This window comes from Brevibacterium pigmentatum (genome assembly GCF_011617465.1).
Classification (GTDB): Bacteria; Actinomycetota; Actinomycetes; order Actinomycetales; family Brevibacteriaceae; genus Brevibacterium; species Brevibacterium pigmentatum.
Window position 1 is genome coordinate 1381726 of the sequence record NZ_CP050153.1, and the last position, 461373, is coordinate 1843098.

Annotated in this window: 423 protein-coding genes, 11 tRNA genes, 1 other RNA gene, 5 pseudogenes and 1 riboswitch (2 of these 441 cut by a window edge); of the genes and pseudogenes, 289 read left to right on the plus strand and 151 right to left on the minus strand. The window is 64.5% G+C overall.

Annotated elements, in window-relative coordinates:
- The 5 genes from GUY30_RS06190 to GUY30_RS06210 all read left to right on the plus strand — a co-directional run.
- Positions 1-10 carry the 3' end of an MFS transporter gene (locus tag GUY30_RS06190; RefSeq protein ID WP_167195078.1) on the plus strand. 1322 nt of this gene lie to the left of the window's left edge, so only the last 10 of its 1332 coding nucleotides appear in the window; its start codon lies beyond the left edge, outside the window; its stop codon occupies positions 8-10.
- Positions 11-68: 58 nt separating this feature from the next.
- Complete coding sequence (locus GUY30_RS06195) at positions 69-1448, plus strand: LLM class flavin-dependent oxidoreductase (protein ID WP_167195081.1); 1380 nt, start codon at positions 69-71, stop codon at positions 1446-1448.
- A gap of 147 nt (positions 1449-1595) precedes the next feature.
- The gene (locus tag GUY30_RS06200; RefSeq protein ID WP_167195084.1) at positions 1596-3080 is read left to right on the plus strand and encodes an MFS transporter; all 1485 of its coding nucleotides are present in this window, start codon (positions 1596-1598) and stop codon (positions 3078-3080) included.
- Positions 3081-3369: 289 nt separating this feature from the next.
- Positions 3370-4887: an NCS1 family nucleobase:cation symporter-1 gene (locus GUY30_RS06205; protein ID WP_167195087.1), complete on the plus strand. Its 1518-nt coding sequence runs from the start codon at positions 3370-3372 to the stop codon at positions 4885-4887.
- Positions 4888-4900: 13 nt separating this feature from the next.
- A complete protein-coding gene (locus tag GUY30_RS06210) occupies positions 4901-5707 on the plus strand; it encodes an aspartate/glutamate racemase family protein (RefSeq protein ID WP_167195090.1) in 807 nt (268 codons plus the stop codon).
- On the opposite strand, the gene GUY30_RS06215 is transcribed toward GUY30_RS06210, so the two are convergent.
- Positions 5617-6372: a GntR family transcriptional regulator gene (locus GUY30_RS06215; protein ID WP_167195093.1), complete on the minus strand. Its 756-nt coding sequence runs from the start codon at positions 6370-6372 to the stop codon at positions 5617-5619. The genes GUY30_RS06210 and GUY30_RS06215 overlap by 91 nt on opposite strands.
- 13 nt (positions 6373-6385) lie before the next feature.
- Positions 6386-8059, minus strand: a complete 1674-nt coding sequence (locus GUY30_RS06220; RefSeq protein WP_167195097.1) for a DUF885 domain-containing protein — start codon at positions 8057-8059, stop codon at positions 6386-6388.
- 118 nt (positions 8060-8177) lie between these two features.
- Between GUY30_RS06220 and GUY30_RS06225 the strand changes: the two genes are divergently transcribed.
- The 3 genes from GUY30_RS06225 to GUY30_RS06235 all read left to right on the plus strand — a co-directional run bounded on the left by GUY30_RS06225 (position 8178) and on the right by GUY30_RS06235 (position 11049).
- The gene (locus GUY30_RS06225; protein ID WP_101555156.1) at positions 8178-9374 is read left to right on the plus strand and encodes an MFS transporter; all 1197 of its coding nucleotides are present in this window, start codon (positions 8178-8180) and stop codon (positions 9372-9374) included.
- Positions 9375-9495: 121 nt separating this feature from the next.
- The gene (locus tag GUY30_RS06230; RefSeq protein ID WP_167195100.1) at positions 9496-10293 is read left to right on the plus strand and encodes a carbon-nitrogen hydrolase family protein; all 798 of its coding nucleotides are present in this window, start codon (positions 9496-9498) and stop codon (positions 10291-10293) included.
- 60 nt (positions 10294-10353) lie between these two features.
- Positions 10354-11049 (plus strand): TetR/AcrR family transcriptional regulator, encoded by a 696-nt coding sequence (locus GUY30_RS06235; protein WP_167195103.1) that lies wholly within the window; start codon positions 10354-10356, stop codon positions 11047-11049.
- An 8-nt stretch (positions 11050-11057) separates the two neighbouring features.
- On the opposite strand, the gene GUY30_RS06240 is transcribed toward GUY30_RS06235, so the two are convergent.
- Together GUY30_RS06240 and GUY30_RS06245 are read right to left on the minus strand one after the other, a co-directional pair.
- Positions 11058-11432: a hypothetical protein gene (locus tag GUY30_RS06240; RefSeq protein WP_228281753.1), complete on the minus strand. Its 375-nt coding sequence runs from the start codon at positions 11430-11432 to the stop codon at positions 11058-11060.
- Complete coding sequence (locus GUY30_RS06245; RefSeq protein ID WP_167195106.1) at positions 11429-13009, minus strand: acyl-CoA carboxylase subunit beta; 1581 nt, start codon at positions 13007-13009, stop codon at positions 11429-11431. Before GUY30_RS06245 ends, GUY30_RS06240 begins: the two co-directional genes overlap by 4 nt.
- Before the next feature lie 67 nt (positions 13010-13076).
- On the opposite strand from GUY30_RS06245, the gene GUY30_RS06250 reads away from it, so the two are divergent.
- Both GUY30_RS06250 and GUY30_RS06255 read left to right on the plus strand, forming a co-directional pair.
- The gene (locus GUY30_RS06250) at positions 13077-13949 is read left to right on the plus strand and encodes a biotin--[acetyl-CoA-carboxylase] ligase (protein ID WP_167195109.1); all 873 of its coding nucleotides are present in this window, start codon (positions 13077-13079) and stop codon (positions 13947-13949) included.
- Positions 13949-15526, plus strand: a complete 1578-nt coding sequence (locus GUY30_RS06255) for an adenylate/guanylate cyclase domain-containing protein (protein ID WP_167195112.1) — start codon at positions 13949-13951, stop codon at positions 15524-15526. Before GUY30_RS06250 ends, GUY30_RS06255 begins: the two co-directional genes overlap by 1 nt.
- 157 nt (positions 15527-15683) lie before the next feature.
- On the opposite strand, the gene GUY30_RS06260 is transcribed toward GUY30_RS06255, so the two are convergent.
- The 3 genes from GUY30_RS06260 to GUY30_RS06270 form a co-directional block, all read right to left on the minus strand.
- The gene (locus GUY30_RS06260; RefSeq protein WP_167195115.1) at positions 15684-18446 is read right to left on the minus strand and encodes a DNA gyrase/topoisomerase IV subunit A; all 2763 of its coding nucleotides are present in this window, start codon (positions 18444-18446) and stop codon (positions 15684-15686) included.
- A gap of 147 nt (positions 18447-18593) precedes the next feature.
- A complete protein-coding gene (locus tag GUY30_RS06265; RefSeq protein ID WP_167195118.1) occupies positions 18594-19148 on the minus strand; it encodes a TetR/AcrR family transcriptional regulator in 555 nt (184 codons plus the stop codon).
- 277 nt (positions 19149-19425) lie between these two features.
- A complete protein-coding gene (locus tag GUY30_RS06270; protein WP_167195121.1) occupies positions 19426-22098 on the minus strand; it encodes a bifunctional acetate--CoA ligase family protein/GNAT family N-acetyltransferase in 2673 nt (890 codons plus the stop codon).
- A gap of 80 nt (positions 22099-22178) precedes the next feature.
- On the opposite strand from GUY30_RS06270, the gene GUY30_RS06275 reads away from it, so the two are divergent.
- The 8 genes from GUY30_RS06275 to manA all read left to right on the plus strand — a co-directional run bounded on the left by GUY30_RS06275 (position 22179) and on the right by manA (position 33507).
- Positions 22179-22766 (plus strand): DUF5998 family protein, encoded by a 588-nt coding sequence (locus tag GUY30_RS06275; RefSeq protein WP_167195124.1) that lies wholly within the window; start codon positions 22179-22181, stop codon positions 22764-22766.
- Between the two features lie 80 nt (positions 22767-22846).
- Positions 22847-23956: an alkaline phosphatase family protein gene (locus GUY30_RS06280; protein WP_228281754.1), complete on the plus strand. Its 1110-nt coding sequence runs from the start codon at positions 22847-22849 to the stop codon at positions 23954-23956.
- Positions 23957-23970: 14 nt separating this feature from the next.
- Positions 23971-25173, plus strand: a complete 1203-nt coding sequence (locus tag GUY30_RS06285) for a 5-(carboxyamino)imidazole ribonucleotide synthase (RefSeq protein WP_208091494.1) — start codon at positions 23971-23973, stop codon at positions 25171-25173.
- Positions 25174-25257: 84 nt separating this feature from the next.
- Positions 25258-25785, plus strand: a complete 528-nt coding sequence (gene purE / locus GUY30_RS06290) for a 5-(carboxyamino)imidazole ribonucleotide mutase (RefSeq protein WP_167195133.1) — start codon at positions 25258-25260, stop codon at positions 25783-25785.
- A 38-nt stretch (positions 25786-25823) separates the two neighbouring features.
- Positions 25824-26972: an acyl-CoA dehydrogenase family protein gene (locus GUY30_RS06295; RefSeq protein ID WP_167200751.1), complete on the plus strand. Its 1149-nt coding sequence runs from the start codon at positions 25824-25826 to the stop codon at positions 26970-26972.
- Positions 26973-27319: 347 nt separating this feature from the next.
- Positions 27320-28840 (plus strand): LCP family protein, encoded by a 1521-nt coding sequence (locus tag GUY30_RS06300; protein ID WP_167195135.1) that lies wholly within the window; start codon positions 27320-27322, stop codon positions 28838-28840.
- Positions 28841-29105: 265 nt separating this feature from the next.
- Positions 29106-31898 carry an NlpC/P60 family protein gene (locus tag GUY30_RS06305; protein ID WP_167195139.1) on the plus strand — a complete coding sequence of 931 codons (2793 nt, stop codon included), beginning with the start codon at positions 29106-29108 and terminating at the stop codon, positions 31896-31898.
- 289 nt (positions 31899-32187) lie between these two features.
- The gene (gene manA, locus GUY30_RS06310) at positions 32188-33507 is read left to right on the plus strand and encodes a mannose-6-phosphate isomerase, class I (RefSeq protein WP_167195142.1); all 1320 of its coding nucleotides are present in this window, start codon (positions 32188-32190) and stop codon (positions 33505-33507) included.
- 490 nt (positions 33508-33997) lie between these two features.
- Here manA and GUY30_RS06315 read toward each other — a convergent pair whose 3' ends face one another.
- From GUY30_RS06315 to GUY30_RS06330, 4 genes are all read right to left on the minus strand, one after another.
- Positions 33998-34660 (minus strand): 3-oxoacid CoA-transferase subunit B, encoded by a 663-nt coding sequence (locus GUY30_RS06315; RefSeq protein WP_167195145.1) that lies wholly within the window; start codon positions 34658-34660, stop codon positions 33998-34000.
- Between the two features lie 12 nt (positions 34661-34672).
- Entirely contained in the window at positions 34673-35443 is a 771-nt protein-coding gene (locus GUY30_RS06320) for a CoA transferase subunit A (RefSeq protein WP_039212669.1), read from the minus strand.
- Positions 35431-36123, minus strand: coding sequence for a hypothetical protein (locus GUY30_RS06325; RefSeq protein ID WP_167195148.1), 693 nt, complete (start codon positions 36121-36123; stop codon positions 35431-35433). The genes GUY30_RS06320 and GUY30_RS06325 overlap by 13 nt, the downstream gene beginning before the upstream one ends.
- 73 nt (positions 36124-36196) lie before the next feature.
- Complete coding sequence (locus GUY30_RS06330; RefSeq protein ID WP_167195151.1) at positions 36197-37324, minus strand: coenzyme F420-0:L-glutamate ligase; 1128 nt, start codon at positions 37322-37324, stop codon at positions 36197-36199.
- A 348-nt stretch (positions 37325-37672) separates the two neighbouring features.
- On the opposite strand from GUY30_RS06330, the gene GUY30_RS18235 reads away from it, so the two are divergent.
- Positions 37673-38113, plus strand: a complete 441-nt coding sequence (locus tag GUY30_RS18235; protein ID WP_456061984.1) for a WhiB family transcriptional regulator — start codon at positions 37673-37675, stop codon at positions 38111-38113.
- A 578-nt stretch (positions 38114-38691) separates the two neighbouring features.
- On the opposite strand, the gene GUY30_RS06340 is transcribed toward GUY30_RS18235, so the two are convergent.
- Positions 38692-39315, minus strand: a complete 624-nt coding sequence (locus GUY30_RS06340; RefSeq protein ID WP_167195153.1) for a hypothetical protein — start codon at positions 39313-39315, stop codon at positions 38692-38694.
- Between GUY30_RS06340 and GUY30_RS06345 the strand changes: the two genes are divergently transcribed.
- Positions 39284-41209 carry a hypothetical protein gene (locus GUY30_RS06345; RefSeq protein WP_167195156.1) on the plus strand — a complete coding sequence of 642 codons (1926 nt, stop codon included), beginning with the start codon at positions 39284-39286 and terminating at the stop codon, positions 41207-41209. The two genes, GUY30_RS06340 and GUY30_RS06345, sit on opposite strands and share 32 nt — an antisense overlap.
- Entirely contained in the window at positions 41206-42663 is a 1458-nt protein-coding gene (locus tag GUY30_RS06350; RefSeq protein ID WP_167195159.1) for a DUF5719 family protein, read from the plus strand. The genes GUY30_RS06345 and GUY30_RS06350 overlap by 4 nt, the downstream gene beginning before the upstream one ends.
- Before the next feature lie 38 nt (positions 42664-42701).
- Here the strand turns inward: GUY30_RS06350 and GUY30_RS06355 are convergent, their stop codons facing one another.
- Entirely contained in the window at positions 42702-43064 is a 363-nt protein-coding gene (locus GUY30_RS06355; RefSeq protein WP_167195161.1) for a metallopeptidase family protein, read from the minus strand.
- Between the two features lie 88 nt (positions 43065-43152).
- On the opposite strand from GUY30_RS06355, the gene GUY30_RS06360 reads away from it, so the two are divergent.
- The 3 genes from GUY30_RS06360 (at position 43153) to ahcY (ending at position 46616) form a co-directional block, all read left to right on the plus strand.
- Entirely contained in the window at positions 43153-43509 is a 357-nt protein-coding gene (locus tag GUY30_RS06360; RefSeq protein WP_208091496.1) for a DUF3499 domain-containing protein, read from the plus strand.
- On the plus strand, positions 43506-44990 hold the full coding sequence (gene manB / locus GUY30_RS06365) for a phosphohexomutase domain-containing protein (protein WP_167195167.1): 1485 nt from the start codon (positions 43506-43508) through the stop codon (positions 44988-44990). The genes GUY30_RS06360 and manB overlap by 4 nt, the downstream gene beginning before the upstream one ends.
- Positions 44991-45155: 165 nt before the next feature.
- Complete coding sequence (gene ahcY, locus GUY30_RS06370; protein WP_167195169.1) at positions 45156-46616, plus strand: adenosylhomocysteinase; 1461 nt, start codon at positions 45156-45158, stop codon at positions 46614-46616.
- A 79-nt stretch (positions 46617-46695) separates the two neighbouring features.
- Here the strand turns inward: ahcY and GUY30_RS06375 are convergent, their stop codons facing one another.
- The gene (locus tag GUY30_RS06375) at positions 46696-47520 is read right to left on the minus strand and encodes an RDD family protein (RefSeq protein ID WP_228281755.1); all 825 of its coding nucleotides are present in this window, start codon (positions 47518-47520) and stop codon (positions 46696-46698) included.
- Positions 47521-47654: 134 nt separating this feature from the next.
- Here GUY30_RS06375 and GUY30_RS06380 point away from each other — a divergent pair, with 134 nt between their 5' ends.
- Positions 47655-48653, plus strand: coding sequence for a stage II sporulation protein M (locus GUY30_RS06380; RefSeq protein WP_167195172.1), 999 nt, complete (start codon positions 47655-47657; stop codon positions 48651-48653).
- Positions 48654-48665: 12 nt separating this feature from the next.
- Here the strand turns inward: GUY30_RS06380 and GUY30_RS06385 are convergent, their stop codons facing one another.
- Genes GUY30_RS06385 through GUY30_RS06405 form a run of 5 tightly spaced genes read right to left on the minus strand, consistent with a single transcriptional unit; the run spans position 48666 to position 54077 of the window.
- Positions 48666-49952, minus strand: coding sequence for a DUF58 domain-containing protein (locus tag GUY30_RS06385; protein ID WP_167195177.1), 1287 nt, complete (start codon positions 49950-49952; stop codon positions 48666-48668).
- Entirely contained in the window at positions 49953-51038 is a 1086-nt protein-coding gene (locus GUY30_RS06390) for an AAA family ATPase (protein ID WP_167195180.1), read from the minus strand.
- Positions 51035-52291: a DUF4350 domain-containing protein gene (locus GUY30_RS06395; protein WP_167195183.1), complete on the minus strand. Its 1257-nt coding sequence runs from the start codon at positions 52289-52291 to the stop codon at positions 51035-51037. Before GUY30_RS06395 ends, GUY30_RS06390 begins: the two co-directional genes overlap by 4 nt.
- On the minus strand, positions 52288-53031 hold the full coding sequence (locus GUY30_RS06400; protein ID WP_228281756.1) for a DUF4129 domain-containing protein: 744 nt from the start codon (positions 53029-53031) through the stop codon (positions 52288-52290). The genes GUY30_RS06395 and GUY30_RS06400 overlap by 4 nt, the downstream gene beginning before the upstream one ends.
- Positions 53028-54077, minus strand: a complete 1050-nt coding sequence (locus tag GUY30_RS06405; protein WP_167195186.1) for a DUF7847 domain-containing protein — start codon at positions 54075-54077, stop codon at positions 53028-53030. The genes GUY30_RS06400 and GUY30_RS06405 overlap by 4 nt, the downstream gene beginning before the upstream one ends.
- A gap of 296 nt (positions 54078-54373) precedes the next feature.
- Here GUY30_RS06405 and mtrA point away from each other — a divergent pair, with 296 nt between their 5' ends.
- From mtrA to secA, 7 genes are all read left to right on the plus strand, one after another.
- Complete coding sequence (gene mtrA, locus GUY30_RS06410; protein WP_062861422.1) at positions 54374-55054, plus strand: MtrAB system response regulator MtrA; 681 nt, start codon at positions 54374-54376, stop codon at positions 55052-55054.
- Positions 55051-57060: an MtrAB system histidine kinase MtrB gene (gene mtrB, locus GUY30_RS06415; protein WP_167195189.1), complete on the plus strand. Its 2010-nt coding sequence runs from the start codon at positions 55051-55053 to the stop codon at positions 57058-57060. The genes mtrA and mtrB overlap by 4 nt, the downstream gene beginning before the upstream one ends.
- The gene (locus GUY30_RS06420) at positions 57057-58781 is read left to right on the plus strand and encodes an LpqB family beta-propeller domain-containing protein (protein ID WP_167195192.1); all 1725 of its coding nucleotides are present in this window, start codon (positions 57057-57059) and stop codon (positions 58779-58781) included. Before mtrB ends, GUY30_RS06420 begins: the two co-directional genes overlap by 4 nt.
- 102 nt (positions 58782-58883) lie before the next feature.
- Positions 58884-59606 carry a ComF family protein gene (locus tag GUY30_RS06425; RefSeq protein ID WP_167195195.1) on the plus strand — a complete coding sequence of 241 codons (723 nt, stop codon included), beginning with the start codon at positions 58884-58886 and terminating at the stop codon, positions 59604-59606.
- Positions 59607-59672: 66 nt separating this feature from the next.
- Positions 59673-60335, plus strand: a complete 663-nt coding sequence (hpf, locus tag GUY30_RS06430) for a ribosome hibernation-promoting factor, HPF/YfiA family (protein WP_167195198.1) — start codon at positions 59673-59675, stop codon at positions 60333-60335.
- A gap of 86 nt (positions 60336-60421) precedes the next feature.
- The gene (locus GUY30_RS06435; RefSeq protein WP_228281757.1) at positions 60422-61663 is read left to right on the plus strand and encodes a winged helix-turn-helix domain-containing protein; all 1242 of its coding nucleotides are present in this window, start codon (positions 60422-60424) and stop codon (positions 61661-61663) included.
- Positions 61664-61717: 54 nt separating this feature from the next.
- Positions 61718-64408 (plus strand): preprotein translocase subunit SecA, encoded by a 2691-nt coding sequence (gene secA / locus GUY30_RS06440; RefSeq protein WP_167195201.1) that lies wholly within the window; start codon positions 61718-61720, stop codon positions 64406-64408.
- A gap of 18 nt (positions 64409-64426) precedes the next feature.
- On the opposite strand, the gene GUY30_RS06445 is transcribed toward secA, so the two are convergent.
- Both GUY30_RS06445 and GUY30_RS06450 read right to left on the minus strand, forming a co-directional pair.
- A complete protein-coding gene (locus GUY30_RS06445; protein ID WP_167195204.1) occupies positions 64427-64897 on the minus strand; it encodes an Rv3235 family protein in 471 nt (156 codons plus the stop codon).
- Entirely contained in the window at positions 64894-65658 is a 765-nt protein-coding gene (locus GUY30_RS06450) for a LysM peptidoglycan-binding domain-containing protein (RefSeq protein WP_167195207.1), read from the minus strand. Before GUY30_RS06450 ends, GUY30_RS06445 begins: the two co-directional genes overlap by 4 nt.
- 149 nt (positions 65659-65807) lie before the next feature.
- Between GUY30_RS06450 and GUY30_RS06455 the strand changes: the two genes are divergently transcribed.
- Complete coding sequence (locus GUY30_RS06455) at positions 65808-66323, plus strand: hypothetical protein (protein WP_167195210.1); 516 nt, start codon at positions 65808-65810, stop codon at positions 66321-66323.
- A 37-nt stretch (positions 66324-66360) separates the two neighbouring features.
- Here GUY30_RS06455 and GUY30_RS06460 read toward each other — a convergent pair whose 3' ends face one another.
- Entirely contained in the window at positions 66361-66582 is a 222-nt protein-coding gene (locus GUY30_RS06460) for a helix-turn-helix domain-containing protein (protein ID WP_025780784.1), read from the minus strand.
- Positions 66583-66741: 159 nt separating this feature from the next.
- Between GUY30_RS06460 and GUY30_RS06465 the strand changes: the two genes are divergently transcribed.
- From GUY30_RS06465 to GUY30_RS06475, 3 genes are read left to right on the plus strand one after another with little or no spacing between them, the layout of a single operon-like run.
- Positions 66742-67389, plus strand: a complete 648-nt coding sequence (locus GUY30_RS06465) for an SAF domain-containing protein (RefSeq protein ID WP_167195213.1) — start codon at positions 66742-66744, stop codon at positions 67387-67389.
- Positions 67389-68666: a CpaE/TadZ family protein gene (locus tag GUY30_RS06470; RefSeq protein ID WP_208091497.1), complete on the plus strand. Its 1278-nt coding sequence runs from the start codon at positions 67389-67391 to the stop codon at positions 68664-68666. Before GUY30_RS06465 ends, GUY30_RS06470 begins: the two co-directional genes overlap by 1 nt.
- A 10-nt stretch (positions 68667-68676) precedes the next feature.
- On the plus strand, positions 68677-69153 hold the full coding sequence (locus GUY30_RS06475) for a DUF6912 family protein (RefSeq protein ID WP_167195216.1): 477 nt from the start codon (positions 68677-68679) through the stop codon (positions 69151-69153).
- Positions 69154-69248: 95 nt separating this feature from the next.
- On the opposite strand, the gene GUY30_RS06480 is transcribed toward GUY30_RS06475, so the two are convergent.
- Positions 69249-69713, minus strand: a complete 465-nt coding sequence (locus tag GUY30_RS06480) for a DUF2505 family protein (RefSeq protein ID WP_167195219.1) — start codon at positions 69711-69713, stop codon at positions 69249-69251.
- Positions 69714-69853: 140 nt separating this feature from the next.
- Between GUY30_RS06480 and GUY30_RS06485 the strand changes: the two genes are divergently transcribed.
- Both GUY30_RS06485 and GUY30_RS06490 read left to right on the plus strand, forming a co-directional pair.
- Positions 69854-74734, plus strand: a complete 4881-nt coding sequence (locus GUY30_RS06485; protein ID WP_228281759.1) for an NAD-glutamate dehydrogenase — start codon at positions 69854-69856, stop codon at positions 74732-74734.
- 134 nt (positions 74735-74868) lie between these two features.
- Entirely contained in the window at positions 74869-76383 is a 1515-nt protein-coding gene (locus GUY30_RS06490; protein ID WP_167195225.1) for a sensor histidine kinase, read from the plus strand.
- 174 nt (positions 76384-76557) lie between these two features.
- Here the strand turns inward: GUY30_RS06490 and GUY30_RS06495 are convergent, their stop codons facing one another.
- Positions 76558-76806 carry a WhiB family transcriptional regulator gene (locus GUY30_RS06495; protein ID WP_009374875.1) on the minus strand — a complete coding sequence of 83 codons (249 nt, stop codon included), beginning with the start codon at positions 76804-76806 and terminating at the stop codon, positions 76558-76560.
- A 283-nt stretch (positions 76807-77089) separates the two neighbouring features.
- Between GUY30_RS06495 and GUY30_RS06500 the strand changes: the two genes are divergently transcribed.
- From GUY30_RS06500 to GUY30_RS06515, 4 genes are all read left to right on the plus strand, one after another.
- Entirely contained in the window at positions 77090-77641 is a 552-nt protein-coding gene (locus tag GUY30_RS06500) for a gamma carbonic anhydrase family protein (protein WP_167195228.1), read from the plus strand.
- Between the two features lie 92 nt (positions 77642-77733).
- Positions 77734-79158 carry an NAD(P)H-quinone dehydrogenase gene (locus GUY30_RS06505; RefSeq protein ID WP_167195231.1) on the plus strand — a complete coding sequence of 475 codons (1425 nt, stop codon included), beginning with the start codon at positions 77734-77736 and terminating at the stop codon, positions 79156-79158.
- A gap of 122 nt (positions 79159-79280) precedes the next feature.
- The gene (locus tag GUY30_RS06510) at positions 79281-79622 is read left to right on the plus strand and encodes a YciI family protein (RefSeq protein WP_167195234.1); all 342 of its coding nucleotides are present in this window, start codon (positions 79281-79283) and stop codon (positions 79620-79622) included.
- Entirely contained in the window at positions 79622-80899 is a 1278-nt protein-coding gene (locus GUY30_RS06515) for an RNA polymerase sigma factor (protein ID WP_167195237.1), read from the plus strand. The genes GUY30_RS06510 and GUY30_RS06515 overlap by 1 nt, the downstream gene beginning before the upstream one ends.
- Positions 80900-80970: 71 nt before the next feature.
- Here the strand turns inward: GUY30_RS06515 and GUY30_RS06520 are convergent, their stop codons facing one another.
- The 3 genes from GUY30_RS06520 to GUY30_RS06530 form a co-directional block, all read right to left on the minus strand.
- The gene (locus GUY30_RS06520) at positions 80971-82782 is read right to left on the minus strand and encodes an acetyl/propionyl/methylcrotonyl-CoA carboxylase subunit alpha (RefSeq protein WP_167195240.1); all 1812 of its coding nucleotides are present in this window, start codon (positions 82780-82782) and stop codon (positions 80971-80973) included.
- 123 nt (positions 82783-82905) lie between these two features.
- Positions 82906-83631 carry a Maf family protein gene (locus GUY30_RS06525; protein ID WP_167195242.1) on the minus strand — a complete coding sequence of 242 codons (726 nt, stop codon included), beginning with the start codon at positions 83629-83631 and terminating at the stop codon, positions 82906-82908.
- Positions 83628-84617 carry an SGNH/GDSL hydrolase family protein gene (locus tag GUY30_RS06530; protein ID WP_228281761.1) on the minus strand — a complete coding sequence of 330 codons (990 nt, stop codon included), beginning with the start codon at positions 84615-84617 and terminating at the stop codon, positions 83628-83630. The genes GUY30_RS06525 and GUY30_RS06530 overlap by 4 nt, the downstream gene beginning before the upstream one ends.
- A gap of 64 nt (positions 84618-84681) precedes the next feature.
- On the opposite strand from GUY30_RS06530, the gene GUY30_RS06535 reads away from it, so the two are divergent.
- A complete protein-coding gene (locus GUY30_RS06535; protein WP_167195246.1) occupies positions 84682-86088 on the plus strand; it encodes an AI-2E family transporter in 1407 nt (468 codons plus the stop codon).
- 54 nt (positions 86089-86142) lie between these two features.
- Here GUY30_RS06535 and greA read toward each other — a convergent pair whose 3' ends face one another.
- Both greA and GUY30_RS06545 read right to left on the minus strand, forming a co-directional pair.
- Positions 86143-86637: a transcription elongation factor GreA gene (gene greA / locus GUY30_RS06540; RefSeq protein ID WP_167195249.1), complete on the minus strand. Its 495-nt coding sequence runs from the start codon at positions 86635-86637 to the stop codon at positions 86143-86145.
- Between the two features lie 259 nt (positions 86638-86896).
- On the minus strand, positions 86897-87322 hold the full coding sequence (locus tag GUY30_RS06545; protein ID WP_167195252.1) for a DUF4307 domain-containing protein: 426 nt from the start codon (positions 87320-87322) through the stop codon (positions 86897-86899).
- A gap of 123 nt (positions 87323-87445) precedes the next feature.
- Here GUY30_RS06545 and mca point away from each other — a divergent pair, with 123 nt between their 5' ends.
- Together mca and GUY30_RS17905 are read left to right on the plus strand one after the other, a co-directional pair.
- Entirely contained in the window at positions 87446-88456 is a 1011-nt protein-coding gene (gene mca / locus GUY30_RS06550) for a mycothiol conjugate amidase Mca (RefSeq protein ID WP_167195255.1), read from the plus strand.
- Positions 88453-88848: a hypothetical protein gene (locus tag GUY30_RS17905; RefSeq protein ID WP_228281762.1), complete on the plus strand. Its 396-nt coding sequence runs from the start codon at positions 88453-88455 to the stop codon at positions 88846-88848. Before mca ends, GUY30_RS17905 begins: the two co-directional genes overlap by 4 nt.
- Positions 88849-89004: 156 nt before the next feature.
- Here GUY30_RS17905 and trhA read toward each other — a convergent pair whose 3' ends face one another.
- The gene (trhA, locus tag GUY30_RS06560) at positions 89005-89790 is read right to left on the minus strand and encodes a PAQR family membrane homeostasis protein TrhA (protein ID WP_167195258.1); all 786 of its coding nucleotides are present in this window, start codon (positions 89788-89790) and stop codon (positions 89005-89007) included.
- Between the two features lie 103 nt (positions 89791-89893).
- Between trhA and GUY30_RS06565 the strand changes: the two genes are divergently transcribed.
- Positions 89894-90655, plus strand: a complete 762-nt coding sequence (locus tag GUY30_RS06565) for an isoprenyl transferase (protein WP_167195261.1) — start codon at positions 89894-89896, stop codon at positions 90653-90655.
- A 211-nt stretch (positions 90656-90866) separates the two neighbouring features.
- Positions 90867-92174, plus strand: a complete 1308-nt coding sequence (locus tag GUY30_RS06570; RefSeq protein ID WP_167195264.1) for an RNA 5'-3' helicase PhoH2 — start codon at positions 90867-90869, stop codon at positions 92172-92174.
- Between the two features lie 113 nt (positions 92175-92287).
- On the opposite strand, the gene GUY30_RS06575 is transcribed toward GUY30_RS06570, so the two are convergent.
- From GUY30_RS06575 to glpX, 3 genes are all read right to left on the minus strand, one after another.
- Positions 92288-93691 carry a class II fumarate hydratase gene (locus GUY30_RS06575; protein ID WP_167195267.1) on the minus strand — a complete coding sequence of 468 codons (1404 nt, stop codon included), beginning with the start codon at positions 93689-93691 and terminating at the stop codon, positions 92288-92290.
- A gap of 88 nt (positions 93692-93779) precedes the next feature.
- Positions 93780-94406 (minus strand): carbonic anhydrase, encoded by a 627-nt coding sequence (locus GUY30_RS06580; protein WP_167195268.1) that lies wholly within the window; start codon positions 94404-94406, stop codon positions 93780-93782.
- 60 nt (positions 94407-94466) lie between these two features.
- On the minus strand, positions 94467-95591 hold the full coding sequence (gene glpX / locus GUY30_RS06585; RefSeq protein WP_208091498.1) for a class II fructose-bisphosphatase: 1125 nt from the start codon (positions 95589-95591) through the stop codon (positions 94467-94469).
- Positions 95592-95789: 198 nt separating this feature from the next.
- Between glpX and GUY30_RS06590 the strand changes: the two genes are divergently transcribed.
- Positions 95790-96359: a DUF4245 domain-containing protein gene (locus tag GUY30_RS06590; RefSeq protein ID WP_228281764.1), complete on the plus strand. Its 570-nt coding sequence runs from the start codon at positions 95790-95792 to the stop codon at positions 96357-96359.
- Positions 96360-96398: 39 nt separating this feature from the next.
- Here GUY30_RS06590 and GUY30_RS06595 read toward each other — a convergent pair whose 3' ends face one another.
- The gene (locus GUY30_RS06595; protein WP_167195274.1) at positions 96399-96638 is read right to left on the minus strand and encodes an exodeoxyribonuclease VII small subunit; all 240 of its coding nucleotides are present in this window, start codon (positions 96636-96638) and stop codon (positions 96399-96401) included.
- A gap of 52 nt (positions 96639-96690) precedes the next feature.
- Positions 96691-97998 (minus strand): exodeoxyribonuclease VII large subunit, encoded by a 1308-nt coding sequence (xseA, locus tag GUY30_RS06600; protein ID WP_167195279.1) that lies wholly within the window; start codon positions 97996-97998, stop codon positions 96691-96693.
- 91 nt (positions 97999-98089) lie between these two features.
- Between xseA and GUY30_RS06605 the strand changes: the two genes are divergently transcribed.
- Positions 98090-99106 (plus strand): 4-hydroxy-3-methylbut-2-enyl diphosphate reductase, encoded by a 1017-nt coding sequence (locus GUY30_RS06605; RefSeq protein WP_167195282.1) that lies wholly within the window; start codon positions 98090-98092, stop codon positions 99104-99106.
- A gap of 6 nt (positions 99107-99112) precedes the next feature.
- Here GUY30_RS06605 and GUY30_RS06610 read toward each other — a convergent pair whose 3' ends face one another.
- Positions 99113-100309: a DNA recombination protein RmuC gene (locus tag GUY30_RS06610; protein ID WP_167195285.1), complete on the minus strand. Its 1197-nt coding sequence runs from the start codon at positions 100307-100309 to the stop codon at positions 99113-99115.
- Positions 100310-100381: 72 nt separating this feature from the next.
- Here GUY30_RS06610 and ychF point away from each other — a divergent pair, with 72 nt between their 5' ends.
- The 9 genes and pseudogenes from ychF to GUY30_RS06655 form a co-directional block, all read left to right on the plus strand.
- On the plus strand, positions 100382-101467 hold the full coding sequence (gene ychF, locus GUY30_RS06615; RefSeq protein ID WP_167195288.1) for a redox-regulated ATPase YchF: 1086 nt from the start codon (positions 100382-100384) through the stop codon (positions 101465-101467).
- Positions 101468-101503: 36 nt separating this feature from the next.
- On the plus strand, positions 101504-101887 hold the full coding sequence (locus tag GUY30_RS06620) for a hypothetical protein (RefSeq protein WP_167195291.1): 384 nt from the start codon (positions 101504-101506) through the stop codon (positions 101885-101887).
- A 1341-nt stretch (positions 101888-103228) separates the two neighbouring features.
- Positions 103229-105691: a hypothetical protein gene (locus GUY30_RS06625; RefSeq protein WP_228281765.1), complete on the plus strand. Its 2463-nt coding sequence runs from the start codon at positions 103229-103231 to the stop codon at positions 105689-105691.
- 108 nt (positions 105692-105799) lie between these two features.
- Positions 105800-106081: a type II toxin-antitoxin system RelE/ParE family toxin gene (locus GUY30_RS06630; protein WP_167195294.1), complete on the plus strand. Its 282-nt coding sequence runs from the start codon at positions 105800-105802 to the stop codon at positions 106079-106081.
- On the plus strand, positions 106068-106370 hold the full coding sequence (locus GUY30_RS06635; protein WP_167195297.1) for a HigA family addiction module antitoxin: 303 nt from the start codon (positions 106068-106070) through the stop codon (positions 106368-106370). Before GUY30_RS06630 ends, GUY30_RS06635 begins: the two co-directional genes overlap by 14 nt.
- A 29-nt stretch (positions 106371-106399) precedes the next feature.
- Positions 106400-106525, plus strand: a complete 126-nt coding sequence (locus tag GUY30_RS18170) for a phosphotransferase (RefSeq protein ID WP_407645311.1) — start codon at positions 106400-106402, stop codon at positions 106523-106525.
- Positions 106526-106811: 286 nt separating this feature from the next.
- On the plus strand, positions 106812-107405 hold the full coding sequence (locus GUY30_RS06645; protein ID WP_167195303.1) for a helix-turn-helix domain-containing protein: 594 nt from the start codon (positions 106812-106814) through the stop codon (positions 107403-107405).
- Positions 107398-107838, plus strand: coding sequence for a HEPN domain-containing protein (locus GUY30_RS06650; RefSeq protein WP_167195306.1), 441 nt, complete (start codon positions 107398-107400; stop codon positions 107836-107838). The genes GUY30_RS06645 and GUY30_RS06650 overlap by 8 nt, the downstream gene beginning before the upstream one ends.
- Before the next feature lie 22 nt (positions 107839-107860).
- Positions 107861-108048 (plus strand): annotated as a pseudogene (locus GUY30_RS06655) (DUF933 domain-containing protein); the annotation flags it as partial.
- 453 nt (positions 108049-108501) lie between these two features.
- Here GUY30_RS06655 and GUY30_RS06660 read toward each other — a convergent pair.
- Positions 108502-109542, minus strand: coding sequence for a methionine synthase (locus GUY30_RS06660; protein WP_167195309.1), 1041 nt, complete (start codon positions 109540-109542; stop codon positions 108502-108504).
- Between the two features lie 17 nt (positions 109543-109559).
- On the minus strand, positions 109560-110552 hold the full coding sequence (locus GUY30_RS06665; protein WP_167195312.1) for a putative oxygenase MesX: 993 nt from the start codon (positions 110550-110552) through the stop codon (positions 109560-109562).
- A gap of 123 nt (positions 110553-110675) precedes the next feature.
- On the opposite strand from GUY30_RS06665, the gene GUY30_RS06670 reads away from it, so the two are divergent.
- The gene (locus GUY30_RS06670; protein ID WP_167195315.1) at positions 110676-111623 is read left to right on the plus strand and encodes a LysR family transcriptional regulator; all 948 of its coding nucleotides are present in this window, start codon (positions 110676-110678) and stop codon (positions 111621-111623) included.
- A 313-nt stretch (positions 111624-111936) separates the two neighbouring features.
- Here the strand turns inward: GUY30_RS06670 and GUY30_RS06675 are convergent, their stop codons facing one another.
- Positions 111937-112791: an NAD(P)H-binding protein gene (locus tag GUY30_RS06675; RefSeq protein ID WP_167195318.1), complete on the minus strand. Its 855-nt coding sequence runs from the start codon at positions 112789-112791 to the stop codon at positions 111937-111939.
- A gap of 127 nt (positions 112792-112918) precedes the next feature.
- Between GUY30_RS06675 and GUY30_RS06680 the strand changes: the two genes are divergently transcribed.
- The 4 genes from GUY30_RS06680 (at position 112919) to GUY30_RS06695 (ending at position 116166) form a co-directional block, all read left to right on the plus strand.
- Positions 112919-113551: a TetR/AcrR family transcriptional regulator gene (locus tag GUY30_RS06680; RefSeq protein WP_167195321.1), complete on the plus strand. Its 633-nt coding sequence runs from the start codon at positions 112919-112921 to the stop codon at positions 113549-113551.
- 294 nt (positions 113552-113845) lie between these two features.
- The gene (locus tag GUY30_RS06685) at positions 113846-114988 is read left to right on the plus strand and encodes an alpha/beta hydrolase (RefSeq protein WP_167195323.1); all 1143 of its coding nucleotides are present in this window, start codon (positions 113846-113848) and stop codon (positions 114986-114988) included.
- A gap of 253 nt (positions 114989-115241) precedes the next feature.
- The gene (locus tag GUY30_RS06690; protein WP_228281771.1) at positions 115242-115562 is read left to right on the plus strand and encodes a DUF1801 domain-containing protein; all 321 of its coding nucleotides are present in this window, start codon (positions 115242-115244) and stop codon (positions 115560-115562) included.
- A 163-nt stretch (positions 115563-115725) separates the two neighbouring features.
- Positions 115726-116166: a YtoQ family protein gene (locus GUY30_RS06695; protein ID WP_167195326.1), complete on the plus strand. Its 441-nt coding sequence runs from the start codon at positions 115726-115728 to the stop codon at positions 116164-116166.
- A 91-nt stretch (positions 116167-116257) separates the two neighbouring features.
- Here the strand turns inward: GUY30_RS06695 and GUY30_RS06700 are convergent, their stop codons facing one another.
- A complete protein-coding gene (locus GUY30_RS06700; protein WP_167195329.1) occupies positions 116258-116731 on the minus strand; it encodes a DUF8821 family protein in 474 nt (157 codons plus the stop codon).
- Between the two features lie 174 nt (positions 116732-116905).
- Between GUY30_RS06700 and GUY30_RS06705 the strand changes: the two genes are divergently transcribed.
- Entirely contained in the window at positions 116906-117850 is a 945-nt protein-coding gene (locus GUY30_RS06705; protein ID WP_167195332.1) for an alpha/beta fold hydrolase, read from the plus strand.
- 19 nt (positions 117851-117869) lie between these two features.
- Entirely contained in the window at positions 117870-118721 is an 852-nt protein-coding gene (locus GUY30_RS06710) for a GNAT family N-acetyltransferase (protein ID WP_208091499.1), read from the plus strand.
- A gap of 58 nt (positions 118722-118779) precedes the next feature.
- Here GUY30_RS06710 and GUY30_RS06715 read toward each other — a convergent pair whose 3' ends face one another.
- The 4 genes from GUY30_RS06715 to GUY30_RS06730 are packed head-to-tail and all read right to left on the minus strand — an operon-like array spanning position 118780 to position 120985.
- Positions 118780-119274 carry a DinB family protein gene (locus GUY30_RS06715; RefSeq protein ID WP_167195338.1) on the minus strand — a complete coding sequence of 165 codons (495 nt, stop codon included), beginning with the start codon at positions 119272-119274 and terminating at the stop codon, positions 118780-118782.
- 45 nt (positions 119275-119319) lie between these two features.
- On the minus strand, positions 119320-119763 hold the full coding sequence (arfB, locus tag GUY30_RS06720) for an alternative ribosome rescue aminoacyl-tRNA hydrolase ArfB (protein WP_167200762.1): 444 nt from the start codon (positions 119761-119763) through the stop codon (positions 119320-119322).
- Between the two features lies 1 nt (position 119764).
- Positions 119765-120370, minus strand: a complete 606-nt coding sequence (locus GUY30_RS06725; RefSeq protein ID WP_167195341.1) for a 1-acyl-sn-glycerol-3-phosphate acyltransferase — start codon at positions 120368-120370, stop codon at positions 119765-119767.
- A gap of 33 nt (positions 120371-120403) precedes the next feature.
- Complete coding sequence (locus GUY30_RS06730; RefSeq protein WP_167195343.1) at positions 120404-120985, minus strand: hypothetical protein; 582 nt, start codon at positions 120983-120985, stop codon at positions 120404-120406.
- Positions 120986-121072: 87 nt separating this feature from the next.
- On the opposite strand from GUY30_RS06730, the gene GUY30_RS06735 reads away from it, so the two are divergent.
- Positions 121073-121759 (plus strand): SDR family oxidoreductase, encoded by a 687-nt coding sequence (locus GUY30_RS06735; RefSeq protein ID WP_039210466.1) that lies wholly within the window; start codon positions 121073-121075, stop codon positions 121757-121759.
- 114 nt (positions 121760-121873) lie between these two features.
- On the opposite strand, the gene GUY30_RS06740 is transcribed toward GUY30_RS06735, so the two are convergent.
- Positions 121874-122512: a dihydrofolate reductase family protein gene (locus GUY30_RS06740; protein ID WP_167195346.1), complete on the minus strand. Its 639-nt coding sequence runs from the start codon at positions 122510-122512 to the stop codon at positions 121874-121876.
- A gap of 119 nt (positions 122513-122631) precedes the next feature.
- Here GUY30_RS06740 and GUY30_RS06745 point away from each other — a divergent pair, with 119 nt between their 5' ends.
- The 3 genes from GUY30_RS06745 to GUY30_RS06755 all read left to right on the plus strand — a co-directional run bounded on the left by GUY30_RS06745 (position 122632) and on the right by GUY30_RS06755 (position 124147).
- Positions 122632-123123: a winged helix-turn-helix transcriptional regulator gene (locus GUY30_RS06745; protein WP_167195349.1), complete on the plus strand. Its 492-nt coding sequence runs from the start codon at positions 122632-122634 to the stop codon at positions 123121-123123.
- Positions 123124-123312: 189 nt separating this feature from the next.
- On the plus strand, positions 123313-123645 hold the full coding sequence (locus GUY30_RS06750; RefSeq protein ID WP_167195352.1) for a VOC family protein: 333 nt from the start codon (positions 123313-123315) through the stop codon (positions 123643-123645).
- Between the two features lie 25 nt (positions 123646-123670).
- The gene (locus tag GUY30_RS06755; RefSeq protein WP_167195355.1) at positions 123671-124147 is read left to right on the plus strand and encodes an SRPBCC domain-containing protein; all 477 of its coding nucleotides are present in this window, start codon (positions 123671-123673) and stop codon (positions 124145-124147) included.
- Here GUY30_RS06755 and GUY30_RS06760 read toward each other — a convergent pair.
- The gene (locus tag GUY30_RS06760) at positions 124098-125003 is read right to left on the minus strand and encodes a carbohydrate kinase family protein (protein ID WP_167195358.1); all 906 of its coding nucleotides are present in this window, start codon (positions 125001-125003) and stop codon (positions 124098-124100) included. The genes GUY30_RS06755 and GUY30_RS06760 overlap by 50 nt on opposite strands.
- A gap of 119 nt (positions 125004-125122) precedes the next feature.
- Between GUY30_RS06760 and GUY30_RS06765 the strand changes: the two genes are divergently transcribed.
- From GUY30_RS06765 to GUY30_RS06815, 11 genes are all read left to right on the plus strand, one after another.
- On the plus strand, positions 125123-125581 hold the full coding sequence (locus tag GUY30_RS06765) for a DUF2695 domain-containing protein (RefSeq protein ID WP_167195361.1): 459 nt from the start codon (positions 125123-125125) through the stop codon (positions 125579-125581).
- 26 nt (positions 125582-125607) lie between these two features.
- On the plus strand, positions 125608-126741 hold the full coding sequence (locus GUY30_RS06770; RefSeq protein ID WP_167195364.1) for a nucleoside hydrolase: 1134 nt from the start codon (positions 125608-125610) through the stop codon (positions 126739-126741).
- Positions 126738-127616, plus strand: coding sequence for a histidine kinase (locus tag GUY30_RS06775; RefSeq protein ID WP_167195367.1), 879 nt, complete (start codon positions 126738-126740; stop codon positions 127614-127616). The genes GUY30_RS06770 and GUY30_RS06775 overlap by 4 nt, the downstream gene beginning before the upstream one ends.
- On the plus strand, positions 127613-128449 hold the full coding sequence (locus tag GUY30_RS06780; protein ID WP_167195370.1) for an energy-coupling factor transporter transmembrane component T family protein: 837 nt from the start codon (positions 127613-127615) through the stop codon (positions 128447-128449). The genes GUY30_RS06775 and GUY30_RS06780 overlap by 4 nt, the downstream gene beginning before the upstream one ends.
- Before the next feature lies 1 nt (position 128450).
- Positions 128451-129860 (plus strand): ATP-binding cassette domain-containing protein, encoded by a 1410-nt coding sequence (locus GUY30_RS06785; RefSeq protein WP_167195373.1) that lies wholly within the window; start codon positions 128451-128453, stop codon positions 129858-129860.
- A gap of 91 nt (positions 129861-129951) precedes the next feature.
- The gene (locus GUY30_RS06790) at positions 129952-130488 is read left to right on the plus strand and encodes an HXXEE domain-containing protein (protein ID WP_167195377.1); all 537 of its coding nucleotides are present in this window, start codon (positions 129952-129954) and stop codon (positions 130486-130488) included.
- 59 nt (positions 130489-130547) lie between these two features.
- A complete protein-coding gene (locus tag GUY30_RS06795; RefSeq protein ID WP_167195380.1) occupies positions 130548-131189 on the plus strand; it encodes a hypothetical protein in 642 nt (213 codons plus the stop codon).
- A gap of 60 nt (positions 131190-131249) precedes the next feature.
- Positions 131250-131822 carry a DinB family protein gene (locus tag GUY30_RS06800; protein ID WP_167195383.1) on the plus strand — a complete coding sequence of 191 codons (573 nt, stop codon included), beginning with the start codon at positions 131250-131252 and terminating at the stop codon, positions 131820-131822.
- Positions 131823-131833: 11 nt separating this feature from the next.
- Positions 131834-132295, plus strand: a complete 462-nt coding sequence (locus GUY30_RS06805) for a VOC family protein (RefSeq protein ID WP_167195388.1) — start codon at positions 131834-131836, stop codon at positions 132293-132295.
- A 103-nt stretch (positions 132296-132398) separates the two neighbouring features.
- Positions 132399-133079, plus strand: coding sequence for a PepSY domain-containing protein (locus tag GUY30_RS06810; RefSeq protein WP_167195391.1), 681 nt, complete (start codon positions 132399-132401; stop codon positions 133077-133079).
- Positions 133072-133701: a thymidine kinase gene (locus tag GUY30_RS06815; protein WP_167195394.1), complete on the plus strand. Its 630-nt coding sequence runs from the start codon at positions 133072-133074 to the stop codon at positions 133699-133701. The genes GUY30_RS06810 and GUY30_RS06815 overlap by 8 nt, the downstream gene beginning before the upstream one ends.
- Here GUY30_RS06815 and GUY30_RS06820 read toward each other — a convergent pair.
- Positions 133698-134342 (minus strand): mismatch-specific DNA-glycosylase, encoded by a 645-nt coding sequence (locus tag GUY30_RS06820; protein WP_167195397.1) that lies wholly within the window; start codon positions 134340-134342, stop codon positions 133698-133700. The genes GUY30_RS06815 and GUY30_RS06820 overlap by 4 nt on opposite strands.
- A 23-nt stretch (positions 134343-134365) precedes the next feature.
- Here GUY30_RS06820 and GUY30_RS06825 point away from each other — a divergent pair, with 23 nt between their 5' ends.
- Complete coding sequence (locus GUY30_RS06825) at positions 134366-134875, plus strand: SRPBCC family protein (RefSeq protein WP_167195401.1); 510 nt, start codon at positions 134366-134368, stop codon at positions 134873-134875.
- Between the two features lie 101 nt (positions 134876-134976).
- Here GUY30_RS06825 and moeB read toward each other — a convergent pair whose 3' ends face one another.
- The 4 genes from moeB to thiO all read right to left on the minus strand — a co-directional run bounded on the left by moeB (position 134977) and on the right by thiO (position 138389).
- Positions 134977-136167 (minus strand): molybdopterin-synthase adenylyltransferase MoeB, encoded by a 1191-nt coding sequence (gene moeB, locus GUY30_RS06830; RefSeq protein WP_167195404.1) that lies wholly within the window; start codon positions 136165-136167, stop codon positions 134977-134979.
- A complete protein-coding gene (locus tag GUY30_RS06835) occupies positions 136164-136931 on the minus strand; it encodes a thiazole synthase (protein WP_167195407.1) in 768 nt (255 codons plus the stop codon). Before GUY30_RS06835 ends, moeB begins: the two co-directional genes overlap by 4 nt.
- Position 136932: 1 nt before the next feature.
- The gene (gene thiS, locus GUY30_RS06840) at positions 136933-137190 is read right to left on the minus strand and encodes a sulfur carrier protein ThiS (protein WP_167195410.1); all 258 of its coding nucleotides are present in this window, start codon (positions 137188-137190) and stop codon (positions 136933-136935) included.
- The gene (gene thiO / locus GUY30_RS06845) at positions 137187-138389 is read right to left on the minus strand and encodes a glycine oxidase ThiO (protein ID WP_167195413.1); all 1203 of its coding nucleotides are present in this window, start codon (positions 138387-138389) and stop codon (positions 137187-137189) included. Before thiO ends, thiS begins: the two co-directional genes overlap by 4 nt.
- A riboswitch (TPP riboswitch) is annotated at positions 138379-138482 on the minus strand. Its footprint overlaps the gene before it by 11 nt.
- A gap of 11 nt (positions 138483-138493) precedes the next feature.
- On the opposite strand from thiO, the gene thiE reads away from it, so the two are divergent.
- Both thiE and GUY30_RS06855 read left to right on the plus strand, forming a co-directional pair.
- A complete protein-coding gene (thiE, locus tag GUY30_RS06850) occupies positions 138494-139177 on the plus strand; it encodes a thiamine phosphate synthase (RefSeq protein WP_228281780.1) in 684 nt (227 codons plus the stop codon).
- Positions 139174-140139: a ketopantoate reductase family protein gene (locus tag GUY30_RS06855; protein WP_167195419.1), complete on the plus strand. Its 966-nt coding sequence runs from the start codon at positions 139174-139176 to the stop codon at positions 140137-140139. Before thiE ends, GUY30_RS06855 begins: the two co-directional genes overlap by 4 nt.
- On the opposite strand, the gene GUY30_RS06860 is transcribed toward GUY30_RS06855, so the two are convergent.
- Positions 140093-141343: a DedA family protein gene (locus GUY30_RS06860; RefSeq protein WP_167195421.1), complete on the minus strand. Its 1251-nt coding sequence runs from the start codon at positions 141341-141343 to the stop codon at positions 140093-140095. The genes GUY30_RS06855 and GUY30_RS06860 overlap by 47 nt on opposite strands.
- Before the next feature lie 153 nt (positions 141344-141496).
- Between GUY30_RS06860 and GUY30_RS06865 the strand changes: the two genes are divergently transcribed.
- From GUY30_RS06865 to GUY30_RS06875, 3 genes are read left to right on the plus strand one after another with little or no spacing between them, the layout of a single operon-like run.
- Positions 141497-142687 (plus strand): sensor histidine kinase, encoded by a 1191-nt coding sequence (locus tag GUY30_RS06865; protein WP_167195423.1) that lies wholly within the window; start codon positions 141497-141499, stop codon positions 142685-142687.
- 8 nt (positions 142688-142695) lie between these two features.
- Positions 142696-143370, plus strand: coding sequence for a response regulator transcription factor (locus GUY30_RS06870; RefSeq protein WP_266096056.1), 675 nt, complete (start codon positions 142696-142698; stop codon positions 143368-143370).
- A 47-nt stretch (positions 143371-143417) separates the two neighbouring features.
- Positions 143418-144632: an alpha-hydroxy acid oxidase gene (locus tag GUY30_RS06875; RefSeq protein WP_167195425.1), complete on the plus strand. Its 1215-nt coding sequence runs from the start codon at positions 143418-143420 to the stop codon at positions 144630-144632.
- A gap of 46 nt (positions 144633-144678) precedes the next feature.
- On the opposite strand, the gene GUY30_RS06880 is transcribed toward GUY30_RS06875, so the two are convergent.
- Positions 144679-145287: a TetR/AcrR family transcriptional regulator gene (locus GUY30_RS06880; RefSeq protein ID WP_208091500.1), complete on the minus strand. Its 609-nt coding sequence runs from the start codon at positions 145285-145287 to the stop codon at positions 144679-144681.
- Positions 145288-145410: 123 nt separating this feature from the next.
- On the opposite strand from GUY30_RS06880, the gene GUY30_RS06885 reads away from it, so the two are divergent.
- The 3 genes from GUY30_RS06885 to GUY30_RS06895 all read left to right on the plus strand — a co-directional run bounded on the left by GUY30_RS06885 (position 145411) and on the right by GUY30_RS06895 (position 149378).
- Positions 145411-146736, plus strand: coding sequence for an FAD-dependent oxidoreductase (locus GUY30_RS06885; RefSeq protein ID WP_167195427.1), 1326 nt, complete (start codon positions 145411-145413; stop codon positions 146734-146736).
- Between the two features lie 106 nt (positions 146737-146842).
- A complete protein-coding gene (locus GUY30_RS06890) occupies positions 146843-148321 on the plus strand; it encodes an amino acid permease (protein WP_407645304.1) in 1479 nt (492 codons plus the stop codon).
- Positions 148322-148421: 100 nt separating this feature from the next.
- Positions 148422-149378, plus strand: coding sequence for an iron-siderophore ABC transporter substrate-binding protein (locus GUY30_RS06895; RefSeq protein ID WP_167195429.1), 957 nt, complete (start codon positions 148422-148424; stop codon positions 149376-149378).
- 49 nt (positions 149379-149427) lie between these two features.
- Here GUY30_RS06895 and GUY30_RS06900 read toward each other — a convergent pair whose 3' ends face one another.
- A complete protein-coding gene (locus tag GUY30_RS06900) occupies positions 149428-149886 on the minus strand; it encodes an NUDIX hydrolase (protein WP_167195431.1) in 459 nt (152 codons plus the stop codon).
- Positions 149887-149979: 93 nt separating this feature from the next.
- Between GUY30_RS06900 and GUY30_RS06905 the strand changes: the two genes are divergently transcribed.
- The 7 genes from GUY30_RS06905 (at position 149980) to GUY30_RS06935 (ending at position 155823) form a co-directional block, all read left to right on the plus strand.
- Positions 149980-150468 (plus strand): SRPBCC family protein, encoded by a 489-nt coding sequence (locus tag GUY30_RS06905; RefSeq protein ID WP_167195433.1) that lies wholly within the window; start codon positions 149980-149982, stop codon positions 150466-150468.
- A 9-nt stretch (positions 150469-150477) separates the two neighbouring features.
- A complete protein-coding gene (locus GUY30_RS06910) occupies positions 150478-151266 on the plus strand; it encodes an alpha/beta fold hydrolase (protein WP_167195435.1) in 789 nt (262 codons plus the stop codon).
- A gap of 75 nt (positions 151267-151341) precedes the next feature.
- Complete coding sequence (locus GUY30_RS06915; RefSeq protein WP_167195438.1) at positions 151342-152250, plus strand: sulfurtransferase; 909 nt, start codon at positions 151342-151344, stop codon at positions 152248-152250.
- Positions 152250-152735: a SufE family protein gene (locus GUY30_RS06920; protein ID WP_167195441.1), complete on the plus strand. Its 486-nt coding sequence runs from the start codon at positions 152250-152252 to the stop codon at positions 152733-152735. The genes GUY30_RS06915 and GUY30_RS06920 overlap by 1 nt, the downstream gene beginning before the upstream one ends.
- Before the next feature lie 96 nt (positions 152736-152831).
- Positions 152832-153899 carry an iron chelate uptake ABC transporter family permease subunit gene (locus GUY30_RS06925; protein WP_167195444.1) on the plus strand — a complete coding sequence of 356 codons (1068 nt, stop codon included), beginning with the start codon at positions 152832-152834 and terminating at the stop codon, positions 153897-153899.
- 86 nt (positions 153900-153985) lie between these two features.
- Complete coding sequence (locus tag GUY30_RS06930; protein ID WP_167200770.1) at positions 153986-154999, plus strand: FecCD family ABC transporter permease; 1014 nt, start codon at positions 153986-153988, stop codon at positions 154997-154999.
- Positions 154996-155823, plus strand: coding sequence for an ABC transporter ATP-binding protein (locus GUY30_RS06935; protein WP_167195447.1), 828 nt, complete (start codon positions 154996-154998; stop codon positions 155821-155823). The genes GUY30_RS06930 and GUY30_RS06935 overlap by 4 nt, the downstream gene beginning before the upstream one ends.
- A 19-nt stretch (positions 155824-155842) precedes the next feature.
- On the opposite strand, the gene GUY30_RS06940 is transcribed toward GUY30_RS06935, so the two are convergent.
- The 3 genes from GUY30_RS06940 to GUY30_RS06950 are packed head-to-tail and all read right to left on the minus strand — an operon-like array spanning position 155843 to position 157650.
- The gene (locus GUY30_RS06940; protein ID WP_039210515.1) at positions 155843-156853 is read right to left on the minus strand and encodes a DUF808 domain-containing protein; all 1011 of its coding nucleotides are present in this window, start codon (positions 156851-156853) and stop codon (positions 155843-155845) included.
- Positions 156854-157174: an META domain-containing protein gene (locus GUY30_RS06945; protein ID WP_167195450.1), complete on the minus strand. Its 321-nt coding sequence runs from the start codon at positions 157172-157174 to the stop codon at positions 156854-156856.
- Positions 157171-157650: an META domain-containing protein gene (locus GUY30_RS06950; protein WP_167195453.1), complete on the minus strand. Its 480-nt coding sequence runs from the start codon at positions 157648-157650 to the stop codon at positions 157171-157173. Before GUY30_RS06950 ends, GUY30_RS06945 begins: the two co-directional genes overlap by 4 nt.
- A 246-nt stretch (positions 157651-157896) precedes the next feature.
- Here GUY30_RS06950 and GUY30_RS06955 point away from each other — a divergent pair, with 246 nt between their 5' ends.
- The 11 genes from GUY30_RS06955 to tpx all read left to right on the plus strand — a co-directional run bounded on the left by GUY30_RS06955 (position 157897) and on the right by tpx (position 168654).
- Complete coding sequence (locus GUY30_RS06955) at positions 157897-159855, plus strand: S1 family peptidase (RefSeq protein WP_167195455.1); 1959 nt, start codon at positions 157897-157899, stop codon at positions 159853-159855.
- Positions 159856-160119: 264 nt separating this feature from the next.
- Positions 160120-161100, plus strand: coding sequence for a chymotrypsin family serine protease (locus tag GUY30_RS06960; protein WP_167195487.1), 981 nt, complete (start codon positions 160120-160122; stop codon positions 161098-161100).
- Between the two features lie 145 nt (positions 161101-161245).
- Entirely contained in the window at positions 161246-161665 is a 420-nt protein-coding gene (locus tag GUY30_RS06965; RefSeq protein ID WP_167195490.1) for a hypothetical protein, read from the plus strand.
- The gene (locus GUY30_RS06970; RefSeq protein ID WP_167195493.1) at positions 161662-162384 is read left to right on the plus strand and encodes an LPXTG cell wall anchor domain-containing protein; all 723 of its coding nucleotides are present in this window, start codon (positions 161662-161664) and stop codon (positions 162382-162384) included. The genes GUY30_RS06965 and GUY30_RS06970 overlap by 4 nt, the downstream gene beginning before the upstream one ends.
- A gap of 113 nt (positions 162385-162497) precedes the next feature.
- Positions 162498-162713, plus strand: a complete 216-nt coding sequence (locus GUY30_RS06975) for a hypothetical protein (RefSeq protein ID WP_167195496.1) — start codon at positions 162498-162500, stop codon at positions 162711-162713.
- A gap of 42 nt (positions 162714-162755) precedes the next feature.
- Positions 162756-163574, plus strand: coding sequence for a thioesterase family protein (locus GUY30_RS06980; RefSeq protein ID WP_167195498.1), 819 nt, complete (start codon positions 162756-162758; stop codon positions 163572-163574).
- Positions 163575-163681: 107 nt separating this feature from the next.
- Entirely contained in the window at positions 163682-164053 is a 372-nt protein-coding gene (locus GUY30_RS06985) for a VOC family protein (RefSeq protein WP_167195501.1), read from the plus strand.
- Positions 164054-164108: 55 nt separating this feature from the next.
- Positions 164109-164627 carry a DinB family protein gene (locus tag GUY30_RS06990; protein WP_167195503.1) on the plus strand — a complete coding sequence of 173 codons (519 nt, stop codon included), beginning with the start codon at positions 164109-164111 and terminating at the stop codon, positions 164625-164627.
- Between the two features lie 44 nt (positions 164628-164671).
- Positions 164672-165679: a DUF368 domain-containing protein gene (locus GUY30_RS06995; RefSeq protein ID WP_167195507.1), complete on the plus strand. Its 1008-nt coding sequence runs from the start codon at positions 164672-164674 to the stop codon at positions 165677-165679.
- Between the two features lie 138 nt (positions 165680-165817).
- Entirely contained in the window at positions 165818-168013 is a 2196-nt protein-coding gene (locus tag GUY30_RS07000; RefSeq protein WP_167195509.1) for a bifunctional metallophosphatase/5'-nucleotidase, read from the plus strand.
- A gap of 140 nt (positions 168014-168153) precedes the next feature.
- Positions 168154-168654, plus strand: a complete 501-nt coding sequence (gene tpx, locus GUY30_RS07005; RefSeq protein WP_167195512.1) for a thiol peroxidase — start codon at positions 168154-168156, stop codon at positions 168652-168654.
- A gap of 146 nt (positions 168655-168800) precedes the next feature.
- On the opposite strand, the gene GUY30_RS07010 is transcribed toward tpx, so the two are convergent.
- Positions 168801-169517: a PIG-L deacetylase family protein gene (locus tag GUY30_RS07010; protein ID WP_167195515.1), complete on the minus strand. Its 717-nt coding sequence runs from the start codon at positions 169515-169517 to the stop codon at positions 168801-168803.
- Between the two features lie 104 nt (positions 169518-169621).
- Here GUY30_RS07010 and GUY30_RS07015 point away from each other — a divergent pair, with 104 nt between their 5' ends.
- The gene (locus GUY30_RS07015) at positions 169622-170284 is read left to right on the plus strand and encodes a hypothetical protein (protein WP_167195518.1); all 663 of its coding nucleotides are present in this window, start codon (positions 169622-169624) and stop codon (positions 170282-170284) included.
- Here the strand turns inward: GUY30_RS07015 and GUY30_RS07020 are convergent.
- The 4 genes from GUY30_RS07020 to GUY30_RS07040 form a co-directional block, all read right to left on the minus strand.
- The gene (locus GUY30_RS07020) at positions 170254-171489 is read right to left on the minus strand and encodes an NAD(P)-binding domain-containing protein (protein ID WP_167195521.1); all 1236 of its coding nucleotides are present in this window, start codon (positions 171487-171489) and stop codon (positions 170254-170256) included. The two genes, GUY30_RS07015 and GUY30_RS07020, sit on opposite strands and share 31 nt — an antisense overlap.
- A gap of 88 nt (positions 171490-171577) precedes the next feature.
- Entirely contained in the window at positions 171578-172132 is a 555-nt protein-coding gene (locus tag GUY30_RS07025) for a hypothetical protein (RefSeq protein WP_167195524.1), read from the minus strand.
- 302 nt (positions 172133-172434) lie between these two features.
- Positions 172435-173073 carry a hypothetical protein gene (locus GUY30_RS07035; protein ID WP_167195527.1) on the minus strand — a complete coding sequence of 213 codons (639 nt, stop codon included), beginning with the start codon at positions 173071-173073 and terminating at the stop codon, positions 172435-172437.
- A 159-nt stretch (positions 173074-173232) separates the two neighbouring features.
- Positions 173233-173820, minus strand: a complete 588-nt coding sequence (locus GUY30_RS07040) for an HhH-GPD-type base excision DNA repair protein (protein WP_167195530.1) — start codon at positions 173818-173820, stop codon at positions 173233-173235.
- 53 nt (positions 173821-173873) lie between these two features.
- Between GUY30_RS07040 and GUY30_RS07045 the strand changes: the two genes are divergently transcribed.
- From GUY30_RS07045 to GUY30_RS07070, 6 genes are all read left to right on the plus strand, one after another.
- On the plus strand, positions 173874-174260 hold the full coding sequence (locus GUY30_RS07045; protein ID WP_228281788.1) for a YchJ family protein: 387 nt from the start codon (positions 173874-173876) through the stop codon (positions 174258-174260).
- A gap of 198 nt (positions 174261-174458) precedes the next feature.
- Entirely contained in the window at positions 174459-174926 is a 468-nt protein-coding gene (locus GUY30_RS07050) for a DUF2087 domain-containing protein (protein WP_167195533.1), read from the plus strand.
- 59 nt (positions 174927-174985) lie between these two features.
- Positions 174986-175489 carry a phosphoribosyltransferase gene (locus GUY30_RS07055; RefSeq protein WP_167195536.1) on the plus strand — a complete coding sequence of 168 codons (504 nt, stop codon included), beginning with the start codon at positions 174986-174988 and terminating at the stop codon, positions 175487-175489.
- A gap of 9 nt (positions 175490-175498) precedes the next feature.
- Positions 175499-176800 (plus strand): carboxylesterase family protein, encoded by a 1302-nt coding sequence (locus GUY30_RS07060; protein WP_167195539.1) that lies wholly within the window; start codon positions 175499-175501, stop codon positions 176798-176800.
- An 89-nt stretch (positions 176801-176889) separates the two neighbouring features.
- Positions 176890-177999 (plus strand): winged helix DNA-binding domain-containing protein, encoded by a 1110-nt coding sequence (locus GUY30_RS07065; protein ID WP_167195542.1) that lies wholly within the window; start codon positions 176890-176892, stop codon positions 177997-177999.
- A gap of 50 nt (positions 178000-178049) precedes the next feature.
- Positions 178050-179078, plus strand: coding sequence for a diacylglycerol/lipid kinase family protein (locus tag GUY30_RS07070; protein ID WP_228281869.1), 1029 nt, complete (start codon positions 178050-178052; stop codon positions 179076-179078).
- Here the strand turns inward: GUY30_RS07070 and GUY30_RS07075 are convergent.
- From GUY30_RS07075 to pdxS, 3 genes are read right to left on the minus strand one after another with little or no spacing between them, the layout of a single operon-like run.
- On the minus strand, positions 179061-180662 hold the full coding sequence (locus GUY30_RS07075) for a helicase HerA-like domain-containing protein (protein ID WP_167195548.1): 1602 nt from the start codon (positions 180660-180662) through the stop codon (positions 179061-179063). The two genes, GUY30_RS07070 and GUY30_RS07075, sit on opposite strands and share 18 nt — an antisense overlap.
- A gap of 10 nt (positions 180663-180672) precedes the next feature.
- Positions 180673-181254 carry a pyridoxal 5'-phosphate synthase glutaminase subunit PdxT gene (gene pdxT / locus GUY30_RS07080; RefSeq protein ID WP_323127778.1) on the minus strand — a complete coding sequence of 194 codons (582 nt, stop codon included), beginning with the start codon at positions 181252-181254 and terminating at the stop codon, positions 180673-180675.
- Positions 181251-182132, minus strand: coding sequence for a pyridoxal 5'-phosphate synthase lyase subunit PdxS (gene pdxS / locus GUY30_RS07085; RefSeq protein WP_167195551.1), 882 nt, complete (start codon positions 182130-182132; stop codon positions 181251-181253). The genes pdxT and pdxS overlap by 4 nt, the downstream gene beginning before the upstream one ends.
- Before the next feature lie 217 nt (positions 182133-182349).
- Here pdxS and pdxR point away from each other — a divergent pair, with 217 nt between their 5' ends.
- Both pdxR and GUY30_RS07095 read left to right on the plus strand, forming a co-directional pair.
- Positions 182350-183744 (plus strand): MocR-like pyridoxine biosynthesis transcription factor PdxR, encoded by a 1395-nt coding sequence (gene pdxR, locus GUY30_RS07090; RefSeq protein ID WP_167195554.1) that lies wholly within the window; start codon positions 182350-182352, stop codon positions 183742-183744.
- Positions 183741-184130 (plus strand): hypothetical protein, encoded by a 390-nt coding sequence (locus tag GUY30_RS07095; protein WP_167195557.1) that lies wholly within the window; start codon positions 183741-183743, stop codon positions 184128-184130. The genes pdxR and GUY30_RS07095 overlap by 4 nt, the downstream gene beginning before the upstream one ends.
- Positions 184131-184290: 160 nt before the next feature.
- On the opposite strand, the gene GUY30_RS07100 is transcribed toward GUY30_RS07095, so the two are convergent.
- The 3 genes from GUY30_RS07100 to GUY30_RS07110 form a co-directional block, all read right to left on the minus strand.
- Positions 184291-184935 carry a 4'-phosphopantetheinyl transferase family protein gene (locus GUY30_RS07100; protein ID WP_167195559.1) on the minus strand — a complete coding sequence of 215 codons (645 nt, stop codon included), beginning with the start codon at positions 184933-184935 and terminating at the stop codon, positions 184291-184293.
- A gap of 3 nt (positions 184936-184938) precedes the next feature.
- Positions 184939-185397 carry a LapA family protein gene (locus GUY30_RS07105; protein WP_167195562.1) on the minus strand — a complete coding sequence of 153 codons (459 nt, stop codon included), beginning with the start codon at positions 185395-185397 and terminating at the stop codon, positions 184939-184941.
- 145 nt (positions 185398-185542) lie between these two features.
- Entirely contained in the window at positions 185543-187771 is a 2229-nt protein-coding gene (locus tag GUY30_RS07110) for an NADP-dependent isocitrate dehydrogenase (protein ID WP_167195565.1), read from the minus strand.
- A 157-nt stretch (positions 187772-187928) separates the two neighbouring features.
- Here GUY30_RS07110 and GUY30_RS07115 point away from each other — a divergent pair, with 157 nt between their 5' ends.
- The 5 genes from GUY30_RS07115 (at position 187929) to GUY30_RS07135 (ending at position 193063) form a co-directional block, all read left to right on the plus strand.
- Positions 187929-188570, plus strand: coding sequence for a thymidine kinase (locus GUY30_RS07115; RefSeq protein ID WP_167195568.1), 642 nt, complete (start codon positions 187929-187931; stop codon positions 188568-188570).
- Between the two features lie 95 nt (positions 188571-188665).
- Positions 188666-189445, plus strand: coding sequence for an alpha/beta fold hydrolase (locus GUY30_RS07120; RefSeq protein WP_167195571.1), 780 nt, complete (start codon positions 188666-188668; stop codon positions 189443-189445).
- A gap of 130 nt (positions 189446-189575) precedes the next feature.
- On the plus strand, positions 189576-191261 hold the full coding sequence (locus GUY30_RS07125; protein WP_167195573.1) for an SLC13 family permease: 1686 nt from the start codon (positions 189576-189578) through the stop codon (positions 191259-191261).
- A gap of 28 nt (positions 191262-191289) precedes the next feature.
- Positions 191290-192360: an NADH:flavin oxidoreductase/NADH oxidase gene (locus GUY30_RS07130; RefSeq protein WP_167195576.1), complete on the plus strand. Its 1071-nt coding sequence runs from the start codon at positions 191290-191292 to the stop codon at positions 192358-192360.
- Between the two features lie 49 nt (positions 192361-192409).
- Complete coding sequence (locus GUY30_RS07135) at positions 192410-193063, plus strand: MBL fold metallo-hydrolase (RefSeq protein WP_228281790.1); 654 nt, start codon at positions 192410-192412, stop codon at positions 193061-193063.
- A gap of 102 nt (positions 193064-193165) precedes the next feature.
- On the opposite strand, the gene GUY30_RS07140 is transcribed toward GUY30_RS07135, so the two are convergent.
- Positions 193166-193750, minus strand: a complete 585-nt coding sequence (locus GUY30_RS07140) for a hypothetical protein (RefSeq protein WP_167195582.1) — start codon at positions 193748-193750, stop codon at positions 193166-193168.
- Between the two features lie 259 nt (positions 193751-194009).
- Here GUY30_RS07140 and GUY30_RS07145 point away from each other — a divergent pair, with 259 nt between their 5' ends.
- From GUY30_RS07145 to GUY30_RS07175, 7 genes are all read left to right on the plus strand, one after another.
- The gene (locus GUY30_RS07145) at positions 194010-195815 is read left to right on the plus strand and encodes an ABC transporter family substrate-binding protein (RefSeq protein ID WP_167195584.1); all 1806 of its coding nucleotides are present in this window, start codon (positions 194010-194012) and stop codon (positions 195813-195815) included.
- Between the two features lie 104 nt (positions 195816-195919).
- The gene (locus GUY30_RS07150) at positions 195920-197464 is read left to right on the plus strand and encodes an ABC transporter permease (protein WP_167195588.1); all 1545 of its coding nucleotides are present in this window, start codon (positions 195920-195922) and stop codon (positions 197462-197464) included.
- Positions 197461-198492, plus strand: coding sequence for an ABC transporter permease (locus GUY30_RS07155; protein ID WP_167195591.1), 1032 nt, complete (start codon positions 197461-197463; stop codon positions 198490-198492). Before GUY30_RS07150 ends, GUY30_RS07155 begins: the two co-directional genes overlap by 4 nt.
- Positions 198492-200414, plus strand: a complete 1923-nt coding sequence (locus GUY30_RS07160; RefSeq protein WP_167195594.1) for an ABC transporter ATP-binding protein — start codon at positions 198492-198494, stop codon at positions 200412-200414. Before GUY30_RS07155 ends, GUY30_RS07160 begins: the two co-directional genes overlap by 1 nt.
- A 106-nt stretch (positions 200415-200520) precedes the next feature.
- Positions 200521-202431, plus strand: coding sequence for a translational GTPase TypA (typA, locus tag GUY30_RS07165; protein ID WP_167195597.1), 1911 nt, complete (start codon positions 200521-200523; stop codon positions 202429-202431).
- Between the two features lie 52 nt (positions 202432-202483).
- Positions 202484-203806, plus strand: coding sequence for a PIG-L family deacetylase (locus GUY30_RS07170; protein ID WP_167195600.1), 1323 nt, complete (start codon positions 202484-202486; stop codon positions 203804-203806).
- Between the two features lie 48 nt (positions 203807-203854).
- A complete protein-coding gene (locus tag GUY30_RS07175; protein ID WP_228281791.1) occupies positions 203855-205618 on the plus strand; it encodes a VanW family protein in 1764 nt (587 codons plus the stop codon).
- Between the two features lie 98 nt (positions 205619-205716).
- On the opposite strand, the gene GUY30_RS07180 is transcribed toward GUY30_RS07175, so the two are convergent.
- Complete coding sequence (locus GUY30_RS07180) at positions 205717-206802, minus strand: GNAT family N-acetyltransferase (protein ID WP_167195603.1); 1086 nt, start codon at positions 206800-206802, stop codon at positions 205717-205719.
- Between the two features lie 190 nt (positions 206803-206992).
- On the opposite strand from GUY30_RS07180, the gene fdxA reads away from it, so the two are divergent.
- From fdxA to GUY30_RS07195, 3 genes are all read left to right on the plus strand, one after another.
- On the plus strand, positions 206993-207319 hold the full coding sequence (gene fdxA / locus GUY30_RS07185) for a ferredoxin (RefSeq protein ID WP_025776980.1): 327 nt from the start codon (positions 206993-206995) through the stop codon (positions 207317-207319).
- A gap of 3 nt (positions 207320-207322) precedes the next feature.
- Entirely contained in the window at positions 207323-208444 is a 1122-nt protein-coding gene (gene dapC / locus GUY30_RS07190; protein ID WP_167195605.1) for a succinyldiaminopimelate transaminase, read from the plus strand.
- A gap of 234 nt (positions 208445-208678) precedes the next feature.
- Positions 208679-209962 carry a citrate synthase gene (locus GUY30_RS07195; RefSeq protein ID WP_167195607.1) on the plus strand — a complete coding sequence of 428 codons (1284 nt, stop codon included), beginning with the start codon at positions 208679-208681 and terminating at the stop codon, positions 209960-209962.
- A gap of 378 nt (positions 209963-210340) precedes the next feature.
- On the opposite strand, the gene dapD is transcribed toward GUY30_RS07195, so the two are convergent.
- Positions 210341-211285, minus strand: coding sequence for a 2,3,4,5-tetrahydropyridine-2,6-dicarboxylate N-succinyltransferase (gene dapD / locus GUY30_RS07200; protein ID WP_167195610.1), 945 nt, complete (start codon positions 211283-211285; stop codon positions 210341-210343).
- 41 nt (positions 211286-211326) lie between these two features.
- Between dapD and dapE the strand changes: the two genes are divergently transcribed.
- The 6 genes from dapE to GUY30_RS07230 all read left to right on the plus strand — a co-directional run bounded on the left by dapE (position 211327) and on the right by GUY30_RS07230 (position 216158).
- Complete coding sequence (dapE, locus tag GUY30_RS07205; protein ID WP_167195613.1) at positions 211327-212493, plus strand: succinyl-diaminopimelate desuccinylase; 1167 nt, start codon at positions 211327-211329, stop codon at positions 212491-212493.
- A gap of 5 nt (positions 212494-212498) precedes the next feature.
- Positions 212499-213371 (plus strand): LOG family protein, encoded by an 873-nt coding sequence (locus tag GUY30_RS07210; RefSeq protein ID WP_167195616.1) that lies wholly within the window; start codon positions 212499-212501, stop codon positions 213369-213371.
- Positions 213368-214267, plus strand: a complete 900-nt coding sequence (gene folP / locus GUY30_RS07215; RefSeq protein WP_228281792.1) for a dihydropteroate synthase — start codon at positions 213368-213370, stop codon at positions 214265-214267. The genes GUY30_RS07210 and folP overlap by 4 nt, the downstream gene beginning before the upstream one ends.
- 35 nt (positions 214268-214302) lie before the next feature.
- The gene (locus GUY30_RS07220) at positions 214303-214638 is read left to right on the plus strand and encodes a DivIVA domain-containing protein (protein ID WP_167195619.1); all 336 of its coding nucleotides are present in this window, start codon (positions 214303-214305) and stop codon (positions 214636-214638) included.
- On the plus strand, positions 214635-215870 hold the full coding sequence (locus tag GUY30_RS07225; protein WP_167195622.1) for a hypothetical protein: 1236 nt from the start codon (positions 214635-214637) through the stop codon (positions 215868-215870). Before GUY30_RS07220 ends, GUY30_RS07225 begins: the two co-directional genes overlap by 4 nt.
- A gap of 117 nt (positions 215871-215987) precedes the next feature.
- Entirely contained in the window at positions 215988-216158 is a 171-nt protein-coding gene (locus tag GUY30_RS07230; RefSeq protein ID WP_064485784.1) for a DUF3117 domain-containing protein, read from the plus strand.
- A 78-nt stretch (positions 216159-216236) separates the two neighbouring features.
- Here GUY30_RS07230 and GUY30_RS07235 read toward each other — a convergent pair whose 3' ends face one another.
- Positions 216237-216872 (minus strand): O-methyltransferase, encoded by a 636-nt coding sequence (locus GUY30_RS07235; RefSeq protein ID WP_167195625.1) that lies wholly within the window; start codon positions 216870-216872, stop codon positions 216237-216239.
- 36 nt (positions 216873-216908) lie between these two features.
- Positions 216909-217241 (minus strand): MGMT family protein, encoded by a 333-nt coding sequence (locus tag GUY30_RS07240; protein ID WP_167195628.1) that lies wholly within the window; start codon positions 217239-217241, stop codon positions 216909-216911.
- A gap of 82 nt (positions 217242-217323) precedes the next feature.
- Here GUY30_RS07240 and GUY30_RS07245 point away from each other — a divergent pair, with 82 nt between their 5' ends.
- Positions 217324-217779: a twin-arginine translocase TatA/TatE family subunit gene (locus tag GUY30_RS07245; protein ID WP_167195631.1), complete on the plus strand. Its 456-nt coding sequence runs from the start codon at positions 217324-217326 to the stop codon at positions 217777-217779.
- Between the two features lie 86 nt (positions 217780-217865).
- On the opposite strand, the gene GUY30_RS07250 is transcribed toward GUY30_RS07245, so the two are convergent.
- From GUY30_RS07250 to GUY30_RS07265, 4 genes are all read right to left on the minus strand, one after another.
- The gene (locus GUY30_RS07250) at positions 217866-219287 is read right to left on the minus strand and encodes a polysaccharide deacetylase family protein (protein WP_167195634.1); all 1422 of its coding nucleotides are present in this window, start codon (positions 219285-219287) and stop codon (positions 217866-217868) included.
- Between the two features lie 4 nt (positions 219288-219291).
- Positions 219292-220413 (minus strand): Mrp/NBP35 family ATP-binding protein, encoded by a 1122-nt coding sequence (locus GUY30_RS07255; protein WP_167195637.1) that lies wholly within the window; start codon positions 220411-220413, stop codon positions 219292-219294.
- A gap of 69 nt (positions 220414-220482) precedes the next feature.
- On the minus strand, positions 220483-221031 hold the full coding sequence (locus GUY30_RS07260) for a DUF1003 domain-containing protein (RefSeq protein ID WP_167195640.1): 549 nt from the start codon (positions 221029-221031) through the stop codon (positions 220483-220485).
- A gap of 2 nt (positions 221032-221033) precedes the next feature.
- Entirely contained in the window at positions 221034-222308 is a 1275-nt protein-coding gene (locus GUY30_RS07265) for a magnesium transporter MgtE N-terminal domain-containing protein (RefSeq protein ID WP_167195642.1), read from the minus strand.
- Positions 222309-222524: 216 nt separating this feature from the next.
- On the opposite strand from GUY30_RS07265, the gene GUY30_RS07270 reads away from it, so the two are divergent.
- Positions 222525-224450, plus strand: a complete 1926-nt coding sequence (locus tag GUY30_RS07270) for a calcineurin-like phosphoesterase C-terminal domain-containing protein (protein WP_167195645.1) — start codon at positions 222525-222527, stop codon at positions 224448-224450.
- A gap of 108 nt (positions 224451-224558) precedes the next feature.
- Here GUY30_RS07270 and GUY30_RS07275 read toward each other — a convergent pair whose 3' ends face one another.
- Together GUY30_RS07275 and GUY30_RS07280 are read right to left on the minus strand one after the other, a co-directional pair.
- Entirely contained in the window at positions 224559-225650 is a 1092-nt protein-coding gene (locus GUY30_RS07275) for a P1 family peptidase (RefSeq protein ID WP_167195648.1), read from the minus strand.
- Positions 225650-227176, minus strand: coding sequence for an aminopeptidase P family protein (locus GUY30_RS07280; RefSeq protein ID WP_167195651.1), 1527 nt, complete (start codon positions 227174-227176; stop codon positions 225650-225652). Before GUY30_RS07280 ends, GUY30_RS07275 begins: the two co-directional genes overlap by 1 nt.
- A gap of 78 nt (positions 227177-227254) precedes the next feature.
- On the opposite strand from GUY30_RS07280, the gene GUY30_RS07285 reads away from it, so the two are divergent.
- The gene (locus GUY30_RS07285) at positions 227255-228112 is read left to right on the plus strand and encodes a PHP domain-containing protein (protein WP_167195654.1); all 858 of its coding nucleotides are present in this window, start codon (positions 227255-227257) and stop codon (positions 228110-228112) included.
- Between the two features lie 71 nt (positions 228113-228183).
- On the opposite strand, the gene GUY30_RS07290 is transcribed toward GUY30_RS07285, so the two are convergent.
- A complete protein-coding gene (locus GUY30_RS07290; RefSeq protein WP_167195657.1) occupies positions 228184-229341 on the minus strand; it encodes an acyltransferase in 1158 nt (385 codons plus the stop codon).
- Positions 229342-229509: 168 nt separating this feature from the next.
- Entirely contained in the window at positions 229510-231042 is a 1533-nt protein-coding gene (locus GUY30_RS07295; RefSeq protein ID WP_167195660.1) for a DEAD/DEAH box helicase, read from the minus strand.
- A gap of 60 nt (positions 231043-231102) precedes the next feature.
- Between GUY30_RS07295 and GUY30_RS07300 the strand changes: the two genes are divergently transcribed.
- Positions 231103-231735 (plus strand): ferritin-like fold-containing protein, encoded by a 633-nt coding sequence (locus GUY30_RS07300; RefSeq protein ID WP_167195663.1) that lies wholly within the window; start codon positions 231103-231105, stop codon positions 231733-231735.
- A gap of 85 nt (positions 231736-231820) precedes the next feature.
- Here the strand turns inward: GUY30_RS07300 and GUY30_RS07305 are convergent, their stop codons facing one another.
- Entirely contained in the window at positions 231821-232042 is a 222-nt protein-coding gene (locus tag GUY30_RS07305) for a DUF3107 domain-containing protein (RefSeq protein WP_167195666.1), read from the minus strand.
- A gap of 120 nt (positions 232043-232162) precedes the next feature.
- Entirely contained in the window at positions 232163-232756 is a 594-nt protein-coding gene (locus tag GUY30_RS07310) for a TetR/AcrR family transcriptional regulator (RefSeq protein WP_228281793.1), read from the minus strand.
- Positions 232757-232871: 115 nt separating this feature from the next.
- On the opposite strand from GUY30_RS07310, the gene GUY30_RS07315 reads away from it, so the two are divergent.
- Together GUY30_RS07315 and GUY30_RS07320 are read left to right on the plus strand one after the other, a co-directional pair.
- On the plus strand, positions 232872-236210 hold the full coding sequence (locus tag GUY30_RS07315; RefSeq protein WP_167195669.1) for a PD-(D/E)XK nuclease family protein: 3339 nt from the start codon (positions 232872-232874) through the stop codon (positions 236208-236210).
- Entirely contained in the window at positions 236210-239389 is a 3180-nt protein-coding gene (locus tag GUY30_RS07320) for an ATP-dependent helicase (protein WP_167195672.1), read from the plus strand. Before GUY30_RS07315 ends, GUY30_RS07320 begins: the two co-directional genes overlap by 1 nt.
- A gap of 49 nt (positions 239390-239438) precedes the next feature.
- On the opposite strand, the gene GUY30_RS07325 is transcribed toward GUY30_RS07320, so the two are convergent.
- On the minus strand, positions 239439-240695 hold the full coding sequence (locus GUY30_RS07325; protein ID WP_228281794.1) for a protein kinase family protein: 1257 nt from the start codon (positions 240693-240695) through the stop codon (positions 239439-239441).
- A 136-nt stretch (positions 240696-240831) separates the two neighbouring features.
- Between GUY30_RS07325 and nudC the strand changes: the two genes are divergently transcribed.
- The gene (nudC, locus tag GUY30_RS07330) at positions 240832-241809 is read left to right on the plus strand and encodes an NAD(+) diphosphatase (RefSeq protein WP_167195675.1); all 978 of its coding nucleotides are present in this window, start codon (positions 240832-240834) and stop codon (positions 241807-241809) included.
- Positions 241806-243845, plus strand: coding sequence for an ATP-dependent DNA helicase UvrD2 (locus GUY30_RS07335; protein WP_167195678.1), 2040 nt, complete (start codon positions 241806-241808; stop codon positions 243843-243845). Before nudC ends, GUY30_RS07335 begins: the two co-directional genes overlap by 4 nt.
- Here GUY30_RS07335 and GUY30_RS07340 read toward each other — a convergent pair.
- The gene (locus GUY30_RS07340) at positions 243822-244724 is read right to left on the minus strand and encodes a hypothetical protein (RefSeq protein WP_167195682.1); all 903 of its coding nucleotides are present in this window, start codon (positions 244722-244724) and stop codon (positions 243822-243824) included. The two genes, GUY30_RS07335 and GUY30_RS07340, sit on opposite strands and share 24 nt — an antisense overlap.
- A gap of 556 nt (positions 244725-245280) precedes the next feature.
- Here GUY30_RS07340 and GUY30_RS07345 point away from each other — a divergent pair.
- A complete protein-coding gene (locus GUY30_RS07345; protein ID WP_228281795.1) occupies positions 245281-245832 on the plus strand; it encodes a M48 metallopeptidase family protein in 552 nt (183 codons plus the stop codon).
- Here GUY30_RS07345 and GUY30_RS07350 read toward each other — a convergent pair.
- Both GUY30_RS07350 and GUY30_RS07355 read right to left on the minus strand, forming a co-directional pair.
- A complete protein-coding gene (locus tag GUY30_RS07350) occupies positions 245816-246370 on the minus strand; it encodes an NUDIX hydrolase (RefSeq protein ID WP_167195685.1) in 555 nt (184 codons plus the stop codon). The genes GUY30_RS07345 and GUY30_RS07350 overlap by 17 nt on opposite strands.
- A complete protein-coding gene (locus tag GUY30_RS07355) occupies positions 246371-247798 on the minus strand; it encodes a zinc-dependent metalloprotease (protein WP_167195688.1) in 1428 nt (475 codons plus the stop codon).
- 170 nt (positions 247799-247968) lie between these two features.
- On the opposite strand from GUY30_RS07355, the gene GUY30_RS07360 reads away from it, so the two are divergent.
- Both GUY30_RS07360 and GUY30_RS07365 read left to right on the plus strand, forming a co-directional pair.
- Entirely contained in the window at positions 247969-249108 is a 1140-nt protein-coding gene (locus tag GUY30_RS07360; RefSeq protein ID WP_167195691.1) for a YlbL family protein, read from the plus strand.
- A complete protein-coding gene (locus GUY30_RS07365; protein WP_228281797.1) occupies positions 249108-252128 on the plus strand; it encodes a UPF0182 family membrane protein in 3021 nt (1006 codons plus the stop codon). Before GUY30_RS07360 ends, GUY30_RS07365 begins: the two co-directional genes overlap by 1 nt.
- 271 nt (positions 252129-252399) lie before the next feature.
- On the opposite strand, the gene GUY30_RS07370 is transcribed toward GUY30_RS07365, so the two are convergent.
- Positions 252400-252473: transfer RNA gene (locus GUY30_RS07370), tRNA-Met, on the minus strand.
- Positions 252474-252634: 161 nt separating this feature from the next.
- Between GUY30_RS07370 and GUY30_RS07375 the strand changes: the two genes are divergently transcribed.
- On the plus strand, positions 252635-253183 hold the full coding sequence (locus tag GUY30_RS07375; RefSeq protein ID WP_167195694.1) for a YceI family protein: 549 nt from the start codon (positions 252635-252637) through the stop codon (positions 253181-253183).
- A gap of 212 nt (positions 253184-253395) precedes the next feature.
- Here GUY30_RS07375 and GUY30_RS07380 read toward each other — a convergent pair whose 3' ends face one another.
- From GUY30_RS07380 to GUY30_RS07400, 5 genes are read right to left on the minus strand one after another with little or no spacing between them, the layout of a single operon-like run.
- Positions 253396-254661: an aminotransferase class I/II-fold pyridoxal phosphate-dependent enzyme gene (locus GUY30_RS07380; RefSeq protein ID WP_167195697.1), complete on the minus strand. Its 1266-nt coding sequence runs from the start codon at positions 254659-254661 to the stop codon at positions 253396-253398.
- Entirely contained in the window at positions 254661-255452 is a 792-nt protein-coding gene (hisN, locus tag GUY30_RS07385) for a histidinol-phosphatase (RefSeq protein ID WP_167195700.1), read from the minus strand. Before hisN ends, GUY30_RS07380 begins: the two co-directional genes overlap by 1 nt.
- 9 nt (positions 255453-255461) lie before the next feature.
- Complete coding sequence (rsgA, locus tag GUY30_RS07390; protein ID WP_167195704.1) at positions 255462-256616, minus strand: ribosome small subunit-dependent GTPase A; 1155 nt, start codon at positions 256614-256616, stop codon at positions 255462-255464.
- 1 nt (position 256617) lies between these two features.
- A complete protein-coding gene (gene aroA, locus GUY30_RS07395) occupies positions 256618-257922 on the minus strand; it encodes a 3-phosphoshikimate 1-carboxyvinyltransferase (protein ID WP_167195707.1) in 1305 nt (434 codons plus the stop codon).
- Between the two features lie 22 nt (positions 257923-257944).
- A complete protein-coding gene (locus tag GUY30_RS07400; RefSeq protein WP_098730980.1) occupies positions 257945-258442 on the minus strand; it encodes a DoxX family protein in 498 nt (165 codons plus the stop codon).
- A gap of 145 nt (positions 258443-258587) precedes the next feature.
- Between GUY30_RS07400 and GUY30_RS07405 the strand changes: the two genes are divergently transcribed.
- Both GUY30_RS07405 and rsrA read left to right on the plus strand, forming a co-directional pair.
- The gene (locus GUY30_RS07405) at positions 258588-259244 is read left to right on the plus strand and encodes a sigma-70 family RNA polymerase sigma factor (RefSeq protein ID WP_373284066.1); all 657 of its coding nucleotides are present in this window, start codon (positions 258588-258590) and stop codon (positions 259242-259244) included.
- Positions 259241-259498 carry a mycothiol system anti-sigma-R factor gene (gene rsrA, locus GUY30_RS07410; RefSeq protein ID WP_167195710.1) on the plus strand — a complete coding sequence of 86 codons (258 nt, stop codon included), beginning with the start codon at positions 259241-259243 and terminating at the stop codon, positions 259496-259498. The genes GUY30_RS07405 and rsrA overlap by 4 nt, the downstream gene beginning before the upstream one ends.
- A gap of 99 nt (positions 259499-259597) precedes the next feature.
- Here the strand turns inward: rsrA and GUY30_RS18175 are convergent, their stop codons facing one another.
- From GUY30_RS18175 to GUY30_RS07420, 3 genes are all read right to left on the minus strand, one after another.
- On the minus strand, positions 259598-259672 hold the full coding sequence (locus GUY30_RS18175; protein ID WP_098731028.1) for a 50S ribosomal protein bL37: 75 nt from the start codon (positions 259670-259672) through the stop codon (positions 259598-259600).
- A 147-nt stretch (positions 259673-259819) separates the two neighbouring features.
- On the minus strand, positions 259820-260434 hold the full coding sequence (locus GUY30_RS07415; RefSeq protein ID WP_167195713.1) for a GDSL-type esterase/lipase family protein: 615 nt from the start codon (positions 260432-260434) through the stop codon (positions 259820-259822).
- Positions 260431-264141, minus strand: a complete 3711-nt coding sequence (locus GUY30_RS07420) for a multifunctional oxoglutarate decarboxylase/oxoglutarate dehydrogenase thiamine pyrophosphate-binding subunit/dihydrolipoyllysine-residue succinyltransferase subunit (protein WP_167195716.1) — start codon at positions 264139-264141, stop codon at positions 260431-260433. The genes GUY30_RS07415 and GUY30_RS07420 overlap by 4 nt, the downstream gene beginning before the upstream one ends.
- Positions 264142-264243: 102 nt before the next feature.
- Between GUY30_RS07420 and guaB1 the strand changes: the two genes are divergently transcribed.
- From guaB1 to GUY30_RS07570, 30 genes and pseudogenes are all read left to right on the plus strand, one after another.
- Positions 264244-265701, plus strand: coding sequence for a GMP reductase (gene guaB1, locus GUY30_RS07425; RefSeq protein WP_167195718.1), 1458 nt, complete (start codon positions 264244-264246; stop codon positions 265699-265701).
- A gap of 131 nt (positions 265702-265832) precedes the next feature.
- Complete coding sequence (locus GUY30_RS07430) at positions 265833-267164, plus strand: hemolysin family protein (RefSeq protein WP_167195722.1); 1332 nt, start codon at positions 265833-265835, stop codon at positions 267162-267164.
- A complete protein-coding gene (locus tag GUY30_RS07435) occupies positions 267161-268222 on the plus strand; it encodes a hemolysin family protein (RefSeq protein WP_167195725.1) in 1062 nt (353 codons plus the stop codon). Before GUY30_RS07430 ends, GUY30_RS07435 begins: the two co-directional genes overlap by 4 nt.
- Positions 268223-268655: 433 nt before the next feature.
- Positions 268656-269693 (plus strand): M15 family metallopeptidase, encoded by a 1038-nt coding sequence (locus GUY30_RS07440; RefSeq protein WP_167195728.1) that lies wholly within the window; start codon positions 268656-268658, stop codon positions 269691-269693.
- Between the two features lie 113 nt (positions 269694-269806).
- Positions 269807-269882: transfer RNA gene (locus GUY30_RS07445), tRNA-Arg, on the plus strand.
- 122 nt (positions 269883-270004) lie between these two features.
- Positions 270005-270778 carry an ABC transporter ATP-binding protein gene (locus GUY30_RS07450; protein WP_167195731.1) on the plus strand — a complete coding sequence of 258 codons (774 nt, stop codon included), beginning with the start codon at positions 270005-270007 and terminating at the stop codon, positions 270776-270778.
- Positions 270775-273324, plus strand: coding sequence for an FtsX-like permease family protein (locus GUY30_RS07455; RefSeq protein WP_167195734.1), 2550 nt, complete (start codon positions 270775-270777; stop codon positions 273322-273324). Before GUY30_RS07450 ends, GUY30_RS07455 begins: the two co-directional genes overlap by 4 nt.
- A gap of 49 nt (positions 273325-273373) precedes the next feature.
- A complete protein-coding gene (locus GUY30_RS07460; RefSeq protein WP_167195737.1) occupies positions 273374-274549 on the plus strand; it encodes an MFS transporter in 1176 nt (391 codons plus the stop codon).
- Positions 274550-274656: 107 nt separating this feature from the next.
- On the plus strand, positions 274657-275481 hold the full coding sequence (locus tag GUY30_RS07465) for a DALR anticodon-binding domain-containing protein (RefSeq protein ID WP_167195740.1): 825 nt from the start codon (positions 274657-274659) through the stop codon (positions 275479-275481).
- A complete protein-coding gene (gene lysA / locus GUY30_RS07470; RefSeq protein ID WP_167195743.1) occupies positions 275481-276920 on the plus strand; it encodes a diaminopimelate decarboxylase in 1440 nt (479 codons plus the stop codon). Before GUY30_RS07465 ends, lysA begins: the two co-directional genes overlap by 1 nt.
- A 35-nt stretch (positions 276921-276955) precedes the next feature.
- Positions 276956-278263 carry a homoserine dehydrogenase gene (locus tag GUY30_RS07475; protein ID WP_167195746.1) on the plus strand — a complete coding sequence of 436 codons (1308 nt, stop codon included), beginning with the start codon at positions 276956-276958 and terminating at the stop codon, positions 278261-278263.
- 2 nt (positions 278264-278265) lie between these two features.
- Complete coding sequence (gene thrC / locus GUY30_RS07480) at positions 278266-279351, plus strand: threonine synthase (protein WP_167195749.1); 1086 nt, start codon at positions 278266-278268, stop codon at positions 279349-279351.
- Between the two features lie 2 nt (positions 279352-279353).
- Positions 279354-280256, plus strand: a complete 903-nt coding sequence (thrB, locus tag GUY30_RS07485) for a homoserine kinase (protein ID WP_167195752.1) — start codon at positions 279354-279356, stop codon at positions 280254-280256.
- Between the two features lie 224 nt (positions 280257-280480).
- Positions 280481-282508, plus strand: a complete 2028-nt coding sequence (gene rho / locus GUY30_RS07490; RefSeq protein ID WP_167195755.1) for a transcription termination factor Rho — start codon at positions 280481-280483, stop codon at positions 282506-282508.
- Positions 282505-283584 carry a peptide chain release factor 1 gene (gene prfA, locus GUY30_RS07495; RefSeq protein WP_167200786.1) on the plus strand — a complete coding sequence of 360 codons (1080 nt, stop codon included), beginning with the start codon at positions 282505-282507 and terminating at the stop codon, positions 283582-283584. The genes rho and prfA overlap by 4 nt, the downstream gene beginning before the upstream one ends.
- Positions 283585-283657: 73 nt before the next feature.
- The gene (locus tag GUY30_RS07500; RefSeq protein ID WP_266096063.1) at positions 283658-284623 is read left to right on the plus strand and encodes a N5-glutamine methyltransferase family protein; all 966 of its coding nucleotides are present in this window, start codon (positions 283658-283660) and stop codon (positions 284621-284623) included.
- Positions 284583-285233 (plus strand): L-threonylcarbamoyladenylate synthase, encoded by a 651-nt coding sequence (locus GUY30_RS07505; RefSeq protein ID WP_167195758.1) that lies wholly within the window; start codon positions 284583-284585, stop codon positions 285231-285233. The genes GUY30_RS07500 and GUY30_RS07505 overlap by 41 nt, the downstream gene beginning before the upstream one ends.
- Positions 285234-286343 carry an MraY family glycosyltransferase gene (locus GUY30_RS07510; protein WP_167195761.1) on the plus strand — a complete coding sequence of 370 codons (1110 nt, stop codon included), beginning with the start codon at positions 285234-285236 and terminating at the stop codon, positions 286341-286343.
- A complete protein-coding gene (locus GUY30_RS07515; protein WP_167195764.1) occupies positions 286340-286786 on the plus strand; it encodes a Cg1360 family ATP-synthase-associated protein in 447 nt (148 codons plus the stop codon). Before GUY30_RS07510 ends, GUY30_RS07515 begins: the two co-directional genes overlap by 4 nt.
- Positions 286787-287049: 263 nt before the next feature.
- Entirely contained in the window at positions 287050-287862 is an 813-nt protein-coding gene (gene atpB, locus GUY30_RS07520; protein ID WP_228281799.1) for a F0F1 ATP synthase subunit A, read from the plus strand.
- Positions 287863-287943: 81 nt separating this feature from the next.
- Positions 287944-288168, plus strand: a complete 225-nt coding sequence (gene atpE, locus GUY30_RS07525; RefSeq protein ID WP_039210675.1) for a F0F1 ATP synthase subunit C — start codon at positions 287944-287946, stop codon at positions 288166-288168.
- A gap of 19 nt (positions 288169-288187) precedes the next feature.
- Positions 288188-288739 (plus strand): F0F1 ATP synthase subunit B, encoded by a 552-nt coding sequence (locus GUY30_RS07530; protein ID WP_039210678.1) that lies wholly within the window; start codon positions 288188-288190, stop codon positions 288737-288739.
- Complete coding sequence (locus GUY30_RS07535) at positions 288739-289545, plus strand: F0F1 ATP synthase subunit delta (protein ID WP_167195767.1); 807 nt, start codon at positions 288739-288741, stop codon at positions 289543-289545. The genes GUY30_RS07530 and GUY30_RS07535 overlap by 1 nt, the downstream gene beginning before the upstream one ends.
- Positions 289546-289626: 81 nt before the next feature.
- Positions 289627-291261, plus strand: coding sequence for a F0F1 ATP synthase subunit alpha (atpA, locus tag GUY30_RS07540; protein ID WP_167195770.1), 1635 nt, complete (start codon positions 289627-289629; stop codon positions 291259-291261).
- A 31-nt stretch (positions 291262-291292) separates the two neighbouring features.
- Positions 291293-292225: a F0F1 ATP synthase subunit gamma gene (locus tag GUY30_RS07545; RefSeq protein ID WP_098730992.1), complete on the plus strand. Its 933-nt coding sequence runs from the start codon at positions 291293-291295 to the stop codon at positions 292223-292225.
- A 26-nt stretch (positions 292226-292251) separates the two neighbouring features.
- Positions 292252-293701, plus strand: a pseudogene (atpD, locus tag GUY30_RS07550) (F0F1 ATP synthase subunit beta).
- A gap of 3 nt (positions 293702-293704) precedes the next feature.
- Positions 293705-293965 (plus strand): F0F1 ATP synthase subunit epsilon, encoded by a 261-nt coding sequence (locus GUY30_RS07555; RefSeq protein ID WP_025776911.1) that lies wholly within the window; start codon positions 293705-293707, stop codon positions 293963-293965.
- 22 nt (positions 293966-293987) lie between these two features.
- Positions 293988-294455, plus strand: a complete 468-nt coding sequence (locus GUY30_RS07560) for a DUF2550 domain-containing protein (RefSeq protein WP_025776910.1) — start codon at positions 293988-293990, stop codon at positions 294453-294455.
- Positions 294455-295768: a UDP-N-acetylglucosamine 1-carboxyvinyltransferase gene (gene murA / locus GUY30_RS07565; protein WP_167195773.1), complete on the plus strand. Its 1314-nt coding sequence runs from the start codon at positions 294455-294457 to the stop codon at positions 295766-295768. Before GUY30_RS07560 ends, murA begins: the two co-directional genes overlap by 1 nt.
- Before the next feature lie 407 nt (positions 295769-296175).
- Positions 296176-297180: a hypothetical protein gene (locus tag GUY30_RS07570; RefSeq protein WP_167195776.1), complete on the plus strand. Its 1005-nt coding sequence runs from the start codon at positions 296176-296178 to the stop codon at positions 297178-297180.
- A gap of 217 nt (positions 297181-297397) precedes the next feature.
- Here GUY30_RS07570 and nucS read toward each other — a convergent pair whose 3' ends face one another.
- Positions 297398-298093, minus strand: coding sequence for an endonuclease NucS (gene nucS, locus GUY30_RS07575; RefSeq protein ID WP_167195779.1), 696 nt, complete (start codon positions 298091-298093; stop codon positions 297398-297400).
- A 30-nt stretch (positions 298094-298123) separates the two neighbouring features.
- On the opposite strand from nucS, the gene GUY30_RS07580 reads away from it, so the two are divergent.
- Complete coding sequence (locus GUY30_RS07580; RefSeq protein WP_228281800.1) at positions 298124-298420, plus strand: Rv1322 family protein; 297 nt, start codon at positions 298124-298126, stop codon at positions 298418-298420.
- A 140-nt stretch (positions 298421-298560) separates the two neighbouring features.
- Here GUY30_RS07580 and GUY30_RS07585 read toward each other — a convergent pair whose 3' ends face one another.
- Positions 298561-300204 (minus strand): coiled-coil domain-containing protein, encoded by a 1644-nt coding sequence (locus GUY30_RS07585; protein ID WP_167195782.1) that lies wholly within the window; start codon positions 300202-300204, stop codon positions 298561-298563.
- A gap of 231 nt (positions 300205-300435) precedes the next feature.
- Here GUY30_RS07585 and GUY30_RS07590 point away from each other — a divergent pair, with 231 nt between their 5' ends.
- The 9 genes and pseudogenes from GUY30_RS07590 (at position 300436) to ettA (ending at position 309421) form a co-directional block, all read left to right on the plus strand.
- On the plus strand, positions 300436-301626 hold the full coding sequence (locus GUY30_RS07590; RefSeq protein WP_167195784.1) for an acetyl-CoA C-acetyltransferase: 1191 nt from the start codon (positions 300436-300438) through the stop codon (positions 301624-301626).
- Between the two features lie 85 nt (positions 301627-301711).
- A pseudogene (locus GUY30_RS07595) lies at positions 301712-302027 on the plus strand (thiamine-binding protein).
- 88 nt (positions 302028-302115) lie between these two features.
- Entirely contained in the window at positions 302116-302322 is a 207-nt protein-coding gene (locus GUY30_RS07600) for a hypothetical protein (protein WP_167195787.1), read from the plus strand.
- A 120-nt stretch (positions 302323-302442) separates the two neighbouring features.
- A tRNA-Arg gene (locus tag GUY30_RS07605) sits at positions 302443-302516 on the plus strand.
- A 124-nt stretch (positions 302517-302640) separates the two neighbouring features.
- A complete protein-coding gene (locus GUY30_RS07610) occupies positions 302641-304338 on the plus strand; it encodes a dynamin family protein (RefSeq protein ID WP_167195790.1) in 1698 nt (565 codons plus the stop codon).
- A complete protein-coding gene (locus tag GUY30_RS07615) occupies positions 304335-305915 on the plus strand; it encodes a GTPase (protein WP_167195793.1) in 1581 nt (526 codons plus the stop codon). The genes GUY30_RS07610 and GUY30_RS07615 overlap by 4 nt, the downstream gene beginning before the upstream one ends.
- 191 nt (positions 305916-306106) lie before the next feature.
- Positions 306107-306787, plus strand: coding sequence for a single-stranded DNA-binding protein (locus GUY30_RS07620; RefSeq protein ID WP_167195796.1), 681 nt, complete (start codon positions 306107-306109; stop codon positions 306785-306787).
- 99 nt (positions 306788-306886) lie between these two features.
- Entirely contained in the window at positions 306887-307630 is a 744-nt protein-coding gene (locus GUY30_RS07625; protein WP_167195799.1) for a DUF6993 domain-containing protein, read from the plus strand.
- 108 nt (positions 307631-307738) lie between these two features.
- Positions 307739-309421, plus strand: coding sequence for an energy-dependent translational throttle protein EttA (gene ettA, locus GUY30_RS07630; RefSeq protein WP_167195802.1), 1683 nt, complete (start codon positions 307739-307741; stop codon positions 309419-309421).
- A 103-nt stretch (positions 309422-309524) separates the two neighbouring features.
- Here ettA and GUY30_RS07635 read toward each other — a convergent pair whose 3' ends face one another.
- Complete coding sequence (locus tag GUY30_RS07635) at positions 309525-309770, minus strand: hypothetical protein (protein ID WP_228281801.1); 246 nt, start codon at positions 309768-309770, stop codon at positions 309525-309527.
- Positions 309767-310675: an acyl-CoA thioesterase gene (locus GUY30_RS07640; RefSeq protein WP_167195805.1), complete on the minus strand. Its 909-nt coding sequence runs from the start codon at positions 310673-310675 to the stop codon at positions 309767-309769. The genes GUY30_RS07635 and GUY30_RS07640 overlap by 4 nt, the downstream gene beginning before the upstream one ends.
- 95 nt (positions 310676-310770) lie before the next feature.
- On the opposite strand from GUY30_RS07640, the gene GUY30_RS07645 reads away from it, so the two are divergent.
- Together GUY30_RS07645 and GUY30_RS07650 are read left to right on the plus strand one after the other, a co-directional pair.
- On the plus strand, positions 310771-311313 hold the full coding sequence (locus tag GUY30_RS07645; RefSeq protein ID WP_167195808.1) for an acyl-CoA thioesterase: 543 nt from the start codon (positions 310771-310773) through the stop codon (positions 311311-311313).
- Positions 311310-311981: a DUF8185 domain-containing protein gene (locus tag GUY30_RS07650; RefSeq protein ID WP_167195811.1), complete on the plus strand. Its 672-nt coding sequence runs from the start codon at positions 311310-311312 to the stop codon at positions 311979-311981. Before GUY30_RS07645 ends, GUY30_RS07650 begins: the two co-directional genes overlap by 4 nt.
- A gap of 22 nt (positions 311982-312003) precedes the next feature.
- Here the strand turns inward: GUY30_RS07650 and GUY30_RS07655 are convergent, their stop codons facing one another.
- The 3 genes from GUY30_RS07655 to pepN are packed head-to-tail and all read right to left on the minus strand — an operon-like array spanning position 312004 to position 316171.
- Positions 312004-312405: a globin gene (locus GUY30_RS07655; protein WP_167195814.1), complete on the minus strand. Its 402-nt coding sequence runs from the start codon at positions 312403-312405 to the stop codon at positions 312004-312006.
- The gene (locus tag GUY30_RS07660; protein WP_167195817.1) at positions 312389-313480 is read right to left on the minus strand and encodes a mechanosensitive ion channel family protein; all 1092 of its coding nucleotides are present in this window, start codon (positions 313478-313480) and stop codon (positions 312389-312391) included. The genes GUY30_RS07655 and GUY30_RS07660 overlap by 17 nt, the downstream gene beginning before the upstream one ends.
- A 12-nt stretch (positions 313481-313492) precedes the next feature.
- Positions 313493-316171, minus strand: coding sequence for an aminopeptidase N (pepN, locus tag GUY30_RS07665; protein ID WP_167195820.1), 2679 nt, complete (start codon positions 316169-316171; stop codon positions 313493-313495).
- Positions 316172-316363: 192 nt separating this feature from the next.
- Between pepN and GUY30_RS07670 the strand changes: the two genes are divergently transcribed.
- The 3 genes from GUY30_RS07670 (at position 316364) to GUY30_RS07680 (ending at position 318650) form a co-directional block, all read left to right on the plus strand.
- The gene (locus tag GUY30_RS07670; RefSeq protein WP_167195823.1) at positions 316364-316969 is read left to right on the plus strand and encodes a mycothiol-dependent nitroreductase Rv2466c family protein; all 606 of its coding nucleotides are present in this window, start codon (positions 316364-316366) and stop codon (positions 316967-316969) included.
- Positions 316970-317033: 64 nt separating this feature from the next.
- Positions 317034-317507: a ribose-5-phosphate isomerase gene (locus GUY30_RS07675; protein WP_167195826.1), complete on the plus strand. Its 474-nt coding sequence runs from the start codon at positions 317034-317036 to the stop codon at positions 317505-317507.
- A gap of 30 nt (positions 317508-317537) precedes the next feature.
- Entirely contained in the window at positions 317538-318650 is a 1113-nt protein-coding gene (locus tag GUY30_RS07680; RefSeq protein WP_167195829.1) for an alcohol dehydrogenase catalytic domain-containing protein, read from the plus strand.
- A 77-nt stretch (positions 318651-318727) separates the two neighbouring features.
- On the opposite strand, the gene GUY30_RS07685 is transcribed toward GUY30_RS07680, so the two are convergent.
- Positions 318728-318801, minus strand: a tRNA-Pro gene (locus GUY30_RS07685).
- A gap of 165 nt (positions 318802-318966) precedes the next feature.
- On the opposite strand from GUY30_RS07685, the gene GUY30_RS07690 reads away from it, so the two are divergent.
- From GUY30_RS07690 to GUY30_RS07720, 7 genes are all read left to right on the plus strand, one after another.
- A tRNA-Gly gene (locus GUY30_RS07690) sits at positions 318967-319040 on the plus strand.
- A 62-nt stretch (positions 319041-319102) separates the two neighbouring features.
- Positions 319103-320509, plus strand: coding sequence for a glycoside hydrolase family 15 protein (locus tag GUY30_RS07695; protein ID WP_167195832.1), 1407 nt, complete (start codon positions 319103-319105; stop codon positions 320507-320509).
- A gap of 212 nt (positions 320510-320721) precedes the next feature.
- Positions 320722-322083 carry a trigger factor gene (gene tig / locus GUY30_RS07700; protein ID WP_167195835.1) on the plus strand — a complete coding sequence of 454 codons (1362 nt, stop codon included), beginning with the start codon at positions 320722-320724 and terminating at the stop codon, positions 322081-322083.
- A 204-nt stretch (positions 322084-322287) separates the two neighbouring features.
- The gene (locus GUY30_RS07705) at positions 322288-322884 is read left to right on the plus strand and encodes an ATP-dependent Clp protease proteolytic subunit (RefSeq protein WP_101545567.1); all 597 of its coding nucleotides are present in this window, start codon (positions 322288-322290) and stop codon (positions 322882-322884) included.
- Between the two features lie 26 nt (positions 322885-322910).
- Positions 322911-323555 carry an ATP-dependent Clp protease proteolytic subunit gene (locus tag GUY30_RS07710; RefSeq protein WP_062242223.1) on the plus strand — a complete coding sequence of 215 codons (645 nt, stop codon included), beginning with the start codon at positions 322911-322913 and terminating at the stop codon, positions 323553-323555.
- Between the two features lie 196 nt (positions 323556-323751).
- Complete coding sequence (gene clpX / locus GUY30_RS07715; RefSeq protein ID WP_167195838.1) at positions 323752-325035, plus strand: ATP-dependent Clp protease ATP-binding subunit ClpX; 1284 nt, start codon at positions 323752-323754, stop codon at positions 325033-325035.
- An 11-nt stretch (positions 325036-325046) separates the two neighbouring features.
- Complete coding sequence (locus GUY30_RS07720; RefSeq protein WP_167195840.1) at positions 325047-326333, plus strand: MFS transporter; 1287 nt, start codon at positions 325047-325049, stop codon at positions 326331-326333.
- 324 nt (positions 326334-326657) lie between these two features.
- Here GUY30_RS07720 and GUY30_RS07725 read toward each other — a convergent pair whose 3' ends face one another.
- On the minus strand, positions 326658-327350 hold the full coding sequence (locus GUY30_RS07725) for an AIM24 family protein (RefSeq protein ID WP_167195843.1): 693 nt from the start codon (positions 327348-327350) through the stop codon (positions 326658-326660).
- A 251-nt stretch (positions 327351-327601) separates the two neighbouring features.
- Entirely contained in the window at positions 327602-330247 is a 2646-nt protein-coding gene (gene valS / locus GUY30_RS07730) for a valine--tRNA ligase (protein WP_167195846.1), read from the minus strand.
- Positions 330248-330433: 186 nt separating this feature from the next.
- Between valS and GUY30_RS07735 the strand changes: the two genes are divergently transcribed.
- From GUY30_RS07735 to ndk, 6 genes are all read left to right on the plus strand, one after another.
- Positions 330434-331642, plus strand: coding sequence for an acyltransferase (locus tag GUY30_RS07735; RefSeq protein ID WP_167195848.1), 1209 nt, complete (start codon positions 330434-330436; stop codon positions 331640-331642).
- 79 nt (positions 331643-331721) lie between these two features.
- The gene (locus GUY30_RS07740; protein WP_062242236.1) at positions 331722-332477 is read left to right on the plus strand and encodes an SDR family oxidoreductase; all 756 of its coding nucleotides are present in this window, start codon (positions 331722-331724) and stop codon (positions 332475-332477) included.
- 312 nt (positions 332478-332789) lie between these two features.
- Entirely contained in the window at positions 332790-336053 is a 3264-nt protein-coding gene (ileS, locus tag GUY30_RS07745) for an isoleucine--tRNA ligase (RefSeq protein WP_167195851.1), read from the plus strand.
- Positions 336050-337549, plus strand: a complete 1500-nt coding sequence (locus GUY30_RS07750) for a bifunctional folylpolyglutamate synthase/dihydrofolate synthase (protein ID WP_167195854.1) — start codon at positions 336050-336052, stop codon at positions 337547-337549. The genes ileS and GUY30_RS07750 overlap by 4 nt, the downstream gene beginning before the upstream one ends.
- A complete protein-coding gene (locus GUY30_RS07755; protein ID WP_167195857.1) occupies positions 337546-337911 on the plus strand; it encodes a DUF4233 domain-containing protein in 366 nt (121 codons plus the stop codon). The genes GUY30_RS07750 and GUY30_RS07755 overlap by 4 nt, the downstream gene beginning before the upstream one ends.
- Positions 337912-337993: 82 nt before the next feature.
- Positions 337994-338413, plus strand: a complete 420-nt coding sequence (gene ndk, locus GUY30_RS07760; RefSeq protein ID WP_039210750.1) for a nucleoside-diphosphate kinase — start codon at positions 337994-337996, stop codon at positions 338411-338413.
- 119 nt (positions 338414-338532) lie between these two features.
- On the opposite strand, the gene GUY30_RS07765 is transcribed toward ndk, so the two are convergent.
- Positions 338533-339180, minus strand: coding sequence for a vitamin K epoxide reductase family protein (locus GUY30_RS07765; RefSeq protein WP_167195861.1), 648 nt, complete (start codon positions 339178-339180; stop codon positions 338533-338535).
- Between the two features lie 301 nt (positions 339181-339481).
- On the opposite strand from GUY30_RS07765, the gene GUY30_RS07770 reads away from it, so the two are divergent.
- On the plus strand, positions 339482-342463 hold the full coding sequence (locus GUY30_RS07770) for an Rne/Rng family ribonuclease (protein ID WP_228281805.1): 2982 nt from the start codon (positions 339482-339484) through the stop codon (positions 342461-342463).
- Positions 342464-342553: 90 nt separating this feature from the next.
- Here GUY30_RS07770 and GUY30_RS07775 read toward each other — a convergent pair whose 3' ends face one another.
- The gene (locus GUY30_RS07775) at positions 342554-343951 is read right to left on the minus strand and encodes an SPFH domain-containing protein (protein ID WP_228281806.1); all 1398 of its coding nucleotides are present in this window, start codon (positions 343949-343951) and stop codon (positions 342554-342556) included.
- Positions 343952-344091: 140 nt separating this feature from the next.
- Here GUY30_RS07775 and GUY30_RS07780 point away from each other — a divergent pair, with 140 nt between their 5' ends.
- The 12 genes from GUY30_RS07780 to GUY30_RS07835 all read left to right on the plus strand — a co-directional run bounded on the left by GUY30_RS07780 (position 344092) and on the right by GUY30_RS07835 (position 354437).
- Entirely contained in the window at positions 344092-345621 is a 1530-nt protein-coding gene (locus tag GUY30_RS07780) for an alanine/glycine:cation symporter family protein (RefSeq protein ID WP_167195866.1), read from the plus strand.
- 113 nt (positions 345622-345734) lie between these two features.
- Positions 345735-346052: a chorismate mutase gene (locus GUY30_RS07785; RefSeq protein WP_167195869.1), complete on the plus strand. Its 318-nt coding sequence runs from the start codon at positions 345735-345737 to the stop codon at positions 346050-346052.
- Positions 346053-346298: 246 nt separating this feature from the next.
- Positions 346299-346607, plus strand: a complete 309-nt coding sequence (rplU, locus tag GUY30_RS07790) for a 50S ribosomal protein L21 (RefSeq protein WP_167195872.1) — start codon at positions 346299-346301, stop codon at positions 346605-346607.
- A 15-nt stretch (positions 346608-346622) separates the two neighbouring features.
- Positions 346623-346874, plus strand: coding sequence for a 50S ribosomal protein L27 (rpmA, locus tag GUY30_RS07795; RefSeq protein ID WP_025776788.1), 252 nt, complete (start codon positions 346623-346625; stop codon positions 346872-346874).
- Between the two features lie 101 nt (positions 346875-346975).
- Positions 346976-348541: a GTPase ObgE gene (gene obgE / locus GUY30_RS07800; protein WP_167195875.1), complete on the plus strand. Its 1566-nt coding sequence runs from the start codon at positions 346976-346978 to the stop codon at positions 348539-348541.
- Complete coding sequence (gene proB / locus GUY30_RS07805) at positions 348538-349704, plus strand: glutamate 5-kinase (protein WP_167195878.1); 1167 nt, start codon at positions 348538-348540, stop codon at positions 349702-349704. The genes obgE and proB overlap by 4 nt, the downstream gene beginning before the upstream one ends.
- A 3-nt stretch (positions 349705-349707) precedes the next feature.
- The gene (locus GUY30_RS07810) at positions 349708-350997 is read left to right on the plus strand and encodes a glutamate-5-semialdehyde dehydrogenase (RefSeq protein ID WP_167195881.1); all 1290 of its coding nucleotides are present in this window, start codon (positions 349708-349710) and stop codon (positions 350995-350997) included.
- A gap of 189 nt (positions 350998-351186) precedes the next feature.
- A complete protein-coding gene (locus GUY30_RS07815; RefSeq protein ID WP_167193005.1) occupies positions 351187-351345 on the plus strand; it encodes a hypothetical protein in 159 nt (52 codons plus the stop codon).
- 1 nt (position 351346) lies between these two features.
- On the plus strand, positions 351347-351952 hold the full coding sequence (gene nadD / locus GUY30_RS07820) for a nicotinate-nucleotide adenylyltransferase (protein ID WP_167195884.1): 606 nt from the start codon (positions 351347-351349) through the stop codon (positions 351950-351952).
- Positions 351945-353414: a hypothetical protein gene (locus tag GUY30_RS07825; RefSeq protein ID WP_167195887.1), complete on the plus strand. Its 1470-nt coding sequence runs from the start codon at positions 351945-351947 to the stop codon at positions 353412-353414. Before nadD ends, GUY30_RS07825 begins: the two co-directional genes overlap by 8 nt.
- 52 nt (positions 353415-353466) lie before the next feature.
- Positions 353467-353844 (plus strand): ribosome silencing factor, encoded by a 378-nt coding sequence (gene rsfS, locus GUY30_RS07830; RefSeq protein WP_228281807.1) that lies wholly within the window; start codon positions 353467-353469, stop codon positions 353842-353844.
- Positions 353841-354437, plus strand: a complete 597-nt coding sequence (locus tag GUY30_RS07835; RefSeq protein WP_167195893.1) for a histidine phosphatase family protein — start codon at positions 353841-353843, stop codon at positions 354435-354437. Before rsfS ends, GUY30_RS07835 begins: the two co-directional genes overlap by 4 nt.
- Before the next feature lie 29 nt (positions 354438-354466).
- Here GUY30_RS07835 and GUY30_RS07840 read toward each other — a convergent pair whose 3' ends face one another.
- Complete coding sequence (locus GUY30_RS07840) at positions 354467-355603, minus strand: glycosyltransferase family 4 protein (RefSeq protein ID WP_228281808.1); 1137 nt, start codon at positions 355601-355603, stop codon at positions 354467-354469.
- 114 nt (positions 355604-355717) lie between these two features.
- Between GUY30_RS07840 and GUY30_RS07845 the strand changes: the two genes are divergently transcribed.
- The 6 genes from GUY30_RS07845 to GUY30_RS07870 are packed head-to-tail and all read left to right on the plus strand — an operon-like array spanning position 355718 to position 361619.
- Positions 355718-358756 (plus strand): DUF4040 family protein, encoded by a 3039-nt coding sequence (locus GUY30_RS07845; protein ID WP_167195896.1) that lies wholly within the window; start codon positions 355718-355720, stop codon positions 358754-358756.
- On the plus strand, positions 358753-359085 hold the full coding sequence (locus tag GUY30_RS07850) for a sodium:proton antiporter (RefSeq protein WP_039210769.1): 333 nt from the start codon (positions 358753-358755) through the stop codon (positions 359083-359085). Before GUY30_RS07845 ends, GUY30_RS07850 begins: the two co-directional genes overlap by 4 nt.
- Positions 359082-360599, plus strand: coding sequence for a monovalent cation/H+ antiporter subunit D family protein (locus GUY30_RS07855; RefSeq protein ID WP_167195900.1), 1518 nt, complete (start codon positions 359082-359084; stop codon positions 360597-360599). Before GUY30_RS07850 ends, GUY30_RS07855 begins: the two co-directional genes overlap by 4 nt.
- Positions 360599-360973 carry a Na+/H+ antiporter subunit E gene (locus GUY30_RS07860; RefSeq protein WP_167200796.1) on the plus strand — a complete coding sequence of 125 codons (375 nt, stop codon included), beginning with the start codon at positions 360599-360601 and terminating at the stop codon, positions 360971-360973. The genes GUY30_RS07855 and GUY30_RS07860 overlap by 1 nt, the downstream gene beginning before the upstream one ends.
- A complete protein-coding gene (locus GUY30_RS07865; RefSeq protein WP_167195903.1) occupies positions 360970-361230 on the plus strand; it encodes a monovalent cation/H+ antiporter complex subunit F in 261 nt (86 codons plus the stop codon). Before GUY30_RS07860 ends, GUY30_RS07865 begins: the two co-directional genes overlap by 4 nt.
- A complete protein-coding gene (locus tag GUY30_RS07870) occupies positions 361230-361619 on the plus strand; it encodes a cation:proton antiporter (protein WP_167195906.1) in 390 nt (129 codons plus the stop codon). Before GUY30_RS07865 ends, GUY30_RS07870 begins: the two co-directional genes overlap by 1 nt.
- 99 nt (positions 361620-361718) lie before the next feature.
- On the opposite strand, the gene GUY30_RS07875 is transcribed toward GUY30_RS07870, so the two are convergent.
- Together GUY30_RS07875 and GUY30_RS07880 are read right to left on the minus strand one after the other, a co-directional pair.
- A complete protein-coding gene (locus GUY30_RS07875; RefSeq protein WP_167195909.1) occupies positions 361719-362441 on the minus strand; it encodes an alpha-ketoglutarate-dependent dioxygenase AlkB family protein in 723 nt (240 codons plus the stop codon).
- A 131-nt stretch (positions 362442-362572) separates the two neighbouring features.
- Positions 362573-363784 carry an NAD(P)/FAD-dependent oxidoreductase gene (locus GUY30_RS07880; protein ID WP_167195912.1) on the minus strand — a complete coding sequence of 404 codons (1212 nt, stop codon included), beginning with the start codon at positions 363782-363784 and terminating at the stop codon, positions 362573-362575.
- A gap of 163 nt (positions 363785-363947) precedes the next feature.
- Between GUY30_RS07880 and GUY30_RS07885 the strand changes: the two genes are divergently transcribed.
- The 4 genes from GUY30_RS07885 (at position 363948) to GUY30_RS07900 (ending at position 367176) form a co-directional block, all read left to right on the plus strand.
- Positions 363948-364023, plus strand: a tRNA-Ala gene (locus GUY30_RS07885).
- A gap of 13 nt (positions 364024-364036) precedes the next feature.
- The gene (locus GUY30_RS07890; RefSeq protein WP_167195915.1) at positions 364037-364393 is read left to right on the plus strand and encodes a DoxX family protein; all 357 of its coding nucleotides are present in this window, start codon (positions 364037-364039) and stop codon (positions 364391-364393) included.
- Between the two features lie 153 nt (positions 364394-364546).
- Positions 364547-365899: a GH1 family beta-glucosidase gene (locus GUY30_RS07895; protein WP_208091501.1), complete on the plus strand. Its 1353-nt coding sequence runs from the start codon at positions 364547-364549 to the stop codon at positions 365897-365899.
- Positions 365791-367176: an MFS transporter gene (locus GUY30_RS07900; protein WP_323127779.1), complete on the plus strand. Its 1386-nt coding sequence runs from the start codon at positions 365791-365793 to the stop codon at positions 367174-367176. Before GUY30_RS07895 ends, GUY30_RS07900 begins: the two co-directional genes overlap by 109 nt.
- 66 nt (positions 367177-367242) lie before the next feature.
- Here GUY30_RS07900 and GUY30_RS07905 read toward each other — a convergent pair whose 3' ends face one another.
- The 4 genes from GUY30_RS07905 to GUY30_RS07920 all read right to left on the minus strand — a co-directional run bounded on the left by GUY30_RS07905 (position 367243) and on the right by GUY30_RS07920 (position 371326).
- Complete coding sequence (locus GUY30_RS07905; protein WP_167195922.1) at positions 367243-367785, minus strand: YdeI/OmpD-associated family protein; 543 nt, start codon at positions 367783-367785, stop codon at positions 367243-367245.
- A 108-nt stretch (positions 367786-367893) separates the two neighbouring features.
- Positions 367894-369429 carry a 3-hydroxyacyl-CoA dehydrogenase NAD-binding domain-containing protein gene (locus tag GUY30_RS07910; RefSeq protein WP_167195925.1) on the minus strand — a complete coding sequence of 512 codons (1536 nt, stop codon included), beginning with the start codon at positions 369427-369429 and terminating at the stop codon, positions 367894-367896.
- The gene (locus tag GUY30_RS07915) at positions 369426-370337 is read right to left on the minus strand and encodes a beta-keto acid cleavage family enzyme (protein ID WP_167195928.1); all 912 of its coding nucleotides are present in this window, start codon (positions 370335-370337) and stop codon (positions 369426-369428) included. The genes GUY30_RS07910 and GUY30_RS07915 overlap by 4 nt, the downstream gene beginning before the upstream one ends.
- Positions 370334-371326: a TetR family transcriptional regulator C-terminal domain-containing protein gene (locus tag GUY30_RS07920; protein WP_167195931.1), complete on the minus strand. Its 993-nt coding sequence runs from the start codon at positions 371324-371326 to the stop codon at positions 370334-370336. Before GUY30_RS07920 ends, GUY30_RS07915 begins: the two co-directional genes overlap by 4 nt.
- Before the next feature lie 193 nt (positions 371327-371519).
- On the opposite strand from GUY30_RS07920, the gene GUY30_RS07925 reads away from it, so the two are divergent.
- On the plus strand, positions 371520-372893 hold the full coding sequence (locus GUY30_RS07925; RefSeq protein WP_167195934.1) for a pyridoxal phosphate-dependent decarboxylase family protein: 1374 nt from the start codon (positions 371520-371522) through the stop codon (positions 372891-372893).
- A 58-nt stretch (positions 372894-372951) separates the two neighbouring features.
- On the opposite strand, the gene yczE is transcribed toward GUY30_RS07925, so the two are convergent.
- Positions 372952-373638 (minus strand): membrane protein YczE, encoded by a 687-nt coding sequence (yczE, locus tag GUY30_RS07930; protein WP_323127780.1) that lies wholly within the window; start codon positions 373636-373638, stop codon positions 372952-372954.
- 114 nt (positions 373639-373752) lie between these two features.
- Here yczE and yczR point away from each other — a divergent pair, with 114 nt between their 5' ends.
- The 5 genes from yczR to GUY30_RS07955 are packed head-to-tail and all read left to right on the plus strand — an operon-like array spanning position 373753 to position 379216.
- Positions 373753-375231, plus strand: a complete 1479-nt coding sequence (gene yczR, locus GUY30_RS07935) for a MocR-like transcription factor YczR (protein WP_228281809.1) — start codon at positions 373753-373755, stop codon at positions 375229-375231.
- Between the two features lie 41 nt (positions 375232-375272).
- The gene (locus GUY30_RS07940; protein ID WP_167195941.1) at positions 375273-376052 is read left to right on the plus strand and encodes a YggS family pyridoxal phosphate-dependent enzyme; all 780 of its coding nucleotides are present in this window, start codon (positions 375273-375275) and stop codon (positions 376050-376052) included.
- 56 nt (positions 376053-376108) lie between these two features.
- Positions 376109-377092: an arsenic resistance protein gene (locus tag GUY30_RS07945; RefSeq protein WP_167195944.1), complete on the plus strand. Its 984-nt coding sequence runs from the start codon at positions 376109-376111 to the stop codon at positions 377090-377092.
- A gap of 32 nt (positions 377093-377124) precedes the next feature.
- Positions 377125-378582: an AlkA N-terminal domain-containing protein gene (locus GUY30_RS07950; RefSeq protein ID WP_167195946.1), complete on the plus strand. Its 1458-nt coding sequence runs from the start codon at positions 377125-377127 to the stop codon at positions 378580-378582.
- Positions 378583-378640: 58 nt separating this feature from the next.
- Positions 378641-379216, plus strand: coding sequence for a methylated-DNA--[protein]-cysteine S-methyltransferase (locus tag GUY30_RS07955; RefSeq protein ID WP_167195949.1), 576 nt, complete (start codon positions 378641-378643; stop codon positions 379214-379216).
- Positions 379217-379318: 102 nt separating this feature from the next.
- On the opposite strand, the gene GUY30_RS07960 is transcribed toward GUY30_RS07955, so the two are convergent.
- A tRNA-Ala gene (locus tag GUY30_RS07960) sits at positions 379319-379391 on the minus strand.
- A gap of 209 nt (positions 379392-379600) precedes the next feature.
- Positions 379601-379828, minus strand: a complete 228-nt coding sequence (locus tag GUY30_RS07965; protein ID WP_167195952.1) for a hypothetical protein — start codon at positions 379826-379828, stop codon at positions 379601-379603.
- A gap of 866 nt (positions 379829-380694) precedes the next feature.
- On the opposite strand from GUY30_RS07965, the gene GUY30_RS07970 reads away from it, so the two are divergent.
- Together GUY30_RS07970 and GUY30_RS07975 are read left to right on the plus strand one after the other, a co-directional pair.
- Positions 380695-381600, plus strand: coding sequence for a universal stress protein (locus tag GUY30_RS07970; protein ID WP_167195955.1), 906 nt, complete (start codon positions 380695-380697; stop codon positions 381598-381600).
- Between the two features lie 100 nt (positions 381601-381700).
- Entirely contained in the window at positions 381701-382471 is a 771-nt protein-coding gene (locus GUY30_RS07975; RefSeq protein ID WP_167195958.1) for an alpha/beta fold hydrolase, read from the plus strand.
- Positions 382472-382551: 80 nt separating this feature from the next.
- On the opposite strand, the gene GUY30_RS07980 is transcribed toward GUY30_RS07975, so the two are convergent.
- Together GUY30_RS07980 and GUY30_RS07985 are read right to left on the minus strand one after the other, a co-directional pair.
- Positions 382552-382782, minus strand: a complete 231-nt coding sequence (locus GUY30_RS07980; protein ID WP_098731036.1) for a hypothetical protein — start codon at positions 382780-382782, stop codon at positions 382552-382554.
- Positions 382783-382854: 72 nt separating this feature from the next.
- On the minus strand, positions 382855-383274 hold the full coding sequence (locus tag GUY30_RS07985) for a phage holin family protein (RefSeq protein ID WP_098731037.1): 420 nt from the start codon (positions 383272-383274) through the stop codon (positions 382855-382857).
- Positions 383275-383526: 252 nt separating this feature from the next.
- On the opposite strand from GUY30_RS07985, the gene GUY30_RS07990 reads away from it, so the two are divergent.
- Both GUY30_RS07990 and GUY30_RS07995 read left to right on the plus strand, forming a co-directional pair.
- A complete protein-coding gene (locus GUY30_RS07990; protein WP_167195961.1) occupies positions 383527-384837 on the plus strand; it encodes an MFS transporter in 1311 nt (436 codons plus the stop codon).
- A 147-nt stretch (positions 384838-384984) separates the two neighbouring features.
- A complete protein-coding gene (locus GUY30_RS07995; RefSeq protein ID WP_167195963.1) occupies positions 384985-386454 on the plus strand; it encodes a peptide MFS transporter in 1470 nt (489 codons plus the stop codon).
- 224 nt (positions 386455-386678) lie between these two features.
- Here GUY30_RS07995 and GUY30_RS08000 read toward each other — a convergent pair whose 3' ends face one another.
- Positions 386679-387527 carry a CPBP family intramembrane glutamic endopeptidase gene (locus tag GUY30_RS08000; RefSeq protein ID WP_228281811.1) on the minus strand — a complete coding sequence of 283 codons (849 nt, stop codon included), beginning with the start codon at positions 387525-387527 and terminating at the stop codon, positions 386679-386681.
- A gap of 138 nt (positions 387528-387665) precedes the next feature.
- Here GUY30_RS08000 and GUY30_RS08005 point away from each other — a divergent pair, with 138 nt between their 5' ends.
- Together GUY30_RS08005 and GUY30_RS08010 are read left to right on the plus strand one after the other, a co-directional pair.
- Positions 387666-388901 (plus strand): molybdopterin molybdotransferase MoeA, encoded by a 1236-nt coding sequence (locus GUY30_RS08005; RefSeq protein ID WP_167195966.1) that lies wholly within the window; start codon positions 387666-387668, stop codon positions 388899-388901.
- A 118-nt stretch (positions 388902-389019) separates the two neighbouring features.
- Positions 389020-390195 (plus strand): ThiF family adenylyltransferase, encoded by a 1176-nt coding sequence (locus tag GUY30_RS08010; RefSeq protein ID WP_167195969.1) that lies wholly within the window; start codon positions 389020-389022, stop codon positions 390193-390195.
- Between the two features lie 59 nt (positions 390196-390254).
- On the opposite strand, the gene GUY30_RS08015 is transcribed toward GUY30_RS08010, so the two are convergent.
- Positions 390255-390500, minus strand: a complete 246-nt coding sequence (locus tag GUY30_RS08015) for a MoaD/ThiS family protein (RefSeq protein ID WP_167195972.1) — start codon at positions 390498-390500, stop codon at positions 390255-390257.
- On the minus strand, positions 390501-391589 hold the full coding sequence (gene moaA / locus GUY30_RS08020; protein WP_167195975.1) for a GTP 3',8-cyclase MoaA: 1089 nt from the start codon (positions 391587-391589) through the stop codon (positions 390501-390503).
- Positions 391590-391630: 41 nt separating this feature from the next.
- Here moaA and GUY30_RS08025 point away from each other — a divergent pair, with 41 nt between their 5' ends.
- From GUY30_RS08025 to gluQRS, 13 genes are all read left to right on the plus strand, one after another.
- On the plus strand, positions 391631-392839 hold the full coding sequence (locus tag GUY30_RS08025) for a molybdopterin molybdotransferase MoeA (protein WP_228281813.1): 1209 nt from the start codon (positions 391631-391633) through the stop codon (positions 392837-392839).
- A complete protein-coding gene (gene moaC, locus GUY30_RS08030; protein ID WP_167200804.1) occupies positions 392836-393306 on the plus strand; it encodes a cyclic pyranopterin monophosphate synthase MoaC in 471 nt (156 codons plus the stop codon). Before GUY30_RS08025 ends, moaC begins: the two co-directional genes overlap by 4 nt.
- A complete protein-coding gene (locus GUY30_RS08035; protein ID WP_167195978.1) occupies positions 393303-393734 on the plus strand; it encodes a molybdenum cofactor biosynthesis protein MoaE in 432 nt (143 codons plus the stop codon). Before moaC ends, GUY30_RS08035 begins: the two co-directional genes overlap by 4 nt.
- Positions 393731-394132 carry a TOBE domain-containing protein gene (locus GUY30_RS08040; protein WP_167195981.1) on the plus strand — a complete coding sequence of 134 codons (402 nt, stop codon included), beginning with the start codon at positions 393731-393733 and terminating at the stop codon, positions 394130-394132. The genes GUY30_RS08035 and GUY30_RS08040 overlap by 4 nt, the downstream gene beginning before the upstream one ends.
- Before the next feature lie 95 nt (positions 394133-394227).
- Positions 394228-394992: a molybdate ABC transporter substrate-binding protein gene (gene modA / locus GUY30_RS08045; RefSeq protein WP_167195984.1), complete on the plus strand. Its 765-nt coding sequence runs from the start codon at positions 394228-394230 to the stop codon at positions 394990-394992.
- A gap of 2 nt (positions 394993-394994) precedes the next feature.
- Positions 394995-396731: an ABC transporter permease gene (locus tag GUY30_RS08050; RefSeq protein ID WP_167195987.1), complete on the plus strand. Its 1737-nt coding sequence runs from the start codon at positions 394995-394997 to the stop codon at positions 396729-396731.
- 28 nt (positions 396732-396759) lie between these two features.
- On the plus strand, positions 396760-398451 hold the full coding sequence (locus GUY30_RS08055; protein WP_167195990.1) for an AMP-binding protein: 1692 nt from the start codon (positions 396760-396762) through the stop codon (positions 398449-398451).
- Between the two features lie 127 nt (positions 398452-398578).
- Positions 398579-399328, plus strand: a complete 750-nt coding sequence (locus GUY30_RS08060) for an amino acid ABC transporter ATP-binding protein (protein WP_167195993.1) — start codon at positions 398579-398581, stop codon at positions 399326-399328.
- A gap of 45 nt (positions 399329-399373) precedes the next feature.
- Positions 399374-400273 (plus strand): glutamate ABC transporter substrate-binding protein, encoded by a 900-nt coding sequence (locus GUY30_RS08065; protein WP_062242381.1) that lies wholly within the window; start codon positions 399374-399376, stop codon positions 400271-400273.
- Positions 400274-400343: 70 nt separating this feature from the next.
- A complete protein-coding gene (locus GUY30_RS08070) occupies positions 400344-401006 on the plus strand; it encodes an amino acid ABC transporter permease (RefSeq protein WP_062242383.1) in 663 nt (220 codons plus the stop codon).
- Positions 401003-401845 carry an amino acid ABC transporter permease gene (locus GUY30_RS08075; protein ID WP_167195996.1) on the plus strand — a complete coding sequence of 281 codons (843 nt, stop codon included), beginning with the start codon at positions 401003-401005 and terminating at the stop codon, positions 401843-401845. Before GUY30_RS08070 ends, GUY30_RS08075 begins: the two co-directional genes overlap by 4 nt.
- A gap of 95 nt (positions 401846-401940) precedes the next feature.
- Positions 401941-402261: a GNAT family N-acetyltransferase gene (locus GUY30_RS08080; RefSeq protein ID WP_062242388.1), complete on the plus strand. Its 321-nt coding sequence runs from the start codon at positions 401941-401943 to the stop codon at positions 402259-402261.
- Positions 402258-403199 carry a tRNA glutamyl-Q(34) synthetase GluQRS gene (gene gluQRS, locus GUY30_RS08085; RefSeq protein ID WP_167195999.1) on the plus strand — a complete coding sequence of 314 codons (942 nt, stop codon included), beginning with the start codon at positions 402258-402260 and terminating at the stop codon, positions 403197-403199. Before GUY30_RS08080 ends, gluQRS begins: the two co-directional genes overlap by 4 nt.
- A gap of 13 nt (positions 403200-403212) precedes the next feature.
- Here the strand turns inward: gluQRS and GUY30_RS08090 are convergent, their stop codons facing one another.
- Together GUY30_RS08090 and GUY30_RS08095 are read right to left on the minus strand one after the other, a co-directional pair.
- Positions 403213-404424 (minus strand): glycosyltransferase, encoded by a 1212-nt coding sequence (locus tag GUY30_RS08090; protein ID WP_323127785.1) that lies wholly within the window; start codon positions 404422-404424, stop codon positions 403213-403215.
- Complete coding sequence (locus GUY30_RS08095; RefSeq protein WP_228281816.1) at positions 404425-405336, minus strand: DMT family transporter; 912 nt, start codon at positions 405334-405336, stop codon at positions 404425-404427. It lies immediately after the preceding gene.
- A 233-nt stretch (positions 405337-405569) separates the two neighbouring features.
- Between GUY30_RS08095 and GUY30_RS08100 the strand changes: the two genes are divergently transcribed.
- The 9 genes and pseudogenes from GUY30_RS08100 (at position 405570) to GUY30_RS08140 (ending at position 412302) form a co-directional block, all read left to right on the plus strand.
- Positions 405570-405645: transfer RNA gene (locus tag GUY30_RS08100), tRNA-Asn, on the plus strand.
- Between the two features lie 207 nt (positions 405646-405852).
- Positions 405853-406095: an LLM class flavin-dependent oxidoreductase gene (locus tag GUY30_RS08105; RefSeq protein WP_167196001.1), complete on the plus strand. Its 243-nt coding sequence runs from the start codon at positions 405853-405855 to the stop codon at positions 406093-406095.
- 42 nt (positions 406096-406137) lie between these two features.
- Positions 406138-407574, plus strand: a complete 1437-nt coding sequence (locus GUY30_RS08110) for a recombinase family protein (RefSeq protein WP_167196004.1) — start codon at positions 406138-406140, stop codon at positions 407572-407574.
- A 182-nt stretch (positions 407575-407756) separates the two neighbouring features.
- Positions 407757-407969, plus strand: coding sequence for a hypothetical protein (locus GUY30_RS08115; protein WP_053446998.1), 213 nt, complete (start codon positions 407757-407759; stop codon positions 407967-407969).
- Positions 407969-408217 carry a helix-turn-helix domain-containing protein gene (locus GUY30_RS08120; RefSeq protein WP_167196008.1) on the plus strand — a complete coding sequence of 83 codons (249 nt, stop codon included), beginning with the start codon at positions 407969-407971 and terminating at the stop codon, positions 408215-408217. Before GUY30_RS08115 ends, GUY30_RS08120 begins: the two co-directional genes overlap by 1 nt.
- 318 nt (positions 408218-408535) lie before the next feature.
- Positions 408536-409957 carry a Rep family protein gene (locus GUY30_RS08125; protein ID WP_053446999.1) on the plus strand — a complete coding sequence of 474 codons (1422 nt, stop codon included), beginning with the start codon at positions 408536-408538 and terminating at the stop codon, positions 409955-409957.
- Positions 409954-410544, plus strand: coding sequence for a hypothetical protein (locus GUY30_RS08130; RefSeq protein ID WP_035123391.1), 591 nt, complete (start codon positions 409954-409956; stop codon positions 410542-410544). Before GUY30_RS08125 ends, GUY30_RS08130 begins: the two co-directional genes overlap by 4 nt.
- 95 nt (positions 410545-410639) lie before the next feature.
- Positions 410640-411002: pseudogene (locus tag GUY30_RS18180) on the plus strand (relaxase/mobilization nuclease domain-containing protein); the annotation flags it as partial.
- Between the two features lie 412 nt (positions 411003-411414).
- Positions 411415-412302: an ABC-2 transporter permease gene (locus tag GUY30_RS08140; protein ID WP_038989747.1), complete on the plus strand. Its 888-nt coding sequence runs from the start codon at positions 411415-411417 to the stop codon at positions 412300-412302.
- A gap of 18 nt (positions 412303-412320) precedes the next feature.
- On the opposite strand, the gene GUY30_RS08145 is transcribed toward GUY30_RS08140, so the two are convergent.
- Entirely contained in the window at positions 412321-412623 is a 303-nt protein-coding gene (locus GUY30_RS08145; RefSeq protein ID WP_081275423.1) for a mercuric ion transporter MerT, read from the minus strand.
- 49 nt (positions 412624-412672) lie between these two features.
- Positions 412673-414097 (minus strand): mercury(II) reductase, encoded by a 1425-nt coding sequence (gene merA, locus GUY30_RS08150; protein ID WP_035123389.1) that lies wholly within the window; start codon positions 414095-414097, stop codon positions 412673-412675.
- Between the two features lie 106 nt (positions 414098-414203).
- Here merA and GUY30_RS08155 point away from each other — a divergent pair, with 106 nt between their 5' ends.
- From GUY30_RS08155 to GUY30_RS08180, 6 genes are all read left to right on the plus strand, one after another.
- Positions 414204-414593: a heavy metal-responsive transcriptional regulator gene (locus tag GUY30_RS08155; protein WP_035123387.1), complete on the plus strand. Its 390-nt coding sequence runs from the start codon at positions 414204-414206 to the stop codon at positions 414591-414593.
- A 39-nt stretch (positions 414594-414632) separates the two neighbouring features.
- Positions 414633-415415 carry an LLM class flavin-dependent oxidoreductase gene (locus GUY30_RS08160; protein ID WP_167196014.1) on the plus strand — a complete coding sequence of 261 codons (783 nt, stop codon included), beginning with the start codon at positions 414633-414635 and terminating at the stop codon, positions 415413-415415.
- 98 nt (positions 415416-415513) lie between these two features.
- Positions 415514-416935 carry an MFS transporter gene (locus tag GUY30_RS08165; RefSeq protein WP_167200827.1) on the plus strand — a complete coding sequence of 474 codons (1422 nt, stop codon included), beginning with the start codon at positions 415514-415516 and terminating at the stop codon, positions 416933-416935.
- Positions 416936-417070: 135 nt separating this feature from the next.
- Positions 417071-418339 (plus strand): EAL domain-containing protein, encoded by a 1269-nt coding sequence (locus GUY30_RS08170; RefSeq protein WP_228281818.1) that lies wholly within the window; start codon positions 417071-417073, stop codon positions 418337-418339.
- A 92-nt stretch (positions 418340-418431) separates the two neighbouring features.
- A tRNA-Ile gene (locus GUY30_RS08175) sits at positions 418432-418508 on the plus strand.
- A 283-nt stretch (positions 418509-418791) separates the two neighbouring features.
- Positions 418792-419283 (plus strand): DUF3145 domain-containing protein, encoded by a 492-nt coding sequence (locus GUY30_RS08180; RefSeq protein WP_039211244.1) that lies wholly within the window; start codon positions 418792-418794, stop codon positions 419281-419283.
- Positions 419284-419571: 288 nt separating this feature from the next.
- Here the strand turns inward: GUY30_RS08180 and GUY30_RS08185 are convergent, their stop codons facing one another.
- From GUY30_RS08185 to aceE, 6 genes are all read right to left on the minus strand, one after another.
- The gene (locus tag GUY30_RS08185) at positions 419572-420816 is read right to left on the minus strand and encodes a beta-ketoacyl-[acyl-carrier-protein] synthase family protein (protein WP_167196019.1); all 1245 of its coding nucleotides are present in this window, start codon (positions 420814-420816) and stop codon (positions 419572-419574) included.
- Positions 420817-420883: 67 nt separating this feature from the next.
- Positions 420884-421135: an acyl carrier protein gene (locus GUY30_RS08190; protein ID WP_025776743.1), complete on the minus strand. Its 252-nt coding sequence runs from the start codon at positions 421133-421135 to the stop codon at positions 420884-420886.
- 119 nt (positions 421136-421254) lie between these two features.
- A complete protein-coding gene (locus tag GUY30_RS08195) occupies positions 421255-422256 on the minus strand; it encodes a beta-ketoacyl-ACP synthase III (RefSeq protein WP_167196022.1) in 1002 nt (333 codons plus the stop codon).
- Positions 422257-422274: 18 nt separating this feature from the next.
- Positions 422275-423180: an ACP S-malonyltransferase gene (locus tag GUY30_RS08200; RefSeq protein WP_167196025.1), complete on the minus strand. Its 906-nt coding sequence runs from the start codon at positions 423178-423180 to the stop codon at positions 422275-422277.
- 55 nt (positions 423181-423235) lie between these two features.
- The gene (locus GUY30_RS08205) at positions 423236-424435 is read right to left on the minus strand and encodes a PucR family transcriptional regulator (protein ID WP_101554016.1); all 1200 of its coding nucleotides are present in this window, start codon (positions 424433-424435) and stop codon (positions 423236-423238) included.
- A gap of 127 nt (positions 424436-424562) precedes the next feature.
- Complete coding sequence (aceE, locus tag GUY30_RS08210; RefSeq protein WP_167196028.1) at positions 424563-427325, minus strand: pyruvate dehydrogenase (acetyl-transferring), homodimeric type; 2763 nt, start codon at positions 427323-427325, stop codon at positions 424563-424565.
- 293 nt (positions 427326-427618) lie between these two features.
- On the opposite strand from aceE, the gene GUY30_RS08215 reads away from it, so the two are divergent.
- The 3 genes from GUY30_RS08215 (at position 427619) to GUY30_RS08225 (ending at position 428995) form a co-directional block, all read left to right on the plus strand.
- A complete protein-coding gene (locus GUY30_RS08215; RefSeq protein WP_025780561.1) occupies positions 427619-428062 on the plus strand; it encodes a DUF3052 domain-containing protein in 444 nt (147 codons plus the stop codon).
- Complete coding sequence (locus tag GUY30_RS08220) at positions 428059-428526, plus strand: redoxin domain-containing protein (RefSeq protein WP_167196031.1); 468 nt, start codon at positions 428059-428061, stop codon at positions 428524-428526. Before GUY30_RS08215 ends, GUY30_RS08220 begins: the two co-directional genes overlap by 4 nt.
- Positions 428527-428590: 64 nt before the next feature.
- Positions 428591-428995: an HIT family protein gene (locus tag GUY30_RS08225; protein WP_167196034.1), complete on the plus strand. Its 405-nt coding sequence runs from the start codon at positions 428591-428593 to the stop codon at positions 428993-428995.
- Positions 428996-429021: 26 nt separating this feature from the next.
- On the opposite strand, the gene GUY30_RS08230 is transcribed toward GUY30_RS08225, so the two are convergent.
- Positions 429022-429783, minus strand: a complete 762-nt coding sequence (locus GUY30_RS08230) for a MerR family transcriptional regulator (protein WP_167196036.1) — start codon at positions 429781-429783, stop codon at positions 429022-429024.
- 92 nt (positions 429784-429875) lie between these two features.
- Positions 429876-431057, minus strand: coding sequence for a trans-sulfuration enzyme family protein (locus GUY30_RS08235; RefSeq protein ID WP_167196039.1), 1182 nt, complete (start codon positions 431055-431057; stop codon positions 429876-429878).
- Between the two features lie 109 nt (positions 431058-431166).
- Here GUY30_RS08235 and GUY30_RS08240 point away from each other — a divergent pair, with 109 nt between their 5' ends.
- Both GUY30_RS08240 and GUY30_RS08245 read left to right on the plus strand, forming a co-directional pair.
- A complete protein-coding gene (locus GUY30_RS08240) occupies positions 431167-431640 on the plus strand; it encodes an Lrp/AsnC family transcriptional regulator (RefSeq protein ID WP_101554022.1) in 474 nt (157 codons plus the stop codon).
- A gap of 34 nt (positions 431641-431674) precedes the next feature.
- Positions 431675-432103, plus strand: a complete 429-nt coding sequence (locus tag GUY30_RS08245; RefSeq protein WP_167196042.1) for a DUF1801 domain-containing protein — start codon at positions 431675-431677, stop codon at positions 432101-432103.
- 59 nt (positions 432104-432162) lie between these two features.
- Here GUY30_RS08245 and GUY30_RS08250 read toward each other — a convergent pair whose 3' ends face one another.
- The gene (locus tag GUY30_RS08250; protein WP_228281819.1) at positions 432163-432753 is read right to left on the minus strand and encodes a DUF2249 domain-containing protein; all 591 of its coding nucleotides are present in this window, start codon (positions 432751-432753) and stop codon (positions 432163-432165) included.
- 123 nt (positions 432754-432876) lie between these two features.
- Here GUY30_RS08250 and GUY30_RS08255 point away from each other — a divergent pair, with 123 nt between their 5' ends.
- A complete protein-coding gene (locus GUY30_RS08255) occupies positions 432877-433224 on the plus strand; it encodes a cupin domain-containing protein (RefSeq protein WP_167196046.1) in 348 nt (115 codons plus the stop codon).
- Positions 433225-433372: 148 nt separating this feature from the next.
- Here GUY30_RS08255 and GUY30_RS08260 read toward each other — a convergent pair.
- Together GUY30_RS08260 and GUY30_RS08265 are read right to left on the minus strand one after the other, a co-directional pair.
- Positions 433373-433446: transfer RNA gene (locus GUY30_RS08260), tRNA-Val, on the minus strand.
- Between the two features lie 94 nt (positions 433447-433540).
- A complete protein-coding gene (locus GUY30_RS08265) occupies positions 433541-434038 on the minus strand; it encodes a TetR family transcriptional regulator (RefSeq protein ID WP_167196050.1) in 498 nt (165 codons plus the stop codon).
- An 82-nt stretch (positions 434039-434120) separates the two neighbouring features.
- Between GUY30_RS08265 and GUY30_RS08270 the strand changes: the two genes are divergently transcribed.
- A tRNA-Pro gene (locus GUY30_RS08270) sits at positions 434121-434197 on the plus strand.
- Positions 434198-434318: 121 nt separating this feature from the next.
- Here the strand turns inward: GUY30_RS08270 and GUY30_RS08275 are convergent.
- Positions 434319-435725: a uracil-xanthine permease family protein gene (locus GUY30_RS08275; RefSeq protein WP_228281821.1), complete on the minus strand. Its 1407-nt coding sequence runs from the start codon at positions 435723-435725 to the stop codon at positions 434319-434321.
- A 272-nt stretch (positions 435726-435997) separates the two neighbouring features.
- Between GUY30_RS08275 and bioB the strand changes: the two are divergent.
- Positions 435998-437011 (plus strand): annotated as a pseudogene (gene bioB, locus GUY30_RS08280) (biotin synthase BioB); the annotation flags it as partial.
- 134 nt (positions 437012-437145) lie between these two features.
- On the opposite strand, the gene GUY30_RS08285 reads toward bioB, so the two are convergent.
- Positions 437146-438687 carry a fatty acyl-CoA synthetase gene (locus GUY30_RS08285; RefSeq protein WP_167196053.1) on the minus strand — a complete coding sequence of 514 codons (1542 nt, stop codon included), beginning with the start codon at positions 438685-438687 and terminating at the stop codon, positions 437146-437148.
- Positions 438688-438815: 128 nt separating this feature from the next.
- Between GUY30_RS08285 and GUY30_RS08290 the strand changes: the two genes are divergently transcribed.
- A complete protein-coding gene (locus tag GUY30_RS08290) occupies positions 438816-439670 on the plus strand; it encodes a Nif3-like dinuclear metal center hexameric protein (protein ID WP_167196056.1) in 855 nt (284 codons plus the stop codon).
- A gap of 14 nt (positions 439671-439684) precedes the next feature.
- Complete coding sequence (locus tag GUY30_RS08295) at positions 439685-440413, plus strand: zinc ribbon domain-containing protein (protein WP_167196061.1); 729 nt, start codon at positions 439685-439687, stop codon at positions 440411-440413.
- 39 nt (positions 440414-440452) lie between these two features.
- Here the strand turns inward: GUY30_RS08295 and GUY30_RS08300 are convergent, their stop codons facing one another.
- A complete protein-coding gene (locus GUY30_RS08300) occupies positions 440453-441229 on the minus strand; it encodes a YaaA family protein (protein WP_167196064.1) in 777 nt (258 codons plus the stop codon).
- 140 nt (positions 441230-441369) lie between these two features.
- On the opposite strand from GUY30_RS08300, the gene rnpB reads away from it, so the two are divergent.
- An RNA gene (gene rnpB / locus GUY30_RS08305) (RNase P RNA component class A) lies at positions 441370-441738 on the plus strand.
- Positions 441739-441818: 80 nt separating this feature from the next.
- On the opposite strand, the gene ppgK is transcribed toward rnpB, so the two are convergent.
- Complete coding sequence (gene ppgK, locus GUY30_RS08310) at positions 441819-442652, minus strand: polyphosphate--glucose phosphotransferase (RefSeq protein ID WP_167196068.1); 834 nt, start codon at positions 442650-442652, stop codon at positions 441819-441821.
- 4 nt (positions 442653-442656) lie between these two features.
- On the minus strand, positions 442657-443559 hold the full coding sequence (map, locus tag GUY30_RS08315) for a type I methionyl aminopeptidase (protein WP_167200830.1): 903 nt from the start codon (positions 443557-443559) through the stop codon (positions 442657-442659).
- A gap of 129 nt (positions 443560-443688) precedes the next feature.
- Here map and GUY30_RS08320 point away from each other — a divergent pair, with 129 nt between their 5' ends.
- Positions 443689-444414 (plus strand): FadR/GntR family transcriptional regulator, encoded by a 726-nt coding sequence (locus tag GUY30_RS08320; protein ID WP_167196071.1) that lies wholly within the window; start codon positions 443689-443691, stop codon positions 444412-444414.
- Positions 444415-444493: 79 nt separating this feature from the next.
- On the opposite strand, the gene ald is transcribed toward GUY30_RS08320, so the two are convergent.
- Positions 444494-445612: an alanine dehydrogenase gene (ald, locus tag GUY30_RS08325; protein ID WP_167196074.1), complete on the minus strand. Its 1119-nt coding sequence runs from the start codon at positions 445610-445612 to the stop codon at positions 444494-444496.
- A gap of 287 nt (positions 445613-445899) precedes the next feature.
- Here ald and GUY30_RS08330 point away from each other — a divergent pair, with 287 nt between their 5' ends.
- Genes GUY30_RS08330 through GUY30_RS08340 form a run of 3 tightly spaced genes read left to right on the plus strand, consistent with a single transcriptional unit; the run spans position 445900 to position 450540 of the window.
- Complete coding sequence (locus GUY30_RS08330) at positions 445900-446136, plus strand: hypothetical protein (RefSeq protein ID WP_323127781.1); 237 nt, start codon at positions 445900-445902, stop codon at positions 446134-446136.
- A 4-nt stretch (positions 446137-446140) separates the two neighbouring features.
- The gene (glnA, locus tag GUY30_RS08335) at positions 446141-447499 is read left to right on the plus strand and encodes a type I glutamate--ammonia ligase (RefSeq protein WP_167196077.1); all 1359 of its coding nucleotides are present in this window, start codon (positions 446141-446143) and stop codon (positions 447497-447499) included.
- On the plus strand, positions 447499-450540 hold the full coding sequence (locus GUY30_RS08340) for a bifunctional [glutamine synthetase] adenylyltransferase/[glutamine synthetase]-adenylyl-L-tyrosine phosphorylase (protein WP_167196080.1): 3042 nt from the start codon (positions 447499-447501) through the stop codon (positions 450538-450540). The genes glnA (GUY30_RS08335) and GUY30_RS08340 overlap by 1 nt, the downstream gene beginning before the upstream one ends.
- Positions 450541-450613: 73 nt before the next feature.
- On the opposite strand, the gene GUY30_RS08345 is transcribed toward GUY30_RS08340, so the two are convergent.
- Together GUY30_RS08345 and glnA (GUY30_RS08350) are read right to left on the minus strand one after the other, a co-directional pair.
- Positions 450614-452080, minus strand: a complete 1467-nt coding sequence (locus GUY30_RS08345; RefSeq protein ID WP_167196083.1) for a mycothione reductase — start codon at positions 452078-452080, stop codon at positions 450614-450616.
- A gap of 150 nt (positions 452081-452230) precedes the next feature.
- A complete protein-coding gene (gene glnA, locus GUY30_RS08350) occupies positions 452231-453655 on the minus strand; it encodes a type I glutamate--ammonia ligase (protein WP_167196086.1) in 1425 nt (474 codons plus the stop codon).
- A 143-nt stretch (positions 453656-453798) separates the two neighbouring features.
- On the opposite strand from glnA (GUY30_RS08350), the gene GUY30_RS08355 reads away from it, so the two are divergent.
- Complete coding sequence (locus GUY30_RS08355) at positions 453799-454239, plus strand: RDD family protein (protein WP_167196089.1); 441 nt, start codon at positions 453799-453801, stop codon at positions 454237-454239.
- Positions 454240-454400: 161 nt separating this feature from the next.
- Here GUY30_RS08355 and GUY30_RS08360 read toward each other — a convergent pair whose 3' ends face one another.
- The 3 genes from GUY30_RS08360 to lipB all read right to left on the minus strand — a co-directional run bounded on the left by GUY30_RS08360 (position 454401) and on the right by lipB (position 456903).
- Positions 454401-455138 (minus strand): DUF4191 domain-containing protein, encoded by a 738-nt coding sequence (locus GUY30_RS08360; RefSeq protein ID WP_167196092.1) that lies wholly within the window; start codon positions 455136-455138, stop codon positions 454401-454403.
- Positions 455139-455201: 63 nt separating this feature from the next.
- Positions 455202-456254: a lipoyl synthase gene (gene lipA, locus GUY30_RS08365; RefSeq protein ID WP_167196095.1), complete on the minus strand. Its 1053-nt coding sequence runs from the start codon at positions 456252-456254 to the stop codon at positions 455202-455204.
- Between the two features lie 10 nt (positions 456255-456264).
- A complete protein-coding gene (gene lipB / locus GUY30_RS08370; protein WP_167196098.1) occupies positions 456265-456903 on the minus strand; it encodes a lipoyl(octanoyl) transferase LipB in 639 nt (212 codons plus the stop codon).
- A 158-nt stretch (positions 456904-457061) separates the two neighbouring features.
- Here lipB and GUY30_RS08375 point away from each other — a divergent pair, with 158 nt between their 5' ends.
- On the plus strand, positions 457062-458489 hold the full coding sequence (locus GUY30_RS08375; protein ID WP_167196101.1) for a hypothetical protein: 1428 nt from the start codon (positions 457062-457064) through the stop codon (positions 458487-458489).
- A 61-nt stretch (positions 458490-458550) separates the two neighbouring features.
- On the opposite strand, the gene sucB is transcribed toward GUY30_RS08375, so the two are convergent.
- Both sucB and lpdA read right to left on the minus strand, forming a co-directional pair.
- A complete protein-coding gene (gene sucB / locus GUY30_RS08380; protein ID WP_167196104.1) occupies positions 458551-460446 on the minus strand; it encodes a 2-oxoglutarate dehydrogenase, E2 component, dihydrolipoamide succinyltransferase in 1896 nt (631 codons plus the stop codon).
- A 21-nt stretch (positions 460447-460467) separates the two neighbouring features.
- Positions 460468-461373: the 3' portion of a dihydrolipoyl dehydrogenase gene (gene lpdA, locus GUY30_RS08385; protein WP_167196108.1), read on the minus strand. The gene runs 483 nt beyond the window's last position; 906 of the gene's 1389 nt are visible here — the last part of the coding sequence; its start codon lies off the right edge, out of view; the stop codon is at positions 460468-460470.

Genomic DNA, 461373 nt, shown 5'->3' on the forward strand with positions numbered 1-461373 from the left:
CGCGGACTGAACTCACCCGCCGCTTCGTCGGCCCACGCTCATCGCACCACCACGATTAGGAGACACCCATGACGAAACCGATTCTGCTCAACGCCTTCGACATGATGACCCCGGTCCATCAGTCGCCCGGACTGTGGCGCCACCCGGAATCACGGGTCGACGACTTCACCCGGCTGTCCTTCTGGACCGATTTGGCCAAGACCCTCGAAGACGGCGGATTCTCCTCGCTCTTCCTCGCTGACATCCTCGGCGTCTACGACGTGTACGGCGGCAACGCCGACGTCACGACCCGCGGGGGAGTGCAGTTCCCGCTGCTCGACCCCCTCGTCGCAGTCCCGGCTATGGCCGCAGCCACGAAGACGCTGGGATTCGGCGTGACCGCCTCGGTGACCTATGAGAAGCCCTACCTGCTCGCTCGCACCCTGACCACCCTCGACCACTTCACCAACGGTCGAGTGGCCTGGAACATCGTCACCAGCTATGTCGACTCCGCCGCCCGCAACCTCGGGCTCAAGGGCCAGATCCCGCACGACGAGCGCTACGACCGGGCCGACGAGTTCATGGAGGTCATGTACAAACTGTTCGAAGGCTCGATCACTCCGGACGCGCTCAAGGCCGATGCCGAGAACAACGTCTTCGTCGACCCGAACGAGGTGCGCGACATCGACCACGACGGCAAGTTCTTCACCGTCCCCGGTCAGGCGCTCGCCGTGCCCGGACCGCAGGGCACCCCGCTGCTCTTCCAGGCCGGCGCATCCAAGCGCGGGCAGGAATTCGCGCTCGACCACGCCGAGGCGATCTTCTTCTCCGGGCCGACACCGGAGATCCTGCGCAGCTGGGTCGACAAGGTCCGGGACGGACTCGAAGAGCGCGGACGCGCCCGCGACGCGGTGAAGATCTTCGCCCTGGCCACCGTCATCGTCGACGACACGGACGACGCCGCCGAGGCGCGACTCGCCGACTATCGTCGCTACGTCGACACCGAATCCGCGCTGTCCCTCTTCGGCGGATGGACCGGCGTCGACCTGTCCGGTGCCTCACCCGATGACACCCTCGAATACGTGTCGACCGATGCGAATCAGTCCGCGCTCGCGTCCTTCACCACCATGGCCGGGGACAAGCCGTGGACGATCCGGGACCTCGCGGAGTTCGTCGCCCTCGGTGGACGCGGACCGGTCATCACCGGATCGCCGGAGACCATTGTCGACGAATTCCAGCGGTGGATGGACGAAGCCGACATCGACGGATTCAACATCGCTGCGGCCGTGCGCCCGGCCGATGCCGAACGCTTCACGAAGTACGTCTCGCCGGAGCTGCGCCGGCGCGGGCTCCTGCCCGAACCGGTCGCCGGTGCCACTGTGCGCGAACAGCTCACCGGTGGCGGACCCCGCCTGGCCGACGATCACACGGGTGCCAAGTACCGCCTCGGCGAGGGTGCTCGCGTCTGATCGAACAGGGACTTAGGCGTCCGGGAACGGTCGTGGACCATCGAGGTCTGCGGCCGTTCGTCGACCCGGTGGCACGGCACTCAGTCGGTGACGAAGTATGACAATGGACGTCGGAGATCAGCTGCGGGAGTCGGATACTTGTCGACTGTGACTTCGACAGATCCCGCCGCGAACGCGGCACAGACACCATCCTCCCGGAACGGGCAGGCGGCGACGCAGGCTCCGCACATCGTCTCCTCGGCGTCCGATATCCACTCGATCCTCGCTGAATTCGGGTCCCAGGGGACGAAGACGACGGCAGTGATCATCCTCGCCCTCGGCGGGATCTTCATGGACGCCTACGACTTCTCGTCCCTGGCCTTCGGCATCACCGCCATCCAGGAGCAGTTCGGCCTGAACGGCTTCATGACCGGACTCGTCAACGCCTCGATCATGGTCGGAGCCGTCATCGGCGCACTCTTCGGCGGCTACCTCGTCGATCGGTTCGGGCGCTACCGGCTCTTCATGGCCGATATGGTCTTCTTCGTCGTCGCCGCAATCGGCTGCGCCGTGGCACCGAACGAGTGGGTCCTCATCGCCTTCCGCTTCGTCATGGGAATCGGTGTCGGGCTGGACCTGCCGGTGGCGATGGCGTTCCTCGCCGAATTCTCGAAGCTCAAAGGCAAGGGAAACCGTTCGCAGCGAGTCAACGCCTGGTCACCGGCCTGGTACTTCGCCACTGGTATGGGCTACGTCATCGTGCTCATCATCTTCATCACCCTGCCCTACGAGCAGCATGCGATCCTGTGGCGCATCGTCGTCGGCTTCGGTGCTGTGCCGGCCCTCATCGTCCTCCTCGTCCGCCGCCGGTACCTTGCCGAATCGCCAGAATGGCTGGCCAATCAGGGCGATCTGCGCGGCGCCGTCGAGGTGATGCGCAGCCACCACAACCTCAATGTCGAACTCGCCCCCGCCGAGGAGCGAGAAACCCCGAATGTCTCCGCCGCACCGGCCAAGGGCGGACGATGGGCCGGCTTCGCCGAACTCTTCTCCCCGCGATACCGGGTGCGCACGATCGTCGCCCTCTGCGTCTCCGTGTTCTCGACCTTCGGATACAACGCCGTCGCCTACGGCACTCCGCTCATCATCACCACGCTCTTCCACCAGACGCCGCTGATCACGATCATCGCCTCACTGGTGATCAACCTGGGCTTCGGAACGATCGGCGGACTGCTGGGCATGAGCATCGTCAATCGCCTCGGCACCCGGAAGATCACCCTGTTCGGATTCGTGATCCAGGCCGCGGCGCTGGGCACGTTGGCCTTCGTGGGCATCCCGAACGGAGCCCTCGTCCTCGTCGCCGTGGCCATGCTCGCAGCCTTCGTCTTCGCCCAGGCCGGGGGACCGGGCGCGAACCTCATGAACTATGCGACCCTGTCCTATCCGACTCGGCTGCGCGGAATCGGCATCGGCTTCAACCAATCCGTCCTGCGCGCCTTCTCGATCGTCTCGCTCATCATGTTCCCGATACTCGCGGCCTCTCTCGGCACGGGAGTGTTCTGGATCGTCGCCTGCGCACCGCTGGCCGGTGCGATCGCCGTCGGCATCGTGGCATGGGACCCGACCGCCAAGGACGTCGAACACGAAGACTGAGGGTGGAGACGGCACCTCATGTGACCAGCTGAGACGGGCGGCAGGAGCTGAATGGTATTCCATTTTCGGAGATGCCGCGTCAAGCGTGTTGCGTCTGACTCGACATCGCGCTCAACTCCAGCGAAGTGGCGTGTATCGGCGGGCGGTAGCCAAATCAGTCCTTTCCGCTCATTGCGGGGATCATGTGGGCTGGGTTACTCTGAACCGGTCAGATTATCGGTGCCGCAGTGCTGTGTTTACTTTTTTGGTATCCCAGTTCGGCTGTGACCGGATCCAAGGAGTGGACTGCATGAGGAAGACCGAATCCGCGGAGGCCCCTGTGCCCAGGCGACTGGGGCCCAGCCCCGAACAGCTGGCGGCGCATCGCATCAGTCCGCGCTTCTACAATGCGGACCTCGCCCCGGCCCGCAAGGAGGGGCGCAGCTGGACGGCCTACAGCGTCTTCACCCTGTGGGCCAACGACGTGCACTCCCTGGGCAACTACGGGTTCGCGCTCGGACTCTTCGCCCTCGGCCTCGGTGCCTGGCAGATCCTCGTAGCCCTCCTCGTCGGTGCCGCTCTGCTGTTCTTCCTGCTCACCCTCTCCGGCCTCATGGGGTATAAGACCGGTGTGCCCTATCCGGTGATGAGCCGGATCTCCTTCGGCATCCACGGGGCTCAGCTGGCCGCCTCGGTGAGGGGAATCGTCGCCATCGCCTGGTTCGGCATCCAGACCTACCTGGCCTCGAGCGTCCTCAACGTCATGCTGCTGACGATGTTCCCCGGACTCCAGTCGTGGGCCGATGCGGAGTTCCTCGGACTCTCCGGACTCGGCTGGTTCTCCTTCTCTCTGCTGTGGGTCATCCAAGTGATCATCGTCAGCTACGGGATGGAGATGATCCGTCGCTACGAAGCCATCGCCGGACCGATCATCCTCGTGACGTTCCTCGCCCTGGCCGTCTGGATGCTCATCCGCGTCGACTTCTCCATCGCCTGGTCGACCGACGACGCGCTCAGCGGTTGGGAGATGTGGAGGCATATCTTCGGCGGCGGCGCGCTGTGGGTGTCCATCTACGGCACCTTCGTTCTCAACTTCTCCGACTTCACGCGGGCCGCGAAGAAGCGGGGGTCGATCGTCGTCGGCAACTTCTGGGGCATCCCGGTCAATATGCTCGTCTTCGGACTCGTCGTCATCTCGCTGGCCGGCGCGCAGTACAAGATCGACGGCACCGTCATCACCTCACCGGCCGATATCGTCCAATCCATCGGCAGCCCGATCCTGCTCGTGCTGGCCTCCCTGTCGTTGCTCCTGCTCACCGTCGCGGTTAACCTCATGGCGAACTTCGTCGCCCCGACCTATGCGCTGACGAACCTGTTCCCGCGCCACCTGAACTTCCGCAGCGCCGCCATCATTTCCGCCGTCATCGGCTTCGTCATCCTGCCGTGGAACCTGTACGACTCACCGGTGGTCATCGTCTACTTCCTCGGCGGACTCGGCGCCCTGCTCGGACCCCTCTTCGGCGTGATCATGGTCGATTACTGGGTGGTGCGCAGAACGAAGGTCAATGTGCCCCAGCTCTACACCGAGGCCGGAGACGGCGAATACTTCTACCACCGCGGCGTCAACTGGCGAGCCATCGGAGCCTTCATCCCCGCCTCGGCGATCTCACTGGTCTTCGCACTCGTACCCGCGTTCTCCGGCATCTCCGAGTTCTCCTGGTTCTCCGGGGCCGCGATCGCCGCGCTCATCTACTTCGTCATCGCCCGCCGCGACTTCACCTTCCGTGAGGTCGACGGTGAGGAGATCGCCGTCCCGACCCATCACTGATCGGAGCCGAATCGTGAGAATCCTCGTCGTCAACGTCAATACGACCGAGTCCATGACCGAGGGCATCGCCCGCGTGGCACGGCAGGCCGCCTCGGCGGGAACCGAGATCATCGGTCTGACCCCCGAATTCGGAGCCGAATCCTGCGAAGGCAACGTCGAAAGCCATCTCGCGGCGCTCGGCGTCATGGACGCCGTCCTGAAATATCCCGGCGAATTCGACGCCGTGATCCAGGCCGGGTACGGAGAGCACGGCCGCGAGGGCCTGCAGGAGCTGTTGGATGTGCCCGTCGTCGACATCACCGAGGCGGGGGCGGCCCTGGCGATGTTCCTCGGCCGCCGCTATTCCGTCGTCACCTCGCTCGACCGGACCCTTCCGCTCATCGAGGATCGACTGCTGCTGGCCGGTCTCGACTCCCACTGCGTGTCCGTGCGGGCTTCGGGAATGGCCGTGCTCGAGCTCGAAGAGAATCCGCAGGCTGCGATCGAGGCGATCACCGATCAGGCCGCCGAGGCGGTCGACCGTGACCGTGCCGAGGTCATCGTGCTCGGCTGCGGTGGGATGGCCGAGCTCGGGGCGACGATCACGGAGCGCTGTTCCGTTCCCGTCGTCGACGGGGTGGCGGCCGCCGTGCGTTTGGCCGAATCCCTCGTCGGATTGGGGCTGAGCACGTCGAAGGTGCGCACCTATGCGCCTGCCCGTGAGAAGAAGCTCAGCGGCTGGCCGCTCGGTCAGTCGACGTCGGCCGGATCCGCTGCGGCAGGCTCTGCATCCTCTGCGGCCGGGACCGCGACGGACTCGGCCGCAGCAGGTTCGGCCTGAGCTTCCTCGGGGCCGGCTTCGGCCAAACGCTTCGAATGCTTGTCGTGCTGCTCCTGGCTCGTCCCCAGGTGGCGGCCGGCCAGTGACCCGGCCAGCGCCTGATCCCGGCGGGCGATGGCGTCGAAGAGTTCGGCATGCTCGGTGGCGACGACGGCAAGGTCATCATGTTGGCTCAGCTGCCACCGCATCCGTGAATCCAGCAGGGCGCCGATCTCACCGAGGAGCTCATTGCCCGAGAGCTCGATGACGATGGCATGGAATTCCGCGGCACAGCGATGGGCGCCGGCGACATCTCCCGCCTCGGCGAGTTCCCGTCCCTTGAGCATCGTGGCCTCCAACCGGGCCAGTCCTTCCCGGGTATGGCGCTGAGCGGCGAGTTCGAAGGAGAGGACGTCGAAGACCGTGCGCACCTCGTTGAGGTCGGCGATATCGCTGGGGGAGAACTCCCTGACCGTCGACCAGGTATTGGGCCGGTTCGTCACCAGACCTTCCGACGCCAGCTTCTTCAGCGCCTCGCGGATGGGCACCCTCGAGACTCCGAGCTCGGTGGCGAGGTTGCGTTCGACGAGCCGCGAACCCGGTCGCCGGTGGCCTTCGATGATCTCATTGCGCAGCGCCTCGGTGACCCGCATGGTCTCCGACTGGGGGCTCTCAGCTGACTTCATCCGGTCTCTCACCTCACCGTGAGCGCTTCATTGCGCGGCCCAGGGTATCGAGCCCGACCGAGCCGAGACCCAGCGCCCGAGTGTGGAAGTCCTTGAGGTCGAAATCGGCTCCTGCCGCGGCCTTCGCCTCGTCGCGGTACTGCTCCCACAGCCGCTGACCGATCTTGTAGCTCGGTGCCTGTCCGGGCCAGCCGAGGTAGCGGTCGAGCTCGAAAGCCAGGAACGACCGGTCCATGGCCACATTGTCGGTGAGGAACTGCCAGGCCTTCTCCCGGTTCCAGGTCCCTCCGCCGAGGCTCGTCGGAGCCTCGAGGCCCAGGTGGAAGCCGATGTCGAGGACGACGCGGGCGGCCCGCAGCCGCTGCGAATCGAGCATGCCCAGATAGTCGCCGGGGTCGTCGAGGAATCCGAGGTCGGCCATGAGCTTCTCCGCGTACAGCGCCCATCCCTCACCGTGCCCGGACACCCAGCACATGAGGCGGCGCCAGCGGTTGAGGGTCTCGGAGACATGGGTGGCCTGACCGATCTGCAGATGGTGGCCGGGGACTCCCTCGTGGTAGACGGTGGTCTTCTCCTGCCAGGTGGCGAAGTCCGTGACGTCTTCGGGCACCGACCACCACATGCGGCCGGGGCGGGAGAAGTCATCGGTCGGGCCCGTGTAGTAGATGCCGCCGGTGGCAGACGGCGCGATCATGCACTCGATCGTGCGCACGGGCTCGGGAATATCGAAATGGGTCTTGCCGAGTTCGCGGATCGCCTCATCGGCGACTCCCTGCATCCAGGTCCGCAGTGCCTCGGTGCCGTGGAGGGTCCGCTGCGGGTCGTTGTTCAGGGCGACCATGACCTCGAACAGGTCGGCACCGGGCATGATCTTCGCTGCCACTTCGCGCTGTTCGGCATCGATGCGTTCGAGTTCCTCGAGCCCCCAGGCATAGGTTTCGTCGAAGTCCACCTCGGCGCCGAGGAAGTCGCGGGAATACAGTGCATAGGCTTCGCGACCGCAGGCTTCGTCGTCTCCGGCGGAGGGAAGGAGCTGCTCGCCGAGGAAATCGGCCAGGTCCGCGGCGGCCCCACGAGCCGCCTCGGCGTGGGTGTCGAGGTCCGATTGCAGGGCGTCGGGAACATCGGCGCGGGCGACGAGACGATCGAAACTGCTGCCGGGTTCGGCCAGGGCGCGAGCCTGTTCGATGACCTTTTCGATCTGGATGCGGGCGGCGACGCGACCGTTGTCGCGCGCCATCGCCAGGGATTCCTGGTAGCCGGCCAGCGAGCCGGGCACAGCGGCCAGAGTGGTCGAGATCGTCTCCCAATCGGCCGTGGTCTCCGTGGGCATGAGGTCGAAGGAGTCACGGACCTGCTGCAGCGGGGATTCGATGACATTGAGGCTGGCGTGCTTGATCCCGGCGGCGAAATAGTCCCGATCGACGCCGAGACGATCACGCATCGCGTCGATGGTCACGAGGTCGACATCGTCGAGGTCGGAGCCGGCCTCAACCTCATCGAGGCGGGCCAGGGTCCGGACGGTGACCTCGTTGACCGCGGAGAGCCCGGCCGGAGAGAAGTCGTCGAAGCCCTGCGCACCGTCGAGTCCGAGGTAGAGGGCGAGCGAGGGGGAAAGGGCGAGCATGTCATCGACGTAGTCTTCGGCGACCGCATCGACGGCGGAGGGGGTTCTCTTCTCAGTCATGATAACCACCCTATCGCGAGCTGAGTCACATTCGCGGTGGACCGGACCGCGCAATCGCGGGGAACCCGCTAATGTGTCACTGTTCCCCGCCGACAGCAGAAAGAGAGACCGAATTCCCGTGGCACGAGCGAAGCTGTGGACGAAGGACTTCATCGTCGGAATCGGGCTCAACCTGACGATGTCGATGGTCTTCTACCTGCTCATGACATCGATGGCCGGGTACGCGGTGGCACGGTTCTCCGCCGGTGAGGCCGCTGCCGGCTTCGCCTCCTCATCGTTCGTCGTCGGTGCCGTGATCGCTCGCGTGCTGACGGGCAAGTACCTCGACTTCATCGGTCGCCGCAAGCTGCTCATCATCACCATGGCGGTCTCCGTGCTCGCCTCACTGGCCTATATCTTCGCCGGCGACCTCACTCTGCTGCTGACGCTGCGCATCGTCCACGGAATCGCCTTCGGTGCCGGGAACACGGCGATCATGACGGCGATCCAGAGCATCATCCCCGCCTCTCGCCGAGGCGAGGGCACCGGATACTTCGGCACGGCGACGACCCTGTCGACGGCGCTCGGACCGTACCTGGGGGTCATCCTGCCCCGTGAGTTCGACTTCGTCATGCTCTTCGTCGCCTCGGCGTTCATGTCCGTCCTCGCCCTCATCTGCTGTCTCCTCATTCGGCTTCCGGTGCAGGAGATCAGCGACTACCAGCGGCGGACGAAATGGCATCTCAAGCTCGGCACCCTCGTCGACCGGGACGGACTGCGGATCGGCTCGGTCATGCTTCTGGCGGGCACCGCCTACGCCGCGGCGCTGGTGTTCCTCGCCGGATATGCGGCCGAACACGGCGTCGCCTCGGCCGCGTCCCTGTTCTTCGTGGCCTTCGCCGTGGCGTCGCTGTTCGCCCGCCTGTTCGTCGGCCGGCTGCAGGACACGCTCGGTGACAATGCGGTGATCTTCCCCGTCTTCATCGCCGATATCGCCGGCAACGTCCTGCTGGCGCTGTGGCCGACGATGACGGGCATCGTCCTAGCCGGAGTGCTCATCGGTCTCGGCTTCGGCTCCCTGATGCCATGCATGCAGGCCATCACCGTCAAATCCGTGCCGATGAACCGCGTCCCCGTCGCCACCGCGTCGTTCTTCCTGCTCCTCGACGCGGGGTCCGGCATCGGCCCCGTCGTCCTCGGCTTCCTCTACCCGTTCACCGGTGGAAACGGCATGTTCCTGGTCTGCGCCGGACTCGTCGTGGTCGCCATCGGCGTGTACGTGTGGGTGCACGGACGTCGCCGAGGCGGTCGCCCCGGCCGCGAATACCTCACCTGACACCCCTTATTGCTACCTGACGGCGGCTCAGCAACCTCGCGCCAGGTTGCTGAGCCGCCGTCAGGTAGTAACGGGGAGGGGTGGTCGCGATAGCCTTGAGGGAAACGACGGGAGGATGGGAATGAAGTTCGCGCTCGCTCAGATCAACACCACCACCGAGGTGGCCGACAACCTCGAGAAGGTCCGCACCTACACCCGCGAAGCGGCCGCGGCAGGCGCCCGGTTCGTCGTCTTCCCCGAAGCCACGATGTCGGCGTTCGGATCCGGACTGCGCTCGATCGCCGAGGAGCACGCAGAGTCGTGGCGGAGAGGCTTAAGTGAGCTGGCCGTCGAAACCGGAATCACCGTCGTCGTCGGCGAATTCGCGACCACTGAGGACAAGGTCATCAACCTGCTCGCCGTCTATTCTCCTTCCGGGGACCGCAGCGACTACGCGAAGATCCACCTCTACGATGCCTTCGGATTCAAAGAGTCAGACACCGTCGAAGCGGGGGAGGAACCGGTGCTCTTCACCGTCGACGGCGAGGACATCGGCCTGGCCCTGTGCTACGACATCCGGTTCCCGAAGCTCTTCGCCGAACTCAGCCGCCGGGGTGCACGACTGACCGTCGTGGCGGCCTCGTGGGGTGCGGGACCGCGCAAGGCCGAACAGTGGGAGATCCTGGCCCGCGCCCGGGCGCTGGACTCGAACATGTTCATCGCCGCGCTCGGCCAAGCCGACCCCGAGGTGACCGGGGTTCCCGTCCCGAAGAAGGGACCGACCGGGGTCGGCCACAGCCTGGTCTCCGACCCGCTCGGCAAGGTGCTGAACTCACTCGACGGTGCCGAACGCCTCGAGATCGTCGAGGTCGACCTCGGTGCAGCCGACACCGCGGCGGAGACGGTTCCGGTGCTCACGAACGCCAAACTCGGGTACTGACCTCGGTTCGGGTCTGCCGCCCATTTCCGGTAAAAATACACTGACTGCAATACTGTTCCCATGAGTTCTGGTTCAGAGGTCCAAGCGTCACCGCCGGTCGAGGGTCTGCGTGAGCGCAAGAAGCGCGAGCGCGGGCAGGCCCTGCGACGTGCCGCCATCGACCTCGCACTGGAGAAGGGCTACGCCAACGTCACCGTCGAAGACATCTGTGAGCGCTGCGGAGTCTCCCGGAGGACGTTCTTCAACTACTACTCATCGAAGGAAGAGGCGCTGCTCGGGCGCGTGGACACCGTCTTCGACGAAGAGGACCAACCGGCTATCGAGGAATTCGAAGCCGGAGGACCCCATGGGCGCCTCGTCTCCGACCTCAAGCATCTGCTCGCATTCATCGTCGATACACGGATGAAGAAGCTCGACGATATGCACCAGTACCACCTCATGCTCAAACAGGATCCGTCGCTGATTCCGCTGCAGATGGCGCGAATGGGCAACAGCGAACGGCTCTTCCGGCAGATCATCCAACGACGGCTCGACGGGGCCGTCTTGCCGCCGGTGGATGTCATGGGGACTCATTCCGGTGACAATCCCGACGATGACATCGTCGTCTCTCCGCGCGCCGAGGCTGTCGCCGCCTTGTCGATGATGGTGCTCAAGACGACGTTCACCCGGATGCGGAGCGTCGACGGCGATCCGGGACCCGTGGTCGACACGCTGTTCGACGAACTGCGCGCACTCTTCCGCGAAGAGACCGACTAGAACTCAGGTCACCGACCCAGGTGCTGGTCCCAGGTCTGGGGGAGGCGCTTGCGCACGTTGCGACGCGGAGCCCGGAAGCCGGCCCGATCGCCCTTGCGGGTTTCGGACTCGGCCTCCGCGCTGGCCTGCTGGGCTGCGTAGGCGATCGCTACCTGACGGATCGCCACCACCGCGGCCACAGCGGCGGCACTGGCCATCTCGTCACTGATCGGTTCGCCGTCGTCGGCGTGCACCTGTGACCGCCCCTCCACCGAGGGCACCCGCAGCGCCTCGTCCGAGGTCGGGGCTACCTCGGTGGCGGTACCCTCACCGGGGACGGTCACCCCGGCATCGACTTCGCCGGGCAGGTTCGCCTCGGCGTCGGTCTGCAGATCATCGCTCATAGGGGGATGTTACCGTGCTTGCGCGCGGGAGCGTCGACGTGCTTGTTCTTCAGCGCACGCAGGGAACGCACGATTCGGCTGCGGGTCTCGCTCGGCTTGATGACGGCGTCGATGTAGCCTTCCTCGGCGGCCAGATACGGGTTGAGCAGCGCATCCTCGTAGTCCTGGACGAGTTCGGCACGTGCCGCCTCGACATCCTCACCGGCCTCCTCGACGGCCTTGAGCGTGCGACGGTAGACGATGTTCGCCGCGCCCTGGGCGCCCATGACCGCGATCTGCGCGCTCGGCCACGCGAGGTTGATATCGGCACCGAGCTGCTTCGAACCCATCACGCAGTACGCGCCGCCGTAGGCCTTGCGGGTGATGAGGGTGACGAGTGGAACGGTGGCCTCGCCGTAGGCGTAGATGAGCTTGGCGCCGCGGCGGATGATGCCGCCGTACTCCTGATCGGTGCCCGGCAGGAACCCGGGTACATCGACGAAGGTGAGGATCGGCAGGTTGAAGGCATCACAGAGGCGCACGAAGCGCGCGGCCTTCTCCGAGGCATCGATGTCGAGCGTGCCCGCCAGCTGCATGGGCTGGTTGGCGATGACGCCGACGCTGACGCCTTCGACGCGGCCGAAGCCGGTGACGACGTTCGGAGCGAAGAGCTCCGAGACCTGCAGGAATTCACCATCGTCGAGGATCGTGGTGACGACATCGAGGATGTCGTAGGGCTGCGACGGCGAATCCGGCATGAGCGTATCGAGCGCCTCATCCTCGGGAGTCACCGACAGATCGGACTCGAACTCGTCGGCATCGGCCGGGTCAAGGTTGTTCTGCGGCAGGAAGGAGAGCAGATCGCGCACATAGTTGAGCGCATCGTCCTCATCGGAGGCCAGGTAATGGGCGTTTCCGGACACGGTGTTGTTCGTCCGTCCGCCGCCGAGCTCCTCATGACCGACCGATTCGCCGGTGACGGTCTTGATGACGTCGGGACCGGTGATGTACATGTGGCTGATCTGATCGACCATGATCGTGACGTCGGTCAGCGCGGGGGAGTACACGGCGCCGCCGGCCGAGGGGCCCATGATCAGTGAGATCTGCGGAATCACGCCGGACGAGGCGACGTTGAGGCGGAAGATCTCGGCAAAGAGCGCAATCGATCCCACGCCCTCCTGGATCCGGGCACCGCCGGAGTCGTTGATGCCGATGATCGGGCAGCCGAGCTTGAGCGCGAGGTTCTGCACCTTGACGATCTTGCGTCCGTTCGCCTCGGCCAGGGAACCGCCGAGAACCGTGAAGTCGTGGGCGAAGACGGCAACTGTCTTGCCTTCGATCGTGCCCAGGCCGCAGACGACTCCGTCACCGTCGGGGCGGTTGTCCTGCATCCCGAACTGGTGGTTGTGGTGGCGGGCGAACTCGTCGATCTCCTGGAAGGAGTCAGTGTCGAGGAGAGCATCGATGCGTTCACGGGCGGTCTGCTTGCCGCGCTTGTGCTGGTTGTCCACCGAGCGCTGATTGCCCGTGTGGGCTGCTTCTCGGCGCTGGGTGAAAGCGTCGATGCGCTCGGCTGTGGTCCGTGGAGTATCCGTCATGCCTCCACAATAACGATGACGTGAGACTTCGTTGTGCACTCTCACCAAAAGAATCTAGAGTGGACTGGTGAACAGCCAACACAATTCTCTGCTCGTCGACGTCGACTCAGTGCGCCGCACTGCTGCGGACCGTGGTCTGACGCTCCCGCCGCTGATCTGGGACGATAGCTGCACCTCGACGAATGACGAACTCGCGCAGTTGGTCCGGGAAGGCGCTGAGGCCGATTCGTCCGTCGCCGAATTCACCATCCGCGGCACAGACTTTCAGAACGCCGGGCACGGTCGCCTCGGCCGGACCTGGACGGTGCCCGCCCGCCGGTCGCTGACCTGGTCGATTCTGCTCACACCCCCGGCCGGATTCTCGCAGTGGGGATGGATCCCGCTCATCGCCGGTGAGGCCGTGCACTCAGCCGTCACCGAGGCGGGGGTGCCCGCCGCGATCAAATGGCCCAACGATGTGCTCACCGCAGACGGAAAGAAGCTGTGCGGAATCCTCGCGCGCGTCGAACCCTTGGCCGGCGGCCCGCAGATCGTGTTGGGGATGGGGCTGAACACCCGGTTGAAGACCGCGGACCTGCCGCGCGAGGACGCGAGCTCGCTGGCGATCGAAACCGGTGTCGACGGTTCAGAAATTGATCATGAAGCGTTGCTAGTCTCAATTCTCGGCACATTGATCCCCTGCTACAGAGAGCTGGTCGACTATGGAGACGAGGATTTCCGCGCCAGCCGCACAGCGCGGAGAGTGCGTGATCATATGGTGACGCTCGGATCGAAGGTCCGGGTGGAGAAGCCCGACGGCTCCGACATCATCGGCATCGCCACGGGTCTGGACTCCGGAGCCGACCTCATCATCGACGATCATGTGTCCTTGAGCGCCGGAGACGTCCACCACCTGCGTCCCGCCGTCTCCCCGACCGCGTCGGAGAGGGGCGATCGCTGATGGCTGTTTCGGATTTCACTGCCGGATTCGACATCGTCGATCCGGAACGGCTGGGCTCGCCCGAGGTCGGATTCCAGGCCGATTCAGAGAATCAGCCCGATTCCGATGCTTCGACGAATCCGACCCCGCAGGACGACGGGGAGACCCCGTCAGTCGCCGAGGCGGACGACCGTTCCGCAGATGCCGTCACCGACGAGAACGCCGAGTCGAGTGCGGACGATCTGTTCGACGAGGCCGACGACGAACCCGTCGGCGGTCTGACGGGATCCGCTCCGCAGGCAGGAGAGGTCGGCGCAGACCTCGCCGACGAGGTGACGGCCGATCCGGGCACGGCTTCCGCTGACGCCGATTCTGCCGAAGCAGGACCGGGCGCCGATTCTGCCGATGCGGAACCGGGCGTCGACGTCGATGAGGACTTCTTCAGCGGACTGCGTGAGGATCCGCGCACCACGGCGCTGCCGATCATCGACGAAGACGACCTCGATGAGGATGCTCCCGACTTCGACAACACGATCTATGAGACCCGCACCGCCGCCCAGCGACTCGAAGAGATCCTGCTCGACGGCAAACGCGTCCTCGACCGCCGAGAGGCGGCGAAACTCGGCGGAATCTCCACGGTCTCGGCGCGGAAGATGTGGCGGGCACTCGGCATGTCCCAGGCGAAGCCGGAGGACAAGGCCTATACCGTCAGCGACGCACATGCCCTGCGGATCTGGGCCAAACCCGTCGCGGACGGACTCATCGACCAGACCACCGCACTGTCCCTGGCCCGGGCGATCGGCCAGACGACGGACCGCCTCGTCGTCTGGCAGATGGAGACCCTCGTCGAGTTCCTCACCGAGGAGAAGGGACTGACCGACCCGGAAGCACGCCGGGATGCCCTGGCCGTCGTCGAAGAGATGATCGACCCGCTGCAGAAGATGCTCACCTACTCCTGGCGACGCAACCTCGCCGACGTCATGGGCCGCCTCAACGTCAACGTCTCCGACGGTCTGGCCATAGACAACCGGCAGGGCTGGTACGACTCGTCGATGCCGTTGGCCCGTGCCGTCGGATTCATCGACCTCGTCTCCTTCACCCGTCTGTCGCAGAAGATGGAGCCCAGACAGCTGGCGGACATGGTCCAGGAATTCCAGGGCATGGCCTACAACATCGTCGCCACCGGCGGCGGACGGGTCATCAAAACCGTCGGCGACGAAGTGTTCTTCGCCGCCTCGACCCCATTGGCCGGCGCCGAGATCGCCATGACGCTGATGGAACGCGTCACCGCTGCCGATGACCTGCCCCAGGCACGCGTCGGCTTCGTCTGGGGCAGGGTGCTCTCCCGCCTCGGCGACATCTTCGGCTCCAGCGTCAACCTCGCCGCACGCCTGACGGCCGTGGCCGATCCCGGAACGATCTTCACCGACGAGGAGACCGCACGAGTGCTCTCGGCCTCGGACGACTACGTCTTCGAACCCCGCGATTCGATTTCGCTCCATGGCCTCGGAGAGACCGCCATCGGTGAGATGAAGCGCGGCACCGCGGCTCAGATGCGCCTCGACCTCGACGACGAACCCGAGAACTCGGATCAGTGACCGACCACATCGACAACTGACAGCACGGCAGACCGCCAATTGAGCCCAGCACCGAGGTGCTGGGCTCAAGTGTTGGAACGGCCGGCTGGCCGGGCAGTTCGGCGGAGTCCGCGCATCGACCGAACCCTGCCGAGCCATCGTCCGAACCGGGCCGAGCTCAGAACAGCGCGGAGTCGTCGTCTCCGTCGTCGTCATCGTCGTGGGAGACGATCACCGCGCCTTCGGTGTCGAACTTCGACCGCGCGATCTCATCCTTTGCCTCATCGAGGTCGAGATCGAGCTCGTCGAAACTCGTCGCCAGGCCCTGCTGACCCTTCGCTGCCTTGCCTGCCGATCGCTTCGTCCCGGACTTCGCCGTCTTCGCGCCGGTGCCGGTCGTGGAATCCGCGGTCGCCTCGGCGTCGGCAGAGGCATCGGCCGAGCCATCGTCGGCTGCCGGGGAATGGTCGGCGGATTCGGCGCCGCCGAGGCGGGGGAGGGTTCCGATGACATCGATCTTCGATTCCAGCGGCGATCCCGTCCCATCGCGACGGGACAGTTCGGCCGGAAGTGTGCGTGCACCACCGGCGGTGGCGGCTGCCTGCGGAGAGTCGCCGACCCAGGCCAGCGACAGCTCGGTCTCGCCCTTGAGGAACTTATGGGCACGCACCCCCGAGGTGGCTCGTCCCTTGGTCGGGAACTCGGAGAATTCGCTGACCTTGATCGACGACGACGGGGCACCGTAGAAGTTCTCACCGCTGGCGATCGTCACGACCGCGAAGCTGCCGAGCTCGGCATCCGCGGCACCGTCTTCGTCGGTCTTCGCCGCTTTAGGCGTCATTCCGAAGAAGATCACCTTCGCTTCGGCGGCGACCTTGATGCCGGCCACACCGGAGGCGTTCCAGCCCTGCGCGCGCAGACCGGAAGCGTCGAAGGCGAGCAGCTGGGCATTCGAGGTCACGAACACGGAGAGGGAATCGTCGATGTCCTCGGGCTGAGCGACTCCGACGACGGAGTCCTTGCCCTTGAGGGTGATGGCCTCCCATTCGTTCTTATTCGGCCGTCCGGCAACCGACACCCTCTTGACGACGCCTTCGGCGGTGCCGAGGACGAATTCGCGGTCGAGGTCGACCAGTCCGATGATCTTCTCGTTCTTCTCCAGGGCCGCGTATTCGGCGATCTTCACACCGCCGGCGACATTGGGGCGCGCTGCGGCCGGCGGCAGGGCCGGCAGATCGACGACATCAACCATGTGCAGTCGACCGGTGGTGGTGATGGCACCGACCTTGCCCTGAGTGGTGGTGACGATCTCCGAGACCAGCGCATCATGGCTGGAGCGTCGACCCTCGCGTGCCAGCGGAGCGGCGTCCGAGGTGCGCGCGATGCGTCCCGACGTCGACAGCAGCACCCGGCAGGGGGAGTCGGCGATCTTGAGATTCGCCGGAGCCTTCTTGCCCTTGGCCGACAGTTCCTTCATCGACCCTTCGATGAGGACGGTGCGCCGTGGCGAGCCGATGATCTCGGCCGTGGCCTCGAGTTCGGAGGCGACGAGCTCCCGCAGCTTCGCCTCATCGGCCAGCAGCGATTCGAGGTAGTCGATCTTCTTCCTCAGCTCGTCCCGTTCGGCCTCGAGCTCGAGGCGGGAGAACTTCGTGAGCCGACGCAGCTGCAGATCGAGGATGTAGGTCGCCTGCAGCTCGGAGAGCTCGAAGACGTCCATGAGGCGAGTGCGCGCCGTGGCCGCATCATCCGAGGAGCGGATGAGCTGGATGACCTCATCGATGTCGAGGATCGCAATGAGCAGACCTTCGACGAGGTGGAGCCGGTCCTTGGCCTTGCGCAGCTGGAAGACCGTGCGCCGGCGCACCACGTCGATGCGGTGGGAGAGATAGACCATGAGCAGCTCGCGCAGCCCCAGCGTCCGCGGCTGTCCCTCGACGAGGCAGACATTGTTGATGGAAAACGATTCCTCGAGCGGTGTCTGGCGGTAGAGCTCGGCCAGCACCGCCTCGGGGTTGAAGCCGTTCTTGACGCCGATGACCAGGCGCATGCCGTTCTTGCGATCCGAATAGTCATCGATCGAGGCGATTCCGGACAGCTTCTTCGCACCGACCGCGTCCTTGACCTTGGACACGACCTTCTCCGGTCCCACGAGGTAGGGCAGTTCGGTGACGACGATTCCCTTGCGGCGTGCACTGATGTTCTCGATGGACACGGTGGCGCGGGTGCGGAACGTGCCGCGACCGGTCTCGTAGGCCTCTCGCGCTCCGTCGAGACCGATGATCCGCCCGCCGGTGGGCAGGTCCGGTCCCGGGATGAAGCGCATGAGCTCCGAGAGCCCGGCTTCCGGATTGCGGATGAGGTGAGCACAGGCGGCGATGACTTCGCCGGGATTGTGCGGGGCCATGTTCGTGGCCATGCCCACAGCGATGCCCGAGGCGCCGTTGATGAGCAGATTCGGGAAGGCGCTGGGCAGGACCTCGGGCTGGGTGAGCGTGTTGTCGTAGTTCGGCACGAAGTCGACGACGTCTTCGTCGAGGCCCGCGATCATCTGCATCGACGCGGTCGTCAGCCGCGCCTCGGTGTAGCGAGGGGCAGCGGGACCGTCGTCGAGGGAGCCGAAGTTGCCGTGGCCGTCGACCAGGGGCACACGCATGATGAAGCCCTGGCTGAGGCGAACGAGGGCATCGTAGATCGCGGTATCGCCGTGAGGGTGGAGCTTGCCCATGACATCGCCGACGATGCGCGAGGACTTCACATGACCGCGCTCGGGCCGCAGGCCCATGTCACCCATCTGGTAGACGATGCGACGCTGGACGGGTTTGAGGCCGTCCCTGGCATCAGGCAGGGCGCGGGAGTGGATGACCGAGACCGCATATTCGAGGAACGAACTCTCCATCTCTGAGGAGACGTCGACTTCGATGACTCTGCCTTCGGGCATGGAACTCCTTTGACGCACGAACTGTTCGAATCGAACACCCGCCCGTGCTGAGGCCTGACCTCAGCGGGGGAGGGCACCCGTCGATTCTAGCGTTCGATTTGCGCTCTCCGGCTCAATCGGCCGTTCCCGGAGGGTCCGTGTCGGAGTTCAGGCGCTTTCGCGGCCGCCGCGCAGCCACTGGAAGAACTCCTTCATGTAGGCCTCGACATGTGAGCGATCGGCCGTGCCGGCGACGAGTTCGCTGACCATCATGCCCGCGACCGAGCTGTTGACCCGCTCCGCGTACTCGGCGTCGATGCCGGCGAAGCGCATAATGAATTCCCTGATCGCACGGAGGTTCTTCTCCTTGGCGATCACTGCCTCGGGCGGCAGCGCCGGATCCAGGCTGAGCATCATCATCGTGTAGAACCGATTGCGATCCGTGGTCAGCCAGTTCATGCAGAAGTCGATGGCGACCTCGATCGCGTCCGCTCCCGGAGCGCGCATCAGCTCCGGCAGACGCTCAAGCTGCTGGGAGTTGAGTTCTCCGATGCGCTCCATGATTCCGGTGATCAGGGCATCGCGGGTGCGGTAGACATTCGAAGTCGACCCCACCGGCAGTTCGGCCAGTGCATCGACTGCCCGATGGGTGAGCCCGCGGACTCCTTGTTCGGCGACTACGGCGATCGCGGAGTCGGTGACGACGTCTCTGCGCGAAATCATGACTGTGAGGCCTCGCTCTCATGGGACACCCGCTGACCGCGAATGCCTGGGACGGTGGATGACCAGTGACTGGTCACAGACAATGGCCGCCGGAGCGGCCACTCATTAAAACACGAATTCATAACATTTCGTGGTGAACGGATACAGACACTACCCGTCAAGTCTGCGAATTGGTATAGGACTCGCCAATACAGCGCTCTGACGGCGAAATTCGAAGACAGCCTGAGGCGGGTGTGGATTCTCTTTTCAGCTGGGAGCGTCTCTGCCCCGACCCGGCTCAACTCAGCAGGCGACGGGTGCCGTCGATCCGAGTCGGGTCGGGCAGGAGGTCGACGTGAGCGCTGAGCACATGCGACTCGGTTTCCGTGGCGACCATCGGGTGGATGACCAGTTCGAGGATCTGCGGGTGGTTCTCCACCAGCACCGCGAGCCTCTCCAGCGCATTGCGCAGCGGTTCGATGTTCATCGGCGGCAGACCGCGATAGCCGAACAGACGCGGGGAGGCCTTGATCGACCGGATCATGTCGCCGGCTTCCTTGTCGGTGATCGGGGCTACCCGATGAGCGACATCGCCGAGCAGCTCAGTGGTGTCTCCCGCCAAGGAGAACGCCAGCAGCGGGCCGAGCAGCGGGTCCTCTCCGGCGCGGAGGACGCAGGGGACGCCGTGTGGGGCCATGGCCTGGACGTCGACGAGCGGCTCCTCCTCACCGGCCAGCTGTCGGATGGTCTCCTGGATCGCGGTGAAGTCCTCGGCCAGCTCCTCGGGAGTGTCGATATTCAGTCGCACACCGCCGAGCTCCATCCGATGCCGCAGCACCTTCGTCACGGCCTTGAGGGCGACGGGATAGCCGATCTTCTCCGCCGCGGCGAGTCCTTCGTCCACCGAGGAGGCCGCGATATAGGGCAGCACTTCGATTCCGTAGGCGCTGAGCAGATCCCGGACGTCGTTGCGTTCGAGCCGGACGGGCGTGCCCGGCTGCGCTCCTTCGAGTGCTGCGTCGATGATCGTCCGCACCAACTTGTCGTCGATATCATCGAGTTCGGTGTAGCGGCCGTGATCGGCTGCCCTCCACCGGGCATAGTCCGTGGCCCGAGCCAGAGCCCAGACGGCGTCTTCGGGGCCGATGTAGCTGGGAACGGTGCGGGAGACCCGGTTGCCGTCCTCATCGGTGAGGAACGTGGTCAGCTCGTCTTGGACACCGTGGATGCCGAGGAAGCAGGCGACCGTGGCCTTGCCGGAGCGTGCCGCGGATTCGGACAGCAGTCCGGCGATCTCGGTCTCCTCCGCACCGGTCGACGGAGTGAAGGTGACGATGACCGAATCGACGTCGTCGCGGGCATACATCGCATCGAGTTCGGTCCGGAAGGTCTCCGCATCAACTTCCGGGTGCAGGGACACGGGCTCGGTGTCGACGCGCAGCCCCTCGGAACGGGCGCGCTGCATGATCAGGGTGCTCATCGCCGCGGAGTTGCCGATGACCCCGACGCGTCTGCCGGCCGGCAGCTTCTGAGTCGAGAACACCTGGGCGAGGTCGAAGAGCTGGTGGATCGTATCGGCGCGGATCACTCCCGCCTGCTCGAGCACCTGGTCGAGGGTGTTCGGCGCCAGGGACGAGGTGCGCACGATATGCCCGGGCGGCAGCTCCCGCCCAGTGAGATCGGACTTGATGACCACGACGGGTTTGACGCGGGAGACGCGACGGGCGATGCGCGAGAACTTGCGCGGGTTGCCGATGGATTCGAGGTAGAGGCCGACGGTCTGCGTGGCCGGATCCTCCTCCCAGTACTGAAGGAGGTCGTTGCCTGAGAGGTCGGCGCGGTTGCCTGCGGAGACGAACGTGGAGATGCCCAGTCCGCGATTCTTCGCTGCCGCGAGCAGGGCAGTGCCGAGCGCTCCGGACTGACTGAAGAGCCCGAGGGTGCCCGAGGCGGGGAGGAACGGGGCGAGGGAGGCGTTGAGCGAGATATCGGCGGCCTCATTGACCAGTCCGAAGGAGTTCGGTCCGACCACGCGCATGCCGTAGGCGCGGGAGGTCGCGACCATCCGGCGCTGGAGTTCGGCGCCTTCGGGCCCGGTCTCGGCGAATCCGGAGGAGATGACGAGCACGGCCTTGACCCCGTGCACGGCGCAGTCCTTGACCACCTCGGTGACGGATTCGGCCGGAACGGCGATGACCGCGAGGTCGGCCTTGCCCGGCAGGTCGTCGAGACTCGGATACGCCTGGACTCCGGCGATCTGATCGGCTTCGGGGTGGACGACCCAGAGGTCGCCGGCGAACTTCGCGGCCGTGATGTTGCGGATGAGCAGATGGCCGGTGGAGTTGCGTTTGCGGCTGGCGCCGATCACCGCCACCGAGGTGGGGTGGAGGACCGTGCGCACGCTCAGGGCCTCGGCCCTGTGCTCCCGGGAGGCCTGCACTTCGATCGACCGTGCCGTGGGATCGATGTCGAACTTCACGGCCACGACTCCATCGTCGAACCCGCGGGAGACCTCGTAGCCGGCAGCTTGGAAGACCTGCAGCATCGACCGGTTCTGGGGCAGCACCTCGGCGGTGAAGCGCTGGATTCCCGACTCGCGCGCGGCCGCGGCCAAGTGTTCCAGCAGGATCGAACCGACCCCACGGCCCTGGTGGGCGTCGGCGATGTTGAAGGCGACCTCGGCCTCGGTGTCGCTGATCCGATCGAAGCGGCCGACCCCGATGATGTCATCGCCGATGAGCATGATCAGCGCCACCCGGTCGCGGTGGTCGACGTTGACGAAGCGATCGAGGTCGCGCTGGGGGAGCCGGGGCAGCGGAGCGAAGAAGCGCAGATAGACCGATTCCGGTGACTGGGCCTCGTGCATGCGGGCCAGGGCCGCGGAATCGTCAGGGGTGATCGGACGCAGATGGGCGGTGCCGCCGTCGCGGAGGACGACATCGGCTTCCCACCCGGCAGGATAGTTTTCCATGGTCCCAGCATATGCGCCGGGCGTTCGGTTATGGCCGACCTCGCTGGGACAAGTCAGAGGAGTGGGGCACAATGGTGGGCATGGCATTACCCGAGGTTCTCGTTCACGATCTGCAGTCGGCCGGCTACTATCCCCAGCTCACTCAGGGCATACTCGCCGACTCGCTCTACGACGAACCGGTCCTGGCTCACTTCGTCCACATCGACACCCATGTCGACATCGAATCCATCCACCGGCACGTCACCGCCTTCGTCCTCACCGAGACCCGGCTGCTGCTGGCCCACGTCGATGACGATCCGAATGCGGAGCCCGGTTCCAAACCCCGTGCGGTCACGAGCAGCGAGGACATCGAACTCGATCGTCTGGGCACCGTGATGGTCGGTCGCACCTTCGCCGATCCGGCCGCCTACAAGCCCGGAGACAAGCCCGTCGAAGTTTCGCTGACCATGTCGTGGGGTGCGTCGAAGCGCATCGAGGCCTTCCCCGAGACCTGCGGAGACCCCAACTGCATGGGCGATCACGGCTACGGCGGATCGATCTTCGCCGAGGATGTCATGCTCCGGGTCTCGGCCGAAGCCGAGGGGCAGGCCGCCGTCGACCGCATGGCCGACTTCGCCGGGAAGCTGCGTGCCGCGGTCTTCCATGCCCGACTGCGGTCGCGCCGCTGATGGGCGAGGATTCGACGCGGCTCGGACAGGCGTCCCCTTCCGGCAGTGAGCCTTTGGGGCCTCCGGACTATGCGGGCCCCATGCTCTCCGACGTCGTTCCCGCTGCGGCGCTGAGCCTCGGTGCGGCCGACGCGCTCGACGCGCCGATGTCCGATCGCGCTCGAGCGCTCGGACTCGACAGGGAATCCCGGGCGACGATCGTCGTGCTCATCGACGGTCTCGGAGAGCAGCAGCTGCGCCGCTACAGCGGATACACCCCTTTCTTCCGGTCACAGGCCGGAACCCGCCGGACGCTGTCCGCCGGGTTCCCGTCGACGACGGCGAACTCTCTGTCGTCTCTGGCTACTGGCCGCCTTCCCGGTGCACATGGAGTGGTCGGCTACCGCGTCCTGGACCCGGAGAAGGATGCCGTGTTCAACCAGCTGACGTGGAACCTCGACGTCGACCCCGTCGCCTGGGTCCCCGATGCGACGCTCTTCGAACGCCTCACGGATGCCGGGATCGATGTGGTCAGCCTCGGCGAGAAGAAGTTCGCCGGACGCGGCCTCAACCGGGCTTCGCTGCGCGGCGGCAGATTCCGGGATTCGAAGACACTTGAGGAACGCTGCGCCCAAGCCCTGGCCGAGGCGAAGGCTCCCGGTCGTCGCCTCGTCTATCTCTACTGGGGCAACCTCGACAAGACCGGACATGTGCACGGTGCGGACTCCGCGGCCTGGACCGAGGAGCTCGAACGCGTCGATCTCGCCTTGTCCCGGCTCGCCTCCGACCTGCCGCACGACGCGACGATGCTCGTCACCGCCGACCACGGAATGGTCGACGTCGACCACGAACGACGTTTCGATCTCGCGGAGCTCCCCGAGCTCAAGGCCGGTCTGCGCCACGTCGGCGGAGAGCCGCGCGCACTGCATCTCTACGCCGCTGACGGCGCCGAGGCGGATGTGCTCTCGGCATGGCAGGAGACGCTCGGCGACCGCGGGCTCATCCTGCCGAAATCCGAGGCGATCGCCCGCGGCTATTTCGGCCCCGTCGCCCCGCACGTCTATCCGCGGATCGGGGATTTCCTCGTCATCTGCACCGATGGCTTCGCCGTGGTCGATTCGGATGTGGAATCCGCCTCGGCGTTGGCGCTCATCGGCCACCACGGTTCCACCACGGAGCAGGAACTGCAGATCCCGCTCCTTCTCGTCTGACTGCCCGCGTTAGGATGGCACACGTGACTTTTCCTCGAATCGGTGTCATTGGCGGCGGTCAACTGGCACGCATGATGGCCCCCGCCGCAGAAGCCCTCGGCGTCCGCTTCTCCGTTCTCGCGGAGACCGCTGACGCCCCCGCCACACAGGTCATCAATGAGGTGACGGTCGGCGACTATACGGACTATCCGACGCTGAAGGCCTTCGCCGAGACCGTCGACGTCATCACCTTCGACCACGAACACGTCCCGCCGGAGCATCTGCAGGCCCTCGTTGAAGCCGGACACGCTGTGCGCCCCGGCCCTGACGCCCTCATCTTCGCCCAGGACAAGATCCGGATGCGTGCGCGGATGGACGAACTCGGTCTGCCCAACCCCGCGTGGGCCGAGATCACCTCGGCCGCCGATGTCGAGGCCTTCGCCGCTCGCGTCGGTTACCCCTTCATCCTCAAGACTCCTCGCGGAGGCTACGACGGCAAGGGCGTGCGCGTCATCGACAGCCTCGATCAAGCCGTCGAGTGGCTGGACGAGGTGCCCCAGCTGCTTGCCGAGGAGAAGGTCGACTTCACTCGGGAACTCGCCGTCATGGTCGGACGCTCCCCGATGGGGCAGACCGCGGTGTGGCCGGTCGTCGAGACCTGGCAGCAGAACGGCGTGTGCAAGGAGGCGATCGCCCCGGCCCCCGACCTGTCGGTCGAGAAGGCGCGGGCCATCACCGAGGCGATCCTCACGGTCGCCGGCACCCTCGAGGTCACCGGCGTGATGGCGATGGAGATGTTCGAGACTCCCGAGGGCTTCCTCATCAACGAATTCGCGATGCGCCCGCACAATACGGGGCACTGGACGCAGGACGGAGCGGTGACGAGCCAGTTCGAACAGCACCTCCGCGCGGTCCTCGACCTGCCCCTCGGCAGCCCCGCGGCCCGCGAGGACGTGTCCGTGATGGTGAACATCCTCGGCGCCGATCATGACGACCTCTATCAGCCGTACCTGCACGTCATGGCTCACGACCCGGCAGTGAAGGTCCACCTCTACGGCAAGGGCGTGCGTCCGGGCCGGAAGGTCGGACACGTCAATGCCTATGGCGAGGACCGGCAGCTCGTGCTCGCCCGTGCGCGGCATGCCGCGGACTTCATCGCCGGCGTCGATGTCGATCCGCATCCCCAGATGCCCACTCCCGAGGACCTCCGGGCCGAGGGCGAGCCCGGCACACGCTGAGACCTTCGGCCCGCCGTGCACTGTCACCGCCCGCAACTCGTCCGAATCGGCGGGACCGAACCGCCTGCAACGAAGGAAGCACAGATGACCACAGCGAATGAAGGCTCCACTCCGACGGCGGCTCCGGTCGGCATCGTCATGGGCTCGGACTCGGACTGGCCGACGATGAAGGCCGCGGCCGAAGCTCTCGACGAGCTCGGCATCGAATCGAGCGCCGAGGTGGTCTCCGCCCACCGCATGCCCGAGGACATGATCGACTGGGCGAAGTCCGCGGCCGATCGCGGAGTCCGCGTCATCATCGCCGGAGCCGGGGGAGCGGCCCACCTGCCCGGAATGATCGCCTCGATGACCTCTCTTCCGGTCATCGGCGTCCCCGTGCCGCTGAAGTACCTCGACGGAATGGACTCGCTGCTGTCCATTGTGCAGATGCCCGGCGGAGTTCCCGTGGCCACCGTCTCGATCGGCGGCGCCAAGAACGCGGGCCTGTTGGCGGCACGCATCCTCGGGGCCGGTCAGGGGGCCGAAGCCGAGGCTCTGCGGTCCCGTCTCGACGACTATCGGGGGCAGCTGCGGCAGGTCGCTCTCGACAAAGGACGGGCACTGCAGGAATAATAGCTCTTGCTGAACGTTTGATAAGTCTTAGGAGAATGATGTTCGACCTCTACCAGCCCAGCGAAGAGCACGAAGAGATCCGCGCAGCGGTTCGCAACGTCGTCGAGAAGAAGATCGCGCCGTTCGCCGCCGAGGTCGACGCGGACTCCCGGTACCCGCAGGAAGCGCATGACGCCCTCGTCGAGACGGACTTCTTCGCCGCGCACATCCCCGAAGAGTACGGGGGCATGGGCGCCGATGCGCTGGCTGTGGCGATCATCATCGAAGAGGTCGCACGCGGCTGCGCCTCGTCGTCGCTCATTCCGGCCGTGAACAAGCTCGGCAGCATGCCGGTCCAGCTCGGGGGCAGCGAAGAGATCAAGAAGAAGTACTTCCCGTCCGTGGCCGCCGGTGAAGCGGGATTCTCCTACGGCCTGTCCGAGCGCGAAGCCGGTTCCGACACCGCATCGATGAAGACCCGTGCCGAACGCGACGGCGACGACTGGATCCTCAACGGAGTCAAGACCTGGATCACCAACGCCGGAGAGTCCGAGTACTACACGGTGATGGCCGTGACCGACCCCGACGGAGCACGCGGCCGCAACATCTCCGCCTTCGTCGTCGAGAAGTCCGACGAGGGCTTCACCTTCGGTGAGAAGGAGCGCAAGCTCGGTATCAAGGGCTCGCCCACCCGAGAGCTCCTCTTCGACAACGTCCGCCTGCCCGGCGACCGCATCGTCGGCGAGCCCGGGGAGGGTCTGAAGATCGCCCTGCGCACCCTCGACCACACCCGAGTCACGATCGCCGCGCAGGCCGTCGGTATCGCTCAGGGCGCGCTCGACTACGCCCTGGCCTACGTCAAGGATCGTCAGCAGTTCGGAAAGTCGATCGCCGATAACCAGGCGATCCAGTTCATGCTCGCCGATATGGGCATGAAGCTCGAGGCCGCACGTCAGCTCACCTACACCGCCGCCGCCAAGAGCGAGCGCGGCGACGATGACCTCACCTACTTCGGTGCCGCCGCGAAGGCCTTCGCCTCCGACGCCGCGATGGAGATCACCACGGACGCCGTGCAGCTGCTCGGCGGAGCCGGCTACGTCGTCGACCACCCGGTCGAGCGGATGATGCGCGATGCGAAGATCACGCAGATCTACGAAGGCACCAACCAGATCCAGCGCATGGTGATGGGACGCAAGCTCATCGCCTGAGTCGGGTTCGAAGCCTGTGCCCAGGGCCGCGCACGGCGTCGGCCGGAGGTGCATCGCACCGGGCTGTGTCGAACGGGTGCTGCGGATTCCCCGGAAGGGAGTCCGCAGCACCCGTTCTTCGGTCTGTGAACAATCGCACACGCGACGAATGCGACATGCGCGGCGCGGATGTGCCGGAATCGACGGTTCTCACGCGACACAATAGGTGAACACAGTGGACTCTGAAGTGCCTTTGGCACAGTAGTCTGCTGTGGGCACCCGAAGGGCGAAGCGACCTGTGCGTGGCCACCCGCGGATGTCGACGTCGGAATCAGTCCGTGAGCAGAGCCCGAAGCGAAGGGAAGTCAGTGGCCGAAACGAGATATGTGGACCCGATCCGCCACCCGTCGTATGCTTCGCAGCCGACGCGTGATGTGCGGGCGTGGCTCCTGCTGCTCGTCACGGCCATCGTGCCCGGGGGAGTGCAGCTCCTCTTCGGTCATCGCCGCTGGGCGAAGATCTCACTGTCGATCACCGCCATCAGCTGGATCCTGGCCCTGATCGCCGGAGTGATCGTCCTCATCAGCCGGACGTTCCTCTTCACCATCGGCACGAACCCGTTCATTCTCACCTTCCTGACCATCTGGGTGCCCGTCATCGCCGTCAACTGGACGGTGTGCCTGTTCGACACCCTGCGCCGCATCCGGCTCGTCACGATCTCGCGGAGAGCCCGCAAGCGCTTCATAGCGGCCTTCTGCGCCCTCGTGCTCATCGTCGTGGGACCACTGGCCTACGGGACGACGCTCCTCAACTCCCAACGGGGACTGATGAGCGACCTGTTCGCCTCGGGCAAGGCGCTCAAGCCCGTCGACGGCCGCTACAACATCCTGCTGCTGGGTTCGGACGCCGGAAAGGGTCGGACGGGAATCCGCCCTGACTCCCTGTCGCTGGTCTCGATCGATGCGAAGACCGGCAAGTCCGTCATCATCGGCCTGCCCCGCAATATGGAGAACGTACCGTTCCCCGACGACTCTCCGCTGCACAAGCACTACCCGCAGGGATACAACTGCGGGGACGAGTGTCTGCTCAACGCCGTCTTCCAGCAGGGCGAGCGGCACAAGGACGAGTTCGAGGACCCGAAGAAGGCCGGAGAGCAGGCGACGATGGACGCCGTCTCGGGTGCCACCGGTCTCGAGGTTCAGTACTACGCGATGATCAACCTCAAAGGGTTCGAGAACCTCATCGACTCCCTCGGCGGAATCACTCTGGTCTCCGGCAAGCGGGTGCCGATCTCGTCGAAGGTCGATCCGAACACGGGCCAGCACGGGCCGGTGAAGGGGTGGATCGAACCGGGCAAGCAGAAGCTCGACGGCTTCCATGCGCTATGGTTCGCGCGGTCCCGCGAGTTCTCCAGCGACTACGAGCGGATGGTCCGCCAGCGCTGCGTGCAGACCGCGATGGTCAAACAGCTCGACCCGGCCACCGTTCTCACCCGCTACCAGTCGATCGCGAAAGCCACCCCGGGCGCTGTGTCGACGGATATCCCGTCATCTCAGGTGGACTCGTTCGTCGACCTCGCGCTCAAGGTGAAGTCACAGAAGATCGAATCCGTCGACCTCACCCCACCTCGCATCACACCGTCGCAGCCCGACTTCGATGTGGCACATCAGCTGGTTGCCGATAAGATCGAGGAGTCGTCGAAGTCCTCGGAAGAGGACGAAAACGCGTTCTCGGTTCCCGAAAGCGACCTGTCAGCCGGCGCCGGAGTCGATGCGGGACTCGATCCGAACCCCGGTTCAGGGCCGCAGCTGCTGGCACAGGGTGCCGGCGACACCTCTGCTGACAATGGCGAAGAAGCCGACGCAAAGGCGATCTGCTACGTGCCGTAAGGCGCCGTCATGGGACCGATCGTGATCGGGTCGATGACCGAATCGGTCGATCCCAAGACGATTCCTGGAAAATCTTTTGCTCGGTGTGTCCCCTGCCAATACTGGGAACCACACTCGTGTAATTAGAATATTCTGCTCTGTGGCTAGTCTGACACGCCGAAAATGTGTAACAATTTTGAGATGTTGGGGTTGCCCACCGTTCTGCCAACGGTGCAGGGGACCTCGAGGCCTGAACTTCCCTGTCTTCCTCGAAAAGGCTGTAACGATGAAATATGTATTGCCCACTGTTGCGGGCTGCGCTTCCGTAGCGCTGGTCGGCACCTTATTGGTCTCGGCCCCGACGGCTTCAGCAGCCGCGACGTCGCCCGATGTATCCAAAGAGGCGCTGAACGTCAGCAAAGAGGGACTCAAGGTCCCCGGTGCCCGCGATTCCAGTGATTCCAACGCCACTGCCGCCAACCAGAGCGCCACGAGCAATCTGCCGAATATCTTCAAGTCGCAGACGGCCCTGGCCTCGACCAAGGTGCCCGATATCGTCAACGCCTCCGCGTCGGCGACGACGGGTTCGGTCAACAACGTCTCCGCCGGACTGACCTCCGGTGCCGACGAGTCCGCACCGTCCGCGGGGTCGGCTCCATCCGAGCAGGCTCCCGCCGAAGGCGCAGAGAACGAGGCCCCGAAGTCGGAGGACGAGAAGTCCGACGATGCCGGGGACGAGGGTGCGAAGGATTCGTCCGAGGAGTCGAAGACTCAGGACGGAGACGACATCTCCGGTTCGGTCCGTCAGAAGACCGAAGACGGAGTGAATATCGCTCTCATCTCCGATGTCCTCGACGTTCCGGACGACAACCCGAGTCTCATCGGCTTCACGTTCTCCGAATCGAAGTCCAATATCCGCATCCAGGTCCGCACCAAGCAGGGATCGGAATGGGGCAATTGGAACTCCCTGGACGAAGAGGAGCAGGAAGAGGCCCAGAACAAGGGTTCGGAGCCGATGACGGTGTCGAACGCCTCCGCTGTTCAGATGCGCATCCTCGGTGATTCCGCACCGAGCGAGGCCGAACTCGTGCTCGTCGATTCGAAGCAGGGCCCCGGAGACGCTCAGGCCGTCGCCGAGAACGATCCTGTCGAGCTTCCCGGCCAGGCCGGCGGCGACTCCGCCGGTGCCGAATCCGCACCGGCGCAGCCGACCGAAGACTCCACCGACGCCGAGGCGGCAGCTGCTGAGAATGTCGATGCCGCAGCCGGTGCGACGGTGACCAACCAGAACTACGTGCCCGGATCGTCGACGGTGGACACCGTGGCGAAGAAGGTGTCGAAGCCGAAGATCGGCTCGCGCAGCTCGTGGGGTGCCAAGGCGTACAACGGCAGCCCCGACTACGCCAGCGGCATCAAGCAGGCCGTCGTCCACCACACCTCCGGCTCGAACAGCTACTCGGCTGCCGACGTTCCGGGAATCATCCGCGGTATCCAGGCCTACCACCAGCAGGGCCGCGGCTGGGACGACATCGGGTACAACGTCGTCGCAGACAAGTACGGACGTCTCTGGCACGCCCGCGGCGGTGACATCGAGAAGGCCGTCATCGGCGCCCACGTCGCCGGACACAACACCGGAACCTTCGGCATCTCCGTGCTGGGCACCTACAACAGCTCGGCCCCGCCGAAGAAGACCCGCGATGCCGTCGCCTCGGCGATCGCCTGGAAGTTCTCGCTCAACGGGATCTCCAAGGCTTCCTCGTCGAACATGGTCGGACACCGCGACCTCGGACAGACCGACTGCCCGGGTGACGCCTTCTACGCCAAGATGGGCGAGATGCGCTCGACGGTCAACTCGATCCTGAAGACCGGCGAACAGCCCAGCGACGGCAAGGACGACAAGAAGGACGACGACAAGAAGACCGAGAAGCCGAAGCCGAAGACCTCGATCGAGAAGTATGCCGAGAAGCACAAGCTCGGCAAGGCTCTCGGCAAGGAATACAGCGTCAAGGGCATCTCGGGCGCCAAGGCTCAGAAGTTCGAGAAGGGCACCGTCTACTGGTCCAAGAAGACCGGTGCCTACCACCTGTCCGGAGCGATCGCTTCGGCGTACAAGGGCGATGCAGTCACCGACTTGGGGCTGCCCACCTCTGCGGAGAAGGGCGGCCTCAAGGGCGGGGGCGCCGCGCAGCGCTTCGAGAAGGGCTCGTTCTACTGGTCGAAGGACACCGGCGCTCACTACACCTCCGGCACCATCATGAAGTATTGGGGTGACAAGGGGACCGTCAAGGGTCACCTCGGTTACCCCAAGTCGGACGTGGTCTACAAGAAGGGCCGCGGTGAGCAGCTCTTCCAGGGAGCACGTCTGGTCTGGGCCGAGGGTTACGGAACCACCGAGTTCTCTCCCAAGGGATCCATTGCCGGCGGAGTCACCGACGACAATGCTCCGGGCGGCACGACACCGCCCGGAGACGATTCCTCCGATGACAAGTCGCCTGCAGACTCCGGGGAAGGTTCTGCAGACGACAAGGACTCGAAGGACGACAAGTCCAAGGACGACAAGAAGGACGACTCCAAAAAGGACGATAAGTCCGAGGACGACTCCAAAAAGGACGATAAGTCCGAGGACGACAAGAAGGACGACTCCAAAAAGGACGATAAGTCCGAGGACGACTCCAAGAAGGACGACAAGAAGAAGGACAAGCCGAGCAAGGCCGAGAAGATCGCGGCCCAGCGTGCGTCCATCATCAAGGATGCGAAGGCCAACCTCGGCGTCAAGTACGTCTGGGGCGGCACCTCGCCGAAGTCCGGCTGGGACTGCTCGGGATACACCCAGTACGTCTACGGCAAGAACGGCATCAAACTGCCGCGCACAACCAGCCAGCAGCGGTATGCCGGCAAGGAGATCTCGCTGAAGGACGCCAAGCCCGGCGACCTGATCTGGATCCCGGGGCACATCGGAATCATCTCCGAGACCAAGGGCCAGATGTACGACGCCGGCTCGTCGCGGTCGAACACCACGAAGCGCAGCTACAGCTGGATGCTCGATCGTGGAGCCAAGGTCATCCGCGTCGTCGGCTGATATCCGGCATTGAAGACAGGGCGTTCAGCGTCCGAGAGTCAGTGCCCCGAGGGCGATCCCACTGTGGATCTCCCTCGGGGCACTGTCTGGTTCTCCCCACGATTATGCGGGAGGCCCTGACCGGGGAGAAAACATCAGCCCAGGTGACAAGCGGTGAATAGATTGTGACTTCGGCTGAACAGTCAGTGAAGTGCCTGCTTCGCGCATTGTGGTGGGATTAGGCTGGACGGAGCACACCCGGTATTCACCGGATGTGAATCCGACTCGATCCTGTCAAAGGGGGCCCGCAGTGCATCGTCTGCACAACACGGTCAAAAACTTCGAATGGGGCAGCACTGAGGCGATTCCCGCGATCCTCGGCACTGTTCCGGACGGCACCCCCTGCGCGGAACTCTGGCTCGGAGCCCACCCGGTCAGTCCCTCTCGACTCGACGTCGGCCACACGCGGACCCAGGCTCCGCTAGATAGGCAGAACCGCCTCGGCGGGCAGGCGACGGCGGGCAGCGTGGCGACCGAAGCCGAGCCACGGCTCGGACCCAACCTCATCGAATATCTGGCGGGAGACCCGGAGGGTCTGCTCGGGCATGATTCGCTCGAATCCTTCGGTGCACGACTGCCGTTCCTGCTCAAGGTGCTCTCGGCCAGCAAGGCCCTGTCGATCCAGGTGCACCCGAACAGCGAACAGGCCCGGGCAGGATTCGCCGCCGAGGAGGAGGCCGGACCGGCGCTGGACGCTCCCAATCGGAACTTCAAGGACGCCTCGGCGAAACCGGAACTCATCTACGCGCTCACCGACTTCCACGCGCTCACGGGATTCCGGCCGCGTAAGGCCGTGCGGGCGACGTTCGAACGGATGCTCTCCCAGCCGCTGACCCCGCCGTCCCTGGACGTTCTCGGAGCGATCATCGGCGCGCTGAAGTCCTTCAGCGAGTCGAAAGCGCTGTCTCGCGCCGTCGAGATCATCCTCAGCGATCCGCGGACTTCGGGGCTCGTCGACGAGGTGGCCGCCCACGGAATGGGCGAGCTGCCCGCTGGGCACATCAGCCGTTCCGGCAGCGCGGTCGACCCGGCGCAGACGTTCTGCGAACTCGTCACCGACTACCCCCACGATCCGGGTGCGCTGGTGGGACTCATGCTCAACCGGGTCCACCTGCAGCCGGGTGAGGCGCTGACCATGGAAGCCGGTGTGCTGCATGCCTACCTCTTCGGCACGGGCATCGAGATCATGGCCTCGAGCGATAACGTCGTGCGCGGGGGACTGACCTCGAAGCACGTCGACATCGAACAGCTGGCGACGATCACGGAATTCCGTTCCGGCGCACCGCGGATGGTCGAACCCGACCACTCGGGAATGCTGCTCGGGCCCACCGACGATTTCGCTCTGCAGGCGCTGCGCTGCCCGCGGATGACCACGGTGGAGCGTCGGGGCGCGGCAATCGCGCTGTGCACCGCGGGCACTGTCACACTCAGCTCGCTCGGTTCGACCCTCACGCTCGAACGTGGGCAGAGCGCGTTCATCGCGGCCAACGAACCGACGGTCACGGCCGATGGTCACGGCGACCTGTTCGTGGGGACCACTGGTCTGAACTCCGGAGCAGCCGGCCGCTGAGCCCGCGCTTTCCGCCGTCACCGGCTGTTGAGGACGCACTCTCTGCAATTACCAGTAGCTGAGCTCGCACTTTCGATTGTCACCCGCCGCCGAGCTCGACTGCCTGCTCCCCACCCCTGTCACCCCTGCGAACCGGAGTGCAGGACCCTGAACAGAGATTGTTGGGTCGATCCACGGTGATTTCCTCGCCGAAACCACCGTGGATCGACCCAACAATTTTGGTTTTCAACGAAGTTGAGCAGCGTCCGACGTTGTCAGAGGGTCGGCACGGCCTGTCGGCCAGCGCTGTCTGATAGCTGGCGCTGCCTGCCGGCCACCGACGTCTGATAGACGACGCTGCCTGATCGCCGGCAGGTGTGAGGTCAGAACGCCCACACATGAAAGAAGTGGTCACGATGGGATACTGACAGCGAAAGTCTGTATCCCATCGTGACCACTTCTCACCTAAGGACCGTGGTCGGTCACCTGTGAATCAGGCTCCGCCGGTGGTTCAGGCGGCGACCTCGATGGTGGGGACGTCCTCGGGGACGATCACCTCGGTGCCGGTCTTCTCCCTGACTTCGTCGACGGTCACACCGGGGGCGAGTTCGACGAGGGTGAAGGAGTCGCCGCTGACGTCGAGGACGGCGATATCGGTGATGATGCGCTCGACGACGCCCTTGCCCGTCAGCGGCAGCTCGCAGGACTTCAGCAGCTTGTGCGAGCCGTCCTTGGCGACGTGGTCCATGATGACGATGACGCGCTGGGCGCCGTGGACGAGGTCCATCGCACCGCCCATGCCCTTGACCATCTTGCCCGGGATCATCCAGTTCGCGATGTCGCCGTTCGTGGCCACCTGCATGGCGCCGAGGATCGCGGCGTTGATCTTACCACCGCGGATCATGCCGAAGCTCGCCGCCGAATCGAAGTATGCGGCGCCCGGGTTCATCGTGACGATCTCCTTGCCCGCGTTGATGAGGTCGGGATCGATCTCATCCTCGGTCGGGTAGGGGCCGACGCCGAGCAGGCCGTTCTCCGACTGAAGCACGAGGTGGACGCCCTCGGGCAGGAAGTTCGGAACCAGGGTCGGCATGCCGATGCCGAGGTTGACGTAGCTGCCGTCTTCGAGTTCCTGGGCGGCACGGGCCGCCATCTGATTGCGTGTCAATGACATTTCTGTGTCTCCTCAGGCTTCTCGTACGGTGCGCTTCTCGATGGGCTTGTCCGCCACCTGCTCGGGCGTCAGCGGCACCACGCGGTGGACGAAGACGCCTGGCACGTGGACCATGTCCGGATCGATCTCACCGGGTTCGACGAGCTTTTCGACCTCGGCGATGGTGATGCGAGCCGACTGCGCGGCCGGGGGATTGAAGTTCCTCGCCGAGGAATGGAACACGAGGTTGCCGTGCCGGTCGCCGATCGCTGCGCGCACAAGTGCGTAGTCGGGGGCCAGCGACTTCTCGAGGACGTATTCCTTCTCTTCGCCGAAGGTGTCGAAGACCTTCGTCTCCTTGGCCGGAGATTCTTTGACGACGTTGCCGTCCGAGTCGTACTTCCACGGCATGCCGCCCTCGGCGACCTGCGTCCCGGCGCCCGTGATGGTGTAGAAGCCCGGGATCCCGGCTCCTCCTGCGCGCAGCTTCTCCGCCAGGGTGCCCTGCGGGGTGAGTTCGACCTCGAGTTCACCGGAGAGGTACTGACGGGCGAATTCCTTGTTCTCGCCGACATAGGAGGCGATGATGCGGCGGAGTCGTCCGTCGGCGAGCAGGATTCCCAGTCCGCGGCCGTCGACGCCGGCGTTGTTCGAGATCACCTCGAGGTCTTTGGCTCCCTGGTCCTGGAGCGCCCGAATGAGGAATTCAGGCACGCCCACGACACCGAAGCCGCCTACGGCGATCGATGATCCATCTGCAATGTCGGCCACCGCTGCTGCGGGGGTATCAACTACTTTGTCCATGGGCCCAGTGTGCCATGGACCACTCCGAGCCCGTCGGCCAGGTCCGTGATGCGAGCATCGTCGACTCTGCTGGTGAGCAGGACCTCACCACCGCTGAGGAGGTGCTGCAGAAGGCGCGGCCATTCGCCGGGCAGCGGAGTCGAGTTCGAGACGAGCAGTCCCTGCGGACGGGTGCCGTCGGCTCCCGCGGTGCTCATCCAGTCGATGACCTGTCCGTCGATGTCGAGGGTCCCGGATGCCTCGAGGCGGCGCGCCGTGACATCGGGATAGGCCCGGATGGCGGAGTTGACATCGATGAAGTCGGTATCGACCGGAGTGCTTAACGCCAGGGCCGGGGGATTGAAGACGAAGACCTCATCGGCATCCGCCACCGTGTCATCACCCTCATGGCCGAAGGGAACGAAGGCCATGAAGTCCTCTTCCGGCGCCTCTGCTGCGATGACGACGCGGCCACCGGCCAGCAGAACGCTGAGGATCGCGACGAGTTCTCGCCAGTGCAGGCCCTCCGGCAGGGGAGCGAAGAGAGTGAAGTCCGGGCCGAGGTCGTAGTCGCCGAAGAGACCGACTCCCTTATTCACCCAATTCGCAACGACCGGTCCGGTGAGGTCGAGGCGATCGAAATCGGGTCCGCGCCAGATCAGGACGGGTCCGCCGGTGTGCGCGATGGCTGAGAGATCCATATCCGCTTCCATGGTTGTCTGTCGGGTGGGGCCGGGGCTGTCTGTCGGGGGAGCCGGGATTGTGTCGGGTGGGTCAGGGAACGATGAGGCCGATGTCGATCGTCACCCCGCGGGGGAAGGCCCCGAGCTCACCATCGACCCAGTGATAGCGCGTGGAGGCGCTGAGATCCTCGGCGAAGAGAGCCGTATGGAGTCGTTCGACGAGAGATCCGAGCCCGACCATCGCCTCGAGCAGCGGCGGGCCGCCCGACTGAGCGGTCGCCGGCGAATCGGAGGGGCTCAGCGTGATACGCGACCCGGACCCTTCGATGCGCATCCGCCACGCAGCATGGCCGGGAGTCCGGGACTGCCCGGCGCGGACGACCCGGATGGCTCGGGAAACCCGTTCGAGGATGTCGTCGCTGTTGTCCCCGGCCGGAGCGCTGCCGGGCAGATCGGTGACACCCAGTCCCCGCTGAATGGCTTCGACATGGCCGTGACGGAACCAGTCCTCTCCGAGGTCGCGGGACAGCGCTCGGGCACCTTCACGACCGTTGTCGAGGTATCCGCCGGCCCCGCGGACCAACGCCATGGGCAGTCCGCGCGAGGAGCCCTTGACCAGGTCGGCGGCCGCGGCGATCTCGTCGGCGATCGCGCGGACGGTCACGGTCTGGACGCGTCCGTCGTCGTCGGGGCGACCGCGTTGGTCGTCCAGGCCGGAGAACCCGGACAGGCCGATGGCGATATCACCGACCCCGACCCGCCATGGCCGTGAGCTCGTATCCGAGATGACCAGACCGATGCGAACCTCGAAGGCCTGTTCGACCCGCTGACGCAGTCCATCGGCGGACCGGTCGCTGTCGAGCGGGTGGAGGATGACGGCACCGCCGGAGTTCGACTGGTCGAGACCAGCTGCGGCCTGCACGGTGCCTGCGGGTGTGCGCACGACCTGCACGGTGGTGCCGGAGCGATAGGAGCGTTCAGCGACCAGGTGGGTGCCGGTCTGTGCGACGAGCTCCTCGAATTCGGCGCGATCTGCGACTGTGCGCAGGCGTCCCTCGGCTTTGGAGACGACCTTCGATGCGACGACGAGGATATCGCCGTCCTTGAGGTCGATGCGGTTGCGCCGCAGAGCGTTGATGAGGATCGCCGAGAGGTCGGAACCCTGCGCGATCTCTTCTTCGACGGGAGGCGCGTAGACGGTGAGCAGACGATCATTCATGCCAGGCCACCGGTGATTCCACTCTCATTCCTCCATAATCCCATTGTGGACGCCTACTTTCTAAATTCTCCAGGTTTGTTCAGGCGGATCCCACAGGTTGTGCCGCGTGACCGGGCCATGACCTATATATGGGGTTCTGGGCGCGTGTGCATGTGAACGCCTGTTCGAATAGTGTCTCAAGGGGTGTCTCAGTACTCCATAAGGGCTTGACGGGGCGGTAATGACACGCGTGTAATTTATACCTAAGGGGAACGCGCCGAGCATGGATCCTGTGGATTCGACCGTACATCGGACTGATCGGCTCAGTCACGGCAACGGACCTGCTCGAGCGTGAGAAAGGGGAAAACCGTGCAAAGTGCACAGAGAGAATGGCGGGAGGGAGAAGACTTCACCGCCGCACCGGGAGTCACCTCCCGCCGTGCCGAAGACTGGTTCATCGAACCTGGAGCACGCACACCCGAGACGCTGCCGGATCCGCTGGCCGTCGATCCGAGTGATCTGACGCCGCTGCAGCCGGACAACTCCGCGGTCTCTCCGCTGTCGCTGCTCCTGGGCGCCGCAGAAGACGGCGAACTGTCCTGGCAAGACCAGGCCCTCTGCGCGCAGACCGACCCCGAGGCGTTCTTTCCGGAGAAGGGCGGATCGACTCGTGAGGCCAAGCGGGTCTGCGCATCCTGCGACGTCCGTTCCGAATGCCTCGAATATGCTCTCGCCAACGATGAGCGCTTCGGCATCTGGGGCGGAATGTCCGAACGCGAACGCCGCCGGCTCAAGAAAAAGGTCGTGTGAGTCAAGCCGTCACCATCGTCGTCGTCTCCGGCGACGATGCCAGCAAGGTCGAGCTCGAAACGGCTCTTCGTCCGCACTTCCCCGAGATCCCCGTGGTGGATCTCGGGGGACGGACGGTCCGCGAAGCCGGCGAGATGCCGGAGATCGCGCAATCGGATTTCCTGTGGTTCCTCACCCCTGACTCCCGTCCCGAACCCGACTGTCTCGATGAGCTGCTCGACGCCATCGGGGAGACGGAATCCATCGCCGCAGTCGGACCGAAGCTCATGTGCTCCGGCCGCATCGTCTCCGCCGGAGTGAGCACCACCTCGGCGGGGGAGCGCTTCAACCCCGTCGGCTCAGGGGAGATCGATCAGGGCCAGCGCGACAGTCAGATCGAAACGCTCGGTCTCGACCTCCCGGGCCTGCTCATGGCCACCACGGAACTTGAGCGCATCGGCGCACCCTCCCGAGTGCTCGGCCCCGCCTACTCCGGACTCGAATACTCCCGTCGTCTGCGCGACCTCGGCGCCCGCGTGCTGCTGGCACCGCGTGCGCGGATGGAGATCTCCGCGACCTCGGCCGCCCGACTCGGCTCCTCACCCCACCCGCCGACGTCGAAAGCCCAGATCCGGACCGAGCAGCGATACCGTCTCAGCCTCGCCGGACAGGGACTGTTCTCCCTGTTCTGCCTGCTCGCGATCGGCCATATCGGCCGCATCCTCGGCGGGCTGCTGTCGAACAACTTCCGCCCCGCCGGATGGCATCTCTCGGCACTCTTCGGACTTCCCACGGACGTGTCGACCACCGCCCCGCTGCGGCGGGCCAACGCACGTCGCAACCGAGTGGCCAAACGATCGAACACCGCCCACGTTGCCGCGCTCTTCGCCGATGACGAAGAACTCGCCGTCCAACGCCGGACGATGAGCGGTGAGACCGACGACCCGCGTCCTGCAGAGGTGCCCACCGGCGGCCCCGACGCCGATGCGGAGCTCAATCCGGTCGGCGACACCGAGGAGGCGATCGACTCCTTCTCCCGACTGGAGATCACCGGCGGTTCCAGCCTGCTGCGCGCACCCCTGACCTATGTGATCCTCGCTGCCGTGGTGATGAGCGGTGTCATCAGCTACCGACTCTTCGGCCCCGGTCACCTCGACGGCGGCGCCCTGGGGTCGACGGACATCGGCCTCGGTGAGATCGTCGACCGCCTGCTCGGCCGGCACCTCGACGTCTCGACCGGTGCGGCAGTGCCTGCCGACCCCCTATCACCTCGTCCTCGGCGTCCTCTCCCTCCTCTTCTTCGGCCATGTCGACGTCATGGTCCGCTCCCTGCTGTTGGCTGCACCGATCGCGGCCGCCATCAGCGCCTACGCGGGTGCGGGCAGCGTACTGGCCCGGCGGTGGGTCCGAGGTTTCGCCGCTCTGCTGTGGATCGCGTCGCCGCTGTTCACGACCGCACTGTCGGACGGCCGCCTCGGCGTGGTCTTCGTCTGGATCTGCGCACCGCTGGTGGCGGTGACTCTGCGCCGCAGCCTGACCACCGGATCGATCGCCGCGGCCGCCGGCACAGGCCTGCTGCTGTTCGTCATCACCGCAGGCGTCCCGCTCCTTCTGCTGGCCACGGTCCTCGGCACCGCAGTGCTTCTGGTGGCAGGTCGCGGCCTGCGCCATCTGTGGCTGCTCGCCCCGACCGTGTTCCTGGGCTGGCCGTGGCTGTGGGCTGTGGTCCGCGAACCGGGAACCCTGCTGACGATGCCCGGGCAGACCATCGCCGCGGAGTCTGCGCCGACCTACCTCCTGGCCGTCGGGTTCCCCGCTCCGATCGACATGACCTGGCTGGCAGACCTGATCTCGAGCCTCGGACTCGGCGAGGTCTCTGCCGACATCCTCCAGCTCTGGGTGCCGGTCCTCCTCCTGCCGATGCTCATCCTGGCGTTCTTCACCCTCATCGAAGCGCGGCTCGAACTCTCCCGCCTGTCCTGGGCTGTCGGCCTCTACCTCGGCGGCCTCCTCCTGGCCGCGATCCAAGTGCACCTGCCCGCGCAGACTGGACCGTTCCACCTCATCGGCTCCTACCCTGCAGCGGGGTTGACGCTGGTCAGCCTCGGATCGATTCTGCTGCTGTCCCTCGGCGCCGACCGCACGGCCGGTCGTCGACCCGGGCGGACCCGGACTGCCGGCTCGACAGACGCGAAGAGTGCGGCCAAGGGAACCTCAGCGGCTTCCAGTCGGCTGCCCATGCGCGGACTCGTCGGGCTCGTGACCGTGGCTGCCATCGGGCTCATCGCCATCGGCGCCGGACGCTCCACATCCTCGGCCGAGGCGGTCACCGCGACCTCCGAGAGCACCGTCCCCGCCCTGGCCGCCGACCGTGCAGAAGGGGCGACGCAGGCGCGGACTCTCCGTCTGGACAATGTCGACGGAGAGGTCCTGGCCACCCTCGTCTCCTCCGATGACGGCACTGTTCTCGGCACATCGACGGTGACCTCGGCCGAAACCGTCGGGGGATGGCCGTGGCAGCGGCGCCCCCTGCCGATCACGTCCGACCAGGTGCTCGTGGCTCAGGCGGCGTCCGCGCTCTCGGCCGACGACGCCGGTGACGTCAGCGGCATCCTCGGCGAACTCGGAGTCGATTTCGTTCTCATCGGTCAGAACGCCGGCAGTCTGACCAACTCGGTGTCCGTCTCGGAGGGCCTGCTGCCGGTCGGCCCCACCTCGTCGGGACAGCTGTGGCGCGTCGACAAGCCCTACAGCGGACGATTCCTCATCCGTGAATCCGAAGGACAGGTCTCCACGGCGACGATGAGCGGCACGACTGCGAAGGTGCCGGCCGGCCAAGAAGGACGCACCCTGACCATCGCCGATGCCGCCGACGGAATCACCGCGAAGATCGACGGTGAGCCGCTGCCGCAGCCGAAACCCGGGGAAGAGGCTTGGGCGAGCGAATTCGACCTCCCCGCCGCCGGCGGAGACGTCGAGATCTCACTGAACTCACCGCTCTACCCGGTCGGCGTCATCGCCGGATGGGTGTTCGGACTGCTCAGCCTCATCGTGGCCATTCCCTTCGGTCGGGCAGGGAACACGGCGAAGCCCGGCCGCCGGGAGGAGAAAGCATGAAGCATCAGCGCAGCATCGTCACCTTCGCGGCCATCGCCGTGCCCGGAGTGCTCGTGGCCACGACGTCGTTCCTCACCCCGCTGACCCCCGGCACTCTGGACCGCAGTCCCGAACAGGTGCGGATGCCCACCGCGGACACCCGCGTGGTCTGCCCCGGGCCGCTGCTCACCGCCGGAGAGGCTGAAGGCACCGACCCCGAATTCGTCGACGATTCGAAGGTCTCGACCCGCGTCGTCTCCGCCTCCGCGCCGATCGGCGCTGCGGACGGATCGACCTCCTCGGCGCGACTGCAGGTCGCCGATCTCGGCGGGTCGATCGACTTCGACAATCCCTCCGGCCAGGGCTTTGTCTCCGGAGACGACAGCATCGACTCGACGAAGCTCGTCACCGGTTTCGCCCGCCCCGGTGCCCCCGCGCTGACAACCGGCCTCGAGACCGTCGAAGGCAGCTCCGGTGACCTCACGGGCCTCGCCACACTCACCTGCGCCCAGGCGGCGAGCAGCTTCCGGATCGTCGCAGGATCCGGTGCCACCGGGTCGAACTCCCAGCTGCTGCTGAGCAACCCAGGAGACGTTCCCGTCCAGGCGAAGGTCGCTCTCATGACTCCCGGCGGCGAAACCGCTGAACCGACCGAACTGAGCATCAAGGCCGGTGAGCAGCGCGCCGTTCCGCTCGGCGGACTGGCGGGAGGGGCCGACGCCCTGGCCGTCGACGTCACCGTCGACGGCGGAGTGCTGGCCGGATCCATCCAGGAGACCGTCCTCGACGGGCTCAAGCCGCAGGGCATCGACCTCGCCGCCGGCGGCGCCGGGGCCGATCGCCAACAGGTGCTCACCGGACTCAGCGGCAAGGATGTGCGAGTGCGGGTCGCGAACCCGGGCAGCAACCTCGCCGAGGTGTCCCTGAAGGCATATGGTCCCGACGGCGAGATCGACATTCCCCGTTCCTCGATGACCGTGGTCGGCCGCGGCGTCGCTGAAGCCGATCTCGGTGACCTCGACACCACGAGCGTCGTCCTCGAATCATCGCAGCGCGTCCAAGCGGGTGCCTTCATCGGCAAGGACGGCGAGAACGGAGCCGCCGACTTCGGCAGCATCCCGTCCACCGACCCTGTCGCCGAGACGCAGATCCTGGCACTTCCTCGCACCGGTGAGTCCTCCCTGCAGCTCTCGCCCGGTCAGGGGCAGGTGCAGGTGCAGGGAATGCTCGACGACGGCTCGCTGACCGATCCGCAGTCGATCGATCTCAACCCGACGGGCACGACCGTGCTCAACCCGAGCGACGTCTCCGAGGATTCGGTGCGTGCGCTCGTCCTCAAGGGTTCCCAGGCCTCGGGTTCGCAGGCCGACGGGGTGCATGCGACTCTCGTCGTCACCACGAAGGACGGAATCTCCACGGTCGTCCCGGCGCCGGCTCCGGCGGGTGTCGCCTACCGGGACATCCGGCTCGGCTGAGTAGCCGCGGCGGCGAGCCGCCTCGGTGTGCCGTCTGATCAAGCGCGACGGAGGATATCGACCTGATCGGCGACTACCTCGGCGATGAGCGCATCCCTGGCCTCGCCGCCGGCATGATCTTCGATCACCCGCCGGTAGAGGACGATATGGGTGGGCCGATCACCGGCGGCCGGGAACACCCGGCCGAAGCTCGGTTCGGTCGAACTCGCCGGCGGGACCGAATCGACGGCCAGCACCACCTCGGCGAGGAGATCGGGTTCGCGCCCGCGCATCCGGGCGAATTCTGCGGCTGCGACCTTCGCGAAGCTCTCCGCCCGACTCAGCCGCGCGGGCACCTCGGCCCGGTACAACGGAGACCGCAGACCCCGTCCGTGTCGGTCGCGATGTCGGCTTGGTCTCATAGCACTTCATTCTACGTGCGAGGCCGCCGTGCCTGAGCGAATCGGCGGGGCGCGGCGTGTAGAGTGTGGGACTGTGTCAGCCGTGAGAATGTGTTCAAAAGTCAGCTGTTCGCGCCCTGCCGCCGCCACCATGACGTACGTGCACGCCGATGCGACCGTCGTCATCGGACCTCTGGGCAGGCGAGCCGAGCCGGGCGCTCATGACCTGTGCGCCGAACATGCGGCGAAGCTGACCCCACCCGTGGACTGGCAGCTCATCCGCATCGACTCCGGGCAGGCCCCGCCCGAACGCAGCCACGATGACCTGCTGGCCATCGCCGACGCCGTTCGCGAAGCTGCCGACCGTGCCGATCAGACCCCGACCCGGACCGCGCCGGGACCAGCAGACGATCCGGCGGCCACGGGGCGCCGACACGGTCACCTGCGCATCATCGGCGACTCATGAGTCACCCCGGATCGGGATCGACTGGGGCCGATCCCGCACCGCAGACCCCCTCCGACTCCGAACTCGGACGCGCCCGGACGGCTGCCCTCGATGCCGCCGTCGGCGCCTATGACATCCGCGGTCGCATTCCCGATCAGCTCGACGACGACATCCTGTTCGCCCTCGGCTGGGCGACGGCGCGAGCGATGGCCGAGATCCACACCGTCACCGAGGTGGTCATCGGCCACGATATGCGACCGAGCTCTCCCGGATTCGCCCACTCCTTCGCCGCCGGAGTCGATGCCGCCGGATCGAAGGCCGTGCTGCTGGGGCTGTGCTCGACCGACCAGCTCTACTTCGCCTCGGGCATCTTCGACCTGCCCGGCGCCATGATCACCGCCAGCCACAACCCGGCCGACTACAACGGGATCAAGATCTGCGGACCCCGAGCCGCCGGCGTCAGCCTGGCCTCGGGTCTCTCGAGAGTCAGAGAGCTCGCGATCATCGCACCGCACTCCGACGGCCGGAGCATCGACGAGGACAAGAACGCGGCATCCCGGATGCGTGAGCAGTACGCGGCACGGATCCGCGAACTCACCCACGTCGATGAGGTCACTGGACTGACGATCGTGCTCGACGCCGGAAACGGCATGGCCGGACGCCTCCTCGGGGAGGTCTTCGGCACGGACGCGGGAGCCGTCTCGGTGCCCTTCGACGTCATCGGCCTCTTCACCGAACTCGACGGCACCTTCCCCAACCACGAAGCGAACCCGCTGAAACCCGAGAATCTCGTCGACGCCGCACGCGCGGTCGTCGACCACGGTGCCGACCTGGGGCTCGTCTTCGACGGGGATGCCGACCGGTGCTTCTTCATCGACGAGACCGGAGCGACGATGTCGGCCTCGGCCGTCGGCGCACTCGTCGCCGAACGCGAGATCGCACGGGCCCGGGCACTCGGCGATGACCGGCCCACCGTCATCCACAACCTCATCACCTCCCGCAGCGTGGCTGAGACGATCACCGCCGCGGGCGGACACGCGCTGCGGTCGAAGGTCGGTCATTCGGGCATCAAGACCCTCATGCGTGAAACCGGTGCGGTCTTCGCCTGCGAACACTCCGCGCATTTCTACTTCGACGAGTTCTACGGAGCGGACTCGGGCATGCTCGCCGCCTGCCACCTCATCGCCGCCCTCGCCGAATCACGCGCTCCCGCCTCCCGTCTGGTCGCGGACTACGACCGTTTCGTGCAGTCGGGGGAGATCAACTTCACCGTCTCCGACCCCGCCGCCGTGCTCGCCGACTTCGCCGCGCATGCCGGAGACTTCCCCGAGAACACCGTCGACGACCTCGACGGAATCGGTCTGCAGGGGGCGGATTGGTGGGTCAATCTGCGCAAGTCCAACACCGAACCACTCGTCCGACTCAACGTCGAAGCCGCCGATTCGCAGCAGTTGGACGCGCTCACCCGCCAGGTCACGGACTTCGTCACCGCTCGCGCCTGAAGCCGGTGCGCCTGAATCCCGAACTCCGGCAGCCGGATCTCCGCGGCACCGTCGATGACCGTCCACCGGAGGCATTCGCAGTCCGCAGAACGGGCGCGACGCGACAAGCCGCCTGCTCGGCAATAGACTCGAAGCCGATCAGACAGCCCGCCGTATGGAGGTACCGTGCTCGATTCCACTGACTTCAAGGTCGCCGATCTCAGCCTGGCCGAGGCCGGCCGACACCAGATCCGCCTCGCCGAAAGGGAGATGCCGGGCCTCATGGCGCTGCGTGAGGAATACGCCTCGACCGCACCGCTGGCCGGGGCCCGCATCGCCGGCAGCCTGCACATGACCGTGCAGACCGCAGTGCTCATCGAAACCCTCGGGGCACTCGGCGCAGAAGTCCGGTGGGCCAGCTGCAATATCTTCTCCACTCAGGACGAGGCCGCAGCGGCCGTCGTCGTCGGCTCCGGCACTCCCGAAGCCCCGGCAGGTGTCCCGGTCTTCGCGTGGAAGGGCGAGACCCTCGAAGAGTACTGGTGGGCTGCGGACAAGATCTTCGACTTCGCGGACGGACCGAACCTCATCCTCGACGACGGCGGCGACGCCACCATGTACGTGCTCAAAGGCACCGAATTCGAAGCCGCCGGGGGAGTGCCCACCGCCGGTGCCGAGGACCCGGAGGAGTTCAAGGTCCTGCTCAAGCAGATCGTCGCGTCCATCGAGGCCGCTCCCGGCCGGTTCGCTCGCCTGGCCGCCGGGATCAAGGGCGTGAGCGAGGAGACGACGACGGGAGTCAACCGCCTCTACCGCCTTGCTGAGCAGGACGGACTGCCGTTCCCGGCCATCAACGTCAACGACTCGGTGACGAAATCGAAGTTCGACAACCGCTACGGCATCCGCCATTCGCTGCCCGACGGACTCAACCGTGCCACCGACGTCCTCATCGGCGGAAAGATCGCCGTCGTCGTCGGCTACGGCGACGTCGGCAAGGGTGCGGCCGAGGCCCTCCGCGGGCAGGGTGCGCGCGTCATCGTCACCGAGATCGACCCGATCTGTGCGCTGCAGGCGACGATGGACGGCTACCAGGTCGACCACCTCGCCGAGGCGGCTCCCCAGGCCGACATCATCATCACCACGACCGGCAACACCAGGGTCGTCGACGTCGATGTGCTGCAGACGCTCAAACCCGGCGCCATCGTCGGCAACGTCGGTCACTTCGACGACGAGATCGATCTCGCCGGTCTGTCCCGCCTGCCCGGAGTGGAGAAGGTCGAGATCAAACCGCAGGTCCACGAGTGGAGCGTGCCCGTGACCGCCGAGGCGGGACTCGACCGCGATCGCACGGACTTCCTCGTCCTCTCCGAGGGACGCCTGCTCAATCTGGGCAACGCCACCGGTCATCCGTCGTTCGTGATGAGCGCATCGTTCAGCAACCAGGTGCTCGCCCAGATCGAGCTGTGGAACGCCCACGCCGACTACGGCAACTCGGTGCACCGACTGGCGAAGGAACTCGACGAGAAGGTGGCGCGCCTTCATCTGCCGGCTCTCGGCGCGAAGCTGTCGGAGCTGAGCAAGGAACAGGCCGAGTACATCGGTGTGGACGTGGCGGGACCGTTCAAACCCGAGCACTACCGGTACTGATCGAGTACTGCCGCTGCTGATTGAGTACTGACGCCGGCAGGACCCCGCGGCTGACCGAGCCCTGCCGGCGCTGATCGAGTCAGCGGCGGGTGAGGTGGAGGCCGTAGGGGAGGGCGTCGACTCCGGACCGGAACGCATGAGCACGGTCCGCACGTCGGCGCTGCTTCTCGGTCTCCGCGATACGCTGCCGGTGGATGACCGCGGACAGGAACTGTTCGGGGAACGTTCCCTCCGGCGGTGCCGGAGCCACATAGGGATTGAGTTCGGTGGCGAGTTCGATGGCCCGCTGCCACCGCGATTCCGCGCCGAGCTGCGGTGCCATGGCGAGGAATTGGACGATGCGCCGATGCAGACCGTCGGGGATCGATGTCACGTCGGTGCGGTGCAGCCAGTCGTGCAGGTGCGGAGCCACATGGGTGTGCATGGGCGGCAGAGGTCGGCTGCGTTCGCTCACGGCGATGGTTCCGGCCAGATAGTCGCCGAGGCGCTTGGCCTGCGGTGAGAGGAGCCCGGACAGAGCCGCGATGCCGCCGCCGGTGGAGACGATCTCGAACGGCCACAGCAGGGCGCGGATGAAGGAATGCCGCAGCCGCACCGCAGCGCCGTCGTCGCGGACCACACGCAGGCCGAGGATGAGTTTGCCCAGAGACCGACCGTGGCTGAGCACTTCGACGAGCATCGGCAGCAGCACGAACACGAAGATCGTCATGACGGTCATGAGCGAGCCGAGGAGCAGTCCGTTGAGATCGAGCACCTCGAGCATCAGCCAGAACATGGCGACCAGCAGTCCGATATTCACCAGCGAATAGACGATGTAGTCGATGAGACAGCTCAGCGCCCGAGCCGCCAGAGCGGCCGGCTGGACATTGAGTTCGACGGCTTCACCGGTGATCAGAGTACTCACTCGACCATCGTGTCATATCGCTGGGTCCCGGGGCGGGCGTTTCCATCCCCGAGGCGGGCGTTTCGCCCAGAGCATGCCGTGAGCCGCTCGTCTCGTCGGAGGTGCCCGAGCTTGGTCTCCGATAGGGTGGAGGAATGGATCCGAACCTGCTGGCCCAGCTGCACGGCGATGACTGGCTGGAGCTGTCGGCATTGGCGAAGAGGAACACGCTGACGCCCGAGCAGACGACTCGTTTCCTTGAGCTCTACCGGGCGGCGTCGAAGGATCTTTCGCGGATCACGACCGTCGCCCCGGATTCCCTCGAAGCTGCCCGGCTCTCGGCCATCGTCCACCGCTCCCGGAATCATCTCTCCTCCGTGCCCAGCGGGGGACTGTCGGGGATCGCACGCTTCTTCGTCATCAGCCTGCCGCTGTCGCTGTATCGGCTGCGTTGGGACTTCGTCATCGTGGCCGCAGGGTTCCTCGCTGTGGCCGTCCTGTCGGGGATCTGGGCGGGAACGCATCCGGAAGTGCTCGAGACCTTCGGCGATCGTGAGTTCCGGCGGCAGTTCGCCGAACACGATTTCGTCGACTACTACAAGGAGAACCCGAACGGATTCTTCGCTGTCGGAGTGTGGACGAACAATGCGTGGATCGCCGTCCAATTCGTCCTCCTCGGCATCACCGGCGCCTATGTCATCGTCGGACTGTTCTCGAACGCGGTCAACGTCGGCTTCTCCGGGGCGATGATGTTCGAGTTCGACCGCGCCTCCGACTTCTTCCTCTACATCCTGCCGCACGGGATCCCGGAGATCAGCTGCATCATCCTCGCCGCTGCCGCGGGTCTCCGTCTGTTCTTCGCCTGGGTGGTGCCGGGGCCCAGGCTGCGCCGTGACAAGCTCGCCGGTGAGGCTCGGTCGCTGCTCGTCGTCGCCGGCGGCCTCGTGCTGCTGCTGTTGGGTTCGGGGCTCATCGAAGGCTTCGTGACCCCGAACCCGATTCCGCCGGCGCTCAAGATCGCCATCGGCGTGGCCTATACCGCCGCGGTCGTCATCTACGCCTGGCATTTCGGCCGACGAGCTGCCGCGGCCGGCCTCAGCGCCGATCTGGACGATCACCAGGCCGGATATTCGGTCATCTCCACCAACCGCTGACCGGCGGTTCGGTCACAGTCCGCCGGTGACCTTGAGCCGGATGTAGAGATCGGCCAAGGCGCCGGGAAGCTTCTCCGGCAGAGCATAGACCGAAGAGACGCCGAGCCCACGCAAACGCGTCTGCAGCGATGCCGTCGCCAGTCTCTCGGCCTCGGCGGCCGCCGCCGAATAGATGTCCTCGACATCGCCGCGTTCGGCAGCCAGCACTTCAAGTGTGGGATCTTCGACTCCGGCGACGACGACCCGGTGATGAGTCGTGAGAGTCGGCAGTACGGGCAGGATGTCCTCGGCGACGGTCGCTTCGTCGAGCTGCGTGACCAATACGACGAGCGCCTGCTGCCTCGAGGCCTGCAGGACCGCGGCGGCGATCGACTCCCAGTTCGCCTCGTAGAGCTCCGGGTGCACGGGCGTCAGCGCCACCGACAGGTCGTGGACCGGGTCGTGTGCCCGATGGCTCGACGCGGCTGCGCGCACCCGGGCATCGGCGACGATGACATCGACCCGGTCACCTGCGCCGGTGGCCAGAGCCGTCAGCAGCAGCGACGCCTCCAGAGCGGCATCGAAGACCGTGCCGTCGCCGCAGCGGCGGGCGGCGAAACGCGAGGAGTCGACGACGATGACGACTCGACGATCCTTCTCCGGCCGCCACGTCTTGACCACGAGATCCTGCGCGCGGGCGCTGGCCCTCCAATCGATGGACCGGACATCGTCGCCGTCGACGTAGTCGCGCAGCGAATCGAATTCGGTGCCCATTCCGCGGATCATCACCGCAGATCGTCCCTCGAGCTCACGCAGCTTCTGAGTCTTCGACGGCAGCTCCCGGCGGGACACGAACGGAGGCAGCACCCGCACAGCGGCGGGCACGTCGATGCTCTTCTGCCGGTGGATCAGTCCGAGCACGCTGCGACTGCGCACCGTCACCAGGTCGCCGGGCAGCGCACCTCGTCTGGTCGGTTCCAGCTCAGTGGTCACCTGTACCTGCTCACCCGGTTCCAGCACATGACGCGACCGCGTCTCGATCGCCCCGGCACTCGGGACCCAGGCGTCGCGGACGTGCAGCCGCAGTCGACGGTTCGTTCCGTTGATCAGGGTCAGTGTGCTGTGGGTGCCATCGCCGAGGCGGACCATCGGTCCCGGTGTGCGTTGGAGCTCCAAATCGTGGATCCGGGGGACGAGGAAGAAGTCGAGGACCGCGACCACGACGATCACCCCGGCCACGATGAGCGCCGTCGGCCACGTGGGCACCAGGATGACGGGCACGAGCCCGAGCAGGGTGAGCAGGAACAGCCGCGTGGTCATTCAGCGGGGCACTTCGGTCGTGGCGATGATCGAATCGAGGACCTGTCCGACGTCCAGACCGTCCATCTGTGCCTCGGGGCGAAGGATGACACGGTGCGACAGTGACATATGGGCCAGTGCCTTGACGTCGTCGGGGGTGACATAGTGCCGGCCGCTGAGCCACGCATGAGCACGGGCGGCGCCGAGCATCCTCGTCGCTCCGCGGGGTGAGACTCCGAGCGCCAGCGACGGGGTCTGACGGGTGGCGCGGGCGAGGTCGACGATATAGGTGATGATCTGCGGGGCGATGTAGATCTTCGCGATCGCTTCGCGAGCCCGGCCGATGAGTTCGGCATCGGCGACCGGACGCAGACCCGCGGCTGCCAGGGAGCCTGCATCGAAGCCTCGGGCATGACGGTCGAGGATCTCGAACTCGTGGTCCCGCTCGGGCAGGTCGAGGACGAGTTTGAACAGGAACCGGTCGAGCTGGGCTTCCGGCAGCGGGTAGGTGCCTTCGTATTCGACGGGATTCTGTGTGGCCGCGACGAGGAACGGTTCGGGCAGCTTCCGGGAGCGTCCGCCCACGGACACCTGATGCTCTTCCATCGCTTCGAGCAGAGCCGACTGGGTCTTCGGCGGGGTGCGGTTGATCTCATCGGCGATGAGGATGTTCGTGAACACCGGGCCGGGACGGAACGAGAAGTCCGAGATGGACGCGTCGTAGACCAACGACCCGGTGACATCGCTGGGCATGAGGTCGGGAGTGAACTGCACACGTGAGCTGTCGAGGCTGACGGCGGCCGCGAAGCTGCGCACGAGCAGAGTCTTCGCCACTCCGGGCACACCCTCGAGCAGCACATGGCCCTGGCACAGCAGTGCGATGAGCATTCCCGTCACTGCCTGGTCCTGGCCGACGACCGCCTTGGCTATCTCGGTGCGCACACCGGTGAACGCCTCACGAACCGGGTCCGGCTCCGCCTGCGGGGTCTGCCCGTCGACGGCTGCCGGAGCCTGCTGCGCGACCGGTTCCTGGGGCCGCGGCGAGGCAGGCGGCTGAGACGCGACCGGTTCCTGAGGATTCGTGGGGTCCTGGGGCGGTTGGGTCATGGGATCTCACTTTCGATCTGGGTGAGCTGATGGACGAGTTCGGTGAGTTCGGCGTCGGTGTGTGCCGAAGCGGAGACGAAGACGTGGTGGAGATAGCCGGGGTCGGCTCCCGTGGTGGCTGCGATGCGGGTGATGATATCGGGGGTGCGGGCATCGGGGCCGAGGCTCAGCCGTTTGGCGATGCGCAGCAGCGCGGCGGTCCGCAGAGTGTGCAGCGCACCGTCCCGGTCGTGGCTGCGAGAGCTCAGAGCGGCCCGACCGTGCACGGTCTCCACTGCCGGGACGATGACCGGCAGGCGTTCGACGGCCAGCGGTCCGAACCGGCGTCCGATGACGAGCAGAAGGACGAGGACACAGGGGATCAGCCACAGGACTCCCGCGAGGAACCAGCCGGGGACGAAGTCGATCGTCGATGGAGGCGACTGCTGGTCGGCTCCGTCGAAGGTCGGATAGTAGACGACGACGTTCTGCGTCTGGGACAGCTGTGAGAGCGCGAGGGAGGCATTGCCCTCTTCGTCGATGTGCTCATTGGTCACCCACTCGGGATTGCCGAGCACGGTCAGCGGTACGGAACCGCCCGAATCGGTGACGAACTGTCCGCGCGCGGACCCGGGGGCCACCTCGGCGTCGTCGATCTCATCGACCCCGGGGCCGGCGAACGGGTAGCAGGCGGTGATCCCGTCGGTGCCCTTCTTCGTCTCCGCATATTCGACGTCGCCCGTGGTCACGGCCCCGGCACCGCGGGCGATGGGGGAGTCACAGGCCGGCGGGGTAGTGGCATCCGGGTCCGCCAGCGGACTGAGGTTGTCGTTGACTGTGATCCGGTCGGTGAACTCCGCGACCGAGGGCCCCGGGTCGACGAGGACGAGCCGGTTGCCGTGAGTGCGCAGAGCGTACTGAAGGCCGGCGATGTCCCCGGGCGACAGCGCATCGGTGTTCGTGGGAATGAGCAGAGTGGTGTCGGGCCGGGCAGCGGCAGTGCGGGCGCTCTGCTGATCCTCGGAGGTGGTGACGTCGACATCATGGTCGCGCAGGGTCTCGACGAGGGCCTTCGTGCCAGTGCGCGCCGTCGAATCATAGTGCAGGGGTTCGTCGGTCTCCTCGTCACCGGTCAGGAGCACGAGGGCGATGACGGTGACGAGGATGACGAAGGCCGCGACGATCCACACCGAAGCCGAGCGCAGACGGGCCCGCATCGGGACCCGCGCGGTCGACCGAGTGCCGCGGGCGGCGACATCCAACTGGGCGCTCATGCCGGTGCCTCCTGGCGGCCTGCGCTCTGGTGGTGGCGGACCGGCAGTGCGCTCAGTGTGCGGTCCAGTGCGCACAGATCCGCGTAGACCTCGTCGAGGCGTCTCGTACGGGCTGTCTGTGCGGTCTCCTCCCCGTAGCGGAGGTCGTTGAAGACCTCGGCCACACCGTGGACGGCGGGTCCGTGTTCGGGCAGGGCCGCCTCGGCGGAATGGGCGATCTCACTCGCCGTGGCCGAGGACTCGAGGGAGACGGTCTGCTTGAGTGACAGGACCGCGAAGATCGCACGGGACTGGTCGATGACCGCGGTCTCGAAGTCGCCGGCACGCGCAGCCCGGGCCGCACTTTCTCGCCACGGACCCGGTTCGGGCTGGGACACGACCGGATCGAATGCCGACAGCGGAACCCCGACACGGCGGAATCCTGCCCGGCGTACGCGCCAGACGATGAGGGCGATGATCGCGGCAAGCCCCAGGACGACGAAGACGAGCAGCCACGGTGAGTTCGCGCCCAGCGCGGTCCTGATAAGCGAGTTCCACAGGTCGCTCAGCCACCGTCCGATCTGTTCCAAGGGGGTGAGGTCGTTGGCGGCGTATTCGGGTTTCGACAGCTCGTGCTCGACCCATTCGCGTCCGGTGTCTCGGTCGATGCTCGCCGAGGCGTGCAGTCGTCCCGCGCCCGGCTGGGAGGTCATGGCGGTGTGGAGGCGGCCGGCCGCCTCGGTGATGGGGGAGAGGATCAACGGTCCTCCTCGGCGCGGATGAGGACGAGGTCGAGACCTTCGGAGCGCATCTGCTGATCGAAGAAGCAGACCGTCACCAGGCAGGCGAAATAGGCGAAGAGGACGGCCGAGGAGATGAGGGTGAGCCCGAGCAGCAGACCGACGGAGACGATCGCGATGGCCGCCTGCGCGGTCGTCGATTCGCTGGTCGTGGACATGCCGAGACCCAACAGGAGCGAGATGATGAAGACGATCGGAGTGATGATGAGCTGGACGAGCTGATTGGACAGGAAGTATCCGAGCGCCAGCTGGCCGAGCATCCGCCAGAAGCCGCGCCCGGTCAGCGTCCATGAGCGCCGGATCGCGGCACGCACGCTCAGGTCCTCGACCGCGATCGCCGAACCGAGGAATGCCAGGCGCAGGTTGATCCAGAGGAGCGCAGCGAACCACAGCAGGGCGGCCAGCGCGGCCCAGACGAAGGCGAGGATCACCGAATCGGCGCTGACGAACAGCAGAGTCGGAGCGGTGAGGGCCAGCAGCAGACCGAGATTGATTCCGCTCATCAGCAGCGTCGCAAGGATGAGGCGCCAGCGGCGTCCGGACAGTGACTTCCAGGCCATCGACAGGGCGGTTCTGCGGGCGCCGAAGGACTCGCGGGTGCCGGTGGCGATGAGCCCGGAGAGCAGGTGAGCCAACCCGAGGCTGAGCAGGCTCAGCGCGACCGATCCCAATTGGGCCAGAGCGATGAAGCCGGAGACGGCATCGTCGTTGCCGCTCAAGTCATTGAGGAACGGCAGGAACTGCACGGCGATGAGTGTGCCGATCGCGGTGAGCAGCAGGCTCCAGAGGCTGAAGACGATGAGGGAGGAGCCGACGGACAGCGTCGGGATGAAGCGCAGCAGGCGGAACCCGGAATCCAGTGCCTCGATGAACGTCAGCGGACGCTTGGGCAGGAGTCCGCGCGGGGGAGGCGGCTGCCAGCCACGTGACGGTGGGGACGGTGAACGTCGTTGCCACCGGCCCGTGTGCCAGTCGACCTCCGAGGTCCATGCATTCGTCTGTCCCATCACGCCAATCCTGCCATGATTCGCCGGCGTGTGCCGAGCGGTCTCCCTGACCTCTGCGGTGTGGTCGGCCCCGTCGATCCCCGCCTTCGGGAGCGGCTCAGGGGGTGTGATCGGGTCTCTTCGGACGTGGTGCTCGGGGCGGTGTTCTGGGGTATGTTCAGGGACGTGGTCGAGGCTTCGGCTGGGGCTTTGGCCACCTGTGTCATGGGACGTGGTGCATGAGGTCGTCGACAACGCCCGATAGGGTAGGAGTGTCGAGAACCGAAGAACACGCGAACATAAGGGACAATGGGAGCATGAACGCTCGAATCCTGGTAGTTGATGATGACACGGCTTTGGCCGAAATGATCGGAATTGTGCTCAAAAGCGAAGGCTTCGAGCCCTTCTTCTGTGCCACCGGAGACCAGGCCTTCGAAGAATTCCAGAAGGTCAATCCGGATCTTGTGCTTCTCGACCTGATGCTTCCCGGCAAGGACGGACTCGAAGTCTGCCGGGAGATCCGCGAGATCTCCTCGGTGCCGATCATCATGCTCACGGCGAAGTCTGACACGGTCGATGTCGTCCTCGGTCTCGAATCCGGAGCCGACGACTATGTGCCGAAGCCGTTCAAGCCCAAGGAGCTCATCGCCCGTGTCCGGGCTCGGCTGCGGATCTCCGAACCGCAGGCACCCGAGCTGCTGACCGTCGGTGACGTCGTCGTCGACGTCGCCGGTCACACGGTGACCAAGGGCGGCTCCCCGGTGTCACTGACTCCTCTCGAATTCGACCTCCTCGTCGCGCTCGCCCGCAAGCCGTGGCAGGTGTTCTCCCGCGAGACTCTGCTCGAAGAGGTCTGGGGCTACCGTCACGCCGCCGACACCCGACTGGTCAACGTCCATGTGCAGCGTCTGCGGTCGAAGATCGAACGCGATCCGGAGAAGCCGGACATCATCGTCACCGTCCGCGGCGTCGGCTATAAGGCCGGCCGAGCCGCGTGACCTCCGAGTCAGTCGCGGACGGACCCGTCCGCACCGCGGCCTCGGCACTGAAGACGTTCTGGAACTTCATACTCCGATCGTTCAGCCACTCCCTGCAGGTCCGCATCGTCGTGCTCACGATCGTCCTCACCTCGGTGGCGATCTTCGGCGTCGGCACCTACATGTCCCAGCAGATCGCGCGCGGACTCTTCGACACCCGCCTCGATTCCCTGTCCTCGCAGACGCGGTCGATCCTCGCCGAGCTGCGCTCCCTGGCGCCAGTCGACGGTCAGGCGGTCACCCAGGACACGCTGAGTTCGCAGCTGTCCTCGATCTACAACCGCTCAGCTGGGTCGGTGTATTCGCTGACGCTGCAGCCGACGGACCCGAACTCCTCGTTCTCGACGATCACCGCCGGCGGGCCGAGCGAGGACGGTGAGGCCTCGCAGGTGCCCATCAGCGATGAACTCCGCGAAGCCATCCGCAAAGCCCCGTCCGATGACAAGCTCTACCAGTCGGTGAGCCTGCCCGACGGCACGGGACCGGGGCTGCTCATCACCCAGGAGCTGCAGATCCCGGGCGCCGGTCAGTTCCAGCTGTACTACCTCGGCGATCTGAGCGAACAGCAGGACACCCTCAACTTCGTGCAGCGGTCGATGTTCGTCGCCGCCCTCGTCCTCGTCGTCCTCGTCGGAGCGGTCGCCTGGATCGTCACTCGGCTCGTCGTCACCCCGGTGCGCACCGGGGCCGAAGTGGCCAGGCTCATCGCCGACGGCGACCTGGACGAACGCATGCCGGTGCACGGCAACGACGAGATCGCCGTCCTCGGTGAGAGCTTCAACGATATGGCCGACACACTCCAGCATCAGATCGAGCAGATGGAACGACTGTCGGTGCTGCAGCGTCAGTTCGTCTCCGACGTCTCCCACGAGCTGCGGACACCGCTGACGACGATCCGTGCCGCTGCGGACCTCATCTACGATTCCCGCGAGGACCTCGACCCCGTCACTGCGCGCAGTGCGGAACTGCTGAACTCGCAGGCCGAACGCTTCGACAACCTGCTCTCCGACCTGCTGGAGATCTCCCGCTACGACGCCGGGGCCGCGGCTCTTGTGCCCAAACCCGTCGACATCGGTGCGATCGTGACCTCGGTGATCGAGACCGTGTCGATGGTGGCCGACCAGATGTCGACGGCGATCGTCGTCCACGCCCCGTCCTCGCCGGTCATGGCCGAGGTCGACCGGGTGCGCATCACCCGAATCGTGCGCAACCTCGTCGTCAACGCCATCGAACACGGTGAGAACAACCCCGTCGACGTCTATGTCGCCTCCAACGCCGAGGCGGTGGCCGTGAGCGTGCGCGACCACGGAGTCGGCATGAACGAAGAGCAGGTCGAACACGTCTTCGACCGGTTCTGGCGTGCCGATCCGGCTCGCAAGCGCACCCTCGGCGGGTCGGGCCTGGGTCTGGCCATCTCGCTCGAGGACGCCCACCTGCACAACGGCTGGCTGCAGGTCTGGGGCAAGCCCGGAGAAGGGTCGTGCTTCCGGCTGACGATTCCCCGGCGCCCGGATCAGGAGATCACCTCCTCGCCTCTGCCCCTGCCGCCGCGCGATGCGCAGATCCGCGGTTCCGCGCTCGTGGCAGGACCGCTGTCCTCGGACGGCTCCGTCCGCATCCAGACCGGGTCGATCCCGATCGTCGTCGAAACCGAGCCGGAGATGCTCGAGGACGACCACGATGATTCCGCCGAGGCGGCCCCGCAGTCCGCATCGTCGTTGCCGACCAACACGGAGGTTGAGTCAGACGGTGACGAAGCGGACACTGTTGAGACAGGCGCTGCTGAGGCAGATGCCGCTGAGGCGGGCAGCGTTGAGGTTGACTCCGCTGAGGCAGACTCCGCTGAGGCAGACAGAGATATGGCTGTCGACGCGAATGCACCGGGGCGGTCCATGGACCTCGGCGAGCCGGACGCGGACGGCGACATGGTCGACGACTTGGACGACAGCGAAGGAGGACGGTCATGACGCGCACGACGCTCAGAGGGTTCCGGCTGAAGACCATGCTCGTCTCGGTCTTTACGGCATTGGCCCTCGTCGGCTGCTCGTCGATCCCGACGTCATCGCCTGTCGGCCATGTCGAGGACGACTCGGGTGATCCGGGGGCGAACAACGCACGGATCCCCGACGGACCCGAACCCGGCGACAGCCCATCGGACATCGTGCGCGGATTCCTGCGGGCAGGAGCGGGCACCGGCAACAACTTCTCCGTGGCCCGGTCGTTCCTCACCGAGGGCGAGGCGCAGAAATGGAGTCCGCAGGAATCGGTGTCGGTGCTGCCCAACGGCACGGACATCGACTCTCTGAACGTCGGGACCACCTCCGACCAGAAGACGATGAGCATCTCGGCTCCGGTCGTCGGCCTCGTCGATTCCTCCGGTGTTTTCAACTCCGCCAAGCCGGGCACCGAATCCACCCTGGAGTTCTCACTGCGGCAGGAGAACGGGGAGTGGAGGATCGCCTCGGCGCCGGACGGGCTGCTCATCAGCCAGACCGACTTCCGCACGATCTTCCTCAACTATTCGCTGCATTTCTTCACCTCCGACTATTCGTATCTCGTCCCTGACTCCCGCTGGTTCCTTCGGTCCTCCTCGACTCCGACCGTGCTGATGAACGAGCTGCTCAGCGGGCCCGCCCCCTATCTCTCGGGAGCGGTGATCACCTCGGTCCCCGACGGTGCGAAGCTGAGCGATTCGAACGTCGTGACGATCGAGAACGGCGTCGCGCACGTGTCCTTGGGGGCGCAGAACCCTGCCCCGTCGGACCGTGAGAAGGGGCTGATCCGCCAGCAGATCGCCACCACTCTGCAGGTCATTCCCTCGATATCGGCGATCGAGCTGAGCATCGGCGGACAGACGGTTCCGGCCAGTCTGCAGCCGAAGACCGACACCTCGGTCCAGGTGGACGGGCCTCCCGTGGTGATCGCCGACGACCACCTTTCCCGTGTCTCGGGAACGACCGTCGCCAAGGTCGAGAACAGCCCGAACCTGAAGAAGGCGAAGGCCAGCGACCCCGCGGTGTCCTTGGACGACTCGCTCTACGTCTATCTGGCTGATGACGGCAAGCAGCTCATGCGGCTGAAGTCCGATGCCGTGAATGCCACCCCGATCCTCAAGGGCAAGAAGCTCGTGCGCCCCAGCATCGACCGCTTCAATACGACGTGGACGGGTGAAACGGAGAACAAGGGCGAGCTCAAGGCCGTCGGTCGTGACGGCAAATCCTTCACCGTGGCCGCCGACTTCCTCAACGGCCGACAGCTGGTCGATATCGAGGTCTCACGAGACGGAACCCGTGTCGCTCTGCTCAGCCGGCACAAGGGGGAGCCGGACCGCGTCGATGTGGTCGGTGTGCCCAGGGACAAGGCGGGTAATCCGTCCGGTCATGTCTCCGAATCACCGATCGAAGTCGGTGCGAACTTCGATGAGGTCAAGGACGTCTCGTGGGCTGGATCGACGTCTCTCGTGGCTCTGGCCGCAGAGGAGGGCGAATCGGCGCAGCCCTTCCGCATCGGAGTCACCGGGCCGGCAGAACAGCTCGGCGAGGTTTCGGACGGCAGCCGCATCACCGGCGGAGTGGACGGCCGATCGATCCTGGTCACCAGTTCCGATGGCGCGCTCTACAGCTACAACTCGAACGCCTGGCAGAAACTCGTCGACGTAGCGGCCAAGGATCCCTCCTACCCCGGCTGACCCGCCGGGGAGTGTGCAGGCGACCGGAAGGCCGGTGCGTCGGCGATCAGGCCGGCAGATCCACGACGACCCCTCGGACCGGGGATGGAGTAGATTTCTCCCATGGGGCTGCTCGGGGAGTTCGGCGAACTGCTCCTGCCCCGACGGTGCGCCGGATGCGGGCGGGAGAACGTGTCTCTGTGCACTCGCTGCCTGCAGCTGCTCGGCGGAATTCCGCGAGCGATGGAACCGCGCTACGGATCGATTCCGATCGTCGGGGTCTGCGAATACAACTCGCAGATCTCGAAGATGGTCGTCGGCTTCAAGGACGAAGGACGTCGGGACATCCTCGACCCGTTGGCTCTGGCACTGACCCGCTCGATCGTCGCCGCCCTCGATCTCATCAGCTACTCGGGTGGTGCGATCCGACTCTTTCCGGCGCCCAGTTCGGATCGGGCGAGACGTCGTCGGGGCGGATCTCATACGGTGGCCCTGGCCGAACGGGCGAAGGAGCTGTCACCGGAGCTGCCTCTTGAAGTCCACGATGTGCTCGCTGCCAAGCGATCGCATGACCAGGTCGGACTCGGGGCGATCGAGCGGGCGCAGAATGCGCAGCGGACTCAATATCTCGACCGGAGGAGAATCGCTGAACTCGCGAAGCCGCGGTTCATCTCGGGTACCGGTTCAGTGCCTGCGGATCTGCTCATCGATGACTTCTCCACCACCGGCGCAACACTGGCAGAAAGCGCACGTTTGCTAGCATCGGTGCAGATCAGACCCGCTGTGGGAGCTGTTCTCGGCCTCGGTCGCGGGGGCACTCGATTTGTCTCTCCCTTTACTGTATAACGGTGTTTACCCATCCAAGGGCATGGGATCGGATGAATCCGACGAGCGAGTCGCTAAGGACACATCATGGACATCGTTGTCAACGGCCGTCAACTGACCATCTCCGACAGCTTTCGAGCCCACATCGAGGACAAGATCGCGAAGGTCGAACAGCTCGCCCCTCGCGCTCAGCGCGTCGAAGTGCATGTCACCCACGAGAAGAACTCCCGCCAGCCCGAGACGAGCGAGCGAGTCGAGCTCACGGTTGTGGCGAAGGGGCCGGCAATTCGGGCAGAGGCCATGGCAAGCGACAAATATGCGGCACTCGATCTGGCATGGGCGAAGCTCGTCGAACGGCTGAGGCGAGCGAGGGACCGACACAAGGTGCCGCGATCAGGTCATCACCGCAAGGAATCCACTGCCGAGGCGCTGGCGAAGATGCCGGTGGCCGAACCGATGATTCCCGATGCGGATGCCGATGACGCGCAGCGTGACGAGGACCGCAGCGTCGATCAGACGAACGGTCGCATCAAGGCCGAAGGCGATTCGCCGGTGGTGCTTCGTGAGAAGACATTCAACGCCTCACCGATCGGCATCGAAGAGGCTCTGAACCGAATGGAGCTCGTCGGACATGACTTCTACCTGTTCATCGACGAAGAGTCGAGCAAACCTTCCGTGGTCTACCGCCGCAAGGGCTGGAGTTACGGAGTCATCGCCCTCGACCACGAACTCGAAGAAGCAGTCGACTGACCCAATTGCTACCTGACGGCGGCCCAGCAACCTCGCGCGAGGTTGCTGGGCCGCCGTCAGGTAGCAAGGGGGTATAGGTTGGGGGCATGCAGAGGATGACACGGGCCGCGGCCCGCCGGACGGCGATCACTGCGACGGGATTGGACCGACCGCGGCCGACGAAGGTCACGGCGCGCCATCTCAAGAATGTCTTCGCCACCATGGGTCTGACCCAGATCGACTCGGTCGCCCGAGTCGTCCGCTCCCACTATCTGCCCTTCTTCTCCCGCCTGGGTCCCTATCCGCGGGAGACTCTCGACCGCCTCTTCTACCAATCGCCGCGAATGGGTGTCGAATACTGGGCGCACGCTGCGGCCTTCGTGCCCCCGCAGACGTGGAAGCACTTCGCCCGGGCCCACAGCGAATGGTGGCGCAATGATTTCGGACAGCGCCATCCGGAGACCGGAGAGGAGTTCCGGAATCTCCAATCCTCCGTCCTCACCGCCCTGTCCACCCGACCGATGACGGCACGGGAAGTCGCCGAGGTGGTCGACCACGACCTGCCGGAGATCCACCGCGGCCATTGGGGCTGGAATCCCAGCCAGGTCAAAGTCGCCCTCGAAGCGCTGTTCGCCGGGGGCATCATCAGCGCCGCTGGTCGCAACGACCACTTCGAACGCATCTATTCGCTGGCAAGAGACGTCTCACCCGAGCTGCCTGAGCTCCCTCTGGCTTATGGGCCCGCGGATGCTCCTCAGCTGAGCCTGGACCCTGAGGCAGAGCTGCCGCGCGGAATATCCGGGGTCGAGAACGACGTCTTCGAACTCGCCCGCATCGCAGCGCGCGCTCTGGGCATCTCCCGTCCCGAGGACATCGCCGACTACTTTCGGCAGCGGCGTGCACCGACCGACGCCGCCATCGCCGAACTCATCGCCTCAGGCGAGCTGCGTGAAGTCGACGTCGAAGGCGTGCCCGCGCTGAAGTGGCACGAGGCACGGACTCCACGGACCGTGAACGCTCGGGCGCTGCTGGCGCCGTTCGACCCCTTGGTCTTCTACCGACCGCGCATCGAATGGCTCTTCGACTTCCGCTACCGCATCGAGATCTACACCCCGGCGGCCGAACGCGTCCACGGCTACTACGTCACGCCGTTCCTCCTCGGCGATCGACTCGTCGGTCGGGTCGACCTGCACCGGGACCGAGCGGCAGGAGTTCTGCGCGCACACCAGGTGACGTGGGAGCCGGGGGAGGAGCACACCACGGAGCTGGCTGAGGAGCTTACGACGATGGCTGCGTGGCTGGGACTGACCGCCGTGGACCTCGAAGGTACTCACCTGCCATTAAGCTAGGGGCTATACAGTCGTTCGAGTCGTTGTCCGGCAGACATGCCGATTAGGAGAAAAGTGGCTAATTTCCTCGAGAAGCTTCTGCGCACAGGTGAAGGCAGAACTCTGAAGAAGCTCCGCCGATACACAGATGCCATCAATCAGCTGTCCGATGAGTTCAGCGAGATGACGGACACCGAACTGCGTGAGGAAACCGGCAGGTTCAAGGAGCGCTACAAGGACGGCGAAAGCCTCGACTCTCTGCTTCCCGAAGCCTTCGCCACCGTGCGCGAAGCATCGAGCCGGACCCTGGGTCTGCGACACTTCGACGTTCAGCTCATGGGCGGCGCCGCCCTGCACCTGGGCAACATCGCCGAGATGAAGACCGGTGAAGGCAAGACCCTGGTCGCCACGGCCCCGGCCTACCTCAACGCTCTCACCGGCAACCCGGTCCACATCATCACGGTCAACGACTACCTGGCCACCTACCAATCGGAACTGATGGGCCGTGTATTCCGGTTCCTCGGGATGGAAACCGGCTGCATCCAGGCGAACATGCCCTCGGATCTGCGCCGCAAACAGTACGCCGCGGACATCACCTACGGCACGAACAACGAATTCGGCTTCGACTACCTGCGCGACAACATGGCCTGGTCGGCCGACGAGCTCGTCCAGCGCGGCCATGCCTTCGCCATCGTCGACGAGGTCGACTCGATTCTCATCGACGAGGCCCGTACCCCGCTCATCATCTCCGGTCCTGCCGAAGGCGATGCCAACCGCTGGTACGGCGAGTTCGCCAAGGTCGTCAAGCGTCTGAAGACCGATCGCGACTACGAAGTCGATGAGAAGAAGCGCACCGTCGGCGTCCTCGAGCCCGGAATCGAACGTGTCGAGGACTACCTGGGCATCGGCAATCTCTACGACGCGGAGAACACCCCGCTCATCAGCTTCCTCAACAACGCCATCCGCGCCAAGGAGCTGTTCAAGAAAGACAAGGACTACGTCGTCCTCGACGGCGAAGTCCTCATCGTCGACGAACACACCGGTCGCGTGCTCAAGGGCCGCCGCTACAACGAAGGCCTGCACCAGGCCATCGAGGCGAAGGAAGGGGTGAAGGTCCAGGCCGAGAACCAGACCCTGGCGACAATCACCCTGCAGAACTTCTTCCGTCTCTATGAGAAGCTCTCCGGAATGACCGGTACGGCCGAAACCGAGGCCGCAGAGTTCATGTCCACCTACAAGCTCGGCGTCGTCCCGATTCCGACGAACAAGCCGATGCAGCGCGTCGACCAGTCCGACTTCGTCTACAAGAACGAGGTTGCGAAGTTCGACGCCGTGGTCGACGACATCGTCGAACGCCACGAGACCGGACAGCCGGTGCTCGTCGGCACGACGAGCGTCGAGAAGAGCGAATACCTGTCGAAGAATCTGGCCAAACGCGGCGTCAAGCACGAGGTCCTCAACGCGAAGAACCACGCCCGTGAGGCGTCGATCGTGGCGATGGCCGGACGCAAGAACGCCGTCACGGTGGCCACGAACATGGCCGGACGCGGTACGGACATCATGCTCGGCGGCAACGCCGAATTCCTCGCGGTCGCGGAGATGGAACGTCGCGGCCTCGACCCGGCCGAGAACGAGGACCAGTACGAGTCCGAATGGCCCGAGGTGCTCAAGGCCGCCGAGGATAAGGTCAAGGAAGAAGCCGAGGAGGTCGTCGAACTCGGCGGGCTCTACGTGCTCGGCACCGAACGCCATGAATCGCGCCGCATCGACAATCAGCTGCGCGGACGCTCCGGGCGTCAGGGCGACCCCGGAGAATCCCGGTTCTACCTCTCGCTGACCGATGACCTCATGCGTCTGTTCGGTTCGGGAGCCGCTGAGCGGATCATGGCCACGGCGAACGTGCCCGACGATGTGCCGCTGGAATCGAAGATGGTCTCACGCGCCATCCTCTCGGCCCAGTCACAGATCGAACAGCGCAATGCCGAGCAGCGCAAGAACGTCCTCAAATACGACGATGTGCTCAACCGTCAGCGCACCGTCATCTACGACGAGCGCCGCCGTGTGCTCGACGGCGCCGACCTCGAAGAGCAGGTTGCGAAGTTCCGCGAAGAGGTCATCGACGCCTACGTCGCCCAGGCGACGATGGGTCCGGTCGAGGATTGGCAGATCGACGAGCTCTTCGAAGCTCTTGGAAAGATCTACTCGCCGTCGATCACCTCCGACGACCTCGCCGAGGAACTCGGCGGGCTCGGGAACCTCTCGAAGAACCGCCTCAATCGGGAGATCCAGTCCGATCTCGACGTGTTCTACTCCCAGCGCGAAGAGGAACTCGGAGAGGACGCCACCCGCGAACTCGAACGTCGCGTGGTGCTCTCCGTCATCGACAAGCGCTGGCGTGAGCATCTCTATGAGATGGACTACCTCAAGAACGGCATCGGACTGCGCGCCATGGCCCAGAAGGACCCGCTGGTGGAGTACCAGCGTGAGGGCTTCGAGATGTTCAAGACCATGCAGGACGGGATCAAGGAGGACGTCGTCCGCCTGACCAACACGCTGCAGGTCCAGGTGACATCCTCGGCCGGCACCGGCGATGCCGAACCCGAGGTCGAGGTCGACGCCGAGGAGCTGCGACACAAGACTCCGAAGATGCAGCTGTCGGCTCCGTCGGAGGCCGGTTCCGCCTCGGTTTCCGAATGCGAGGACGACGACGAACCGGCTCCGACCAATCGCGCCGAACGTCGCGCGAAGAAGAAGGCCAAGAACTGACGAAGAGCCCTCAGTGGCTCACATCGTCTGCAGCGCAGTCAGCGTCCAGCGGGTGGTGAGCAGCTCCAAGCGGACTGCCACCGCCCGGATGCGGTTTGCAGCGGCAACGATGACCGTGACTTCGGCGATCTCGGGCGTGACCTGGCAGACGTGCGCCGTTCCCGGCCGCACCGTACGGCTGCCGGGCACGGTCGCCCGGTGCGGCGCCACCTCGGCGCGCAGCTGACAGCGGTGATCGATCTTCGCCAGCAGCTCCGGCTCGACCCAGCGGGCGATCGTCTCGCTGCGCCTGACACCGGAGAGGACCTCGAGGCAGGCAACCGCCAACGAGGTGGCCGTGGCCGCGATCCGCGCCCGATCGTCCGCAATGTCCTGCCCTCGGTCATGCCGACTGACTCGGCGAGGAGACTGCGCAGTGGGCACCGGCGCAACTGGTTGCCGAGGCGGTGCCGGAGCCTGTGGTCGGGTGAGGGTGAGCGGGGCGGTCATGTCTGGATCTCCAATCTCTGACCAGCGATGATGAGGCTCGGATCGGGTCCGATGGTGTCCTCGTTGGCGGCGTAGACGTCAGCGACGAGCTGCGGAATCTCCGCTGGGGTGTCGGCCAGATCGGCTGCGATCGACCACAGGCTCTCGCCGTGAGCGACAATATGTGTGGCGGTCCCGGAACCCGCAGGTACATCGGTTTCGTCGCCCGGCTCGTTCGAATTCCCGCTGCGGTCCGGTTCGTCGGCCCGATCCGATCTCATGGGATCGTCGGCCGGTGGGTCGCCCGAGGGGGACGGAGGCGTGTTGTCCGGCGGCGATTCGGTAGGCCAACCGGGGTCGGGAAGTGGTGCCCGATCCGCGGAGCGCTCATCATCGTCGACAGTCGGCCACCCGGGATCGGTCGGGGCCTGTGTCGACGACGTCAGCTCGGGCCCGGGACCGGTGATCGGCGCCGCTTGAGCGGAGTGGACGACCAAGCCGGCGGAGATGATGGCAAGAACGCTCGACGCGAGTATCCGCGGCATCACCGTGACGACGACTCCGGCCAGCACCGACCGGAAGCGACCGGAAGGGAGAACTCTCATCAGCAGCGCCAGCAGTGAGACGACTCCGATTCGTGAGAACAGGAGTGCTCCGGTGCCGATGATGACGAGGACGACGACGTCACTGGTCGTCAGCGGTTGGGGCAGCTGCTTCCACGCTGTGAAGAACGAACCGAGCAGAACCAGCCATGAACCCGCACATGCAATCAAGAGATACATCTAGACATCCTCCATTGGATATTGATCATAATGATGCCGTTGGATGCAATTTGCTGTCAATGGATCGGCTCTAACTACACGACTGTAGTTCCGCGCTGATCGGTTTCAAGTCTTGAAAGTGGACTACAGCTGGGGCAGGCTTAGCGTCTATGGACGATCGCATCGACGCACTCCTGGCGGATATCGAAGCCGCCGACTCTGCGGCGCAGGCGCATGCCAGGAGGGGCGAGTTCGGTGACGAGATCGCAGGGCAGGCGGCCGAAAGGACGCTGCTCGAACGGCTGCGGGGATCATTGGGATCGACCGTGCAGGTGATGCTGTCCGATCGCGACGTCACGGGGACTGCGAGCTTCCTCGGCCGGGACATCGTCGTCCTCGCCGGGGTGGAGGTCTCCGCTATTTCGATCAGCGCCGTCCGTGGACTCAGGCTGACCACGAGGGTGCATCGGTTCGAAGCGGGAGGGCTGGAGCGCTTGGGGATGGGATCGGCGCTGCGCCGCTGGTCAGCCGCCCACGAAGAGGTGTCGATCGACACCGTCGACCACACGAGCGCGATTCGCGGACGATGCGCACTCGTCGCTGCCGACTACGTCGAGATCGCCGGCCGGATCATCCCCTTCGCGGCGATCAGCGCCGTTCACGCCCGGACGAACCCCTTCGAGTGATCCGGGCGTGAAGGCGATCAGAGTGGATACGAGTGGGTCAGTCCTCGATGGATCCGGTCTTGATCTGATACTCGGTGCGCTCGTACATGCGCTGGATATACGCCTCGATCTCGGACTTCTCGACCCGCCACTGGCCGCGCCCGCCGACCTTGATGGCGCGGAGATCGCCGGAACGGACGAGGGCCCGAGCCTGTGCGATCGAGACGTTGAGCAGCTCGGCCACATCGGTCAGCGGCAGGAAGCGACTTTCGACGGCCATGAGGTGACTTCTCCCATTCCAAATGTCCATCTGCCACCAGATGTCCATCTGCTTGTTGGTGCATTTTGCCAAAAACATTGCTTTGGCATCATTTGATGGTCAATATTATCACTGAGAAACAGTTTCTGTCAGTGAAACTTCTGCAAATCTGGAGATGCAATGGAGCTCTCGAAACGAATCCGCCGTCCGCGCTGGACCGATGCCCGGCTCTTGGTCGGGGCGATGCTCGTCGTCCTCGCTGTCGTCGGCACCTATCTGCTCGTCACCTCGGCGAACTCGACCACCCGAGTGTGGGCGAGCGCACGCGCACTCGTCCCCGGTGAAGTGCTCAAGCCGGCCGATCTCACCGTCGCCGAGGTGAACCTCGCCGACCTCGGCAAGAAGTACCTCTCGGCCGATTCCGAGCTGCCGGAGAACACGAGCGTGCGCGCCGTCGTAGCAGCTGGAGAGCTGCTGGCCGCCTCGGCGGTGGCGCCCCTGTCCGAACTCGAAGGACGGGTTGTGGCCATCGACATCGCCGGTTCGGTGCCGAGTGTCGTCGACTCGGGCAGCCTCGTCGACGTGTGGGCGCAGCCGGAGCAGAACGGACTCGACGACGACGGAACTCCGCCCGAGCAGATCGTCGATTCGGCCCCGGTCGCCCATATCAATCGGGACGTGGGCAGCTTCGGGGCAGGCGAGGGCGCGCGCATCGAAGTGTTCGTCGGCTCCGTGGACCTGCCCGGCGTGCTCGCCGCTCTCGACGGTCGCAGCGTGCTCTCCGTCGTCGGCGCCCCGTCCGTTCCCGCCGACGAAGGCGAGCAGTGATGACTCAGGTCCTGCTGGCCGTCGACTTCGAATACGACCTCATCCTCTTCGAGCTGCTCAGCGAGATCGACGACGTCACGATCGTCGCCCGCCCCGCCGACGAGGTGGAGCTGCTGGCCCACTGCCGCACCGGCGGGGCCGACGTCGTCATCATCGGCCGCTATTTTCCCGGCCTCGACGCCGAAGTGGTCGCCGCGATCACAGCATCCGGTGCGAAGGTGCTCGGCTTCGGCGACGACGCGCACGCCCTCGAGGCCGTCGGCATCACCGCGGTCGTCGCAACCGACGCGGATGCGACGACAATGGCGTCGGCGATCGACGACGTCCGTGCCGCCACCGTGGTCCCGCCGCGCCCGATCGCACCTCCCGGCCCCGGCGGGGGAGCGGGAGTGATCATCACCGTGTGGGGGACCGGATCATCGCCCGGACGCACACTCACCGCGGTCAACCTCGCCGATCAGGCCTCCCGCCAGGGCAGACGCAGCGTCCTCGTCGACGCGGACACCGTCTCCGGGATGGTCGCGTCCACCCTCGGCCTGACAGAGGAGTCCTCGCACCTGGCGAGCCTCTGCCGGTCGCAGACGGACCCGGTGAACCGCCTCGGCCGGCAGACTGTGCCGCATGCGTCGATCCGTGAGAACTTCCACGCCGTCACCGGGCTGACCCGGCCCGAACGGTGGCCGGAGATCCGCGCTTCCGTCCTCGAAGCGGTGCTCAAACGTCTGGCCAAGGTCTACGACGTCGTCATCGTCGACGTCAGCGACCGCATCGATCCCGATGATGACTTGGCCGACCCCTTCTATGACCGGCACTGCGCGACCCGCGCCGCTCTCGAGGCCGCCGATATCGTGCTCGTCCTCGCCGCCGGTGATCCGATCGGTCTGCAGCGGCTGGTCAAACTCCTCGGCACACCGCGGGCGGAGGCGGTCCGGGAGAAGATGCGTCTGGTGATCACGAAGGTGCGGCCGAGCGCGGTCGGTCACCCCGCCGAGACGCGGATCAGAGAAGTCCTCGACCGATTCGTCAGGATCACTCCGGACTTCCTGCTCAGCGACGATCGCTCCACGGCTGATGCCGCGATGCTCGCCGGCCACACCTTGCATGAGCAGAACCCGAAGTCCGTCCTCGTCGGAGATCTCGCGCGGATGGTCGACGATCTCCTGCCGGGTCGTCGCCGGACCCGCAGATCCGGAGGAGGACGCGAACGTCGCGGCGCCGGTCGTCGCGGACGCACACAGAAAGTGCGGGTGAGCCAGGGGAGCGGAGCGCAGGACTAAGATGAGGGGCATGGCCATTCGCTGCTACATTCCCGCCACCCTGACCGCGCTGCGCTCGACGCTGACCGACGTCCGTGCCGTCGCTCCCGACGCTCAGGGGCGCAGCCTGCGCGGTGAGGAGTTCGAATCCGCTGAGTTCGACGCGATGTGCATCGCCGCCGCCCTGGCCGCGAATGCGGCGTTCGATCCCGCTGAAACCGAACCCGGCACCGAGGCGGCTCCCGAGCGCCGTGTCATCGTGGCCTATGACGCCCCCGAGTCCAGCCCGACCGAACCGCTGACCGAGGGCTTCGACCTCATCGGCCTCGGTGAAGTCGACCTGTCCAGGGTGGCGAGCTTCCACCTCGACGAGGACGTCGTCTGGGATGAGGCGGTGCGTCTGGCCGAGGAGACGGGTCCCGGCGCGGCCGAGGACCACCTCGGCGCTTCCGATCTGCTGTGGTACGACGCGTCGGAGCTGGAGCAGCTGCTCGGCGACACGGCCTGAATCGGACCAAGAGCGTTTCGGCCTGAACCACCCCAAGCGCGACTCGGCCTGAACCACCCCAAGGACGATTCGGCCCGAGTCGCCGGTCGTGCGGCTCAGGCGGATTCGAAGCGGCGCAGCCGGTCGCCCAACCGCTTCTCCAGGATCGGAACCACGGCCTGTTCGATCATCGGCCCGAACATCGGGATCGATGAGCTGATCTCGGCGTGTGCGGCCAGCTTCGTCACCGACTCGACTTCGCGCAGCTCGAGGACCGCATCGATTTCGACGGGAACTCCTGCGGCACGGGCGGTCATGCGGATCTCGGCCTCATCTCCGAGGACGTCTCCGGGAATCATGTACACCTCGACCAGCACGGTGTTGTCCGGAAGCCTGGAGGCCAGAGCCGACGGAAGCTCGGCCTTGGGCATCGGCGTCCGCACGGTCATCTCGGTGTCGGGGTCGATGTATTCGGCGCTGGCATCGGAGCCGAGCTTCTCCCACACGCCGGGGTCGGCGAGTTTTGCCAGGAATGTCGACAGATCAACCGAATATTCTTGATTGAGAGTCAGAGATCGCATAGCTCCAGTTTGCCAGCGAATGTACGGTACACCACCGTATGCCGCTCGGCGTGCCTTTCTCGATATTTGGGCATAGTGTGGTGAATGTCGATTCGACGTCGAATCGCATGACGAATCTCGTTGAACATAGAGGTGACACAGTGACTCAGGTCTCAATTTCGAATGTTGCAGAAGAGTGGAGGAAGCAGAGGGGACAATCTGCTCCCGAGAACTTCCTCGAAGCGTACTATCCGCGATTCGAAACAGGGGCCCACGATCCCGAGGCATACGCTGCCGCGGCGGCCCGCCACTTCGCACTCGGCACCGAATACGACGGTCAGAGGCCGGCGATCGCGATCTACAACCCGGACGTCGACTCGCCGGAATTCCGGGACAACCACACGGTCATCGCCATCGTGCTCGCCGATATGCCTCACCTCGTGTCCTCGATCGTCAGCGACCTCGCCGCGAACGGCAGAGCCATCCGCCGCGTCCACCACCCGATCATCACGGTCACCGGAACCGGTCCGGGGGAGAAGGTCCTCTCTCCGGCAGAAGCTCCCGCGCTCAGTGCGGACACGGCGAGCATTCCCACGGTCTCCGAAGACCCTGCCAGCAGGGTGGACGGCGCCCCGCAGCAGCAGTCGTGGATCCGCCTCGAGATCGACCGCATCTCGGAGACCGACTTCGACGCACTCGAAGAGCGCCTGCGCGGAGTCCTCGACTATGTCTCCGCGGCAGCCCGGGACGCTCAGGCGATGGCCGCGAAGGCCAAAGACATCGCCGCAGAGCTGAGCGCGCACTCACCGCGTCCGGAGCTGGCCTCCGAAGCCGAGTCCGCCGCCGCCCTGCTCACCTGGCTCGACGGTCACTTCACCTTCCTCGGCTACCGCGAGTACGACTACATCCACGACCCCGACCACAGCAGCCTCGAACCGATCGAGGACACCTCGATGGGCATCTCGGCCCTGCGTCCCCTCGTGTCGTCGCCGCTCAGCCAGGCCGTCGCCGACAAGGCACTGGAACCGCATGTGCTGGTGCTGACGAAGGCGAACTCCCGTTCCCGTGTCATCCGCTCGTCCTTCATGGACTACATCGGCGTGAAGACCTTCGATGCCGACGGCGAGATCGTCGGCGAGCGCCGCTTCGTGGGCGTGTTCAAACCCGAGTTCTACAACGACAGCGTCCTCAACATCCCGGTCATCGATCGGAAGGTCGCGAAGATCCTCTCGGCCAGCGGATTCCCCGCCGGATCCCATTCGGCCAACGAACTCCTCGGAGTTTTGGAGAACTACCCCCGCGAGGACCTGCTGCATGAGGGCACCGAGGAGATCTATGACGTCGTCATGGAGATCGTCGATATGCAGGAACGCCGGGAATCCCGCGTGTTCGTCCGCACCGATCCGTACCAGCGCTTCGTCTCCGTCATCCTCTACCTCCCACGCGATCTGTACAACACCGATGCCCGAGTGCGCGTGCAGGAAGTGCTGCGTCAGTTCTACAACGCCGACAGCGTCGACTTCGATGTGCTGCTGAGCGAATCGGCGCTGGCCCGCATCCACTTCGTGGCCCGTGTCGCCCGTGACTGCGAACTGCCGCAGATCAGCACCGACGAGGTCGAGGCCCGCATCGTCGGAGCCGTCCGCTCCTGGTCCGAAGATGTCCACGCGTTCCTGGTTCCCGCCGAAGCCGGCGACACCGGAGCCTCGCAGGCCCGGGCCGACCTGTGGTCGAAGGCGTTCCCGCCCAGCTACGGTGAGTATCACACCCCCGCCGAGGCGGTCGCCGACGTCGGTCGGTTCGAAGCTCTCGAAGCCGGCCACGGTCCGGCAGTCCGGCTCTACCGTCCCGACCAGAGCACCGACGCCTCCGTCCGGCTCGTCCTCTACCGTCGTGACCGGGTCAGCCTGTCCGAGGTCCTGCCCTACCTCACGGCATTCGGTGCCGACGTCGTCGACGAACGGCCCCACGAGCTCGACCTCGCCGACGGAACGCATCGATACATCTACGACTTCGGACTCAGCTTCTCCGAAGAGCTGGCCGATGACGACTACGACCGCATCGCCGAGGCCTTCATGGCCGGCTGGGACGGCAAGAAGGAAGCGGGAGTCTTTGACCGCCTCGTCGTCGCCGGACTCTCCTGGCAGCATGTGACGATCATCCGCGCACTAGGCAAATACCTGCGCCAGGCGGGCTTCACCTATTCCGATGCCTATGTCGGTGAGGTCTACAGCGAGAACCCGAACATCTCGAAGCTGCTCGTCGACTACTTCACCGCCAAGTTCGACCCGGACGTCGACGATGTCGGACGCGAAGAGGCGATGGCCGAGATCGACGAGTCGATCGAATCCGCACTCAGCGAGGTGGCCAGCCTCGACGCCGACCGCGTCCTGCGGTCCTCGCTCGAACTGCTGCGTGCGACCCTGCGCACGAACTACTACATCGACGAATCCGGTGCCCTGCCCACGGCACTGGTGCTCAAGATCCGGCCCGACGAGCTCAGCTTCGTGCCGAAGCCGAAGCCGGCACTCGAGATGTGGGTGTACTCCCCGCAGGTCGAAGGCGTCCACCTGCGCTTCGGCACCGTCGCCCGCGGCGGACTGCGCTGGTCGGATCGTCGCGATGACTTCCGCACCGAGGTCCTCGGCCTCGTCAAGGCGCAGATGGTCAAGAACGCCCTCATCGTGCCCACCGGCGCCAAGGGCGGATTCTTCCCCAAGCAGCTGCCGCCGATGAGCGATCGGGACGCCTGGATGGCCGCCGGTCAGGCCGCCTACGAGGTGTTCATCGAAAGCATGCTCGAGGTCGCCGACAACCTCACCTACGGTGCCGATGACTCCAGCGTCGTCGTCCACCCCGACCGCGTCGTCCGCCACGACGGCGATGACTACTACCTCGTCGTCGCCGCTGACAAGGGCACGGCACGGTTCTCCGATGTCGCCAATGCGATCGCCGAACGCCGAGGATTCTGGCTCGGCGATGCGTTCGCCTCGGGCGGATCGGTCGGCTACGACCACAAGGCGATGGCCATCACCTCCCGGGGTGCGTGGAAGTCCGTCGAACGCCACTTCCGCGAACTCGGGCTCAACACCGCAGCCGAGGACTTCACGGTCGTGGGCATCGGCGATATGAGCGGCGACGTCTTCGGCAACGGCATGCTGCGCAGTCAGCACATCCGCCTGGTCGCGGCCTTCGACCACCGGGACATCTTCCTCGACCCGAACCCCGACGCCGCCCGCAGCTTCGTCGAACGTCAGCGGCTCTTCGACCTGCCGCGGTCGAGCTGGCAGGACTACGACCGGGAGCTCATCTCCGCCGGCGGCGGAGTCTTCCCCCGGTCGGCGAAGTCGATCGACCTCAGCGCAGAAGCCGCCTCGGTGCTCGGAGTCGAACCCGGAAAGCGCAGCCCCGCTGACCTCATGTCCGAAATCCTCAAGGCACCCGTCGACCTCGTCTACAACGGCGGAATCGGCACCTATATCAAGTCCTCTGCCGAGAGCCACGCCGATGTCGGCGACAAGTCCAACGATGCCATCCGCATCGACGGCGCAGATGTGCGGGCGCGTGTGATCGGAGAGGGCGGCAACCTCGGTGTGACTCAGCTCGGACGTGTCGAGGCCGCGCTGGGCGGCGTCGAGGTCAACACCGATGCCGTCGACAACTCGGCCGGCGTCGACAGCTCCGACCATGAGGTCAACATCAAGCTGCTCCTGCGCACGCTTCTGCACAAGGGAGCCTTCGCCGCCGAAGAGCGGGAGCAGGTCCTGCACTCGTTCACCGACCAGGTCGCTGACCGAGTGCTGGCGAACAACTACTCCCAGAACGTCGTCCTCGGCGAGGCTCGGGCGCAGACCGAATCGATGTCGGGCACCTACGGTCGGATGCTCAACTACCTGGAGAAGCACGCCGACCTCGATCGTGCGGTCGAATTCCTGCCCAATGCCGACGAACTGGCCACACGCGAGTTCAGCTACTATGTCTCACCCGAGTTGGCCGTGCTGCTGGCCTATGTGAAGATGCACGCCGCCGATGAGGTCCTCGCCAGCACCGTGCCGGACGAGACTTGGATGCGGCGCGAACTCGTGTCCTACTTCCCGGAGGCCCTGCAGGAGAAGTACGGCGAGCTCATCCCCGAACACCCTCTGCACAGGGAGATCGCGACGGCGAAGCTCGTCAACCGACTCGTCGATCGTGGTGGACTCACCTACATCTACCGGATGTTGGAAGAGACTCCGGCTTCGGTGCCGCAGATCGCACGCGTGTTCGTCGTGGTCTCGGAGATCTTCGGACTCGATGACTTCTTCGAAGCGGTGTGCGCACTCGACAACCAGGTGCCGACCGAGGTGCAGGTGAAGCTCCAGCACGATTATGTGCGTGTCCTCGACCGCTCCTCGCGTTGGCTCGTGCAGCAGGCACCGGACAGCCTCGACGTCGATTCCGGCATCGAGATGTACGGCAAGGTAGTCGAGGCTCTGCGGTCCCGGGTTCCCGACCTCGTCGACGGCTACGATGCCGAGACGATGCAGGCGAAGGCTCAGAGCTACATCGACGAAGGCGTGCCGAGCGAACTCGCTTGGCGGTCGGCCGCCCTGCTCGACGAGTTCGTGCTGCTGGACATCACCCAGCTGGCCGCCCGGGCGAACGAATCCGCCGAGGATGTCGCCGAGGTCTACTACGCCGTGAACGAACGCTTCTCCGGTTCGCAGATCCTCACCCTCATCGGTGACCTCGACCGCAGCGACCGGTGGTCGGCTCTGGCTCGCGGATCCATGCGTGACGATTACTACGCCGCGATCCTGTCGGTGACCGAGACGGTCCTCGGCGCCACGGATTCGCCGATCTCCGGAACCCCGGACGAACGGGCGAAGCAGCGGCTGGCCGAATGGTTGGAGCGCAACGACACGATCGTGGGCCGGGTGCTGGAGACGACGGAGACGATCCTCGGACTCGACTCGGTGACCCAGGCACCGCTGTCGGTGCTGCTGCGTTCCCTGCGGTCGCTGGTCCGCTCCTCGGCGTGGGAGAGCGAACACAACGGCTGAGCCGTTGCCGGTCGGACACCACCGCCTCGGCGCGTGCCTCTGTGCACGATTTAAGTGGTAGCGTCTGAACATCGACATCTCAGCAGACCCGCGGGCACCGCGGGTCTGCTGATCTCACCTGGGAGGAACGTATCGTGCTCAACGAACTGCTGGCGGCCGAGGGCCTCACGGATGAGTCAGACGTCGAACACATCCATCTGCTCGTCGGGGACTGGCAGCTGCTGGCCGATCTCTCCTTCGCCGACCTCGTGCTGTGGGTGCCGTCGCTCAGCGGTGCGTATACGGTGCTGGCGCATGCCCGATCGACGACCGGGGCGACGCTGTTCAATCGGGACCTGATCGGAGCGCGGGCGACCGGCTTGGAGAAGGAGCTGCTCGACCAGGCCAGCAGCACCCGCAGTTATGTCACCCACGTCGCCGCAGCCCGAGAGATGGGAATCAGCGCCGGATCCGCCGACGTCGACATCCTCGCCGAGGCGGTGCCGATCATCCGGCATGGCGAGGTCATCGCCCTCGTGGTCCGATATTCCGAAGAGGTTCGTCGCAGGGGTTCGTCCCGGTTGGAGAAGCACTACCGGGAATCGGCGATGGCACTGATGCGGATGATCGTGCAGGGCACGTTCCCCGACCGTGATGCCCCGTCGGGAGCCCGGCACGGAGAACCGCGGGTCGGTGACGGCATCTTCATCCTCGACCGTGACTCGCATGTGCAGTACGCCTCTCCCAACGCCGTGTCGCTGATGCATCGGCTCGGCTTCGGAGGAGAGATCGAAGGCAGCTATCTCTCCGAGGTGGTCTCGAGTCTCAGCGCGGACCTGCGTCAGGTCGACGAGACCCTCCCGCTGGTGCTCACGGGACGCGCCCCGTGGCGGACCGAACTCGAAGTCGGACGCACGAGTGTGTCCCTGCGCGCGATTCCGCTGACGGATGAGGGGGAGCGGATCGGTGCGATAGTCCTCGCCCGTGACGTCTCCGAGATCCGCCGCCGCAAACGGGAGCTGCTCTCCCGCGACGCGATGATCAAAGAGATGCATCACCGGGTGAAGAACAATCTGCAGACCGTGTCCGCACTGCTGCGGCTGCAGACCCGCCGCATCGACAATCCCGAGGCCAAGAGCGCGCTGACGGAGGCGATGCGCCGCGTCTCGATCATCGCAGTGGTCCATGACGTGCTCAGCCAAGGCGTCGAATCCGAGGTGGACTTCGACGAAGTCGTCGACAAGGGACTGCGCCTGACACCCGAGCTGACCAGCCCTCTGGTGCACATCGAACTCAAACGGTGCGGAAGCTTCGGGACCATCTCCTCAGCCGATGCCACCTCGTTGGCCCTGGCCATCACGGAGCTGATCACGAACGCGATCGAACACGGATTCCCCACCGAGAATCTCGAGAATCTGGAACCGGGGGAGACGCTCAACGGGCACGTGTGGGTGACGCCCGAGCGCAACGGCGACCGACTGAGCGTGACGATCGCCGATGACGGCATCGGGCTGGGGGAGACGCAGAATCCGGGCAATGGTCTGGGCACGCAGATCGTGCGCACCTTGGTCTCCGCCGACCTGGCCGGTTCGATCCAATGGCAGGCGCGAGACGGCGGCGGAACCATAGCCGTCCTCGATGTGCCGCTGCGCCCGGACTCCTACGACTGAGCGGCGCCCGTTCGCGCACACGACTGAGTCCCTAGTCCCGACGACGATCATTCGCCGTCGGGACTAGGGACTCAGACTTCAGAGCGGGTGTCGCTCGGTGATTCAGATATCTGTTCGGCAGTTCAGGGGACTGCCACCCCGATCACCGGCTGCTCAGCCGGCATCACCGGCGACTCAGCCGGCGCGGCGGGCACGAGCGGCACGACGTTTGAGAGCGCGACGCTCATCCTCGCTCAGACCGCCCCAGACTCCGGCATCCTGACCGGACTCGAGGGCCCACTGAAGGCAGGTCTCTGCGACTTCACAACGGCGACAGACAGTCTTTGCTTCCTCAATCTGGAGCAGCGCGGGTCCGGTGTTGCCGATCGGGAAGAAGAGCTCCGGATCCTCATTGAGGCATGCTGCACGGTGTCGCCAATCCATGGTGACCTTTCGACGAATTCAGTGAACGCGGTTGATCACGCCCGAATTTCGGGCGTGCAACTCTCACAGTCAAGGTTCACATAACGCAATTGGGCGCACAAGGGTCCGGCAGTGTGAAATTTCTGACAAGAATTTTCCCTATTGTCCTGCTATGAGGGCGATCGCGCAAATCGGTCCGCGATTCGTCTTTTCGGGCCTGCCGGAGCGTCTCCGCCTAGACTGGCAGGCACATGCAGACAGCAGATGAATGCACTCAGACATCTTGTGAACCAATGGAGGACTCATGACCAACGATCTCGCCGGCCCCCGCATCGTCTCCGTCGGCGGCCACACACCGCAGGTCGATCCGGGAGCCTTCGTCGCGGCCGGTGCCACCCTCGTCGGCGATGTGCACGTGAAGCGGGGCGCCAGTGTCTTCTACGGCTGTGTTCTGCGCGCCGAAGCCGCCCCGATCACGATCGGTGAGGACTCGAACGTGCAGGACAACACCGTCATGCACACCGACGCCGGCAAACCCGTCGTCATCGGCGACCGGGTCTCCATCGGCCACCAAGCCCTCGTCCACGGCGCCGTCGTCGACGACGATGTGCTCATCGGAATGCACTCCACGGTGCTCAACGATGCCCGTATCGGCAGCGAATCCCTCATCGCCGCGGGCGCCGTCGTCCTCGAAGGCACGCAGATCCCCGCCCGCTCGCTCGTCGCCGGTGTTCCCGCGAAGGTGCGCCGTGAGATGACCGACGAAGGAGTGGAGAAGGTCCGTCAGAACGCACAGTCCTATGTGCACCTGTCGACCCTGCACAAGGACACCGCCGAGGTGGTCGATCCGAGCTGATCGGACCGACGCCTGAGCGACGCGGGACCGATGCGGATTCGATCCGCAGGGGGCCGTTCGCAAGCATCGTGGCGATTTGAGACAATCTGAGTGTGAACACTGAATTTGATTCCACTGCAGATCGCGTCGTCATCATCGGCGGCGGCCCCGGCGGCTACGAAGCCGCGCTCGTCGCGGCTCAGCTCGGTGCCGATGTCATGCTCATCGAGCAGAATCGGTGTGGTGGTTCCGCCGTGCTCACCGATGTCGTGCCGTCGAAGTCGCTCATCGCCACCGCGGAGATGATGGAAGAGATCGAGCGCTCCGGCGGGCTCGGAATCCGGATCGAGAACGCCGAGGACACCGAGGCCGATACGCGCCGAGTCACCGCCGACCTCGAAGCGGTCAACAAGCGCATCCTGTCGCTCGCCGATGCTCAGGCCAACGACATCTACGAAGGCCTCATCCGCGCCGGCGTCAAAGCCATTCAGGGCAAGGCGACTCTGGCTGGTCGCGACCAGGTCCATGTCGTCGAAACCGGCGGCACCGAATACACTCTCGAGGCCTCGACGATCCTGCTCTCGGTGGGTGCCCATCCGCGTGAGCTGCCCACCGCGCAGCCCGACGGCGAGCGCATCCTCACCTGGACCCAGCTCTATGACCTCGACGAGCTGCCCGAGCACCTCATCGTCGTCGGCTCCGGTGTCACCGGTGCCGAGTTTGCTTCGGCCTACCGCGCCCTGGGCACCGAGGTGACCCTCGTGTCTTCGCGTGAGAAGGTCCTGCCCGGTCAGGACGAGGACGCAGCCGATGTGCTCGAATTCGTCTTCCGCAACAAGGGCATGAACGTCCTCTCCCGTTCCCGCGCCGCCTCGGTGACCCGCACCGATGACGGAGTCGAAGTGGTGCTCGCCGACGGACGCCGAGTGGAGGGTTCCCACTGCCTCATGGCCGTCGGTTCGATTCCGAACACCGAAGGCCTCGGCTTGGAGAAGGCCGGTGTGCGGGTCAGCGAATCCGGGCACATCGCCGTCGATGGGGTCTCGCGGACCTCGCGGGCCGGAATCTATGCGGCCGGTGACTGCACCGGCGTGCTGCCGCTGGCCTCCGTGGCTGCGATGCAGGGCCGGATCGCCATGAACCACGCACTCGGCGACGCCGTGCAGCCGCTGAAGCTGCGCAATGTCGCATCGAACGTGTTCACCGCACCTGAGATCGCCACCGTCGGCTTCACCCAGCAGAACTACCGCGAGAATCCGACGGATATCGACACCGTGATGCTGCCGCTGGACACGAACCCGCGCGCCAAGATGCTCGGCATCAAGGACGGCTTCGTCAAGATCTTCGCCCGACGCGGATCCGGCTCGATCCTCGGCGGCGTCGTCGTCGGCCCGCGAGCCAGCGAACTCATCCTGCCGATCACCATGGCCGTGGAGAACCGGCTCACCGTCGATCAGCTCTCTGCCTCCTTCGTCGTCTACCCCTCCGTGAGCGGGTCGCTGACCGAGGCGGCTCGGAAGCTCCACCGCCACCTCTGATCTCTCGATTCCGCGACCGCGGGAAAAGTTTTTCTCCGCGGCTGTCGATCCGATCGCTCCTCGACCGTCATCATGGTGTCAGGCCGCCCGGCATGACATGAGGAACGACGAAGGAGATCGACATGAAGTACGCACTTCTGCTCATGGGACGCACACAGGATCCGGAATGCGGTGAGGACGGCGGAGCGGATCCGGCCGAGTTCATGGCATTCGACAAGGAGATCGGCGAGGCGGGAATCGTCGTCGGCGGCTTCGCCCTCGAAGGGCCCGAACTCGGAGTTCGGGTCAGCGGAACCGGCGGCGAAGCGCTGGTGACCTCGGGCCCGTTCGCCGAATCGAACGAATTCGTCGGCGGCAGCTACGTCATCGAGGTCGCCGACATCGACGAGGCGATCGCCTGGGCGAAGAAGAGCCCCGCGGCGAAGGCCGGACACATCGAGATCCGTCCGGTGGCCGACTACTGATGGAACCCGATCCCGATGCGGCCGCCCGGATCCTCAGCGCCATCGGCGAGGAGGACTTCGGGCGGCTGCTCGCGGCATTGGTCACCCGGTACCGTGACTTCGACCTCGCCGAGGAGGCCCTCCACGACACCGTGCTCCGCGCGGTCGAGACCTGGCCGAGTCGGGGAGTGCCCGACCGTCCCCAGGCATGGCTGATGACCACAGCGAAGAACCGCGCCATCGACCTCATCCGCGCCGACGAGGTGCGCACCCGCCACCTCGCCCGACTGCGCATCGAGGATGAGCTGCGACCAGGTGACCACGACGACCACGCGGTCCGCCTCGGCGAGGAGATGGATGCAGCGGAGATGCCCGACGAACGCCTCGGGCTGTTCTTCACCTGCTCCCACCCGACCCTGCGTGAGGACGAACGCATCGCCCTCATCCTGCGCTTCCTCTCGGGACTGACCACCGCCGAGGTGGCTGCCGCCTTCCTCGTCGAGACAGCGACGATGCAGCAGCGGATCGTCCGCGCCAAGCAGCGGATCCTCAAGACCGGGATTCCCTTCGGCCGACCTGCCCCCGATGAGCTCGGGGAACGCCTGCCCGGGGTGCTGCGCGTCCTCTCCTTGATCTTCACCCAGGGGATCAACGCCTCTGCCGGTCCCGCCCATACGCGAATCGACCTGCAGCGCGAAGCCATCCGCCTGACCCGCTTGCTCGTCGGATTCCTGCCGGAAGAGACCGAAGCCCGTGGTCTGCTGGCTCTGCTCCTGCTCACGCGTGCGCGCGGCAGAGCTCGGGTGTCTGCGGACGGTCGGCCGGTGCCGTTGGCCGATCAGGACCGCAGCCTCTGGGATTCTCGCCTCATCGCCGAAGGCACCGGGCTCGTCAGCACAGCTGCGGGGGAGCCGGGGGCCGGTGCCTTCACCATCCAGGCGGCGATCGCCGCCCTCCACGCAGATGCAGCGAGGTTCGCGGACACGGACTGGAAGCAGATCCTCGTGCTCTATCGGATGCTCTCCGACCTCGACCCGTCGCCGGTCGTTGCACTCAACACCGCGATCGCCCTCGGCCAGGTCTCAGGACCCGAAGCGGCCATGATGGCCCTGGACGAACTTGCCGATGACCCGCAGCTGCGGCGACACAGGCCCTTCCACATCGCCAGAGCCATCACCCTCGACGAACTCGGCCGCACGACCGAAGCCGAGGACGCCTATGCCGCCGGTCTGGAATGCCCCGGCAACGATGCCGAATCCGAATACATCACTGCCCGGATCACCGATCTTCAGCGGTGACCCGGGCAGGGATATCTGCATTCGGGACTGCCCGCATTCGGTGCGAACCGAATGCGGGCAGTCGACACTCCTCAGGCGGCGAAGCGGATGATCGCCTCACCGGACTTCACAGAGGCGCCTGCGTCGACGAGCACCTCGGAGACGGTGCCGGAGTGGCCGGCCTTGAGCGGCTGCTCCATCTTCATCGCTTCGATGACGGCAAGCGTATCGCCGGCTTCGACGGTGTCACCGGGATTGACGGAGACGGAGACGATGGTGCCCTGCATGGGAGCGTTGAGCGCATTCGAATCGTCAGCGACCTTCGCACCCTTGCGGCTGCTCAGCCCGCGCTTGCGCCGCGGCACTCTGGGACTGGGAACATGACCGAGGTCCGAGATGACGTCCTTGGGGACCGAAACGGTCATCCGGCGGCCATCGACCTCGACCACAACACTGAAGCTGTCGGTTGCAGTACTCATCTGTTCTCCTAGTTGTGGATCGACAAGTGGATTGACGAAAGCGGTTTCGAGCCAGTTGGTCCAGACCTTGAAATCGGCGGCGAACGCCTGTTCGTCGACGAGCACCCGGTGCAGCGGCAGCAGCGTGGAGACTCCTTCGATGCGGTACTCCGACAGTGCGCGGCGGGCTCGGGCCAGAGCCTCATCACGAGTGGCACCGGTGACGACGAGCTTGGCCAGCATCGGGTCGAAGTCCGTGCCGACGACGCTGCCCTCGCCGATTCCCGAGTCCAGACGCACTCCGGGGCCCGAAGGCGCACGGTAGTTCTTCACCGCGCCGGTTGCGGGGAAGAACGTCGTGGGATCCTCGGCGTTGATGCGGAACTGGAAGGAGTGTCCGCGCACGGCGGGGAACTCATCGGGCAGGGTCTCACCCGAAGCGATGCGCACCTGCCAGCCGACGAGATCGACTCCGGTGACCTCCTCGGTGACGGTGTGCTCGACCTGGATGCGCGCATTGGCCTCCATGAAGATGATCGTGCCGTCTTCGCCGAGGAGGAACTCACAGGTCGCGGCGCCGACGTAGCCGACGTGGGCGAGGAGGCGAGCCGAGGCTTCGGAGACGATGAGCTCCTGTTCGGCAGTGAGGAACGGAGCCGGCGCCTCTTCGATGATCTTCTGGTTGCGACGCTGCAGAGTGCAGTCGCGGGTGGACACGATCCGCACGTTTCCGTGCGCATCGGCCAGGCACTGCGTCTCGAGGTGACGGGGGCGCACGATCTGCTTCTCGATGAGGCACTCACCGCGACCGAAGGCGCTCTGCGCCTCACGGGTCGCCGCAGTGTAGGCGGCTTCCAGGTCCTCGGCCGCGGCACAGGCGCGGAAGCCACGTCCGCCTCCGCCGTGGACGGCCTTGACGACGATGGGGAACCCGATCCTCTCGGCCACCTCTGCGGCTTCGGCCAGATCGGTCACTGCGCCGTCGGAGCCGGGGGCGACCGGAGCGTCGACGGCTTCGGCGACGGCACGAGCTCCGGACTTGTCGCCGAGGAGCTCGATCGCTGCCGGGGGAGGACCGACCCAGATCAGTCCGGCGTCGATGACGGCCTGCGCGAACTGTGCGTTTTCGGCCATATAGCCGTAGCCGGGGTGGATGGCATCGGCGCCGGAGCGCTTGGCCAAGGCGAGGATCTTGTCGATGTCGAGGTAGGTCTCCCCGGCTCCGGAGCCGTCCAGCAGCCACGCATCGTCGGCGAGTTCGACGAAATCGGCGTCGGAATCGGCGCGCGTGTACACGGCGACGGCCTTGATGCCGAGGTCGTGGGCGGCCCGGATGATGCGCAGAGCGATCTCACCGCGATTGGCGATGAGGACTCGGCGGACGGCCCCGGTCGGAACGGTGGTGCTCAGAACCGAGGTCGTGGAGTCGGAGAGGACTGTGGTCATGGTGCTCCTTTGTATGATCACAGAACAATTTAGAGAACAGCACCAAGGGTTTGTAGGACAGCGATAAAAAATTGCGACGAGAACTTCAATGTCCTCGGGCGTGTCACCGGAACAGGGTCGAGTCTACCGCTGGAGAGTCCACAGATCGGGCCACAACAGGCCCATATCGGTGACCAATTCGCGCACGACGGGCAGGCTGAGTCCGAGCACGGTGAGATGGTCGCCGTCGAGTCGGTCGACGAAGGCCCCTCCGTATCCGTCGATCGTCAGCGCTCCGGCCACGTGGAAGGGCTCTTCGGTGGCGATGTACGCGTCGAGCTCGGCTGCGGTGGGTGAGCCGATGAGCACCGAGGTGGCCGACCGCTTCGAGCGCAGATCGCTGAGTTCGAAGGTCGCCGAGTCGGTGGGATCGACACGATCGTGGCCCTCGGCTTCCGGCCGGTCGGCTGAGACGTTCGACTGCGGTGTCCGAGAGAGCACGGCGACAGTATGGCCCGAATGCAGCTGTGTCCATTGACCGGCGATCGCCGACCACACTTCGCGAGTGCGTTCGGCCGTTTCCGGTTTGCCGATGGCCTGCCCGTCGAATTCGAGCAGCGAGTCCCCGGCGATGACGACGACGGTGTCAGCATCGTGAAGCGTCGGGGGAGTGGATGCGAGGATCCGGTCGATGACCGCACGGGCCTTGGCCTCCGACAGTGCGGTGGTGAGATCGCCGACGGAGCCGATGAAACCATCCTCGATGGCCCGTTCGTCGACCTCGGAGACGATGATGACCGGGTCGATCCCACCGTCGCGGAGGATCGTGCGACGCGACGGTGACTGGGAAGCGAGGACCACGCGGATCACGAGGCGGCCCCCGAACGATTCGGAACGGGTTCGACAGCACTGTTCTGCGGCTCCGGTGTTTCTGCCTCTTCTGCGATTTCGGCAGATTCGGCATCGCCGCCGGGGACGAGGTCGAGACGGCGGGCGCCTTCGCCCTTCTCCGGGATGTCGAGGCTGCGGTCGACGATGACCGGTGCTTCGATGCGTTCGGCGATCGCCGACAGCAGAGTCGAGGACAGCTGTGCATAGCCGAGTTCGCTGGGGAACCGGCCGGAGTCGTTGAGAAGAGACCGGCGTGTCGTTCCGCTCAGCGATCCCGTTGCCCGCAGCGGCACCGCGCGGGCGGCAAGGGCGGCGAGCCATTGAGAGCCGGCGAGCACCCGGGAGGTCCGGCGCAGGGACGTCTTGAGCGGATCGCGCAGCCCCGGCAGGCCGCCGAGATTGGGGCAGACGAGGACGAACACGGTATAGCGGCCCTCGCGCTGGAGTCGATTGATGGCCTGATTGAGCACCGGAACGCCGATGGTCGCCTGGATCGGGTGGATGATGTCGCCGGTGCCGATCGAGATGATCGCAAACCGGCGGTCCGCGCTCCAACGATCCGAGAGCTGACGGAAGAGCCACGGAGAGCGCAGGACCTCGTCGACCTGCCGATGCAGATCATCCGACAGCGCCGAAGGGCGGGCGGCGGTCTGGACACGAACGGAGGTGCCGAGCAGCCGAGCCAGCCCGCGGCCGATGAGAGTCGGAGGTGCCTGTTCCGGGTCGACATCGACCCCGCACAGCCAGGAGTCGCCGATGATGGCCAGGGCGGCGGAGTCGTCATCGTCGTTGTCACGCGGGGCGGCGATCGCCTCGGTGAAGGTGGAATAGCGACGGTTCTTGTCGTCGTCGAAGGAACGGCGCAGCGATCCGGCCTGGTGGCGGAGCAGTCCAGCCGCCGAGGCACTGGCACCGACGACCGTCGCTCCCATCGTCGCCAGCGTATAGATCAAGCGTCTTCCCACTGATTTCCCTCCTCCGGCGTCATCATTGCACCTTTGTCAGCGCATCAACAACTATTGTTGGGTCATGAGCGAAAACGATCAGCAGCAGCCTCCGAACCGATTCCGAGGGGCTTGGGAGGCGTTCCGGCGCGGACGCGGATCCTCTCACTCGGAGTCCGAGCCCGAAGTGACCCCGTCGCAGGCGGTCAGCCCCGAGGAGATCGCACTCAGTCGAATCGAAGCCGAAGCCAAACCCTATGTGGCTCCCGGTCTCAAGCTCGCTGCCGCATGGTCGTGGCGGTCGATCGTCGTTCTCGTGGCGATCGGTGTGGCGCTGTGGCTCCTGTCGAAGATCTCCAGCGTCGTGCTGCCCGTGCTCATCGCTCTGCTGCTGGCCGCGCTGCTCGCGCCGCTGACCGGGTGGCTGAATAAGAAGGGCATTCCTCGAGGCGGTGCCGCCGCGATCTCGTTCATCGGGTTCATCGTCGTCGTCCTCGGACTCTTCGGCCTCGTCGGTCAGCAGATCTATTCCGGAATGCCCGACCTCGTCAAACAGGTCATCGCCGGTGTCTCCGGGATCAGCGGATGGCTGGCCTCGAGTCCCTTCGGCATCGATGCCTCGACGATCTCGAGCTATATGAACGAAGCCATCGACACCGCGACGAACTTCTTCCAGAACAACAGCAGCCAGCTCCTCGGCGGCGCACTGCAGGCCACCTCCTCGGTGGGCACTTTCCTCACCGGCATGGCCGTCTGCCTGTTCGCGACGTTCTTCTTCCTCTATGACGGACAGAACATCTTCAGGTGGGTGATGAACCTGCTGCCGGTCCCGGCCCGCCCCGTCGCCACGGGTGCCGCTTTGAAAGGGTGGACGACACTCGTGCAGTACGTGCGGGTCCAGATCCTCGTCGCCGCCGTCGATGCGATCGGCATCGGCATCGGTGCCGCGTTCCTCGGGATCCCCCTGGTCATCCCCATGACAGTGCTCGTCTTCCTCACCTCGTTCGTCCCTGTCGTCGGGGCGATCGCCTCCGGCGCGGTCGCCGTGCTCGTGGCATTGGTCTCCAACGGCCTGGTCAGCGCGGTCATCATGTTGGCCGTGGTCATTGCGGTCCAGCAGATCGAAAGTCAGATCCTGCAGCCGTTCCTCATGGGCAAGGCCGTGTCCGTCCATCCGCTGGCTGTGATCCTCGCGGTCACCGGAGGCGGCTTCCTCTTCGGCATCGTCGGCGCCCTCTTCGCCGTTCCCCTGGTGGCAGTGCTCAACAGCGTCGTCAGCTTCATCGTGCGCACGAACGCCGGTGACGCCGAGGACGCGGAGGAGGACCCAACACGTGATCCGGACGAACGGGAAGCCACCGCCGTCCTGGAATCAGCGAAGGAACGGCTCACCGATGCCGTCCACGAGTCCGCAGAAGACGAACGCGAAACAGACCCCGATCAGACTGATTCGACAGATTCGGGAACGAGAGATTCGCCCGAGAAGGAGTGAATAGACAAGTGGGCGGGTGCGAAATCGCACCCGCCCACTTCGGTCTGGTCTCGGTCAGCCGGTGAAGGCCTCGACGGAGTCGACCTTGACCTCGATGGTCTTGCCGTTCGGAGCCTCGTATGAGGTCTTGTCTCCGGCCTTGACGCCGAGGACAGCCGCTCCGAGCGGGGACTTCTCCGAGAACACGTCGATATCGGAATCTCCGGCGATCTCGCGGTTGCCCAGCAGGAACCGCATGCTGTTGCCGGCGACGGTCGCTGCGACGACGGTGCCCGGGGTGACGGTCTTGCCGTCGCTGTCGTTGGAGCCGACCTTGGCGTTGCGCAGCAGCACCTCGAGCTGGCGGATACGTGCTTCCTGTTTGCCCTGCTCGTCACGCGCTGCGTGGTAGCCGCTGTTCTCCTTCAAGTCACCCTCGTCGCGGGCGGCTTCGATCTTCTCAGCAATCTCTGCACGACCCGGTCCGGAGAGATGCTCGAGTTCCTTCGACAGGCGGTCAAAGGCTTCCTGGGTCAACCACGTTTCTTCCTGGGTGACTTCCTCGGTCATGACTTCTCCTTTTTCGGTCGGTGCACTGACGGGCGTGTCAGGCAACGAAAAAACCGGGCGTATGGGCACGCCCGGAAGTTGAATGAAACTACAGTATAACGCATCAGAGCAGAAAAACGATGAGGTCCATCACGTTCTCAGCCGTGAGCCGGCGTTTCGTGGTCGCAACGCGCGCCCTCGTGCGAGAACTACTCGAAGAGACTCGAGCGGACCGGCTCCTGCATTCTCTCCAGGTGGCCGGAGCGTTTCGGCGGTGGGACTATTCGAACCAGCAGGATGCCACGTGACCGGAGGCGGCCAGCTGTGTCGTGGCCAGGTCGACGTCGATGCGCTTCGGAGAATTCGGATCGGCGTTCGGATCGGCGGGAACGGACACCTCGGTGAAACCGACGACCGCTTCGTCCTCATTCGTGGCCTGGACGATGCAGTGCACGTCGCGTTCCTGATCAGGAAATATTCCGACACTGACGTGCGTTGAAGAGTCGTCGACAACCGAATAGTCAAGAGTGCGCGGCGTTGTGGGATTCGTCTGCGGGCGGAAGGCCCAGACAGCGATCACAGCGACCACCACGGCGAGGACGATGACGGCGATGATCTTCGCTCGACGGCTCAGCTCTCGCTTGGGCTTGCGAGTCCGGCCGTAACGATCATCATGCAGTGGTGGTGCCACTGTTACCTCAGTCATTGAATTCCTCTTTAAGTACTTCGCGCACTAATCTAGAGTAGTCGATCCTCTGCCGGCGAGCATGTCAGCCGCAGCGCCGGCAGCAGGTGGCCACCAGGCTGAATCGAAAGGGACATTTAGGATATGACTTCGCTTCCGTACCATGGGCTGCGCCTGTTGGCCGTCCATGCCCACCCCGACGACGAATCTTCGAAGGGTGCGGCAACGAGCGCGAAGTACGCTTCTCTGGGTGCCCGGGTGCTCATCGCCACGATGACGGGCGGTGAGGCCGGCGACATCCTCAACCCTGGCCTGCTGCAGAGTCCCAAGGCCAGCCGAGACATCGCCGGCCTCCGTCGTGAGGAGATGGCCACTGCTGCCGCGGCTCTCGGCGCCGAACACGTCTGGGTCGGCCACGTCGATTCGGGACTGCCTGACGGAGATTTCGACAACCAGACTCCTCCCGGATGCTTCTATCGGGTCCCCGACGAGGTGGCGATGCTTCCCCTCGTGCACATCATCCGCACTTTCCGCCCGCAGGTGGTGACCACCTATGACGAGCTCGGCGGATATCCTCACCCCGATCACATCAAGAACCACGCCGTGACCATGGCCGCAGTCGAAGCCGCCGCTGATGCGACCTCCCACCCCGAGCTCGGGGAACCGTGGCAGGTGCAGAAGATCTACTTCAACCAGGACCTGTCGGCGAAGAAGTGGATCACCATCCACGAGAAGATGCTCGAGGCGGGACTCGAGTCCCCGTTCGCCGACCATCTCGAGGACTTCAAGAAGCGAGACAACCAGCGCCACAACTGGCTGAGCACCCGGATCGCCTGCAGCGAGTTTTTCCCCGCCCGCGATCGTGCGCTGCTCTCCCACGCCACGCAGATCGACCCGGAAGGCGGGTTCTTCTCCGCGTCTCGCAAGGCAGCTCGCACATACTGGCCGACCGAGGAGTTCGAACTGGCACTCGACCTCACCGGCCGTGAGCCGCTGAACCGGGAACTCGACTTCCAGGAGACCGACCTGTTCGCTGCCGTGACCTTCGATGACGGTCGTCGTGTTCCCGATGAGGGGATGCTTCCGGACTCACCCCCAGCAGACGACCTCGATATTGATTCCGCCGTCCCGACCGAAAGCGACACCCGCGCATGATCTTCGCGTCCTCCCCAGCCCCGACTCCGGACGGAGGCACACCGGACCCGGATCTGGTGACACCCGGGACCATCGGCTTCCTGGCGACCCTCGCCGTCGTCGTCCTGACGATCTTCCTCCTCCGGGACGCCCTGCGCCGTGTCCGTCGGGTGCGGGCTCACTCGGGCGCCAGCGACGCCTATCCGATCCCGCTGCGCAAGCACGTCGTGCCCAACCAGTCGAAGCTCTCAGGTCCGGAAGCACCCGAAGCGGAAACTGCTGACAACGGGACCAATGAGGCCGACAGCGGAACCGATGACGCGGGCAGCGGGACCGGGGCAGACGATGCAGATCGCCGAGGCGGCTCGACGGAGGAGCCGACCGATTCCTCCGAACCGTCCGACGAACGGTGATGAGTCTCTGCGCCTGAAGATGCTGATTCTCTGAGCTCGACGACAATGGCGCGATCACCGATGGGTGATCGCGCCGTTTCAGTATTCGCAGATTCCGCGCTCGGACGGACGCCTCGGGCCGAACTGGACAGATGTCCCGGGCGGAGCCCGACGGAGTCAGTAGGCCTCGACTGCGGCGACGATGAGCGCGGCGAGGTGGCAGCCGTAGCCGAGGATCGTGAGGATATGGAAGATCTCATGGAAGCCGAGCCACTTCGGCGACGGGTTCGGTCGTTTGATCCCGTAGATCACGGCGCCGGCGATATAGCACACACCGCCGAGGACGACGAGGAGACCGACGGCGAAGTCCGTCGCCCAGATCTGGGGGATGTATCCGACTCCGGCGACCCCGAACCCGACGTAGATGGGGACGAAGAGCCACCTCGGCGCGGTGGTGAAGATCGTGCGGAAGGCGACGCCGAGTGCGGCTGCGCCCCACAGCACGGACAGCAGGAGGATCGCCTGATCGGTGCGGAGCATCAGGACGGCCAGCGGTGTGTACGTGCCGGCGGTGATGAGGAAGATGTTCGCATGGTCGAGCCGCCGCAGGATCAAACGGACGCGGGTGCGCCAGCGACCCCGGTGATAGACGGCGGAGGTGCCGAAGAGCAGCATGCCGGTGACGGCGAAGATCGCGGCGGCGATGCGCGATTCGATCGTCGGGGAGATGATCACCAGCGCCAGGCCGCCGATCATCGCCACGGGAAATGCCCCGGCGTGGAACCAGCCACGCAGCTTCGGCTTGACCTGACCGGCCAGTTTCGTCAACTCGGCCCGCAGGGCCGAGCGGCGACGGGCGACGCGGTGGTCATCGGCGGCCGGAGCATCGTCCGCACCTGCGGAACCGACCGGCCCGGAGCCGTCGGGAACGACTGGAGAGGAATCGGTGAGCGAAGCATTCATGACTCCATAGTAGCGAGCGGGCCTGAGGCCTCACCAAGCATCGTCGCCTAGTAGTCTGTACAGTGTTCGAACCGACCGATGATCCATATGGAAGAGGACAGCTGTGGCGCGACCCGTGAACCTGCTCTATCGGCTGTACGAGCGACGGCTCAAACGTGAGCTCGACAAGTCGGTTCCGGTTCCACGTCACGTCGGAGTCATCACCGACGGCAACCGCAGGTGGGCCAAGGAGTTCGGTGCGACGACCGCTGACGGTCACCGCGCCGGAGCGGCGAAGATCGTCGAGTTCCTCGGCTGGTGCCACGAGATCGATGTGGAGATCGTCACCCTCTACGTCCTGTCCAAGGAGAACCTCGCCCGCTCGGCCGAAGAGGTGTCGATCCTCATCGAGATCATTTCGGATCTGGTCGAGAAGATCGCCGCGCTCGACGGAGTCGGCGTCCAGCTCGTCGGCGATCTCGATATCGTTCCACCGGATCTGCGGGCCCGTCTGGAGGCAGTGACGACGACCGAGGACTGCGGAATGCGGGTCAACGTCGCCGTCGGCTACGGCGGTCGGCAAGAGATCGTCAACGCGGTGAAATCCCTGCTGCGGGATCGCGCCGACGACGGCACGGATCTGGAGACGATCATCTCGGAGCTGTCTCCCGAACAGATCGGCGAACACCTCTACACCAAGGGCCAGCCGGACCCCGATCTCATCATCCGCTCTTCGGGGGAGCAGCGACTCTCCGGCTTCCTCATGTGGCAGAGTGCGTATTCGGAGTTCTACTTCTGCGAAGCCTATTGGCCGGATTTCCGTCGCACGGACTTCCTCCGTGCCGTGCGCGACTACGGTCTGCGGCAGCGACGCTTCGGCAAATAGGCCCTGGCTTTGGCCGGCGCGGATTCCTGGCTGTCAGGCGAGGGAATCCCGCATTCACTCGAAGTTCATGACCTCGACTTGCCCGAGCACGCGTGCCGCTACCGCCTGCGAGGGCGAACCGGGTTAGGTTGACAGTAGTTGGTCGACACCAACCCGAGATCGGGGGATGTCTGAACCGGATCTCGGCGGAACTCACGCCTCAGAGGTCCTCATGGCTGAAAAAGTCCACACCTACGTTCTCGATACTTCGGTGTTGCTGTCGGATCCCGGAGCGCTTCTGCGCTTCGCCGAACACCACGTCGTCATTCCGCTCATCGTCGTCTCCGAACTCGAGGGCAAACGCAATCATCCCGAACTCGGCTTCACGGCTCGCAAAGCCCTGCACATCCTCGACGACTTCCGCTCGGACTACGACCGATTGGATCAGCCCATTCCGGTCGGTGATGCGGGCGGAACGCTGCGGGTCGAGCTCAATCACATCGACGCCTCCACGATGCCGATCGGCTTCGACCGGACGGAGAACGACACTCGCATCCTGGCCGTGGCCCGCAACCTCTCGGCCGAAGGCTGTGACGTGGTGGTCGTGACCAAGGACGTGCCGATGCGAGTGAAGGCATCTGCCCTGGGCCTGCACGCGGAAGAGTACCTGGCGGAGCTGGCCGTCGATTCCGGCTTCACCGGGATGAGCGAGCTCGGGCTCGACGACGAGCAGATGAGCGAGTTCTACGATTCGGGATCGGTCGTCACCGAGGATGTCTCCGACGAGGTGGTCAACACCGGAGTCGTCATCACCTCACCACGCGGGTCCGGGCTGGGGCGGGTGCGCACCGGCAACCGGGTGTCGATGGTGCGCGGGGATCGGGACATCTTCGGAGTCCACGGCCGATCGGCAGAACAGCGGATCGCCATCGACATGCTGCTCGACGACGCGCTGGGAATCGTGTCGATGGGAGGGCGAGCCGGAACGGGGAAGTCCGCGCTGGCCCTCATGGCCGGTCTGCAGAAGGTGCTCGAGGAGAACAAGCACTCGAAGATCATGGTCTTCCGACCCCTCTACGCTGTGGGTGGGCAGAACCTCGGTTATCTGCCCGGCAGCGAAGGGGAGAAGATGAACCCCTGGGCGGAGGCCGTGTTCGACACCTTGAGTGCCCTGGTGAGCAAGAACGTCATCGACGAGGTGGTCAACAGAGAGATCCTCGAGGTGCTTCCGCTCACCCACATTCGCGGACGCTCCCTCCACGATGCGTTCGTCATCGTCGATGAGGCACAGTCACTGGAACGCAATGTTCTGCTCACCGTGCTCTCGCGCATCGGCATGAACTCCAAGGTGGTGCTCACCCATGATGTCGCCCAGCGCGACAACCTGCGAGTGGGCCGTCACGACGGAGTCGCCGCGGTGATCGAGAAGCTCAAGGGACACGAACTGTTCGCTCACGTCACGCTGACGCGGTCGGAGAGGTCGGAGATCGCGGCTCTGGTCACCGATGTGCTCGAGGAGTTCGACCCATTCCGTTCCTGAGCCGCTGTGGTCCGGAACGCGAGTAGACAGTGAGCCGCTGAACGGATCGAGAGAACGAAACGGCGCCCGGACGATTTCGTCCGGGCGCCGTGCTGATCAGTCAGATCGGCGACTTACTTGTAGTTGCCGATCATCGTGGTGACATCGAGGGCCTTGTCGAGGTCGGCCTCGGTGATGGAGCCGTTCTCGACGAAGCCGAGAGCGATCGTCGCTTCCTTGACCGTCATCTTGTTGTTCACGGCGTGCTTGGCGATCTTCGCCGCGGCTTCGTAGCCGATGACCTTGTTCAGCGGAGTGACGATGGAGGGGCTCGCCTCGGCGAGGAAGCGGGCACGCTCCTCATTGGCGGTGAGTCCGTCGATCATCTTCTCGGCCATGACGGTCGAGGCGTTCGCGAGCAGGCGGATCGACTCGAGCAGGTTCGAAGCCATGACCGGGATTCCGACGTTGAGCTCGAAGGCGCCGTTGGTCGACGAGAGCGAGACTGCGGCGTCGTTGCCGATGACCTGAGCGGCGACCTGAATGGTGGCCTCGCAGATGACCGGGTTGACCTTGCCCGGCATGATCGACGAACCGGGCTGGAGATCGGGGATGGCGATCTCGCCGAGACCGGTGTTCGGTCCCGAACCCATCCAGCGCAGGTCGTTGCAGATCTTCATGTAGCCGTAGGCGATGGTCCGCAGCTGACCGGAGGCTTCGATGAGTCCGTCGCGGTTGGCCTGCGCTTCGAAGTGGTTGCGGGCCTCGGTGATCGGCAGTCCGGTCTCCTCGGCGAGGATCTCGACCACACGGGAGGAGAAGCCGTCGGGGGTGTTGATGCCGGTGCCCACAGCGGTTCCGCCCTGCGGGACCTCCGCCACGCGCGGCAGGGACGCCTCGATGCGCTCGATTCCGTAACGGACCTGAGCTGCGTAGCCGCCGAACTCCTGACCGAGGGTTACAGGAGTGGCATCCATGAGGTGGGTGCGTCCGGACTTGACGATCGAGGAGAACTCCTTCGCCTTCTTCTCCAGCGAAGTCGCCAGGGTGTCCATGGCCGGGATGAGCGTGTTGACCAGGGCCTTGGTCACGGCCAGGTGCACCGAGGTGGGGAAGACGTCGTTCGACGACTGCGAGGCGTTGACATGGTCGTTCGGGTGGACGTTGATTCCGTCGGCTTCGAGTGCCTTGGTCGCCAGCGAGGCAAGGACCTCGTTGGTGTTCATGTTCGACGAGGTTCCCGAACCGGTCTGGAAAACGTCGATGGGGAAGTGGGCGTCGAATTCGCCTGCGATGACCCGATCGGCGGCGTTCTGGATGGCTGTGGCGCGGGCTTCGTCAAGCACGCCGAGTTCGGCGTTGGCCTTCGCTGCGGCCTTCTTCACCTGTGCCAGTGCGGCGATGTGGGCTGATTCGAGGGTCTTGCCCGAGATCGGGAAGTTCTCGACGGCACGCTGGGTCTGTGCGCTGTAGAGGGCGTCCTTTGGGACTTTGACATCACCCATGGTGTCGTGTTCGATGCGAAATTCTTCGGTCATTGTTGTCCTTTCCGTTGGGTGCCGGGGAAATGATTGCGGAGCTCAGGCTCGTAGGGCTGAACGGCTGACCACCGAGGTGGCCGGTCGCTCAAGAAGCATAGGTGGAGACCGCGGCCTCGTCGCCTCCGTATTGGGCGACGACCGTGGTGTGGCCATCGTGGAGTTGGTAGGTGAGTCCGACGATGATGAGTCGGCCCTCATCGACAGCGGTCTTGATGATCGTGGACAGCTGCATGATTTTGTCGACCGTGTCCATGGTGTTCTGGCCGACGGTCTCGTTGACCGTGGTGCGCCCGTTCTTCCGGGCCCGTGCCACGGTCGGCAGGATGCGGGCGACTACGTCGGAGATGAATCCGGGAGGAGTCTCACCCGAGTCGTAGGCATTGTAGGCAGCGGTCACGGCTCCGCAGCTGTCGTGTCCGAGCACGACGAGCAGTGGAGTGCCGAGCACCTCGACCCCGTATTCGAGCGATCCCAAGGTGACCGGGTCGACGACCTGTCCGGCATTGCGGACGACGAACATATCGCCGAGTCCGACGTCGAAGATCATCTCAGCGGCGACTCGGGAGTCCGAGCAGCCGAAGAGAGTGACGAACGGGGTCTGGCTGTCCGACAGCGACTCGCGTCGTGCGGTGTCCTGGTTGGGGTGTCGAGGGACATCGTCGACGAAACGCTGATTTCCCTCGAGGAGTCGCTTCCACGCCTGATTGGGCATTGCTTTCGCACCTGCTTCCGAATTGTGTGGATCGTACCCGGGCCCGGGTGCGATTGGAGGTCAGACCAGTCCGCGGCGTGCGGCTTCTTCGGCGGCCTCCACGTATGAGTGGGTCTTCGCTGCCTGGTGCTCGGCGAAGACCTGACGGACGGTTCCCGACTTCGACCGCATCACCAGGGAATGCGTGGTGACGTGGTTGCCCTGGAACTTCACGCCATCGAGCAGATCGCCGTTGGTGATGCCCGTGGCGACGAAGTAGCTGTTGTCACCGGTGACGAGGTCGTCGGTGTTGAGTACCTTGTTGACGTCGAGGCCGGCCTTGGAGGCGGCTTCGCGTTCGGTGTCGTCCTGCGGCCACAGTCGGCCCTGGATGACTCCGCCGAGTGCTTTGATGGCGCAGGCGGTGATGATGCCTTCGGGGGTACCGCCGATGCCCATGAGCATGTCGACGCCGGTTCCGGGACGGCAGGCGGCGATGGCTCCGGCGACGTCGCCATCGGTGATGAGCTGGATGCGGGCGCCGGCGGCGCGGATCTCATCGATCATCTGCTGGTGGCGGGGACGGTCGAGGATCATCACCGTCACCGAGGCGGGATCCTTCGTTCCCTTCGCCTTGGCGACGCGGCGGATGTTCTCAGCGATCGGCAGACGCATGTCGACGGCATCAGCGGCATCGGGGCCGGTGACGAGCTTCTCCATGTAGAACACGGCAGAGGGGTCATACATCGCGCCGTCTTCGGTCACAGCCATGACAGAGATCGCATTGGGCATGCCCAGAGCGGTCAGGCGAGTGCCGTCGATCGGGTCGACAGCAACATCGCAGTGCGGTCCGCCGCCGTCGCCGACCTGCTCGCCGTTGAAGAGCATCGGAGCTTCGTCCTTCTCACCCTCGCCGATGACGACGGTGCCGGCCATGCGGACGGTGGAGATGACATTGCGCATCGCGGCCACGGCCGCTCCGTCGGCTGCGTTCTTGTCGCCGCGGCCGACCCAGGGGGCTGCGGCGATGGCTGCGGCCTCGGTGACTCGGACGAGCTCCAGAGCCAAGTTGCGGTCGGGAGCATCCGACTCGACCTGAGCCTTCTGTGACCATGAGTCGGTCACTGCGACAGGCGGAGCCTCCTCATCAACTCGTCCTCGGTCATGGTGAGATTTCACGTCAACAGGCTCTTTGGAGTCACTCATGCTTCCAATTGTGCCACCCCTGTGATCGGGGTCGCGACAGCGGTGTCTGCTTGTGGCCGCAGTCACGTCCTCGGACCGGAATTGGCCCTTCGCGCGCGAGCCGAGGACAATGGCGGTGTGAATGTCCGAAATGCTGCCGACGAGACGGGTGCTCGAACGGTCGTCGACGAGACGATGCCGAGTCCCAGGGGAGAGTCCATGGCTGATGAGTCCGGAGTGATGCTGCCGGGGTCCCGGGAAGAGATGCGCTTCCTGCGCAAGAACTCGAACTGGGTCAATATGGTCATCGCGATCCTCGCCTGTCTCGCAGTCGCCGTCGGGATCCTGTTCCTCGCCCCGCAGCCCGAAGTCGACTCAGAACGTGTCGTCGACTATCAGGGGATCGCCGAGCAGTCACAGGGCAACGCCGAGTTCGACCTCATCGTTCCGCAGATCCCGCGCGGATGGACGTCGAACGAGGCCAGCCTCGATCGTATGGGCGACTCCGAATACACCTCGTGGTACATGTCGTTCATCGGCCCCGACGACCAGTGGGTGAGCATCGAGCAGGCCGAAGCCAGCGCGAACTGGGCGAAGCGGAAGACCGACGAGGCTATCGCTGCCGAGAAGGTGACCGTCGGCGGTGCCGACTTCCAGGTCTACCGCACTGCAGAGGCGAAGGAATACTGGGTCACGCACAAGGGCGATATGTATGTCGTTCTGACTGCCACCGCTGCGCCGGACACCGTCAATAGCTTCGCCGATCAGGTGGCCGCCGAACTCAAGTGATCTCGGCGGCCCTGGCTGAACTTCGGCTGACCTGGAGACCTATTCGGTGTCGTCCGAGGTCTCCTCACGGGCCTTGTCAAGGCGCTCCCGCGCTCCATCGAGCCACGACTGGCACCGGTCGGCGAGAGCTTCGCCGCGCTCCCACAGCCGCAGTGACTCTTCGAGCGGCAGGTTGCCGGTCTCCAAACGCTTGACGGTCATGACGAGTTCTTCGCGCGCCTGCTCGTAGCTGAGTGTGCTGATGTCGGGCTGGTCCTGTTGTGCCGTCGGTTCGGTCATCGGTGTCTCCTTCGCAGAGTGTGTGGAACGTGGACAGAGTGTGGAAATGTGGTCAATCGTCGGTTGTCGGTTCGCCGGTCTCCGGAGTGACCTCGGTGATATCGGCGTCGAAACGACCGCGAGCGACCCGGACATGGACGCTGTCGCCGGCGGCGACCTCGGCGGCGTTGCGAACGGCCTGACCGTCGTCGGTCTGGACCACGGCGTAGCCGCGCTCCAAGGTCCGCAGGGGAGAGAGGGACCTGGCTTGTGAACGGAGATGCTGGATCTCGTTCTGAGCCTGGATGAGCAGTCCGTTCGTCGCCTGCAAGCTGCGGCGGCGGATCATCGTCAGTTCGTTCTCATGCGCGGTGATCATCGTCTGCGGTTCGGCGAGCACGGGCCGTGAGCGCACGGCGGTGAGCATCTCCTGCTCTCGGTCGAGGATGCGATTGACGGCGGCATCCAATTCGGCACGAGCACGCAGCAGATTCATGCCTTCTTCGGCGACGTCCGGCACGATCCTCTTCGCAGCATCCGTGGGTGTTGACGCCCGCATGTCAGCGACCTCATCGAGAATGGGCCGGTCGGCCTCGTGCCCGATCGCCGAGACCACCGGTGTCTGCGCGGCGGAGACGGCACGGACGAGGGCTTCGTTGGAGAACGGCAGGAGGTCTTCCATGCTGCCGCCGCCGCGGGCGATGACGATGACATCGATCTGCGGGTCCGCATCGAGCTCCGCGAGGTTCTTCATCACTCCCGGTACGGCATCCGGTCCCTGGACGGCACAGTTGCGGACTTCGAATTCGGCGGCAGGCCAGCGCAGGTGCACATTGCGGATGACGTCCTTCTGCGCATCCGAATCCCGTCCGGTGATCAGTCCGATCCGGTTCGGCAGGAACGGCAGTCGCAGCTTCCGGTTGGGATCGAACAGCCCCTCGGCCCCTAGCTGCTTCTTCAGTCGTTCGAGGCGGGCGAGGAGTTCGCCGAGGCCGACGGCACGGATGTCGTTGGCCCGCATCGTCAGCCGACCGGTCTTCGTCCAGAAGTCGGCTTTGAGATTGGCGACGACGTGGCTGCCCTCGGTCAGAGGAGCTCCGGTGCGGTCGAGGACGTTCTTCCAGATCTGGACCGGCAGAGACATCTCGACATCGGTGTCGCGCAGGGTCAGGTAGCTGGCCTTGCCCCGATGGTTGAGTTCGACGACCTGCCCTTCGATCCACACGCTCGACATGCGGTCGATATAGGACTTCATCTTCGACGACAGCAGACTCAGCGGCCACGGATTCTCCGCCGTGGTCTCGGCTGCGGTGGCGGCGAGCTCTTTCGGCTCGGCCGTTTCGCCGAGCGTGCCGGGAGTGCCGGAAATTCTTTGCGCCATTTAAGTCCCCTTCCGAATCCCCAGCCTAACGAACGGCACGGACGCAGCCCATTCCTGGCCGCAGTCGATGCCTCCGGCTTAGACTGAACGGGTGAGCGTCGTTTCAGTACCTGCCCCGACCATTCCGCGCCGGCGTCTGGCACCTGGCGAGATCCGCACTCCGGTCAATGCTGACAAGAGGGTGCTGCTGGCCGCACCGCGCGGCTACTGTGCCGGCGTAGATCGTGCCGTGATCGCCGTCGAACGCGCCCTCGAGCACTTCGGCGCACCGATCTATGTCCGCAAGGAGATCGTGCACAACCGGCATGTCGTCGAGACCTTGTCCGAACGCGGGGCCGTCTTCGTCGATGACACCGCTGAAGTCCCGGAAGGTGCTCGGGTCGTGTTCTCCGCCCACGGAGTCTCACCGGCCGTGCACACCGAGGCTGCCCAGCGTTCGCTGTCGACGATCGATGCGACATGCCCGTTGGTGACGAAAGTCCACAAGGAGGCCATCCGGTTCGCCCGGGACGGCTTCCGCATCCTCCTCGTCGGCCATGCCGGACACGAAGAGGTCGAGGGCACCATGGGTGAGGCGCCGGAACACATCACACTGGTGCAGAGCCCGGAAGAGGCCCGAACCATCGAGGTTCCCGTTGCCGAGAAGCTGGTGTGGATCTCACAGACGACCTTAAGCGTGGACGAGACCATGGAAACAGTGGAGATCCTGCGTGAGCGCTTCCCGCACCTGCAGAATCCACCCAGCGATGACATCTGCTACGCGACACAGAACCGGCAGCTCGCGGTGAAGAAGATCGGGCTCGACGCGGATCTCGTCATCGTCGTCGGGTCAGCGAACTCCTCGAACTCCGTTCGCCTCGTCGAAGTCGCCCTCGAACACGGGGCGAAGGCTGCCTACCGTGTCGACTTCGCCCGGGAGATCGACGAGACATGGTTCCACGACGTGACCACGGTCGGAGTCACCTCCGGAGCGAGCGTTCCGGAGAACCTCGTCCAAGACGTGCTGCAGCTGCTGGCCGACTACGGATTCGACACGGTCGAAGAGGTCGTCACCGCCGAAGAGGACCTGATCTTCTCGCTGCCGAAGGAACTGCGCAAACTCGGCTGACGATCCTCAGTCCGTCCCCGTCTGCCGATCACGCAGATGAGTCGGTCCGCGATCGTCGAAGTCCATGGCTCGCGGCCGACTGAGCTCCTCGGCGCTGACGCCCCGAGCGCGAGTATCGAGTTCGGCCACGGCATCGAGCTCATCGGCGACGATGCCGGTCGACGGGAACTTCCTCGCGGTGACGAGGAACCGGGACTCCAAGGACGAGACGAACCGGTTGTAGTCCTCGACCGACCGATCCAGACTGGCACCCATCCGAGACACATGAGACACCAGCGTGCCGATGCGTTCGTAGAGTTCCGTGCCCAGCCGCAGCACTTCGGCCGCCGAGGTGGACATGTCGGCCTGCCGCCAGTTGAGTGCCACAGTCTTCAACAGCACCAGCAGAGTCGCCGGTGAGGCGAGGACGACGTTCTTGCCCAGTGCATGATCGATCATCTTCGGGTAGCTTGCCGCGGCTGCGGAGAGCAGACCGTCGGTGGGCACGAAGCAGACGACGAAGTCGGGGGAGGCTTCGAACGCCTTCCAGTACTCCTTCGACGCCAGGGCATCAACATGGCGCAACAGGGCGCGGGCATGGTCCTGACCGCGCATGCCGGCGTCGGCCGCCTCGCCGGAATCCTCGTTCATCCGCGCCGACAGGGGAGTCTTCGCATCGATGACGATCGTGCCGCCGCCGGGCAGGTGGACGACCATATCGGGTCGGTGGCGCTTACCGTCCCGGTCGGCACTGACCTGCGTGTCGAAGTCGACGTGGGGGAGAAGGCCGGCATATTCGACGATGCGTTTGAGCTGGACCTCGCCCCAGTCGCCGCGGTGGGTCGTCGAATTCAAAGCGTTGGCCAGCGACCCAGTGGATTCCTGGAGGCGGAGGTTCTGTTGGCTGAGATGCCCGATCTGGGAGTTCAGTCGGGTGATCTGTTCGATCTGCGTGCGGTCCTGGGAGTGCAGGTTCTCCTGCAGATTCTTCACGCTTGCCGCCAACGGCCCGATGGCGGCAGTGATCTCACCGGCCATCTGCGCATCGGCCTCGAGGTCTTCGGTGCGCTCGGACAGGATGCGTGACGTGGTCTCGGCGCGAGTGAGTCTCTCGAGATAGCGGGAACGGGTGAGACTGCGGCCGAGGAGGAATCCGAGCGCGGCGGCGAGCACGATCGCCACGATGAAGGCGATGATGACTGCGGATGCGGGGAAAGCATTCATGGTCCCAGGGTGACAGAGGGCACTGACACGAGAATTCGAGGACCACCTCGGCGACGGCTAGACTTGGATACCGTGGCTTTGACTATTGGAATCGTGGGACTGCCCAATGTCGGCAAGTCGACCATGTTTAACGCACTGACCAAGAACCAAGTTCTCGCGGCGAACTACCCGTTCGCGACGATCGAGCCGAACGTGGGCGTGGTCCCTCTGCCGGACGAGCGACTCACGCGACTGGCGGAGATCTTCGGCTCCGAACGCATCCTCAATGCCACCGTCGACTTCGTCGACATCGCCGGAATCGTGCGCGGCGCCTCCGAAGGGGAAGGCCTGGGCAACCAGTTCCTCGCGAACATCCGCGAAGCCGACGCCATCTGCCAGGTCATCCGCGGATTCGTCGACGACGATGTCGTCCACGTCGACGGCAAGATCAGCCCCGCCGATGACATCGACACGATCAATACCGAGCTCATCCTCGCTGACCTGCAGACTCTCGAGAAGGCGCGGCCGCGGATCGAGAAGGAAGTCAAGGGCAAGCGCGCACCGGCCGAGCAGCTGACCGCGATCGATGCCGCTACCGAGATCCTCGAAGGCGGGCGGACGCTCTACCAGGCGATGCAGGCCGACAAGTTCGACGTCAGCGCCCTGCGTGAGCTGCAGCTGATGACGGTCAAGCCCTTCCTCTACGTGTTCAACGTCGACGACGAGGTGCTCGCCGACGAGGACAAGAAGAACGAGATGCGCGCCCTCGTGGCACCGGTCGAAGCGATCTTCCTCGACGCGAAGTTCGAGTCGGAACTCGCCGAGCTCGACGAAGAAGAGGCCCGGGAGATGCTCGAATCGACCGGTCAGGAGGAGAGCGGACTCGACCAACTCGCCCGCGTCGGCTTCGACACTCTCGGTCTGCAGACGTATCTGACTGCCGGTCCCAAGGAATCCCGTGCGTGGACGATTCCGAAGGGCGCCACCGCCCCCGAGGCGGCCGGAGTCATCCATACCGACTTCCAGAAGGGCTTCATCAAGGCCGAGATCGTGTCGTTCGCGGATCTCGATGCGAACGGTACGATGGCTGCCGCGAAGTCCGCCGGCAAGGTCCGGATGGAAGGCAAGGACTACATCATGGTCGACGGCGACGTCGTGGAGTTCCGCTTCAATGTCTAGACATGATGGGTACCGGAAATCATCTGGCGGTTCCAGATGACTGATCCTGAAGTGGTAGCCGCACTATTGGGCGCTGGCGTAGGTGTCGCTGGTTCGCTAGTCGTTGGCATTGCCACTTGGGCCTTGGCGGAATTGTCCACGAACAAGCGCGAGCTCCGTGCCAGTCGTGTTGCACTCGCGCGCGAGATTATCCGTAACCGCGGCGACCAGAGGCTTGTGGCAGCTTCCTTAAATGAGATCCCGGTTGTCTTCAGCGACGATGCTGAACTCTTGCGTCTATACAGGCAGTTCCTCGATGGAGTAAGGACAGACGATGCCTTGCTCGATATCGTCGTTCGTGTGTCGAAAGTCGCCAAGATTAACGCAAACGTCACTGCTTCTGACCTGAAGAGATTCCTGTCAGTCGAGGCGAAAGGGTAATTCACTGGTGTGAGACGCGCGTAGCGCCGCGAAAAACTTTGCTTGTGAACTTGATTTTCACGCGACGTTGCACGCGTCTACTTTTCACTCCATTGCTACTAGCGTTGGACGCCCAGAAAACGAGTGAGTTTGCCTGGTTCGCGGAGCCGCATGCGGCGTGTGGGTGTTGCGGTTCGTGCCTAGGCACGGCAGTTTGCTAGTCAGATCGGGTGGTGTTCAAGTGCACACGACGGTACTCTCCGGGGACCATCGAGAACCTTCGAGATTCACTCGCTGATGCAAGGTCCCTTCAGTCACGGTGGTTTGCTGTGTGCTGGTCTGCTTCGTCAACATGTTGGTCCGTACCGGAACCCGTTGGAGTTCCGGTTCAATGTGTAAGTATGGCTTCTGGTCAGGACTTATAGTCGGCTGTCAGACGGTCGAGTTCCGTTCTTGCATCATGGGCGACTCCTGTCGGTTCTCGTGGTTCGCTGGACCATGTTGGTCATTCTTTGCGGCTCTTTGAAGGTGCTCCTTTGGGATGCATTAGGGTCCAGACGTGTGCATGTCGCGTACGTCGTGACTCAAAATGCGGTCTAATGCAAAATCGCATAGATTGGCCGGCTGGCAGTCGCGAACTCTGGGTCTGGTCATTTGCGCATGTCTGCCGTCTCATACGTTGCGGTAGTCGGCGGAGGGGGTCGCGCAACCGGATTTCGCGCGGCTCCGACCAGCTCACGATCTTGTTGCGCACCGCCACCTGCAAAACGGGAAACACACCCCCAACGTCAGGAGTGCCGATTGTCGGAGGCTCTTCCACGAACCGGATGCCAATGGTGTTTGTGTTGGGGCGGTGGCTGGGATGTGCCGTGGTAGAAACCTGATGATGAGAAAGCGGCGAGAGACTGCTGCGCGAGTGGGTGACATCTAATCTGGCTTGCTCGCGTCGTGGGCCTGGAATGATGTTGTTGCGCCTATCGAGAAAGGCACCGGTTAGTTGCTGTTTTGCTGCTGAGCTAGCCGAGAATGAACGACGCCTGTTCATCCCGTCCGCAGAGTTTGGCCGGAGACTGCCAGGTCGGTCCCGACGTGTCTGCGTTGGTTACGACGCTGACAGATGCTGGTATGTGCGGCTGGATACCTTAGGCACGGTTATGTACGCCGACAGGACTGCTGCGTGATGAGATCTCGCGTGATGTGGTAGACGCTAAAGCCCCGAGCGTCGTTTCACGGCCGACTCCTGCGCCGCCGAACACCACGCCACGCCCCCGTCAGGGGAGTAGAACTTCGAGGAGGCCATGACGTCTTACGATGAGGTATGAGTCCAATCGCTACGGATCGTGTGGACAAAAGGTGAGTGTAATGGGGAAGAAGAAGGCTCGGGATTTGCCTTCGAGGCGAATAGTCACAGCTGATGATGAGGGTCTCGCCGCGGCCTTTGGGCGCGTGCGTGAAATGCTTGGACGCATGAACGAGGGGGAGAACCCGAGAGAATACGTGCTTCGTGGCCCAGAGATAATCGCCGAGCATGTCCAGGCCGTATCGGAGTCGCTAAAGGACGCGGATGCCTTCGACGTGATCGAGCTCATGCGGATGCGCGAGATGCCGATGGTCCTCGAGGGCTACCGCGAAAGTCTTGCTGATCAGATGCCGGCAGCGGTCGAACTTGTTGCGCTCATTCTGCTTGCCAGGGGACAGCGCGCGCCCGTGTCTTCGCCAACGAGCAAGACTCGCCCCGCAGGTTTGATACCCGACTTACACGAACGGGCGAGGGAAATGCTGGCGTTGGGCTCCTTCGCCCTACTTAGTTCGGGTGAGCGAAACGAATACGGTCCGCTGACTGGGTTGTCCGCCCAATTCGTCAGCCATGATCTGACAGTGCAGTTCATGCAGTACGCGCATATTCATGACGAGATAAATGAAGAACTGTTCTCATCTCGTCACCTCGGTGAGTTGCTCCTCGAAACTCTTGGTTTCAGCTACGAGGACTTCTGCGCAGTGCGCGAGGCAATAGTTCGCGTCCACGGGGAGAAGTTCTTCGCCGTCCGCGACACTGTCGGCGAGATGTTCGAGCAAAATGCGGAGAAGAAGAACGATCCTGCGTTTGAGAAGGACGTGCGCGCCGCCCTGATGAGTATGCTGGAGCTTCCTGGAGAGCGCGCAACCATCACTGTTCAAGAGGTTACCGAAGCATCGGGCGTGCCGGCAGATCGGACCCTGGCCGTTTTGGATCGGTTCAGCCTATCGTTCAACTACGCTGACGATGCGCTTGCTGTCGCGACGAAGTTCCTAAGCGGCGATAACCCGTTCCGCTCCGCATCGCTGGTCAAGGATGCCGATGGCAACTACATGTTGACAGGCAAGCCGATTGGCACCGACTGCTTCCGCCAGGTCGTCGAAGAGGCCCTCAAAGTGGTTCCCGCTAAGTTTCGTCGTTATGAGAAGCGCCGCATGCTTGTGAGCGAGGCGCTCGCTCTGAAACGCCTGGCCACCCTTCTGGGCTCATATGCAGCCCACGCGAACCTCAAATACTTCCGCGCTAATCCGGGCATTGCGGTTTCTGAGCTCGGACCCGATGCGCAGGACATCAACTCGATCGCCGAGCAGACTGAAGCAGATGGTCTGTTCATTATCGAGGATGTCGCGATTTGTGTAGAAGTGAAGGCAAAGAGCATCTCCAGTCAGGCGCGGCGTGGTCATGTCCAGAGGTTGTCTGCCGACCTGCGGGAAACGGTCGGGAGCGCGACTGACCAGGCGCTCAGGCTTGAGAGCCATATCCGAACCAATCACGGGCTGTGGCTTGAGAATCGCGAATGGCTGGATCTCGCGGAGGTCCGCGAGGTCCGCTCGGTGACCGTCTACCTCGACGACTTCGGCCCGCTATCTACTGCTTTGGACGAACTCGTACGCGCTAACGTCGTGGGGAGTGATCGTTTCCCATGGCTCGTTACGTTGCACGACCTGAGTGTTATTGCCGAGGTCATCGATAGGCCCGCGGAGTTCCTGCTATATCTGCGACGTCGAACAGAGTCAGAAGTTTCTCTGAAGTTCTCAGCCGTCGACGAGCTGGATCTATTCATGCTGTTTCTCTCTGGCGGCTTGTGGGTCGAGCCGGACCCTGATCGGGTAAGCGAAGAGTTCCTTGGCGTCGCGCCCTTTACAGGCAAGGAACGCCGCCGGTATCAGGAGTCGGCTGTTCCCACTCGAGTGATGACTCAAACCGATGAGCTAGACGCCTGGGTCTACTACCAAGAAGGCTCGAGCGATATAGAAGTCGAGAAGCCTTCCTTCAGCACCTTGTCGGGCGTCGCCCGAATCGTAGACTTCCTTCAGGATGGGCGTAAACCAGGGTGGTTCCGCTTCAGTGCTGACCTGTTGAACCTTTCTGAGGAGTCGCAGGAATCGCTGGGCGACATGGTCGAACGCTTAGCATTGATGACTCGCCAGGACGGTCTCCACCACAATTCGATGGTGGCGTTCGCCGGAGCGTGGGGTTACCCGACGTTGTTCATGGGCTCCAAACCTCGAACGATGTCTATCCAAGAGGCCAGCACCCGGCTCGCGACCTACGGATTCGCGAAGAAGCACCAAATTCAGTCGGATCGTGCGCTCATGGTGGTCTTCGATGAGGAGCAACGCATCGGTTCGATCCGTTATGACAACTCGCCTCCGGTGGAGAATAGACAGCTTGACGGGTTCGTTGCGAAGATGGGCCTCATACCTCCGGCCGTCATGGGGCGTCCGATCCCACCATCGGCGCGGAGGGCGACCGTCAGGCTGAATCCGAGTCGGAAACCGAAGAAGAAGCGTAAGCGAGGCCGTTAACGACAATTCCTCGCAATACCGCACGTAAAGGTTTCTAACCGTGGCGACGTGGTGGTGTTCAGGTTTAACGTCTAGCGTTAATGACGTTCTTCGTTATACACTGATCTCTTGATCAGATCGTTCGGCGACAAGGAGCGCGAGCGGCTGTGGCATCGTGGGCGCGTACGGTCGATAGGTCCGAGGATCCATCGAGTCGCATTACGCAAGCTTCGTCAGGTGGGATCGGCGGAAGTTCTCGAGGATCTGCGCGTCCCGTCCGGCAATCGTCTCGAAGCTCTGAAGGGTGAACGAGCTGGGCAGCACATTATCAGGATCAATGACCAATGGCGCATCTGCTTCGTGCGGACAGAGGCCGGACCGGAAGAGGTGGAGATCGTTGACTACCGCTGACGAGATCGAGCCGATCCACCCTGGGGAGGTCCTCATGGAGGACTTCATAGAAGGGTTCGGGATCACTCAGAACAAGCTCGCCGTGTCCATCGGTGTCCCACCTCGGCGGATCAACGAGATCGTGCACGGCAAGCGTGGGATCACTGCGGACACCGCGCTGCGGCTGGCGAAGTACTTCGGTACGTCGGCGGAGTTCTGGATGAACCTGCAGAGTCATTACGAGCTCGACCGCGCCGAGGACCAGGCAGGTGAGCAGATCGCTTCGATCGTTCCGCTGCAGGTGGTGTGAACGGCGAGCACTCCGATCGGGCGGGCAGGGTGACGAAAGAACCACTGTCGGGTGGTCACGGAGATCTCACACCCTGGAACCTTCTGCTGGGTGAGCGCTGGGTATTTATTGACTGGGATAGTGCGGCTGCGAGTGCCCGGTTGTGGGACCTGTAGTACTCCGCGCAGGCCCTCACGCTCAACGTCACGTCTGTTGATCCCAACGTGGCAGGGCAGTCACTCCGCGCCTTTGTTGACGGGTGCCGCGCCGAGGCCGAGCTGCGCAGCGTTTTTCCTGAGGCGCCGGTACAACGAACCTGGGCGATGTACGAGATGCTTCGAAACGCTGATCGCGACGGAGTGGAACCCTGGGGGACTATGTTTCTGAACGGCCGCGGCGGTCGCTGGCGAGCGGTGGCACACTCTTGACTCTTCCTATAAGCGGAAGATATCTTCGTGTTCTATGAAGAATATCGCAACGCAGCTGACGCCTTTTGTGCGCTCGGATGCCGTTGGGGCGATTCTGGCCGAGACTCTCGGGCACCCTGATCGGGAGTTTACGCTGGCAGAGCTTGGGCGGCGGACCGGCACAAGCGGCCCGGTCGTGCACCGCGAAGTGGGGCGATTGGTCGAATCCGCCGTGCTTCGTGACCGGTACGAGGGGCGAAACCGTCTCGTGAGCGCGAATGCCGACCACCCATTGTTCGCTCTGATGCGAGATTTGATCGCGGCGACCTACGGGCCGGTGCCGGTGTTGCGTGAGCTCTTCGACGGGATCGACGGGGCGGAGGAGTTGCTGATCTACGGATCTTGGGCCGCGCGCCGGTCAGGAGAAAGCGGTGAGTTTCCCAACGACTTAGACGTCCTCGTCGTGGGGGAGACGCCGCGGAGGACGCTCTCGGGGATTGCAGCCGAAGCAGGCGACAAGCTCGACTTGCCCGTGAACGTCACGCGTATCGCACCGGTCGACTGGAACTCTGAGGACCCGTCGCCGTTCGTCTCGACGATTCGGTCACGACCCTTAGTCGATGTGAGATCCGGTGAGATCCTTGCCTGAGATCATCAAGCAGATGCTCGTGAACCGAAGACTGGAGCGTGTGGATCGGAATCGCGAGCATGCGCTGGCTGTGGTCGTGACCGCAGAACGCCATATCCGTACGGCGGAGCTGCTTGCTGATACCGACGATCACGCGATGGCGTTCACAGCGGCGTACGATGGTGCGCGCAAAGCGCTCGTCGCCGTCCTTGCTGCCGAAGGGTTCCGTGTCCGACCAGTCGGCGGAGCTCATCGCAACACCGGGATCGCGGCAGCGGGCTTCGTCAACGACAATTCCTTGGGCGAGTTTGAGTGGATGCGTCAAGTGCGCAACGCGACTGAGTATCCCGACGACGATCGACCGACAGCGACGAACCAAGACGTGGCTGAAGCGATCGCCGCGGCCGTTCGGATCGTCGATGTCTGTGCCGAGTACGTGCGTCGCGACGGGTAATCGACGAATTTGGGTGCAGTTATTCGCTCGCATCGGCTTCGACAACCTCGGTCGGCAGACCTACCTGACGGCCGGGCCCACGGAATCCCGTGCGTGGACGATTCCGAAGGGAGCCACCGCACCGAGGCGGCCGGAGTCATTCATACCGTCTTCCAGAAGGACTGCATCAAGGTCGACGGCGACGTCGTGGAGTTCCGGTTCGACGTCTAGCGCAGCTGACTGACTCCGTCATGCGCTGGGTTCGATATCAGATCACTCGGCGGTAAGAAGACCGAGTGCATCTGGCATGAGTAGTTACGACAAAACGCATTGAACGCGCAGAACAAGCTCGCCGTGTCGATCGGAGTACCGCCGCGACGCATCGACTAGCTTCGTCGTGAGCGTCGAGCGCTGCGCGACAAGATCTCTGCGATCACACCTTCTCGTAGTCGCGCAGCCGTTCGACTCGTCGCGGAATCCGGTCTGCCGAAGGTGCCGCTTCAACGTCTGAGGCAAGCGTTGATAGGTAGGCGCTCTCCGTTCTGCCCTGCGTCTGCGGCACAGACTGGGGCACTGTGGCAACGACAACTTGAGCTGTCACTGGGCTTCCCGGGCTCACGACGCCCGAATCATTGCGGAGAGGCCCGACGGCTCGGGACATGTGCGGATGGAGTGCGGCGGCGGTCAGCCCCTTGACGCAATCAGCTCCTCGCGGACGATCGCTGTTCCTGCACTCAAGGCGCTCATCTTCGCGAGGGCGACGTCGCGCGCGAAGGGGGCCATGCCGCAGTTCGTGCTTGGAATGAGCTTGTCCGCGTCGGCGAACTTCAGTGCCTTGCGCAAAGTGGCGGCGACCTCCTCCGGTGTCTCGATGGTCTCATTCGCCACGTCGATGGCGCCGAGCATGACCTTCTTGCCGCGGATCAGTTCGATGAGGTCCATCGGGACATGCGAGTTGTGGCATTCGAGCGAGACGATGTCGAGGCTCGAGCGCTGCAGGAAGGGGAACGATTCCTCGTATTGGCGCCACTCGGACCCGAGGGTCGTTTTCCAGTCGTTGTTCGCCTTGATCCCATAGCCATAGCAGATATGCACTGCGGTCTCGGCCCGCAGACCTTCCGCTGCCCGTTCGAGCGCGGCGACTCCCCAGTCCTTCATCTCATCGAAGAAGACATTGAATGCGGGCTCGTCGAACTGGATGATGTCCACTCCCGCCGCCTCCAGATCCTTTGCCTCCTTATTGAGGACCGTGGCGAATTCCCAGGCCAGCTTCTCGCGGCTCTTGTAGTGGGCGTCATAGAGTGTGTCGATCATCGTCATCGGTCCCGGCAGCGCCCACTTGATCGGCTGATCAGTCTGCTGGCGGAGGAACTTCGCATCGTCGACGAAGACCGATTTCTCACGGCTCACGGTGCTGACGACTGTGGGCACGCTTGCGTCGTAGCGATCGCGGATCCGAACCGTCTCGCGCTTCTCGAAATCGACTCCGCTGAGATGCTCGATGAACGTCGTCACGAAATGTTGGCGGGTCTGCTCTCCGTCGCTGACGATGTCGATGCCGCGATTGGTCTGCTCATGAGTCGAGATGCGCAGGGCATCGTGCCTGCCCTCGACCAAGGCTTCGCCCTGGAGGTTCCAGGGGGACCAGAGGGTTTCGGGCTGCGCGAGCCAGGACGGCTTCGGCAGACTGCCGACGATTGAGGTGGGCAGCAGCGGCTGCGTCATCGTTTCTTCTCCTGCGGTCATGCGACTGGGACGGGTCGGTCGGACGCCCACTGCTCGAGCATCTCTCGGTGCAGGTTGACGAAGAACTCCTCCGTGAACTTTCCCTGTCTGGTGCCGAGCTGGTTGCGTTCGGCACGATCATAGGTGACCGGCATCTCCGAGAAGTCGTGCCGGTCCAGCGTCGGCCGGTAGACCTCTCCGGCGGCGGTATTCGCGTTGTAGATCTCGGGCCGATAGATCTTCTGGAAAGTCTCCATCGTGCTGATCGTGCCGATGAGCGCCAGATCGGAATAGTCGCCGAGGAGGTCGCCGCGATGGTAGAAGGCCAGCGGTGCGACGCTGCCCGGCGGCATGAAATACCTCACCTGGAGTCCCATCTTCGCGAAGTAGTCATCGGTCAGTGAGTAGTCGTCCTGCTGGTATTCGAACCCGAGAATCGGGTGGTGATTCTCGGTCCGACGGTACGACTTGCTTGTGGACACGCTGATGCAGATCACGGGTGCCGTCTGGAACCGTTCCCGATAGGCGGCAGAGTCGAGGAAGTGTTGGAATAGTTTGCCATGCAGATCACCGAAGTCATCGGGGACCGTGAACTCGGTTGCGGCCTCATTGGCAGCCGGCAGCCGCACGCTGAAATCGAAATCGCGGACGAAGGACGAGAAATTATTCCCCACGATCCCGGGGTGACGTTTTCCAGTCAGTCTGTCGATGATCTGGATATCCAGGACTTCGAGCAGCGGGAACTCCTGTTCCCGGCCGCCCGAGCTGAAGTGAAGTCCTCCGGAGACGATGTCGAGTTCGAGGACATAGCGATCCCGGTCGGGATTGTCCCAGGACGCGAGTTCGTTGAAGCGGCGATTGATGATGCTCAGAGCAGTGCGGAGGTTCTGCTGACGGTCCTCGCCCCTGGCGAGGTTGGCGAAGTTCGTCGTCGCTCGGGTGCTCTCCGACGGCGAGTAGTCCTCGTCGAATCGAGTCGTGGTGATGCTGAATGAGAACTCAGGTGTCATGGACGTCCAATTCGGTGGGTGTTCGGCCGGTTGCGGTCGCTGGCATGTCTGTGATCCATCCTGCCCGTCCCCTGTGGTCATCGGGTAACTCGGGGGAACTATGGATTCCTATAGCCTTGATCTATGTCTCGAGGCCTGAAGAACATCACGCTGCTGCAACTCCAGTACTTCATCGAGGTCGCGTCGGAAGGGTCGATCACCGCCGCCGCCGATCTCCTCTATGTCTCTCAGCCGACCATGTCTGCTGCGATGAAGGACCTGGAGACCCGTGTGGATCGCGCTCTGCTCGTCCGATCCGCTCGCGGGGTGACTTTGACTGACGATGGTGTGGAGTTCCTCGGCTATGCCCGGCAGGTCGTCGAACAGGTGGAACTCCTCGAGCAGCACTACCTAGGGCGCCCGCCGTCACGGCGTCTGCTCGGAGTCTCGGCGCAGCACTACTCGTTCGTCGTCGATGCTTTCGTTCGGATGGTCAAGGCCAGCGATGCTGCCGAGTACGAGTTCTCACTGCGAGAGACGCGTACTTGGGACATCATCGAAGACGTTCGCACGCTCCGCAGTGAGCTCGGCATCCTCTACCGCAACGACTTCAACAGGAAGGTCATCGACAAACTGCTGCGAGATTCGGGGCTTGCGTTCCACCCGCTCTTCCTCGCCTCCCCACACATCTTCATCTCTCGTACGAACCCGCTTGCCTCCCGCAACCGCGTCACCCTTGACGATCTCGCCGCCCTGCCGCGGCTCACTTTCGACCAGGGCGCGAACAACTCGTTCTCCTTCGCCGAGGAGATTCTCTCCACCCTGTCGAGCAAGCAGGAGATCCGGGTTTCTGACCGTGCGACCATCTTCAACCTGATGATCGGACTCGACGGCTACACCATCTCGACGGGCATCATCAGCGACGATCTCGATCCGGCCATCGTCGCGATTCCACTCGAGGTCGAGGAACGCATCGAGATCGGCTGGATCGATCATTCCGGGATCCCGCTGACCGAACAGGCGCAACGATACCTCGACGAAGTTCGGGCCGTTGTCGACGGTTTCGGTATTGCGCTGCTCGACCAGCCGTGACCGAGGACAGCGCCGAAGCGGTCTCGAATAGCCGTACGACTCGCTGCGCCCCTCGTATGAAGACCACCTCGGTGCAGGGGTCGTGCTCTCTGGGGTTGCAGATCGCGGAATCCGCGAGGCGATGAGCCCTGGGGCCACGGCTGTCGCCGACCTACTCGAGCCAGTGAAACCGCGTCTGACTCAGGCCCTGGCCGTATGCATCGGGGAGCGAGAGTTGGAAGCGATGGGATTTCACTCCGACGTCGATATGACAGCCTCGTTGGACGTCTCATGGGTGGAACTCAGATCCGACGTCTAGCGGACGGCGACCGTGTCACCGAGTATCGAGACCTTTCAACTGATCCGTGATGCTGCGGGGGCTGCGTCCCAGGAAGTGCGTGAGCGTGGGGTCCGACTCAGAGAAATGCCCGCTCCTTGTTGCCTGGAACATCGACAGGGTGAAACGCGCGACCTCCTCGGGCGTACCGCGGGAGATGGCGTCGGCCACCCACTTCTCGTCGTCCACGAGGACGCGCTCGATTCGGCGTCCGGCGATCTCGGACGCGGAGGCGGCGAAATCCTCGAGGGTGACCGGCTCGGGCAGCGTCAGGTCGATCGGGCCCTCGAGCGGTTCATCCGCAGTCAGAACCGCAGCGGCGGCCTCCGCCGCGTCGCGGCGATCGATCCAGGAAAATGGTCCATCGGCGGGCATGGCGATCTCGCCGGTTTCTTCCCATGCACCGAGCAGCTGAGCCGGGTCTCCGTAGAAGCCGTTTCGCAACGAGGTCCAGGCTGCTCCCGATTCTGATAAATACTGTTCCGTGGCCGCATGGATTCCGAGCGGCGGGTAGGGGGTGTCGAAGCCTGCTCCGTGGGTGCTTGTGTACAGGATCCGCTGAGCCCCTGCATCGACGGCTGCGTCGATCGCCCTGCGGTGTTGTGCGACGACGTCGGCAGTAAGGTCGCTGGAGGACACCAGGAGAACCTGTTCGGCGTCCGCGAATGAATGGCGCAGAGCTGCTGGATCGTCATAGCTCCCCTGCCGGACGCGGACTCCTTGAGCGGCCAAATGGGTCGCACGCGAGGGATCGCGGACACTGACGCCGATCTGCCCAGGCGGAATCCGCTTCAGAAGATGGTCGAGAGTAGCTCCGTTGAGAGTGCCTGTCGCTCCGGTGACGATGATCATCTGACATTCCTTTCGTATGAACTGTGAGCTGACAGCGTGCTTCGTGCGCACGTCAGAGCTGCTGCAATGGCTGAAGTTGACCCGTGGGGTTAATTTGGTGGTCCCATCCTGCATTAACTTGACTGCTATGATCAAGTTACTTGTCACTGCGGGAGGGGGCGTCATCGTGTCTGATCCAAGTGGTGTGAAGTCTCTCCGCTCGGATGCTCGCCGAAACGTCGACCGGATTCGACGTGCGGCGGTCCAGGTGTTCCGGGAGCAGGGGTTCTCTGCGCCCCTTGAGGAGGTCGCCGCTGTTGCAGACGTGAGCAAGGCGACGATCTTCAATCGGCTCGGCGGGAGAATCGGCTTGATTGATGCTGTCATCGACGAGGTTGTTGCGGTGGAGCTGCAGACGGTCATTGAGGAGGTGCGGTCCACCGGCGAAGTCCGAGAGCGTATCTGCTCGTATATCTATGCGTTGCGTGACCTGCAGTATCGAGTTCCTGCGGTCAATGATGTTCTCCTCCAGGAGTATCGCGATTCCGAGCCGTTGCTGGCCCTGTGCCGTGCTGGAACGGAATTCCACGACAGCCTTGTCGCTCAGGGGCACGCCGCCGGCGTATTGGTCCCCGCCTTCACAACAGAAGACTTCCAATCACTTGCCCGCGACAATGCTCTCGTCCTCAAACACGGGGGCCGACCGCCTCGAGCCGACTATGACCGCCGAACCGCATTCCAGATCAGTGGGATCTGCAGATCGTCCAGCGTGCCCGACTAGCCTCGCGACCTCGGTGAGGCTGGCTCAGTGCAGGGAATCTCTGCTGACTTCGGCTGCGCTCCCATGGCCGTGGACGCAGGCCGATTCATCTGGGTTGTGAGAATCGGCCTGCGTTAGAGTGGCCCCTGGCGTCAGGAGGTGACCGCCACGATGAGATCTGCTGCAGAGAGAATCTCAACCCGACAGATCGGAAGGCGAGGACCGAAGATGACAGCCAGCAAGAATTCGTCACAGCCCGCAGTGCCTCAGCGCGTGACCAAAACAGTTCGGGCAACGGGTCTCATCCTCGCGCTCGTGTTCGGTGCGATCGCTGCGGTCATCGGCCTGGCATCGCTCATTCCCGGGCTTGGCCCGTTCAGTTCCGCTGCGGCCCGGTTTGCGCCGACGATTGCGCCGATGGCGACTGTGATCGGAGCGATTGTGCTTGGGTTCGGAATCTTTTGCCTGCGCCAAGGCCGGCGAAGGACCGGAGCTGTGGTGACAGGATTCGGAGTGGTGAGCACGATCGCGAATCTGGCGGTCGTCATTGTGCTCCTCGTCGCCATCGCCTCGGCTGGTGGTTCGGTGAATCTGTTCACTGCTACGTTCGGGCTCTCGGCGATCGATTCGGCGTCGCCTGATCGCAAGGAAGTGTACGACAAGTCCAGCTCGGGCGATGACCTCTCGGTATCGATCTACGAACCGGAGAGAGCGAAGGGGTCGGCCCCGACGATCATGTACGTCCACGGAGGCGGTTGGATCGCAGGCGAACCGGACGCAGCGAGCTCAAAGCTCCGTGAACTCGCTGATCACGGCTACCTGGTCGTATCGGTCGAATATGAACTCGCCACCCTGGATAACGCAACCTGGCAGAGCGCACCATCGCAGGTCGCATGTGCGGCAAGCTGGATCCAGACCCACGCAGACGCGATCGGTGCGGATACCGATCGCCTTGCGTTCTGGGGCGAGAGTTCGGGCAGCAATATGGTCGCCAATACCGCTGGTGCCGCTGCACAGGGCGACGCCGAGTCGTCGTGTGGCGGGAAGGTTCCGGTTCCGGCAGCGGTCATTGCCGACTACCCCGCGTTCGACGTGACGGGCCTCTACGAGAGCGCCCCCACCGGGCCCGGCGCGGGATCCGGCACGCGCCTGTTCGCGACCAGCTACACGGGTGGCACACCAGAGGAATATCCGCAACGCTACTCAGTGGCCGATTCCGTCACGCACCTGAAAGCACCCGCGCCGCCGATGCTCATGATGACAGCGATGCGAGATGACGTGATCACCCCAACCGACCAGCTTTCATGGGCCGAATCGGCCCGAAGTCGTGGCGTCGACGTCACAACCGTGAAAGTTCCCCTCGCCAATCATGCATACACGCAGAAGGCGAAGAACTCAATCGGCAGCCAGGGGCACCTGAGCATCGCAGAGGCCTACTTAACCGAGCAACTTCGCTAGCCACACGACTGTTGTTGATCTCGGCTGCTCTGGCGGGGAGGCGTCGATGCAGGTATCGTGGAAATCGGCAGCACGTACGGTTGCCAGCACTTCCAGGTACCTAAGCCTGAATCATTGCGGAGAGCTCCGGTCGGCCCGGAACATGTCCAGATGGGGTGCGGCGCATTCTTGCGCCGTCTTCAACCGCCGGTGCGACACACCGGCTGACGTAAGGACATGACATGACGACCAAAGACGAGAAGAACCTGCCCAGGTGACCGCCAAGATCGCGAAGATGGACGAGCCGGAGCGATCGCTCATGCAGCGAGCGCACGAGATCATCGTGACCGTCGCCCCGAGTCTCAAACCGCGGATCTGGTACGGCATGCCGGCCTATGCTCTGTCCGCGAGCACTCCTGCATTGGTGACACTGCGCAATGACGATCGGGTCAACCTGGCCCTCACGGAAAAGGTCGAACTCACCCCAGCTGGTGGTTCCGACGGATCGCTGATGCCCGCCGCATGGTACTTCGAGACTATCGACGAGGTCGCCGAGAAGCGCATCGCCGAGATCGTCAGGAGGGCAACCTCCTGACGGTGACGATCGCCGGGGCCGAGCCCGCAGACGTCACTTCGTGCGATGTCTGTGTCTCGGGCTCGGCCGCGAGATCGGCGCTGAGCGTCTGAGTTCCGATTGGCTATGGTGGTGCTTGAAGGGAAACCAGTCCCATCTGCCATAAGTTTGAGGAGTGATCGACATGAGTTTCTCCGTCTACCTGTCCGGTGAGATCCACACCGAGTGGCGCGATGAGATCAAGCGCGGCACCGAGGCGGCCGGTCTGGATATCGATTTCACCGCACCCGTGACCGACCATCCGGCCAGCGATGCTGCCGGTGACCACCTCGGCGAGAACGACAGCTCCTTCTGGCGCGACCACCAGTCGTCCAAGGTCAATGCCATCCGCACGCGCACCCTCATCGAGAAGGCCGATCTGGTCGTCGTGCGTTTCGGGGATAAGTACAAGCAGTGGAACGCCGCCTTCGACGCCGGCTACTGCGCAGCACTCGGCACACCCTATATAACCCTTCACGATGCCGACATCGTGCATCCGCTCAAAGAGGTCGATGCCGAAGCCAAAGCCTGGTGCCAGACAACCGATCAGGTGGTCGAAACCCTGAAGTACATCCTTAGAGACTGATCCTCAAAAAGGCTGAGCTCGACTAGCTGAGGCCACGAATGACTGGATGGGAGCCGATCGTTCGCGACCTCAGGCCTTGCGCGTCGTGACGCTACGGCAGGGGATGATCGCCCTTGATCTTGAAGAAGGATCCGCGGATCTCTCCGGCGAGCTTCGACTTCTGACGGGCGAACTTGAACGCCGAGAGCTTGGGAGGAACGTCCATCCCTTCCGAAAGCTTGAAACCAACGGCCCGTTTGCCATCGCCTGCTCGCGTCCACAGGACATTGATCGCGAGCCCGGACTCATAGAAGACGTGCACCCAGTAGATGCCGTCGACATCATTGACGCTGACTTCGAGAGCCGGCGAAGTCGGCACGATCTCACGCTCGGAGGCAAGGATCTCCTCCACCCAGTCCAGTTCCTCCTGTGCATCGGCGGCCGGGGCCACTTTGAACGTGTGCATGTACTTGTTGGAGAAGTACCGCGCCTCGTTGGCGCGCAGGCCGGCCAGCGCCTCGGCGACGGGGGAGGATTCGAGTCCCGCGGTGGAGACATCGGTGAATGAAACGGCTTCGAACGGCATGGGTCAAGGATATGCCCGAGGTGTTCGACCGTACACGTCTGAATGCGAGAGTTGCTTGCCCATCCGTACAGAGCTGAGGTCCGAGACCTGCGATAGAGTATCGGCATCTCGGCGATTGTTCTGATTGCTATGGAATCTCGGTGTAGACGACGCAACTGACAAAGGAGTCCGGCTTTGGCCCTGCACGAAATCACATATTCCTCGAGCAACAACCGCGACACGATCAATGCCTGGCTCTACACTCCGACAACAGCTCCGAACGGCATCGTGCAGATCATCCACGGCCTCGGCGAACATTCCCGCCGCTACCTCCACCTCATCAGCACCTTGCTCGATGCCGGCTTCGCCGTCGTCGCCAGTGACCACGCAGGGCACGGGCGCACTGCCATGGAGTCGGGCGTCTGGGCCGACGCGGGAGACGAGGCCGCGCGCGTCGTCGTCGACGACGAGGTGACTCTGCAGGCGAAGGCGCGTGAGATCCTGCCCGGACTGCCCTATATCGTCTTCGGCCACAGCTGGGGGTCGATGATCGCCCGCTCCATGGCCTCCCGCCCTGAAGCCGAACTCACCGGGCTGGCGCTGTGCGGAATCGCCGCGCAGATGAAGGGAATCGAACAGACCATTGACCGCGCTGAACTCGCCGAGGCGGCCGCTGGCGACCATCGTGCGGAACCTGCTGCAGACCATCTGGTGGGACAGCTCTTCGACGGGTTCCTCGACCGCTGCGGTCCCGATGCAGGACCCACTGCATGGGTTGCCCTCGACGAGGCGGTCGTCGCCGATCACGGCCGTGACCCGTTCAATAATTTCGGTGCCCCGATGAGTGCGCGGTTCCTGCAGGGGTTCGTCGACATCTATGACGAAGCCAATGCCGATTCCTGGTATGAGACGATCTCAAGCGATCTGCCGGTGCTCATCCTCGCGGGTGACCAGGATCCGGTCGCGAACTACGGCGAAGGCGCTTACCACGTGGCCAACAGGCTGCGAGAGACCGGTCATGCAGACGTGCGCACACGAGTCTTCTCAGGAGTCCGGCACGAAGTCCACAATGAACCGACGACTCGCGCCGAGGCGGAAGCGGAGATCGTCGAATTCGCAACCCGCGTCATCGCAGGTTAAAGATCGAGGCTGGCCCACCATGATGATTCCGTCCGCCGAGGACCTTTCGAACATCATCGATGCTGTCGCGTCCTGGCAGCGCGAGGGGCTGCCCGTCCAAGTCCATCCTGGCGACTTCGGCTGGTATCAGCGCTTCGGCTCGCAAGCGCTTGCCTCGGGACTGCGGGTGTGGACGCGCGACGGCGAGATCGCAGCCGTCGGATTCCTCGACGAAACCGAACTCATTCGCATGGCGATCTCGCCCGACCATGCCGCGGATGAAACCCTCGCCGAGGCGGTCGTGACTGATATCGAGACCACTCTGTCCGATCTCCTCCCACCAGGGACGGGAATCGTCGAATCCCGGTTCGGACCCGCGCTGCAGCACACCCTCAACGAGGCGGCATGGACACCCGACGAACCCTGGACCGTCCTGCAACGCGCACTGTCAGATTCTGTCCCACCGACCTCGTTGAGGTTCGAGACTGTCGAAGCGGACGACATCGCTGACCGGGTCAGCGTCGAATCCGCCGCATTGCCCGGCGCATCACTGACCGCTGAGCGATGGCAGCTGATGGCTGCAGGACACGCCTACCAACAGGCTCGGTGTCTCGTCGGCTATTCCACGGACGGTGCTGCCGTCGGCGCCACCACCGTCTGGTCCGCTGGACACGGTCGCCCCGGCATCATCGAACCTCTCGGAGTTCATGGTGACCACCGCGGCCTCGGTTATGGCACGGAAATGGCGCTCGGTGGTGCAAGCGCACTGCGGTCGATGGGAGCGTCGAGTGTCAACGTGGCCACTCCGTCATCGAACACCGCCGCCGTCGCCACCTATCGAGCGGCCGGGATGGACAGCCTCGGCGAGGTCAGGGACTTCCGCCGCCCCTGACCGGCGTCGGAGAACAGACCGCAGCGGCGTTGGAGGTCAGGACAGCCGACGTCGGAGGTCAGGCCGGAGCGCCGGCGATGAACGCCGCCTGCGCGACATGCTGGATCGCATCATCGATGATCGAGACCATGCGGACGCCGCGAGTGACTGCCGGCGTCCAGTTCTCATCGATGATCTCGTCGAAGTCGTCCTCCGACAGCGTCTCCAGGTACTCGGTGAACGCGTTCAATGTGGTGTTGAGATAGTCGACGAGCAGCTGCTGATCGTCGACGCGGATCTCGGCTGCTTGTTCCGGGGTGTGCCCGAGCCCGAACCCATCGCCGATCTCGCCGAGGTCGAAACGGTCGCGGAAGTCCTCCCACTGCTGGGGGCGTCCGGTGAGGTCGGAGAGCTGCACGTCGATCTCGCGGCCGCTGTGCCACAGCGGCCAGGCGATAGAGTTCGGATGCCCGCCGAGGTGGCCGTTGAGTTCTTCGGGGGAGAGGTCGGGCAGCGCCTGTGCCGCTTGGAGGGGGCGCTGGGACAGGTCGGTGAGAATCTCAATGCTGTTCATGTCGCCCATTGTGCTCTTCGCGACCGCCTCTGTCACCACCGGGGATCAGTCGAGACGGGGCCGGCGGCGGTTGCGTTTGATCTCCGACCGCCGCTGTTCGGAGCGCACTCGGCGGCGCCGGGAATTTCGGGACGGCTTCGTGGCTCGCCTCTGCACCGGCGGGGCCAACGCCTCCCGCAGCAGCTGCGCTAGCCGCATGCGTGCGTCCTGACGATTCTTCAGCTGTGACCGCTGCTTCTCCGAAGTCACGGTGACCACAGTTCCCGACAGACGTGGTGCCAATCGACTGAGCACTCGCTCGCGTTGAACCTCGGTGAAGAAACTCGCAGAGGCCAGGTCGAGGCTCAGCTGCACCCGTGAATCGGAGGTATTGACGTGCTGGCCGCCCGGGCCGGATGACCGGGAGAATTGTTCGGACAGGTCGGATGCGGGGATGACCAGCCCGGCTGGGATTCCGGGTCCAGCGGGTACGTGCAGATCACCGTCCATCTCAGCTCTGCTCCGCTTCGCCTTTGCGATCGTCACCGGCGGAGTCTTCTTCGCGCAACCTCGGCGTGACCTGCAGGTGCGGTCGGATTCCACGCTTGTCGGCGTAGAATTCGCGGATCCGATCCATGTCTGCGGCGATGTCGCCGCTCATCTCCAGGGTCGGGCCCAGCCCGGTGGTGTGCGTAGTTGTATCGAGGTAGCCCAACGTTACGGGCATTCCCGTTGCCATCGCGATGCGATGGAACCCGGACTTCCAATGAGTATGCCCGCCGCGGGTTCCGTCTGGAGTGATGACGAGAGCGAAGACCTCCCCTTTACGCATGCGGCCGACCACCTCGTCGACGATCTTGCTCGGATCCGAGCGGTCGACGGGTATCCCGCCGAGTCCGCGCATGATCGGCCCACGCCATCCGGTGAAGAGGGAATGCTTGCCCAGCCAATGGACATCGACACGAAGGCGCCACGCGATCGCGAGCATCACGACGAAGTCCCAATTGGAGGTGTGGGGTGCCCCGATGAGGATCGTCGGACGATTCGGGGCGGGCTCGGTGACGAGCTTCCACTTGCTGAACGTCCAGAAGGCGCGGGCGAGGAGGCGTCGGATCATGATCTCAACGTTAAGGCACGCGCATGTGCGGGCCTATCGGGGCCCATGAAGGCGCGGTGCGAAACGGGCGTGTGCGGCTTTCAGGACCGGGAAGAGTCGACGGGGACTGAGGCCAAAACCATTCCTGACGAGTAACCGCGGATGATGCCCGCGCCCGAGTCGTCGACGGGTCGCCTCCTCGGTGAGGATATACGCCGCGGCCTTGGGGCCACGGCTTGCCGCCTTTTCGAACACGATCGCTTCGATATCCTGCCACGGCAGCAGCGTGCCGGGCAGTACCTGATCGCGCCGTGCCAACGCGACGCCGAGGGGGGAGAGGACGAGGGATTCGCGCCTGCGCATTCGCACGAACAGACCGATCGGTGCGACGACCAGGCACCCGACGATGCCGATGACCAACGCCCACATGCGCAGGTTGATGATGATCAGCCACGGGCTGCGCCCGTCCTCGATTGTGGCGGTGACGACGTAGATGAAGAAGGCGAGTAGACCGATGCCGATGACGAGCGCGACGAGCAGACCGAAGAGGACCTGCCGATTCGAGGAGGGGATGACGACCTGCTGTCCACGGTCGAGCCGACGCACGACGGCGGCAGGGGAGAGATCGTCGGTCATGGACATCAGAATACCGGCGGCACGGAATAATTACGGCCGACCTGTCGCTGTACCGGACACCAAGCATCACCGACAACGGAGGTAGATATGTCTGATTCAGCTCGTGTCGTCATTCTCGGCGGCCATGGAAAGATCGCACTCCTGGCAGCACCCAAGCTCAAGGCCGCAGGTTTCGCCGTCGATTCGGTGATCCGCAACCCCGACCAGTCATCCGATGTCGAAGCCGCAGGGGCCAACCCGGTCGTCCTCGACATCGAAACCGCCGACACTCAGGCGCTCGCCGACCTGTTCGCAGGAGCCCAGGCGGTCGTCTTCTCCGCCGGAGCCGGCGGCGGCAGCCCGGAGCGGACGAAGGCCGTCGACCTCGAAGCAGCCAAGCGATCCATCGACGCAGCCGAACAGGCCGGGGTCAAGCGCTTCGTCATGGTCTCTTACGCCAGCGTCTCCGTCGACTCGGACCGCGTCGACCCGGAGAGCTCCTTCTACCCCTACGTGCAGGCCAAGAGCGGTGCCGATGAGCACCTGCGAGCAAGCTCGTTGGACTTCACGATCCTCGGACCCGGCGGTCTGACCCTCGAGCCCTCCAGCGGCAAGGTTCTCATCGCCGATGCGGCCGGCGACCTCGATGGGCAGACGCCGGCCGACGATGTGCGGGTGACCTCACGCGACCTCGTCGCCGACGTCATCACCCATGTCCTCGCTGAGTCCGCTGCGGTGCGCGAGACCGTGAACTTCTACGACGGGCAGACCCCCATCGCCGAGGCGATCAGCTGAGCTGAATAGTCACACGGGTTCAGCCCCAATCGAACCCGCTGGCCTGTCGTCTCCGATCGGAGACGACAGGCCAGCGGTCTTTCGATCGAAACAGTCTTGTGCCGCGCGTGAAGTTCAACCCTTTCGATTCCACAGTTGATGGGTCAGACCACTGGCCGTGGTGATGGTCTCGATCGTGAAATCCTTCTCCAATCCCTCGAGTCCTTCCCAGAGCCAGACTCCGCGGCCGAGGGTGACGGGGACGATGACGAGGTGCATGAAGTCGAGGAGGCCGGCCGCAAGGAACTGTCTGACCATCGAAGGACCGCCGCCTATGCGGACATTGCCGCCGTCAGCGGCGGCGGTCGCCTCGGCGAGGACATCGGCTGGGGAAGCATCCACGAAATGGAAGCTCGTGCCGTTGTCGAACTCCATCGGCTCCCGCGGATGATGAGTGAGAACGAAGCACGGAGTCTTGAACGGCGGTTCCTCACCCCACCAGCCGCGCCAGCCGTCGTCGGGCCACGGCCCTGTCTGGGGGCCGAACTTCTTCCGGCCCATGACCTCGGCCCCGATGCCCTGCCCCCACATGGCGAACAAGGCACGGTCTGCGGTCACCGGGGCGTCGACCTTGTCCACGCCCTCGATGCCGCGGCCGTCGAAGTAGGAGAACAGCGCTTGAGCTTCACCGATCGGCTGGTCGAAGGTGACGAACTCGCCGGCGGCGAAACCGTCGAGGGAGACGAAGAGGTTGTTGACACTCGCTTTGGCCATGATCACTCCAATGTGATGGTTCGCTGATGTCTGCAGTCGGTTGGGTGGTGCCGGTTCCGGGGAAGTGGACTCAGTGTACGATCGAGTAGTTGTAGAGTGCAATCACTGGAGGTGGATCGATGCCCGCACAGCCGCGCTCAGGATGCGCGATCAATGCCGCGGTCGAAGTCCTCGGTGACAACTGGTCGCTCATCGTCCTGCGTGACATCATCTTCGGCGATCGCCGGCACTTCCGAGAGCTGCTCACCTCCAATAACGAAGGCATTGCGTCGAACATGCTCTCCAGCCGCCTGAAGAAGCTCGTCGACGAAGGGCTGCTGACAAAGGCGGAAGCGGTCCGGGGACAGAGGGCGAAGTACTCGCTCACCGAGGCGGGAATCCAGACCCTGCCGGTCATGGTCGCCCTAGGAGCCTGGGGGATGACCCATCGCGACACCTCTCCGGAGCTGACGATCCGAGCCAGACTCATGGCAGAAGACCCGCAGCTCGTCACCGGTCTCATAGACGAACTCCGAGAAGCCCACCTCGGCGTGCTGCGCCCGCACCCTGATGCCCCGCGGGCTTCACAGCGACTGCAGGCCGCTTACGAGGCGGAGATCTCCGGACGCTGAAACTCCCGGAAACTGAGTCGGGCGTCGACCTCGGTTGCGGCCAGCCCCAATGGTCGGGGGATCGCGGCGCGGCCGGTGTGAGGTCGTTCCGACGGTTCCCTTGTCCGACCCAGTGAGGTGTGGTTTCATCGAGTAAGTAGTTGCAAACTGCAATCATTTACTGTCAGTGCTGATCCCGAAGGAGCGATCGTGATCACTGGACTCATGGCCAATATTGCTGTCACCGACGAGAAGGAGGCGACTGAATGGTATTCCCGGCTCTTTGAGCGACAGCCGGATGACAAGCCGATGGCGGGGCTGGCCCAATGGCTCTTCGACGAGAAGTTCGGCGTCCAGATCTGGGAGGACCCGCAGCGAGCCGGATGCTCCAACGTGGTCCTAGACGTGGATGATCTCGACAAGATGGCCGAACATCTGCGGGTGACCGGAATCGACCACGACGAGCCGAGCCCCGGTGGCGGACAGCGCATCCTGCCGATCACCGACCCGGATGGAAATCAGGTGGTGTTCTTCGGTGAGTGAGGCAGCATCCGAGCAGGGTGCGCCAGTGACCGCAACGATCAGCCTCGGCGCTGAATTCGAGCATCCGGCCTCGAACGTGTGGAACGCCTTCGCCGACACGGATCAGCGCGTGCAGTGGGGAGTCCCCGAGGGAGAGGAGATGGTCTGCGACATCGACGAATTCCGTCCGGGTGGAGCGATCCGCGCCCGCTGCGGGTCACCCGGAGTGCTCGAGTTCGTCTCCACCGGGCAGTACTGCGCGGTCGTGCCGGAGCGTCATATCGTGACCACTGAGACTCTCACCAGAGACGATGAGATCCTCTCGACTGCCATCATCACCTGGACCCTGACCCCCACCTCGACAGGCACCCGAATCGAACTCGTCGACCAGGTCGTGTCCTTAGTCGGTGAGGGAATGATCGACGGCCACCGTAACGGCCACGACATCTGCCTGCAGCAGCTCGACGAATTCCTCAGTTCGTCAGATCCTCGGCCCACGGAAGATCGGCGCCCTCGCGACTGACCGTGATCGCGGCGAGCGCAGCTGCATGTTCGCCCAGGTTCATGAGCTCTGCCGTGCTGAGATCGGACAACGCGGCCTCGTGAGCATGCAGATCGTGGATGAGGGAGACCATGAATGTGTCCCCGGCCCCGATCGTGTCCGTGACATCGACCTGAGCCGCAGCTGCCGTCACCCTCGCCGAGGCGGTCGCCAGGATCGCACCGTCACCTCCGCGAGTCATCGCCACCAGTGACGGACCGAGTCCGAGCAGACGATCGATCTGAGCATCTTCGGCGAGGTCGGGATAGAGCCAATCGGCATCGACATCGCTGAGCTTGAGGACATCGACACGCTGGGCGAGAGCTTCGAACCGCGGCAGAGCCTCCTCGTGGGAACCGATGATCGACGGCCGGATGTTCGGGTCGAAGGAGACGAGGGGTCTGTCTCTCTGCTGATCTGACTGCTCCGCGACATCATCGAGGTGCCGATCGATCACGGCGGAACCCGGTGACAGGAATGCCGCGATCGACCCGAAATGCAGGACGGAATGGGCGTTTCTTCCGAGAAGCGATGAATCGGGATCCCACCGCAGCTGGAATTCGTACTCGGCCGATCCGTCCTCCGAGAGTCGAGCCAGCGCCGTGGAAGTGGCGCCCCGCGGGGAGGTGAGAACGTCGACCTGGGACTCCCGCAGGTGGGCGAGAAGGAATCCGCCGTGGAAGTCATCACCGACATCGGTGAGGAACTCGACATCGTCACCGAGGCGGCCCAGGCCGAGCGCCACGTTGGCCGGGGCTCCGCCCGGTGCATAGCGGTCGGGAGCGCCGTTCGTGCTGACGATGTCGATGAGGGCTTCACCGATGACGAGAATGCTCATGGGCACGATTCTAAGGTGAGAAACATTCTCCGGCCGTGACCAGCAGGAATAGGACGAAAATCGGTGAGTGGAACGCATCTGCGTCATTTCATGTCAGCACCGTCTGGAACTGTGTGGTCATGGACAAGAACACCATTGACAACGACGTCAGAACGATCATCGACGCGGAAACCGCCCGTGTCTTCGCCCCTCGGCCCGGAGAATGTCTGGCCTGCTATGTGTTCCGCCAACTCGGCGAATTCGGCTGCAACGGCACTCATCGCTTCGCAGAGAGCTTCCGCGACCGGACGGCTCCACGAGCCACGGCGCTGCTCGCGCGGTTGAGCAGGATGGGTGCCTGCTGCTGTGACTGTGAGATGTTCTTCAACGCCTTCACCTTCGCATCCAAACCCTGGATCACCGGCATGCCGTTCGGTGAGCTCATCGGCACTCCCTTCGGCAGTGAGGAAGCGATCGACATGAGAGAACGGTTCGGAATCGACGAACCTCCCTCGACGACGCTCTATCTCTGCTGCCGACTGGTGAGACGAGGATCCACCCAAGCCTGCGGAAACTGGGCCCGGATCAGACGGTGGTGAGCGCACGCGTCCGGCAGAATAGGATCATGCCTTCCACACTGCCGCTCTTCCTCGACTGCGATCCCGGCATCGACGATGCAATTGCGCTGGCCTACCTGAGCTGCCAAAACGACGTCGACGTCGTCGGCATCGCCGCCTCCGGAGGCAACGTCGCTACCTCACAGGTCGTCGAGAACACCCGCGGATGGCTGTCGCTGGCCGGCCGCAGCGACATACCCGTCCACGCCGGCCACGCTCTTCCGCTGGCACGACAGACTCCGCAGACAGCGCCGGACGAAGGACTGGAGTACGCCGACCTCACCCATGGCGAGACCGGGCGCGGGTATGCGCACTTGCCGGCCCCAACCGACCCGGTGAGCTCGGTGTCCGCCGCACAGGCGTGGGTCGATGCAGCCCATGCCCATCCCGGACAGCTCCTCGGCGTCGTCATCGGTCCGGCCACGAACCTCGCTCTCGCTCTCGACATCGACCCGGAGCTGCCGGGTCTGTTCAAACGTCTCTTCATCATGGGCGGAGCGTTCAACTACCGCGGCAACACCCACCCCACGACGGAATGGAACGTCACCTTCGACCCGGAATCCACATCGAAGGTCCTCTCTGCCTTCAGCACTGCCCACACGAACGGTCGGCTCAAGCATCTGCCGGTCATCGCCCCGATCGAAGCCACCGAAGCCGTGGAGATGACACCCGACCGACTCACTGAAATCCGGAACGGAGCCAAGGCCTCCGGCCAGCCGTGGCAGGCGATGGTGGCTGAGCTGTCCGAGGCGCTGCGCTTCTACTTCGAGTTCCACGAATCCGACGGACTCGGCTACCTCGCCCATATCCACGATCCCTTCGTCCTCGCTTGTGCACTGTCCTGGGCGCGACAGATCAGCAGTGCGTCGACCGGGGCGGAGCCCGAAGAGCCGAACACCGACGTTCGGGAAGCGACCGCCACGGCTCCCGTCAGGGGAGCTGCAGGCCAACTGCCGTGGGTGACAACTCGGTGGGCACCTGTCGATGTCGAACTCACGGGTACACTCACACGAGGCGAAACCGTCGCCGATTGGCTGGGACGGTGGGGCCGTCCCGTGAATGCAGAGATCATCCGCACCATCGACGCCACCGCATTCCTCGACCACCTCAGCACCACCTTGATGAAAGGACCACTCGCATGACCGCACACTCCAGACTGTCTGGGCAGGGGCCGACCACCACGGTCGGTCCCGGACAAAACCGCAACCGCACCCTTCCCCTCACCCTCACACTGCTCGGCACCCTCATCGTCATCGGCACCTACGTCGCCGTGCTGCTGACCCAACCGGCCAACCTCGGCGTCGACCTCGGCCACACCACTCTGTGGGTCATGCTCGGCTATCTGGGCGGAGGCATCCTGCTCGCCGCTGGCACCCTCCCGCTCATTCCCCGCAGCGTCCTCGCGCTCATCCCGGTCGCCATCGCTCTCAACATCGTCATCGGGCAGATCATCGGCAACTACACGCCCGTGCCCCTCTACCTCGACTCCATCGGAACAGTGCTCATCGGCGTCCTGGCCGGACCCGCAGCAGGAGCATTCACCGGAATCATCTCGAACCTCATCTGGGGTGTGACCCTGAGCCCCAGCGTCATCGCCTTCAGCTCCGGGGCCGCCTTCATCGGAGCCGCCGCTGGTTGGGCAGCACGACTCGGAGTCTTCCGCACACCCTGGACCGCGGTCATCGTCGGCGCCGTCGCCGGTGTACCTGCCGGTGCCATCGGGGCACCCGTCGCCGCCTACGTCTTCGGCGGCGGACTGGGAGCCGGCACCGGGGGAGTCGTCGCGATCCTCCAAGCTGCGGGCCTCGAGATGTTCAACGCCACGTTCGCCCAGAGCATGGTCTCCGACATCGTCGACAAAGCGCTCATCTTCGCCCTCGCCTATGTCGTCATCCGGTCGCTGCCCAAACGCATCATCGGTCGCTACGAGTTCGCCGCCCACAGTCGGCCCCGTGCGACGAAGACCCGTGGCTCCGATCCAGCGAAACCGGTCGAAGCGGCACAGCCGACGGAATGAGCTCTGCCTCAACCGACACGCACACCGCGAACGCCGCCCAGGACGTCGGTCCGAAGCGTCGTCTGCACCCGGCCACGGAACTGGTCATCCTTGCCTGCAGCCTGTTGCTCGTCTTCGGAATCCCGTCTCCGATCGTGCCCGCCATCATCTTGGCGGGGTCGCTCGTGACCGTGATGGTCTCACCGATCGTAAGGCTGCGGACATGGGCGATGACTGTGGGGCTGCTGTGCCTGCCGACTCTGGTCGTGCTCATCATCGTGCAGGGACTGTTCTATCCCGGCACCGAGGTGCACGTACTCTGGCAAGCCGGGCCCACCCGCCTCAGCGTGGAAGGACTGAGCATCGCCGTCCAAATCTGGCTGCGAGTGAGCAGCCTGATCGGACTGTGTGTGCTGTTCGGACTCGGCACTGACTCCGCTCGCCTCTTCGACGGCCTGCGTCGACTTCGACTGCCACCGGCAGTCGCCTATGTGTGTGCCTCGGCCAGCGGCCTCATCCCACTGATCGGAGCACGCACCCGATACATCATCGAAGCGAGACAGGCCCGAGGTTGGGCCACCGACTCCTGGCGAGTGCGAATTCGTCTGCTGCCGGGAATCGTCGTCGGACTCGTCACCGCGATCCTGCTGACCGTCGATCAGCGTCACGAAGTGCTCGAAGTGAGCGGACTCGATTCCAGTGCGAGCACGGTCGACCTCCAGGACCACACGGACGGGACGGGGCAGCGCCTACTGCGCATCCTGACTCCGCTCGTGACTTTCGGACTCGTCGTCGCCTCGGTGATCGGAGTCCTCCCGCTGCCGGGTGCCGCTCAGCTGATCGGCGGTGCCTGACATGACCGTTGAGATCACGGACGCGGGCTTCACCTATCACGGGGAGGACACTGCCGCATTGAGCGGCATCAACCTCGACATCACCGGTGGAACCATAACCGCGGTACTCGGACCACTCGGATCGGGAACGTCGACTCTGTGTCGCATGCTGTCCGGACAGCTCGCTTCCCGCGGCACCACGACCGGCACCATCGACCGAGGCGGCCGGGTGGCCCTGCTCGGAGATGATCCGGAAGCGCAGCTGAGCGGAATGACCAGCCACGTCGGCGATGAGACGCAGCTGGCCTGTCGACTGCACGGATCCGACCCGGCCGAAGCCCGCAGCCGAGCTCGGAACCTGCTCGAACAACTCGGCATCGACGAACTGTGGAGCCGCCGGTTGGACACGCTCTCCGGCGGGCAGAGGCAGCTGGTCGCGCTGGCACGGATTCTTGCATCCGGGCCCGACCTTCTCGTTCTCGACCAACCCGCACAATCTCTGGATCCGCAGATGCGAATGCGTCTGGCGACAGTGCTGCAGGAATTCTGCGACCGGGGAGGATCAGTGCTCATCACCGGCCATCAGGGCGACGAACTGACTCGGATCTGCCACGAGGTCCACTTCCTCGACGCCGGACGTCTGCAGACGGCGACCGCACCGACCCGAACCGGTGGTGTCTGGGACAGCCTCGCCGACGACGCCGCGACCCACTCGAAGACAGTGAGCAGCCAGTCAGATGCCCTGCTCACTGTTCGCGACCTCACCGTGGACCGGGGACGCAGACGCATCCTCGACGGCTTCGACCTCGATCTGCGGCCCGGCGAACTCACCACCGTCACCGGAGCCAACGGGGTCGGAAAATCCACGCTCCTGCGCGCCCTCCTCGGTCTGCTCGGCCGGTCCGCGACCGTGACGGGCACGATCACGGTCAGCCGCCTCGGCGAGATGACCAGGATAGACACGCTGCCCACCCACGCCCGCAGCGCCCACCTCGGGTGGGTGGGGCAGGACCCGGGACTGCAGCTCTTCGCCGCCACAGTGGCACGCGAACTGCTGCACGCCGCGCCACTTCCGCCACATCGGCGAAGAGACCGCTCTCAAGTGCGCGACCAACGCCGGTCAGACGTGGACACCGTCCTCGCCGAGGCGGATCTGACCGAGGTCGCCGACGAACACCCCTTCGACCTCGACGTGCCCCGACGCAAAGACGTCGTCATCGCCTCGGCACTGATGACCGAAGCCTCGGTGCTGCTGCTCGACGAACCGACGATCGGACGCGACCTGGCCGCGATGACCCGGCTGAATGCGATCATCGAGCGATTCCTCAGCGGGGGCGGTGCCGTCCTGGCGAGCACACACGACCAACGGTGGGCGCACGAGTCCGCGCACCACCGACTGCGTCTGGTCGACGGGCGGGCCCACCGAAGATGAGCAGGGGAGTGCCGAGCAGCGAAGCGACGGTACTTCTAGGCGATTGCATGGTGCAATGAGACTGTGAGGACCGTCGTCTGAAAGGAACGCAATGCGCGGACCGATAGTGCTGTTCGCCGCGTGGGCCCTCCACGATGCTGAGGAGACACTGACCTTCCCCGCGTCGGCCGACTATGTGGCCGACCTCACCGGAATCGACGCTTTGCGGATGACGACGAAGCAGAGCGTGGCCGCGATCGGCCTGGTCGGGGCTGCGCTCGCCGCTGCCGGAATCCGCGGGGTGCGAACGCGAGGTGACTCCCGGTTCTATCGGTCCTCTGTCGCCGGTCTCGAAACCCACGTGTTCACTCATCTGCTCTCGGCAGCGGTGGCGCGCCGATACACCTCAGGGGTGCTCACGGCGGTGCCGATCATGTGGCCGGGCGCTGCGTACGCGCGACGAGAACTCGCTGCGCTCGGCAAGCCGCTGACCGCCGCCGACTGGCGTTGTGGGGCACCGACCATGGGCTCGGTGGCGCTGGCTGCTCACGTCCTCGTCCGCATCGACTGGCTGTCCCTGCTCAGAAGTCGAAGGTGTCGTCTCCGGCGGTCGCGGGGCTGCGCAGCCTCTGCAGATGCAGATGCCTGATCAGGCGGACGTCGGTCGGCACTGAATCTCGTGTCAGGGGCTGCATCTACCGTCAGGACATGGATCAGAACTCGCACCCAATCGATTCCTACAGCATCGAGGAGCTCGACCATCAGCCGCCGATGCCATGGGATCGGCTGCTCGCCGCCATCCGTCGGTCCCCTCAGCTCTCCGCGGTCGAGGCGGCCCGCATCGCGCAACACCAGCCCGACGTCACGACCGATGTTCTCAATCCTCTGCCGGCACCTGGCCCACCCACGTGGGACGGACTGCACAGAGTCATCAACACGCTGCACCGGAAGAATCTGCTGCCGGACGATCTTCCGCAGACACGCAGCGCCTCCGTCATACTCACTCATCTCCTCACCGAACTCGCCCTTGCCATCTCCGGCCACCTCGGGCCACGGCCAGACCTCCGAGCGGCATCGGCGGAGACACAGACCGAGGCCGCCCAGGTGCGCTTCGAAATCGAATGCATCACCTGGCTCATCGCCGGAAGACTCGGGGTGAGGGCCGCCGCCTCGGGCTCACTCAAGGGGTACCTCAAACACGGCGAGCTCATTCCCGAGTTCTCCCGGGACCGAGTGCTGCAGACGGTCGACACGATCGAAGCCCTCTTCGGCGGTGCGCTCGCCTTCGGAGCCGCAATCCGAGAAGAGACCCCCAGCCTGTTCGAACTCGATGTGCAACTGGCTGTCTGAACCCTGACAAATCGTCCTCAACCCTGGTGCGCAGACACCCACCGGAGAAGAATGGCCACCATGTCCACCTCACCGCGGCGTTGGAGCATTGCCACCGTCTACCCCGATATGTGGGTCGATCCCGACGACGATCCCCGCAACACCGACGGGCACAGTCCCCACGGAGAACTCGCCACACTGCTGAGCTATCTCCACGACTACCGGCTGACACTGGATATGAAATGTCAGGGCCTCACTCCTGAACAGATGGTGAGGCTCTCTGTCCCACCGTCGACGATGTCACTGCTCGGGCTGGTCCGACACATGACCGACGTGGAGAGAGACTGGCGGAACTGGATCACGGACGGCGAACCCGAACCTCCGATCTACGGGAGCTTGGACGGCGCATTCGACCTCAGTGAAATTCCGCCCGACCCCGACGACGCCGTCCTGGTCGACGCCTTCGACCGGCTCGAACAGGAACAGGCCGCCACCGACGCCGAAGTCAGCCGACACGACGACCTCGGCACACACGTCGGCCGTGAAGACATTGCGGTGCGTGAGTTCCTCGTCCACCGCATCGAAGAATATGCCCGCCACTGTGGGCACGCTGATCTGCTGCGCGAATGCATCGACGACAGAACCGGACAATAGGGAGTCAGACAATGAGCCGAACAGTCCAGATCACCGTCGACTGCCACGATCCCGAGAAGCTCGCCCGATTCTGGGCCGAGGCGCTCGGCTACATCATCCCCGGCCCTCCAGGGGTACGACTCGGAGAAGATGAGGATCCATTCGCCGCTTGGAAGAAGTTCATCGCCGACCTCGGAATCGAACTCGGTCCCGAAAACATGCGCGCTGCGATCGATGACCCGGACCAAGTCGGTCCCCGTATCTTCTTCCAGACCGTGCCCGAGCCCAAAACAGTGAAGAACCGCCTGCACCTCGACGTTCGGACTGCGCCCGGACTCGATGGCGATGAACGGATGGACGCGCTCGAGGCCGAATGCCATCGGCTGTTGGAACTCGGAGGGACCCGGCTTCGCCGAATCGACCCGGACCCGCCCCTGGAACACGGATTCATCGTCATGGCCGACCCCGAAGACAACGAATTCTGTCTCGACTGACCACCGGTTGTGGACGTCTGACCAGATGAGATTGTTCTCAGAAACCTCTGGTGTGAGCCGTTCGCTTGCTAGCGTGGCAGCCATGAAGACGAATCGCATGGCAATGAGTACAGTGGCAGGACTTGCGGCACTCACGCTCGGCCTGGCCGGGTGCGGCGGGAGTGATCCCGGAAGCGGATCCGACGATGCTCAGAACTCACCCGCGGCAAGCGAATCGGCCCCGGCCGGCTCTGCCGAAGACGACGACCAGAGCGCGGCCACCGACGACGACACAGACGATCAGGACGACCAAGACGACGAGAAGAAGACCGCGGCTCAGGACCCGTCCGGTCAGGGCCTCAGCGCCGATGCCGACCTCGCCGAGGATTCGCCGGCGATCAGTGCAGAAGACGCGATCAAGAAGGCGAAGGAGAAGGTCGGGGGCGGAACCGTTCACAGCATCGAGCTCGACTGGGACGACAAGGACGAGGCTTGGCAGTACGACGTGTCCGTCCTCGACGGCAAGACCGACCACGATGTCGACATCGATGCCGAAACCGGCAAGGTCGTCAGCGAGGACACAGACGACGCCGACGACAGAGAGAAGGCCATCGACCTCAATGAACCGATGACCTTCGACGACGCTCTCAAGCGTGCGCGGAAGAAGGCCGACGGAAAGCTCGTGAGCTGGAAGCTCGAATTCGACGATGACAAGCAGGAGTACCAGTTCGACTTCGAGAAGGGCGGCGAAGACACGGAGGTCACCGTCGACACCGAATCCAAGCGAGTCAGCGTCGATGACTGACTCCGGCCGCCTCACGGTCATTGCCGGACCCATGTTCTCCGGAAAATCCGAAGAGCTGATGCGCAGGGTCCGGCGAGCCACGATCGCCGGAGTCGATGTCCTCGTCGTGTCCCACTCTCTTGACACCCGTTCGGACATCTCGACGATCACGTCGCACACCGGGGTGAATATCCCCGCAGTGCCGCTCGGTGACGTCGCGTCTCTCGCCGAGGCGGCCAGGCAGAAGGACTATGACCTCATCGCCATCGATGAGGCCCAGTTCTTCGGTCAGGACCTCGTCCCCGCAGTCGACGAACTCCTCCGACAGGGAATCGACGTCATCGTCGAAGGACTGTGCGTGACCTTCGACGGGCAGCCGTTCGAGCCGCTGCCGAGCTTCATGGCCGTGGCCGAAGACGTCCTCAGACTCACTGCTGTGTGCACCGTCTGCGGGAAAGACGCTGTGTTCCACCAACGACTGGAGCAGACGGGGAGCCCGATCGGCTCAGATTCGGCGACTGGCGCTCAGAACCCTGCCGCGACTCTGGCCGCGACCACGATCGACGCCAGTCATATCGGTGGGCTGGATACCTATGTCGCGCGCTGTCGGCAGCACTTCACCGGAGCCGGCCAAGAGGCCTAGTCGTCGATGCTGTCCCAGACCTCACGCCAGATCCGCGCGAGATCCGGTATCTGATAGTGGGCGTTCAGCCCGCTCGGCTGCGGCACCACATGCAGCGCCACATCGGCCGGCCACCCCTCGATCAGCGACGTATCCTGACGCCCGAGCTGAGCCTTCGGCAGCCGGTACCCGGTGCGGAACGCGGTGATCCCGGCGATCGCCACCGCAGAGGGCCGGATAGCGGCAAGGCGGTCGATGAGGTGAGCCGCACCCTCACGCAGCTCCTGCCGGGAGAGTTCGTCGGCACGCACAGTGGCGCGACCGATGAGGTTGGTCAAGCCGATTCCACGGCTGAGGAGCTGCTGCTCATCCGCGGGATCGAGCCCACACGAAGCATCGACCTGGTGATCGGTGAGACCCGCCTGATGCAGAGACGGCCAGAAACGATTGCCGGGGCGCGCGAACGGGGCATTCACCGCAGCCGTCCACAGGCCGGGATTGATGCCGACGATGAGCATCTTCAGTCCGGAGGAATCGGCCGGCAGGATATCGTCGATCGCATTCGGATCGTCCGTCGCGAACGGCGCCAGGTCGTCCTTGGTCGGTTTGCGGCCGCCCAGAGGCGATGGCCGACGATTGCTGACGAATTTGTCCTCACTCACACCTTGCACACTACCGTCGTACCATGAGCCACGATCATGTCACCCCACTGGCTGGAGAATCTGCCGCCTTCCATTTCGACGAACGGTGGATCGTCGACGCCGGAATCGAGTCGGTATGGGCGGTTCTCGAACGGGTGGATCAGTGGCCGGAATGGTGGACGGGACTGACCGCTGCCGAACGGGTCGGGGTCGGACATGACGATGCAGCCGATATCTCCGTGACTCCCGGCAGCCGAGCCAGACTACTCGTCCGCGCTCCGATCGGGTGGTCGCTGCGCTTCACCATCGAGGTCGACGAGGTCGAAGCACCCAATCTCATCCGGTTCCGATCAGAGGGCGATCTGCGCGGCGAAGGACGGTGGACTCTGACTGCCTTCGAGGGTGTGACGGTCATCGATGCGCTGTGGTGTGTGACGACGAACAGAACCCTGATCAGGGCGATGCGGCCGCTGTCGGGACTCATGCATGCGCTCGTGATGCGGGCCGGCGAACGGGGACTGCGTCGGAGACTGTCGGGACTGGGCCGCCACTGATCCGAACCCCCTCAGGTCACGCGAAACTCGAAAGAGACGCCGACGGTGACGTTATTGTCGAGTTTCGCGTGACCTGAGCTCGTTTCGAGCTGCCGGAGGCTTCAATCCTGCCCTGCCCAGGCATCGATGCCGCCGGCAAGGGAACGCAGTCGGACCCCAGCCGGCACCGAATCGGACAGGATCTCGACGGCCTCGGCCGATCGAGCCCCGGACCTGCAGTGGATGACGATATCGACAGGTGACGCCTGCCGGCCCAAGCCGCCGAGCACCGACTCAAGCGCCTGCCACCCGCCGTCTCGAACGTCGCCGAGGGGCAGATGCACCGAACCGGGGATGGAAGCCAGTTCGCGTTCCCAGTCCTCACGCACATCCACGACGACCACATCGCCGTCACTGGACCGAAACTCCGCGACGTCGATTTCGTCCGTCGCGGGACCAGGCGCCTGGCCAAGGCGCGGAACGGCTGCGCAGGCGGCGGCCACCTCGGTGAGATCGGTGACCGCGGGACGGTCGGGATCGGGGGAGAACCGCAGAGTCGAATACTCTCCGGTCAACGCCTCATATCGCAGCAGCCGGCCGATGAATGGAGCACCGATTCCGCAGATGAGTTTGATCGCCTCGGTCGCCATCGCCGAGCCCACGGTTCCGCACAGCACGCCGAGGACCCCGCCCTCGGCACAGTTGGGCACCGAATCGGGCTCCGGGATATCCGGGAACAGGTCGCGCAGCATCGGCCCGTGGCCGGGAACGAACGTGCTCACCTGACCGGCGAAGCGGAAGATCGTGCCCCACACCAATGGGGTCCCGGTGAGTTCGGCGGCATCATTGGACAGGTACCGGGTGGCGAAATTGTCTGCACCGTCGAGGACGACATCGTGGTCGGCGAAGAGCTCGAGTGCATTCTCCGGGGTCAGCCGACCTTCGATCGTGCGTACCGCAATATTCGGATCGAGCCGGTGCAGGGCATCAGCAGCTGAGGTGACCTTCGGTCGGCCCACATCGGCATCCCGGTGGATGACCTGACGCTGCAGGTTCGACGTCTCCACCACGTCATCGTCGATGACCGTGATCGAGCCGACCCCGGCTGCCGCGAGATAGTTCAGTACCGGAGACCCGAGTCCGCCGGCCCCGATGACCAGCACCGAGGCGGCCCGCAGACGCCGTTGCCCCTCCAGTCCGAATCCCGGCAGGCTGAGATGTCGGGAGTAGCGTTCCAGCTCCGCCGGGGACAGGGATTCCACGGGTTCGACGAGAGGCGGAAGTGTCGGCAGAGCGGTGGAAGCGGTGCTCATTGTGCTGCGACCATTCCGGCGAACGGCGATGAAGCCAACGCCAAGGGTCGCTTGGGTATCCTCCCGGCTCCGGCCGCCAGATACCCGGCCTCGACGGCCAAGGCCATCGCCCGGGCCATGGCATGAGCGTCGTGGGCGCGGGTGACGGCCGAGGCCAGCAGCACCGCAGTGCACCCGAGCTCCATCGCCAGAGCCGCATCCGAGGCGGTGCCGACACCGGCGTCGAGGATCACGGGCACCTGCGCACGGGAGACGATGGTTTCGATGTTGTGGGGGTTGAGGATGCCCAGTCCGCTGCCGATCGGTGCACCGGCCGGCATCACCACCGCCACCCCGGCATCCTCCAGGCGTTTCGCCAGAGCCGGATCGTCGTTCGTGTAGGCGAAGACCGTGAATCCGTCGAGGACGAGTTCCTCGGCCGCGGAGAAGAGTTCGATGGGGTCGGGCAGCAGCGTGTCCTCGTCGGCGATGACCTCGAGTTTCACCCAGTTCGTCTCCAGGGCTTCCCTGGCCAGGCGGGCAGTGAGCACGGCATCCCGGGCGGTGTAGCAGCCGGCGGTGTTCGGCAGCACTCGGATTCCCAAACGCTGGAGCATGGTGAAGACCGAGTCTCTCGACTCGGCGTCGAAGCGGCGCATCGCCACCGTGGTCAGCTCGGTCCCCGATGCCACCAGGGCATCTTCGAGGATGCTCAGGGAGCTCGCTCCACCCGTGCCCATCACGAGGCGAGACTTCATCTCCACGTCATCGATCGTCCAGCTCATGTCAGCCTCCCTGCACTGCGGTGACGATGTCGACGGTATGCCCGTCGGCCAGGGCGAACCCGGACCAGGCACCGCGACGGATCACTTCGCCGTCGACCGCCAGGGCGATGCCCAGACGTCCGCCGTCGGCCGGTGACCCGTCAGCCTGCAGTTCCCGTCCGGTGACGTCGGCGATGAGGTCGAGCGCCGAGGTGGCACCGGAGAGCTCATGATGTTCGCCGTTGAGGACGATGGTCGGTGGGTGTTCGCGGTCGGTCATGACATGCTCCTCGTTGAGTGGGCAGGGTTGTAGTTCGAATAGGCAGGGCTGTGGTTCGGGTAGGCAGAGGTGGTTTCGGTGGTGAAGCGGTGTGGGGACACGGACTCGGCCGCTCCCTCAGGAATCCAGTCGGAGACGGCACCCAGAGCGAGTTCGGCCCCGAGCCTGCCGCCGAATGGGGCCAAGAGGACGCCGTGCCGGAAGTACCCGGTGCTCACGACGCAGCCGGAATCGATGCGTCCGATGAACGGCAGGTCGTCGGGAGAGCCGGGCCGGGCTCGGGTGGTGATGTCGGCGATCTCCGCATCGAGGATGCCCGGGACCAATCGCTGTCCGTCGGCGAGCAGTCGGTGGACCGCTCCGGCTGGGGTGCCGGAGAGTCCGTCCTCGCGAGAACTGGCGCCGAGGACGATCTCTCCGTCGGGGCGAGGAACCAGGTAGACGGAGCGGCCGCTGACCAGCCCGCGGATGGTGCGAGTCAGCAGGGGAGTCGCCTCGGCGGGGGCACGCAGTCGCAGCACATCACCCCAGACTTCCCGGAGAGGCAGCTGCGGTGCACCGGCGATCGCATTGCTGGTGCTGCCGGCACAGAGGATCACCTGATCGGCTTCCACCCGACGACCGTCGCTCAGCGCGACGCCCACTGTCACATCACCGTCCTTCAGCAGCTCGACTGCCCGCTGCCGAATGAGGAGGAACCCTGATTCACTCGTCACGGCAGACAGCAGAGCGGCGGAGACCCGACGCGGATCGATCGACCGATCGCCAGGAATGTGCACGGCACCGGCCACAGCAGGTGAGAGCGACGGTTCGACCCGGCGGGCAGCGCTGCCGGTGATGATTTCGGTGGCGAAACCGGACCGCGACTGAGCTTCGCGCAGCTCTCGCAGTGCCTGCAGATCGGCACTGTCTCCGGCGCACACGAGAGTTCCGGCATCCGTGAAGCCGAGGTCGACCGCGGCAGCGCTCGCCACCTCGGCAGCGAACTCCGGGTACATCTGCGCCGAGGCCTGCATCAACGGGTACAGGGGAGTCTGCCCCCACACCACCTCGGCGGCGGGAGCGATCATCCCCGCGGCGGCATGGCTCGCCCCCAACGCGGGGACAGGATCGATGATGGTGACTTCGGCACCGAGGCGGCGCAGGTACCAGGCCGTGGACAGGCCGATGATTCCGGCGCCGACGACAATGACTCTCACAGCTTCTCCCTCCGGCGGCATGATCCGCATCAGGTCTGACGGTCGGCTCTTAAGCCCTCTCAGCCTCGTTGGGAGGCTCCCGCGAACTCCTCTACTCTATGACCATGACCACACAGATGCCACCGCGCACCGCAGCGCGGCAGACGAAGAGAGCCTGGAGGCAGGCCCGTTTGGCCGAAGCGTCGCTCTACCTGTGCACCGATGCCCGGGCCGCTCAAGGCGACCTCGCCGAGTTCCTCGACGCCGCCTACCGTGGGGGAGTCGACATCATCCAGCTGAGGGACAAGAGCCTCGAGGCCCGCGCCGAGATCGCAGCATTGGAAGTCCTCAGGGATGTCGCCGCACGCCACGGCAAACTCTTCTCCGTCAACGACCGCGCCGATGTCGCACTGCTCACCGACGCCGATGTCTTCCACGTCGGTCAGGGAGATCTCACCAGCAGTCAGGCCCGGGCCGTGCTCGGCCCCGACGTCATCCTCGGACGCTCCACTCATTCCCTCGAGCAGGCGCTCGCCGCCGAGGCGGACACGGAGACCGACTACTTCTGCGTCGGGCCGGTCTGGGAGACCCCGACGAAACCCGGCCGTGCCGCAGTGGGGACGGCACTGCTGACCGCTGCCGCCGCCGAGGCGAGCAAACCGTGGTTCGCGATCGGCGGCATCGCGGCAGGGGAGAGACTGGACGCGATCCGGCAGGCGGGCGCGAACCGTGCCGTCGTCGTCCGTGCGATAACCTCGGCAGACGACCCCGCTGCGGCCGCACGGGTGCTCACGGAGGAGTTGGAATGACCCCAGCAGCTGACAGCACATCCACCGGAAGCGGTGCAGGTGCCGACCTGTCGATTCTCATCGCCGGGGCAGGCGCCACCGGCGGAGCATTCGGCACCTATCTGCAGGAAGCCGGGCGCGATGTCACGTTCCTGCTCCGGCAGGCTCGGGCGGCGACGGTCCGCGCGGACGGACTGCGCTTCACCGCTCCCGGTGCCGATCGGACGAACCAGGTCGATGTCATCACCGCCGAGGAGCTCAGTGCCTCAACGCGGACCTTCGACCTCGTCCTCGTCGCGGTCAAAGCGGGTGGACTCGACTCGGTCATCGACGATATCGGACCGGCTGTGGGAGAGCAGACGACCATCATCCCGTTCCTCAACGGCATGGCCCAGATCGAGAAGCTTCAGAACAGGTACCCCGGGCAGGTGCTCGGCGGGTTCGTCAAGATCGTTGGCACGATCAGAGACGGAGCCGTCGTCCAGCTCACCGACCTTGCGGTGATGACCATCGGCGAACTTCACGGCGCGGCCGTACCCACGCGAATCTCCGAGGCCCTCGACGTCCGCGGATTCAAACTCCAGATCGTCGATGGAGTCATCGACGGGCTGTGGGAGAAGTGGACCTTCATCGCCGCCGCGGGAGTCGTCACCTGTCTGTTCCGCGCCCCGGTCGGGGCGATCATGGCAGCAGGCGGCAGATCGCACGTGCACGCCATCATCGACGAACTCGAAGCCGTGGCGGCCGCGGCCGGACACCCGGTGTCGGAGGCCTCTCACGACATGACGCTGCAGATGCTCACCGAGGACGGTTCGGCCTTCACCTCATCCCTCTACCGGGATGTGACGGCTGGGCTGCCGAGCGAAACGGAGCACATCCTCGGCGACATGGCGCTCAAGGCTGCTGAGCTGGGAGTGCCGACTCCTCTGCTCGACCTCACACTTGTGCAGCTGCGGGCAGGGGAAGCCCAGAAGCGGTCCTGACTTCAGCCGTGCCCGTGCGCAGCATCGCCAGATATGGCTCCTGCGGCTGAGTGTGTTCGGTGTCGGTCGAACCGTGGGCTGCGGTGAATGTGACCATGGGGACGCCGTCGACATCATCGAGGACGAGCAGCGTCTCGTAACCGCCGGGGCCCACAGAATGTGAGCTGCCTGAGGGCAGGTCGAAGACGAGCCGCTCCAGCGGACTGTCGGGTTCGGGCGGCCGATTCATCTCCTGAGCCGCGACATCGGCGAACTGCTCGGCAGTGATGAGGTAGGCCTTGGCCGGTGTCGGTCCGGGGACGGAATGGTCGTAGAAGGCCATGCCACCGCCCCAGACTTTCGACTCTCCGGCAAAGTAGATCGTCCCGGGCAGCTCGATCCCGGCCTCTGCCTGGGGGAGGGTGCTGTCTCTGGCGCCCGGATAGGTCACCTTCGCACCGGGCGGTCGCCCGCCCTGCAGATAGCAGGCGAGCCGATCGCGGGCCATGTTCGATCCGTAGCTGACGTACCACACATGTGTTTGAGACATCCTCTCCATCATGACATCTCGGCCTCGGAGATTGTCGAATCGACTCCTGCTGCGGGTGCGGCGCCTGCTGCGTGTGCGGCGGCGCCGGCGCATGCTCTGCAAGCGTCGGGCGAGTTCGACGCTGCTGGTGATGGCCAGGGCGATTCCGATGCCGACGGCGACCCCGAGCAGCGGCCGGTTCTCGAAGAGCGTGCCCCCGATGAGTCCGATTCCCGTCGAATAGAGCGCCCAGGCCAGACTTCCGACTCCGTCCCAGAGCAGGAAGCTTCGGATCGGGAACCCGAGCAGGCCGGAGCCGATGGTCGCCAGACTGCGGCCTCCGGGAACGAACCGACCGGCGATGAGCACAGTCCCGCCTCGGCGAGAGAAAGCCGTGTGGGCGGAGTCGAGGAGCTTCTCAATTCGGGACCACCGTCGCCACCGTCCGATCCCGGTCGCAGCGAAACGGCCGACAAGATGAGCCGCCAGATCGCCGAGGAGAGCTCCGGACGCAGCGGCGAGGACGAGCCCTGCTGGGTGCGGCTGCCCCGTCGCGGCGAAGGTCGCAGCGGTGATGAGCAGAGTCTCCGAGGGCACAATCGGCACGAGCGAGTCCAGAGCCGCGGCCAGGGCGATGAGCAGGTACACCCACGGAGAGGTGAGAGAGGCAGTGAGCAGCTCGAGTGCGAGATCCATACTTATCCAAGCTAGACAGCGGGCGGGAAGGTCGGTACGCGGTCGGGCACACAGTCGGTGCGGTCTACCGGCAGGTGCCGTTGCGGAAAACCGGAATCCGAGACTGGGGTCGAACCCCTGTGAGTCGGCGATCGGCGTTGCTACGATCGATTCATGCCCTGGCCGAGCGCGCTGTCCACCCGCCTTCCTCCCGAAGTACGGATGTTCGCCGCGCGGTGGACGCGGTCCGTCCTCGCCGTCGTATGGGGCGGTCTGCTGTGCCTGCCGCTTGTCATCACCTCCGTTCTCCCGCCCACCTCACGCATGGCCACGAGAGTCCGGGGCTGGGAACTCGCCCGGCACTCCCGCGGATTCGGACTCGTCCTCGCATCTGCACCGATGAAACGGCGATTCCTGCTCGGCAACGCCCTCGTCGCAGGTCTCGCCATCATCCCCACAGCGAATCTCCTCGGCGGATTCTTCGTCGTCACACTCGGTTCGCTCTTCCAAGGATTCTTCATCGGGGGAGCCGTCAACATCGGGTTCGACATGTGGTCGATCTCCCAGCCGACGCTCTTCGTCGGTGTCCTCTACGGGGCGGCGAACCTCATCGGAACCGTCGCTCTGGCCGAGGCAGCCAGCTGGGCGCACGGCCGCATCGACGCACATTTCGTCGAGGTGGAGCGCCCCTTCGCCGTCTACACCCGCATCAGCGAACTGCTGACGACCCGCCGTGGAGTCGTGCTCGCCATCGACGAGGAACGACGCCGGATCGAACGCGACCTGCACGACGGCGTGCAGCAGAACGTCGTGTCCCTGTCTGTGCTCATCGCGCGCGCCAGGAGGGCCTCGGATCCGGTGAAGACCGAATCCCTGCTCGACGATGCGCTGGTCCAGTCCCAGGACCTCATCGACGAGATGCGGGAAGTCGCCTGGCGGGTCTATCCCACAGCGCTGGATGAGCATGGGCTTCGGCCCGTGCTCGAGCGGATCGCCGGGCGCAGCCCCGTACCGCTGACCCTCCAGACCGTGCCGGAAGGCAGATTTCCGCCCGCAGTGGAATCCGCGACCTACTTCGTTGTTCGTGAGGCCGTGACGAACGTCGTCAAACACGCCGAGGCGACCGAGATCACGGTGAGCATCGTCGCCGAGGCGCAGACGGCACTGACAGTGACCATCTCCGATGACGGCCGCGGCGGAGCGGATCCGCGCGGGGGAGGACTCCAAGGGCTAGCACGACGGGTCGGTGCCCTCGACGGGAGTCTCGATGTTGAATCCGCAGAGGGCACGGGCACGACGGTGAGCGCCCGGATCCCGCTCGGTACCGAAGCACAGATGGGCAGCATGAAAAGTGAGAAGAGCTAGAGGTGACCATGACAGAGATACAGACGGAGAACCAGATGCGCGTCGTCCTCGCTGATGATGCGGTGCTGCTGCGTGAAGGCGTCCGCAGTCTCCTCGAAGACGAAGGGATCAGCGTCGTCGCGTCCGTCGGAGACGGGAGCGAGCTGCTGCGGGCGGTCGCCGAGCTGCGACCGACCCTGGCGATCGTCGACGTGCGGATGCCGCCGACCCACACCACCGAAGGGCTGGAGGCGGCGTTGGCCATCAAACGGCGTTTTCCTGACATCGGCGTGCTTGTGCTCAGCCAATACGTGCTGCGCGAGTATGCGACAGAGCTGCTGAGCACCGAGTCCGTGGGCGTCGGCTACCTGTTGAAGAACCGGGTGACCGACATCGACCGGTTCCTCGATTCGGTCCATCGGATTGCCGAGGGCGGAACGGTCATCGACCCCGACGTCGTCCGTCAGCTGCTCACCACCTCGGAGAGGCAGAACACGCTGTCGACCCTCACTCCGCGGGAAAGCGAAGTGCTCGAAGCGATGGCCGAAGGACTGTCGAACCGGGGTATCGGCGAGCGACTCTTCGTTTCGGTCAGCTCCGTCGAGAAGGCCATCAGCGCGATCTTCGACAAACTCGGCCTCCAAGCGGGGGAGACGACGAGCCGCCGCGTCGAGGCAGTGCTCGCCTACCTCAACCGGGAGTGAAAGGATCGGACCGAGAACCGCCACCTGGGCCGAGAATGAGGAGAGAAATGAAACGCCGACTGCCTGATCTCAAAGAGCTCGCCCCCTTGCTCCAGTTCGACCTGCCCCGCCTCGACCGAGTCGCCGCGAGGTTGGAGTCGGCCGCAGACATCTGGGACCTCCGCCGCATCGCCAAGCGCGTGACGCCGACGGCTCCGTTCGACTATGTCGACGGTGCCGCTCTGGATGAACGGACATTGGCGAAGAACCGTGACGCGCTGGGCAACGTCGAGCTGCTGCCCCGAATCCTCCATGGAGTCGACGCCCCGGACACGTCGACGACGATCGCCGGCACCCGAACCGCACTGCCCTGCGGCATCGCCCCGACCGGATACACACGCATGATGCACTCCGAAGGCGAAGTCGCCGGAGTGCGTGCGGCGGCTAAGGCCGGAATCCCGTTCTCACTGTCGACGATGGGCACCACCTCTGTCGAAGACGTCGCGCAGGCGGCACCGGATTCCACCCGGTGGTTCCAGCTCTACCTGTGGAAGGACCGGCAGCGCAGCCTCGACCTGATCCAGCGGGCCGCCGCCAGCGGATACGAGACCCTGCTGGTCACCGTCGACACCCCGATCACCGGTCAGCGTCTGCGTGATCACCGCAACGGTCTGACGATCCCACCCCGTCTGACGCTGGGGACCATCCTCGACGCCTCCTATCGCCCCGGCTGGTGGTTCAATTTCCTCACCACCGAACCGCCGAAGTACGCGTCACTGTCGAACACCTCCCAGTCCCTGGCGGAGATGACAGCAACGATGTTCGATCCGACTCTCGACCTCGATGACCTGCGGTGGATCCGCGAACAGTGGAACGGGCGACTGTTCGTCAAAGGCATTCTCACCGCCGAGGATGCCCAGCGCGCCCAATCCGTCGGAGCCGATGGACTCGTCGTCTCCAATCACGGCGGCCGTCAGCTTGATCGGGCTCCGGACTCGCTGACCTCACTGGCCGAAGTTCGTGCGGAGGTCGGACCGGAGATGGAGCTGATCTTCGACTCCGGGATCATGTCCGGCACCGACGTCGTCGCCGCACTGTGTGCCGGGGCGGACTTCGTGCTCATCGGCAGGGCGTATCTCTATGGCCTTATGGCCGGCGGTGAGCGAGGAGTCCAGAGGGCGATCGCCCTCATCCAGCAGGAGATCCTCACCGCCATGGGACTCATGGGCGCCCGCAGCATCTCCGACCTCGGCCCCGAACTCGTTCGCGGCCTGCCCCAGTGAGCGGCCTCAGACCGGGAGCTGCCAGCCGACTCCCTGTGAGTCTCGGTCAGGCCTGCAGCAGACGTGTGAGCAGTCGGAACTGATGGACCGAGATCTCCGCCGGATCGACGGCCGCGCTGTCGTCCTCCGTCAGTGTCAGAGCTCTTTCATCGAAAGTGCGCAGCAGTGAGAACACCGACAGGGTCTGGAGCTCGAGTGGACAATCAGCATCGATCGCCTCGGCCCCACGCCCGACGATGAGTACGGCGCGCACCCACTCTTCGACATGGCCGGCGAGCTCCCGGACTGCGGGACTGTCCGCATTCGCATAGGCGATGTGCCACAGACGCGTGAGCTCCGGGCTCTCCGGCCATGTGCGCGCGATGTTGACCCAGACCGAGCGTGCTCGGTCCCAGAATCCGTCTGAGAAAGTCTCCGGAGCCGGCGGTGTCCAGAACCGGCGGGCGGATGCGGCGAGATCGGCAACGACGAGGGCGAAGAGGTCGTCCTTCGAATCGACGACGTGGTAGAAGGAGCTCTTGCTCATCCCGCAGGTGGCGATGATGCGATTGAGCGACGCCTCCTCGAACGTCCGCGAAGCGAATTCCCTCGCTGCGGCATCGATGAGCGCAGCGCGCTTCTCGGGGCGCATACGCGCCAACGCTGTCTCGTACACGACGTCAGTCTAACAATTGTCGGCCCGTCTATGGACCATCTGGTCCAAACGGTGTTACCGTTTGGACCAGATGGTCCACATGGAGGGCGGCGCATTGAACTGGTCCGACGAAGGAGCCCACGCATGATTACCGCGGCAACGGTCGACGACCAGCTGAAAGACGTGAGTCCAGAAGAGCCGCGCATCCTCATCGTCGGAGCCGGAATCGCCGGAATCACCCTGGCGCAGCTGCTCAGGAGCCGCGGAATGCACCCGGTCCTCATTGACCGCTCGGCCGATTCCGGCCGCATGATCGGCGACAACCGCGCCGGATACATGCTCGCCCTCATGCCGATGGTCGATCCCATCATCGATGAACTCGACTGCCGGGAGGCTTACCTCGAATCCAGCGTCGGCATCGACCGCTATATCGCCCATGCGCATACCGGCAGAGTCCTCAGGCGGGACCACCTCGGTGACCTGCTGGCCGACTACGGCGACTACCGCGGAATCTCCCGCGCAGCGCTTCTCGACGTGCTCACCGCAGCCGACTGCCCGATCGCCTTCGACACCACAGTGACAGAACTGTCCGAAGCCGGAGCCACTGTGACTCTGGCCCAAGGAGGCCATGGGGGCCAATATGTAGAGCACGATTTCGATGTCGTCATCATCGCTGACGGAATGAACTCCCGCACCCGCGGACTCGTAAACGGCAAGACTGCGTTGACCGACCCCGGAAAGAACGCCAAGCCCGCCGCGACAGGCGCCGACGGGCCGTCGCCCGTGTCGGCAGTGGACACGACCTGGGGCGGATGGGTCTGCTGGGCCGAAGCCGATGATGATCAGAGTGCCGTCGATGAGATCTGGGGCGACGGATTCTTCCTCGGAATGTATCCGGTCAAGGACGGAATCGGCGTCTTCCTCGGCTGTCCCGGCTCCCGGCAGCCGCTCGGCCCACGACGATTCGCCGCCGAGGTCCGCAACCGTCTCACGGTGCTGACGCCGCGGATCGACGCCTGTCTCACCGCGGTCGAGGAGGCGGAATCACCCTTCTTCTGGCCGCTGCGGGATTCACGGGCACACCGGTGGTGCCACGGGCGGACCGTTCTGCTCGGTGATGCGGCGGCTGGGTTCCTCCCCACGGCCGGAATCGGTGCCGGCATGGCGATGGAATCGGCCGGAGTGCTCGCCGGCGAACTCTCCGCCCTGGCCACTCGGCCCAGGACAGCCTTAAGCGCAGATCGTTCACCTGCTGCCTCCGAATCGGTGGCCGCACTCGAGCGTTTCGAAGTCCGCCAAAGGCCGCGAGTCGAGGCCGCTCACGACAATTCGCGGTCTCTGGCCCGACTGATGTTCGGCCGGTCCCGCCTCTTCGCGTTCGCCCGCGACCAGGCGTTCCGCGTCATCAGCATCCGCTCCGCGCTCAAGCCGATACTGCAGCTGCTCGAATCCCCACCCGAGCGGATGTGACCCTCCTCCCAGACTGCGTCCCCATCGGCCTCGAACGGGCCCGTGTGTGGTAGGAATGGCCAGGGTCCTCGTGCGCGGACCTGCCGAACCACGAACGAGGATGACCATGGGAATGACAGCCGCCTCGGCGAGCGAAGAACGCCGACTCCGACGGGGACTGAAGTCTCGCCACCTGCAGATGATCGCCATCGGCGGTGCCATCGGCACCGGACTCTTCCTCGGCTCAGGCGGCACGATCTCACAGGCCGGACCCGGCGGTGCCCTCCTGGCCTACGCCGCGATCGGCATCATGGTCCTCTTCGTCATGCAGTCCCTCGGTGAGATGTCGACCCACCTGCCGGTGGCCGGATCGTTCCACACCTACGGCACCAAATACGTCAGCCCCTCATTCGGCTTCGCCATGGGCTGGAACTACTGGTTCAACTGGGCGATCACCTTGGCCGCCGAACTCGTCGCAGCCGGTGTCATCATGTCCTTCTGGCTCCCCGATGTGCCGTCATGGATCTGGGCGGCGGTCTTCCTCATCCTCCTCGCCGGGCTGAACTTCCTGTCCGCGAAGGCCTTCGGCGAAGGCGAATTCTGGTTCGCCGCCATCAAGGTCACAGCCGTCCTGTCGTTCCTCGTCCTCGGCGTTCTCATGATCTTCGGCATCCTCGGCGGAACCTCACCCGGAATGAGCAACTGGACGACGGGCGAGGCTCCGTTCGTCGGCGGATGGATGTCTGTCATCAGCGTGTTCATGATCGCCGGGTTCTCGTTCCAGGGCACCGAACTCGTCGGCGTCACCGCAGGGGAGTCGGAGAACCCTCGCAAGGACATGCCGCGAGCCATCCGCACCGTGTTCTGGCGCATCATGCTCTTCTACATCGGCGCCATCGCCGTCATCGGGTTCCTCCTGCCCTACACGGACCCCTCTCTGCTGGCCTCGGCGAACAACGAGGACATCACCGCCTCGCCGTTCACGCTCGTCTTCGAGCGCGCCGGCATCGCCGTGGCCGCCGGGATGATGAACGCCGTCATCCTCACCGCGATCCTCTCGGCCGGCAACTCCGGCCTCTACGCCTCCACCCGCATGCTCTACGCCATGGCCAAAGAGGGAACCGCGCCGAGGCTGTTCGCCCGTCTCAACGAACGCGGAGTCCCCGTCATGGCGCTGCTGGCCACCGCCATGATCGGCCTGTTCGGATTCCTCACCGAGATCATGGGCGACGGTGGGGCCTATACCTGGCTGATGAACGTCTCCGGACTCTCCGGCTTCATCGTCTGGGTCGGCATCGCATGGTGTCACTTCCGGTTCCGCCGCGCCTATGTGCGGCAGGGGCACAATGTTGCGGACCTGCCCTACCAGGCGCCGCTGTTCCCGATCGGGCCGGTCATCGCGCTCATCATGCTCATCGTCGTCATCATCGGCCAGAACGTGCAGGCCATCGTCAACGGCCAGCTGCTCCAGGTGGCCAGCGCCTATGCCGGGCTTCCCGCGTTCCTGCTCCTGTGGGTCATCCACCGCATCGTCACCGGCCGGCGCTCACGAATGGCCGCCCTCGATGACATGGACGTCGAGGGACTTGAGATCAAGGCGTCCTGACCCGGGGGGTCGCTTCTCGCCGAGGCGGCCTCGCGGTGGGAATCACACCACCGGAAAAATGAGTTAAGCTAGGCTCGCCTAACTACTCAAGAAGGATTCCATGCGCCGTATTCTCGCCCCAGTGATTGCCTCTGTCCTCGTCCTCGCCGGCTGCGGCGGAGGAGGGGGCACAGCCGAGGAAGCCTCGGGTCCCACCGTCGAAACGAAATTCGGCGCCGTCGATGTGCCTGCCGATCCGCAGAGGGTCGTGGCTCTGGGGTGGGGTGATGCCGAGACCGCGCTGGCGCTCGGCGTCCAGCCCGTCGGCGCCTCCGACTGGGTCGAGTTCGGCGGCGCGGGCGTCGGCCCCTGGGCCGAGGATCTCTACGACGAAGCTCCGGAGATCATCGAGACGATGGAACCCGACTACGAGGCCATCGCCGCCCTGGAGCCCGACGTCATCCTCGATACGAACAGCTCCGGAGAGAAGAAGCGCTACGACCGCCTCTCCGAGATCGCTCCGACGGTCGGAGTTCCCGAAGGCGGCGACAACTACCTGACGACGATGGACCAGCAGGTCGAGCTCGTCTCCCAGGCACTCGGCAAGGCCGACGACGGGAAGAAGCTGCTCGACGACCTCGACAAGACCTACGCCGATGCGCGCGAAGCTCATCCGGAGTTCAAGGACAAGTCCGTGACCGTGGCAGCGAAGACCTCCGAGGGCTGGGGTGCCTATGTCGAGGAGTCAGGTCGTGTGCAGGTCATGGAGCAGCTCGGCTTCAAGCAGTCCGAGACGATTGCGGGAATGAAGGCCGAAGGCTTCTCCGTTCCGATCTCCGAGGAGAACCTCGATCAACTCGACGCAGACCTGCTTCTGACGTTCCCGATCTACATCGAGGACAAGGAAGTCACCGAGGATGCTGCCTACAAGCGCATCCCGGCCGTCGAAGACGGACACGACTTCGTTCTGACCAAGGACAACGACGACATCCGCAAGGCGTTCTCACTCAACTCGATCCTCTCGGCCGAGTACACCGCGGAGCAGCTCCCGGGACTCATCGCCGACAAGGTGAAGTAACCGACTGACGAGCGCTGCTGCGCGCCCCTGCGCAGAACTTAAGCAGAACTCACACGGCGGCACGCCACACATCGAGGCCGAGGTCGATGATGCGGGCGTGCCGCACACTTTGCAGCGAATCGATCGGCAGCCATTCCGCCCGATCCGTCGTCCCATCGACTTCGAGAGTGCCCAGGGTGCCCCCGATGATCCGAGCCTCATAGACGACGCGGGCTCCTTTGAAGGGGCGAGCCGTCGAGTCGCCGAAAGCCGGATTGCGACGTGACTCCGTGAATGAATGTGTGGTCAGGGGGCGGACCAGTTCGGCGTCGAAGCCGGTCTCCTCCTTGATCTCCCGGATCGTGCCCGCTTCGATGCTCTCGTCGAACTCGATTCCGCCGCCGGGCAGCGTCCAGATCGCGTGCAGGCGGTCCTTCCCGCCGTTGAACCAGCTGAGGAGGATTTCGTCGTCGTCATTGACGATGACCGCGTAACCGGCAAGGCGAGTGTCATATTCGGAGAAGTGCATGACCTCACCCTACCCGCGTCTGCACCGGTCACCGATGAATGAAGTCCCCACGGATCTCTTGTTCGGCGGAGCGCGGATACATAGTGTGAAGACATGAGCGAACAGCCGCAGGCCCCGAACGACCGGCTCGTGCACACTCGCACGATCCCCGTCTCCGCCGAGAAGATCTTCGCACTGCTGGCGGACCCGCGACGCCACCATGAGACCGAACCCGGCGACTGGGTTCGCGGCGCCATCGACGGCGCCCCCATCACGGCGGTCGGCCAGGTGTTCTCCATGGATATGTACCTCGACGTCGTGGGCGGGGCGTACCGCATCGACAACACCGTCACCACCTTCGAGCCTCCGTACGCCATCGGCTGGGATCCCGGCCAGGCCGACGAATCCGGACGGATCGTCCCGGGCGGGTGGCGGTGGCGCTACGACCTCACCGAGACCGATGCCGGCACCGAGGTGGCCCTGACCTATGACTGGTCCGCCACGACGGAGGCGACTCGGGAGGAGTTCGGGGGATTCCCTCCGTTCCCCGCCGAGTTCCTCGACGCCTCACTGGAGAGCCTCGAACGTGCCGTCACGGGCTAGGCTGGGATCGTGACCACCATCAACAGCACTCGCGTGGGCGAATCCGGGCGCCTGGTCGTCTTCCTCCACGGCCTGTTCGGCCGAGGCAAGAACTTCACCCGCATCGCCAAGGACATCGAACCCGAGTTCTCCAGCCTTCTGATCGACCTGCCCAACCACGGCGAGTCCGACTGGACCGAGACCTTCGACTACGTCGAGCTCGCCGACGCCGTGGCCGCCCATATCGTCGAGGCGGTCGGCCCCGACGACCAGCCCGTGCACCTGGTCGGACATTCCCTCGGTGGAAAGGTCGCCATGGTGCTCGCCCTGCGTCACCCGGAACTCATCGACCGCCTCGTCGTCGTCGACATCGGCCCCAACGCCGGCGGGTCCACCGGAGTGTTCGACCATCTGCTCTCCAGCCTCGCCGCCCTCGATCTCGATCGGATCGAATCGCGCACCGAGGCTGATGAGGCACTTCGGGACCCGATCCCGGAGGCTGCGATCAGGGGATTCCTGCTGCAGAACCTGCGCCCCACCTCGGCGGGATATTCCTGGCAGCCCAACCTCGACCTCCTGCATTCGAGCCTCGATATCATCGGGGGCTTCCCGGACATGGGCGATGCCGTATTCGACCACCGCGTCCTCTGGGTCGCCGGCGAGAAGTCGGACTACGTCGACCGTGAAGACCTGCCGCACATGCGCAGTCTGTTCCCACGCACCACCCTGCTCACCGTCAAAGGCTCGGGACACTGGGTGCATTCGGAGAAGCCGCGGGAGTTCGTCTCAGCACTGACGACATTCCTCAGCCGCCCCTGAAAAGGAATATGCTGAACGCGCTCGACGTTGCCACAGCGACGAGCACAATTGGACTCAAACTCTCAGGAGGAATGCGTGAGCACTTCGATCCCGGCCGATCCCGCAGAGAAGTTCGCCGAATACGCGGACGGAACCCGACTGGTCAGCACCGATTGGGTGGCTGAGCATGCAGGCGATCCCGGACTCGTCATCGTCGAAAGCGACGAAGACGTGCTGCTCTACGAAACCGGGCACATTCCCGGAGCGGTCAAGGTCGATTGGCACACTGAACTCAATGACCCCGTGACCCGCGACTACGTCGACGGCGAAGGCTTCGCCGCACTCATGTCGGCCAAGGGCATCTCGCGTGAGGACACCATCGTCGTCTACGGCGACAAGTCCAACTGGTGGGCCGCCTACGCGCTGTGGGTCTTCACCCTCTTCGGTCACGAAGACGTCCGCCTCATGGACGGCGGTCGCGCGAAATGGCAGGCCGAAGGCCGCGAGATGACCACCGAGAAGCCGAAGCCCTCACCCACCGAATACCCTGTCGTCGAACGCGACGATTCGGTCATCCGCGCCTTCCTGCCCGAGGTCCGCGACAGCCTCGGCGAACTGCCGCTCATCGATGTGCGCAGCCCGGAGGAATACACCGGCGAACGCACCCATATGCCCGCCTACCCGGAGGAGGGAGCGCTGCGCGGCGGCCATATCCCTGGCGCGAAGTCGATGCCGTGGGGCAAGGCAGCCAACGAAGACGGCACCTTCAAGTCCGCAGCCGAACTCAAGGAGCTCTACACCGAGCAGGCGGGACTGGGCGAGAGCGATGAGGTCATCGCCTACTGCCGGATCGGCGAACGCTCCAGCCACACCTGGTTCGTCCTCAAGCACCTCCTCGGTTACAGCAACGTGCGCAACTACGACGGTTCCTGGACCGAATGGGGCAACGTCGTCGGCGTGCCGATCGTCACCGGAGCAGAACCCGGAGAGATTCGCGGACGCTGATGACTGAGACGACGACGCCCAAGATCGACGACCTGCCGGAGGCTCTGGCAGAGATCGTCACGGATTTTGCCGAAACCCCGGCCGATGACCGTCTCCAGGTGCTTCTGGAATTCGCGACGGACCTTCCCGACCTGCCGGAGAAGTACACGGACCATCCGGAGCTGCTCGAGCCCGTGCCCGAATGCCAGTCGCCGATCTTCCTCGTCACCGAGGTGGCCGACCCCGAGGCGGGGGAGCAGGCGGAAGTGCGGCTGCACTTCTCCGCACCTCCGGAGGCGCCGACCACGCGCGGCTTCGCCGGGATCCTGCACGAAGGGCTCGACGGAGCCAGCGCCGAGGCGATCCTGTCGGTTCCCGCCGACCTGCCCCTGCGGCTGTCGATGTCGGAGATCGTCAGCCCGCTGAGGCTGCGCGGAATGAGCGGAATGCTCTCGCGGATTCAGCGACAGGTGTCCGAGAGGATCGGCAAGATCACGGCCGAGTGAGACCTCTCTCGCTTGGCTGAGGTGGTCCGGTGAGTTACAGTGTGGTTAGCCTGCCCTTAGTCACCTGACCGCCTAATAACTCGAAGGACCACCTCGATGACCGGTTCCGCCACCTCTGCCGAGGCGAAACCGCATACCGACACCAGTCATCCGACCGGTGGCAGCCTGTGGATCAGAAGAGCGCTGGGACTCGTCGCGGCACTCATCACGCTCGTCGTCGCCATCGCGGCGTCACTGGCTATCGGGGCGCGGGACATGCCGATCTCGGAAGTCCTTGGAGCCTTCTTCGCCCCCACCGGCAGCGACGATCAGCTCGTCGTCCTCGAACTGCGGCTGCCGCGGACAGTCCTCGGCATCCTCGTCGGAATGGGACTGGGCCTGGCCGGCGGGCTCATTCAAGCCCTGACCCGCAACCCCCTGGCTGATCCGGGCATCCTCGGCGTCAACGCCGGAGCGTCCCTGGCGATCACGATCGGTGTCGCGTTCTTCGGGATCTCCTCGATCACCGGATACATCTGGTTCGCCTTCGCCGGAGCCCTCGTCGCCACCGTCGGGGTCTATGTCATCGGTTCCGCAGGCCGCAGCCGCACGGTTGATCCGATTCGCCTGACCCTGGCCGGAGTCGCCGTCGCCGCAGTGCTCACCGGACTGACCAAGGCGATCCTGCTGACCAACGAACGCGCTTTCGACGCATTCCGGTCCTGGGACGTCGGCGCGATCGCCGGCCGTGATTTCGATACGATCACCGCGATCCTGCCGTTCATCGTCATCGGCACAGTGCTCGCACTGGCATTGTCCCACTCACTCAACGCCGTGGCTCTCGGCGATGACCTGGCCGCCAGCCTCGGCACCTCGGTCAATCGCACGCGGGTGCTCTCCATCCTCGCCGTGACCCTCCTCGCCGGAGCGGCCACGGCCGCAGCCGGGCCGATCGGATTCATCGGTCTGATGATTCCCCATATCGCACGGTGGATCGTCGGTCCCGACCAGCGCTGGATCCTCGGCTACTCGGTCGTCCTGTCACCTATTCTGCTCCTGGCCTCGGACGTCATCGGCAGAGTCGTGATGAAGCCCGGCGAACTCCAGGTCGGAGTCGTCACCGCGTTCGTCGGTGCTCCGGTGCTCATCGCCCTTGTCCGACGGAAGAAGGCGAGCGGTCTGTGAAATCCACCAACGTCGCGGTTCCCGACCGCACCCTCACCGCGCACCCGCGCGCCTTGCCGGGGGAGACGGTCGACTTCGGCCGGCCCATGCTGCGCGTCTTCGGATTCCGCATCGATATGCGGGTCGTCATCACTGCCGGAATCATCACTCTCCTCGCCTTGGCCTGCGGTTTCGCCGGTCTCATGCTCGGCAAGTTCTCGCTGACTCCGACCGAGGTCTTCCAAGGCCTGTTCGGGGTCGCGGAGAAGCGCATCGTCAACACAGTCGTGGGCGAATGGCGGGCACCGCGCATCATCGCCAGCATCGTCCTCGGAGCCGGGCTCGGAGTCTCCGGAGCCGTATTCCAATCACTGACGCGCAACCCACTGGGTTCTCCGGACATCATCGGCTTCTCCACCGGTGCCTACACCGGAGGCATCGTCACGATCATCGTCTTCGGCACGAGCTTCGTCTCCACCGCGGCAGGAGCGATCATCGGGGGACTCCTCACCGCACTGGTCGTCTACCTGCTCACGTGGAAAGGCGGAGTGCAGGGGTTCCGGCTCATCATCGTCGGAATCGCTCTGACGGCCATGCTCAATGCCTTCAACACCTGGCTGATCATGCGCGCCGATCTTGAGCTCGCGATGGCCGCCGCCACCTGGGGTGCCGGCACCCTCAACGGAATGGGCTGGTCGACGATCGCTCCGGCCGCTGTGGCCACGATCGTTCTCGGACTGGCCTGCGGACTCTTCTCCCGGGACCTCGGGACCTTGGAACTCGGCGACGATACGGCGAAGGCCCTGGGTGTGCGTAATGAGCCCATCCGCGCCGTGCTCATCGTCATCGCCGTCGCCCTCGTCGCCGTGGTCACTGCCGCTGCCGGCCCGATCGCCTTCGTCGCCTTGGCGGCTCCGCAGATCGGACGGCGAATCGCGCGGGCGCAGGGCACCAGCCTGTTGACCTCTGCGGCAGTCGGAGCGCTGCTCCTCGTCGCCGCCGACCTCATCGCCCAGCATGCGTTCGGCGACATCCAGCTGCCCGTCGGCGTGATCACCGTGAGCATCGGCGGCATCTATCTCATCTGGCTCCTCATCCAAGAAGCTCGGAAGGCATCATGAGCATTCCCAATACTGTGGGCGCATCGTCACCGCTGATCGCCGAGAACCTCGATCTGGCCTATGACCAGCGTCAGATCGTCAGTGATCTCGATGTGAGCATTCCTGACGGAAAGTTCTCGATCATCGTCGGCCCCAATGCCTGCGGCAAGTCGACCCTGCTGCGAGCACTCGCGCGGCTCCTGCCGCCGGCGAAGGGCACAGTGCTGCTCGACGGGAACAACATAGAGAAGATGAAGACGAAGAAGATCGCCCAACGCCTGGGTCTTCTCCCGCAGTCGTCCATCGCCCCGGACGGGATCACGGTTGCCGAACTCGTCTCCCGTGGTCGGCATCCCCACCAGTCGTTCTTGCGCCAGTGGACCGACTCCGATGAAGCAGCCGTGCTGTCGGCGCTGCGGGCGACGAACACCGAAGAGCTGTCTTCACGGCTCGTCGACGAGCTCTCCGGAGGCCAACGCCAACGTGTCTGGGTGGCCATGGTGCTCGCTCAGGAGACATCGCTCCTGCTGCTCGACGAACCGACGACTTTCCTCGACGTCGCCTACCAGATCGAGCTGCTCGACCTGTTCTCGCAGCTCAATCACGAATACGGGCACACGCTGGTCGCCGTGCTTCACGACCTCAACCAAGCCTGCCGGTACGCCGATGAGATCATCGCGATGAAGGACGGTTCCATCGTCGCTCAGGGACCGCCGGAGACGATCATCACCTCGGAACTCGTCCACGAGGTCTTCGGCATCGAGTGCACGGTCATCGACGATCCGGTGACAGGCGCTCCGATGATCGTGGCAGGAGCGCCGAAGAAGACATTCGCTCAGCGCTGAGCCGGAGTCGACCGGACGACTACGTTCGGGACTGATCTGAGTGCGGCCCCGCCTCGGCGGGCGCGTGCGTCCCATCCGAAGTGCTCTTGCGTTTGAAGAGCGCTTTGACGCCGAAGATGATGCCGACGACGATTCCTCCCCAGATCGCGCCGAGGATGAGGGAGAAGAACGTGTTGACCAGCCACCCAAGGAAACCGCCGACGGCCGCGATTGCGGCGACAGGCTCTTCGAGGTGGTGAACGAAGCCGTAGAGGGCGTGGAAGCCGAGTTCATCGGTGCCGACGAGGATGATATGGCCTCCGACCCACAGCATGGCGAAGGTGCCGACGACGGAGAGGAGCGCGAGCAGCTTCGGCATGGCCTCGACGAGGAATCGTCCGAACTTCTGCTGTCCGGGGGAGTCCTTCCTCGCCATATGCAGACCGATGTCATCCATCTTCACGATGAGCGCGACGACACCGTAGACACCGACGGTGATCGCAAGGCCGACGACGGCGAGAATGACGGCACGGCTCGTCAGGGACTCACCGGCCACCTCGTTGAGGGCGATGACCATGATCTCGCAGCTGAGGACGAAGTCAGTTGTGATGGCCGACCGCACGACTTTCTTCTCTGCTGCCGCACCATCGGTCGCCTGCTCGGCGGCCGGGGTCTCCTTCTCATGGTGGGCGATCCACCCGAGCTTCTCGAAGACCTTCTCGGCGCCCTCAAAGCACAGGTAGGTGCCGCCGACCATGAGCAGCGGAGTCAGCAGCCAAGGAAGAAACTGACTGAGCAGCAGAATGACCGGGAGGATGATGATGAGCTTGTTGAACAGCGATCCGAACGCGATGCGTTTGATGATCGGAAGCTCACGCTTCGGGTCCACTCCTTCGACGAATTTCGGCGTCACCGCCGCATCGTCGATGACGACGCCCGCGGCTTTGGCACTGGCTCGCGACGCACCCGCGGCGACATCGTCGAGGCTGGCAGCCGAAAGCTTGACCAGCGCGGCCACATCGTCGAGGAGCGCGATCAGACCCCCGGCCATCTAACGACCGCCCAGCTTGTGAGTGGTGCCCGGGGGCTGACGATGAAGATCACCGAGGTGGTTGTCCGCAGCATCGAAGAGCTGCAGGCGGTCGCCATCGGGTTCGACCCTTCTGGCTTTGGGAACCCAAGTGATCATTCCGGGAGCGGCCTTGAGCGTCATCATCGAGGACTTGATCATCAAACCCTCGGGTTCAGCCGACCATGAGGTCACAAGGTTGTTGGCGCCGTCGCTGCCACGCAGTGAGCCGTCCTCGGAGAATTCGAGGAAGGCCCGCTCGTTCGTCTGGGCAATCCAGCGGCCGATGAGTTCCTGTGTCATTTGTCGTCCTTCTCCAGTCCGCCGATGACTTTTCCGTTGCTGTCCTTGACCTTCATGACATCGCCCTCGATGGTGGCCGTTGAGGCCTTGCTCAGCCAGGTATCGACACCGGCGCAGGCCTTCTGAGTCGACATGAAGGAATCGATGGCGATCTCGTCGCCTTTGACCTTCCACGTGGTGACGATCGCATTGCAGCCGTCAGAACCTTCCAGGGAACCGTCGTCAGCGAATTCGAGGAACGGATCCCCCTTCTCCGGTGAGGACCACTTTCCGGTGGGGTCCATCTTGGACGCTTCGTCGCTGGGGGCTGCAGTTTCGCTGGATTCGGCGGGGGAGGGGGAACTGGGATTGCGCGGATCGACACCGGTGTCACAGGCCGCCAACGGCAGTGTGAGAGCGAGGGCAGCAAGTCCGAGCGCGAGCCTCGATGCAGGTCTCGCGGCGGCAAGGGTGCGAAGCGTTGTGTGGTTCGGCATGCCCCTGATCATAACGGCACCGGTTTCGAGGCCCCTGGAAGAAGACAGGACAGCTTGCGTAGTCCGACTTCTGTAAGTTGTGTTCACCTGCAACATTGATGGTTTTTGCAATGCGTCGTGATCAAACCGTAACCTTTCACACGGTTGGAAATCTGACACCGGAGACCCGAGCCGCTCAGATGCGGGGAGTCGAGTTGAAGGGGTCGGGCAATCGAAGCATCGACAACGATCAAGGAAAACGACCTTATGCAGAAGAAACTCGTGCAGAGTTCGCTGGCGATCAGCGCCGCAGCTGCGCTGGGCCTGAGCGGCGCACTCGTCGCCTCGCCGGCGATGGCTGACAAGGCTCCGCAGAAGCTGAACGTTCAGAGTGAAGCTCACGTTCAGAAGGCACTGTCCGGCGTCGAAGGCGTCAACGCCTACGGCACCGAGGGCGGCGAGCTGAGCATCGGTGTTGCCAAGAAGACCGACGAGATCAAGAAGCTCGAAAAGAAGTACCAGAACATCAAGGTCACCGAGGGCATCAAGGAACTGAAGCCCTACGCGAAGAACGACCTCGTCGGCGGTGCCGGCTACCTCGTCAAGGCCGGCGAGGGTGGCGGAGTCTGCTCGACCGGATTCTCCGGCTGGGACGGTGACGGCAAGCCCGTCGTCCTCACCGCCGGACACTGCTCAAAGATCATCAACGAAGACACCAACGAGTTCGACGGCGACACCACGGTCGACCAGACCGAGAAGCCTTCGATCTCCCAGGCCAATGGCGGAGAAGGCTTCCAGGCCTCCGGCAACGGCGTCGTCGGCAAGTGGGGCTTCGCCAACTTCGGCGGCGACCTGCTCGAAGGCGCAGACCAGAACGAGTGGCCCAAGCCCAGCGAGTCCGACATCGACTTCGCAGTGATCAACGTCGACGAGTCGAAGTACAACGTCAAGAACGGCATCACCGATTGGTCGACCGCCGATTCGGACGACCTGTCCAAGTCGACCACCGAGATCACCGAGGTCGGCGAGCATAAGGACGGTGCCATCAGCAAGTCCGGTCGCACCACCGGTAAGACCGAGGGCAAGGTTCTGCCGCGCTCGGAATACGACTTCGACTACCAGAACGTCGGCGGACGCTGGGTCCACGGATTCGGCGTGACCGCTCCGATCGACAAGCCATTCTCGCAGCCGGGCGACTCCGGCGGCGGCGTCTACCAGGGCAACACCGCTGTGGGTGTCATCTCCGGCGGCGGCGACCTCGACGCGAACACCTCGTTCACCTGGGTTGCCGACCTGGACCACTCGCTCGAGGAGTCCGGCACGGACTTCAACCTTGAGAAGCCGGGCGAGGAGACCCCGGAGGCTCCTGCCGCTCCGAAGGCCGAAGACCAGACGATTGAGTCCGAGGGCAAGGTCAAGGGCAAGGCTGAGGCCGGTGCCGAGGTCGAGGTCAAGTGGGAAGCCGCTGAAGGCGAAAAGGGCACCCAGGCAAAGCCGCAGGCCGAGAACGGTTCTGAGACCGTCACGGCTGACAAGGACGGAAACTTCTCCGTCGAAGGCCCCAAGGCCGAAGGCGACTACAACGTCACCGCGACGGCGATCGTCGATGGACAGGAATCCAAGACGACCGAATTCGACGTGACCGTTGAGAAGGACGAGTCCGAGACCCCTGCTCCTGCCGAGCGTGAGATCAGCATCGATCCCAAGCAGATCGCCGCTTCCGACTTCGTGAAGGAAGACAACGGCGTGACGATCACGGTCAAGGGCTTCGACGAGGGTGAGAAGGTGACCCTCGAGGTTGCCAACGGTCCCGAAGGCGTCGAAGGCATCAAGCTGGACGAGACCGCAAACGAGAACGGCGCTGCCGCATTCTCGATCTACGGCACCAGCGCCGAGAACCCCGAGGCGTACCTCGGTAAGTACGACGTCGAGGTCACCGGCGACAACGACACCGAGGATGAGTCGGCACTGACCGGTTCCTTCGAGGTTGTCGCTGACGAAGACGGATCCGGTGGCGGATCCGGCGGAGATGACGACGGCAACAACGACGACGGCAATGCCGATGGCGGAGCCGGCGACGGAAACGACGATGACGGAAACGGTGACGGCGGTTCTGACCTGCCTCGCACCGGTGCCGAGCTGACCGGCCTCGCTGCCGGAGCCGGACTGCTCCTCGTGGGCGGAACCGCGGTCGTTTTGACGATGCGTCGCAAGAACAACAACTGAGTGCAGTGATGCTGACCGTCTGACGGGCGGCTGAACTCACCGACGGTGCCCCCGGTCTTCTGACCGGGGGCACCGTCTATTCATGGCGGCGGTCTCCCGGAAGATGCCGACAAGTCAGTTTGTACATCTGCTGAAGTTTCGGTCATTAAGTTCACAGTTTTGGACGTACTTTTTTGGTAGTTCCTGAGTGCGGCCCGTAACCTTATCGTGACTTAGGTCATCAACTTGTGACATTGATCCCTCAGAACAGAGAGACAACAACTTATGCAGAAGAAACTCGTGCAGAGTTCGCTGGCGCTGGCAGCAGCGACAGCACTCGGCCTCGGCGGCGCGTTCGTCGCGGGGCCCGCAGCGGCCGATTCACCGAAGACGCTTAAAGTCCAGACCGAGGCGCAGATGCAAGAGGCCGGGGGCACGTATCTTGCTGGTGACGACGGGAAGCTTCCTGAGGAAATTGGGCAGATCGGGTTCAAGGCGAACACTCTCCATATTGGAGCTGTCGAGAAGACCGCCGCTGTCGAAGAGCTGGCCAAGAAATACGACAACGTTGAGGTGCAGATCGGTCCGGAGTATGCGTCGTTTGAGGCGCAAGGGAAGAAGGACCTTGTCGGCGGTGCTGGTTATATCACCAAAGCTCCTCATGGACCCGATGGTTCGGGCGGAACATGTTCGACCGGATTCGCTGGCTGGGATAGCAGTGGCAATCAGGTAGTTATCACCGCCGGCCACTGTGCAGAAGAACTCGAAGAAGACGGCACCAGCTTGGGCACTGCACCTCTCTGGGACATGGAATTGCCTTCTAGCGCCAAAGCGGCCGGTGCAGAGCAGTCCATGCTTGCTGGTGTTGGGGCGCCCGGCAGCTGGGGTAAGCACCAGTTTGGTTATGTATCTGATGCCGATACGCCTCCCGCTGGAAGTGAAGCGGAGGCCATCGATATCGCTAGCATCAATGTTGCGAGTGGTTTCACCACAAAATCTGAGGTCACTACCTGGGATAGCTCAGCGATCGAAGCCGAAGACCTCTCGTTGAAGACGGTCCCTGTCAACAAAGTCGGGAACCCTACCAGGGGTGCAGCAGTTACCAAGTCGGGGCGGACCACTGGGGTTACTCAAGGAACCGTTGCTCCTGCAGAGGGCGAGCTGGATTACGCAAACGTCAGTGGTCATCTCGTTCATGGCATGAAGGTAATTCCTGACGGGGGGGCCTTCTCAGCTCCCGGCGATTCGGGCGGAGCTGTCTATTAGGGTGAAACGGCCGTAGGCGTCATCTCGGGCGGAAATGGCTCGGTTAGCTGGGTCTCCGACCTCAAGTACTCGCTTGATCAGGCTGGTATCGATTTCCAGCTGACCAAGCCGGATGACGGCGGCGACGACGCTGGCAAGGATGCAGATGCCGGTGCTGAAGCCGACGCCGGTGCTGAGGCCGATGGTGGTTCGGCGGCTGAGGGTGCCGGGGCTGAGAAGGACGGTTCGGCCGCTGCTAACGGCGAGGACGCGGACGCTTCCGCGGGTGCGGAGGGTGACGACGCAAACGCATCCGATAACGCCGACGCAGAAGCAAAGGAAGCTGACGCCGACGCTAAGGGTGACGACGCAAACGCATCTGACGACGCTGACAGCAAGGATGCAGATGCTTCGACCGCTGCCGATGGCGATGACGCAGACGCTTCGTCTGCCGCAGACGGCAAGGATGACGAAGCCGATTCCGACGCAGACGGTGATGAGAAGCCTGAAGCCCCGAAGGTCGGAGACCAGACCGTCGTTGAAGGTGGAAAGATCACCGGCAAGGCTGCTCCGAACGCTGAAGTGAAGCTGACCTGGAAGCCCGCTGGCGATGCCCAGGCAGGTTCCGCTCAGGCTGCACCGGCTGAGGGCGCCACGAGCGTGAAGACCGATGCTGACGGTAACTTCTCTGCCGAAGCTCCGGGCGAAGCTGGCGACTACGCCTACTCCGCCACGGTTACCGCTAACGGACAGACCTCGGAAGCAGCCAACTTCATGGTGACTGTCCAGGCTGCAGAGGCCGAGCGCAAGCTGACCGTCGAGCCGAAGGAAATCGCTGCTTCGGACTTCGTGAAGGAAGACAAGGGCGTTCAGATCACGGCTGAAGGCTTCGACGAGGGCGAGAAGGTCTCCCTCGAGGTTGTTGCCGGTCCCGAAAACGTCGAGGGCATCACCCTCGAAGAGACCGCCAACGCTGACGGAGTCGTCGGATTCTCGATCTACGGCACCAGCGCCTCGAACCCCGAGGCCTACCTCGGTAAGTACGACGTCGAGGTCACCGGCGCCAACGACACCGAAGAGGAAGAAGCCCTTACCGGCTCCTTCCAGGTTGTTGCTGACGAAGACGGCAACGGCGGCGGCGACGATGGTGACGACAACGGCAACGATGATGGAAACGGTGACGGCGGCGGATCTGATCTGCCTCGAACCGGTGCCGAGCTGACCGGCCTGGCTGCCGGAGCCGGACTGCTCCTCGTCGGTGGAGCCGCTGTTGTTCTGACCATGCGTCGCAAGAAGAACAACTGAAACACACTCTGACAGTCACTCGTTGACCGACTGAGAGAAAGTGCCCCTGGTCTCAAGACCGGGGGCACTTTCGTATCCTAGGAAGTAGGCGCGCCCGACGAAGGAGTCCAGCCATGATCCTTGAAGACGATCCCTTTGAATACCAAGTGACCAAATCCGGGGTCCTCCTCATCCGCCGAGGCGGCCGAACCATCATGGAACTTGGCGGAAAGAAGGCTGCCGCACTCATCCCGAAACTCGGGCGAGATGACAACGCCGATCAGCAGCTGTTGGCCCGGGCGACAGGAAACTATCGCCATGGCAACGAGCGGCAGTCCGGACAGCACTGACGCTGGCTGGACGTTCGATCAGGTGTTGGTAGTGTATGTGACATGAGTCAATCGACCGTCAGTGAATTCTCCCGGGCTACCGCAGTCACCCGTCAAGGCGACCACAACTTCACCGCCGAACTCGACGCCGGCTGGAAAGTCGCCGGAGCCGTCAACGGCGGCTATCTCCTCGGCGTCGCGGGCCAGGCTCTTCGCACCGTCAATCCGAGTACTCCGGACCCCCTCGTCATCTCCACCTTCTATCTCGGACCGAGCACAGAAGGTCCGGTCGACATCACTACGCGCACACTGCGCGAAGGTCGATCGACGGCGAGCTACGGCATCGAACTCTCCCAGAACGGGGCACCGACGATCTCGGCGATGGCCACGATGGGCAACCTCGGCGAGCTTCCTGGTGATGTCGGTACGACAGCCACGCCGCCTCAGCTGCCCCCACCGGAAGAATGCATTAGTGTCGCCGAAGCCAGCGCGGACTTCAAGAAGGCGGCGCCGCTCATCGAACGGTTCGATATGCGCCTCGATCCGGCCACCGCAGGATTCGCGGTCGGCAAACCCAGCGGTCGCGGGGTGTTGCAGGGCTGGATTCGGTTCATCGACGGGACCGATCCGGACCCTCTGTCTCTGCTGACGTTCCTCGACTCGTTCCCGCCGGTGATGTTCGACCTTGGTCGCTTCAACTGGGCGCCGACGATGGAACTGACCGCGCACGTCCGGGCTCTGCCCGCCCCCGGCTGGATCAGCGCACGACTGTCCACTCGGAACATCGCCGGCGGAATGTTCGAAGAGGACTGCGAGCTGTGGGACTCGGCCGGTCGCCTCGTCGCTCAGTCGCGTCAGTTGGCCCGGCAACCTCGCGGATGAAACGAGGATGACGGCAGGTAACCGACGATGACGCTCACAGCGAGTCATGTCAGTGTCGTGTTCTAGAGTCGGGGCAATATCTATCCGACTGCGAAAGGACCGCGCTCATGGCGTCGCTGGCATCTTTGAGCATGACCTTCGACTGCCTCGATGTGGAAGCGCAATCGATCTTCTGGGCGGAACTCCTGGGTGCCGACATCGATCCTGGCGCCAATGAGTTCGTCGCCAGTATCGGGGGAGTCCACAACAGCGAGTCGCCGACCCCGGGAATGCTCTTCCTCAAGGTCGACGAACGTGCCGAGGGGAAGAATCCGCTGCACATCGACCTTGACGATCCGCAGTATCCGGCTGATGTCGACCGTGCGGTCTCCCTGGGCGCACACAAGCTCGCGTCCTTTGACGAATACGGGATCGAGTGGACGACCCTGAAAGATCCCGAAGGAAACCTCTTCGACATTGGCCGGCGAAAACTAGACTGAGCCTCACACGCCTGGTTTGCACATCAGGCCGTCTGCATGATCAGAGAGGCTCAGCATGACCCTGCCATTGACCGATCCGAGCAATGCCCCGAACGAACGACGTGGGCTCGAAGATTTCGTCGAGTACTTTCGACAGGTGGTCAGACGCAAGGTCGATGGGCTGACGCCGGAACAGCTCAACCACACCGTCGCTTCATCGTCGCTGACGATCGGTGGCATCCTTCGCCATCTCACACTCGTCGAGGAGAGCTGGTTCGTCGAAGTGCTGCAAGGCAGGGAGTTGGGGGAGCCGTGGTCGAGCGTCGACTGGAACAGCGACCGCGATTGGGATTTCGAATCCGCTTCAGGGATGACCGCAGACGAGCTGCTGGCTGCCCACGAGCAGGCATGTGAGAAATCCCGTGCGATCCTCGCCGAGGTGACCGACCTGGACACCCTCACCGAGCGTGGAGACAGCAGCGGAGAGAAGTTCAACGTCCGGTGGATCCTCATCCACCTCATTGAGGAATATGCCCGGCATGCCGGTCACGCGGACATCCTCCGCGAAGACATCGACGGTGAGATCGGCGACTGAGTCGCACGGCGGCAGCTGCGGGTCGATCAAATAGGGTGGATGATATGACGCACACCCCGCCGACCGATACCGACACTGCGCCGAAGCGCTCCAAAGCGCTCCTTCCGCTCGACCTGATCCGCGGATTCCTCATCGGGAGCGCCGAACTCGTTCCCGGGGTCTCCGGCGGAACCATCGCCTTGGTCACCGGAGTCTACGACCAGCTCATCGACTCCGCAGCCCACGTCGTTTCGGCGGCGAAGACCTTGGTGACGGGACCGAACCGTGTTGCGGGAGCACTGGCGGAACTGCGGCGCACCGACTGGTTCCTCGTCATCCCGGTTCTCTTGGGGATGGCAGCGGCCGTCTTCACCATCGCCGGTGTCATGGAATCCTTCGTCACGGGCAACCCTGAGCTCTCCCGCGGGCTGTTCTTCGGCCTCGTCGCCGCGAGCATCGCGGTGCCATTGAGGATGTTGCCGGCCCGTTCCTTACGGCAGCCCGTGCTCCTCGGCGTTCTGGCCTTCATTGCCGCTGCTGCCCTCGCATTCTGGATGACGAGTCTGGCCGGTGGGGCCGATGTGGAGAACCCACCTCTGATCGCCGTCTTCTTCGTCGCGTCGATCGCCATCTGCGCACTCGTCGTTCCCGGAGTGTCCGGATCGTTCTTCCTGCTGGCAGTGGGTATGTACTCGACCACTCTGCGGGCCGTCGACTCCCGCGATTTCGGGTACCTCGGAATCTTCATGCTCGGCGCGATCCTCGGCCTGGCGGTCTTCGTCAACATTCTCAAATACTTCCTGCACAACCACCGGTGGTGGACCCTCATCGTCATGGCAGGACTGATGTTCGGTTCCCTCCGCGCGCTCTGGCCGTGGCAGTCATCTGCAGAGGTGGGCGCCGACGGCGAAGAACACGGAGCGGGCGGCCTGCTGGCCCCCGTCGATCCGGTACTCGGTCCGATCCTGCTCGCCTGCCTTGGGGCGGCCGTAGTCGTCATCCTCATCGTCGTCGAGGCGAAATTTGCGGCGTCGAAGGATCATGCGAAAGGCACCGATTCCTCCGAGGTGTGAGCGCAACCGAGTACGACGTGTGAGCGCAACCGAGTTTGTTCAAATTTCTCTCAAGGTCCATTCAGAAAACGGTCAGCGCCCACTAGGGTAAGAGAGTTGAATCACTTTCTTACTCGTTGATCAGTTCTCTGGAGACACATGCGCCTGCGCACCCTGACCTCGTCCTCACTCGCTCTCGCTCTCATCATCACCGGACCCACGGCCGCCTCCGCGACCGGCCTCGGCAGTGCCGACGCCCCCGCCGACTCTCAAGCGGCGAAGACCGGGGAACTGACTCTGTTGGCGACGACCGATGTTCACGGCAACGTCCTCAACTGGGACTACTTCGCGAACAAGCCCTATCCGGCAGGGGAGGAGCTGGGTATGACCCGCGCCTCGACGCTCATCAAGGGAATACGCGAAGACAAGGGGGCCGAGTCCGTGCTCCTCGTCGACAATGGCGACACCATCCAAGGCAACCCATTGGCCTACTACTACGCCAAGCAGGAGCCGATCACGACGAGCGGCCAAACGCACCCGCTGGCCAAGACCTACAATCATCTGGGGTACGACGCCCAGGTCGTCGGCAACCACGAGTTCAACTACGGCCTCGACCTGCTGTCCACCTACCGCGACCAAGTCGACTTCCCTCTGCTCGGCGCCAATGTCATCGACGATGCGGAAGGCCAGACCCATCTGGACCCGTACGCGCTGGTCGACAAGCAGGTCGATGGTGAGACGATCACCGTCGGCGTCCTCGGCGTGACGACTCCCGGCAGCCGAATCTGGGACAAGAACAACCTGTCCGGAAAGGTGCACTTCGACGATCCCGTGGAGACGGCGCAGAAGTATGTGCCGGAGATGAAGCAGAAGGGCGCCGACGTCATCGTCGTGCTCTCCCATTCGGGCAAAGATCCGAAAGGTCAGAGCTGGGATCCTGACCAGCTGCAGGAGAACGTCAGCATTTCGGTGGCGAAGGTGCCTGGAGTCGATGTCCTCGTTGCCGGCCATACTCATCAGAACGAACCCAGCCAAGTCGTCAACCGTGACGACGGCAGCCAAGTGCTCATCACTCAACCGAACTACTGGGCGCGTTCGGTCTCCGAGGTGGGACTGCCGATCAACCTCGACACCCATCACGTCGACTGGGGCGAGACCGAGCCGCACGCGGACGCTCTCGTCACCCAGGGCGACGTCGCTGAGGATCAGGAGATCAAGGATCTCGTCGAGGAGCAGCACCGGACCACAATCGACTACGTGAACACGAAGATCGGCTCGGTGACCGAAACGCTTTCGGCGAAGACTTCGTACTACGAGGACACTGCGATCCTCGACTTCATCTCGCACGTACAGACGGAGACGGTGGAAGAAGGTCTGCAGGGGACGGACTATGAGGACCTCCCCGTGATCTCGCAGGCATCGCCTTTCAGCCGCACGGCGGAGTTCCCCGCCGGGGACATCACGATCCGCGATGTGGCCGGGCTCTATGTCTATGACAACACCCTGGCAGGCGTCGAGATCAACGGCGCCCAACTGCGCGACTACCTCGAGTACTCGGCACGCTACTTCAAACAGACCGAAGAGGGCGCCGAATTCGACCCGGTCGACGGCACCAACGCGATCGACGAAGTCTTGGAATCTCCGATTCCGGATTACAACTATGACGCTCTTGCCGGAATCGACTACGACATCAATGTCTCCAAACCGACAGGTGAGAGGATCGAAAACCTCAAACAGGCCGACGGCAGCGAGGTCGGAGACGACGATCGCTTCATCCTCGCCATCAACAACTACCGCCAGTCCGGGGGAGGCGGCTACCCGGTCGACGGACTCAACGAGGTCTACAACGAACAGGTCGAGGTGCGCCAGGCACTCATCGACTGGGCTGAGGCGAAGCAGATCGTCGACCCAGCCGACTTCTTCGATGAGAATTGGCAGGTCGTCACCAGCAGCCGTGCACCCGGCGGAGACGACGATTCCAACGACAACGAGGATGCTGACACCTCCGGCGAAGCAACTGCAGAGGCAGACTCGAAGGGGCCCGATGGCGATGAGTCCGATGCTGGTGGAAGTTCCGACGCGGCGGGGTCCGGGAGTGCCGGAAACTCCGACGGAGGGGACGACACCGGAGAAGCAACATCCGAGGACGATGATTCGACGAACGGAGCTTCCGACGGCAGTGCATCGGACGGCAACGCTGACGACGGTGCAGCCGACGACTCGGCGGCCGGCGCAGGCGGCGGGGCTGATCTGCCGCGGACGGGTCTCGAGGTCGCCACAAGCGTCGGCATCGCAGCTGCCATCATCGCACTCGGTGCGGCCCTCGTAGTCTTCTCGCGCCGTCGTCGCCGTTGAGTGACCGGCGGAGGCCGGTGGGATGCGGCGGCCCGACGGTTCGTCGGATGACCGTTCCGCGTTCACCGGGTTTCCCTGAGCTCCGTCTCACGTAGAGTGAGGGTGACAGCAGTCAGCTCTGAAGAAGGAGAGAGTCAAGCATGGCCAACACAGCATTTCAGGGATCTCCGGTGAAGACCGTCGGCGAACTGCCAGCCAAGGGAGAGCAGTCCCCAGCTTTCAGCCTCGTCGGCAGCGACCTCGGTGATGTGAACTCACAGGACTACTCGGGCAAGCGCGTCGTGCTCAACATCTTCCCCAGCCTCGATACGGGCGTGTGCGCCGCCTCGGTGCGCAAGTTCAACGAACTCGCCGCCGGCCTGGAGAACACCACCGTTCTCTGCGTGTCCAACGACCTTCCGTTCGCTCAGGCCCGCTTCTGCGGTGCCGAGGGCATTGAGAACGTTGTGACGGCATCGGGATTCCGCAGCTCGTTCGGCAAAGACTTCGGCATGACTATGGTCGACGGCCCGCTCGCTGGTCTGCTCGCCCGGTCCGTTGTCGTCCTCGACGAGAAGGGCACCGTGACCTACACGCAGCTCGTTGACGAGATCACGACCGAACCCGACTACGACTCGGCAATCGCAGCTCTGGGAGCCTGATCTTTTCTTCGCGGGTCGACGCCTCGACCTGTGAATAATGAACCGGGTGGGACTCACACGAGTCCCAACCGGTTCCTCTTTGTACGCAATGAGCGCCGGTATGGGCCGGCGGCCCGGCTGCCGATAAGCAGCACATGCCGCCGTGCTCACATATCGACGACGGTGATCGGAAGGGCATAGTCGACACCGGCGAGTTCTCCACCATTCGTGGTGATGCCCGGAATCATGTCCTTCGGTGCCGGATGGTCGCTGAGCGCGTCCAAATAGACCTTGTGAGCTTCCAGGGACCGAACACCACGGTCGACGTGCGCAGCTGTGAGCGCCACGGCGTGCGTGGGCTGGGCACCGTTGATGAGTAGCCGATCGGCCTTCCACGCTTCGAGGCCCTCGTCCTTGAGGTCGGCGAAGACCCAGGGATTGTCGGCATCGCGGATCGCATCGACGGTGGCAATGCCGGCATGGCGATGGTCGACATGGTTGAGGCCCCACTGCACCTGGAGGTCGAAGGTCGTGACGACAACTGCGTTCGGTCGGAACTCGCGGATCTTCCTGGCAATCGCTCGGCGGAGCTCATGCGTGGGTTCCAGGAGGCCATCCTGGAAATCGAGGATTTCAAGATCGTCGACGCCGACGATATTGCATGCCCGACGCTGTTCCTCGGCGCGCAGCGGTGCCACTTCTTCCGGGCTCATATCCCGGATTCCCGCCTCCCCACGGGTGAGCAGGAGATAGGCGACTTCCTTGCCCTCATCGGTCCATTTCGACACTGCGGCCGAGCCGCCGTATTCCATATCGTCGGGGTGGGCGACCACGCAGAGTACACGGTCGATATCAGAGTCATCGAGAAGCGGGATCTCAGTCATGTCTCCAGGCTAGGCGGCGGCTCTCAGTTGCGCTAGGGAGCGGGGAGGATCAGAAGATTGGGTACGATATGGAAGACCCACCGATCGAGTGAAGGCAGGCAACGATGAAGAGACCACTCGTGGCCGTGGCTTTGGTTCTGGGGCTGGCCCTCTCCGGATGTTCGGCCTTCCGGGTCAGCAGCTCCGATGAAGCCGGTTCGAAGCCTGCGAACGTGGGTATCGGCGACGGGCAGTCTCCTTCGCCGACAGCAACCGGTCCGACGGTTCCCGACGGCATGAGTGAGACCACTGTTGACCTGGGTGGACAATGTCCCGTCGAAGTCAGCCTGGCGTTGAGTGCCGACTGGGCGGATGGGTCCGGATACGACGGATATCGGCTCTATGAATCCGCTTCCGGTGCGATCATCACCGTCAACTGTCTCGATGACGACGAATCTTCACCACAGGCATTGGTGGACAAAGCGCGGGAGCGGATGTTCAGCACTTCGGGATCCTCACTGGGAAATGAGTCCACAGGATCACTCAGCGGGGGAGAGTACTGGTCCTTCCACGGAACGCTGGCCCCCGACGATATGCGCGCCGTCGACAAGGAGGAGTCAGTGATCTTCGGCGTCGTAGCCGGAGTGTCCGTCGACGGTCGTCTATTCAAGATCAGCGTCGACATGCTCGCACAAGCCGATGACACCGAGGCGCGGGACCAGTTCCGACAGATGCTGCCGACGGTCCGCCTCGGCGATCAGGTGCTCACAGCTCCGGACTTGCGCTGAGGCTGTTGACCGCCTGACATGCGTTTGAGCAGTTCGCGGGCCGCTATCCTTCCCGCTCTGGTGGCGCCGACCGTGGAACTGGCCGATCCGTAGCCGACGAGGAACAGACGTGGGTCGTCTTTGACCGCGACTTCGGTCTCCATGGAGATTCCGCCATCCGGTGTGCGCAGACGTAAGGGCGCGAGGTGTTTGAGCGCTGCTCGGAACCCGGTGTTCCAGAAGATCACGTCGACCTCTTCGACTCGTGATTCGGCGAACGGCGCCCACGACTCGGGTACTGCCAGATGGTCGGTGGCAGATGGGCCCAGGCCTTCTGCCGTGGTCGGCAGTTCGCTGTCGCCGAGCCCGGGGAAGTGGACACTGTGGGGAAGGATGCGGTCGAACATTCCTCGAGAGATCAGAACTCCTGAGTCGATTCCGTCTCGGAACTCTCTGCGGATCGGCAGCCCCGTGGTTCGGACGACGCTGGCGGGAGCCAGACCGGACAGAGTTCGTTCGCGCACGGCGCGTTCGACTTCGAGACCCCATTGGCCGTCGAATTCTCTGGACGTGAAGTTCGGGGGACGGCGTGTGGCCCAGAGCGTGTCGGTCACCTCGGCGAGTTCGAGGAGGAACTGTGTGGCGGAGATTCCGCCGCCGACGACGAGCGTGCGCAGTCCGCGGAAGTCCTCGACGTCGCGGAAGTTCACGGTATGCAGCTGGTGGCCTTCGAAGTCGGCGATGCCGGGGATGAAGGGCACGTAGGGCTGAGTCCAAGTGCCGGTTGAGTTGATGAGGTAGTCGCAGGAGAGCGTCACCTGTTCGCCGTCGATCGTTGCGGTGATGGTGAACCGTCCCTGTCCTGGTTCTTCGGACCGGACGGTGTCGACTTCAGCCGGGCGGATGACACAGAGTTCGAGTTCGTGCTCGAAGCGGGAGTAGTAGTCGGAGACGACTTCGGAGGCGGGCACGTTCGGATCGGGACGGCCGAGAGGGAAACCGGGGAGGTCGGAGATATGGTTTGTCGTTCCCAGGGTCAATGAGTCCCACCGCTCACGCCAGGCTCCACCAGGTCCGTCTCCGGCATCGAGGATGATGAAGTCTTTGCCTGGTGCGAGGCCGTCGCGCCACAGGTAGTGGGCTGCGGACAGTCCGGCTTGGCCTGCCCCGATGATGACAACAGGCCAATGAGAATCGATCAGGAGCTCGTTGATTCGGCACACCATGGGGCCATTGTTTCAGGTTTCTCTCGTCACGGTCCCATCGATGGGATTGGAGCGATGTGCTGATCCGTTTCGGCAGTGAGCTAAGGCGTCATCGGGCAGATTGGGCGCAGTCGGGTCCACGAGGATTGGAATAGCAGTCTTCGTCGACGAGGTAGCGGTGATAGCGGTAGACTTCAATGCCGATATCGTTGCTGGCGACGTGAGCGAAACCATCGATAGGAAGCCAAGGGCCGCCGTCGACTGAGAACTCACCGCTGAATGTCGCGGTCATCGAGGCCGACACTTTGCCTGACTTTTGGTATTCGTGTCCGATCTGCGGGGTGCCGCCGGGCAGTGGTTTCGCGCCTTTTGCGGTGGTTGTCGTGCCTGAACCATCGCCGAAGTCCCAGTTGAATCGCTCGGGGGTGATTTTGACTTGGACCGCGTAGGTCAACAGGGTCATGTCGATATAGCTGACGTCGGTGTCGGTCCAGAAAGCTGCTGGTTTGCCGACGACAGCCCAGTCCTTTGGCCAGGCGTAGATTGTGGGTGCCGGAATGTCGAAGTTCTGGAACTGCGATTCCGGGATGCGGGTCGGGGGATCAGGTCGGGCAGGGGCCCCGCCACCGCCGCCGCCTCCACCACCTGGTCCGGGCTCGCTCACACACAGATAACCGACGTCTTCAGTCGGGCAGTCAGGCTGACCGCCGCCTCCTCCGCCGGCGCCACCTCCGCCCCCGGACCCACCGCCGCCGTTGCCGCCTCCACCAGAGCCGCCACCTCCGGAGCCTCCGCCGCCGGAGTCGCCCCCGCCAGGAGGTGGCTGGGGCGCTGGTGGTTTCACCGCTTCACACCCGCTTGTGTCGCCAATCGTGCAACCTGGTGCCGCCTCCGCAGGCGGAGGAAACATGAACAGGCAAAGAGCGACGATTGCAAAACAAAGAATACTGTGGGAAGTCCTATTTCCTAACAACGTCGTTCCCAGAGAGTTTGCTGGTCAACCTTCCAGCTTTCGTCATCTAGCTGAATAGTGTGTTGCATCGTCACTTTTCCATCAGGATTCAAAGTCGGAGTTTGGCCTGCCGGGGTCATTGACCACTTAGAGGTGTCAACACAAAAGTTCACTAGGACGGAGCCAGATCTCGCTGTCTCATCCAGGTTCGTGACTTCAAATACTTCGACCTTCAACGGTTCGATTTGCCCCTCAAAGGTAGCTTCATCGGAGGCTACTGATTTGGCTTCAGTCTGAATTGACTTAAGCGCATCGCCGGATGCGAACTTCGGAAAATCATCAGCTACCTCGGACTTCCCGGAATACGCTGCATTGATGGCCTGAATGAAGTCGTCGAACGCCAATAGCGCCCCCTCGACGGCCTTCTTCTCCTCTTTATCGAGGGTGAGGTCGGTTTCGTAGTCGGGGATGGCCACCTCGGCGGGGTTATCGGTCGACCCTGCGTCGGGCTGCTCTGCGGGCAGGGTCGACGTCGGCGCGGCTACCGGAGAATTGTCGGCACAGCCGACGACCGAGACCAAACTCAGCGCGGAGAAAACGGCAACGAATATTCGGGCAGGTCGACGATGCGGTCGGGACGATCCAGTTCTCATTCCACGCCTCTGTGGTCTGCAACTGCGGCGCGACCCCATCGGCCGACACCCGGATTCCCTACATTATTCGACAGGCACGCTTTTTAGAACAGGCGAAGTCGAATCTGTGGATAACTCACGTCCGAGTGCGTGGAAGCATGAAACTCTCGGCGACTATCGCTATTTGTTCGCGGCCTTTGCCGCCTTGGCCGCAGCCTTCTGCTGCTTTTTGAAGGCACGCACCTCTTGCAGAGTGACGTCATCGACGACGTCGGCGATCGAACGACGAGCGTCCGCTTCACCGTAGTCACCGGCGGCCTCCTGCCAGCCCTCAGCCTGGAGTTCGAACTGCTTGCCCAGCAGCGCCAGGAAGATCTTGGCCTTCTGATCACCGAAACCGGGTAGCTTCTTCAGCCTTTTGAGGACCTCGGCTCCACTCGGGTCACCATCAGTCCAGATCGCCTCGGGGTTACCGTCGTACTCGTCGACAATGGCCGCCGCCAGCTTCTGCACCCGGCCAGCCATGGACTTCGGAAACCGGTGCACCGCAGGGGTCTGCGCGAAGATGTCGAGGAAATCATCCGGGTTCATCTCGGCGATCTCGTCGATATCGAGCTTGCCCAGTCGATCTGCCAGCTTGGCCGGTCCGGCAAAGGCGCTCTCCATGGTCACCTGCTGGTCGAGCAGCATTCCGACGAGCAGAGCGAAGCGGTCTTCGGCCAAGAGTTCATCGGCCTTCGGATCTCCAGACAGGAACAGTGAAGTCATGACTCCATCTTCGCACGCCCGCCACTGCATTCCACTGCCGATATCATCGGGGGATGATCTGCCCCTGCTCCGGAATGACACCCGGTACCGACTATGACGACTGCTGCCGTCCGGCCCTCGACGGCGAATCGTGGCCCACAACCGCCGAGGCGCTCATGCGCTCCCGCTACACCGCCTTCGTCCGCGGCAACGAAGACCACCACCTCTTTCGCACGTGGCACGCCAAGACCCGACCCGACGACGTCGGCGTCGATGACGCCACCACCTGGCTCGGCCTCGAGATCGTGTCCACCACGGACGGGGGACCGGACGATGCCACGGGAACAGTGCACTTCCGTGCGCGATTCCGGGACCACCTCGGCGAACATGTCCTCGAAGAGAACTCCTCCTTCGTCCGCCGAGCCGGACGGTGGATGTACTTCGAAGCCCTCGATAACTGAGAACCAGCAACAGCTTCGAGAACCGATGACGGCTGTGCCTATACTGGTGGTCGGCGCATCCAACGCCCAGCCGAGGTCGTGTTCCCAGCACACCGACCGCATGGCGAAGGGGAGAGAATCCTCGGACGAAACCGGCACGGTGATTTCCTGACCAGGTTTCGTGCTGGGGGAGACTTGGTCGCCATAGGAAGCGACACCATGACCAAGGACAAGGATTTCAAGAAGCTCGTTCGCGCGCGGATGACCGAAACCGGTGAGAACTTCACCACGGCCCGCACCGCACTGCTCGCCGAGAACCAGAGCGCACAATCAGGCACCGATTCCAACATCGATCCGCAGATACTGCGGTTTCGGGCGAAGACACTGAGAACGTTCATGCCCGACGGTCGCATCGTCTCCGTTCCGACGAAACGACGCGCCCTCGTGCTCGTCCTCATCGAAGTTCTCGCCGCCCTCGACGCGGACCGGGTCTACGACGAGAAGCAGCTCAACGCCATCCTCGGGGAATTCCATCCTGACTTCGCTCTGCTGCGGCGTGAACTCATCGACTACCGCCTGCTCGAGCGCAATGCCCACACCGGTGAGTATTGGGTCAACCCGAACCCGCCTACCCACACCGGTTCACAAGCGCAGGAGATGGCGGGGCTCGAGGTATTTCTGCGCTGAACCGGCGACAGCGTATCCTTGAAGCTCGAACCACAAACGGGCAGACACGAGGAGCATCCATGGCCTACCACGCCGATTCGACCGATCTCGACGAAAAAGAGATTCTCAGCTGGGACATGTTCGGCCAATCGGCGCGTGAGATGGCGCAGACCATCGCGGATTCCGACTACGACCCCGAGATCGTCATCGCCGTGGCCCGCGGCGGACTGCTGCCCGCCGGAGCTCTGGCCTACGCCCTCGGGCTCAAGCTCTCCGACGCCATCAACGTCGAGTTCTACACCGACGTCCACGAGACCCTGCCCGACCCCATCCTGCTCGCCCCGATGCTCGACATCGAAGCGATCAAGGGCAAGAAGCTCCTCGTCGTCGACGATGTCGCCGATTCCGGCCGCACCCTGGCCCTCGTGCTCGAACTGCTGCGCAAACACGGCGCGGAAGCCCAGTCGGCCGTCATCTACGCGAAGTCCGCATCGATCATCGACCCGGACTTCGTGTGGAAGCGCACCGATCAGTGGATCGTCTTCCCTTGGTCGGCCGAGCCTCCGGTCGTTCCCAACAAGTAAGCTGACCGTATGGAGGAGGCACGGGACATCGCCGCCCCGTGCGGACGTGTGCGTGCCCAAGTCGTCGGCGACGTGATCCGCGCCCGAGGCATCCGCTACGCCCGCGCCCGCCGTTTCTTCCCTCCCGTCGATGAACCCCCTGTGGACTTCATCGACGGCGGTCAGCCCGGCCCGGCGAGCCCGCAGCTGCGCCGCGACCCGAACGCCGGAATGACCTTCGATCAGCTCGGCGGGCTCCCCATCAGCGAAGACTGTCTGCGCGTGAGCGTGACCATGCCGAAGGACACCACCACCGAGGCGGGGCTGCCCGTCCTCGTGTGGATCCACGGTGGAGCCTACGTCGCCGGGGCCGGAGATGCGGAGATCTACAACCCGCACGCCCTGGCCGCCGAGCAGAACATCATCGTCGTCTCCGTGACCTACCGACTCGGCGTCCTCGGCTACCTCGGCACCGGTCGAGCCGACCACCTCAACCTCGGAGTGCTCGACCAGATCTCCGCCCTGCGGTGGGTGCAGTCGAATATCTCCGCCTTCGGCGGCAACCCGGACAATGTTACGATCGCCGGCCAGAGCGCCGGGGCAGACGCCTGCGCTCACCTCATGATCGCCGAGGGCACCGAAGGACTCTTCCACCGGGTGCTCATGGCCTCAGCCCCTCTGGGACTGGCCGGCGGCACGGACGCGATGAACTGGGCGATGAACAGAGTCGCCCAGAAGATCGATCCGGCAGCCAGCGTCGACGACATCCTCCAGGCGCAGGAGGAAGTGCATAAAGCCGCCCTCGTCGGAGGACTGCATGCCGGAATGTGCTTCGGAGTCCGCTACGGCCAGTACCCCCTGCCAACACGATCAGAAGCCGCCGAGGCCTGGGCCGAAGTCGCCCCGAAATTCGACGTGCTCATGACCCGTACGGAACGCGAGATGGCGTTCTTCGCCGGCTTCGTTCCCGCGCTGCGCCGCCTCCATAATCGCACCCTGACCTCCCCGATGCTCGAATCCCTCATCTCAGGAATCACCTCGGCGGTCTATACCCGGGCCGGACGCGAATTTTACGACCGCCACCGAATGTCCGGCGGTCAAGGTGCCCGCCTGCTCATCGTCTCCCGCGGAGACGGCAGCTTCTTCGATGCCGCCCACTCCGGAGACCTGCCGCTGATCTTCCCTGGCGACATCTGGCACAGCTCCTTCCTCGACTATGGTTCGACCACCGATATCGCCGGTCCCGAACTGCGCCGGATCTGGGGCGAGTTCACAACTTCGGGCACCCTTCCGCGCGTGCGGGTGCCCGGACTCGTCGACATTCTGGGCTGACCGGTTCGACTGTTCGATCCCCACACGCGATTCCACTGCTGTCGTCTTTTCACAACCGCCGTGTCACCGGCGTGCACTACCGTTGGACCATGGACGCTCATCAGATCTCGGCAGCCCGTCTGATCTCGCAGGGACTCGTCGGGCCTCCACCCGAGTCACCGACAGGAACCGACCTCTCAACCGCCGGCGCAGTCGTCGAGCATCTCGGCTGCGTCCAAGCTCAAGCTCTCGGCGGTGCACTGGTTTCCATCGCCCTGCGCCTAGGACCGGATGTCACTGACGGTGTGGCGGCGGTCCGGGCCGCCATCGATTCTGGAGAGATCGTGCGTTCCTGGACCCAGCGCGGCACCATCCATCTGACCACGGCCAAGGACATCGGGTGGATCCTCGGCCTCACCGGGGCACGGATCATGAAAGCCACAGCCAAGCGGCGCGAGCATTTCGGCATCACCGACGCCATGCTCGATACTGCAGCGGAACTCGCCACAGCAGCCATCCGGGAACGGGGACCGCTGATGCGCGAAGAGCTGCTCGAAGCCTTCGCTCCCATCGGCGCCGGAGACGAATACGGCCACGCCCGGTACCTCATCACGTCCCTGGCGCTGCAGAACATCATCGTCCAAGCGCCCTTGATCGAGGGCAAAGATGACATGAAATACGTGCTCACCGCCGATTGGGTGCCCACACCCACGAACCTGGACGCCGAGGCGGCCGACCACGAATGGATGAGACGCTTCGTCACCAGCCACGGACCGGTGACACTCGACGACGCGACACGGTGGACCGGACTGCCGAAAACGCGGATGAGAAAGGCGATCCAAGCCGGAATCGACTCCGGAGAGATCGTGAGCACCGACATCGACGGCGTTGACTACGTGCACGCACCCGACCTGGAAGACCGACTGACCGAATGGGAGGCTGGGGCACGGGAGACCATGCTGTTGCCGGGTTTCGACGAGATGATCCTCGGATACAAGGACCGCAGCGCCACACTCGACCCCGCCCACGAAAAACTCGTTGTGCCCGGAGGCAACGGAATGTTCAAGAACACGGTGGTGACCGGCACCCGTGCACGAGCCACGTGGAAGCGATCACCCCGGAAGACCGGACCGCGAGTCCTTGTCGACACGTTCCCCGGGGAAACGGTCGATCTGAAGACCGTCGAATCGGTCAGCGCTACCCACCCGGCCTTCGCCTGAGAACGCAGACACGACCGACAATGGACGAACTCCTCCGGACGCGCACACCGATGGACGGCCAGGTTGAATCGGATGACCGACCGGCCCTGCCGCTGGGGAGACTCGCCGTTGGTATCATCCTCAACCCCAAACATCCGGCGACGCTGCGAGCGTACGCCGACCTCGTACCGGAACTGCGACTAACCGGCGCGCACTATCGAAGCATGACGACGAGTGTCGAACGTTCCGGTCGTTGGCAAGCCGAACAGCTCATCGAATGGGGAGCCGAGACCGTCATCATCCTCGGCGGAGACGGCACCATCCGTAGCGGCGCCCCAGTGCTCGCTGAGGCAGGAACGCTCACATTCCTCATCCCGACCGGGACCGCAAACGTGCTCAGCCGCCATATCGGCCTCCGCTCAATCCGGCACGCAATCGACCACTGCGTGCATACGGTGGCATCGATCATTCGAGGAGGTCCGAGGAACTCACGCGGCGTCCCGATCAGTACTGCGGAATTCCAACGGGCCGACGGCAGCCGGCAGTGCGCCGAGTTCATCAGCCTTGCAGGAATCGGGGGAGACGCCCGGGCGATCGCCCACCACCACTCCGCCCCCGGACTGCTCGGCTATGCGTGGGGCGCAGCCAGAGCCCTCTTCGCTGCGAACTTCACCGCGAGCACAGCGGACACTTTGAGTACGGGGGACACATCGAGAACAGGGGACACCTCGGGCGAAGAGTCGAGCGCCTCGGTGCCGGTGTGGTCGGTGATGGCGTCGAAGGTGGCCCGTCCCGCAGGACCCATCGCCGTGTTTCTTCAGGCACGAATCGATGCGGAGACCTTCTCCATGCTCACGGTCGGCCCACTCCCTGAACGACTCAGCGCCCGCTGCCGAGCATGGGCAGGAATCGCCGCAGCATGCCTGCAGGGCAGACCACAGGCGCACCCGCTCATGAACTATCGCAACACGACAGAAACCACGGTCTCGGTCGAATCACCGACGCCGGCACACCTCGACGGAGACCTCATCGGCGACTGCTTGGACCTGCGGGTGAACGCCGGAGGCAAAAGCCTGCTGGTGTCAGCGCCGACGACGTGAAGTGCCGAAGATGCCGCGCGCGATCTCGCGTGCGGCGGTCCGCGTGAACTGCTTGAACGCCGAGGACTTCACCACCTGGGTGAACAGGTTCTCATCATCCTTCTTCGCCGACTTCTTCCGGGAGCCACCGGACTCCTCCGGGAAGTCGATCTTGTCCGCAGAGCCCTCGCCGCCCCGACCGTCGGCGGGAGCATCGGCAGGTGCCGACCGCTGCTCCTCGGCGTGAGCTTCGGAGCCGCCTTCGAGACGTTTCGCGAGGATCTCGCGAGCAGATTCGTTGTCGATCGCGGTGCCGTACTTCTCGTGCTGGGACGAAGCCGCCACCGCCGCTTTGATCTCGTCCTCGCTCATCGGCCCCATCTTCGATTCCGGAGCCCGCATCCGCGTCGGCGCCACCGGAGTCGGAGCACCATCGGGATCCATGACGGTGACCACGGCTTCGCCGATGCCCAGCGATGTGAGCAGCTCTTCGAGGTCGTAGTCGGACTTCGGGAAGGTCTGCACAGTCGCCTTGAGTGCCTTGGCATCGTTGGGTGTATGTGCCCGCAGCTGGTGCTGAATGCGCGAACCCAACTGTGCGAGCACATCCTCAGGCACATCCTTCGGAGTCTGCGTGACGAAGAAGATGCCGACACCCTTCGACCGGATGAGTCGGACCGTCTGCGTCACCGACTGGAGGAAGGCCTTCGACGCACCGGCGAAGAGCAGATGAGCCTCATCGAAGAAGAACACGAGCGATGGCTTGTCGGGATCGCCGACCTCCGGCAGATCCTGGAACAGATCGGCCAGCAGCCACATGAGGAATGTGGAGAACAGCGCCGGCGACTGGCTGAGCTTCTGCAGCTCGAGCACGGAGACGATTCCCGCACCGCTGTCGTCGGTGCGCAGCAGATCAGCGGTGTCGAACTCCGGCTCACCGAAGAACACGTCACCGCCCTGGGCAGCGAGCTCGGAGATCTTGCGCAGGATGACTCCGACGGTGGCCTTCGACGCCCCGCCGATCCCCTCGAGGTCGGCCTTGCCCTCGTCGGAGGTGAGGAAGGTGAGAACAGCTTTGAGATCCGAGAGGTCGAGCAGCGCCAGTCCCGCCTGATCGGCATAGTGGAAGACCAGCGAGAGGACGGACTCCTGGGTGTCGTTGAGTTCGAGGACCTTTGACAGCAGGATCGGTCCGAACGACGTCACGGTCGCCCGCAGAGGTGTGCCCAGTCCCGAATCGCCGAGGGTGTAGAACTCCGTCGGATTGTCCTTGGGCTGCCAGTCCTGACCGGCCGCATCGAGGCGCTTGCGCAGCTTGTCGGATTCGACGCCGGCGGCGCCGATGCCGGAGAGATCGCCCTTGATATCAGCGGCGAAGACCGGCACTCCGGCCCGGGACAGCTGCTCGGCGAGTACCTGCAGGGTCACGGTCTTGCCGGTTCCCGTGGCACCGGCGACGAGACCGTGCCGGTTGAGCATGGACAACGGGATGGAGATCGGCGTCTCCTTCGAAGGTTCCTCCCCGTCGAGGGCGACCCCCAGGTCGAGAGTCTCCCCATCGAAGGTGTATCCGTCTTTGAGTGTCTGCAATGCCTGCTCAGTCATGAGTCAATCTTTACACAGCGGCACCGAGGTGGTGGACGAATTCTGCATGGATTCGTCCATCGGTGCCCAACTCCGGGTGGAAGCTGGCACCCCAGACCGCACCCTGCCGGACGAGGACGGGAGTGTCATCGTGTGAAGCGAGCACCTCGGTGTCGGGCCCGAGATCGAGGATCTGCGGAGCCCGAATGAACGTGCCCGCAACCGGTTCGTCCAGTCCCCGCACCGTCAACGGTGCAGTGAAGGACTCCCGCTGTCGACCGTAGGCGTTGCGGGCCACGGTGATATCGAGCCCGCCGAGGCGATCGTATCCACCCAGCGAATCGTCACTGAGCCGGTCCGCCAAGAGAATGAGTCCCGCACAGGTGCCGAAGACCGGCAGACCACCGGCCATGCGTTCGCGGAGAGTCGGGTAGAGATCCGTGCCGGCGGCGATGCGCACCATGGCCGTCGACTCTCCGCCGGGCAGGATGAGTGCATCGATGCCGGCGAGGTGGTCGGACCGGGTGACCTTGAGAGTGTCGACCCCCAGGGAACCGAGCATGAGCAGATGCTCACGGAAGGCTCCCTGGAGAGCGAGGACGCCGACTCTCACCAGCCGCGCTCGGCCAGGCGATGCGGGGCGGCGACATCGGCGACGTTGATGCCGACCATCGCATCGCCGAGTCCGCGGGATGCTCTGACCATGGCCTCCGGATCATCGAAGTGCGTGGTGGCTTCGACGATGGCCTTCGCGCGGGCCTCCGGGTTGCCGGACTTGAAGATTCCGGAGCCGACGAACACTCCGTCGGCGCCGAGCTGCATCATCATCGCCGCATCGGCCGGGGTGGCGATGCCGCCGGCGACGAAGGTCACGACGGGCAGGCGTCCGAGGCTGGCGACCTGCTTGACCAGGTGGTACGGGGCAGCGATCTCCTTGGCTGCGACGTAGAGCTCGTCTTCGCTCTTGGCTCCCAGTGCCCGGATCTCGGAGTTGATGGTGCGCAGATGGCGCATCGCCTCGGAGACGTCGCCGGTGCCTGCTTCGCCCTTCGAACGGATCATCGAGGCGCCTTCGGTGATGCGGCGAAGAGCCTCGCCGAGGTTGGTCGCACCACAGACGAACGGCACCTTGAAGACGGACTTGTCGATGTGGTTGACGTAGTCGGCGGGGGAGAGGACCTCGGATTCGTCGATGTAGTCGACGCCGAGGGTCTCAAGAATCTGTGCTTCGACGAAGTGTCCGATGCGGGCCTTGGCCATAACGGGGATGGATACGGCGCTGATGATCGAGTCGATGAGATCGGGATCGCTCATCCGGGCGACTCCGCCCTGGGCACGGATGTCGGCGGGGACGCGTTCGAGGGCCATCACGGCGGAGGCACCGGCCGCCTCGGCGATGCGTGCCTGCTCTTCGTTGACGACGTCCATGATGACGCCGCCCTTGAGCATCTGAGCCAGTCCGGTGTTGAGGAGGGTCTGTGTTTCGGTCATTGTGGTGCAAGTCCATTCACTGTCGCGGAGTCGATCCGGGCGACACCGAGTACAGCACAGAGCGATTTGGCTCTGCTGCCGGGTGTCGGAGGGATCATGGTTCTTCGGGGTGAACGGCCGTTCCAGACCAGCCTAAACCGAGAGGTGGCTCAACGAGAGGGCCAGATACCTAGGAGAATTTTAGGCCAGATGGACACGGTCGCACTATGATCGACTGATGGTTTCGAAGTCACGAGACGGTACCCAGGCTGAGGGAATCGCTCTGCCGGTGAACGTGGACAAGGGGCTGCCGACTCCGCTGCCGGATCAGCTCACTCAGGACCTGCGCCGTCTTATCTCGGAAGGGACCCTGCGCCCGGGGGATACAGTGCCCTCAAGCCGTCGACTGGCCAAACATCTCGGAATCTCACGCGGCAGCGTGGAGACAGCCTACGCGCAGCTCGTCGTAGAGGGATTCCTCATCACCGCCGAGCGCTCGGCGACGAGGATCAACCCCGACCTTCCCGCCGCTTCGACAACTGTGCGCCCGAAGAATCGAGTTCCGGATTCACCGAGGCGGCGCCTGCGCAACTATGTCGATCTGCGTCCGGGATTCGGCGGTGACGATCCACTGCGCGAACCGGCCTTTCGCCGGGCGTGGAGGGAATCACTCGACCTCGACCCGGGCCCGATCGACCCTTTGGGTCAACTTCGTGCTCGCTGGGCGATCGCGGACTACCTGCGACTGACTCGTGGGATGGCCGTCGACCCCGACGAAATCATCCTCACCAGCGGGTCTCGCGATGGCCTACGGCTGCTGCTGAGCATCGGCGTCAGCGGCTCCATCGCCGTGGAGAACCCGGGATTCCCGGGCCTGCGGCAGGCCATGAGCGGCTACCAACTCGTACCCCTCGACCTAGTCGATTCTTCATCGGCGCCGGCCGACGTCGGCGCGGCCGTTGTGACACCGAATCACCAGTTCCCACACGGAACACCGATGCCGGTCGACCAGCGCGCCCGACTGCTGGACTGGGCGGCCCGCGGCGATGCGATTCTCATCGAGGACGACTATGACAGCGAGGCCCGCTTCACCCGCACCGTGCTGCCGACCCTCTTCGACCTCGCATCGACGACCGGCAGCTCTGCTCAGGTCGTTCATATCGGCACCTTCTCCGCTCTGCTGACCTCGGCCGTATCGACCGGATACGTCATCGCTCGCGGACCGATCTCGGAGAGGCTCATGAGCATGCGCACGGCTCTCGGGCCCGCGTTCTCGCCGATTCTGCAGATGGCCATCGCCTCTTACCTGGGCTCCGGTGGGCTGCGCCGTCGCATCTCCCGGGGGCGGCGGCGACTCCGGGCCGCCGAGGAGGTCGTGGCTGAGATCGGCCCGATCCCCGGTCTCGTCCACGACGGCCGGACGCTCGTCATCGAGACGTCTCAGGTGCAGGCCGCGAGTCTGCTGCGTGATCTGGCCGACCGGGGCATCCTCGTTGCCTCATTGGCTCGCGGCTGGACCGGAGGCGATGAAGTCCGGCACGGACTCGTCATCGCCCATTCGAACGTCGAGGCCCCCGTGCTGCGGGAGGCCCTCGGCGAGGTGAAGACCTTGTTGAGTAGGATGCAGTCATGAGGAGTTCCGGATTTGCAGTCGACGGCATCATCAAGCTGCTGCTGGCCGTGGCCGGCTTCATCTTCCTCGGCGGGCTCGAGGACTTCTTCCTCGCCCCGCGCTGGCTGGTCATCACCGCTCTGGTGCTGCTCTTCCTCAGTGCCGCCACCCAGATCTCCTATGCCGTGGGCAAGGGGGAGAAGCGCTATCTGAAGTTCCCGATGGTCTTCGATGCACTCCTCATCGTCGCTGTCGTCGTCGGCCTCATCCTCGCCGCTGCGGGCAACCCCGCAGGCGCCTGGATTCTCTTCGGACTGGTGGGCGTGGGATCTTTGGGCATCGCCGTGGTCTTCACAACCGGCGAGAACGGCCCGTCCTTCAGCGAAGAAGAGTCGCAGAATCCCTGATCACCGCCGCACAACTTCCGTCGATCAAGCGTTGGCGCACATTTGCGGTCGTCTACGGCCACATATCCGCTGTAGGGCTTGATCGACGCGAACTTTGCTCACCTAGGGCGTGCGGCGGGGAGACGAACGCGACAATGCTTGATCGGCGGGACCGCTGCGGTCAGCGATTGAACGCGATGGCGGCGATATGACCGTCGGGAATGCCGGCCTCAAGATCGTGGATGTCGACATCCGGATGCGGTGAGTTCGGCCGCGGCCCAGCGCCGATAAAGTCGAGACCGGGGTCGCGCGCCAACCCCGTGCTCAATGCCTTGAGGAAGGCCTCCGTGCGTGCCCACACGCGGACGAAGCCGGCGGCGAATTCGTCATCGGGAAGCGCTTCGAGCTCGGCCCGTTCTCTTTCGTGGAGCAGCTCCATCGCCTCAAGGGCGACATCGCGCTCGGGAACCGCTTCGATGTCGAGTCCGACCGGATCGTCGGAGACAGCGACGAGGACGAGGCGACGCGACCGGGACACGGAGAACTCGCACTCGTCATGGCGGGGCTTGCCCGCCGAATCGAGGCGGATCTCGATCGCAGCAGGATCCTGCTCCAGATGTGCACCGAGGACATGGCGGAGGACGACACGGCCGGCCGACCAGGTGGCGGCCGCCTCGGCGTCGAATTCCTTCGCATAGTTGCGTTCCTGCTCAGTGAGCACGGAATCGTCTTCGCGCGCCCACGCCGCCTCAGCCGAGGTGTCGGCGAGGACGAGCGTCACGGGAAGGTCGGTGGGCAGTACGGTGAAACTGGGGTGGTGAGCCATCGATCAGCGGCCCAGGGCCTTGTTGATCTTCTTGAGCTTCCGGTTGAGCACGAAGATCCGCACCGAACCGATGATTCCGGCGATGAGGATGCCGCCGATCGCAGCGAAGAGCATCGCCACGCCCAGGGGCAGTTCGAACTGCCAGCCGAAGTACTTGAACTCGGCCGGGACGTTGTTCTGCAGAATGAAGATGAGCAGCAGGACGACGATGACGGCACCGAGGATGAGGGAGACCCACATTCCCGCAGACATTCCGGATCCGGCCTTCGTCGACGGGAGCTCACCGGTGTGTCCTGCCGGAGGCTGTGTCTGCTCACGCTGCTCGTGTGGCGACATCTCTCGGGTCTTGTCCACGGCTGCGGTCTCGCCCGTCGCGGGAGTATCGCTGCCGAGGACTGAATCGGTTTCGGACAGGAGCTCTTCGGGCGTCTGCGAATCGCCACGCGGGTCTTGAGTACTCATGGGCCCATCATATCTGCTGATGGGGCCATGGGACGGGAACAGGGAAAGAGTGATTGCAGAGAGCAGACGAGCCCCGGCAGCTGCCGGGGCTCGTCCTCAGATGATGTCGATCAGACAGTCGATCAGACATCTGTCTGACGGTTGATCAGACGGTCTTGCTCAGCGAGGAGATGATCTCATTGAGCGTGGCCGAAGGACGCATGGCGGCTTCGGTCTTCTCGTCGTTCGGGTAGTAGTAGCCACCCAGGTCGACCGGGCTGCCCTGAACCTCGAGGAGTTCGGCCACAATGGCGTCCTCCTTCTCGGTCAGCGCCTTCGCCACAGGAGCGATGGCCTCGGCCAGAGCTTCGTCCGAGGTCTGCGCGGCCAGTTCCTGCGCCCAGTAGAGGGTGAGGTAGAAGTGGCTGCCGCGGTTGTCGATCTCGCCGACCTTGCGCGACGGCGACTTGTTCTCTTCGAGGAACTTACCGGTCGCGGCATCGAGGGTGTCGGCCAGCACGCCGGCCCGCTCGTTTCCGTGGACGTTGAACTCGTGGCGGAAGGATTCGGCCAGGGCGAGGAACTCACCGAGGGAGTCCCACCGCAGGTGGTTCTCCTCGACGAGCTGCTGCACGTGCTTCGGTGCCGAGCCGCCGGCGCCGGTCTCGAACAGTCCGCCGCCTGCGATGAGGGGAACGACGGAGAGCATCTTCGCCGAGGTGCCGAGCTCGAGGATCGGGAACAGGTCCGTGTTGTAGTCACGCAGCACGTTGCCGGTCACCGAGATGGTGTCCTTGCACTCACGGATGCGGTCGATGGAGAACTGAGTGGCCTCCACCGGGTTCATGATGCGGATGTCCAGGCCCTCGGTGTCGTGGTCCTTGAGGTACTCCTCGACCTTCGACGTGATGTTGCGGTCGTGGGCACGGGTCTCGTCGAGCCAGAACACGGCGGGGGTCTCGGACAGGCGGGCACGGGTGACGGCGAGCTTGACCCAGTCGCGGACGGGGATGTCCTTCGTCTGGCAGGCGCGCCAGATGTCACCAGCGGCGACCTCGTGGCTCATGAGCACCTCGCCGGCAGCGTTGACGACCTCGACGGTTCCGGTCTCCGGGATCTCGAAGGTCTTGTCGTGGCTGCCGTACTCTTCGGCCTTCTGCGCCATGAGACCGACGTTGGGAACGGTGCCCATGGTCCGCGGGTCGAAGGCGCCCTTGGCCTGGCAGTCCTCGATGACGGTCTGATAGACGCCGGCATAGGAGGAGTCGGGGATGACGGCCAGAGTGTCCTGGGTCTGGTCATCCTTGTTCCACATCTTGCCGCCGACGCGGATCATCGCGGGCATCGAGGCGTCGACGATGACGTCGGAGGGCACATGGAGGTTCGTGATGCCCTTGTTCGAGTTGACCATGGCCAGGTCGGGTCCGTCGGCCAGGCCCTTCTCGATACCGGCCTTGATCCCGGCAGCCGCATCGGCGGGCAGGGTGTCGAGTCCGGCGAGGATGGCGGCCAGTCCGTTGTCGGAGGTCAGCCCCGCCTCGGCGAGGACGTCACCGTATTCGGCGAAGACCTCGGGGAAGAACGCCTCGATGACCTTACCGAAGAGGATGGGGTCGGAGACCTTCATCATCGTGGCCTTGAGGTGGACGGAGAAGAGGACGCCGTCGGCCTTGGCAGCGGCGATCTGGTCCTTGACGAATTCGTCGAGGGCGGCGGCGTTCATCTTCGTCGAATCGACGATCTCGCCGGCGAGGACGGGCAGGGACTCCTTGAGGACCGTGGTGTCACCGGCTGCGGTGCGCAGACGGATCGTCAGGGTGTCATCGGCCTCGATGATCACGGACTTCTCGTTGGCGCGGAAGTCGTCCGAGCCCATGGTGGCGACGCGGGTCTTCGAGTCCTTCGACCATTCGCCCATCGAATGCGGGTGAGCCTTGGCGAAGTTCTTCACTGCCTGCGGAGCGCGACGGTCGGAGTTGCCCTCACGCAGCACCGGGTTGACGGCCGAACCCTTGACCTTGTCGTAGCGTGCCCGAACGTCCTTCTCCTCAGCGGTCGAAGGCTCTTCCGGGTAGGCGGGCAGGTCGTAGCCCTGGGACTGCAGTTCGGTGATCGTCGCCTTCAGCTGCGGGACGGAAGCCGAGATGTTGGGCAGCTTGATGATGTTGGCATCGGGGGTCTTGGCGAGATCGCCCAGCTCCGCGAGTGCGTCGCCGACCTGCTGGTCTTCGGGCAGACGGTCGTTGAACTGGGCCAGCACGCGTGCGGCGAGAGAGATGTCCCTGGTCTCAACCTCGACACCGGCCGACGTGGCGAAGGCTTCGATGATCGGCTTGAGCGAATACGTCGCCAGAAGCGGCGCTTCATCCGTGCGCGTGTAAATGATTTTAGCCATAGTTAAGGACCACTCCGCATCTTCTTGGGGTTTATCGCCCTCCATCCTACCTTCTGGGCCATTTCGGTAGGCGGCCCCGGCCGATGATGGTGCTCACATCCCCAGGTGGCACCCGGTAGTCTTCTGTGTCGGCACGGACAACAGAAAGAGGACGACAGTGGCCAAACTCTACTTCCGGTACGGAGCGATGAATTCCGGCAAGTCGACCGCTCTTCTGCAAGCGGCCTTCAACTACGAGGAACGCGGCCAGCGCGTTCTGCTGGCCAAGCCGCTGATCGACACCAAAGGCGCATCGCAGATCGTGTCCCGATTGGGCGTCACCCGTGAGGTCGACTTCGTCATCCCCGCCGACGGTGACGTGGAGCGGATCTATGCCGAACATGCCGACTACGTCGACCACGATGCCCTCATCGAATCCATCGACGCCCCGAAGATCCCGGTCGCGTGCCTGCTCATCGACGAAGCGCAGTTCCTCAGCCCCGTCCAAGTGGATTCGCTCATGCGAATCGCGACCGCCTCCTCGGTGCCGGTGATGTGCTACGGAATCCGCACAGACTTCCAGACGAAGGCATTCCCCGGTTCAGCGCGACTGCTTGAGATCGCCCATACCCTCGAGGAACTCAAGACGATCTGTCGCTGCGGTCGCAAGGCCATGTTCAACGGCCGCCTCGTCGACGGACAGTTCATCTTCGACGGCGATCAGGTCGCCATCGACGGCAATTCCGTGACCTATGAGTCACTATGCCCGAGCTGTTATCTCGAGTATTCCGGCGGTAGGCTTTCAACGACAGACTCCTGACCGATACCGACTCAGCTTCCCCGTCGAATCCAGTTCGTCGATTTCCGTCGATCCAGTCGAAATCCGTTCGCACTCTCAGTTCTCAAGGAGCCTCCATGCGCATCGCCGTTCGTGCCTTCAACGACAATCCCGGTTCTCCCGTCCTCGTCTTCGGCAACGCGCTGGGCACCCGGATGCCCCTGTGGACGTCCGTGGCCGCGCGCCTGGCCGACGACTTCCAGATCTACCTCACCGATCTTCCCGGACATACCCTCCCCGCCGGTGATTCCCTCGCCGAGGCGGCCGCCTCGGTGACGATCGATCAGCTGGCCTCCGGTGTCGTCGAGTCCCTCGCCGAGCTCGGGGTGGAATCCTTCGCCTACTGCGGAGTCTCGATCTCCGGAGCGATCGGCCTGACCTTGGCCCTCAACCATCCCGAAAGACTCACCGGACTCGTCGCCTGTGCGACGGCCGAGAAGTTCGGCACCCCGGATTCCTGGGACGAACGCATCGGCGAGGTCCGCGCCGACGGCACGCGCGGACTCGTCGACGACACCGCTGATCGGTGGTTCGCCGCCGGTTTTCTCGGCGAAGACATCGCCACGGGTCACCTCATCCTGTCCGACCTCGCACTGGTCGATGACGAAGCTTATGTGGCGGCCGCCTCGGCGCTGAAGACCTACGACGTGAGCGGGAAGCTCGGCTCGATCACCACCCCGACGCTCGTCATGGCCGGCGCCCAGGACCCCGGCTGCACCCCCGAGGCGATGTCGTCCCTGGCCGAGCAGATCGAGGACGCACGCTCCGTCACGATCCCGGACTCCGCCCACCTCCCGATGGCCGAACACCCCGAGATCGTCGTCGACCACATCCAGGAGTTCTGCGGCCAGCTGTAGGAGCCACTGCGGCGAAGGGCCGCGAAGCACCCATGCGCTCACGGAGCGCGGGCGATTCTCTCGGTAGAGAGACCACATCTGGAGTATGCTGAGCGTTAGCACAGGCACACCTGCTCGATGAGGAGTGAGAATGTCCCCGCGCCCGAATTCCGCTGAGTTCACATCCACTGAGATCGGCATGCGATCTCCCGGGGAGCGAGAACCCGGCATCAGTCGCTCCACACTGCGAATCCGGTGGACCGGTTTCCTGCTCGGCCTCATCTTCTCCACGCTGATCTATGCGATCATGCCCGCCGGTGTCGAGCACGCTGCCAAACTGACCGCAGCGGTCGCAGTGCTCATGGCGGTCTGGTGGATGACGGAAGCACTGCCGATCGCAGCGACGTCCCTCGTCCCGCTCGTGGCGTTCCCCGTCCTCGGAACCGACGTCGAGATGGAGACGGTCGGTGCCTCATATGGAAATCCGATCATCTTCCTCTTCCTCGGCGGCTTCCTCATCGCCTTGGCCATGCAGCGATGGAATCTGCACCGTCGCATCGCACTCGTAACGCTGAGCATCATGGGTGACCGACCGGGACCGATGATCGCCGGATTCATGATCGCCACCGGGTTCATCTCGATGTGGGTCTCGAACACGGCGACCGCGGTGATGATGCTGCCGATCGGAATGTCCGTGCTCATGATCGTGTCGAAGGTGATCGGCACGGCCATCAACGACGGTGCGGGCCACGACGCGGCAAGCCGGGACGCGGCAAGCCGGGACGATGCAGGTCGGGATGCTGCCGGCCGGGATGCTGCCGGCCGGGACGGCGTCGACGGTGCAGCCGGGGACCCCAGCGACAGCGGCGATGACACCGGCATCGGCGCCGTTGTGAAATCGAATTTCGGCACCGCCCTCATGCTCGGAATCGCCTACTCCGCGTCGATCGGCTCGTTGGGCACGATCATCGGCACTCCTCCCAATCTCTTCCTCGTCGGCTATCTCAAGGACAACCACGACATCTCCATCGGTTTCGGTCAGTGGATGATCGTGGGTGTGCCGCTGGCAGTGGTGATGATGGCCATCGCCTGGTTCCTGCTGGTCAAGGTGCTGTTCAAACCGGAGATCGACAGGATTCCCGGCGGACGTGAACTCATCCGTGAGGAACTGGCCAAACTCGGCCCCATGTCCACCGGTGAGAAGCTCGTGCTCGCGATGTTCGTCCTCGCCGCCGTCAGCTGGATCTCACTGCCGCTGATCTTCGAGGAACCGCCGATCAGCGACGAAGGCATCGCCATGGCCGTGGGCCTCCTGCTCTTCCTCATCCCCGGTGGGGCGAACCGCGGCGTGCGCCTCCTCGACTGGGACACCGCAGAGAAGCTGCCCTGGGGAGTCCTCCTGCTCTTCGGCGGCGGACTCGCTCTCTCCGCTCAGTTCTCTGAGTCGGGTCTGACCGAATGGATCGGTACGACAACGAGCGGCCTCGGCGTTCTGCCGAGGGTCCTCGTCGTCGCCATCTTCGCCGCTATCATCCTCTTCCTCACCGAGCTGACCTCGAACACCGCGACGGCGGCGACGTTCGTCCCCGTCGTCGGGGGAGTGGCCATGGGACTCGACCTCGACCCGCTGCTGCTGACGATTCCCGTCGCCCTGGCCGCGACATGCGCGTTCATGTTGCCGGTGGCGACCCCGCCCAATGCGGTCGCCTTCGGTTCCGGCTATGTCACCGTGGCTCAGATGGTCAAGGGCGGGCTGTGGCTTAATGTCATCGGCATCGTGCTCGTCACTGCCACGGTATATCTGCTCGCCGTTCCGGTATTCGGTATCACTGTCTGAACTCGGGCGGAACTGGCAGACTGATGTCATGACTGAGCTGTTCGAACCGCTGACCCTGCGTGGTACAGAGATTCCCAATCGCATCTGGCTGGCACCGATGTGCCAGTACTCCTGCGAAGCCGAAGACGGAATGCCCGGCCCTTGGCATCTCGTCCACCTCGGTGCCCGAGCGCAGGGCGGATTCGGGCTCATCCTCACGGAAGCCTCCGCAGTCGTCCCCGAAGGACGCATCTCACCGCAGGACGCTGGGATCTGGAACGACGATCAGGCCGAATCATGGTCGGCGGTCGTCGACTTCGTCCATTCCCAGGGCAGCGTGATCGGCATCCAGCTCGCGCACGCCGGCCGCAAGGCCAGCACCTATCGCCCCTTCACAGGTGAGCCGAAGGGCAGCGTCCCCGAATCCGATGGAGGATGGCCGACGCTCGGCGCGAGCCCCATCGCCTATCCGCAGCTGGCCGAGCCCGTGGAGATGACGAAGGGCGACATCGCCGAGGTGGTCGCGGCCTTCGCAGCCGCGGCTCGCCGTTCGATCGACGCAGGGTTCGACCTCGTCGAGCTCCATGCCGCCCATGGCTATCTGCTCCATTCCTTCCTGTCACCACTGTCGAACCAGCGCAGCGACGAATACGGCGGCGATCTCGCCGGCCGGTCCCGACTGCTCCACGAGGTCTATACGGCCGTGCGCGCTGAGGTCGGCGAGAATGTGCCCGTCTTCGTGCGCATCTCGGCAAGCGAATGGACAGACGGCGGTTTCGACATCGCCGAAGCCGCAGAGGTCAGCCGTGCGCTGTCGGAGGCCGGAGTCGACCTCATCGACGTCTCCTCGGGCGGCAACTATCCGGTGCGGATCCCCATCGGCCCCGGCTACCAGGTGTCCCTGGCCGCAGCGGTCCGCGCCGAAGGAGCCTTGACCGGAGCCGTCGGACTCATCACGGATCCGAAGCAAGCCGAGACGATCCTCAGCTCGGGACAGGCCGACGCGATCTTCATGGCTCGAGCCGCTCTGCGCGAACCCTCGTGGCCGCAGCGCGCCGCCCACGTCCTCGGAGTCGAACCCGGACCCTATCCGCCGCAGTACACCCGCGGCGCCTGGTGACCCGTCACTGAACCGTCGGCAATATCAGCACAGATTGAGGAGTATGGACATGAACACGATCGAAACCGAACACGTCATCATCCGCTCTATCGCGGTCTCGGAGATGGCAAACAACGTCTACCTGCTGACAGCTAAGGAGACGGGCTCCCAGGTGCTCATCGATGCCGCAGACGATGCCGAGGCGATCACGGAGCTCGTCGCCTCCGGAGCCGAGGACACGGAGGCCGAACCGACGCTGCGGGCGATCATCACCACGCACCGGCACTGGGATCATATTCGGGCGCTGCCGGCCACCTCGGCGAACTATCCGGAGGCGATGACCATCGCCGGTGCCGCGGACGCGGCCGCCATCACCGAGGCGGAAGGAGTGGAGATCACGCACTCTGTCGATCACCTCGATGTCGGGGACTTCGGCGGGTTCGTCCTCCAAGCCATCGCACTGCGCGGGCACACTCCCGGCTCGATCGCACTGCTTCTGCGCGACGGCGGTCAGACCATCCTGTTCTCCGGTGACTCGCTGTTTCCGGGCGGCCCGGGCAAGACCTGGTCAGCGGAGGACTTCACCTCTCTCATGGACGACCTCGAGGAGCGGGTCTTCGGCGAACTTCCGGACGAAACTCTCGTTCTGCCCGGACATGGGGACTCGACGGCCCTGGGTGAGGAACGTCCGAAACTGGGGGAATGGCGCGAACGCGGCTGGTGACCGACGCCCCGCCGTCACCTGACGGGCTGGTGGCCGCGATTCCGTCCTCAGCTCAACGGAGGGCGAGGGCTCAGCGGAGGGCGAAAACGCTCGGCGCGTTGCTCAGCTCGGCAGCGCCGCGAAGCCGATGAGCGCCCAGACGATGGAGAGCAGACCCACGGCGATGATGCCGATGTTCCATCTCGTCTCGATGACACGCTGTCCGCTGGGGTTGGCCAGCTCTGCGTCGCTGAGCGCCGCATAGCGATCGAGCACGGCATCGACGGCCGGGCTTGGATCCTCGACGAGCTGACGCCTGCCCTGTTCATCCTTCTCCCATTTCTTGCCCTTGCCGGCCAGCGGCCATGAGGCGAACTTCTTCTCATGAGTGCGCACACTCAGACCGAAGTGCGTCTCGAAGCCGTCGACGAGATTCCACGGGATCGTCACGGTCTGCAGAGGGTTGACCAGGACGAGCTGCTGTCTGTGCAGCTCGACACGGGGATAGCGATAGAAGACGAAGACCAAGGTGCCGACGGCCAGCGGGATGCCCGCAGCGGCCAGACCACGCAGGGTGAAATCGCCGAACACGATCGAGAGCACACCGAAGGCACAGAGGCCGCCGACGATGAAGAAGAGGGCCGTCGAACTCGTCGTCCGCACGACGGTCGGCTCGGTTTCATTGCGATCTATCTCACTGTCAGCCACCTGATCATCCTATCCATTGAGACTGAACAAAAGTTGTCTGTTCTCTTGGTCTCGAAACGGTAACGATTCGGAAATTTGCTCATTATGTGGACTCCGTCACAGTCGCCCGTGAATTAACTTTGATGCAATCCATGTGAAAAGCATGAACGCGGTCACATGCGCTTCGGTCTCTGCCGACCCGCTGCATGTGACCGGAATGCACTCCGGTCTGGGAGTGTAAGAACGAGGGTGACTCGCCCTAGAACAACAAGGAGAGAACGTGAACAAGCGCTTCCTCGCGGCCGGTGCCTCTGTGGCTGCCGCTGCAATGGTGCTCACCGCCTGCACACCCCCTGGCGGAGGCAGTGACGATGAAGCATCGAATGACACCGCCGTCAACATCGGTTGGAACGAATCCTTCCGTTCGATGAACACGCTGACCGCAAACGGCAACGCGACGTCGAACGCCATTCTCACTTACATGATGAATGACAACTTCGGGTACTACGACGACAACCTGGAGGTTCAGGAAGGCGCGCTCGGCAAGGTCGAGCAGGTTTCGGAAGATCCGCTCAAGGTCAAGTACACCTTCAACGACGATGCCAAGTGGTCCGACGGCACCCCCGTCGACGCCGCTGACCTGGCGCTGACCTGGGCTGGCACCTCGGCGAACTTCAACACCGTCGAATCCAACAACAACGACGACGGAACGGTGAAGAAGAACGACGCGAAGACCGTCTACTTCGACTCCTCGACCGCCGGTTCGGCTCTGGTCAAGAAGTTCCCCGAGATCTCCGAAGACGGGAAGGAGATCACCCTCGAATACTCGAAGCCCTACGCTGACTGGCAGACCGAGTTCGGCACCGGTGCCGACGGCGTCGGTGTGCCCGCCCATATCGTGGCGAAGAAGGCACTCGGGGTCGACGATGCCGAAGAGGGCAAGCAGGCGATCCTCGATGCAATCAAGGACAAGGACACCGAGAAGCTCTCGAAGATCTCGAACACCTGGAACACCGGGTTCGACTTCACGTCGATGCCGAAGGACAAGGACCTGCTGGTCCATAACGGTCCGTACAAGATGACGAAGTTCGAAGAGGGACAGTACGTCACCCTCGAACTCGACGACAACTACACCGGGCCGGTGAAGCCGAAGGTCAAGACCGTCACGGTCCGCTACAACGGTGACCCGATGGCGATGATCCAGGCGATCGAGAACGGCGAAGTCGACATGACTCAGCCGCAGGCGACCGCTGACGTCCTCTCCGCAGCCGAGAAGATCGACGGCGTCACGGTCGACGCCGCCGATGGTGCGACCTACGAGCACGTCGACTTCACCTTCAACAACAAGGGGCCCTTCGACCCGGCTGCCCACGGTGGCGACGAGGAGACGGCGAAGAAGGTCCGTCAGGCGTTCCTCAAGGCGCTGCCGCGTGAGGACATCGTCGAGAAGATCATCAAGCCTCTCAACGACAAGGCCGTCACCCGCGATTCGTACTCGCAGGTTCCCGGCTCGCCGATGTACGACGCGATCACCAAGGTCAACGGCGTCGCAGACGCCGCCGATGGTGACGTCGCGGCCGCGAAGAAGCTGCTCGAGGAAGCGGGCGTCGACGCTCCGACCGTGCGTGTCATGTACGACAACACGAACTCGCGTCGTCAGCAGGAGTTCCAGCTGATCAAGGAATCGGCCGAGAAAGCCGGCTTCAAAATCAAGGACGTCGGAGACGTCAATTGGGGCACCCGCCTGGGCGACGGCACCTACGATGTCTCGCTGTTCGGCTGGCAGTCCGAAGGCACCGGAGTCACGGAGAACGATGCGAACTTCCGCACCGGCGCTCAGAACAACTACGGCGGCTACTCGAGCAAGGAGATGAACAAGATCCTCGACAAGCTGCTCGTGTCCAAGGAAGATGAGCAGCAGGAGCTTCTCATCGACATGGAGAAGCAGCTGACCGAGGACGCATTCGGTGCGCCGATCTTCCAGTTCCCCGAACTGACGATCTACCGTGACAGCGTGAAGAACGTGAAGTCGACGTCCGTGTCGCCGACGATGTTCTGGAACTACTGGGAGTGGGAAGTCAACTGATTCGCGACTGACGCGATCGGTTCTTCTCCACCCAAGCCTTCTGTGGGGATCACTGTGTGATCCCCACAGTGGCGTTTTCGGAAGATTGAAACGGAAGCCCCATTATGATCAGATTCATCCTCCGACGATTGCTGTCGACGGCGCTCGTACTCCTCGTCGTCACCTTCGTCCTCTACCTGCTCCTCAACGTCGCGCTCGACTTCTTCTGGGACCTGCGCGCGAGCACCTCACCGAATATCGAGGCCCTCTACGAGTCGCGTCGACGACTCCTCGACCTCGACACTCCCGCAGTCGTCCGCTACTTCAAGTGGTTGGCAGGCGTCGGCGGCTGCGCCATCGGCCAATGTGACTTCGGCATCGCCTGGAAGTCCGGCCAGGAAGTCACCGAACAGCTGCAGGGCGCGATCATCAACACGATCAAGCTCATCACCGCCTCGACGATCGTGGCCATCATCCTCGGCATCGCCGTGGGCATGATCTCGGCCATCCGCCAGTACTCGGGCTTCGACTACTTCATCACCTTCGTCTCCTTCCTCCTCTACTCGCTGCCCGTCTTCTGGGTGGCGGTGCTGCTCAAGCAGTACGGTGCGATCGACATCAACAACTTCATCAACGATCCGACCCTGGAATCCTGGTGGCCGATCATCATCGGCTGTGTGGCCATGGGCCTGTTCTGGATGGGTGCGCTCGGAGGCAGCGCGAAGCGTCGAGCCATCACCTTCGCCGCTGCCGCGCTCATCACCTTCGGCACGATCTACTACATCCTCGCCAGCGGCTGGATGCAGCAGCCGACCATCGGCCTTCTCGGCGTGGTCGTCATCGGCGCCGGTGCGGCCATCGTCATGACGTACCTGTCGACGGGACTGAAGAACCGCCGCGTGCTCTATGCCTCGCTGACCACAGTGGTCATCGGCGCGCTGCTCTACTGGCCCCTGATGAACCTCTTCTACTACTTCGACATGAACTGGCTGTGGATGTTCGGGCTCTTCATCGTGGCGATCGCGGTCGCCATCGGCGTCGGACTGGCATTCCGGGGACCGGATCCCTGGGACACCGCACGCACGACGAGCTTCACCGCCATCATCGTGGCAGTGCTCATCTTCGCCGACCGCGTACTACAGGGGTGGCAGGAGTATTCGGACGACCCGGCCATCAACAATCGCCCGATCGCGACGATCGGCGCTTCGGCGCCGAACATCGACGGTGACTTCTGGATCACGAACCTCGACTCGTTCACCCACCTCCTGCTGCCGTCGATCGCCCTGGTCCTCATCTCCTTCGCCTCGTACACCCGCTACACCCGCGGTTCGATGCTCGAGGTCATGGGGCAGGACTACATCCGCACGGCACGAGCCAAGGGCCTCAACGAACGTACGGTGATCATGCGCCACGCACTGCGCAATGCGCTGCTGCCGCTGGCCTCGATCATCCCTGTCGACATCATCACGATGATCGGCGGCGCCGTCATCACGGAGACGATCTTCGGCTGGAACGGCATGGGCAAGCTCTTCATCGACTCGCTGAGGCAGGCAGAGCTCGACCCGGTCATGGCCTACATCCTCATCACAGGCCTGCTCGCCATCATCGCCAACCTGGTCGCGGACTTCCTCTACGCCGTCCTCGACCCGAGAATCCGAGTGAACGCATGAGTACCAACAACGACAAACAGAACGCTCTCGCTCTCGACGAAGTCGGGGACAATGCGATCGAGTCGAAAGAGACCGAAGGACTGTCCCAGGGCAAGATCGTCCTGCGCAAGTTCCTCCGTCACAAAGGTGCGATGATCTCCATCGTCGTCCTTCTGCTCGTGGCGATCTTCGCCTTCAGCGCGCTGGGCTTCGCAGGCATTCCCGGCTGGTGGAAGTTCACCCACACGGCCTCCGGGCCGGTGGTCAATCCCGGAGGCGCCCCGACCTGGTCGTTTGCGAACCCGTTCTCGCTCGGCGATCATCCGTTCGGTCAGGATGAGATCGGTCGTGACAACTTCGCCCGAGTGATGAAGGGGACCCAGATCTCCCTCGTCGTCATGTTCATCATCGGCATCGTGTGCCTCATCATCGGCACAGTCGTCGGCGCCCTCGCGGGCTACTACCGCGGCTGGATCGACTCGGTGCTCATGCGCATCACCGACGGCTTCGTCATCCTCCCGGTCATCGTCGTCGGATCGATCCTCGGCGTCCTCGTCGGCGGAGCGAATGGTCCGCTGCTCGGTGTGGCACTGGGCTGTATCCTCTGGGTCGGTCTCGCACGTCTCGTCCGCGGTGACTTCATGTCCCTGCGCGAACGCGAATTCGTCGATTCGGCCCGAGTGGCCGGTGCCAGCGACTTCCGGATCATGTTCAAGCACATGCTGCCCAACGCCATGGGCGTCATCATCGTCAACACGACACTGATCATGAGCCAGGCGATCGTCCTCGAAGCCTCCCTGAGCTACCTCGGCTTCGGCATCAAGCCGCCCGGCATCTCGCTCGGTCAGCTCATCAGCGAATACCAGACCTCCTTCGCCACCCGCCCGTGGCTGTTCTGGTGGCCCGGTCTGTTCATCATCGTCATCGCTCTGTGCGTGAACTTCATCGGCGACGGTCTGCGCGACGCGTTCGACCCGCGGATGAAGACCATCCCGAGCTGGAGGAAGATGAAGAAGGCCGAGCGCATGGCACAGAAGGAGGCCAAGTGATGGCTGAGAAGAAGACAGACGTCCAGCCGAAGAAGGGCTCTCCGATCCTCGAGGTCAACGACCTCGGAGTCCAGTTCTGGGTCAGCGACGAATGGTGGATGGCCGCCGAGCACCTCGACTACACGGTCAACGCCGGCGAGGTGCTGGCGATCGTCGGCGAATCCGGTTCCGGTAAGTCCCAGTCGAGTATGTCTCTGCTCGGCCTCCTGCCGACCAACGGACGGGCCACCGGCTCGGCGAAGCTCAATGGGCGTGAGCTCATCGGGATGCCGCCGGAGAAGATGCAGGCGGTGCGCGGCAACGACATCTCCGTGATCTTCCAGGAGCCGATGACTGCGCTCAACCCGGTCTACACCGCCGGCTACCAGATCGTGGAGACGCTGCGCGTCCACCTCGACATCGGTCCCAACGAAGCCAAGGAGCGGGCACTCGAGCTCATGCGGCTCGTCGAGATCCCGGATCCGGAGGACCGGTTCCATTCGTTCCCGCACCAGCTCTCGGGCGGTCAGCGCCAGCGCATCATGATCGCGCAGGCTCTCGCCTGTCAGCCGAAGCTGCTCATCGCCGATGAGCCGACCACGGCTCTCGACGTCACGGTGCAGGCCGAGATCCTCAAGCTCATGCGCGAGCTCAAGCACAAGCTCGACGCCGGAATCATCCTCATCACCCACGATATGGGTGTGGTGGCGGATATGGCCGACTGCATCATCGTCATGCGCGCCGGCAAGGTGGTCGAATCGGGAACTGCGGAGGAGATCTTCTACAACCCGCAGCACCCGTACACGAAGCAGCTCCTCGAGGCTGTGCCCCACCTCGGTGCGGGAACCGACAGTGAAGCATTCGGCGGCAGCGTCGGCGATGTCGAAGCCTCGCTGTCCGATATCACCTTCGATCAGGCGTCGCACGCTTCCGACCCGGTCGGGCTGTCCGAAGCCGGCGGTGGTGGCGATGGCCTCTCCGAGGCCGGTGCCGCCGATATGGCCTTGGCCGAGGCGCGAGCCCAGGCGAACGAGCAGGATCGCCCCAAGATCGAGATGGACTCCACGGAGACGTACTACCATCCCGGTTCGCAGGCGGACTTCTCGAAGCCCTCTGCTCTGCAGCTGCGCGATGCCGCGATCGAGTACCCCGCGATCGGCCGGAAGAAGGCCTTCCGCGCCGCTCATCACATCAATCTCATGATCGCTCCCGGCGAAGTCGTGGGCCTGGTGGGGGAGTCCGGTTCGGGTAAGACGACGATCGGGCGTGCCGCTCTGGGGCTGCTGCCCACCGTCAAAGGCGACATGGTCGTCAACGGCACGAGCATCAAAGGCCTGAGCAACAAGCAGATGCGGCCCCTGCGCAAGGAAGTCGGAATCGTGTTCCAGGATCCCGGTTCCTCGCTCAACCCGCGACTGCCGGTCGGGGAGTCGATCGGAGAGCCTCTCTACCTCCATGAGGGGATGAAGGGGCCGCAGCTGAGCAAGCGAGTCGAGGAACTGCTGACCGCGGTCGAACTGCCGACCTCCATGCGCAACCGCTATCCGCATGAGCTCTCCGGCGGTCAGCGCCAGCGCATCGGCATCGCCCGTGCTCTGACTCTGCGACCGAAGCTGCTCATCGCCGATGAGCCGACCTCGGCGCTCGACGTGTCCGTGCAGGCGAAGGTCCTCGACCTGTTCGAAGGTCTGCAGAAGGAATACGGCTTTGCGTGCCTGTTCATCAGCCACGACCTCGCCGTGGTCGAGCGCATCGCCGAGCGCATCGCGGTGATGCGCCACGGCTACCTCGTCGAGATCGGCAAGTCCTCGCAGGTCGTGGCGAACCCCGTCCACCCGTACACACAGCGACTGCTGTCGGCGGTTCCGGTTCCGGATCCGAAGGAGCAGCGCAAGCGTCGGGAGGCCAGGGACGCGGTTCTCGAAGCCACGATGAACGCCTGACTTCGCCCAAGCTGACGGCCACCTGCACGCGAGAGCGTGCGGGTGGCCGTATAATTGTCTGTTGGGTCCGGGCTGGACCGATCTCTCTATCTCAAAAAGGTTCTTGATGACTGAAGCCATCACACGACGGGAAAACCGCCGAAACGTAGCAATCGTCGCACACGTCGACCACGGTAAGACCACTCTGGTCGATGCCATGCTCCGGCAGACCGGTGTGTTCAGCGAACACGGCGACTTCGCCGAACGCGTCATGGATTCAGGCGACCTCGAACGCGAGAAGGGAATCACCATTCTCGCGAAGAACACCTCGGTCCTCTACAACGGGCCCTCCGCCGGCGATGAACCCATCGTCATCAACGTCATCGACACCCCGGGCCACGCCGACTTCGGCGGAGAGGTCGAACGCGGACTGTCGATGGTCGACGGCGTCGTCCTCCTCGTCGACGCCTCCGAAGGTCCGCTGCCGCAGACCCGCTTCGTCCTGCGCAAGGCGCTGGCTGCGAAGCTGCCCGTGATCCTCGTGATCAACAAGACGGACCGCGCCGATGCTCGAATCGACGGAGTCGTCGAGGAAGCCCAGGACCTGCTCCTGGGACTGGCCTCCGACCTCGCCGATGAAGTCCCGGACCTCGACGTCGATTCCGTCCTCGACGTGCCCGTCGTCTTCGCCGCCGCGAAGGCAGGTGCCGCCTCCCTCGAACAGCCCGCCGATGGAGCGGTCCCGGACAACCCCGACCTCGAGCCGCTGTTCAAGACGATCCTCGAGACGATTCCGGCACCGGAGATCAACTCCGACGGCATCCTCCAGGCCCATGTCACGAACCTCGACGCCTCGCCGTTCCTCGGCCGTCTGGCGCTGCTGCGCATCTTCGGCGGCACGCTGAAGAAGGGCCAGCAGGTCGCGTGGGCTCGCGGTGACGAGATCAGCTCGGTGAAGATCACCGAACTGCTCGAGACCCAGGGCCTCGACCGAGTGCCCGCCACGGAGGCTTCGGCCGGTGACATCGTCGCCGTCGCAGGCATCCCCGACATCATGATCGGTGACACGCTCACCGACATCAACACCCCGAAGCCGATGCCGGCGATCATCATCGACGATCCGGCGATCTCGATGACGATCGGCATCAACACCTCCCCGCTGGCCGGCCGTGAGAAGAATACGAAGGTCACCGCCCGAATGGTCAAGGACCGCCTCGACCAGGAGCTCGTCGGCAACGTGTCCCTCAAGGTCGTCCCGACCGAACGTCCCGACGCCTGGGAGGTCCAGGGTCGCGGTGAGCTGGCTCTGGCCATTCTCGTCGAGCAGATGCGCCGTGAGGGATTCGAGCTCACGGTCGGCAAACCCCAGGTTGTGACCAAGCAGGTCGACGGCAAGGTCCACGAGCCCTTCGAAGAGCTCACGATCGACGTTCCGGAGGACTACCTCGGCGCCGTGACCCAGCTGCTGGCTGCCCGCAAGGGCGTCATGTCGACCATGACGAACCACGGCACCGGCTGGGTGCGGATGGAGTTCAAAGTTCCCGCCCGCGGCCTCATCGGCTTCCGCACACGGTTCCTCACCGAGACCCGCGGCACCGGAATCGCGAACACGATCTCGGCCGGATACGGACCGTGGGCCGGCAACATCGAGTTCCGCATCAACGGATCTCTCGTGGCCGACCGTGCCGGTGCAGTGACTCCGTATGCGATGATCAACCTGCAGGACCGCGGAACCTTCTTCGTCGAACCAACCTCCGAGGTCTACGAGGGCCAGATCGTCGGCGAGAACTCGCGCGCCGACGACATGGACGTCAACATCACGAAAGAGAAGAAGCTGACGAACATGCGTTCGGCATCGGCTGACAGCTTCGAGAACCTCACCCCGCCGCGCAAGCTGACCCTCGAGGAGAGCCTCGAATTCGCCCGTGAGGACGAATGCGTCGAGGTCACCCCGGGTGCCATCCGCATCCGCAAGGTCGAACTCGATCAGAAGGAGCGCGCCAAGCTCTACGCGAAGCTGCGTCGCCAGAACGCCTGAGCCGGACCCCCGGACCCGGCAGCACCGAATGACCTCGAGCACCCAGGAACCAATGACTGTTACGCCACGCGTCCTCCTCGTGCACGCTCATCCCGACGATGAGACGATCACGACGGGCGGCACGATCGCCGCATTGGTCTCCGAGGGTGCCGAGGTCATGGTGCTCACCGCCACCCGCGGTGAGGGCGGCGAGGTCATCCCCGCAGACCTGAAGCAGCTCGAAGGCGACCGCCCCGGTCTCGCCCGGGTCCGGGAGCAGGAGATCGCCGAGGCGATGCGTGCGCTCGGGGCGCGCATGCACACCTTCCTCGGCGGGACCACCCGCACCTTCGAGGATTCGGGAATGGAATGGGGACCGGACGGGCACGCCCGGCCGGCTTCGTCGATGAGCGACAATGCCCTGTGCGCGACCGATGTCACGACGGTGGCCAGGCATATCGCCGCCGTCATCGATGCCCTCGAACCGCACGCGGTCATCACCTACGCCGCCAATGGGGGATACGGTCACCCGGACCATGTTCGGGTGCATGAGGCCACGACGATGGCATTCGATCTCGCCGAATGGCGGACCGGTCGGCTCCTCTATGTCGACACCCCCACCGAGGTGGCCCGCCGTTCGTTCGACCCGAACCAGAACGGTTTCGCTGAGACCGGTTTCGCCGCAGCCGAAACGATCCCGGCCAAACCTCCGGTCGGTCAGATCGTCATCGATCAGGACATCACCGCGGTGCTGCCGGCGAAACGGGCAGCCCTGGAGGCCCACCGCACCCAGGTGAGCGTGTCCGGCGACTTCTTCGCTCTGTCCAACGGCGTCGGTCAGAGGATCGGCGACCGCGAATTCTTCTCCATCGGCGCCGGGACCGCGATCCCGCCCGAGATCCTCAGCGCCGGACCGGCCCCGCACGTGCTCACCGGTCTCGACATTGCAGCAGTGGAGACGCAGGAGAATGCGGCGGCGGCCGCGCCTCTGCGACGTCGTCGTGAACCGCGCAAACCCGGAATCTTCGCCTACCTCCACTCCGCTGTGCTCGGTCTGCTCATCGCCTTCCTCGGCACCATGCAGCACCTCAACGTCACGGTGATCAACCTCGGTGAGACCCCGATCATCCTGCCGTGGGGGCTCGTGCTGGCCCTGGCGCTGGCCGCGGCGGGGCTGTGGCACCTGAAGACGATGTATCGCAGCAGCGCCCCGATGCTGGTCGCCGCCGTGATCATCGCCGTACTGTCCTTCGTCTTCGGCCAGCCGACGTGGCTGCCCGGGGCCGATATGATCGTCACCGGACTGCTGCGTTCCGTTGTGTGGCTGCTCGGACCGATGGTCCTGGCCGCCATTTTCTCCTTCATCAACGTGCGCGGGCACGATCGCACTCGCTAGACTCGTGCGAACCGCACCGAATCAGTCGTTATCGACACCCTCGGGAGAATGATGCCGACCAATACCTTTTCCGATGGAACCTCGAACGCCGGCGGGCCCGACCCGTCCGGCAGCGCTGCCCGCAAGAAGACGATCTGGCCCTTCATCGTCCTCCTGGCAGTCGTCGTGCTGGCCGCCATCTACGTGGTGATCGGCTTCTTCAGCGGTCGTATGCTGGCACCGGGAACGACCGTGGCCGGAATCGATATCGGCGGCAAGTCCGCGACAGACGCCGAGACCACCCTGCGCAATGATCTGCGCGATGACGCGGAGAAGGTCATCGTCTTAAAGGCCGGAGAGCCGACGGCGAAGCTCGACCCGGAGAAGGCCGGAATCACCTTCGACGCGGAAGCGACAGTCGAGCGCATCACCGGCTTCAGCCTCGACCCCACCGTCATCTGGGACCGCCTGTTCGGCGAAGATGAGGTCGACCCCGTCATCGAGGTCGATGAGGAGAAGTTCGACAAGGAAACCGCGAAGGTCACCGAGGCACTGACCGTCGAACCCAAAGACGCCGAACTCGAGTACGACAAGACCACACCGAAGGTCAAGGACGGCAAGAACGGCCAGACTGTCGACACCGCCGCCGTGCGCACCGCCGTGGACGAGAATTGGCTGCGCACCGAGGGTGCTCTGCCGGTCAGCCCGACGAGCGTCGATCCCGATATCACCACGGACGAAGCCGAAGACATGGCCGACGGCTTCGCGAAAGACGCCGTGAGCAAGGATCTCACGATCACCGCGAAACCGGCGAAGGACGCGGACTCCGAGGTCAAAGGCGGTGACCTCACAGTGTCCCCGAAGACCGTCGCGAAGACTCTGACGTTCAAGGCTGAGGACTCGAAACTCAAACCGGTCTTCGATCAGGACGCTCTGCAGAAGTCCGTGCTGGCCGCGAACAAGGACATCGGTCGGCCGGCCGAAGACGCGAGCTTCGAGATCAAGGACGGCAGACCCGAAGTCGTTCCCTCCCGCGACGGAATCGGGATCAAGGCCAAGGAGCTGACCACCGCAGTCACCGATGCCATCAACGGCAAGGACGACAAGCCCACCGTCACGTTGTCCTCCGTCAAACCCGAATTCACGACGAAGGACGCGAAGAAGGCCGATGTCTCCGACACCGTGTCTCACTTCTCCACCGGGTACAAATCGGAACCCGGCCGAGACACCAACCTGCGGGTGGCGTCGAAGAAGGTCTCCGGCACCGTCGTCCAGCCCGGGGAGCAGTTCTCCCTCAACGAGGCTCTGGGCCAGCGCACCGCCGCGAACGGCTACAAACCTGCCGGCGTGATCTCCGAAGGGCAGATGAAGGAGGACTACGGCGGCGGAGTCTCGCAGGTGTCGACGACGCTGTTCAATGCTGCGTTCTTCGCCGGCTTCGACCTCGACGAGCATCAAGCTCACTCGCGCTATATCTCCCGCTACCCGGAAGGGCGGGAGTCGACTCTCGACTGGTCCTCGATCGATATGAAATTCACGAACAACTCGAAGACCCCCGTCGTCCTCGACATGTACCTCAAAGACGGAGAGGTCCACGCGAAAGTCTTCGGCGTCAAGAAGTACGACGTCTCGGCCGACGCCTCGGACCGGTTCAACCACACCTCACCGGGATCGGTCACCGAAAGCGGGCCGTCATGCACTCCGCAGTCACCGAAGGGCGGCTGGTCGATCCGCATCACCCGTACCATGAAGGACATCGCTTCGGGCAAGACCACGAAGGACGGCTTCACCACGGTCTACCGGCCGGTGAACAAGGTCGAGTGCAAGGACTGAGCCCACTTCGATCGAGTGCACCCGTCTGAGCGCGGCGGCAGTGTCGAGCTCTCTCCGACGGGGCCGCGCCCAGTCGGTGCAGAGCCGACAGCTGCCGGTCAGCGGGCTTCGGCGTACCAGGACCGGTGACGCACAGTCGCACCGACAGAGGCGAAGAGACCCAGCGACGCGTCATTGCTCGACTCGATATCGACGAGGTAGGACCGGACTCCGCGCTGCGCAAGCAGCGCCGCCGCGGCAGAGACCACCGAACGACCGGCACCGCGACGCCGCAGATCGGGGCGAGTGATGAGGTTGGTGATAACACCCCACTTGCTGCGTTCGACGACCCTGCACGCCGCCACCATGGACTTCGAGCCATCGGGATGCTCGGCGTACGCGGTGACGAACTCACACGGCTGATCGGCTTCGATGAGCGTGCGGAACGCCTCTGCCGAACCCGGTTCCTCACCGGGGCTGCGCTGGGACGTCCACGCGGCGAAATGCTCGGTAGTCGGCGCATCGGCGACGTCGATGATGAGTCCGGGAGCGGCCGCCTCGGCGGAGGAGGACGCGCCGCCGGCCGCTTCGACCGTGGCGCCGGTGAGCAGCAGGGTGGCCTCCGATGGGGTGTAGCCGCGAGCAGAGAGAAGGGGAGCGAGCCCCTCGCATTCGGGCGCCAGCGCCGAGGAATCGTCGGCCGAATAGATCTGGATGCGACTGGGCCTGTTGCGGGTCCGGTACCACTCTTCGACGGCGTCGAGGCTCTGCTCCCAGCCCAGACCGGAATCGGTCACCGGCAGGCAGGAATTGGCGCGGCGGGTCGCGGATTCCGAATGACGCAGCAGCCAGCCTTTCTGCAGCAGGCTGACCTCGGCGGCCGACTCGGTGCCTTCGTTGCGCAGGTTCTCCACGTGCAACCACGACACGTCGTGGGGGAGCCAGGCGGCAGCGGAGATGCGCCGCAGATCCACGGCGGAGACGACCTCATGCGTGCGTCCGGCCTTCGTCGGGGCCGGGGGGACCTCATGGACGAGGAGGACCTGGTCGCGAGCGATGCGCAGCGGACCGCGCTTCGTATCGATTTCGAGCCCCGCCGCGTCGACGGCTGTGACGACGCCGAGGGCATCGGACGTCGAATGGGTGTCACCGGGCTCGAGCGAATACCGCACGACCACTCGTCTGCCGGGCTGCAGATCGTCCACTTCTGGCCTTCCTCCGCGAAATTGATGCCCTCCCACCCTATGACACGCACATCCCGGACCGGCGCAGGCGTGAGCGGTGATGTCAGATGCAATGCGAATCACCTGAGACCGGTGGGCACGGGAATCCGGCGAAGGCGTATTGTGGGATGTATATGCGCACCATCTGTGAGTCTTTCGAGGAGTCAGCCCAGTGACGTACATCATCGCCCAGCCCTGTGTCGACCTCAAGGACAAGGCCTGCATCGACGAATGCCCCGTCGACTGCATCTACGAAGGCGAACGCAGCCTGTACATCCACCCCGACGAATGCGTCGACTGCGGTGCGTGCGAGCCTGTGTGCCCCGTCGAAGCCATCTTCTACGAAGACGATGTGCCCGATGAGTGGGAAGAGTATTACAAGGCCAATGTCGAATTCTTCGACGACCTCGGTTCGCCCGGAGGCGCTGCGAAGCTCGGCAACACCGGCAAGGACCATCCGATCATCTCGGCCCTGCCGCCGCAGAACCACGACGACTGAACGATGACGAACGCTTTCGGACTCAACCTTCCGGACTACCCCTGGGACCGCCTCACCGAATTCCGGCGGCGGGCCGAGGCACATCCGGACGGAGTATGTGACCTCTCCATCGGCACGCCCGTCGACCCCACCCCCGAGGTGATCCGTCGTGCGCTGTCGGACGCAGGAGACGCCCACGGCTACCCGACGACGGCCGGCACCGCGCAGCTGCGCGAGGCCATCGCCTGGTGGTACGAGCATTGGCATTCGGTCCAGCTCGATCCCGCGACTCAGATCCTGCCGACCGTGGGATCGAAGGAGCTCGTGGCCTGGCTGCCGACGCTGCTGGGGCTGCGTGAACGAGGACTGAGCGTCGCCTGTCCCTCCGCCGCCTACCCGACCTACGAGATGGGTGCGACGATCGCCGGGGTCGACTGCCTCCGCGTCGACGCCGCGCAGATCGTCGACGGAGCCTCCTTGGACGGCATCGGGCTGCTGTGGATCAACACTCCGAGCAACCCGACCGGCGAGGTCCTCGACGTCGACACCGTCGCCGAGGTGGTTCGGCGTGCTCGTGCCGCCGGAGTCGTCGTCGCTTCCGACGAATGCTACGGACTGCTCAATTGGGAATCCGATGAGCCGGCACCGAGTGTGCTCTCGGCCGCGGGGGAGTCTTTCGCCGGCGTGCTGAGTGTGTACTCGATGTCGAAGCAGTCGAACCTCGCCGGGTACCGTGCGGCGTTCGTCACCGGTGATGCCGAACTCATCGCCGATCTCACCCGATCCCGCAAACACGCGGGAATGATCGTGCCGTTCCCGATCCAGGAGGCGATGGTCGCCGGACTGCGCGACACCGCGCACGTGCTCGCTCAGAAGGGGGCCTATCGGTCACGGCGCGAGCAGCTGCGAACTGGTCTCGAAGAGTTCGGATTCCGCATCGACCATTCGACCGCCGGTCTCTACCTGTGGTCGACCGCGGACAAGAACTGTTGGGAATCCCTGGCTGACCTGGCCGAACTCGGCATCGTCGCGGGTCCCGGCGAGTTCTACGGGGCTGCGGCGGCCGACCATGTGCGGATTGCGCTGACTGCCACCGACGCACGGATTCGGGCCGCGGCTGAGAGGCTCAGAGCCGCCGCGAACTGAACCCGGAGCGGGGTTGGGCGCTCGGAAACCGACGGTTTCCGAGCGTCCGCTAAGTTCGTGCTAAGACTTCGTTCAGGGCAAAATATCTGTCATCTGCCCTGCTCAGGAGTATTACCGACCAGTAGATGCAGGGTGCAGTGATTTTTTGATTCCCGCAGTTGTCGGTAGTCTTTGAAAGAACTGTGCAAGATACCTCAGGAAGTTCTTGAGGTCGATCAACGGTGAGGAGATCGAATGACTTCGGAGGCGAACCTCAGGATCGCTGATAAGGAGCTGACACTGCCCGAGGTGTCGGCCGCAGCGGGCAACAACGGATACCGCATCGGCTCTCTGCTGAAAGAGACCGGCTCGGTCACATACGATCCAGGGTTTGCCAACACCGCAACCACCTCGTCGTCCATCACCTACATCGATGGTGACAACGGCGAACTGCAGTACCGCGGGTACCCGATCGAACAGCTCGCCGAACAGTCGAACTTCGTCGAAGTCTGCTACCTCCTCATCTACGGTGAGCTGCCGACTCAGGAACAGTACGACGCCTTCGACGCTCGCCTGCGCGGACACACCATCGTCCACGAGGATCTGCGCCGCTTCTTCCGCGCGTTCCCGTACGATGCCCATCCGATGCCCATGGTGGCAGCTGCGGTCGCGGCTTTGTCGACGTTCTACCAAGATGACCTCGATGTCTTTGACGAAGACCAGATCGACACCTCGTCGTTCCGTCTGCTCGCGAAGATGCCGACCATCGCCGCTCTCGCGCACCGGAAGAACATGGGCCTGCCGGTCATCCACCCGGATAATTCGCTCAGCCTCGTGGAGAACTTCCTGCGTGTGAACTTCGGCGTTCCCGCTGAGGAGTATGAGCCGGATCCGCTGGCGGTCAAGGCCATGGATCAGTTGTTCATCCTCCACGCCGACCACGAGCAGAACTGCTCGACCTCGACTGTGCGTCTCGTCGGCTCCTCGCAGGCGAATGTGTTCCAGTCGATCTCGGCCGGCGTCAATGCCCTGGCCGGACCGCTGCACGGCGGCGCGAACTCCGCAGTTCTCGAGATGCTCGAGCAGATCGCGGCCTCGGACGACGGACCGAAGAAGTTCATGGAACGCGTGAAGAACAAGGAAGACGGCGTTCGTCTCATGGGCTTCGGACACCGCGTTTACAAGAACTACGATCCGCGTGCGAAGATCATCAAGAAGACGGCGGACGAGGTGCTCGCCCGTTCCGGCGGCGACCCGCTGCTCGAACTGGCTCAGCAGCTCGAAGAGATCGCGCTGGCCGACGACTACTTCGTCGAGCGCAAGCTCTACCCGAACGTCGACTTCTACACGGGCCTCATCTACAAGGCGCTCGGATTCCCGACGAATATGTTCACCGTGCTCTTCTCGGTCGGCCGGCTGCCCGGCTGGATCGCGCAGTGGCGTGAGATGATCAAGGACCCCGAGACGAAGATCGGCCGTCCTCGCCAGATCTACACGGGTGAATACAACCGGACCTATAAGGACATCAGCGAACGCTGAGTCCCGGTGATCGGCAGTCCGCTTTTCCGCGGACGACTGAGCACCGCCACGGTACGGGGAATGCCGCGATCAGACGCAACGGCGTCGGAGCAGAGTCTTCTGCCCGACGTCGTTGGTCATTCACTATTCCCGATCGCTCGGGCTCTGCCGCAGCATCCCTCACCCCTCGTGCCATAACCACCAGCAGGAGCGGGGCGTTATGGCAGTCCCGGGACGTCTTGCGACGATGGCGGTGTTTCGGCACGAAGCATGCTGGATGGCGGGCGCCGGCACAGAAATGAATGCGCAGAGCACACGCTGCCCCGGGAGTGAATGAATGTGCTGAGGGCGCGTCCACACGATGTGAACGCGCCCTCAGCGATTCGGCTGGGCCGACGGTCAGTGCAGGTCGGGGTTGAGCTCGATGCCCTTGGAGTCGCGGGCGATCGCCTCGACGGTGCCGGTGACCGAATTGCGGCGGAAGAGGATGTTGTTCTTCCCGCTGAGGTCGGCTGCCTTGACCACGGCATCGCCTTCGCCGGGAACCGTCACGCGGGTGCCGGCGGTGATGTAGAGGCCGGCTTCCACGATGCAGTCGTCGCCGATGGAGATGCCGACTCCGGCATTCGCACCGAGCAGGCTGCCCGAGCCGATGGAGATGCGGTGTGTTCCGCCGCCGGAGAGCGTGCCCATGATCGAGGCTCCGCCGCCGATGTCCGATCCGTCACCGACGACGACGCCCTGCGAGACGCGGCCTTCGACCATGGCCGAACCCAGCGTGCCGGCGTTGAAGTTCACGAAGCCTTCGTGCATGACCGTGGTGCCGGGAGCCACGTGGGCGCCGAGGCGGACACGGTCGGCATCAGCGATGCGCACACCGGAGGGGATGACGAAGTCGGTCATCCGCGGGAACTTGTCGAGTCCGTATACGGCGACGGGTCCGCGGGCCAGCAGCTTCGCGCGAGTGGCCTCGAAGTCTTCGGGCGAGCAGGCGCCGAAGGACGTCCACACGACATTGGCGATATGGCCGAAGATGCCGTCGAGGTTGACATCGTTGGGAGCCACGACGCGGTGGGAGAGCGCGTGCAGACGCAGGTAGGCATCGGCCGCCGAGGCGGGACCGGCGTCGAGATCGATCGTGGTGGTGACGACCTCGGAGCGGGTGCTGCGAGCCTCATCGGTGCCCACCAGGGGGTCGAGGCCATCGTCGGCTGTGCGGGCGGTGGCGGCCGCCTCGGCGGCGTCATGGGTATCACCGGTGCTCAGGGCGGGGTACCAGACGGAGAGGACGGTGTCGGAGTGAATCGTGGCGAGTCCACGTGCGGAAACTATGCGTTCTGTCATGCCTCAAGCCTAGACGGTGGCGCCGTACTAGGCTAAGAGACATGACTGTCGATCCATCTGCTGAGACTGATGACATATTCGCTCCTGCCGGCGAGCTCGGTGAGTACCTGTTCGCCGCACTGGGCGACCCGGCCGAACTCACCGGCCGCCTGTGCGCCGTCGAATCCGTGTCCGGGAACGAAACCGCCCTGGCCGACGCCGTCGTCGACGTGCTGGAGAAGATCAGCGCGGGACCGGGACCAGACCTGGAGATCCTCCGCGATGGAGACACCATCGTCGCCCGCACGAACCTCGGTCTGTCCGAGCGCATCGTCGTCGCCGGCCATCTCGACACCGTTCCTGTCGAAGACAACCTTCCGCCGGTGCGCACCCACATGACCGGAGAGAACTACCCTGACGATGAGGTCATCTGGGGCCGGGGAGCCTGCGATATGAAGGCCGGAGTGGCGATGCAGCTGTCCACGGCGGCAGCACTGACGGCACCGAGCCGCGATGTCAGCTGGGTCTTCTACGACCACGAGGAGGTCGATGCCTCGCTCAATGGGCTCGGCCGCGTCTCCCGCAACCACCCCGACTGGCTGGCCGGCGACTTCGCGATCCTCGGCGAACCCTCGAATGCCTCTGTCGAAGGCGGCTGCAACGGAACCATCCGCGTCGACGTCACCACCACCGGGGTCCGCGCCCACTCGGCCCGGGCATTCATGGGCGTCAACGCCATCCACTCCGCCGCCGAGGTGCTCACCAGGCTCGCCGAATTCGAAACCGACACGGTCACGGTCGACGGCCTCGACTACCGCGAATCCCTGTCCGCCGTGAACATCCGCGGGGGAGTCGCCGGAAACGTCGTGCCCGACGAATGCGTCGTCTCCGTGAACTATCGCTTCGCCCCAAGCAAGTCCGCAGCCGAAGCAGAGGCCTTCCTGCGCGAGCTGTTCACCGGATTCGACGTCGTCGTCACCGACGCCGCCGAAGGGGCACGCCCCGGGCTCGACAGGGCGATCGCGCAGGACTTCATCGACACCCTCGGTCTGTCCCCGGCCCCGAAGCTCGGCTGGACGGATGTGTCGCGATTCAGCGCGCTCGGCGTTCCGGCGGTGAATTTCGGTCCCGGCAACCCGCTGTATGCCCACAAGGCGGATGAGCATGTGAGAGTCACCGAGGTGGAACAGGCCACCGCAACTCTGCGCAGCTACCTCCAGGGCCGGTGAACGAGATGACCAGAGCGACGGACGATCCGACAGGCGATGCGATAGGCGCCTCGGCAGGTGATTCTGCGGGCACCCTGACAGGCACTCCGACAGGAGATCCGAAGTCCGACACAGCCGGCGACCCGAGCTACTACAGCAAGGGGCCGCTGCGGCTGAGCGGTGACCAGGTGCCGGATGCGACGACGGACCAGCGTCTCCTCGAATCGAAGTCGGGCACCGACTGGGTGCACGAGGATCCGTGGCGCGTCATGCGCATCCAAGCCGAGTTCGTCGAAGGATTCGGCTCACTGGCAGAGATCGGACCCGCCGTGTCGATCTTCGGCTCCGCCCGTCTCAAAGCCGGCACGCAAGCCTATTCGGACACCCGAGAGATCGCCCGCCGCATCGCAGAGAACGGCAATGCGATCATCACCGGCGGAGGACCCGGAATCATGGAGGCCGGCAACCACGGCGCCTGCGAGGGCGGGGGAGTGTCCATCGGACTGGGCATCGAGCTGCCCTTCGAAACCGGCCTCAACGAGCACGTCGAACTCGGCGTGAACTTCCGCTACTTCTTCGTGCGCAAGACCATGTTCCTCAAGTACTCGCGGGGATTCGTCGTCATGCCCGGCGGCTTGGGCACACTGGACGAGCTCTTCGAGGCCCTCACCATGGTCCAGACCGGCAAGATCACCTCGTTTCCGATCGTGCTGTTCGGAACCGACTATTGGCGCGGACTCGTCGATTGGATGCGCGATTCGCTTCTCGCCGCGGGAACGATCAGCGAAGCAGACCTGCACATGTTCACCCTCACCGACGACATCGATGAGGTCGTCGCCGCGATCGGACCGGGAGCGAATGACTCAACCGCGTCGAATCCTGTGGACGGCCGACAGTGAGGGGCGGCACTTCACCAGCGGCGGAGACCGAACGGTTCGATCTTGCCCGCGCCCGGCCCGGCACCCCAGCGATCATGGCCGTGATCAACCGCACCACCGATTCCTTCTACGAATCCGCCGCCACCCTCGACGAGGCGATCACCGCCGTCGAGGCGGCGGCCTCCGCCGGTGCCCGCATCGTCGATATCGGGGGAGTGCGCGCCGGTCGCGGCCCGGAGATCTCCGCGAGCGAGGAGATCGACCGCGTGTGCCCGACCATCGAAGCCGTCGCCGGGTCCCACCCGCACATGCTCATCAGCGTCGACACCTGGCGCCATGAGGTCGCCGAGGCCGCCTGCCGGGCCGGCGCGGGACTGCTCAATGACACTTGGGCCGGGGTCGACCCGAAACTCGCCGAGGTGGCCGCCCGACACGAGGTCGGCATCGTCTGCTCCCACACCGGGGGATTGGATCCGCGCACCGACGCTCACCGCAACCGCTATGGTCTGCAGGCCGGTGACGTCGTCGACTCGACCCTGTCCGGCGTCATCGAGCTCGCCGAGGCGGCCCGCGCGGCGGGCGTTCCCGACGACCGAATCATCATCGATCCGACACCGGACTTCGGAAAGAACACCTATCACTCGCTGCGGCTGCTGCGCGAACTCGAACGGTTCACCGCCACCGGCTACCCGGTGCTGCTGGCGATCTCACGCAAGGACTTCGTCGGTGAGGCGATCGGAGAGGTCGCCCCGCAGCACCGCCTGTACGGCACGATCGCCGCCACCGCGCTGGCCATCGAGAAAGGCGCGGCGATGATCCGTACCCACGACGTGCGGGCGACTGCCGACGCCATCGACGTGACCGTGGCGATCACCGGCGAAGCGGCACCGAAACACACCGTGCGCGGACTGCGCTGAGCGTTCCGCGCACTTGCCTATGCGAAAATGGGGGCATGCCTCTGTGGATTGTCATCGGTGTCGCGGCCGCGATCTTCGTCCTCGTGTTCGTCGTCGCGGCGACCTTCAACGTCTTCTCGTCCGAAACCGTCGACGAGGCCGAAGAACGCTGGACCGGGCTGCCTGCGGAGTTCACGAGTAAGGACCTGGAGTCGGTGCGTTTCCGGCCCGCCCTGCGCGGCTACCGGATGGACGACGTCGACGAGGCCATGGCGGTGCTGCGCGCACGCCTGAGCGAGCTCGAATCCGCGACCACCTCCGCCGAGGCGGCAACCACAGCCGGCCCGACGACCGCTCCTGACGGACCGGAAACCGCTGCCGGATCACGATGACCCGCCCCGCAGACCTGCCCGGAATCACCCTCGCCTCCGAAGTCTTCGACTCCTCCCGCTTCAGCCGCCTTGGCGCTCTGTTCATGAGCCTGCCCGTGTGGCTGCAGGCCGTGGCCGTGTACTTCGCATCCCGGGTCGTGAGCATGTCGATCTTCGCCGCGGTCCTCAAACGTCAGGACCCGGCGAACTGGTCGTCGTCCCCGGTGAGCACGACGCTCAATGACTTCCTCAACTTCTGGGACGGCGGCTGGTACGGACGCGTCGCCGATGAGGGGTATCCGCGCATCCTGCCCGTCGACGATACGGGAGCGGTGGCGGAGAACCAGTGGGCATTCTATCCGCTGCACCCGTCGATCGTGTCCACTCTGGCCGACCTCACGGGGCTGAGCTACGAGGTCATCTCGCCGATCGTGTCCACGCTTGCCGCGGGGCTGGCCTCGATCGTCGTCCTCCACCTCTTCCGGAAGTACGTCGACGCCGGACAGGCCCTGATGGGACTGGCGCTCGTGATGTTCTTCCCGCCGGCCGCCATCTTCTCCACCGGCTATGCCGAATCCCTGACTCTCCTGCTGCAGGCGACGGCGCTCTTCCTCGTGGTCGAACGCCGCTATCTCACCGCACTCCCTGTCGTCGTCTTCATGGATCTGTCGCGACCCATCGGCGTGGCGTTCTCGTTCTTCATGCTCTTCCACCTCATCGACCGCTTCCTCCGCCGCCGCAGCGATCCGTATCCGGCCGGTGAGGCGATCCGGTCCTGGACCCTGGGCGTGCTCTCCTGCGCGGCGGCCCTCATCCACCCGATCCACGCATGGTGGGCGACGGGATCGCTGACGGCCTATACCGACACCGAGGCGGCCTGGCACACCGGAGAGACCACGTTCGTCGTCCAGTGGGTGGCTCGGTCGATCAGCCTCATCGGTCCGCTCGGCCCGGTGCTGCTCGCCATCGTCATCGCCGGAATGCTCGCCCTGATCTTCTCTCCGGCCGGCGCGCATATGGGACGGACCCTCCAGCTGTTCTGCCTCGGCTACGGTGTGTACCTGCTCATCTTCTTCAACCCGCAGACCTCCACCCTGCGACTGCTGCTGCCGCTGTTCCCGATGGCGCTGACCCTGGCGCTGGTGCGCTCCCGAGGCTACCGGGCAGCGATGCTGGTGGCCTATATCCTTCTCCAGATCGTGTGGGTCGCCTACCTGTGGCACTTCACTCCGCCCGCCGATCTGCCGCCGTGACCGTCCATTGAGTGGGAGAGTTACCGGGAACGCGCGGATCATGGAATAATCGGGAGTACATCTTTCGGTCCACCTGGTGTGAACCGTCTTTGTATGACAACGGAAGGAAGAGCCCATATGGCAGCCCAGAAACCCCGCACCGGCGACGGACCTCTGGAAGTGACCGAAGAAGGCCGAAGCATGGTGATGCGGCTTCCAGTCGAAGGCGGAGGTCGCCTGGTGATCGAACTCAGCAGAGATGAAGCCACCGGACTCCACGACACTCTCGCCCAGACACTGGGGCTCTGAGCCGACGGCCGCAGAACACGGCCGGACGGAGACGCACGAACAGCAGAGACTTACCTGTAAGTCTCTGCTGTTTTCGCTTCACCGGGTCTTCTGCAGAAGCAGCAGACCTTCGCCGATGGGCAGCAGCACCCGCTCGAGGTGTTCCTGTTCCGCGATGCGGTTGAGCATGCCGCGGGCAGCTTGGGTACGCGGGCTGCGATCGACGGGATCGGCGACGGCGCCTTTGAGCAGCGTCTTGTGGATGACCAGCAGACCCTGGGAGTCGAGCAGCCGCAGTGACGGCTGGATCATCCTCTCCAGATTGCCCGGCTCCACGTCGATGAAGACCATGTCATAGGCCGCGGGAGCGAGTCGTTTGAGCACCTCTTCGGCACGGCCGCTCATCAGCCGCAGCCGACCAGGTCTGATCCCGGCCATGTCGACGAGGTCGCGAGCAGCGCCCTGAGTCGTGGAGTTCGTATCGATGGACGTGAGTATCCCGGCGGTGGGCATTCCGCGCAGCAGCGACAGGGTCGATGTTCCGACACCGGTGCCGACTTCGACGGCCGCCACCGGGGTGAGCAGTCGGGCAAGCAGAGTCAGCGTCTTCGCCGTGGTCTGGGACACCGGCGCGATCCCGAACTCATGAGAGTGGGTGCGAGCGGCATCGAGCAGCGGATCGGGACCGTTGTACTGTTCCGAGAAGGTGAGATCACCTGCATTTTCGCGTGCCAACCGGCCCCTCCCATCTGGTGCTGAGTTCTCCCAAGTCTAACCGCATTCGGGATCGATTCCGTGGGTGCGCCACAGCCGATCGAGTTCATCGACATCGAGGAATGCCGTGCGTTCGACGCGCTCGTGAGAATGCGGAGTGCCTTCGTCATCCCAGTGGATGCGGGCTCGAGCGAAGATCTCGGCCGGCAGAGCCCCGGCCGCATTGACGACCCGCCACCACGTGACGTTCGACCCGAATTCCCGCATCACCCGCCCGACGTAACGGGGTGAGCAGTCGGCGACGGCGCCGACCGTTCCGTAGGCGACGACGCGCGCGGCGGGAACGAGTTCGACGATGCGCAGCACCCGTTCGACGGCTATCTCGTCCACTGCACCTCCCGGCATGATCGAGATGTCGAACCTGTGCTGACCATGAGTCGATGCTACCGCCGTCCACGGTAGACTTGAGACCATGTTCGGTATCAACGGCACCGAGATGGTGATTCTGATCGTTGTGGCGTTGGTCGTCATCGGACCCAAACGCCTGCCCGAATACGCTCAGAAGCTGCGCGACTTCGTGCGCCAGATGCGTCGCATGGCCGAAGGCGCGAAAGACAGCGTCCGACGCGATTTCGGCGACGACTTCAAGGACGTGGACTGGCAGAAGCTCGACCCGCGTCAGTACGATCCGCGCCGGATCGTGCGCGAGGCACTCGTCGAAGAGGACGCGGCCATCCGCGAATCCAAGCGTCAGGAACGGAACGCCGGCGAATCGTCATCGGCAGAGTCCTCAGGTGCTGCAGCGTCGACTCGGACCGACACCGAGGCGGCCCCCGCCCGGGAATTGTCACCCATCGAACGGTTCCAGACCCAGGTCGACCTGCGCGACCGTTCCGCCGCGGCACCGTTCGATCCTGAAGCCACCTGAGCCACCCCGGAAGCCACCTGGGACTGAGGCCGACGGCGTCTGTTGGGAATGTTTTGCATTCCCGCCTCCGTGCAAGCGTCAGTGGCTCAGTTCTTCATCACCGCGGGATGTTCGGGATTCGAGCACAGCTCATCGCCGTAGCCGCGGCAGAAGTACGACCCGCCCTTCTTCCACTCGATCCCGGAGAAGAGCTCGCGCACCGTCACTGCGTAGAGGCCCTTGTCCGCCACTGCCGAGAACACCTCCCGAGCCGCCTTCGCGGTCGACGGATGAATGGAATGCATGAGCACGATTGATCCGGGGCGAGTCAGAGACTGCACACGTCGGACCGTCTTCTTCGCATCTCTGTGCTGCCAATCTCCGGTATCGACGTCCCAGACGATCGCAGGGCCGCCCAGAGCATGTGCTGCGCGTTTGTCGAGGGCACCGTACGGTGGACGGACGAGGGGCTCCTCCTTCACTCCGACCGATCGCAGTGATCTGTCCGTCCGGTCGCGCTCTCTGCGGATCGTCGCCGAGGAGGTCTTGTCCATCTGCACATGCGAGAACGTGTGATCGTCGACTTCATGGCCGGCGGAGATGATGCGCTCGGCCACTTCGGGGAAGGCATCTGTGTTCTTCCCGAGGAAGAAGTATGTCAGACGGATGTTCGCCTCATCGGCTGCGTCGAGGATCGTCTGTTCGGTCTTCGCCTCTCCGGGACCGTCGTCATAGGTCAGCGCGACACAGGGCAGCAGCGCGCAGGAGAAATCGGGGGAGGGCAGATCGAACGGCCGCGGCAGTTCGAGACTGCTGTGCAGCGCCTTCTGGACACGGACGCCGATGGAGGACAGATCGGTGTCGGAGACCGCAGCGTCATTGATCGTCAGCGTGCCGGTGTCATCGGCGCCGACGGCTGCCCGGTCGAGAGGTGCGGCGAAGAGCCGGCGGGCATTGACCGTGCTGTCGTGGGCGAGATCGGTCAGCAGCAGCCTCGTCTGCGGATGCGGCGACTGAACATCGACTGCGGTGACGACGAAGTTCCCGCCGCTTGCCAACACCCGAGTGCTGATGTTCACAGCACGCGGGTCGACTCGAGACGCAGGAGCGTCATCGATGCTGGTCTGCGCTGGTGTGAAAGCCGTCGCCGGCCACCTGTGGACAGGTGCCGTCTGCACGGGGTCGAAGGCAGAGCGATCGGCGAAGCCTCCGAAATCGTCGATCAGCGACAGCACATGTTCTTCGATCGCCGCATTCAACGAGGCGGCCGTGGGCAGACCGAAGGTGTGGACGTCCAGTCGAGGCGTGCGTTCGTCTGAGACGAGCGCGTAGCTGCGCAGCACTGCGGAGAGAGCGTCCCGGTTCTCGGCGGCGATCGTTCGGTGCGCGGGTTCCACCGACCGTCCGGGGGCGGGGTCCGCTCGAAATGCAGTGACGACAGCTCCGGCCAAGAGGACGAGAGCGGTCAGAGCGCTGAGGCCGGCGAAGACAGAGTAGACGAGGGTATCGCGAGGGGAGAGAGGAGACACCGACTCAGACCGGGCTCAGGCCCAAGGACCTGCCGGACAGGCCGCGACTGCGTCGCCGCAGCGACTCCGCAAGGGCGTCGAAAGCCCCCGCCGCAGGCGAAGCGGGATTGCCGAGCACGACAGGGGTACCCGCGTCCGAACCTTCCCGCAGACGAGTGTCCAAGGGGATCTGAGCGAGCAGCGGAACCTCCCGATCGAGGGTGGCGGCGAGGTTCTCGGCCACGCTGGCACCTCCGCCGGAGCCGAACACCTCCATCCGAGTGCCGTCGGGCATCTCCATCCATGACATGTTCTCGATGACTCCCGCCAACGTCTGCTTCGTCTGTGTGGCGATGGATCCCGCACGTTCGGCGACTTGGGCGGCCGCCGACTGCGGCGTGGTGACGACGAGGAGTTCGGAACCGGGCAGCAGCTGTGCCACGGAGATCGCAATATCACCTGTGCCGGGAGGCAGATCGAGCAGCAGCACGTCGAGGTCGCCCCAGAACACATCGGTGAGGAACTGCTGCAGAGCGCGATGGAGCATGGGACCGCGCCAGACGACGGCCTGGCTCGGCGGGACGAACATGCCGATGCTCATCACCTTCACATTGTGAGCGACCTGGGGCAGGATCATCTCATCGACGCGGGTCGGCTTGCCGGAGAGACCGAGCATTCCGGGGATGGAGAAGCCGTAGATATCGGCATCGACGATGCCGACGCGCAGACCTTTGTCCGCCAGGGACACGGCAAGGTTCGCGGTCACCGACGATTTTCCGACGCCGCCTTTTCCGGACGCGACGGCGTAGACCTTCGTCAGCGACTCGGAGCGATTGAACGGGATGTCGCGGGTACCGGTGCCCTGCAGCTTCTCCTTCATCGCCTTGCGCTGTTCGGGGCTCATCGTGCCCAGCACGACAGCCACCTCGGTGACCCCGTCGACTCGGGCCACTGCGGCTTCAGTGTCCCGGGTGATGGTGTCCTTCAGCGGGCAGCCGGCGATCGTGAGGAGAACAGTGACGGTGACCTTGCCGCCCTCGATGCCGATCGATTCGACCATATCGAGTTCGACGATGTTGCGGCGGATCTCCGGGTCGATGACGCCGGTCAGTGCCTCTCTCACAGCGTCTTCAGAGGGACCAGTCATACCCACGTCCTTTCCTTCCCGGATCAGTGCTGCCGGGCTCTCAACCCTACCGCTTCGCCCGTCGTTCCGTCATCCGCTGCGCGGGCCGCCTCGGCGCTGTTCGGTCGACCGGGAATCGGTGTCGTCGGACCGGTCACCGTCCTGTCTCTCCTCTTCCAATTCCTTGAGCAGATCCTTGAGCTCGGACCGGATGAAGTCACGGGTGGCGACCTCACGCATGGCGATGCGCAGCGCCGCCACCTCCCGTGCCAGGTACTCGGTGTCGGCGAGATTGCGTTCGGCGCGCTGCCGATCGTGTTCGAACTCGACGCGGTCGCGGTCGGTGCTGCGGTTCTCTGCGAGCAGGATCAGCGGGGCCGCATAGGACGCCTGCAGGGACAGGATGAGGGTCAGCAGGGTGAAGTTGAGCGACCTCGGGTCGAACTGCCACGATTCGGGCAACAGGGTGTTCCACAGCAGCCACACCGCACAGAAAACCGTCATTCCGACGAGGAACGCGGGAGTGCCCATGAACCGGGCGAAGGCTTCGGCTCCCCGCCCGAAGGTCTCGGGAGACACGGCGAAGCTCGGGAGCTTGCGTTTGCTCGACCTCGGGATCTCGAAATCATCGACGGCCATATCTACCCCCTGCTGCGATCGTCACGACCGGTGGTTCGCCAGTCCTCGGGCAGAAGCTCGTCGAGGACGTCATCGACGGTGACCACACCGACGAGGCGATCATTGTCGTCGGTGATCGGCACCGACACCAGATTGTACGCGGCCAACAGCTTCGCCACTTCGCCGAGAGGAGTCTCCGGCGACAGCGGTTCGACCTCGGTGTCGAGCATGATGCCCACGGCCTCGTGCGGGGGATGGCGCAGCATCTCCTGGATGTGGACGAGGCCGAGGTACTTGCCAGTCGGGGTCTCCACCGGCTGACGGCAGACGAAGACCGCCGCGGCCAGGGCTGCAGGCAGGTCCTCCCGGCGCACATGTGCCAGGGCCTCGGCGACGGTGGCTTCCGGGGTGAGGATCACCGGTTCGGTCGTCATCAGACCGCCGGCGGTGTCGTCGTCGTAGGCGAGAAGAGTACGCACATCCTCGGCCTCATCGGGCTCCATGAGAGTCAGGAACCGTTCGGCCTGATCATCACTGAGCTCGCCGAGGAGGTCGGCCGCGTCATCAGGTTCCATCTCCTCGAGCACGGTCACGGCTCGTTCGGTCTCGAGCCCCGTGAGGATCTCGATCTGGGTTTCGGCCGGCAGCTCCTCGACGACGTCGGCGAGGCGTTCGTCATCAAGTGCCCGGGCCACCTGGAGGCGACGGGACGAATTCATCTCGAAGAGCACATCGGCGAGGTCGGCAGGCTTCGTGTCCTGGTAGGCGGCGATGAGCTGGGTGGCTTCCTGATCGACCTCGGAGTCCACCGGATGGTCGGCATCCGTCCAATCGATCTGCTTGGTCTCACCGCGCCGGCGGAACGCGGCGAAGGCGCTGCGTTCGGGCACACGTCGCACAAACAGGCGGGTGACCTCCCAGTCCTTGTTCACCTGCTGTTCGATGCCGACGTCTTCGACGAGCACCGGTGAGTTGTCCTCCCGCAGACGCAGCCGCCGGTCGAGTAGGTCATTCATCACCAGGGTCTCCGACTCGCGCTGTTCGAACCGGCGCATATTCACCAGACCGGTGGTGATGACCTGCCCGGAATCGATCGCGGTGACCCGTCCCATCGGCACGAATACGCGGCGGCGGCCCGGCACCTCGACGACGAGGCCGATGACTCGGGGGAACTGCCGCATCGTCGCACGGTAGACGATGACGGCGTCGCGGACACGGCCGACCTGATCTCCGAGAGGGTCGAACACAGGGGCGGAGACGAGCCGGGCGACGAAGACTCTTTTCGGTGGACCACTCATGGTCTCAGACTACGTGGTGCGTGGAGATTTCAGTGGTTGCCGCAATGAATTGAATCCAGATCACAGTCGCCGGCGGTGAACCGACCGGGCGTCGGGTTCCATCCGCCCTCTTCTCCTATTCATCAAGCCGTCCTGCCTGCTTCATCTCGTTGTCGCCCCGTCTCCCTAGGGTCGTTTCTCGGCAGAACCCACCACAGTCGAATACAGGAGAAATCCATGCAGACACGACGAATCCGCCCGCGCACCGCTGCCGCAGGCTTGGGAGCCTGCGCCGCGCTCTCACTCTTCGCTCCGCTTCTCTCACCGACCTCGGCAATGGCCGCGGACGCGCCGGCCGAACTCTACGAAGGCCACGTCCAGGTCGACCGCGGCAAGGCCGACGATCCGAAGAAGTTCACCGGACAGGTCTTCGACGACGTCAACGAGAACTCGAAGCTCGATGGTGATGAGAAGGGCGTATCCGGCGTCGCGGTGAGCAACGGAGTCGACGTCGTCCAGACCGACGGAGACGGCCGCTACGAGCTGCCCGTGCGAGAGAACATGACCGTTTCGATCACTCAGCCCTCCGGATGGCAGGTGCCCGTCGATGAGGACAAGGTCGCACAGTTCAGCTACAACCACCTGCCCGAAGGCTCCGGCGAACTGGAGTTCGGAGGCATCGAACCCACAGGTGAGACGCCGAAGGCCGTGAACTTCCCGATGATCGAATCGCAGGCCTCGGCGAAGGACGACCAGAACTGCCCGATCGCGTCTGACACCCAGGCCTATGACATGACGGAGATGGGCTACGCCCGTGACGGAGCCGTCGGCGACCTTGCCGACCGCAGCGATTACGGAGCCTGCGGAGTGCTCCTGCTCGGCGACAACGTCGGTGACGACCTCAGCCTCAATGACGAACTGCGCGATATCTACTCGCAGATGAACGGCCCTGTCCGCGTGGCACCGGGCAACCACGATCAGGACTACGACGCCGTCGATGACTCACATGCCCTCGACACATTCCGTGATCAGTTCGGACCTTCGTACTTCTCCTACGACGTCGGCAAGACCCACTTCGTCGTCCTCGACAGCATCGAATACGAAGGCAAGGCGAACCGGAAGAAGTACAAGGAGAAGATCTCCGAGGAGCAGCTGACCTGGCTGGAGAACGATCTGAGGAACGTGCCGAAGAACGCGCAGGTCGTCATCGCCACCCACGCGCCCATCCTCACGCACAAAGAGGTCGTCGTCGACAATGCGAAGGACTTCTACGACGTCATCGCCGACTATCCGAATGCTGTGACCGTCGGCGGGCACACCCACACGCAGGAGAACCTCGTTGCAGGGGAGACGCGGAAGGAATGGGCGGAAGCCGGGATCGAGAAGCTGCCGAACACGCAGATCGTCGCCGGTGCCGTCTCCGGTGACTGGTACTCCGGAGGCCTCAACGCCGATGGACTGCCGTACTCATTCACTCAGGACGCTTCCGAGCCGGGCGTGCTCACTCTCGAATACGACGGGGCATCGCGCAGCGAACGTTACACCGTGCGCAACGAATCAGATGACCATCAGCTGCTGCTCGGAGTGAACTCGCCGCAGTGGCGTGACTGGGCGCAGAAGGCACAGGAGTGGCAGGACGCAGACAAGGAAGGTGAGGCGCCGGAGGCAGTGTCCGAACGCGTCGTCACCCGCGATGACCTCAAGGAAGGTGAGACCTGGCTGACGTCGAGCTTCCTCGCAGGCACCTCCGACGCCCGCGTCGAGGTCAGCTTCGACGGCAAGGCACCGAAGCGTTCCGAGCACACTCAGCCGGGCAAGGGCGAAGCCCTGGCGAAGGGCTGGGAGTATACCGATCCGTACACAGCTTCGCAGAATCTGCGCACCTCCGGCAGCGTCGGCCAGTCGAGCTCGCACCTGTGGCGGACCGAGATCCCCTCGGATCTCGATCTGGGCACCCACACCGCCGAGGTGACCGGAACCGACCGCTACGGTCGTGACTTCACCCAGACGGTTCGGTTCACCGTGGTCGAGGACGAGGCCGCGGCGAAGACCGAATCGCAGAAGCTGCTGCGTCAGGACGGCTTCGACGCTCAGCAGAAGAAGGAAGTCCGGGATCCGAAGGGTCTTGACTCCGAAGAGGCACAGTCGGTCCGCAACGACTGACAGTCCAGCAGGAGCAGCATCTCAGCGCGGCCCTCGGATGGCACCGCTTGAGTGCTGGACTTGCTGAGAGAAGCGGGGCCCGCCGAACGGCGGGCCCCGTCTCTGCGTTCAGAGTGAAGTGAACGCAGAGGTGAAGTCCGGTGCGATCTCGCTCAGTGTCGGCGGCTGCCCCGATGCCCCGGCGACGGGTGTCGCCGAAGCATGGGCGTCGAGGATCGCCAGGCTGAGAGCATCGGCCGCCGCTGCGGTGATCATCACGAGCTCGCGAGTGGCGGCGTCGCGGTCTGTCGGCAGCTCATCGGCTCCGGTGGCGATGCCGAAGACCGTGTCACCGTCGAAGAGAGTGTGCGAGGGCTGCACTGCTCGTGAGATGCCGGCATGCGCTCCCGCGGCCATCCGTGTGGTCTGAGCCGGGTCGAGTCGTGCGTCAGTGGCGACGATCGCGATCGTCGTGTTCTTCGCCGCCGTCCCGGAATCCGCCGGCGGTGCGGCGGGAAGACCCTGCACCGTCGGCAGATCGAGACCGATCGAGCGCAGCAGCGGCTCCAACCACAGGCCGCCCGACGGGGTGCCGATCGTCCCCAGCGAATTCGCCGCGACAAGTGCCGCGACGGTGGTCCCGCTGGGCAGTCGGACGGCGAAGGATCCGAGTCCTCCACGCAGAGTCTGAAAGCCCGACCGGGCACCGAGGCCAGCTCCGACGCTGCCACGGACCTCGTCGATCCGACCGGACAGCGCCGCGTGTGTCGCTTGGGCGCCTTCGTTCGGTCTCGGCGGGGCCACGGAGCCGTCCCCGCGACCGAGGTCGTAGATCGCGGCGGCGGGGACGAGCGGAATGACCGCGCCGGCGAGTCCGGGAGCGGGGAATCCGAGTCCCGCCTCGGCGAGGGTGTCGACGACGCCGGACACGGCACCCAGGCCGAACGCGGACCCGCCGGTGAGGACGATGGCATCGGCGCCGTAGGAGTGCGTACCCGGCGCGATGACGTCGGTCTCACGCGTGGCGGGACCGCCTCCGCGGACATCGACGCCGATGGTCGAACCGGACGGGGGCAGCACGGTGGTGATCCCCGTCATTCGGGCAGCGGTGAACTCACCGGCATGGCCGAGGCGGATACCGGGGATCTCGAGGATTCCGCGCCCGCGGAACGGGCCGGGCTGCGCGATAGGGCCGGAACCGCGTGCGGCATCCGAGGCCATCAGCAGTCCTGGGACCGCCCCTGCACCCAGGCCTCGATCTCGGCGCGGGTGCGGGGGAAGTCGGCGGAGAGGTTCTCGACTCCGTCGGCGGTGACGAGAACGTCGTCCTCGATGCGCACGCCGTTGCCGCGGAACTCCTCGGGCAGCAGCAGGTCATCGGACTTGAAGTACAGTCCGGGTTCGATGGTGAAGACCATTCCCGGTTCGATGGTCGCGTCCAGGTACATCTCCGCTCTCGCCTGAGCACAGTCATGGACGTCGAGGCCGAGGTGATGGCTGGTGCCGTGGACCATCCATCGGCGGTGCTGCTGTCCTTCCGGAGACAAAGACTCGGCAGCGGAGACCGGCAGCACACCGAACTCTTCGAGACGTTTCGCGATGACCTCCATGGCCGCCTCGTGGACCTCACGGAACTTCACCGGACGGTTGGGGTGGTCGGCGGCCACGGCGAACGCTGCATCGGAGGCTTCGAGCACAGCGTCGTAGATCTTCGCCTGCACCTCGGTGAAGGTGCCCGAAACGGGCAGGGTGCGAGTGATGTCCGCAGTGTAGAGCGAATCGGCTTCAGCTCCGGCATCGACGAGGATGAGATCGCCGTCGCGGACCTGACCGTCATTGCGGATCCAGTGCAGGGTGCAGGCATTGTTGCCCGAGGCGGCGATCGTGTCATAGCCGACTCCGTTGCCGTCGGAGCGAGCGGCGGTCTCGAACGCGGTCTCGACGACTCGCTCACCACGACGGTGGCCGAGCGCCTTCGGCAGCGATTCCACGACATTGTCGAAACCGGCACGGGTGATGGCGACGGCTTTGCGCAGCTGCTCGACCTCGTGGTCATCCTTGATCAGGCGCAGCTCGGAGAGCATCTGAGCCAGTTCGGCATCCCCGGCCTCGGACGTCTCGAGATCGGCCTGGACCTGGGTGCGAGCGAGGTCGATGACTCCGTCGATGCGGGAATCGGCCTGGCGGACGAGGCGGACCGAGATGGCCCCGAGATCCTTGGTGATGGCGTCATCGACGGTCGCGGAGCTCTCCGTGGCGATGCCGGTCATGGTGGACATCGCTTCGAGGTCCGCGCGCGGACCGACCCAATACTCGCCGTAGCGGGAATCGGAGAAGAACTCCTCGGTATCGGCACCGGCGCGGGGGCGGAAGTACAGCGTCACGTCGTGGCTGTCACCCTCGGGTTCGAAGACGAGGACGGCGTCGGGTTCGGAATCGGCTTCCAGACCGGTGAGGTGGATGAACGCGGAATGCGCGCGGAAGCGGTAGTCGGTGTCGTTCGAGCGGACCTTGAGTCCGCCGGCGGGAACGACGAGCCGTTCACCGGGGAATGCTGCCGAAACGGCGTCCCGTCGGGCCGGGGTGAAACCAGCGGCGGCGAGAGCTTCGGCGTTGAGCGGAGTGCGATCCCATCCGGAGGCGACGAAGTCGCGGAAGGCGGTGGAATTCGGGCGATGTGAGCGGTTGTTGACGCGGTCTGCGAGGTTCTGAGTCGAGTCTGGGGTATCTGAGTTCTGCTCTGTCATGTCGCCAGTCTAGACGGGCGGAGTGACATGGTGCGTACAGGTGGAAGTCGGAACGACAGATGCAGATACACTGTCACCATGGTCATCGATCTCCATGTGCACACCGCATTCTCGGACGGGACCCAGACCCCTTCCGAACTCATCTCAGAAGCCTCGATGGAGGGCATCGACGTCGTCGGTCTCACCGACCACGACACCACCGCAGGTTGGACCCTTGCCGAAGATGCCGCCCGCGTCTACGGGCTCGGACTGGTGAGGGGAATGGAGATCTCCTGTCGCTACGAGGGAATCAGCGTGCACCTGCTCTCCTACCTCCACGACCCATACGACACGGGGCTGGCCGAGGTCGTGCAGGAGACGCGGCGGGCACGCCTCGACCGAACGCACCTCATCATCGAGCGACTCGCCGAAGACTATCCGATCGACATAGATGCTGTGCTCTCGGTCTCCGGCGAGGACGCCACGATCGGACGTCCGCATATCGCCGATGCGCTGGTGGCAGCCGGCGTCGTCGAGAGCCGCACAGAAGCGTTCTCATCGATTCTGTCCAGCCAGGGCAAATACCACGTGTCCCTGCCGACGATCGACCCGATCACGGCGATCGGGCTGATCCGGGAGGCCGGGGGAGTCTCGGTCTTCGCTCATCCGCGTGCGGCCATGCGCGGTCGCGTCGTTCCTGATTCGGCGATGACCGAATTCATCACCGCCGGACTCGACGGACTCGAAGTCGACCACCGCGACAACCCTCCGCAGGAGCGTGAGGCGATGCGGCGTCTGGCACATGAGCACGATCTCATCGTCACCGGTTCCAGCGACTACCACGGGACAGGCAAACCCAACCGCCTCGGCGAGCACGTCACCTCAGACCATATGTTCGCCAAGCTGCTCGAGCGTGCGGCCTCACGGCCGGGCGGAGTCGACTACATCCAGGGCTGATTCCGGCAACAGCCGCTGGCCGCGCCAACCTGCACCCCGGGACCGACCCCGACGTCATCTCAGGGCTGAGGTCAGCCGAGGATTCTGCGCAGATGCAGCTTTCCCCAGGCGAAGCTCAGCCCATAGGACAGGGCGGCCATGAGGGCGAGCAGACCCAGATACTGGATGACGAGCAGGACCGGCGCAGCATCGACGTCGAAGAGGCGTTCGAAGAAGAGCTCGAGGAAGAACACGTGGACGAGGAACGCACCGAATGATGCCGTCGCCATCGTCGTGAAGACCTTCTTCGTCCGCTCGCCGAGGCGGATGCGCGAGACGAGGAGGATGACGCTGATAGCGAGTCCGATGATGAGCGGGTTCGCATTCTCGATCGGATAGGACCGTCGCGACTCCCACCACAGCACGCCGAGCGCCGAGACTGTGAAGAGCAGGCACAGCGTCCAGATCGGCGGACGCAGCTCATATGCGTGGTGGATGACGAAGGCCCCGACGGTGAAGTAGACGACCTGATACGTCGCGAAGTCCCATTTCCATGCATCCTGATCCGAGCCGATGAGTTCGAGCGCGAACGGAGCCCAGACGGTCGATCCCGCGAGGACGACGGCGAGGGTCGCGAGCTTCCACGGGCGCTGTCCCTTCCAGAACAGGACGAGCGTGCCGAAGACGAGGATGAGCGGAATGTACGCGTAGAGATACCACAGGTGGAAGGCCGGTCGTCCGGCCTCGAGGAAGCTGCGGGCGAGGTCGTGGCGGACGTTGACCTCATCGGTGTCGAAGAGGTTGAAGCCGAGCACGAAGATGACCGACCAGGCGGCCAAGGGCACGACATGGCGGACGATGCGGTCCCACATCTTCGCTTCGGTGCGTGGGGGTGCGCCGGCGAGCACGGCCCAACCGGCGATCATGAAGAACATCGGCACGGCCCAGGGATTGACCGCCTCGGCGAGGTGGCCGAGCCACCAGGCATCGCTGCCCTCGTCGGAGCGTCCGATGAGGACGCCGCCCGAATGGCCGATCATGACTGTGAGTCCGGCGAGCACTCGCATGACGTCGACGTCATGGCGATGCGTCTTCGGGATCCTCGGCTGTGCAGTCGGGGTCTGGGACTGTGCGGTCGGGGCCTCAGACTGTGTGGTCGGGGAAGGTGTCGTCGTCGGCTCCGCGGTGGAGAGGTCGACCCGGGCAGGAGCTGCGGGGGACTCGTCGTCCAACCGGCGTGAACCGAACAATGACTCACTCTCGTTCGTACTCGATGACATGGCGTCCGATCATCATCGGTCACAGAATTGAACGGGATCGGGGGTCGAATTGAACACAGGATGAACGTAGGGCCCCGACCGGGTGGTCGGGGCCCTACGTAAAGTCTGCGCGGCGAATCGCTCTCGCCTGCGGACGGATCAGTCCTCGCTGGAGTCGGTGGCCTGGTGGCCGCCCTGACCTGTCTGACCGCTCTGCGCGCGGTTGACCGGCTTGCCGCCGCGGGTGCGGCGACGGCTGCGCTGGCGGCGCGGCTTGCGGTCTTCGCCACCGGAGGCGGAGAAGGAGTCACGACGGTCGGACGAGCCGCCTCGGCGGGATTCGGAACGGCCGCGACCGGAACCGCGAGGATCGGACCCACGGCCCTTGCGCTCACCGGTGGACTTCTCGTCCTCACCGTCGGAGGGCTGGCGCGGCAGCCGACCCTTGGTGCCCTTCGGAATGCCGAGGTCGGAGAAGAAGTGCGGGGAGGTCGAATAGGTCTCCGCGGGCTCATCGAAATCGAGGCCCAGGGCCTTGTTGATGAGGCGCCAGCGGGGCATGTCATCCCAGTCGACCAAGGTCATGGCGACACCGGAGTTGCCGGCTCGACCGGTGCGTCCGATGCGATGGACGTAGGTCTTCTCGTCCTCGGGACACTGATAGTTCACGACGTGGGTGACATCGTCGATGTCGATTCCGCGGGCCGCGACATCCGTGGCCACGAGCACGTCGACCTTTCCGTCGCGGAAGGACTTCAGGGCCTTCTCGCGCTGTGACTGACCGAGATCTCCGTGGAGGGCCTTGACCGCGAATCCGCGATCCTCGAGTTCGGCGGCGAGCTTGTCGGCGGTGCGCTTGGTGCGGGTGAAGATGATCGTGCGACCGCGGCCCTCGGCCTGGAGCATGCGGGCGACGAGCTCGGATTTGTCCATCGAGTGGGCACGGTAGACGAACTGCGTCGTGTTCTTGCCCGTCAGCGACAGGTCCTCATGGTCCTGTGCGCGGATGTGGGTGGGCTGATTCATGTACCGCCGGGCCAGGGTGATGACCGCTCCCGGCATGGTGGCGGAGAAGAGCATCGTCTGGCGGTGCGCGGGCACGGCGTTGATGATCTTCTCGACATCGGGCAGGAAGCCGAGGTCGAGCATCTCGTCGGCTTCGTCGAGGACTACGGTGCGCACGCGGTGGAGCTTGAGGATCTTGCGACCATAGAGATCGAGAAGGCGACCGGGCGTGCCGACGACGACGTCGACGCCGGACTTCAGGCGGTTGATCTGCGGGTCGAAGTCCATGCCGCCGTAGATCGTCATGATGTCGATATCGCGCTGCACGGAGGCGGTGACGAGATCGGCCGCAACTTGCTTGGCCAGCTCACGGGTGGGAACGACGACGAGGGCCTGCGGCAGACGCGGCTCCTTGCCATCGCCCACGCTGTCCGGAGTCGATTCCGGGTCGGAGGTGACCGACGAATCCTCGGTCTTGCCGACGACGCGCTGGAGAAGGGGGATGCCGAATCCCAGGGTCTTTCCGGTGCCCGTCTTCGCCTGCCCGATGATATCGGCGCCCGACAGTGCCACGGGCAGCGTCAGCGCCTGAATGGGGAAGGGGTGGGTGATTCCTGCCGAGGCCAGCGAGGCCACGATCGGTCCGGCGACTCCCAGTTCCGCGAAATCCGCTTCCGTCTCCGCCATATTCCAAACTCCTTTTAGCGCGTATGCGCTTGTCATGGTGCGAACCGGTAGTCTTGAACTATGCCCGATTCTGTCCCATTGGCCGGTAATGATGCTGCAACGCTCGCACTTCTGGCGTTCGGCGAGCTGACCGGTTTCGAACGTATGGCCACTAACGCGACGACCGCAGCGGATCTGGATGACAAAGTCATCCTGGCGCGGCTGGCCTCTCAGTCATTCGCGAACTTCGAACAGCTCTCACAGCACATCGATCAGATGGGCCAGGATGTGATCGAGCTCTGTCAGCATTTCGAACCGACCTTCAGCACTCTGGCTGAAAGGACTCGTCCTCGCGACTGGTACGAAAGCCTCATGAAGGGATTCGTCTTCGACGGAATCATGAATGATTTCTACCGCACGGCGGTGAACGAACTCGCGGAGCCCGGATACAGCCTGGCTATTGCAATTCTCGATGATACACGTGCCAGCGAATATGCGCGCAATCGTCTGACATCCGAAGTGGCCGTCGACACACAGCTGGCTTCGCGGCTGGCCCTGTGGGGGCGCAAGCTCGTCGCAGAGACCCTGGGCCGTGCCCGCAGTCTGCTCACCGACCCGGTCCTCGGCCTCGACGAAGACCTCGTCGTCGAACTGATCCCGGCGGTGACGTCGAACCATTCGAAGCGGATGTCGGCACTCGGCCTCGTCGCCTGACTCTGTATCTGAGACACCATTCCGCAGCGGATGCAGCAGGGCCCCGGTCATCATGACCGGGGCCCTGCTGCTGTTGATGTGTTTCTCAGGCGCTGAAGCCCACACGACGCGGTGACTCGGCACCGATTTCGAGGTAGCCGAGCGAAGCGGAGGGAACGAATACCTGACGGCCCTTCGTGTCGGTGAAGGTCAGCAGCCCCTCGGACTGGATCGTCTCTTCGACGCGGGCTGCGAGTGCCTTCGCATCTTCGTCCGTTTCGAGGATGATCTCGCGCTGAGTCTGCTTGACGCCGATCTTGATTTCCATGGTGCTCCTTGTGCCGATGCTCGGTGATCGATGACGGATTGGACTGTGTTCAGCTTAACGTCCGCAGGCTTGGGTTTCTTCCCCATGGATTCCGCTGAAGGCTGAGCGGCCGGTGGAACGTCAGCGATCCGCGAACGACCGCAGTCCGCCCCAACTCATCTGGGTGAGCAGTTCGACGGCTGTGTCGACGTCGACACCGCGATGAGAGTCGATCTGCTTGACGACGACCTCGGCGGTGCCGATGAGAGCCCGGCACAGCAGCTGTGCCTCATCGTCGCTGAGGCGGGCGAAGTTCTTCAGCGCCGACACGACCCGTGTAGCCGAACTCTCCCGCAGCGCGCGCAGCTTCTGTTCGGCTTTCGGCTCGTAGACGTCCGAATTGAAGATGATGACGAACTCTTCGCGGTGTGAGACCACGAAGTCGAAATACGCGCGATAGGTCGCGTGGACCTGCTCATGCGGATCGGTGGTCGATCCCAGAGCTTCGGCGAGCCGAGAGTCGAGCAGCGCGGCCGAGGAATCGATGAGCGCCAGGTAGAGGTCCTGCTTCGAATCGAAGTGCTGATAGAGCACAGGCTTGGACACACCGGCTGCCTCGGCGATCATGTCCATTGAGGTCGTCCGATATCCACGGGTGGCGAAAACGGAGCGTGCGACTCCCACTAATTGGTCGCGGCGCTGGTCACGGGGCAATCTCTGTTGTGGACTCGACATTCTTCAATGCTACGCGAAGACAGGCTGTGCATCGGGCATCCGCGCTGTCACATTGACGACGCGCCGGTCAGGGGCTCGGAAGTCTCATGTCAGCGGGCCGTGATGGAATACGAGTATGGATGAGATGACGCAGCGGATGGGCAGCACCCTGCTCTCCGGCGGCTGCCTGAATATCATCGGACGGCCGGGAACCGGGAAGACGACTCTGCTCGAGTCGCTCTATGCACAGCTGGTGTCGACGATCGACCCCGCCTCGGTCCTCGTTCTCACACCCGACCGTGATCACGCCGATGTGCTGCGCAACCGTCTTCAGCTGCCTGCCGATGCCGTTCTGTCCTCCGCCCCGGCCCGCAGTCTGGCGTCGTTCGCGTACGGCATCGCCCGTGCCGCACATACGACGCGGACCGGGGAGGACCTCGAATTCATCTCCGGTGCCGATCAGGATGTGTTCCTCGCCGATCTCCTCGGCGGCCACGAACTGGGCCATTCCCGCGGCCCGGCGTGGCCGGCGGAGATCACCGCCGAGGTGCGCTCGACCTCGGCCTTCCGAACCGAGGTCCGCGACGCGCTCAACCGCGTGATGGAGTTCGACTTCGGCATGCGCACTCCCAGCCCGTCGTCGGAGACCTCCGAGCACGTCTTCGACTTCGGTCGCAGCGCCCTGGATCGTGCCCTTGCCGACAACCCTGACCCTCGGTGGGAGGCCGTGGCTGAGATCCTCGACGAATATCTGGGCATCATGTCCATGCCCGGATACGGGGGCGTCGACTCCGCGACCGTTCTCGCCCTCGCCGCTTTCGAGATCTTCCGTGAACCCGCCGAGGTGACGGCCGGACGTTCGTGGACGTTCGCCCCCGACCGATTGCCCTCAGTGGTTCTGGCCGACGGGGTCCAGGACTTCCCTGCCGCCAGTTGGGGAATCCTCGAACAACTGCGCGCCAGGGGGAGTGCCATCGCTCTGTTCGGCTCGCCCGAGACGGTGACCGGACGTTTCCACGGAGCCGACGCGTCGATCATCGATCGGGCGACGGCCGAGGCCGGCTTCGAAACGGTCGTGCTCGATCGTCAGTGGGATGTCGACCCTGCATTGGCGACGACCATCGACGGCTTCGGAGCCAGGATCACCACGCGCTGGTCGACCGGTCATATGCCGCGCCCACGTTCCCTCGAGGATGCTGTTGATTCTGCGGCTTCCGCTGAGGCGTCAGCGAGCGTGCCGCAATCAGCTCCGACGGCGGCACCTGTTGAAGGGCTGTCTACCGTGTCGTCCGAGCCTGCCGTGGAGACGCACGTATTCGAGGGCAGTGCGTCCGGACACCGATATCTGGCCCGTCGGATCACGAACTTCGTCGAACAGGGGCACAGCTGGTCCGATGTCGCACTCATCTGCCGCAATTCGTCGAGTGCTCGCGCGATCGCCAATGAGCTGAGAGCCTCAGGGGTCTCGATCGCCACTCTCATGCAGCCGCTCAATGTCGACCCCGCGACCGCACCGTTGTTGGACCTGCTTTCGACTGCCCCTGATTTCGACGATGACGAGTCGATCGCCGACCTCGCTCTGTCCCTGGCCGGCAGCATCTACGTCCGCCTCGACCCCGTGCAGATCCGCCGGTTCCGACGAGCAGTGCGCAGACAGTTCCCTGCATCCAGCAGCACGGCGTCGCTGGCTCAGGCACTGCGCAGCCCGATCGACGATTCGTCCCCACAGGGACTGGCCACGATCTCGCGGATGCTCCACGCCGCGGCAGAGGTCGGCACGACCGACCCCCACCAGGCGCTGTGGAGCATCTGGGACGCAGCCGGGGTCGCGGAGAGATGGCAGTCCGAAGCCCTGCGTGATCCGGAATCGGTGACCAACGGCTATCTCGATTCCGTGCTGCGACTCTTCGCCTTGGCCGAGAAGATCGCCGACCGCGGCGGATTCACCGCCCGGTCGTTCGCCGGCATCGTCGCCGAACAGGACATCGCCCAGGACTCCCTGGCCGATACCGCCGGATTCGCCGATCACGTCCTGGTGGGCACGCCGTCCTCTCTCGCCCATGTGCGTGTGCCTCTGGTGATCATCGCCGAAGTCAACGAAGGCGTGTGGCCGAACCCGAAGCTGCGCGGCGGAATCCTCGGCCTCACCGACCTCACAGCGGTGCTTGCCACCGGTGAGACGGTCACGGGCGACCCCGGCTACCACGCCCATGCGAAAAGGACGAACCTGCGCGAGGAAGGCGAGCTGTTCTACACCGCACTCAGCCGGGCCCAGGAGCACGTGATCGTCACTGCCGTCACCGATGCGGAGACAGAACCGTCCCCGTTCTTCGATGTGCTCGCCGCCGGCTCGGCTACGGGCTCCGAGGCAGGCGACGGCTATGCGATCACTCATGAGGATGAGCTGCCTCCGCTGACGCTGCCGGAGATGGCTGCGCACGCTCGTGCCCACCTGCTGCAGACCGCGGCAGCCGAATATGACGAAGGCACGAGCGCTGCGACGGCGGCTTCGGAGACCAACCCGGACGAGAGCCCGGAGAGCTCTGAGACTCCGGACGGCTCTGGGATGCCGGACCCGGACACACAGTCGTGGGCGGCACTGATGCGGGCACTCTCGAACGCCTCACTGGCGGTGGAATCACCGACGCAGTGGCGCGAAGCAGAGGACGTCACCACGAATGAGCCGCTCTACACAGACTCGGATACGGTCCGCGTCTCGCCCTCCCAGGTCGAGGCATTCACCGACTGCTCCCTGCGGTGGTTCCTCACCCGCAACGGCGGTGACCGCCCGATGTCGACGGCCCAGAATCTCGGAACCATCATCCACGCCGCCGCCGAGAACTATCCGGAAGGACCCACCTCAGCGATCCGAAGCTTTGTGGAAACGGAGTTCGCGTCTCTGGAATTCGATGCGGAATGGGAACGCGAACGGGAATTCGACGTGGCGATGAGCATGGCCGACCGCCTCGGCGATTACATCAAGAAGACGCCGGGCCGCCTCGTCGGAGTCGAAGCGCAGGTCTATGCGGTCGGCGTGGACGCAGACGGACGTGAGTGGAAGGTCACCGGACGACTCGATCGAGTCGAGGAAGTCGAGGGCGGACTGCGCATCGTCGACTTCAAGACCGGCAGGAATGTCGTCGCCGGCAAGGAGATGGACCGGCACGCCCAGCTGGGTGTGTATCAGGAGGCGATCAATTCCGGCACCATCAGGGTCGGTGAGGACCGGGAGATCGACGCGCATGCCTTCGGCGCCGAACTCGTCTTCCTGCGCAAGTCTGCCCGAACGGTTCGGGAGCAGTCGGCGCTGGACGTCGATGAGAACCCCGACTGGGCGCGAGAGCTCATCGACGACGTGTCCGGCAGGATGCGTGCCGCGAGCTTCCCAGCCCGGGTGGACCCGCAGAAGTGCCTGTCGTGCCCCGTCCGATCATCGTGCCCGGCGATCGGTCCGAAGATGTTGGAGGAGACCTGATGCGCTTCACCGCCGAGCGCCTTGCCGAGCTCACGGCTGCCGACCCTGCCCAGGCTTTCCCACCCAGCCCCGAGCAGAAGGTGATCATCGAAGCGGACCCCGCACAGTCGATGAAAGTCACTGCCGGGGCCGGTTCCGGAAAGACCACCGTCATCTCGCAGCGCGTGGTGTGGCTGGTCGCGAATGAGTACGTCTCTCCGGAAGAGATCCTCGGGCTGACCTTCACTCGCAAAGCCGTCGGTGAACTCGGCGGACGCATTCGCCTGCTGCTGTCCCGCCTGCGGCACAACCTCGGGCGCGGCCAGGACCTGTCCCTGCCCGGTCTCGACAACCCGACCGTGTCCACATACAACTCCTACGCCGCATCGATCGTCAGCGAACACGGGGTGAGCATCGGCATCGAACCCGAAACGGTCCTCCTGGATGACGCTGCAGCGCACACCATCGCAGGGAATCTCATCGATTCCACACCACCCGACGAGATCCCCGGAGACTTCTCACGCGAGACCATGATCGCCGACATCATCGCCTTGGCCGGGCAGATGAATGATCACGGTCGAGATGTCGACGAAGTCACGAACTATCTCGAGCAGTGCCTGGCCGCGCTGGTGTCCAGCAAAGGAAAACCCGTCGACCCCAACGGGCGACGGGCGAAGCTCGAAGCCAAGATCCGAACGGCTCGGCTAGCCGATGCCTATATGCGTGCGAAACGCCGCAACCTGGCCATGGATTTCTCCGACCAAGTGCGATTCGCTCAGCGCATCCTCGACGAGGTGCCGGCCGCAGCCGAGGCCGAAAGGGCCCGGTGGAAGATCGTCCTCCTCGACGAGTTCCAAGACACTTCGGTGGCTCAGCTGAAGCTCCTGCGCGATCTCTTCCATTCCACTGCCGTCACCGCGGTCGGCGATCCCCGCCAGGCCATCTACGGCTGGCGCGGTGCCAGTGCGGACAACATGGTCCGGTTCTCCTCGGATTTCCGCGATGTCGAATCCCTGTCTCTGAGCACGAGCTGGCGCAACGACCGGACGATCCTGCAGGCCGCCAATCGCATCGCCGCCGGACTCGCCGACAGCAATGAGTCCCCGCTGTCGGCCCGCGATGGAGCCGGAGACGGAGAAGTCAGCGTCGAGATCAACTCCGGTGCCCACGACCCTGATTTCCTCACCAACGGCCTGCGTGCACTCACGGAATGGTTCCGCACCGTCCCCGTAGGTTCGTCGAAAGCCGTGCTGTGTCGCAAACGCGCCCACTTCGCACCGGTTGCGGCGGCTTTGGAGGCCGCCGGGTTCGCTGTTCATGTCCATGGCTCCTCCGGGCTGCTGACCGACCCCTTCGTCGCCGATCTGCGTGCAGTGCTCACCGCTGCGGTCGATCCGATGGCCGGTGACGAGATTATGAGGCTCATCAGCGGACGGATGCTCGGCCTCGGCGCGGGCGACATTGCGGGACTGCAGGCCTTCACCCGTCGTCAGACGGAGAGGCGAGCCGCAGACAGGGCTGAACCGGCCACCGAGGATGTCATCGCCGAAGCCATCGACCAGGCGACGATCGTCGAGGGCATCGATGAACTCATCGAGGTCCAACGTGCTCTCGACCAGGGAGCGCGAACAGGTGCCGACAAAGGACTTGTCGCCGATTACGAGCAATCCGGTCTGAGCTCGGAGGCGCTGCATCGTCTGGTGCGGCTGGCACGCGCGCTGCGAGCCACCCGGTCGGGTACGGGCACCGTCGCCTCGATCATCCGCACCGCCATGTCAGAGACCGGAATTGATTCGGATATCTGGGGTCTCAGCGACTCCCCGCGCAATCTGCACCGAGCGTCCGTCGACGCGTTCCTGTCCGCGGCCAGCCAGTATTCGGCCACCGATGACAAACCCTCGATCACCGGCTTCCTGTCCTGGCTCAGCCTCATGGAAGCCCACGATGCCCTCAGTGTCGCTGAACCGACGACGGCAGCGGACGCGATCAACATCATGACCGTCCACGCCTCGAAGGGCCTGGAGTTCGACGCCGTCGCCGTTCCCTCCCTGGTGGTCAAGGACTTTCCGACCGAACCGCGGGACAAGGAAGGGTGGATGGACCGCACCGCCCTGCCGTACCCGCTGCGCGGTGACCGCGCTCATCTCGTCGACTTCGACCTGCGGGAAGCCGAATTCGATACGAAGAAGGCCCTGGACGAGTGGATCGGAGACTTCATCCGCCCACGGATCGCCGACGCGCACGAGGGGGAGGAGCGCCGCCTGGCCTATGTGGCATTCACCCGCGCCAAGAGGCATCTGTGGCTGGGAGCCGAACTGATGGGCTCACGCGCCGTCCCCGACGATCCCTCGCCCTTCCTCACCGAAGCGATCGAGGCCCTGGGGCTGGAGGTGGAAATTCCCGAACCGGCCGACGAATCGGCGGCGGACCGGATCGAGACCACCCCATGGCCGGTGCCCCGCACGAGGCAGGTTGCCGCCGCACAGCGCGCAGCAGGCTGGGTCGACGCGAGCCCGGACGTCAGCTTGGAGTCTCTGGCTGAAGAGCCGGGAGTGATCGGACGCTTCGCCTCTCAGGCCCTGCGCATCGGCGACCGCCCAGAATCCGTGTCCGCGGCGGCGATGCCCGATCGTCTGTCGGCGACGGCCCTGGTCGCCTGGCGACGGGACCCTCAGGGATTCCGTACGCAGACCCTCCGCCCGATCCCGACTTCGCCGAGCCGAGCGGCCGAGATCGGAACGACCTTCCATTCCTGGGTGGAACAGCATTTCGGTCAGTCGAGCATCGACATCGGCGAAGACGAATCGGTGCGACCGATCGACGCCGAGACGATCGAACGTCTGCAGGCGACGTTCTCAGCCTCCGAGTTCGCGACGCGTCGAGCCGACCATGTGGAGATGTCCTTCGAACTCGTCCTCGGCAGATTCCGGGTGCCGGGGAAGATCGATGCCGTCTTCATCACCGGGGATCATGCCGAAGTCGTGGATTGGAAGACGTCGAAGAAGCCCGATGCCGCAGTGCTCGAAGTGATGAAATGGCAGCTGGCGCTCTACCGGTTCGCGATTCTGCGCGTGCATCCGGAGATCACCGAGGTGACCGGGACGTTCTACTTCGTCGGCAGCGATGAGATCGTGCAGTTCACGGATCTTCCTGACGAGGACGACGTCGTCGCATGGCTGGAAGCCAACGATCTCGGCTGAGTTCAGTGGAGCCGGGACTTCGGCCGAGTACAGCGGATTCCGGCTGAGATCAGCGGATCCGGCCGGTCTCTTCCCCGTTATCACCTTCGTCGGAGTCCCGAGTCGGTTCGGTCCGCACCTGCGATCCCGGCTCGGAGTCGAACTCTGAATCGTCATCTGAGCCTGTTGCCGCGGGTTGAGCTCCGGGAATGAACACATCGGCGGCTGCGGTCTCTGTGATCGCGGCTTCGACGTCGGGGGAGTCGGCTCCTGCCGCTGCCGTCGCTGGCTGTGCACCGCGAGAGCTCTGTGCATCACGAGAGGCGGCTTTGCCAGAGACCGCATCGCCGGCAGAACCGGCAGCGGAATCCGCGGTCGGCCCCTGAGCGGGTGCAGCGTCATCGGCTGTGCTGCCGAAGAGGACCTCATTGAATGAACGGAGGAGCTCGGCGGCATCCTCGATAGCCGTCTCATCCCCGGAGTCGACGGCTTCGAGCAGCCAGTCGAGCACTGCGAATTCGGCCAACAGCTCGGCACGGGCGATGACGTGCTCATCCGCGTGGGGCCGGGAGTTGCGGTATTCCTCGTAGAAGGTCGGCAGGGCGGCAGGATCGATCAGCGCAGAAGCCGCTGCCAGATCGATGGCCGGATCGGCGACGCGCAGACGACCGATCTCCGCGAGAGCGAGCACTCGTTCCTGATCGGTATAGACGCTCGTCTCATCGAGAGAGCCGTGGATGGGTGTGGCGAGGAAGTGCCAGAGCGCGACCTTCTCGAATTCCTCTTCCCAGTGCTGCAGCAGAGACGACGGCACTCGACCGGTGCTCGCCGCCTGATCGAGACGTTCGAGGATGAGGAACTGCGATCGCGAAGGATCCTCCACCGGGAAGCCCGCATCGGAGACGGGCTCGGGCGCTGCCGAATGCAGAGTCGCCAGAGCCTGCGCCAAGGAACTCGCCCGCGAGGTGTCGGCGATGGGCACATCTCCCAGGGGTGCACCCGGCAGCGGATCGGCCAGCGTCACCGTCGTCGGAGACGTGGTGTCGAAGTAGTCGGCGTCCACCTCGGTGATGGCCCGCAGGCGCGGCCAGACGAAGTCCGCATGCGGATACATGGAATCGTAGATGCGTCCGGCCTCAGCAGACGAGCCGATGTCCGCGGTCCGATCGAGTTGGGTCTGAGCCGTTGCGACGAGCTGCTGATCGTCATCGTCGAGCAGGACTCTGACTCCGGCGTCCAACGGCGGCAGGGGAGTCCATGAGGTCGGGACGAAGCCGTCGAGCATCGTCGCCGCGATCGCAGTCAACTTGAGCGCCTTGGTATCCACCTTCCCCAATCTACCGTCTGGGTTCGGCTGTGACACGGGACTCGCCGTCGAGCGTGTCTGCTGAGGCGACTTTCGGTTCCGATCGGGCAGGCACGGTCAGGGTCGTTGTGTCAGGACGCTGAGATATCGTGGGGGCATGAAGCCATTGCCTCCAGTGCAGCCGATCAGTCTCGCCCGACACGGAATCGATCGGGACCATCTGACTCGGGGCCAGGACGGAGACCTCAGCGAGATCTGGACCTCAGGGGCCCGAGCCGTCTTCGAACATCGCGGGACGCTGCTCGTCGCCGGCGGCGGACTGTTCCTGACGGACCGCGAACAGGTTCCGGAAAGACAGACGGAGGTCTACCTCGGTCGTGATCCGCAGGGCACCCGTTATATCGGAGTGTCCCTGGACGACGACGGTCGCAGCCACATCGATGCCCGACTGGACGCTTCACGCGCCCGGGACGCCTCCGACCAGCTCACCGCGCCGGGCGAGGGCATCGACAGTTCCGAACCTGTCTGGCTGCCCCTGCGTCACCTCGCCGAGGCTCTCGACGATGTGCAGGTCTCCCTGGCCTGTGAGATCGTCGGCTTGGGAAACTGGCATCGCGCTCACCGATTCTCACCGCGCACCGGCACCCCGACCACTCCCGTCCTGGGCGGATGGGTCCGCCGCGACCCGGAGACCGGAAGCGAACACTTTCCCCGCACCGATCCTGCCGTCATCGTCGTCATCGTCAACACCGATGAGGACGGTGTCGAGCGTGTCCTGTTGGGCAACAACGCCGCGTGGGAGTCCGATCGGTATTCGCTCTTGGCCGGATTCGTCGAACCGGGGGAGACGCTCGAACACGCCGTGATTCGCGAGATCTGGGAAGAAGCTCACCTCGAAGTCACCGAACCGCGGTATCTGGGCTCCCAGCCGTGGCCGTTTCCCTGCTCGCTCATGCTCGGCTTCTCGGCAGTCGCTCCCAGCCGCGACTTCGCCGCTGACGAAGCGGAGATCGCCTCCCTGCGCTGGTTCACCCGGGAGGAGCTGAAGGACGCCATTGCCAGTAGTGAGGTGCGCGCCCCGTCGACGATCTCCATCGCCGGTCAGCTCCTGCACAGCTGGTTGGACAACGCATGAACGCTTCGGCCACGGCCCTGCTCGAGGCCCTGGACGATGAACAGCGTGCTGTCGCCACCCACTTCGACTCTCCGGTGATCGTCCTCGCCGGTGCGGGCACAGGCAAGACCCGCGCCATGACGCACCGGATCGCCTATGGAATCGCCTCCGAGGTGTTCCCGGCCAACCATGTCCTCGCTCTGACCTTCACAGCGAAAGCAGCGGGGGAGATGCGTTCACGACTGCGCGGTCTCGGAGTTCCTGCGGTTCAGGCGCGCACGTTCCACTCCGCGGCGCTGCGTCAGCTGCGGTTCTTCTGGGACCGATTCGCCGAGGGAGATTTTCCGCGGATCATCGAGAACAAGGCGGGCATCATCGGCTCGGTCATGCAGAGTCTCGGGCTGGAGACCAGCCGGGAGCTGACCAGGGACGTCGCGTCGGAGATCGAGTTCGCGGCTTCTTCCCTGCTCGGTGTCGAAGACTATGCGACGAAGGCGGCGGCCCGGGACCTCCCCGGCCAGCTGAGTGTCGAGGACATGGTTCGGATCTTCGAAGCCTACGGGGAGGCGAAGACGCGAGGACGGCTGCTCGACTTCGACGATGTGCTCCTCGTGCTGTCGGGTGTTCTGGCCGAGTATCCTGCCATCGCAGCCGAGATCCGCGAACAGTACAGACACTTCGTCGTCGACGAATTCCAAGACGTCTCGCCGCTCCAATACGATGTGCTCTCCCGGTGGCTGGGCCCCCGTGACAATCTCTGTGTCGTCGGTGATCCCGCCCAGACGATCTATACCTTCGCCGGAGCCGACGCGAGTCTGCTCGGATCGCTGAGCACCTCGATGCCCGAGGCCAGAACGATCCGATTGGTGCGCAACTACCGGTCGTCCCAGGCCATCGTGTCCACGGCGAACAATCTGCTGCGGCACACCTCGCGGACCGCGCTGACTCTGCGGACCGACAACCCCATGGGCCGTCAGCCGCGCATGGTGGAGTATCCGACCGACGAGGCCGAGGCCACCGGAGTGGTCCAAGCAATCTCCGCCGAGATCCAGGCAGGACGGCGTCCTCGCAACATCGCGGTCCTCTTCCGCACCAACGGGCAGAGCCCGTCCTACGAGCAGGCGCTGGCCGCAGCCGGAATCCCCTACGTGCTGCGTGGCGGAGAGCGCTTCTTCGCTCGCAAAGAAGTCAAAGAAGCCGTGCTCATGCTCAAAGCCGCACGAGCGACCTCGAGCGGTCAGCGTCTGCCAGAAGCTGTGATGGAGGTCCTCGGTTCACTCGGCTTCACTCGTGAGCCGCCTGCGGCCGGAGCCGGCAGGCAGCGCTGGGAATCGCTCAAAGCTCTCGTCGACCTCGCCGAAGAACATCAGCACGGTCAGGAGCTGCCCGTGCCGATGGAGGTCTTCCTAGACGATCTGTCGGATCGTGCCGAGCATCAGTTCGCCCCGGACATCGAAGGCGTCACTCTGGCGTCCTTCCACGCCGCGAAGGGCTTGGAATGGGACAGCGTGCACCTGGTGGGCCTCAGCGAAGGATTGCTGCCCATCAGCTACGCCCAGACACCGAGAGCCATCGCCGAGGAGCGGCGTCTGTTCTATGTGGCACTGACTCGTGCCGGCACAGACCTGCGGATGAGCTGGTCGCTGGCCAGGTTCGATTCGAAGCAGAAGCCGCGGAGATCCTCGCGCTTCCTCACCGAACTCGGGCAGTCCGGGCCGACGATGGGGGACGGTCGCGCACCGTCGAGCTCTGCGACTCTCAACCGCTGCAGCAGCTGCGGGCGGGCATTGGTCTCACAGGTCGATCGTGCCGTCGGACGATGCTCTAACTGTCCTGCCGACATCGACCTCGAGCTGTTGGACCGTCTGCGCCGGTGGAGGGTTCGGATCGGAATGGAGCAGGGGCTGCCGCCCTACCTCGTGCTCACGGACACCTCGCTGTCGGTCATCGCAGAGGTTCGGCCGCGCAGCCTCGACGAACTCGCTCGGGTCCCCGGGATCGGTGCGACCAAACTCGAACTCTACGGAGCGAACCTACTGGGCCTGCTCGGCGACTGACCCGAAGTCGGGGACCGGTGTGCGACATCGGCACCGGTCGTGGAAAACCAGTCCGGTGTCCGTGATCTCTCCCGCATCCAAGGTGACCACTCGACGGACGGGTTCCACCTCGGGTCGCAGCAGGGCCTGTCGCAGCATCTGGATGACATGCGCTGAACCGAGGATCCGCGCTGCGGGGTCGCTCAGGCTCTCACGTTCGGGTAGAGCACGCAGACGCGGATGCTGATCGAGCCACCCGGCATCACTGTCCTTTCTATGCAGGCATGCGCAGACAGAGCACGGCGTCGACCCGGGACGGATGAGCCCCGTGATCTCCACCGTCTGCTCACCGAGGACGACTTGGCAGTGGTCGACTTCGCGATCGCTGAGCCACATCGCGGAATTCAGATCCGGAACCAGATGTGAACTCGTGATCACCACTGGTGCCGCCATGAGGTCGAGCTCTTCGACACGGTGGTCCGCGGCGACGGCGAATCCGAGGGCGGCCAGCTGTCCGCCGAGATGGGCACGCAGCGGGCCGGTGACCAGGACCGGCCGCGATCCGAGGACTTGTGAGACGCGATCCGGCGACAGATTGAATGTACGCGCGGCGGCGAAGACCGGTGACCCTTTCGGCACAGTGCCGCTGTCTGCATCGTCGGGGACGAGCACACTCGCCTCGCCGAGGAGGGTGATGAGGGAACTTGCCCTGCTGAGGTCGACCCCGAGCTCCTGAGCGCGCGCATAGAACTGAGCCGAGCCGATGCCGAGGCGGAGATCCTCGATGAGACTGGCATCGCCGGGCAGCAGACCATCGATGAGCACAGGATCATCGGCACCGAACTGGATGCACGAGGACGAACGCCACGTGATCGGAACGCTCGGAAAGATTCTGAACATCTCGGCCCCTTCGCCTCGGCATTGTGGAGACTTCCACGGTAGTGAACGAGAGCCGGAATAGCCACGGCAGGGGATCGGCTGTGGATAACCCTGTGGAAAAACGGCTGAGGACAGGCCGGGAAACGTGTCCCGACATGCCCTCAGCCGCATAGTGCCCCAGGCGCTCGCGAAGACTCGTGCGGCTTCCCCTTCCGCACGCATCCTCGGGTTTTCCGGGGTCAAGCATAGAACTTATTCCGCAAAAGCCTCCGCGTCAATGCACCGTCATGCACAGACACGTCAACAGCTTGTGGATAACCTGTGGGAATCGCCGTGGAGTCTGTGGAGGAAAGGTGCCTTGAGTGTCTATCCGGCTGTTGATAAATCGACTCCCAGACGGCTCCGCTCCCGTTCCGCGGGGAGCGGTATCGCCGAGGCGGCTGTGGACGAGGGAATCGCCCCTGATTTTTCGACAGACTCAGGAAACTCACAAACTCGGGATCCCGGAGAGCGTTCGTGTTGAGAGCCATTCCATTGACGCTGTCACCGCGTCAGTGCCGTTCCCTATGATGGTCCGGTGAGCAGAGCACAGCGGTGGAGTGAAGAAGAAGTGCTGAGGGCGATCGCCCGGGGCGAGATCGAAGTGCGCCGATCGGCGCGGCGGAAGAAGACCGTCGCGGTCTCGAAGGAGATCGAGACCTACGTGCTGCGCACTCCCGCGCGCTACAGCGTGGAACACAACATCCGATCGCTGACGGACCTGTTCAATCGTCTCTCCGCCCGTGACCATTCCTCGGACGCCGATCTCGTCGAACTGGCCGACGAGATGAGCCGACGGTACTTCAGTGGGAAGCTGCGGCCGGCGTCGATCCGCTGGGTGACGAATCAGAATGTCAGCAGGTGGGCATCGACGACGACATCGACGGGTGATATCCGCATCTCCCACCGTCTGCAGTCAGTGCCCCGCTGGGTGTTGGAGACCGTGGTGGTCCATGAGCTCGTCCACCTTCAGATCGGCCCGCATTCGAAGGAATTCCATGCCTTGGCCGATCGTCATCCGCAGCAGTCGGACGCGAAGCTCTATCTCGAAGGCTTCAGCGACGGAGAGCGATTCAGTCGCGGGAGCTGAGCGCTGCCGCGGCTGAGCGGAAGAGGCCGGGCAGCCGGTCCGGCAGATCGGGCATGAGGTCATCGGGCAGCCGATCGAGCCGGAACCACGCGACGTCGAAGGACTCATCCGACACATGTGGCGAATCATCAGTCGATGCCTGCGCGGCGAAGATGACGTCGAAATGACGGGTGCAGGTCCCGAACGCGGCCGACAGGTCGTGCACATGCAGATCGATCGGGGCCGCTGTGATGCGGGCAAGCGGCCGCAGACCGCTTTCCTCTTCAGCCTCTCGGCGCGCGGCATCACGGAGTGAGGTGTCGGCAGGTTCGAGGTGGCCGCCGAACTGACCCCACAGGCCAGCCTTCCGGTGGTGGTTGAGCAGAACCGCCTCGGCAGCCGGGTCGATGACCAGGCAGCTGGCGGTGACGTGGTGCTCGCCGCTGGAGCGGCGCAGGGAATCGGCACCCTGCCGGTCGAAGAGCTCTGCGAACGACGCGGAGAATGTATTCTGCGGTCCGCGCTCCACTTCCCGTCGGGCGGTGTCGAGATCGATCATTCAGCGATCGTCGGGATCGTCGGAGCTGTCTTCGTCAGTCGATCCGGAGTCATCAGATCCCGAATCCTCTGAACTGTCGGTCGATTCGGCGTCGCTGCCGCCGGCCCCGTCGAGGCCCTCGGCGAGGATGCGTGACAACGCCTCATCGATGCTCGACTCATTGGTCCACTCGGCATGACGACGCTCGGAGTATCCCAGTGGGTCATCGAGGTCCTGTGTGGTCGGCAGCAGATCCGGGTGAGAGAACACACGATCGCGGGCTTTGGCCCCGCCTTGCGTCTCGAGGTAGGCGAACAGCGCAGCCGCATCGCGAAGGCGACGGGGATTGAACTGGAGACCCACGAGAGTGGAGAAGGTCTTCTCCGCCGGTCCCGCGGTTGCCCGGCGACGGCGCAGAGCCTCGCGGACCTGATCGCGGCCGGGCAGATGCTTGCAGGCCTCGTAGACGACGACGTCGACCCAGCCGGCGATGACGGCGAGGAGGTTCTCCAAGGACGTCAGCGCCTTCTTCTGGTCCTCTGTCGTCGGCGGGTTGAACAGTCCCTGGCGGATGTTGTCGCTGAGGTCGGAGATGTTCGAGGGATCGATGTTCGATGCCATGTCCTCGATCTGCGAGGTGTCGACCTTCAGTCCCTGCGCATAGCGAGTCAGGGCCGTCTCCACCTGGGCACTCAGCCACGGTGCGCGCTCGAACAGCGCCAGGTGGGCGAGCTCCTGAGCCGCGAGGTAGATGCGGACCTCGGAGACGTCGACATCGATCTCCGAAGCGAACGTTTCGACGTTCTTCTCGATGACCACGGCGGTGTCGTAGGGGAGCAGGGGCAGTCCCACCTCGGTGCCGGTGAGGACGCTTTCGGACAGCGCACCGACGGCCTGTCCGATCTGCATGGCGAACATCGAATCGCTCATCGAACCGAACATGGACGAAGCACCCGCGAGGATGCCCTTCATCTCGGCCGGGACCTGGGACTCCAACGTATCGGTCAGTGCCGAGGACATGTTCTCCTTGATGGGCAGCACGAACTTCTGCCAGCCGGGCATCGTCTCCTTGACCCAATCGGCGCGGCGCAGGGGACGAGCGGAGCGGTTGGCGACGGACAAGTCGGTGGCCTCTGCCAGCCAGAGTTCGGCCAGACGGAACGCATCGGTCGTGGCTCGTTCGGAGTCGTCGGACACTGCGGGGTCGGGAGTGGGCACGGCCTTCTGCGCGATCGACACGGCCTGCGCCTGCGGGTCGGCACCCTGGCCGAAGAGCCCCTGCATCTGGCTCATGATCGTGGACATCATCGCCGGATCGATCGGGAAGCCCTGCGGCATGCCCGAACTGTTCTTGTCGTCTCCCTGACCGGATCCGGGACCATTGGCGCCGAAGAGCATTCCGAAGATCTGCTCGAACGGATTCTGCTCGTTGTTGTTGTCATCGGTCATTGTTCTACAGCCCCCAAGAATCGGTTTGACTCAACGTTAACGGTTCCGAATGTGCGAAGCTTCCCAATTCCGGGAGGTTTCGCAGGATGTTCGCACCGGGCGAAAGGAGTCTGTGAAAAGGGCACTGAGGTTTCAACTAGACTGGTGGGGCGGTGCAGCGAAAGGATTACATGACAGAGAACGCCCCTCGGGCCGTGCCGGCGTCACCGGCATCGACACGCGGCACCAAACGACGTCGGACTCCACGTCTGGCGACGACTTCGGGCGTCCTCACCTACGTCTTCATCGCCTTGGCCGTGCTTCTGCCGGTTCCGTACATGCTTCAGCTGCCGGGACCGGTTTTCAACACCCTCGGCGACTACCAGGGCGACCCGATGATCAGCGTCTCCGGAGCCAAGACCTATCCGACTGCAGGTCGCATCGACATGCTCACCGTCGCCGTCAGCGGCGGGCCCGGCCGCGACATCTATGCCTCGCAGGCGCTCGGCGCGCTCATCAGCGGCGAGCAGACCGTGGTCCCCACGGAGGCGTACTACCCTTTGGAAACCACTCGTGAGGACGTGACCGAATCGAATGCGGTCGAGATGTCCTCGAGTCAGGACGTCGCCATCGCGGCCGCCATGGGCCAGATGGACAAATCCTATTCCGTGCATCTGTCGGTCGACGACGTCGTCGCCGATGCTCCCGCGCAGGGCAAGCTGCGCAAGGGCGACCGGCTCATGTCGGTCAACGGAGAGAAGTTGGATTCCGATCCCGAGGCCGCACAGATCATGAGCAGGACCGTGCAGGAATCGGACTCCGTCGAACTCGGAATCGAGCGCGAAGGAAAGAAGAAGACCCTTACGCTGACTCCCGCGACGGTCGATGACCGCAAGGCGATCGGCATCACGATGAAGCAGGACTTCGAATTCCCCGTCGACGTGAAGTTCAACGTCGACGGCGTCGGCGGCCCCTCGGCAGGGACGATGTTCGCTCTGGCCATCATCGATGAGCTCACGCCCGGTGCGATGACCGGCGGCAAGCATGTCGCCGGCACGGGGGAGATCACCCCCGGCGGAACCGTCGGCCCCATCGGCGGTGCCCGCCAGAAGGTGGCTGCCGCCACCGAGAAGGGAGCGACGCTGTTCCTCTCTCCCGCCGACAACTGTGCGGAGGTCATGGCCGCCGCAGACCAATCCAAGATCACGGTGGCGCGCATCGATACTCTCGATGACGCGCAGACCACCGTGGAGCAGTACGCCGCCGGCAACACCTCGGACCTGCCGAAGTGTCCCGCCGATGGTGCCGACAACAATGAGAAAGGGCAGTAGTGAGCACCTCGTCCTCACCCACCTCCGCACGCATGCCGGCGAATCGGCCAAGACGTTCGCCGCTGCTGCTCACCCTCGTGTCTGTGGCGATCCTGCTGATCGCCTTCATCGCCTTCACCCAGGTCTATACCGAGGTGCTGTGGTTCCGCCAGATCGACGCGGCAAACATCTTCCGCACCATGTGGCTCACGCGCGGACTGACGTTCCTCGCCGGATTCATCGTCATGGCCGTCCCGGTCTGGCTGAGCCTGCACCTGGCCTACCGCCATCGCCCCGTCTACGCGCCGACGACTCCGCGACAGGAAAACCTCGATCGCTATCGTGAGGCCATCGAGCCTCTGCGTCGGGTCGCGACGATCGCGATTCCGGCAGTCATGGGTGTCCTCGCCGGCATCACCGCCTCGGCGCATTGGAACATGATCCTCGAGTGGATCAACTCGACGTCCTTCGGCTCGAAGGATCCTCAGTTCGGTCTCGACAAGTCGTTCTTCGTCTTCGTCCTGCCCGGTCTGCGCCTCATCGGCAACCAGCTGGGCATGGCTCTGCTCATGGCTCTCATCGCAGCACTCGTCGCCCACTACCTCTTCGGCGGCATCCGTCCGGGGGAGCAGAAGGGCATCATTCTGACGAAGGCCGCTCAGTGGCAGCTGGGCATCACCGTGGCGGTGCTCGTCATGGTTCAGGCCGGTCGGCTGTGGCTCTCCCGCTACGATCGGATGACCGCTGCCGGCGGAATCGTCCCGGGCGTCACCTATGTCGACGATCGTGCCGCCCTGCCTGCGATGGCGATCGTCTCCATCGCGGCGGGCCTGGTGGCGCTGCTGTTCGTCTACACGGCGTGGAAGGGCAACTGGCGGATCTCGATCATCGCTACGCTCACGCTCATCGTGCTCGGCGGCGTCTCGATCATCGCCTACCCGGCGCTGCTTCAGCAGTTCCAGGTCAACCCGTCTCAGCAGAGCAAGGAATCGGAGTACATCCAGCACAACATCGATGCCACGCGTGAAGCGTTCGACTTCGATGACATCGAGGTGACTCCGTACTCGCCGAGTACCAGCGGCAAGAAGGGCGACCTGCGCAAGGACGCCGAGACCGCGGCCTCGATCCGTCTGCTGGATCCCAACCTCGTCTCGGACACCTTCCGCCAGCTGCAGCAGGTGCGCCCGTACTACTCGTTCCCGCAGAAGCTCGATGTCGACCGCTACGACATCGACGGAGAGATGCGAGACACCGTGATCTCCGTGCGCGAACTCGCCCCGAGCTCGGTGAACAATCAGAGCTGGTTCAACCGGGCGATCGTCTACACCCACGGATTCGGTGTGGTCGCGGCCAACGGAAACCAGCGCAACCCGGACGGCGAACCACTGTTCATGGAGTCGGATATTCCCCCGAAGGGTGAGTTCCCCGAATACGAGCCGCGCGTGTACTTCGGCGAGTCCTCTCCGGACTACTCGATCGTCGGTGCTCCGAAGGGTGCGACTCCGCGTGAGCTCGACTATCCCTCCGATGAGAAGAGCGGCTCCGGTCAGGTGAACAACACCTTCTCCGGTGACGGCGGACCGTCGGTGGGCAATGTATTCAACCGTCTCGCCTACGCTCTGAAGTTCCAGGACGAGCAGATCCTTCTCTCGGACGCCCTCAATGAGGAATCCCAGATCCTCTACGACCGTCACCCACGTGAGCGTGTGGAGAAGCTCGCTCCCTTCCTCAAGGTCGACGGCGATCCGTACCCGGCCGTTGTGGACGGGAAGATCAAGTGGATCCTCGACGGATACACGACTGCCGAGGACTACCCGTACTCGACACCGCAGCCGCTCCAGCAGGCGACCGAGGATTCGACCACGGCGTCGGCTCCGGATTCGGTGGCGACTCTGCCGGATGATGAGGTCAACTACATCAGGAACTCGGTGAAGATCACCGTCGACGCCTATGACGGTTCAGTCGACATGTACCAGTGGGACAAGGACGATCCGGTTCTCAAGACCTGGATGAAGGTGTTCCCCGGACTCATCAAGTCCTCCTCGGAGATGTCCGGTGATCTGATGAGCCACGTCCGCTACCCGGAGGACCTGTTCAAGGTTCAGCGTGACCTGCTCACGAAGTACCATGTCACCTCCGCCAGTGAGTTCTACTCCGGTCAGGACTTCTGGACCCTGCCGACGGATCCGACGACGAAGGCGAGCAGCGGACTGACGCAGCCGCCGTTCTACATGACCCTGCAGATGCCGGGTCAGCAGTCGCCGTCGTTCTCGCTGACGAGCTCGTACATTCCTGCTCGATCGTCCGAGGGACAGTCGCGCAACAACCTCACCGGCTTCCTCTCGGCTGATGCCGATGCCGGGAACAAGAAGGGCGAGACCGCCGAAGGCTACGGCAAGCTGAGACTGCTGCAGCTGCCGCGCAATACCACTGTGCCCGGACCTGGTCAGGCACAGAACAACTTCAACACCGCACCCGATGTGCAGCGCAGCCTGAACCTGCTGCGTCAGGGTGAGTCCGAAGTCGAGAACGGCAACCTGCTGACTCTGCCGATCGGCGGCGGCCTGCTCTACGTCCAGCCGGTCTACGTCCGGTCCGCCGGAGAGACCTCCTACCCGCTGCTGCAGCACGTGCTCGTGGCTTTCGGCGAGGACATCGGGTTCGCCCCGACCCTCGACGAAGCGCTCGACCAGGTGTTCGGCGGCGACTCCGGAGCCAGCGCAGGTGACGCCGGCACCGAGGACAGCGGAGACGGCGAATCGGGATCCACTTCCGGCGGAGAGAACGCGGACTCCCCGTCCGGCTCGCCGGACAAGGCCCTCAACGACGCTCTGCAGGAGGCGAAGAAGGCCATGGAGGAGTCCGATGCCGCTCTGAAGGACGGCGACTTCGCCGAGTACGGCAAGGCGCAGGACCGTCTGAAGAAGGCGCTTGAGGATGCCGTTGCGGCCGATCCCTCGCTCGCCGAGGATGGAGCGGGCGGCGAGTCCTCCGCTCCCGCCTCGGCGCCGGCAGACGAAGGCGGTGACTCGGGCAACTGAGCCTGAGGCGAACCGGTTCGGCCCGCTGAGGCAGCGCCGACGGAGTTCGCGCCTCTCAAGACGAACGCCCCTGGGACATCCCAGGGGCGTTCGTCGTTCCCAGCGGAGTACCCGAGCTCCACCAACCCACCGACAACCCTTGTTACTACCTGACGGCGGCCCAGCAACCTCGCGCGAGGTTGCTGGGCCGCCGTCAGGTAGTAATAGAGGTGAGGGGATGAATGAGAAGAACCCCCAGTCAGTGAACTGACTGGGGGTTCTGCCGCTATCGTGGCGGGGGAGGGATTTGAACCCCCGACCTCCGGGTTATGAGCCCGGCGAGCTACCGAACTGCTCCACCCCGCGGCGTGTTCTTAACTTTACACGAGGGGCCACCTGGCGGCCAAACCGAATACAGGTGACCTCCGCCACATGGTCACTTGCTGTTCACTCGTAGGGGTTGCGTATGGTTGAAAGTTGAACTAAAGTCATTTTTGTACTTCAAATTTCAACCAAAAGGAGAAATCATGACTGCTCTGCCTCAGGGACTCACCGCCGGAACCTGGAACATCGACCCCATCCACTCGGAGTTCACCTTCACTGCTCGCCACGCAGGCGTCTCGAAGGTCCGCGGACACTGCGAAGAGATCGCCGGCAGCGTCAACGTCGGTGAGACCCTCGAAGACAGCGTCGTGTCAGCCGAGGCCTCGGCGAACTCGATCAACACCCGCAACGAACAGCGCGACGGTCACCTCAAGAGCGGTGACTTCTTCCTCGCCGAGGAGCACCCGAAGCTGAGCTTCAAGTCGACCGGAATCAAGGCTGACGCTGCTGATGAGTTCCAGACCGTCGGCGAGCTGACCATGCGCGGCGTGACCAAGGAAGTCGCCTTCGCCACCGAATTCGCCGGTGTCGCCACCGACCCGAACGGCAACCAGGTCGCCGGCCTCTCGGCCACCGCCACGGTCAACCGCAAGGACTTCGGAATGTCCTTCGAGGCTGTCCTCGGCGGAGGAGAGCTCCTCGTCTCCGACAAGATCAAGATCGAACTCGAGCTCGAGCTCGTCAAGGCCTGATCTGTTCTGAGCAGGGTTCTGTCTGAGGCACGAGTGCGCCGTCAGCCGATCTGACCCCAGCAGGCAGCTTCACTGCCCGACACAGAAGGGGCGAACCGCATCAGCGGTTCGCCCCTTCTGTCGTACCAGACCTCACCGATCACGGCTCAGCGAATTCAGCGCATTCTGGTTCGTCGAGTTCTCATTCTGCCTGTTCTCGAGTCGAAGACTGCTCATCGCCTTGGCCGCAGAGCGTCCGGGTTCTCTCGCAGATGCGCACCGAGGGCGATGAACAGCTGTGAGCCCTTGTCGACGTCGGCGACGGACTTGCAGAAGGAATACCGGATCGACGACCGATAGGCGTCGTACGCCGGACTCCCCGGCCGGCACAGGGCAGGGACGGGAATTCCGACCAATGAGAATTCTCGGGCCAGCAGTTCATTGAGCTCGAAAGCATCGAGATCCGTTACCGCAGAGAAGTCGACCACCGTGAAATAACCGGCGCGCGGAGTCGATACCTCAGCACCGGGCACTGCGCGACAGGCGGGGACCAGAACCTCTGCGCGGGCCCTCAGCGAAGCCCGGTTCTCGGCGACGAACTGCGAATCGCCGCTGAGCATGTCGGCCAAACCGATCTGCATCGGACCGCCGGCCGTGAACGAGAGGAACTGTTTGACCGTCTGAACAGCCTGTCGAACCTCGGGTGAGGCGATGACCCAGCCGATCTTCCATCCCGTGGTGTTCCAGGATTTGCCCGCCGAGGAGACCGTGACGACCCGTGCAGAATCCTCGATCGCCACGGCGGGAGGGACATGCCCCTGATCGGTGAGGACGAGCTGTTCGTAGACCTCATCGGAGAGCACCCAGGCGTCGACCGACTCGGCCGCCCGACCGATGCGGGCGAGATCGTCGGTCGAGAAGATGAACCCGGTGGGATTGTGCGGAGTGTTGACGAGGATGATCTGAGGTTCTACCTCGGCGACCACCCGATCGAAGGCCTCCCAATCCGGGCCGAAGCCGCCGTGGCCATCGGGCAGGATCGGCACCGTGTGCAGCGAGCCGCCTGCGGCGGCGATCGCCGCAGGATAGGAATCGTAGAACGGCTCGAATGCGACGAGCGAACCGCCGCGGGGCAGCAGAGCGAGGATCGCTGCTGTCAGCCCCTCTGTGGCTCCCGCCGTGTAGAGCACCTCGCCGGGGGCGACGTTCTGACCGAAATCACGACCGCGTTGAGCGGCCACAGCCTCGAGCAGCTGGGGGAATCCCTGACCAGGGGCATACTGATTGAAACCGGCCCGCATCGCCTCGGCGGTGGCGGCGATGAGTTCGTTCGGAGGCTCTGTGCCGGGAGCACCCTGCCCGAGGTTGACGGCTCCCACCTCGGCGGCGAACTTCGTCATCTGCCCGTAGATGGTCTCACCGATCGACCCGTCAGGGTTGGTCAGACCTGCCGATTCGGCCATCGAATGCCACAGCGGGGCCCCCATGATGTCCGGCATCATGACACCTCCGCAGGGGCGACGCGCCCGAGCCGGTCCAGAGCCGCCTCGTGGAGCCGCGAATTGCTGGCCAAGGCGTTGCCGCCGAAGGGACCCGGGGTCCCGGCGGTGTTCGTGAACGTTCCACCGGCTTCGAGGACGATGGGCACGAGCGCACCCATATCGTAGAGCGCGAGCTCCGGTTCGCAGGCAAGGTCGACCGCGCCCTCGGCCAGCAGCATATAGGAGTAGAAGTCGCCGTAGCCGCGTGTGCGCCACAGCGAATCGCAGAGGTCGAGGAACTCGTCGAGGATTCCGAGTTCCTTCCAGCCCGACAGCGAAGAATACGACAGCGACGCATCGGCGAGAGCATCGACCGAAGACACGGTGATGCGTTCGGCTGGGGATCCGAGCTCGGTGGCATAGGCGCCCTGACCGGCTTCCGCCCACCACCGGCGACCGAGTGCGGGAGCGGAGACCACTCCCAGCAGCGGCTGGTCGCCGTCGTAGAGCGAGATCAGCGTCGCCCACACGGGTACTCCGCGCACGAAGTTCTTCGTTCCGTCGATCGGATCGATGATCCATCGTCGCGAGGAGTCCCCGTGGGCTCCGAATTCCTCACCGAGCACGCTGTCCTCGGGGCTAGCCTCGGTGAGGCGAGTCATGATCGCCTTCTCCACCGCGCGGTCGCATTCGGTGACAGGGGTGAGGTCGGGTTTGGTTTCGACAGCGAAGTCCTGGGCCCGGAAATGCGGGTGGCTGATGGCATCGGCAAGATCGGCGAGTTCGATCGCCAGGTCGAGGTCGTTCATGCCTCCAGCCTATCCAGTCGAGGGCAGCAGCCGGCGCAGGGACTCCAGCCGTGAGACTCCTCCAGGCCCGGCCTTGCCGTCGGCCACCCACTCATCGAGTCGGCAGCCGGGGGAGTCGGCGAGGTGAGTGCACCCGCGGGGGCACTCGGCCGTGGCGTCGACGAGCTCCGGGAACGCCGAGATCAGGGTCTCCCGGTCCACATGGGCCAAGCCGAAGCTGCGCACTCCCGGGGTGTCGATCAGCCATCCGCCGCGCTCCAACGGCAGACACACGGCCGAGGACGAGGTGTGCCGCCCGCGCCCGGTGACATCGTTGACGTGCCCCGTTGCGCGGTCCGCGGCGGGAACGAGGACGTTGGTCAGGGTCGATTTGCCCACGCCCGAATGGCCCACGAGGACGCTGATGCGTCCGCGCAGACGGTCGGCCACCTCGGCGTGGGGTTCGGTCTCGTTACGATCAGAATCGTCCGCGTCACGGGCGGAATCGTTCGCGTCATGCGCAGAATCGTTCGCGGTCGATTCGGTCGTGGCCGTATCGAATGACTCGGCAGCGGGGGCGACGGAGGACTCGACGATGTCGACCCCGGAGGCGGAGAACCGTTCCTTCAACTCCGTGGCCGGGTGCAGGTCGGTCTTCGTGACGATGAGCAGGGGAGTGATCCCCGCATCGAAGGCGGCGACGAGGGCCCGGTCGATAAGTCCGAACGAAGGGTCGGGGTCCATGGTGGCCGTGACGATGCCCATGACGTCGACATTGGCCACGAGGACGCGCTCGGTCGGGTCGGTGTCATCGGCGCTGCGGCGCAGCAGGGTCTGCCGTTCGGTGATCTCCACCAGTCTGGCCAGGGTTCCCTCCGCTCCCGAGGTATCGCCGACGAGGCGGACGATGTCGCCGGGGACGACCGCCTGCTTGCGCAGGTGCGAGGCGCGCACCGCCGTCACCGAGGTGGCCCCGCGTGAGCGTTTCCCCTTCTTCCGAGTCGGGGGAGTCGAGGGGAAGTTCCCACCGTCGTCGGCGAGGATGACGCGGTACCGGCCCCGATCAACCGCGGTGACCAGACCGGACACGGCATCCTTGTGGTCCGGGCGGTTCTTCGTCCGGGGGCGCGAACCGCGGCGGTTCGGTCGGGGACGGTAGTCCTCGTCGCGGAAGATTTTCGCCATATCAGGCTCCGGGGGTGAGCATGGCTTCCCACAGCTGAGTGAAAGCAGGCAGGGTCTTGGCGACGGTGCCGGCGTTCTCGACGACCATTCCGTTGTTGCGCAGGGCGAGGACGGCGCCGGCCATGACCATGCGATGGTCGTGGTAGGTGTGCCACAGTGCCGGGCGCAGCTGGCTGGTGCCGGTGATCGTCAGCGCATCGGGATGCTCGACGACGTCGACGCCGATGGCTCCGTACTCCCGGGTCAGGGCGGATAGGCGATCGGTCTCGTGCCCGCGCAGATGTCCGATTCCGCGCAGCTGCGAGGTGCCGTCGGCCAGAGCCGCGAGAGCCGAGACCACGGGGGTGAGCTCGCCGACGGCTGACAGGTCGAGATCGACAGCGGTGAGCCGCTCCGGGCCCTGCACATGCAGTCCGTCCCGGTCGAGGCGCACCGTCGCTCCGAAGGCTTCGGCGATCTCACGGAAGCCGTCGCCGGCCTGGGTCGTGTGCGCGGGCCAACCGGCGATGGTCACGGAACCACCGGTGGCGACGGCTGCCGCAGCGAAGGCGGCGGCGTTGGACAGGTCGGGTTCGACCTGGACGTCGAGACCGCGGGGGAGCCCGGGTTCGACGATCCAGCGTTCGGGTTCGGGTTCGCTGATGTCGACGCCCGCGTCCCGGAGGACCTCGATCGTCATATCCACGTGCGTTCGACTGGGCACCGTGTCCGCGGTGTTGGTCAGTTCGAGGCCCAAAGGCATGACGGGGGCCGAGAGCAGCAGTCCCGAGACGAACTGACTGGAGGCGCTGGCGTCGATGCCGAGGTGGCCGCCGCGCAGGTTCGAGTCGGCGTGGATGGTCATCGGCAATGTTCCGTCGACGGAGGTGATGGAAGCACCGAGCGCGCGCAGAGACTCGATCGTCACCGACATCGGCCGCACCCTGGCCTGCTCGTCGCCGTCGAGGGTGACTTCACGTCCGGTCAGCGCGGCGAGCGGGGGAATGAAGCGCATCACGGTTCCAGCGAGGCCGCAGTCGATGGTGAGCGACTCCGAATCCTGTACCGCTGGAGCGTTCCCGCCGGCGAAGGGGATCGGCTCGATGTGGAGTTCATCTTCGTCTTCGTCGATCACAGCACCGAGGCGGCGCAGCGCTTCGACCATCAGCAAGGTATCGCGGCTGCGCAGCCATCCCCTGAGGTCCGAGCCGGAACGGGCCAGAGCCGCGAGGATGAGATAGCGGTTCGTCAGGGACTTCGAACCGGGAACGGAGACGGTGGCAGAGACGGCGGAACCGGCGACCGGCGGCTGCCAGTCGCCGGTCACCGGGGGAGTGTGCGTGGAGATGTCAGTCAACTCCGAGTGCGCTCAGAGCCTGCTTCGACGTGTCTTCGACACTCGACCACAGGTCTTCGGCCGCATGCTGTGTCCGCCACCACAGACCGGGGCGTCCGGCGGTGTCGACGGCGGCGAGCAGGGCACCGCCGAGCATCGATGTGCGCAGGAGGGTGCGTTCGTTGCGGGCCTTCTTCTCGTCCTTCGACGTCGTCTTGTCGGCAGACAGACGCTCACCGACGGTGTCGAGCAGGTAGGTGCCGACGAGGATCGATGCGCTCAGCCGTGGGAAGCGCCCGATGGCCAGCATCGAACCGGCAGCGACCTGTGCCACACCGGTTGCCCGGGCAAGAGTCACTGCGTCGACCGGAACGTCGACCTGCTTGCGGGCCTGGTTGAGGAGCGGGCCGACCGATGCGGCCGCTGCCTCCGGCTTGCGCAGTCGTTCGACGCCGTTGAGGATGTAGCCGGCGGCCAGCATGGGCCGTGCGATAAGACGAATGGGAGACACAGTGGTCCTTCCTACGTGGCGGTCATCTCACTGGCAAGCATAACTGCTGAGGTGGGAATAGTGGGACGCCAGTCCGATGTTGTACCGGGTGAAGCCATTCGACGGGTGCACCCGTCGCGAAGTCGACAGGCAGAAGGAGAAGTCTATGAGCGCCACTGCCGTCCTGGAGAGAACGGGCGTACCATTGACTGCGATGACCGAATCAGTCAAAGAAGCCCCCGAAACGGACGCCGAGAGGTCGGCGCGTTTCGAGCGGGATGCTCTGGAATATGTCAACCAGCTCTACGCAGCTGCTCTGCGTATGACACGCAACCCGGCAGACGCCGAGGACCTCGTCCAGGAAGCCTATGCGAAGGCCTACGCGGCCTTCCACCAGTACAAGCCCGGAACCAACCTCAAGGCGTGGCTGTACCGGATCCTGACGAACACCTTCATCAACAACTACCGCAAGAAGCAGCGCCAGCCGCAGGAGCACGGCAGCGAGGACATCGAAGACTGGCAGATCGCACAGGCGAACAGCCACTCGTCCTCCGGCGGTCGTTCCGCTGAGCTCGAAGCTCTCGATCACCTTCCCGACTCCGACGTCAAGGAGGCGCTCTCGGCCCTGCCCGAAGACTTCCGGATGGTCGTCTACTATGCCGATGTCGAAGGCCTGCCGTACAAGGAGATCGCCGAGATCATGGAGACGCCGATCGGCACGGTGATGTCGCGTCTTCACCGAGGCCGCCGACAGCTGCGCGAGATGTTGGCCGACTACGCCGCCGAACGCGGTTTCGTGAGTCCCGAGGGAGGTGCGAAATGAGTGACGAAGAATGCTGCGAAAGCGTGAGGACCGAGTCTCTCATGCGCATCTACCACTATCTCGACGGAGAGCTGACGACGACGGAGATCCGCGAGATCTCGATCCACCTCGAACAGTGCCCGTCATGTCATGACGAGTACGAGATCGAAGCGCTGCTCAAGGAGCTCGTCCGTCGTTCGTGCAGCCACGATCGTGCCCCGATGGGATTGCGTGAGAAGATCCGCCAGCGGATCGCACTCGAACAGAACTCCTGACCGGCGGCCCGGGTACAGCCCGGAACCTCGGACACAACGAAGGCGGGAAGAGATTCGAATCTCTTCCCGCCTTCGTCGTTCACTGAACGAATCAGCGAATCATGCGTTTGGACGCTTGCCGTGGTTTGCTTTCTTACGGCGGCGATCGCGACGCTTACGGCCACGCTTGCTCATTGTGCCCTCCTTTGATAGACGCTCAATTGTCTCATAATGCCCGAGCAGAGCAAAGTCGGCGCAGGTCACAGACCTTGCCGATTCGGCTCGACGGGATGGTGCGGTTGTCACCTCGGGTGCTGCTCGGCCGAGTAACGCGAAGACGCCTCAGCTGTCGCCGAGGACGTCCTGGACTCCCAGCCAGTTGAACCAGCCGCGGTGGAGAACCAGCCAGGCCAGCAGACCGTAGCCTTCCTGCGCCGGCAGATGGTCCCGTGACGAAGCGACCTCGCGCTGCCAGACCGGATGGCCGAGGAGCGGAGTGAAGGTGTCGACATAGGTGATGCCGCGCCGCTTGGCCACATCGGAGAAGCTGGCGTTGAGCTCAGCGATGCGACGATTGCGATCACCGTCGTGCTCCGGCGGTGGGCCCAATACGAATGTCGAGACCTTCCGGGCCAATGCTTCGTCGAGGATATTGGCCACATCGAGTCGGGCCCGGGCCACGGAACGACCCGAATCGAGATCCCCGGATCCCAGCGCAAGCACCAGGCGGTTGTCCCCGTCCGGAGAGAACCGCAGGGACGCCTCGGCGATGGTGCGGGCATGAAGGCCGGCGGAATCCTCTGCCGGCACGGCCAGGGGATACACCTTGAGCTCCGGCAGACTCGGCAGAGTCCGCGCCGTCACCCGACCGACCCATCCGAGGCCACGGCCATCGCCGTGGCCGGCGACCAAAGGGCCTCCGACCACGGCGATGGTAGTGGTGACGTCGCTGCTCACCGGCTGAAGATCCGGTCGACGAGTTCCTTCTGCTGTGCATCGTGGAAGTGCTTGAGTCCAGTCGATGTGGCTGCAGAAGCGGCACGGGAGATGACCTTGACCTCACGGCCGCCGAGGAGCTCGGGCAGGTGCAGCGCCATGAAGGGCCATGCGCCCTGGTTCTCCGGCTCTTCCTGTGCCCAGACGATCTCGGCGTCGGCCGGGAAGCGGTCGAGCACGGCGGTGATGGCCGCTTCGTCGAGTGGGTAGAGCTGCTCGAGGCGGACGAGAGCCAGCTTCTGGTCGTTGTCCTTCTCGCGCTTGGCCTTGAGCTCCCAGTAGAGCTTGCCGGAGACGAGGACGACGCGCTCGACCTGCGAGGCATCGACGTCCGTATCGTCGATGACGGCCTGGAACTTGCCCGAGGTGAACTCCTCCGGCGAGTTCGCCGCTGCCTTGAGACGCAGCATCGACTTCGGGGTGAAGACGATGAGCGGACGTTTGTTCGTCGTCGAGGCGTGGCGACGCAGCAGGTGGAAGTACGAGGCACCCGAGGACGGGTAGGCCACCGTCATGTTGTTCTCCGCGCACAGCTGGAGGTAACGCTCGATGCGACCCGAGGAATGATCGGGTCCCTGCCCCTCGTAGCCGTGGGGCAGGAGCATGACGACACCGGAGTTCTGCTGCCACTTCTGCTCGGAGGAGGAGATGAACTCGTCGATGACGGTCTGCGCACCCTGTGCGAAGTCACCGAACTGAGCCTCCCACGCCACGAGGGCGTCCTTGCGTTCGACGGAGTAGCCGTATTCGAAGCCGACGGCGGCGTACTCGCTGAGCAGGGAGTCGTAGACCCAGAATCGAGCCTGCTCCTCGGTGAGGTTCTGCAGCGGCGTCCATTCGTTGCCGTTGACGGAGTCGATGAGCACCGAGTGGCGCTGGACGAACGTTCCGCGGCGGGAGTCCTGGCCCGCCAGTCGCACCGGCACACCGTCCATGAGCAGTGAGCCGAAGGCCAGCAGCTCGGCGAAGCCCCAGTCGATGCCGCCTGAGAGCGACATCTCCTTGCGCTTCTCGAGCAGCGCCCGCAGCTTCTTGTGAACGGTGAAGCCCTCGGGGATCTCGGTGAAGGCCTCGCCGATGCGCTGCAGCGTCTCGGGACTGATGGCCGTCTCGGCATCGTTGAAAGTCTCGATGTCGCTGGGCTCGTAGGGAGCATTGAACGCTTCCCCGTCGTAGGGGCCGGTCTCGGCCTCCTTGGTCTCGGCGAACGCCGATTCCAGCTTCGACTGGTAGTCCTTGAGCGCCTCGGCGGCCTCTTCGTCGGTGATGCACTTCCTGCCGACGAGGGATTCGGTGTAGAGCTTGCGCACCGAACCCTTCTTCTCGATGAGGGAATACATCGTCGGCTGGGTCATCGACGGATCGTCGCCCTCGTTGTGGCCGCGACGGCGGTAGCACACGAGGTCGATGACGACGTCCCGGTTGAATTCCTGGCGGTATTCGAAGGCCAGGCGGGCCGCCCGGACAACGGCCTCGGGGTCATCGCCGTTGACGTGGAAGATCGGGGCGTTGATCGACTTGGCGACGTCCGTGCAGTAGAACGAGGAACGCGCCGAGGCGGGGGGAGTGGTGAACCCGACCTGGTTGTTGATGATGACGTGGACCGTTCCGCCGGTGCGGTAGCCGCGCAGCTCGGAGAGGTTGAGCGTCTCGGTGACCACGCCCTGACCGGCGAATGCGGCATCGCCGTGGACGAGGACCGGCAGCACGGTGAAGCCCGACTCGCCCTGGTCGATGAGATCCTGCTTGGCGCGCACGATGCCCTCGAGTACCGGGTCGACGGTTTCGAGGTGGCTGGGGTTGGCAGCGACGTAGACACCGGTGGTGTTGCCTGCCGGTGAGGTGAACGAACCCTTGGTGCCCAGGTGGTACTTCACATCGCCAGAGCCCTGGACACTGTCCGCGGACATGGTGCCGTCGAACTCACGGAAGATCTGCGCATAGGACTTGCCGGCGATGTTCGTGAGCACATTGAGGCGACCGCGGTGGGCCATGCCGATGGCGACCTCGTCGAGGCCGGTGTCGGCGGACTGGTTGAGGATCTCGTCGAGCAGGACGATCGCGGACTCTCCGCCTTCGAGGCTGAAGCGCTTCTGTCCGATGTACTTCGTCTGGAGGAAGGTCTCGAAGGCCTCGGCGGCATTGAGGCGGCCGAGGATGTGTCCCTGCTCCGAACGGGTGAGCTCCTGATGCGGAACCTCGATCTTCGACTGGAACCAGCGGCGCTGGACCGGGTCGGCGATATGCATGTATTCGAACCCGGTGGTCCGGCAGTAGCTCTCGCGCAGCAGTCCGAGGATGTTGCGGAAGGGCATCATCGGCTTCGCGCCGAATCCGCCGGTGGGGAACTCGCGTTCGAGATCCCACAGGGTCAGACCATGCTGGTTGATGTCGAGATCCGGGTGCGACCGCTGACGGTAGACCAGCGGATCGATATTGGCCATGAGGTGGCCGCGCGTGCGGTAGGCATCGATGAGTTCGATGACGCGTGCGGTCTTGTTGACGTCGTCCTGGTCTTCGGCCGAGACGTCGGGAACCCAGCGGACCGGCTCGTACGGCAGACGCAGGGATTCGAAGACATCGTCGTAGAAGCCGTCTTCGCCCAGCAGGTAGCTGTGGACCAGCTTGAGGAACTCGCCCGAACCGGCGCCCTGGATCACGCGGTGATCGTAGGTCGAGGTCAGGGTCAGCACCTTGGACACGGCCAGGGAGTTGATGGTCTGCTGGCTGGCACCCTGGAATTCGGCGGGGTAGTCGAGCGCGCCGACGCCGATGATGCAGCCCTGGCCCTTGGTCAGACGCGGCACGGAGTGGACGGTGCCGATTCCTCCGGGGTTGGTCAGCGAGACGGTGGTGCCGGCGAAGTCGTCGGCGGTGAGCTTGCCCTGCCGTGCCTTGTCGACGAGGCCGTCGTAGGCGTCGACGAACTGGCGGAAGGTCAGCGTCTCGGCCTTCTTGACATTGGGCACCAGCAGGGTGCGGGATCCGTCCTTCTTCGGCACGTCGATGGCGAGGCCGAAGTTGATGTGGGCGGGGGAGATCATCACGGGCTTGCCGTCGCGGACGTCGTAGGAGACGTTCTGCGAGGGGAAGTTCTGCAGGGCGCGGATCACGGCGTAGCCGATGAGGTGGGTGAAGGAGACCTTCCCACCACGGGTGCGCTTGAGGTGCGAGTTGATGACGATCCGGTTGTCGATGAGCGCCTTGGCAGGCAGGGCCCGGACCGAGGTGGCGGTCGGGACTTCGAGCGACTCATCCATGTTCTTGGCGATGAGCTTCGCGGGGCCGCGCAGGGGAGTGATCGTCTCCTCCGGTGCGGGCTTCGGTGCGGCGTCCTTCTCGGTGACCTTCGGCACGGACTTGGTCTCGGCCTTCAGCGTCTCGGACTCAGCCGAGGACGGGGTGACTCCGCGAGAGGTCGCCGGAGCGGCGGCGGGGGCAGGGGCCTTGGCATCCGACTTCTTTGCGGCCGGCTTCGCCTCCTGTTTGGCGGCCGGCTCGGCAGCGGACTGAGCGCCTCCGCCGTTCTTTTCGTACTTGTCGAAGAAGGGCCACCAGGACTGGTCGACCGAATTCTTATCTGACTTGTACTGCTCATACAATTCCTCGACCAGCCACTCATTCGACCCGAAGTCTTCAACGGTGCGGTTCGGAGTATTGACGGACACGGCGTTGATCGCCTACTTCCTGATTCAAGACTTGCTGCTTAACGACATCTCCAAGCCTAACGTGATGTGCCATCGAATGTGCAGTTAAGGGACAATAGTGTTATGCGTTTCATCTCAAATGACCCGAACACCGATCTCACCTACTCCGATGTGTTCCTCGTCCCGAACTCCTCGGTGCTGACTTCGCGCTTCGAGGTCGACCTCACGTCCACCGATCCGACCGGCTCGACGACGCCGCTCGTCGCCGCGAATATGACCGCGGTGTCCGGTCGTCGGATGGCTGAGACGATGGCCCGTCGCGGGGGACTGGCGGTGCTGCCGCAGGACATCCCGCTGACCGCAGCGCAGGAGACCATCGCCTGGGTGAAGAGCCGGGACCGGATCTTCGAATCTGCTCTGCGCTTCGCGCCCGAGGACACAGTGCTCAATGCCCTGCACGTGCTGGCCAAGCGTCCGCACGGCTGCGGCGTCGTCGTCGACGCCGCGGGTAAGCTCGAAGGCATCATCAATGCCGCGGATCTGCGCGGAGTCGACCGCTTCACCTCGGTGGCGGAACTGGTGGACTCCTCACCCCATGTCATCCGCGCCTCCGACGTCGACTGGGAGGACACCGCGCAGCTGGAGTCCCTGTTCGAGTGGATGACGGAATCGCGGGCCGAGTTCGCCGCCGTCGTCGACGACGAGAACACGGTGCTCGGCAGCCTGACTCCGAAGTCGCTGCTGCGCTCGTCCATCTACACCCCCAATCTCGATGATCAGGGACGGCTGAAGATCGCCGTGGCCATCGGCGTCAACGGTGCCGCGGTCGAACGCGCCACGTCACTGGTCGAGGCCGGTGCTGACGTCCTCGTCGTCGACACCGCGCACGGTCATCAGGTGAAGATGCTCGACACGCTGTCGGCGATCGCCGATGCCGAACTCGGGGTGCCGATCGTGGCCGGCAACGTCGTCACCGCCGAAGGGGTCCGCGACCTGGTCTCCGCCGGTGCCGACATCGTCAAGGTCGGCGTCGGCCCCGGAGCCATGTGCACGACTCGGATGATGACCGCCGTCGGTCGTCCGCAGTTCTCTGCTGTGCTCGAATGTGCCGAGGCGGCTCGCGAGCTGGGTGCCCATGTGTGGGCCGACGGCGGAGTCCGCTATCCCCGCGACGTCGCCCTGGCTCTGGCCGCCGGAGCCTCGCAGGTCATGGTCGGATCCTGGTTCGCCGGGACCCACGAATCTCCCGGCGACCTGCTGATCGACGGTGAAGGCCGGAAGTACAAGGAGAGCTTCGGAATGGCTTCGGCACGGGCCGTGGCCAATCGCACCCGCACCGAATCGGCCTTCGCCCGAGCACGGAAGGGGCTGTTCGAAGAGGGCATCTCGTCGTCGACCATGTACATCGACCCCGAATCTCCCGGTGTCGAGGACCTGCTCGACGGCATCACTTCGGGCGTCCGCAGCTCCTGCACCTATGCCGGCGCCGGCAGCCTCGGCGAATTCGCGCGTCTGGCCGCGGTCGGAGTCCAGAGTGCCGCCGGTTACGAAGAGGGCCGACCGCTGTCGGGAAGTTGGTAAGATCTCCTCATGCACAGTGACAGTCCCGGCCGGCGGGAAGCCGGCGCCCCAGATGACGATCCTCACCCCGCGAGGGTCTCACGCTTCACCTCTTCTGCTCAGCAGACAGCGAACGGCGGGGACAGTCACTGATGGAATGGATACTCCTCGCCCTCGCGCTGTTGCTCATCCTCGGCACCGGCGTCTTCGTCGCCGCCGAATTCTCACTGCTGACCCTCGACCGTCATACCGCCGATAAGGCGGTCGAGGACGGCGTCGTCGGCGCGAAGACGCTCCGGCGCTCGATGACCCACCTGTCCACCCAGCTCTCGGCGGCGCAGGTGGGCATCACGATCACCACTCTGCTCACCGGTTACCTCATGGAACCGTCCTTGGGCAGGCTGCTCGCGCCGCTGTTCGAAGCTTGGGGCGTCGGTCCCGGTCTCGCAGCACCGCTGGCGCTGACCATCGCGCTCATCGTCTCCACGGTGGGATCGATGATCTTCGGAGAGCTCGTGCCGAAGAACCTCGCCATCGCCGTTCCGCTGGCGACGGGCCGCATCGCGGCTCCGATGCAGTACCTATTCTCCATCGTCTTCAAGCCGGTCATCGCAGTCCTCAACGGCACGGCGAACAAGATCCTCATGTCGATGGGCATCGAACCGCAGGAGGAGGGCTCGGTCGGTCGCTCTCCCGAGGAGCTGACCTCACTCGTGCGCCACTCCGCAGAGGAGGGAGTCCTCGACGAGCAGACGGCGGGTCTGCTGGAGCGGACCCTGAGCTTCTCCGAACGCACCGCCGAAGACGTGATGACCCCGCGCACACGCATGTCCACGGTCGACAAGGACACCACGGCTCGACAGATCATCGAGCAGGCACGTGACACCGGATTCTCCCGCTTCCCCGTGGCGGCCGAGGACAAGGACCACATCGTCGGCGTCGTCCACGTCAAACAGGCCTTCGCCGTGCCTCCGGGCAACCGCGACGACGCCTATGCAGGAGGGCTGATGACCGAGGTTCGTGAGATCCCGGAGACCCAACGCCTCGATCCGCTGCTCTTGGAGCTGCGGGCCACAGGTCTGCAGATGGCCGTGGTCGTCGATGAGTTCGGCGGCACGGCCGGAGTCGTCACCCTCGAGGATGTCGTCGAAGAGCTCGTGGGAGAGGTCGCCGATGAGCACGATCGGATGCGCGTCGCGGCACGACCGGCTCGCGACGGCTCCTGGATCGTGCCCGGTCAGCTGCGGCCCGATGAGATCTCGTCGACGATCGGTGTGACGATCCCGGAGGGCTCGGACTACGAGACTCTGGCCGGATTCGTGCTCAAGGAGCTCGGACGGATTCCCGAACCGGGTGACGAGGTCCGCACGGACGATGCCCGCATCGTGGTCGAACGGATGCACGGTCGACGCATCGAACGACTCCGGGTGGTGCTGCGCGCCGCCGACGCAGGAGCTTTCGAAGCCGGAGGTGAGAAGCGATGAGCGCCGATTGGTTCGGACTGGTCTGGCTGGTCGTCCTCCTGCTGGGCAACTCCTTCTTCGTCGCCGCCGAATTCGCTGTCGTCGCGGCCAAACGCTCACAGATCGAGCCGCGCGCGGCCGAAGGCTCTGCAGCGGCGAAGACAGCGCTCTATGCGATGGAGCACGTCTCACTGATGCTGGCGATCTGCCAGCTCGGCATCACCGTGTGCTCCCTGCTTCTGGGCAACGTGGCCGAACCGGCCATCCACCATCTGCTCGCCGGTCCGCTCGAGGGCCTGGGCATTCCCGCGGGACTGTCATCGACGATCTCCTTCATCCTGGCGCTCGGCGTCGTGACCTACCTGCACGTGGTCATCGGCGAGATGGTGCCGAAGAACCTGGCTCTGGCGGCGTCCGGCCAGGCCGTGATGCTGTTGGCGACACCATTGGTGTTCCTGGCCCGAGTCTTCGGATTCGTCATCCGTCCTCTCAACGGACTGGCCAACGGGATCCTGCACCTGTTCAAGATCGAGGCCCGCGACGAGGTCAACGAGGCCTACACGATCGAGCAGGTCGAATCGATCGTGGCCGAGTCGAAGCGCGAGGGACTGCTCAGCGATGACACCGGGCTGCTCAAGGGCGCCATCGAGTTCAGCGACAAGACCGCGTCCGACATCATGGTCCCGATGTCCGAGCTCATCACGATCTCGGACAAGGTGACCCCGAACGAGCTGGTGACCCTGGTCGGCAAGACGGGCTTCTCTCGGTACTTCGTCGTCGGTGACGACGGATATCCGGAGGACTATCTCCACATCAAGGACGTCCTCTACGCGGATACGGAAGAGGCGTTCGATGCTCCGGTGCAGAGCAAGCGCTTCCGTCCTCTGTTCACGGTCACGGCCGATGACGAAGTCGAGGAGGCTCTGGCTCAGATGCAGAAGGCCGGAATCCACGTCGCCCGCGTCATCGACTCGCAGGCGCAGGTTCTCGGTCTTCTCTTCCTCGAGGACGTGCTCGAAGAGCTCGTCGGTGAGGTTCAGGACGCGATGCAGCGAGGGCGATTCGACTTCCGCAGCTGAGCATCCTGCACCCGAGCATTCCGAGCCGGCTCAATTGCCTGCCTCACCCGGTCGCCCCGGCGGCGGATTCCTGTCTTCAGGAGTCCGCCGCCGGGGCGCTGTACGGTTTACGGTCTATTCGGGGCGCTGTTTTCGAGGCGGCGTATTCGACGGCGCTGTAGGAGCCCGCCCGGGGGAGGCGCCGTTCGACGTGGAGACCCACTCGTGACCGACTGTGTAACGGTTCGTAACGAAACAGTGATTCAGGACAGCTGGAGTAGGGCGCCTGTAGTGATTCATGACCAGTCGCTGGTGGTGAAAGACCTGGTCACACGCCGTGTATGACCTGAAGGTGACATTCTGTAACAATGTCTTTATAGTGTTGTGACATAGGCTTTCGGACGCCCGACAGAGGGCCTCCACCGCACAACTTTCACCAACAGTATGGAGCACTATGTCGAGTCAGCTCTCGACCGTCGAGGCGCCGCCGGTTCGCCGACGTGATCTGCGCAAGCAGAACGCCTCTTCGCAGGTTTCGACCATCAACTCCGCGCATCCCGTGACATCGCAGTCGCGGAACGCCGCATCCGCAGCCCTCTCGCCCCGCCGTGCGGCCATGGCCGCCGAGGCCCGCGCCGCAGCGGGTTCACCGCGACGGGCGGCGATGGCCAAAGAGGCTTCGCAGCCGATGACCCCGGCGGGTCATACGTCCGCGCTGGCTGCCGCTCACCTCGGCAACCGCGGTTCCGACGGTTCGCTGCTGCGCTCGGTCCGCAGCCGCCAGGTCACGACCTTCTCCGCTCTGGCCACCGTCTCGGTCACCGGCACCGCCATCGCCGCTGTGATGGTCGCCGGAAACATGAGCGGGAACCAGGAAGTCAAGGTCGACGACACCGCCGCTCAGTCCGAACCGCGTGCGATCAACGCCGAGTCGGTCTCCGCCGACATCAAGGTCGACAAGGACGATAAGACCTCGATGACCATCGGCGCCCCGAGCGCCAAGCAGACCAAGGTCGATGCGGCGTCTCGAGCGATCACGAAGACCGTTCTGCCCGGTTGTGACGAAGCGGCACCGAAGGGCGACGCAAGCAACGGCGAACTGCCCGACGGATGGCTGTGCGAGATCGGTGTGGGCAATCACAAACTGCGCACCGATGCGGCCGTGTCGTTTGCGAAGATGAACGCGGCCTTCAAGAAGGACACCGGCAAGGACATCGCCGTCACCGACTCCTACCGGTCGCTGGAATCGCAGGTCTCCGTCGCCGCACGCAAGCCCGGCTTCGCAGCTCGTCCGGGAACCTCCAACCACGGTTGGGGACTGGCTCTGGACCTCGGTGCAGGCACACAGAACGGAACCGGCGAGCAGTACGAATGGCTCGTCGCCAATGCTGAGAAGTTCGGGTGGGAGAACCCGGACTGGGCCAAGCGCAACTCCTACGAGCTCTGGCACTGGGAATACGTGCCGGGTCGCAAAGCCATGAAGGGCGCCTGATCTGGTCGAACATCGCTGATCACAGCCTTCTTGACGCCGCGTGCAGTCCCTCGGGTCTGCACGCGGCGTCGTTTTGGGAGGTGGTGCCCAACGGTGATAGAGTTGCATCCGTTGCCCGCGTAGCTCAGTGGATAGAGCGTCTGCCTCCGGAGCAGAAGGTCGTAGGTTCGAATCCTGTCGCGGGCACCACAACACCGCCCATCTCAACGGCTGAGGTGGGCGGTTCTGCATTCGCGGCCCGAGTGCTCGGCAGTGCAGACAGGATCTAAGGTAGTCGGAGACGAGACCCGAACCGTGATGTGAGGCATGCGATGTCGGAACCTGCTGATGAGCCCGTCCAGACGAGCACGGGGGATGACGATAGCGTCCTCCGTGCGCTGGGCCTGCGCAAGAGCTTCGGCCGCGGCGATACGGCGGTCGACGCCCTCGACGACATCAGCGTCGACTTCGAATCGGGCCGCTTCACCGCCATCATGGGTCCCTCCGGCTCCGGGAAGTCGACGTTCATGCACGTGCTCGCCGGGCTCGATCGTGTCGATTCGGGCTCGATCATCATGCGCGGCCAGGACATCACCCGTCTCAACGACCGACAGCTGACCCAGCTGAGGCGCGACCGCGTCGGCTTCATCTTCCAAGCATTCAACCTCGTCCCGACGCTGAGCGCAGAGCAGAACATCGAACTGCCGGTGTCGCTGGCCAGGAAGAAGATCGATCGTGAGTGGAAGGCCGAGGTCGTCGAACGACTCGAGCTCGGCGATCGACTCCAGCACCGGCCGCATGAGCTCTCCGGCGGACAGCAGCAGAGAGTCGCCGTGGCCCGGGCGCTGCTGACCCGGCCGGATGTCATCTTCGCCGATGAGCCCACCGGGAACCTCGACTCCCATGCCGGCGCGGAGGTCCTGTCCCTGCTCGGCCGCGCCACGACCCTGTACGGGCAGACGATCATCATGGTCACCCACGACCCCGTCGCGGCATCGCATGCCGGTCGGGTCGTCCTCCTCAAGGACGGGCGTGCCACGGGCGAAGTCCGCCAACCGACCCGAGAGAGCGTGGTCACTGCGCTGAGCGAACTGAGCTCTCTGTGATCGCAGTCGCCCTCGCGCAGATTCGGATCCATTGGGCCCGGTTCCTCGCAATCGGCCTCGGCATCGCATTGGCTTCCGGATTCGTCGCGACCACCCTGATCATCAACTCCTCACTGCAGGACAGCCTCGAGCATGCCGTGGGTCGCTCATTCGAGAAGTCCGACCTCACCGTCGTCCCGAGCAGAGACGTCTTCGTCGGGGGCGACGAGGCCTCCCCGCTGCTGGGGCCCCTGGCCGAAGTCGACGGTGTGGACACAGCATCTCTGTCGGCCCGCACAGTGACCACTGGGCGGGGAGCGGCATTCTCCGAAAGTTCCTTCGCACTGTCACCGGTGCCCGCGGATGAACGGCTCGACTCCTTCGACATGGTCTCCGGTCAGCGCCCGGACTCGACGACCGATCTCGTCCTCGACACCCGCACGGCAAGCGATCTCAAGGTGGGAGTCGGTGATGAGATCCGCTTCACCGTCGATGCGGTTCCGGTGGAGAGCGGCAACGATGACATGCCCATCTATCGGGGTCCGAGCCAGAGCAGCGTCACCTTCTCCGTCGTCGGCATCGCGGAGATGGGGCAGGATCCGGCGATGCCCGGCGCCACGCGAGCACTGACGACCGCCTCTGGCTATCAGGAGTACTTCGCTCAGCAGGGTGATGTCATCGCCATCCAGATCGCTCTCGAAGACGGTGCGGACCCGGAGGCGGTGCGATCCAAGCTGCAGAGGGTCATCGACGATTCGGACCTGGACGGCAGCCTCGAAGCGCTCACCGTGGACGATGCCGTGCAGGCGAAGACCGACCGTCTCTCCGGCGGCAATGTCGTCGTGACCGGACTGCTGCTCGTCTTCGCCGGAATCTCCGTCATCGTCGCCATCCTCGTCGTCTCCAACACTTTCTCCGTCATCGTCGCCGGACGCCGCCGCGAATTCGCGCTGCTGCGCTGCCTCGGTGCCACCCGCCTGCAGATGTACGGCTCGGTCGTGGCCGAAGGACTCTTCGTCGGACTTCTCGGGTCGATCTTCGGCGTCCTCGCCGGCGTCGTCGTCAGCCGCGGACTCATGGCCGCGGCCGTGCGCTACTGGCCAGAGGAGTTCCCCTACGACACCCTCACCGTTCCCGTCTCCGCTCTGGTCGCCGGTGTCGTCGTGGGCGCTCTGCTGACGATCGTGGCCACCATCCGTCCGGCTCGCAGCGCCATCGCGGTGACACCGCTCGAAGCGCTCCAGCCCTTCGACGCATCCATCTCGCCCAACACCCGTGCCCGACCCCGCCACCTCGTGGGCTTCGGGTTCATCGGCCTCGGCATCGTCCTCGTCATCGTCTCCGTCTATGCGGTGTCGACCACTCAGTTCTGGATCCTCGGCGGAGCGCTCGGCGGAGGGCTCGTGGTCACGGGACTGGTCATCAGCGCCGCGAAGATCATCCCTCCCGTCGTCGCGTGGACGGGGGAGGTGCTGTTCAGCCCCTGGGGCGTGCCCGGACAGCTGGCGACCCTGAACACCCTGCGCAATCCGCGCCGCACCGCGGCCACAGCCACTGCGCTGATCATCGGTGTGACCCTGGTGGCGACGATCCTCGTCGGCGGCATGTCGACGAAGGCGACGCTCAGTCACGGACTCGACCAGCGCTATCCCGTCGACATCTCCGTGCCGCTGTCGGGCCTCGTCGACGATGACCAACTCGACGATCTGCGCGAGATCCCCGGGGTGTCCACCGCTGTCATCGCCCACCGCGCCGAGGCCGTCGAGGACTTCAAGGGGTCCCGCCCCGAGATCTTCGTCCTCGACCCGGACAGCGCCGAGACAGTGCTCGGAGACTCGGCAGCCGATATCGTGACCGGTCGGGTCACCGTGCCCGACGACTATCCGTCTCCGACGGTGCGGGTGAAAGGGCTCAACGAGATGAGCGTGCCCGCGCACAGGGACGGGCTCTCCAGCCTCGCCTTCTTCACCACCCCCGACGTCGGCAACGCCCTCGGCATCTCGGCGACGACGACGGCCGTGCTCGTCCGTCTCGATGAGGACGTCGAGGTCGACGAGATCACGCGCATCCGCCAGTCCGTTGCCGAGACACTCGACGTCTCGAGCGAAGAGGTCGGCGGTTCGGCCGTCGCCCGCGGCGCCTATTCCGAACTCATCGACGTCATGCTCGCAGGGGCCGTGGCGCTCCTCTTCGTCTCCGTGATCATCGCGCTCATCGGAGTCTCGAACACGGTCAGCCTCTCCGTCATCGAACGCCGGCGGGAGAACGCGCTGATGCGGGCGCTGGGCCTGAGCATCGCGCAGCTGCGGACCCTGCTGGCGCTCGAAGCCGTGCTCATCTCATCGGTGGCCGCGCTGCTCGGGCTCGTCCTCGGCGGTGCCCTGGGCATCGTCGGCACACGGCTGGTCACGCACGACTACTCCACCGACCTCATCGTCGACTTCTCCGCACCGTCCTTCCTCGGCATCCTCGGCGTGGCGATCATCGCGGGGATCCTCTCCGCGCTGGCACCGGCCATGCGAGCATCTCGGCTCTCACCTGTCGAGGGGCTCAAGCTCGATTTCTGATGCGCCCCGGCCGCCGGACGGGAGGTCGGCGTATGATAGGAAAGAGCTCATGAACTCCGCGCACATCCGCATTCTGATCGTCCTCGGAATCGTCTTCGCCGCCTTCAATCTGCGGCCCGGAGTCACCGGTCTCTCACCGCTGCTCGATGCTATGGGCGCAGAGATCGAACTGAGCGCGGTGTTCCTGGCGATCATCGGCATGCTGCCGCCTCTGCTCTACGGACTCAGCGGCTTCCTCACCCCGCGGCTCTATGCCCGCTTCTCCGGGCTCGGCCTGACCCTGGCCGCGATGGTGATGGTCACGATCGGACTGGGCGTCCGCGCGGTCATCGATTCCCCGTCGCTCTTCCTCGCCCTCAGCGTGCTCGCCCTGCTGGGAATGGGCATCGGCAACGTCGTCCTCCCGCCGCTGGTGAAATCGTATTTCCCCGACAAAGTAGCGCTCATGTCGACCGTGCACGTCGGGATGCTCCAATTCGGCACATTCATCCCGCCGCTGGTCGCCGTTCCCCTCGCTTCCGGCGTCGGATGGAGGGGGTCGCTCCTCGTCTGGGCTGGATTCGCGGCTCTGGGAGTGGCCGCCTGGATCGTCATCCGCATCGTCAGGCCGGCACCCGCCAACGAGGTGGCCGCCGCCGTGGTCGGCGGCAGCGAGCTCTCCCGCCTGCTGCGCAGCCCACAGGCGTGGGCGCTGATGACGATGACCGGGCTGACGTCATTCAACAACTTCATTCTCTTCACCTGGTTGCCGAGCCTGCTCACCCGCTCCGGATTCGATGCGGCCTTCGGCGGAGCGATGCTGGCGCTGGTCACCGCCATCCCCCTCGTCCTCGGCTTCGTCCTGCCGACCCTGGCGCAGAAGATGCGTTCGGCCTATCTCATCGTCGTCGGCTTCTGCCTCAGCCTGGCCGTGGGCTACCTGGGTCTGTGGCTGCTGCCGACGGCGGCTCCCGTCCTGTGGACTGTGCTGCTGGGCATCGGCATCTCCACGTTCCCGCTGGCGCTGACGCTCATCACACTGCGGGCACGTGACGCCGAGGCGGCGGCCGCACTGTCCGGGTTCGTCCAGGGCGGCGGCTACCTGCTGGCGGCCACGGGACCGCTGATCTTCGCGTTCCTCATCCAGAGCTTCGACAGCATGTGGCCGGCATTCGCCGTGGTGCTCGCCTCGGTGGTCGTCAAATTCTTCGTCAGTCACGCTGCGTGCCGGCCCGGCGCGATCTGAACTCCAGTGGGCTTCCGTCCCGATCTGCCGCGGGCATCCGTCTCGTCATGAGAGCGAAGATGACACCGGATTCGTCCTCGCAGTCCGGCCCCGAGTACTCTGTTCGAGTGACCCCGGAAGACCTGCAGACTGCACTCGCGCGCGCCTTGGCGACGGCCGAGGCAGGTCTCGTGGCACCGGGATTCGACACACCCGTCGATGTCCTCGCCCCGACTCGTCCCACACTCGGCGACTGGACGACACCGGCAGCGCTGCGCGCAGCCTCTGCACCCGAACGGCGAACCGAACTCGCGGCACATCTGTGCACTGAACTGAGCCGCCACCCCGAGGTGGCAGACGCCGTCATCGCCGAGCCCGGGTTCGTCAACGTGACCCTGACTCCGGCCGGCCGGGCGCAGGTTGTCTGCGACATCGTCACTGTGGCGGAGACCGACGCCGATGGGAACGCGGGCCAGGATCGTACCCCGCTGCGTTCGCTGCTCGCACCCTCGGACCGGGAGTCGGCACAGGAACTCCTCGCAGACGGAATCGATGTGCACATCGATCCGTGCGCAGTGGACGACCTCCGACGCGGGCATGCCGCCGCGTGCCGCGAACGGCGGCGGGCACAGCGAGCGGGAATCCCGACCGACGGCATCGATGCTGCGAGACTCGAACATCCGTGTGAGACTCGGATGCTCAATGCAGTGGCGGGCCTGCCGTCAGCGCTGGAACGATCACGCCGCCTCGGCGAGGCCGATCCCTTCCTCATGGCACTCCTCGACCTTGCTGACACCGTCGAGGACTGGATCCGCCGCTGCCCGGTCACCCCCACGGTCGATGAGGACATCACCGTCACCCATACCTCCAGGCTCCTCGCTCTGAGGGCCGTCATCATCGTCCTCGCCGCAGGACTACGACAATTGGGCGCTTCGGCCCCGGAGAGGATCTGATGCCCGCACATATCGCAGGGACACTGCACGCGACACCGGCCCCGGTGTGGCTGCCCTACCCCGATGACGTCAACGCGCTGCTGCCGAGTCTGTGGTCGGACAATGTCACGAAGACCGCCGAGGGAGTGCTCACGATCGCCGGTCATTTCGTGACGGACCTGGCCGAGCAGTACGGCACCCCCACCCTCGTCATGGACGTCGCCGACTTCCGCAGCCGCGCCGAGACCTACCTGAGCACCTTCTCCCACGCGTTCTCCGTCGACAAGAGCCTGGCCGGAGCCGACGTCTTCTACGCCGGAAAGGCGTTCCTGTGCACGGCGGTCGCCCGATGGGTGCATGAGGCTGGCCTCGGACTCGACACCTGCTCTCTGGGAGAGATGATGATCGCCCGCGCCGCCGGCGTCCCCGGCGACCGCGTCGGACTGCACGGAAACAACAAGTCCGCGGCAGAACTCGAATACGCCCTCGACTACGGTGTGTCCAGGATCTTCGTCGACAGCCTCGACGAGGTCGCTCGACTGGAATCCATCGCAGCGGCCAGAGGTGCCGTTGCACCCGTCATGCTGCGAGTCACCGTCGGCGTCGAAGCGCACACCCACGACTTCATCGCCACGGCTCACGAAGACCAGAAGTTCGGACTCTCCCTCGCCGATGGCACGGCAGCCCGGGCGGCTCGCCTGGTCGCGGAATCCGAACATCTGCGTCTCGACGGCCTCCACTCGCATATCGGATCGCAGATCTTCGACATCTCCGGATTCCAGGTCGCCGCCGCCCGCGTTCTCGCGTTCCGCGCCGAGATAATGGGCGAACACGGCATCGACCTGCCCGATGTCGACCTCGGCGGCGGTTTCGGAATCCGCTACACCTCGCAAGACACCCCGATCCCGGTCGCGGAGATGGCCGAGGAGCTCGCCTCCGTCGTCGCCAAGGAATGCCGGGGGCTGGGTACGAGCGTTCCCCGGATCTCCATCGAACCCGGACGAGCGATCGTCTCCCCGGCGGTGTTCACGCTCTACGAAGTCGGCACCGTCAAGCAGGTGAGCACCGACAGCGGCCTGCGCACCTATGTCGCCGTCGACGGGGGTATGAGCGACAACATCCGCACCGCACTCTACGACGCGGACTATTCGTGCACTCTGGCCAACCGGAACTCTTCCGCTGAACCCGCCATCGTGCGCGTCGTCGGCAAGCACTGTGAATCCGGCGACATCATCGTCCGCGACGAGTACATGGGCGCCGACGTCACCGCGGGCGACCTCGTCGCAGTCCCGACCACCGGGGCCTACTGCCGGTCGCTGTCCAACAACTACAACCACCTGCCCCGGCCGGGCGTGCTCGCCGTCGAGGCCGATAGAGTTGAGTGGATCGTGACACCCGAGGACCACACGCAGATGTTCGCCACCGACCCGGGCATGGCCGGGGGAGGAGCACCGAACTGATGGGCGTGAGAGACAAGAGCGAAAAAGGTGAGGAAATGCAGGCATTGAAGGTTGCCATGCTCGGATGCGGAGTCGTCGGCACGGAAGTCGCCGCCCGTATTCAGAACCGGGCAGAAGGCCTGGCCGAACGCATCGGCGCTCCGCTGGAGCTGAGCGCCATCGTCGTCCGCGATGCCTCTAAGGCCCGTCCGGGAATCGATGAGAAGCTGTTCACGACCGACGCCGAGGCGGCCATCGCCGGCGCCGATATCGTCGTCGAGCTGATGGGAGGGATCGAACCCGCACGCTCGCTCATCACCGCGGCGCTGCGCCAGGGATCATCCGTCGTGACCGCGAACAAAGCGCTGCTGGCCGCCAGCTACGGCGAACTCATGTCTGCGGCCGATGCCGCCGGTGTGCGCCTCGAGCACGAAGCAGCGGTGGCCGGTGCGATTCCGATCATCCGTCCCGTCGGCGATTCGCTGGCCGGTGACCGGATCGAGCGCATCATGGGCATCGTCAACGGAACGACGAACTACATCCTCGATCAGATGGACTCCGAAGGCTGGGACTTCGATCAGGCGCTCACCGCCGCTCAGGAGCTCGGATACGCAGAGGCCGATCCGACCGCTGACATCGGCGGTCACGATGCGGCTGCGAAGGCCGCGATCCTGTCGTCTCTGGCCTTCCATGCTCCCGTGTCGATCGATGACGTCCACGTCGAGGGCATCGAAGGCATCACCGCCGAGATGGTCGAGACCGCCCGGGACCAGGGATTCGTCATCAAACTCCTGGCCGTGTGCGAACGCGTCGTCTCGTCTCCGGCAGGTGCCGGGCTCTCCGCGCGCGTGTACCCGGCTCTGCTCGACAGGGGCCACGCATTGGCTTCCGTGCGCGGTGCCTTCAACGCGGTGTTCATCGAAGCCGAAGCCGCCGGAGAGCTGATGTTCTACGGCCAGGGAGCCGGGGGAGCCCCGACTGCCTCCGCCGTGCTCGGAGACCTCGTCTCGGTGGCCAGGCGCAAGGTGCTCGGCGGACGCGGACAGTACGAACGCCCCTTCCACGAGGACTACCCGATTCTGCCGATCTCGGCGATCACGACCAGGTACCACATCACCCTCGACGTGGTGGACCGTCCCGGCGTGCTCGCCGCGGTCTCCGAAGTCTTCGCCGACGAAGGCGCCTCCATCGAACTCATGCGACAGACGATCGGCGACGTCGACGAGCAGGGCGTCCAGCATGCGAAGCTCGTGTTGGCCACCCACTCGAACACCGACTCGGCTCTGCAGAAGACGGTTGATCGCCTCATCGATCTGCCTGTCGTCCACACCGTCAAATCCGTGATCCGCGTAGAAGGACAGTGACAATGAACTACCCCAGACACCAGTGGCAGGGCGTCGTCGAGGAATACCGCAGCCTCCTCGACATCTCCGCTGACACTCCCGCAGTCACCCTCGGAGAGGGCGGGACCCCGTTGATCAAGGCGGAGAAGCTCAGTGCGCGCACCGGTGCTCAGGTGTGGGTGAAGTACGAAGGCCTCAACCCGACCGCCTCCTTCAAGGACCGCGGCATGACGATGGCGATCACGAAGGCCGTGGCTCACGGTGCCAAGGCCGTCATCTGCGCCTCGACGGGCAACACCTCGGCCTCTGCAGCCGCCTATGCCACGAAGGCCGGACTGACCTGTGCGGTGCTCGTGCCCAGCGGCAAGATCGCGCCGGGGAAGATGAGCCAGGCCATCGCCCACGGGGCGACTCTGCTCGAAGTCGACGGAAACTTCGACGACTGCCTGACGCTGTGCCGGAAGCTCTCCGAGTCCTACCCGGTCCACCTCGTCAACTCGGTCAACCCCGATCGCATCGAGGGCCAGAAGACCGCGGCCTTCGAAATCGTCGACGTCCTCGGCGACGCCCCCGACATCCATGCGCTGCCCGTCGGCAATGCCGGCAACATCACGGCGTACTGGAAGGGCTACAACGAATACCGTGAACACGGCATCTCCAAGCGGCTGCCGCAGATGTGGGGCTTCCAAGCCGCCGGAGCCGCACCGCTGGTGCTCGGTCACCCGGTCGACGAACCCGATACGGTGGCGACCGCCATCCGCATCGGCAACCCCGCCAGCTGGACGCAGGCGGAGACGGCGCGTGACGACTCCGGCGGCCTCATCGATTCGGTCACCGACGACGAGATCCTCGCCGCCCACAAGATCCTGTCGGGCGAAGAGGGCATCTTCGTCGAACCCGGTTCGGCCGCCTCGGTGGCGGGACTGCTGAAGATGGCCGACGCCGGCCGCATCCCGGCCGACGCGACGATCGCCGTCACCGTGACCGGTCACGGACTCAAGGACCCCAGCTGGCCCCTGCATACCGCAGACGGCTCCGATATCGAAACCAAGCGCGTCTCCGTCGACGCAGTCAGCGCCGCACGTGCCCTGGGACTCGAGGACAGCTGAGCGTGCGCGTCCGACTCGAGGTCCCGGCCACCTCGGCGAATCTGGGGCCCGGCTACGACTCGTATGGGCTGGCGCTCGACATCGTCGATACCCTCACCCTCACCGTCCATGACGCAGCGGTCGATCCTCACCGCTGCGTCGAAGTGACGGGGGAGGGCGCGGACGTGCTGCCCCGGGACCGCTCGCACCTGATCATGCGGATCATCGGCGAAGTGCTCGACGCGGAGTTCCCTGATGTCGCAGCCGAGCTGAAACCGCGTCTGACGCTCGAGTGCGTCAACCGGATCCCCCATTCCCGCGGCATGGGCTCATCGGCGGCAGCGGTCGTCGCCGGGATCGGCCTCGCAGCCGAACTCGGAGCCTGGTCGACCGGAGCGGAACTGAGCCTCGATCGGATCCTCGAGATCGCCACCGCCGTCGAAGGGCATCCCGACAATGCCGCGCCCGCGATCTTCGGCGGACTCACCGTCTCCCTTTCCACGCCCGTGAAGTCGTGGCAGGTGCCCGTGCGCACCCTCGAGACGGTCACGGTTCTCGTGCCCTCCTTCCGCCTCGACACCGAGGTCGCGCGGGGGCTCATCCCCGCGGGCATCGATCATGCGATCGCGGCAGACAACTCAGCCCGGGCCGGCCTGCTCGTCCACGGGCTGAGCAACGACGCGGACGTGCTCTTCGACGCCACCCGCGATCAGCTCCATCAGGAGTTCCGTCGCAGCGCCTATCCGGAGTCGATGGCGCTGGTCGACACGCTGCGCGCCGAGGGACTTCCGGCCGTCATCTCCGGAGCCGGACCTACGGTGCTCGTCCTCGCCGAGGCGGTGCCCGACACACTCGTCCCGGCAGGCATCGACGTTCACCGCACGGCGATTGACCTCGACGGTTATCGCGTGAGCCGAGAAAATTGAGGAAACGATTCGCCAGATCGGCTGCGAACAAGTAGACTGTGGGTGTTCCGACAGGGCACGGCTTCCCGCTGTTCTTCACAGATCCGTCGCCGATGTCATACATTCTGGAACATCTCCTGCTCAGTCTTTAGCAGGTTTTCTTTCACAACGCACCGTCAATGGTGTTTCCGTCGCCGTGAGCAAACGGCACATGCCGCACGGCCGAAAGAGGGAGAAGGACCTTCGTGTCTGAAACCACCACTCAGGATTCCACCCCGCGCACAGGCAGCCTCACAGCGCTGCGGCTGCCTCAGCTCCAGGAAATGGCCGCCGGTCTGGGAATCAAGGGTTACCGTCGTCTTCGCAAGAGCGAACTGATCGACGCCATCAACAGCCACTCGGGCGGATCCGCTGAGACGAAGTCCGCCCCCGCCGAGAAGAAGTCCGCGCAGCCGGCCGCCAAGGCCGAGAAGCCGACGGAGAATCAGGACGAGAAGAAACAGGAGTCGACGACTCGTCGCTCCTCGCGTCGTTCTGCCGCTTCCGCGTCCGAGGATGCACCGGCGCTCATCATCGAACCGACTTCGGACTCCTCGTCGGACAACGAATCCGGCGCTGCTCAGTCCGGGGGAGCACACTCCGACGAGACGAGCAGCGACCAGGATCGTCAGCGCTCCCGCCGCAGCCGTTCGCGTTCCCGCGGCGCTGATGCCCCGGGCGAGAGCCGCGACAGCAGCGGTGAGGAATCGCCCGAACGCGGCGGCCAGGATCGCTCCGGCAACCAGGATCGCTCCGGCGATCAGAACCGCTCCGGTGACCAGGACCGCTCGGACCGTGACCACCGCGGTGGACGCGACAACGATCGTCGCGGCCGGAACAACGATCGCTCCGACGACAACCGCGGCGGCAATGACCGCAATGGGGGCAACGGCCGGAACAACAACGACCGGGACGGCGGCAACGATCGCGGACACCGCAATGATCGCGGCGGCAACAACGATCGTCGCAATCGCAGCAACGACGATGACGACCGCGGCAACAACCGACGCGGTCGAGGCCGGGACCGGAAACGTCGCGGCCGCGGCAACGACGAGCCGGACATCCGCAACGACGATGTGCTCATCCCCGTCGGCGGCATCCTCGACGTCCACGACAACTACGCCTTCCTCCGCACCTCCGGCTACCTGCCGGGACCGAACGACGTCTATCTCTCGGCTTCCATGGTGCGCAAGAACGGTCTGCGCAAGGGTGACGCCGTCGCCGGCGCCATCCGTCAGCCGCGTGAGAACGAACAGCGCGGCAACAAGCGCGAGAAGTTCGATGCTCTCGTCCGCCTCGACTCCGTCAACGGACTCACCGTCGACGATGCTCGCAGCCGCGTCGAGTTCTCCAAGCTGACTCCGCTCTACCCGCAGGATCGTCTGCGCCTCGAGACCACCTCGAAGCTGCATTCGACCCGCCTCATCGATCTCATCACCCCGATCGGCAAGGGCCAGCGCGGACTCATCGTCGCCCCTCCGAAGGCCGGCAAGACGACGATCATGCAGCAGATCGCCAATGCGATCACCGAGAACAACCCCGAAGCGCACCTCATGGTGGTCCTCGTCGACGAACGTCCCGAGGAAGTCACGGACATGCAGCGTGCGGTCAAGGGCGAAGTCATCGCCTCGACCTTCGACCGCCCGGCCGACGACCACACCACTATCGCCGAACTCGCCATCGAACGCGCCAAGCGTCTCGTCGAGATGGGCTCCGATGTGGTCGTGCTGCTCGACAACATCACTCGCCTCGGTCGTGCCTACAACATCGCGCAGCCGGCATCCGGCCGGATCCTCTCCGGCGGTGTCGACGCCAATGCGCTCTACCCGCCGAAGAAGTTCTTCGGTGCGGCACGCAATATCGAAGGCGGCGGCTCGCTGACCATCCTGGCCACGGCCCTCGTCGAGACCGGTTCGAAGATGGACGAAGTCATTTTCGAAGAGTTCAAGGGCACCGGCAACATGGAGCTGCGTCTGAGCCGTCAGCTCGCCGACAAGCGCATCTTCCCGGCCATCGACGTCAACTCCTCAAGCACCCGTCGCGAGGAGATGCTCATGACCAATGAAGAGACGAAGGTCATGTGGCAGCTGCGCCGACTGCTCTCGGGACTCGAGCAGCAACAGGCCGTCGAACTGCTCATGTCGAAGCTCAAGGAGACCGGCTCGAACGTCGAGTTCCTCATGCAGGTCCAGAAGACGACTCCGCTGCCGAAGTCGTCGACCGACAACAGCTGAGATGGTCGACGAACACCCTCACGACCAGCGTCAGCGCACTGCTCGATGAGCATGCCCGGGTACAGGAGGAACTCTCCGATCCCGCGGTCCACGCTGACGCCGGCCGGGCCAAGAAGCTGACCAGGCGGTACGCGGAACTCGACAAGGTCGCCGCGGCCGCCCGGCACTTCGCCCAGCTCGAGGCCGACCACGCAGCCGCCGTGGAACTGGCCGACGACGCCGACTTCGCCGCAGAGGCCAAGCGACTGTCCGCAGAGATGGAAACGGCCGAGGGTGAGCTCAAGGATCTCCTGGTCCCTAGCGACCCGGACGACTCCCGAGACGCGATCATCGAGATCAAAGCCGGCGAAGGCGGAGACGAATCCGCACTGTTCGCCGGTGATCTGCTGCGGATGTATCAGCGGTGGATCGATGCGCGGGGCTGGTCGAGCCAGATCCTCGACGCCACCCATTCGGACCTCGGCGGATACAAAGACGTCAGCATGGCTGTCAAGGCCAAGAACGACGGCGCCTACGGCTGGGTGAAGTTCGAAGGCGGAGTGCACCGAGTCCAAAGAGTCCCCGTCACGGAGTCACAGGGGCGCATCCACACCTCCGCGGCCGGTGTGCTCGTCTTCCCCGAGGTCGATGAGCCCGAAGAGGTCCAGCTGGACGAACACGATCTGCGCATCGACGTCTACCGCTCATCCGGCCCCGGCGGGCAATCCGTGAACACCACGGACTCAGCCGTGCGCATCACCCACCTGCCGACCGGAATCACCGCGAGCTGCCAGAACGAGAAGTCCCAGCTGCAGAACAAGGACGCAGCGATGCGCATGCTCCGCGCCCGGATCCTCGCCAAACAGGCGGAGGAGGCCGCAGCGGAAGCCGCGGACATTCGCCGTTCACAGGTGCGCACCGTCGACCGTTCGGAACGCATCCGCACATACAACTTCCCGGAGAACCGGATCACCGATCACCGCACCGGTTACAAGGCCTACAACCTCGACCAGGTGCTGGCAGGCGACCTCGATCCCGTCATCGGCTCCTGCCGAGACGCCGACAAGGCCGCTCGCCTCGACGCACTGGGGGACTGAGCTGGACACCGCCAGGCCGACCCGCGTCTACGACATCCTGCGTGGGGCCACCCATCTCTTCACCGAGGCAGGAATCCCGAGCCCCGAAAGCGATGCGCTCGAACTGCTCGCCCACGCGTGGGAGATCGATCGGGCAGCTCTGAGCCGCCGCCGTCTCTTCGACGATCCCGTACCGGTGATTGTGAGCTCGCGATTCGCCGAACTGTGTGATCGGCGCCGGCAGCGAACACCGCTGCAGCATCTCACCGGCATCGCCCACTTCCGGCACCTGGAGCTGCAGGTGGGACCCGGAGTCTTCGTCCCCAGGCCGGAAACCGAGCTGCTGGCAGGCGCTGTCCTGACCGAACTGTCCGAGCTCGACTCGACGCCGAAGACCGCCGAAGTCCGACGTCCTTTCGTCATCGACCTGTGTTCCGGATCGGGAGCAGTCTCCCTGGCCGTCGCCACCGAATTCGACGGCGTCGACGTCGTCGGAGTCGAACGCGAACCCACCGCCCTCGATTGGTCATTGACGAACCTCGAGCACAGCCGCCTCGGCGAGTCGACTGTCGAGTTCATCCTCGGTGATGCGACGACGATCGCCGAGGCGCGACCCGATCTGCGCGGATATGCCGACATCGTCGTGACTAACCCGCCCTACGTTCCCGATTCCGCGGTGCCGAGGGATCCGGAGGTCGCCGACCACGACCCCGCGGCCGCTCTCTACGGTGGGGATTCAGGTCTGGAAGTACCGGGGCTCATCATCCTCGAAGCCGAGCAGCTGCTGCGACGCGGCGGACTATTCCTCATGGAACACAGCGAGGAACAGGGCGCCGGCGCACGGGAACTGCTGGCAGCCACGGCCAGTCTGAGACACCCCCGCAACCTTCCAGGACTACACTGGACGCGACCGGTATACGGTGGCACGCCGCGAGGCGTAGGAGACCGCGGAGACGAATCCGTGCCCCGCACCGCTCAAACACCGAGACCACAGCCCGAACATTCGAAACGGAGAACTCGTGTCGAGACGATTCGACGTCAGCCAAGCCGAAATCCGTGAGCTCGTCTTCGACGAGTGCGCGCGAGTCGTCGACACAGGCAACCTGCTCGTCATCCCCACCGATACCGTCTACGGAATCGCCGCCGATGCCTTCAGCGCTTCGGCCGTCGCTGCCCTGCTCGGCGCCAAGGGCCGCGGCCGAGACATGCCGCCTCCGGTCCTCGTCCCGCGTGCGGAGACCATCTTCGGTCTCGTCGACGGGGTGGACGAGACCGTGCTGGCACTGACCGCGAAGTTCTGGCCCGGACCGCTGACGATCATCGCCAACGCCCAGCCCTCCCTCGATTGGGACCTCGGCGACACCCACGGAACCGTGGCCGTGCGCATGCCCGATGACGAGTCTGCACTGGCACTGCTCGGTCGCACCGGGCCGCTGGCCGTGTCGAGCGCCAATATCTCCGGACAGCCCGCCGCCCAGACCGCCGACGAAGCGCAGGAGATGCTCGGCGACGATGTCGACATCTATGTCGACGGGGGAGTGCGCGAGTCGGGAATGTCGTCGACGATTGTCGACCTCAGCGGTGACGTGCCCCGTATCCTGCGCCGCGGCCCGATCTCCGCCGAGGAGCTGCGCGAGATCGTCCCCGAGCTCATCGACCTGGACGGCTGAGTGCGCGCCTATCTCTTCATCCTCATCGTCTCCGCCCTCGTGGCGTACCTGCTGACCCCAATGGTCAAGCGGGTCGCCGAACGAGGAAAGATCTTCTCACCCTTACGCGACCGCGACGTCCATTCCGTCCCGACGCCGAGGCTGGGGGGAGTGGCCATGTTCGGCGGGCTCCTCGCCGGGCTGATCTTCGCCTCCCAGATGCCGTTCCTCAATCGGATCTTCGTCGAACTGGGACCGATCATCGGCATCGCCGGAGCAGCCGGACTGCTCTGCCTGCTCGGAGTCATCGACGACATCTGGGACCTGCATTGGATGGCGAAGCTCGCCGGCCAGGCTCTCGCCGCGGGCTTCATGGCGATCAAGGGCGTGGCCCTGCTGTCGATTCCCTTCGGCGGCGTCATCATCGGCTCACCGCGGATGTCGATCATCGTCACCGTCCTCGTCGTCCTCGTGACCATCAACGCGGTGAACTTCGTCGACGGGCTCGACGGGCTCGCCGCGGGCGTCGTCGCCATCGGCGGAAGCGCGTTCTTCATCTACTCCTACTGGCTGGCCCGTGACGCCTCACCGGAGTCCTACGCGAACCTCGCCTCGCTCATCATCGCGATCCTCGTCGGTGCCTGCCTCGGCTTCCTGCCGCACAACTTCAACCCGGCCAGGATCTTCATGGGCGACTCAGGGTCGATGCTCATCGGCCTGCTGCTGGCCGCTTCGACGATCAGGGTCACCGGTCAGGTCGACCCGGCACTGATCGGCCAGGAGCGAGCGTTCGCCACCTTCATGCCGATCATCCTGCCGATCGCTGTGATGTTCCTGCCGCTGCTCGACCTCGGACTGGCCGTGGTCCGCAGACTGCGTGCCGGGCAGTCTCCGTTCTCCGCCGATGCGAAACACCTCCACCACCGGATGCTGCGCCTCGGGCATTCCCATGCTCGCGCGGTACTCATCCTCTACACCTGGACGGCGCTCATCGCCTTCGGTTCCGTGCTCCTTCTGTTCCAGGGCTGGCTGTTCTCCGCCTGCGTCATCGGCGGTCTTGCGGCCATCACCCTGATCTTCACCTTCTATCCCCTTCGCATGCGTCAGAAAGCCAGAGAGGAAATCTCGTGACCGATCCGATACCGCGCCAAGAGACCGAAGTCGAAGCAGCCTGGACCCGTGTGTGGAGGACGCTGCTCATCCGCGGCATCATCCTCGTCCTCGTCGTCGCTGCCCTCGGAATGGGCATCGGCTGGCTGGTCTCGGGGATGACGGGACTCGTCGGCGGCGCCGTCGGCGGGGGACTGGCAGCAGTCTTCATCATCATCACCCTCGTCATCATGTATCTGGGACGGAACATGGGGCTGACCGCGATCGCCGGGTTCTTCGGGCTCGGGTTCCTGTTCAAGGCCTTCATCTTCATGATCGTCATCTGGCGCATCAAGGACGCGACTTGGCTCGACGGCACGGTCGCCTTCTTCACGATCGTCGTCGCCGTGATCGGTTCGTCTCTCGTTGAAGCGATCACCGTGGTCAAGGGACGCGTCCCATACGTCGATCCGGAAGCTCGATAGGCGAGCAGAGGCTCGTCTGCGGACCCATCCGAGACACGTGGAGGGGTGCTGCGCATGATGAATGACGTGTCGTATAAAATCGTTGACAGAAATTGCACAGAGAAGCCTGATGAATTTGTCGGTGACTCTCTACAGTTGGTAGAGTAGTCCCGGTGCTTGGGCGGATCTTCGCCCTTTGTCGCTCCTGAACCTCAAGCCTCGCCTTCAGTGCGGGGCCAAGGCCAGGCCATCAGGGCCCTTGACCATGGGAGAGTAGTAAAAACGTGGGAACACTCAACGCCGCGAACACAACAGTCAGTGCTGCAGAAGGCGGCTTCCACGCACCGTCGATGGCTGAGTTCTTTCCAGCCTCGTTCCTCTTTGAGGGCACACCGTTCGAAATGAACCGCGTGATGCTCATCCGCATCATCGCCACCGTCGCAGTCGTTGTGCTGCTGGCCGTCTGGGCCAAGCGCATGAAGCTCATCCCGACCCGCTTCCAGTCGAGCATGGAGCTCGCCATGGAGTTCGTGACCGTCGGCATCGCCGAGGACACGATGGGCAAGGAGAAGGCCAAGAAGTTCATGCCGCTCATCGTGGCGATCTTCTTCGGCATCCTGTTCTGGAATGTCACGAAGCTCATTCCGTTCCTCAACATGCCGGGCACCGGCGTCATCGGCATGCCGATCGTGCTCACCCTCGTGGTCTATGTGACCTACCACTGGGCCGGCATCGCAGAGAAGGGCCTCGGCCGCTACCTGAAGGATTCGCTCATCCTGCCCGGCGTTCCGCCGGCCATGCACATCCTGCTCATCCCGATCGAGTTCATCACGAAGTTCGTCACCCAGCCGTTCACTCTGGCGATCCGACTCTTCGCGAACATGATGGTCGGCCACCTCCTGCTCGTGCTCTGCTTCTCCGCTACGAGCTTCTTCCTCTTCGACGCCGCGAACGGATTCCAGTTCTTCGGCATCGTCACCTTCGCCGGCGGCATGTTCGTCTTCATCCTGGAGATGCTCATCGTCGTGCTGCAGGCCTACATCTTCGCTCTTCTGTCCTGTGTGTACATCAATGCCGCGATCTCGGACGAACACTGAGATCGCACCCCTAGATCCGTAACTCACGAGTTGCACGGTCGGGCCAACCACCCGGCTTCATTATGAAAGGAAAAGCATCCTATGGATATGCTCGCCGCAGTTGAAGGTAGCGTCTCGACGATCGGTTACGGCCTCGCCGCAATCGGCCCCGGTGTCGGTGTCGGCATCGTCATCGGCAAGACCATCGAAGGAACCGCCCGTCAGCCCGAGATGGCCGGCGCCCTGCGCGGAAACATGTTCCTCGGTATCGCTCTGATCGAGGCCCTGGCCCTCATCGGTATCGCCACCCCGTTCTTCCTGCCCTGATCTCGAAGAGGACTGAAAGATGACTCCGGTAAACATCGTCGCCTCCGCGGAGAACCCGCTTCTCCCGGCGCTGTACGACATCGTCTGGAGTGCCGTCTGTCTGCTGATCGTCTTCCTGGTTGTCTGGAAGTACGTCCTTCCCGCCTTCAACAAGACCCTCGACGAGCGCGCTGAGCGCATCCAGGGTGGAATTGAGAAGGCTGAGAAGGTGCAGGCCGAAGCCGATCAGGCTCTGGCCGAGTATCAGAAGCAGCTCGCCGACGGTCGTGCCGAAGCTGCACGACTGCGCGCCGAGGCTCAGGAAGAGGGCGCCCAGATCATCGCCGACATGAAGGCTCAGGCTCACTCCGAGGCTGATCGCATCATCGCTCAGGCACAGACTCAGATCGACGCCGAACGTCAGTCCGCCATGGTGCAGCTGCGTTCCGAGGTCGGCACTCTGGCCACGGACCTGGCTTCGCGCATCGTCGGTGAGTCCCTCACTGATGACCAGCGTTCGGCCAACGTGGTCGATCGCTTCATCTCCGATCTCGAGTCCAACTCGTCCGCACAGCCGGTCAAGGGGGCGTGATGCTCCAGTCGAGCAGATTGTCCCTGCAGGCCGTCCTCGAGACCGCGAACTCCGAGATCTCCGGGGGAGACCCCCGACAGATCGGTGAGGAGACTCTGGCAGTCGTCGGCATCCTCGTCGAGAATGTCAGACTGCGCAAGGCTCTGGCAGACTCCTCCGAGTCGGCCGAGAGGAAGCAGCAGCTGCTGCGGACTCTGTTCTCGACTCGGATCACAGATGCGGTTCTGCGCATCAGCGATAACGCAGTCAGCCGCCGCTGGGCGCGGACCCAGGACCTCGTCACCAGCCTCGAAGTCGCCGGTGTGACAGCGGTTGCCGCTGCCGCACAGGCAGATGGGCAGCTGGGGCAGGTCGAAGAGGAGATCTTCCGCTTCGCGCGTCTGCTGGAATCCAACCACGAGCTGTCGCGCGCGCTTGACTCGCAGGCGACAGACGAGAGCAAGCGTGCCCTCGTCTCCGACCTGCTGGGCGGCAAGGCACAGCCAGACACCATCAAGCTGGTCGAACAGGCTGCTCTGCACCCCCGCGGACTCCGCGTGGCGAAGGCACTCGACCAGTACAGCGATATCCTCGCCGCCCGTCAGCAGCGGTCGGTTGCAGACGTCACCGTCGCCAGACCCCTGAACGAAGCGCAGACCGAAAGGCTGCAGGCGGCATTGTCGGCCAGCTATGGTCGCGAACTCGTCCTCAATGTCCAGGTCGATCCCGAGGTCCTCGGGGGAGTCCGGGTGCAGGTCGGCGACGAGATGATGAACTCGACCGTGGCCGATCGACTGGCCGATGTGCAGCGCAAGCTCGCAGGTTGACACTAGTGGCCGGCTTCTCCGGCATCGGCGGCCCACCGGTCGCCGGACGCAAGATTTGAGTAAAGGAAGCAGGGAAACCAGATGGCGGAACTGACAATTCGCCCGGAAGAGATCCGGGACGCTCTCGGGAAGTTCGTTGACTCGTACAACCCCGCGAGCTCGGAAAAGACCGAGGTCGGCAAGGTCGTCACCGCTGGTGACGGTATCGCTCACGTTTCGGGACTGCCCGGCACCATGGCCAACGAACTCCTGCGGTTCGAAGACGGCACCCTGGGCCTGGCGCAGAACCTCGACGAACGCGAGATCGGCGTCGTCATCCTCGGTGAGTTCTCCGGAATCGCCGAAGAACAGAACGTGTACCGCACCGGCGAGGTCCTCTCGATTCCGGTCGGCGACGGCTACCTCGGCCGTGTCGTCGATCCGCTGGGTCGCCCCGTCGACGGCCTCGGCGACATCGAGACCGTCGGTCGTCGTGAGCTCGAGCTCCAGGCCGCCGGCGTCATGGACCGCCAGGAAGTGCGCGAGCCCCTCCAGACCGGCTACAAGAGCATCGACGCGATGATCCCGGTCGGCCGTGGACAGCGTCAGCTGGTCATCGGTGACCGCAAGACCGGTAAGACCGCTCTGGCGATCGATACGATCATCAACCAGAAAGCCAACTGGGAGACCGGAGACCCGAAGAAGCAGGTGCGCTGCATCTACGTGGCCGTCGGCCAGAAGGGCTCGACCATCGCCGGCGTCCGCCGTTCGCTGGAAGAGGCCGGTGCGCTGGAGTACACGACCATCGTGTCCTCGCCCGCCTCGGACCCCGCAGGCTTCAAGTACCTGGCTCCTTACTCCGGTTCCGCCATCGGTCAGCACTGGATGTACGACGGCAAGCACGTCCTCATCGTGTTCGACGACCTGTCGAAGCAGGCTGAGGCCTACCGCGCCGTGTCTCTGTTGCTGCGTCGTCCGCCGGGCCGTGAAGCATACCCCGGTGACGTCTTCTACCTGCACTCGCGTCTGCTGGAACGCTGCGCGAAGCTCTCCGATGAGCTCGGCGGCGGTTCGATGACCGGTCTGCCGATCATCGAGACGAAGGCGAACGACGTCGGCGCGTTCATTCCGACCAACGTCATCTCGATCACCGACGGTCAGATCTTCCTGCAGTCCGATCTGTTCAACGCCGGTCAGCGTCCCGCTGTCGACGTCGGTGTGTCCGTGTCTCGAGTCGGTGGTGCCGCTCAGACGAAGGCTCTCAAGGGAGTCTCGGGCACGCTGAAGATCTCGCTGGCTCAGTACCGTTCGCTCGAGGCATTCGCGATGTTCGCATCCGACCTCGACGATGCGACCAAGCGCGATCTGGCCCGCGGTGCGCGCCTGACCGAACTGCTCAAGCAAGGTCAGTACGCTCCGATGCCGTTCGAGAAGCAGACCGTGTCGATCTTCGCCGGAACCAACGGCTACCTCGACGAGATCCCGGTCGACGATGTGCTCCGCTTCGAGACCGAACTGCACGATCACATCGAGCGCAAGACCGGCATCTTCACGACCATCCGTGAGACGCTCAAGCTCGACGATGATACGACCGAAGAGCTGAAGAGCGTCCTGGCCGAGTTCACGCAGAACTTCGCCAGCTCGGACCAGAGCGGGTCGAAGGCCGGCAGCGAAGACACCGCAGCCGCGTCCTCTGACGAGGTCGAGCAGGAGCAGATCGTTCGGCAGAAGCGTTGAACCTGTTCCGTAACGGCGAAAGGAAGAACTGATGGGAGCCCAGCAGAGGGTCTTCAAACAGAAGATCCGCTCGACTCAGTCCTTGAGGAAGATCTTCAAGGCGATGGAGCTCATCGCTGCTTCGCGGATCCAGAAGGCCATTGCCCGCTCGCAGGCCGCCAGCCCGTACGCGAACGCCCTCACCCGGGCCGTGTCGGCGGTGGCCAGCGAGTCGAACGTCGACCACGTGCTCACCACCGAGTCGGACAACGTCAAGCGAGCCGCAGTGCTCGTGATCGGTCCGGACCGCGGCTTCGCCGGTGCCTACTCGGCGAACCTGCTGCGTGAGGCCGAGGAGCTCGTTCGGCTCCTGAAGGGCGAAGGCAAGCAGGTGGAGCTCTTTACGGTCGGAGGCAAGGCCAAGAACTACTACACCTTCCGCGATCGCAAGATCGAGAAGTCTTGGACAGGAATCTCCGAGAATCCGACGGCTGAGGTCGCCCGCGAGATCGGCGAAGCGCTGTTGGAGAACTTCGATCCGGAGGCCGAGAACTCGGGTGTCGATGAGATCTACATCGTGTTCACGAAGTTCGTCTCGAGCGTCACACACGATCCGGAATACCGGAGACTGCTGCCGCTGGAGGTCGTCGACGCCGATGAGGCGACGACAGGCGGACAGTCCGCAGGTTCGACCGATGCATCCGCGTTCCCTCTCTATGAGTTTGAACCGAGTGCAGAGGCTGTCCTCGACGCACTGCTGCCGCGGTACATCGATTCGCGCATCCTGTCGGCCCTGCTGAGCGCTTCGGCCTCGGAGCAGGCATCACGTCAGGCAGCGATGAAGACGGCCACGGACAACGCGGATGATCTCATCAAGACCTACACCCGGTTGGCCAACACGGCTCGCCAGGCGGAAATCACCCAGGAACTCACCGAGATCGTCGGTGGGGCGGATGCCCTCGCGGCATCGGCAGCCGGCGACTGACCGGCGAGAGCAGAGAGAAAGAGACCATGACTGCCACAGCAACGGAAACCTCTCCGGCACAGGGCACTGCCCTCGGCCGGATTTCCCGAGTCATCGGCCCGGTTGTCGACATCGAGTTCCCGCTCGACTCCGTGCCCCAGATCTACAACGCACTGACCACGTCAGTGGACCTCTCCGAGGGAACCAGGAAGCTGACCTTCGAGGTCGCACTGCACCTGGGCAACGGGCTCGTCCGCGCCGTGTCGCTGCAGCCCACCGACGGACTCGTCCGCGGCCAGGAAGTCGTCGACACCGGCGCACCGATCTCCGTTCCCGTCGGAGACGTGACCAAGCACCACGTGTGGAACACCACCGGTGACTGCCTCAACCTCGCCGACGGCGAGGAGCTGGAGATCTCTGAGCGGTGGCCCATCCACCGTCAGGCTCCGGCCTTCGACGAACTCGAGTCCAAGACCGAGATCCTCGAAGTCGGCATCAAGAGCATCGACCTCCTGACCCCCTATGTTCAGGGTGGAAAGATCGGTCTGTTCGGTGGCGCCGGTGTCGGCAAGACCGTCCTCATCCAGGAGATGATCTTCCGTATCGCGCACAACCACTCGGGCACCTCGGTGTTCGCCGGTGTGGGCGAGCGGACCCGTGAGGGCAACGACCTCATCATGGGAAATGGATGAGGCAGGCGTGTTCAAGGACACCGCGTTGGTGTTCGGCCAGATGGACGAGCCCCCAGGCACCCGTCTGCGCGTGGCGCTGTCGGCGCTGACCATGGCGGAGTACTTCCGCGATGTCCAGAACCAGGACGTGCTGCTGTTCATCGACAACATCTTCCGCTTCACCCAGGCCGGTTCCGAGGTCTCGACCCTGCTGGGTCGCATGCCCTCCGCCGTGGGCTACCAGCCCAACCTGGCTGACGAGATGGGTCTGCTACAGGAGCGCATCACCTCGACGCGTGGTCACTCGATCACGTCGATGCAGGCGATCTACGTTCCCGCCGATGACTACACCGACCCGGCTCCGGCGACGACCTTCGCCCACCTCGACGCGACCACGGAACTCAGCCGTGACATCGCCTCGCGCGGTCTGTACCCGGCGATCGACCCGCTCGCATCGTCCTCGCGCATCCTCGATCCTCTGATCGTCGGTGACGAGCACTACCGCGTGGCCAACGAAGTTAAGGCGATTCTGCAGAAGAACAAGGAACTGCAGGACATCATCGCCATCCTCGGTGTCGACGAACTCGGTGAAGAGGACAAGCTCGTCGTTCACCGTGCACGTCGCATCGAGCAGTTCCTCTCGCAGAACACCTACACCGCCGAGAAGTTCACTCAGGTTCCCGGTTCGACCGTGCCGCTGGCCGACACGATCGAAGGCTTCTCGAAGATCTGCTCCGGCGAAGTCGACCACATCCCTGAGCAGGCATTCTTCAACGTCGGCGGTCTTGACGATGTCATGCGCAACTACGAAGAGATGCAGAAGTAAGCCATGGCGACACTCGAAGTGAATGTCGTGGCTGCTGATCGCGAGGTATGGGCCGGTGAGGCCAAGCGCGTCATCGCCCGTACCCTCGACGGCGAGATCGGCATCCTGCCGGGCCATGAGCCCGTGCTGGGTGTCGTCGCCGACGGCGAAGCGCGGATTCTCACCCCCGGAGAGGACACCATCAGGGTCAAAGCCGATGGTGGATTCCTCTCGGTGGAGAACAACCGTGTGATCATTGCCGCTGATCAGGCCGAACTTCTCTGATCCGCAGGTTACACTGGCAACCGTGAACCCTTCTGTCCTGCTGATCGTTCTGCTCTCGTTGGTAGGACTCGCGCTTGCTCTGATCGTGGTCGTCACGATCCGACGCAGGTCGATCTCGAAGCTCTCGGGTGCCTTTGACTGTTCCATCAACGTGGGCGAGGAGTATTCTTCTCGCCCACGTTGGCGTTTGGGTGTGGCCGTCTTCTCGGTCACGTCCTTGGACTGGTACCCCGTCTTCGCTCTGACCCGGCGGGCAGCGTTCCGACTGCCGCGCGCGGATCTCGATATCCTGGTGCGGCGCAAACCCACCTCGGGGGAGCAGTACTCAGTTCTGCCAGAGGCAGTCGTCGTCGACTGCTCCTACGGCAAGGCGGACGGTCGACCGCGTTCCGTGTCCCTGGCGATGGACACCGAATCCCTGTCCACGATGGCTTCGTGGCTCGAATCCTCACCTCCTGGCTTCAATCCGACGATGGGACGTTTCACTTAATGGATGTCTTCCGCTTGACCGGGCCCGCACAGTTGGCGGGAACCATCGATGTCAGAGGCGCCAAGAACAGCGTCCTCAAACTCATGGCCGTTAGTCTGCTGGCCGTGGGACGCACCACCATCACGAATGTCCCGGCTATCCTCGACGTGCGGATCATGGTGGAGCTGCTCGTCCGCCTCGGCTGCGAGGTCGACTACGATGCCACCGAGGGCATCGTGAGCATCGACGTCCCAGCAGAAGTCGGCATCCAGGCCGACTACGAACTCGTCCGCGCTATGCGGGCCTCGATCTCCGTCCTCGGACCGCTGACCGCACGGATGCGGGCCGCTCATGTGGCTCTTCCCGGCGGTGACGCCATCGGCTCCCGCGGACTCGACATGCACCAGGCCGGGCTCGAAGCCCTGGGCGCCGTCGTCCATCTCGACCACGGCTACTTTGTCGCCGAGGCTCCTGACGGGCTGCGCGGCACCGAAATCGTCCTCGAATTCCCCTCCGTGGGCGCCACGGAGAATCTCGTCATGGCGGCGACGCTCGCTCATGGCACCACGACCATCGCCAATGCTGCGCGCGAACCCGAGATCGTCGACATCTGCACGATGCTCGTCGAGATGGGAGCGCAGATCGAAGGCATCGGCACCTCCGACCTCACGATCACAGGTGTCGAGTCTCTGCAGCCGGTCACCCACCGAACCGTCGGCGATCGCATCGTCGCCGGCACTTTCGCCTTCGGCGCCGCATTGAGCGCTGGAGAAGTGACCGTGCGCGGAGTCGGGCTCGACATCATGCCGAACATCGGGACGAAGCTGCGTGATTCCGGAGCGACGGTCGAAGACCTCGGAGAGATCAGCCTCGGTGACGGGACCCGCGGAAAGGGCTTCCGTGTGATCGGCGCTGCGCGACCACATGCCATCCGGGTCGCAACCATGCCGTTCCCGGGATTCCCGACCGACCTGCAGCCGTTCGTCATCGCTCTGAACTCGGTCTCGGACGGAATCGGGCTGCTGTCGGAGAATCTGTTCGAAGCACGCTGGCGCTTCGTGCAGGAGATCGCCCGCCTCGGTGCGAAGGTCCGCATCGACGGCAACCATGCGCTGGTCACCGGCAGCGAGAGTCTCTCAGGTGCCGAAGTGGAGGCCTCCGACATCCGGGCCGGTGCGGGCTTGGTCATGGCCGCGCTGCGTGCCGGGGGAGTGACCGAAGTGTCGGGAATCGATCACATCGAGCGCGGTTATGAGAACTTCGTCGAGAATCTTCGCTCGCTCGGCGTCGACATCGAACGAGTCGAGAAGCGAGACGTCCTCAGCTTCGACTAGTTCTCCGAAACAGGAAGTCCCCTAGATTTCCTCATCTATCCGAAGCCACCTCTCTCGTTCAATTGTTCTCTCGAGTGTCCATGGTCCCCTCACTCGTTCAAGCCAGCCCTCGTCCGTCCATAGGTGCACGGGCCGAAATCCGCGTCTCCCCTTGATCGGGGGTTGATGACGGCAGGCTTTTCGTCGGTGGACCTGGTGCGCTGGGGGCACTGCGACGGCACAACTCGCATTGCGGTCGCAGCGGAGTGAGCGGCGCTGTGATCATGCTGGGGTGCGTCGGCGTATGTGAGGGTGAGCAGGAAGTCCCGTCTGCCACATGATCCTCAGTTTGCAACGGCCTGTGAGGTCGAGTTGCGAGTTGTCCACAGGCCGATTTCTCAGCCTGTTGCTCCTGCCTCTCGTCGCTCATGCTTGAAGGCATGTATGTTTGTCTGTCGACGGCCGCACTGCTCGCAGCCGGGTGGGACCGTCATCCGATCAAAGCTGCCGAACGATGCTGTCTGAGAAGACTGGAACGCGGCAGATACGTGGTCACCGTGGAATGCTCTGACCCGTCCCACAATTTCGTCAGTGCAATCGCAACAGCCCCGTCAACTACCCTGCCAAAGGATTCGACAGGCCTTCGCAGGCGTTTGGAGGATCTGAGGATCCTCGTCAGGTCGTATGTTGATCGCCTGCCTCCGGATGCGGTGTTCTCTCACCGCAGCGCCCTCATCGTTCATGGCCTTCCGGTTCCCTATATTGATCCTGGTGACGTATTTGCCGAATCGGTGAGTCCCCACAGCGGTGTGCGGCTTGCGAATATGCTCGTCAGACGACGCAGCCGTGATTTTGCTGCGCAGGAGATCATCGAAGGGCTTCCCGTGACCACGGTCGTGCAGACGCTGCTCGACATCGCTCGGGACTATCCGCTCGCGTTCTCCGTCGCTGTGCTTGATTCAGCTGTGCGCAGTTCAGCCGTGACTGTCGATGAGCTGCGCTCCTATAGCGTGTCTCATCCAGTGCGCACAGGCACTCGGAAGATCGTCAACGCGCTCGAGAATGTCGACGCGCGTCGAGAGAGCGTGGCTGAGTCGATCTGTGCGGTGCGGTTCGTCGAGTATTCGGTGCCCGGTTTCGAGCCGCAGATTGAAGTCCGGGACGAGAACGGCATACACCTGGGCCGGACCGACTTCGCCAATGAGCGGGCGAAGGTCATCGCAGAATTCGACGGAGCAGGAAAGTACCATCTCGAGGGATCGGATCCGCAGGAGACATTCGAGCGTGAACGGCGACGGGAGTACGCGCTGCGGAACGAGGGTTGGTTAGTCTTCCGCATCCGGTGGAGCGATCTGTTCTCCGCCGACCTTTTTCTGCGCATCGGTGAAGCGGTGCGACGACGCCTGATCATGGACGACCGGAGCCGGAGCTGAGGCCAATTCTCATGCGCGATCAAGGCGTACAACGTCTATCGATCGGTAGACGGCTCGATAGACGCTGGTGGCCTTGATTGAAGACTCCCGGGTGGGCAGAGGATCGATGAACGCTGGCCGGCTTGAACGAGGTAGCCCGGGTGGGCGGAGGATCGATGAACGCTGGCCGATTTGAGCGATGCGCCAGGTGGTTAGGTAGCCGATCGACCGCAGGCGGTCAGAAGAGGCGTGTCTCGGGGTCGTCCATTCCGCGCAGTGCATCGTAGTCGAGGACGACGCAGCGTATGCCGCGGTCCTCAGCAAGAGTGCGTGCCTGCGGTTTGATCTCCTGAGCTGCGAAGACTCCCTCAACAGGGCTGAGAAGGGGATCGCGATTCATCAGTTCGAGATAGCGGGTGAGCTGTTCGACACCATCGATATCGCCACGACGCTTGATCTCCACGGCCACCGACTTCTGTCCGTCGTCCCGAGCCAAGATGTCGACGGGACCGATCGCCGTCATGTATTCGCGACGAACCAGACTATACCCTTCACCGAGGGTCTCGATGTGCTCGGCGAGCAGCTCCTGCAGATGCGCTTCGACCCCGTCCTTGACCAGTCCGGGATCGACACCGAACTCATAGGTGTCGTCAGAGAGCACCTCGGCGATGGAGATGACGAGACGGTCGCCCGTCTTCGTCTGGGAGACCTCCCACAGTTCGGTGAGACCGGCTTCTGCCCGCTCGGCATCAGGTTCGATATGACGAACCGTGCACGGGGGAGTCATCCAGTTGAGCGGCTTATAGGAACCGCCGTCGGAATGGATGAGCACCGAGCCGTCGGACTTGAGCATGATGAGGCGGGTGGCCATCGGAAGGTGGGCGGTCAGACGACCGGCATAATCAACGGAGCATTGGGCTATGACTAGACGCACGCGCTTCAGCCTACGTGAGACAATGGCTCAATGCCACGATCTTCATCCTCGCGTCGCAAGAACAAATGGCAGCAGGCTCCCCGCCATCTGTCCGACTCCGTATCAGGCATGAGGACCAGCCGTTCGCTGCCGGACGGAACCTGGTCTGTGCAGACCGTGAAGGGCAACGAAACCGGCAAGGTCTATGTCTGCCCGGGCTGCGGACGTGACGTCACTGCGGCCTCGAGCCATGTCGTCGCGTGGCGGCAGGACGCCCCGCACGGAATAGAGATCGGTGTCGAGAGCAGAAGGCACTGGCACCAGCGCTGTTTCGATCGCTTCCGGTGAGAACAGACTGTCCGAGGGTGCTCGAATGAATGGTCGCAGCCGACCGAGCTCCGAAGCTGTCAACGACGAAGGGACCCGCACCAGCGGGTCCCTTCGTCATTGTCGTCTCAGTCGGCCTCAGCCGAGCGAATCAGCCGGCCTCAGCGCAGCGAGTTGCGCGAGCGTGAGGTCTTCGAGTTGTTCTGCTTCGAGCCGGAGACCTGCGCATTGATCGAGATGGTGTCCTCGTCGGTGGCACCATTCGGCAGGTCCTCACCCGCCGTGTTCTCGGCATCATCGTCGGAGCCGGTATTCGACCCCGAATCGGTCTTCGAGCCAGGTGTCGATGTCGAACCGTCGGCCGACTGAGCGGACGTCTTCGCGGACCCGCTGTCCTGGGCGCCGGAAGCATCCTTCTTCGCCGGTCCGGTCGACTTCGCGCCCGTGGACTCGGCCGATCCGCCCTTCGTCGCGGCATCCTCGGAGCCGGTCGACGCTGAGCCATCGGTCGACTTCGCGTCGTCGCTCGACTTCGCCGAATCGTCGGCTTTCGCCGCGTCCGAAGCGTCGTCGGCGAGCAGGTCTTCGAGTTCCTGGCCGTCGGCGATCTGCTCGGTGGCGTGAGAAGCCGATTCGGCCTTCGCCGGATCCACTGAGTCGCCGCCCATGACTCCGGGCATGGCGAACAGCGAACGGAGCTGATCGAGCTGAGCGGTGATCGTCTTGCGCTGCTTCGTGAGCAGATCGACCTGCGACTGTGCGGAGGCGACATTGCGCTTGGCCTCTGCCGCGGACTCCTCGATGGTCGCCTCGGCGGTGGCCCGAGCCTCGGAGATGAGCGTCTGGGCACGGGACTTGCCGTCGGCGATGATCTCGTCGGCTTTCTTCACTGCATCGGTGCGGGTCTGCTCCGCACGTTCGGCAGCTTCCTTGGCCTCGGTGTCGGCCTTCGCCGCACGTGCCTGAGCCTCTTCGACGAGCTTCTTGTTCTCTGCCTGAGCCTCTTCGTAGCGCTTCTTGCGCTCGGACTCGGCATCCTTGCGCTTGTTCGCGAGTTCGACGTCGAAGTCGTTTCCGGCCTTCTTCGACGCCTCATCGCGGGCCTTCGCAGACTTGAGCAGCTCATCGGCCTGTGCCTGAGCGGCTGCGATGGTCTCTTCTGCTTCGGTCTTGGCCTCGGCACGCAGGTCCGCAGCTTCCTTCTCGGCGGTTGCCCGCAGCTCGGAGAGCTCGAGATCGAGGCTCTCGCGAGCCTCCTTCGCGGAAGCGGCATTCGCTTCCTTGGCCTGGTTGGTCTCGCGTTCGGTAGTCGCGCTGAGTTCGGCCGCACGCTTCTCCGCGGCCTTGATCGTCTCTTCGGCGCGCAGTTCGGCCGAGGAAATGATCGCATCGGCTTCCGAGCGTGCATTGGACAGAGTGTCGTTGCTCTCGGTGTGCATCCGCGCGCGAGCGGAAGCCGCCTCCGCGCGGGCCTTGTTGCGAATCGTCTCGGCATCGGAATTGGCCTGAGCCAGGGTCTCGCGGGCCTGCGATTCGGCGATCTTGAGCAGGTGGTCGATGCGGCTTCCGGGAGGCCCGGCGGCCTCTGCGTTGTCGTTGGCAGCCTTCTTCAGCTGTGCCTTGGCTTCCGAGAGCTCTCCGGCAATCTGCAGCTTCGCCCGATCCGCATTGATGACCTGGCTGCGCGCATCGGCCAAGGCCTTGCGGACCGACTCGACCTCGGTGCGCAGCTGCTGCAGACGCGAATCGACTTCACTCTTCTCGTAGCCGCGCATCGCTGTGCGGAATTCTTCGGTGGGCGTCACTGAAGCGAACTCCTGTCATCTTGGAAAGGGGGTGTTCTTAGGCTGTCCTCGTCCTACTCTAACGGAGACTCCATGAGTGTTGGATCCGAATGCGAGAGTGTGGACATGGTCTGCGACCGCCGTCGGACGGACCCCGTGATGCAGGCCACATGGGCCTCGACTAGGCTGGTGGATGTCGAAATGCATACGTGCCGGGTCACGAGTCCGGGCGCGGATATCCGAGGAGGAAATATGGCTGATGCAGTGATCGTCGCCGGAGCACGCACACCGTTCGGGCGGCTGCAGGGAGAGCTGTCGAAACTCAGTGCCGTCGAGCTCGGCGCCGAAGCCATCTCCGGCGCACTCGATCGTGCCGGAATTCAGGGCTCTGACGTCGAGTACGTCATCATGGGCCAGGTTCTGCAGGCCGGCAACAGTCAGGGTCCCGGCCGTCAGGCTGCGGCCAAGGCCGGCATCCCCATGTCCGTTCCGGCCGTCTCGGTCAACAAGCTGTGCCTGTCGGGAATCAACACGATCACCCAGGCGGCCCAGCTGATCCGGGCCGGTGAGTACGAGGTCGTCGTGGCCGGAGGTCAGGAATCGATGAGCCAGGCTCCGCACATGCTCATGAAGTCGCGTTCGGGGTACAAGTACGGCGATGTGGTCGCCAAGGACCATATGGACTACGACGGCCTCTGGGATGCTTTCACCGACCAGGCCATGGGCGGCCTGACCGAGGAAGCCAACGCCGGTGATCGCGAATTCTCCCGCGCCGAGCAGGACGCGTTCTCCGCTCGTTCGCATCAGCGGGCTGCCGCCGCGCAGGAAGGCGGGGCCTTCGAGAACGAGATCGTCCCCGTGACCATCAGCTCGCGCAAGGGCGATGTCACCGTCTCCGCCGACGAGGGGGTGCGTCCGGACACGACAGCCGAGTCCCTGTCCAAGCTGCGCCCGTCGTTCCGCAAGGACGGAACGATCACCGCCGGCAACGCTTCGCAGATCTCCGACGGAGCCTGCGCCGTCGTCGTCATGTCACGCGAGAAGGCCGAAGAGCTGGGTGCTCCGATCCTCGCCGAGATCCGGTCGCATGCATGGACCGCCGGACCGGACTCGACTCTCCAGCACCAGCCCTCACAGGCCATCAAGGCTGCTGCCGAGCGCGAAGGCGTCGCGGCCGATTCCTTCGATCTCTATGAGATCAACGAAGCCTTCGCCGCGGTCGGTCTGGCCAGCGCCAAGGACCTCGATATCGACGAAGACAAGGTCAACGTCAACGGAGGCGCCGTCGCACTGGGTCACCCGATCGGCGCCTCGGGAGCTCGGGTCGTCCTCACTCTTGCCCTCGAACTCCAGCGCCGAGGCGGCGGCACGGGCATCGCCGCGCTCTGCGGAGGCGGTGGGCAGGGTGATTCGCTCATCGTGTCAGTCCCTGCGCAGGCCTGATCGAGGCGTTCGACTCGAATCAGACAGTTGAGACGGTGGGGAGCCGATCGGCTCCCCACCACTCGGGATAGAAGGGACCATCACCATGCTCGCAGCATTCTCAGTCGCCCCCAGCGGGGGGAGAAGGGGCCGACGCATCGGTCCACGGCGCCGTGGCAGCGGCTGTCGAGATCGTCCGCAACTCCGGTCTGCCCCACCGGACGGACTCGATGTTCACGACCATCGAAGGCGAATGGGACGAAGTCTTCGCCGTCATCAAGGAAGCCACCGAGGCTGTCGGTGAGTTCGGCACTCGGGTATCACTGGTGGTCAAGGCCGATATCAGGCCGGGCTATGCCGGCGAGATCGACGGCAAACTCGAACGCCTGGAGAAGGCGATCGACGCTCGAAGCGAAGCCTGAGACGAATTCTTCTGAAATTTTCAGTGACGTGAGTCTCATCTGGCGTTAGTCTTTTTCCATCGGATGCATCGATCGAAGGAGGCAGACAATGAATGGTGCAAAGCTCTTCTCTGTTGCCACGGCACTCACGCTTGTCGCGTTGCTGGGCTTCATGCTCGCAGGATTCTTCCCGATCATCGTCGACTTCGCCTTCGGCATCGAAGCCGTCGCAGTCATCCTTGCGATGGCGGGAGTGGTCGCGGTGTCCTTCGTGACAGTGCGCAAGTCGATGGAGAACGCGGCCCGTCACTACTGAGAATCTCACGCCGGGCTGCTCCGGCGGCACAACGGCCTTGGTCTGCGGCGGCGACTGAACCAGTCGCGCCGGACCAGGGCCGCTTTCTGTTCTCATCCGGGCATCGGTTACGATATTTGAGCCTCCGTAGCTCAGTCGGATAGAGCAACCGCCTTCTAAGCGGTAGGTCGCGGGTTCGAGCCCCGCCGGGGGCGCTTCTCATGCTCGCATCTGCCGATCCCGCAGGTCCGGTCGATCGGCGTCGGTGCGGAGCAATTCCGCGCCGATACGGCGTGGCAGTTGGTGCCGAGCTGGGAAAACATAGAGAGTGGAGGCGTGATGACTGAGAGCAAGAGCGCCGTAACGCCGCCGGTCGGCCAAGCGTTGAACGATATCGTCAAGCGAGTCTCGGAGACGCGCTTCACCCTGCGCAGCGAGGACTTCGCCGACGCTCGGACAGCACACTCGACACTGACCGCGGAGCTCAACGACTACGTGCTGCCGCGGATCAACCGCTCGCGGACTCCGTTCCTCATCGCCGTGGGCGGATCGACCGGCGCAGGCAAATCGACACTGGTCAACTCCCTCGTGGGTCGCAGCGTCAGCCCCGCCGGAGTGCGTCGACCGACGACGGGCAATCCGGTCGTCATCTTCAACCCCGTCGATGCCAAGTTCTTCGAGTCGGAGCACTACCTGCCCGACCTGCCGCGCAGCTCCGACCCGCAGTCGAGCATGCCCGGAGTCGTTCTCATCGCCGATGAGAACGTCGAAGCGGGCACGGCCATCCTTGACTGTCCCGATATCGACTCCATCTCCGAGACGAACCGTGCGCTCTCCCGCAGAGTGCTGCTCAGTGCCGATCTGTGGCTCTTCGTGACGACGGCGAATCGGTATGCCGATGCCGCGCCGTGGGCACTGCTGAAGACGGCCGCGGCACGCAGCACCTCTGTGGCCATCGTCCTCGACCGGGTTCCACCCGAGGCCAACCGCGAAGTCAGGCATCATCTCTCCAGTCTCCTCTCCGAAACGGGCCTGGCGAATTCCCCGATCTTCTCCGTCGCCGAGCTCGAACTCGAAGACGGACTGCTCCCTCATGCCGCGATCTATCCGATTCGCTCGTGGATCTCTCAGGTCGGCACCGAGGGCACCTCTCTCGAACGCATCCGAAATCGCACGCTCACCGGTGCGATCTCTGCCCTGCCGGCACGAGTCCGCGAGCTCGCCGACTTCGCCGAAAAACAGGAACAGGCACACATCACCCTGGCCGATTCGTTGGAGAAGAGTTTCCGATCCGCTCAATCCGGACTCGCGGAGGTCTTCTCCGACGGTCGGGTGCTGCACGGAGAGGTCAATGCCCGCTGGCAGGACTTCGTGGGCACCGGACAGCTGTTCCGCGGCCTGGAACCGACGATGGCTCGGATGCGCGATCGCATCTCTGCGGCGGTGACCGGAAAGCACGACGCTGCCACACCACTGCATGTGGCGATTCTGCGCAGCGCGGCCGTCTCCCTGCGCGAACAGGCCATCGACGTGGTCGATGAGGTGAATGCCGAGTGGCGAAATACTGCGGCCGGCGCAGCGCTCATCGAAGACCAGCCTGAGCTCCGCACGGTCGGGGGAGGGCTCGAGGACGCAGTGAAGTCCGCCGTGAGCACCTGGTCCGACGAAGTCAATGCGCTCGTTCGCGATATCGGTCAGGGCAAGAAGTCGAAGGCTCGAATTCTCTCCTTCGGGGTTGCCGGCGTCTGCGCCGTCGTCGAATACGCGGCCTTCTGGGATCCGCGACGCACCCGCGGTGCCGGGCAGAGCACTCAGCAGGGAGCCGGTGTCGCACTCAACCTCGCGGAGACGATCTTCGGAGCCGACGAAGCGGCCGGGCTCATCTCCTCCGTCCGCCAGCGCTTCCTCGATGCCGCTGCGGGAATCGTCGCGGACTGCCGCACCCCTTTCGATAACGCACTGAGACTATCCGCGGTACCGGCGCGGCAAGCAGGCGCCCTGCGCGCCTCCGGTGAACGACTTGAGGTGGCATTGTGAACAGTTCAGCACAGACCGAGATTCGGAGCTTGGCCGAAGGCATCCGACACGCGCTGTCACTGAGCGAGGACAAGCTCGCCAGTGACGTGCGCACCGATGCGCAGAATCTACTGGATCGGGCAGAGGATCGCCTGGGCCTGGGCGAGGACTTCACCGTTGTGGCCTTCGCCGGCTCCACCGGATCCGGCAAGTCCTCACTGTTCAATGCGGTTGCCGGTCTCGAGATCGCCCGCGTGGGCGTCCGCCGGCCGACGACCTCTCGACCGACCGCATGTGTCTGGGGCGAGGGCGGCAACGATGTCCTCGACTGGCTGCACGTGCCCGAACGCAGCCGTACCTGGCGCGAATCGGCACTCGACGGAGACGATCAGAGGCGTCTGCACGGACTGATCCTCCTCGACCTGCCCGACCACGACTCCACGGCGGTCGAACACCGTATCGAATCAGATCGCCTGGTAGGTCTCGTCGACGTCGTGTTCTGGGTCGTCGACCCGCAGAAGTATGCCGATTTCTCGCTGCACTCGGAGTACCTGACCAAACTCGCCGAGAACAGCGCAAACATGGTCGTCGTCCTCAATCAGATCGACAAACTCAGCCCGGAGGAGCAGAAGGCCGCAGCCGATCATCTCCGCCAGCTGCTCAACGAGGATGGGCTGAGCGAGACGAATGTGCGCATCTCCTCGGCAGTGACACGAGAGGGCATCCCGGAGATCCGCAGCATCCTTGCCGACACCGTCGATTCGAACGACGCCGCGGCCGAAAGGCTGCTGGCGGATATGCAGGCGATGGCAAAGCGGATCCGCAGGGAACTCGGCGAACCGGTGTCCTCTCCGGACGAACTGGCGGGCGCATCACGGTTGGCCGAAACGATGTCGGAAGCCGCCGGTGTCGAAGCCGTGGCACAGACCGTCCACGATGACTACATCCGCCGCGCCTATCGCAAAACCGGGTATCCCGTACTCGCGTGGGCTCAGCGCAATGCGCCCGATCCCCTGGGCGCCAAGCACGGTCAGGACCGGGACGAACTCGTCCGGGCCTCGGTGCCGGCGACGACGAAGGCCCAGAGCTCACATGTACGGCTCATGGCCCACGAACTCATCGCGGAATCCGTATCGACAATGCCGCAGGCCTGGCAGAACGAAGCTGCAGAAGCCGAGAAGAAGAGCACGGACGAACTGTCCGATAACCTCGACTCGGCCGTCACAGCTGTGGAGATCACTCGCCAGAGTCCTGGCTGGTGGTCGTTGGCCCACACCCTGCAGATCGTCTTCTTCGTCGCGTCGATCGTCGGTCTCCTCGGCATCATCGCCTCCGCGCTCGTCGCCGCCATCGGCTCGGGCACTCTGCCGACGTGGTGCTGGATCGTCAGCTTCGGACTGTTCGTGATCGGCGTGATCGGTTCGTTCGTGACCTCGCTGGTGGCGAAGTCCGCGCGGGCCAAAGGCGCCAAAGAGGCGGCCGCCGAGGTCGACGGCAAGCTGCGAGACGCAGTCGGCCGCGTCGCCCAGAGCTCGTACCTCAATCCGGTGAAGACCGTCATCGGAGAGCACCGACAGGCATACGAGATGCTCGGCTGAGACTCGGACGCATCTGTCCGACTCGAACACACCTGAGTGCGCGACTCGGACCGCAATGCCCTGTGGACACAGAACTGCTGTCCACAGGGCATTTCCTGTCCCTGGACATCGGACCGACTGATCGGGCTGACTGGAGCTCCATGCGGACGCAGATGACCGTATGGTTCGATCACACCGATTTGGAGACACCGATGTCCGCAATCCCGATCACCCTCACCGGCACCATCGCCACAGAGCCGACCGCGCGCACGCTGCCGTCCGGGCGAGCCTGTGCCTCTTTCCGGCTCGCTGTCAATCACTGGAGAGTCGACAAGAGCACAGGAGAGTTCGTCACCGACGGCACCTCGTGGTTCGGAGTCGACTGCTACGGCGAACTGGCCAGCAATTCCGCGATGTCGCTGAGCACCGGAGCAGCGGTGATCGTGTCGGGCAGCTTGCGAAACCGAGAATGGGCCACCGAGGAGCGGAGCGGAATCTCGCCGACGGTGGTCGCGGAGCATATCGGACCCGATCTGAGATACGGTACCGCTCACTACAAACGAGCCAAGGCAACTGACCGCTCTCAGTCGAGTTCCGGCCAGACGAACACTGAGTCATCAGGGCCGAGCGAAGCGATCTGGGGTGCTTTGGCTCCGATGGAAACTCCATCAGGAGACGATGTTGGGGCCGGTGAGGCTGCGGGGCTCACAGCCACTGGACCGGACAGCGCTGCGCACACTGATTCGGATGACGACCGCGCCACCGACGAGACCGGTACCGCCGGCCGCGACACCGGCGTCGAATCCGGGGGCAGTGCCGGAACCGACATCGACGCCAGCGGCGAAGAGGACCCGATCGCGCGCGACACCGCAAAAGCCGCGGCCCCGTTCTGAGCGTGGATTCTTCGCTTCGGCGTCGTCTCGCTGCCGCGCTCGGCACGTGTGATCCGCTAGAGTGAGACTGTCAATCGTCCCCTCTCGCCGAGGTTGTAGATGCGTCTCGTTCCTGTGCTGGGTGCTGCAGCACTGACTCTGGCATTGTCGGGCTGTTCACTCTTCGGCTTCGGAGCCGATGACTCTCAGCCCCAGCCGAAGCAGACCCAGGCGAAGCCCGTCGCCGAAGTCGACAAAGTGCTCAAAGCACTCAAACCCCTGACCGGCGACAAGGAGTCGGTGCCGTCGACGAAGAAGTTCTTCTCAACGATGCTCGACGCCGGATATGAGCCTGAGCAGCTCGAGGCGACGATCGACGAATCGCCGCTGGGCAATGAGGTCCCTTCGAAGATGTTCGGGGTCAAAACCGACAAAGGCTGCGTCGTCGGAGAGATACGAAAAGGGAAAGCCACTGCCGACCTCGTCGAGCCCACGGAATCGACGGGCTCCTGCCTGTTCGGCGAAGTCGAACGGCCGGAGGGCGTCAAGGCACCCAAGGGTGAGAAGCGCGACGAAGACGGCGACTCCAACGGTGCCGGCCACATGCCCGGCGAGGACATCAACGGCAAAGACGGTGAGACCGAGAGTCCCGCGCCGAGTGAAAACGGCTCCGAATCGACGAGCACCGGGGGATCGGAGGGGACCGCGGGTTCCGAAGGATCCGAAAGCGCCGACAGCTCTGAGGGCACCGCCGGGACGTCCGGCGAGGGCACATCTGGAGAGGCTTCGAGCGAAGGCGGATCCGGTGAGACCTCGAGCGAGGGAGACACCTCAGGAGAAGCCCCGTCACTCGGCGGGGGCTGAGCCGACTGCTGCGGGCGACCGCGCACCTCAGTCGACGCTCAACATCCCCGGCGGACGCCGAGCGTCAAGTAGCGCTGGAGTGCGCCGAACCGATAGCCTGAGAGCACTATGGCCGAATTCATCTACACCATGCACAAGGCGCGCAAAGCGCACGGTGACAAAGTCATCCTCGACGATGTATCGATGTCGTTCTACCCCGGAGCGAAGATCGGTATGGTCGGCCCCAACGGCGCCGGCAAATCTACGATCCTGAAGATCATGGCAGGAATCGAGCAGCCTTCCAACGGCGAAGCTCGACTCAGCCCCGGATACTCAGTGGGCATCCTCATGCAGGAACCGCCCCTGAACGAAGAGAAGACCGTTCTCGGCAACGTCGAAGAAGGCGTCGGCGAGATCAAGGCGAAGCTCGACCGCTTCAACGCCATCTCCGAGGAGATGGCGAACCCCGATGCCGACTTCGACGCTCTGATGGACGAAATGGGCAAGCTGCAGGAGGCCATCGACGCCGCTGATGCTTGGGACCTCGACTCCCAGCTCGAACAGGCGATGGATGCGCTGCGCTGCCCGCCGCCGGACGCAGAGGTCTCCGTCCTCTCCGGTGGTGAACGCCGCCGCGTGGCACTGTGCAAGCTCCTGCTCGAGAAGCCCGACCTGCTGCTCCTCGACGAGCCGACCAACCACCTCGACGCAGAATCGGTGCTGTGGCTCGAGCAGCACCTGCAGAGCTACCCCGGCGCCGTCATCGCGATCACGCACGATAGGTACTTCCTCGACCACGTGGCCGAATGGATCGCCGAAGTCGACCGCGGTCACCTCTACCCCTACGAGGGCAACTACTCGACCTACCTCGAGAAGAAGCAGGAGCGCCTGCAGGTCCAGGGCAAGAAGGACGCGAAGCTGGCCAAGCGCCTCAAGGACGAACTCGAATGGGTCCGTTCGAATCCGAAGGCGAAGCAGACGAAGTCGAAGGCCCGTCTGGCTCGCTATGAGGAGATGGCAGCCGAAGCGGAGAAGACGCAGAAGCTCGACTTCGAAGAGATCCAGATTCCCGCCGGCCCTCGCCTCGGCGATGTCGTCATCGAAGCGGACAAGATCGAAAAGGGCTTCGATGGGCGCAAGCTCATCGACGGACTGAGCTTCTCCCTGCCGCGCAACGGCATCGTCGGCGTCATCGGTCCCAACGGCGTCGGCAAGTCGACCCTGTTCAAGACCATCGTCGGCATGGAAGAGCTCGACGGAGGAAACCTCAAGGTCGGCGACACCGTGAAGATCTCCTATGTGGATCAGTCGCGCGGCGGAATCGATCCGGACAAGAACCTCTGGGAAGTCGTCTCCGACGGACTCGACTTCATCCAGGTCGGCAAGGTCGAGATGCCGTCTCGTGCCTATGTCTCCGCGTTCGGATTCAAGGGGCCGGACCAGCAGAAGAAGGCCGGAGTCCTCTCCGGTGGTGAACGCAACCGCCTCAACCTCGCGCTCACCCTCAAACAGGGCGGAAACCTGCTCCTGCTCGATGAGCCGACGAACGACCTCGACGTCGAGACCCTGGGCTCCCTGGAGAACGCTCTGCTCGAGTTCCCCGGCTGTGCCGTGGTCGTCTCGCACGATCGTTGGTTCCTCGACCGCGTGGCCACGCACATCCTCGCCTGGGAAGGCACTGAGGAGAACCCGGCGAACTGGTACTGGTTCGAAGGCAACTTCGAGGCCTACGAGAAGAACAAGGTCGAACGACTCGACGAAGATGCGGCCCGTCCGCACCGAGTCACGCACCGCCGACTCACTCGCGACTGATCTCAGTCCGGTCTGAGCCGTATCGGCTCCGACCCTGCGTTCCCACAGGCGATGCCCCGGTCATTCCGACCGGGGCATCTCTGTGTCCGTGGTGTTTCGGATATCAGTCCTCTGAACGGCTGGTGAGACCGCCGAGGCGCGCGATCCCTCTGAACAGGAGACGCACGAGGATCGTCCCGATGATTCCGCAGACGACGGCCAGCAGCCCGCAGACCGCCGTATGCAGATCGGTGCGTCCCATGAACGCGACGAGGCTGAGCAGACCGATGACGAGGAACAGCGCTACGTTCACCAGCCGGCTGAGGATGGTGCCGATGATGTCCATCATCGTCGGGTCCTGACTTGTCACTGAACCTCCTTGACCCGGACCATGCCTTCTTGGGCCACAGTAGCCAGCAGGGTTCCGTCCTGAGCGAAGATGCGCCCGTAGCCGAGCCCGCGTCCGCCCTGCGCGGCAGGGGACTCCTGGACATAGAGCATCCACTCGTCGACGCGCACCCGGTGATGCCACCACATGGCATGGTCGAGGCTGGCCACTCGCAGACCAGGAGTCCGCCAGGTCAGTTCGTGGTGACGCAGCACCGGTTCAAGCAGATTGAAGTCACTGGCGTAGGCCAGGGCAGCGGCGTTGAGCACAGAATCGTCACCGAAAGTCGCGCTGGTCCGGAACCAGGAATGCTGTTCGGTGATCGAAGAATCAGAGGTGCCGGACGTGTGCAGAGACGGCTCGACGGGGCGGACTTCGAAGGGGCGCTTCCGCAGCCAATCGCTGACGAGCGGGGAATCTTCGTCGCCGAGGTAGTCGAGCAGCTCCGGGCAGTCCTCGGGAGCCGGCAGGTCGGTCGGCATCTGCTCGGCATGCCTGAGGCCCGACTGCTCGTCCTGGAAGGAAGCGCTCAGCGACAGAATCGGCGCTCCCTTCTGATAGGCGTGGACGCGGCGGGCAGAGAACGAACGGCCGTCGCGCAGCCGCTCGACTCCGAACTCGATGGGTTCGCTGACATCGCCGGCGCGCAGGAAGTACCCGTGGAGCGAATGGATCAGGCGATCGCTGGGGAGCGTGGCCGCGGCCGCAACGACACACTGTGCGAGCACCTGCCCGCCGTACACCCGACCATCGGGTTTGTACTGGCTGTGCCCGATGAAGAAATCCGTCTCGCTGGAAGCTGCGGTGAACTCGAGCTTGCGCAGATCGAGGATCTGGTGCAACGTCGCTACGTTCGCCTCCGCTTCGGTGGATGCTTCGTCGGTCATGGGCTTCTCCCTCGGATGGCTCGGCCAATCGTGCGTACGAGTCACGATCCTATCGCGTGCGGCATCGGCGTGATGAAGGTGGCATGATGGGAGGCATGCACTCAGGCGCCACCAACCCCCTTCTCGACGAGTTCACCCGCGTACTGTTGGAACTGAGATGGGGTGATATGGACGCGTACGGCCACGTCAACAACGTCACCCAGCTCAAACTGTTGGAAGAGGCGCGAGTGCGCGCCCTCGGCTCTCCCACTCACAGCTCCGACGCACCGACTACGCCCGGACAGCACGGAGTGTTCGAGACCGTCAGCGGGGTCGAGATTCCGACGATCTTCGCCGACGCCTCGGCGACGACGGAGCTCCTCGTGGCCTCCCACGCGATCGAATATCGCGCTCCGATTCCCTATCGCACCGGACCCATCGCCGTCGATCTCGTCATCAGCGAGGTCAGCCCCGCCTCGGTGACGGTGGGATATGTCATCTGCGAACCGGACGGTTCGCGCACTTATACGGTCGCCGAGACGATCATCGTCTTCATCGACATCGCCAGCGGTCGACCACGCCGCCTCAGCGAAGCCGAGACCGAAGCGATGGAATCGGTGCTCGGCACGCCCGTCCCGCTGCGGAGGACCCGGCGATGACGGAACTGCACATCAACGACCCGCTGGCGATGCGGGATCTCTCTGCTTTCACGTCTCTGGCCCATCGGGCGGATTCCGACGGAGCGATGCGGCTGCAGGTGGCCTCCGACGTCCTCGCCGCCACCGTGGCACCGCTGTTCCCGCACGGACTCGGCGACTCGACGCCGCTGGTGCTGGCCATGCGGATGCTGCGCCTGGACGATCATGAACTCGACGGCTTCGACGAGGCGGTGCCGCTGTCGAACCTCCTCGACCGGTTTGCGCGCGACGAGAACGGAACCACTCTTCCGGTGCCGCCGAACTCCGTGCTCGTGTCGTGGACGGGGATCGCGCCTCCGCGTGGGGGTTGGGCCGAATACGACACGATCACGGTCGGACAGCTCCACGAGACGGCGGAGGCAGGGATCGCAGAGATCAGCACCGGTGCACCCGAGGGATCCGGAGGACATGCGGTCAAAGCTCTGCGCTCCCGGGTGTGGTCACGCGAGATGACAGGTGAGCAGGGGACCGGACTGCCCGGAGGACTGGCCTTCGCCGCCACCGCTCTGCGCTTCGTTCCGCCCGTCGGTCGCGATGATGACCGGCAGCTGCGCATCATGGAATCCGGAGGCTGGCTGCGCCTCGTCACCCCGGGCGGTCACCTGCTCACGCGCGTGCGGGGTCGGTGACACGCGCGCTCAGGGTCGGTGATCAGCGGATGTTCGGATTCGTGTTGACCATCGCGGTCGCGGCCCGCTGGAAGTAGTCCCAGAACATCTCGTCGTACAGCGGCGGCAGACTCACATCATCGAGAGCCGCACGCATACAGCGCAGCCAGCGGTCACGGGCGTCGAAATCGATGGGGTAGTCGAAATGCCGCATCCGCAGTCGCGGGTGGCCGCGCTGCTCCTGATACGTCGACGGACCGCCGAAGTACTGTTCGAGGAACATCTGCAGACGGTGCTTCGCCCCCTCCAGCTCGTGGCCGTCCGGATACATCGCAATGAGCTGTGCATCGGCGTCGACATGCTGGTAGAACACGTCGACGAGGCGGGCGAACGTGTCATGTCCGCCGACGGCCTCGAAGATGGAGCCGTCAGTTGTCTGCGTCATCACTCGATCCTTCACTGGGGGAGTCTTCCTGCGCGGTGCTGCGGATCTCCTGGCCACTGGGCAGCGGCGAGGGATTCTCGGAGTCGCCTGCGGCCGCGGGGGCCATTGCCTGCTCCTTGTCCGGCAGGGTGCGCAGAACCGTCTCCTGCACCATACCGATCTGTCCGCCGCGCTTGGCCAGCTGGGTCATCAGTTCGGCACGGAAGGCACGCTCGACCATCCACTGCAGGTTCGGTTTGGTCTTGACCATGGTGCGGATGACGCGGTGGGAGCCCGACAGCGACTGGACACCGGCGATCTCCGGATCTTCGAGCATCGCCTTCGACAGCTCGGGATCCTTCCGCAGAGTGCGCGTGATGTCCTCGGTCATCTCGCGGTATTCATCCATCGAGGTCCGGTAGTCGATGGGGATGTCGAGGACGGCGCGTGCCCAACCCTGGGACAGATTGCCCACGCGCAGGATCTCACCGTTGCGCACATGCCACAGGGTGCCCGTGAGGTCGCGGATCTGAGTGCGACGCAGGCCGACGTCCTCGACTTCGCCGACGGCCTCGCCGAGGTCGACGGTGTCACCGATTCCGTACTGGTCTTCGATGACGATGAAGAATCCCGACAGGTAGTCGCGGACGAGCTCCTGAGCACCGAAGGCGATGGCGACACCGGCGATACCGGCAGAAGCGAGGATCGGGGCGATGTTGAAGCTCAGGGCATCGAGGATCATGAGGACCGCGATGACGCTGACGAGGATCGTCGTCACCGACGACAGCATCCGTCCCACGGTCTTCGCTCGCTGGGCTCGGCGTTCCTTGATCGTCTGTTCATCGATCCCGGTGCGTTGGGCCTCAAGGGCAGTGGCGGAGAACTTCGTTCGGCCGGCGCTTTCAGCCTTCTCGCTGCCGACGGTGCCCTTGGCGACCGCGGTGGTGAACCTGCGGATGAAGAGCCGGATGACGAGATTGACGACGATGGCGCCGATGATGATGACGGTGATCTTCAGCGGCGCGCCGAGGAGGAACGACGCCCAATCGAAGTCACTTGCAGTCTGAACAGTGGTATCAATTGCTTCGGAAGTCATGATCATTCGAGATTAGCTGTGAAGGTTCAACGATCCCTTGGAAGCGCTGGACGCACGCTGAACCTGCAATGCGCGCTCCGCATCGGCGAGGTTCTCCCGCATCAGCCGCACCAGGCCCTTCGGCGCGGACGGGTGATCGTCGAGCCACCGCCGGGTGGCCTTGACTGTGGCAGAACTCACCGGCGGGTACAGTCGCAGAGTCATCGTCTGCGCCATCTCCAACGTGCGCGTCTCCCACCAACCGGCTACCCGGGCGAAGTACTCATCGGCGAAGGACCGCAGCGGTGCTTCGGCGGCGATGAGCTCTCCGGAGTCCTTCTGCAGACCGGTTCCGAAGCCCAGCGCCAGTGCCCCGAGTTCGGAGTTCGGCAGATCGGCATCGTCGACGATGCGGGTGAAGGTGCGTGATTTCGACGCCGAGGTGGGCCTGGAGGCGCGTGCGGTCGCGGCGTGGCGAACACCGGTGGCGCTGGGGTCCTTGCGGCTCATCTCCGCCACGGCGGAATCGTCGACGGCGTCGTTCGCAGACAGACCGATGATGATCTCCCACGTCAGGTCCGTGTCCAGAGTGATCCCATAGACGTTGTCCTTCTCAGCCCGCAGCCAGGACTTCAGGCGGTCCAGCTGCTCGGGCGTGGTTGCATGACGGATGAACCCGCGCACGAGTTGGAAGGCCTGATCCGTTCCCTCCTCGACCGTTTCGAGCAGTTCGATGAAACGGTCGGCCACCTCGGCGTGCTTCGTCTCCCGCTCCTGCGGAGGCAGGTAGGAGGCGACCGCGGTGTCGAGCTGACGCATCTGCGTGAGCAGCCCGGACGAATGGGTGATGGCGCCCAGATGGGTGAGCACAGTGTTGATGTAGTCGTGGACGGGCCGTTCGCCGTCCCGGACCTCGTCCCACAGGGTGGCCAGAACGAGCAGCTGAGTGAGCGAATCGTCGAAGTCGCCCAGCCGGTGCGCCGCCGTTTCCATGCTGCGTGAGTCGAAGCGGACCTTGGCATAGCTGAGGTCGGCGTCGTTGACGACGATGACATCGGGCAGAGCCAGGCCACGGGCCTCGGTGACCTCGGCAGATTCGCCGTCGATGTCGAGCGGGAACGAATGGGTGCGCTTCAGTCGTCCCTGTCCGTTGTCCGAGTAGAAGCCGATGGCCAGTCGGTGCGGTCGCAGCGACGGCGTGGGCTGTCCCGGAATCGACCACGGCTTCTGAGTCACCTGCAGGGTCGAGATCGTCTGCTCGTCCGTCTTCGCCGCGTCGCCGGCTGCCTGACCGTCTTCGGCGGTGACGACGGCTTCGAGGAGGTTGACCCCGGATTCCTCGAGCCACAGCTTCGACCAGGCCTCCAGGTCCCTGCCCGAGGTGGCTTCGAGCTCGCTGAGGAGATCGGAGAGTTCGGTGTTCGACCAGGCGTGTTTGTCGAAGTAGCTCTTGAGACCGGAGAAGAACTCGTTGCGACCGACCCAGGCGACGAGCTGTTTGAGCACCGAGGCTCCCTTGGCGTAGGTGATTCCGTCGAAGTTGACTTCGACATCGGCGAGGTCCTCGATCGGGGCGACGATCGGGTGGGTGCTCGGCAGCTGATCCTGGCGGTAGGCCCAGGACTTCTCGATCGTGGCGAACGTCGTCCACGCATCGGCGAACTCGGTCGCCTCGGCCGTCGCCAGCGTCGACATGAACTCGGCGAACGACTCGTTGAGCCACAGATCGTTCCACCAGCGCATGGTCACGAGATCTCCGAACCACATATGAGCCAGTTCGTGGAGGATCGTCACCGTCCGGCGTTCGACCAGAGCCTCGGTGGGACGGGACCGGAACACATAGTTCTCGAGGATCGTCACGGCACCGGCATTCTCCATCGCTCCGGCATTGAACTCCGGGACGAAGAGCTGATCGTACTTCTCGAACGGGTAGGCGACATCGAATTCGCGTTCGAAGAACTCGAAGCCGGCCTTCGTGATCCGGAACAGCTTCTCCGCGTCGAGATGCTCGAGCAGCGAGGCACGGCAGTACAGACCAAGGGGCACGACAGATCCGTCGGAGGACGTCAGCTGCGAATGCACGGATTCATAGGGGCCGGCGATGATCGCGGTGATATACGACGAGATCGGGGTGGTGGGGGCGAACTGCCACACCGCCATGCCCGGTTGCGGGGTCTCTCCGAGTTCGGCGAAGGTCTCCTTCGGATCGCTCGGCGTCGGGGTGGGCGAATTCGAGACGACCGTCCACTTCTCCGGTGCGACGACGGTGAAGGAGTACGGAGACTTGATATCGGGCTGTTCGAAGACGGGGAAGACACGGCGCGCGTCGGGGACCTCGAACTGGGAGTAGAGGTAGACCTCGTCATCGATCGGGTCGACGAAGCGATGCAGGCCCTCGCCGGTATTCATATAGGAGAAATGAGCATCGACGATGAGCTCGTTCTCAGCCGCGAGACCGGGAAGGGTGATGCGGGCCGGTGCGACCACCTCGGTGAGGTCGAGGTCGGTGCCGTTGAGGCGGACGCGCTCGACGCTGGCGGTGATGGCGTCGATGAACGTCGTCGAATCCGATGCTGCAGCGAAGCGGATACGTGAGCGGACGCGGAAACTCTCACCAACTCCTGTGAGGATCAGAGTGTGCTCGTAGCTCGAGACGTCCACGTTGGCTGAACGTTCGCGTGCTTCGTCGCGGGTGAGGTTGTGTTGCGGCACAGTGAGGTGACCTTCGCTTCGGGAACCGGGTGTACGCGGTCATTCTTTCATGGACATGCGCTCCCGGTGCGATATCGGCACCACGGATCGGGATTCGACCGCTGTCCCCGCACTCGGCGGGTATTGGTAGATTGAGTACTGACACGATGGGTGCCCGACACGGGCCCGCAAGCGGATGAAAGAGGAGAGACAGTGAGCAGAGAAACACTCGATCTGTGGTTCGACACGGCCTGCCCATGGGCATGGATGACCTCGCGCTGGGGTCTCGAAGTGGCCAAGGTCCGCGACGTCGACGTGAAGTTCCACCCGATGAGCCTGAACTTCCTCAACCGTGACAAGGACATTCCCGACGACTACCGCGCACTGATGAACCGGGCTCTGGCTCCGATGCGCATCGTCACCGCCGCTATCGCCGAACACGGGGATGACATCGCCGAACCGCTCTACACCGCGATCGGCACCCGCATCCACCCGGGTGGAGAGGAGGACTTCGAGAAAGCTGTGTCCGAGGCCCTCGCCGAACTGCAGCTGCCTGCCGAACTCATGAAGTACGGCGAGACCGAGGACTATGACGCCCAGCTCCAGGCTTCCCACGACGAGGCTCTGAGCTTGGTCGGCGACGATGTGGGCACGCCGATCTGCCGCGTCGCCGGAACCGCGTTCTTCGGTCCTGTCGTCACCCCCGCTCCGAAGGGAGAGGACGCCGGACGGCTCTTCGACGGCGTCCTCGCCGTCGCCTCGACACCGGGATTCTTCGAGCTCAAGCGCACCCGCGACCAGGGCCCGAGCTTCGACTGAGACGGGGCGGTCCGCACAATCAGCGGACTCGACCGATCCACACACCGCACCGAAAGGCAGACATATGAAGGTTCACCTCGGCACCGACCACGCCGGATTCGAATTCAAAGAGCTCCTCAAAGCTCACCTGGAGAAGGCAGGGCACGACGTCGTCGACCACGGCGCTCATGAATACGACGCCCTCGATGACTACCCGGCATTCTGCATCGCCGCGGCGCAGGCCGTCGTCGATGATCAGGCCGCCGGACTCGACGCTCTCGGCGTTGTGATCGGCGGATCCGGAAACGGCGAGCAGATGGCCGCAAACCTGGTCAAGGGCGCACGCACCGCTCTGGCCTGGAATCCGGAGATCTCGAAGCTGGCCCGCCAGCACAACAACGCTCAGATCGTCGCCGTCGGCGCCCGCCAGCACCCCGAAGCCGAAGCGATCGCCATCGTTGACGCCTTCCTGGCCGAGCCGTTCTCCGGCGACGAGCGCCACGAACGGCGCATCAACATCATGGCCGACTATGAGGAGCAGGGCCAGCAGGCTCTGTGAAAGTAAGAACACTGTGACGAGGAGGACACTGTGAAGATCCACGGCGCCGTGCTGCGGGAGATGAAGCGGCCCCGGCCCTTCGCCGGGTCGCAGCCGATCTCGATCGAGTCTCTCGAACTCGATGAACCGGGTCCCGGTGAGGTGCTCATCCGGATGACGGCCGCTGGGGTCTGTCACTCGGATCTCTCAGTCGTCGACGGAAACCGTCCCCGCCCGTTGCCGATGCTCCTCGGTCATGAAGGTGCGGGAGTCGTCGAGCAGCTCGGTGACGGTGTCGATGACCTCGAGGTCGGCCAACAGGTCGTCACAGTGTTCCTGCCTCGGTGCGGGGAGTGCACGAACTGCCGTACCGACGGGAAGCTGCCCTGCACCCCGGGCAGTGCGACGAACGGTGCCGGAACTCTGCCGTTCGACGGTCACAAGGTCCGTCTCCATGAGGACACCGGCGCCGAGGTGCTCCACCACCTCGGCGCGTCCGTATTCGCCACTCATGCCGTGCTCAACCGTGCATCGGTCGTTCCCGTCGACGAGGACGTCCCCGCGTCCATCGCCGCTGTGCTCGGCTGCGCCGTGCTTACCGGAGGGGGAGCGGTCCTCAACGCCGGACGTCCCGGACCGGACGACGAAGTGATGATCGTCGGGCTCGGCGGGGTCGGAATGGCCGCACTCATCACGGCGCTGTCCATCGAGACCGCCGGCGTCATCGGCGTCGACGCGAACCCCGACAAACTCGTACGGGCGAAGGAACTCGGCGCCGTCGAGGTCTTCACACCCGAGCAGCTGGGGGAGCGGAAGGCACCGATCGTCATCGAATGCGTCGGACATCCTCGGGCCTTCGAGACCGCGTTCTCGGCCACCGCTGTCGGCGGGACGACCGTGACCGTGGGACTTCCCGCACCAGATGCGCAGTCGAGCATCACCCCGGTGACTCTGACCGCCGAGGCGCGGACCGTGATCGGCTCCTATCTCGGGTCCGCGGTGCCGAGCCGAGACATCCCCATCTACGCCCAGCTGTGGCGGGAGGGCAAACTGCCCGTCGAGGAGCTCATCTCCGACACGATCTCACTGAGCGAGCTCAATGAGGCATTCGACGCGCTCTCCGACGGAACGGTCATCCGTCAGGTCATCGACTTCGAGGCCTGAGCTCTCGACGTAGGCGCTTGAGGCTGCCAGGAACGACAAAGCCGCTCGGATCATATGATCCGAGCGGCTTTGGTCTGTCGGGATGACAGGATTTGAACCTGCGACCCTCTGTTCCCAAAACAGATGCGCTACCAAGCTGCGCCACATCCCGCGACGGCTCCTATCTAACCACAGGCGGGTCGGGACTTGCACCTTGCGAATCGAGCAAACCCGCTAATGCGACGCACCTCACAGTGCAAATAGGCAAGTGACGCAGGTCACCGAATGTCGATTTGGCGGTCGAGGAAGTTCTCGACTATAGTCGAACTCGCAACACGGGGATGTAGCTCAATGGTAGAGCCTCAGTCTTCCAAACTGATGGTGCGGGTTCGATTCCCGTCATCCCCTCCACAAGCCGGTCTGACCCGTTGGTCAGGCCGGTTTTCTCATGCCCGGACAGGTAGGATCCTCCCATGACCACCGCCGTTCGACCCCTGCAGGGCACGCTCCCGCACGGTGCACAGAGCACCGCACGGCCCAGCCGGCGAGCGATCCTCACCGGTGCCGCCATCGGGATCGGCGCGATCGGTCTCGGCTCAGCGATCACGGCAGCCCTCGCCGAGGCGGCCCGCCCCGACCCCGTCCGTTCCGTCACAGCTGCCTACACTTCCTCCGGCCAGCGCGAAGCCCTCGACGTCGAAACCGCGCAGACGCTGCCCGCGCAGTCGCGAGTCATGCCGGAACTCGCCGACCCGGCGCCCGCGAGGAGGCAGCAGGAGTTCCTCGAGGCCTGCGAACCATGGCTGTCGTTGCTGCCGGTCCACCACCGCGACCTGGCGGTCTCGGCTCTGCTCGACCTGTGGGTGCTCAGCGACGATCTGCCCGCCGCGGTCGCCGGATGGGCCGGCCCCTGGCGGTACGTCTGGCCCCGTGACACCGCGTTCTCCGCCATCGCCCTGGCGCGAGTCGGTCGACAGGATTTGGCCTGGAGTCATCTCCTCTTCCTGCAGTCCGTGCAGGCCGTCGACGGCTCGTTCGCCGCCAGAGTCGGCCCGGCAACGGGAATGGCTCCCGACGACCGGGAATCGCAGTTCGACTCCCTCGGCCTCGTCCTCTGGGCGGTATCCGACGTGCACGCGGTGTCCACGGCGACGGCCGAACCGTTCGACCTCGGCGACCTCGATGACCTGCTGCGACGGACCACCCGGCGCCTCTTCGACCTCACCTCCGACGGTCGCAGCCTGCCTCCCGTCGGCCCGGACTATTGGGAGGTGGGAGAATCGCAGGTCACCCTCGGTCTGGCCGGGCCGACCCTGGTCGGGATGAATTCGCTCACCGCATTGACGAAGGCGGATCCGGAACTGTGGAGCCGCCTCGGCGGAGATCCTGAATCCGTCCGGCGCACAGCAGATGACTACCGTGCGACCTTCACCCGGACCTTCGAAGCCAATGGGATGCAGCGGTATCCGACCTCGGGCGGGGCCGATTCGGCCATTGCCTACCTGCCCGCCGCCGGACTCGTACCGGAACAGGCAGAGGGGATCTATGCACTCGACCCTGAGCTCCTCGGCGGAGTCTGGGACCGGCTCGTCCAGCCGGCAGGCGGGATCAAGCCCGGTCACGGATGGATCATCGACCGCTCCAGCTGGACGCCGTCGACCTCGCTCATGGGGCTCGGTTTTGCGCGCCTCGGGCAGGTGGAGAAGGCCGAGGAGATCCTCGACTGGCTCGCCGACCACCGCACGAGCGCCGGATCCCTGCCGGAGAAGATCAGCGCCGAAGGTGTCCCGGTGTCCGTGGCACCGCTGTCGTGGACGGCAGCCAACGTCATCATCACCCTCGACGAGCTCTACGTGAACCGAGGTGGACCGGATTCGTGAAATCACCCCTGTTTCGCGTAACGGGCGGGGTTTCGCGTAACATAGGTGATTGCGTCTTGCGGACGTGCGCGAACTATTCGTGGACTTTCGCTCCCTCTAAGGTCACGAGATGACCGATCAGGCTGTGAGATGGCCGTTTGCGGTCACGAACCCGGATGATCAGGTCGGAGATGACCGAAAATGCATGACTGTCGAATTTGAAAGGTCACACTGTGAAGAGCTCCGTCGAGCAACTCGACCCCACCCGGGTCAAGATCAGCGTGGAAGTCCCATACGCCGAACTCAAGCCGAGCGTCGACGAGGCATACAAGACCATCGGTGCCCAGGTGACCGTCCCCGGTTTCCGCAAGGGCAAGGTCCCCTCGCGCATCATCGATCAGCGCATCGGTCGTCCTGCTGTGATCCAGGAAGCCGTCAACAACGGTCTTGATGACTTCTACCGCAACGCGGTCGAAGAGCACGACCTCAAGCCGATGGGCCAGCCCGAGGTCGAGATCTCCGAGGTTCCCGGACTCGACGGAACCGAAGACGGCGAACTGGGCTTCACCGTCGAGGTCGACGTGCGTCCCGAGGTCAAATTGCCTGCCTACGACACGATCAACATCGAGGTCGACCCCATCGACGTCACCGACGCCGATGTGGATGCCGAGCTCGAGCAGCTGCGCACCCGCTTCGGAACCCTGGTCGCCGTCGATCGCCCCGCAGCCACGGACGACTTCGTCACCCTCGACCTCGTCGCCACCATCGGTGACGAAGAGATCGACACCGCCTCCGACATCTCCTACCAGGTCGGCGCCGGCACGATGCTCGAAGGCATGGACGAGGCCCTCGACGGGCTCTCCGCCGGAGAGACCACGACCTTCGAGACCACCTTCGCAGGCGGCGAGCACGCCGGCGAACAGGGCACCGTGAAGATCACCCTGGGTGCTGTCAAGGAACGCGAACTGCCCGAGGCCGACGACGACTTCGCTCAGCTGGCCAGCGAGTTCGACACGATCGACGAGCTGCGTGAGGACCTGCGCGTCCAGGCCGGCAAGACCAAGGAGACCGAGCAGGGCGTCCAGGCACGCGACAAGGTCCTCGAACACCTCATGGAGACCCTCGACGTGCCGGTTCCGGCCAAGATCGTCACCGACGAGGTCGAGCGTCACCTCGAATCCGAGAACCGTTCGGACGATGACGAGCACCGCAAGGAGGTCACCGAGGAGACCGAGCGCAACCTGCGCACGCAGTTCATCCTCGATGCCGTCTCCGAAGCCGAGAACGTCGAGGTCAGCCAGCCCGAACTCATCGAGTACCTGATCTCCGCTTCGCAGCAGTACGGAATGAACCCCAACGAGTTCGCTCAGATGCTCGACAGCTCCGGCCAGGTCAACGCGCTGGTCGGCGAGGTCTCGCGCCGCAAGGCACTGGCCGCCGTCCTCGCTGGTGCCACGGTCAAGGACACCGCCGGAAACGTCGTCGACATGGAGGCCTTCACCTCCGCCGGTGACGACGCCGAGGAAGCCGACGCTGACGCGCAGAGCGCGGAAGCCGCGGACGAAGCACCTGCAGAGGCTGCCGAAGAGAACTGAGGGAGAGCCGCCTCGGCGGTGGAATCCTGATGAGACGGTGGGTACGGATCACGATCCGTACCCACCGTCTCTGCATCTGCGCTGATCCCGATCACGCTGAGGGCGAACACAGGCCTCGCCGCGGACTAAAACCCAGGGGAGAGCGGTTAGAGTCCATAGCAAGCCATCCACAGAACACAGGAGTGAAACGTGAGCGCACACGACATGACAGCTCCCGTCGGCCTCGACGCCGGTGGGGGAATGGGTCTCGACGACCACATCTTCAATCGTCTTCTCAAGGAGCGCATCATCTGGCTCGGTTCGGAGGTGCGTGACGACAACGCCAACGCCATCTGCGCGCAGATGATGCTGCTGGCCGCCGAAGATCCCGAAGCGGACATCTCGCTCTACATCAACTCGCCCGGCGGATCCGTCACCGCCGGTATGGCCATCTACGACACCATGCAGTACATCAAGCCCGACGTCTCGACCGTGGCCATGGGCATGGCCGCCTCGATGGGACAGTTCCTGCTGTCCTCGGGCACCCCAGGCAAGCGCTACGCCACCCCGCACGCGCGCATCCTCATGCACCAGCCGCTGGGCGGCATCGGCGGAACGGCCACGGACATCAAGATCCAGGCCGAGCTGATCCTGCACATGAAGAAGCAGATGGCGGAACTGACCGCTCAGCAGACGGGCAAGTCGCTCGAGCAGATCCTCCAGGACAACGATCGTGACCACTGGTTCACCGCTGAGGAAGCCCTCGAATACGGCTTCATCGACAAGATGGTCACCCGCGCGTCCGACGTCGAGAACAACTGAGCAGGAGTGAGGGAAGAATGAATTCAATGAACTTTATGCCGGGTTCGACGGCGTCGAACATGCCGCAGTCGCGTTATGTCATGCCGCAGTTCGAAGAGCGCACACCCTATGGCTTCAAGCGCCAGGATCCCTACACGAAGCTCTTCGACGATCGTGTGGTGTTCCTCGGCGCTCAGGTCGACGACACGTCCGCCGACGATGTCATGGCTCAGCTGCTGGTCCTCGAATCACAGGATCCGGACCGCGACATCACTCTCTACATCAATTCGCCCGGTGGCTCCTTCACCGCGATGACAGCCATCTACGACACGATGCAGTACATCAAGCCGGAGATCCAGACCGTCTGCCTCGGTCAGGCCGCCTCGGCCGCCGCCGTGCTGCTGGCCGCCGGAACTCCCGGCAAGCGTCTGGCGCTGCCGAACGCGCGAGTGCTCATCCACCAGCCGGCGATGCAGGGCCAGGGCCAGGGTCAGGCCTCTGACCTCGAGATCCAGGCCGCCGAGGTGCTGCGGATGCGCGAATGGCTGGAGGGCACTCTGGCCAAGCACTCCAACAAGGAGGCCGCTCAGGTCTCGAACGACATCGAACGCGACCTCTTCCTCACGGCCGAGCAGGCCAAGGACTACGGTCTCGTCGACCAGGTGCTCTCTTCGCGCAAGAACGCGAACTGATCACCTCTCGGAGGACCGGAAAACGCTGAGAACGGGTTCGTGCGATCGTGATCGCGCGGACCCGTTCTCGGTTCCTTCCTCCGACACACCGAGACGTGGCTGGGGGCTCGTGTCCGCCACGTGTGGGAAGCTATTGAGGTACAGGAAACACGAGCGGTAGAGTTGGGGCCAAGCGTCCTGGCGAAAGGTTGTGACAGTGGCTCGCAGTGCGGACGGAGCAGACCTGCTCAAATGCAACTTCTGTGGGAAGTCTCAGAAGCAGGTTCGGAAACTCATCGCCGGACCTGGTGTTTACATCTGCGATGAATGCATCGGATTGTGCAATGAGATCATCGAAGAGGAACTCAGCGAGTCCACTCCGGAGCAGGCCGAACTCGAGCTGCCCAAACCACGTGAGATCTTCGACTTCCTCCAGGAATACGTGGTCGGCCAGGAACCCGCGAAGAAGGCACTGTCGGTAGCCGTCTACAACCACTACAAGCGCATCCGCTCCCTGCAGTCAGGCGATGAGAAGACCCTCGGCGCCGGCGATTCCGAAGTCGAGATCGCGAAGTCGAACATTCTGCTCGTCGGTCCCACCGGCTCGGGAAAGACCTACCTGGCGCAGTCGCTGGCCAAGCGACTCAACGTCCCCTTCGCCGTCGCCGACGCCACCGCGCTGACCGAAGCAGGCTACGTCGGTGAAGACGTCGAGAACATCCTGCTCAAGCTCATCCAGGCTGCGGACTTCGACATCCAGCGCGCCGAACACGGAATCATCTACATCGACGAGATCGACAAGATCGCCCGCAAGTCGGAGAACCCGTCGATCACCCGTGACGTGTCCGGTGAAGGCGTGCAGCAGGCACTGCTGAAGATCCTCGAAGGCACTCAGGCCTCGGTTCCGCCGCAGGGCGGGCGCAAGCACCCGCACCAGGACTTCCTGCAGATCGACACGACCAACGTGCTGTTCATCGTCGCCGGCGCCTTCGCCGGGATGGAAGAGATCGTGGCCGGCCGCAAGGGCAAACACGGCATCGGATTCGGTGCCCTTCTGCAGTCGAAGAACGACGAAGAGGACCTCTACGCGGACATCCTCCCGGAGGATCTGCTCAAATTCGGTCTCATCCCCGAATTCATCGGTCGCCTCCCTGTGCTGGCCACCGTGTCCAACCTCGACCGTGCCGCACTGATGTCGATCCTCACCGAACCGAAGAACGCACTGGTCAAGCAGTACCAGCGGATGTTCGAGTTCGACAATGTCTCCCTGACGTTCGAGACCGAAGCCCTCGAAGCCATCGCCGATCTCGCACTTCTGCGCGGCACAGGAGCTCGCGGCCTGCGCTCGATCATGGAAGAGGTCCTGCAGCCGGTCATGTTCGATGTGCCCTCACGAGAGGACATCGCCGAGGTGGTCGTGACCAAGGACGTCGTCGAGTCCAATGTCGCCCCGACCCTCGTGCCGAAGTCACGGAACAGGACGAACAAGAAATCAGCCTGAGCCTCTGACACATGAGGCTCCTGGCTGACACACGCCCACTGCGCTACGCGTCGTTCCGACGGCTGTGGGCAGCCAACATCGTCACCGTCATCGGTGCGCAGATGACGGTCGTGGCGATTCCCGCACAGATCTTCCATATCACCGGGTCGTCGGGCTATGTCGGGCTCGCCGGTGCGTTCGGTCTGGTTCCGCTCATCGTCTTCGGGCTGTGGGGTGGGTCGCTGGCCGACGTCATCGATCGGCGCAGGCTCCTCGTGATCTCGACCGTAGGTCTGATCGTCACGAGCGCGATACTCGCACTCATCGCGGTGCTGAGCGTCGACAATGTCTGGCTGCTGCTGTCGGTGTTTTCGATGCAGCAGGCCTTCTTCGGGCTGAACCAGCCGGCTAGGGGCGCACTGCTGCCGTCGATCATCCCACTCGGCCTGCTGCCCGCGGCGAACTCGCTGAATATGACCGTGATGACATTGGGAGCCGTCATCGGGCCGGTCCTCGGCGGAGCGCTGATCCCGCTGTTCGGGTACCAGCTGCTCTACGTCATCGACGCCGTGTTCCTGTTCGCCACGCTCTACGCAGTGATCCGATTGCCGTCGCTGCCGCCGCAGAAACAGCCCGATACGCGGTCGGGATTCAAAGGCATCGTCGACGGATTCCGGTACCTGCGGACGAACACCGTCGTCATGGTCTCTCTGCTCGTGGACATCATCGCGATGGTCTTCGGAATGCCGCGAGCACTGTTCCCGCAGATCGCCGCCGAGACCTTCGACGGTCCGCCCGAAGGCGGCATCGTCTTCTCTCTGCTCTTCGCTTCTCTGGCCGGTGGCAGCGCAGTGGCCGGAATCTTCTCCGGGTGGGTCTCACGCGTGCAGCGCCAAGGACTGGCCGTCATCGTCGCCATCGCCGTCTGGGGCGCCGCGATGACCGTCTTCGGGTTCTCCCTCGAGCTTGCGCGCGGTTTCTGGCTGACCGCGCTCGTCGTCGCATTGGCTGCGATGGCGGTCGGCGGGGGAGCCGATATCGTGTCCGGTGCTTTTCGGCAGACGATGCTGCAAGAGGCCGCCACCGATGCGATGCGTGGTCGGATGCAGGGAATATTCATCGTCGTCGTAGCCGGCGGACCTCGTATCGCGGACGTCCTCCACGGCTCCGTCGCGGCCGTCTCGAACACCACGGTCGCCTCGGCGGGCGGCGGCATCGCCGTCATCGTCCTCGTGCTCGCCTGCGCCGCGATCTTCCCGACCTTCCGAAAGTACCGAGTCGAGCGCGGCGGCCACGAGCACACCGTCCCCACCGCCTGATCCCACGGTACGACGGGGCAAGAGGTCTTCTGCAGCACTACGCACCGCTGCCCTCACACAACCCTGTAAGCGGCAATCCCCCTCGGTGCCTTCGTATCCCTCCTTGTTCCTGACAAAGCGCACCGTTGCAGCGAGGTGAAGACGGGCGACGGGTAAGGGATGCGAGAACGGGGCGAGGGAGGGTCTGCGCGAACAGCGGCCTCGACAGCCTCGTGGAGACGACGACACCCCGGCTCGCTGCCATCACAGCGGGTCGGGGGTGTCTCGGCGACTTCTGCCAGCTCGAGGTTCGCAGGTGCGTCACCTCGAAGCTGGCACGGCGCGTCAGCTGGTGGTCGCCGAGTAGACGGCGTTCTCCGCAGGCTGGACGACGACGAAGCCGGGGCCGTGGAACGCCAGCTGCACGGACTCGCCGGAGCCGCGGCCGAAGAACGTGCCGACGTTGACATCGGTCTTGATCTGCGGTGCCAGAGCAGAGGACCAGCACACGGCGGCCTGCGGGTCGACGAAGGTCGGCTGCTGCGAGCAGTCGAGGACCATGGGCTCGCCCTTGCAGCAGATGGCGGCGGTGCCCTGCCCGGCGAGTTCGAGGTTGAACAGTCCCGAACCGCTGACCATTGCTCCGACGCCGCCCTTGATGCGCTTGATCTCCCAGCTGAGAGCGTCGTCGAAGGCGAGCAGGTTCGCCGTGTTGACGGTCAGTGCGTCCTGCGGTCCCTCGAGGGCCATCATGAAGATGTTCGAGGCTTCCCGGGCGAAGAACACTTCACCGTGTCCCTCGACGCGCATGACGTTGCCGCCTTCGCCGGTGGCCGCCTTCTTCATGAACTGGCCGACCGACTTCGAGCCCTGGTGGGTGAAGCGGACATCGCCCTGGTAGGCGACCATGGCGCCCTTGGTGGCGATCATCGGGGCATTCGGCGTGACCACCGAACGCAGCATCTTATTCGATTGGAGGGTCCACCGCTCCTGGTTCTGGACCTCGGCGTTGCGCTTGGAAAACAGTTCGCTTCTCACGGTTCTGGGGGCCTTTCGTACAGGGAGGACGTCGGTACTTCTTCAGTTGTCGAGAACCATATTACGGGGGAGGGGCCGCAGAATCGGGCCAATTCGTGTTTCCGTTCCGGAACATACGCAGAGCCCCACCGCATCCGCTGCTCCGACTCTGCGGATAAACGGGTGCCGTGGGGCTCTGCGGGGGCCTGACGTGGGCTCAGGCTGACCCGGAGGTTCGGCTCGGCCAGTGCCCAGTCGTGGTGGACGAGTGCTCAGTTCTGTTCGACGAAGCTGATCGCGGCGATGGTGATCTCCTCGCCGGCTTCCTCGGTCGTCAGGGACTTGATGCGGCCGGCGGCCATGAGGTCGCCTTCTGCCGCCTTGATCGCAGAGACGACGGAGGCCGGGGCCTGAATCGTGACCGAGGCGACCTCGGTCTTCTGCGAGACCTTGGCCTCGGTCTTCGTTCGGCGGATCTCGGTGAGGGTTGCAGCCACCGACGCCAGCAGCTCGGGATCGACGGACGAATCCGGGTGGCTGAGCGCCTCATCGGCCGGCCACGCGGCACGGTGGACCGAACCGGTGCGCCACCAGGACCAGACCTCTTCGGTGACGAACGGGGTGAACGGTGCGAACAGACGCAGCAGCACGTCCAGGGCGGTAGCCAGAGTGACGTGGGCCGACACCTGGTCGTCGGTGCCAGAGGCGCCGTAGGAACGATCCTTGACCAGCTCGACGTAGTCGTCGGTGAACTCCCAGAAGAAGCTCTCGCTCACGCGCAGAGCATGAGCGTAGTCGTAGGCGGCCATGTGCGTGCCGGCCTGTTCGACGACATCGGCCAGCTTCGCCAGCAGGGCCCGGTCGAGATCGTGCGTGACCGCACCGAGCTGACCGATGAGGCCGGCGTGCACGCCCTGAGCCAGAGCGAACTTCGACGCGTTGAGCAGCTTCATCGCCAGACGGCGACCGATCTGCATCTGCGTGACGTCATAGGCGGTGTCGGCGCCGAGCTTCGCGCTGGCAGCCCAGTAGCGGACGGCATCGGGACCGAATCCCGGCTTCGCCTCGCCGAGGATGTCCGAGGGCACGACCACGTTGCCCTTCGATTTCGACATCTTCTTCCGGTCCGGATCGAGGATCCAGCCCGAGAGTCCGGCATGCTTCCACGGGGCCGCATCATTGAGCGAGTTCGCCCGGACGACGGTGGAGAACAGCCAGGTGCGGATGATGTCGTGTCCCTGCGGACGCAGGTCGAACGGGAAGACCTTGTCGAAGAACTCCTCATCACGCGACCAGCCGCCGAGCAGCTGCGGAGTCAGCGACGACGTCGCCCAGGTGTCGAGCACGTCCGGGTCCGCGGTGAAGCCGCCTGGCACATCGCGCTGGTCGTCGGTGAAGCCGGCAGGCGCCTCGGCGATGGGGTCGCAGGGCAGCGATTCCGGAACGATCGGGTTCTCGTAGTCGGGCTGACCGTCGGCGTCGAGGCGGTACCACAGGGGGATCGGGACTCCGAAGAAACGCTGCCGGGAGACCAGCCAGTCGCCGTTGAGGTTCTCCACCCAGTTCTCGTAGCGGGAGCGCATGTACGCAGGGTGCCATTCGATCTCACGACCGCGGGCGATGAGCGCATCCCGCAGTTCGGCCGAGCGACCGCCGTTGCGGATGTACCACTGACGGCTGGTGACGACCTCCAGCGGTTTGTCGCCCTTCTCGTAGAACGGGACCGGGTGGGTGATCGGCTCGATCTCGCCGATGAGGTCACCGGAGTCGATGAGCATCTGCGCAATGTCCTTGCGGGCAGAGAACGTCGTCTTCCCCGCCAGGGCCTCGTAATTGGCCTTCGCATCGGCCTTCGGTGATGCGGCGATCCACTCGGGCACCTCGAGATTGAGGCGGCCGCCGCGGTTGATCACCGCGCGGGTCGGCAGATCCAGTTCGCGCCACCAGGTCACGTCGGTGAGGTCACCGAAGGTGCAGACCATGGCGATGCCCGTACCCTTGTCGGACTTCGCCAGCTCATGGGCGCGAACCTCGACGCTGACGCCGAAGAGCGGCGAAACGACGTTGGTGCCGAACAGGGAGGCGTAGCGTTCGTCATCGGGGTGGGCGACGAGCGCCACGACGGCGGGAATGAGCTCCGGGCGCGAGGTGAGGATGATGATCGGCTCAGCCGAGGTGTCGGCCAGGCCATCGGCGCCCTCGGGGAAGAACTTCACCTTGTGATAGGCGCCTTCCCGCTCGCGGTCCTCGAGTTCGGCCTGAGCGACCGCGGTACCGAAGGTCACGTCCCACATGGTCGGGGCGTCCTGCGAATAGGCGTGCCCGTTCTTGAGATCGGTGAGGAAGGCGCGCTGGCTCACGGCACGGGAATCGTCATCGATCGTGCGGTAGGTGTACTTCCAATCCACCGACAGCCCGGTGGAACGGAAGAGGTCTTCGAACACCTTCTCGTCCTCGGCCGAGAGCTTCTCGCACAGCTCGATGAAGTTCTGGCGAGAGACCTTGACGAAATCACGCGAATTCTTCGGCGCCTTCGCCGGCGGCTGGAAGTCGGGGTCATAGTGCTGGCTGGGATCGCAGGTGACGCCGTAGTAGTTCTGCACCCGGCGCTCGGTCGGAAGGCCGTTGTCGTCCCATCCCAGCGGGTAGAACACGTTCTTGCCGGTCATCCGCTGGTAGCGTGCGATGATGTCGGTCTGCGTGTACGAGAACACGTGTCCCACGTGCAGCGACCCCGAGGCGGTCGGCGGGGGAGTATCGATCGAGTAGACCTGCTCGCGATCGGTGTCGACGTCGAAGGCGTAGACGTTCTGCTCGCTCCACGCGGCGTCCCATTTGTCCCGCAGGCCCTCGAGGGCCGGCTTGTCAGGCAGGTTCACTGACTCGTGCGTCGAGTCCGAAAAGGCAGGTGTGTTCATAGTTGCTGATTTTCTCACTCGGTTCGCTTTCGGCCAAACCGGTTCGCGCCCGCTGACATGCGAATCCTCGATGGCGCGAGACGGCAGCGCACCTGCTCAGGCTCACCTTCGTCGGTCCGGTGGGGCGGCTCACACCCTGAAGGGGGAGTGAGACGGTTCTGTCGCAGGCAATGAGAATATGGACGCATGGCCCCTTTGGACCGAATTCCGAGTGAGAACCCGCCACCCACGTCGACCGCGTGGATGAACCCGGCACGGGCGATCGCGATCATCGCCGTCGTCGCTATTCATTCCCTGGGCACCGTCGTCGAAGAGAACTTCGCAGGAATGGGTCCCGACTGGTGGCTGGCCAATGCCATCGACTCCGCATGTCGGTGGTCAGTGCCCGTGTTCATCATGATCTCTGGGGCTTTGGCCCTCGACCCCGCGAGGGGGACCAAACCGCGGAAGTTCCTGTCCAAACGGGTCTGGCGAATCGGCATCCCCCTCGTATTCTGGACCATCGTTTATGTCCTGTTCCGTCGCTACTACCTGCAGCCGGACGACGAATCCTGGAATCCCGGCATCGCGATCCTCACCGGATCACCGTTCGTCCAGCTCTACTTCCTCTACGTCCTCGCGGGGCTGACCCTGCTCACCCCGTTCTTCCGCCTGCTCAGCCTCCACGGCTCCCGCAGGCTGCAATGGGGGACGGGGCTGATCTTCCTCGGCATCGGCATGGCCGACCAGTGGGTGTCGATGATCTTCGACGTCGGCGAAGCCAATATCGCCACTCGGTTCCTGCCGATGGCCGGCTTCTACATCCTCGGATGGGTGCTGCGCGATATCGTCCTGTCCGTCCGCGGCGCACTCGTCGCTTGGGCGACGCTGGCAATCGCGATCGCCGGGACCGCCGTCTGGGCCGGACTGGGTCCCGGAGAGAAGCCGTGGATGTTCCCGTACGAGTACCTCGCCCCGGGGGTCGTCATCGCCTCCATGGCCGCCTATCTCCTCCTGCACTTCCATCTGCGTGAGGGATTCGGCCTGCTGCACCGCTTCTACCCGTATTCCTTCGGTGTGTTCCTCCTCCATCCGCTCCTGCTCTACCCAGTACGCAATGCCATGGGCCTGCCGGACACCGTGCCCGGCGTCCTTCTCCACGCTGTCATCATGCCGATCGCCTACGCGATCGTCAGCGCAGCAATCACCTGGGTTGCCGTGAAGATCCCCGGCTTCCGCACCGTCTTCGGGGAAGGCGGGCCCCGCAACCCACATTCCCGACCGAGCAAGTCGACGACCCCGACTGAAGACGCCCCGCCCGAGCAACCGGGCCAGGCCGATCGGTCCCTGAGAACTTCGATCGACATTGATCTCGGTTCCGAGGACACTGCCCCCGGACGAGAGCCGACTCCGTAGACTGAAACCCGAACAGGTAATCCGCGCGACCGGAGTTCCGACTCGTCACAGCAACCGCCCCCCACAGAGGAGAACACAGATGGAAACTCTCAGAGCCGTAGTCACTGGAGCCAGCTCCGGAATCGGTGCCGCCACTGTTCGACAGCTGCGCGAGCAGGGCTGGGACGTCGTGGCAGTGGCACGCCGTGAGGACAAACTCAAGGCCCTCGCCGAGGAGACCGGAGCCGACTACATCGTCGCCGACCTCACCGATGACGCCGCCGTCGCATCCATGGCTGAGCAGGTGCTCGCCGGGGGAGTCGTCCATTCCCTCGTCGCCAATGCCGGTGCCGCCTTCGGAACCGACACCGTCGCCGAGGCGTCCATCGACGGATGGCGGGACATGTTCGACATCAACGTCCTCGGTGTCCTGCGCGTCGTCAAGGCCCTGCTGCCGGCCCTCATCGACTCCGGCCGCGGGGACATCGTCGTCATGTCCTCGACCGCGGGCCATCAGGCCTACGAAGGAGGCGGAGGCTACGTCGCCGCGAAGCACGGCACCCACTCGATGGCGGCGACCCTGCGACTCGAACTCGCCGGCGAACCCGTGCGGGTCATCGAGATCGCCCCCGGAATGGTCGCCACGGACGAATTCACCTACAAACGCGTCGGCGGTGACGAAGCGAAGGCCGCGAAGGTCTATGAAGGCGTCGAGAACCCGCTGACCGCTGACGACGTCGCCGACGCCGTCGTGTACACGCTGACCCGACCGCACCACTTCAATGTCGACCTCATGGTCATTCGACCGATCGCCCAGGCCGCCCAGCACAAAGTCGCCCGCAACCGCGGACTCTGAGCGTGCACGGCTCCTGCCCGGGGCCGCCTCGGCGAAGTGACTGAGATGTCCTGTCGAGTGGTCTCGGGCGGAGTCGACGGTATACGATTGTCTTGCGTCGATCCGGCTATCACCGGGGAGCATCCGGAAGAACGGAGCCAGCGTGCACAGCGCTGTGTTCTCAGTAGACCCGGACGGGTGGACCCGTCATCGTCTTAGTCAATGAGCGATCTGCTGACTGACCGGAACCGGTCGGAGAGCGGATAAGCGAGGTGGTACCGCGGCAGACTGTCGTCCTCGTGACAGTGACCGCAGTGACCCAGAAGGACGCTCATGACTCAGCCTCTTTATCCCAAGGTTTCGACCTCGACGTTCGGACTCTCCAGTTCCCCGAACTTCCCTGCCATCGAAGACGCTGTGCTGCGCTACTGGCAGGAGGACGACACCTTCAAAGCCTCGATCGCTCAGCGCGACGCCGGCGAGAACGGCGAGAACGAGTTCGTCTTCTACGACGGCCCTCCCTTCGCCAACGGCCTGCCCCACTACGGTCACCTGCTCACCGGCTACGTCAAGGACGTCGTTCCGCATTTCCAGACCATGCGGGGCAAGAAGGTCGACCGGCGATTCGGCTGGGACACTCATGGCCTGCCGGCCGAGCTCGAGGCCGAGCGTCAGCTGGGCATCACCGACAAGTCCGAGATCGGCCGCATGGGTCTGGCCGCCTTCAACGACGCCTGCCGTTCCTCGGTCCTGCGCTACACCCAGGAATGGGAAGAGTATGTGACCCGTCAGGGGCGTTGGGTCGACTTCGACAACGACTACAAGACGCTCAATGTCGAATACATGGAAAGCGTCATCTGGGCGTTCAAGCAGCTCTGGGACAAGGGCCTGGTCTACGAGGGCTACCGCGTCCTCCCGTACTGCTGGAAGGACGAAACGCCGCTGTCGAACCATGAGCTGCGCATGGATGACGACGTATACAAGATGCGTCAGGATCCGGCCGTGACCATCGGCTACAAGCTCAAGGATTCCGACGAGTGGGTCCTCATCTGGACCACGACACCGTGGACGGTTCCGTCGAACCAGGCCGTGGCCGTCAACCCAGAGATCCCCCTGGTCGCCGTGGTGCCCGGTGAGGACGGGGCCGAGGAGCTCCAGGGCAAGACCCTCATCCTCGCCGAGGCGCGCCTCGGCGCCTATGCACGTGAACTCGGCGAAGACCCGCAGGTTCTGCGGACCTTCCCCGGCAGCGAACTCGTCGGTGCAGCCTACGAACCTCCGTTCCCTTATTTCGAGGGACGCCAGGAGGAATTCGGCGAGCGGATGCACACGATCCTCGCCGCCGACTTCGTCACCGTCGAAGACGGCACCGGAATCGTCCACCAGTCGCCGGCCTTCGGTGAAGAGGACAAGGAGCTCACCGACTCCTTCGGAATCACCGCTGCCCGTCCCGTCGACGACGCCGGTCGCTTCGACTCGACCGTCCCCGACTACGCCGGCGAGCAGGTATTCGACGCGAACAAGGCGATCATCAAGGACCTGCGCAACCACACGGGGCCGATGGACGGCCGTTCCGCACTGCTGGTCCGCCACGAATCCTACGAACACTCCTACCCGCACTGCTGGCGCTGCCGGAACCCGCTGATCTACCGTGCCGTGTCCTCCTGGTTCGTCCGCGTCACCGAGTTCAAGGACCGCATGGTCGAACTCAACGAGCAGATCAACTGGGTGCCCGACAACGTCAAGCACGGACAGTTCGGCAAATGGCTCGAGAACGCCCGTGACTGGTCGATCTCGCGCAACCGCTTCTGGGGTTCGCCGATCCCCGTCTGGATCTCCTCCGACCCGGCTTACCCGCGCACCGACGTGTACGGGTCGCTTGACGAGATCGAAGCCGACTTCGGCCGCCTGCCGCGCAATGACTCCGGCGAAGTCGATCTTCACCGCCCGTGGGTCGACGATCTGACCCGCCCGAACCCGGACGACCCGACCGGAAAGTCGGTGATGCAGCGCATCCCGGAGATCTTCGACGTGTGGTTCGACTCCGGATCGATGAGCTACGCCCAGGTGCACTACCCGTTCGAGAACTCCGAATGGTTCGACAACCACTTCCCGGCGGACTTCATCGTCGAATACGTGGGACAGACCCGCGGCTGGTTCTACCTGCTGCACGTGCTGGCCACGGCGATCTTCGACCGGCCCGCATTCACCAACTGCATCTCCCACGGCATCGTGCTGGGCTCCGACGGGCAGAAGATGTCGAAGTCTCTGCGCAACTACCCCGATGTCAACGAGGTCTTCAACCGCGACGGCTCGGATGCCATGCGCTGGTTCCTCATGGCTTCGTCGATCCTGCGCGGCGGCAACCTCGTCGTCACCGAACAGGGCATCCGCGACGGTGTCCGCCAGGTCGTGCTCCCGCTGTGGAACACGTGGCAGTTCTTCGCCACCTACTCCAATGCCGCCGACGGTCCGGCTGGTGAGAAGACCGGATACCAGGCGCAGACCCGGTACGACTCGTCTCAGGTCCTCGACCGCTACCTGCTGGCCAAGACCCATGACCTCATCACCGAATTCGGCGTGGCCATGGACGGCCTGGACATCTGGGCGGCCTGCGAGCTCGTCCGCAGCTACCTCGACATGCTCACGAACTGGTACGTGCGCCGCTCGCGCCGCCGGTTCTGGGACGGCGGCGCCGACACCCATGAGTCCTTCGACGTGTTCTTCACCTGCCTGGAAGCATTCTGCCGGGTGGCGGCACCCCTGCTGCCGTTCACGGTCGAAGAGATCTACCGCGGGCTGACTGGCGAACGGTCGGTGCACTTGGCCGACTACCCGGACGCTGACGCGTTCCCCGCCGATGCCGACCTCGTTGCGGCAATGGACCTCACCCGAGACATCTGCTCGACGGCTTCCTCGGTGCGCAAGGCCAATCAGCTGCGCGTGCGCCTGCCGCTGTCGCAGCTGACCGTCGCCACCGACACGGACCTGAGCTTCGATTTCACCGAGATCATCGCCGATGAGCTCAACGTGCGGTCCGTCGAGGTCCTCGATGTCGCCGAGGCGGAAGCCGCCGGATTTTCCCTGTCCCAGAATCTCGTGGTCAACGCCCGTGCCGCCGGTCCCCGTCTGGGCAAGCAGGTCCAGCAGGTCATCAAGGCCTCGAAGACCGGCGACTGGTCCGTCACCGACGGCACCGTGGTCAGCGGCGGAATCGAACTCGTCGAAGGCGAATACACGCTCGAATCCGTCGCCGAGTCCGGCACCGACGGTATGGAGCTCGCAGCCCTCGACTCCGGCTTCCTCGCTCTCGACACTCGGGTCACACCGGAACTCGAGGCCGAAGGCATGGCCCGCGATGCCGTTCGCGCCATCCAGGGCATCCGCAAGCAGCTCGACCTCGACATCTCCGACCGGATCGCCGTGACCATCGAAGCCGGCAGCGAGGTGACCGCCGCGCTCGAGCCTCACGCCGACCTCATCGCCGGTGAGACCCTGACGACATCACTGACCTTCGGGACAGCCGATGCCGACGCCGAGGCCTTCACCCCGGAGGAGCTGCCCGGCGGCACCCGTCTGGCGGTGAAGCGGGCATGAGCGACGACAACACCCCAGCCGAGGATCCGGTGGCCGAAGCTGAGGAGCTGCTGGCCGCTGTCGAAGATCCCCAGATCGAGGAAGAGACAGACCCGGAACCGCTGCCCGAACCGGTCGTCGATGAGGCGACACGTGCCGAACTCGCCCGCGTCTACGCCCGGCTGCTGGCCCGGGCGGGGGAGACACAGATCGAACTGCGCCTCGACGCGACCCGGCGAGCGTGCGAGGTCCTCGGCGACATCCATACCGCGGCCCCGACGATCACGATCACGGGCACGAATGGGAAGACCTCGACGGCGCGGATGATCGATTCGCTCATCACCGCCCACGAGCTCCGCGTCGGCAGGTTCACCAGCCCTCACCTGCACTCGGTGACCGAACGGATCTCGGTGGGCGGGGCACCCGTGTCCGCACACACCTTCGTGCGCATCTATGACGAGATCGCCCCTTATCTTGAGATCGTCGACGCCCAGCTCGAGGCCGAAGGCCGCGCCAAGCTGACCTACTTCGAGGCACTGACCGTCCTGGCCTTCGCCGTGTTCGCCGATGCCCCTGTCGATGTCGTCGTGACGGAAGTCGGCATGGGCGGCGCTTGGGATTCGACGAACGTCGCCGATGCTCAGGTGTGCGTGTTTACGAAGATCGGCCTCGACCATCAGGCGTTCCTCGGCGACACCATCGAGGAGATCGCCGCGACGAAGGCCGGAATCCTCGACCGCAGCGTCGAGGAGAGTCCGGCCCCGGAACCCGTCGCCGTATCTGCCGTCCAGGACGAAGCCGCCCAGGCGGTCCTCGACGAGGAGGCTGCTCGCCGAGAGGTTCCGCTGGCCACCGAGGAACGCGACTTCCGCCTCCTCGACCGGCAGCGGGCCGTCGATGGTCAGCTCATCACCGTTCAGGGGCGGCGAGACGTCTACTCCGACCTGTTCCTGCCTCTGCACGGAGTCCACCAGGCCCATAACGCCGCCGTTGCGATCGTCGCGGCCGAAGCCTTCCTCGGTGCCGAAGACAAGCCGCTCAACCAGGAGACTGTGGCCGAGGGGCTGGCACGTGTGACCTCACCGGGCCGCGCCGAACTCGTGCGCACCGGGCCCAGCGTCGTCGTCGACGGCGCACACAACCCGGATGCCGCGCATGTGCTCGCCGAGACCCTCACCGAGGCGTTCGACTTCGACTATGTCGTCATGGTGCTGGCGATGCTGGCGGACAAGGACGCCGACGGAGTCATCGAAGAGCTTCACCGCAGCGCCGATGTGTTCGTCGTCAGCGAGAACCTCAACTCCCGTGCGCTGCCGGTCGACGACCTCGCCGAGGCGGCCAGGGAGTGGGTCGACGAGGATTCCGTCCTCGTCGCCTCCGACCTCAATGCCGCCCTGATGAAGGCCATCGACCTGGCCAACAGCGTCGATGCGAAGAGTCCGGGAATCGTCGTCACCGGTTCCATCTACACCGTGGCCGAAGCCCGCCTGCTGCTCGGACGAGGGGAGGAGCGATGAAGTCGAAGTACCCCGTGCTGTGCGGATCGATCCTCATCTGCGAACTCGTCGTCGTCTACTTCGCCGTGCTCACGACCTTCGGCCTGTCAGTGAAGTCAGCACAGACCCTGACCCTGACACAGCTGCTCATCGGAGCCTCGGTCGTCGCCGTGCTGGCGATCGTCGCGGTCCTCCTGCTGCCCCGTCGGATCGGCCAGAAACGTCCCGGAGTGATCATCGGCTGGGTCGTGCAGGCGCTGCTGCTGGCGTCCGGGTTCGTGCTCACCTCGATGTTCTTCGTCGCAGCGCTCTTCATCGCCCTGTGGGCCGTCGCCGTCTACTGGTCGGCTCGCATCGATCGTGAGGTCGCCGCGCGCGACTGAACCTCTTCATCGCCGGGGCGGGACCGCCTCGGCGTCCGGGTAGACTGTAAACCGACGTCCACACGCAATTGGAAGGACCGGAATGGAACGTACGCTCATTCTCATCAAGCCCGACGGAGTCGCTCGCGGACTCGTCGGACAGATCGTGGCCCGAATCGAAGCCAAGGGCTATGCAATCGACGCCCTGGACCTCCGTTCGGCCACCGCCGCCGAACTGGCAGCCCACTACGCCGAACACGAAGGCAAGCCCTTCTACCAGCCGCTGGTCGACTTCATGTCCGAAGGACCGATCGTCTCGATCATCGCCTCCGGACAGGGCGTCATCCCCGGCTTCCGGTCCCTGGCCGGCGCCACCGACCCGACGGCTGCGGCTCCGGGCACGATCCGCGGCGACCTCGGTCGCGACTGGGGTGAGAAGGTGCAGAAGAACCTCGTGCACGGATCCGATTCCACCGAATCAGCCGAACGTGAGATCGGTATCTGGTACCCGGCCGAAGGCTGACGACCACCTGCAGATTGCGCACGGCCGATGACCGCGCCGTGCCGGTGGAAGCAGTGAGGGCGCCCCACCATGTGGTGGGGCGCCCTCACTGCATTCACAACGTCGTCATGGTCACAAAGTCAGAGCAAGTTGGAGAAGAACGCCCAGAACTGCACGACGATGCACGCGAAGATGATGAGCATCCACAGCACGGACAGGGCGATGTTCTCCTTGGCCAGAACTCTCAGCACGGCATTGTCGGCGGCTCGACGGCCGAAGGCTCCGGTGAGCAGATTGCGGGCGGTGACGGCCATGAACATCGGAATCGTCACGGTCCACACGATGATGCACCACGGGCAGCCGACGCCGATCTTGTAGATCGAGATGTAGAACAGGAACATCACCAACGCGACGCCGCAGGCCAAACCGATGTTCAGGCCCACCATCACCCAACGGGGCAGGCGGGTTCCGGACAGGATGAGCACACCGAGCAGCAACGGGAAGACGAAGGCCGCGATGCCCATGAGCTGATTGGGAAAGCCCAGGAGCTCTGCTTCGGCGTGCTCCATAACCGAACCGCAGGAGAAGAACGGGTTGAGATCGCAGGAGAGCACGACGTTCGGATTCGCCAGCTTCTCGTACTTCTCCGCCGACAGAGAGAACGAGGCGAGGAAGCCGATGACGGAGGCGACGATGAGGAAGATCCCGAACGGTGCCGATCTGAGCACCCACGACGAGGCGGTATCGGCGGTTTCGAGGTCATCGGAGTGAGTCAGTGCGGTGTTCACTCCTCAAGAATGCCTGGCCGCGTCCCGCGCGGCAAACCCCGCACCACATGAATCCCCAGAGACAAGGCACTTCTGTGACATAATGGGGAGACGGATACCTGTTCTCACACCGAACAGGAGAAGTGCCTCCACCGAGTCGAGGGTACGACCTCGCAGGTCGACAACAAGATGAGGCAGCACGGAAGGCCTACGCGCTGAGCGCGAGCCTGATGTGCCATCCACAGGTTTCGGTCCATTGCGGACCATGCAAGGATCCGAAGATCCGTACGGTGTGGACGGCGTCTTCGGACTGGGAGATACGATGAACGATACCGACGGTACAGAGTCGACAGATCCGACCGAAGGCATTCTCGCGGACCTCGCGAATCTGCAGCAATCGGTCAACGCCAAGAACGCCGACCACGAGGATGTCGACGACAGCGTGCGCGCACGCCTGGACGACATCGCCGAGGCGGCCGAGTCGCAGCGCATCGGCGATGCCGATGACAGCGACGACGCGGAAGACGAACCGGCTCCGCGTCGAGACAGCCCGAAATCCGCACGCGATGCCGTCGCCAACCGGGGTCTTGTCTTCGAGGAGTTCGTCCGCGGAGATTCGAACGTCAACGCCGATGACAACGATGACTCCGACGGCGACGACACTGATTCCGACGACTCCGATGACGCGCCGACGACTGCGCAGACGGCGCCGAGCTTCGACCCGCGCAATCCCTTCGCCGCGCCCGCTCCGGCGGCCGCCGCACCCGAACCTCGCACCGCCCCGGCCGTGCCCTACGACGGTGGCCTGATCTTCCAGGTGCCGAAGGCCGAGCACGCCGAGGTCGTCACGATCGAGGATGACTCCGACGACGACTGGGACGACTCCCACGACTCCGACGACGACACCTCGTCCTCGCAGGAGAACAGGCAGAACGACAGCGACGAGGACGAGAGCTCGAACGGCCCGCGTCGTCGCCGGGGCGGTCGCGGTCGTCGCTCGCGCAACCGCGACGACTCCCACGAGGAGTCCTCCGCCTCCAGCGACGACTCGAAGGACTTCGAGGACGACTCCTCGGATGCCGCCGAGGGCCAGAGCTCGAAGGCCTCGAAGCGAGGATCGCGATCGAACAACCGCGGTTCGAAGCAGAGCTCCGATTCGGACTCTGACGACTCGCATGCTGATTCGGACCATAAGGAGTCCGGCCACAAGAACTCCGATGATTCGGATTCGGATGACGGTGACGACGATACCGACAGCGGTTCACGCCGTCGCCGCCGTCGCCGGTCGCGTACCCGCAGCACCGACCGCGACGAAGTCACCTCGCTCAAGGGTTCGACCCGCCTCGAGGCCAAGCGCCAGCGTCGCAAGGAAGGCCGCGAAGCCGGACGCCGTCGTCCCATCATCACCGAGGCGGAATTCCTCGCCCGGCGTGAATCCGTCGACCGCACCATGCTCGTGCGTGAAAGCGGCGACCAGACACAGCTCGTCGTCGTCGAAGACGGAATCGCCGTCGAGCACTACCTCAAGGAGAACCGCCAGCAGGCCTCGCTCATCGGCAACGTGTACCTGGGCAAGGTCCAGAACGTGCTGCCGAGCATGGAAGCGGCCTTCATCGACATCGGCAAGGGACGCAATGCTGTGCTCTACGCCGGTGAAGTCAATTGGGACGCACTCGGCATGGACGGCAAAGCGCGCCGCATCGAAACCGCGCTGAGTCCCGGCGATGCCGTGCTCGTGCAGGTGACGAAGGATCCGATCGGGCACAAGGGCGCCCGCCTGACCAGCCAGATCTCACTGCCCGGCCGCTTCCTCGTCTACGTGCCCGGCAATTCGATGACCGGTATCTCGCGGAAGCTGCCCGATAACGAACGGGCACGCCTGAAGAAGCTGCTCAAGCAGCTCGTCGGCGACTCGAACGGCGTCATCGTGCGCACCGCAGCCGAGGGCGCCACTGACACCGATCTGTCGCGCGACGTCGAACGTCTGGCCAAGCGGTGGGAGACGATCGAGAAGAAGTCGAAGTCGACGAAGGTGCTGGCACCGCAGCTGCTCTACAGCGAGCCCGACATGATCGTGCGCATCATCCGCGATGTCTTCAACGAGGACTTCAGTTCGCTCGTCATCGACGGCGACGGAGCATGGAACACGATCCACGAATACGTCGAATCGGTTGCCCCGGACCTGCTCGACCGCGTCCACAGCTACAACGAGGACGAGGACATCTTCAACCACTACCGGATAGAAGAGCAGATTCAGAAGGCGCTCCAGCGCACAGTGAGTCTGCCCTCGGGCGGTTCGCTCGTCATCGACCGCACCGAGGCGATGACGGTCGTCGACGTCAACACCGGCAAGTTCACCGGCTCCGGAGGCAATCTCGAGGAGACGGTGACCCGCAACAACCTCGAGGCCGCCGAAGAGGTCATCCGCCAGATCCGTCTGCGAGACATCGGCGGAATCATCGTCGTCGACTTCATCGACATGGTGCTCGAATCCAACCGGGATCTCGTGGTGCGCCGCCTCGTCGAATGTCTCGGCCGCGACCGGACGAAGCACCAGGTCGCCGAGGTGACCTCGCTGGGTCTCGTGCAGTTGACTCGCAAGCGCATCGGCACCGGACTCGCCGAATCCCTCGTCAGCGCCGGTGAGGATCTCACCGGTAGGGGACTGCTGCTGCCCGGGTCGGAAGAAGACGGGTCGAAGGCACACCGCGGCACCCGGTCGTCGAACCACGACAACCGCCGTGACCGCAAACGCCGTGGTGACTCCGGCTCGAAGTCCAAGCACAACGAGCCCGAGACCACGGAGGAGCCCGTATCGTCGGACGCCTCCCGGTCGGCCGTTGCCGCGATCGCGAAGGCCACTCTGAAGAAGGACGACGCGGAACCGACCGAGTCGAAGTCCGACGCTCAGTCTCAGACCGATGACGCGGCGAACAGCGACGAGAGCGGAAAGTCCCGATCGCGTTCGCGCAATGGGCGCCGCCGTTCGCGCTCGAATCGCAGAGACGATGCGCAGACGGAGACTCCGGGCGAGAAGCCAGTCGCAGAGAAGTCGAACTCGGAGAAGCCGAGCAGCGACGAGCCGACGTCGGCAACGGAGCAGAAACCTGCAGCCGAAACGAAGCCGACCGCCGAAGAGCCGAAGGATCTGCCGCTGATGATCGGAGCGGACAGCGAGACGAAGGTCGCCGCCGTCGAACCGGTCACGAAGGCGCCGGCGAAGAAGAGCGAACCGGTGAAGAAGGCTCCTGAACCCAAGCAGGGGCAGCTGCCGACCTCGTTCGTCATCATCGGCGAGGACTGAGCACTATTCCTCGCTGAGATACGACAGCGCCCCGCCGACGTCATTCGTCGGCGGGGCGCTGTCGTCTGTGGCCGTCCCCGGGTCGGTCGGTCAGCCTGCCGACTGCTGATTGCGGGTGGTGCTGATGGTCGGCTGCGCCGCCTGATCACCGCAGAGGACGATCATCAGGTTGGACACGAGGTCGCTGCGTTCGGTCTGTCCGAGCTTGACGATCTGACGTCCTTCGATCTCCTCGATCGCCGTCTCCACCATGCCGACGGCTCCTTCGACGATGAGCTGGCGAGCAGCGACGACGGCAGTGGCCTGCTGGCGTTGGAGCATGGCACGGGCGATCTCCGGAGCATAGGCCAATTGGGTGATGCGCGATTCGATGATCGTCACTCCCGCTGCCATGACTCGGGCTGCGACCTCGTCGGAGAGTCGCGAGGTGATCTCGTCGGCATTGTCACGCAGCGACATGCGGCGCGGATCCGAGGAATCGTAGGCATAGGAGTTCGCGATGTGGCGAACAGCGGTCTCGGCCTGGATCGCGACGAACTCCTCGAAGTCATCGACCTCGAACATCGCCTGCGCTGTGTCCCTGACCTGCCAGACGACCACGGCACCGATCTCGATCGGATTGCCATCGAGGTCGTTGACCTTCAGCGTCGAGGTCTCATGATTGCGGATGCGCGTGGAGATCTGGTCCTTCGTGTAGAAGGGGTTGACGAACCGCAGACCCGACTGCCTGACCGTCCCGACGTATTTGCCGTAGAGCTGGAGGACGACGGCGTGTCCGGGCGCCACCGAGGTGCAGCCCTTGAACAGGAACATCGATGCGATGAAGGACAGAACGGCGACGATGATGAGAACGACGCCGACGACGACCTGGGCGAACGTCATGACGAAGCCGACGATTCCGAGGAGCACCGCGAGGAGCAGCAGGACGATGGCACCGACGGTGGCGAAGTAGCCCGAGACTCCGCCTGCCGGCTTCTCTCGGGCCTGCTCGCCATCGGGGGAGACGATGCGTGTGGGGGCAGAGTTCGGCCGACCGGGACCGGGGGAGCCAGGGGAGGAGTGCTGCGACTGTGCAGCGGTGCGTCGGGGGCCGTTGTCGGGTGCCTGCGACGGGGCGGGCCCAGAACCGGTGTTCGGCCTCGGACCCGAACCGGAACTCTGCCTGGTGGTACGACGACTCTGTGGTGCCGGGGGCAGAGGGGTGCCCTCACCGTGGTGCGGCGGGGCACCGGTGTTCGCCTGAGCACCGGCAGGCGGACCATACTGGGTCGTCGATCCCGAACCGCCGATCGCCCCGGACTGTGCGCCCTGCGAACCATAGTGACCATTGGGATTCGTCACCGCCTCGGCGCCGGGATAGGACGCGGGCTGACTGTGGCCGGTCTGGATATGAGTGCTCGGATCACCGCTGGGGACCGGGCCGCGATCAAGGTTCGGATTCGATGAGCGATTCGGCTGCTGACCTGGCTGCTGAGGGTTCTGAGTCATGCCCCCAGTCTAGGTCAGGTAATGAGACGCCGATCTCAAATCCCCCTCGAACGTCCTGTTTGATAACGGTTCGATAACTGAAAAGGTCCCATAACGTGGAACGCTTGAATGTGACTCAAGTCTCAGTAGGTTGTCACACTATGAATAGTCTTCACATCACAGCCGCGCCGGTCTCTCCGGTCGACGATGCCATCAATTCCTGGTTCGATCCGATCGCGACGTGGTTCGGCAGCATCATCTTCTTCCCGATCACCATCGGCGAGCTCTCGTTTCCGTTCGTCGTCCTGTGGCTGATCTTCGCGGCACTGGCCTTCACCGTCTACTTCGGAGTCATACAGGCCCGCGGAGTGAAGCTGTCGCTCGAGATCATCCGCGGCAAGTTCTCCTCGAAGTCCGACCCGGGCGAAGTCACCCACTTCCAGGCCCTGGCGTCCGCCCTGTCGGGAACCGTGGGGCTGGGCAATATTGCGGGTGTCGGCGTGGCTATCGCGCTCGGCGGTCCCGGCGCCACCTTCTGGATGATCGTCGCCGGACTGCTCGGCATGTGCACGAAGTTCGTCGAATGCACGCTCGGTGTGAAATACCGTGAGATCGACGAGAACGGTGTCGTCCATGGCGGGCCGTTCAAATACCTGCCCGTGGCCTTCCGCCGTTTCGGCAAGCCGGTGGCATCTGTTCTCACCGGGCTCTTCGCGATCGCCATCCTCATCTTCGGCGTCGTCGGCGGCGGAATGTTCCAGGCGAACCAGACCTTCGCTCAGGTGCGCACAGCCACCGGCGGAGACGACGGACTCCTCGCCGGCCCCTTCGCCTCACTCATCTTCGGACTCATCTTCGCCGCCCTCGTCGCCCTGGTGATCCTCGGGGGAATCCGCTCGATCGCGAAGGTCACCGACAAGCTCGTTCCCGGAATGGCCATCTTCTACGTCGTGTCCTGTCTCCTCGTCCTCGGACTCAACTTCTCGAACATCCCGGCCGCCATCGGTGAGATCTTCGCCGGTGCGTTCAACCCGCAGGGTGTGGCCGGCGGCATCGTCGGCGTCATGATCATCGGGTTCCAACGTTCGGCGTTCTCCAACGAGGCCGGCATCGGCTCGGCTCCGATCGCCCACTCCGCGGTCAAGACGCGGCGCCCGATCTCGGAGGGATTCGTCGCACTCCTCGAGCCCTTCATCGATACCGTGATCGTGTGCACCATGACCGCACTGACGATCATCGTGGCCAACCAGGCCTCGTACCGCAATGACCTCGGCGAGGGTGAGATCGGCGGCGTCGCACTCGCTTCCGATGCGTTCTCCACCGTCGCATCCTGGTACCCGATCCTCCTGGCTGTCGCGGTCGCGCTCTTCGCGTTCTCCACCCTCATCACCTGGGCTTACTACGGAGAACAGGCCTGGGGCTTCCTATTCGGCCGGGCGAAGGCAAGCGTCACCGTATTCCGCACCCTGGTCTGCGTCTTCGTCGTCATCGGCTGTGTCGCCACCTTCTCGAAGGTCGTCGAATTCGCCGATGCGGCCCTGTTCATGTGTGCCTTCATCAACATCCTCGGCCTCTACATGCTCATGCCGGTCGTCAAGAAGGAGATGAAGAAGTACCTCGCCGACCGCAAGGCAGGCACCCTCAACGATCCGGACACCGCCGACGCTGTCCCGGTCGAAGAGCCCGCCTGAGTCTCAACCTCCTCTTCGAGGTGAGGGGGGACAGCCACTATCAAGGAACACTGTGCGCCGCGGCCATTCGGACGCGGCGCACAGGTGTGTTCGAGCATCGCTAGACTGGGTGCGTGGATGAGAACAGAGACGACAGAACACGCGCAGTCGAACGGCTGCAGGAGCTGCGGGGCAGCATCGACAACATCGATGCCTCCCTCGTCCATCTTCTGGCCGAGCGCTTCAAACTCACCGAACGCGTCGGCGAGCTCAAAGCCGACCATGGTCTGCCTCCAGCCGATGAGTCCCGGGAGGCCCGGCAGGTCGCCCGGCTGCGGGAACTCGCCGAGGAGTCCCACCTGGATCCCGAGTTCGCGGAGAAGTTCCTGGCGTTCATCGTCGCCGAGGTCATCCGTCGGCACGAACGCATCGCGGAGTCGCGCGAGAGCTGAGCGGGCGCGCTGGGGAGCTCGCATTCTCCGGAGGTGAACGAGAGATGGCTCACAATCTGCAGGTCGGCCGCCGAACATGGGAGATGGGTTTGCCGATGGTGTGTTCTCTCGACTAGAATTGATCGTCGGTGCGCGTGAAGCACCACGGCTGGTGATTCCTCTCAATGGGATGTCTGCAGGATCCGTTCTGCGGCAGCCAAGGGACAACCGCCGTTCGTTTGTTTTCAACAGAAAGAGGGTTCGACCATGGTCTACGCCATCGTCCGCGCCGGAGGCCACCAGGAAAAGGTGAGCGTCGGCGACATCATCACAGTCAACCGAATGAAGGCGAAGGCTGGAGACAGCGTCGAACTCGATGCCGTACTTCTTGTCGACGGTGAGACGGTCACGACCGATGCCGACGCTCTGGCGAAGGTCTCGGTCAGCGCTGAGGTCGCCGGTGAACTCCGCGGTCCCAAGATTGTGATCCAGAAGTACAAGAATAAGACCGGGTACAAGAAGCGTCAGGGCCACCGCCAGGACCTCACCCGTCTGAAGATCACGAACATCAAGTAAGAGGAGACTTCTCACATGGCAAGCAAAAAGGGAGTCAGCTCGACCCGCAACGGTCGCGACTCGAACCCACAGTACCTCGGCGTGAAGCGCTTCGGCGGCCAGGCCGTCAAGGCCGGCGAGATCATCGTCCGCCAGCGCGGAACCAAGTTCCATCCCGGAGCCAATGTCGGCCGTGGAGGAGACGATACCCTCTTCGCTCTGACTGCCGGCGCCGTGGAATTCGGCACCCGCAACGGTCGCAAGATCGTCAACATCGTCGGAGCCTGATCCTTTCCGGATCCGTTCCGTCGTCAATATGATCTCTCCCTGAACGAGGGAGCATGAAGGGTGAGTCGAACGACTCACCCTTCATCTGATATAAGGACATTATGGCCACCGAGTTCGTAGACCGTGTCACCGTTCACCTCGCCGCAGGCGCAGGTGGGAACGGGTGTGCCTCGATCAGGCGTGAGAAGTTCAAACCGCTCGGCGGTCCCGACGGCGCCGACGGCGGCAACGGCGGGAACATCATCTTCCGCGTCGACCGTCAGACCACGACGCTGCTTCCTCTCCATCACCGTCCGCATGTGCGTGCCGACGACGGGGGAATCGGCAAGGGCGATCTGCGGCACGGCGCCGATGGACGAGACCTCATCGTCGCCGTGCCCGAAGGCACGGTCGTGAAGAACACCAACGGCGATGTCATCGCCGACCTCATCGAGGACGGTACCGAGTTCACCGCCGCTGCCGGAGGCCGCGGCGGACTCGGCAATGCCGCGCTGGCATCGACGAAGCGCAAGGCCCCCGGCTTCGCGCTCCTCGGGGAGCCAGGGCAGAGCCTCAGCCTCGTCCTCGAACTCAAGACGATCGCCGATATCGCCCTCGTGGGTTACCCATCGGCGGGCAAATCAAGCCTCATTGCCGCGCTTTCTGCCGCGAAGCCGAAGATCGCCGACTACCCGTTCACGACGCTCGTGCCCAACCTCGGGGTCGTCCAGGCCGGGGACACGCGCTACACGGTCGCTGATGTTCCGGGACTCATTCCCGGCGCATCGGAGGGCAAGGGACTCGGCCTCGAGTTCCTCCGCCACGTCGAACGCTGCGCCGGTCTCGTCCATGTCATCGACATGGCCACCTGGGAGCCCGGACGCGATCCCGTCTCCGACCTCACGATCATCGAATCCGAGCTCGCCGCCTATGCCGTCGACCTCGATGACGGCAGCGGACTCCTGCCGCTCTCCGATCGCCCGAAGCTCGTGGCGCTGAACAAGGTCGATATTCCCGACGGCCGAGATCTCGCCGATATCGTCCGTCCCGACCTCGAGGCCGCGGGCTACCGGGTCTTCGAGATCTCAGCCGTCAGCCATGCCGGTCTCCGGGAGCTCTCGTTCGCCATGGCCGAACTCGTGCTCGCCGAACGGGAACGTCGCGCCGAGCTCGAAGCGACACCGCAGCGCATCGTCATCCGTCCGAAGGCCGTCGACGATCGCGGCTTCGAAGTCCGTTCCGAACGATCCTCCGACGGACCGCTCTTCCGTGTGCTCGGCGACAAGCCTCGGCGATGGGTGCAGCAGACGGACTTCGGCAACGACGAAGCAGTCGGCTACCTGGCCGACCGGCTCGAACACCTCGGCGTCGAAGAGGCGCTGTTCAAGGCCGGTGCCAAACCCGGTGACACGATCGTCGTCGGCGGAGACGACGGTGTCGTCTTCGACTGGGACCCCACGACCGTCGGCGGTGCCGAGCTGCTGGGCTCCCGCGGATCGGACGCCCGACTCGACGAGGATGCGCGAGCCACACGCAAGGAGCGCAAGGCGGCCTATCACGAGAAGATGGACGCGAAGGCCGCGACGCGGGCCGAGTTCGAACAGGAGCGCTTGGCCGAACGCGCTCACCGCGAGAGCAGCCAGGGTGCGCCCGCGACGCGGTCTGCTGAGGGAGCCGACGAGGAGTGAGCGCCGCGGTTCAGGCGGGCTCCTCCGCAGCGTCCGTGCGTAACGACATCGCCCACGCCCGCCGTGTCGTCGTCAAGGTCGGTTCGTCCTCTCTGACGACGATCGACGGCGGACTCGACGAGGCCAAACTCATCGCCCTGACCGATGTCATCGGGGCTCACCGGTCGGCCGGTCACGAAGTCATCCTCGTATCCTCCGGAGCGATCGCGGCGGGGCTGGAGCCGATGGGGCTGAAGAAGCGTCCCCGTGATCTGGCCAGCCAGCAGGCAGCCGCTGGGGTCGGTCAGGGACTGCTCATGGCCGCATACACGCGCGCTCTGGGACGCTACGATCTCGTTCCCGGTCAGGTTCTGCTCAGCGCCGATGATCTGATCCGGCGCACCCAGTACAAGAACGCGCAGCGTGCCATCGACAAGCTCCTGGCCCTGGGCACACTGCCCGTCGTCAACGAGAACGACGCCGTGGCCACTGAGGAGATCCGCTTCGGTGACAACGACCGATTGGCGGCGCTCGTCGCCCACTTGGCTCACGCCGATGCGCTCGTGCTGCTGTCCGATGTCGACGCTCTCTACTCCGGGCCTCCCGACCTGCCCGGCTCCCGGCTGATCGACCGGGTCCACGGTCCCAGCGATCTCGACGACCTCGCCATCGGCGGTGTCGGAACGGCAGGGACCGGCACCGGCGGAATGGCCACGAAGGTCGACGCCGCCATCATGGTCGCCGATTCGGGCATCCCGGCCGTGCTGACCTCGGCACCGCAGGCCGCCTCGGCGCTGTCGGGAGAGGCCGTGGGCACCTACTTCGCGGTCACTCACAAACGACGCGGCACCCGCCTGCTGTGGCTGCGGCACCTTGCCCGGACGTTCGGAACGGTGACGATCGACAGAGGCGCCGAAACCGCTGTGCTCTCCCGTGGAACCTCACTCCTCGCTGCCGGCGTCACTGCGTGCAGCGGGAACTTCGAAGCAGGTGACCCGGTCGAGATCCGCAATCTCGACGACGCGGTCATCGCGCGCGGAATGACGAACTTCTCCTCGGACGAGCTGCCGCTGATGTTCCGCTCCACGACCGAGGAACTTGGCACCCGTCTGGGAAATGACTACCGTAAAGAGGTCATCCATCGAAACGATCTCGTTCTCACACAGGTGAGCGGGGGGAGATAGCCCATGACAGCAGCAGCCGAGATCCACCCGAAGACCGTCCGCGGAGTCACTCGCATCGTGCGCAACGCGAAGTCCACCTCCAGTCTGTTGGCGACGGCCTCGACCGCGGAGAAGAATGCGGCACTCGGGGCCATCGCCGAGGCTCTGCGCAGCAACACCGACCGCATCGTCAAAGCCAATGACGCCGACATCGCCGCCGGCACCGAGAACGGGATGAGCGAGTCTCTGCTCGACCGTCTGCGCCTCGACGCCGATCGCATCGCAGCGATCGCCGATTCCGTCGAGGACGTCATCGACCTCGCCGACCCGGTCGGCAACGTCGTCGTCGGACGCACCCTGCCCAACGGCATCCGACTCACTCAGAACCGTGTGCCGATGGGCGTGATCGGCGCGATCTACGAAGCTCGTCCGAACGTCACCGTCGATATCGCCGTCCTCGCACTCAAATCCGGCAACTCCTCGGTCCTGCGCGGCGGTTCGGCCGCACAGAACTCGAACACGGAGATCATCTCCGTCCTCCGCAGGGCCGTCGAATCGGCGGGCCTGCCGGCCGACTCGATCAGCGGCATCGACCAATACGGACGCGAAGGCGCGCACGTGCTCATGCACGCCCGCGACTACGTCGATCTGCTCATTCCCCGAGGCGGCGCCGACCTCATCAACATGGTCGTGCAGGAATCGATCGTGCCCGTCATCGAAACCGGTGTGGGCAATGTGCACATGTTCATCGACTCGACAGCGACGGTGAAGACCGCCGTCGACCTCGTCCTCAACTCGAAGACGCACCGCCCCAGCGTATGCAACTCGCTGGAGACGCTGCTTGTCCACGAGAAGGCCGCGAAGCGTGTGCTGCCGAAGATCCTCGAACGCCTCGACGGTGCCGGAGTCATCGTCCACGCCGACTCCGATGTCTCAGCACTGGCACCGGCAGGGATGAAGGTCCGACGAGTGTCCAGGCGCGACTGGGCCAAGGAATACCTGGGACTGGAGATCGCCATCAAGCTCGTCTCCGGGATCGAAGAGGCCATCGACCATATCCGCGCCTACAGCTCCGGCCACACCGAGGTGATCGTGACGAAGGACCTCGACAACGCGGACACCTTCGTCACCGCCATCGATGCCGCAGCGGTCGGAGTCAACGTCTCCACACGATTCACCGACGGGGGAGAGCTGGGCTTCGGCGCAGAGGTGGGCATCTCCACGCAGAAGCTGCACGCTCGCGGACCGATGGGGCTCGAGCAGCTGACGACCACGAAGTGGGTGATGATGGGCAACGGTCAGGTCCGTTCCTGAGTCCGATTCCTGAGTCCCAACCGACTCCGACGCTCCGCGTTCAGGGCACGCACTGCCCGACCTGGTGAGACATCGGAACAGTAAGAAGTCATGTCGATGCCGGAATCCCCGGTCGTTCATGAGAAACTGAGAAGGTAATGACGCCGATGCGCTCTGCGCGCATCGGATCACTGAGTAAGGAGAAATGACGTGAACGCAGCCATTATGGCCGCAGCCGAAGGCGGGGAACACGCAGCCCACGTCGAGCTGCCGATGGATCCGATCTGGTACGGCCTCATCACCCTGGCGATCTTCATCACGATGGGCGTTGTGTCCCGATCGTGGAAGGGCATCTCGCACCGCCACTGATATGGCAGAGCACAGACGCAGAGTCGGTGTCATGGGCGGTACCTTCGACCCCGTCCACAACGGCCACCTCGTCGCGGCAAGTGAGGTTCAGGCGACCTTCGACCTCGACGAGGTGGTATTCGTCCCCACGGGACGGCCGTATCAGAAGGACGTCGAAGAGGTCAGCAGTGCCGAGCACCGGTATCTGATGACCGTCATCGCAACGGCATCGAACCCGCGATTCACCGTCTCTCGAGCCGATGTTGACCGACCGGGACCGACCTACACGATCGATACGCTGCGTGACCTCGCCCGCAGCTACGGTCCGGACACCGAGTTGTTCTTCATCACCGGCGCGGATGCTTTGGCTCAGATCTTGACGTGGAAGAATGTGGATGAGCTGTTTTCCCTGGCCCACTTCGTCGGGGTCAGTCGGCCCGGGCACGAACTTCACGGTGAGGGACTGCCGGTCGATCGGCTGAGTCTCGTGCAGATCCCTGCGCTGGCGATATCGTCCACGGATTGCAGAGAACGGGTGATGGATGGTGCCCCCGTCTGGTACCTCGTACCGGACGGCGTAGTGCAGTACATCGCGAAATACGAGTTGTACAGGAGTGAGAATGGCTGAGGAGCAGTTCACGTCACGTCGAGCACGGCGAGAAGCCGAGAGGCTGGCGGCGGAACAGGCGTTCGAAGCACGAGAGGTTCCTGAGCAGCCGAAGGAGGCTCCGAACTCTCGCGCCGGTCTCCTCAGTCCGCTGCCCCCGAAGAAGCCCGATGCGAAACCCGCCGCCGAGAGCAGCGATGACACCGCCTCGCGCATCGACCCCGAACCCTCGCAGCGGACCAGCCACGAACGTGGTGCCCTGGCATCGGACCACCCGCAGGAGTCGCGGCCGCCCGTGCAGGCCGAGGATCGTCTCGACCCGACGCGGGCCCCGTTGCCGCACTTCCAGACTCGTTCCGAGAAGAAGCGGTACCTCCGTGAACACGGACTCTCGCTCTACGGCGATCTGTCCACCGGCGCACTGCCGGTCGTCGCGGATGAGAAGGAACTGGCCGAACGCCAGGCCGCAGCCGAAGGTCGACTGACCGGACCGATTCCGGAAGTCTCGGAATCAGGATCTGCGGAAACGAAGTCGGGATCCGCTGAGCCGGGATCAGATTCCGTCGAAGCGGAATCTCCGGCGCCCCCTCCTGATGACTCGTCCACCGATTCGACATCGGATGCGAAGACCGACGAGACCGAGCACGAATCCTATGACACCGCCGGCTTCGGTGGAGCCTCGGAAGAAGTTGCCGCTCGTGACTTCGAAGCCCCCGTCACGTCGAGCTCGGCACCGCGTCCGACGACTGTGGACAGCGAACCCTATGATGCGCTGTCGATGCCGTACTCGGCCCTCGACGGAGACGCTCCGGCACTCGGAACCGACGCGGCCAAGCCCGCCGACCGAGCCGGGAAGGACGAAACCGCTGATACGGGCCAGGCGGACAAGCCCGCTGATCAGGCTGAGAAGAACGAGCCGGCCGACCAGGTTGAGAAGGGCGAGCCCGTTGGTGGTCCCGAAACCGCCGACTCATCGGACCAGTCCGCGGCCGAACCGGAATCCACTTCGCGGTCGCGTCGGATGCCGATAGTGCAGCCGCCCTCGACGTCCGGAGTCCGAGTCGTCACCGCAGCCTCGGCGCAGAGCCCCGAGGTCGACGAGGCCCGAAAGAGGGACTCCCGTGGTCAGCAGACACCGGATTCCGGTCCTGCGGACGAGGCCCACTCCGGCTCTGCCGCCGCAGGCGCCGACGAATCGACCGGTGAAGCAGGCTCGGATGACGCGGCACGCGCCTTGGCCGCAAACCCGGAGACCCGTCCGATGGACGCGGTGCCCGAAGCCTGGTCGCTGCCGAATGCCGACTACGAAGACGAAGAGACCGTGAACCCTCCCGGTTCACGCATCCGCGCCAGCTCGGTGACCGGGCAGGACGGACAGATCCTCATGGGCGAAGAGCCCTCGAAGATGCCCTATATCGTCCTCGGCGTCGCCGCATTCTTCGCCCTGGCCCTCATCGTCATCGCCCTCGTCATGTTCCTGTGAGCAACACCTGCGACACACCACCTCCACAACCGCATCCATGCGAAAGGATCTTGTGAGCGAGACCGCCGAATCCACCCAGCTGCTTCGAACCGCGGCCAAAGCCGCGGATGAGAAGCTCGGAACCGACATCATCGGCCTCGATGTGAGCTCCACGCTCTACATCACCGACGCGTTCCTCATCGTCTCCGCCGACAACGAACGTCAGATCGGTGCGGTCATCGACGCGATCGAACAAGAGGTCCAGCTCGTCCACGACCGCACCCCTCTGCGCCGAGAAGGCCGGGGAGGGGACTGGGTGCTGCTCGACTTCGGAGAGATCGTCGTTCACGTCTTCTCTGCCGAACAGCGCGAATACTATGCTCTCGAGCGGCTGTGGAAGGACGTCCCGGTCATCGATCTGCAGCTGCCGGAACCCGGCTCGAACGAATGACGAAGACCGTTCTGTTCTGGCGGCACGGGCAGACGGACTTCAACGTCGCCGGCCGATTCCAGGGGCAGTCCGATGTCCCCCTCAACGACACGGGCCGGGCACAGGCCGAACAGGCCGCCCGGCGCCTCGCCGAGCTCGGTCCCGAACTCATCGTCTCCTCCGACCTCTCGCGCGCCGCTGCGACCGCAGACAGCCTGGCCACGCTCCTCGGCCTCGAGCCTGTCCGGGACCGGAGGCTGCGAGAGACCGCCTTCGGTGAGTGGGAGGGCTCCACTCGCGCCGAGGTTGCTGAGACCTGGCCGAACGAACTCGCCGAATGGGCCTCCGGTGCCGATATCGCACCGCCCGGCGGTGAGTCCCGCACCGAATCGGGCGGCCGAGTCGCAGGCGCCATCACCGATATCGTGCAGTCCGCGGAAGCGTCGACGATCGCGATCGTTGCCCATGGTGCGGTGCTGCGCGCTGCGGCCGAGATCCTCATGGAGATGACCGGAACCGGTCGACTCGGCGTTCTCGGGAACTGCGGTCACGGAGAGTTCGAATTCACCGGCGACAACTGGATCCTGCGCAGCTGGGGCGCAATCTCCCGCTGAGGTGATCGTCCGCACCAATGCGGACTCAGCTACCCTGTCGTCCGCTTCGCAGCAACGTCTCTGATGAGTTCGACGAGCGAGTCGGCCGACTTCGCCCAATCGAAGACCTGGGACTGACGCTGACCGGCTGCGGACAGCTCCGCCCACCTCTCGGCATCCGTGAGTCGGGTGACCGCCTCGGCGATCGACTCCGGATCCTCCGGGTCGAAGTACTCGGCCGCGTCGGCAGCGATCTCCCGGAAGATCGGAATATCCGAAACAGCCACAGGCACTCCCTGCGCCATCGCTTCGATGACGGGCAGACCGAAGCCTTCCTCGCGCGAGGCGGTGACCAGGGCCGTCGACTGGTCCAGCAGTCGGGCGTACTCCTCATCGCTGATTCCACGGTGGAAGACGACCTTGGCCCGGCCCGGGATGAGGGCACGCAGCTGCGCTTCCCGCCGACCATCGATGCGGCTGGCGATGTGCAGGGTCCACCCCGGCAGATGCTCGAGAGATCGGATCAGGGACTCGACGTTCTTGTACGGCAGGAACGCACCCATGTAGATGAGGGACTTCGCATCGTGCCGGTTCGCCGCCCGCGTGGCGGTGGCGGCCACCTCGGCGGCGTTGGACACCACCTGCACCGGACGTTCCGTCAGACGGTGGGCGGCGATGAGGTCCTTCGTCGTCTCGGACACAGCCGCGACGGCATCGGCGCGGTTGAGCAGCAGCCGCTGCGGGGCGAAGCTCAGGTGATACGCCCGCCACAGCAGTCGGACCGGCAGCGGCAGGTCGCCGGGCGGCTTCGGATGGGAGTAGTAGATGAGGTCGTGGATGGTGAGGATGAGCCCGTACCTGCGACCGAACGAACCCATCGTCTGCATCGTCGAGAACACGACATCGGCTCCCAGCGCATTGAGCTTTCCGGCGATGGCCACCTCGGCGGGCGAGGTGGGATCGTTCAGCTCAACCCACGAACATTCGGGAAGCAGCGCCAGCTGTGCCTGATCGCTGATGATCACGGTGACGTCGATCTCGGTGCCCTCCACGGCTCGCAGCAGGGCGGAAAGCAGACACGAACCGTACCGGGAGATCCCATCGTGATGGGTCGTGCGGGTGAAGCGTGCGTCGAAGAAGACCGACAGCCTCGGGCAGGGGCGAAGGCTCTTTGTGCTTTTGCTCATGGAACTCCGAGTCGATAGTCTGAAACTTCGAAAGTCTGTGTCTGTCAGAATGAGCACGAAGGATCAGCGAGTGAAGGAACGATCACCTGTGCCCGCGGCCGTTGAGGCCCGGTCATGATCCTAACGCTAATCGCTCTGGCCGCACTTGTCGTTCTCACTCCTCTCCTCACCCGTTTCGCAGGTCGGGAGAGCGGTTGGCCGCTCGCCATCGCCTACCTGGGTGTGGCTGCGCTGTTCACCCCCACCGCTGCACAGGTGATGGCCGGGAACAACCCGGAGACGTCGTATCCGTGGATTCCCAGTTTCGGCGTCGACCTGGCGCTGCGGGCCGACGGCATCGGTGTGGTCTTCACATATATCGCCCTGATCATCGGGGCGGTCGTGTTCATCTATTCGACCCGCTACCTCAGCCCCGGACGGAACACGAGCTTCTACTGGCTGATGGTGATCTTCACCTTCTCCATGGTCGCGCTCGTGCTCACCAACGATGTGCTCGTGCTGTTCGTGTGCTGGGAGCTGACGTCTCTGGCATCGTTCTTCCTCATCGCCCGTTCCGGATCACCCGGTCAGGCGCCGGCCCTGCGGACGATGTTCTTCACGTTCATCGGCGGCCTCAGCCTGTTGGTGGCCACCGGAGTGATCATCGCCGTGACCGGGACGACGAACCTCGCCGACGCGATCAGCTCGCCGGTGTGGGCGGGACAGCCCGAGGTCACGACGCTGGTGGCTCTGCTCGTCGGCATCGCAGCCATGACGAAGTCGGCTCAGTTCCCCTTCCACCCCTGGCTGCCCGACGCGATGGCCGCAGCCACCCCCGTGTCGGCCTATCTGCATGCCGCGGCCGTCGTCAAAGCCGGCATCTTCCTCATGCTCCGGTTCTCTCCGACCTTCCATGCCGCACCGGCATGGAACGTTCTGCTTGTGACGGCGGGACTGCTCACCGCCTGCCTGGGCGGCTGGTTCGCTCTCAATCAGCATGACGTGAAGAAGCTCATGGCCTACTCGACGGTGTCTCAGCTGGGCCTCATCACCGCCGTCATCGGTGTGGGCACCGAGGCGGCGATCGCCGCCGCCACTCTCCACGTCATCGCGCACGCACTGTTCAAGTCCGGTCTGTTCATGATGGTCGGAGTCGTCGACCACCTCGCCGGCACCCGCGACCTGGCACGGATTCCGAAGCTCATGCGCACCGCCCCGGCGGCGTTCACGGTGATGATCATCGGCTGTGCGTCCATGGCCGGGATTCCACCGCTGTTGGGCTTCGTGTCCAAGGAAGCCCTGTTCACCGCGTTGGGGGAGACTCCGGGCGGGCCCTGGGCGGGTTGGGTGACCCTGCTGGTGGCAGTCGGCGCATCCGTGCTCACCTTCGCCTACTGTGCGAAGACCGTCTGGGGCAGCTTCATCGACGGCCGCGAACCCGAGGAGGGCTGCATCCACCGCGGTTCACCCATCATGCTCATCGCCGCAGCCCTGCCGATCCTGACCTCGATTCCGCTGAGCTTCGTCCTCTTCCTCCTCGACACTCCGCTCGACCACGTGGTGCGGGCGGCGGTGCCCACGGCCACGGAGCCAGTGCATCTGGCGCTGTGGCACGGATTCAACATCGAACTGCTCGCTTCGGGCCTCATCATCGCCGTCGGCGTGCTCATCATCCTGCGCCGTTCGCGCGTCTTCGTCTTTTTCCACAAGGCCACGCTGCCGTTCGACGGATCCGATGTCATCGCCGGGCTGACGGCAGGGCTGAAGAGGCTGGGGCACGGACTCTCCGCCTTCGTCCGTCCGATGAATTCCGGACCCTATCTCGCGATGTCCCTGGGCGGGCTGAGCGTGCTCGCGCTCGGGTCGATTCCCGTCGTCTTCGCCGGTCTGCCACCGCTGCAGGAGAACCTCAACCGCCCCGTGGACCTCATCCTGCTCATCCTCATCACCGTGGCGGTGCTCGTCCTGTGCACCTCGCATTCGCGACTGACCACCGTCGTGGCGCTGTCTGCCATCGGAATCCTCGCCACCGTGCAGATCCTGGCTCTCGGCGCCCCCGACGTCACCCTGACCCAGCTGCTCGTCGAAGCGATGACGATCATCGTCATCATGCTCGTGCTGCAGAAGCTGCCCCGGTCGTTCTGGAAGTACCCGAAGCGCAAGCAGACACCGCGGCTGATCCTCGCGATCATCGTCGGGGCGAGCGTGGCCGGACTCACTCTGGCGCTCAACGGTCGTCGGGAACGGTCCGACCTCGGCCTGTACTACCTCGACAAAGCCCCGGAGATCAGCGGCGGAAAGAACATCGTCAACACGATCCTCGTCGAGTTCCGTGCCCTTGATACCCTCGGTGAGCTGACCGTCCTCGGCATGGCCGGAATCGCGATCGTCGCGGTGATGTCGACGGTCAAGGACAAGTTCATCGACCCGCCGGCCGAGAACATCCCGGAGCCGCCGCGGCCGCCGTGGGTGTCGATCCGCCCCAAAGGCACCACCGCCTATCGTGCCGTCCACGAGGCCTGGCCGAACGTCATCCCTCTGCAGCTGACCCTGAAGATCCTCGGCCCGCTGCTGGCGGTGAGCTCGCTGCTGATCTTCTGGCGCGGCCACAATTCCCCGGGAGGCGGCTTCATCGCCGCCCTCGTCGGGTCTGCCGTCATCGGCCTGGCCTACCTGTCCACGCCGAAGGACCGGGCGATCGGTCCGCCGCGTGCGCCCCTGTACCTCATCGGCTCCGGAGTCGCCACAGCAGTGGTCACGGGAATCATCGGCCTCCTCTTCGCCGGTTCGTTCCTCCAGCCGATGCACACCGAATTCGCCGGTCAGCACTGGACGACATCGATGCTCTTCGACGTCGGCGTCTACTTTGCGGTGCTCGGCCTCATGCTGCTCTCGTTCAACCTCCTCGGCGTCTCGGACTCCGCGGCCACGCCGGCCGGCGACGACGTGCTCACCAACGGCATCATCCGCCGCGACGTCGAACGCACCCGCGAACGGGCCGATGAGCTGCTCTACGGTGAGCTCAGCGGCCCGATGGAAGCCATCCGCGGCGAACGCCCCGAACGCAGCCGGCGTCGCGGCGCCGACAAGTCCGAGGAAGCGAAGGTGCGGGCGAACTCGACGCATATCCTCCACGGGGACCCACCGGCCGACGGAGACGAGGAGGAAGCATGATCCTGGCACTGACGATCGGCGTCCTCACCGCCGGCGGCGTCTACCTCATGATGCAGCGCTCCATGGTCCGGGGAGTCTTCGGACTCACCCTCATCTCCCACGCCGCGAACTTCATCTTGCTGTCGGCCGGAGTCGGCGCCTGGAGAGGCGAGCCGCTCGCCGGTCGCGGAGACCTCGCCGAGGCGGCCGACCCGCTGCCGCAGGCGTTCGTCCTCACCGCCATCGTCATCACCTTGGCGGTCACGATCTTCATGCTCGCTCTGGCCGTACTCGGCCATGACGATGACCAGAAACGCAATCCCGAGACGGGGGAGGAGCGCGACTCATGAACTCCGCACTGCTCCTCCTGCTCATCGGCATCCCGCTCCTGGCCTCCGCGCTGAGCGTGCTCATCACCTCACGCACCTTCGACCGGCTGCTCCTGCTCGCTGTACCTATGCTGGTCGGCGGCAGCGGCATCGCCCTGCTCGGGGTGCACGCCTCGACTCCGGTGCTCGCCCATTCGGTCGGCGACTATGTGCCGGGTCTGGCGATCGTGTTCGTCTCGGACACGTTCACCGCGCTCATGCTCGTCCTCACCTCTTTGGTCGCGTTCGTCAGCAGCCTGTTCCTCGTCACCACCGGAGAGGACCAGTACCGGTTCGTCCCGGCACTCATCCTGATGATGCTCACCGGTGTCTACGGTGCGCTGCTGACAGGTGATCTGTTCAACTTCTTCGTCTTCGTCGAAGTGATGATGCTGCCCGCCTATGCGCTCATCGCCGTCACCGGCACCTGGCGCAGACTCGGAATCGGGCGACTCTACGTGATGGTCAACCTGCTGACCTCGACGATGCTGCTCATCGGCGTGGGATTCGTCTACGGCGCCACCGGCACGGTCAACCTCGCCGTTCTGGCCGATCAGGGACGCCCGACCGGTCAGGCCGCGATTGCTCTGGGCGTCGTCATGCTGTCACTGTTCATCAAGGCCGGCGGCGCGCCCTTCCACGGGTGGCTCGTCCGCAGCTATCCGAACACCTCGGCGGGCATGATGTCGCTGTTCTCCGGTCTGCATTCGAAAGTCGGGCTCTACGCGATCTACCGCATCTACACCACCGTCTACGGTGAACCCGCCCCGTGGGCGGTCGCCATCCTCATCGTCGCGGTGGCGAGCATCCTCATCGGTGCGATCTCCGGATTCGGGCAGGTGCGCGTGCGCAATGTGCTCGGATTCCAGATGACCGCCGGCGTCGGCCACATTCTCATCGGCGTCACCCTGCTGACTTCGGCGGCCCTCGGTGCCGGTGCGTTCTACATGATGCACCATATGATCACGATGGCGGGTCTGCTGCTCATCATGGGCGCCGTCGAACAGACCTACGGCACCGGTTCCTTCCGCAAACTCTCCGGGCTCGCCTCACGCGAGCGGTGGGCGACCATCCTCATGATCCTCGGACTCTTCTCCCTCGTCGGTCTGCCGCCGACCTCGGGACTGTGGGGCAAGGTCGGACTCATCAGGGCGTCCACCGATACCGGCGGCGGCTTCGGCTGGATCCTCGTCTCAGCCGTCGTGGCAGGCGCACTCATCAGCCTGCTGGCGCTTCAGCGCACCTGGCGCAACACCTTCTGGGGACCTCCGATGCAGACGTACCGTCCGGACTCTGCTGAGACCGGGCGCGCCCCGGCCGAACCGATCATGCGCAGCGTGCGCATTCCCGCCCGACTGCTGGTGCCCGCCACGATCATGATCGGTGTCTCCGTCGCGCTCTTCTGCTACCCGGAGCCTCTGCTCGACCTCACGCACCGGGCAGCCGAGGGTCTGCTCGACCACAGCGACTACATCGAGGCGGTGATGGCACCGTGATGCGCCTCATCCACGGAATCTCCTACGTCGGCTTCATCGTCTGGGCGATCATCACTGGGTCGGCGACCATTGTCGCCCGACTCTTCCACAGCGACTACGCCCAACCGATGATCGTCGAGCTGCCGATGCGCTGCGCCACCGACCTCGAAGTCACGCTCTTCGCATCCTCGATCACCATCACTCCCGGCACACTGGTCACAGCGATCGCCGCCGGCACGTCGATGACTCCGCCGGTGATCTTCGTCCACGCCCTGTTCGAGGAGTCGGAGGAATCCGCCCTCGACGGACTCATCGATATGGAGTCGCGACTGCTGTCCATGACCCGCGGTCGGGCGCCGGGACCACACGCCGATCCGCAGGGAGGACGCTCATGATCGTCATCGCCGCCATCTGCGCGGTCATCCTCGCCGCTGCCATCATCATCGGCCTCATCCGCGTGCTCACCGCCCGCGACCAGGGCTCACGCGCGGTGGTCTCGGACCTCATCTACTTCTCGTCCATCGCGATCGTCACGATGCTCGGCATCGCCGTGTCCTCGTCGATCGTCCTCGACGTGATCTTCCTGTCCTCTATGGTAGGGATCCTCGCCACGATCGCCCTGTCGCGCATCCTCACGAGGGGGCACCGCTGATGAACGAAACACTGGCCACGACCCTCGTCGGGATCTTCGGAATCACGGGTTCCCTGCTCCTGCTCGGTTCCGCATTGGCGATGTTCCGGGTGCGCGACGCACTGTCGCGGATCAACGTGTTCTCTCCGGCCACCGGGCTGGGCATGCCGTTCATCGTCATCGCGGCCTTCGTATTCGACTTGTACTCGTCCGGGTTCTCCTGGACCTCGCTGATCATGGCAGTCATCGCCGTGCTGTGTCTGATCATCGTGTCCTCGGTCGCGAGCAACACCTTGGCCAGGTCAGCCGTGCTGTCCGGACAGCCGGTGTTCCGCAAGACGGCACCGAATCGGCTCGCAGCGCCGCCCGAAGGCGTCATCGACGGCGACCCAGACGCGCAGGAATCCTGAGTCCGCCGTTCTCTGAGGGCGCCGTTCGCTCGGTACGTTCAGCTGCTCGGGTCCGTTGCTGTCGCGGTGGTGGGTCGCTCAGCCACGTGGTCGCGTCGCTCAGTCCCGTCCGGTCGTACGCATCGTGATGTTGATCCTGCCACCGCCGAGGTGGTCCAGCCGTCCCGCATCCGGTGCGGTTCCCGCTTGGATCGATCGGACCCCGTGATAGGCGAAGCGGGCAGGTCCTCCGAAGACGAAGGCGTCGCCCGACGCCAGGCGCAGATCGTCGAAGGGACGGTTGCGGGTCTCGGTGTTCCCGAACCGGAAGAGGCACGTATCGCCGAGTGACAGGGAGACGACGGGGGCGGGATCGAATTCGTCCTTGTCCTGGTGCATGCCCATCTTCGCGTGCTCGTCGTAGTAGTTCACGAGCGCCACATCCGGGTGGTAGGCCGTAGGATCGAATCCCCAAGCGGCAGCGGTTCCCGGGGCGAACTCCGCGGAGTCCTCGACGACCGTAACTGCCGACTGCAGAACCTGTCGGCCCAACCGGGTCATCCAATCGGGAAAAGGCAGCACCACCTTGTCGTTGACGTCGACGGCACGCCGGTCGTAGCGCCCGGGCTGCCAATGCCAACCGAGACCGATCGTCGTCACGCTCATCGGGTGGCCGGCGATCGTCGTGGCATGGGGTGGAACCGGACCCGACTGCCATTCGGCGTAGCGGGCGATGATCCACTGCTGTGCCTGGGCATTGAGGAAGCCCGGCACCCAGACCGCGCCGGGTGCGACGATTCTCGGTCGGCGGTCGAAAGCCTCATCGGCGAAGAGCGAATCCATGCCTACCAGGATGCCAGAGTAGGCACAGATACCGCGGGGCCGGTGACATTCGAATCACCGACCCCGCAGAGTCATCGATCAAGGGCTGATCGGTCCGGCTCGGAGTCCGCCGGACTCGGAGTCAGCCCGATTCAGAGTTCGCCGACGGGCACCTGTTCGTCTGCGAGTCGATCGGCGGTGACGGCCTTACCGATGAGCGCACGGAGTTCGTCGCCGTAGTCCCAGACATTGACGTTCATGGCCGCGGTGACCGTGCCGTCACGGTGCCAGAAGACGATGAACTCGCCGCTGGACTTATCGCCGCGGATGACGACGTCGTCCTCGGGGGCGCCGTGGCCGACGTATTCCATGCCGAGGTCGAACTGGTCGGTGTAGAAGTACGGCTGCCAGTCGTAGGATTTGGTTCCGCCGCTGATCGTCGAGGCTGCGACCTCGGCCTGGCGCACAGAGTTGTCCCAGTGCTCAACGCGCAGACGTTCGCCGAGCAGAGTGTTCTGCGCATTCGCAATATCGCCGATTGCCAGCACGTTGCCGTCCGAGGTGCGCATCTGCTCGTCGACGATCACTCCGTTCTCGGTCGACAATCCCGCCGAGGAAGCCAGGTCGATGGCGGGATCGGCGCCGATTCCGATCACCACGAGATCGGCGGGGACGCTTCCCGCGGACGTCTCGACGGCTTCGACCGCGGAGCCACCGGTGAACGCGGTCGTATCGGCGTTCTTGAGGAAGTTCACTCCGTTCTTTCGGTGCAGATCCTCGAAGTACTCTCCGAGCTCCTGTCCGAGGACGGAGGAGAACGGGGGAGCGTCGGTATGGAGGACGACCGTGACATCGCAGCCGTGGGACTTCGCCGCTGCCGCGACCTCCAGGCCGATCCAGCCGCCGCCGATGACCGCGACCTTCTTGCCGTCGCCGAACTGCGAGCGGATGGCCACTGCGTCCCCGGCATCGCGGAGAGTGTGGATATTGCCCAGCTGGGCGCCGGGGACATCGAACGTGCGGGGCACCGCTCCGGTCGCGAGGATCACCTGCCCATAGGACAGCTCTCGTCCGTCGTCGAGGGCCACCGTTTGGGCTTCTCTGTCGATGGAGGGCACCGAGGTGCCGAAGAACGTCGACACATCGTGAGCGGGATACCAGTCTTCTCCTCGGAGCGCCGAATCGGCAGGATCCGACCCTTCGATCATCACCTTCTTCGACAGGTCCGGCCGGTAGTACGGAGCTGCAGGATCGGCGCCGACGAGAGCGATCTGCGCCGTGTAGCCGGCGTCGCGCAGCGATTCGACCACGGTGCCTCCTGCGAGGCCTGCGCCGATGACGACTGTTCCGAATTCTTCTGCCAATGTCGGTCCTTTCGTAGAGGGGACTCTCTTTCGACTCTACCCGCCGAGATCAAGGGGCTCCACCGGATCCGCCCCCGGTGACAGGCCGTGCCGGTCGATCCCCGTCTGGGGCCGCGCGATTTTGGTCGAACGCCGGGAGCAGGCGTAAGCTGAAACCGGAAGAGGGGCTTTAGCTCAGTTGGTAGAGCGTTTCGTTCGCAATGAAAAGGTCAGGGGTTCGATTCCCCTAAGCTCCACCAGGACGGACTCGGAATGACAACCAAGACGGCGATCATGACCGGCATTCTGGGCCTGGCCGGCGTTGCCCACTTCTCCCGGCCCGAGCTCTTCGACTCCATCGTCCCGCCTCGGCTGGGCCACCCGCGCTTCTGGACCTACGCCAGCGGCATCGCTGAACTCGGTTGTGCGGGACTGATGGCCAACACAGGGACACGGCGCCTCGGGGGTGCCGCTTCCGCGGTGCTCATGGTCGGCGTCTTCCCTGCCAACATCTACACAGTGGTCAAACACTGGAACGATCCCAAGGGGCGGGCCATCGCCTTGGCGAGACTGCCGCTGCAGATCCCGCTCATATGGGCATCGGCCGAGATTGCCACAGACAGCGACTGAATGCGATGTGACCGATCCGACCGATTCGATCTGGTCTGATAGGACCTTCTGACGAGCGGTCTGTGTCGCACCGTCGGTCCCTTCGTATCAAGCCAATCCATTTGTACTGGTGGGAGCCTTGCTGCGGTTCGCTTTCCGTGGCATATTCGGTTCATGGTGGGCAATTTTCCGAGCAACGTCGACGCACTGGCTGGAATGCACTTCTCCGCTGCCACAGCCGCCTTCCAAGTCGAAGGGGCACGCACCGCAGTCGGTCGCGGACGCAGCATCTGGGATGATTTCGTCGACGCACCGGGCAACATCGTCGACGGCAGCACTGCCGAACCTGGACCCGACAGCTTCCACCGGTACGACGAGGACATCGCACTGCTTGCAGGGCTCGGCGTCGATAGGTACCGCTTCTCCATCTCCTGGTCCCGAGTCATCCCGAACGCCGGCACCGACGACTCCGTGAACCACGCCGGACTCGACTACTACGACCGCCTCGTCGACGGATTGCTCGACGCCGGGATCACCCCGGAACCGACGCTCTACCACTGGGACCTGCCGGTCGCACTCGAGAAGGACGGCGGATGGCTCAACAGCGACACCGCCTACCGTTTCGGCGACTATGCGGCGGTGGTCGCTGACCGCCTCGGCGATCGTGTCCGCCACTGGTACACGATCAACGAACCCGCTTCGACATCGCTGCAGGGCTACGCTTTGGGGGAGTTGGCCCCTGGGCATACTCTGCTCTTCGAATCCCTGCCCACCGTCCACCACCAGTTGTTGGCACACGGGATCGCCGCACCCATTCTGCGTGAGCACGGCGCTGTTCAGGCCGCACCGACGTTCAACCACAGTCTCATCCTTCCTGTTTCAGAGTCTGCCGAGGACAAAGCCGCCGCGGGCCTGCTCGACGCGATCCACAATCGACTCTTCACCGACCCGCTGCTTCTGGGAACCTATCCAGACCTCAGTGCCTTCGGCGTCGAAATGCCCATTGCGGACGGCGATATGGACCTCATCTCGGCACCGAACGAGGTCTACGGCTTCAACTACTACAACCCGACCACGGTTCGTGCCTCGGCCGGACCGGTGCCGTTCGAGATGGTGCCCACTCCCGGAGCGCCGGTGACCGGGTTCGGTCCGATGTGGCCGATCCGACCGGATACGATGCGCGATTTCCTCATCGACATGGCTCAGCGCTACGCGTCGGTCTTGCCGCCGATCATCATCACCGAGAACGGGGCATCGTTCCCCGAACCGGACACCACGGAAGCGGAGATCGTCGATTCCGAGCGGATCGACTATCTGCGCGACCACCTCGGCGCGGTCATTGATGCGAAGGCGGCAGGTGTGCGCATCGACGGGCACACCGTGTGGTCGCTGTTGGACAATTTCGAATGGGCCGATGGATGGAGCCAGCGCTTCGGCCTCGTCCACGTCGACATGGAGACCGGAACTCGGACGCCGAAGGCCTCCTACCGCTGGTATCGGGATCTCATTGCCGCGGCTCGGTCATGAGCGCGGTCAGCCCTCCACCTCGCCGAGGCGGACCTGCCGCGCGAACGCGAGTCTCGGTGGGGTGGATGGTGTGGTTCACGCTCGCCTGGCTGGCGATCTGGACGGTTCAGCTGACACCCATCCAACTTCTCCTGCCGCTGCAGCTCGACACTCAGAGCGGACACTGGATCGACGGGGTCGTCTGGTCCGGGCTCGTGCTCTTGGCCGGAGGCTTGGCCGGGATCATCGCAGCACCGATGGCAGGTCGGCTCTCCGACCGCACGCGCTCCCGCTTCGGGAGAAGACGCCCCTGGGCGATCGGGGGATCGGTACTCGCGGCACTCGGCCTCGTGCTCACGGGCAGTGCAGAAGGGCCGCTGTGGGTCGGCGCCGCCTGGGTGGTCACCTCGGTCGGTGTGTCCGTGGCATCGTCGGCATTGACCGCACTCATCGCCGACCAGCTCGATGACCAACGCGGTGCGGCGTCGGCCGCGGCCAGCTCTGCTCAGGCGGTCGGAGTCGTCGTCGGCGTCGCCGCGATCGTGCTGCTGGGCCTGAGCACGGGCGCGTCCTATATAGTGCTCGCCGGGTTCATCTTCGTCGTCGGCACCGTCACTGCGCTGCTGCTGCCCGATCCGCCGCTGCCACCCGCAGCCGTGCTCGAGATCCACGCCCGACGCGAACTCATCCGGCCACGGGAGTCCTCACTCGTCGATCCGAGCTTCACACGGCTGCTCATCAGCCGCTTCATCGTCAACGTCGGCAATGCCTTCGGCACCTCGCTGCTGCTGTTCTTCCTCCTCTACGGCATCATGATCCCCGCCGCCGACGCCGAGAACAGTCTGCTCATCCTCATCGTCATCTACACCGTCTTCGTCGTGGCCGCCTCGATCCTCGTCGGCATGGTCACGGACAGACGAGGCAGCCGACGCCTCTGGACGGTCGTCGCCGCACTGGTCCAGGCCTGTTCCGGAATCATCATCCTCATCAGCCCCAGCTTCACGATGACCGCTGTGGCGGCCGGAGTCATGGGCGCCGGATACGGTGCCTATATGGCGGTCAGCCTCGCACTCGCCACGGACCTTCTGCTCGACCCCGATGACCACGCCCGAGACCTCAGCCTCGTCAACAGCTCCGCGAATCTCGGCCAGCTGATCGGCCCGCTCCTGGGCGCCGGGCTCGTCGCCTTGGTCGGCGGGTTCTGGCTGCTCTTCGCAGCGGCCGCAGCCGTCTCCGTGCTCGGGGCAGGACTCACTCTGACGGTGCGCCCGAGGCGCGCGGTGCTGCGAGCACCGTAACCGGATTGATGGACTCCTGTTCTCGAACTGAAGTTCACTTTGGTGCCGCGATCGGGCTGCGCCAGGTCAGGACAGCCCGAGCAGCTTTCCGCTCTTCGCCAGTTCCGGATCCGTGCAGGAGGACAGGTCGAAACAGCAGGGACGACGTTTGCCCGACTCGAGCTTCGAGATCGCGACGTCGACACGACGAGCGCGGGTATCGGCGTTCTTCGTCGCCTTGATCCAACGCACCCATTCCCACCGTGCCATCGGCGTCAGACCGGACCACACATCGTCGAGATCGCCGGCGGAATCGAGAGCCGTGCGGAGATCCGCGGGAACCGTTACCTCCGGCCAGTCCTTCGTCGGCGTCAGACCGACCTCGACCGACGCGCCTTCTTTCACACCGAGCTTCTTCCATTGGTCCTCATCAAGACTGATCCAATGGCCGCGAAGGCCATCGGGTTCGACGACAGTGCTGAATTCCGTGCCGTCGAGGGCGCCGGTGACGGCCACCTGCCCGCGGGAGGGCAGCTGATCGCTGGCATCTTGCGGCAGGCGCAGAATCGGACGGTCGCCCAGCAGCTCGGCGGTCGCAGTGAACATGACGTCGGCAGTCGTGGTGGTCATGATGACTCCTCATGGAACGGATTCGGGTCCGGATATTCGGCTTCGACTGAAGCGATGGCTTTAAGAATAGCGGGCTGAGCCCGGGCTGACTTCTCGATTCCTGACGAGTCAGCCGATCGAGCGACCGACCCACTCCGGGCGCTCCGTGACGACCTGAGAGATCCGCTCCGCCGCCGTGTCCGGGAAGGGCACGACGCGATCCGTGGTCTGATCGACGTGGAGGGCCATGATCTCCTCGGTGGACACGAGTCGGTCCCCGACATACATCTCATAGGCCAGGTGCAGCTTCTTCTCTCCGGCACTGACGAGGCGCGGGACGACGGTGAGTCGGTCGCCGAGAGCCGCCTCGTCGAGGTAGCGGATATGGGATTCGACCGTATACAGGGACGCCTTCTGGGATTCTCGGTAGGCGGCATCGAGGCCGAGCTGATCCATCACCTGGTCGGTCGCGAATCCGAAGACGAGGACATAGAAGGCCTCGGACATGTGCCCGTTGTAATCGATCCACTCGGGCACGACCTCGGTGCTGTACGTGCTCAGCTTCGACGCCGAGGCGGTCGCCGCCGTCGGTGCGGAGGACGGGGGAGCAGAATCCGCGGCGGGGGATGCCGGGTGCCCCGAATTGCCGTCCGACGACTGGGCTTCGCTGGAGTCTGCCGTGGCGTCCAACTGCGTCGTGAGCCGACGCAGGGCGATGATTCCGGCATCACGATGAGCCACGAGGTCGGCAATGGAACGGTCACCGGCTTCGATATCGCAGCCGGCCACGACATCATCTCGCAGCTGCTGGCTGAGCTCGGGAGCGGTCAGGCGCGTCCACGGGGACTTCAGCGACGGACCGAAATGGTCGAGCATATGCGCCATTCCGCCCTCACCGCCGGCGAGATGGAACGTGAGCATCGGCCCCTGGAACGGCCACCGCAGACCCGGACCATCGGTGATCGAGCGGTCGATCTGCTCGACCGTGGCCTCGCCCTGCTCGACCATGTACAGGGCCTCCCGCCACTGTGCTTCCTGCAGTCGGTTGGCGATGAAGCCGGGGACTTCACGGTCCATGCGGATGACGGACTTGCCGATGTGGGTGAAGAAGTCTGCGGCCCAGTCGACAGCGGTGGCCGACGTTGACTGTCCGCCCACGACCTCGACCAAGGGGATGAGGTAGGGCGGATTGAACGGATGGCCGACGACGAGTCGTTCGGGGTGGGCCGCCTCGGTGGCCATTTCGGTCATGCTGTAGCCCGAAGTCGAGGAGCTGATGACGATATCCGGCGGGCACACCTCATCGATCTGGGCGAGGAGGCCGCGCTTGAGCGCGAGATCTTCGGGAGCGGACTCCTGGACGAACCCCGTGCCCGCGACCGCCTCGGCGAGGTCGGTGTGGATCGACCACGCGGTTCGGTCGGCGCCTGCGACCATGTCGAGTTCGGCCAGGGCCGGCCACGCCGCGTCGAGGAGTCGGTTGAACTTGTCGCCGGCGTCGGGAGCCGGATCCCAGATCTTCACCCGGTAGCCCTGGGCGAGGAAGTACGCGGCCCAGCCGCCGCCGATCGTTCCGGCGCCGATGCACGTGATGGTGTCGACCGCATCGAAGTCGGGGAACTCCGGCGAGCCAGCAGCGGGCGATGCGGGGGTGGAATCGTTCACAGATCGTCTCCTGTGATGGTCGGTGTCTGCACGCGCAGATCGAGGATCTCGCGGGCTTCATCGGGGGTGGCCACGGACGAGCCGAGGCTGGTGATGATGTCGACGGCGCGAGTGGTGAGGTCGGCGTTCGTGGCCTTGACTCCCTTGGACAGGTAGAGGTTGTCCTCGAGCCCGACGCGGGCGTGACCGCCGGCGAGCACGGAGTGGGCCACCCACGGCAGTTGGTTGGCGCCGATGGCGAAGGACGTGAACTGCGCACCCTTCGGCAGCATGTTCACCATCGCCGCCAGCAGTCCCGGGTCGGCGGGGGCACCATAGGGGATGCCCATGCACAGCTGGTACAGCGGCGGGGCGTCGATGAGTCCCTCTTCGACGAGGACGTTGGCGAACCACAGATTTCCGGTGTCGAAGATCTCCAGCTCGGGACGCACGCCAAGGGTCTGGATGCGCTTCGAGCCTTCGCGGAGCATGTCGGGGGTCGAGACGTAGAGGTTCGACCCTTCGCCGAAGTTGAGGCTGCCGCAGTCGATCGTGCAGATCTCGGGCAGCAGCTCCTCGACGTGAGGGAGACGGTCGAGGGCGTTGATGAGGTCCGTGCCGGGCATCGTGGTCAGCGGATCCTGTGGGTCGATGACGAGGTCGCCGCCCATTCCGGCGGTGAGGTTGATGACCGGGTCGACATCGGAGGCGCGGATGCGGCGGACGACTTCGCGGTAGTAGGCGACCTCCCGTGAACCCTGTTTGGTCTCGAGGTCGCGGACGTGGATGTGGACGACCGACGCCCCGGCTCGGGCAGCCGCGATGGCATCGTTCGCGATCTCTTCGGGGCTGACGGGAACGTGTTCGCTCTTGCCGGTGGTGTCTCCGGCTCCTGTGACGGCACAGGTGAGGATGACCTTGCGGTTCATAATGACTCCTTCAGTCGATCGGTGGATGTATCGGTTGTGTGCTCTGTTGTGGTCGGGGTGGCTGTTCGGGTCGAGGCTCGCACCGGCGACGGGTTCAAGATGGCGCGGTCGAGGTAGGAGCGCAGCCGCAGCGAGAGGGCGTCGGTGTCCATCACTCCGGTGAGCACCTTGATGCCGAGGCCGTCGAGAAGGGAGGTCAGCTCATCGGCCATGGCGCGCGGATCGCCGGCTCGGAAGCAGCCGGTCCGCTGACCGTCCTCGATCGTGGACTGAACGGTGCGCGACCAGCGTTCGTAGCTGGGCGGATAGTTCGTCAGTGTCGAGCCTTCCAGGGCCATTCGGGCCCAGGCCTGCAGCCAGATCGACCATTCGCCGCGTTCCGTGCGCCCCAGCGGCGACTGCAGCTTCAGCAGGCGTTCGAGCCTCTGTGCAGGGTCCGCAATGTCATCGAGCCACGCGATCTGGCGGTCGAAGGCGAGTTTGACCGAATAGTCGAGAGCGGCGTCGAAGAGGTCGGATTTGTTCGCGAAGTAGTAGTGGATGCTCGGGGCTGAGACTCCGGAGACGGCCGCGATATCGGCGATGCGCACGTCGTCGAAGCCGTGCCGGCCGAACAGCGTCCATGCCGCCTCGGCGATGCTGCGTTTAGGATTCGCATCCTCGTCGCCGCCTGGAACGGTCGCCGTATTCGGCGGAGGCGCGGAGACCTGTGACTCGTCGCCGAGCAGCCACCGTACGGTCACGCCGGTGGCGGTGGCGACGCCGAGGAGCTCATCGGCGGTGAATCGGCGGCGACCGGACAGGGCCTTGGACAATTTCGTCTCATCGATGCCGATGGCCGCGGCGATCTTGCGCTGTTTGAGCCCCGATCGCCGGATGGCCTCCCGGACACGGAGTCCGGTGGCCTCGGAGCTCCGGCTGTGCTCGGAGCTCTGGTTGTCCTCGCGATGGGGATCATCCTCGGTGTCGGACGTCTGCGCACCATTCATGAGGTCGAACCTACCTCAGCATCGAGACCTGTCGCAAGGAAATATGAATAATAGTCAGAACTTGCGATCTGCGGTCCGGGCGAGGAATTCGTGTCGATCCGCACCGTCCGACCCATCACAAACCGGTTCTCTGCGGTTAGTCTCGTTATCGGTGGGCGATCCCCACCCCCATCGACCGCCCCGAGGAGCACCCATGACCGACAGTCTTCATTCCCGCATGCACGTCGTATCCGATGAGACCCGAAATCTCGTGAATCTCGTGCTCGAGTACTCGCGCCGTCGGACTCTGGCCGAGGACACCCCGCTCGACCATCCGACTTCAGAGACCGAGCTGCGTCGACTGGCCGGGCCCACCGTCACCGAGGAGGGGCTGGGGTCGGCTCGAGCGCTGGCGATCTTCGAGCACATCTTCGCCCCCGCCTGCATCTCCACCGACCATCCGAAGTATCTGTCGTTCATCCCCAGCGCCCCCACGAAGGCGGCGGTGGCCTTCGACCTCGTCGTGTCCGCCAGTGCCCTCTACGGTGGTTCGTGGCTCGAAGGTGCCGGAGTGGTTCACGCCGAGAACGAGGTCCTGCGCTGGCTGGCCGGAGAGTTCGGGCTGCCTGCAGGCGCCGGAGGGGTGTTCGTCCAGGGCGGGACGATCGGCAACCTGTCTGCCCTCGTCGCCGCCCGCAACGCACAGAAGGAGAAGCTCGGTGAGACTCGGCCGGGACGTTGGGTGATTGTGTGCAGCGCCGAGGCGCACTCCTCGGTCGCCTCTGCGGCCGAGGTCATGGATGTCGATATCGCACCCGTGGCCACCGGCGACGACGGGATCCTGCGCCCGGAGGGGGTGCGCGAAGCTCTGGTCGAACACGGGGATGCCGTGATTGCGGTGGTGGCCACCTCGGGGACGACGAACTTCGGCACCATCGACGACATCGCCGGCATCGCCGCGCTCAAGGACGAGTTCGACTTCTGGCTCCACATCGACGGCGCCTACGGTCTGGCCGCGATACTCTCACCTCAGGCACGTCACAAGTTCGCCGGAGTGGAGATGGCCGATTCGCTCATCGTCGACCCCCACAAATGGCTCTTCGCCCCCTTCGACGCCTGTGCGCTCATTTACCGCGACCCGAATTCGGGACGGCGAGCGCACACGCAGAAGGCCGAGTACCTCGACACGCTCACCGATGCTCAGGACTGGAGTCCGTCGGACTTCGCCATCCAGCTGACGCGTCGGCCGCGCGGTCTGCCGCTGTGGTATTCGCTGGCCAGCTATGGTGCCGAAACCTACCGGGAGGCGATCGGCCATTCGATCGATCTGGCCCGTGAGATCGCCACGGAGATCAAGCGGCGGGAGAACCTGCGGCTGGTGCGCGAACCTGAACTCTCCGTCGTCGTGTTCGAACGCGATGGGTGGGAGCGGGCCGACTACGATGCGTGGTCGGATCGGCTGCTCGAGGATCAGCGCGCCTTTGTGGTGCCGAGTTCGCACAAGGGGCGGCCGAATGCCAGGTTCGCGATCGTCAATCCGCTGACCACGTTCGACGACCTCACCGACATCCTCGATTCGATGGAGTGAGTGTCGCGGTCGACGTTGGGTTTCTCTGACCTGACGGCCGCGCAGGGGTGACGGTCGCTCAGTCTTCGGGGGCATCCTCGGTGGTGGTCGTCGGCTTCGACCGGGGGCGGAGTTCGACGATGAAGGCCGGAAGGAGCGCTTGGGTGATCGGACCGATCCCCAGCGCATAGAGGACCGTGCCGACGCCGACGACTCCGCCGAGCAGCCAGCCGATGGCGACGACGCTGACTTCGATGAGGGTGCGCACCAGCCGGATCGACCGACCGGTCACGCGGGAGAGGCCTGTCATCAGTCCATCGCGCGGGCCCGGCCCGAATTGGGTTCCGATGTACATCGCCGAGGCGGCCCCATTGAGGACGACGCCTGTGACCATGAGCGCGATGTTCCATCCGAGTTCCTCCGGTCGGGGCAGGAACAGGCGGGTGAGGTCGAGTGCGGGGCCGACGAGGAGCGCGTTGAGGATCGTGCCGATGCCCGGCTGCTGGCGCAGGGGGATCCAGATGAGCAGTACGAGGAACGCCAGAATGGTGACGATGGTCCCGAAGGTCAGCGGCACTTGGTTCTTGATGCCTGAGTGGAGGACGTCCCAGGGCATCATGCCCAGTCCCGCGTTGACCATCATGGCCATCGAGGCGCCGAAGAGGTAGAGGCCGAGGAGCAGCTGGGGGAGGCGTATCCAGAGTCGTCCGCCGCGCAGCTGCGCGATGGGGCCGACATTGGCCAGCTGTCGTTTCGGTGCTCTCATCGTGGTCATCCGGTGGCTTTCTGTGCTCTGAGGTAGTGGTCCTCTCATTCTGACCGAAATTGGTCTTGCGTGAAATAGCCACTTGCAGGAAAGTGGTCCTATGGAGGTCGGATCATGAGCACAGTGGCCCTCGGAGCGAAACGTCTGGCCAGTGTCATCGGGGACGGCCCGTGGAAGACACCGGCCTTCGAATCCCTGGCGGCGGCCGTGGCCGCAGCGATCACGGACGGACGTCTGCCGGTCGGTGCCAGACTGCCGAGCGAACGGGAGCTTGCCGTGGCCGTGGGCGTGTCCCGGACGACGACGGGCCGGGCCTATGCCCACCTGCGAGAACAGGAATTCATCGTCACCCGACGCGGTTCCGGCAGCGTCGTCCAGCTGCCCAGCGTCCCCGGCGGCCGCATCGACCACCTGCTCTCACCTGCCGGCGCCGACGAGGCGGAGATCGACCTCACCTGCACGGCACCGGTCGCGGCGCCGGACATCCTTGGCGCCTACGACCGGGCACTGTCACGTCTGGGTGCCTACCTCCCGGGCACCGGTTACTATCCGTCCGGGCTTCCGGTGCTGCGCGAGATCATCGCCGACCGCTACACCAGGCGGGGCGCACCGACCGACCCCGACCAGATCCTCATCACCTCCGGGGCCCTCGGCGGGGCGGCCATCGCCGTCCGCGCCCTCCTCGACGGGGCCGCGCGCCTCGGCGGGACTCGGTCGACCTCGCGAGTGCTCGTCGAAAGCCCCACCTACCCGAATGCGATCGCCACACTCGAAGGCGCGGGTGCGAGTCTCGTGACCTACCCACTCGAGTTCGGGCCCCAGGGGCACCATTGGGACATCGACGCCATGGACCAGCTCATGGGGCAGATGCGTCCGCGCAGCGCCTATCTCATCCCCGACTTCCACAATCCGACCGGCGCCCTGCTGCGCGAAGCTCAACGCAGCGATCTCGCGGAGGTTCTGAGGCGGCATCGAGTCGTGCCCGTCTTCGACGAATCCCTCGTCGAACTGGGGCTGGAGGAGGGGCCGACGCCAACTCCGATGTCTGCCCTGATCTCCGACTCGGTGACGGTGGGCAGCGTGAGCAAGATCTATTGGGGAGGGCTGCGCATCGGATGGATGCGCATTCCCCGCCACCGGGTGGACCACTTCGCGTCCTCCCGACTCGGACTCGATCTGGGAGCGCCGGTTCTCGAACAGCTCGTCACGGTCGAACTCATGGCCAACCACGAGGCGGTCGTCGCCGAGTGCCGCACTCGGCTCAGAGCCGCCCGTGACATGCTCGCCGCGCAGGTGAGGTCATGGGTGCCCGAGTGGAAGTTCATCGTCCCCTCCGGTGGTATGGCGCTGTGGGCCGAACTGCCGGAGGCGCGGTCCGGGGTGCTCTCGATCGCTGCCAGGAACCACGGACTCCGCCTCGTCGCCGGGCCGAACTTCGCTCCGGCCGGTGGACTCGATCGTTGGGTGCGCCTGCCCTATACGGTGACGGAGACCGAACTGGAACAGGTCGGGCCCAGGTTGGCCGCTGCCTGGGAGGAGGCGAAGTCGATGGCTGGACGGGGACCGACCAGTCGGGCCCGCATCGTGGCGTGAACACCACGTGCAGGGGCGGAGAACCTGAGTACGATGAAAATATGGGAGACGACAGCGGACTCAGTCATGATGAACAGTATTCGACGGCGACGACCGTTGAGGAGTTCCGATCCAATATCGCCGAGGTGGAGCGCCGGATCGCCGCTGCCGCCGAACGCGCCGGCCGGGAACGGACCGAGGTCGAACTGCTGCCCGTGAGCAAAACCGTTCCCCAGGAGCGCATCCGCCTGGCCGTGGCCGCCGGCTGTGCGAAATTGGGCGAGAACAAGGTGCAGGAAGCCCACCGCAAATCCGAGGAGATGGCCGATCTCGACATCAAATGGGCCGTGATCGGGCACCTCCAGTCCAACAAAGCCAAGGACGTGGCGAAGTTCGCCGGCGAATTCCAAGCTCTCGACCGGCTCAAGGTTGCCCGAGCACTCGATCGCCGGCTCCAGGCGGAAGGCCGCAGCCTCGACGTTTACGTCCAGGTCAACACCTCCTCCGAAGACTCCAAATTCGGCATGCCGCCGGAAGAGCTTCTCGGCTTCCTCAGAGAACTGCGATCGTTCGACTCCCTCAAGGTCCAGGGCCTGATGACCTTGGCCATCTTCTCCTCGGACATCGACCGCGTCCGTCCCTGCTTCGAGCTGCTGCGCGGTCTGCGCGACCAGGTCCGCGAGGCCGATCCGGATCTCCTCGGCCCGGGCCGGCTGTCGATGGGCATGTCCGGTGACTTCGAGGTCGCCATCGAAGAGGGAGCAGACTGCGTGCGCGTCGGTCAGGCCATCTTCGGCAGACGGGCGCTGCCGGATTCCCACTACTGGCCCGAAGCTGACTGATCGGGCCATCCGTCGTGCCTGCTCCTCGTCCGCAGTCCGGACGTGACACACCCCGTGTGCAGGAGAATGCGGACGCCGTCCGCAGCTCCTCGGTGCAGACGCTCTGGTGGTTCGGCGGCGCTGTACTCGGGGTTATCCTCGGTGTCGGTGTCTCCGGTTTCGCCGCACTGGCCGAAGTAGCACTGACCCCGTGCCTCATCGGCCTGCTCTTTCTCACGTTCCTCGACATCCCCTTCGATTCGGGGCTGCGCGCGGTGCGCGACCTGCCTCTTCTCGCCGTGACGGCAGCTGTGAACTTCCTCATCGTCCCACTGGTCGTCGCCGGTCTCATCGCCGTCTTCGACATCGCCGATCCGCTGCTGCCTGCCGTGCTCATCGTGCTGCTGTGCCCGTGCATCGACTATGTCATCGCGTTCACGCGCGCTGCCGGGGGTGCCGCAGATCGGCTTCTGATGCTCACTCCCGTGCTCATGATCGCCCAACTGGTGTTGCTGCCGGTGATGCTGTGGGCGGTCTCCGGAGGTCGGCTCAGCATCGATCTGCCTGTTCGCCCGCTGGTCGGCGCGCTGGTGCTGTTCATCATCATTCCGCTCACTGCCGCAGTCATCGTTCGTCTTCTTGCCCGCCGTGCTCCACGACTGGGACGGCCTCTCGCCGCGACCACACGTCTGATGGACCCGGTCATGGCGCTGACCCTGCTCGTCATCACCGCCTCCGTCACCCCGCTGATCGCCGGATCTGCCGGACAGCTGGGGACCGTGGCCGTCGTCTTCGCGCTCTTCGCCGTCGTCATGATCATCATCGGTTGGATCGTCACCCGCGTGTCCTGCCTCGGTCCCCGGCGATCTCGCGCCGTGATTCTGTCCGGCGCCACACGCAATTCCCTGGTCATGCTTCCGATCGTGCGTGCGATCACCGGTGAGGAGATCGGTCCGGCAGGCGTCGTGACACAGACCCTCATCGAACTGCTCGTGCTCATCGTCCTCGTCCGCGTGCTGCCTCGTCTGGTGCCCGATACTGCCGTGACCGAAAACCGCTAGTAATCGGTCTTCTCTGCGCGGACAATAGAACTATGTTCACGTCCGACCAGTGCTATCAGGCAGTCACCTCCCGGGACCGACGCTTCGACGGGATGTTCTTCACCGCGGTGCGCACGACCGGGATCTTCTGCCGGCCGTCCTGTCCGGCGCGGACGCCGCGGCGGGAGAATGTGGACTTCTTCGTCACGGCCGCGGCCGCGGCAGACGCCGGATTCCGGGCCTGCCGCCGGTGCCGTCCTGACGCCAGTCCGAATTCCCCGCAATGGGACACCCGCGGAGACATCGTAGCGCGAGCCATGCGCCTCATCCGCGACGGTGTCGTCGATCGCGGGGGAGTCGACACCCTCGCCGCGGAACTCGGCTACAGCACTCGTCAGCTCGGGCGCCTCATCCATGCCGAACTCGGCGCCGGACCCCTGGCGCTGGCGCGCGGGGAACGGGTCCGGACCGCACGGACGCTCATCGAAGCCACCTCGATGCCGATGAGCGACATCGCCTTCGCCGCCGGCTTCTCCAGCATCCGCCAGTTCAACGACACCTTCCGCGCGATGTACTCGATCAGCCCACGGCAGCTGCGCAGAGCGGGTGCCGAGCATGCGGTGGCCGAGGAACTCGTCCTCAGACTGGCCTACCGGCCGCCGTTCGACTTCGACCATCTGCTCGAGTACCACGCTGTGAGAGCCGTGGAGGGGATCGAGCACATCTCGGACGGCGCATATACTCGATCGATGCGGTTGGCTCACGGTCCCGCAGTGATCACGGTGCGGCAAGGGGCGGGGGAATTCGTCGACTGTCGTCTCCGGCTGGCCGATACTCGTGATCTCGGAAGCGCGGTCGCTCGGGTCCGGCGCCTCCTCGATCTCGATGCCGACCCCGAGGCGATCGCCGAGACGTTGAGATCCGCGGGCCTGGATCGTCTGGTCGACGAGTATCCGGGAATCCGTTCGCCGGGCCACAGCGACCCCGTCGAACTCGCGTTGAGGACCGTGCTCGGGCAGCAGATCTCTCTGGCCGCAGCCCGAACTCATCTGGAACGCCTCGTCGCAGGAGCCGGAGAATCGCTGCCGAAGGAGCTCAGCCTCGCTGGAGTCGACCGGGTCTTTCCCACGGCCGAGGCGATTGCCGCAATACCCGCGTCGGACTGGGCTCTGCCGGCCAGCCGGAAACGGACCATCCACGCCCTGTCGGTCGCTTTGGCCGATGGCAGTGTGGACCTCGGCGCCGGCAGCGACCGCGAGGACGCGAGCCGGAATCTCCTGGCACTGCCCGGAATCGGGCCGTGGAGCAACGGCTATATCCGCATGCGCGCGCTCGGCGATCCCGATGTCTTCATGGACTCCGACCTCGGCGTCAAGAAGGCTCTCGCCGATCTCAACGAAGCCTCAGCAGTCGCCGGTGATTGGAAGGAGATCGCGATGAAATGCAGCCCCTGGCGCTCGTATCTCACGCACCTCCTGTGGGCTCATCACGCTCGCAGCGCAGAAACCTGAACGTGACACCGAACGAAACTGACGACCGTTGACTCACCTATACGAAGGACACACAGACATGACCACGTCGACTCAGACAAACACCCCATCCGACGCCACACCGGAACTCAACGCCACGATCGAGCTGCCGGACGCCTCGGCGCCGGTGTACACGACGATCCTCGACACGGAACTGGGGCCGACCCTGCTCACCTCCGACGGCGCCCACCTGACGGGTCTCTACCTGGAGGTCTCCGAAGTGATCGATGCTCGGCTCGGCCGAGCGTTCGGCGTCGAAGCGACCCCGGAAGATGACCTGGAGATATTCCACCGTGCCGAGGCGCAGCTGGGGGAGTACTTCGCGGGCCAGCGCACGCAGTTCGATCTGCCGTTGGCGGCGAAGGGAACCGAATTCCAGCGCTCCGTGTGGCAGGCACTGACCCAGATCCCGTACGGCAGCACCGCAGGCTACGGAGAACTGGCCGAGATGTTGGGACGGCCGGGTGCGGCGCGTGCCGTGGGCGCCGCCAACGGAAAGAACCCCATCAGCATCATCGTTCCCTGCCACCGCGTCATCGGCGCGGACGGATCTATGACCGGCTACGCATGGGGAGAGGAGAAGAAGCGAGCCTTACTCACCCTAGAATCCCCCTAATTACTACCTGGCGGCGGCCCAGATACCTGGCGCGAGGTTGCTGGGCCGCCGTCAGGTAGCAAGAAGGGCCGGGATCCTTATCGGATCCCGGCCCTTCGGCGGTGGAGGTAAGGGGATTCGAACCCCTGACCTTCTCCATGCCATGGAGACGCGCTACCAACTGCGCCATACCCCCGCTTGCCTGAACAATATTACCCAGGTGTGGGTGGGAGACCAAATCGGCGGAGAGTGACGCTCGCCACATGGCATGACGCTGTTGGAAATCCGGTGGTGAAGTGCTCATCTCGGGCCGCTCCACCCACACCAATGGTTGCTCCACGGCCCGAGTCCGATGAACTCGGGCCGTGGCGAGTCGGCTGCTCGAGGAGGACTCTCCACAGCGGCTCAGATGAATGGCCGGACCTGGCTGAGGTAGCGCACGATGTCCCGTTCGCGCTGTTCGCGCACACGCTGTTCGCGAGCGTGTGCGCGCAGACGAGCCTGTTGGCGTCGGGCTGCCTTGAGGCGACGGGTTTCCGCGGTTGGGGCCGGGCGGCGAGCCCACCGGATGAGCTTCATTCCGGTGGTCAGGGCCCAGCGGCGTGGATAGGTGAATGGGAATGTGGTCGACACAATTCTTCCTCGTGGTTTTCGGGCAGGGGATATCCGCAAAACGGCAGGAGGTATCCCGGAATGACGGTGAGATAAACAGATTCCGAAAATGCCGTCTAATGACAATGGATCACCCGAAAAAGGGTGCAATTGACAAAGGCGGGTAATTGTCATTGTTGCAATGGGCCAAAGAGATGACTGACTCATTGAAATGGCAACGGAATCCGGAGAATCTTTGAAGCCGGTATGGCCGGAGGTCAGGGAGAAGGCACACGATCGAACGGTGCGCGGACGCGATGACCGCCGGTCAGAGACCGAACTCAAAGATGTCGGCGTGATGTGACCGGATCAGGATTGGCTGCTGGCGGCGCTACAGCGCCGAAGAGCATGCTGGGATGATCTGGACACGTGCCGGACGTGAAGAATGCCGGGTATCAGGCAACCGGTGGCTCAGAGGACAACGGTGGCCGGAAGCCAACCGGTGGAAAAGACGTAAGAGACGGCTGTGTCAGCCGACGAGTCCTTGTCCGCCAATCGGGCAGGCAGCATTTTCATGCCAAGCCGGTCGAAGGTCGGGGCCTGCAAGAAAGTTCATCATCGTCACTGCTCTCCTTTCATGGTCGTGGATCTCGTGGGGACGGCGTCAACGTCCGCTATTGTCAGGGTGCAATCAGGGTGATGTCTGCGAATCCGTAATTGCACTGTCGAATTTAGCACAGCTTTCAATGCTTGTGGGAGTTTTGTTCATTATTTTCCCAAATAGTTCCACTTCGTCTGTGCGTGCTTGAAAAGGAACTCTCGAAATCGTCAGGTCGATGCTCTGTTTGCGCCGACGTAGAATCGGGAGAGACGAGCATCAGTCGGACACGAAGCTTCAGGAGTTGAGAATGTCAGAGACCGCCACCGCCAGACGTCTGGTCGTCGGATACATCGCCACGGATCGGGGCCGGGACGCGATCTCACTGGCCATTTCGATCGCGCGGTCCATCGAAGTCGAACTCGTGGTCGCCATCGTCCGTCCGGAATCCTCGACGATCCTCGCCGGCAGCGCCGTGCCGAAGGACGGCGCCGGGATCGTGGCTCAGCAGATCGACGACTGGCTCGACGAAGCCCTGGCCCTCATCCCCGATGACATCCGCGCCAGAGGGTCGATCCACATCGCCTCGAACGAGTCAAAGGGCCTCATGGAGGTGGCTGAGAAGGAAGGCGCCCTGGGCATCGTCATCGGTGCACGGGCCACGACCCTCATGCGCCAGCTGCGCATCGGCACGGTCGCCTCGTCCCTGCTGCACTCGTCGTCGGTGCCGGTCGTGCTCGCCCCGTCGGGCAGGTCCGATATCGGACCGATCTCGCGCGTGACCGCACTCTACGGTGCTCGGCCCGGTGCTGCGTCAGTCATCGGCGCCGCCATCGAATCGGCTGTCGGACTCGGAGTCGACCTCAGACTGCTGTCGCTGATCGAGAACGACGGCCTGTACGACGACGAAGTCGCCGAGATCACCGAATTCGCCGAACAGTACGGGGGAGCGGTCGTGGCAGACCAGGCATCGGAGATGCTGTCCTCGGGACGAGCGGCGGTGAGAACGAAGGCCGGTGCTGATATCGAAGAGGCGGCCGAGACCATCGACTGGCAGCCCGGTGACCTCGCATTCATCGGCTCGAGCCGCCTGGGCCGCGGCGGCAAGGTCGCCATCGGCGCGCGAGCCCGCCGACTGCTGCGCATTCTGCCCGTCCCCGTCGTTGTCGTACCCCGCCGGGCCGTCACCCGACTGCAAACGGCCGAATCCGACTGAGGTGCGGACACGACAATCGCAGCGTTCCGACATCCAGCTGGGTTCGCACAGCACTGCCGCGTGGATCTACCCGGGTGACCCGCACCAGCGTCCACTGCTGATGGTTCACGGATTCCGCGGCGACCACCATGGAATGGACCTCATCGCCGGCAGCATCACCGACCGCGAAGTGATCGTGCCCGACCTGCCCGGATTCGGGCTCACCGCTGCGTTGGACGCGGGTTCATCGCTCTCCGCCTTCGTCGACCACCTCGTCGCGCTGCGCGGTGAGATCGCTCGGCAGAGGGGACTGGCTCCGATCCTCGTGGGACACTCCTTCGGGTCGATCCTGGTCAGCCACCTCGCCGCGTCCCATCGGGACTCCGTCGACGAGCTCGTGCTCATCAACCCGATCACCAGCCCCGCTCTGGAGGGGCCCGCACGGTTCCTCACCGCTGTGACTCGCGCCTACTATGCCCTCGGCGCGCGGCTGCCCGAACGAGCCGGTCGCTCCCTGCTGAGCAACCCGGTGATCGTCCGAGCCATGAGCGTGGCCATGGCCACGACGCGCGACCCCGGCCTGCGTCGGTACATCCATGATCAGCACGGCAAGCACTTCTCGTCATTCGCCGACAGGAAGTCCCTGTCGGAGGCCTTCGCGACATCCGTCGCGCACACCGTCACCGAGGTGGCCGACCACCTGACGATGCCCACGCTCGTCATCGCCGGCGATAAGGATGCGATCGCCCCGATCGAACCCACCCGTGGGTTCGTCGCCGAACTCTCCGACGTCGAATTCGTGGAACTGGGCGGGGTGGGCCACCTTGTGCACTATGAGCGGTCGGTCGAGGCCGCCTCGGCGATCATGGATTTCTGTCACCGACGACGCTGACGGCGAAGAGCGATCCGCCGGGAAGCGACGAAGGGCCGCTGCGCATCAGCGCAGCGGCCCAACGTGTAGCGATCTGGAGATCAGCGGCGGGAGTCGCGAGCCCAGCGGTAGACGATCGGGACGAGGAAGGCGAAGCTCGATGCGAGCAGACCGCCCCAGAACACCCAGAACTCGGTGCCTTCAGGTGAGGAGAACGAAGCTCCGAAGAGGTAGAGCCCGAAAAGGAAGAGCGCGAAGGCGAAGACGAAGACGATGACATCGGCAAACGATGCGGAATTGCGGGTTCTCTTCGGGGCGGCGATATCGGACATGGTCTCCTCCGGCGATGTTTCTGGTGGTCAGCTGACTCTCAGCAACAGTCTACATCGCGTAGAGGACTTTGCTCATCTCCGGTCGTGGTCGGCGCTTCGCTCCGGGACCAGCCAACCGAGCAGTGCGGAGACGATCGAGACGATGATCGCGGCGAAGATGGCGGAGAAGAAGAACGAATCGATGGTGAACTCGAACGGCGTGAACCCGCTGAGCCAACTCGTCAGCGCGAGCATGATCGCGTTGATGACGATGGAGAACAGTCCCAGGGTCAGACACGTGATCGGGGCCGAGACGAAGCTGAGGATCGGTTTGATGAAGGCATTCGCCAGCCCGAAGATGAGACCGATGACGAGGTAGGAGATGATCATCGCCGGAATGGCTCCGGCCTGCTCCTCGACGACCCGATTCCCTGTGATCGTCACACCCGGCAGGATCCAGGCGGCCACCCAGATCGCACAGGCGTTGACGATGACGCGAGACAAGAAGTTCATGAGCGTCATCCTCGCAGACCGATCTGCGTTCTTACTGAGTCGAAGTTGGGAATGAGGTCCGTGCCATGGTGATGAAACTCAACGTCGCCTGGAGGTCTCCCACTCGAAACGGGCCGCCAAACGCAGTAACCTGAGGGTGAGCCTTTCGGCTCGACTTTCTCAGAACAACTGCGTGCACCTACCGAGTGATTTGATCCAGGTCACCACGGCGGCACGACCTCCCGGACGAGCGGGAGCAGAAACTGGATTGATATGACAGACAGCGAAATTCCCGCCTCGGTTCAGCACACCGAGCCGCAGCAGTCCTCACCGACTCTGTTCTCGGCAGTCGGCCGCAGCTACTTCCCGATAGCGTTCGTCGCGCGCATGCCGTTCGCCATGATCGTCGTCGGTGTCCTCACCCTCGTCGTGGCCGGCCGCGGATCGCTCAGCCTCGGCGGAATCAACTCCGCCATGGTCGGACTGGGCACCGCCCTGTTCGGGTCCTTCATCGGGGCCGCCGCCGATCGCTGGGGACAGCGCTACGTGCTGCTCGTCGCCGGGATCCTCAACTGTGCGGCGCTGACCTTCATGGCATGGGTCGTCTTCAGCCCGCTGCCCGATTTCGTCGTCTTCATCGCCGCCTTCGCGATCGGTGCCACCTCGCCTCAGGTGGCACCGATGTCGCGTTCACGCATCGTCGACATCGTCATGTCGGTTCTGCCGTCACCGAGGCGGCCGAAGGTCCTCAACGCCACGATGGCCTACGAATCCGCCGCCGATGAGGTCATCTTCGTCTTCGGCCCCTTCCTCGTCGGTCTGCTGGCAACCTTCTTCTCCCCGGTGGCGCCCATCATCGGGGCGATCGTCATGACGCTGATATTCGTCTCCGCTTTCGCGCTCCACCCGACGGGCAGGTCCAGACGGACCGGGACGTCGAGCAGCCTCGGCGAGCGCGCACCGGCGAAGGACATGTTCACCGCCGGGGTCTTCGTCATCATCCTCGGCGTCTTCGGCGTCGGAATGGTCTTCGGCTCGACGCTCACAGCTCTGACCGCCCTGACCAATGACATCGGACGGCCGGAGGAAGCCGGTCTCATCTACGGAGTGATGGGCATCGGCTCCGCGGTGCTCGCGATCTCGGTAGCGCTCTTCCCCGCATCGTTCGCGCTGTGGGCACGCCTGCTGTGCTTCGCGCCCATCCTGGTCACGGGATCGGTCATCCTCGCCTCGACGGAATCGATGTCGATCATCGTCATTGCGCTGCTGCTCATGGGCACGGGAATCGGACCGAGCCTCGTCACCCTGTTCAGCCTCGCCGCCGAACGCGCGCCGCTCGGGCGATCGGCGACGGTGATGTCGATGGCGGGATCGGCGATCATCGTCGGCCAATCGGTATCCTCGGCGATCAACGGCATCCTCGCCGAGGATCAGGGAACGGCTGTGGCGATGGCAGTTCCTGTGACCGCCTCGGCGATCGTCCTGTGCGCGGGCCTGCTCAATCTGCTCATCGGACGACGCAGCGACCGGAAGGCAGTCAAGCCGTCACGGCAGCGCGTGACCGACGCCGAAGACGAGACCTGAATCACTCCGACTTTCCGCTTTTTGGGACGGCGTGTCCCAGGCGCTGCCAGGTGTGACCACGGCAAAACCGAGGAGTAGGATGTCCGCTGGTCCATCGTGAACTGCGCCACCGATCGTGGCCCTTCACACCACTACGGAAAGCACACAATGTCTACAAGCACCTCGACGACCGAGGCCGTCCGCAGCGATACCCGCTTCTTCGGACACCCTCTGCCGCTCATGCAGCTCTTCAGCCTCGAATTGTGGGAGCGCTTCTCCTACTACGGGATGAACGGCATCCTCGCCCTCTACCTCTACTTCAGCGTCACCGATGGCGGCATGGGGATGGAGCAGGGCACGGCCGTCGGAATCGTCGGTGCCTACGGCGGTGCTGTCTTCCTCGCCACCATCCTCGGCGCATGGATCGCCGATCGCCTCGCCGGTGCGGAGAAGGTCCTCTTCTACTCTGCGATCATCATCATGGTCGGCCACATCTGCTTGGCTCTCATTCCCGGGTTCGGGGGAGTGGCGGCCGGCCTCATTCTCGTCGCGCTCGGCTCCGGCGGTCTCAAGGCGAACGCTTCGGCGCTGGTCGGCGAACTCTACGAAGAGAAGGACCCGCGGCGTGACGCCGGCTTCACCATCTTCTACATGGGTGTGAACATCGGTGCCCTGTTCGGCCCGCTCATCACCGGTCTGCTGCAGTCGAAGATCGGCTTCCACTACGGATTCGGTGCCGCAGCGGTCGGCATGGCCCTCGGTCTCGTCATCTACCTCACCGGCCGGAAGAACCTTCCGCCGGAGTCCCGTATCGCCGTCAACCCGCTGCCGAAGAACAAGCTCTACCTCTTCATCGTGGCCATCGTGGTCGTCGTTCCCCTCGCAGTCATCCTGTGGATGACGAAGATCGTCAACCCCGAGAACCTCGACTGGTGGATCGCCGGAATCTCTGCCGGCGCGGCCGCTTGCTACTTCATCGTCATGTACACCTCGTCGCAGACGAATGGCGACGAACGCTCACGCGTCCTCGCCTACATCCCGTTCTTCATCACGGTCGTGGTGTTCTGGTCGATGTACCAGCAGATCTTCGGTGTGCTCACCGTCTATTCGGATACGCAGCTCAACCGTTCGATCTTCGGTTGGGAGATGCCGATCAACTGGATCCAGCTGATCCCTGCGTTCTTCGTCATCGTCTTCGCCCCGCTGTTCGCGACGATGTGGATGAAGCTCGGGCCGAAGCAGATCTCGACGCCGGTCAAGGCCGGCCTGTCGCTCGTGCTCATCGGCATCGGCTTCCTCATGTTCCTGCCCTTTGCTGAGGCCGGCCCCAACCAGACTCCGCTGCTGTGGGTGGCACTGACCCTCGCAGTGTTCGTCTTCGGTGAGCTGCTCATCTCGCCGGTGGGTCTCTCGTTCTCCACGAAGGTCGCGCCGAAGGTCTTCCAGTCGCAGATGATCGCCGTGTTCTTCCTCGCCTCGGGCGTGGGCACGGCACTGTCCGGTGTGCTCGGCGGCTACTTCGACACCGCCAACCAGACACCGTACTGGCTGTCGGTCGGCGGCTCGTCGGTCGTGCTCGGCCTGCTCGCGCTGACGCTGACGAAGCCGATGCTGGGGCTGCTGCGCGGAATCCGCTGAGTTCAGCTGCGGCGCGTTGAGCTCGCGCAGTTCGACGGCCCCTCCGAGTCGGTGACTCGGAGGGGCCGTCGGCGTACCGGGCGACCGTCCCCCACCGTAAGTGTCGCTTCAGAGCGTTGCAGCAAGACGATGCGGCGCGACGAGTGATGGATGCAGAACCAGCCGGAGGCTATGCGAGTCCGGGTGAGAGATGCTGGTGCTCGTCGAGAAACTGACTAAGGCAGTCAGACTCCGATGAAGATGGGCAGTGCGTCGGGGTGATGTGCATGGACGATCGTGAGGAACACGAGCGCGTCGAAGAGCAGGTGCACCGTGACCGTATAGGGCAGTGACTTCGTGCGGGTGAAGATGAAGGCCTGCACGAGCGCGAAGGGGATCGTCAGCAGCGGCCCGATCGACCGGTAGCCGAGCTCCCAGAGGAACGAGACGAAGATGACCGTGGTGAACACATTCGCCGTCCAGAATGAGAAGTGTTTGCGCAGCAAGGCGAAGACCGTGCAGATGAAGAACAGCTCATCCCAAATGCCCACAGCGTTGACCCCGAAGAACAGACGGATGATCTCCGACCAGTTCGTCAGCGGCGGCCAGTTGAGGTAGATCCCGGTGCGCATGAAATACTGCGGCAGCACCGCCCAGGCGACCACGACGACGAAGACCAGCCATGCCCATTCGAGCCGCGTCCACGATTGTCCGCGACGCATCGGGAACTGGATCGTGTGATCCTTGAAGACATACCGGGTCACCAGCCACGGGCCGATGACGACGGCGGAGAGCACCACACCCATGCGGGCGATATTCGTCCAGGAGATGTCCGCCTCGACCGAGATCGCCGAGATGAGCGCGAGACACCCGGCGATGATGCTGAGGTCCCTGGCGAATCCACGGTTGACGCTCCATGCGATGGCCAAGGCCGCGAGCATAGGCGCGTATCCGAAGGTGCGGACCTGCGGAAACGTCGTTCCCAGACCGAAGAGCACCACCGCCGAGATCGCCAGAAGGGCAGTCGCGGCGGCCTCCCAGCTGATCGGTTTCAACTGCGAGGGCGCGATGGTTACTGCTCGGTCAGTGTCCACGCTCCACACTGTAGACGAACCCGGCGCGAGCTGCACCGAACGAACCGGGCTTGGCCTGCATCGAATCATCCGGCCTGCACCGAATCATCGGGGTCAGCCTCGATTCGCCAGTAGGATCGACTCGAGGGAAGGACATCATTGGACCCAGAGGACTACTCCGAGCTCGTCGCCGGGCTGGCACCGGATCTGCGTACTGAGACGACGCCGATACGCAACGCGGTCGGACGCATCACGGGGACGGACATCATCGCTCCGCGATCGGTGCCGGACTTCGCCGCCTCGGCGATGGACGGATTCGCCCTCGACGGGGCAGCTCTGAACGCCGCCCGCATCGGCGATCCCATCCGTGTCATCGGCGACATCCCCGCCGGCCACCGAGCCGTCGCTCTGCAGCCGGGATGTGCGGCGCGGGTGATGACCGGGGCTCCCGTGCCCACCGACGCCGAGGCGGTCGTCCCCGTCGAACTCACCGACGCTCGGCAGACCGGGCCCGCCCCCGAAACCATTCGGATCGACTCTCTCCCGAGTTCCGTGCCACCCGGATGGAATATCCGCGCAATCGGTGAGGACATGAAACGCGGTGACCCCGTCCTCACTGCGGGGGAGCGGATCACCGCCGCCGGGCTCGGCGTCCTGGCGATGCTCGGCATCACCGAAGTCGAAACGATCCGCACACCCCGCATCGGTCTGATCGTCACTGGAGACGAAATCCAGGTCACCGACCCGACAGATGACACCCCCACCGAGGCGGTCGCCGCCTCGATCTTCAACTCGAACCTGCCGATGCTCGCCGCCGCAGTCGGCGGCCTGGGCGCCGTACCCATCGAAGCCACGAGCAGAGACGACGCTGAGGAGCTGATCAGCGTGCTCACTTCGATGCAGGCTGAGGCCGACCTCGTCGTGACGACCGGCGGAATCAGCGCGGGCGCCTTCGAGGTCGTCCGCCAGGCACTGGAGTCCGACCATTCGACGTTCGGTCGACTTGATATGCGCCCCGGTTCCCCTCAGGGATTCGGACGCTTCGGGACTCTGCCGCTGATCCATCTGCCCGGCACTCCACAGGGCGCTTTTGTTGCCTTCCACCTGTTCGTCGGCTCGCTGCTGACGGGTAAGAGTCTGCGGCAGAGATGGCGGAAGGGCATCCTCGCCGGCCCCAGCCTGCGACAACACGGCAGGGCCGTCACCTTCCGTCCCGGCACCTTCACGGAATCGGGGGAGATCCTTGCAGCTGATCGGGCCGGACTGCCGAACTTCGCCTCCGCCGATGTGATCATCAGAATCCCACGCGGCACTGGTTCAGAGCGCGACTCAGATTCCCCACGCAGCTCAGGGGAGCTGAGCGCGGGCACGGTCATCGAGTACCTTGAGTGCTGACGCCAAAGTCAGAGCACAGACATTGCCGAGTTCAGAGCACAATTGCCGCCGAAGCCAGGACGCAGCCGCGGCCGGAGCGGCTCGGGCACACCAAAGATCGCCGCATTAGGATGGAAACATGTCCATTTCACGCCTCAACCCTGCCGATCGGGCCCGCTACGCTCGCCAGATCCGGCTGTCAGGATTCGGTGAGAGCGCGCAGGCGGCACTGCTCGATTCGCATGTCCTCGTCATCGGCGCAGGAGGACTCGGCGCACCGATCCTCAGCTACCTCGCGGCCGCGGGTATCGGCACGATCACCGTGGTCGATCCCGATGTCGTCGAGCTGAGCAATCTGCATCGACAGGTCATCCACTCCGAGGCGACCATCGGCACTCGCAAGATCGATTCCGCACAGGAGCGGATGACCGAGGTCAACTCGTCGATCGAGGTCCGCACGATTCCTCAGCTTCTGACCCCGGACAACGCACTCGGCCTCTTCGACGGCGTCGACATCGTCGTCGACGGCAGCGACAACTTCGCCACCAGGTACCTCGCCAACGATGCCTGCGAGATCCTCGGCATCCCATTGGTCTGGGGGACGATCCTCGGCTTCGACGGACAGGTCGCCGTCTTCGACGCGAAGCACGGTGCGACTCTGCGCGACCTCTATCCCGAGGTTCCCGCTCCCGGCAGTGTGCCCGACTGCTCGGTCGCCGGAGTCCTCGGACCACTGTGCGGAAGCATCGGATCTGCCATGGCGATGGAAACCATCAAGGTGCTCACTGGAATCGGCACACCGCTGTTCGACAGCGTGGCCATCCACAGCAGCCTCGACGCCGGTTGGGAGACAGTGCCTGTCCGACCGAACCCCGGCAGGCCTCCGGTCACCGACCTCGAGCAGCATCGCAGCGACTATGCACAGCACTCGTTCGACTCCCTCCACACAGAAGGCGACGTCGGAGGGGACCGAACCGAACCGAACACAGAGGACAGCGCCCTGGGGCCGGCCACTCTGACCTGGGCGGACATCGACGACGGCGCCATCCTCGTCGACGTACGCGAGGACGATGAGGTCGCCTCGGGGATGGTCCCCGGTGCGATCCACATTCCGATGGCAGAACTGCTCGCCGACCCCGACAGACTGCCCGGCCAGCAGGATCCCAAGCAGCAGTCCGCTCTTGCGCTCTATTGCCGGTCGGGCGTGCGCTCTGCGAAGACGGCGGCGCAGCTGCGCTCACAGGGCATCGGGGTGGCCTCGATCAACGGCGGCTACCTCGCATTTCTGTCGCAGCCGACTCCTCAACGGCGCTGACGAGACTTCAGCCCGCCAGACGTCCCCGTTTCGCAGCGTCGGTGGTCACTGACGGAACCTCACCCGCCGGCGAACGGCGGGAGCACGTCGACGGTGTCACCATCGGACAGGGCCACGGAACGATCGGTCGCGGCCACGGAGTTGACGAGGAAACTCGAACGCGACAGCACGGTCGCGGCTTGGGGTTCGGCCGCCTCGGCGAGGGTGCCCACGAGTTCATCGACGGATCCGGCACGGATCTGTGATTCGCGGGCGCCGAACGCCTCACGGGCTGCGGCGAAGAACCGAACGGTGATGGTGGGCACTTATCCTCCGATGGCGCTCATGGGACGCTGCGGCTGCTCGAACGAATCCGTGTCCATCCCATGACCGGCGAGCTTCTTCCAGTGCGCACCCTTCCACAGGTTCGCAATCGATTCATCTGAGGCGCCATCGCGCATCGCGGTGAGCAGATCGACCTCGGTGCGGGAGAACAGGCAGGTGCGCACACGTCCCTCCGCTGTCAGCCGGGTGCGGGTGCAGTCTGCGCAGAACGGACGCGTGACCGAAGCGATGATGCCGACGGTGCCGAGAACCGTATCGGGCCGGCGTCGATCGGCGACGAGGAACTTCTCGGCCGGGGCACCGTTGCGCGGCGCCGAGTCCGGGGTGAGGACGAAGCGGGGTTCGAGAAGCGCGAAGATATCGGCGGCCGTGATCATCGACGTCCGATTCCAGGAATGGCCGGCATCCAAGGGCATCTGCTCGATGAACCGCAGACTCAGGTTCTGCTCGAGGCACCACTGCAGCAGATCGGGAGCCTGCGCATCGTTGACCCCCGGCAGCAGCACGGCATTGATCTTCACGGGGTCGAGTCCGGCGGCCTTCGCCCCGTCGATGCCTTCTACCACCCGTTTGAGGAACGGGCGCCTGGTCATGGTCTCAAACGTCTCCGGATCGATCGTGTCGAGCGAGACGTTGATGCGATCCAGTCCCGCTTCCTTCAGCCCTGCGGCACGCTTGTCCAGGCCGATCGCGTTCGTCGTCAGCGCGATGTTCGGACGCGGCTCCAATGCCGCGACACCGGCGATGATCTGGTTGATGTCCTTGCGCGTCAGCGGTTCGCCACCGGTGAACCGGACCTGATCGACGCCGAACTTCTCCACCGCGATGCGGACGAAGCGGACGATCTCGTCACCGGACATGGCGGAATCGCGCGACATGAATTCGACGCCTTCTTCCGGCATGCAGTAGGTGCAGCGCAGGTTGCAGAAGTCCGTGAGTGAGATGCGGAGGTCGCGAGCGCGCCGATCGAAGGTGTCGAGCAGAGAATCCTCGCCGTGGGCGGTGAACTCCTCGCCCGGGTCGACCGTCGGAGTTCGCAGCACCGGCATGGGCAGGCCGATCTTCTCCATTGCGTCATCCTCCTTGAAAAGCGTGTCGATATCATCATCCCATGACTACAGCGAAGATGCACCGTGAGCGGGTATTCGAGACGATCGCCCCACTGACCGAACCGGTGGAGCTGCCGCTGACGTCCCTGCTGGAGGCGCCGAGGCGGCTGACCGCCGACATTGAATCACCGATCGATGTGCCCGGCTTCGACAACTCGAGCATGGACGGCTATGCCCTGGCCGCCGCCACCGTGGAGGAGCTGTGCGGACGTCCGATTCCCGTGCGCGGCCGCGTCGCCGCGGGAGCACGCGGTCAGCAGGTGCAACCGGGCACCGCAGTCGAGATCATGACCGGGGCACCGCTGCCGCCGGGCACCGATTCGGTCGTCAAGATCGAGGACACCTCGCCGGGACGCTTCGGTGCCGATACCGTGACCATCACCGCCGAGGTCGAGCCCGCGCCGGGAACATTCGTCCGTCGCCGCGGCTCCGACGTCCGCGCAGGTCAGACCGTGCTGAGAGAGGGCACCATGCTGACGCCCGCCCACCTCGGCGTGGCCGCCGCGTGCGGGGTGAATGAGCTGCCGGTGCTCGGCCTGCCGCGCGTCCTCGTCGTGAGCACAGGGGATGAGATCGCCGCCGAGGCGGCCGCCGGGATCAACGACGCGAATTCCGTGACGCTGTCGGCCGGGCTGCGCCGCCTCGGCGTCGAGGCCGAGGTTGCGTTCGTCCCCGACGACCCGCAGCAGCTGCTCGACCGAGTGCGCAGCAGCGATGCGCAGCTCGTCATCTCCACCGGCGGGATCTCGAAGGGGGCACACGAAGTCGTCAGACTCGCCGCCGATCTCGACGGGCGATCGGCGATGACGTTCGAACCCATCGCTATGCAGCCCGGGGGACCGCAGGGCTGTGGTCGCCTGGCCGATCATGCATGGATCGCCCTGCCCGGCAACCCCGTGAGCACGCTCATCAGCTTCGAGCTCTTCATCCGTCCCGCTCTGCTCGGCCTGGCCGGCCACGAGGCTCCCCGGGAGGTCGCCTACCACCGTCTGGCCCACGGATTCGACGAAGCCCCTCCCGCAGGAAAGCTCCAGGTCCGCCGCGCCCAACTCACGGATGCTGGCCTCGCGTTCGTCGGGGACTCCCGCTCCCACCTGCTCCACAGCTATGCCGAAGCCACCCACCTCGTCTTCGTCTCTCCCGAGGAATCGGGCGCAGACGATCCGTACTCAGCTGCGGGAGATAGGCTGATGACGTGGAAGATCGCATGAAACTCAGCCACGTCGACGCCTCCGGAACCGCGCAGATGGTCGATGTCGGCGACAAGGACGTCACGAAGCGCCGAGCCGTCGCCTCCGGCCTCATCACCACCCGTCCCGAGGTCATCGACCTCATCGCCGAGGCGGGACTGCCCAAGGGAGATGCCCTGCCCGTGGCGCGCATCGCCGCCGTGATGGGAGCCAAGCGCACCTCCGACCTCATCCCGCTGTGCCATCCGCTGCCGCTGACGGGAATCGACGTCGAGTTCGAGCTCCGCGACGACGCAGTCGCCATCACCGCCGCGGTGAAGACAGTGTCGAAGACCGGTGTCGAAATGGAGGCCCTGACGGCCGTGACCACTGCTGCACTGACGATCTTCGACATGATCAAAGCCGTCGACAACCAAGCTGTCATCGGCGACATCAAGGTCGTCGAGAAGACCGGCGGGAAAAGCGGAGATTGGACACGGGAATCATGACCACCGGGACAGTTGTGACCACGGGAGTCGTCGAGACCCCGATTTCGACTGCGGAGCTCGAACCCGAGGTCCTCACCGCCACCTGCGGTGCGGTCGTCACCTTCTCCGGCGTTATCCGCGACCACGACGAAGGCCGGGGAGTTGCTCGTCTGCACTACGAATCCCACCCCCTGGCCTCCACTCAGATCGCCGAGGTGGCTGCGGACATCGCCGCCCGCCATCCTGCGGTGAGGCTTTCCGTCGTCCACCGCGTCGGCGACCTCTCGATCGGCGACGTGGCCCTGGCTGCCGTCGTCGCCTCCGCCCACCGGAAGGATTCCTTCCTTGCCTGCGCCGAACTCATCGACGAGGTCAAGGCACGGGTGGCGATCTGGAAGCACCAGCACTTCAACGACGGCACCGACGAATGGGTAGGAGCGCTCGAATGACCCGGCTGCGCATCAGCGATGCGGCACGTTTCCTCGGCGTCAGCGATGACACAGTGCGCCGGTGGGTCGCCGACGGTCGACTGTCCCAGCACAAGGATGCCTCGAACCGAGCGGTCGTCGAAGGCAGCGAACTCGCCGCACTCGCCCAGTCGTCAGCAGGCGCTCTGCCCGACCCCAGCGGAGTCGTGAGCTCCTCACGCAACCGATTCGCCGGTCTCGTCACGGACGTCAGCATCGACGGAGTCATGGCCCAGGTCAGCATGCAGTGCGGCCCCTTCCGCGTGGTGTCGCTGATGTCGGCCGAAGCCTGCCGCGAGCTCGAACTCGAGCCGGGCAGCCTCGCAACTGCCTCCGTGAAGGCGACGATGGTCTCGATCGACACCGTCCCGGATTCCTGAGCGCCGGTCAGCAAATACGGGCAGCTGGACGTCAGCAAGTCTCATAATCGGAACAGAAGTCGACAGGGAACCGCATCCGCGGGTTCAATGGGCACATGAGGAAAACCCTTCTCGGGCTCTGCACCGCCGCAGCCCTGACCCTGTCCGCCTGCTCCTCGGGACCGGATTCCGGGGCCGAAGCGGATCAGCCGGCTGAGATCACCGTCTTCGCCGCGGCCTCGCTCACCGAGGTCTTCGAGGACATCGCCGACGCATTCACAAAGGCCGACCCGAACGCTCCCGACGTGAAGTTCTCCTTCGCCGGCTCCTCCGACCTCGTCTCCCAGATCTCCGAAGGCGCCCCCGCCGACGTCATCGCCACCGCCGACCAGAAGACGATGGAGACCCTCGAATCCGAGGACCTGCTCGCCGGCGATCCCCACATGTTCGCCTCGAACGCGCTCACCCTGGCCGTGGCCGAGGGCAACCCGAAGGCGATCACGAACTCAGAGGACTTCACGGGCAACGACCTCGTCGTGTGCGCGCCTCAGGTGCCCTGCGGGGCAGCCACCGAGAAGTGGGCCGACCTCAATGACGTCGCACTCGATCCGGTCAGCGAAGAGAACTCGGTGACCGATGTGCTCGGCAAGGTCAGCGCCGGACAGGCCGATGCGGGAATCGTCTACGTCACCGACATCGCACGCGCCGACGGCGAAGTCGAACAGGTCGACCTCGACGGAGCCGACAAAGTCATCAACAAATACCCGGCCGGCGCCGTCAGGGCCAGCGAGAACCAGGATGAAGCCGACGCCTTTGTGAAGTTCCTCGGCTCCGACACCGCCCAGAAGCTGCTGCGCGACGCCGGATTCGCCGCAGCCTGACCATGCCCGCACCAACCCCGCCCCAACCGGAGACACCGTCAACCCGCCCGGAGGCGTCCCCGCCTCGCCCATCGAGGCGGAGCAGAACGGATTCGCTGGTTCCCGGTTGGCTGTGGCTGCCAGCCGTCATCGGCATCGTGTTCCTGCTCCTGCCCGTCATCGGTATGCTCACCCGGGTCGACCCGCAGAGCCTGCTCGCCGTGATCACCGCCGAGGAATCCCGCCTCGCGATGCAGCTGTCCCTGCTGACCTCGGTGACCTCCGCACTCATCAGCGTCCTCATCGGCTTCCCCCTCGGGTACCTGCTCGCCACCCGCCCGTTCCCGGGCCAGCGCATCGTGCGCACCCTCATCCTGCTGCCCCTCGTGCTGCCGCCGGTGGTCAGCGGCCTCGCCCTGCTCTACACCTGGGGCCGGTCGGCCATCCTCGGCGGGGGACTCGAATCGGTGGGACTCAGCCTCGCCTACACCACCTCGGCGGTGATCATGGCGCAGGTATTCGTATCCCTGCCGTTCATGGTCATGTCCGTCGAGACCGCCACCGCGGGGCTCGGCCGCCGCTATGAGCTCACCGCCGCCGAGCTCGGTGCGAAACCGAACCGTGTGTTCTTCACGGTCACTCTGCCTCTGCTCAGGCACGGAATCATCACCGGCGCCGTGCTGTGCTTCGCACGCTCACTCGGAGAGTTCGGGGCGACGCTGACCTTCGCCGGATCGCTGTCCGGCGTGACCCGCACGATGCCGCTGCAGGTCTACCTCGTGCGCGAATCCGATCCGCAGGCGGCCATCGGCCTCTCCCTCCTGCTCATCGTCATCGCCGTGCTCATCATCATCCTCGCCTACCGGTCCCCGCATGCTCCCCGACTGAAATCCCCACACACCGTTCCGACACCCACCCCCGCCGAGGCGGCTCCGCGCTCCATGGTCACCGAACCGAAACCTGGGGGAGAGGTGCCACCGGAGGTGCGGTCCGTTGGCCGGACGGGATCGGCGCAGCTCATCAGCTCGAAAGTCCGGCTGGATGCCCGCGGAATCGACCTGGACCTCGCCTCCGATCTGCCGGGAACCACCGCGATCATCGGCCGCAACGGGGCTGGAAAGTCCACCCTGTTCCATGCGCTCACCGGGGCTCTGACCCCCGATTCGGGACGCCTGCGCATCGGACACGACACAGTGTTCGACATCGATGCCGGGCTGTGGCCGCCCGTCCACGACCGCGGAATCGTCCATCTCGCGCAGAACCCCCTCCTGTTCCCCCATCTCAACGTCATCGACAATGTCAGCTTCGGGCTGCGCGCTCATGGTTCTCCACGCGGCACAGCACGTGAACGGGCGCAGGCGATGCTCGACCGCCTCGGCGTGGGGCGATTCGCAAACCGCAGGCCCGATGCCGTCTCCGGCGGACAGGCGGCACGCATCGCTTTGGCCCGTGCACTCGTCGTCGAACCGAAGCTGCTGCTGCTCGACGAGCCGCTGGCCGCACTCGATGTCGATGTGGCGGTCGAGACCAGGCAGGTGCTGGTCCAACTGCTCCACGGGCGCAGCGCACTGCTCGTCACTCACGACATCGAGGACGTGAAAGCGTTGGCCGATTCCCTCGTCCAAGTGGAGAACGGGACCGTCGTCCACTCCGCCCCGGTGGGACAAGTCGACCCCGAAGCCGCAGGTGAGGGTGCCGATTTCCTCACCAGCTTTTGCATGCGGGACCGCGACGGAATAGTGTGCAATCAATCACATTGAAGATCGGCAAACAAGGGAGCACACCGCAGTGTCCGAATTGTCCTACTCGTCGGGAACATCGACAGAACCGCTGCTCGGGATCACCATCGCCGAGCACATCAAACGCACAGCAGCGCAGAACCCCGATGCACTGGCATTGGTCGACCGGCATTCGAATCGCCGCTGGACCTACTCCGACTTCGATCGTGATACCGACGCAGTGGCCATCGGTCTCCTCGAGCGCGGGGTGAAGAAGGGCGACCGGGTCGGGATCTGGGCGCAGAACGTCGGCGAATGGGCGCTCGTCCAGTACGCCACGGCGAAGATCGGTGCGATCCTCGTCAACGTCAACCCCGCCTACCGCAGCCACGAACTCGAATTCGTCGTCGAACAGTCCGGAATGAGCCTGATGATCTCGCAGATCGTCGCTCCTCCGCACTCGGACTTCCACGCCATCGCCACCGAGGTGGCCGCCAAGATCCCCAGCCTCGACCTCGTCTTCCTCGACACCGTCTCCGACGACCTCATCGGTGACGTCACAGTGGGCGAGCGGGAGTCCTTCGCCCATCTCATCGGGCAGGGACGCGAGATGCTCGAGGATTCGGGAACGAAGTACGAGGTCAGGCTGCAGCAGGTCATCGACGATCTTTCGGCCGATGATCCGATCAACATCCAATACACCTCCGGCACGACCGGATTCCCCAAGGGCGTGACGCTCAGCCACCACAACATCCTCAACAACGGGTTCTTCATCGGCGAGATGCTCTCCTACACACCCGCCGATACCGTGGTCGTTCCCGTGCCGTACTACCACTGCTTCGGCATGGTCATCGGCAATCTCGCCGCACTCAGCCACGGCTCCGCGATCGTGCTGCCGGCGCCTGCCTTCGACCCGGTGGCGACGATGGCGGCAGTGACCGAGGAGAAGGCCACATCGCTCTACGGTGTGCCGACGATGTTCATCGCCGAGCTCGAGCATCCGCAGTTCGCGGAGTTCGACTTCTCCTCACTGCGCACCGGCGTCATGGCGGGATCGCCCTGCCCGGTCAACACGATGCGTCGAGTCATCGACGATATGAACATGTCCGAGGTCGCCATCTGCTATGGAATGACGGAGACCGCACCGGTGTCGATGATGACCCGAGTGGACGACTCCCTGCAGAAGCGCACCGAGACCGTCGGCCGCGTCATGCCTCACCTTGAGATCAAGATCGCCGACCCTGTCACCGGACAGACCGTTCCGCGTGGCCAGAAGGGCGAATTCTGCACTCGCGGCTACGCCGTCATGCTCGGCTACTGGAATCAGCCGGACAAGACCGCCGAGACCATCGATGCAGCTCGCTGGATCCACACCGGTGACCTGGCCATCATGGACGACGACGGATACGTCGACATCTCCGGACGGATCAAGGACATGGTCATCCGCGGAGGCGAGAACGTCTATCCGCGCGAGGTCGAGGAGTTCCTCTACCACCATCCCGCGATCCGCGACGTCCAGGTCGTCGGCGTCTCCGACGAGAAGTACGGTGAGGAGCTCATGGCATGGGTGATCCTCAAAGACGGATTCGATTCGCTCTCCGCCGAAGAGGTGCGTGAGTTCTGCTCCGGCAAGCTCGCCCACTTCAAGATCCCGCGCTATGTCGAAGTCCGTGAGTCGTTCCCGATGACGGTGTCGGGAAAGATCCGCAAGGTCGAGCTGCGTCGAGAAGGCGAGGAGCTCGCTCACAAGACCGACGCCTGAGTAGGGCGGGCACGTCTCCGACGGGAACTGCGGTCGGGTCGTGTTCGAGGTCACAAGTCGGTTGCAGTTCTGTCTGCCCCGGGCGTGCCGTTCTTCTGCCTGCCCATATTCACTAGGATCACTACATATGAGAGCTGAATCACCCCCACTGGTGTCTTTGAGCAATGTCGAGAAGCACTACGGCGACTTCCACGCGCTGAAGAACGTCGATCTCGATATCGCCGAACGCGAGGTCGTCGTCGTCATCGGACCGTCCGGTTCGGGCAAATCGACCCTGTGCCGGACGATCAACCGCCTGGAGACCATCACCTCCGGCAGCATCACGATCGATGGCAGGGAACTCCCCGCAGAGGGCACGGCTCTGGCTCAGCTGCGTTCCGATGTCGGCATGGTGTTCCAGTCCTTCAACCTCTTCGCCCACAAGACGATCCTCGAGAACGTCACTCTGGGACCGATCAAGGTGCGCAAGACCCCGAAGGCCGAAGCGGACAAGCAGGCGATGGCTCTGCTCGAACGCGTCGGCGTCGCCCATCAGGCCGACAAGTACCCGGCCCAGCTCTCCGGCGGTCAGCAGCAGCGTGTTGCGATCGCCCGGTCTCTGGCGATGAAGCCGAAGGTGATGCTCTTCGACGAGCCCACCTCGGCGCTGGACCCGGAGATGATCAACGAGGTCCTCGATGTCATGGTCGGACTCGCCGAGGAGGGCATGACCATGGTCGTGGTCACCCACGAGATGGGCTTCGCCCGCAAGGCCGCCCACCGCGTGGTGTTCATGGCCGACGGGGAGATCGTCGAAGTCGCCGGACCCGAGGAGTTCTTCACGAACCCCCAGAGCACTCGAGCCAAGGACTTCCTGTCGAAGATCCTGACCAACTGACACCACCGCTTTCACACTGCATCAACTCACTCACAAGGAGAGACCATGAAGAAGCTCAGACTGGCGGTCGCCTCGGTGGCCATCGGAATGCTGGCACTCAGCGGCTGCGGCCAGGGCGGAACCCCGGACGCACCTGCCGAAGGCGACGGAGCCAAGGCAGAGGCACCCGAATACAAGGTCAACGAAAGCGCGGACATCGCCGACTCGAAGACCTGGAAGGCCGCGAAGGACGCCGGCGAGATCACCATCGGCGTCAAATACGACCAGCCCGGACTCGGAAATGTCTCGGCAGGTTCGGAGCAGCCCGAAGGCTTCGACATCGAGATCGCCAAGATGGTCGCCGCGCAGCTCGGCTTCAAGCCCGACCAGATCAAGTACACGGAGACCGTCTCGGCCAACCGTGAGCCCTTCCTGCAGCAAGGCAACGTCGACATGATCGTGGCCACCTACACGATCAACGACGAACGCAAGAAGGTCGTCGACTTCGCCGGACCCTACTACGTGGCCGGTCAAGACCTCCTCGTGGCCGCTGATTCGGACATCGCCGGTCCCGAGGACCTCGACGGCAAGAAGGTCTGCTCCGTCGACGGTTCGACACCTGCGCAGAACATCAAGGACAAGTACAAGAAGGCCGAACTCGTCACCTATGACGCCTATTCGAAGTGCGTGACCGACCTGCAGTCGGGCTCCGTCGACGCGGTGACCACCGACGATGCGATTCTGCGCGGCTACGCCAAGCAGTACGAAGGTGAGTTCAAGGTCGTCGGCAAGCCCTTCACCGAAGAGCCCTACGGCGTCGGTCTGCCCAAGGACGACAAGGCCCTGCGGGACGCGGTCAACGATGCTCTGGAGAAGGGCATGGACGACGGCGATTGGAAGAAGGCATTCGAGTACACCCTCGGTTCCACCGATGACGTCGAAATGCCCGAAGTCGACCGTTACTGACCCAGTCCACAGATTGACATGATGCGAGGGCGCCGAATGCGGTGCCCTCGCATCGATTAAGGTATCTGCCATGGATTTCCTGGAGCTTCTCCAGATGTTCCTCTCCGGTGCGTGGGGAACGATCAGACTCTTCACCGTCGCCTTGATCGGATCCATGATCCTCGGCACGGTGCTCGCCGCCATGCGGGTCTCGCCAACTCCGGTGCTGCGCATCGCGGCGTCGACGTATATCAACGTCGTCCGGAACACTCCGCTGACCCTCGTGATGTTCTTCTGCGCCTTCGGACTGCCGTTCCTCGACATCCGTTTCGGGTCGTCGAGTTCGTTCAACTCCTTCGTCTACGCCACGATCGCCCTCATCGCCTACACCGCCTGCTTCGTGGCCGAGACCTTGAAGTCGGGAATCTCGACGATTCCCGTCGGACAGGCCGAAGCCGCCCGAGCCGTGGGCCTGAGCTTCGGCCAGACCCTGGGCGAAGTGGTCCTGCCGCAGGCCTTCCGCACGGTCATCCCGCCGCTGGGCAGTGTGATCATCGCGATGCTCAAGAACACGTCGATCGCCTCGGCGTTCAACAACCGAGAGCTGATCTCGGCGATGCGCAATGCCATCGAAGTCCGCGGTGACCTCGTCATTCCGCTGCTCTTCGGCACCGCGCTGGCCTACCTGATCCTGGCTCTGCTGCTCGGCCGTGTCTTCGACTACCTGGAGAAGAAGCTGGTGATTCTGCGATGAGCGCACCGACCCAAGTGCTGTTCGACGAGCCGGGCCCGAAGTCGCGCCGGAACAACATCATCCTCTCGATCGTGTCACTGATCGTGCTGTTGGCACTCGTGGCCTTCGTGATCTGGAAGTTCGCCGACGCCGGTCAGCTCGAACCCGATAAGTGGTATCCGTTCACCTTCGCGCAGATCCAGATGGTGCTGCTCGAAGGCATGCTCGCCACCCTCAAGGTGGCGGTCGTGGCATCGGTCCTCGCACTGGTGGTGGGCGTGGTCTTCGCCCTCCTGCGGCTCTCACCCAAGAAGGTCGTCTCCGTCCCCGGAACGATCGTCCTCGAATTCTTCCGCGGCGTGCCGGTGCTGCTGCTCATCTTCGCGATGTTCCTCCTCTTCGGCAACGACATCGGCCCCTTCTGGTCGGTCGTCTTCGGCCTGACCCTCTACAACGGAATGGTGCTGGCCGAGATCATCCGCGCCGGCATCCTCGCTGTCCCCACCGGGCAGCGTGAGGCGGCGATGGCGATCGGGCTGCGATCGGGACAGGTGATGAGTCTGGTGCTCATGCCGCAGGCGCTGCGTGCGATGATGCCGACGATCATCGCTCAGATCGTCGTGCTGCTGAAGGACTCGGCTCTGGGCTTCATCGTCACCTACCAGGATCTGCTCTACCAGGTGAACCTCATCGGGCGTGAGTACAACAACCTGCTGCCGACGTTCATCGTCGGAGCCGCCCTGTTCATCATCATCAATATGATCGTCGCCGGGTTCGCCCGTTGGCTCGAATCCCGCCTCCAGCGCAAGACGACCGCCGATACCGAGGCGGAGGGGCTGACCTCGAAGCTCGTCGACTGATTCATGTGGTGCGTGACGGGGCCCGGTCGCTGGCGACCGGGTCCCGCTCAACCATGTATCGTTCAGATAGGAGTCGGCAATGAAGGAGTGCATCAATGCCACAGCCTCAACTCAGCCCCACACCGGTCCGCGTGGTGAAGAACATCGACCGCGAGCGGTACGAACTGTTCACCGATGAGACCCCGGGGGAGTTCATCGGGTTCCTCGCCTACCAAGTCATCGATGACCACACCGTGGAACTGCAGCACACGATCATCTCCGAAGGCTTCTCCCGACGAGGCTTCGCCCGCACCCTCGTCACCCAGGTGCTCGACCTCATCCGAGCGGATGGGGCGTCCATCGTGCCGACCTGCTCCTATGTTCAGGACTACCTCGAACGGTTCCCGCAGTACGGCGATCTCGTGGCCCATCAGTGACCGAGTCCCACCCCGCCGGCTGCGGAGCGGGCCGTTTCGCTCCGAGCCCGAGTGGTGACCTCCACATCGGCAACATCCGCTCCGGACTGCTCAGCTATGTGCGGGCCCGGCAGACGGGCCGGCGATTCCTGTGGCGGGTCGAAGACCTCGATCGGGTGAAGGCCGGGTCAGCCGAATCACAGCTCGAAGTCTTCGCCGAACTCGGGGTCGAACCCGACGAACCGCCTCTTGTCCAGTCAGCGCGGACTGCCGAATACTCGGCCGCGATCGCGAAGCTGGCGGCCGATGGTCTCGTCTACGAATGCTACTGCTCACGCAAGGACATCGCCCAGGCACCGAGTGCTCCGCACGCTCCACCCGGAGCGTACCCCGGAACCTGCCGCAGCCTCGGGGAAGAGGAGCGCGAGTCCGCCCGGCTGAGGCTTGAAGCGAACAACCGGCAGCTGGCTCTGCGCCTGCGCGCGGACAATCGAGAGCACCGCATCGACGATGTGATGCTCGGCCGGGTGGACGCGCTTGTCGACGACCTCGTGCTGCGCAGAGGTGACGGCGTATTCGCCTACAACCTCACCGTCGTCGTCGATGACGCAGCGAGCGGAATCGACGAGATCCTGCGCGGGGACGATCTCGCCTCCTCGGCGCCACGGCAGGCATATCTGTCGAAGCTGCTGGGGCTGCCCGAACCGGGCTGGGTGCACGTGCCTCTGGTGCTCAGTGAAAGCGGGCAGCGACTGGCCAAACGCGATGGTGCGGTGACCTATCAGCAATTGCGCAGCCTCGGGTGGACCATCGAGGACGTCTTCGCTTGGATGCAGCAGTCGTTGGGATTCGGCGGAGATAGTCGCCGGTGGCGGTCCGTCGATGACATGGTCAATGGTGTCGCCTTCGCTCGGATGTCGTCAGCGCCGGCGGTCTTCGTCCCGCCCACAGCACCCTGAGGCCGATCGGCCGTCAGGCTGCGGACGCGTCGACGGCGTCTCGGATGACCCCGTCGTAGATCGCTTCGAAGGTGTCGAGGGTGTATTCGATATCGTGTTTGGCCACGACGTCGAGCGACGCCTTCGACATGTCATCGAGGTCGTCGTCCGGCATCCGGCAGATGCGGGTGAAGCGATCGGCCAGCGCATCGGTGTCACGCGGTGGGAACAGATACCCGTTGACGCCGTCGCGGACGAGGTGCGGCAGTGCCACCGCGTCGGCAAGCACCACCGGTTTGCGTGAAGCCAGTGCCTCCAACGTGGCGATGGACTGCAGTTCGGCGGTCGAGGGCATGCAGAAGAAAGTGCAGCGCTGGTAGGCGTCCATGAGCTCCTTGTCGCTGATCTTCCCGAGGACATGCACGCGATCGGCGACGCCGTGTTCGGCGGCCAGCTGCCGCAGCGGTTCCTCCTGGTCGCCGCCGCCGACGATATCGGCTTCGAGCCCCAGCTCCGGGTCGGTCTTCGCCAGGGCTTCGACGATGTCTGCGGCATGCTTCTCCGACGACAGGCGCCCGACGAAGAGGACTCGAGGCGGGATGGCGCGTGATGCGGAGCAGTCGAGTTCGCGCAGATGGGCGAAGCGCTGCAGGTCGATTCCGCAGGAGACCGCCCGGATAGGCGAGGAGAACCCGTTCTCGGTGAGCAGATCGGCGGCCAGCTGTGTGGGTACCGTGATGAAATCGGCGGACTGGAATTTGCGACGCAGGTCCCACCAGGCGATGGCGGTGCCGCCGTCGAGCACGACCTTCGGGGCTTTGAGATAGGGGCGGACATTGTCGGGCATGAAATGGTTCGTGGCGACGACCGGAATTCCCCGTCGACTCGATTCGGAGAACGCATAGCGGCCGATGACGAAATGTGCCTGAGTGTGGACGACATCGGGGCGGACGCTGTCGAGGAGGCGCGAGAGCTCGGGCTTCGTCTCCCACGGCATGCAGATCATCCACGTCGGGTGCAGGGGCCACCTGTGAGCGGTGAGGCGGTGAACGGTGACCCCGTTCTCGACACTGACGGAGGGCTTGCCTGTCGCCGAAGGACAGGCGACGTGGACGTGATTGCCGCGGGCGGCAAGGCCCTCGGCCAACCGTTCGGCGAACTTCGCGGCACCGTTGACTTCAGGGGCGTACGTCTCCGCCGGGATGAGGATTCGGCGATTCGGAGTGGGACGGTGCGCAGACAGGATTCAGCTCTCCTCGGTGTCGGTCATGGTGTCGGAACGCCGGGCGTTCCTGCGCTGAGCTTCTCGATCTCTGACATCGGGATGATACCGCGACAATACAACGACGGCCGCGCAGGCGACCAATCCGGTGAGGGTGATGAGAACGATGAGCCAGACGGGGGAGTGGGCCGCCTCGCCGAGTACGACGGTGCCCAGGATGACGGCCCCGATCGGGTCGATGACGGTCAGCCCGGCGATGACCATCTCGGGGGGTCCTGCCGCATAGGCGTTCTGGACGAACAGGGACCCCAGTGCCACAGCCGCGAGCAGTGCTGCGACGTTGATCCAGGTGACCTGATCGAGTCCGGCTTTCAGGAACTGGACGCTGACCAGGTGCGCGTTCGTCGCCACACAGGCGAAGAGCAGCCCGGCTGCGATGATGAGCACGAGCTGAGGGGCGTGACGGAAGACCAACATGATCACCAGGCCGATGACGACGGCGACGGCGGTGATCCAGAACAGCGGCATCGCATCGGCACCGAGGTGGACTTCCGACTGCGCTGTCGTGGCCGAGAGCGCGACGAAGAGCGTCACCCCGGCGGTGCACCAGACGACGGACTGGACGAGCCGTCTGTTGACCTTGAGCCCACGGTGACGGACGCCGAGCAGCACGGAGACGATGAGTGAGAATGCCCCGATCGGCTGCACCACCATCACCGGTGCCAGTGCCAGAGCCACGAAGTTGCCGGCCGTGCCCACACCGAGGATGCTCAGTCCGAGCAGCCACCGGCGGTTGCGCAGCAGCTCGGTGAAATGTGCCCAGCTGAGTCCGTTGTGGGAGTCATCCTGCCCGGCAACCGCATCGTGCTGATACAGGGCGCCATAGGCCAGTGCCACAGCCGAGACGACGGCGAGGGCGATTGCCACTATGGTCACGATGAGTCTTCCGGTTTCGACGGTGCGGATGCGGGGAGCAGATCGCTTCGAGTCTATCGCGCGGACCGACGCCGAAGATGGCCGTGGACTGTGTTTGTGCTGACTGTAAGGCAACCCTGCGGCGACGGGTGGGGAAACCTTCATCGTTGTGAGCTAAAGCACTCGTCGCGGTTTTGTTCGCCGGCCCAGGGGTTTGCTAAGCTGGAACACACGTCCGCAGGAAACTGCGGCATTCCTCCGTAGCTCAGTTGGCAGAGCATTCGACTGTTAATCGAAGGGTCGCTGGTTCGAGCCCAGCCGGGGGAGCCACCAAGGCCCCGTCCGATCGGACGGGGCCTTCGTCGTGCCCGGTCATCTCGGAGCACCGCCTCTCGTGCGCTCGATCAAGTCGCAGCGCGTCTGTCGGCCCGTGGACAGTGCGATATCCGCGCTCCGCCTTGATCGAGGCCTGATGCCGTGCTCACTGTCGCCGGACAGCTGCGGGAATAGGCGTGGTGCGCAGCGGGTTCGCCAGACATGAAGTCTTTCGGATTCCTCAGTTTCGGTCACTACGACAACGGCGGCGACCTCGACGCCGGGCGGATGCTGCGCGATGCGGTGGAGATCTCCGTCGGTGCCGACGAGCTCGGCGTCAACGGCGCCTACTTCCGAGTCCACCATTTCGCGACCCAGGCGGCCTCTCCCATTCCGCTGCTGGCGACGATCGCCGCGAAGACCAGCAACATCGAGGTCGGCACCGGGGTCATCGACATGAGATAGAGCATGTCGCGGTTGTGACACTCGATCCGTAAGCTTGGTTGCATGGTCGAACTGGTAGCGCTGAGGAAGACGAACGAGGTGGCCGCGTACGTCCGCGCCTCCATGGACCGCAAGGGCGACCGCTGGACGGTCGATACGCAGCTGAGGAAGATCAGGGCGCTGGCCGAGGCCAAGGACTGGAACGTCGTCGAGGTCTACGAGGACAACGCCGTGTCGGCGACGAAGAAGCGCAGCGCTGGCACCCGCTGGGCCGAGATGCTGGACGACGCCCGCGCGGGCCGCTTCTCGATGGTGGTCGCCGTGGACATGGACCGGCTGCTGCGCAGCACGAAGGACCTCAACACCTTGATTGACCTGGGGCTGCGGGTCGTCACCGTGGACGGCGAGATCGACCTCTCGACGGCCGACGGTGAGTTCCGAGCGACGATGCTCGCGGCACTGGCCCGGTTCGAGGCCAGGCGTAAGGCGGAGCGTCAGATCAGGTCGAACGAGCGCCGACGCTTCGAGGGCATCCCGACGAGCGCCTGGAAGGCGTTCGGGTGGACGCGAGAGGGCGAGCTGATCCCGGAGGAGGCCGACGCCGTCCGGCGGGCCTTCGCCGCGTTCCTCGGCGAGCCGTCGCTGTCGATCCGGCGAATCCGCGAGGATCTGAACGGTGCCGGTCATCTCACCGCCCGCGGGTCGGAGTTCTCCGTCGATGCCGTGCGCTACCTCCTGGCGAACCCGCTCTACGCTGGCTACATCAAGCACTACGCGTCGGGCGAGCTGTACCCGGTGCAGGGCGACGCGTTCCCGCCCATCGTCGGCGAGCAAACGTGGCGGGCCGCGGTGGCGAAGCTGGAGGACAACGTGCGAAGGTCGGCGAGGCAGGGTAACCAGCCGAAGTACCTTCTGTCCACGATCGGGCTGTGCGGGAAGTGCGGCGCGACGCTCGTCTCCGGGACGAACAGTCGCAAGCAGCCGACGTACCGCTGCGGCGAGCAGTTCCATCTCACCCGCCAGCGCGAGCCCGTCGATGCGATGGTGACCGAGGCGGTGCTCACCCGCTTGTCCTCGGTGGATGTGCACAACCTCGTGATGCCGCAGGAGGACGATGGGCCAGATCACGAGGAGTTGCTGACGGAGCGGAACGCCCTGGTCGAGCGGGTGAAGGAGCTGAGCCCGCTGCTGCGTGACATCCATCAGCCGGTCCTGGAGATCACGGCGGCGATCAACGACGTGAAGGCCCGCATCGATGAGATCGACGCGGAGCTGCTCGACCGTTCGGTGTCGGTGGCGGCGAAGTTGCTCGCGGACGTGGACGAGCCGGTCGGCACCGCGGAGCGCCGCGAGGTGGTCGAGGCGAAGTGGAAGACGTTGGACGTGGACCGCCGCCGGATGCTCGTGGACGAGCTGGTGACGGTGACCATCGAGCCCATCGCGCCCGGTCACGTGAAGTTCGACCCCGACCTCATTCGTATAGAGCCGCGTCGCGACTGACACGCGAGTCGACTCGTCAGTGGACTGGTGAGTCGACTCGTGGGAGAATGGTTGCAGACAAGAAGATCCCACCGGGGGCCAGACTTTGAAGCTGGCGGTACTACTCCCGGATGAGTAGCCGGTCAAACAGCCCAATTACCGTGGCGGGGAACCGGATGCACACTCATGTTTGAGGACTTCCGATGTCTGTCGTTATCGACGCTCCCCGCGCATCTGCGCTGGACTGCCCTGGGCTCGACCAGGATTCGACCCCCGATCCGCAGGCTGATGGGCTCGATCCCGTCATCGCTGCCGCCCTCGCCGCCGGTCGCCGAGCTGGTGAGCGCCTGGCCCGCACGCCGCTGACTCCGCGCCAGCGGGCCGCGGTCGCCGCCGTGATGGGTGGTGATCGCTGATGAGCGCCAACTCCGCCGCCTTCGCCCACGTGAACGGCTTCCGCTGGCGTGTGGGCGACCCCACCCTCGCCGACAGCGAAGCGCACCTCTACGACCTCGGCGTGCTCCGCTCCGTGCTGGAGGAGGCCGTCGAGATGGCCGTCGCCGATGCCCGCGCCGACGGGGTGACCTGGGCCAAGATCGGCGACGCCCTCGGCGTCACGCATCGGGCCGTCATCAAGCGTTACCGCAAGGGTGGTGCCCGATGAACGCCGCCGAACGCACCAGCGCCACCGCTCCCGCTGACCTGACCAGCCCGACCGATGGGCCTGGCCTGGCATCCGCCGGAGGCGGGCTGCCCGTCGTCGTGATGCCCGTCCTCATCCGTGCTCCGCACTCCAAGAGTTCTGGAAGCCTCATCCGTTCCTACGGGCGCGGCAAGGGCTTGTCGATTGCCGCGCCATGCAACAACATGCCTGGTCAGCTGCCGGTTTCGCCTTCGCTCCACCGCGTGACCCCGCAGGATCATTTGGGGGTCAATAGGGGGTCATTTAAGGCGCCGCACGCTCCTTCCGACGTCCTGGGCGGTGGTCGCCGTGGCTAAGCAGGAGAACAACCCGACGAGCATCGGGCTCACGCAGTACCTCGATCCGTCGTACTGGACCTGGGCCGCCGAGGACGCGAACGGGGCCGCGCTGCTCCAGCAGGGAGCCGGGGCGATCCTCGCCTACGTGGTGCAGCGGCTCGAGGCGATCGGCTGTGAGGTCGTCGAGGCCTACGGCATCGTGCACGACAAGGACGAGCGCGAGGTCTGGAGCGACACCGAGAAGACCCTCGTGGTCGAGCCGAAGCCGGATCACCTGCACGCGGTGATCAAGTTCGCCAGCCGCGCGAAGAGCGCGCCTCTGGATCGGCTCGCGTTTGGCATCGGCGTCGAACCGCAGTACGTCGAGAAGCCCGGTCGCGGGCGGTACGCCTTCGACAACATGCTCTCGTACCTGACGCACGTGAAGTACGCGGACAAGCACCAGTACGCGCCTTCGGAGGTCGCCACGGTGCGCGGGCCGGACTACCTCGGCATCGACGCCCAGCGCCGGGAGACGTGGCTCAAGGGTCGCGCCCACGTGAAGAAGAAGGTCGTCGCCGAGAACTTCGAGGACATGCGCGAGCGCGTGCTCCAGGGCGAGATCACGCGCGATCAGATCATGCTTACCGATGAACTGTTCGACATCTACTCGCGGCATCAGCGGGAGATCGACGATGCCCTGTCCGCCTACGGTCAACGCCGCGCGTACCGGGCGGCGGCGAAGCTCCGCGCCGGTGAGTTCTCGACGCACGTGGTATTCGTGCACGGGGATGCCGGTATCGGCAAGACCCGGTTCGCCACGGACTTCATCACCGAGGCGATCAACGCGGCGAACGCCCACGGCGAGCGGTGGCAGGTCTACCGGGCCGCCACGGGGAACCCCCTCGATGACTGGCGCGGGGAGGAAGTGCTGCTGCTCGACGATCTGCGCGCCTCGGCGATGGACGCGAACGACTGGCTGCTGCTGCTCGATCCGTACAACGCCTCCCCGGCGAAGGCGCGCTATAAGAACAAGGGCGAGGTGGCCCCGCGTCTCATCGTCATCACGGCGACGATCGAGCCCGTCGAGTTCTTCTACTACGCCCGTCAGAAGGGCAACGTGGACGAGGCGCTGGACCAGTTCATCCGCCGCCTGGCCTCGGTCGTGAAGGTCTACCGTGCCGACGAGATCAACCGCTACCTCGTGCAGCACATTGGAAGGATCGAGCCCTACGAGTGGCATCAGTGCAGCGTTCCGGCCGCCGCGCACACGCCCGGCATGTACGGGAACGCGTACCACCGGAACGCCGGGTCGCGGGAACTGACCTACGGTCCGGAGACCTCGGCCGACCACGACGCGGACGGCGCGGTCGCGGAGCTGCTGAGCGGGCTCGCCGTGCGGAGTCCGGACGTGCCGCTGGCACTGATCGGAGGTGCCGCATGAGCACCGAACTGGACGCGCTCTTCCAGGGGGTCGAGGGGGCCGGAGGCCCCTCGCAAGCAGGCATGGAGGACACGAGCGTCAGCGATGTGTCCGACATGCCTACTGCTTGCCACTCTGGCGTACAGGTGGAGCAGCAGACCGACTCCCAGGTGAACACGGGTCGGGCTGATGCGGAGGCTGTGCGGCAGAGTCACGGCGGCGCGAAGCGTCGTCGTGGGGGCCGCGCGAAGCTCGATACCGACTTCGGAGAGGCCACGCTCGCGGCGCTTCGCACTCGTGCGAAGCGGCTCGGGCTGGCTCCGAGCACGTGGGTGCGGGCCGTCGTGCGCGATGCCCTCCACGCCTCTCGGAGCGAGGAGCTGGACGCCGCCGTGGCCGCGCACCTGCTCGGCGTCGAGGCGCGCGCGCAGGTGTCGGCGGACGCGCGCGAGCTGGCCGCGCAGATCCGCCCGCTGGCGATCAACGTCAACGACCTGGACCACCGAGCACGTGCCGGTGAGGCGGTGGCGCTGTCGTCGGAGGTGCCCGAGCTGATCGAGCTGCTGCGCGAGGTCCGCGCCCTGCTCGGTGATCGGACGGCCTCGTGAGCACGACGCACTACAGCCCGAGCACCAGCGCCGCCGACACGGAGCGCTATATCCGGGGCAAGGAGGACGAGCGGGGCGTCGCGATCACGTGCGATGTGCCGGGAGGCCCCGGCGCGTTCTCGGCGCGCGCTCGGGCGCTCACGCAGAACACGACGCGCGAGGTCGAGGCGCTGCACTACCGCCAGTCGTTCAGCGACGAGGAGTTCGACCCGAAGAACCCCGAACACGTGCAGCGGGTGAACGACCTGGGCTACCAGCTCGCCAAGAAGATGCACCCGGATTCCGACTGCCTCGTCGTCAGTCATGTGGATGGGCGGGGAAAGAAGCCGCACAACCATATTTTGGTTCTCAATCACAACAACCGCACGGGAAAGGCGCTCTCGGACTATCGCACGTTCCACGACCGCAAGGCCGGGAATCAGAAGGGCGTGCAGTCGGCGAACGACGAGCTGATGCGCGAGCACGGGCTCTCGGTCGTGAAGCGGCTGGAGCACGCGCCGAAGGACTGGGAGCTGCGCCGCGAAGACTTCGCCGAGGGGTCGCTCGACCGCGAGATGGGCGACCGGATGAGTGCGGCGCTGGCCGATCCCCGCGCGGTGGACAAGGCCGGTCTGGTCTCGGTGATCGAGGAGCAGAACCAGCAGCTCGGTGACGACCGGGATCGGGTGCCACGGATGCGGCTGCACAGCCCCGTCAGCAAGAAGGGCAAACGCGCCGGGCAGGAGACCTGGACGCTCTACATCGAGGACCGCCGCGGCGAGTCCGGGCGTGCCGAGCGCCGCAAGCGCACGAGCGCACTCTCGGCGGACTTCACCCCGGAGGGCGCGCAGGCGTTCTTCGACTACCACCAGCAGCAGAAGGAGCAGGAACATGAGCGCAGCACTCGACAGGCTGAAGCAGCAGAACGGGCCCGTGCAGTCGCCGCAACCGCTCGGCAGTCCGGAGACGATGGAGCTGTTGACCTCGATCCTCGCCGCCGTCGAGGCGCAGAATACGAGGATCGCCACGCTGACCGAGCAGCAGAAGAAGCTCGCGGGGTTCGTGAAGGTGGACAGCGAGGAGCAGGAGAAGCAGCTCTCCGCGATCTCGCATCAGCTGACCTCAACGTCGCCGCCGCCGGAGTCGAACGAGAACAGCGAACTGCTCGCCGGAATCGCGTCCACTCTCGCGGGTATGAGCGTGAACCTCAACGGGGAGAGTCTGAAGGGCTCAGCCTCTAAGTCCGAGGCTGCCGCCAAGCATCTCGATGAGAGCCGGGCTAAGTTCGAGCGGGCCGCGAACGGTGCGCAGAAGGCCTGGCGGGAGTCGATCACCCAAGCCAGCGCCGAGGCGACGAGCGCGATCAGCACGGCCCGGGATCAGGCTGTGCAGTCGATCGAGAGGGCCGCTGCCGACGCCGGGGCCGTGGCAACAGCCAAGATTGACGCCGCGAACGAGCGGGCCGAAAAGATCATCGCCACAACGGCGAAGCTGGAGGCCCGTCAGCTTTGGTCTGTCGCCGCGTCGATGTGCCTCGCGCTGCTGCCGGTCGCAGTGATCGTCGCGGGTGTTTGGATGGCCGTCGCCGGGCTTATCACGGGCGCTCAGTGGGCCCTCGACGTGGACGGGAGCGTGTGGCTCGGGATCGGTCGCTGGCTCGTGGTCTCCATGGGCCTCGCCGGGGCCGGCTACGGACTCTTCGCGTCCGTCCGCTGGGTCGCCGGTCTCGTGGAGACCTGGAAGGGCCGCGGGATGCCGAGGTGGCCCCGTTGGCGGTGATGGCTGGATCCGATCGAGCTACCGGTTCCGATCAGCAGTCGAAGGATTTTCGCAGCAGCCAGTCCTGCGGCCTCGGTGCCGCCGCCGTAGCCTGACGAGCATCCCGGCCGTGACGGCCATCGCGACGGCGATCCCGGCACCGATGATCCAGGGATTGCCGAGGAGCCCTCCGACGCCTGCGAGTGCTCCGCCCGCCGCGATGAGCGGCAGGCCGCAGCAGAGCAGCAACGGAAGCGCGCAGCATGCCAGTAGGAGCAGCCCGGTCCCTGCGGCGACGATGGGACCGGCGCGCCGTTCGTCGCGGTCGTGATCGGCGCTCATCGTCTGCACCTCTTCCGGATGAGATCTCCCCGATTGCATGCGTTGCCGTTCATGCGCAGCACGAGAGCAGTGACGGGTCGGTGGTGAAGGACTTCGCGGCGATCCGGATGCCTTCGGTCATGGTCAGGTAGGGGGCCCAGGCGTCGGCGACTTCGGCGATGGTCTTGCCGAGCACGTGGACGCCTGCGGCGGCGAGTTCCCCGGCGTCCTTGGCGACGGCGGTGAGGCCGAGGATCTCGCTCGTATCGGCGTTCACGACGATCTTGATGAACCCGCGGGTGTCGCGGTTGATCACCGCCCGGGGCACATACTCCAGGGGCAGCACGCGGCAGTCGCAGCGGATCCCCGCGGCGACGACCTCCTTCTCGGTCATCCCGACCGCGCCGATCGCCGGTCCGGTGAACGTCACCCGCGGCAGATGGGAGTAGTCGACGGACCGGTCGGCGTCGGCGAACGCGTTCTCGGCGACGAGGGTGCCGTGGTGGGCCGCGACGTAGACGAACTCCGGGTGCCCGGTCACGTCGCCCGCGGCCCAGATCCGCGGGTTCGACGACTGCAGATGGTCGGAGACGACCACCTCGCCGGAGTCCCCGGTCTTCACCCCGACCGCATCGAGGTTCAAGCCGTCGGTGACGGGACGGCGTCCGAGGGCGACGAGCACCTGGTCGGCGCGGAACTCCTGCGAGCCGCCGGACACGTCCGCGGTAACCACGACCTGCCCGGTCGCCGCGTCCCGGGACACCCGGGTCGGCACCGCGCGGCGGACCACCCGGATGCCCTCGTCGGCGAACACCTCCTGCAGTGTCCGGGACACCTCCGGCTCCTCCTTCGACGCGAGCCGGGACCGCACCAGCACGGTGACCTGGGAGCCGAGGCGGGCGAACAGCTGCGTCTGCTCCAGGGCGACGTAGCCGCCGCCGAGCACCAGCATCGACTCGGGGACCTCGGTCAGGTCCATCGCCGTGGTCGAGGTCAGGTACCCGGCCTCGTCCAGGCCGTCGATCGGCGGAGCCCACGGCCGCGCACCGGTGGCGACCAGGTAGTGCTCGGCCTCGATCGTCTCGACCGCTCCGTCTGCGGCGGTGACCTCCAACACCGGCGCGTCCGGGGTGCCCGCGAACCCGGCGTCTCCCCGCCGGACGTGCCACCCGTATGAATCGGCGACGTCGGCGTACTTCTCGCCCCGCATCGTCTCGACCAACGCCTGCTTCCCGGCGATCAGCGCGGGCATGTCCACTGGGCCTGCCGTCGTCGCGATCCCCGGGAACCGGTCGGCGGCGTCGGCGGCGACGTGCCGTGCATCGGCGGCGGCGATGAGGGCCTTCGACGGCACGCAGCCCGTGTTCACGCAGGTGCCGCCGAGCGTGCCACGCTCGATCATCACCACCGACTTCCCGAGCATGGTCGCGCGAATCGCGGCGGCGAACGCTCCGCCGCCCGATCCGATGATGGCGAGATCGTACTTCGTAGGCATCGCTGCTCCCGTCAAGGCTTGGACTTCTGTTCCGTTTCAGCCATACTGGACCTTCCAGTGCAGGGGAAGGTCAAGCGTGGCCCCTGCCGAATGATCGGAGTCCGCAATGCGCATCGGAGAACTCGCCGAACGCGCGGGCACCACCTCGAAGACGCTCCGGTTCTACGAAGAGCAGGGACTGCTGCCCCCGGCCGACCGGACGCCATCCGGGTACCGCGACTACGCGCCCGACGCCGTCGCCCGGATCGACTTCGTTCACCGTGGCCAGGCCGCAGGCCTCACCCTCGCCCAGATCCGCCAAATCCTCGACATCCGCGACAGCGGCCACGCGCCCTGCGAGCACGTGCGAGACCTCCTCGACGCGCGCCTGGCCGAGATCGAGCAGCAGATCGCCCAGCTCACCACCCTGCACGGCACCATCGCCGACCTCCGGCACGACGCCGCGCACCCGGACCCCGACACATGCAGCCCAGACCAGGTCTGCCGGTACCTGTAGAGGGACGCGGACCGAGAAAACGAGAGCCATAACACGAACATGCGCTATGAGAACCCGCTCTACCTCGCCGAGGAGGCCGCCGCTCTCGATCTGCTTTCCGACCAGCGAGTGGCGTTGGGCATCAGTCGCGGGTCCCCGGAGCCCGCCCTGAGCGGATGGGAGGCCTTCGGCTACGAGGATCTCACCGAGCCGAAGGCCGCGAACATGGCCAGAGAGAAGTTCGATCGGTTCCTCCGGGCCGTCCGCGGCGAGGAACTTGCCCCGGCCGATCCGCAGCAGTTCGGTTCGGGGAAGCGTCTGCGCATCGAACCGCATTCCCCTGGCCTTGAACGCCGCATCTGGTGGGGAGCCGGGTCCGCCTCCACCGCCGAATGGGCTGCACAGCAGGGTGTGAACCTGATGAGTTCGACTCTGCTCACCGAGGCGACAGGCGCCGCATTCGGAGACCTGCAGGCCGAGCAGATCGCCAGGTACCGTCAGGCATGGAGCGCCGCGGGGCACGGATGGACTCCACGAGTGTCCGTCAGCCGCAGCATCTTCCCGATCACCACCGACCTCGACGACCTCTACTTCGGTCGGCGAGGGGCGGGCCAAGGGGATCAGATCGGCATCATCGACGACACACGGTCGACGTTCGGCCGTACCTACGCGGGCGAACCGGACAAGCTGATCGAAGAGCTCAAGGCCGACGCGGCGATCGCGGCAGCTGATACCCTCATGCTCACCATCCCCAGTCAGCTCGGCGTCGACTACAACCTGCATATCCTCGAGTCCTTTGCCCAGCACGTTGCGCCGGCGCTGGGGTGGGCTCCTGCCGGATAATGCTGAGACGCGGGGCCGAACCGAATTGCATGAACGTAGGATGAGACGAGGCAGAGACGACGAATAGCTGAGGGGGCCGCGTGAGCGAGAGCACGAAGATGACGCAGACGCAGCAGCGCATCCTCCTCATCGGCCTCGTTCCGCTCTTCATGTCCCTGCTGTCGGTGTCCAGCATCAACGTCGTCCTGCCCTCGATCGCTGCTGATATCGACGCCTCCACTTCGGCGCTGCAATGGGTGCTCACCGGTTATGCGCTGTCCTTCGGCGTGGTCCTCGTCGCCGCCGGACGTGCCGGAGACGTCTTCGGACGCGGACAGCTGTTCGTCATCGGAGTCGGTCTGTTCGGACTGTCCTCGCTCGTGGCCGGAATCGCCCCTGATCCGCTGACGCTCAACATCTCCCGAGTGACAATGGGGTTGGGCTCCGGATTCCTCAATCCGCAGGTCGTGGGCCTGCTGCAGCAGTACTTCCAGGGGCCGCCGCGCGGTCGTGCATTCGGGCTGATGGGCACCACCGTCGGTTTGTCGGTGGCCATCGGCCCTGTGCTCGGCGGTGCCCTCATCGCACTCTTCGGCAGCGACCTCGGCTGGAGAGCGACCTTCCTGGTCAATGTCCCCTTCGCCATCGCCTCCCTCATCCTCGCCCGGGCCTGGCTGCCTGCCGGAGCATGGCGACCCGCAGTCGACCAGGATGCGAAGAACTCCGATAGCGGGAAGGATCTCGACCCCGTGGGGGTCATCCTCCTCGGCGTCGGCGTGCTTCTCATCCTTCTGCCCTTCGTCGAATCATCGCTGGGCTGGTTCATCTGGCTGTCCCTGCCGATCGGCATCGGCATGATCTGGGTGTGGGCCCGGTGGGAGCGTCGATACGCGCGTCTGGGCCGTCCCCCGATGGTCGATCTCGATCTCTTCCGCATCCGCAGCTTCAGCAACGGTTCGATCATCATCGCCCTCTACTTCCTCGGCGTCACCAGCGTCTGGGTCCTCGTCGCCATGTACATGCAGCAGGGGCTGGGACACACAGCCCTGGCCGCGGGAATGATCGGTCTGCCGGCCGCGCTGTGCTCGGCGGTCTCAGCCGATGTGTCCGGACGGTTCGTCTTCCAGATCGGGCGCCGCCTCGTTGTCTGGGGGATCGCGCTGTGCCTCGTCGGTCTGGTGGCCACGATCGCCGTCGTCGCGCTGCTGTCCCAGGGCATCGGCAGCGAATGGTGGATGCTGCTGACCCTGGCGTTCATCGGCACCGCGCAGGGCATGGTCATCAGCCCCAATCAGACTCTCACCCTGCAGGAGGTCCCCCTGAGGTACGCCGGGTCCTCGGGAGGAGTGCTCCAGACCGGGCAGCGCATCGGCACTTCGATGGGGCTGGCGATCATGACCGCGCTGGCGTTCTCGATCACCGCGGTGAGCAATTGGCATTGGGGGATGATGGGGGCGTTCGTCGCGATCGCCGTCATCGTCATCCTCGCCGGTATCGTCGGTCTCATCGAGGTTCGCCGAGGCGGTCCCCGCCGGGCTTGAGTGCCGCTCGCGGCGCGCCCGGCCGAGTCAGGCAATCGTCAGCTGTCAGCGCAATAATGTTACGGATTTTAGACAATCCGCTGTGTCCGAATGTGGAAGACTGTGAACGCACATCAGCCCATGGAAGGAAACACAGTGGTCGAGGCCGTACCCGATGACGAGCTGGAGCTCGAGGAACTCGTGCGCTCGGGCGGGATCGAAACCTATTTCGCCCCCGTCGTCGACGCACTGACCTTCCACCGAGTCGGCCACCAGATTCTGCAGGCTCCCACGGGTTCCCCGGAGTTGGGTCGCGCCGAGTCGGAGAACCTGCGCCACGCCATGCGCGCCTCGACGATCACGGGTGATATCGATGCCTCTCTGCGTGACTCTGCGCTGCGCACGGCAGAAGGTGCCGGACTGCCGAAGTCGAACCGTCTGTTCCTCCATGCCGAAGCTGAGTCTTTCGCGACCCTCGAGGACCGCACCGGAGAACCCGACCGCTCGGTCATCCTCCAGCTCGACGCCACTCGGGTCGCCTCGTCCCCGGCCTCCGTGCTGCGCTCGGTGCGCTCCGCACGCGCCATGGGATGGGGAGTCGGCATGTCTTCTGTGGGCGCCGACCTGCGCAGCACCGCTTTCGTCCCGCTGGTCAATCCTTCGGTGGTCGGACTCCACCCGGACGTTCTGCGCATCGACTGCGATTCTCATCTGGCCGAACTCAACCGCCTTCTCCACGCCCACCTCGAGCGCACGGGAGCGGTCATCCTCGCCGACGGTGTCGAGACTGAAGACGACCTGGACCGTGTGCGTGCGCTCGGGGCACGGTTCATGTCCGGACCCTACTTCGGTGAGGCCACGAAGCAGCCGCAGGCGTTCTCCGAGCCGAGCGAGGATGCCCTCGTCTCTCACTACTCTCGCAATCTGCCTGCGCTGGGCACCCCGTATTCGATCTCTCAGGGACTGCGGCGCGAGCCTCTGGTGATGAACCGCGAACTTCTCGTCGCTCAGATCGCGGCATTGGAAGAACGCGCTCTGGCATCGGGTACCGCAACCATCACCCTCGGCGTGTTCGGGGAGGACGACGAATTCTCCGAGGCGACGCGACTCCGGTACGAGAAGATCCGGGACACCGTGGGGCTCACGGCGATGTTCTCCGGCGGCTTCGACGGACCGCCGATTCCGGGAGTGCGCACCGGACTCGTCGACGCGTCCGATCCCATCCGCAACGAACACGGCGTCGTCGTGGTCGGGCCGGACTGGTCGGGCATGGTTGCCGCGTCGAAACGCAACGACCCGGGCAGCGACGGACAGACCGTCTTCGATGTCTACATCACGACCGACCGATACACATGCGTCGACGCCGCACGCAGCGTTCTCACTCGCGTCGCACCTCTCACCGCAACGGCGAAGCTGCGGACCTGAGCAGCGCGAGTCCGGGTGTCTCGACTCCGCTGAACGCACGTGTGATCCGAATGGGGAAGCGGACTCCGATGGTGCTAATGTTGTCTCGGCTGGCCCCCGTAGCTCAGCTGGTTAGAGCAGGGAACTCATAATTCCTTGGTCGTCGGTTCAAGTCCGACCGGGGGCACCATGCAGCGCGGCCCCACCTCTGTGAACATGAGTTGAGTGAGCTGTTTCCCTCCTCGGAGACGGTGCGCGCCGCTGTCTCCGACAGCAACTCGATGTCGTCGTCCTGGGAGTTGCGACAGCCCTGCTCCCATCACTTCGCCTGATTGACGACAGGCACTACCGACACCCGACGCCACCAGCGTCTTTGATGCTTGGCTGCACGTCGATCATCGACTATCATGTGGTCAGCACCTCCTTTCGGATCGTAGGGGAAGACGTATCCGAGGTAGGAGGCAGAAATGGATATGACACAGGGCGTACTCTTCGTCCACTCAGCACCTCGTGCGCTGTGCCCTCACATCGAGTGGGCAGCGGGCGGGGCTATCGGCGCACAGGCACGCTTCGACTGGACACCCCAGCCGGCAGCACCGGGCCTCGTGCGCGCAGAAGTCTGCTGGCGCGCGCCTGCAGGCTCCGGAGCTCGTATCGCATCCGCATTGCGCGGTTGGGACTCGCTTCGCTATGAAGTCACCGAGGAACCCTCGGCCGGAGTCGACGGCGGACGCTGGAGCCACACTCCCGATCTGGGCATCTACCACGCAGTGACCGATACCGCCGGCAACATCCTCGTTCCCGAGGACCGCATCCGCTCCGTCATGGAACGCGCTGCAGGCGACCCCGCGAAGTTCTCCTCGGAGATGGCGATCGCCCTCGGCGAGGCCTGGGACGAAGAACTCGACGCATTCCGCCACGCAGGCGAGGGCGCACCGGTGCGCTGGCTCACCAAGGTCGGCTGAGCCTTTCCTCTCGCCTCCGGGCCGCACAGTCACGTGACGGTTCGGATGGCTCACTGAAGCTCAATGGGCACACCTACCTGCCTCGGGTGTGCCCATTTTGCGTGCTCGCGAGCCTGAACCTCCTGCGCCACCAGGATCATGCGCACATGCGCAGACCGTTCTGATCCTTTCAAGCTACGTTCTTTCGCACAATTGGAAACGGCCCACTTTAAGCTGGATAGCACAGTTTCAAAACCGTGCTTTCCGGCTCAAAGTGGGCCGTAATGCTGTCTGGGGTCGCGCAGAGCCTCAGACGGAGCGGAACGCGACGACGGCGTTGTGACCGCCGAAGCCGAACGAGTTCGTGATCGCTGCGATATCGCCCGCCGGCAGCTCCTGGGGAGTGTCACGGACGATGTTGATTCCCTTGACCTTCGGGTCGACCTCGTCGATGTTGATGGTCGGGGGAGCGGTGCGAGTCTGCAGCGCCTTGACCGTGAGGATCGCTTCGACGGCACCGGTACCACCGAGGAGGTGGCCGGTCATCGATTTCGTGGCCGAGACCAGTGCATCGGAGACGTTGTCGCCGAGCAGTTCGCTGATGGCCAGCGATTCCGGAATGTCACCGACTGGAGTCGATGTGGCGTGTGCGTTGACGTGCTTGATGTCGGCCGCGGTGAGGCCGCCGGCGTCGAGTGCCTGCTGCATGGCAGCCAGCGCGTGCTTGCCCTCGGGCTCTCCGCCGGTGATGTGGTAGGCGTCGTTCGAGATGCCCCAGCTGGCCACCTCGGCGTAGATCTTCGCTCCACGAGCCTTCGCATGCTCCTCGGTCTCGAGGATCAGCGTGCCCGCGCCTTCGCCCATGACGAAGCCGTCACGGTCGATGTCGTAGGGACGCGAGGCGGTCTCGGGCGAATCGGAGCGACGCGACAGCGCCTGCATCGAATTGAACGAGGCGAGGGTGATCGGGTGGATCGCGGCTTCGGAACCACCGGCGATGATGATGTCGGCCTTGCCCGAATTGAGAACGTCATAGGCGTGGCCGAGGCTCTCGGTCGATGATGCGCAGGCGGAGACCAGGGTCTGGACCCCGGCGCGGGCCTTGAACTCCATTCCGATCGCGGCCGCGGGCCCATTGGGCATGAGCATGGGAACGGTCAGGGGCATGACCCGGCGCGGGCCTTCCTCCTGGAGGGTGTCCCAAGCATCGAGCAGAGTCCAGACTCCGCCGATGCCAGTGGCCCAGGAGACAGCGGTGCGTTCCGGATCGGTCTCCTCGAGGCCGGCGTCGGCCATGGCTTCACGAGCGGAGATGAGAGCGAATTGGCTCGAGGGGTCGAGGCGCTTGGCCTGAACCCGCTTGAGGTTGTCGGGCACGACCTGTGGGTCGACCTGCGCTGCGAAGTCCACGGCGAGGCCGTACTTCTCCGACCAATCGTTGTCCATTGTGTGAACGCCGGATTGACCTGCCAGGATGGCTTCCCAAGTGGCATCGACAGTCGCGCCCAGGGGGGTTACCGCACCGATTCCGGTGACGACAACTTTAGATGTCATGGTACAAACCTCGTCGATAGTGTGGACACGGCCCGTCTGTGGACGGGCCGTGTGCGGCTGCTGTGTCTCAGGCTTCCTGAGCTTTGTTGATGTAGTCGACAGCGTCCTGAACGGTGACGAGGTCCTTGACGTCGTCATCGGGGATCTTCACGCCGAACTTCTTCTCGGCGTTGACGACGATGGTCATCATCGAGATGGAGTCGATGTCGAGGTCATCGGTGAACGACTTGTCGGCTTCGACTGCTTCGACAGCCAGGCCGGTCTCTTCGTTGACGATCTCTGCCAGCCCAGCGAGGACTTCAGCTTCGGTGAATGCCATTTCTTTCCTACTTTCTGATTTCGGTCGAGGGTTTTTCGACCGTTTGAGGAACTTTTCGACGAGTGTCCCGCCGAATATCTTAGGACATTCACGGAGAGTTTTCCGTGAATGGGTGTGTCTCAGGGCAGGCGTACGACCTGGGCACCGTAGACGAGGCCCGCCCCGAAGCCCATCTGCAGGGCGAGACCGCCGCTGAGCTCGGGCTGTTCGCGCAGCAGCCGTTCGGTGGCCAACGGGATCGATGCCGCAGAAGTGTTCCCGTTGTCGGCGATGTCACGAGCGATGACGACGGACTCGGGAAGCTTCAGCTGCTTGGCGAGCTCATCGATGATGCGCATGTTCGCCTGGTGCGGAATGAAGGCAGCGAGATCCTCGGCTTCGATTCCGGATGCGGCGAGGGCTTCCTTGGCAACCTCGGCGCCGTCCCACACCGCCCAGCGGAAGACGGTCGGTCCATCCTGACGCAGGGTCGGGAAGGACAGCTCGCGATCGTCGCGGATGTCATAGAGCGAATCGGTCATCCGGATCGTCGACCAGTTCTCGCCCTTCGAACCCCACACGGTCTTCGAGATGCCGGGTTCGTCCGCGGAGCTGACGACGACGGCGCCGGCTCCGTCACCGAGGATGAAGGAGATCGAGCGATCCTCAGGGTCGATGACCTCGGAGAGCTTCTCGGCGCCGATGACGAGGATGTTGTCCATCGTTCCGGCGCGCACGAGAGCATCGGCCTGGGAGATGCCGTAGCAGTAGCCGGCGCACGCGGCGCTGATGTCCCACGCCGGGATCGGGCCGGTGCCCAGCCGCGCGGTGAGAGCGGCGGCTGCTGAGGGCGTGAAGTACTCGAAGGTGACTGTGGAGATGATGATGCCGCCGATGTCCTCGGGCCTGAGGCCCGCCGAGGCGATCGCTTCGAGCGCGGCCTCTTCGGACATATCGAGGACGCCGACATCCTTGCTGGCACGACGACGGGTGATGATGCCCGTACGCTGACGGATCCATTCGTCGGAGGAGTTGATCGGTCCGGCGATATCGTCATTGCTGACGAGATTCTCCGCACGGTAGGCGCCGATTCCGGCAATGCGGGAGAAAGTGCCGAGCTCGGCAGTCTTGAGTGTAGGCATGGCGTCTTCTTTCGATTCTCAGGCGTGGGCTGCCGCGAACTCACGCGCGCCGTCGAGGTCGGCGGCCGATTTGATGGCGAATGTCTCGACGCCCTTCATAGCGCGTCGAGCGATTCCGGTGAGTGTTCCACCGGGGACGAGTTCGATCATTCCGGTGATCCCGGCACTCAGCAGCGTCTCCTGGCACAGGTCCCAGCGGACCGGGTTCGTGACCTGCCTGACCAGGCGGTCGACGTACTCGCGCCCGGTTTCGACCGCGGTGCCGTCGGAGTTGCTGAGGATCGAGACGGTGGGATCGGAGACCTCCATCGCCGAGGCGGCGGCAGCGAGATCATCGGTGGCCGCGGCCATGTACTCGGTGTGGAAGGCACCGGCCACGGCCAGCGAAATGACCCGGGCGCGCTCCGGCGGGTTCTCGGCCAGTGCCTCGAGAGTGTCGAGGGATCCGGCGGCCACTGTCTGACCTCCGCCGTTGACGTTGGCGGGGCTGGCGCCGGCGGCCTCGATGGCGGCGAGAACGTCCTCAGGCTGGCCTCCGACCACGGCGGACATCCCTGTCGGGGTGGCGGCTGCAGCCGCGGCCATTCCATCGGCTCGCACCTTGACGAAGCGCATGGCATCGGCAGGTGTGAAGACGCCTGCGATCTGCGCGGCGGCGATCTCTCCCACCGAGTGTCCGGCGACGACGGCAGGGCTGACGCCGAGTTCGGCAGCGCAGGCGATGGCGGAAGCGACGAGCAGAGGCTGTGCCACCGCGGTGTCCTTGATCGTCTCATCGTCGGATTCGGTTCCGTGCAGACGCAGATCGATCCCCGAGGCGGTCGAGAGTTCGTCGATCTGTGCCGAGAAGGTGTCGAGTTCGAGGAATGAACTCAGGAAACCGGTCTTCTGGGCTCCCTGGCCCGGACAGGTGATTGCAAGCACTCAGTTCTCTTTTCGTTGGGTTCCGTTGATCAATCTAATGGATGCTGTGCCGATCTCAATGAGATTTGTCGTTGTTCGACAATACGCCGTCCTCGGACAGTCGCCCATAGACCAAGGCGATGTGGATGACGAAGGCATCACGCGACGTCGTCGGATCGAGCCCGATGGCATCGGTGATCTTCCGCAGCCGGTAGCGGACGGTGTTCGGGTGCACGGACAGCGCCTTGGCCGTGGCTTCGAGCGAGGACCCGAATTCGACATAGGCGCTCACGGTCTTCAGCAGCTGGCCCGTTCCCGAGGTCAGCGGCACGTAGTAGCGTTCGATGAGTTCGGTCAGAGCGATCTGGTCCCCGGACAGGGCGCGCTCGGGCAGAAGGTCATCGGCCTTGACCGGACGAGGGGAGTCCGGACGAGCGGTCGCCGCCTTGAGCGCCCGGATCGCCGCCTTCGCCGAGGTGGCCGCCTCGGCGAGGCCCGGCACTGCGGGTCCGACGATGACTTCGGAAGGGCCGAAGCAGTCCGAGAGGTCCTCGACGGCATCGTCGAGCTCGGTGACCCCGCCGAGGACGATGAGCAGGCGGTTGTCGTGGATGCCGACGAGCGCATCATCGGCCCACCGACTGGCCTTGCGGCGAATGCCGTCCAATCCCTTCTTCGCCGAGCGCTGCGGGGCACGGCCGACGATGACGCACACCGGGCCCTCGGACTGCCATCCGAAGGCCGCCGTGCGGCTGGCGAGTTCGTCGACGGAGTCGCCGCGGACGAGGGCGTCGACGACCATCGCCTCGAGTCGGGCGTCCCAGCTGCCTCGGGCCTCGGCGGCCCGGGCGTAGACGTCGGCCGCGGCGAACGCGATCTCACGGGAGTAGACGAGGACGGCCTCACGCAGGGCCGGCTGTTCGACGGGGCGAGCGATGTCCGGGACACGCTCCTCGACGACCTCGACGACGATCTTGAGCAGCTGCAGGGTCTGCTGCAGGCTGATGGCGCGGATGAGGTCGCGTGGTGCGGTCTTGAAGATGTCGGAGACCACGCGCAGATTCGTATCGGGTTTGCGATACCAGTCGACGAACGAGGAGATGCCCGATTGGGCGAGCAGTCCCACCCAGGAGCGGTCGGATGATGACATCGTGCGGTACCAGGGCAGCTGCGCCTCGAGCCGCTGCAGAGTCACCGAGGACAGGACACCCACTCCGGCACGCAGTCTGCGGGCGGTTTCGGCGCGACGGCGCAGCGTCTCGGCATCAGACATCATGAACACGAGTTTAGATGACTGACGACAATCCGGTTGTCACCGACATACAAAGATCCTGAAAAGATGACAAATATGGCCGGAGTCTTGAAGACTCCGGCCATATCAGCGCTCAAGTGGGCGAGTGAGCTCAGGCGCCTGCCCCTTCGGTCGAACCGGAGCTGCCGGCACGGACATCGTGGAGCTGGTACTTCTCAGCCGCCTCGGCGGCCTTGTCGATCGAGATCTTGCCGGTGTCGGCCAGCGAGATGAGCGCCTGCGTGACCACGGACGGGCCGTCGACGAGGTAGTAGCGGCGTGCCGCGGGACGAGTATCCGAGATTCCGTAGCCGTCGGTTCCCAGCGAGGTGAAGTGGCTGGGCACGTACTGACGGATCTGGTCGGGAACGGCGCGCATATAGTCCGAGGTCGCGATGACCGGGCCTTCGGTCTCGGCCATCTTCTCGGTCACATACGGGATGCGCGGTTCGGACTGCGGGGTCTTCAGGCGCTCGTTCTCCGCGTCGAGCCCATCGCGGCGCAGCTCGGTCCACGAGGTCACCGACCACACATCGGCCGAGACGCCCCAGTCCTGATCGAGCAGCTCCTGAGCTTCGAGCACCCACGGCACCCCGACGCCCGAGGCCATGAGCTGAACCTTCGGACCGCCGTTGTCGGGGCCCTTCTTCAGCAGGTAGAGGCCCTTGAGCACGCCGTCGACATCGAGGTCCTCCGGTTCGGCCGGCTGGACCATCGGCTCGTTGTACATCGTGATGTAGTAGAGCACGTCGGGGTCACGCTCATCGGCGGGATCGTACATCCGGTGGATGCCGTCCTTGACGATATGCGCGATCTCGTAGCTGTAGGCCGGATCGTAGGAGACCACCGACGGATAGGTCGAGGCGAGCACGTGCGAATGTCCGTCGCCGTGCTGGAGACCTTCGGCCACGAGGGTGGTGCGTCCCGCAGTGGCGCCGAGGACGAATCCGCGGGCCATCTGGTCACCTGCTGCCCAGAAGAAGTCACCGGTGCGCTGGAAGCCGAACATCGAGTAGAAGATGTAGAACGGGATCATCGGCTCACCGTGCGTGGCGTACGAGGTGCCGACCGCGGTCAGCGCCGCGGTCGCTCCGGCCTCGTTGATGCCGACGTGGAGCAGCTGACCGTCCGTGGCCTCCTTGTAGGCGAGGAACAGGTCGCGGTCGACGGAGATGTAGTTCTGCCCATGCGGGTTGTAGATCTTCGCAGTCGGGAAGAACGAGTCCATGCCGAAGGTGCGGGCCTCGTCGGGGATGATCGGCACGATCCGGTGACCGAACTCCTTCTCCCGCATCAGGTCCTTGAGTACGCGCACGAAGCCCATCGTGGTGGCGATCTCCTGCTTGCCGGATCCGCGGCGCCCGGCCTGATAGGCCTTGTCCGACGGCAGCTTGAGATCGATATGAGTCGACCGACGCTCGGGGGAGTAGCCGCCGAGCTCCGCACGACGCTCCTGCATGTACTTGATCTCGGGAGCGTCGACTCCCGGGTGGTAGTACGGAGGCAGCTTCGGGTTGTCCTCGAGCTGCTTGTCCGAGATCGGGATCTGGAAGTGGTCACGGGCGAGCTTGAGATCGTCGACCGTGAGCTTCTTCATCTGGTGCGTGGCGTTGCGGGCCTCGAAGTGAGGTCCGAGCGAGTAGCCCTTGACCGTCTTGACGAGGATGACTGTCGGCTGACCGGTGTGCTCCATCGCGGCCTTGTAGGCTGCGAAGACCTTGCGGTAGTCGTGGCCGCCGCGCTTGAGGTTCCAGATCTGTTCGTCGCTGTAGTTCTCGACCATCGCCTTCGTCCGCGGGTCGCGGCCGAAGAAGTTGTCACGCACGAACCCGCCGGACTCGCCCTTGTAGGTCTGGTAGTCGCCGTCAGGGGTGGCGTTCATCAGGTTGACGAGCGCACCGTCGCGGTCCTTGGCCAGCAGCGCGTCCCATTCGCGACCCCAGACGACCTTGATGACGTTCCAGCCGGCGCCGCGGAAGTAGGACTCGAGCTCCTGCATGATCTTGCCGTTGCCGCGGACGGGTCCGTCGAGACGCTGCAGGTTGCAGTTGATGACGAAGTTGAGGTTGTCGAGCTCTTCGAAGGCGGCGACGTGGAGCATGCCGCGGCTCTCGGGCTCATCGAGCTCGCCGTCACCGAGGAAGGCCCAGGTCTGCTGCTGTGAGGTGTCCTTGATCCCGCGGTTGTGCAGGTACTTGTCGAACTGCGCCTGCGCGATCGCGTTCATCGGTCCGAGCCCCATCGACACCGTCGGGTGCTCCCAGAAGTCGGGCAGCTGGTGCGGGTGGGGGTAGGACGGCAGACCCTGCGGCTTGCCGTCGATGAAGTGCGACTGCTGCTGGCGGAATCCGTCGAGCTGCTCGGCGCTCATCCGGCCTTCGAGGTAGGCGCGGGCGTACATGCCGGGGGAGGCATGGCCCTGGTAGAAGATGTGATCTCCGCCGCCGGGATGATCCTTGCCGCGGAAGAAGTGGTTGAGGCCGACCTCGTAGAGAGTCGCCGAGGAGGCATAGGTGGAGATGTGTCCGCCGACCTCGACACCGGGACGCTGGGCACGGTGGACGAGCATGGCCGCATTCCAGCGGTTCCAGCGGCGGTAGCGGCGTTCGACCTCTTCGTCGCCGGGGAACCAGGGTTCGTTCTCCGGACCGATGGTGTTGACGTAGTCGGTGGCCGTGAGGCTGGGCACGCCGATCTGCTTCTGGCGCGAGCGCTCGAGCATGCGCAGCATGACATAGCGCGCTCGAGACCGACCGCCCTCGTCGATGAGGCCATCGAGGGAGGCCAGCCACTCAGCGGTCTCCTCCGGGTCGATGTCGGGCACCTGGCTGGGCAGCCCGTTGAGGATGGGTCCGCCCTGATTCCGATTGTCCACGATGTGGTCCTCTCTTCAGCTCCACGATCTTCTTTGGTGTAGAGACCGTGTCCATCGGATGGTGTGTGCTCCGCAGGTTGTCTGAGCCCAGAGGCCACCCGATACACCTGTCAGCCTAGTACGCGCACCCGAACTTCGCGCTCCCGCGAAGTTGTGATCTCTCTGACGCACGTGCCCGGCGATGAGACATGGTCGCAGTCCGGTGCGCTGTTTGGGTGCTGTTTGAGTGTGCTTGCCGCGCGCGGACGCGCGGATATTTGCACCTTGACCACTGTTGGCGGAACAATACAGGCATGAGCAACTCCGCTTCTGAAAGGACATCCTCCACTTCGACCCTCGCAAACGAGCTGGGACACAACCTCGGCTTGAACAAGGGCGACTATGTGCAAGAGGTCGGTTATGACGATGACGTCGATCAGGCACTCTGCGAGGCGATCGAGAACATCATCGGAGACAAGATCGCCGACGGCGAAGAGGATGATGTCTACGACGTGATCCTCATGTGGTGGCGGTCCGACGACGATGACCTCATCGACGGCCTCGTCGACGCCCAGACCACGTTGAAGGAGGGCGGAGTCGTGTGGCTGCTCAGCCCGAAGGCGAACCGCCCGGGACACATCAGTCCCGCAGACATCTCCGAAGCGGCTCCCACCGCCGGAATGCACGTGACCTCCACGGTCAGTGCCGCCGATGACTGGGCCGGATTTCGGCTCGTGGGCAAGAAGAACTATTCATGATCCTGCGGCCCGGTGACCGGGCCCCGGATCTCACCCTTCCCGATCATCTCGGATCGGTCATCACCCTCACCGAGGCTGCCCCGCACGCTGCCCGCGTGCTCGCATTCGTTCCGTTCGCCTTCTCTCCGATCTGCGGAGACGAGCTCGCCGCCCTCGACGGGTGGCAGGAGCGGATGCGGCAGGGCTCGCATGCGGTCGACGTCATCGTGGTGTCCACGGACTCCAAGTACACCTTGGCGGCGTGGGCGGCGCAGGCGAGCGCCGACGTCACTCTGGCCTCGGACTTCTGGCCCCACGGTGAAGCCGCACGTGCCTTCGGGGTCTTTGATGAGATTCACGGAGTCGCCGAACGAGGAGTCTTCGTCATCTCATCTGCGGGTATGATCGTGAGTGGCAGGCAGGTCGCCCGCACAGAGACTCGGGACTTCTCCGAGGATTTCGCTGCAGCGCTGTCCAGCCTCTGACAAACGACCCACCACCGAAGTGCCGATCGTCGGCACCTTCGGAGACTGCTGAGGAGGACACCTCATGGCCACGCTGTTCACGAAGATCATCAATGGAGAGGTCCCCGGCACCTTCGTCTATCAGGATGACAAATGCGTGGCATTCCTCGATGTCGCTCCGATGACCGAAGGCCATGTGATGGTCGTTCCCCGTGAGGAGATCTCCCATTGGATCGACGCCGATGCGGACCTTCTCGCTCATCTCACCGCGGTGGCGAAATCGATCGGCGAAGCACAGAAGCGAGCATTCGACTGCGACCGCATCGGCCTCCTCATCGTCGGCTACGAGGTTCCGCACCTGCACATCCACGTCCTGCCGACGACGTCGATGGATGACTTCGACATCTCTGACCGTGCTCCGATGCAGACTCCGGAACAGCTGGAGGCGCCTGCCGAGAAGATCCGACAGGCGCTCTCCGAACTGTCCTGAGCCAGTCGGCGCCGGATTCGGCCGGGTCAGAGACCGTGGGCCTCGAGCCAGCGGTCGAGCGAGTCTCTCACGAGCTCGGCGCCGACGGCTCCGCCGTAGTTGGCACCGAATCGAGGGTCGTCGACGTACATCTGGCCGAGGCCGCGTACGTAGCCCGCGAGGTCTCCCTCGGGATCATTCGCTGGGGTGCCCGGAACCGCTCGCAGCCACTCGATATGGCGTTCGGCGAGTTCCTGGCAGCGGTCCGATTCGGGCCGTGCCCCATCCTCGGCGGCGGCGATCCAGTCCTCGGACAGAGAGCCGACGCGAGCCTTCCACTCCCGTTTCTCCTCGGGGGACTGCCGGGACCACCATTCGTCTCCCCGCCGGTAGGCGTCGGCACCCCAGCGCCTGGTCACTTCCTCTTCGTGTTCGCGATGGTCGAAGCCATCGAACATCTCTTCAGCCATGAGCGGCTCACCTGCCTTCAATCGTGTGATGGTCGCGGTGACGGCGGCGAGCTGTCGGTCGAGCCGGTCTCTCTCGCGTCCGAGCGAGACCAGATGCTGCGACAGCGCTTCGACCGGATCGTCTCTCCGATCGAGCACCTCGGCGATCGTCGTCAATGACAGACCCAGCTCCTTGAGCAGCATGATGCGCTGGAGTCGCACCAGTGCCGCTTCGTCATAGCAGCGGTAGCCGTTGGCGGCGATCGAGGTCGGCGGCAGCAGACCGATGGCGTCGTAATGACGCAGAGTTCGGCTCGTCGTTCCCGTCAGCCGCGCGATTTCCTGAATGGACCAGTCCATGTTTGACAGCTTAGAAGTTGACGCAACGTCAAGGTCAAGGTCGGATTGATCGACACGAGGAGAAAGTTCTGACCCTGTCTCGGAACGCCGACTCAGGCAGCGTCGCGAATGGCGTCGAGTGACGTGAACAGGTCTCGGGCGAGGTCGTCGACATGTTCGAGCCCGACCGACAGGCGGACGAGGCCGTCACCGGGTTTCGCGGTGGCCGCCACGGGCCGATGCGTGAGCGAGGCCGGGTGCTGGATGAGCGTATCGGCACCGCCGAGGGAGACCGCGTGCACGATGAGATCGCAGTGTTCGACGAAGGTCCGGGCCGCTTCGAACCCTCCGGCGAGTTCGATGGCGATCATCGCGCCGCCGCCGTGCATCTGCGAACCGACGAGCCCGCGCGGATCGGAGTCGGCGAGACCGGGGTAGTGGACACGGGCGATCTCGGGGCGTGTCTGGAGGCGCCGGGCGAGTTCGCCTGCGGTGTCCTGGGCGGCGCGCATCCGCACTGCCAGCGTGCGCAGTCCGCGGTGCAGGAGATAGGCGCCCATCGGGTGCAGCAACCCTCCGGTGATGGCGCGGACCCGACGCAGACGCATCGTCCAGTCGCTGTTCGTCGCGATGATCCCGCCCATCGCGTCGCCATGACCGCCGAGGTACTTCGTGGCACTGTGCAGCACGAGAGCTGCCCCATGGTCGAGCGGACGCTGGAGCACTGGGGTGCAGAAGGTATTGTCGACCAGTACCGGCACATCTCCTGCCGCTGCGACGACGGCGCCGATGTCCACGAGGTCGAGGCTCGGGTTGGCCGGAGTCTCGATGATGACGAGGCCGGTGTCCTCTCGGATCGCCGAGGCGATCTCATCTTCTTTCGCCCAGGTCACCGAGGTGCCGAGCAGTCCTGACTCGAGCAGGTGATCGCTTCCTCCGTAGAGTGGGCGAACGGCGACGATATGAGGAGTGCCAGCCTCGACCGCGGCGAGGAGCGCAGCGGTCATGGCTGCCATTCCAGTGGCGAAGGCGACGGCGGATTCGGCGTTCTCCAGTTCGGCGAGCGCGGACTCGAAGCGTGCCACACCGGGCTGCCAGAGCCGCTGGTAGACAGGAGAGTCCCCCTCTTTCAGAGCATGGCCTCCAGCGAGGCTCTCATAGGAATCTCCTCCCGTGCGGACATCGTTGACCGGGTTGGTGGTGGAGAGGTCGATTGCTGGAACGTGGACGCCTTCGTCTGCGAGACCGTCCATCCCGCCGTGGACCATTCGGGTCTCAGGGTGCATAGATGTCATAAGCGTATTCAATCCAGTTCTCCCGACGTGCGCAATGAATGTGCAATGACCTGCAGGTATTCGATGCTCTCCAGGAGAATCTGCGATGAGGTATGGGAGACTGTGACTCATGTCGCAGAATGTCTCACTCGATGGCACCGATCTTCGCCTCCTGCAGGAGCTCAATGCCGATGCACGCGCATCGGGCGCGGTTCTGGCCGCGGCCGTCGGCATCTCGGAATCGACGGTGTCCCTGCGTCTCAAACGACTGAGATCGCTCGGTGTCATCCGCGGCTTCCATATCGACGTCGATCCGACGGCGTTGGGAGTCGGCCTGCAGGCGCTCATTTCGATTCGGTTGGCCAAGCATGATCGGACCGAGATCGACGCGTTCACTGCGGCCGCGCCGAAGTTCCCGGGGGTGGTGCGGATGTACCATATGGCCGGAGCCGACGACTACCTGCTCCACATCGTCGCCACAGACACCGCGGCCGTGCAGTCCTTCGTCCTCGACTATCTCACTCGGTATCCCGCCGTGGCCCATACACGCACGAACCTCATCTATCGTGTCGAAGACGGCTCCGCTTGGATCCCCGAGGAATGATCCCAGAGGTGCCCTGAACTGCCATACTGTCCTCATGGCAGAGAACAAGACCCAGCCGACCGACGCCGATGTCGCCGCCTACCTCGATTCGGTGACTCCCGAGAAGCGCCGCGAGGACGGACTCGCCCTCGACTCGATCTTCCGTGAGGTCACCGGCGAAGAACCCGTGATGTGGGGTCCCTCGATCGTCGGCTACGGCCGCTATCACTATCGATCCCCGGTGAACCCGCGCAACCACGGCGAGTGGCCCGCGACAGGGTTCTCCCCTCGCAAGAGTCAACTCTCGCTGTACGGACTCAAGGACCTGCCCGAGGCGGCGAATCTGCTCCCGGAACTCGGGAAGTACACAGAGGGTGCCGGCTGCGTCTATGTGCGTCGTTTGGAGAACATCGACGAGGCGGTGCTGCGCCGACTCATTGCCATCGCCGCGGCCCGTCCCGACGATCCGGAACCGGCCGACTGATCACAGGCACCGGTTGGAAGCCGATGGATGACTCCGGTTTGCTGATCACGGGTCCGTGATCAGCTGCGGGCGGTGATACTCAGCCCCTGTTTGCGCTGGTGGACAGAGAAGTACTGCAGTCCCGCCTCGGCGTCGGCGAGGAATCGGCGGCGGGACTTACGGGGCAGCCACACGAGCTGGCCGGGGGACAGGTCGATCGTTCCCGTTTCGGTCTCAAGGATGCCTGCACCGGCGAGGACGTGGATGAGGACGTCGAGAGACGGACCGGTATGTTCTCGGATCTCCCCGCCGGGGACCAAGGCAATGACATTCGCGTCGAGGTCACGCCGCTGCGTCGGCAGCTGCCAGACGGATCCGGAGTCCTCGGCGGTATCGCTGAGTTCGGTGACGTCGAGGACGACGCGAGGGGCCGGTGTGCCGGCGCGACGGACGATGCGCACCCGAGCTTCACCCTCTGTGCTCTCCAACGGCTCCCAACCGACCGCACCGGCGAACTCGCGGACCATCTCCACACGCAGGCCTTCGGGTACGTGATCGTTGACGAGGATCAGGCCTGTGCCGACCTCGAGTTCCTCATACGCCTTGATGATGAGCGGATGCCGCTCCGGCTTCGGTATGTTCCGGACGTCGATGACGGGTTCGTCTGCCACAGCAATACCTCTCAGTCGCTTCGATGATTCCGCATCGAAACTATCACCACAGTGGGAAATCGAGATTACGCTGAGGAAGGAAGCAAGCCTCCGACCTGTACACCACTGAGGAAGGAATTCACGATGACCGAACAGGCGTCCGCACAGAACCTGGAGAGTCTCAGCGCAGAGCTGCTGGAGAAGGCTCGCGGGGTACGCAGCGGGCGGGCCGCTAAGGGCGTGTTCACCGGAACCTATCTTCGGCAGGCCCTGCTCACACTGCGAGCGGGTGCCGAGCTCGCAGAACATGATTCCCCACCGGAAGCGACGTTGCAGGTCGTGACAGGTCAGGTGCGGATGGTGACGGCCGATGAGACCTGGGAACTGAGCGCCGGAGAACTCATCGCCATTCCCCCTCAGAAGCACTCGGTGGAAGCCCTGACCGATGCGGCATTCCTGCTCACGATCCGTACGGAGATCGACAAGGGGTGATCGACTCCGGTCCCGGTATTCGACTCCGGGGCCGGTCTGCGACTCCGACCCCGCCTCGGCGGATTTCGATTCAGCGCCAGCCCCGCCTCGGCGAGATTCGGGGCGAAATATGGAAAAGGCACCCCGTGCTCACAGGATGCCTTGACGGTGGGCCCAGAGGGACTCGAACCCCCGACCCTCTCGGTGTAAACGAGATGCTCTAGCCAACTGAGCTATAGGCCCCACCTGCGTCGACGACGACTGCGACAGCGCTTGATCAGTATGCCATACCCGAGGGTGAGCAGCGAAACGGGAGCGCCGGCGTACACGGTGAGGATCAGATCTGTGACCGGGAGGATCGCAGCAGCCGCGCCGCATTGGCTGCGAAGTTCTCTGCTGCATCGGCGGGGTCGACGTCGAAGAGTCTGCGGTTCTGTTCGACGGCCACGGAACCGAGAGTGAGCGTGAGGATTCCATGAGAGAGTTCGGCTCCCAGCCGATCGGTCGCCAGCGCCTGCGGAGTGACATCCGTTGGGGCGATCGAATAGCCGAGCAGCACGATCTCGGCACCGTCACGGTATTTCAGCAGCACCTCGCGAAGTGACATCGCGGCGGCGAGTGGATCGACGGTGGCGGGACAGAGAGTATCGACTTCGGCCTTGAGGCTGCGCGAGATGAGGATGAGAAGAGACTGCTTGTCCTTGACGTGCCAGTACAGCGCAGACGGCTGAACGTCGAGTTCGCGGGCCAGCCGGCGCATGGACAGATCGCCGAGACCGTAACGCGAAAGGATGGTCAGGGCAGTGGTGGTGATGCTTTCGGCGGTCAGTGCCAATGAGACATACCTTTCATTCTTCCAAAGTGGCCGGTCCCGATTTTTCAGATCGCGTTCCCATCGCTATAGTAGTTCCTGGTCACGGGATATAGCGCAGCTTGGTAGCGCGCCTCGTTCGGGACGAGGAGGTCGTGGGTTCGAATCCCGCTATCCCGACCAAGGGAAAGTGCCGCATCATCGCTCAGACGAGGATGCGGCATTTCTGCATTCACAGCCGATCACCGTCGCGATGGGGGTGCGCTGCACGAATGCAGCGCACCCCCATCTTCACGACTCGCGCTCAGGAGGATGAGCCTGGCTTCCGGGAGCCGGCATCGGATCGGTGGGCCGCCTCGGCGAAGTTCTCTGCGAGGAGATCGGGATCCGTGCCCCGCCACCGTGCGATCGCCTTCATCACCTGGTAGATGATGATCGCCGAGGCGGTGCCCAGGGCGATTCCTTCGAACTGCAGTCCGCCCGGGGTCCAGGTGAAGTTCGCGATGGCGACGATGAGTGAGACTGCTGCGGTGTTGAGGTTGATCGGATTGGAGAAGTCGACCTTGTTCTCCACCCAGATGCGCACGCCGAGCATGCCGATCATTCCGTAGAGCACGGTTGCCGCGCCGCCGAGGACTCCGGGTGGGATCGTGGCGATGATCTCGCCGAACTTCGGCAGCATGCTGAGGATGAGGGCGATGATCGCCGCGCACAGGTAGGCGGCTGTGGAGAAGATGCGCGTGGCTGCCATGACGCCGATGTTCTCGGCATAGGTCGTCGTACCGGAACCGCCGCCGGACCCGGCGAGGATGGTGGAGAATCCGTCAGCGAAGAGCGTTCGGCCGGTAAGGCGGTCGAGGTCGCGGCCGGTCATCGCGGCAACCGACTTCACATGGCCGATGTTCTCGGCGATGAGGACGAGGACGACGGGCAGGAAGAGGCCGAGGTAACCGAGGTCGAAGGCCGGAGCATGGAACGCGGGCAGACCCACCCAGTCGGCTTCGGTGACGGTGGAGAAGTCGAGTTCGCCCTGCAGCCACGCCGCGCCATAACCGACCAGGACGCCGATGAGGATCGAGAGCCGGCCGAGCATACCGCGGAAGAGCACCGTGGTGAGCAGAATGGCGATGATCGTGATCACGGCCGTCAGGGGAGCGGCCTTGACCCAGTCCCAGGCGGCGGGGGCCAGGTTGAGGCCGATGAGTGCGACGATGGCACCGGTGACCACCGGGGGCATCGTCACCTCGATCCAGCGGACACCGACGAAGTGGACGACGAGACCGACCAGTGCCAGGGTGACGCCCACGGAGATGATTCCGCCTTGGGCCAAGGCCATGGCGTGCGGTTCGAGGTCCTCTCCGGCTGTCGCCGAGAATCCCGTGACTGCGCCGATCGGGGCGAGCAGCCCGAACGACGATCCGAGGTACGAGGGCATCATGCCCTTCGTGATGAGCAGGAAGAGCAGCGTGCCGATGGCGGTGAAGAACAGCGTCGTCGACGGCGGGAATCCGGTGAGCAGGGGGACGAGGAACGTCGCGCCGAACATCGCCACGACGTGCTGGGCACCGATGCTGATGGTCCGCGGCCAACTCAGACGCTCCTCGGGCAGAACCTTCTCACCGGGACCGATCGTGCTGCCGTCCCCATGCAGACGCCAGCCGCGGCGACTGCCCGTTCCATCGTGAGTGTCCGTCTGTTCCGAATCCGCCATAGTGCTCCTCGTTCCGTTCTTCCCGTTTGCGGATCGTTGTCCGGGCGTCGGACAGCGGTCCGAGCCGGCGAGAGAAGTCTATGCTCCCGCTCGACGCCTCGACGAGTCCGCGATTGTCCTATGCGCTCGGTTCGGGTGTTCTCCCACTCCGATGCGGAGTCCGATACAGAGGAGAGGATCGCGGTTCAGATAGCGCATTGAACGGTGTTCAGGAGATCTGACCTGGACTGACACAGAATCTGCGCAATCACTCGGAGACAAAGGACCAATCGATGACGACTGTGAACCCTGACCAGACCGTGAACCTCGACCAACTTGTGAGCCCTGACCAATTCGCCGAGTCCATCCTCGACGGGGCGGCAATCACGGAAGCGGAGGCACTCGCGCTTCTGTCCACACCGGATGAGGACCTCTTCGGGCTCGTCCATGCCGGATCGCGACTGCGGCGACGATACTTCGGCATGACGATCAAATTGAACTACCTCGTCAATCTCAGATCGGGTATGTGTCCGGAGACCTGCACCTACTGTTCACAGTCGCTGGGGTCGAAAGCGGAGATCCTCAAATACTCGTGGTTGAGCACCGAGGAGGCCATGGATCAGGCGAGCATGGGCATCGGCGGGGGGGCCTCGCGAGTCTGCCTCGTCGCCAGCGGTCGCGGCCCCAGCCGCCGGGACGTCGACCGCGTCGCAGAGATCGTCGGACGCCGCAAGGGCGAGAACCCGGAGGTCGAAGTCTGCGCATGCCTGGGCATCCTCAAGGAAGGGCAGGCCGAATCGCTCAAGGAAGCGGGAGCTGACGCCTACAACCACAACATCAACACTGCCGAGTCCTTCCACGACAACATCGTCAAGACCCACACCTATGAGGACCGGACGAACACCGTCGAACTCGCCAAGACCGCCGGACTCTCACCGTGCAGCGGCCTCATCGTCGGACTCAGCGAAAGCGACGAGCAGATCATCGAAGCGCTCTCTGCGCTCAAGGCTCTCGACTCGGAATCAATCCCGATCAACTTCCTCGTCCCTTTCGACGGCACCCCGCTCGAGGGGCAGTGGAACCTCACCCCCATGCAGTGAATGAAGATCGTCGCGACGGCACGATTCGTCTGCCCCGACCGTGAGATCCGACTTGCCGGCGGTCGAGAGATCCACCTCAAGTCGCTGCAGCCGATGGCCCTGCACCTGGCGAACTCGATCTTCCTCGGCGACTATCTCACCGCTGAAGGTCAAGCCGCAGCCGATGACCTCGCCATGATCCGCGACAACGGAATCACCATCCTCGGCCAGGAAGAGAAGACGGCCGGTACCTGCTGTTCGGACGCTCAGACCACCGCCGAGGCGGCCGACCACACCGATCCCGTCATCCGCCGACGCGGCGCAGGCACCGTCGCATCCGCCAATGCCTGAGAGTTGTCCGCTCAGGACCGGCGCAGGCTGCGCTTGAGGATCTTCCCGGCCGAGTTCTTCGGCAGTTCGGCCACGAACTCCACTTTCTTAGGCACCTTGAATCCCGCCAGACGAGATTTGACGTGGACGATGACATCCTCGGCGGACAAGGGAGGCTGGCCCTCCTTGAGGACGACGAAGGCGGCGACCGCCTCGATCCACTTCTCGTCGGCAATGCCGACCACGGCCACCTCGGCGACCTGGGGCAGATCGAAGATCGCATCCTCGACCTGACGGCTGGCGACCAGGACACCACCGGTGTTGATGACGTCCTTGACCCGGTCGACGACTTCGATGAAGCCGTCCTCGTCCACTTTGACGAGGTCGCCGGAATGGAACCAGCCGTTGTCGAAGGCTTCAGCGGTGGCTTCCGGACGATTCCAATAGCCTTCGCACAGCTGCGGCGACCGGTAGAGAATCTCGCCTTCTTCTCCGGGACCGACATCGACGCCGCCGGCGTCGACGACTCGGGCCTCGACGAACATGACCGGCCGTCCGGCCGAACCCGGGTGGCCATCGTGCTCCTCGGGACGCAGGACTGCGCACAGAGGGCCGAGCTCCGACTGGCCGAAGCAGTTATAGAAACCGAGCTGCGGGAGCCGCTGGCGCAGACGCTCGAGAATCGGTCCCGGCATGATCGAAGCTCCGTAGTAGGCCTTGCGGAGGCTGTCGAGGTTGCGGGTGCCGAGGTCGGGGCTGTTGGCCAGAGCCACCCAGACGGTGGGGGCTGCGAAGAACGAATTGATCTCGCGTTCTTCGAACAGCGCCAGCAGCTGATCGGGAACAGGGGCGGGGACGATGATGTTGTGCGCGCCGATCGACAGCAGCGGAAGCAGGAAGACGTGCATCTGCGCCGAGTGATAGAGCGGTAAGGCATGGACGGCACGATCCGTGGCTGCGAAGTCGAGCGACATCAGCGACGACAGGTACTCGTGGATAAGAGCACGATGAGTCATCACAGCTCCCTTGGGCGCCGAGGTGGTGCCGGAAGTGTAGAGGAGCTGCGCTACGTCCGTATCAGAGACGGAGAACTCTGCGGTGCCTGCCGGTGCGATCGAATCCGAGGTGGCGACCGGAACGAGGTCGGCGAAGTCGAACACCTGCGCGGCCGCACCGGTCGGAGTCTCGGTGACAGCGGACATGAGGTCGGCATCGGCGAAGACGATCTTCGCACCGGAATTGCTGAGAATGTAGTCGAGCTCGTCGTTCTTCAGCTGATAGTTGACCGGCACATGGATGAAGCCGGCCCGCGCGCAGCCGAGGTAGAGGAGGACGAAGAGGTCCGAGTTCTTTCCGTAGGCGGCGACCCGGTCGCCTTTCGTCACACCCAGGCGGACGAGTTCTCGGGCCACCGCTGTCACGGCAGAGTCGAGTTCTGCATAGGACCAGGTCCGGTCGGCGAATTCGATGGCCGTATCGGTGGTGAATCGGCCGGCGCTGCGACGGATGAGGTCGGAGACCGTGGACGAATTTCCGATGGCGGGGGATTCGGAGGAGTCGTGTGTAGTTGTCATGATCCAAATATATGAGCCAGATCACGTTCCTCGAAAATCGTCCGCCGATCTCTTCATCGTGTTCCGTCTGATTCCAGGGACCACTGGCCAGGCCATGTTCCCCGGTCCCGATGTAATAGTGTGGAGGCATGAGACATCCGAAGGTGAGTGACTGCGTTGAGGTCTTCGACTCCCTGTGGCCACCGGCCTTGGCCGAGTCATGGGATTCCGTGGGATTGGCCGTGGGTGACCCGGACAGCGAGGTCCGATCGATCCTCCTGGCTCTCGATCCGATGGACGCCGTGATCGCCGAGGCCGTCGTCCTCGGCGCGGACCTCGTGTTCAACCATCATCCGCTCATGCTCAAACCGGTGAAGTCGGTGAACGCCGCCACGCTGAAGGGCGGCGCCGTGCACACCCTCATCAGCAACGATATTGCGCTGTTCAATGCGCATACGAACGCTGATTCGGCCCGAGGCGGAGTCTCCGATGTGCTCATCTCACTCCTGGGCATCAAGGACGCGCAGCCCCTCGCCGCTCACAGCACCCCCGCCGAGTCGGGCATCGATTCGCTGCCGACGGGAATCGGTCGCGTCGGCGATCTCGACGAACCCACCCCCGTCCGCGACCTCGCCAGACGGCTGTCGTCACAGCTGCCGCGCACCACGACCGGTGTGCGCATCGCCGGTGACCCCGCAGCGACGGTCACTCGCGTGGCGGTCTGCGGCGGCGCCGGCGACTCACTGTTCGACGAGGTCCGGGCCAGCGGCGCCGACGTCTATGTGACCGCCGACCTGCGTCACCACCCGGCCACCGAGGCGCTCGACACGGCGAATCGCCGGGAAAGCGGGCTCTCGCTCATCGACGTCTCCCACTGGGCGTCGGAGACGGTCTGGCTCAATGCAGCGGCCGAAGCGCTCGAGACGGAATTCGCCCGGCGCGGATTCACCGTCTCGCTGCAGCACTCGGCGGTCAACACCGACCCCTGGGTCGAACGGTACTGACAAGGAGACCGACGATGCTCATCACGGACAGCCAGAGAACAGCGCTGCAGACTCTCATCGAACTCACCGCCAACGGGCGCGCACTGCGGTTCGAACATGACAATCCGAAGCGAGCGGAAGAGCTGCGGGAGCTCGTCGCCCGCCACAAGGAACTCGGTGAGAAACGCACCGCTGCCGCTGCCGTCGTCGACGGCCACCAGCAGGCAATATCCGAAGCCACCAGTCTCATCGAGGCGCAGCGGTCGAAGATCGAGAAGAAGACCGCCGAGCTCAACGACGGAACCGGCCTGACGAGCAGAGACATGGTGAATCTGCAGGAGGAGATCGCCGGTCACGAAGCTCGGGTCTCCGAACTCGAAGAATCGCAGCTGGAGGAGATGGAGAAGCTCGAAGCCGCCGAGGACGACCTCGGCGCCGTCGATGACCGAATCGCCGAAGTCACATCCTCCGGCAAAGAGGTGCAGACCGCAGTGAAAGATCGGAAGGCGGAGCTGCAGGAGCTCATCGCCGAGAACGAATCCGCGGCTGAAGGCCCGAGAAGCGAAATGCCGCAGCAGCTGCTCACGACATTCGATGCCAACGTTCGGCAAGGAGGTCCCGGAGCTGCACTCCTCAACGGACCGAACTGTCAGGCCTGCGGTCAGGAGATCGGCGGCGCAGCCTGGCACGGAATGCTCGGCGCCGATGTCAACGAAACCTATGAGTGCGAGGAATGCGAAGCGGTGCTGCTGCGTCGCAGCTGAGCCCCGCTGAGGAGACCCGTCGACCCCGTCGGACGCGGGTCAGTCCCGGAGGACGATCATGAGGTTTGCCGGCTTCGACTTCGTCGCTGCCCCGAATTCGACCTCGTAGTACTCTTCAGCCCGAGCCACCAGGTCCTCCACGGTGTCCGGCAGAGCACGGTCAGCGGAGAGCAGTCGACCGGCGAACTCGCCTCGGTAGAACTTCGCCCAGTGGGAGACGACACGGCGCTTCCCACTGCTGACGGACACCGCACCCATGGTCACGACCTGATCGGTGGGACCCGGCCACACGGACCGGTAGTCGCTCGAACGGCAGTCGAGGGCCACCTCGGCGGGATCAAGTGAACAGGACTTCGCCAGGATCGGCTTCCAATAGGAGGTCAGCTTTCCCAAGGTCCCCAGATCGGTCTTCATCGCCAACCGGTAGGCGGGGATGTGATCGAGCCCGTGCACCCGACCGAACAGGGCGGAGAAGATGTGAACGTCGTGGAGGCGCTCACGCAGCTGCGCGTCATCCTCCGACTGCGCCACGAGAACGCTAGCGCCCATCGCCTCGTAGAGGACGCCGGAATAGGTGAGCAGAGCCGGAGCGCAGGGGATCTCATCGAGCACCGTGTTGCGTTCGACATCCTCGGTGAGTGACGCCCCGACACCGAGCTGTTCGAGGGCATCCCGACGCTTCGACACCTTTTTGAGGGCGGCCAGGACACGTTTGCGCTTCGTGGTGAGTTCCGGAGCCGAGAGACTGTCGAGGTCGAGCGTGGGGCCGGATGACGACGGAGTCTTGCCCTCGGAGGGCGGCAGCAGGATCTTCACCACCCCATCGTATGATCCGGAGCTGACCCGGCCGGGACCGGGGGCAGATGAAATTGATCACGTTCACCCCCGGGACCCAGGGCACACGAGATCTGCGTGCATGGGGGAGGCCTCGAGCGACTACACTGGGATGCTTGAGGACAGGTCACCAGACGGTCGCGGCTCTCATTGCGAGGGCTGAGGAACGTCCGGGCTCCACAGAGCAGGGATGGTGGGTAACACCCACCCGGGGCGACCCGCGGGCCAGTGCAACAGAAAGCAGACCGCCCAGTTCCGACTGGGTAAGGGTGAAACGGTGGTGTAAGAGACCACCAGGGCGGCGGGTGACCGTCGCCGCTGGGTAAACCCCATCCGGAGCAAGATCAGACAGACGACGTTCGAGGCTGCTCGCCGAGTCGTCGGGTGGATTGCTTGAGGCCGGTGGCAACATCGGTCCCAGATAGATGACCGTCAGGCGAGAAGGGCGACCGACTCGTCGACAGAACCCGGCTTATCGGTGGCCTGTCCTCACTCTCAGCTTCCGTCGGCGTGCCTTCGTCGGCGGCATCTGCTGCGCCTTCGTCGATTCCCGACGAGGTTCTTCACAGCGTCAGGACGGACTGCGTCGGACCTTCGCTTTGCCGTCGTTGACCGCGATCATCGCAGCTCCCACGATTCCGGCGTTGTTGTACAGCTTCGCCGGCTTGAGCTTCGCTCGCGTCTTGATCAGCGGCAGGAACTCGTCATGGGACTTCGAGACTCCGCCGCCGACGATGATGATGTCGGGGGCGACGAGGAGTTCGATCCGCGAATAGTACTGCTGCAGCCGAGCCGCCCATTCGGGATAGGTCAGTCCCAGTCGGGTTCTCACCGATTCTGCGGCCTGCGTCTCAGCATCGGCGCCGTTCATCTCGATATGGCCGAGTTCGGTGTAGGGGACCAGCCGGCCCTGAGCGAACAGGGCGGTTCCGATTCCCGTGCCCAGCGTCGTCAGCAGAACGGTCTTCTTGCGGTGCTTGCGACCGGCGCCGAAGGCCATCTCCGCCAGTCCGGCGGCATCAGCGTCGTTGAGGAAGTACACGGTGCGGCCCGTGCTCTGTCCGATGATCTCGGCGATGGGCGAACCGATCCAGCTCTGATCGAGATTCGCCGTGTACTCGACACGCCCTTCGCGGATGACACCGGGGAAGCCGCAGCCGACAGGCAGAGAGTCGAGGGTAGCGCGGTCGCTGACGAGTTCGAGTTCGACGGCGCGCTCGCTCAGTGCATCCAGCACAATAGCGATCGTGGCGGCCACTGCATCCGGTGTGCTCGGTTTCGGGGTGAGTTCGCGCAGTCGTTTGAACGGCAGCTTGCCCGTCGCCGTGTCGACGAGTGCCGCTTTGATTCCGGTGCCGCCGATATCGATTCCGATCGCGAAGCGCGGGGAGGTCTCGCCGCTCATCTCATCACTCCTCGTGTGCGGGTCCCGCGGCGATCGCGGTGTCGGCATCGGGCAGGGTCAGGATATCGGCACCGGACTCGGTCACCACCATTGTGTGCTCGAACTGGGCGGAGCGTCGGCGATCCTTCGTCACCACGGTCCAGGAATCGTCCCAGACGTCCCAGTCGATCGTGCCGAGGTTGAGCATCGGCTCGATCGTGAAGATCATGCCCGGCTCCATGGTCTCGGCGTGGGCGGGAGCGGCGTCGTAGTGCGGGATGATGAGGCCAGAGTGGAACTCACGTCCGACCCCGTGTCCGCTGTAGTCGCGCACGACACCGTAGTCGAAGCGCTTCGCATACTTCTCGACCACTCGTCCGATGACGTTGATCTGTCGTCCTGGTTTGACGGCTTTGATTCCGCGCATCATCGACTCGTAGGTGCGTTCGATGAGCAGGCGAGACTCCTCGTCGACGTCTCCGACGGTGAACGTGTAGTTCGTGTCCCCATGCATGCCCTGGTAGTAGGCGGTGATATCGACGTTGACGATGTCGCCGTCTTCGATGACGGTCGAATCGGGGATGCCGTGGCAGATCACCTCGTTGACGGAGGTGCACACGGATTTCGGGAACCCGCGATAGCCCAGCGTCGACGGGTAGGCTCCGTGATCGCACATGAACTCGTGCGCCACCTTGTCGATGTCATCGGTCGTGATGCCCGGGGCGATCATCTCGCCGACGGTGGCCAGGGCGTTGGCCGCGATCCGACCGGCCGCGCGGACCGTCTCGACCTCCTCGGCGCTGTAGTAATTGTTTCCGCGGCCCTCATCGGCGTCGGCGCGGCCGACATACTCGGGGCGGGGGATGTCCTTCGGCACACCGCGTTCGGGCGAGAGGGTGCCGGGTGTGAGCAGGGCGAGTGTGAACAGTCATGATGGTCTCGATCCTATGCTGGAAACGCGGCTTTGTCCCGCCGCCTGCGCGCCTGTCGATGCCGCAGCGAGGGCCGGGTGGAGTCTAGAATCGGTACCAGCCGTGCCAAGGGAACGGGAGGCAGATTGAGCGACGACACGACATCGGCGGGCCACGAGTTCGCTGGCCTGGGCGAAGTGGTGAGCCTGACGAGCGCACCGCAGCAGATCGCCGATCACATCCTCTCCGGAATCGCCGTGGGAGCGCTGCCCGAAGGCACCTTGCTGCCGGGAGAACGCACCTTGGCCGCGGATCTGCAGGTGTCCCGCTCGAGCGTGCGGGCAGCCCTGCTGCGGCTCGAGCGCCTCGGTGTCGTAGAACGCCGTCGCGGCCGTGGGGGAGGGACGTTCGTCAAGACCGCCCGCCCCGAGGCGCTGGCGCCGATGGCCGGCCGAATCGACGAATTCCACGCCGAACGACGCAACCTCCTCGATGCCCGTGCCGTCTTCCAGAATTCCCTGGCCGCGACCGCGGCGCGCAGACGCACCGAGGATGAGCTGAGCGAGCTCCGGGAGCTGGCCGAAGTCTATTCCCAGCGCGCCGAGGCGGCCGCGGCGCGCACCGCGGATGCGCAGTTCCATTTCGCCATCGCCCGTGCCGGGCACAATCCGGAGCTCGTGCGCATGGCCATCGACCTCGATACGAAGATCAACGCCGGTTTCCGTCACGATCCGTTCTCCGCTGAGCTCTTCGACCATGCCGTCGACGACCACGCCGCGATCGTCGAAGCGATCGCCGCCGGCGACGCCGCAGAGGCCGGCCGACTGTGCGAGGAGCACTTCAGGTACACAACCATCGTCCCCCGCCCCTAACACCTCCCCTTATTACTACCTGACGGCGGCCCAGATACCTCGCGCGAGGTTGCTGAGCCGCCGTCAGGTAGTAATTGGGTCAGTTGGCTAGGGCGTGGGCCACGGACACGGCCTCGAAGCCGAACGCCTCGGCGACGTTGTCGTTCGTGACATGACCGTTGTGGATGTTGAGGCCCCGAGCCAGAGCCGCATCATTCGACAGCGCCTGATGCCATCCCTGATCGGCGATCTTCACAGCAAATGGCAGAGTCGCGTTCGTCAGAGCCGCCGTCGCCGTGTTCGGCACCGCACCCGGCATATTCGCCACGCAGTAGTAGACCGAGTTATGGACGGTGAACGTCGGATCGTCGTGAGTCGTGGGACGAGAGTTCTCGAAGCAGCCGCCCTGGTCGATGGCGATATCGACGAGAACCGAACCCGGCTTCATCCCGGCGACCATCTCGTCGGTCACAAGCTTCGGAGCCTTCTTGCCTGGAATGAGCACCGAACCGATGACGAGATCGGCCGAGGCCAGTGACTTCGTGATCTCATACGTGTTCGACACCTTCGTGCCGATGGCACCGGCGAAGGTCTCATCGATCTGCCGCAGCCGCGGAATGTTGATGTCGATGACCTCGACAGTCGCCCCGAGACCCAGAGCCATCCGGGCGGCGTTGGTTCCGGCCACACCGGCACCGATGACGACGACATTCGCCCGCTCGACGCCGGGGACGCCGGACAGCAGGATGCCGCGACCGCCACCCGCCTTGAGCAGGCTGTGGGCACCGACCTGCGTCGACAGGCGTCCGGCGATCTCACTCATCGGAGCCAGCAGAGGCAGTCCGCCGCCGTCGGGCTGGACGGTCTCGTAGGCGATGGCTGTGGTGCCGGCCTCCATCAGGGCCGTGGTGAGTGCCTCGTCGGCGGCGAGGTGGAGGTAGGTGAACAGGACGAGGTCCTTGCGCAGGTACCCGTATTCCTGGGCGATGGGTTCCTTGACCTTGAGCACGAGGTCGCCGGCGGCCCACGTGGCGGCGGCGTCGGGGGCGATCGTCGCTCCGGCTGCTTCGTATTCGGCATCGGTGATGAAGGAGCCCTCGCCGGCTCCTGCCTGCACGGTGACCTCGTGGCCGTGGGCGACGAGTTCATGGACGCCGGCAGCGGTGATGGCGACTCGGAACTCGTTGTTCTTGACCTCTGTGGGCACTGAAATGCGCATGATGTGTCCTTCTCTCCTGATGGTGTGCCGCAGGGGCGGCGGCGACCGACTTCTCCGTCTGCCGTCGATGGTGTCAACTCTATTCCTTTGAAGGTTTGGAGAGCAAACCTTTAAACCTGTTTTCGTCATCAGAATTGCGGAATCAGTGTGTCTGAGTACCAGATATCGCGGAAATCATGATTCCAGTCGTGCTCAGACGGCACCAAAGGTGCAGATGAGGCCGCTTCTGGTGCGTCTGCGACAGGTGCCGTCAGTTCGTCTCCTGAAACGGTAAGCTGAAGGGGTCAATGCAGAACCCCGCTGAGGAGAGAAGGCTCGCCATGGGACTCTACGAAGATATCGACGACCCGAACTCGAAGTACTACTTCAACCTCGAGACGAACACCGTCGAAAAGGGTCTGGTCAGCGATTGGACCCACCGCATGGGGCCATACGAGACCGAGGAAGTCGCCCGCGCCGCCCTGGACAAGGCACGTGAGCGCAATCAGAAGTGGGACGAAGACGACGAGAAGTGGAACGGCTGAACTGATGTCGCGTCAGGAGGAATTCGTTCTCAGGACCGTCGAGGATCGTGAAGTGCGATTCATCCGACTCTGGTTCACCGATGTCCTCGGACAGTTGAAGTCCGTGGCCATCGTCCCCGCCGAACTCGAAGGTGCCTTCTCCGAAGGCATCGGGTTCGACGGTTCGGCAGTCGAGGGACTGTCGCGAGTGTTCGAGGCCGATATGGTCCTCAAACCCGACCCCTCGACATTCTCTCTGCTGCCCTGGCGCGGGGAGACCGAACCGACCGGGAGGATGTTCTGCGACATCCACGTTCCCGGGGGAGAACCGGCACCGGCTGACCCGCGCAACGTCCTCAAACGCACTCTGGCGAAAGCCGCCGAACGCGGCTTCACCTTCTATGTGCATCCTGAGATCGAGTTCTACCTGTTCAAGACCGACAATCTCGATCCGGTCTCCGGGATCAGCGACGGCACCGCGCCGATGCCCGTCGACACGGCCGGCTACTTCGACCATGTCAACGGCGGAACGGCCAATGACTTCCGCCGCGAAGCCGTCACCATGCTCGAAGCCATGGGACTGTCGGTGGAGTTCTCCCACCACGAGGCCGGACCCGGTCAGAACGAGATCGATCTGCGCTATGCCGACGCCCTGACGATGGCCGACAACGTCATGACGTTCCGGTCGGTCATCAAAGAGGTCGCGATCTCCCAAGGTGTCTACGCCTCATTCATGCCCAAGCCGATGGCCGAGCACCCGGGCAACGGGATGCACACGCACGTCTCCCTGTTCGAGGGCGAGAACAATGCTTTCTTCGAGCCCGGTGCCGAATATCAACTGTCGAGGACCGGTCGCCAGTTCATTGCCGGGCTGCTCACCCACGCCGCCGAGATCTCCGCGGTGACCAACCAGCACGTGAACTCGTATAAGCGGCTGTGGACGGGCCACGAAGCCCCGTCCTACATCTCGTGGGGCCACCGCAACCGTTCCGCTCTCGTGCGGGTCCCGCAGTACAACTCCGGCAAGTCCTCATCCGCCCGTGTCGAATACCGTGCACTGGACTCCGCTGCGAACCCCTACCTGTCCTATGCGCTCATGCTCGCGGCGGGACTCAAAGGGATCGAAGAGGGCTACGAACTGCCCGAGGAAGCCGAGGACAACGTCTGGCTGCTCTCGTCCACCGAACGTCGGGCGATGGGCATCGAAGCGCTGCCGCGCAGCCTGTCCCATGCCCTTGAGCTGATGGAAGGCTCGGACCTCGTCGCAGAGACCCTGGGCGAGGAGGTGTTCGACTTCTTCCTGCGCAATAAGCGACAGGAATGGACCGACTACCGTGCCCAGGTGACTCCCTACGAACTCGCCAAGCATTTCACCTCGATGTGATGGCAGCGATCACCTCTCGCACCACCAGCATCCCGGATGCGACGGCTCGATTCCTCCGTGAGGTCGACGAGCTTCTCGGACAGCCATTGGCCACCGACTCGCGGTTCGTCGACCTGCTCATGGCCGTGCCTGACCCGCACGGGGCGGCGCTGGGTCTGCTGCGCGTGGTCGAGGCAGCAGGGGAGGAATCACCTGCGCTGCTGGACGCGGTGAGGTCGGGAAACAACGGCGACCTCGCCGAGGATGAACTCAACCGTCCGCTCCTGGCGCGCCTGCTCGCGGTGGTCGGCACCTCGGAAGCGATGGTCGACCACCTTGTCCGGCACCCCGATTCCCTCCCTCTGCTGCTCGCTCCGGACCCGTTCCTGCTGATCTCCACACCAGCCGCCTCGGCGGTGTCACTGCGTGCTGAGATGCTCACGGTCCTCGGTGCGGACCCCGACGACCCGGCTCCGCGTGCCACCGTGACCGGAGATGAAGGCGTCAAGACGCTGCGACGGAACTACCGAGACGCTGTGCTTCGCCTCGTCGCCGACGACCTGTCGGCGGAATCCCCGGACGAGATCGTCGACCATGTCATGGCCGTCCTGTCCGACCTGGCCGCAGCCGCGCTCGATGCGGCCCTGGCCATTGCGCGGGCGGAGATCGAAGAGGCGGCCGACATCCGTCTTGCGGTCATCGCCCTGGGCAAGACCGGAGCACGCGAACTCAACTATGTCTCCGACGTCGACGTCGTCTTCGTCCTCGACTCCGCCGAGACCGATGGAGCCAGGAATCTGGCGACCGACCTTGCCCAACGCATGCGCAGCATCCTCTCCGACGCCGGCGGCGAGCCCGCGCTGTGGGAGGTCGACACGGCGCTGCGTCCCGAGGGCAAAGCCGGAGCGCTCGTGCGCACGCTCTCGGAGTTCGAACACTATTACGCCGATATCGCCGAGAACTGGGAGTTCCAGGCCCTCCTCAAAGCCCGACCCGTCGCCGGTGACGTGGAGGTGGGGGAGGCGTTCTCCGAATCCCTTCTGCCCTTGGTCTGGAAGGCGGCCAGCCGGCCGGGCTTCATCGACGGGATCCGGGCGATGCGCCGACGCGTCGTCGACCTCATCCCGGCTGTGGAGGCCCCACGCCAGATCAAACTGGGTCGCGGCGGACTGCGGGACGTCGAATTCTCCGCACAGATGCTCCAGCTCGTCCATGGACGCAATGATGAGGACATCCGGACTCCGAACACCCTCGTCGCTCTTGGTGAGTTGGGAGAACACGGCTATATCGGCCAACAGGATGCCGCCGTCTTCTCCGCCGCATACCGGTTCATGCGCGTCGTCGAACACCGAGTGCAGATCCCGAGGATGATGCGCAACGCGCTCATCCCCGACGATGAGGGCAAGCTGCGGATGCTGGCGCGTTCCGTCTTCCGCTCCGGTTCCCGGACCGGCGACCGCCTCGAAGAGGCGCGCCGTGACTATGCGAAACAGGTCACCCGCCTTCACGAGCAGATCTTCTATCGTCCCATCCTCGAGGCGGCCGTCGGCATCCATGGTGCCGTCGTGGATGCGCAGAAACGGGGAACGAGTCTCCAGGCGGCCGCCGACCGTCTCCAGGCCTTCGGATATGTGGACCCGCAAGGAGCATTGGGCCATATCAAGGCCCTGACCACGGGGATGTCGCGCACGGCCATGGTCATCAAGCAGGTGCTTCCTGCCCTGCTCGACTGGTTCTCCGATGGTGTCGAACCCGACCGAGCGCTGCTGGCCTTCCGACGGCTCAGCGAATCGCTGTCATCGTCCGGGTGGTTCCTCAAGATGCTCCGGGACTCCGGTCTGGCCGCGAAGTCGGTCGCCGAAGTGCTCTCCCTGTCCGGGTACGCGACGGAGCTTCTGCTGCGTCAGCCCGCGGCTGTCGCCTGGCTGGATCGCTATGAGAACCTCGAGGCCCGTGACCTGGAGATCCTCAACGCCGAGGTGGACGGACTGCTCCGTCGCCACGGGGCCGACGCGGTCACTCCGATCCGTGAGACCTACAGCCGTGAGCTGCTGCGCATCGCTCTGCGCGACGTCCTCGATGTCGGAGACCGGGCCGAGATACCCGGCGATCTCTCCGATCTCATGGACCTGGCGGTCCGCGGTGCCCTGGAGGCGGTCCGAACCGACTTGGACGGGCCAGAGACTCCGGACTACGAATTCGGGATCATCGCGATGGGCCGCTGGGGCGGACGGGAGATCGGCTACTTCTCCGACGCGGATGCGATGTTCGTCTACCGTCCCATTGCCGACGACCTCGACGCCGAAACGCGTGGGAAGCTGAGCAAACATGTGACGAAGGTGGCCCTCCAACTGTCAACGCGCCTCAAGGCGAGCGAAGGTGCTCAGGGCGTCGACCTCGACGCGGATCTGCGTCCGGAGGGCAAGAACGGACCGTTGGTGCGCAGCTTCTCGTCCTACCAGGCCTACTATGCGAAATGGTCCCAACCGTGGGAGGCACAGGCACTCCTCCGGGCACGTCCGGTGGCAGGCGACGAGGGACTCATCGCCGATTACCTGGCACTCATCGATCCGCTGCGCTATCCCGTGGAGATGCCGCAGAAGGCGCTGACGCAGGTGCGCACGCTCAAGGCCCGGATGGAAGATGAACGTCTGCCGCGCAGTGCCGATAAGCGTCGACATCTCAAACTCGGTCGAGGCAGCCTCTCCGATGTCGAATGGACCGTCCAGCTCCTCCAGCTCCAACACGGGCATCGCCTGGAAGGTCTGCGTACGACTTCGACTCTGCCGGCACTCAAAGTCGCCTCGAACGAAGATCTGCTGCCCGCCGAGGATGCCGAACAGCTGGCGGCGGCATGGCAGCTGGCCACCGATGTGCGTTCGGCCGTGATGCTCTTCCGCGGTCGCACCGCCGAATCGCTGCCGACCGATCACACCGAACTCGAGGCCACGGCCCGTCTGCTCGGCTATCCGGCAGGGGCGGCCCATGACCTCGAAGACGATTACCTGCGTACCACCAGGCACGCACGGTCCGTGATGGAGCACCGCTTCTACGACTTCTGAGGCACTGGCTGCGGCAGATCGCCGAGGTGAGAATTCCCCCGGGCGCCAGCTGAGTCAGATTTCGGTCGACGGGTCAGTCGGCGAATTCGAGCCCGAGCAGGGCATTCTCGATCACCTCGGGCAGAGCCGGGTGGATCCAATACTGCCCGGTGGCCATCTCGTCGGCCTTCTGGCCGAAGGCCATGGCCTGGATGAGAGGTTGGATGAGCATCGAGGCTTCGTGGCCGACGATATGCGCGCCGAGGATGTGCCTGGAGCTGCGATCGGCGATGATCTTCACGATTCCCGGATCATCGGCCATCGCCCAGCCGTAGGCGACATCGGAGAACTTCTGCACCTTGACAGTGACGTCATGTCCGGCCTCCGCGGCCTGCGCCTCGGTCATGCCCACATAGGCGACCTGAGGGGAGGAGAACACAGCGCCGGGAACGGCATGATGGTTGACGACGGTGAGGTCATCGGCCAGTGCACTGCCCGGCGCGCCTGCCGCGACATCGGCGGCGAGGTTGCGGCCGACGACCTTCGCTTCGTGGTTGGCGACGTGCTTGAGCTGGTGCGGTGAGGAGATGTCTCCGAGAGCGAACATTCCCGGCACCGGCTGTCCGGCGGAGAGGACTCGTTGGTATTCGTCCACGGACAGGCGCTTCCCACCGGTGATGTCGAGACCGGCGGCCTCGACATCGAGTTCGGCGGTGTTGGGGACCCTTCCCGTGGCCACGAGCACACCGTCGGCGGTGATCGACTCCGGCAGGTCCGCCTCGGCGAGGCGCCCGCTGGGTGCGAGGGTCACTGTGACCTCTCCGTCGGCGATGTCGATCTGCTTGGCCTGAGCCCCATGGACCACGGTGTGGGCGGAGTCGAAGATCCGGGTGAACTCGTCGGCGACCTCCTCGTCGATATTGCCCAGGAGACGTGGGCCGCGGGCCAGGACGGTCACCTCGGTGCCGAGGGCGGCGAAGACATGGGCGAATTCCATGGCGACGATCCCGGAGCCGATGATGACCAGGCGCTGCGGCTGATCGGCGCGGCGCATCACGGTGTTCGAGGTGAAGACAGGGTACTCGGCGGTGTCGATGCGGGCGGTGTCGAGTCCGTCGATGTCGGGGATGACGGGGTGGGCGCCGGCTGCGATGACGATGCGATCGGCGGTGATTTCCTCACCGGAGGCGGTGGCCACGGTTTTCTCGCCGGTGAAGTGAACGTGTTCGGGGACGACGGTGACGTTGGGTTGGCGGTCGCTGCTGCGGTACTCGCGTCCTCCGGATTCGATGGCGTCGATGCGGGAGAAGATGCGCTCCTGGAGTCCGGCCCAGTCGACCTTCGGGTGGGTCGGGGTCAGGTTGTAGCGATCGGCCTGGGTGGCCTGCTCGGCCAGGGTGGCGGGATAGACGAACATTTTCGTCGGGATGCATCCGACGTTGAGGCAGGTGCCGCCGAAGTGCCATTCCTCTGCGATGGCGGTCTTCAGTCCCGCGAATCGCTTGTCGAGGAACATATTTCCCGAACCGGTGCCGATGAGCAGCAGGTCATAGTGCGTCAAAGTCCATCCTTCCGATGGTGCGTGATCCGACCGGCCGCGTGGGCGACCGCAGAGCCGAAAGGGCGCCACGGGTGATAACCCGTGACGCCCTCACTCTATTCCACTCGGCTGCGGGATCTCAGTTCGTTTGGGATCCGCGATCAACGCCGATCAGAGTGCGTAGTACAGCTCGAACTCCGTCGGTGTCGGACGCAGGCGAGCGACGTCGAGTTCGTTCTCACGCTTGATGCGGATCCACGTCTCGATGAGGTCGGGAGTGAACACATCGCCGGCGGTGAGGAAGTCGTGGTCCTTCTCGAGCTCGAGGAGCGCCTCGTCGAGGGTGCCGGGAACGAGCTTGATGTCCTTGGCCTCCTCGGGCGGGAGTTCGTAGAGGTCCTTGTCGATGGGCTCCGGCGGTTCGATGCGGTTGCGGATGCCGTCGAGTCCGGCCATCAGCTGGGCCGAGAAGGCGAGGTAGGGGTTCGATGAGGGGTCCGGAACACGGAACTCGAGTCGCTTGGCCTTCGGCGAGGATCCCGTTACAGGGATGCGGATCGCGGCCGAACGGTTGCGGGCGGAGTACACGAGGTTGACCGGGGCCTCATAACCGGGCACGAGGCGACGGTAGGAGTTGATCGTCGGGTTCGTGAACGCCAGCACCGCGCCGGCGTGCTCGATGAGTCCGCCGATGTACCAGCGGGCCAGGTCGGAGAGTCCGCCGTAGCCGTTCTCGTCGTAGAACAGGGGCTCGCCGTTCTTCCACAGCGACTGGTGGCAGTGCATTCCCGAGCCGTTGTCGTCGAAGAGCGGCTTGGGCATGAAGGTCGCGGACTTGCCGAGCTCGAAGGCGGTGTTCTTGATGACGTACTTGAAGTCGAGCAGCTGATCGCCGGCATGCTGGAGGGTCTTGAACTTGTAGTTGATCTCCTGCTGACCGGCGGTGCCGACCTCATGGTGCGCCCGCTCCATCTCGAAGCCGATCTGCTCGAGCGTCAGCGACATCTGGTCGCGGATGTCGGCATACTGATCCTGCGGGGAGACCGGGAAGTAGCCGCCCTTGAAGGGGGTCTTGTAGCCCTGGTTTCCGCCGGGCTCATCAGTGCCCGTGTCCCATGCTGCTTCCTGCGAGCCGATCTTGTAGAAACTGCTGCCGGGAGTGTTCTCGTAGCGGATGGAGTCGAAGAGGTAGAACTCGGCCTCGGCTCCGAAGAAGACGGTGTCGGCGATGCCGGTGGACTCGAGGTAGGCCTCGGCCTTGGCTGCGACCTGTCGGGGATCGCGCGAGTAGGGTTCATCGGTGAACGGATCGACGATCGAGTGCGTGACGACCAGTGTCTTGGCCTCACGGAAGGGGTCGATGTATGCGGAGTTGACATCGGCCAGCAGCTTCATATCGGATTCGTGGATGCCCTGGAAGCCTGTGATGGAGGACCCGTCGAAGAGCAGACCTTCGGTGATCTCCTCGGTGCCGTATGCGGCGGCGGGGAGGTTGAAGTGCTGGACCACACCGGGCAGGTCGCAGAAACGGACATCGACGAATCTGACGTCGTTGTCCGAGATGAAGTTGACGAGTTCTTCAGCAGACGAGAACACTTAGGTCTCCTAGTTCGTGTACGGTGGCCGTTTGTTGTGACCACGGTCAATCTTAGTCGCCGAAGAATGAAGTGGTGATGTCGCCCATGTTTCGGGCATGTTTCCTGAGGATCCACTCAGGCCGGATTTCGTAGGCTGGGGGAGTGATCAATCGTGACGACCTTGGTTCCTGGCTCGAAGGACCCCGGTTCGACAGGGAAGAAGACGACTGGCCGGGAAAGCGGCTGGGTCTGCCTGTCAACGGCTCGCATTCTCTGGCCCCGGCGTGGAAGCGCATCCTCGCTCTGCTTGTCGACTGGCTGATGTGCCTGGCGATCGCCAATCTCATCGATCCGGCGAATCCGATCCTCGCACCCGCCATCTTCGCTCTCGAGAATTTCGTGCTCGTGGGCGCGCTCGGCTATTCGGTGGGGCATCGCCTCTTCGGCATCGAAGTCCGACGCCTCGACGGCCATGTGCCGGGGCTCCTCAAGTCGCTCATTCGCGCCGTTCTCGTGGTGCTCGTCATTCCGGCGCTCATCTTCAACCGCGACAACCGCGGTGTCCACGACCTCGCTGCCGGAACAGTAATCCTCCGCCGCTGACCCCCTCTATTACTACCTGACGGCGGCCCAGCAACCTCGCGCGAGGTATCTGGGCCGCCGTCAGGTAGTAATTGGGGATAGATAGGTGGGGACACGGAAGCGGCGCCGACTCGGAGTGAGTCGGCGCCGCTTTCGTTTACCCTAAGCAGGGAACCTGTGGATCAGCGTCCGCGCATGGCCTTGTGGTTCGGGCGGGCCTTGTTCGGGTCGATGCCCTTCGGGATCGGCGGGCGCGAACCCTGCGTTCCCAGAGCGGCCAGACGATTGCGCACGGCCAGGACCTCGGCGCGGTTGAGCTTGCGCGGCAGCTTCTGCACTGCCGGGACGACCTGCTTCATCGCCAGCTGGCCCTCTTCCTTGCCGCCCTGGAAGGTGTGGACCGGGACGTTGGGGAGGATGCGCTCGTGACGCTTCTTCTCCTTGGCCAGCAGCTTCGCGCTGCGGCCCTTCGGTCCTTCGCTGAGCAGGACGACACCGGCACGACCGGTCGAGCGGAACACGAGGTCCCGGCTCTTCGGGTCGACGGCGATTGGCTTCTCGTCCATGAGGTATCCGCGACGAGCGGTGTTGAGGACGGCACCGAAGGCTCCGGGCTGTCCGTCCATCTGAGCGAATGCGGCGGTCTCGGCGAAGCGTCCGAGCATGAACATGCCCAGCAGCAGACCGACCATGAAGCCGAGGATGGTCGTGAAGATCGCGGTGGTGCCGCCGATGAGCAGACCGATGAGGAGGCCGATGATCGTGCAGCCGAGCACGGCCGCAGCCAACAGCCACGGGGTCGCCTTGTTGTGTTTGGACGACAGCTCATAGACCTGACGCATCTGCGCCAGACGGCCGGGCTTCTTGTTCGGATCTTTCGGCTTGCGCCGGAAGAGTCCCTTACGCGGTTCTTCGCTCATTCTCTCACTTGCTCTTGAGGGGCGTTGCGGCGTCGCCTCCGGCAATCAGGAGGAGGCCGACGCTCATTGCTCAGCAGTCAAGTCTACCTCTTCGCCGGGGCCGAAGGTATCCACAACGGCCTGCGCCTCCTGTTTGGCGGGCGTGTGCTTGTCCAGGTGCGCCAGATGCGAGGGAATCTCCTCGCCGCGGCGGCGCATGGCGGTGGCCCACAGGCGACCGGCACGGTACGACGAACGCACCAGCGGGCCCGACATGACGCCGAGGAAGCCGATCTCCTCGGCCGCATCGCGCAGCATGACGAAGTCGGCGGGCTTCACCCAGCGGGTGACGGGATGGTGACGGGGAGACGGGCGGAGGTACTGCGTGATCGTGATGAGGTCGCAGCCGGCATCGTGCAGGTCCTGCAGTGCGGAGATGATCTCGTCGTTCGTCTCGCCCATCCCGAGGATGAGGTTCGACTTCGTCACCAGACCGGACTCGCGGGCCTGGGTGATCACCGACAGCGACCGCTCGTAGCGGAACGCAGGGCGGATCCGCTTGAAGATGCGCGGAACCGTCTCGACATTGTGCGCGAGCACCTCGGGGCGGGAGGAGAAGACCTCGGCCAGCTGGTCCGGTTTGGCGTTGAAATCCGGGATGAGCAGCTCGACACCGGTGCCGCGCCCGTCGACGTAGGAAAGGTCGTGGATCTGACGCACCGTCTCGGCATAGAGCCAGGCGCCGCCGTCTTCGAGGTCGTCGCGGGCCACGCCGGTGATCGTCGAGTAGCGCAGACCCATCTCCGCCACCGAGGCGGCCACACGGCGAGGCTCGTCAGCATCGAATTCGGCCGGTCGGCCGGTGTCGATCTGGCAGAAGTCACAGCGCCGGGTGCACTGTTCGCCGCCGATGAGGAAGGTCGCTTCGCGGTCCTCCCAGCATTCGAAGATGTTCGGGCAGCCGGCCTCTTCGCAGACCGTGTGCAGCTCCTGCTTGCGCACGAGCGACTTCAGTGCGGTGTACTCGGGACCGATATGCGCCTTCGCCTTGATCCAGGCCGGCTTGTCCTCGATCGGAGTCTCGGAGTTGCGGGCTTCGACGCGGAGCATGCGGCGGCCCTCTGGTGCGATCGTCATCTGAGTTCTCCTATGCGTTGATGGTCTCGTGCAGGATGGCGTCGAGGCGCTGCGCCACATCCTCAGGAGTGACGGTGCGCCCGAGTTCGGCACTGATGGACGTGGTGTCGGCGTCGGTGATCCCACAGGGGATGATCGATTCATAGGCGCCGAGGTCGTTGCTGCAGTTCAGGGCCAACCCGTGCATCGTCACGCCTTCGTGGATGCGGATGCCGATTGCGCCGATCTTGCGGTCGCGACGGAGTTCGTCGCCTTCCAGCCAGACACCGGCGCGGCCCTCGATCGTGGTCGCTTCGATCTCGTATTCGGAGAGCAGCCGGATCATCGCGTCTTCGAGCTGGGACACGAAGAGCCGCACCTCTTTGGGGTCGTTGAGCTTGTAGATGCAGTACGCAACAAGCTGCCCGGGACCGTGCCAGGTGATCTTCCCGCCGCGGTCGACGTCGATGACGTCGGTGCCGTCAGTCGGCCGCTCGAAGTCCTCGGTGCGCTTCCCGGCCGTATAGACCGGCGAATGCTCGAGGAGCAGGATCGTCGATCGACGATCACCGGCGAGCACTTCTTCGTGATATCTCTTCTGCAATTCCCAAGTCTGCCGATAGTCCGAGAGGACTGGGGCGAACCCGAGCGTTTCTGTGGCCAGGGGCATGGCTCCACACTATGACTCTTCACCCCAGTGTTCAATTTGTTTCCAATCACATCTGGCGACCGCCACCGAGGCTGTGGCCCTTGACACACAACCACTGCAGAGAGAATGATTGAACATCTTCAAACGACATGAAACATCATCAATGGAGATGACGAACGATGACATGGGAGTTCCAAGTAACGATCGCTGACGATATCCACCGGATCGTCGATTCCGAAGGTCGGAGCGCGTGGGGCGTCGTCCACAATGATTTCGATGCCGATGATCCCCGCGTCCTTGCCCTCACCGAGGTGGCTCTTCCCACTGGTGCCCGTTCCGTTCTCGTCGTCCCCGCATCGCCCGGCGGGCTCGTACTCGACGTCGTCCGCGCATATCAGGGACTGACCGAGGCCGAGCTGTGCACCCTGTTCCTCGGCATCATCGAGCAGCTGCGAACGTGCACGCGCCCGGAGGATCGGCTCACTCTGTCCGCGTTCGCGCTCGACGCGGACGGTCGGCCGGTGATCATCCCCGGTGTCCGGGCAGCGCCGGTGACGACCTCGCGCCGAGCAGTGGGAGAGATGATCTACCACGCCGTGTACGGGCGCCCGTGGGCCGAGGTGCTGCTGCCCGTCGATCTCGCGCTGACCGAATCGTCGACGGCTCTGCGAACGCTCGTCGCCGAACTTCTCGACGAAGCTGCGTCCGATGTCGGTTTGAGCACCGCCCTCGCCGAGGCGGCCGATTCCCTCCGTACCCTCGACCGTCCCGCTGCACTGCCGCTTGTCCCGGCCGAGAGCGAAACCGCACCGGAATCGGCGCTCACAGCCCGACTGCGCGCGGCATCCGGACTCAGACCGAACCGCGACTCGAGTGAGGGCCACGGGTCGACGCTCGGCACACCGGCTCCGCCTCTGCGCGGCAGGGGAGTGTCCCCGCTGCGTGCTGTCGCGAAGAACTCGCGCCACTCGAGACGGGAACGGAGGCGATCGGACGGGCGACGCCATCCGTGGACGACGGTGCTCAGTGCCGTGGAGTCGCGGTGGTCTCGGATCCGGAGCCGGGACCGAGACCGTGGGCGGCCACGGCTCTTCGGCCGCAGCACCCTGCTCATCAGCGTCGCCGTGTGTCTGACGCTTTTCGGCGGAATCGTCGTCTGGACCTCATGGTCGAATACGGCAGCTGTGAGGGGCGGGGAGGCCTCATCCGGCCAGGCAGCGGACTCGTCGCCCGAGCCGACTGCAGCGATGGATGTCGAGGACGTCACCGGCGTCCTCGAACAGCTGTGTGAGTCGCGAGCAAGGGCTCTCAGCCACGGCGATTCCGCGGCTCTGCAGGCACTGACGGTGCCCGAATCCGCCGCGGCTGCAGCGGATGAGCTCATCGATCCTGCCGCGTATGCGGACTCGGACTATTCGATCGACGTCGAGGACGTGAAGATCGTCGCGACCGACTCTGACCGGGTGGTCGCCGCGGCGCTCATGCATTCGAGCGCGGGCAGCGGTGATGCTCTGCAGGAGTTCGCTGCGCAATCGGTCGAGTTCGAGCTGCAGAGGGTCGGGGAACGATGGCTTGTCGCAGAGGTCCGCGAGGTCGCAATGCCGTGAATGCCCCGAGGGGCCGACCACGAATGGTCGGCCCCTCGAAAGGTGTGCGGAAGAGTCAGGCTCAGAGGTCGAGATCGGCCTCGAAGTTGCCTTCTTCCAGACGTGCCTTGATGGTCTGCAGGAAGCGTCCTGCATCCGCGCCGTCGACCAGCTGGTGGTTGTAGGTCAACGGCAGGTACACCATGTCACGGATGGCGATCGCCTCGTCGCCATCGGCCGTCTGCACGGCGATGGGACGACGCACGATCGCACCCGTGCCGATGATGCCCATCTGCGGCTGGTTGATGATCGGTGTGTCGAACAGCGCACCGACGGAACCGATGTTCGTCACCGTGAAGGTTCCGCCCGAGAGCTCGTCCGGCATGATCTTGTTGTTGCGGGTCCGGTCAGCGACATCGTCGATGGCCTTCGACAGACCTGCGACGCTCAGGTCACCGGCATCCTTGATCACGGGCACGAGCAGTCCGCGCGGAGTGTCGACCGCGACAGCCAGGTGCTCATGATCGAAGTAGGTGATCTGCTGCGTCTCGAGATCGTACTGGGCGTTGACCTTCGGGTGCACCTGCAGCGCCTCGACGATGGCCTTCGCGAAGAACGGCAGGTAGGTCAGCTTGGAACCGTGCTTGGCCTGGAACGCTTCCTTGTTGGCCTTGCGCAGCTTCACGACACGAGACATGTCCACTTCGATGACCTGCGTGAGCTGAGCGGAGACATCGAGGGACTCGCTCATGCGCTTGGCGATGGTCTGGCGGATGCGCGAAGCCTTCTCCGTGGTGCCGCGCAGCTTCGCGACTTCCTCGGGGATCTCGACCTTGAACGGAGCCTTGGGAGCTCCGGTCGGCGCGCCGGCCTGAGCAGCCGGTGCGGCGGCAGGGCCGTTCTTCGCGGCCGTCTCGACATCCTGTTTGCGGATGCGACCGCCCACTCCGGTGCCGGTGACCTGCGAAAGGTCGACACCCTTCTCGCGAGCCAGACGGCGCACGAGGGGAGTGACGTAGGCGGCGTTCTCGCCCACGGTGTCGGCTGCGGCAGGGGCCGGCGAGGCGGCATCCACCGGCTCCTCGGCCTGCGCGGCCGAAGCGGACTGCGCCGATTCTGTCACGGCGGGCTTGGGAGCTGATTCCTGCTTCGGTGCTTCCTGCTTGGGAGCTTCCTCAGCGGGTGCCTCCTGCTTGGGAGCTTCCTCAGCGGGTGCCTCCTGCTTGGGAGCTTCCTCAGCGGGTGCCTCCTGCTTGGGAGCTTCCTGCTTCGGAGCCTCCTGAGCGGGAGCCTCTTCCTTCGGTGCTTCCTCAGCCGGTGCGGATTCGGTCGGGGCACCGGAGCCGATGCGGGCCAGCGGCGCGCCGACCTCGACGGTGTCGTCCTCTTCCGCCAGGTGAGCCTGAACGACTCCGGCGACGGGGGAGGGGACCTCGGTGTCGACCTTGTCGGTCGAGACCTCGAGGAGCGGTTCGTCGACCTCGATCTCTTCGCCGACTTCCTTGAGCCAGCGGGTCACGGTGCCTTCGGTGACGGACTCGCCGAGTGCGGGCATTGTGATTTCGGTGCCTTCGGACGAACCGGAATCCGAAGAGGCAGGAGCGGATTCCTCCGCGGGTGCCTCCTCGGCTGCCGGTGCCTCTTCGGTGGGAGCTTCTTCGGCCGGTGCCCCTGCAGGCTCTTCGGCGGGCTCCTCAGCAGGCGCCTCGGCCGGTGCCTCGTCCTCGGAGGAGGCACCGCTGCCGTCGCCGATGTAGGCGAGGTCGCCGCCGACCTCGACCACGTCGTCTTCTTCGGCGAGGATCTTCTCGAGCGTGCCTGCGTACGGGCTGGGGATCTCCGTGTCGACCTTATCGGTCGACACCTCGAGCAATGGCTCGTCTACCTCGACTTCTTCGCCCACTTCCTTGAGCCAGCGAGTGACAGTGCCCTCGGTGACCGACTCGCCGAGAGCCGGCATCTGAACGGAATTCGACATGAGTTTTCGTCTCCTCGGATCTTATGAGTGGAAGTGCAGGGGTTTTCCGGCCAGGGCCAGGTGGGCCTCGCCGAGAGCTTCGTTCTGCGTGGGGTGCGCGTGGATGAGCTGCGCGACTTCCTCGGGGAATGCTTCCCAATTGACGATGAGCTGAGCTTCACCGGCCTGCTCGGACAGACGCGCACCGATTCCGTGGACGCCCACGACCGGGCCGTCCTTCTCACGGATGACCTTGATGAGGCCAGTGGTGTCCAGGATCACGGACTTGCCGTTGCCGCCGAGGTTGTACTCGAGTGCTTCGACCTGATCCTTGCCGTACTTCTCTTCGGCCTGAGCAGAGGAGAGTCCGACGGAGAAGATCTCCGGCTCGCAGTACGTCACGCGTGGGATGCCCGATTCCACGACGGGAGCCGGTGACAGCCCGGCGATCTCCTCGGCGATGAAGATGCCCTGACCGAATGCCCGGTGAGCTAGCTGGAGTCCGGGAACGATATCGCCGCAGGCGTAGATGTTGCCGACGCCGGTGTGCAGGCGCTCGTTGGCCAGGACGAATCCGCGATCCATCGGGATGCCCTGCTCTTCGAATCCGAAGCCCTCGGTGACCGGGCCGCGGCCGACGGCCACGAGGAGGTACTCCGCTTCGAGCGTCGAACCGTCCTCGAGGGTGACCTTGACACCGTCAGCGGTCTCTTCGACGCCCTTGAACATGACGCCGAGCTTGAACTTGATCTTGCGCTTCTTGAACGCGCGCTCGAGGTTCTTCGAGATGGTCTCGTCCTCGTTGGCCACGAGGTGCTTGAGGCCTTCGACGATCGTGACGTCGGCTCCGAAGGAGTTCCAGACGCTGGCGAACTCGACGCCGATGACGCCGCCGCCGAGCACGATGGCCGAGCCGGGGACCTTGTCGAGCTGCAGAGCCTCGGTGCT

Coding starts and splice junctions, on each gene's coding strand:
- GUY30_RS07220 (WP_167195619.1), top strand. CDS start 214,303: ATGCCTCTGTGGATTGTCATCGGTGTCGCGGCCGCGATCTTCGTCCTC.
- ettA (WP_167195802.1), top strand. CDS start 307,739: ATGGCCGAATTCATCTACACCATGCACAAGGCGCGCAAAGCGCACGGT.
- xseA (WP_167195279.1), bottom strand. CDS start 97,998: ATGGCGCAAAGAATTTCCGGCACTCCCGGCACGCTCGGCGAAACGGCC.
- GUY30_RS06855 (WP_167195419.1), top strand. CDS start 139,174: ATGACCCCAGCAGCTGACAGCACATCCACCGGAAGCGGTGCAGGTGCC.
- GUY30_RS06735 (WP_039210466.1), top strand. CDS start 121,073: ATGTCTGATTCAGCTCGTGTCGTCATTCTCGGCGGCCATGGAAAGATC.
- GUY30_RS06355 (WP_167195161.1), bottom strand. CDS start 43,064: ATGAGACCAAGCCGACATCGCGACCGACACGGACGGGGTCTGCGGTCT.
- trhA (WP_167195258.1), bottom strand. CDS start 89,790: ATGAATGCTTCGCTCACCGATTCCTCTCCAGTCGTTCCCGACGGCTCC.
- GUY30_RS07840 (WP_228281808.1), bottom strand. CDS start 355,603: ATGAGCAAAAGCACAAAGAGCCTTCGCCCCTGCCCGAGGCTGTCGGTC.
- GUY30_RS06950 (WP_167195453.1), bottom strand. CDS start 157,650: ATGCCGAACCACACAACGCTTCGCACCCTTGCCGCCGCGAGACCTGCA.
- GUY30_RS07130 (WP_167195576.1), top strand. CDS start 191,290: ATGACTGAGCTGTTCGAACCGCTGACCCTGCGTGGTACAGAGATTCCC.
- GUY30_RS06870 (WP_266096056.1), top strand. CDS start 142,696: ATGACAGAGATACAGACGGAGAACCAGATGCGCGTCGTCCTCGCTGAT.
- GUY30_RS07895 (WP_208091501.1), top strand. CDS start 364,547: ATGGTGGGCAATTTTCCGAGCAACGTCGACGCACTGGCTGGAATGCAC.
- GUY30_RS06270 (WP_167195121.1), bottom strand. CDS start 22,098: ATGGAAAACTATCCTGCCGGGTGGGAAGCCGATGTCGTCCTCCGCGAC.
- GUY30_RS06255 (WP_167195112.1), top strand. CDS start 13,949: ATGGCTGTTTCGGATTTCACTGCCGGATTCGACATCGTCGATCCGGAA.
- GUY30_RS06470 (WP_208091497.1), top strand. CDS start 67,389: ATGACTCAGGTCCTGCTGGCCGTCGACTTCGAATACGACCTCATCCTC.
- GUY30_RS07905 (WP_167195922.1), bottom strand. CDS start 367,785: ATGACCACCACGACTGCCGACGTCATGTTCACTGCGACCGCCGAGCTG.
- GUY30_RS07040 (WP_167195530.1), bottom strand. CDS start 173,820: ATGACTTCACTGTTCCTGTCTGGAGATCCGAAGGCCGATGAACTCTTG.
- GUY30_RS06990 (WP_167195503.1), top strand. CDS start 164,109: ATGACCCTGCCATTGACCGATCCGAGCAATGCCCCGAACGAACGACGT.
- guaB1 (WP_167195718.1), top strand. CDS start 264,244: ATGCGTTTCATCTCAAATGACCCGAACACCGATCTCACCTACTCCGAT.
- GUY30_RS06625 (WP_228281765.1), top strand. CDS start 103,229: ATGGGGAAGAAGAAGGCTCGGGATTTGCCTTCGAGGCGAATAGTCACA.
- GUY30_RS07710 (WP_062242223.1), top strand. CDS start 322,911: ATGAACTTTATGCCGGGTTCGACGGCGTCGAACATGCCGCAGTCGCGT.
- GUY30_RS06965 (WP_167195490.1), top strand. CDS start 161,246: ATGCCGGTGCTGAAGCCGACGCCGGTGCTGAGGCCGATGGTGGTTCGG.
- GUY30_RS06535 (WP_167195246.1), top strand. CDS start 84,682: ATGAGCGAAAACGATCAGCAGCAGCCTCCGAACCGATTCCGAGGGGCT.
- GUY30_RS06420 (WP_167195192.1), top strand. CDS start 57,057: ATGACGCGCACGACGCTCAGAGGGTTCCGGCTGAAGACCATGCTCGTC.
- GUY30_RS08065 (WP_062242381.1), top strand. CDS start 399,374: ATGAAGAAGCTCAGACTGGCGGTCGCCTCGGTGGCCATCGGAATGCTG.
- atpA (WP_167195770.1), top strand. CDS start 289,627: ATGGCGGAACTGACAATTCGCCCGGAAGAGATCCGGGACGCTCTCGGG.
- GUY30_RS08130 (WP_035123391.1), top strand. CDS start 409,954: ATGAGCACCGAACTGGACGCGCTCTTCCAGGGGGTCGAGGGGGCCGGA.
- GUY30_RS07230 (WP_064485784.1), top strand. CDS start 215,988: ATGGCAGCCCAGAAACCCCGCACCGGCGACGGACCTCTGGAAGTGACC.
- GUY30_RS07155 (WP_167195591.1), top strand. CDS start 197,461: ATGAGTACCAACAACGACAAACAGAACGCTCTCGCTCTCGACGAAGTC.
- GUY30_RS07875 (WP_167195909.1), bottom strand. CDS start 362,441: ATGGATTCGCTCTTCGCCGATGAGGCTTTCGACCGCCGACCGAGAATC.
- GUY30_RS06670 (WP_167195315.1), top strand. CDS start 110,676: ATGTCTCGAGGCCTGAAGAACATCACGCTGCTGCAACTCCAGTACTTC.
- GUY30_RS08040 (WP_167195981.1), top strand. CDS start 393,731: ATGACCCGGCTGCGCATCAGCGATGCGGCACGTTTCCTCGGCGTCAGC.
- GUY30_RS06590 (WP_228281764.1), top strand. CDS start 95,790: ATGGCTGATGAGTCCGGAGTGATGCTGCCGGGGTCCCGGGAAGAGATG.
- GUY30_RS06435 (WP_228281757.1), top strand. CDS start 60,422: ATGCAGAGGATGACACGGGCCGCGGCCCGCCGGACGGCGATCACTGCG.
- GUY30_RS06360 (WP_208091496.1), top strand. CDS start 43,153: ATGTGTTCAAAAGTCAGCTGTTCGCGCCCTGCCGCCGCCACCATGACG.
- GUY30_RS07915 (WP_167195928.1), bottom strand. CDS start 370,337: ATGAACCGCAAGGTCATCCTCACCTGTGCCGTCACAGGAGCCGGAGAC.
- GUY30_RS08115 (WP_053446998.1), top strand. CDS start 407,757: ATGTCTGTCGTTATCGACGCTCCCCGCGCATCTGCGCTGGACTGCCCT.
- GUY30_RS07070 (WP_228281869.1), top strand. CDS start 178,050: ATGGACGGCCAGGTTGAATCGGATGACCGACCGGCCCTGCCGCTGGGG.
- GUY30_RS06620 (WP_167195291.1), top strand. CDS start 101,504: ATGACTGATCCTGAAGTGGTAGCCGCACTATTGGGCGCTGGCGTAGGT.
- GUY30_RS07995 (WP_167195963.1), top strand. CDS start 384,985: ATGTCTACAAGCACCTCGACGACCGAGGCCGTCCGCAGCGATACCCGC.
- GUY30_RS06405 (WP_167195186.1), bottom strand. CDS start 54,077: ATGGGACAGACGAATGCATGGACCTCGGAGGTCGACTGGCACACGGGC.
- GUY30_RS06785 (WP_167195373.1), top strand. CDS start 128,451: ATGACCGTTGAGATCACGGACGCGGGCTTCACCTATCACGGGGAGGAC.
- rplU (WP_167195872.1), top strand. CDS start 346,299: ATGGTCTACGCCATCGTCCGCGCCGGAGGCCACCAGGAAAAGGTGAGC.
- valS (WP_167195846.1), bottom strand. CDS start 330,247: ATGAACACACCTGCCTTTTCGGACTCGACGCACGAGTCAGTGAACCTG.
- GUY30_RS08180 (WP_039211244.1), top strand. CDS start 418,792: ATGACACAGGGCGTACTCTTCGTCCACTCAGCACCTCGTGCGCTGTGC.
- GUY30_RS07355 (WP_167195688.1), bottom strand. CDS start 247,798: ATGACCGATGACAACAACAACGAGCAGAATCCGTTCGAGCAGATCTTC.
- GUY30_RS07315 (WP_167195669.1), top strand. CDS start 232,872: ATGGATGAGATGACGCAGCGGATGGGCAGCACCCTGCTCTCCGGCGGC.
- GUY30_RS07150 (WP_167195588.1), top strand. CDS start 195,920: ATGATCAGATTCATCCTCCGACGATTGCTGTCGACGGCGCTCGTACTC.
- rsgA (WP_167195704.1), bottom strand. CDS start 256,616: ATGGCGAAAATCTTCCGCGACGAGGACTACCGTCCCCGACCGAACCGC.
- GUY30_RS07570 (WP_167195776.1), top strand. CDS start 296,176: ATGCTTGAAGGCATGTATGTTTGTCTGTCGACGGCCGCACTGCTCGCA.
- nudC (WP_167195675.1), top strand. CDS start 240,832: ATGAAGCCATTGCCTCCAGTGCAGCCGATCAGTCTCGCCCGACACGGA.
- GUY30_RS06715 (WP_167195338.1), bottom strand. CDS start 119,274: ATGAACAGCATTGAGATTCTCACCGACCTGTCCCAGCGCCCCCTCCAA.
- GUY30_RS07650 (WP_167195811.1), top strand. CDS start 311,310: ATGACGGAACTGCACATCAACGACCCGCTGGCGATGCGGGATCTCTCT.
- GUY30_RS06475 (WP_167195216.1), top strand. CDS start 68,677: ATGGCCATTCGCTGCTACATTCCCGCCACCCTGACCGCGCTGCGCTCG.
- moeB (WP_167195404.1), bottom strand. CDS start 136,167: ATGAGCACCGCTTCCACCGCTCTGCCGACACTTCCGCCTCTCGTCGAA.
- GUY30_RS06895 (WP_167195429.1), top strand. CDS start 148,422: ATGCGCCGTATTCTCGCCCCAGTGATTGCCTCTGTCCTCGTCCTCGCC.
- GUY30_RS07350 (WP_167195685.1), bottom strand. CDS start 246,370: ATGATCGATCTCGACACCGCCCGACGGGAAGTGGAGCGCGGACCGCAG.
- GUY30_RS07535 (WP_167195767.1), top strand. CDS start 288,739: ATGCTCCAGTCGAGCAGATTGTCCCTGCAGGCCGTCCTCGAGACCGCG.
- GUY30_RS08190 (WP_025776743.1), bottom strand. CDS start 421,135: ATGGCATTCACCGAAGCTGAAGTCCTCGCTGGGCTGGCAGAGATCGTC.
- GUY30_RS08275 (WP_228281821.1), bottom strand. CDS start 435,725: ATGGCGGATTCGGAACAGACGGACACTCACGATGGAACGGGCAGTCGC.
- moaA (WP_167195975.1), bottom strand. CDS start 391,589: ATGGAGAAGATCGGCCTGCCCATGCCGGTGCTGCGAACTCCGACGGTC.
- GUY30_RS08340 (WP_167196080.1), top strand. CDS start 447,499: ATGGCAGCGATCACCTCTCGCACCACCAGCATCCCGGATGCGACGGCT.
- ppgK (WP_167196068.1), bottom strand. CDS start 442,652: ATGAGCGGCGAGACCTCCCCGCGCTTCGCGATCGGAATCGATATCGGC.
- GUY30_RS07035 (WP_167195527.1), bottom strand. CDS start 173,073: ATGAGAACTGGATCGTCCCGACCGCATCGTCGACCTGCCCGAATATTC.
- GUY30_RS08360 (WP_167196092.1), bottom strand. CDS start 455,138: ATGAGCGAAGAACCGCGTAAGGGACTCTTCCGGCGCAAGCCGAAAGAT.
- GUY30_RS07275 (WP_167195648.1), bottom strand. CDS start 225,650: ATGGCCTCGGATGCCGCACGCGGTTCCGGCCCTATCGCGCAGCCCGGC.
- GUY30_RS06725 (WP_167195341.1), bottom strand. CDS start 120,370: ATGATCCGACGCCTCCTCGCCCGCGCCTTCTGGACGTTCAGCAAGTGG.
- GUY30_RS06390 (WP_167195180.1), bottom strand. CDS start 51,038: ATGACCCAACCGCCCCAGGACCCCACGAATCCTCAGGAACCGGTCGCG.
- glpX (WP_208091498.1), bottom strand. CDS start 95,591: ATGAGTGACTCCAAAGAGCCTGTTGACGTGAAATCTCACCATGACCGA.
- GUY30_RS06500 (WP_167195228.1), top strand. CDS start 77,090: ATGACCAACGATCTCGCCGGCCCCCGCATCGTCTCCGTCGGCGGCCAC.
- GUY30_RS07075 (WP_167195548.1), bottom strand. CDS start 180,662: ATGACTGAGCAGGCATTGCAGACACTCAAAGACGGATACACCTTCGAT.
- GUY30_RS06350 (WP_167195159.1), top strand. CDS start 41,206: ATGAAGCATCAGCGCAGCATCGTCACCTTCGCGGCCATCGCCGTGCCC.
- GUY30_RS06580 (WP_167195268.1), bottom strand. CDS start 94,406: ATGCCCAATCAGGCGTGGAAGCGACTCCTCGAGGGAAATCAGCGTTTC.
- GUY30_RS07555 (WP_025776911.1), top strand. CDS start 293,705: ATGGCGACACTCGAAGTGAATGTCGTGGCTGCTGATCGCGAGGTATGG.
- GUY30_RS07625 (WP_167195799.1), top strand. CDS start 306,887: ATGCGTCTCGTTCCTGTGCTGGGTGCTGCAGCACTGACTCTGGCATTG.
- GUY30_RS08255 (WP_167196046.1), top strand. CDS start 432,877: ATGACCGAACAGGCGTCCGCACAGAACCTGGAGAGTCTCAGCGCAGAG.
- GUY30_RS06920 (WP_167195441.1), top strand. CDS start 152,250: ATGACTGAGACGACGACGCCCAAGATCGACGACCTGCCGGAGGCTCTG.
- nadD (WP_167195884.1), top strand. CDS start 351,347: ATGGCAGAGCACAGACGCAGAGTCGGTGTCATGGGCGGTACCTTCGAC.
- GUY30_RS08140 (WP_038989747.1), top strand. CDS start 411,415: ATGAGCGCAGCACTCGACAGGCTGAAGCAGCAGAACGGGCCCGTGCAG.
- murA (WP_167195773.1), top strand. CDS start 294,455: ATGGATGTCTTCCGCTTGACCGGGCCCGCACAGTTGGCGGGAACCATC.
- GUY30_RS08165 (WP_167200827.1), top strand. CDS start 415,514: ATGACGCAGACGCAGCAGCGCATCCTCCTCATCGGCCTCGTTCCGCTC.
- glnA (WP_167196077.1), top strand. CDS start 446,141: ATGTCGCGTCAGGAGGAATTCGTTCTCAGGACCGTCGAGGATCGTGAA.
- GUY30_RS06645 (WP_167195303.1), top strand. CDS start 106,812: ATGAAGAATATCGCAACGCAGCTGACGCCTTTTGTGCGCTCGGATGCC.
- GUY30_RS07285 (WP_167195654.1), top strand. CDS start 227,255: ATGGTCATCGATCTCCATGTGCACACCGCATTCTCGGACGGGACCCAG.
- GUY30_RS07940 (WP_167195941.1), top strand. CDS start 375,273: ATGGGAGACGACAGCGGACTCAGTCATGATGAACAGTATTCGACGGCG.
- GUY30_RS07990 (WP_167195961.1), top strand. CDS start 383,527: ATGACAGACAGCGAAATTCCCGCCTCGGTTCAGCACACCGAGCCGCAG.
- GUY30_RS07950 (WP_167195946.1), top strand. CDS start 377,125: ATGTTCACGTCCGACCAGTGCTATCAGGCAGTCACCTCCCGGGACCGA.
- GUY30_RS06445 (WP_167195204.1), bottom strand. CDS start 64,897: ATGACCGCCCCGCTCACCCTCACCCGACCACAGGCTCCGGCACCGCCT.
- GUY30_RS07105 (WP_167195562.1), bottom strand. CDS start 185,397: ATGAGTACTCAAGACCCGCGTGGCGATTCGCAGACGCCCGAAGAGCTC.
- GUY30_RS07260 (WP_167195640.1), bottom strand. CDS start 221,031: ATGGCCGTCGATGATTTCGAGATCCCGAGGTCGAGCAAACGCAAGCTC.
- dapE (WP_167195613.1), top strand. CDS start 211,327: ATGACTGTCGATCCATCTGCTGAGACTGATGACATATTCGCTCCTGCC.
- hpf (WP_167195198.1), top strand. CDS start 59,673: ATGGACATCGTTGTCAACGGCCGTCAACTGACCATCTCCGACAGCTTT.
- GUY30_RS07210 (WP_167195616.1), top strand. CDS start 212,499: ATGACCAGAGCGACGGACGATCCGACAGGCGATGCGATAGGCGCCTCG.
- GUY30_RS08080 (WP_062242388.1), top strand. CDS start 401,941: ATGCCACAGCCTCAACTCAGCCCCACACCGGTCCGCGTGGTGAAGAAC.
- GUY30_RS06280 (WP_228281754.1), top strand. CDS start 22,847: ATGCTCTCCGACGTCGTTCCCGCTGCGGCGCTGAGCCTCGGTGCGGCC.
- GUY30_RS07265 (WP_167195642.1), bottom strand. CDS start 222,308: ATGAGTGGTCCACCGAAAAGAGTCTTCGTCGCCCGGCTCGTCTCCGCC.
- GUY30_RS07705 (WP_101545567.1), top strand. CDS start 322,288: ATGACAGCTCCCGTCGGCCTCGACGCCGGTGGGGGAATGGGTCTCGAC.
- GUY30_RS07825 (WP_167195887.1), top strand. CDS start 351,945: ATGGCTGAGGAGCAGTTCACGTCACGTCGAGCACGGCGAGAAGCCGAG.
- GUY30_RS06780 (WP_167195370.1), top strand. CDS start 127,613: ATGAGCTCTGCCTCAACCGACACGCACACCGCGAACGCCGCCCAGGAC.
- GUY30_RS06775 (WP_167195367.1), top strand. CDS start 126,738: ATGACCGCACACTCCAGACTGTCTGGGCAGGGGCCGACCACCACGGTC.
- GUY30_RS06770 (WP_167195364.1), top strand. CDS start 125,608: ATGCCTTCCACACTGCCGCTCTTCCTCGACTGCGATCCCGGCATCGAC.
- GUY30_RS07010 (WP_167195515.1), bottom strand. CDS start 169,517: ATGACTGAGATCCCGCTTCTCGATGACTCTGATATCGACCGTGTACTC.
- atpE (WP_039210675.1), top strand. CDS start 287,944: ATGGATATGCTCGCCGCAGTTGAAGGTAGCGTCTCGACGATCGGTTAC.
- merA (WP_035123389.1), bottom strand. CDS start 414,097: ATGCCTACGAAGTACGATCTCGCCATCATCGGATCGGGCGGCGGAGCG.
- GUY30_RS07065 (WP_167195542.1), top strand. CDS start 176,890: ATGGACGCTCATCAGATCTCGGCAGCCCGTCTGATCTCGCAGGGACTC.
- GUY30_RS06940 (WP_039210515.1), bottom strand. CDS start 156,853: ATGGCCGGGGGTCTGATCGCGCTCCTCGACGATGTGGCCGCGCTGGTC.
- GUY30_RS06295 (WP_167200751.1), top strand. CDS start 25,824: ATGTTCGACCTCTACCAGCCCAGCGAAGAGCACGAAGAGATCCGCGCA.
- GUY30_RS06465 (WP_167195213.1), top strand. CDS start 66,742: ATGGAGCTCTCGAAACGAATCCGCCGTCCGCGCTGGACCGATGCCCGG.
- obgE (WP_167195875.1), top strand. CDS start 346,976: ATGGCCACCGAGTTCGTAGACCGTGTCACCGTTCACCTCGCCGCAGGC.
- yczE (WP_323127780.1), bottom strand. CDS start 373,638: ATGAGAGCACCGAAACGACAGCTGGCCAATGTCGGCCCCATCGCGCAG.
- lipA (WP_167196095.1), bottom strand. CDS start 456,254: ATGACGATCGCACCAGAGGGCCGCCGCATGCTCCGCGTCGAAGCCCGC.
- GUY30_RS06455 (WP_167195210.1), top strand. CDS start 65,808: ATGGACGATCGCATCGACGCACTCCTGGCGGATATCGAAGCCGCCGAC.
- GUY30_RS07095 (WP_167195557.1), top strand. CDS start 183,741: ATGAGGAGTTCCGGATTTGCAGTCGACGGCATCATCAAGCTGCTGCTG.
- greA (WP_167195249.1), bottom strand. CDS start 86,637: ATGACCGAGGAAGTCACCCAGGAAGAAACGTGGTTGACCCAGGAAGCC.
- GUY30_RS07405 (WP_373284066.1), top strand. CDS start 258,588: ATGAGCGCCACTGCCGTCCTGGAGAGAACGGGCGTACCATTGACTGCG.
- GUY30_RS07755 (WP_167195857.1), top strand. CDS start 337,546: ATGAAGTCGAAGTACCCCGTGCTGTGCGGATCGATCCTCATCTGCGAA.
- GUY30_RS06575 (WP_167195267.1), bottom strand. CDS start 93,691: ATGACCGAAGAATTTCGCATCGAACACGACACCATGGGTGATGTCAAA.
- GUY30_RS06885 (WP_167195427.1), top strand. CDS start 145,411: ATGATTACCGCGGCAACGGTCGACGACCAGCTGAAAGACGTGAGTCCA.
- GUY30_RS07110 (WP_167195565.1), bottom strand. CDS start 187,771: ATGGCTAAAATCATTTACACGCGCACGGATGAAGCGCCGCTTCTGGCG.
- GUY30_RS08285 (WP_167196053.1), bottom strand. CDS start 438,687: ATGACAACTACACACGACTCCTCCGAATCCCCCGCCATCGGAAATTCG.
- GUY30_RS07735 (WP_167195848.1), top strand. CDS start 330,434: ATGGCCCCTTTGGACCGAATTCCGAGTGAGAACCCGCCACCCACGTCG.
- GUY30_RS07125 (WP_167195573.1), top strand. CDS start 189,576: ATGTCCCCGCGCCCGAATTCCGCTGAGTTCACATCCACTGAGATCGGC.
- GUY30_RS07195 (WP_167195607.1), top strand. CDS start 208,679: ATGACTTCGGAGGCGAACCTCAGGATCGCTGATAAGGAGCTGACACTG.
- pdxS (WP_167195551.1), bottom strand. CDS start 182,132: ATGACCGAAACACAGACCCTCCTCAACACCGGACTGGCTCAGATGCTC.
- GUY30_RS06710 (WP_208091499.1), top strand. CDS start 117,870: ATGATGATTCCGTCCGCCGAGGACCTTTCGAACATCATCGATGCTGTC.
- GUY30_RS06495 (WP_009374875.1), bottom strand. CDS start 76,806: ATGGATTGGCGACACCGTGCAGCATGCCTCAATGAGGATCCGGAGCTC.
- GUY30_RS08060 (WP_167195993.1), top strand. CDS start 398,579: ATGAGAGCTGAATCACCCCCACTGGTGTCTTTGAGCAATGTCGAGAAG.
- GUY30_RS07055 (WP_167195536.1), top strand. CDS start 174,986: ATGGCCTACCACGCCGATTCGACCGATCTCGACGAAAAAGAGATTCTC.
- GUY30_RS06930 (WP_167200770.1), top strand. CDS start 153,986: ATGCTGCGCGTCTTCGGATTCCGCATCGATATGCGGGTCGTCATCACT.
- GUY30_RS07135 (WP_228281790.1), top strand. CDS start 192,410: ATGAACACGATCGAAACCGAACACGTCATCATCCGCTCTATCGCGGTC.
- GUY30_RS06545 (WP_167195252.1), bottom strand. CDS start 87,322: ATGACTGAGGTAACAGTGGCACCACCACTGCATGATGATCGTTACGGC.
- GUY30_RS07245 (WP_167195631.1), top strand. CDS start 217,324: ATGTTCGGTATCAACGGCACCGAGATGGTGATTCTGATCGTTGTGGCG.
- ileS (WP_167195851.1), top strand. CDS start 332,790: ATGACTCAGCCTCTTTATCCCAAGGTTTCGACCTCGACGTTCGGACTC.
- GUY30_RS07985 (WP_098731037.1), bottom strand. CDS start 383,274: ATGAACTTCTTGTCTCGCGTCATCGTCAACGCCTGTGCGATCTGGGTG.
- GUY30_RS07100 (WP_167195559.1), bottom strand. CDS start 184,935: ATGGCTCACCACCCCAGTTTCACCGTACTGCCCACCGACCTTCCCGTG.
- GUY30_RS06265 (WP_167195118.1), bottom strand. CDS start 19,148: ATGATTTCGCGCAGAGACGTCGTCACCGACTCCGCGATCGCCGTAGTC.
- GUY30_RS07955 (WP_167195949.1), top strand. CDS start 378,641: ATGACCACGTCGACTCAGACAAACACCCCATCCGACGCCACACCGGAA.
- tpx (WP_167195512.1), top strand. CDS start 168,154: ATGGCCAACACAGCATTTCAGGGATCTCCGGTGAAGACCGTCGGCGAA.
- GUY30_RS07170 (WP_167195600.1), top strand. CDS start 202,484: ATGACTGTTACGCCACGCGTCCTCCTCGTGCACGCTCATCCCGACGAT.
- GUY30_RS07850 (WP_039210769.1), top strand. CDS start 358,753: ATGATCCTGGCACTGACGATCGGCGTCCTCACCGCCGGCGGCGTCTAC.
- thiE (WP_228281780.1), top strand. CDS start 138,494: ATGACCACACAGATGCCACCGCGCACCGCAGCGCGGCAGACGAAGAGA.
- purE (WP_167195133.1), top strand. CDS start 25,258: ATGACCACAGCGAATGAAGGCTCCACTCCGACGGCGGCTCCGGTCGGC.
- GUY30_RS07780 (WP_167195866.1), top strand. CDS start 344,092: ATGAATAGTCTTCACATCACAGCCGCGCCGGTCTCTCCGGTCGACGAT.
- GUY30_RS06510 (WP_167195234.1), top strand. CDS start 79,281: ATGAAGTACGCACTTCTGCTCATGGGACGCACACAGGATCCGGAATGC.
- GUY30_RS07360 (WP_167195691.1), top strand. CDS start 247,969: ATGACAGAGAACGCCCCTCGGGCCGTGCCGGCGTCACCGGCATCGACA.
- GUY30_RS06995 (WP_167195507.1), top strand. CDS start 164,672: ATGACGCACACCCCGCCGACCGATACCGACACTGCGCCGAAGCGCTCC.
- GUY30_RS07835 (WP_167195893.1), top strand. CDS start 353,841: ATGACGAAGACCGTTCTGTTCTGGCGGCACGGGCAGACGGACTTCAAC.
- lipB (WP_167196098.1), bottom strand. CDS start 456,903: ATGCCCCTGGCCACAGAAACGCTCGGGTTCGCCCCAGTCCTCTCGGAC.
- GUY30_RS06865 (WP_167195423.1), top strand. CDS start 141,497: ATGCCCTGGCCGAGCGCGCTGTCCACCCGCCTTCCTCCCGAAGTACGG.
- GUY30_RS07295 (WP_167195660.1), bottom strand. CDS start 231,042: ATGGCGGAGACGGAAGCGGATTTCGCGGAACTGGGAGTCGCCGGACCG.
- moaC (WP_167200804.1), top strand. CDS start 392,836: ATGAAACTCAGCCACGTCGACGCCTCCGGAACCGCGCAGATGGTCGAT.
- GUY30_RS06515 (WP_167195237.1), top strand. CDS start 79,622: ATGGAACCCGATCCCGATGCGGCCGCCCGGATCCTCAGCGCCATCGGC.
- GUY30_RS06315 (WP_167195145.1), bottom strand. CDS start 34,660: ATGTCATTGACACGCAATCAGATGGCGGCCCGTGCCGCCCAGGAACTC.
- GUY30_RS06825 (WP_167195401.1), top strand. CDS start 134,366: ATGAGCCACGATCATGTCACCCCACTGGCTGGAGAATCTGCCGCCTTC.
- GUY30_RS06905 (WP_167195433.1), top strand. CDS start 149,980: ATGAGCGAACAGCCGCAGGCCCCGAACGACCGGCTCGTGCACACTCGC.
- GUY30_RS06790 (WP_167195377.1), top strand. CDS start 129,952: ATGCGCGGACCGATAGTGCTGTTCGCCGCGTGGGCCCTCCACGATGCT.
- GUY30_RS06380 (WP_167195172.1), top strand. CDS start 47,655: ATGGATCCGAACCTGCTGGCCCAGCTGCACGGCGATGACTGGCTGGAG.
- arfB (WP_167200762.1), bottom strand. CDS start 119,763: ATGGACGGTGATCTGCACGTACCCGCTGGACCCGGAATCCCAGCCGGG.
- GUY30_RS07340 (WP_167195682.1), bottom strand. CDS start 244,724: ATGTTCAGAATCTTTCCGAGCGTTCCGATCACGTGGCGTTCGTCCTCG.
- GUY30_RS06760 (WP_167195358.1), bottom strand. CDS start 125,003: ATGAGCATTCTCGTCATCGGTGAAGCCCTCATCGACATCGTCAGCACG.
- ndk (WP_039210750.1), top strand. CDS start 337,994: ATGGAACGTACGCTCATTCTCATCAAGCCCGACGGAGTCGCTCGCGGA.
- GUY30_RS08330 (WP_323127781.1), top strand. CDS start 445,900: ATGCAGAACCCCGCTGAGGAGAGAAGGCTCGCCATGGGACTCTACGAA.
- GUY30_RS06960 (WP_167195487.1), top strand. CDS start 160,120: ATGCAGAAGAAACTCGTGCAGAGTTCGCTGGCGCTGGCAGCAGCGACA.
- dapC (WP_167195605.1), top strand. CDS start 207,323: ATGACGAACGCTTTCGGACTCAACCTTCCGGACTACCCCTGGGACCGC.
- GUY30_RS06695 (WP_167195326.1), top strand. CDS start 115,726: ATGAGTTTCTCCGTCTACCTGTCCGGTGAGATCCACACCGAGTGGCGC.
- GUY30_RS07440 (WP_167195728.1), top strand. CDS start 268,656: ATGTCGAGTCAGCTCTCGACCGTCGAGGCGCCGCCGGTTCGCCGACGT.
- GUY30_RS08025 (WP_228281813.1), top strand. CDS start 391,631: ATGACTACAGCGAAGATGCACCGTGAGCGGGTATTCGAGACGATCGCC.
- GUY30_RS07045 (WP_228281788.1), top strand. CDS start 173,874: ATGATCTGCCCCTGCTCCGGAATGACACCCGGTACCGACTATGACGAC.
- GUY30_RS07060 (WP_167195539.1), top strand. CDS start 175,499: ATGGAGGAGGCACGGGACATCGCCGCCCCGTGCGGACGTGTGCGTGCC.
- GUY30_RS07645 (WP_167195808.1), top strand. CDS start 310,771: ATGCACTCAGGCGCCACCAACCCCCTTCTCGACGAGTTCACCCGCGTA.
- GUY30_RS06305 (WP_167195139.1), top strand. CDS start 29,106: ATGAAATATGTATTGCCCACTGTTGCGGGCTGCGCTTCCGTAGCGCTG.
- GUY30_RS07255 (WP_167195637.1), bottom strand. CDS start 220,413: ATGACTGGTCCCTCTGAAGACGCTGTGAGAGAGGCACTGACCGGCGTC.
- GUY30_RS08230 (WP_167196036.1), bottom strand. CDS start 429,783: ATGGACTGGTCCATTCAGGAAATCGCGCGGCTGACGGGAACGACGAGC.
- pdxR (WP_167195554.1), top strand. CDS start 182,350: ATGGTTTCGAAGTCACGAGACGGTACCCAGGCTGAGGGAATCGCTCTG.
- GUY30_RS06680 (WP_167195321.1), top strand. CDS start 112,919: ATGATCAAGTTACTTGTCACTGCGGGAGGGGGCGTCATCGTGTCTGAT.
- GUY30_RS06740 (WP_167195346.1), bottom strand. CDS start 122,512: ATGGCCAAAGCGAGTGTCAACAACCTCTTCGTCTCCCTCGACGGTTTC.
- GUY30_RS08010 (WP_167195969.1), top strand. CDS start 389,020: ATGTCCATTTCACGCCTCAACCCTGCCGATCGGGCCCGCTACGCTCGC.
- GUY30_RS08235 (WP_167196039.1), bottom strand. CDS start 431,057: ATGACATCTATGCACCCTGAGACCCGAATGGTCCACGGCGGGATGGAC.
- GUY30_RS07855 (WP_167195900.1), top strand. CDS start 359,082: ATGAACTCCGCACTGCTCCTCCTGCTCATCGGCATCCCGCTCCTGGCC.
- GUY30_RS07980 (WP_098731036.1), bottom strand. CDS start 382,782: ATGTCCGATATCGCCGCCCCGAAGAGAACCCGCAATTCCGCATCGTTT.
- GUY30_RS07810 (WP_167195881.1), top strand. CDS start 349,708: ATGACAGCAGCAGCCGAGATCCACCCGAAGACCGTCCGCGGAGTCACT.
- GUY30_RS07310 (WP_228281793.1), bottom strand. CDS start 232,756: ATGTCGAGTCCACAACAGAGATTGCCCCGTGACCAGCGCCGCGACCAA.
- GUY30_RS07975 (WP_167195958.1), top strand. CDS start 381,701: ATGGTTCACGGATTCCGCGGCGACCACCATGGAATGGACCTCATCGCC.
- GUY30_RS07640 (WP_167195805.1), bottom strand. CDS start 310,675: ATGACCGACGAAGCATCCACCGAAGCGGAGGCGAACGTAGCGACGTTG.
- mtrA (WP_062861422.1), top strand. CDS start 54,374: ATGAACGCTCGAATCCTGGTAGTTGATGATGACACGGCTTTGGCCGAA.
- GUY30_RS06730 (WP_167195343.1), bottom strand. CDS start 120,985: ATGACCGACGATCTCTCCCCTGCCGCCGTCGTGCGTCGGCTCGACCGT.
- GUY30_RS07375 (WP_167195694.1), top strand. CDS start 252,635: ATGACTGCTCTGCCTCAGGGACTCACCGCCGGAACCTGGAACATCGAC.
- GUY30_RS06900 (WP_167195431.1), bottom strand. CDS start 149,886: ATGCACTTCTCCGAATATGACACTCGCCTTGCCGGTTACGCGGTCATC.
- GUY30_RS07015 (WP_167195518.1), top strand. CDS start 169,622: ATGAAGAGACCACTCGTGGCCGTGGCTTTGGTTCTGGGGCTGGCCCTC.
- GUY30_RS06745 (WP_167195349.1), top strand. CDS start 122,632: ATGCCCGCACAGCCGCGCTCAGGATGCGCGATCAATGCCGCGGTCGAA.
- manB (WP_167195167.1), top strand. CDS start 43,506: ATGAGTCACCCCGGATCGGGATCGACTGGGGCCGATCCCGCACCGCAG.
- GUY30_RS06945 (WP_167195450.1), bottom strand. CDS start 157,174: ATGACACAGGAACTCATCGGCCGCTGGATTGCCCAGACGAACGAGCGG.
- GUY30_RS07890 (WP_167195915.1), top strand. CDS start 364,037: ATGACAACCAAGACGGCGATCATGACCGGCATTCTGGGCCTGGCCGGC.
- GUY30_RS06815 (WP_167195394.1), top strand. CDS start 133,072: ATGACTGACTCCGGCCGCCTCACGGTCATTGCCGGACCCATGTTCTCC.
- GUY30_RS08160 (WP_167196014.1), top strand. CDS start 414,633: ATGCGCTATGAGAACCCGCTCTACCTCGCCGAGGAGGCCGCCGCTCTC.
- GUY30_RS07720 (WP_167195840.1), top strand. CDS start 325,047: ATGAGGCTCCTGGCTGACACACGCCCACTGCGCTACGCGTCGTTCCGA.
- GUY30_RS08155 (WP_035123387.1), top strand. CDS start 414,204: ATGCGCATCGGAGAACTCGCCGAACGCGCGGGCACCACCTCGAAGACG.
- mca (WP_167195255.1), top strand. CDS start 87,446: ATGACTTCGCTTCCGTACCATGGGCTGCGCCTGTTGGCCGTCCATGCC.
- GUY30_RS08105 (WP_167196001.1), top strand. CDS start 405,853: ATGAAGTCTTTCGGATTCCTCAGTTTCGGTCACTACGACAACGGCGGC.
- GUY30_RS08220 (WP_167196031.1), top strand. CDS start 428,059: ATGATCCTGCGGCCCGGTGACCGGGCCCCGGATCTCACCCTTCCCGAT.
- GUY30_RS07300 (WP_167195663.1), top strand. CDS start 231,103: ATGCCCGATTCTGTCCCATTGGCCGGTAATGATGCTGCAACGCTCGCA.
- GUY30_RS06220 (WP_167195097.1), bottom strand. CDS start 8,059: ATGACTGAGAAGAGAACCCCCTCCGCCGTCGATGCGGTCGCCGAAGAC.
- GUY30_RS06700 (WP_167195329.1), bottom strand. CDS start 116,731: ATGCCGTTCGAAGCCGTTTCATTCACCGATGTCTCCACCGCGGGACTC.
- GUY30_RS07920 (WP_167195931.1), bottom strand. CDS start 371,326: ATGAATGGTGCGCAGACGTCCGACACCGAGGATGATCCCCATCGCGAG.
- GUY30_RS07860 (WP_167200796.1), top strand. CDS start 360,599: ATGCGCCTCATCCACGGAATCTCCTACGTCGGCTTCATCGTCTGGGCG.
- GUY30_RS06240 (WP_228281753.1), bottom strand. CDS start 11,432: ATGAGCGATGATCTGCAGACCGACGCCGAGGCGAACCTGCCCGGCGAA.
- GUY30_RS08240 (WP_101554022.1), top strand. CDS start 431,167: ATGTCGCAGAATGTCTCACTCGATGGCACCGATCTTCGCCTCCTGCAG.
- yczR (WP_228281809.1), top strand. CDS start 373,753: ATGAGCACAGTGGCCCTCGGAGCGAAACGTCTGGCCAGTGTCATCGGG.
- GUY30_RS07270 (WP_167195645.1), top strand. CDS start 222,525: ATGCAGACACGACGAATCCGCCCGCGCACCGCTGCCGCAGGCTTGGGA.
- GUY30_RS08225 (WP_167196034.1), top strand. CDS start 428,591: ATGGCCACGCTGTTCACGAAGATCATCAATGGAGAGGTCCCCGGCACC.
- GUY30_RS07620 (WP_167195796.1), top strand. CDS start 306,107: ATGTCCGCAATCCCGATCACCCTCACCGGCACCATCGCCACAGAGCCG.
- GUY30_RS06805 (WP_167195388.1), top strand. CDS start 131,834: ATGAGCCGAACAGTCCAGATCACCGTCGACTGCCACGATCCCGAGAAG.
- GUY30_RS08145 (WP_081275423.1), bottom strand. CDS start 412,623: ATGAGCGCCGATCACGACCGCGACGAACGGCGCGCCGGTCCCATCGTC.
- GUY30_RS06395 (WP_167195183.1), bottom strand. CDS start 52,291: ATGAGCGCCCAGTTGGATGTCGCCGCCCGCGGCACTCGGTCGACCGCG.
- GUY30_RS06330 (WP_167195151.1), bottom strand. CDS start 37,324: ATGAATGATCGTCTGCTCACCGTCTACGCGCCTCCCGTCGAAGAAGAG.
- GUY30_RS06935 (WP_167195447.1), top strand. CDS start 154,996: ATGAGCATTCCCAATACTGTGGGCGCATCGTCACCGCTGATCGCCGAG.
- hisN (WP_167195700.1), bottom strand. CDS start 255,452: ATGAACGACCTCGACCTGGCGATCGAACTCGCCGATCTTGCCGATGCC.
- lysA (WP_167195743.1), top strand. CDS start 275,481: ATGCCCGCACATATCGCAGGGACACTGCACGCGACACCGGCCCCGGTG.
- GUY30_RS07740 (WP_062242236.1), top strand. CDS start 331,722: ATGGAAACTCTCAGAGCCGTAGTCACTGGAGCCAGCTCCGGAATCGGT.
- dapD (WP_167195610.1), bottom strand. CDS start 211,285: ATGACAGAACGCATAGTTTCCGCACGTGGACTCGCCACGATTCACTCC.
- GUY30_RS06980 (WP_167195498.1), top strand. CDS start 162,756: ATGAGTCAATCGACCGTCAGTGAATTCTCCCGGGCTACCGCAGTCACC.
- GUY30_RS07435 (WP_167195725.1), top strand. CDS start 267,161: ATGAGCGCCGATTGGTTCGGACTGGTCTGGCTGGTCGTCCTCCTGCTG.
- GUY30_RS07335 (WP_167195678.1), top strand. CDS start 241,806: ATGAACGCTTCGGCCACGGCCCTGCTCGAGGCCCTGGACGATGAACAG.
- ald (WP_167196074.1), bottom strand. CDS start 445,612: ATGCGCATTTCAGTGCCCACAGAGGTCAAGAACAACGAGTTCCGAGTC.
- GUY30_RS06955 (WP_167195455.1), top strand. CDS start 157,897: ATGCAGAAGAAACTCGTGCAGAGTTCGCTGGCGATCAGCGCCGCAGCT.
- GUY30_RS07970 (WP_167195955.1), top strand. CDS start 380,695: ATGTCAGAGACCGCCACCGCCAGACGTCTGGTCGTCGGATACATCGCC.
- GUY30_RS08295 (WP_167196061.1), top strand. CDS start 439,685: ATGCTCATCACGGACAGCCAGAGAACAGCGCTGCAGACTCTCATCGAA.
- GUY30_RS07120 (WP_167195571.1), top strand. CDS start 188,666: ATGCGCATCGCCGTTCGTGCCTTCAACGACAATCCCGGTTCTCCCGTC.
- GUY30_RS06675 (WP_167195318.1), bottom strand. CDS start 112,791: ATGATCATCGTCACCGGAGCGACAGGCACTCTCAACGGAGCTACTCTC.
- GUY30_RS06245 (WP_167195106.1), bottom strand. CDS start 13,009: ATGACGGATACTCCACGGACCACAGCCGAGCGCATCGACGCTTTCACC.
- sucB (WP_167196104.1), bottom strand. CDS start 460,446: ATGTCGAATTCCGTTCAGATGCCGGCTCTCGGCGAGTCGGTCACCGAG.
- GUY30_RS07600 (WP_167195787.1), top strand. CDS start 302,116: ATGAATGGTGCAAAGCTCTTCTCTGTTGCCACGGCACTCACGCTTGTC.
- GUY30_RS08120 (WP_167196008.1), top strand. CDS start 407,969: ATGAGCGCCAACTCCGCCGCCTTCGCCCACGTGAACGGCTTCCGCTGG.
- GUY30_RS08245 (WP_167196042.1), top strand. CDS start 431,675: ATGGCAGAGAACAAGACCCAGCCGACCGACGCCGATGTCGCCGCCTAC.
- GUY30_RS06275 (WP_167195124.1), top strand. CDS start 22,179: ATGGCATTACCCGAGGTTCTCGTTCACGATCTGCAGTCGGCCGGCTAC.
- GUY30_RS07475 (WP_167195746.1), top strand. CDS start 276,956: ATGCAGGCATTGAAGGTTGCCATGCTCGGATGCGGAGTCGTCGGCACG.
- GUY30_RS06765 (WP_167195361.1), top strand. CDS start 125,123: ATGGACAAGAACACCATTGACAACGACGTCAGAACGATCATCGACGCG.
- GUY30_RS08185 (WP_167196019.1), bottom strand. CDS start 420,816: ATGACATCTAAAGTTGTCGTCACCGGAATCGGTGCGGTAACCCCCCTG.
- GUY30_RS07175 (WP_228281791.1), top strand. CDS start 203,855: ATGATGCCGACCAATACCTTTTCCGATGGAACCTCGAACGCCGGCGGG.
- GUY30_RS07695 (WP_167195832.1), top strand. CDS start 319,103: ATGACCACCGCCGTTCGACCCCTGCAGGGCACGCTCCCGCACGGTGCA.
- GUY30_RS07280 (WP_167195651.1), bottom strand. CDS start 227,176: ATGACAGAGCAGAACTCAGATACCCCAGACTCGACTCAGAACCTCGCA.
- GUY30_RS06450 (WP_167195207.1), bottom strand. CDS start 65,658: ATGTATCTCTTGATTGCATGTGCGGGTTCATGGCTGGTTCTGCTCGGT.
- GUY30_RS06285 (WP_208091494.1), top strand. CDS start 23,971: ATGGCACACGTGACTTTTCCTCGAATCGGTGTCATTGGCGGCGGTCAA.
- GUY30_RS06795 (WP_167195380.1), top strand. CDS start 130,548: ATGGATCAGAACTCGCACCCAATCGATTCCTACAGCATCGAGGAGCTC.
- GUY30_RS06890 (WP_407645304.1), top strand. CDS start 146,843: ATGGGAATGACAGCCGCCTCGGCGAGCGAAGAACGCCGACTCCGACGG.
- GUY30_RS06835 (WP_167195407.1), bottom strand. CDS start 136,931: ATGAGCTGGACGATCGATGACGTGGAGATGAAGTCTCGCCTCGTGATG.
- GUY30_RS06205 (WP_167195087.1), top strand. CDS start 3,370: ATGAGGAAGACCGAATCCGCGGAGGCCCCTGTGCCCAGGCGACTGGGG.
- GUY30_RS06425 (WP_167195195.1), top strand. CDS start 58,884: ATGGGGCTGCTCGGGGAGTTCGGCGAACTGCTCCTGCCCCGACGGTGC.
- GUY30_RS07580 (WP_228281800.1), top strand. CDS start 298,124: ATGCCACGATCTTCATCCTCGCGTCGCAAGAACAAATGGCAGCAGGCT.
- GUY30_RS06460 (WP_025780784.1), bottom strand. CDS start 66,582: ATGGCCGTCGAAAGTCGCTTCCTGCCGCTGACCGATGTGGCCGAGCTG.
- GUY30_RS07050 (WP_167195533.1), top strand. CDS start 174,459: ATGACCAAGGACAAGGATTTCAAGAAGCTCGTTCGCGCGCGGATGACC.
- GUY30_RS08195 (WP_167196022.1), bottom strand. CDS start 422,256: ATGCCTACACTCAAGACTGCCGAGCTCGGCACTTTCTCCCGCATTGCC.
- GUY30_RS07450 (WP_167195731.1), top strand. CDS start 270,005: ATGTCGGAACCTGCTGATGAGCCCGTCCAGACGAGCACGGGGGATGAC.
- GUY30_RS06230 (WP_167195100.1), top strand. CDS start 9,496: ATGAAGTTCGCGCTCGCTCAGATCAACACCACCACCGAGGTGGCCGAC.
- GUY30_RS07775 (WP_228281806.1), bottom strand. CDS start 343,951: ATGACTCAGAACCCTCAGCAGCCAGGTCAGCAGCCGAATCGCTCATCG.
- rpmA (WP_025776788.1), top strand. CDS start 346,623: ATGGCAAGCAAAAAGGGAGTCAGCTCGACCCGCAACGGTCGCGACTCG.
- GUY30_RS06520 (WP_167195240.1), bottom strand. CDS start 82,782: ATGACCACAGTCCTCTCCGACTCCACGACCTCGGTTCTGAGCACCACC.
- GUY30_RS07460 (WP_167195737.1), top strand. CDS start 273,374: ATGAACTCCGCGCACATCCGCATTCTGATCGTCCTCGGAATCGTCTTC.
- GUY30_RS08070 (WP_062242383.1), top strand. CDS start 400,344: ATGGATTTCCTGGAGCTTCTCCAGATGTTCCTCTCCGGTGCGTGGGGA.
- GUY30_RS08075 (WP_167195996.1), top strand. CDS start 401,003: ATGAGCGCACCGACCCAAGTGCTGTTCGACGAGCCGGGCCCGAAGTCG.
- GUY30_RS08050 (WP_167195987.1), top strand. CDS start 394,995: ATGCCCGCACCAACCCCGCCCCAACCGGAGACACCGTCAACCCGCCCG.
- GUY30_RS07590 (WP_167195784.1), top strand. CDS start 300,436: ATGGCTGATGCAGTGATCGTCGCCGGAGCACGCACACCGTTCGGGCGG.
- thrC (WP_167195749.1), top strand. CDS start 278,266: ATGAACTACCCCAGACACCAGTGGCAGGGCGTCGTCGAGGAATACCGC.
- GUY30_RS06195 (WP_167195081.1), top strand. CDS start 69: ATGACGAAACCGATTCTGCTCAACGCCTTCGACATGATGACCCCGGTC.
- GUY30_RS06385 (WP_167195177.1), bottom strand. CDS start 49,952: ATGACCACGCGGCTGTTCCTGCTCACCCTGCTCGGGCTCGTGCCCGTC.
- GUY30_RS06985 (WP_167195501.1), top strand. CDS start 163,682: ATGGCGTCGCTGGCATCTTTGAGCATGACCTTCGACTGCCTCGATGTG.
- GUY30_RS07750 (WP_167195854.1), top strand. CDS start 336,050: ATGAGCGACGACAACACCCCAGCCGAGGATCCGGTGGCCGAAGCTGAG.
- GUY30_RS07160 (WP_167195594.1), top strand. CDS start 198,492: ATGGCTGAGAAGAAGACAGACGTCCAGCCGAAGAAGGGCTCTCCGATC.
- GUY30_RS07675 (WP_167195826.1), top strand. CDS start 317,034: ATGAAGGTTCACCTCGGCACCGACCACGCCGGATTCGAATTCAAAGAG.
- GUY30_RS06975 (WP_167195496.1), top strand. CDS start 162,498: ATGATCCTTGAAGACGATCCCTTTGAATACCAAGTGACCAAATCCGGG.
- GUY30_RS06610 (WP_167195285.1), bottom strand. CDS start 100,309: ATGAATGCTTTCCCCGCATCCGCAGTCATCATCGCCTTCATCGTGGCG.
- GUY30_RS07900 (WP_323127779.1), top strand. CDS start 365,791: ATGGAGCCAGCGCTTCGGCCTCGTCCACGTCGACATGGAGACCGGAAC.
- GUY30_RS07305 (WP_167195666.1), bottom strand. CDS start 232,042: ATGGAAATCAAGATCGGCGTCAAGCAGACTCAGCGCGAGATCATCCTC.
- GUY30_RS07610 (WP_167195790.1), top strand. CDS start 302,641: ATGACTGAGAGCAAGAGCGCCGTAACGCCGCCGGTCGGCCAAGCGTTG.
- GUY30_RS17905 (WP_228281762.1), top strand. CDS start 88,453: ATGATCTTCGCGTCCTCCCCAGCCCCGACTCCGGACGGAGGCACACCG.
- GUY30_RS06235 (WP_167195103.1), top strand. CDS start 10,354: ATGAGTTCTGGTTCAGAGGTCCAAGCGTCACCGCCGGTCGAGGGTCTG.
- GUY30_RS07000 (WP_167195509.1), top strand. CDS start 165,818: ATGCGCCTGCGCACCCTGACCTCGTCCTCACTCGCTCTCGCTCTCATC.
- GUY30_RS06810 (WP_167195391.1), top strand. CDS start 132,399: ATGAGTACAGTGGCAGGACTTGCGGCACTCACGCTCGGCCTGGCCGGG.
- GUY30_RS07770 (WP_228281805.1), top strand. CDS start 339,482: ATGAACGATACCGACGGTACAGAGTCGACAGATCCGACCGAAGGCATT.
- GUY30_RS08290 (WP_167196056.1), top strand. CDS start 438,816: ATGAGACATCCGAAGGTGAGTGACTGCGTTGAGGTCTTCGACTCCCTG.
- GUY30_RS07545 (WP_098730992.1), top strand. CDS start 291,293: ATGGGAGCCCAGCAGAGGGTCTTCAAACAGAAGATCCGCTCGACTCAG.
- GUY30_RS06660 (WP_167195309.1), bottom strand. CDS start 109,542: ATGACGCAGCCGCTGCTGCCCACCTCAATCGTCGGCAGTCTGCCGAAG.
- GUY30_RS06480 (WP_167195219.1), bottom strand. CDS start 69,713: ATGCGATCTCTGACTCTCAATCAAGAATATTCGGTTGATCTGTCGACA.
- GUY30_RS06595 (WP_167195274.1), bottom strand. CDS start 96,638: ATGACCGAACCGACGGCACAACAGGACCAGCCCGACATCAGCACACTC.
- GUY30_RS06800 (WP_167195383.1), top strand. CDS start 131,250: ATGTCCACCTCACCGCGGCGTTGGAGCATTGCCACCGTCTACCCCGAT.
- thiS (WP_167195410.1), bottom strand. CDS start 137,190: ATGACCGACCGCGAACACCCACCGACCATCGTCCTCAACGGCGAACAT.
- GUY30_RS08375 (WP_167196101.1), top strand. CDS start 457,062: ATGACATGGGAGTTCCAAGTAACGATCGCTGACGATATCCACCGGATC.
- GUY30_RS07530 (WP_039210678.1), top strand. CDS start 288,188: ATGACTCCGGTAAACATCGTCGCCTCCGCGGAGAACCCGCTTCTCCCG.
- GUY30_RS06215 (WP_167195093.1), bottom strand. CDS start 6,372: ATGAAGTCAGCTGAGAGCCCCCAGTCGGAGACCATGCGGGTCACCGAG.
- GUY30_RS07845 (WP_167195896.1), top strand. CDS start 355,718: ATGATCCTAACGCTAATCGCTCTGGCCGCACTTGTCGTTCTCACTCCT.
- GUY30_RS06665 (WP_167195312.1), bottom strand. CDS start 110,552: ATGACACCTGAGTTCTCATTCAGCATCACCACGACTCGATTCGACGAG.
- GUY30_RS06860 (WP_167195421.1), bottom strand. CDS start 141,343: ATGGATCTCGCACTCGAGCTGCTCACTGCCTCTCTCACCTCTCCGTGG.
- GUY30_RS06875 (WP_167195425.1), top strand. CDS start 143,418: ATGAAACGCCGACTGCCTGATCTCAAAGAGCTCGCCCCCTTGCTCCAG.
- GUY30_RS07430 (WP_167195722.1), top strand. CDS start 265,833: ATGGAATGGATACTCCTCGCCCTCGCGCTGTTGCTCATCCTCGGCACC.
- GUY30_RS06260 (WP_167195115.1), bottom strand. CDS start 18,446: ATGCCCGAAGGCAGAGTCATCGAAGTCGACGTCTCCTCAGAGATGGAG.
- GUY30_RS07870 (WP_167195906.1), top strand. CDS start 361,230: ATGAACGAAACACTGGCCACGACCCTCGTCGGGATCTTCGGAATCACG.
- GUY30_RS07655 (WP_167195814.1), bottom strand. CDS start 312,405: ATGACGCAGACAACTGACGGCTCCATCTTCGAGGCCGTCGGCGGACAT.
- GUY30_RS06325 (WP_167195148.1), bottom strand. CDS start 36,123: ATGGATCTCTCAGCCATCGCGCACACCGGCGGACCCGTCCTGATCTGG.
- GUY30_RS07865 (WP_167195903.1), top strand. CDS start 360,970: ATGATCGTCATCGCCGCCATCTGCGCGGTCATCCTCGCCGCTGCCATC.
- rsrA (WP_167195710.1), top strand. CDS start 259,241: ATGAGTGACGAAGAATGCTGCGAAAGCGTGAGGACCGAGTCTCTCATG.
- GUY30_RS08035 (WP_167195978.1), top strand. CDS start 393,303: ATGACCACCGGGACAGTTGTGACCACGGGAGTCGTCGAGACCCCGATT.
- GUY30_RS07925 (WP_167195934.1), top strand. CDS start 371,520: ATGACCGACAGTCTTCATTCCCGCATGCACGTCGTATCCGATGAGACC.
- GUY30_RS08205 (WP_101554016.1), bottom strand. CDS start 424,435: ATGATGTCTGATGCCGAGACGCTGCGCCGTCGCGCCGAAACCGCCCGC.
- GUY30_RS07320 (WP_167195672.1), top strand. CDS start 236,210: ATGCGCTTCACCGCCGAGCGCCTTGCCGAGCTCACGGCTGCCGACCCT.
- GUY30_RS07020 (WP_167195521.1), bottom strand. CDS start 171,489: ATGGTGTGCCGAATCAACGAGCTCCTGATCGATTCTCATTGGCCTGTT.
- GUY30_RS07380 (WP_167195697.1), bottom strand. CDS start 254,661: ATGCCGGACATCATGGGGGCCCCGCTGTGGCATTCGATGGCCGAATCG.
- GUY30_RS08215 (WP_025780561.1), top strand. CDS start 427,619: ATGAGCAACTCCGCTTCTGAAAGGACATCCTCCACTTCGACCCTCGCA.
- GUY30_RS08110 (WP_167196004.1), top strand. CDS start 406,138: ATGGTCGAACTGGTAGCGCTGAGGAAGACGAACGAGGTGGCCGCGTAC.
- GUY30_RS07660 (WP_167195817.1), bottom strand. CDS start 313,480: ATGACTTCCGAAGCAATTGATACCACTGTTCAGACTGCAAGTGACTTC.
- GUY30_RS06320 (WP_039212669.1), bottom strand. CDS start 35,443: ATGGACAAAGTAGTTGATACCCCCGCAGCAGCGGTGGCCGACATTGCA.
- modA (WP_167195984.1), top strand. CDS start 394,228: ATGAGGAAAACCCTTCTCGGGCTCTGCACCGCCGCAGCCCTGACCCTG.
- GUY30_RS07225 (WP_167195622.1), top strand. CDS start 214,635: ATGACCCGCCCCGCAGACCTGCCCGGAATCACCCTCGCCTCCGAAGTC.
- GUY30_RS06925 (WP_167195444.1), top strand. CDS start 152,832: ATGACCGGTTCCGCCACCTCTGCCGAGGCGAAACCGCATACCGACACC.
- typA (WP_167195597.1), top strand. CDS start 200,521: ATGACTGAAGCCATCACACGACGGGAAAACCGCCGAAACGTAGCAATC.
- GUY30_RS06570 (WP_167195264.1), top strand. CDS start 90,867: ATGGCTGAAAAAGTCCACACCTACGTTCTCGATACTTCGGTGTTGCTG.